Origin of the sequence: Salinibacterium sp. SWN139 (genome assembly GCF_015864625.1) — a bacterium.
Classification (GTDB): Bacteria; Actinomycetota; Actinomycetes; order Actinomycetales; family Microbacteriaceae; genus Rhodoglobus.
In genome coordinates this window covers 456,299-917,671 of the sequence record NZ_JADYWV010000002.1, presented here as the reverse complement: position 1 = coordinate 917,671, position 461,373 = coordinate 456,299, and the positions used below count along the sequence as shown (strand labels likewise).

Below are 461,373 nucleotides of genomic sequence, written 5' to 3'. Positions count from 1 at the left end.
GGCCGCGTGCTCAAGGAGCCCGGCCCCGCTCCCGCGAGCCGTTTCCACCCGTACCCGTCCCCGTCCCCGTCCCTGACTCGGACTAGGGGTTAAAATCGCGACGAGGGATGCAGGAACGATGGACATGACGTGTTCCGCCACAACGCCCAGCACGTCTTCGGTGCCAGGGGATAGTAGTGCTGACGTGACCTCAGCCAGCGCATCACTGAGTCGTTGCTGCCTCTTTGACTCTTGATACCTGCGGGCGTTTTCGATGGCAATGCCTGCGGCAACCGCAAGCGAACTAATAAGCTCTTCGTCCTCTTCAGTGAAGGATCCATCTTGCCGGTTCGTGAGGTAGAGGTTACCGTACACGGAGTCGTGAACTCTGACAGGAACAGCGAGGAACGAGTCCATAGGCGGGTGGTGCTCAGGAAACCCGCTCGACCGCGGATCTCCCGCAATTTCATCAAGACGGATGGGGGCGCCGCTATCAATAACCGCACCGAGCAATCCGTGGCCTTCAGGAAGATGTCCGATCGCATGGACTTCGTCGGAGGACATCCCGACATGAATGAATCTCTCCAAGTGTCCATCGGGATGGATCACGCCGAGCGCTCCATAGCCGGCATCGACGAGCGCAACAGCAGCCTCGACAATGCGCTTCAGCACGCGCTCCAGATCTAGCTCCTCGAGCACGTCGCGGCTCGCATCGAGCAGGCTGCGCAGTCTGCGCAGTCTGCCTTGTTGGGTCGAAACTTGGTGGGTATTCTCAACTACTTCAGTGATCGAATTCTCAAGCCCCAACCGCGCGGCGTTGGAAAACTGTAAGCGGTTATCAGTCATGACGGTACCGTCCAAGGGCTAATAGTTCGCGACTAACGCTAACGCAACTCTACAGAATGCTTCCGGAGAAGGACCTTCGACCCTAGTGCGTCTGGACATTCGACTCACACCGGAGAAACGCAGGTCATCAAACTGGATGAACGACACGTCGTAGGAATAGATGGATCGAGGCTGGTAACGATTAACGTGTGCCAGCCCACAGCACCTCTCGACTTGGCGGCAACGCTTGCTTAGCCAAAGTGGGGTCGTTATGGGTCGCTGCTGAGGAACTCAGTGGACCAGCGCTCTAAGGGCGCTGCCCTTTGGGAGATCGCCCAACACCTCGTAGATCCCTTCGGTGCGGTCGGAGGTCAACTCGTGAGTGACGAGCTTGGGGAGCATGCCCGCTGCGGGGGGAAGGAGTTCAGACCGCTTCACGCGACCGTGCACGAATACTGTGTGTCCTTGGGCGAACTGGCTTCACGGGGGCTCGATAGGATCCACGCACCGTCGTGGTATCGATCACGCGTCGAGAATAACGACCGCATAGCCAGCGGCGAAAGCTGTCGTGGTCCGATTCGGCGCGCCAGACGTTGTCCTCGAATTTGCACCGCTCTTGTCCGAGAATCACGAGCGTGCCACTACCGACGGATCTGGGATCCGCTGAGTATTCGCCCGCGATCTGCACTTGTCCGGGGAGAGCGAGTTGCATTCGACGAGTAATCGCTAGCTGGGTACGGGTGAGGGGGGAAAGTAAAACGGAGTTCCCCAGCACTAGCGCGGACGTGAGATGGCGGACAAAGGCAGAAGGTCGAGTGGAAGGCAACGCCAACACGGTGATTATTCCTATCGGCTCGAGGAAGCTGAACTCGAGTCGAGTCGGCGAAACGAGGTCCAAGCGAAACGGGAGCCTGTGGCAAACCTGCTCGAATGCCCTCAGCTCGGCAGCGACGTCGGAGAACTCTGGTTGCATGAACTGAGCAAGTATCAAAGAGAGTCGTTCGTGTCGTGGACTGGCCATTCACCGACTATCGTGCATCGTTCCGCGAGAAACGAGGGCCAAAGGTCCCATGAGAGTTGAAATAGCGTCATACCCAACTATGAAGAACGTTTAAAACAGGTTGTCCAGTAGTACGGGACCTTAGGCCCTATTTGCCGGGCGCGAGCAGAGCAAAGCTTGGTACATGGCCGACACTAGAGATTTCAATCGAATTATGGTGGGCGTGGATGGCTCTCACTCATCTGTAGAGGCACTGCGTGCCGGCGCGAAGATAGCCACAGCGCTTAACGCTCCGCTGAGGGCCGTCATGACTTGGCAGGTGTTGCCGATGACGAACATCTTTCCTCTGGAGGGGTGGTCTCCAGAGGATGATGCGAAGCAGGCTCTCTCTGCCGCGATCGAGGAGGCTTTCGATGGCTCGCCCCCACCGAATCTAACTGCAAGCACTATTTGTGGCGCTCCCGCTCCCGCACTCATCGAAGAGAGCAAGCGTGCATCCATGCTGATTCTCGGCAGGCGCGGTCTCGGAGGCTTTACTGGACTTCTGCTTGGTTCTGTGAGTGCTGCGTGCGTGAGCCACGCCCATTGCCCTGTCCTCATCATGCACGGCGACGAAAGGAAATCATAATGTTTGATTGGTCGGATTCTTGGAGCGTAGTTTGGTCCTTTTTCTGGATCTTCGCCTTCATCGCGTATCTATTTGCGCTATTTGCAGTCATTTCAGATCTGTTCCGAGATCATGAGCTCAACGGCTGGTGGAAGGCTCTCTGGATCGTGCTGCTTGTGTTCCTTCCATTCTTTACGGTGCTGGCCTATTTGATCGCGCGAGGCTCCGGAATGGAGCGGCGCGCGAATCGTGAATCCCAGCAAGCTCAGGCTGCGGTCGAGAACTACATCCGTGGTGTCGCCCGCCAAGCAAGCCCGGCCGAGGAAATTGCAACAGCGAAATCACTGGTCGACTCAGGCACAATTAGCCAGCAAGAGTTCGAAGCAATCAAGGCCCGAGCGCTTGCATAGAATTCGGCGTCTTCGACAGCTGGTCAGAACTCTGTGCCGTGTTGTGCCTCGATGGGGTGAGACACGAATCGCACGATCAGTAGTATCGGTTTAGGTATTGATCCGGGGCGGCTCACGTTAGCTATTGCCCGTGATGCTGCGAATGAGTCTCGAGAAAAATATGAGCACAGAATCTCAGCGGCATGGTGTCATCCGTAGTTCCCGTAGTTCCCGGAGCTCCCGGGGGTTCGCGTTCGTGGGTAAGCCAATTGACCGTTCCCGATTCGATTTGGAGTCGGTCGTCTCCGGACAACGCACTATCCTCATCGAGCGGCGCGCCGAGCGAATCCGTGCGGAGGGGAAAGACGTTGTCTTGGATGATGGAGGCTGGGTCAGCCACGACTAACTTCTAGTTGCCACGGGGCGGTGGAGGGCATCAACCTGATCCTTTTGTCTTTTAACGACCAGCAGCTACCCAAACGCGATCGCTCGGCTCGGGGTTGTGGTGAATGACTTTGGGGCGCTCAACGTCGACGCGGTCGAACACTTTTCGACCGTCGACACCTGGCGCGATCCGCCACAGCGTTATGCTGCCGCCACACTGGTGGTGATTGGCAAGACCGACCTGCTGCCGCCCGCTGATCGGGCTCAGACGGTGGAGCGCATCCGGGAGCGAGTGCGAGCCCGCAACGCTGAAGCCCCGATCGTGATCGCAGAGAAGGGCGGAATTGACCCCGAACTCGTGTTCGACAACGCATCGAGCGAAGAGGCTCCCGATGAGCTGCCGATTGCCGCCTTGCTGCGGTACGAGCATCACGAGCACCATGAGCACGCCGCGTCGGCGAGCGTTGCGTTGGTTGGGCCGATCTCGCCGAGTGCGCTGATGGATCTGCTCGAGGAGCCCCCAGCGGGAACGTACCGACTGAAAGGTCGGGTTCGAGTCAGAGGGCTGAAAGCCGAACGCGGCTACGTGGTGAACGTCGTCGGGCGCATGATTCATGTGGCCCCACTGTCAACGCCGCCGTCGGTCGGCGAGCTTGTCGCGATCGGAATGGACCTCGACGCCGACGCTGCGCACACCGCGCTGCAGCACGTTGCGGCATCGCAGGCCGGAACCGATGCTGCAGGCCTGCGACGGGTGCGACGCTACCGAAAGCTCAGCGACTGAATCCCCACCGCGGCAGTGGCCCAGGGCTCGCGAGTGGGGCCACAGGCTAAGGCTCAACGCGGCAGCTAGCCCTGGCGTCCCTTGAAGCGCGGGTTCAGCTTGTTGATGACGAACACGCGGCCACGGCGGCGGACCACTTGCGAGCCGGGTTGATTCTTGAGCGATTTGATCGAAGCTCGAACTTTCACGTTTCCTCCTTGATGAGAATGGTTATCATTAAGGATGTTAGCAGCAGAGAGCGGAGCCACAACCACATCATGAACCCCACCGGAATCATCGCCGTCGTCGGCCAATGCAGTGTGGAGCGGTCGCGCTATGCCCGCCAACTCGCGGCCCACACCAAACGTTTCTGCTTGCCGGCAACGTGGATCGAACGCTCACGAACACCCATTGAGCAAGCGATATTGCTGGCGACCGAGACATCATCGGGTCCAGAAGTGGTGGTGGAGATGCCGCGCGACGTGATCGTGAAAGAACTGATCGGCGAACTCGCCAACGGTCATGAAAACGCATCCTTGATAAGCTTGGTGTGTGTCATCGATGTGGCGTGCGTTCTCGCTGACCTTGACGGAGGCGAACACCTCCCGCTCGGCAGCCCCGCCGACGGTGACGTGTTCGAAGTTGTCGCGCGGGCACAACTGATGGTGGAGCAGATCGAATACGCCTCAACGGTGGTGCTTGTGAACTGGGAACGATGCGCCACTGCACCGCTGGCAACCCTGATGGCGCTCGTCAACCACTTGAGCCCGCGGGCCGCACTCACCCTTTTCGGCACGGGAAATGAGCGCGTTGAAACGAACCACGACTATGCGGCTCGTCAAGATAGGGCCGGCTGGGTAAGCGTGCTCAACGGCGACTTTGCGCCCTACATGGCGGATTCGCGCGTCAGTGCACTCCGTTATGAACAAGTGCGCCCCCTGCATCCGCAACGACTTCAACGGCTGCTCGACGATCGAATCGAGCCGGGGGAGTTCGGTCGCGTGGTGCGTTCGGCGGGGTTTTGTCGGCTCGCCACCCGCACTCAGATTGTCGCGCAGCGGGAACACGTAGGGAAGGTAATCTCCCTCAACCCGATCGCCACCGATGCCATCGGAGCCGACGATGACGAGCTACTTGCGTGTGGTCAAGAGTTGGCCTTTATCGGGCTCGACTTGGACCATGACGCGCTCATCGCAGCGCTCGATGAAGCCGCGCTCACCGACGAAGAATTCGCGGCGGGCCCGGTCAACTGGGCGACGTTCGTCGATCCGTTTCCTGAGTGGATGCGCGTTTCAGATCACTAAGGCCGCGGGCATTCGTGGCGCCACGAGACCCGGGCTGCTAGCGGGGGAGTTGCGCGTCGGGCTCGGGATCGGCCGCGATGTCGGGTGACAGCATCCGCCGCTTAACGAGCGCAGCTTCTGCCGCCAAGATTCCCAGCACGACCACAGCACCAAGGGCGATGAGCAACAGCACGATTCCGAAGTCGGCGCCTGGCGCCAAGACCTCGCCTTCCTCGGTTTGCCAGGGCCAGAGGGCGCGCAACGAGCCGAGCATGAGGCCGGTCATGATGACGAGGGTGACGCGGCGGCGGTTTTTGAGCAGCCATTGCAGGGCCGAGACGAAGAGGCCGAGGCCGATGATGGCGCCAATGGCGAAGGCTCCGAGGTAGCCGAGATTGCGGTCATTGACGGCGGCGAGGGTGGGGGCGTACATGCCGAGGATCAGCAGTAGGTAGGAGCCGGAGACTCCGGGCAGCACGAGAGCGCAGACCGCCAACGCGGCTGCGAGAGAGACGATGATTAGCGCAGGGTCGGCATCTCGAGCCTGCGGCAAGCTCGTGAGGGCGACGGCAACGCCGGCGGCGAGGAGGCCGATGAGGATTTCGCGGAACGTCCAACGCCCTCCGACCATGCGCGCCGGCACGATGAGCGACGCCGCAATCAGGCCGGCGGAGACCGCGCGGGTTCCGGTGGGGAACTGCTCAATGAGGGGCGCAAGGAGGGCGGCGCCCAGAACGATGGCGAGCAGCATCCCGATACCGATGGGGAGAACGACGTTCCAGCGCACCGAACGAAAGTGGGCGGAAGCACGTGACAGGCCGCGACCCCGGATGCCGTCTGCAACCGTGAGCGCCACACCGCGAGCGAGGTGCCCGGCTCCGTCAATGAGGGAATCGTAGACGCCAACGAGTAGCGCGATGGTGCCGCCGCTGACGCCGGGAACGATCTCAGCGAAGCCGATGAGCATGCCACGCAATGCATCACCGACAGTGCGGATGACGGGGTGTACTCGGGTCATTGCGTGCTCTTTTTCTGGTCGAAATTCGCTGGCTCGGCGCAGGACAGTCGGTCTAGTGTAAACGGCCACAACTGGGGACGGCAGCGTGGGCAAAACACCAGCCAACAGCCTCTACCCTTGAGGGGTGAGTAAGGGCAACGGCTCCCGCATGCGGGCATATCGACAGCGACTGGGGCGATCTCTCGTCGCGATGGCCGGGGGAGCCCTGCGCACCAATAATGCGCCGACCCAGCTGCTCTCTATGCCCGGGCACGAACCGCAACTTTCGCAGCGTCACGCGCGCTCGGTCATTGACCTCTGCCTGCGTGCTGGCGAAGCGATGCTCGCGACCGGTGCCTCTGCTGCCGACGTTGTCGCTACCGTGCTGCGCATCAGCACCGCGTATGGCGTCAGCGGGATGCACGTCGACATCACCTTCACCTCTCTTACGGTGTCCATTCACCGAGGGATGAACGAAGACCCCATGTCGATCATGCGCATCGTGAAGGTGCGCACTATTGACTACACGCGCCTGCAAAACGTGTACTGGCTCATCGACGAGCTCACCAGCCCTGACGGCCCCGGCGACGTGGATGAAGCGCGCGAACAACTCAGTACCATCCTGACCACGCCCCACCCGTACCGGCGCTGGATGGTGACTGCCGGCAAGGCGCTGCTCGCGGCAGGGGTCGTCGTGATGTTCGACGTGAGCTTCGTGCTTGTGCTCGTGGCGGCAGCATCCGCCGCTATCTCAGACATTCTGACTAAGCGGCTCGAGCGACTGTCGGTTCCCGCCTTCTTCGCCCAGATTGCGGCGGCAGGCGTTATTACCGTGATTGCCGTCTTCATGTTTTGGCTGCGGTCGATCGGGATCGACATACCCGGCTCCAACAGCCCCACCGTGATTGTGATCTCGGGCATCATCATGCTGCTCTCCGGAGTGGGCCTGACCTCGGCCGCCAGCGACGCGATCGGTGGCTACTACGTCACCGCCACCGCCCGAGGCCTCGAAGTGATGATGATGACCATCGGCCTCGCGGTCGGTATCTCGATCGTGCTGAGTGTGTCGCTGCGCCTCGGCATCCCTGTCGCGATCGGTGACTCCCTCGGCGACAACCGCAGCGTCATCTCCGGGATGCTCGGCTCGGCCATCATCGCCGTCGGCTTCGCCCTCGCCTCGTATGTTCGGATGCGCTTGCTCCCCATCATGGCGATCGGCGCCGCCCTCGTGTTCGCCGTCTACTGGTTCGTGCTGCCTTTCGCGACTTCGCCGGGACTCGCGCCTGCCATCGCTGGAACCGCCGCCGGCGTCATCAGCTACCTTCTCTACCGCTGGCTGAAAGTGCCCGAAGGCGCGACCAACATGGTTGGCATCATCGCGCTGCTGCCCGGTCTCGCCCTCTACCGCGGCATCTACGCCCTGATGGATTCCGAATTCGGCGTCACCGAAGCATTGCCTTCTATGGTGATGGCTCTGGCCACGGGCCTCGGGCTTGCGGCGGGAACAACCATCGGCGGCTTCGTCGCGCGACGCACCTTCGGCTTCGACCGTGCGGCAATGTTGGCGCTGAAGCGGTCGCGCACGCCGCGGTAGTGGGTCACTCGAAGAAATTAGTATTTCTGTTTAGCTAATGAATCGAATGACCAGATTTCGATTTCTAGAGCGGTTGCTGAACCGCCGATAGATGTCGAGTACGTTCGCGCACCACTGATGGTCGCGCGAATGCGCAAGTGATCATCCTGAACGATCGGTTTCAAAAGATCACAATTCTGGGCCCCCGCGACTACGTAAGTGTTTTGGTCGTATTCGTAAGAGCGCTCTGTCTGCGCGGGACCGGTTTGCATGCGGAAAGCACACGAGCCAGTGTTCACATCGAACTGAACTACCTCGCCATACAAAACGGCTCTAGTCCCGCTGTAAGAATCAGGGTCTTTGATTATCTGTGACCACGTGGACTGGCTAAGCGCCTTGAACGCTGCTTTATCGGGAGCTGCGGTGGTCTCGACTGCTCGAGAACCGATCATAAAGAGGGACCCGGGTTTGGGGGTCTGCGTCTTGATCGTGAACCAGTCTTCGCTCTCGCCGAAGTCTCCAATCACGTAGGCGTCAGCGAACTTGGTCCGAGCGTCTGCCACGGAGCCGCCTACCGCATTCGGAACGATCGTCACAGGAGGCACAAGAATAAGGGCGACCGTTGAGCCGGCTTTGACCCTAGTTCCGGCGGCGTTCGACGGTATTACGACATTTGCCATTTCCGAGGACAAGAACTCCGAGTCCACCGTCACGGGGAATACGGTTCCTGCGAACGTTCCCTCCCCGTGGATACCAAATTCCTCCAAAAAGAGGTTTAGATCCTCGACTGCTATGTCCTCGCTGCCGTCGACCGTTGCGCCGTCGATATACCCGAACTCGACCTTGCCGTTCAGGCCGCGAGTTGCGAGTAGTTTCTCGGCGTCGGCGACATTGCTCAATGCGTCCAATGTAGGAACACTGACCATGACTAGTCCACCCTGCAGGGCAATCTCGGCGCCTGGTGATACGCGCGCCCCTGCTGTAGGCGTCTGCTGATCGACCTCCCAGAATTTGTCGAGCTGACTTTTGGGGCCGTCGATGACTTCAATCTCAACGTCCATATCCAGCGACTTCAGTTCGGTTTCAGCCTCAGCCAGGGTGAGGCCGACTAGGTCGGGGAGCGCAATTCTTTGGAGTTCCCACGGGAGATAGATTGAGATTCCGATCAGCACCGGAATGCTGACCGCTGTAATCAGAAAAGCGCGGCTGTTGCGAAACTTTTTCCAAGTGGACAACGCTGGGACTAGTGTCTCTGGGAGATCGACGGACTCTGTGGTCTCAGCCTCCCCGGATGTTTCTGCAGTGTCTGATTGAGTATCGGACCCCACGCCGTCTTGCTCATCGTCGTTTGATGACGAAATACTCTCATCCATTTTCCCCGACCCCCAAAGTCATATGTACTTATGTTGGCATAAGGATCGCGTTGTCTGGAAATTGAGGAACGTAGCGCCGGAAAAAGGTCTAGGTGATCGGCACATATGTGGATAAGCGGATATAGTTCGCGCAGAGATTTGAAGTAGTTCGGTAGGCCCTCACGGGATTCAAATTTCAATCGGCGCCAATCTGCACTAATCACGATGGCAGTGGTTCTCGTTCCCGTGCTCGATGACGCTACGAAATTTCTCCGCGTCGCGAACGGTGCAGCTGCTGCGTCCGGCGCCTGCTCTTCTAATGCGAGCAAGTAAGTTTGGAACCTTGATTGGCGCTGCTTTCCGTCCCGATATGAGGTTTGTGACCGCGCCCCAGCCCCTGCGGTTGTGATTGGGTCACCCGGCGGGCGTTCAAAGGCGGGCTGCAGGCCTGACACGCACACACAAGAACTCTGAGAACAGTATGTTACCGTTCGGTACAGAACGCGAGTTCGCTTCCGGATCGCCACCGCGACCCGTCCCCACATCAGGAAGGATCCCCACAATGGACCTCAGTAACCGCCGCGGAATCATCACCGGAGCTGGCCAAGGAATCGGCCAGGCCATCGCCCTCGAATTTGCCGCGAAGGGTGCACACCTGCTGCTCGTCGGGCGCACCGAAGCCACGCTGCAGAAGACCGCTGACCTCGTCACGAACGCAGGGGGAACATCCGAAATTCTGGTTCAAGACTTGGGTCAGGCGGATGGTGCACAGAACGTCGCCGACGCCGTGAAGTCGTGGGAGACCGTCGACCTTCTCGTGAACAACGCCGGTAACGTGCGCGCTGGTCGCCTCGAAGACGCCACCGCGGAGCAAGCCACCGCGATGATCGACCTCAACCTCACCGCGCCCGTGCTGCTCACGCAGGCGCTGCTGCCGCAACTGCGCGCCAGCGGTGCAGCGGGCGGAAGCCTGCTCCTCAACATCTCGAGCGAGATCGCTCTCGTCGCGATGCCGTTCTACTCCGTCTACGCTGCGACCAAGTCAGGTCTGGCCGCGTTCGGTGAGGCGATGCGTCGCGAACTGCACGGCACCGGCGTGCATGTAGCCACGGTTTACCCGGGCGCCACGGACACCGAAATGATGAGCAGCCAGAATGCTGACTGGACGCGCCGCCCCGTCTCTGACGTCGTCGCGCAGGTCATGACCGGTCTTGCCGCCGACGAGCACGAGATCAACGCCTCAGCGCCCGATGGCCGCGGAATGCAGGAACTCAACGCTTCTGACCCGCTCGCTGTTGACGCTGCGATGGCTCCCGGCCTGGCCGACATGGAAGCTGCCGTGAAGGACCACAACAGCATCTAGCACTTCTCTTCCGAGGGCGCCGCGATTGTGGCGCCCTCGGAATATCTAAAGCCCCATGCGACTTGTTATGTGAGTACCAAGTCGAGTGGGGCTTTCCCGTCTCTGTGGCGCGCGAGGTCAGTAACCTCGCGTCACACAACGCCGAAGCTCCCCAACTCCCCATAACCTCGAAAGGTGAACGCTGTGGAAACCCTGTTTGTTCTGGTCGGCCTCGTGGCATTCGCCACTGTGCTCGGCCTGTTCTGGCGTGACCGCACCGGCCGCATCAAGCGCACGGCTACCACCGGCTCGAGCGCTGCCACTGCAGCTGGATCAGCCGCCGCATCCGAAAAGAATCGCATCGTGATCGATGGTGTCGCCCCGTTCGGCAGCCGCGTCACCTTGCTCCAGTTCTCCACCGCAGCCTGCGCAATCTGCCCCACGGTCCACACCCAGCTGAGTGCCCTCGCCGGCGAACTCGATGACGGAACCGGCTCAGTCGTTCACGTCGAGGTCGACGTCACTTCACGCCCCGAGCTCGCCAGCCGTTTCAACCTGTTGCAGTCGCCGACCACGTTCATCCTCGGTGGCAACGGTGTGCTTCAGGCTCGCATCGGCGGAGCCCCCAAGATCGCCGACGTCCGTGCCGAACTGCACCGGATGCTCGCCCTCGCGCTCGGCTAACGACGAGTCACCGCACCCTTCCACCGCATGCCAACCCCGCCTCGCCCGCACTAGAGAGCACCTCCTATGACTACGCCCCACACGAACGCCGCCGGAGCGGCTGAGCTCTCCGCGTCGAAAGCTGCCCTCGCAGCGAAGCCCGGCCAGGCCGGCATCGACCCGCGTGGTCCTCGTTTCGGTGCTGGGATCACCGCAGTGCTGCTGCTCGCGGTGATCGGCCTGGGCCTCGATGGTGCCGCAGCACTTCCGGCAACACTCGCCGAGCGCGCCACCCAGCCCGCGTTCCTTCTCCTGGCCGCCATCACGGCGCTGTTTGCGTGGGGCGCCTTTGCGGGCATCCAGCGTCACCCCTACGGTCTATTCTTCAAGGCGGCGATACGTCCGCGCTTGAGCGCACCGAGTCACCTCGAAAACCCCGCTCCGCCCACGTTCTCGCAGGGCGTCGGCCTGTTCGTCACGGTCATCGGCGTCGTGCTGCACCTCGCTGCCGTGCCCTACGCCCTCGTTGTTGCCGCGGCATTCGCGTTCATCGTCGCGTTCCTCAACTCGGTCTTCGACTACTGCCTTGGCTGCCAGCTCTACATGCTGCTCGTGCGCGCTGGCCTAGTCGGACGCGGGAGCAACCGCTCTGCAGCGTAACGGCGAAGCGAAACAGTCGCACCGCCGCGGTGCGGCGTGCTTGAGTACCGCGTCAGCTTCTCCTCGCAGGCACGACACTGGCGTGCACACCTCCGATAAATTGGAAGCATGCACCGCACGAGCCTCACCCTCCGTCTTGTCATCCCCGCCATCTGGCTTGGCCTGATCATCGGCATTTCGTTCCTCGAGACGCCGCTCAAGTTTCAGGCGCCCGGAATCACTCTTGAGCTCGGGCTCGGCATTGGGCGTCTCGTGTTCTACGCGATGAACACCACCGCGCTGGTTCTCGCTGCGTTGCTGACTCTCGCCATGATCCGACCGCGTGCGACGCGCCTGCAGTGGGGACTGCTCGCTGGTTTGTGGGCGGTGCTGCTCACTCAAATACTGGTGATCCGCCCGCCGCTCAATGCCCGCACTGATGCCGTGGTCGCCGGCACCGATGTCGGCGGTTCACTCTGGCACTACTTCTACATCGCAGCAGACGGCAGCACTTTCGTACTGCTGATCGTCTTCATCGTCGTCACAGCCCGCCTGCTCATTCCTGCGGCTGCTCCGCGCCAGCTCGCCTAATTCGTCAGCGCGGCACGCCGACCTTCCCAGTGAGTATGCCGTGACCTGAGGCGCAACTCTTCCCCCATCTGGGGTACACGATTATCGTGACATTACAGTGGGCAGCTACCGAACACGATGGCTGCCCGATTCCTCACACGCGAGCGAAAAGGAAGAAACCATGTCTGATCTCACTAGCCCCGCCGCCTCCGACAGCGCTGCCGGCCCCGACGCCCACAACATCCAAGACTGGACAGATCTTGGCAAAGAGATGTGGTCGTATCTCACCGGCCGCAGTGCTGTCATCGACTACAACTTCATCGACATGACGGTCGAAGTTCCCCGCGACGTTGGCCAGGATGCGCCTCGCGCAACGTGGAAACTCAACGGCACTCTGAGAGTGACCACCAGTGAAGGATCCGGCTCCGAACCGACCGCCCCGTAACGATGAGTACTTCAACGACGAGTACTCCAACGAGGCTCGACATCGATCTAGCGTTCTCTCTCATCGAACCGATACGTGACGATGCGGATGACGCGTCATCAGGCAGCGGTGAGTCTGGAGCCGCGCCGCTCGAGACCGAGAAGATGACGGGCACCATCAGCGCCAGCGGAATGGACATCGAAGTATTTTCGAGCAAGCCGGAGCTGTTCCTTCAAGCGCGAACGGTGAAGCTCAAAGACGTGCGTAGCGTGGCCAAAGTCTTGGCTGACCGCGGGCTTACCGTCGCGCTCTCAGGGCCGCTCGGTCTCATCGCTCGTGTCGGGGCGATCAAGCCTTCGGTCGCGCAACGAGTGCTCACTGGCTCTCCGCACATTTCGCTGGGGAGTCGCGCGGCGATTGCGCCGCTGCTGCGGCGTCGTGATGCCGGCGCGGCGACGGCATCCGAGATGCAGTTTCCGCCAAGCACGCTGCTGCCGCTGGTGCCGACGTTCGATCGGTTTGTGCGCAAACAGATCACCACGACGCACTACACGGCGGGCGCGGGGCGACCTCGACTGTTCTTTGTCGTGGGCTCCGAAAACTGGAACGGCCAGATGCCGCGAGAGTTCGAGCTGCGATCAGAAGTAACCACTATTGGATCGTCTTCTGCCGCGGACCTGCAGCTTCCCGGCCTGGAGCCAATCCACGCCGAAATCCGCCACGATGACGACGATGAGTACGTGCTCCACGCCATCGGTGCCGTCGGTGGCGGATCGCGCCCGCTCACAGGGCAGGATCCCGGCGCACGCACGCTCAGAACTGGCGCGCGAATGGAAATGGGTGAGTGGCGCCTCGGGTTCTTCCGCGAAGAATACGCCGACCACGGTCGGCCGTTTGGTGGCCGCATCGGAGGCGAAATGGGACACCAGAAACCGCAACCCGGTCGGCACCGAAATGTACCGGCACCCGCACCGGTCGCACCGCCGGAAGTTCCGGAGACGCCCTAAACAGCGACCGTTGGCCTAGTGCGTGGGCTGCTCGGCGATCAGCAGCCTGCGCAGGGCCGAACGCGTCGCGATCGAGACACCGAGCAGGTCGAAGACCTCGTGGGTTCGCGTGGCAGTGTCACGAACAATGGGAAGTTTGTCGCGCATCCACTCGTCCACCTCAGCGGGTGAGCGAATCTCTTCTGGCTCGGCGCCGGGAGCAAGCTGCTCGACGGCGGCCATCGCGTGCACGGAGGTTGCATAGTCGGCGGCGACGGCGGCGGGATCAACCCCCGCATTGCCCAGAAGGAGCGCGCTGATCATCCCGGTGCGATCGCGCCCCGCGCTGCAATGCACCAGTGTTCCCGGTTGTGACGACGCAATTGCTTCGAGGGCGCCAAGCACTAGTTGGGGTTGCAACCGCCAGTTGTGCTGCCAGTATTCGGGGGAGTCGAGGATGGGGGCGCAGGTCTCCCAGAACTCAGAATCGTTCTGATCTTCAGTGGGGGCGTTGACGATTGTGATGCCATCGAGTGCCGCGTCAGAAATCACGTGATCGCCCTCACCAGGGCCGACCTCGTGCTCACAGCGGAGATCAACAACGGATGCCAAACCCCAGGCCCGGGCATCATCCCACCCGGCCGCGGTCAATCGCTCCCGGCGCGGTCCGCGAGCAATTCGACCCGCTGCTGTTACTCCGCTGCGTGATAACGCCGTGGGAAAGCCGCCCAAATCTCGAGCATTGATATAGCCATCCCACGCAAGTGTTGTCATTTCCTCAGCATACGGAGCAGTCGCGGTGTCGGCCAGAGTAGAGCCACGGATCACGGCGAATTCGCATGTTCGTGCGCCTCCACGGAAAGCTGGCGGTGAGCCGCCGCTCTGCAGCGTGGCGACACACTGGGCTGCTACCCGAAATCGGTGATTATGCTCGCGACGTGTCAACGACATCCGTCACCAACCCCGAACCCACGAAGGAGCGCACCATGTCAGTGCTCGACGAAGTTCTCTCCGCCAACGCCTCCTATGCCGAAAACTTTGGAGACAAATCCGAACTCGCTTTGCCACCGGCTCGTGGCTTCGCGATCCTTACGTGCATGGATGCGCGCCTCGACCCCGCACAATACGCCGGCCTAAGTGAGGGTGACGCGCACGTCATCCGCAATGCGGGAGGACGCGCATCCGACGACGCCATTCGATCGCTCGTGATTTCGTACAAACTCCTCGGCACGAAGGAGTGGTTCGTGATTCATCACACCAACTGCGGGATGCAGTTCTTCACCGACGACGTCATGCGCGGGCTCTTGGCCAACAGCCTTGAGGCCGCTGCTTTGGGCGAGGCCGGATTCGAAGACGTGGGCACCGGTCCTGGCTCGGCCGAAGCCAAATATATTGACTGGCTCACCATCGCCGACCAGGCGGAGAGCGTGCTCGAAGACGTCACCCGAATCAAGGCTCACCCTCTGGTTCCGAGCGGTATTCCGGTCTATGGCTATCTCTACGACGTCGCCACGGGGCAGCTCATCGAAGTGCCGGAGGCAACAGCTGCCGGTGCTGCGGCCTAGAGCTGCCCAGACCCGCGCGGTGTCGGCGACGGTTGTCGACACGTAGGCTCGACCCATGGCTATCTCCCGCTTCGAAGAGCTCGACTTTCAAGAGACCCCGATGGGGGAGCTCACCCTGCGACGCCGACGCGAGCCAACGCTCGATGTTGACGTTTATGAGGTCAAGCTCGGTGAGGAATACCTCATGTCGAGCCTCTTCACTGTGGCCGAAATCGCGCTTTCCGATCTTGGGCTTGCGGCGGCTACCGGGGATGCACTGCGCGTCGTCAACGGCGGGCTCGGCCTTGGTTACACGGCCGTTGCCGCTCTCGCCGATCCGCGCGTGGCTTCGCTCGAAGTGATCGATGCTCTGCCGGCTGTGATTGATTGGCACAATCGTGGCTTGCTGCCGGTGTCTGCCGAGCTCACCGGTGATAGCCGCACCACTCTCACCCATGCCGACTTCTTCGCCGTCATGCGCGCCGAGCCGACGGTGCCCCACGACGTGATCCTTCTAGATGTCGACCACTCACCCCGGCACCAGCTCGACCCCAGCCACGCCGACCTCTACACCGTCGACGGTCTTCGTCGTGTGCGAGCGCATCTCACTGAGGGCGGCGTCTTCGCATTGTGGTCGGATGACCCGTCCGACGTTGAATTCATGGAGCGCCTCGGCCAGGTCTTCGAGAGCCCGATCGCGCACGCGGTCGACTTCGATAATGCGCTCACCGGTGGCGTGTCATCTAACACGGTGTACGTCGCGATGCGGGGCGAGTAGCGCGCGACTCAAGCGTCAGTGCACCCGCGGCTTCCTGTGTGAAACCTCAATTTGGAACCGTTCGGTAGTAAACCCCAGTTCGCCGTGCTAGCGTCCGGAGAGAACGAGGAATTGTTCCCGGGGCTCTATTCAGCCCTGTCCCTAGAACAGGAAGGATCCCCACAATGGATCTTACGAACCGCCATGGAATCATCACCGGAGCAGGCCAAGGAATCGGGCAGGCCCTCGCCCTCGATTTCGCCGCAAAGGGCGCACACTTGCTGCTCGTCGGCCGCACAGAAGAGACGCTGCAGAAGACCGCAGAACTCGTAAAAGAAGCCGGCGGAACATCCGAAATCCTCGTCCAAGACCTGGGCCAAGCGGATGCCGCAGCCCACGTCGCTGAGGCCGTGAAGTCGTGGGACACCCTCGACCTTCTCGTCAACAACGCCGGTAACGTGCGCGCGGGGCGACTCGAGGATGCCACCGCAGCCGAGGCCACCGCGATGATCGACCTCAACCTCACCGCCCCCATCCTCCTGACTCAGGCGCTGTTGCCGCGCCTGCGCACCAGCGGAGCCGCAGGGGGAAGCCTCATCGTCAACATTTCCAGCGAGATCGCTCTCGTCGCGATGCCGTTCTACGCCGTCTATGCCGCAACCAAGTCTGGTCTTGCGGCATTCGGTGAAGCGATGCGCCGCGAACTTCACGGCACCGGAGTGCACGTCTCGACCGTCTACCCGGGCGCCACAGACACGGAGATGATGAGCAGCCAGAACGCTGACTGGAAGCGCGGCCCCGTCTCTGGCGTCGTCGATCGCGTGATCTCCGGTCTCAGCGACGACGAGTACGAAATCAACGCAACGCACGAACGCGCGCGCAGCATGCAGGAACTCAACCACTCCGATCCGCTCGCTGTCGATGCCGCTATGGCCGATGGCCTCGCGGACATGGAAGCGGCCGTCAAGGACCACAACAGCATCTAGCGGATCGCGCCTCGGTAGCGTCCTGAACGCAGGCGCGCCAGACGTCGCCTAGACAACACGAAAGCCCACGACTGCATCCTTGGAGTCGTGGGCTTTCGCGTGCGGAACGCGAGGCTGTTTAGGCCTTGCGTCCAGAAATGGTGCGGAACAGGAACGCGATCACTGCAAGCACAGCCAGAACGACTCCCACCCAGAGGAGGAAGTTGAGCGACTGCACGAGGCCACCCGTGAGCAGCAGGGCGATGGCGATTACGGCGACGATGATGAGGAGAGTATTCATAGGGGGATACCTTTCGAAAGGAGTTGTGGGGGAGTAAGCGTGTTGTAGGGGAGTGAGAGAGTTGCGGTGACCGCTACTCGGAGACGGCATCCTTCACGTTCTCGCCGGCCTTCTTCAAGCTGGCCTTCGCCTGGTCGGCGTTGCCCTCAGCTTCGAGTTCCTCGTTGTTAGTCGCCTTACCGGCGGCTTCTTTAGCCTTACCGGTGAGGTCTTCTGCGGCGTTTTCGATCTTGTCTGAAGCGCTCATTATGGAGCTCCTTTTTCTCGGGGGAGTGAATTGGCGTGGCGTGCCCGTCTGCACTGGCGGAGGGCGACAGGCACGCCACCGGCTGAGAATAATCTGGGTAGCGGGTGTGAGGCTTCACCCCTAGGGGTGAACTTTCCCCATTTGTTTCTGCCGCCGCTTATCGTTGAGCCATGACCGCCGTACGTATTGCTCTAGTTAACGACTATGAGGTCGTCGCGCGCGGCGTTGTGGGGATGCTGCGCTCCTACCAGAATCGCATTCAGGTGGTCGAACTCGATCTCAACAGACAAGTCGACGAATCGGTCGATATCGCGCTCTACGACACGTTCGCGGGAACACAAGGAGATCGCGTCGCCGTGAAAGCCCTCGCCGCCAACCCTGCCGTCAGCGCCGTCGTCGTGTATTCGTGGAACCTCGATCCGACCCACATCGCGGCGGTGCTCGGTAATGGGGCCGCCGGCTACATCTCTAAAGGCTTGCCGGCATCCATGTTTGTTGCGGCTCTCGAAGCAATCAGTCGCGGTGGCGACCGTATTCACCTCGGCGGCAAAAGCACACCGACCGTGATGGCGGGCGACTGGCCGGGGCGTGAAGAAGGTCTCACCGAGCGGGAAGCCGAAGTCTTGGCGCTCATCACCCAGGGGCTCAGCAACGCCGAAATTGCCGAGCGAACACACCTCTCGATCAACTCCATCAAGACCTACATTCGCAGTTGCTATCGAAACATTGGTGCTACGAGCCGCACCAACGCGGTGCTGTGGGGAATCGAACACGGGTTTCGCCCCGATCGGGTTCGAGTCGACCATCCGGAACCTGCCCCTGGTGGCAGCGAACTCGCTCCGCAGGCATGAAACGACCCATCGTACCCGCGCCCTCGCTAGAGCCTGTCAAGAAAACTGCTGGCCGGATGCGGTCAGATCTCACCCGGGCGCGCATGCTGCAGGCCGCCAAAACTGCGGTAGCGGTCGCCATCGCCTGGAAACTTGCGCCCTATCTTCCGGGCGTCGCGGATAACTATCCGTATTACGCTCCCCTCGGCGCTATTGTCGCGATGTACCCCACGCTCATGGGCTCGATGAAGAATGCGGCGCAAACGATCGGCAGTCTGGCGGTGGCCATCGTGCTGGCGGGCGCCGTGATTATCTTCAGTTCACCGAGCGTCATCACGACGTCTCTAACTGTCGGTGTCGGTGCTCTCATCGCCGCGACAGGCTGGTTTGGCGCCAACCGTGAGTACATCCCCGTGACAGTGCTTTTCGTGCTCATCATTGGCGGGCCGGATGCCGATTCCTACTCAATCGGCTACCTCGAGCAAGCCACCCTGGGCATCGTCGTCGGACTCCTCGTGAACCTGCTGATCTTTCCGGCACTCACCCACAACGCCGTCGATCAACAGTTGGCAAACTTTCGCGCAGTGCTTTCTAGCCACCTCGCGGAGATCGCAGAAGCTCTCGCTGAAAGCTGGCCGCCCGAAAAAGACGGCTGGGCTTCGGGCAAAGACTCGCTTGTAGTCGTATCTGGTCAAGTGCGTGAGGCGGTGCTGCTCGCCGACGAAAGCCGGAAAGCCAACCCGCGAGCACGTCGCTATCGTCGCGACCTGAAAGCAGATCACGACGATCTTGCGGCTCTCGAAAATGTGACTTTTCATGTGCGGGACATCACCGATGTGCTCACCGGGGCAGTGTGGGGCATCCCAATAAAGGTGCAATTGAGGCCCGAATTGAGGCCTGCACTCAGCGCTGCGCTCGCTGCTGTCGCGACCGCGCTCAGCAGCTGGGACTCCGTGGAGGAGCGCCACGATGCACACGACCTCGCTACGGACGCTCTTGCAGCGCTAACCGCGGAACTGGATGCTAATAAAGACACCGAAAATGCAACCACGATGGGTGCATCAGCCGCAATTTCCATGGACATCGCGCGCATCCTCGCGGCTCTGAACACCCGACTGGAGCAGGCTGAACAGCTGGATGAGGCAGCGTCGAACGAAGCGAGCTAGCGCCGCCAGCTTCCTGGCCTAGCTGCCCTCTACAACCGTGCGAAGCGAGCCCGGATGAAGCAATACACGCCATAGGCAATGAGCCCGATGGCGATCACAATCAGCACCACCACTCCGAAAGGCAGATCGGTGAGGCTCGTGAGCGCAGCATCCAAACCCGACGACTTTTCGGGGTCGTGAGTGAACGCAGCAACGACGACAAGGATGCCCGCAACCCCAATCGCAACACCCTTAGCGATATAGCCCGCAACGCCGAGTCCGAGAACTGCGGTGCGCAGAGTACCTCCGGGCACAGAGATGTCCTCCGTAAACTTTTGGGTCGCGCCCTTGTAGATAAAGAAGCCGCCGACGCCCATGACCGCGAGGCCCGCAATGACGAGCACCGCGATGCCGATGGGGTTCCCCATGAGCTCACCCGTCAGACTGCTCGTGCTGCTCGATGAGTCTGACGAGCCGCCGAGCGCGAATGTCAGAGCTGTAGAGCCCAGCGCAAAGTACGTGATGCCTTTGGCTGCTTCCGCGCCGCGACGAGCCCATTTGCGTTTCGAATCCTGAGGCTGCATGAGGAATGCCGAAATCAGCAACCAAAGACCGAGGGCGAACATACCAATGACGACGGCCCAGAGCAGAAATACACCGCCCGGAGTCGAGGCCAACTGCCGGAACGCTCCGGACTGGTCAGCATCGGTTTGGCCGCCACCCGTCGCGATGCCGATCGCGAGTGCTCCAATGAGGAGGTGCACGAGTCCGTTTACGGCAAAACCGAGGCGGGCGAGAACTTGCAGTGCGGTGCTGTTTTTCGCGCTGCGAGCGGCATCTGAAGCTGAGGCATCATTCATGGAGGCCAGTGTAAATGAATTCTGTGAACGGATGTCGGCCTTGCAGCCGCATCCCAGCAGGCGAATGCAGGATGGATAGATGACACCCGCACCCGCACCTCGCCGCCTTCCCCGCCCCAAGCCGGTCACGCCGAAAGTGGGGCAAGAGTCAGTGTGGGATTACCCGCGGCCGCCTCGCGTCGAACACATGCCTCAGCGCGTTGTCGTGCGGCTCGGCGGGCACGTGATTGTGGACACGACGGATGCCGTGCGCGTGCTCGAGACGAGTCATCCGCCCGTCTACTACGTACCGATCGCGGCTTTCCCGGAAGGTGTGCTTGTGCCCGTTCGTGGCACAAGCTTCTGCGAGTTCAAGGGCGAAGCGCACTACTTTGACGTGGTTGCCGGGGGAGGCGTGGCCGAGCGTGCGGGGTGGGTTTACCCAGAGCCCACGCACGGGTTCGAGCAGCTTGCTACGCGTGTCGCGCTTTACCCTGGCCAGATGGACTCGTGTGAGATCGACGGCGAGCTAGTGACCTCTCAGGAGGGAGATTTCTACGGTGGCTGGATCACCAAGAACCTCGTCGGGCCGTTCAAGGGCGCGCCGGGCACGATGGGCTGGTAGCAGCAGAATCTGCTGCTGGGGCGAGAGCGGTGTGGCTAACTAGCGCTCGGGACCGGTGCGAGATCTAGCCCGCTGGTCAGCTGCCTGAACGCGTCCAACGCGTGCGAGGCGAGCACGCTGGGATCCTTCAGGGTGCGATCGATTTCAGCGCTGGCTTCGAGGGCTATGCGCAGAGCGCTCGTGGCTGCTGCGGCGAGCAAGCGCAGAGTCAACGGGGTTGTCTCCGTCGGCATTGCGGGGGCAAGGACCGACCTGAGTTGCACCTCTGAATCGGAGTTCACGCGGTGCCACACGTGTTGCAAAGCGGCGTCGCTGGTGGCGGCGTGAAGCAGACCAAGTGTCCAGCGCAGCCCCTCGATTTCCTCGGCATTGCGAGGGGTGAGTACGGCGGAGATCGTGTGTTCGAGGGCGGCGAGCACATTTTCGTCAGGGTCGGCTGCGGCGACGAGCGCGTGCCATTGGTCCGCGCCGATCGTCAAAAGAGGAGCTACGGCATCTTCCTTGCTGCTGAAATACCGGTAAAAAGTGCGAACGGCAACACCGGATTGCTGGGCGATCTCTTCGGCGGTCACTGCGGCTGCGCCGCGGTCGGAGAAGAGTCGCGCGGCTGTGCGAGCTATCTCAAGCTGAGTGTCGCGCTTGCGACGCTCCGTAAGGCTGAGAGGTTCTGCATTCATATAGAGGAGCGTACGCGCTGAATGGTGAACTGCATTAACTGTCACTATGGCACATTGTGCCACTTTGCCGTACCGTGGGGCCAACACCCACCTAGAAAGGCACCCCATGAACAGGTTCTCCGGACGTCGCGCCATTGTCACCGGCGCAGGCTCAGGCATCGGCCAAGCCACCGTGCTTCGACTCCTCGCCGAGGGCGGCAACGTCGTTGCCGCCGACGTGAGCGAAGCGGGATTGGCCGACACGGTCAGCAAAGCGGGCGAAGCTGGAGCGCGCCTTTCCACCGTCGTAGTGAACATTGCCGACGAAGAGTCGGTGAAATCCGCTGTCGCAACTGCTCTAGGCACGCTGGGTGGACTCGATGTTCTCGTCAACGCTGCTGGCATCCTGCGCTCGTCGCACACCCACTCGACGTCCCTTGAACTCTTTCAGCAGGTACTCAACGTCAACTTGGTCGGTACCTTCCTCATGATTCGGGAAGCCATTCCCGCGCTGCTCGAGGGCAACGGATCCGCGGTCGTAAATTTCAGCTCGACCTCGGCGGCTTTTGGTCACCCCTACATGTCCGCGTACGCCGCGAGTAAGGGGGGAGTTCAATCCATGACGCACGCGCTTGCCGCTGAGTACGCGAAGCAGGGAATCCGGTTCACTGCCGTTCAGCCCGGCTCGATCTCTTCGGGGATGACCGAAGGAATCGGCGAGAGCAAGCAGAGCATGGGGCCTGGTATTCCTGAAGACGCCGACTACTCGCTGTTCATGAAGATGAGCCCAGCGATCAAGGAAGGGTACGCGGGGCCCGAAGCAGTTGCCGGAGTCGTCGCCATGCTCGCTAGTGAAGATGGCGCATTTGTGACCGGCACCGAGATTCGTATCGACGGCGGCGCCCACCAGTAACTATCGAAGGGGCGTGCACCGGCGCATCCGTTGCGATGGACCGGTGAGCCTAACGCGCGCACTGCGCGCCACACACGCCAAAGGGCGCTGCAGCCGAGGCCAAACCTCCGCTGCAGCGCCCTTCAATTTTCGAGGCTTACAGCGGCCCGCGGAATGTTGCGGCGACGGGCGAGTCGTCGGGGAGGTCATCGCTTCGAACTGCTTTGACCGTGCCACCCGTACGCAAGACGCGCGCGGCGATTTCGTCAACGAGGCCGTACGTGCTCGGGCCAGGCTCGCTGGCGAACACAATTTGGCCGTATTCGTCGATGCTACCCTCGTCGGTCGAAGCCAAATCGAACAAAAGCGTGTCGACGAGTCCAGCGGCGGCGGCGTGAGAAACGTCGCTCAGTTGCGAACTAGCGAGTCCATTGCTCTGTTTGTTGCCGAACGTCGCACACCATGACGCGAGCTCGTCGGTGTGTCTTTCGGCCAGAAGTGCACGACCGCGATCCTCGAGATCGTCGATCGACAGCGAACTGGGATTCGCATCGATGGCGGATGAGAGAAGTCCGCGATAGGTGGAAATTTCACGGTACGCGGGCTGTAAGTCTGAGGATGCAGCGAGTACCAAAGGCAATCCCGAGTCACCAATGATGGGGAGCACCGCCTCCTGAATCTGGGAGCAGTAGCGTCGAAGTTCCACTTTCGAACCCAGGGCGCCATCCGCTCGAGGAGTGTCTGCCTTACCGTGGTTGTCGGCGGTTTCCAGCGTTCTGCCGAGATCCTCGGGGAGGTCAGGCAACGCGATCTCGTCGCTCGAATCATCGGCGTTGAGAGAGAGAAGCCTCACACTGCCCAGCGTCACGGCGAGCACATAGCCGGAGTGGCCGAACGTGGTGGCGCGTAGCAGCGGACCGAGGTCGAATCGATCACCAATGGCAACGAGCGTGGGCAGTTCATTGCGCAGGCGGAACGACTGAGTGATCTCTGGCGAGACAAAAACGGCGACTGAACGCGCAGAAGACGCCCAAAATCCGGTGTCGTGATCCAGCGCTCCCAGCGACTGACCGATCGCGTCCAACTCAGCTTTCTCTACGCCAAGCACGCCGAGCTCTGCCAGCGCTTCTGTCGCTGCCGAGCGGAGAGCGAGTCGCGCCGCCTCAGTGTCGCGGCCGATAGGGGGCCCGCCATCGGTCGATCCTGGCGAAACATACAGCGAAACGCTGGCGATGTTTCGCTGCTGCGAAAGTGCTACTAGGTCTTCATGAGAGGGGATGTCGATGCTCATGGGGTCACGATACTCAGAACGACTGGGAGCGCAATCAGGTCAGTGCGGTTAGCTTACAGAGAGCGTGCGCGAAACGGTTACTCTTCACCCGGAATCAACGCGGCATGATCAGTGGCAACCGAGCATGCATCACTTGGACAGTAGACAGTGAAGCCGTCGAAGTCCGGGTATGGGGTTCCGTCTTCTTGATCGGATGCCAGCATCCAGAACAGCGCCCCGTCGACGCCCGTATCGCGTACGGTCGTCAACCACGATGCGTAGGTGTCGGCGCGCGATGACTCGTCCATCACACCGAACTCGCCAAGAAACACCGGCTTGCCGATGTCTGCGGCAGCTTCTGCGTGTTTCTCGATCCAACCGGTGCCCCACGCCGTCGAGGTCTGCCAATGGTCGGGGTAGAGGTGCATCGACATGATGTCAATGCTGCGCAGCGACGCCAGCGCCACAGTGTCGACGCCGTTGGAGCAGTTTTCGCCGAAGCCAGCCCCATATCCGGAAGCGCCGAACTCTTGCGTGAGCGTCCAGGTGTCTTCATCTCCACAGAAAAAGCCTTCATCGCCGACGCCAAGCAGATGAATGCGGTCGATTGATTTCACGTGACGGCTCATCTCATCTACCCACTCGGTGATGGTCGTGGTGTCACACTCGCCATCTGCAAAAGTGCCCGAGCCGGTGCAGCTGGGCTCGTTCGCAAGCTCCCAAGCGAGGATCGTGGGGTCATCTTTGTACTGGATGCCCGTAATCGTGTTAGTGCGGTTCAGGAGCGTTGATACCCAATCCTTGTACCAGTCGCGAATGCGCTCGTCCGTATAGAAATCAGCGTGCTCGTCGAGGCCAGCCCACTGAACGTACTGATCCATGCCGCCGTAGGCATTCCAGTTGTTCGTGAACGGAATCACGAGTTTGATGTCGCGCGCGGCTGCTTCGGCGACTACAAAATCGAGTTTCTCCAGTCCAGTCGCGCCGGTGTTCGCGACGGGGGCGCCGGTCGCGTCATCCCACACTTGGTACCAGACGCCTTCAAAGTCGTCCGGTGCGACTCCCGAGCCGTTGGTGTCTCCGTAGTCTTGAAAACCCCACGCGCGGATGACGGTGAGACCGGCTTGCTCGGCATCGTCAAGCAGCGCCACCACTGTGCTCTCTGACTTGTGCCCGAGATAGTAATTGTTGGCACCGGCGAACTCGAACGGTTCGCCCTGGAACACCAGCTCAGTGCCGTTTGCGCGCACAAAGGTGGCTGCGAACGCGGAGTACTGAATTGCGGCAACGATGCCGAAGACGGCCGCGATCACTAGCGCGGCCGCGAGCACTGCGGCGATCACTCGCGTGCGGAGTCGACTCACCGGCACGCGACCGCGACCGCGTGCGCTAAAACAGAAGCGAAAGAGAGCATGGGGAGATGGTAGTCGCCATTGACGGTGGCAGAACCAATTGCGAGAACACGAGACAGCGGATGCCCACACCCGCTACCATGCTGAGAGATTGTCGCTCGCCGATGTTTTTCGTCCTCGCGCAACACACTGCACTGACGAAGCCTTCTCTATCGGCGGTCGATCCGCACAACGAGTCGACGGGATACACAGATGGGCTTCATTAAGGCGTTCGCAGGGGCTATTGGCGGAACGTTCGCTGACCAGTGGAAAGACTTCCTCACCCCGCCAGCTCACTTGGCTCCCACGGCGGCGATTTTCCCGGCCGTGGCGCAGGGCACCAATGCCGGGCGCGGGTCTAACACCCAGGGCTCCGAGCACATCATCACGAATGGCAGTCGCATCGTCGTTCCTGAGGGGTATGGTCTCGTGACCTTCCAAGATGGGCAACTGACCGGCTTTGTCGGCGAGCCTGGCGGCTTCATTTTCACGTCGGAAGATCAGAACGCTGAGTCGTTCTTTGCCGGCGACGGCATCATCAGCTCCACGGTGAAGACATCGTGGGAGCGCTTCAAGTTCGGCGGCCAGCCCGGCTCGCAGCAGCTTGCCTTCTATGTGAACCTCAAAGAGATCCCGAATAACAAGTTCGGTACTCAGTCTGAAATCTACTGGGATGACGCCTATCTCAACGCGCAAGTGGGAGCCATCACGCGGGGTAGCTACTCCCTCAAAATTGTTGACCCGATCCTGTTGGTGAAGAACTTTGTTCCCCTCACCTACCTCGGCCAGTCACCGAAGGTTTTCGATTTCTCTGACCTCGACAACGATGCTGCCAGTCAGCTCTTCAACGAAGTTGTCGGATCGCTCGCCGCCGCATTCTCGTATTACACAAACGACCCCAGCAAGGGAAACCGCATCGCCAAGATCCAGGGCGACGCTATCGGATTCGCGCAGTCGTTGAGCGCTGCTGTCGATGACGCGTACCAGTGGACCACTGACCGCGGAATCACCATCGAAAAGGTCGCGCTTCAGTCCATTGAGTACGACGAAGACACTCGTGCTCTGCTCAGCGACGTCAAGAAGGCGGATGCTCTCGGCGGCGCCCGCGGTAACTCCTTCATGCAGCAGGCGGCAGCCCGCGGCTTCGAAGCGGCTGGATCAAACGAAGGCAGTGGTGGCGGAGGAGCCGGTATGGCCTTCCTCGGCATGGGAATGAACGCGACTGGCGGCGCAGCCGCAGGATTCCAGCAGCCGAACGCCGCTCCACCGCAGCAGGCAGCACCCGCAGCAGCACCGGCGGCTCCTGCCGCTGAGGATCCCATGGCGAAGCTGCAGCAGTTCAAGACGATGCTCGACCAGGGACTCATCACTGAAGCCGACTACGAAGCGGCTAAAGCTAAAGTCCTCGGGTTGTAGTCGGTTATGCCGATGGATGCTGTGGAGCCCGAGACCCCGCCGCCGGCCACCACCGACGACGCACCTCGCGTCATCAACACCGACGATGGTGCAAAGGATGGACTCGCAAAGTGTGCTCGGTGTGGTGCCACCGAGATCTCGCTCAACGTAGCCACGGGCAACTTGCGGTGTGGTTTTTGCCGCTTCGAGTGGTCTACCGATAACGCCATTGAGGCATTCAACCTCAACGGTGATATCAGCAAGCTGACGGGGCTCCTCGTTGGCTCGGGTTCGAGCGACATTGTGCCCTCGACCGACGAGATTCTGACCTTCAAGTGCAGCGCATGCGGTGCAGAAGTGGTGATCGATACCAACACGAGCACGCAAGCTCGCTGCCACTGGTGCCGCAACACTCTCTCCATGAACCAACAGGTGCCCAACGGCGCCGTTCCGGACATGATTCTGCCCTTCAAGGTCGAGAAGTCGACGGCTGTAGAGAAGATCGCCCACTTCGTAGGTAAGCGGAAGTTCTTCGCGCATCCGACCTTTAGAGCGGAGTTCAACGCCGAGAACGTGATGGGCGTCTATTTGCCGTACATGGTCGTGGATATCAATGCTCACGCCAAGTTGAGCGGGCAAGGCGAACATCAAACACGTTCGTACACCGTCAAGGTGGGGGACTCAACGCAGCAACGCTATGACGCAGATCTCTACAATGTGGCGCGTGAATTCGACATTCACGTGAACGATTTGACCGTGGAATCTTCTAGCGATCGTCTCGACCAAAACACGGCCGTGAACTCGAACAACATCATCAATACGATTATGCCGTTCGATGTCGAGAATTCTGTTCGGTACGACTCCAACTATCTTGCTGGATTCACCTCAGAACGTCGCGACAGCAATCTCGATCAGCTCGCGCCCCTCGCGCACACGCAGGCGGAGGACATCACTCGCCATCGTGTCAACGACACCTTGAAGTTCTACGATCGCGGCGTGCGTTGGGCTGCTGAAGAAGTGGATGTGCGCGGTCAGCGCTGGGTCTCGGCCTACTTGCCCGTGTGGCTCTATAGCTATCAGCAGCGCAAGTCGAACGGTAAGACATTTCTGCACTACGTCGCGGTGAACGCGCGCACGGGAGAGACCATGGGAAGCATTCCGTTGCACCAGAGCAAGTTGTTGATTGTCTCGGGCATCGTGCAACTCGTCGGTACCGTAATTGGTCTCGTACTTGTGGCGGTGGGAATCTGATGCTGAACCTCACACTGTGGGCTGCTGAGAGCGGTCAGATACTCGCTGCGGGATCCTCGGATGATGACTCGGGAGGGCTTGGTCTTGTTTTCTTGCTCTCGGGGTTTGTCTTCTACTCCGCAATCTATTTTCGCTACCGCAACTCAGATAAGCGACACGGCCACGAGTCTGAGACGGAGGCGACGATGGTAAATATGCAGGAACACGACGAGTTCGTGAAAGCTCGAAAGGGCCTGAGCAACCGTCGGATGTCCGGCGCAAATAACACGGCCGTGCGTGGCGCGAGCAACAAGTTCTCTACCGGGATCATGAGCAAGTTCAAGCTATAACGCTCGTGTCAGAGTCGAGGAACCAGCGGGCGGTGCTGGACCTAGCCCTGCCCTTGGTTGCGACGTCGCGTGACACGGGGCGGGCGACCACCGAGAAATGACTTACCCGAGTCAACGAGAAACTCTTTGCTCAGTGCTTCGCGGCCCACGAGCATCCGAAAGCCCATTTCATCGCGATTGGTGAGCGTCGTTTCAGCGGTGACGGTGTGCCCGCACAGCACCACATCGATGAGTACGACGATGCGATCTTCGCTGTGCCCCGAGGAGCTGCGAACGGTTCGCCGATCGTGGATGGCGCACTCCACCACAGCGTCATCTTTAGCGGACCGCTGCCAGGGGCGCACGCGAAAGCGCACCCACTCGCTGCCGTCGGGGCGCACAAATTCTTCGATGTCGTCGGCGTGAAGCGCAGAACTCTGCGCGCCGGTATCGAGTTTGGCTTTAATCCACGGCACGCCAAGATCGGGCAAGGAAACCCACTCACGCCAGCCTGCGATCGTGTTTGAATGGGTGGGCTCTATCACCCCCTTATCTTGGCAGGTCATTCGATGAAACTCGCTATCCTCTCCCGTGCGCCGCAGGCGTATTCCACAGTGCGACTTCGGGCCGCCGCTGAGCAACGTGGTCATACGGTGAAGGTTCTCAACACTTTGCGCTTCGCAATCGACCTCACGGGTGAGGAACCCGACCTGCAGTATCGCGGCAAGCTGCTCTCGGACTACGACGCCATCCTGCCCCGCATCGGCAACTCGATCACCTACTTTGGTACGGCTGTCGTGCGCCAGTTTGAACAGATGGATGTCTACACGCCCAACACCTCGAGCGGCATCACGAACTCGCGCGACAAGTTGCGTGCCACCCAGATTCTCTCTCGCCACGACATCGCGATGCCCGCGACCACTTTTGTGCACAACCGGGCGGATGTCGAGATGGCGATCGAGCGCGTCGGTGGTGCGCCTGTCGTGATCAAGCTGCTCGAAGGCACCCAGGGGATTGGCGTGATCCTCGCTCCGGACACGCAGGTCGCGAAGGCGATCATCGAGACCCTGCATTCAACGAAACAGAACGTGCTGATTCAGAGCTTCATCTCCGAGAGCAAAGGCCGCGACATCCGCGCCCTCGTGGTGGGTGACCGCGTGGTTGCCGCGATGCGACGCGTCGCTGTGGGAGACGAGTTCCGCTCGAACGTGCACCGCGGCGGCAACGTTGAAGCCGTTGAGCTCACGCCCGAGTACCACCGCGCAGCGGTGAAGGCCGCCCAGATCATGGGTCTGCGCGTTGCCGGCGTCGACATGCTGGAGGGCAAAGATGGCCCGCTCGTGATGGAGGTCAACTCGTCGCCCGGGCTCGAAGGCATCGAGCGAGCCACCGAGTTGGATGTCGCGGGCGCGATCATTGACTACATCGCCAACCAGGTGGCGTTCCCCGAGATCGATGTTCGCCAACGCCTGAGCGTCTCGACGGGGTACGGCGTTGCCGAGATCGTTGTCGGAAGCGATGCGGAATTCGTGGGGAAACAGCTCGGCGAATCTGGCTTGGGGGAGAAGGACATCACGGTGCTCACTCTGCACCGCGGCTCCAACGTTGTGCCCAACCCTCGCCGCAGCACGGTTCTCGAAGCGAACGACCGCCTGCTCTGCTTCGGCAAGCTCGAAGAAATGCGGGCCATGATCCCGGCTCGCCGCCGCCGCCGCGCAAAGGTGCGCAAGCTGCCTCCCGAGCCGATCGTCGAAGACTAGACGTGGCAGAGATCGATGATCTCCCGGTGACAGAGTTCGGGTTTCCGGGAGCGCTTCGCGACACCCTCGTGGCGGCGATCATGGAGGGGGAGAAGACTTCGACGTCATCCACGCTTGTCGAATACGGAGTTGAGAACGAGCCGCTGCCGGTTGTTGGTGAGCGCTACGCCCTTGTGGACTCGGACGAGAAGCGAGTAGCGGTGCTTGAAATAACCGACGTTCAACAGCTTCGGCTGGCTGATGTGCCGTGGGAGCACGCTCGTGACGAAGGCGAGGGGTACGAATCGGTCGCGCAGTGGCGTGCCGGTCACGAATCGTATTGGCAGAGTGACGACATGCGCGGCTTTCTTGACGACCCGTTGTTCACCGTGAATGACGAGACCATTGTGGTGCTCGAGCGTTTCGTGGTTGTCTCTCGCGTGGCTGCAGCATGAGGCGCGTGATCGCGGGCCTTTATCGTGCTCGCGTCATCATCCTGTACGCGTCAGTGGTGACGATCTTCGCCGGCACCATTGGGGCGCAAGTAATCTCCGCAGTTGTCGTGCGATCGGTGTTCCAGCTGCTGCCGTTGCTTGGCATCATCGGGATGCTCCTCGTGCTCGTTGTGTTGCGGCCGGGCGTGAAGCTGTTGCCGCACCGCGAGCCTGTGACCGTAGCCTCACCCGTCGGTGGTCGTTGGCTCGCGCTCAACAGCCCCGCGACACGTGTGCCTAGCCACGGCGTTCGCGCCTATGGCCAGGCTCATGCGGTCGATCTCGTTTTTGACCCGCTCGGAGGTACTCGACCAGCCTTCGATACCGGAATCGTGCTGCGCTATCCGAGCGAGTATCCCGCATTCGGTCAGCCTGTGCGGGCCATGGTCGATGGCGTCGTGGTTCGCGCCAGCGATTCCCAGCGCGACCACCGGGCTCGCTCTTCGGTGCTTGGCTTCATGTACATGATGATCGAAGGCACGATTCGTGAGATCGGCGGGCCACGGCTTATCCTCGGCAACCACATCACCATCCGGGGCAACGACGGTATCTACGCGCTCGTTGCTCACGTGAAGCAGCACTCGGCGCTAGTTAAAGCTGGCGACCTGGTCGTCGCGGGGCAACCGATCGCCGCCTGCGGAAACTCCGGCAACTCCAGTGAGCCCCATGTGCACGCTCAGCTGATGGACCGGGCATCCGCTTGGACCGGGCACGGGCTCCCCATGCTTTTCGCTGACGTCACTATCGAGGACGAAACAGAGACGCGCGATGCGATGCCCGCTGACAATGAGCACCTCACCGCGCTATAACTCTGCCGCAGCCGGCTAGCCCTTGATGGCTTCGGACCAGCTAACTCTGCTGCCCACCTTCAGCAGCGAGTTGTTGTAGATGCGGGCGCCGAGGAGCACGGCGAGGCCCGTGGTCACGAGCAGGAGCACGAGGGAGATGAGCGGCTCCCACCATTCAGCGGTTCCGAGGAACAGTCGCATCGGCATCCCGACCGGTGCAGAGAACGGAATGTACGACATCACGGTCAGCACGGTGGCGTTGTCGTTGAAGAAAATGATTGCGAAGTACGGGAGCATGATCAGCATCGTGACGGGAGTCATGGCTGAGCCCAGATCTTCTTGACGTGAGACCATCGCACCGACACCGGCGAAGAGCGCAGCGAGCAGCACGAAGCCGATGATGAAGAAGCCGACGAACCAGAGCAGCGGAGCGCCGAGAAGAGACAGTACCTCGGCCTGGCCGGTAACCGACAACCCAACCACCGCGAGAGCCGCGATCGCAATGATCTGGGCGAAGGCGAGGAGCGAGTTTCCAATGACCTTGCCGGCCATGAGAGCGGATACGGGCACCGCCGACATGAGGATCTCCACGATGCGAGTCTGCTTCTCTTCAACAACGCTCTGCGCGATCATCGGACCAAAGGTCATGCCCGAGATGAAGAAGATGATTCCGAATCCCAACGCCGCGATGTAACTGAGCGGACTGCTCTGGTTCTCGGGGTCGAGCAAGATGACTTCGGGGCTTACGCTCAACCACTGCACGAGCAGCGAGGGTGCCTCTGAATTGGCGATGATGAGGACGGGTGAAACAGCGCCTTCCTCGGAGGGCAGCACTGCGGCATCCACTGTTCCCTCGCTCACGAGCGCTTCAGCCTCGGTGCGGTCCTCGACTGTCGTCACCTCGACGCCCGGTACGTTCGACAGCTCGGAGGAGAGCGATCCGACCGTCGCGACCGTTGTGGTGCTGATGCTCTTCGAGAAGATTCCGCCGGCGATTACCCCACCGAGAACAAGCAGCAGCAGGATGCCGGTCGTGATGAGAAAACTCTTCGAACGAAGACGGGTGGTGATTTCGCGCTCGGCGACGAGCGCGACGGACTGGGAAAAGCGAGGCGACGGGCGGCCAGCAGTAGCGGAGTTCATTAGATAACCTCTCGGAAGATTTGGGCGAGGGATGCCCGTTGCGGAGCAAAAGAAGTGACGTCGCCCTCGGCGACAGCGCGACGAAGGACGCGCTGTGACGCAGAAGCTTCTTCGGCATCGAACGTCGCGTGGCCGCCATCGAATTCCACGACGGAGATGCCGGGTTCGTCGCGCAGCCAGCCGAGGTCGCCCGAGGTAACGATGGTGTAGCGCGGAGCAGAATGCTGTGCTCGTAAGGCTTCCCGTTCGCCAGCGGCGCGGATGCTTCCCTCGGCAATAATGACGAGGTCGTCGCACAATCGTTCGACGATCTCGAGTTGGTGAGACGAGAACAGGACGGCGGCTCCACCCGCGGCGCGCTGCTTCAGTACCTCAACAACGGTGTCGACAGCGAGCGGGTCGAGGCCAGAAAATGGTTCATCGAGCACGAGCACCGCGGGATCGTGAACGAGTGACGCCGCGATCTGAGCACGCTGCTGGTTGCCGAGAGAAAGGCTCTCGAGGGTGGAGTCGCGGCGCTCTCCGAGGCCAAGTTCTTCGAGCAAGCTGTCGGCATTGCGGCCAGCGGCGGCCTGCGTGTAGCCGTGCAGGCGAGCGAGATAGACAAGCTGCTCGCGAACCTTCATCTTGGGGTACAGGCCGCGTTCTTCGGGCATGTAGCCGAAGTGGCGACGCTGCTCGGCATCCAGCGGCTTGCCATCAAGCTGAATGTCGCCGGCATCCGATTCGAGAACTCCGAGAAGGATGCGCATGGTCGTGGTCTTGCCGGCGCCGTTGCCGCCGACGAAACCTGTCATGCGGCCGTCGCGCACGCTAAAGCTCACACCGTCGAGCGCTGGACGCGTCCCGAAAGTCTTAGAGATGTTGTCGAGTTGGAGCACGAATACCGCCTTCGTTCGCAGAAAATCTTTCTGTTCTCAAGGCTACGAGCGAAAGCGCGCTCGGGGATCAGTCTGCAGACGGGTTCCAGCCTCCGCCGGAAGGGGGAGGCGGAGGGTGCGGGAGGTGGAGTGAGCTGCAGGCCGAGCGCTATTAGTGCGCGGCGGGTCGATCGTGGTGGGTGCCGGGAACGACGACTCCGTTGTCGTAGGCGTACACGATGGCTTGGATGCGGTCACGCAACTGAAGCTTCTGCAGCACCTTGGAAACGTGGGTCTTCACTGTTGCTTCGCCCAGGAACAGCGCCGCAGCAATCTCCGCATTCGAGAGTCCCTCCGCCACGAGCACGAGTACTTCGTGTTCGCGAGCGGTCAACTCGGCGGGGATCGTGGGCTCCGCCGTGTGGGGGAGTTGCGTGTCGGCGCGCGTGAGACGTTCCAGCACGCGACGGGTCACGGCAGGCGACAGCAGCGCGTCGCCGCTCGCCAAGGTGCGCACGGCATCCGCAAGATCGTCGGGTGACGAATTCTTGAGCAAGAAACCGCTTGCGCCCGCATCGAGGGCATCGAACAGCTGCGACTCGTTGTCGAAGGTAGTGAGCACGAGAACGGCCGCGGTGATCTCGGCGTCCGCAACGATCTGGCGGGTGGCCTCGATGCCGTCAACCTCGGGCATCTGGATGTCCATGCAGATCACATCGGGTGCCAACTCGGCCGCTAGTTCGACGGCTTCACGACCGTTGTGGGCTTCGCCGACAACCTCAAAGTCGGGTTGAGCACCGAGGATGATGCGAAAGCCCGTGCGAACCAGTTCGTGGTCATCGGCCAGCAGGATGCGAATCGGTGCGGGGCTCATGCGCGACCCTCAGTAGCGTCGATGTGGAGAGGCAGCTCCGCCCGAACGAGAAACCCGCCCCGAGAGCGCGGGCGCAACTCAAGCGTTCCCCCGACGGCGTTCACACGCTCGGCCATGCCGATCAAACCGAGGCCAGTGGATGGCCGTTTGCTCGGTGCGCGACCGGAATTTCCGATCTCAATCTCGACTGAGGAGGTGCTCCACCGGAGGCGAACATCCGCTTCGCCCGATGGTCCAGCGTGTTTGCGGGCATTGGTGAGGGCCTCTTGGGTGACGCGATAGAGCGTTACGGAGGTCGATGCGCTGAGGGCCCGAGGTTCGCCCAGTTGTTCGAATCGTGTGGGCATTCCCGCAGTTCGGGTCGTATCGATCAGCTCATCGATGCTGTGAACACCGAGCGTCGACGCTGCGGCGGTCGCTGTCTCGCGACTATCCGCATCCCGCAGTGTGCCGAGGAGCCGGTGCATTTCGTCGATCGCAGCGCGCGACCCTGACTCAACAGCGTGAAGGGCCTGGGATGCCGCCGGCGGATCCTGCGTCAGCACGGTGCGCGCTGCCGCAGCCTGCACTCCCATGATCGACACATGGTGGGCAACGACGTCATGCAGCTCGCGCGCAATGCGCAGTCGTTCGATCGTTACAGCTTGTGCCGCCAATAGCTCTCGCTCGCGCACCAGCTCGACCGAGCGTTCGTGCAGAGCATCCTGCTGTACCCGCGAGCGGAAAGCTCGTTCGCCGAAGTAGTAAGCCCCGCCGAAGTACAGCACGTTCGTCATGAACTGGATGACGAGGTACGCCAAAAGGGGAGAGAACGCCCCGGCGCGAGAGAGGCCGCTCAGCGCATCAGGGTCAGTCGTAGTTTGGGCGATTGAAATCGATAACCACACGAACATCGCGATGATGATTACGATGCGGGTGATCGTGGCGATACGGCGTCTGCCTTCCCACACTCCCACCGAGTACAGCGCGATGAAGAGAGCGATATTGCAGAATGTCACTTCGGGCACGTGGAGGGTCGCTCCGACCATGAATACGACACTGATCACGATCACGACCGCGAGGGGCTGCTGGCGACGGAACAGAAGCGGCAGCGTGATTCCGGCGGCCCAGAGTAGCGTGACAAAGGAATCAGCCGGCTCATCGTAGATTCCGGCGATGCGAGTGAGAACTGTGCTCAACAGGGTGCCGACCAGCATGCCCACGGCGAGGACGACATCCCAACGATTGATTCCGGGCCGATAGCCCGATGGCTGCGGGTTCGCCGAACTAATCGGTGCGTCGGAGCTGGCCTCATTGAGCCTGGGGTGGTGTGCGTCGGAGTGCACATCGCTGGGGGAGTCGCGCATCTAGGTAGGGTACCTGCCGGTCGTGGTGGCGGCGTAGTCAGTTCGCCTTAGGACAGGCGCGTGTGCATCCGTTCGCCTTCGCTGTTGAAGATGCTGAGTACTTGGGCGGCGCCTGATCCGGCAGCGCTCAGCGCATGCGGGATGCGGGTGTCGAATTCGGCGGCCTCACCCCGGGTGAGGACGAGATCTTGTTCCCCCAAGCGCAACCGAAGCTTGCCGGAGAGTACGTAAAACCACTCGAAGCCGTCGTGAACTCGAAGGTCAGGCAGTGTCTCCGCCGGAGGGTAAGTGATCTTGTAGGTCTGGATGGCGGACGTGTCGGGGGCGAGCGGCGCGATGGTGACGCCGTCGCGCATCACCACGGGGCGATGCACCCGAGGGTCTCGAGTTTCAGGCTTGAGCAGATCGTCGATGCGGATGCCCAGCTGGCGAGTGAGGGGAACGAGAAGTTCGAGGGATGCCTGACGCTTGCCTGACTCGAGGCGGGAGAGAGTGCTCGTTGACATGCCCGAGAGGCGCGCTGTCTCTTCAAGGGTCAGCCCACGTTGCTGGCGAGCGGTGCGCAGTCGTGGTCCCACCTGATTGAGTTGGTCGAGCATCCGGACCTCTCTCGTTGTTGCGTGGCGCCGTTAGTGCCTGATGATGTTGACAGCACATTTGCCAATACTGCAAACGAACTTGCTGAAACTATACACCTTCGCGCACACTACTGGTATGACTGAAAAGCACTGGGATGTTGTTGTAATCGGAGCGGGCCCGGCAGGCCTCAACGCGGCGTTGTTGCTGGGCCGTGCGCGCCGCCGGACGCTGGTGATTCACTCGGGAAGCCCCCGCAATCGCTTTGCTGACCACATGCACGGCGTCCTCGGAAACGAGGGCGTCACTCCGCTCGAACTGCGTGAGACGGGCGCGAAAGAGCTCGCGCTGTATGGCGTTGAGATGCAGGAGGGCAGCGTCGAACGCCTCGACGAAATTGAGGAAGGTGTGCGCCTCACGCTGAGCGACGACAGCACCGTCGACGCCCGCGCGGTCATCGTTGCAACCGGGATAACCGATGAGTTGCCGCCAATCGAAGGCTTGGCCGAACACTGGGGTAGCAGCGTGCTGCACTGCCCGTACTGCCATGGCTGGGAAGTTCGTGACACCAAACTCGGCGTTCTGGCGACGTCTCTCGTCGGACTGCATCAAGCCTTCTTGGTGAGACAGTGGAGCGACGACGTCACTGCGTTCACGGCTCTGCTCGACGAAGTGACGCCGGAGGAGGCGTCCCGACTCCGTGCTCGCGGCGTAAAACTTGTTGATTCTCCTGTGATCGCGGGCACGGCTCGGGCGGGCAAGCTCACCGGCCTCCGCACTGCAGACGGGGAAACTGTGCCGATCGATGCGGTCTTCACTGTCGGTACTCCGCGGCCGCACGATGCTTTTCTCGCTCATCTTGAGCTCGCCCGCACCGAAATTATGGGCAGCAGCTTCATCGCAGTCGATCAGGGTGGCAAAACGAGTCACGACCGTATTTGGGCAGTAGGCAACGTCGTGAATCCGATGCTCACGGTGCCCATGTCGACGGGGGCGGGCGCGATGACTGGCGGAGCCGTCAACGCTGCCTTAGTGGCCGAAGACTTCGATATCGCCGAGCGGCCCGCGTCTCCCGCCGAGTTTTGGGAATCGCGCTACTCCGGCGATGCCCACCAGTGGTCGGGGCGAGTGAACGCCGTTCTTGAGGCCGTCGTTCCTGAACTGGAGACTGGTTTCGCCGAGGGGGCCGAACGCACAGCGCTCGACCTCGGCTGCGGAGAAGGCGGCGACGCGTTGTGGCTCGCGCAGCGAGGTTGGCGGGCGACGGGCGTCGATATTTCGCGAAACGCGATCGAACGAGGTCGGCAGGCAGCCGAGGGCGCCGGGATCGCGAACGATCAGCTGCGTTTTGTTGCGGCGGACCTCTCAGAGTTCGAAAGTTCCGAATCGTTCGACCTCGTTACGGCCAGTTTCTTGCAGTCGCCCGTCGAGCTGCCGCGAGCTGACATCCTCAAGCGAGCAGCCATGATGGTGGCACCAGGAGGACACTTGTTGATCACGGCTCACGGCACGCCGCCGCGGCCACCCGCCGCGCCCTCGGGGGCGGGGCATAGCTCGCCGTTCCCCAGCCTCTACACTCCGGACGGAGATCTCGCAGCGCTCGAGCTGGAACTCGACGACTGGACCGTGCTGGTGCACGAGTTGCGTCCTCGCACGATCGAGCTACCGGGCAAGGGAGAGTTCATCACCGAAGACTCGATCGTGCTTGTGCAGCGCAATGCTCAGGCAGCAGAGTGATCGGCTGATTCCTTAGGCCGCTACCGAGGAACCGCCGCGTGCTGGTGCCGACGTTTCGAACGACTCAATGTGGGCGAAATGTCCGGCACGCGGCGACACCTGCTGGCGGGCGTGCGGGATCACTCGGGCAAACCAGTCGTCGTCCGTCGAACTGACGAAGACGTCCTGATCACCGCGCACGAGCGTGACAGGGCACTGGATGCTGGCCCACTGAGCTTCGTCGTAGCGAGCAGCTGCGGCAGCTCCGCGCGCGAACGCGGTCGGCCGAATCTCTGTCGCGAGCGAATCGATCACCGAACGGTCGAGAGCGCGACGGTCGGCGAACAGGGGAGAGCTGAGCGGGCCGAGCACGCGAAGGCGATGAAAAATACGAACGAGGCCGGTGCTGGCAGGGCCAAGGGTGCTCAGGAAGCGCATAGCTCCGAGCATGCCAGCGAGCAGCGGTAGGGTGCCAAAACGACGAACCGGATGCCGCAGCACCGATAGTGCGCCGGGCCCGGTCGCCGAGATCGCCGTTACGCTCGCAGTGCGCTCCGGGTGTCTGGCCGCAATCGTGAGCCCGAGGTGTCCGCCCAGCGAGTGGCCGAAGATGTTCCACTTCGCGTAGCCGAGCGTTCTCGTGACGTGGGCTACGGCATCCGCGAGGTCTTCTACGGTTGCGGTGGCAGAGATGCTGCCACTTTCTCCCCAACCGGGGAGATCGAGGGCAACAACGTTCTGTAGGGGGCTGCCCGTCGCATGTGAAGCCCGGATCAACGGTAACCAGGTCGTCCACGAACCGGCGGCCCCGTGGAGGAGAAGGGTCGCTGAATCGGACAGCGCAGCAGCATTCGGATCGACGTGCGCCACCACATCGCCGAGTTCGGTCGGTACGACGACGCGCGTGAAGCCCGCGGTCGCGCGGTCAAACCGGTTCTCGGCGCTGTAGTGCGTGCTGGAGGCTGGCGTCGTATTCACCACTGTGGTTCGGAGCCGGGCTCGCTGCGGTTTGGGGTCGCAGGGAAGTGCGCTACTGCACAACCTCGATCTGGGTGGAGGCTTCTGCCTCACCGATCGAGCCAAGGTCGATCACGTTCTCGAAGCCAGCCTCTTCCATCATGGCGACGGCCTGGCCCGAGCGGTTGCCCGACTTGCAGTAGACGGCGTACTCGGCCTCGGGGTCGAGAGTCGGAAGCGCAGCAGCAAATTCGCCACCGTTGAGGTCGAGCAGCGTAGCGCCCTCGAGGTGTCCGGCGTCGTATTCCGCGGGGGTGCGAACGTCGATGAGGATGGTGTCAGCGCTGAGTTCGACGGAGTCACCAGCGGCCGAGCATCCAGCGATCGATGCCAGCACGACGAGAGAGCCAGCGAGAGCGGCGAGGGGACGGAACATTTTTTCTCCTTGTAAACGAGTGGTTATTCGGAAACCCGGCACGAATCGCCTGGGCAGTATTGGGGTGGTGTTTTGGTGAGCACGCGCTGAAGAGCACAGCCAACGCAAATACCGAAGGCGGCTTCTAAGAACAACAGAGAAAGGCACAAACCGCACAGCGCCAGTGTGGCTTCGAGGGGCGCGCCGAGCACGCCCATTCCTGCACACGAGAGGAGGGCGAGGCCATAACCGAGCCACCAAGCGAACTCTTTCTGCGGGGCGCCTACCCAGCTCGGTGGCTGTCGCCGAACAATGAGACGGCCCAGTGCGAGGGTCGGCGACCAACGATCACCGACGGTGACCCGAATGAGCATATCCATCATGAAAAAGACACCGAAAGGGCGAAGCGGAACGGCCGAATGCTGGATGACAGCAAGCGTGATCGAGATGGCTCCGGCACTAAAAAGAATGCCTGCCGCCACGCGAACAGCGCGCTCGTTGACCACCGGAATGTCGTAGCCCTCAATGAGGGAACCCACGGTGGGCACTTTCGGCGGGCTCGGCGCTGGCGCTGGCGCTGGCGTTGCTGCTGCCGTTGCTGGTTCTGTCGTGGGCAACGGTCACGCTCCTGTCAGGAGAGGGATCAATTGCGGGATTTCTTGCACGAGCACGAACGCGCCGATCACGAGAACAAAGATTCCAAAGCCCTTGCGGAGGGCCGTTTCGGGGATGCGCCCGGCGAGAGCCGCTCCCACAAACGATCCCGCAACGGCGATACCGGTGAAGGCAAGGATCGTCGGCCAGGGTAGGTCGACGGTAAAGAGGTGAGCGACGAGGCCGGCGGACGACTGCATCGCAATGACGAGCAGCGAGGTTCCTACTGCCACCGCGACCGGAAGGCCGCCAAGAAGGGTGAGTGCGGGAACGATAAGGAAGCCGCCGCCGGCACCAACAAGCCCAGCGGCAATACCGACGAAGAAGCCGTCACGAATAATGCGGACGACAGGGAGTTTCGCGGGCTCGTGAAGTGAACCGGCGGGTACTTTCTTGCGGCCTCGGATCATGGCGGTTGCCGTAGCCACCATCATGGCAGCGAAGAGAACCATGAGAATCGTGCCCGGGATGAACCCGCCGACGATACCTCCGGCAAAAGCGCCCGCCATTCCTGAAACACCAAAAATCAATCCGGTTCGCCAGCGCACGCGGCCGACCCGAGCGTGATGAAAAACGCTCACTGCGCTCGTGACGCCCACGATAAAGAGCGAAGCCGAAATCGCCTGCTGCGGCTCAAAGCCGGCAACGTAGGTGAGGATCGGCACCGTGAGGATCGAGCCGCCCCCGCCGAGCATGCCGAGGGAAACTCCCACGAGCACGGCAAGGGCCAGCGCGATGATCAGATTAGGTTCCATGAGGGCGCGTTAGACCGCGGGGACTGCACCAGGAGTTGCGAGCCAACCAAGGTACGAGCCATCCAGCTCGGCCACATCGTAGCCAGCACGGCGCAGGGCACTCGCGGCCACGCTGTTGCGCACTCCGCTTTGGCAGTACGTCACGATGGTTCCTTCGCGGGGGAGCTGGTCGAGCGCCCACATGACGCGGCCACCGCTCAATTGCTCGGCACCGGGGATGTGTCCCTCGGCGAACTCGGTTTTGTTGCGTACGTCGAGCAGAAGCACACGATCAACGTCTTCGAGCGTGGCAGGATCGACAAGTTCGGGCACAACGAGGGTGAGTCCATCGAGGGTCGTCACGAAGCCCGAAACAGTGTCGATGCCCACGCGCACGAGGTGGTCACGCAACTCTTCGGCGTGTACAAGATCGTCAGCCAGAAGGATGACGGGGCGTGTTTCTGTATCGGGGTTGTAGACCCAAGCGCCGTAGCTTGCTGCTTTCTCTGGTCCGGGAACGTTGAGCGAGCGCGGCACAGTGCCACGGTGAACTTCGGCATTGTTGCGAGTGTCGATGAGGATCGCGCTGTCGGCGTCGAGCGCTGTCGCGACTTCCTCGGTCGTGTACTCGCGCAGCGGGGTAACGGTGCCCATGACGTTCGGGCCCTGTCGGTTCTGCACCTTCATGCGGCCAAAGTAGGCGTGAGCATCCGGTTGACCGTTGAGCAGTTCGTCGATAAAGCCTTGTTCGTCGTTGTTTTCGACGTAGTGGCTCCACCACGCGAACGCGCGTTCGTACCCGACAGTGGTTGTCGGAATTGCGCCGAGAGCTTTGCCGCAGGCGCTACCGGCACCGTGGGCAGGCAAAACTTGCACATAGTCGGGAAGGGTGAGGAAGCGGTCGCGCAGGCTGGCGAAAATGTCTTTCGCTCCGCCGAAACGGGTGTCAACGCCGCCGGCAGCTTCATCGAGAAGGTCGGGGCGTCCGAGGTCTCCGACGAAGACAAAGTCTCCGCTGAGCATGAAACCGGGAGCGTCAGCCTGCGCGCCATCGGTGACCAAGAAGGAGAAGTGCTCGGGAGTGTGCCCGGGAGTGTGGACGGCCTTCAGCGTGATGTTGCCGAGGGTAATGATGTGGCCGTCTTTCATACGTACAGCACCGTCGAAGGCGCTTCCGTAGGTCCAGTCGGGGCCACCTTCGTCAGACACCAGTATCTCCGCACCGGTGCGAGCGGCAAGCTCGCGGGTGCCGGAAAGGTAGTCGGCGTGAATGTGGGTTTCGGTGACGGCCGTGATGGTCATCCCGTTCTTGGCGGCGATCTCAAGATAAACGTCGAGGTCGCGGCGGGGGTCAACAACGATCGCTTCGCCTTTGGCTTGGCAACCGATGAAGTAGCTAGCCTGAGCGAGGTCGGTGTCATAGATGCGTTCGAGAAGCATGTTTACTCCAGTGAGTGTTCGCTATGTCCGGGGGAGGGAAGACGCTAACGACGGTGCGTGGTTAGCGGTGGCTGCGGGTGAGTAGTAGTTGCTCGTTAGCAGTGGCAACGGTCGCGTTCAGCGACGTTGGCGAGGGCATCCTCGATGTGTTCTCCGCAGCCTGCCCAGGTGGGCTTACTGCATTTCTGGCACGTGACTTGGGCGCACATAGGGTCTCCTAACGACCGAAGAGGCGGGCAAAGAAGCCGCCCTGACTAGATTTTGCGGCGTCAATCTCAGACTGCGAGTGCTTGCCGTTGCACCAGTTGGATGCGGGCACGCTGCGCTTGACGGACTGGATGTGTTGTCCGCATCCTGCCCACGTAGTTTTGCCGCATGTACGACACGTAACTGCTCTGCACATAACTCTGCTTTCGTTGACTGACCATTTCTAAATACCCTAGGGGGTATGCTTGAACTATACCCTATGGGGTATCGAGACTGTCAACTCACCTGAGAGAGACGAGAGACCTATGGTTCCCGAGATCGCCGGATCACTACCGATTGCTGATTCAGACGCGCAAAAGAAAATTGTGAACAGATTGCGCCGCGCTCAAGGACAGCTGGGGGCCTTGATCGCCACCGTGGAAACGGGCGCCGGTTGCCGTGACGTCGTGCATCAACTTGCCGCGGTGTCGAAAGCCCTTGATCGCGCAGGCTTCCTTGTGATCTCCGAAGCTATGAAAGAGTGCTTGATCAACCCGGATGCGGAAGGATCGCCCCAGTCAGAAGAGATCGAGAAGCTCTTCCTTTCGCTAGCGTGACAGCTGCCGCACGGGTGAAGCGAGTGCCGGTTAGCGGCGCCATTCTCCGAGTCCCTGCGCGTCAAAAAACTCCAGCGTCACCCCGGTGACGGCTCCGCCTGACCGCGAAAATGTGGCCGACGAGAGAGAGTCGTGGGGCGCATTCTCGCCCGTGGGAGTGAAGGCAAAAGTGTCCGCATCCCACGCTTCTAGTTCGAGAAGGTAGTTGCCGCGCGGCCCGAGGGCTGCCTGCAGCGCTCCGTCGACTTCGGTCACGACAAGATCGCCGAAGTAGCCGTTGCGGTACGTGCCTTCGTAGTCACTGAGATAGAGGGAAGCCCCCGCAGTACCGGGCTTGGTCTCTCCGACGAGATCTCCTGCCGGGGCGTTGAGTGCGGAAAGGGCACCGGAGTAGTCGCCGAGCCAGTCTCTTTGCACCTCCCCGTATTGAACCAGATCGAGAAACTGGGCATTGATGGCTTCGGCGGTGCCGATGGGCGCAGCATTGGTCAGAGTCACGATCCCCAGATCGAGACTGGGCACGAGTTGGTAGTTCGTGCCAGCCCCCAACACGAAGCCGCCCGAATGGCTCACCGTCGTGCGGCCCCCCGCTTGGCTGCCCACGTTGAACCCATAGCCGTAACTTCCGGTGCGCTGGTCGGGGGCAGAGGCCTGTGAGCTTATGCTCTGGGCTGTGATGGCAGGCACGAGCGATTCGGGGGTGACGAACGGCTGGCCGTCCTGTTCACCACCGGACAGGATCATCGTCATCCATTTCGATAGGTCGCCGACTGTCGATGAGACGCCTCCCGCGGGGGACTGCGGGTCGGGATTCCGTTCGAAGAGCGGCTGAAATTCGCCATCGACGAAGGTGTGGAGCGTTGCCCGATTGGGCTGCGCCACGAAGTCCGCATAGCTCGAGCTTGTGGCAGTCATTCCCAACGGTTCGTAAACGAGTTCACGGATGGCATCGTTCCAGTCCATGCCGAGTGCTGCAGCAGTCGCTTCCGCTCCTACCGTGATGCCGTAGTTCGAATAGTGGTAGCTACTGCGGAAATCGTCGAGGGGCTGATACCGAAGGTGGTCGAGGATGTAGTCGCGATCGTAGCCCACATCTTCCAGATCATCGCCAGCCCCGGTCGCGAGCCCGGTGCGGTGGCTGAAGTAGTCGCCAATCGTTGCGTTCTGCGTGACGTACGAGTCCGCAAGAGAGAAATCAGACAGCAGCGTGCGCACGGGAGTGTCCCATTCCACTGCGTCTTGGGTAATGGCGCGGGCGACGACCGTGGCAGAGAGGGATTTCGACACTGACGCTATTTGAAACACCGTGTCGGCATCCACCCTGTCAGCGGTTCCTGCTTCGCGCACTCCGAAACCGTCGGCATAGATCATCTCGCCGTTGTGTACGACAGCGATCGCCAGGCCGGGGGTGCCGGTCTCATCCATCGCGATTGCGGCCAACTCAGGAAGTTGTTCGACCGCAGCGTCGACCGCTCGCACCACGGCCACGTCGCTGCTGCCCGCACTCAGCGCGATGACATCAGAGGCTGGGGAGTCGCCCTCAATGACCTCAATACCACCGGATGCCGCTGCCGTGCATCCAGACACAGCAACAGAGACAGCAAGCAGCGCCACCATCGCGGGCGCTGTGCGAGAGCGACGGACAGTGCGGAACTTGGCTGAAGACTCCATGGCTCCACCCTAGAACGCGGGCGATGAACTCGGCAGGTCTACGGAGAAGTAACGTCGAGAATGAGGCGCACGAGGTTGAGCATCGGTTCCCGGAGGGCTGTCGTCAAGATCGCAAAAACCAGAATGTTGAGTACTACAGTGCCCCAGAATGCTTGGCGGAAGAGAGGTTTCTGGGTTTTGTGCCGCAGTCGCTGTTGGGCAAGAATCGCTCCCGGCCAGCCGCCGAACAATCCGAGCCCCAGAAGGGCGCTTTCAGTCACGCGCCACTGTCTGGACTGCGCAGCCTTCTTGTCGCTGGCATACAGGGCATACGTGATGATGCTCATCACGAGGTACAACGCTGCAAATAGCCAGGGGAGGGCACCGATCGCGGTGAGAATACCGATCGCGACGACGAAGGTAGCCAGAACGACATAGCTCATGGTGCCGGGCTTGCGCCGTTTCGTGCGCAGCGGTCGACCGGAGGCGGAGAGGTAACGGATTGTGCGAGCCCGAACCTTACCTTCGTTCGTGTGCTCGACCACAAAACTCACCCGTTCACCGGGAGTCGGGCGGGTGTCACGGCGTGGGAAGGCAGAGATGTGGGCAAAGACGCTTTCGCCGTTGCTTTCGCCGTTGCCGTTGCTGCTGCCAGCGCCGTTGGTGCCGCGTGGGTCGTCAACGGTGATGAACCCGAAGCCACGTTCGTCGTTCCATGACGCCAACGCACCCTGCTGTCGTGCGCTTCGCGAACCCATGTATTGAGGGTAACTGCCCGAGCCGCTGTGTGCGGTATCGGCGTACCCTCAGACTCGCTGAATTCGCCCCACAGAGCTGAGGTCTGCTCCTAAACTGGCGGGGCGCCCTCAGCAAGAAGGGGGTCGTGATCGAACGGATGACCTCGACCACATCATCGTGAAGAGAAGAGAGAATCTCGTGCCTGTTCAAGAACCCGTCGCCCGCCAGCCGTGGTGTGGCCCTCGCCCCGCCGAAGTGCAACCGCACACGCTCGATCAGCTAGACGCATGGTGGCGCGCAGCCAACTATCTCGCTGTCGGCCAGATCTATCTCCTCGACAATCCGCTGCTGCGTGAACCTCTCCGCCGCGAGCACACCAAGCCTCGACTCTTGGGGCACTGGGGCACGACGCCCGGCCTGAACTTTGTGTGGGCCCATCTGAATCGCATCATTCAGGAACGCGACACCGACACCATTTTCGTGGCTGGGCCGGGTCATGGAGGTCCTGCCGTTGTCGCGAGTGCGTACCTCGATGGCACTTACAGCGAGACGTACGGCGATATTGATAAGAGTGCGGATGGCATCCGCAAGTTGTTCAGACAGTTTTCGTTCCCGGGTGGTATTCCGAGCCATGCCGCTCCCGAAACGCCGGGCTCCATCCACGAGGGTGGGGAGCTGGGCTATGCCCTGTCGCATGCCTACGGCGCCGTCTTCGACAACCCCAACCTGCTTGTCGCCGCGGTCGTCGGCGATGGTGAAGCCGAAACGGGGCCGCTCGCGACCAGCTGGCATTCGAACAAGTTCATTGACCCGGAGCGAGATGGCGTGGTCTTGCCGATCCTGCACCTCAATGGCTACAAAATTGCGAACCCGACAGTGCTGGCCCGCATTCCCGAAGACGAACTGTGTGATCTGATGCGCGGGTATGGGCACACGCCCTACGTCGTCTCTGGTGGGTTCGACGGCGAAGATCCTCGTGCTGTGCATGAGCGCATGGCGGCGACGCTTGACGACATCGTCGATCACATCGCACGGATTAAGGCGGATGCCGCAGCAGGAACGCTCGAGGGGCGCCCGGCCTGGCCGATGCTCATTCTGCGCACGCCCAAGGGCTGGACGGGCCCGAAAGTGGTCGACGGGCACCCAGTTGAAAACAACTGGCGTTCGCACCAGGTGCCGCTCGCGAGCGTGCGCGACACCGAGGAACATTTGCAGCAGCTTGAGGAATGGATGGCCTCGTACCACCCAGAGGAACTCTTCGACGAGAGCGGGGCACCGCGCGAATTGACGATCGCACTTGCTCCTTCGGGGGATCGCCGTATGAGCGCCAATCCCGTAGCTAACGGTGGACTGCTCCGTGCGCCGCTGCGCCTCCCTGACTTTCGGGAGTACGCCGTCGACGTACCGAATCCGGGCGAAACTACGAGCTCGGCGACGGGCGCTCTGGGGGAGTGGCTGCGCGATGTGATTCGCGACAACCCCGAGAACTTCCGTATCTTTGGGGCCGATGTCACAGCATCCAATCGTCTGAGTGCTGTCTTCGACACCACCGATAAACAGTGGGATGCCGACTACCTCCCCATCGATTCCGACAACCACCTCGCGCGCGCGGGGCGGGTCATGGAGATGCTCAGCGAGCACCAGTGTCAGGGCTGGCTCGAGGGATACCTACTCACGGGTCGGCACGGCATGTTTAACTCCTACGAGGCGTTCATTCATATCGTCGATTCGATGTTCAATCAGCACGCCAAGTGGCTCGAGGGTGCAAACGCGATTCCGTGGCGTCGCCCAGTGGCGTCGCTCAACTATCTGCTGAGCTCGCATGTCTGGCGTCAAGATCACAACGGCGCTTCGCATCAGGACCCCGGCTTTCTTGATCTGGTCATGAACAAGAAGCCCGATGTCGTGCGGGCCTACCTCCCGTGCGATGCCAACACGTTGATCGCCACCTACGACCACTGCTTGCGATCCGTCAACAAGATCAACGTCGTCATCGCTGGCAAACACCCCGAGAACAACTGGCTCGCCATGCCCGCGGCGATTGAACACTGCACGCGCGGCATCGGGCTCTTCGAGTGGGCTGGCACCGAAGTTGTCGGCCAGGAACCGGATGTCGTACTCGCCTGTGCCGGCGACGTTCCGACCCTAGAAACCTTGGCGGCCGCGCAGATCTTGCGTGAGCGGATCCCCGAGCTGCGCGTGCGGGTCGTCAACGTCATCGACTTGATGCGCCTGCACAGCGAATCGGAGCATCCGCACGGTCTCAGCGATGCCGAGTACGACGCGATCTTCACAACAGACAAGCCAGTGATTTTCGCCCACCACGGTTACCCGTGGCTGATTCACCGCCTCACCTATAAGCGCGCGGGGCACGCAAACCTGCATGTGCGCGGGTACAAAGACGAGGGCACGACGACGACACCGTTCGACATGGTGATGCTCAACGATCTTGACCGCTACCACCTGGTCATCGACGTGCTTGAGCGGGTTCCGGGCCTCACCTCGCGGCATGCGGCCTTCTGGCAGGAACTGCATGACACCCGATTGCACGCGCGTCAATACACGCGAGAACACGGCGAGGATATGCCCGAAGTGGCCGACTGGAAGTGGAACCGGTCGTGACGCGCTCAGCGCAGTGCTGACAGTCGTATTTGGACGCTATTTTTGATGCTGACGGCCAGCAAAAAAGTACCTCCCATGGGGTGATGGTGCACGACATATTTTGTGCTTAGAATGAGCGTGACATCGCGTTGATGCCCGGCAATCGTGCCCATTCGGGAGTTCTTCCCTAGGCCGTCAGAAAGATCAGATCAACCGGTATGAACATCACCGAAATCGCTATTAACGCACTCGGATTCGCGGGCACCGTTTTCTCCTTCCTGATGTGGGTTCCTCAGGCCCGTATCACCTGGCAGAGCCGCAACGACGCCGTGCGTCTTGCCGGTATTTCGGAGACCACGCAGTGGCTGTTGGTGTTTGGCTACACCGTCTGGGGCGCTTACGGTCTGATGAGTTCGTCGTTCTGGGTTGCCGCTCCCAGCGCTGTCGCGATCCCGCTTGCCGCCGCCACGATCGTGGTCATTCGCCGTGGTCGCCGCTTGCCCGATGAGGGGCGTTCATTCCCGATTTTCTCGAGCACGGATGCCGATCCGCTCGTCACCATCAGCGACGGCTTAGTGGCTCTTACCGAGTCCATTCCGATCATTCACTCCCACGCCGAGCCTCCCGTCGAAGCGGCCGTTGTCGCGCACGACACGTCGGATGTTCTGGGCGAGCCGTTGCCACACTCTGCGGGTTACGCGGCGACAGGCACGATCCCGATTCTCGCTTAGCGGGGTGGTGCTCGCCTAGAGCGTTGGTGACGTCGCGACGGCTTCAGCGAGTCGGTCGTCGCGACGCTTAGGCCTCTTCGGTGATGTGTGGTTCGCTGGGAAGGTTTTGGGCCTCATCTCCCGTGCCGCTGGCGTGCAACTGGGCAGCGTCTCCGCGCAACGCCATTGCGATGACCGGGAAGATCAGCACGGATAGCAAACCGGCTCCGACGAGAGCGGCGGCGATACCAGAGTCGATATATTCGCTATCGACGCCAATTGCGGTGACGGCGACGATGATGGGCAATCCTGTGGCGCCGAGAAGGCCGAGCGCGGCGCGTTCGCGGGTGCTCGCGCCTTTCCGTGCGGCGAACATCGAGGGTACGCCGCGCACGACGAGCAGAAGCACGAGGAACACGGGCACGAGAGCCGCCACGCTCAAGTCGGAAGTGAGGGCGCCGAGTTCGAAAGACACTCCCGTGTTGATGTAAAAGATCGGAACAAGGAATCCGAAGGCGATCGCATCCAACTTGGAGTCGACCATCGCGCGGTCGCGTTCGGGCGCCTGGCGCATCATGACCTGCCAGAGCAAACCGGCGACAAATGCACCCAGGAGCATATCTAGGTCGAGAACGATGCTCAGCACGACCAGTGCGGCAACAATGAAGATAACCAGTCGGATCGCGAACTGGCCTGAGGTGTGCAGGGTTGCTGTCACGAGGCGGTGGAGCGAGTTGTGTTCGATGCGGGCCGCGAGGAACAGCAGCGTCATCGCAATCAGGATGAATATACCCAACACGATCGTGGAGACTCCGAGTGAGCTGGCTCCGAGAAAAATGGAGATGGCAATGAGCGGCCCAAATTCGCCGACGGCACCGAGTGCGACTGCGGAATTGCCAAAGCGGGTGGGCAGTTCCCCGGCGTCACGCAGGAGGGGCATGATTACTCCGAGTGCCGTCGAACAAAGCGCGATCCCGATAACGACGGCGCCAAATCCTGGCTCGATGAGATAACCGATCGCCACTCCTGCGACTAGCCCAACGAGCCACCCGAGTGATGCGCGTCGACCATTCCGGCCGCGAATAGCGCTCAGTCGGATTTCGTTTCCGGCCATAAAGAACAGCATGGCCAAGCCGAAGTCGGAGAGCTGCTCGACGAACTCGGATTCGCCAACCCAGCCAAGAACACTTGGCCCAATCAGGATGCCGAGAAGCAGCTCGAAAACGACGATCGAGATGCGGACCAGGGGAGAGAGTGCGCGTGCCAGCAACGGTGCCATGACAGCCAAAATTGGGATGAGCACGATACCCCAGTTGGCAGCTTCCATAGCTTCTTCGGTGCTATCCATTGTTCACAAAACTGTTCACTTCGGCGGCGATCACGTCTCGCACCACTGAGGTGTCGAGGGTCGCGATACCGTCTCCGGCCTGCACTCCGTAGTCTCCGAAGCTGGCGTGATTGGCGCCATCGATGGGAAAGAAGGTGGTGGATGTCGGCAACAGGTGGGCCGCATTCATGATCTTCTCGGGTGTGCTCAGGAGGTCATTGCTTCCGCTGAGGCTCAAGACGCGAATGTCGACTTCGGAAAGATCGTTGGCGCAGTAGCTGCCGAAAAGCACGAGGCCGCTGACGTCGGGCTGCTCGGCGTATTGGCACGCGCGCACGCCACCCAGGGAATGTCCGCCGACAATCCAGTCATCAACGTCGGGCGCCGCATCCGTGAAGGTATCAAGCGATCGTTGGTCGAAAAATGCCAGATTCAGGATGGGCTTCGTCACGACAACCGTGAGCCCCGATTCGGCCACCGCTCCGGAGAGCTTATAGAGGTAGGCATCCGCGCTGACCTTTGCTCCGGGGATGAACACAAAGCCTTCGCCTGAAGCGTCGCCGGTGGGGGTGAGAACGAAAGAGTTTTGATTTTCGGTGATGTGCACGGCCGGGTTTGTTTGCACGCTCTCCAGCGCGTCGGGTTCTGCCTGCATCACTCCCACATTCGCCCACACGAGCATTCCGGCCACGAGTAAAACAACGATTGCGGCGAGTGCGATGAAAATCGTGCGCGCGACGCGTCGAGTTCGCCGAGGACCTGGAGTTGAGTTCTGTGATGTTGGCTGCGCTGGCGCAATCGACTCGGTCGGATCGGCGGGAGAGGAATCAGCAGCGTGCATCGCCCCAGTCTAGGGAGTGGCAAGTCGCGCGCGCACTGAAGGGCGACCTGAGAATCGTGGTCGCTTCGTGCCGTGGGCCCGCTAACTCTCTCATTCAGGAATATCCACGCTGGTAAGGAGTTGAATAGTAGTGATGACTACACCACTTCGCCTTTCTGTTCTTGATCTCATTCCTGTTCGCAGCAACCAGACTTCGGCCGACGCCCTGGCGGCGACAACCGCGCTCGCGCAACGCGCCGATGACCTTGGTTTCTCGCGCTACTGGGTGGCTGAGCACCACAACATGAAGGCCGTGGCGTCGACGAACCCGGCTGTGCTGATTGGCATTTTGGCGGCGCAGACCAAGAACATTCGCCTCGGTTCTGGGGGAGTGATGCTGCCCAACCACGCGCCTCTCGTCGTTGCTGAGCAGTTCGCGATCCTCGAGGCCGCGTTCCCCGGCCGCATCGACCTCGGCATCGGCCGCGCTCCCGGCAGCGACCCTGTGATCACGTCCTACTTGCGGATGACGGGCACCACCAGCGACGTCGATGCTTTCCCGCGCAACGTGGCCGACATCCGTAGCCTCATGAACCCCGAGGGCGCCACGTTGCAACTGCAGCAGGGGCGCACCTACGAACTCACGGCGACGCCGAATGCGGCATCCGTCGCGGATCTCTGGCTTCTCGGCTCAAGTGACTACTCGGCCCGTCTGGCCGCAGCGCAGGGCATGCCGTACGTTTTTGCCCACCACTTCTCGGGCGAAGGAACCGCGCGCATTCTTGGCCTCTACCGCGACAACTTTGTGCCGTCAGACTTGCTGAAGGCCCCCAAGACATTCCTGACCCTGAACGTGGCTGTCGCCGAAACGGCGGCGGATGCGCGTGCCGCAGCCCTGCCCCAACTTCAGCAAATGGCGCGCCTCCTGAGCGGCATGCCGCTCGGCCCGCTCTCGACCATCGAAGAAGCTGCCGCGACAGAGCTCGCCGCACCGCAACAACAAATGGTGGATGACATGGCCGAACGGTGGGTTATTGACGAACCAGTGGCTGCAGCGCAACGCATTCGCTCGCTCGCCACACGCTTCGGCGTTGACGAGGTCATGGTCGTTCCTGGGCTGTCGGCTCACAATGCGGACGCGGCGAACACCTCGCCCGTGCGAGTGCGCGCGCTCGAGCTGCTGGCGGAGCAGTTGCTCGCGTAATTCGCGCTACGACGCGGGGCATTTGTCGTGTTCGCGCGGCTATTTAATTTGAGATGCATTCGCACGCAACTTCAGCTCGCGCACACCGTCGCGTTCGCGCACTTCGATGTGCGAACTATGAGACGAGACAAACTCGCTGAAGGTCTTGAACTTCAGTGCGGCTTCGTTGAACGACGGGTCAATTCTCAACATCTGATTCTTCACTCCCGAGCTGTTGAGCCACTCTGAATCTTCTTTTTGCTGAACGAGTCGCATAGCCCTCACCAGCATCTTGAAGGGTCGCATTCCGTTCGCAGGAGAGTCTTTATCTGACTGAGTGGTTTGCTTGGCGACCGCAGCGGTCTTCTTTGCCGATCCCGCTTTCATCACGTTGGTTTGTGGGGTGGCCGGCGACTTCTTGGGCCCTGCGGCCGTGGGCGTTTTCGAAGCCACAATCGTCGTTGACTTCGGTGCCGGCGCAGGCGTAGCGGCGGCTGCAGGTGCATCTTCCGATTTCGGTGTGTCTGTTACCGAGGTCGGCTTTGTGGTTGCGGCGGTCTGTTGAAGCGATGGTGGCGTGCCGAACTCGACACCGGGAAGCGAATCGTAGTCCGCGAACTTGTCACAGGATGAAGTGAGCGCATCGCTAGTGCCTCCGGCAACGCCGATGCCGATGACGTACCGGCCGAGCGTCTTGGCGCGTTGGGCAAGTGCCACATAGTCCGAATCCCCAGCGACAATAACAACATGCGTGATGTCGGGCAGTCGGAACATGTCTTCCATCGCGTCGACTGAGAGCCGTATGTCGGCACCGTTTTTCATCTGCGCGGTAAGGGGAAAGAGCTGCACGAGCTCCACTGCGCGATTGATGAGCTGCTTCTGGTAGCTAGAATTCACCGGCACCGACCAGTCGGCGTAGGCGCGACTGAAAGCCACCGTTCCAAACGAAGAGGCGTAGTCGAGGATAGCTTCGACATCCACAGTGGCTTCGATGAGTTTGTTGCCAATCACGCTCGTAGTCATGCGATTCGAATTGTGAAACCGAGCCTTGTCCTTTTGAAACTGCCCGTTGCCATGTATTTGGTTGTATCGCGAGATCACGATGTTGTCGAAATCGATGTACACGGCCACGCGGCCTTCGGTGGCGGTTGCCATGTGGTCTCCTCGGGAAAAGTTACTCTCAGTCTTATCGTGAGCCTCGCTCATGACAATCCCCTTTTCCGGGGTGATCGGTGGAAAACCTCGCGCACTTTCGCTCGGTAGCATTAGAGGAGAACACAGTAAGAGTAGGGAACCTCACGTGACGTATAGCGCTATTCGAGTTCGCGCGACTCCGGGTACACCTCATTCTGGTCGAGCGGGAGTTGCCGCGATCGTGTGTGGTGTCGCGGTGGCGGGTTGGGTTTCGTTCGGACGCCACCTTTTTGGTATTGGCGGCGATCTCACCATCATCTACGCGACGACATTGGGTGTTCTTTTCGGCGTGCTGCTGGTCCTCATTGGGCTAGCGATGCGGCGCACCGAACTCCGCGGTTTTGAGACGCGGGCTCTCACGCACACGATGCTCATCGCGTCTGGCGTGTGTGCCTTTCTGCTCGGGTTGACGATTCCTGATTCCACGCCGATCGGTCTGCAGACCATCATCAGCGGCCCCAATGAGCCCGCTCTCGGTATTGCGATCGGTATCGCGAACCCCCTGGGAGTTGTTGGTCTAGCGACGGCCATTATTGCGTTGGTGCTTGCGGTGAAGGATTCACGCGGTCGGGTCACTCTCGTGGAGAGCTGGGACGACGACGAAGCTATCGCCGAGTCACACGCCGGCTAGCGACGCCTCAGTTGAGGTGAGAATGCTCTCCTAAGCGGTGCCACGCCCGATTGTGGTGAACCAGAGGGGGAGCGAAATCGGCCTCCGGGGTGATGTGGGCGTCTTGGGCGAGCACGAGAATGAGCGATGCGGATTCGGTATCGAGCTGGTCGATACGTTTGCCGACAATTCGTGCAGGTGCGCTCGGAAAATAGGGCTCTCCCGTGGGCAGCCGTGCCCACAGTCCACGGTCGGCGAACCGGTCAACCCCGCTTGTCGCGCACAGTTGCGCAAGGTCAAGTTGTTCGCTCCCGAGAAAGTGGATGACGTACGATTCAGCCGCCCGGATTCCAGGCGCAGTAGATGCGCGGTGTCCGATCGAGAACGCGAGCAACGGCGGCTCGGCACTCACCGAAACGACCGACGTCACCGTCAGCGCGACTGGCCCGAGCGGTGACTGCGCTGTGACAACGGCGACTCCACCGGGGTAGTGGCGAAATGCGCTCGAGAATTCCGCGGCGCTTATTCCCGACATCGTCTCCTCTACCTCTACCTCGACCTCGTGGGCAGGGCTCTGGCTAGCGGCGGCCGGTGGTTTTTCGGTGATTGTCTGCATTCGTCCATCCAATGTTTCGGGGATGCGAACAAGCGTGCACCCGGGTACGCGACGAAGCGAGAATATGTCGATATGTGTCCTTCTGTTTCGCCGATTGTTTCGTCCTCAGGTGCATTATCGGATGCTGCGGCGCACCATAAAGGCATGCCTAGACAAATTCGCTTCAACGCCTTTGATATGAACTGCGTCGCTCACCAGTCCTCCGGAATGTGGCGCCATCCCGACGACCAATCGTGGCGCTACAAAGACCTCAATTACTGGACCGAGCTCGCAAAGCTGCTCGAAAAGGGAACCTTTGACGGCATCTTCATTGCGGATGTCCTCGGCACCTATGACGTCTACGCCGGCTCGAATGAGGCCGCCATTCGCCACGGTGCCCAGGTTCCGGTGAACGATCCGCTGTTGCTCGTCTCGGCTATGGCGCATGTCACCGAGAACCTCGGATTCGGTATCACGGCCGGAACCGCCTACGAGCATCCCTACCCTTTCGCTCGCCGGATGTCGACGCTTGATCACCTCACGCAGGGTCGGATCGGCTGGAATGTCGTGACCGGCTACCTGCCCTCGGCGGCCCGCAACATGGGCAACGACGATCAGCTCGAGCACGACGACCGCTATGACCACGCTGACGAATATCTTGAGGTGCTCTACAAGTTGTGGGAGGGCTCTTGGGAAGACGATGCGGTTATTCGTGACCGGGAGTCCGGTGTGTTCACTGACCCCAGCAAGGTTCACGACATCGAGCACAAGGGCAAACACTTCACTGTTCCCGGCATCCATCTTTCCGAGCCATCTGTGCAGCGAACACCGGTCATTTACCAAGCCGGTGCTTCGCCTCGGGGTATTCAGTTCGCCGCAGGAAACGCTGAAGCGATCTTTGTGGCGGCATCGACCAAGGCAGGGCTCAAGGCAACGGTGGGTCGCATCCGGGATGCTCTCGAAGCGGCCGGGCGTGATCGATACTCTGCGCGCATCTACACGCTTCTGACGATCATCACCGATGAGACAACGGAGAAAGCTCACGCGAAGTATGCCGACTACTTGAGCTACGCCAGCGAAGAAGGTGCGCTGGTCTTCATGTCGGGATGGATGGGCATCGACCTCTCGCAGTACGACCTCGATGAGCCCATTGGCAATGTCAAGAGCAACGCAATCCAGTCAACGGTGGCGAACTTTCAGCAGGCCAATGACGACGGCAGCGAATGGAAGGTTCGCGACATCGCGCGGCTCGGGGCGATTGGTGGCCTGGGGCCGTTCATTATCGGCTCTGGCGAGGAGATTGCGGATGAACTCGAAGCGTGGGTTGCGGAGACCGATGTCGATGGCTTCAACCTTGCTTACGCGATCACGCCGGGCACGTTTGAGGATGTGGTCGAGCACGTCATCCCGGTGCTTCGGGCGCGCGGGTCTTATCCCGAGGAATACGCGGAAGGCACGCTCCGACACAAGCTACATGGGCGTGGCAACAGGCTCCCAGCGGAGCATGCCGGCGCACGCTATCGGCGCTAGGGGGCGCCCGCCGTCACTGGTGCACCGCGAACCAGCGTCTACTCTGCGGGGGTTTCGCGGTGCAGGTCGACGGCGTACTTGAAACCGATGTGCGACGCTTCGAAGCCGAGCTTCGTGTAGAACCGGTGGGCGTCAGTGCGGGCTTCGTCAGAAGTCAGTTGGATGAGGGAGGCGCCAAGCGTGGGCGCTGCGGTGTCGATAACCCACCGCATCATGGCGCCGCCGATTCCGCTCGAACGCTGGCTCGCGGCTACGCGCACTGCTTCAACTTGGAGGCGGTGCGAACCACGGCGGGCCATTCCGGGGATGGCGGTCAATTGCATGGTGGCGACGACATCCCCTGAGGGTGCTTCGACAACGAGGAGAGCATTCGCGGGAGTGGTGGCGATCGCGTGAAATGCTTTTTCGTAAGCGGGGCGGTCTTCTGGCCGCGCAGTGTCGCCTCGCAGCGCGCTGATTGCGTCGTCCGCGAGCAGTTGAAGAATAGTGTCGATGTCGCCAAGAGCGGAGTAGCGAAGAATCATTTCGCCGTCTCGCGTCTGGAGAGTTGTGGGAACAGTCACTTTAGAAAACACTCCCACGACGATAGCAGCGCTACCACTGCCCGCGAGCCAGCAGTGCTCAAGTGTGCAGCAAACTGGCGTCATTCCTAGCCACCGTGAGTTCCCGCTTCGCGACCCTGAATCAGTGTGCGCAGTGTGCGCAGTGTGCGCAGTCCGGGTGCCCACCGGTGAGGTGGGTCACGCCGGGCCGTTGCGCTGCTCGGGGGAGTTGGCGCTAGTAGTTCATGATCTGGTAGCCGTCGACAACGAGCTTGCGAACGCTGGCTTCGCCGCCGTTATCGGAGAGCAGCGGGAATCCGCCATCCCGAAGAGGCTCGTAGACCTTGTGCGACTTGGCGCAAAATTCGCAGGCGCCGATGATGGTGTCGCCGAGTGCCGTCACGAGGCCGTGCATGGGGTTTCCAGCGTCAGCAATCTTCGCGAGGGTCTCAACGCCTGAACCGTCGAACATGACGATTACGTCGTCGCCAGCAGCCTTGAATTCCAGGGCGGTCTTGAGGCCGCGGTAGACGCGAGCGCTGTTGTTCTCGAGGGTCTCGAGGATGACTACGGCGATCTTGAGATCTGACATTGAAAACTCCTTGTATTGGCCATCCAGCACTTCTAGACGGATCCGTCTAGAAAATATAGACGGGTTCGTCTAGAATTGCAACATGGCTTCAGAAACCTCGCAGATCCGCGTTACTTCGCGCATGAAACTTCTCGCTACCGCGGCGGACCTTTTCTATGCGCACGGCATCAATGCGACGGGAATCGATACGGTGATCGCCAAGGCGGGGGTGGCGAAAGGCAGCATGTACCACCACTTCCCGAGCAAAGAAGCTCTCATTGCGGCCTACCTCGATGAAGAGGCGGATGCCTGGCTAGACCGGGTAACGGAGTTTGACGACGAGCACGCCTCGACCGCCGAACGCGTCGCGCGTCTCTTCACTGCAGTCGCCGATCAAGTCGATGAGGGCACTTTTTACGGCTGCCCCTTCACCAATGCGGCCATCGAGTGCCCCGATATGGCTGACGTGCAGTCATCAATTGCCCGCTACCGCCGGGTGCTTCGCACTCACGTGACCCACATCATCGGACCAGATGCGGCCGAGGGCGTGATCACGCGACTCATTGTTCTCTACGACGGAGCGCTCACGACGGCGAAGCTCACGAGAGATTCGGCCCAGGTTCGCGATGTTGCAGAGTTCGCACGGGAGCTGGTGTCAGGGGGCTAACTGTGGGTCCGTTGGCTTGCGCATGATTCGAACGTATGTTCGAATAGTGTAATGCGATGGAGTGGGCAACAAATTGGCAGTGAGGCTCCCGACGCGCTGCCCGGTCTCGCCAAGCTCAACAACCTGGTGCGCACAGTGCGAACCCCTGAATTCGACGGCGTCACGTTTTACGAAGTCGCCGCCAAGAGTGCGCTCAACAAGGTGCCCACCGCCAGTGATATGCCATTCGGCTGGACCATCAATCCCATGCGTGGATGTCTCCACCAGTGCACGTACTGCTTCGCTCGTCCCACCCACGAGTTCCTTGACCTCGACGCGGGCAAAGACTTCGACACGCAGATCATCGTCAAGGTGAATGTCGCTGAGGTGTTGGCTAGGGAGCTGAGCAAACCCAGTTGGGGGCGGCATCCGGTCGCGCTCGGCACGAATACGGATCCCTACCAGCGCGCTGAGGGGCGTTATCGGCTCATGCCCGGCATCATTGCCGCCCTCGCGGCATCCGGAACGCCTCTGTCAATCTTGACGAAAGGCACGTTGTTGCGGCGCGATCTTGCCCTCTTGTCAGAGGCAAGCCAGCACGTTCCCGTCGACGTGGGCATGTCGATCGCGATTTACGACGACGAGCTTCAGCAGTCCGTCGAGCCGGGCACGCCCACCGCCAAGGCTCGTTTGGCCACGGTGAGCGCTGTGCGTGATGCTGGACTCGATTGCGCGGTCTTCTTGATGCCGATTCTTCCGTTCTTGACTGATACACGGGATCATCTCGAGCGCGCCGTTTCTCAGGCTAAAGAGGCAGGGGCAACCTCCATTACGTACTCGGCGTTGCACTTGAAGCAGGGAACGAAGGAGTGGTACCTCGGGTGGCTGGAGCAGGCGCATCCGGAATTGCTGGGCAAGTATCGTTCGATGTATTCGCGAGGCAACTATGCCCCCAAGGAGTATCGACAGTGGCTGGCAGCCAAACTGAAGCCGATCATCCGGCGTCATGGCTTAGAGAGAACGCTGCTCGATCCGGCGACGGGCATCGTGGGATCCCGCGCTCGTACTCCGGTACATTCCGGTCTAGTCGGTCGTTCGCTCATCGCCGAGGAAATGCCGCCCGAGCTGGCGGCGCGTGCAATGCCGCAACCGACTCTCTTCTAGCGCTGTCTTCGTTGGTCTCGCTGTCGCCGTCGTCGCCGTCTTGCTGGGTATCCGGTCCGCGCTCACTGAGCGTTTTCGCACAATCGCCAAGAACGCCGGCTGCTGTGCGTACTGTTTCGCTGAACGAGCACAGCCGTGCTCGACGACGTCAGAAAGGTGAAGGCGGTTGCCTAAGAATAAGAATTCACGCCTCAAGGATCCCGAACTGTATGAGTCGTTGAGAGAGGATGGCGCCTCAGAGGAGAAAGCGGCCCGTATTTCTAACGCCGCCGCACGGGATGGGCGTTCTGAGGTTGGCCATCGCGGGGGAGCAGCCGGTTCGTATGAGGACTGGACCGTTGCAGACCTCAAGAAGCGGGCTCGAGAGCTGGGCCTCCACGGCTATTCGCCGCTCACGAAATCCGAAGTGATCGAGTTGCTTCGGTCGCACTAACAACCGTGCAGGGCATCGAAAGGCTGCAGGCGTCGAAACGATGACGGCGAGCGGCGAGCTAACTAGTCTGGGGGAGTGACCACACCAGCAGAGTCTTACTATCTCCGGCACGATGCCACCCATTTCGAATCGACAATTCATGCGCAGGGCGCGTGGAATCCCCACGAGCAGCACATGGCCCCGGTTGCTGGCGTTCTCGCCCACGTCCTTGAAGGGTTCGAACCACGCGAAGGCCTCCGCATCGCTCGCATTAGTTACGAGATCTTGGGTCTCATCCCCGCGGGCGAATTCGACATTGTGACGTCAGTCGTTCGTCCTGGCCGCACGATTGAACTCGTGCAAGCGGAGCTCACCGCGGGTGGCCGCGTTGCCGTGCGCGCGACGGCGTGGCGCCTCCAGATTTCGGATACCTCAGAGGTTGAGGGGATCGTCGATCAACGGATGCCCGGCCGTGAGCTCGCGGGGGAGCCAGTGAACCTTTCCGAGTGGCCCGGCGGCTACATCCAATCGATTGAGGCGCGGGCGCTTCCCGAGCACGCGTCGGGCAGTGGCCGGGTGTGGTTGCGCACGCCGTATCCCTTGCTCGCTAATGAGCCGGTGAGTGACTTTGCTCGGCTGACTGGCCTTGTGGACACCAGCAACGGCATCGCAACTCGCGTAAAGCCGGGAGTGGGTGGATATGCGTTTCCCAATGTCGACCTGCAAGTGCACTTGTACCGCTTGCCGGCTGGTGAGTGGCTTGGTCTGGAGAATGCGGTGAACTTTGGCTCGGATGGCATTGGCCTGACCTCCACGGTGCTCCACGACGAGCGGGGGCCGTTCGGTCGCGCCGAGCAAATCTTGACGCTACGCAAGGTCTAGCTTTCCCCGGCGCGAGACTGCGGAGAAAGTTTTCTCACTCCCTCTTGCGCTGATTTTCTCGCTGCCATAATATACAACCAAATGGTTGTATATGAATTGACAGACTCCGAAGTTGACGCGATGTTCCGCGCCCTCGCCGATGCCACCCGACGTGACATCGTCAATCGCGTGCTGCACGAAAATGCTTCAGTATCGCGTCTCGCCGAGCGCTACGACATGAGTTTCGCCGCAGTGCAAAAGCACGTTGCCGTCCTGCAGGCAGCTGGGTTGGTGACAAAGTCCCGACGCGGTCGCGAGCAGATTGTCAGCGGCAATCTCGCGTCCATTCATCACATCCAAAAGCTTCTTTCTCACTTCGAAACGGTGTGGAAGCAGCGTGCACTGCAAATGGCTGAGGTGTTGCGGGATGACGCAACCACTGAGGCGCCACCGAACCCCGCGAGCTCAGGGGCTCGGGTCGATATCCCTCACGACTAGAGAAATGGTGAAGCAATGAACGTCACAACTCACACTGATCCTGAAGCACTCACCCTGACGACCACCACCGAACTTGCCGCGTCTCTTGAGCGCGCCTGGCAGTTGGTGAGCGATCCGCGCCAGCTCGAGCGCTGGTGGGGCCCGCCAGAGTGGCCGGCAACCTTCGTGCGTTACGAGTTCGTTCCCGGTGGGCGCGCTCATTACTTCATGCAAGGTCCTGATGGTGAGCGGATGCACGGTATGTGGCGCATCTTGTCGATCACCGAGCCGCGTGAAGTCTCCATCGAAGATGAATTTGCGGATGATCACGGCGAACCATCGGGGGATATCGGTGTCACGACCGCTCTTCTGACGTTCGAGCCCATCGACGGCGGCACCCGGCTGACGATCCTGTCGGGCTTCGCCTCTGCAGAGCAGCTCGAAGAAATGGTGAAGATGGGCATGGAAGAAGGCATGCGAGAGGCTATCGGCCAAATCGACGCACTGCTCTCCGAAGACTAGGAGGGGCTGCTCATGTCATTTCAGGCGTATCTCGATGCGGTCGAGAAGAAGACAGGACTCACGCCGCGGCAATTGATCGCGAAAGCGGCAGCGAAGGGTTTCGTCGATGACTCGGCGAAAGCGGGAGAGATTCTTGAGTGGCTCGCGAGCGATTACCAGCTGGGCCGTGGACACGGCATGGCAATTGTTCACGTCATCACGAAGGGTGCGCGTATCGACGCCAAGCATGTCGGCATTTCGGGGACGCATCGCGACGAGTCAGACACGCTGTGGCTTGACGGTGCCGCGAGCAAACCAGACTAACCGCGCGATGTGAGCGTGGTGGCGGGCAGTGCGCTGGCGCTGGGGTGTGCCGACACTGGGTAGGGTGAAGGAGTGACTCTTCTTGGGGTCGAGAAGCAGGGTAGTTGAGTGCCCCGAGAGGATCTGTAGCGTGAGAAACAGCGGCCAGCCACAGTCGAACCGAGCTCCACGAGGCGGCCGCAAGTATTCCCGCAAGCAGCTCGTCATGCTACTCGGCGGTCTAGGCGCGCTGGCGCTGCTCGCCGTCGCGTTCGTAGCCGGTGCCCAGGCAAACTCTGGATCAGCAACGCCTCACTCATCGCCGTCGGTCTCTGCCGAGGAGGGCAGCCAGCCCGCGATTGACTTAGCGCGTCGAATCGATGGAGACCCCACGGCGATTGGGGCGATTGATGCTCCCGTCGTACTCGTCGAGTATGCGGACTATCGCTGTCCTTTCTGTGGTGTGTTGTCGCGCGAGACGCTTCCTGAGCTGATCAGCGAATACGTCGACTCGGGACAGCTGCGCATCGAATGGCGCGATTACCCCATTTTTGGTGAAACCTCGGTGCTAGCGGCTGTTGCAGCCCACGCGGCGGGCGAGCAAGGTCTCTTTTGGGAATACAACACAGCGGTCTATGAATCGGCGCCCGAAACGGGACATCTCGAGATCGACCAAGAAAAGCTTCTTGCGTACGCTCGCGACATTGGGGTGCCCGACCTTGCTCAATTTGAGGCAGATCTCCGTAGTCCGGCTCTGATCGCTCGGGTTCAAGCGAACGTCTCCGAAGCGCAGCAAATTGGTGTCACGAGTGTGCCGTCCATTGTGATCGACGATGTGCCGATCGCGGGTGCTCAGCCACTTCAGGTCTTCCGCGATGTCATCGATGAGCAGCTCCGATTGGCCGGCCAGTAACGGTGGACATCGGTTACGCCGGGGCATTCATCGGCGGATTGTTTGCGCTATTGAGCCCATGCTCAGTCATGCTGTTGCCGGCGTTTTTCGCCTATGCGTTTGGTTCAGCGGCAAAGCTTTTTGCGCGAACAGGATTGTTCTTTGGCGGCTTGGTGACCACGTTGGTTCCGTTGGGAGTGTTTTCGGCCACGCTGGGGTCACTCGTTAATGAGCATCGCGGTGCTCTCGTGGTTGGCGCAGCAATCGTGGTGATCGTCGCCGGCGCGATTCAGCTGTTCGGCATCCCGATTCCCGGTTTCAGCCGAACCGAAAACGCGGATGCCGCGACGGATCGAACCTCGGCAGTTTCCGTGTTCGCCCTCGGCATGGTTTACGCGGTCGCCGGTGTCTGCGCTGGCCCCATCCTCGGGTCGGTGCTCGCGGTTGCGGCTCTGAGCGGAAACGCTGCCTACGGTGCCATCATGCTTACGCTCTATGCGCTCGGGCTCACGGTCCCTCTGCTCGTGCTTGCTGCGGTGTGGAAGCGCGTGGGGGCGCGTGGTCGGTCATGGCTGCGTCCGCGCACGCTCACGATCCGCAGCTGGTCGAATTCGTGGACCATGATCATTTCTGGCGCGCTCACGATCGGGATCGGCATCCTTCTGTTGGTCAGCGACGGAACCGCGTCGCTGGGCGGTTTCGTCCCGATCACCGCTCAGTACCGTGCAGAGTCATGGGCCGCGACAACGGGCGCGAGCATCAACAACGTTGTGTTCTTGCTCGGGGTAGTCGCGGCTTCTGCTTCTGCCGGCGTCGTTGTGTGGCTGGTGTCGCGTCAGGCCCGGGCCAAAGCACTCCTGCAAGCGCCTGAACAAACCGAAGCGCCTGAACAAACTGAAGCGCTCGAACGCTAAAGCTCGGTCATCCATTCGTCGCCGGAGTCCGTGTTGTCTCTGCCGCGCAGTTTCTCAAGTTCTCGTCGCTCACGTTTGGTGGGACGACCGGCGCCACGATCACGCATCGGCGCGAAGGCACGTTCTTCGCGAGAAGGCGGCGGGGGAGTCTCGTCGATGTAGCTCTCGGCTGCCGTTACGGCTGAAACCCTTTTCACAATCGTCTGCCTAACGACCAGGATGCGGTCGAATCCGGCAATTCGAACCCGCACTTGGTCGCCGATTTTTACTGCCTGCGCTGCTTTAACACTCGTGCCGCCGACTTTCACGTGGCCGGCACGGCACGCCGTAGTCGCTTGAGAGCGGGTCTTGTAGACGCGGACCGCCCACAACCAGCTATCGACGCGAACTGCTCCGGCAGCCATTAGGCGGAGGCGAGTTCAGTTTTCCACTGCACGAGTCGCTGCACTGTGGCGCTGGTGTCCGCGGCGAGTGTGAGCATGGTGTCTTCGGGAACAAAGAAGTTGATCGCCAAGAAACCGCGCACGGTCTCCGAGGGGTCGTCGGCGAGCATCCGGAGAACGTCGCAGGGAGCGTATTCGTTGCGAGCCACACAGGCGCGCACCCCGTCGTCAGTATCGCGGGCGAGCGTTTCGAACACGTCGATGGGCGTGTTGTGGTTACTCGCGGCACTTTCGCGAATTTTCGGATTGGGGTCGGCCGCCAGGATGCGGATCCTCGCGATTTTGCTCGCGGTTATCTCGGGGGCGGGGTGGAGTTCCGCGGCTTCCGCGGCAGTGAGCATCGACGGGGCCATTGCCCGCATTTGTTCCCGCTGGGCTGGAGTGTTGAAGCGGATGCATGACATGCGTTCAAGGGTACGCCTGCGTCCAGAGAAGATTGAGTTGCTTTCTCGGCATTTTGCGCGCGGATGATCGCTAGACTTGGAGGGTGGCCACGCGCAGTTCACCCGAGATCAGCGATCGTGTGTGGACTGTGCCCAATGTCTTGAGCTTCATCCGGCTCGCGTTGGTTCCGGTTTTCCTCTATTTGATCATCTCGGCCCAAGATGCGCTGGCTCTGATCGTTCTAGTGTTTTCCAGCCTGAGCGACTATCTCGATGGCGTGATTGCTCGTCGTTTCAACCAAATCACGAGGCTCGGCCAGTTACTTGATCCGGCGGCTGACCGCCTGTTTATTTTTGCCGCGCTGATTGGTCTCGCCGCGCGCGACGTCATCCCCTGGTGGTTGTTCTTGGTCATTGTCGGGCGCGACATCATGCTGGTGATTTTGGGAATCATCTCGGCGAACTACGGTTTTGGCCCGCTACCGGTGCACCATTTGGGCAAAGTTGCCACGGCTGCACTGTTCTATGCGTTGCCGATTTTGATGCTGGGCCAAGCATTCCCGGCAATTGCAGGGGTTACTGATCCAATCGGGTGGGCGTTCGCGCTCTGGGGTGCGTTCTTGTATTGGTGGGCTGGCTTCATCTATGTTGCGCAATCCGTCCGTATTTCTCGCCTCCCGAGGGTCTGAGTTGTGCTCCGATCCGATACGCTGGTCAGTCAGGGAGGTTTGCGATGGTTGAGTCAATGAATAATGGTCACGGCGCCGACGTAGAGTCGGCAAATGAGACGTCCGCGCAGCCTATTGTCGAGCGGATCGACACCACTGCCACGTACAGTCACGAGTTTGCGGCTCAGGTCGCCGCTATGGGGGTCGACGTTTCCGTCGATGAGCAGGAAGCGATCGCCGCATTGCCTTCGGGGTCTGCGTTGTTGATCGTTCGCCGCGGCCCAAACGTGGGGGCGCGTTTTCTTTTGGATGCTGACATCACTACGGTGGGGCGTCATCCTGAGGCAGATATTTTTCTCGATGACGTCACGGTGTCTCGCCGTCATGTCGAGTTCTTGCGTTCAGGCACAGCATTTGACGTCAAAGATTTGGGGTCGCTCAATGGCACCTATCTTGGCGGCGATCGCATTGAGTCCACTGCTGTCCTTCGCGATCGTGCTGAGGTTCAAATCGGCAAGTACAAGCTCACGTTCTACCCGTCGCGTCGCGATCTTGCGTCGGCGGTTGGTAATTAGTGGCTGGGGTAGCGCGTCAGACGCGTTCGACTCCGGCACCAGCGCTTCTGAGCATTGGGCAGGTTCTTGCCAAGCTCAGCCCAGAGTTTCCTGATCTAACTCCATCGAAGCTGCGCTTCCTTGAGGAGCGCAAACTGGTCTCGCCGGCGCGCACAGCCTCGGGCTACCGCAAGTTTTCGTCGGCAGACATGGAGCGCTTGCGCTTCGTTCTCACGATGCAGCGTGACCACTACCTTCCGCTGAAGGTCATTCGTGGCTATTTGGAAGAGATGGATGCCGGGCGCACGCCTGAGCTTCCTGGTGGCGCCGTTGCTGCAGCATCCATGCTGTCGGCCGAGCGCAAGCTCACTCGCGACGAGTTGATCCGCGAGGCTGGTGCCAGCCCGATGCTGTTGGGCGATGCTATTTCGTCGTCTCTCATTGTTGCCTCCGATGTTTTTGGTGAAGATGCGCTTGCTGTTCTCAAATCGCTTGTGGAGCTTCAACGCAGCGGTATCGAACCACGACACCTTCGCGGCTTCCGCGCGGCGGCTGAGCGTGAACTGGGGCTCATTGAGAGCGCCCTAATGCCGGTTGCCCGTCGCAAGGACGCGTCAAGTCGAGCACGTGCTGCGGAGATGGCGCGCGAAATTGCGGGCCAGTTGGAGATTGTTCGCAGCAGTCTTATCCGATCCGCCCTCAGTCGGATGGATTCGTAGTACGGTCGATCTGTTGACCGTTTTTCGGCTCGCGCTGAACGCGGTTCCGCGAGGTTGGCCCAGTTTTATCCGACTGATTCCGACACGCCGCCGACTTTTTGCGAATGTCGTTGATAGAGGCGGTGGGCGTGACTACCGTGGGGTAACACGAAACACTAAGCGTCAACTTCAACATGAAGGTTCGTTGTTTTCGTGCTGGTCAATCAGAACTAAAGGGGCAAAGCCATGAGTGAAGTTAACCGTAGCGAAGAGTCACGCTACGACCTCGGCCTCCTCTTTACCGACGGAATGCCAGACCTCGACCACACCTCCGGCTACCGCGGCGCCGTCGCCGCGCGCGCAGCCGGCATTAGCTATCGTCAGCTCGACTACTGGGCTCGCACCCAGCTTGTTGAACCCACTGTCCGCAGCGCGGCAGGGTCAGGTTCGCAGCGACTCTATGGCTTTCGCGACATCTTGGTGCTCAAGCTTGTTAAGCGCCTTCTCGACACGGGAATCTCGCTTCAGCAGATCCGTATCGCTGTCAACCAACTTCGTGAGTCGGGCATTCACGACCTCGCTCAAACCACTCTGATGAGTGATGGTGCCGGTGTCTATTTGTGCACATCCAATGACGAAGTTATTGACCTCGTTAGCCGCGGCCAGGGAGTCTTTGGCATCGCCGTAGGTAAGGTTCTTCGTGAGGTCGAAACAAGCCTCATCGACCTCGACACGGTCAAGGGTGAAGATCCCATGGATGAGCTGGCGAAGCGCCGCGCATCCCGCGCCTCCTAAGCAACCCCTGCTGGGCGCCGCTTCCGGCATTTCTTCTTTCTGGCGCACAGTCGCTGCGCTGAATTTTTTGGCGCGCTCACGCCAGATACTTGCTGTGCTCGGTCGCGACAACACCGCTTAGCCAGACAGCGCTCGCCCTAACAATGACGTGCTTCAGCACCCCAGCGCAGGCCGGAGGTTCGTTGCTAGCCGTTGCTGTATTCGCCCATGCGTGCCGCACGCATGACGCGGTCGAGTAGTTGGTCGAAGTAACGCGCCATTTCTTGCGCGCTCTCACCGGGCCATACGTGCAGGGGCTTCGCGGCACCTTGAGCTTGCTGGAGCGACGTGCGCTCGGGAAGCTGTGGCGAAAGCACGAGTGGTCCAAACATGTCCCGCAGTTCTTTGATGCGGAATTGGTGCTCAAGCGATTGTGACCGCAGGCGGTTCACGATGAGGCCGAGCGGCTGAAGACGGGGGGAGAGGCCGCGACGGATCTCTTCGATCGCGCGCAGAGCGCGGTCAGCGGCGGCGACCGAGAAAAGGCCAGGTTCGGTGACAATGGCTACACGATCGCTGGCTGCCCACGCGGTGCGTGTGAGGGCGTTGAGCGATGGTGCGCAGTCAATGAGCACGAGATCGTAGTCAGCTTCGACGTTCGCGAGGGCTTCTTCAAGCTTCCAGATATCACGGATGCTCGGGTGCGGTCCATCGAAATTGATAGCCGAAGGCGAACCGATCAGAACGTCCACTTTGCCGGGGCGGCCCTTTGTCCAGCCACTCGGCGCGATCGCAGCACGCACGATCTTCTCTTTGGGAGAGGCGAGTACGTCAGCCACGTTCAGGTGGCCGGCGACATCAATGTCCATTCCGGTCGACACATCGGACTGGGGATCAAGGTCGACGACGAGAGTTCGAAGACCGCGAGCGAAAGCCGCCGAAGCGAGCCCAAGCGTGACAGTCGTCTTTCCGACGCCCCCCTTGAGGGAACTAACGCTAAGTACGTGCACGAGTAACGACGATACCTTCACTACTGTTAAGAAACCTAAAACACCGCCAACTTTTGCGCACCCTTGAGGAAACTGCCAGAGTTCAATCACTCTAGGCTTGGTTTTTGTCAGGAAGGACCGAATGTTTAAGAAGATTCTCGTTGCCAACCGAGGTGAGATTGCTATCCGCGCAATGCGTGCGGCTGTCGAACTCGGGGCAAGAACTGTGGCCGTTTTCCCTTACGAAGACCGAAATTCGGTGCATCGTCTGAAAGCTGATGAGGCTTACCAGATTGGTGAAGAGGGGCATCCTGTCCGCGCCTATCTCGATGTTTCCGAGATTATCCGTGTCGCCAAAGAGTCTGGCGCTGACGCGATCTACCCGGGCTATGGCTTCCTTTCTGAGAACCCTGAGCTCGCGCATGCTGCAGCGGATGCCGGTATCGCTTTCATTGGCCCACCCACCAAGGTGCTCGAAATGGCTGGAAACAAGGTGACGGCAAAGGAGCACGCGATTGCGGCGGGAGTTCCCGTTCTCAAGTCGACTCCTGCCAGCACGGATCTTGAGGAACTCATTGCGGGTGCCGAGGAGATCGGTTTCCCGGTCTTCGCCAAGGCTGTTGCCGGTGGTGGCGGGCGCGGTATGCGTCGCGTCGAGAAAAAAGAAGATTTGCGCGGTGCTCTAGAAGAGGCAATGCGTGAAGCCGACAGCGCGTTCGGTGATCCCACGATGTTTGTTGAGCAGGCCGTCGTTCGTCCTCGCCACATCGAAGTCCAAATCTTGGCCGACGCCCATGGCGGCGTCATCCACTTGTTCGAGCGTGACTGCTCGGTGCAGCGACGTCACCAGAAGGTTGTCGAGATCGCACCGGCCCCGAACCTCGACGAAGACACGCGTCAAGCGATGTACCGCGACGCGATCGCTTTTGCGAAGTCGATTGACTACGTCAACGCCGGCACGGTCGAGTTCCTGCTCGACACGGCGGGGGAGCGTAAGGGCGAACACGTCTTCATCGAGATGAACCCGCGTATCCAGGTCGAGCACACGGTGACAGAAGAAGTCACCGACGTTGACCTCGTGCAATCTCAAATGCGAATTGCCTTCGGTGAGTCGTTAGAAGATTTGGGCCTGCGTCAAGACGAACTGAAGCTGCGTGGAGCGGCTCTGCAGTGCCGCATCACGACCGAAGATCCCGCTAGCGGGTTCCGCCCCGACACAGGCAAGATCACGACGTACCGCTCACCTGGTGGCGCCGGCATCCGTCTGGACGGTGGAACGGTCTCTGCTGGTTCGCAGATTTCCCCGCACTTCGACTCCATGCTCGTGAAGATGACGTGCCGTGGCCGCGACTTCGCGTCCGCTGTGCGTCGCGCCCGTCGTGGACTCGCTGAGTTCCGTCTTCGCGGTGTCACGACGAACATCCCGTTCCTTCAGGGAGTGCTCGATGACCCCGAGTTTATTGCCGGAGATTTGAGCACCGCGTTCATTGATGAGCGCCCGTGGCTCGTCAACTCGCATCGTTCCAAGGACCGCGGAACAAAGATCCTTACGTGGCTGGCCGATGTCACCGTCAACCAACCCAATGGCGACGGTGCTGGCATCATCAGCCCGCAATTGAAGTTGCCTGCAATCGATCTTTCGGTCGAAGCTCCGGCCGGGTCGCGTCAGCGTTTGTTGGAGCTCGGCCCGGCCGGGTTCGCCTCGGCTCTGCGCGAGCAGAAGTCCCTTGCCGTGACGGAAACAACTTTCCGCGATGCCCATCAGTCGTTGCTTGCCACTCGAGTGCGCACTCGCGACCTTGTCGCGGTAATGCCGCACGTGGCTCGCATGACGCCAGAGTTGCTTTCGGTCGAGGCCTGGGGCGGGGCAACGTACGACGTTGCTCTGCGGTTCCTAGCCGAAGACCCGTGGGAGCGTCTCGCATCCATGCGCGAAGCCCTGCCGAACATCGCGATTCAAATGCTCTTGCGTGGTCGTAACACGGTTGGCTACACGCCGTATCCGACCGAAGTTACGGATGCCTTCGTGCGCGAGGCCGCTGATACCGGTGTCGATATCTTCCGCATCTTTGACGCGCTCAACGATGTTTCGCAGATGCGACCGGCTATTGATGCTGTGCTGAACACGGGCACTGCCGTTGCTGAAGTTGCCCTCTGCTACACGGGTGACTTGCTTGACCCGAATGAGGATCTCTACACGCTCGACTACTACCTCAAGCTTGCCGATCAGATCATGGAAAGCGGCGCCCATGTGCTCGCGATCAAGGACATGGCTGGTCTATTGCGTGCGGAAGCCGCTGAGAAGCTTGTGACGGCCCTACGTGAACGTTTCGATGCTCCGGTGCACGTTCACACTCACGACACGGCAGGCGGCCAGCTGGCTACTCTGCTGGCGGCCTCCCGTGCCGGTGCAGACGCAGTGGATGTCGCGAGCGCTCCCATGGCAGGAACGACAAGTCAGCCATCCATGTCGGCTTTGGTTGCGGCTCTCGCCCACACCGAACGCGACACGGGCATCTCGCTCGACGCGGTCTCCGATCTCGAACCGTACTGGGAGGCTGTGCGTCACGCCTACGCGCCATTCGAATCGGGCCTGCCCGGTCCGACTGGGCGGGTCTACCACCACGAAATCCCTGGTGGACAGTTGTCGAACCTGCGCCAGCAGGCGATTGCGCTGGGTCTCGCTGACCAGTTCGAGACGATTGAGAACCTTTACGCTGCGGCAAACAAGATGCTCGGCCGTCCGCCGAAGGTCACCCCGTCCTCGAAGGTCGTTGGCGACCTGGCGCTAGCTCTTGCTGCAGCGCACGCAGACCCTGCCGACTTCGAAGAGAACCCCGACAAGTACGACATCCCTGATTCAGTGATTGGCTTCATGGCTGGTGAGTTGGGCGAACTGCCCGGTGGCTGGCCTGAGCCCTTCCGCTCGAAGGTGCTGAAGGGGCGCAACGTCAAGATCGGCATTGAGGAAATCAGCGCTGAAGATCAGGCTGCTCTCGACGGTGAGCCGCAGGAGCGCCGTTCAGCGCTCAACCGGTTGCTGTTCGCTGGCCCCACCCAGATCTTTGAGACGGCTCGCGAAACCTATGGAGACTTGTCGGCCCTCGATAGCAAGGATTACCTCTACGGCATCCAGCAGGGTCACGAGCACGTCGTTGAGATCGAGAAGGGCGTGCAATTGTTCGTCGGTCTCGAAGCGATCGGCGAGGCTGACGAGAAGGGAATGCGCACCGTCATGGCGACCCTGAACGGGCAGTTGCGGCCGGTGTTCATTCGCGATCAGAGCATCAAGGTCGATTCGACTGCGGCTGAGAAGGCTGATCCGTCGAAGCCTGGACACGTAGCGGCGCCGTTCTCCGGTGTTGTCACGCTGCAGGTAGAAGAGGGCACAACTGTTGCAGTCGGCGACGCTGTAGCTTCGATCGAAGCGATGAAGATGGAAGCCGCAATCACGGCATCCGTTGCCGGAACGGTCAAGCGATTGGCCATTCCGAAGACGCAGCAGGTAGACGGCGGCGACTTGCTTGTGGAAATAGAACCCAGCTAAACCGCAGAAGTTTGTAGGGTAGGGACGTGATCGTTGTAACCACATCGGTCACGTCTCGCTCGTTAACGCGGTAAAGTGGTGTGTTTGCTTTCTGGAGGGGATCGATACGTGACTACGAAGCGCAATGAACCTGATGTGCAGCCGTCCGTCGACGCGCACGATACGTCGACCGATCACGATGCGAAGGAGTCGACGGTCGAGCAGGCCCCGAACACCGACAACGTGACCTTCACGCTCTCGCTGCCGGTCGCTGTTCGCGAGACTCCTGAGCATGAAGCTGCCGTAGCGATTGACGATGTTGCTGTCAACGCTCATCATGTCGATGTCGCATCCATGGCAACCACCACAATCACGTTCGCGCCGGAGTCGGTTGTGACTATCCCGCCCGAGTCCGTGCCTGAAGTGGCTGTTATTCCGGAGCTGCCACCAACAGACCGTCCGACGACCCGTCGCGGTCGCCAGCGCACCGAGGTGCGCACCACGACGCCAGAGACGGCGACGATGCTGACGGCTGAGCGCCTCATCAACCCTGGCAAGAAGAACCGCACCGCGGCGCCCGAGGGATTTTTCCAAGAACTCGTTTACGCTGCGACGTTCCATCTCGTGAACCTCGGCGATTCGTACCGCGTGAAAGAGCGCAAGGCTCTTGAGGCTCGTGTTACCAAGACTTTTGTCGGTGGAACGCGTTTCGTTCCTGTTCTCACGCGCAAGGGTGGGGTGGGCAAGACCACGATCACAGCTCTTCTGGGGATGGCCTTGGCAGATACCCGCGAGGACCGCATTATTGCGATCGATGCCAACCCCGACCGCGGAACGCTTGCCGAGCGAATCGACAAGCAAACTCGTGCAACGGTTCGCGATGTCGTGATGCGTGCGGAGTCGCTCCACACGTTTAGCGAATTCCAAACCGTGGTGTCTCGTGACGAGACTCGCCTCGACGTTTTGGCATCCGATACTGACCCGCATGTGTCAGAAGCGTTCGACGAAAACGACTACAACGTTGTCGCCGACATGGCCGAGCGTTTCTATTCGGTCGCTATCACTGACTGTGGCACGGGAATTGTTCACTCGGTTATGCGGGCAACGCTGCAGCGAGCTGACTCCATTGTCATCGTTTCCGGCGGCAGCGTAGACGAAGCGCGTCTCGCATCAGAGACTCTTACGTGGCTCGAATCCAACGGGCACGAAGATCTCGTCAAGAACGCTGTCGTGGCTATCAACACCGCCACTCAGGGCACCAACTTGGTGAAGCTTGAGGAGATCGAGGCTCATTTCAGGTCGCGCGTGCGTGAGATCGTTCGCGTGCCCTACGACCCCAGCTTGGCTACGGGGTCCGTTGTGCATTACCGCGACCTCAACAGGTTGACCAAGGCTGCTGCTCGCGAACTCGCGGCGGTTGTCATGGATGGTCTTCCCGCAGTTCGGGCTAACTGACACTATGGCTGTTCGTGAGATTCGCCTTTTTGGCGATCCCGTCCTTCGCTCAGCATGCGATCCCATTGTCATAGGCGATCCCCGTGCTGCTGCCCTCATCGACGACCTTATTGAGACGGTCAAGCTGCCTGGCCGCGCCGGCCTCGCCGCTAACCAAATCGGTGTCGGCTTGCGCGCATTCAGCTACAACATTGACGGCGATATCGGCTACATCATCAACCCGGTGCTTGAGGAAGTGTCGGGGGAGTCGGAACTGGTAGACGAGGGCTGCTTGTCTGTGCCCGGCTTCTATTTCTTGCGCCGTCGTTATCCTTTCGCCCGCGTCACAGGAGTAGACCTCGCGGGCGAGCCCGTCGAGCTCAGCGGCGAAGGGCTCATGGCTCAGGCGTTGCAGCACGAGACCGATCATCTCGATGGCCATTTGTATATCGAGGGCCTCGAGCCTGAGGCTAAGCGCGAAGCGATGCGCGCGATCCGTCAGGCGCCCTGGTACTAAACCTCAGCCACATCACGCCCCTCTCGCTTCGAGAGATCGCGTGTGATTGAGTGCGCCCGTTAGCGAACGTCTGCGGGGGATCACACGCTGAAGGCCCCGCCATACTTGCGTATGACGGGGCCTTCAGCTTTTGTAGTGTTACTTCAGCGAGATACCTTCTGTCGCCGGTGAGTTTGAGTACAGTGAGTCGATTACATCGGCAAAGTCAGCCAGAATCACATTGCGCTTGATGCTCATCTTGGGCGTCAAGTGACCGCTCTCTTCGGTGAGGTCCGCATCGAGGATGTGGAACTTACGGATTGACTCGGCACGGGAGACTTGAGAGTTTCCCACGTCAATCGCGCGCTGGACTTCGGCGAGTACTGCAGGATTTTTCGCCGCCTGCTCTAGGGTCCAGGTTGCGTCGAGCCCGTTGTTGGCGAGCCACACGGGCAACATTTCTTCATCGAGCGTGACGAGGGCCGAAATGAACGGACGCTGTTCACCAACGACGATTACTTGGCCGATGATCGGGTTAGCGCGGATGGGGTCTTCGAGTGCCGCGGGAGCAACATTCTTGCCGCCGGCAGTCACAATGATTTCCTTCTTGCGACCGGTGATCTCAAGGTATCCATCTTCGTCGAACTGACCGATATCTCCGGTCTTGAACCAACCGTCTTCAAAAACATCGTCGGTGGCAGCCTGGTTGTTCCAGTACCCGTCGAAGACGCACACGCCCTTGGCCTGAATCTCACCGTCGTCGGCAATCCGCACCGAAACGCCGGGGAGCGGCGGGCCGACCTTGCCGATCTTGAAGTTAGAGGGCTTGTTGACCGAAATGGGGGCGGTGGTCTCGGTGAGTCCGTAGCCCTCGAGGATCGTGAGGCCGAGGCTTCGGTAGAAGTGACCGAGGCGCAATCCGAGCGGTGCAGATCCGGAGACCGCATACTTGACGCGCCCGCCGAGTGCTGCGCGAATCTTGGAGAGCACGAGACGGTCGAAGACGGCGAACTGGATCTTGAGTCCCAGCGGAACGTGTCCTTCATCGAGAGCCTTCGAATGTGCGATCGCAACGTCGGCAGCCTTGCGGAAGATCTTGCCCTTGCCGCCAGCTTCAGCCTTCTGCTCCGAGGAGTTGTAGACCTTCTCGAATACCCGTGGCACAGCCAAGAGGAACGTCGGCTTGAATGACGCCATCGATGGCAAGAGCATCTTGGTGTCAGGCTGGTGTCCGACCTTGACGCCTCCGTGGACACAGAGGATCGAGATGAAGCGAGCGAAGATGTGCGCTGTCGTAATGAAGAGCAGCGTGCTCGAATCGGGGTTGACGACCTCGGGGATCGCCTTTTGCGAGTTGCGGCACAGCTCAACAAAGTTGGAGTGCGTGATGATGCAACCCTTGGGTTTTCCGGTGGTTCCCGAGGTGTAGATCAGCGTCGCGAGATCGGAGCCCTTGGCCAGATTACGGCGACGTTCGATTTCTTCGTCGGTGACGTCGGTGCCCGACTTGGCGAGTTTGTCGAGGTCTCCCAAATCGATCTGCCACAGATTGGCGATGCCGGGCACGTCGGCGCGAATCTCGTCGAAGCGCGCGAAGTGATCGGGTGTTTCTGTGATCATCCCGGTCGCGCCGGAGTCCGTGATGTTCCACAGAATCTGGCTGGGCGAGCTGGTCTCGTAAATTGGCACGAGCACTGCGCCCGCAAACCAAGTCGCGAAGTCAATGAGCGTCCACTCATAGCGGGTCTTGCACATGAGGCCAATTTTGTCGCCGGGCTCAATGCCAGCAGCGACGAGTCCCTTGGCGAGGGCTTTCACTTGGGTAAGAAATTCTGACGAAGTCACATCGCTCCAGCCACCATTGGCGGTGGGGAGCGAGAACAACGCATTGTTGGGTGTGGCCGCAACGCGATCCATCAATAGATCGGTAGCGTTTGCTTCCGGGTCAGCCTCAACTAGGGCTGGTACATCAAACTGTTTCACGGCAACTCCTTTGGCACCGGTAGGTGGTCTACTCCACTCTAGCGAGGTCAGGCTCGCCTAACCACGTGCGCATTGGCGCGTGAGAAAATTTGCACCCGTTTGTGGGGTACGTTCCGGCAAACGGTAGAGTGGGGAGTCCCGCGACGAGGAATTGAGGTGCCATGTTCTATTGGTTTATGAAGAATCTGGTTGCCGGTCCCATCTTGAAGACCGTCTTCCGTCCGTGGGTTTCCGGTCTTGAGAACGTTCCTCGCAAGGGCGGCGTCATCTTGGCGAGCAATCACTTGTCGTTCATCGACTCGGTGTTCCTGCCACTCATCATGGACCGCCGCATCTTCTTTCTCGCCAAGAGTGACTATTTCACTGGGCGTGGCATTAAGGGCTGGCTCTCGCGTGCGTTCTTCAACGGCACGGGGATGCTGCCGATTGACCGTTCCGGCGGCAAAGCTTCAGAGGCATCGCTCAATACCGGCCTAGCGGTTTTGGCTCGTGGAGAGGTGCTCGGCATCTATCCCGAGGGAACGCGCAGCCCCGACGGCAAGATGTATCGCGGCCGCACCGGAGTCGCACGCATGATTCTCGAAGGCCATGTTCCGGTTGTTCCTGTCGCGATGATCGACACTGAAAAGGTCATGCCCATCGGCACGAAGATTCCTCGCATGGGCCGTATCGGAATCGTCTTCGGTGAGCCGCTCGACTTCAGCCGTTTCGAGGGCATGGAGGGTGACCGGTTCATCCTTCGTTCGATCACTGACGAGATCATGTATGAGCTCAACCGCATCAGCGGTCAGGAGTATGTGGATGTCTATGCCACCTCGGTGAAGGACCGCGCCGCACGTCGTTAGTAACGGCGGGCTATTCACCGAAGCGTCTCGCCGTGCAGCAGTGCTGTAACGGTGACACTCAGCACCCACTTGTGCCGGTAGGCTCATAGTGGGTCACAAACCCGTTCATTTTCGCTGTAATTGTATGAAGGAAACTCCTCGTGGTCGACCCGTCAGAACCAGTCGTACTTGCTGATCCCGCCGTGATTGCGGGTCTAGACAACTGGCGCACGCTCCCCATCAAACAGCAGCCACAGTGGCCGGATGCCGACGCCGTTGGAGAAGCATCCAGCAAGATTGCGTCGCTGCCGCCCCTGGTTTTCGCGGGCGAAGTAGATCGTCTGCGCACTCGTCTCGCGCGTGCGGCTCAGGGCGAAGCGTTCCTCTTGCAGGGCGGTGACTGTGCCGAGACTTTTGCGGGCGCGACTGCGCAGCAGATCAGCGATCGTGTCAAGACAATCCTGCAGATGGCTGTTGTGCTCACGTACGGCGCGTCGAAGCCGATCGTGAAGATGGGCCGCATGGCTGGCCAGTTCGCTAAGCCTCGGTCGAGCGACACTGAGACACGCGGCGACGTCACGCTGCCGGCCTACCGCGGCGACATCGTCAATGGTTACGACTTCACGCCGGAGTCCCGCACTGCTGATCCTGCTCGTCTGGTTGAGGGCTACCACACGGCAGCCTCGACCCTGAATCTCATCCGTGCGTTCACGCAGGGTGGCTTCGCCGACCTTCGCCAGGTTCATTCGTGGAACAGGGGCTTCGCTGCCAACCCGGCGAATCGCCAGTACGAGAGCCTTGCTAAAGAGATCGACAAGGCAGTGCGCTTCATGGAAGCAGCAGGAGCCGACTTCGACGAACTCAAGCGTACCGAGTTCTACTCGAGCCACGAGGGTCTGCTCATGGACTACGAGCGTCCGATGACGCGCATTGATTCGCGCACCGGCACGCCGTACAACACGAGCGCCCACTTCTTGTGGATCGGGGAGCGCACGCGCGACCTCGATGGTGCTCACATCGACTACTTCTCGCGACTGCGTAACCCGATCGGCGTCAAGCTCGGTCCGACTACGACGCCCGAGACTATGAAGCAGCTCATCGACAAGCTTGACCCTGAGCGCGAGCCTGGCCGTCTGACCTTCATCACCCGCATGGGTGCTGGCAAGGTTCGCGACGCGCTCCCGCCGCTGCTTGAGGCCATCAAGGAGATGGACGCGACGCCGCTGTGGATCACCGACCCGATGCACGGCAACGGGCTCACCACACCCACTGGCTACAAGACGCGTCGTTTCGACGATGTTGTTGATGAGGTCAAGGGCTTCTTCGAATCGCACCGCGCCGCGGGAACCTACCCCGGTGGTATCCACATTGAGCTCACTGGTGACGATGTCACGGAGTGCCTGGGCGGTTCAGAGCAGATCGATGAGGCTACTCTCGCGACTCGCTACGAGTCGCTGTGTGACCCGCGACTCAACCACATGCAGTCGCTTGAACTCGCTTTCTTGGTAGCCGAGGAGCTTCGCGCTTTCTAGCGCCACTGAAAACGCCCGCCATCCCCGCACTCTCTCAGGAGAGCGTCACGGGTGCCGGGCGTTTTTCGCGGTGTAGCGAGCCACAGCCCACTTGGCGCTGTGGGCGAGAACCGAAGCTAGATCTGCGGACCGTAAACGGTGACTTCAGAGCCGCGCTTGATCGCCTCGCCCGCTGACGGGTCGGTGCCGGAAACTATGGCGAGGCCGGAACCCCAGAATCCCTGCGGCAGGTCGGTCTCGACGTTGACGATGAAGTCGAGTTCCTCGAGCTCTGCGATGGCCCCATTGATCGTCTCTCCGGAAACGTCGGGTACCTGCACGAGGTCCGGGCCCTTCGAGATGATCAGGGTCGCCGTATCGCCTTCGCGGAATGTGCGTGCAACCCCATCCGCATTCTTTTCGGAGTCGATGGCAACCACGGTACCTTCTTGGCAGTCGCTGAATACTTGGATGCCGGTCTCGGCGTTCAGCCCGACTCCGGCAAGGGTTTGCGTTGCTTCGTCGACGGTAGAGCACGTGACATCGGGCAGCGCGCCTGCGGAGATAACGAGGGTTACGTCTTGAAGCTCGCCGTAGTTTTCGGCTCCGAGAATTGATGCGGAGTCTGCACCAAGTACATCAACGACGAGACCCGCCGCAATATCGCTGTCGAACTGTTTGATGATGGGCTCGACGAGAGTGAAGGGGGCTGCTTCGATAGCAGCGCGCGCTTCTTCTTCCGTCATTCCAGAGAAGTCAGGCACAGCGAGTGGGCGTGGACCCTGCGAGATCAGTAGCTGCACGGGAGAGCCGTTCGGCACGCTCGCACCCACTTCTGGAGCGGAGTTCGCCACAAGGTCGACCGCGACCACTGGGTCATAGGTTTCGCCGAGTTCATCGCTGACGACGAGCCCAAGGTCTTCCAAGATTGCTTGGGCTTCTTCGGGCGTAGCATTGCGGATGCTGTCAGGAATCGTCACTTGTGAGCCGGGGCCAGCCCCGAAGTACCAGCCAGCACCGGCTGCCCCACCGACGAGCAGAACGATGAGGACGAGCAGCCACCAGCCGCGTGACTTTCGTTTCGTCGCGCGGGTCGACAGCGTGGTGGTGTTCTCGGACACTTGGGTCGGAGCCGGAGCGGCAACCTGCTGAAGCTCTGCGCCGAATACCTGGGTGTCTGCCGTCGAGTTCTGTGGTTCTTCCGCCGGAGCGCTCGGAAGCACCATCGTTCGCTGAACTGCAGTGGATGCCGTGGGCGGCAGCGCGGTCATGAGCGAACTGTGCGTTTGGTACAGCTGGTCGAGCAGCACTCGTGCGTCTTTGGGGCGGTCATCCGGCTCGCGCGCGGTCGCCCAGAGCACGAGGTCGTCTAGTTCTGCGGGAACGAGGTGGTTGCGTGAGCTGGGGCTCGGCACGGCGTCATTGGCGTGCTGATAAGCAATCTGCATGGGTTGCTCACCCTTGAAGGGTTGCTCGCCCACGAGCATTTCGTACATCATGATGCCGACGGCGTAGATGTCGCTACGGGTGTCAGCCAGTCCACGAGTCACAAGTTCGGGGGAGAGATACGCGATTGTCCCGAGCAGTGAGGCGCCGGTAGCAGTGTTGGCGCTAGCGGCACGGGCGAGTCCGAAGTCGGCGATCTTGATGCGGCCGTCGTCGGCGAGTAAGACGTTCTCTGGTTTGAGGTCGCGGTGAACGATGCCAGCTTTGTGGGCGGCGGCGAGGCCGGCGAGCACGGCTTCCATGATGTCGAGTGTCTGCTCGGTTGTGAGGATGCGGTGTTCGAGCAGTAGATCGCGCAGAGTGATGCCGGGCAGGTATTCCATTACCAAGTAGGCCATGTCGCTGTCTTGACCTTGGTCGAAGACATTGACGACGTTGGGGTGGGCCAACCGTGCTGAGGATCGAGCCTCTTGAACGAAGCGTTCCTTGAACTTGCTGTCGTCGGCAAGGTGGCCGTGCATTACCTTGATAGCGACTTTGCGTTCGAGCCGTTGGTCGGTGGCAAGGTACACGGTTGCCATGCCGCCACGCGCGATGCGCGAACGAATCTGATACCGACCGTCGAGCAGACGGCCGATCATCGGATCAGTAGAGTTCGCATTCACCTTCAGAGTCTAAAGTTCTGAGCTTCGAGAGTGCCGCTAGACACGGCTATTCTGGCGCTTAGCCGAGCTGTTCTAGCCAAGATCGGGCGGATGTCTCCCATTTTGCGTATGCATCAGGGTGTGCTGAGATTTGAACGGCCTGTGCTGCTTGGGTCAGGCTCATGTTCTGCCAGCCCGAGATTTCCAACAGTCCGCGCGTGATTCCCTTGTTGGGGTTGCTCGATCCGCCGTAGAACAGCCGCGCAGCATAAGACGGTGTGGTGAGTTGGCTGACAGTTCCCCAGCCTGAGCTTGGGCGCTGTTGGAAGAGGCCGACAGAGTCGCGGTCACCCCAGGTGAGGTTGCGCAAGCTCGACTCTTGCATGGCGGTGGCGAGCGCAATTGTGATGCCGTAGTCGGAGACGCCAAGATCGCGGCCGACTTGAATGATCACTTGGGCGTTCGCCTGCATTTCGGAGTTGAGGTAGGTGACACTTCCGCCGGTGCTGGCGAGTACAGAGCTTGACGAGGGGATCGTCAGTTTGTCGCCGATGAAGATCACGGTTGACGAGGTTAGGCCGTTTGCGTCGAGTAGCGCTTGAGTGGAGATTCCGGCGCGCGATGCGATGGAGGAGGCGGTGTCACCAGAAACGACTAGGTAGGTGCTTCCCTCGACAGGAGTCGGGGCCGTTTCAGCGATAGGCGCTGGTTCGGACTCTGGTTCCACGACGGGGGCTGGGGCTTCGACCTCAACCTCGACTTCGGCGGGAGTCTCGACGACATCCGCTGCGGCATCCTCGGTGACGATTGATGACGCGTTCTCGCTGGGGGCGTCGTCGTTATCGGCGGTGAAATCGTACTCTTCGGTTTCCTGGCTGGGGGAGCTCAAGTTGCCGGGAATTATCAGCAGCTGCCCCGGGTAGATGATGCTCGACCAGCCGAGACCGTTTGCCGACATCACTGAAATCGTTGAGACGCCAAATTTGTGGGCGATGCCGCTGATCGTGTCACCAGCGACGATCGTGTACTGACCGTTGGTGGTTTTGACGTGGTTCACGCTGGGGACGGTGTTGACGACGTCCTTCGTCAGCTTGAGCTCTTGTCCGGGGAAGATCATCGATGACCAGCTCAGCCCGTTCAATGCCAAGACGGATGCGGTGGAGAGTCCATAGCGCGAGGCGATGTCGCTGACAGTATCGCCTTCAGCAACGCGGTAGCTCGCCGGAGCGGGCCCGATGATTGTGGTTGACGCTTCGCTGATCGTCGTAGTCGCTACCCGAGTCGGCTTGGCGGCGCGTTCCGTCGAAAGTCGGGGATCGTCAGGCGTTTTAGCGTTGACAGGTTCTACTGGCCCGGTGAGGTTGAACGTCGCAGCGGCGAGTGACCCGACCAAGAGAACGGGAACGGTATTCATGACGCCACGGTTGACGCGGGCGCGCTGTTGAGCGATGCGTCGAGCTCGATCAGGTGATTCGACGGATGCTGCGGGCACTAGCCCAGCAAAAACGGTCGAAGCAATGTTGTCTGTGTCGTCAATTGTAAAATGTGTCATGGCGTTCTTCCTGCTCCCGGCCCCGAGAAGGTACATGTGATCACTGAGATCACCGGCTCAACGCTGTCACAGAAGCTTATTAGTGTCAACCATTGTGGCTAGCGTGACTGATGTGACTGGTGTTACCTAAGTTCACTAGTGAATATTCTGGGTATGCCGTGCTAACTGTCAGATTTAACACCTGTGTCGTGGCAGTCTTAACGTGTGACTGAATCACCCACCATCAACTGGCTTACTGTTCCAGACCTCACCGAGCTCCTCGGACTCAAGGTGAGCCAAGTGCGTCGCCTCATTGAGGAAGGCGCCCTCCTCGCGAGCAAAATCGATGGGGTGTGGCAGGTTCCCGACGTATTCATCGTCGACGGATCGCCGCTGCGCGAACTGAGGGGAACCGTGATCGTTCTTTCGGACGCCGGATTCTCGTCCGATGAATCAATGAACTGGTTGCTCACTAGCGAGCCGAGTTTGGGCGTCGCGCCCGTTGAGGCTCTCAGAGCTGGTCGCAAGGCTGAAGTTCGCCGTGTCGCTCAGGCCCTCGGTTTCTAAGCACGCTCAGCGCGGCAGCGCACTAGTGCACGGTCGGCCACACTCTATGGCACCCAGCGCTGTAATCGCGCGAGCTCACTAGCACCCTAGAACGATCGCGTTGTAGCGGCTTCGGCCAATTCGAGGAGGCGGGCACGCGCTGTCGGCGCGAGGTTTGCTGTCTCGATTGCCTCACACGCGCGTTCAAGGTTGCGGGCGATAACCTTCTCTACCTTTGCGACAGCACCAGACTCTTCGAGCGTTGAACGAATCATGTTCACTTGCTCATCGCTGAGATCGGGGTCACCAAGCAGCTCGTCCAGGATGGCGTTGGCGCTGGTCGAGAGTTTTTCGCGAGCGATCGCAATGATTGCTGTGCGCTTGCCTTCGCGCAGGTCGTCGCCGGCGGGCTTGCCCGTCACTTCGGGATCTCCGAAAATGCCGAGCACGTCATCGCGCAATTGGAACGCAACGCCAAGGGGAAGCCCGAAGCTGCGGAGCGCAGCCATTTGCTCGTCGGTGCCGGCACCCAAACTGGCGCCGAGCGCGAGCGGGGCCTCAACGCTGTACTTCGCAGACTTGTAGATTAAGACACGCTGCGCACGGTCGAGGGCTTCTGACTCGGGGTAGCTTGCCCACGCGCTTTCATCGTGGATGTCTAAAAACTGCCCAGCCATGACTTCTGTGCGCATCGTCATGAATTCTTTGCGCGCCGCCAGAGCTGAGGGGCGGGGGAGCGTAGCGATACCGCGCCCTAAGAGCTCGTCGCTCCAGCCCAAGAGCAAATCTCCGAGCAGGAGTGCGGATGATTCTCCGTATGCTTCGGCATTGCCACTCCATCCGCCGTCGATGTGCATTTTTTCGAAGCGGCGATGAGCGGAAGGCGCACCGCGGCGGGTGTCGGAGCGATCCATAATGTCGTCGTGCACGAGTGCTGCCGCGTGGAAGAGCTCGAGGGCGGATGCCGAAAGCAACACACCCGTGAGGTCTTTACTCGCGGAGTTCTCAGCGAATGGGTCGTCAGAAGAGGAGAGACCGGCGACTGATTGCCATCCCCAGTAACAGAACAGCGCCCGAAAACGCTTGCCGCCCGAGAGAAGCCCACCACCGACGTCGGTGAGGGCTGTCAATTCGGGAGCGATCGCATTAAGTTCATCGCGCTTCTCGGTGAGAAATTCGTCGATTTTCAGCTGGACAAGGTCAACTAACTGGTTACTCTCAGGCACCCGTCTAGCCTACCTAGTGAATGGGGGCGTACTATAGAGATCTAGCCGTGAATCCCAGAGAGAGGGGAACGGAATGCCGCTTTCAGAGCAAGAGCAGCGGGCCCTCGACGAGATGGAGCGCAGCCTCTATCAAAACGATGCCGACTTCGTCAGCGCAGTCAGCCCCCGCAAAGGTAAGCCCAACTATCGAATGATGGTTGTCGGCGTGCTTGTCGGGGTCGCCGGAATCATTGCGTTACTGACGGGTGTCATCATCCAGCAGCCTCTTGTCGGCGTGCTTGGGTTCGTCGTCATGTTTGTTGGTGTTTTGCTTTTCGTAGCGCCACCCCGTGCCGGAGACGCCGACGAAATACCTGAACCGTCATCTGCCTCGTCTGGCCGCTCGGCTAAGCGCGGCACCTCGTTTATGGACACGATCAACCAGCGTTGGGATCGCCGCCAGGACGGCAATAGCTAACTCCCACTCCCTCCACTTTCAAGGACCAGCCTTCGGGCTGGTCCTTTTTTTGTGCCCTGATTGGGGTTGACGACCCACAATCGGTCATTTTTGCTCCATTTTCCTCCACCCCAAAATTCCTTGTAATTGCTGGGCTCTGTGGATAACTTTTACGCAGTTTGCCGAGAAACCTTAGATATGTGGTTGAAAGTGGAGTAAAGTGGAGGCAACCAGAATCCGGGCCGGAGATTGAGGGGAGGGCGCCGTGTTTCTAGGCACCTACGCCCCCAAGCTCGACGACAAGGGCCGCATCATCCTGCCGGCGAAGTTTCGCGAGGAACTCGCATCGGGCGTTGTGGTCACTCGTGGCCAAGAGCGCTGCCTCTACGTGTTCAGCCAGCGCGAGTTTGAAGTAATGCACGAAGCGATTCGCAAGGCGCCGGTCACGAGCAAGCAGGGTCGCGATTTTTTGCGTCTCTTTCTGTCTGGCGCTAACCAAGAGACGCCTGACAAGCAGCACCGGGTAACGATCCCCGCTGGGCTACGCGAGTACGCCGGGCTGGGACGCGATCTGACTGTGATTGGCGCGGGTAATCGCGCTGAAATCTGGGACACCGAGGCCTGGAACAACTACTACGAGGCCACCGAGGCCGATTTCGTCAATACCACCGAGGAGGTGATTCCGGGACTCTTCTAGCTCTTCGACGCTGACTCCCAGCCGAACGCCCTGATTTTCTTCCCCGATATCAGGTCGAGTCGGATGGGGATCAGCATCTGAGAACTAGCCCTAACACCATGGCTGACAACACCATTCACACCCCAGTACTCCTTGAGCGCTCGATTGAGTTGCTCGCTCCAGCGCTGAACGCACCGGGAGCAGTTCTCGTCGACGGAACCCTCGGGATGGCCGGACATGCGGAGGCATTCCTCCAGCGGTTCCCCGGCCTCACACTCGTGGGCATTGACAGAGACGAGGACGCTCTTGCTATCGCTCGACGTCGGCTTGAGCCTTTCGCTAGCCGCACGCACTTTGTTCATGCTGTCTACGACGAAATTCCGCAGGCACTCGATTCGTTGGGAATCACGTCAGTCGAAGGCATCTTTTTCGACCTCGGAGTCTCATCCCTTCAACTCGACCGTGTTGAGCGCGGATTCTCCTATTCTCAAGATGCTCCGCTAGATATGCGCATGGATGCCTCGACACCGGTCACCGCCGAGCACATCCTCGCCACGTACAGCGAGCTCGAACTCCGTCGCATCTTCTACGCCTACGGCGACGAAAAACTTGCGCCGCGATTTGCTAGTCGCATCGTGCAGTTCCGCGAACAGCAGCCGCTGACGACATCCGCTCAATTAGTGGAGCTCGTCATTGCCGCCACTCCCGCGGCGGCCCAGCGTGCGGGACATCCTGCCAAGCGTGTGTTTCAGGCGTTGCGCATCGAAGTGAACCAAGAGCTGTCGGTTCTCGAACGGGCGATTCCCGCCGCTGTCGACTCCCTCGCCCTCGGCGGACGGATGGTCGTGTTGGCGTATCAGTCGCTGGAAGACCGCATCGTCAAGCGCGAGCTACAACGACGCGCCAAGTCCACCGCTCCGGCCGGACTTCCCATTGAGCTTCCCGAGCACAAGCCGGAACTCAAGCTGCTTGTTCGCGGATCAGAGCAAGCCAGCGAAGCAGAACAAGCCCTTAACCCCCGAGCAAAGCCCGTTCGACTGCGAGCGATAGAACGAATGCGAGTCATCTCATGAGCACTAACCTCGCTCACGCTCAGCCACTGCCGCTTCACCAGCCGACCGCGCGTCCGTCTCACATCGAGATCGTTACGACGAAAGCTCAGCGCAAAGCTCGACCGCGCATGCTGTACGCGGTGGTTACGGTCGCAAGCTTTTTCGTGATCCTTGCTGCGCAACTCCTGCTCAGCATTGTGGTGACTCAGGGTGCGTACCAAATTGACTCTTTGCAGTATGAGCAGAAGGTGCTTATCCGCACAGAGCAGAGCTTGCTCGAGTCCCTTTCATTGCAGTCGTCATCTCAAAATCTTGCTGCTCAGGCGGCTGGGTTTGGCATGGTGCCCAATGCGACACCGTATTCGTTGAACATTTCTGACGGTTCTGTCTTCCGACTTCCTGGAAGCGCAGATCCGACCGGATGCGGTGGCAGCTGTGGCCTTGTCGGCAACACTCTTCTTACCGACGTTCCGCTCGTGAGCGCGGAGACGGCGGCTGCCGCTGCGGCGGCAAAGACTGCTGCGGCGTCCGCCGCGACGACGGCTACTGCTACTGCCTCGGGAGCTGCTGCGACGGAGTCGGCTACCGCCGCGCCAGAGCCTGCGAATAACGCTATTCCTGCTCCTGTCACGCGATGATTGAGATGAACCTTCTGGGGGAGACTCGATGAAACCACGCTCAACTCGCGCGCGAGTGGCCTTTGTCATCCTCACAATCGTCGTCTTGACCGGCATTTTTGTTGTTCGTCTTGTTGACCTGCAGATCGTCCAGGCCGAAACGCTCAATGCGGAGGCGGACACCAAGCGAACGCTGACCCAGGTGACCTACGGAACTCGCGGCGACATCGTCGATACGAATGGTGCAGTGCTCGCTGACAGCGTTGAGCGTTTCGATGTCGTCATCTCGCCACGGGTGACTCTTCTGCGTGAGAATGCTTCTGTGGTGGTGCTTGAGGACTTGACGAAGATCACGGACATCATTGGGGGAGATCCCGATGAACTTCTCGCCATGATTCTGGACAACCCGGAATCCGACTTCGAGTACTTGGCGAAGGGCATCACTCTCGAGCAGTATCAGGCCGTTGGCGAGTTAGACATCACGTGGCTTTACTACGAGCTGAGCCCAGAACGCAGCTATCCGAACGGCGAAATCGCCGGTAACCTTGTGGGATTCATCGGTACAGACGGCCCTCAGGCTGGCGTCGAGCTGACGGGCGATGAGTGCCTCGCAGGCCAAGACGTTGAAGCGAGTTACGCGCGCGGTGAAGATGGCGTCGCGTTGCCCGGAAGCTCGGTGGAATCGATCGAACCGCAGGACGGTGGCACGCTCACGCTGACAATCGACCGAGATCTTCAGTTCTACGTTCAGCAGCGGATGGCGCAGACCGCGGAGTCGCTCGGCGCTACGTGGGCAACGGGTGTCGTGATGCGCGTCAGCGATGCTCACCTTCTTGCGGTTAGCGACTGGCCGACCGTGGACCCCAACAATGTCGACCTCGCTGATCGTGGCGCTTTGGGTTCGCGAGCATTCAGCACGCCTTATGAGCCTGGTTCGACGGTGAAGGCGTTGACTGCTGCCTCGTTGATCGACGCTGGAGTTGCCAACCAGCAAACGCAAGTTGTCTCGCCGTATGCGCTTGAACTGACAAACGGTGGCGGAACGATCAGCGATTCCTTCTATCACGAAGACCAGCGGCTGACCCTTGCGGGCGCTCTCGTTGAGTCATCGAACACGGCGATCGCGCAATACACGGACCTACTTGACGCGGCGTCTCGCCACGACTACCTGCAGGCCTTCGGGCTTGGCGAAGAGACCGGGATCGATTTCAACGGTGAATCGAGCGGCACGCTCTATGAAGCCAAGGATTGGGACGCGCGCACCAACTACGCGGTTCAATTCGGGCAGGGACTGAGCACGACATCCATTCAGATGGCGAGCGCCTACCAAGCTCTCGGTAACGATGGCGTTCGCCTTCCCCCCGTGCTCGTGGAGGGATGCGAATGGCCTGACGGCACAGTCACCGATACTCCGTCCACCGAAGGCATTCGGGTTATTTCCGAGACGGCTGCTGATCAGACTCTCCAAATGATGGAGATGGTGTACAGCTCGAGTGGTTCGGCTCCGAATCTTCAGATTCCCGGTTACCGGGTCGCGGTGAAGAGTGGAACGGCCCAGGTCGCCGAAAACGGTGCCTACGGCGGCGACGTAGTAATTTCCTACGCCGGCCTCGCCCCAGCAGACGACCCTGAGTACATTGTGATCGCGACAGCCGGGATCCCGGATAGCATATATTCCGGCGCCATTGCCTCGACGTTCCGCGACATTATGGCCCAAACGCTCACCACTTACCGTGTAACCCCGTCAAACACTGCGGGACCGGATCTGCCGTTGCGTTGGTGAGCTTCCCCCCGCGTCAACTACCCCTGGAGCACATCACGTGATCGAACTGAGCATTGCCGAGATTGCCACCGCCGTCAACGGAGAACTCCGTGATGGCAGTGACGGTCAGCAACGCCTCCCTGCGAGCAGCGTGCAGACTGATTCGCGTCTCAATACTCCGGGCTCCATTTTCTTTGCTCTGCGGGGCGAAAGCACTGATGGTCATCTCTTTGCTGCCAAGGCAGTGGAAAATGGCGCAGCGCTCGTGATCGCTGAACGACCGCTCGAGCTCGAGGTTCCGCAGATCATTGTGGCGGATGGGGTAGCGGCTCTCCACGCTCTCGCACGCACTGTCGTTGCTTTTGTGCGCAGCAAAGGTGATCTCCAAGTTGTTGCGGTAACCGGTTCCAACGGCAAAACGACGACGAAGAACATGTTGCGCGCGATTTTGGAGCGCCAAGGCGAAACGGTTGCCCCTGAGGGCTCGTTCAATAATGACGTCGGTGCGCCCATCACGATGCTCAACGTCACCGATTCCACGAAGTTTCTTGTTGTCGAGATGGGGGCAGATGGTCTCGGCGACATCACGCGCCTTCAGTCGATCGTCGTGCCCGATGTCGGTATTGTCCTGATGGTCGGCTTGGCTCACATCGGCAAATTTGGGGATGCCGCAGTCACGGCCCAAGCAAAGTCTGAGATGGTTTCCCATTTGCCGTCGACCGCGACTGCGGTATTGAACGGTGATGACGGTCGCGTGAAGGCTATGGCGCAGCAGACGCAGGCTAAGGTCGTCCTCTTCGGCCTCGATTCGAGTGCTGCGGTGTGGGCTGACGATATTCAGGCGACTGCTCACGGCACCGCTTTTGGGCTACACATCGGCGGCGAGACGATTCCGGTGCAGTTGCGTATTCTCGGCGAACACCACGTCACCAACGCGTTGGCCGCGATTTCGGCAGCACGCGCTGTGGGGGTAGACCCTGCTCGCGCGGTTGAGGCGTTGCAGTCCATCGAACGCGCGGAACGTTGGCGAATGGAACTGTTGGAGGCGCCCGGTGGCATCACAGTCATCAATGACGCGTACAACGCGAGCCCTGACTCGATGGCGGCCGCGCTCAAGACGCTCGTTCAGATCGTTGGCCCCGAAAATCGCTCCGTTGCGGTGTTGGGGGAGCTTGCTGAACTCGGAGATTATGCGAATGACGAGCATGACCGTATCGGTCGGTTGATCGTGCGATTGAACGTGCAGAAGCTCATTGTGGTCGGTCACGCAGCTCGTCATATCCATAATGCTGCGGGCCTCGAAGGTTCGTGGGATGGAGAGTCGGTCCTCGTGGATAGCGTCGAAGAGGCATACGCTGTGCTGCGTGAAGAACTGCGAGAGGGCGACGTCGTGTTGGTGAAATCGTCGAACTCTGCTGGCTTGCGACACTTGGGCGATCGGATCGCCGGGGTGACCGCATGATCGCGCTCCTTGTCGCTGCTGGCTTCTCGCTCTTCTTTACGCTGCTGCTTACCCCGCTGTTCATCAAGCTCTTTGTGCGCTTGAAATGGGGCCAGTTCATTCGTGACGATGGTCCCGAGAGCCATCACACCAAGCGTGGCACTCCCACGATGGGCGGAATCGTCTTCATTTTGGGCTCGACGATCGGTTATTTCGTCGGACACTGGGTTGCTAGTGAGCCCGTAACTCTTTCCGGGCTTCTCGTGATCTACCTCATGGTGGGTCTCGGCGTCATCGGCTTCATCGATGACTTCATGAAGACTCGCAAACAGCGAAGCCTAGGCCTTGGCGGTTGGTCAAAGGTTGCTGGCCAGGTCATCGTCGCCGCGGGTTTCGCGGCCCTCGCCCTCAACTTCCCTGATCCTGGCGGACTCACGCCAGCATCCTCAAAGATTTCGGGATTGCGGGACATCAATTGGCTCGACCTCGCCACTTTCGGCGTAGTTATCGGTGCTATTTTGTTCGCCATCTGGGTGACTTTGATCATCGTCAGCACGTCGAACGGTGTGAACGTTGCCGACGGTCTTGACGGCCTCGCGACCGGGTCAGCGATCTTCGCGATCGCGTCCTACATCGTCATCGGGTTTTGGCAAGCCAATCAGTCGTGCAGCAACCCCAGCATCGATCGTGAAGTGCTCTACAAGTGCTACGAGGTCCGCGACCCGCTTGACCTCGCCATCATCGCCGCAGCGATCGTCGGCGCGCTTATCGGCTTCCTCTGGTGGAATACCTCGCCGGCACAGGTCTTCATGGGCGACACAGGTTCACTTAGTCTCGGAGGCGCCCTCGCTGCTCTCGCGATCATGAGCCGCACCGAGCTGTTGCTTATCCTGATCGGTGGACTCTTCCTTATCGTTACCGGTTCCGTGATTCTGCAACGTGCTTACTTCAAGATCACCGGCGGTAAACGTATTTTCCTCATGAGTCCGCTGCATCATCACTTCGAGCTCAAAGGTTGGGCAGAAGTGACTGTTGTGGTGCGTTTCTGGCTTATTGCTGCGCTCTTCGTCGCGGCCGGCGTCGGAACCTTCTATCTGGAATGGATCAATCAGTAGTCGTGCGCGATTTCAACTCATTCACCAGCTGGAACTCGGCCTGGAGCGAACTGAGCGTCGCAGTCCTCGGGCTGGGGGCGACTGGCTTCTCAGCGGCCGACACCCTCACCGAACTCAAGGCTCGGGTTCTCGTGATCGCGGATGCGGCATCCGACAACCGCGTTGAAATGGCGAAGGTCATCGGTGCCGAGCTGGCGATCGGCGGCAGCACTGACGACCAGCTCGCTGCGATCACCGCGCATGCCCCAGACGTCGTCATCGTCTCGCCTGGCTATCCGCTTGATCATGTCCTCGTGGAGTGGTGCCGCACGAACACTGTTCCGATGTGGACTGAGATTGAACTCGCCTGGCGCCTGCGCGACAAAACGGGTACCCCTGCTGAATGGATTGCTATCACCGGCACCAACGGCAAAACGACCACGGCGCAACTGACCGCCCACATTCTGACAACGGCCGGTTTCCGGGCTGGGGCCGTCGGCAACATCGGGATTCCAGTGCTCGACGCGATTCGATACCCCGATGGCTTTGACTTTCTCGTCGTTGAGCTCTCGAGTTTTCAACTTCACGGGATGCCGCGCGAGGGCGCTGGTGCGATCTCACCGCTCGCGAGCGTCTGTCTCAATTTTGCCGACGACCATCTCGATTGGCACGGTTCCCGTGAGGCATACGCGCACGCAAAAGCGACCGTGTACGCCAACACGAAGATTGCCGCGGTTTACAATCGCGCGGTGCCCGAGACGCTGGCCATGGTCGAAAATGCTGAAGTGGTCGACGGATGCCGTGCAATCGGTTTCGGACTCGATACGCCGGGTCCCAGCGACTTCGGTATTGTCAGCGACCTGCTAGCTGACCGCGCGTTCGGCGATGACCGCCACAACGCTGCCCTCGAACTTTTCACGCTTGACGAGCTGCGCCAGCGCAACCTCGCGGCGCCGCACATGGTCGCCAACATTCTTGCGGCGAGTGCACTCACTCGAGCCGCCGGGGTGAGTATCGAAGCAGTGCGTGAGGGCGTAGCTAGTTTCGAAATCGATGGCCACCGTAATCAGGTCGTGCTCGTCAGTGGGGGAGTGACGTGGATCAACGATTCCAAGGCCACTAATTCGCACGCGGCGAGTGCTTCGCTTTCTGCAGCCGACCCTGTCGTGTGGATTCTGGGTGGCCTGCTCAAGGGAATCGATGTTGCGCCCTTGATCGAAAAACACGCTCCGAGGCTCAAAGCTGCAATCGTCATTGGTAACGACAGGCTGGCAATACAGGCCGCATTCCAGCGACACGCGCCGCAGATTCCGGTCTTCGAGGTTGACGCGACTGACACTAATCACGTGATGTCCCGTGCCGTCGAGATGGCGCACGGAATCGCTACCGAAGGCGACACCGTCTTGTTAGCGCCAGCGGCAGCATCCATGGATCAATTCACAAGTTACGCAGATCGCGGAGACAAGTTCGCAGCAGCAGTGCTCGAACGAGTAGGAGGGAACGACGATGACGCCTCCTCAGCGACCACACCGACCCCAGCGGCCGAGTAGCGGGTCCAACGACGATCCTCAGCCTTCACAGCCTGCCGTGGCCGCCGCTGGCTCCGCATCAAAGTCGAAGGAGCCTGTTGCCGCACGCGTCCCGGTCAAGCGCATTTTTTCGGGGGAATCGAGCAACTTTTTTCTGCTCTTGGGAACAACGCTCTTCCTGGTGATTTTTGGGCTTGTGATGGTGCTCTCATCGTCATCGGTCGAGTCATACGCCGCAGACCAAGGCTTCTTTGGTAGCTTCTTGCGTCAGGGATTGTTCGCGCTTTTGGGCATCCCGCTGATGCTCATCGCGTCACGCGCACCGACAAGATTCTGGAAGCGGTGGGCGTTCCCGGGGCTTGTGCTTGGCGCGATCTTGCAGCTTCTCGTTTTCGTTCCCGGTATCGGTTTGGAGTACGGAGGTAACCAAAACTGGATTCAAATCGGATCGTTCAGCGCACAACCATCTGAGTTCGTGAAGGTCGCCATCATTATTTGGGTGGCCGCGGTACTGTCCACCAAGCAAGACGTCCTTAGTGACTGGCGCCAAGTCGTACTGCCCGTCGTGCCCGTTGCCGGTGCGGCTATCGGATTTGTGCTTATCGGCAATGACTTGGGAACAGCATCCATCATGCTTCTCATCGTCTTCGCGTGCCTTTTCTTCGCCGGCGTGCGGTTGAAGTTCCTGTCGATCGGTCTCCTTGCCGTCGTTGTCGGGGCGCTGCTGTTCGCCACCACTAGTGCTTCTCGTACCTCGCGAATTGATATCTGGTTGAACGGATGCACCGAGCTCGACTATCAGGACTCGTGCTGGCAAATCGATCACGCGTATTGGGCTCTCGCCGGCGGCGGTCTCTTTGGTCGCGGTCTTGGCAACTCGGTCGCCAAGCGCGGCTGGTTGCCTCACGCTGACAACGACTATATTTTCGCGATCATCGGTGAGGAACTCGGTCTGATCGGCGCGATCGTTGTTCTGCTGTTGTTCGTTGTCTTGGCAATCGCTTTTATCCGCATCATCCGCACCACTAACGACAGCTTCGTTCGCATCGCGACCGCTGGTGTCATGGTGTGGACGGTCGGCCAGGCGTTCGTAAATTTTGCGGTGGTGCTGGGAGTTCTTCCCGTGCTTGGTGTGCCGTTACCGCTGATATCAACGGGCGGATCTGCGCTCATCGCGACCCTGTTGGCTATCGGGATCGTGTTGTCGTTCGCGAGATCGGACCACAAGGCCGCACAGTCGAAGCCCCGACCCTCTGGACCCGCAGCTCAACCAACATCCGCCCCAACGGCGGTGCCGACAGCGGCACCCGTTCAGACTGCAGCAGATCGCTCCCGCATGCTGGCGGCAAATCGAGCACGAGGACGCCGATGACTACTTACCTTCTTGCCGGCGGAGGAACCGCTGGCCACGTGAATCCGCTTCTCGCCGTAGCCGAACGTATTCGCTGGAGTGAACCCGAAGCCGAAGTGCTGATTTTGGGCACGGAGGAAGGGTTAGAGGCTCGTTTGGTCCCTGCCCGCGGCTTTGAATTGCTGACGATTGCGAAGCTTCCATTTCCGCGTCGCCCGAACCGGGCGGCGTTGAAGTTTCCGGCGCGACTGCGCTCCACTGTCGATGAGGTTGTCGCGATCATTGCCGAGCGCGGCGTGGATGTTGTCGTCGGCTTTGGTGGCTACGTTGCGGCTCCGGCATATTTGGGTGCGCGCAAGGCGGGAGTTCCCCTTGTCATTCATGAGGCCAATAGCCGCCCGGGAATCGCGAACCGTCTTGGTTCCTTTTTTACGAAGTTTGTCGGCACCGCTTTCGATCGCACGCCAATTCGTGGCGGTGTTGTCGTGGGGATGCCGCTGCGGGCCGAAATCGAGAAGCTCGATCGGTTTGCGGCACGCACCGAGGCCGACAGCTTTTTCGGTCTTGACCCTAAGAAGCCGACGCTTCTCGTGACCGGTGGTTCTTCGGGAGCCAAGCGCATCAACGACACCATTTCTGCTTCGATCACGCGCATTTTGGGCGCGGGCTGGCAAGTGCTGCACATCACGGGGGAGTATCGGGACGCTGTGGATGATCAGCAGCTCTCTGGCTATGTAGTCGTCAAGTACTGCGACCGCATGGAGCTCGCCCTCGCGGCGGCCGACCTCGCGATTGCGCGGGCGGGCACATCGACTGTCGCCGAACTAACGGGGCTCGGCGTTCCCGCTATTTATGTTCCCTACCCTGTTGGCAATGGTGAGCAGAAGTTCAACGCTCGAACGGCTGTAGAGGCTGGTGCCGCAATTCTTGTTATGGATTCCAACTTTGTGCCTGAATGGGTCAATTCCAACCTCGTTCCGATGTTGCGCAAGCGTGCCTTGATCGCAGACATGGCCGCCCGCGCCTCCAGCGTTGGTTCACTCGATGGAACTGACCGCATGCTCGAGCTCGTCCATCTGGCCCTCGACCGCGATCTACCATTGACATCATGATCTTTCCTGACTTGTCTATGCCGTTGCCCGGACCACTGCGTTCGGCGCACTTCGTTGGTGTCGGTGGCGCAGGCATGAGCGGAATCGCGCGCATGTTCTTGGATGCCGGAATCACGGTTACCGGCTCCGACAAGGCGGCGAACGCAAACACCGCATCGCTGAACGCAGCGGGTGCAAAGATCTCGATCGGCCATGACGCCACTCACCTCGGAGATGCGGAAGCTCTGGTGTACACGGGCGCGCTCTGGCCCGATAATCCCGAGTACCTCGCTGCGGTTGAGCGTGGCATCCCTGTCTTGCACCGTTCTCAAGCCCTTGCTTGGTTAGTGGGATCGACCCGCTTAGTTGCCGTTGCGGGTGCTCATGGCAAGACAACGTCGACCGGGATGATTATCACTGCGCTGCGCGAGCTTGGCACGTCGCCGAGCTTTGTGAATGGCGGAGTGATTCAGGGTCTTGGCACCAGTTCGGGCTCAGGGACCGATGATTTATTTGTGGTCGAAGCCGATGAGTCCGATGGTTCATTTTTGCTTTACGCCACAGCAGTAGCGTTGATCACCAATGTTGATGCAGATCACCTCGACCACTACGGCTCCCACGAGGCCTTCGATGATGCTTTTGTCGATTTTGCTTCGCGTGCTACTGAAGCCGTCGTCGTTTCCAGCGATGATGCTGGCGCGATTCGTGTGACCAAGCGACTCACACACGACAATGTGGTGACGTTTGGTGAGGCGGATGACGCCACCGTGCGCATCCATTCCGTCACGTCTCTCGGGCCCGTGGCGTTCACCGTCGTGGTTGACGGTCGCGAAGAGCGGGTGCAACTCGCTGTTCCGGGGCACCACAACGCTCTCAACGCTGCAGGCGCTATCGCTGTGCTGATCGGTCTTGGTCACGAACTGGGAGCCGCTATTGACGCAGTTTCCACTTTTGCGGGGACGCAGCGCCGTTTCGAGTTGCATGCTGTTGTCGATGGAGTGAGCGTGTACGACGACTACGCTCATCACCCCACCGAAGTCGAAGCAGCCCTCAGCGGCGCCCGCAGTGTGTTGGGCAACGGCCGGCTGATCGCTGTGCACCAACCGCATCTCTTCAGCCGCACTCGTGACATGGCGCCCGAATTTGCCGAGGTTTACGAACGCTTGGCAGACCACACCGTTGTTCTCGGAGTGTTCGGTGCGCGTGAGGACCCAATTCCCGGTGTCACCGGAGAACTCGTCTCATCTGGTTTTGTCGATCCTTCGCGGGTTGACTACCAGCCCGACTGGGAGTTGGCGGCGCAACGCGTCGCTGAGATTGCTCGGGAGGGTGACATTGTCATGACTCTGAGCTGTGGCGATGTTTACCGCATCATCCCGCAGCTTGTCGCAGCGATCGATCGTTATCCTGTTGTCACGGCATCCGAGACGGTCGCAGATCAGGTGCCGAGTGAAGAGGCCTGAAGGGTTCGATAAGTCTGCTGCTCAGCCGGATCCGCTTCCGGCGAAGTCTCGCTGGAAGCGTTCACCGCAGCCTGAGAAAGACAACACATCCGCCCGCGTGCTGAAGCCCGGTCCGTCCGTAGCGAACCCCGAAGCGAAGCCCACCGCAGCGCCGAAGCCCACCGCAGCGCCGAAGCCCACGGCCGAGGCGCGTCCGCGCCCCACAAAGCAGCGCAAAGAACCCAATCCTGAAGCTCACGCAAAGCGACAGCTTCGTCGTGCTGCGCGAGCTCGCAAGCGTGCGGAGAAAGCGGAGCTTCGCCGTTTCACGCGCCGCGCTCGTACTCGCAAGTTTGTGTGGCTCTCCATTTCGGGGCTCGTCGTGGTGTTGCTCGCTCTGATTGCGGTCGCTGTGTTTTCGCCGATTCTGGCGCTGCGCACGGTAGTGGTTGACGGCACGGACCGCATCGATCCCGCTGAGGTTCAAGCTGCCGTCGAAACCCAACAGGGAACGCCGCTCGCGCTCCTGGACTTCGACGCCATCAACGAAGAACTGTCGGTCTTTCCGTTGATCCGCAGCTATGTCACCGAAATTGTGCCGCCCGATACTCTGCTCGTGCACATCGTTGAACGTGAACCGATCGGGTCAGTAAAGATCGACGGAGTCTTCACGTTGGTCGATCCCGCTGGCATCACCATTCAGGAATCAGCAGAACGGATTCCCGGAGTGCCGCTGATCGATATCGGGGGAGCGGATGTCTCGAGTTCCGCCTTTACCGCGGCGACGGAGGTTTTGTTATCTCTGCCAACGGAGCTTCGAGCGCGGGTCGAAAGCGTTTCTGCGACTACCAAGGATGACGTGTCCTTTGTGTTGACTGGAGTCGGTCAGCGTGTGGTGTGGGGCAGCGCTAGCGATTCGGACGAAAAGGCAGCTTTGCTCGAAGCACTTATCTCTACTCGATCGTCGGACGAAGCGGGCGAGTTCGACGTGTCGGCTCCCAGCAATGGCATTTTCCGTCCCAGCTAGCTCTTCGCGAGCGCTGAGCGTGCGGCAAGGCCGCTAATTGCCAGAACACTTTCCGACACGCGGCCTGTTGTGCATCCGTGTGGGGTGCTGTCCGCATACTCTCAACAAAAGAAATACATACTGAGCATAACTTTAAACCTCAAGTCGAGGTTGATAGTTTCCAGTGGAGGCCGAAAAGTGACATCAAACCAGAACTACCTCGCAGTCATCAAGGTAGTCGGCATCGGTGGCGGTGGCGTGAACGCTGTCAACCGGATGATCGAGCTCGGCCTGCGAGGCGTCGAGTTTATTGCGATCAATACCGACGCCCAGGCGCTGCTCATGAGCGATGCAGACGTCAAGCTTGACGTCGGTCGCGAACTCACGCGCGGACTTGGAGCCGGCGCCGATCCTGAGGTTGGCCGTCGTGCTGCCGAAGATCACGCTGAAGAGATCGAAGAGGCGCTTGCCGGCGCCGACATGGTCTTTGTTACCGCTGGTGAGGGTGGTGGAACGGGCACCGGTGGTGCTCCCGTCGTCGCCCGCATCGCTAAGTCGATTGGCGCACTTACGATTGGTGTTGTCACGAAGCCCTTCGGCTTCGAGGGCAAACGCCGTTCGTCTCAGGCAGAGATCGGAGTGGAGACTCTCAAGAATGAGGTCGACACCCTCATCGTTGTTCCCAATGACCGCCTTCTCGAGATCAGCGATCGCGGCATCAGCATGCTCGAAGCGTTCTCGACCGCCGACCAGGTTCTTCTTGCCGGCGTTCAAGGCATCACAGACCTCATTACGACCCCTGGTCTGATCAACCTCGACTTCGCCGACGTCAAGTCGGTCATGCAGGGTGCCGGTTCCGCACTGATGGGTATTGGCTCATCACGCGGGGCCGACCGGGCCATAAAAGCGGCAGAACTTGCTGTGGCATCACCGCTGCTTGAAGCCAGCATCGATGGCGCGCACGGAGTGCTGTTGTCGATCCAGGGTGGATCAAACCTCGGTATCTTCGAGATCAACGACGCCGCTCGCCTCGTTCAAGAAGCTGTTCACCGCGAGGCCAACATCATCTTCGGTGCCGTGATTGACGACACTCTGGGCGACGAGGTTCGTGTCACAGTGATCGCTGCTGGCTTCGACGGTGGGGAACCTTCCGCCAAGCCTGTTGAGGGTCGCCGCACCAACTACGTTGTTCCTGAGCCGCCGGCTGAGCACATCGCAGCAGAGGAAAAGACGCCGAGCAAAGACACCGATTGGAAGTCGCAGCCGAGCGCAGTTCCCGCAACACCGATCGACCGCAGTTTCGATGACGACGACGAGAACGACAACGATCTCGACGTTCCTGACTTCCTGAAATAGGCGCGATGGTCGACCTGACCCCGTTAGGCGAACGACTCGCAGAGGTCGACGACAGGATCGCGGATGCCGCACGCTCGGCATCCCGCGACCTGTCGTCGATTACGCGCATCGTGATCACCAAGTTCCATCCGGCGAGCCTCGTTCGAGAGCTGCACGGATTGGGCGTTCGCGACGTCGGTGAGAATCGTCACCAGGAAGCGCAGCCCAAAGCGGCCGAGTTGGCTGACCTTGATTTGCGCTGGAGCTTTGTCGGTCAATTGCAGAGCAAGAAAGCACGTCAAGTGCGCGCGTACTGCCAAGCGGTGCATTCTGTGGATCGCGATTCCTTGATCACCGCGCTGGCCAGTGACCACGCAGAAAGCGCGCTCGACGTTTTTGTCCAGGTCAACCTCACGGACGATTCCGGTCGCGGTGGAGTAGTGCCAGCCGAACTTGAAGGCTTTGCGGACCGAGTAGCGGCGGCGCCCGGGTTGCGGCTCCGTGGCCTCATGGGTGTCGCGCCACTAGACGGCGACCCGAAGCCTGCCTTCGCCGCTCTGCGGGGGCTGTCCGAGCGCGTACAGCTGAACCATCCAGCGGCCGCAGCGCTGTCTATGGGCATGTCGGGAGACTTCGCCGAGGCTATTGCCGAAGGCGCGACACACCTACGAATTGGCACGGCAATCACGGGAAAACGACCCGACCATGGTTAATCTCGAAGCAGAAGCTTCACCATTCGGAGGATTATCATGGCCAACCCACTGCGCAAGACAATGGTCTACCTCGGCCTCGCCGATGAGGACTACGAGTACGAGCAGGGACCAGCCGCGCCGGTTGCCCCTGTTGCAGCAGCACCCGCACCAGCGAGTTCTAACCGTGCCCCGGTTACGCCGTTGCGTCGCGCTGCACCCAGCACTGCGGAGGCAGAGATGAACGAGATTTTGACGGTGCACCCGCGCCAGTACAAGGATGCCCAGCTCATCGCTGAGAACTTCCGCGAGGGTATCCCGGTAATCATCAACCTGTCACAGATGAGCGAGCCGGATGCTCGCCGTCTCGTGGACTTCGCCAGTGGACTCTCGCAGGGTCTCTACGGCAAGATCGAGCGCGTCACCAGCAAGGTCTTCTTGCTCTCTCCGGCACACGTTGCCGTGAGCGGCGAACAGGCTGAAGTTGAGTCTGACGTTGACGCTTCCTTCTTCGCTCAGTAGCCGCACTGCACGGCGGGCAATGTGAAGCCCGCTAATCTAGAGGGGTGAATCCCGTTTCTGTTATCGCCCTGGTGGCTTATTACGCCATCACTTTGTTCATGTTCGCGATGTGGGCTCGGTTCATTCTCGACCTCGTAGTCGTCTTCGCTCGAGGATGGCGCCCGAGCGGCGTTGGGCTGGTTCTTTCTGAGCTTGTGTACACGATCACTGATCCTCCGATCAAAGCGGTCCGCAAAGTTGTCCCGATGATTCGAATCGGCAACGGAGCGCTCGATTTATCGTGGATGCTGGTCATGCTCGTATGCATCATCCTTACCTCCATTTTGCGGGGCTTTTAGAACTAGCCGCTACAGATGTAGTCTTATCGGAGAGCATGCGGCAACTAATCAGGTTTCGTTACTACGATGTGATGCGAACGTTGAACGTTGTGTATACGTTGAAAGAAAGTGTTAGAGGTGGCGGAAATGGCTTTGACTCCAGAAGACGTGGTCAACAAGCGGTTTGAATCAACAAAATTCCGCGAGGGATACGACCAAGATGATGTCGATGACTTCCTCGACGAGGTTGTTGTTGAGTTGCGCCGTCTTAACCAAGAGAACGACGAGCTTCGTCAGCGCTTGAGCGCTGCAGAGGCTCGTGCAACTGAACTTCAGCAAAACGCGAGCAGCGCTCCCGCTGCTGCTGCTCCTGCAGCGATTGCCGCTCCGGCACCCGCCGCCATCGAAAGCGCGCCAGCTCCTGCTGCACCCGCTGCTATAGAGCCGGCTTCGTCGGTTCTAGACGACGCGAGCAGCACCAATAATCTTCTTCAGCTTGCACGACGCCTGCACGAAGAGCACGTCCGTGAGGGCGTTCAGAAGCGTGACGCTCTTATTGCTGAGGGTCAGGCATCCGCTGCTGAAATCCTCGCTGAGGGCAAGGCATCTGCCGCCGAGGTCGTCGCTGCCAGCAAGGCCACAGCCGCAGAACTCGTTGCTGAGGCTGAAGCGCAGCAGCGCGAGCAGATCGGCACTCTCGAACGCGAACGTGAAGCTCTTGAGGGGCGCATCGAGTCCCTCCGCAGCTTCGAGCGTGAGTACCGTGAGAAGCTCAAGAGCTACATTGAGGGCCAGCTTCACGAACTCGATTCTTCGAGTCTCGTCACCGCTGGTGGTTCCGCAGCTCAGCAGGGCCAGGCTCCGGCGTCGCAGCCTTCTGGTCACTTGACTCCGGAAGATTTCTCTGCGCCCCAGTCGGCACAGCAGCCTCCCGCCAGCTTCTCGGGATTCTCCGGTAGCTAGTTTTTCTGCAATGGCCGTCAGTCGGTCGGTGAGAGCTTCGGCTCCGCCGCCGCTGGCGGCTTTTGCTGTGTTCGCACCTAACCCAGCCATGCTGGGGGCGTGCGACACGTCCGTTTAAGCGCATCACTATCAAGGAGCATCATGGAAACCCGAAGCTTGCCGGTTCCTGAGGGCCTTGCGGGGCAGCGCGTCGACGCAGCTCTCGCCAAACTGCTGGGTTTCTCTCGCACCTTCGCCGCTGAGGTAGCCGCAGGCGGCGGGGTGACGATGGATGGTGTTGCCGTCGGTAAGTCTGACCGCCTTGTTGATGGTTCCTGGCTCGAAGTATCGTGGGTTTCCAAAACCGAGCCCCAGATCGTTCCCGTAGTTCTTGACTCTCTTGGCATCATCTACGACGACGAGCACATTGTTGTTGTCGATAAGCCAGCGGGAGTGGCCGCCCACCCGTCAATTGGCTGGGATGGCGTTACGGTGCTTGGCGCACTAGCCGGTGCGGGCTACCGCATTTCGACCTCGGGCGCTGCGGAGCGTGCCGGAGTCGTTCACCGTCTGGATGCTGGAACAAGTGGTCTGATGGTTGTCGCGAAGTCTGAGCTCGCCTACACCGAACTCAAGCGTGCATTCCATGACCGTGAGGTCAGCAAGATCTATCACTCTGTCGTGCAGGGGCACCCTGACCCGCTCGCCGGCACCATCGATGCGCCGATCGGGCGTCATCCGGGCTCCAGCTGGAAGTTTGCAGTGGTCTCGGGCGGCAAAGATTCGATTACCCACTACGAAACCTTAGAAGCGTTCCCGTCTGCGGCTCTGGTTGAGGTGCACCTTGAGACAGGGCGCACGCATCAGATCCGTGTTCATATGGCCGCGCAACGGCATCCCTGTGTTGGGGACACCATGTACGGCGCAGACCCCACGATTTCGTCGCGGCTGGGGCTAACCCGCCAGTGGCTGCATGCCCACAAGCTCGGTTTCGCGCATCCTGCAACGGGCGAACAAGTCTCGTTCGAGTCGCCGTATCCGGCTGACCTTCAGGCAGCACTTGAGGTGCTTCGAGCTGACTAGGGCGCGTCAGTTATAGTCTCGTCGGCTCGCTGGCTTAGGCTGGATTTCGAAAGAATTCGGAGTGTCTTTGGCTGCCAATAACGACTCGTTTGTGCATTTGCACGTTCATAGTGAGTACTCGATGCTCGACGGAGCGGCTCGCGTCGGTCCGCTGCTGGATGCCGCTGTAGAGCAGGGCATGCCCGCGATCGCTATCACCGACCATGGCAACATGTTCGGCGCTTACGACTTCTGGAAACAGGCGACAGCACGCGGTATCAAGCCCATTATCGGCACAGAGGCATACGTCACCCCTGGCACGTCGCGAAGAGATAAGACGCGGGTGCGTTGGGGCGGTAGCCACCAGACTCGTGATGACGTCGGTGGTAGTGGTGCTTACACCCACATGACGTTGCTCGCCCAGAACAACGAAGGCATGCACAACCTCTTTCGGCTGTCGTCACGAGCATCTATTGAAGGTTTTTATTTCAAGCCTCGAATGGACCGCGAGCTTCTGAGCGAGTACTCCAAGGGCATAACCGCCACAACCGGCTGTGTCGGTGGCGAGGTCCAGACGAAGCTCCGCCTGGGACTGTACGACGAGGCGAAAATCGCCGCGGCTGAGTTCCAAGACATTTTCGGCAAAGAAAACTTTTTCGCCGAGATCATGGATCACGGCATCGATATCGAGCGCCGCACAATGCTCGATCTTCTGAAGCTCGCTAAAGAGCTCGATATGCCTCTGCTGGCAACGAACGACTTGCATTACACGCACGCTCACGATGCCACGGCGCACGCCGCGCTCCTGTGCGTGCAATCAGCATCAACGCTCGACGACCCCAACCGGTTCAAGTTCGACTCGAATGAGTTCTATCTCAAAACTGCTGCGGAGATGCGGTCACTGTTCCGCGAGCATCCTGAAGCCTGCGACAACACTCTGCTCATCGCCGAGCGCAGTGAAATCAGCTTCGAGGGCCGCGACCTCATGCCTCGCTTCCCCGTTCCCGAGGGGGAGACCGAAGCGACCTGGTTCGAAAAAGAAGTCGCCCGTGGCATGAACAAACGGTTCAATAACGCACCGTCCGACGCGCACCTTGCACAAGCCAAGTACGAGGTCGATGTCATTCAGCAGATGGGGTTCCCCGGCTACTTCTTGGTGGTCGCAGACTTCATTGAATGGGCTAAGTCGCAGGGCATTCGCGTAGGACCGGGGCGTGGATCTGCTGCTGGGTCGATGGCGTCCTATGCCGTGGGAATCACGGAGCTGGACCCTCTTGCCCACGGACTTATTTTCGAGCGCTTCCTCAACCCTGAGCGCGTATCGATGCCCGACGTCGACGTCGACTTTGACGACCGGCGCCGTGGTGAAGTCATCCGTTATGTCACCGACAAGTACGGTGACGACCGCGTGGCCCAGATCGTCACCTACGGAACGATCAAAGCTAAGCAAGCTCTCAAAGACTCGGCTCGCGTGCTCGGAATGCCGTACTCGGTCGGCGAGAAGCTGACGAAGGCGATGCCCCCAGCCATCATGGGAAAAGACATTTCCCTCGGAGATGTGCGCAACAAAGATGCGGCACGCTACAAAGAAGCCGCCGACATCCGCGGCATCTTGGACACCGATCACGAAGCTGCGAAAGTCTTTGAAACCGCGGTTGGTCTTGAAGGACTGAAACGGCAGTGGGGCGTTCACGCTGCCGGCGTCGTGCTGTCCGCTGAACCCTTGCTCGATGTGTTGCCCATCATGCGCCGCGAAGATGACGGCGCGATCATTACCCAGTTCGATCAGCCGCCGTTGGAGAGCCTGGGCCTGATCAAGATGGACTTCTTGGGTCTTCGAAACCTCACGGTGATCGAAGACGCGCTCAAAATGATCGAAGCCAATACTGGCTCACCCCTGATCATTGAAGACCTCGATCTCGATGCCGACCAGAAGACGTACGATCTGCTGGCGCGAGGTGACACTCTTGGGGTATTCCAGCTCGACGGTGGCCCCATGCGTGCGCTGCTCAAGCAACTGAAGCCCACCAACTTCGAAGATATTTCGGCCGTGATTGCCCTGTACCGCCCGGGGCCCATGGGAATGAACTCGCACACCAAGTACGCGCTGCGCAAGAACGGCTTGGAAGAGATCGACGCGATCCACGCCGAACTCGAAGAGCCGCTGAAGGATATTCTCGGCACGACCTTCGGCCTCATCGTGTACCAAGAGCAAGTGATGTCGGTGGCTCAGAAGGTCGCAGGCTTCACCCTCGGACAAGCCGACGTTTTGCGTCGAGCGATGGGTAAGAAGAAGAAGGAAGAACTCGACAAGCAGTTCCTCGGCTTCGAGACCGGAATGCTCGACAACGGCTTCAGCAAAGAGGCTGTAAAGGTCCTCTGGGAAACCCTGATGCCCTTTGCTGATTACGCCTTCAACAAGGCGCACAGCGCCGGATATGGCGTGCTCAGCTACTGGACGGCGTATCTCAAAGCAAACTATCCGGCCGAATACATGGCAGCGCTGCTGACCAGCGTGGGTGACTCCAAAGACAAGCTCGGGATGTATCTGAGCGAGTGCCGTCGCATGGGTATCAAGGTTCTTGCCCCCGATGTTAACGAGTCGACTGTCAACTTCACCGCTGTGGCCGGCGACATTCGTTTCGGCCTTGGCGCCGTACGGAACGTCGGTGCTGCCGTCGTGGAGCAAATCGTTCGCGCGCGCACCGATAAAGGACGTTTCGAGTCGTTCCACGACTTCCTGCGGAAGGTGTCGATCCAAGTCGCGAATAAGCGAACCGTCGAGTCACTGATCAAATCTGGCGCCTTCGACTCGCTCGGAGCGACGCGTCGCGGTCTATTGGAGATCCACGAAGACGCGTGTGATTCCGCCGTCAGCCTCAAACGCAACGAAGCCAACGGTCAGGTTGACCTCTTTGGTGGCATTTTCGACTTCAACGAAGACGAAGATGGCGTTCCGGAACGGCCCGAGTGGTCAAAGCGCGACAAGCTTGCCTTCGAGCGCGAAATGTTAGGTCTCTACGTTTCTGACCATCCGCTGTCGGGCCTTGAGATCCAGCTGGCAAAACATCAAGACTTTACGATCACCGAAGTGCTTTCGGGCGATGTGGTGTCGGATGGCGAGCATGTCTCGATCGCTGGACTAGTGACGAGTGTGCAACACCGGGTCGCTCGCAATAGTGGCAACCAGTACGGAATTGTCACCGTCGAAGACTTTGCCGGTGAGATCGATGTCATGTTCCTGGGCAAGACGTACCAAGAATTTGCGCCGGGGCTAGTCAATGACTCCATTGTGGTGGTTCGTGGTCGAGCTAGTGCTCGAGACGACGGAATGAACTTGCATGCTGTGAGCATGTTCTCACCCGACCTTGGCGCGAGTTTGGGATCAGGTCCGATCGTTCTGACGCTGAAGGAACAGCGAGCCACGACAGACGTCGTCTCGGGACTCGGTGAGGTTCTCATCCGTCATTCCGGCACTATCGAGGTGCGACTACGACTAGTGCGTGATGATGTCGCTCGGGTCTTTGAATTGCCGTACCGGGTGAAGGTCTCAGCGGATCTTTATGGAGAGCTGAAGTCGTTGCTCGGACCAGGCTGCCTCGGTTAGAGGCGTGCGTGACGAGTTAGTTCTCGTCGTCCGTTAGCTCGACCGGGCGCATATAGGTGCGCTCGTGGTAGAGCAGCGCTTCGTCTTCCGCTCCAAGCGTGCCGTGGTCAATTTCGACGACGACGACAGCGTTGTTGTGCACGGGATGAACGTCAACGATGTGTCCGATCGCGATAGCGGTCGCTTCCTCAAGCAACGGCAGGCCCTTCTCGCCGGCGTGCCAGTGATCGCCCACGAATCGCAGCTCGTGATCGGCTGCCATCTTCTCGGCAAGGTGACGGCTACGGGGGCCCAGCATATGGATGGCGACCATGTTGCCAACGGTGATGGCTGGCCACGAGCTGGAGACTTGCGCCATGTTGAACGTAGCAAGCGGTGGCACCGCAGCAAGTGAGGCGAGAGACGTGGCGGTAAAGCCAACTGGACGCCCGTCGGGTGCCAGCGATGTGATCACGGCGACGCCGGCCGCGTGTCGTCTGAAGGCACCTTTGAAGGCGTCGATTCCGTCTGCTGCTTCTGAATTTTCCATGTGCTTACTACAACCCTAATTGGCTTGGGCGAATTCCTTGCAGATAACGAACTAGCATGGTTGAGCCATGTCACTGAATACTATTGATCTTCGGTCCACCGCTCTCAGCCGTGCGGAACTTTCTCGCGTCATCCCGCGCGCTGAGATGGACGTGTCTGTCGCGTCCGCTGCAGCCATCCAACTCATTGAGGATGTGCGTGAACATGGCGAGCAAGCATTGCTCGACCAGGCCGAGCGTCTCGATGGCGTTCTTCCTGAGCGTGTTCGCATTCATGCGGATGAGATCACGCGCGCCACGCGGGCGCTCGAACCTGCCGTGCGTGAGGCTCTCGAACTTGCCATCGATCGCGTGCGCACCGCGAGCAAAGCGCAAGTACCTCCGGCGATGATGACTCAGCTGGGAGACGGTGCTGAAATTATTCAGCGCTGGCAGCCCGTCAACCGTGTGGGTCTGTATGTTCCCGGTGGTAAAGCTGTGTACCCGTCGAGCGTGATCATGAATGTCGTTCCGGCGCAAGTAGCTGGTGTCTCGTCGGTGGCGCTTGCTTCTCCGCCGCAACGCGCGTTCGGTGGAGCAGTCCACCCGACGATCCTTGGTGCAGCCGGTCTGCTTGGCGTTGATGAGGTTTATGCGATGGGCGGCGCCGGTGCGATCGGCGCGTTTGCCTATGGTGTCCAAGAATTGGGGCTCGACCCTGTCGACATCATCACTGGTCCGGGAAACGTCTACGTTGCCGCGGCCAAGCGTGCCGTGCGTGGCGTGGTGGGTATCGATTCCGAAGCTGGTCCCACCGAGATCCTGATCATTGCCGATGCTTCGGCTGATCCTCGGCTTGTTGCTGCCGACTTGCTCAGTCAGGCCGAGCACGATGAACTTGCCGCTGCCGTGCTCGTCACAGATTCCGAAGAACTTGCGGATGCTGTGCGCACGCACTTGGCCGAGCAACTGGCCGTGACACCACACTCTCAGCGCGCGAGCGTTGCTCTCGCCGGTCAGCAGTCTGCGATCGTCTTGGTAAGCGATATGGCGGCCGCTGCCGCGCTCAGCAATGCGTATGGCCCGGAGCACCTCGAGATTCAGACGGAAGAGTCTGGCGCTGTGCTCGACATGATCGATAACGCCGGGGCAATTTTCTTGGGTGACCAGTCACCCGTGAGCTTGGGGGACTACCTCGCTGGCTCGAATCACGTGCTCCCCACCGGCGGTCAGTCACGCTTCTCTTCAGGGCTGGGGGCATACACCTTCCTTCGCCCACAGCAGATCATTCGCTACAGCCACGACGCTCTTCGGGAGCTCGAACCGCACATTGTCGCGTTGAGCTCTGCTGAAGATCTTCCTGCCCACGGTTCGGCTGTGAGTGAACGGTTCCGCGACCGCTAACCGGGTACTCTTAAGGGACTATGTATTGCCCTTTTTGTAGGCATCCTGACAGCAGGGTTGTTGATTCGCGCACCAGCGATGATGGTCTTTCGATCCGTCGCCGCCGGCAGTGCCCCGAGTGTGGTCGTCGTTTCTCGACCACCGAAACCGCTTCATTGAATGTCATCAAGCGCAACGGTGTTGTGGAGTCTTTCAGCCGCGAGAAAATCGTGAGCGGCGTGCGCAAGGCGTGCCAGGGGCGACCTGTCACCGATACCGACCTCGCTGTGCTGGCACAGAAGGTCGAAGAAGCGATTCGTGCGACCGGCACCGCTCAGATCGACGCCAACGAGATTGGCCTAGCGATTCTTTCGCCGCTGCGCGATCTCGATGAGGTCGCGTACTTGCGCTTCGCCAGCGTGTATCAGGCGTTTGATTCGCTCGATGATTTCGATGCCGCGATCAGCCAATTGCGGTTGGATCACGGCACCGCCTCCTAACTAAACCATCCGGTTTCGCTGTTTCCCGCCTTCTAACGCTGAGAGCACCGTTCGCTATGTACGACTTCTTCTTCCGCACCGTTCTTAAGCGACTTGATCCTGAGTTTGCGCATTCGCTCGCCTTTTCGGTGATCAAGGCGCTTCCTGTCATCGGTGTAGGAAAGCTTGTGCAGGGGGCGGCTGATCCCGCGCTTGAGGTGAAGACTCTGGGGCTCACGTTCAGCTCACCGTTCGGTGTGGCTGCTGGCTTCGACAAATCGGGCGCTGGCATCCAAGGTCTCGGGCAGCTGGGGTTCAGCCATGTTGAGGTCGGCACGATCACGGCCCTTCCGCAGCCGGGCAATCCCAAGCCGCGGTTATTCCGGCTTGTCGCCGATCGCGGCGTCATCAACCGTATGGGCTTCAATAACGCGGGAGCGTCCAAGGCTTCGATGGTGATTGAGCGAGCGCGCAGGCGTGCTGGGCGTCCCATCATTGGCATCAACATTGGCAAGTCGCGCGTTGTCGCCGTCGACGATGCCGTCGCGGACTACCTCTCGAGCACTCGCGCCCTCGCGCCGCTCGCGGACTACTTGGTAGTGAACGTGAGTTCGCCCAACACCCCGGGGCTGCGCGGTCTCCAAGAGATTGACAAGCTCAAGCCGTTGTTGGTTGCGGTGAAGTCGGCTGCCGGCAAGACTCCTGTCCTGGTCAAGATTGCCCCTGATGTTACGGATGACGAGGCTCGGGCCATCGCTCAGCTTGCGGTCGACGAACTCGACGGCATCATCGCCACCAACACCACACTGTCGCGGGAGGGCCTTGCGACCCCTGCCGACGTCGTTGAGGCCGCCGGAGCCGGGGGAGTGTCTGGCAAGCCTGTTGCTGCTCGCTCACTCGAGCTTCTGCGCATCATCCGCAGTGTTGTTCCTGCCGATTTCTGTGTGATTTCAGTCGGCGGAGTCGAAACAGCTGCGGATGTCGCTGAGCGTCTCCGTGAGGGAGCGACGCTCGTTCAGGGGTACACCGGCTTTATCTATCGCGGCCCGTTCTGGGCGCGCTCGATCAATCGCGGTCTCTCGAAACTGTTGAGGGCAGAGAACGCTGGATAGCCGATTCCCCAAGGAATCGGCCGGCCTTGCGACTAGCTCGGGAACTGACCGCGCTTAACCTGAGGCTTCGGCAAGCGCATGATGCGCAGCTGAAGCGAACGCATTGCGGCGTACCAGCGCACGCGCTCGGCGCGAGACTCACCAAATTTGGCGTTGATCAGTTTGCGCAAGCGCAATCCGAGTAGAACGGCGTCGATTGCGGCGATGATGAAGAAGCCCCACAGGAAGAGCAAGCCGAGGGCTTGAATCGTGGGGTCGTTGATAAACGTGAGGATAATCACCGCGAACATCACGGGGACAAGCAACTCGCCCACGTTGAAACGTGCGTCGACGTAGTCGCGCACGAAACGCTTCTGCGGACCGCGGTCGCGGATCGGCAGGTATTTTTCTTCGCCGTTCGCCATACCTACGCGAGCTCGTTCGCGTTCGACCTGCATTTGGGCCCGAGCAGTACGCTTAGCTTCTTTGCGGTCGTTGGAGACCAGCGGGCGCAGATTTGCCGCCTCGCGCTCTTTGCGTGTGGGGGTGGGGCGGCCCTTGCCTGAACTGGCGCTGTCGTTCGCGTCGGAGTTCTCAGGATTAGGGGTGTTTTCGGTCGAAGATGCTTTTGCCACGGGGGTTCCTTGCGTTGGTGTCGATCTAAGATTACTCGTATGACTCACACGCCGCAGCCGACGTCAGCGTCGACGACTCCCGATCCTTTGCTCGTTGCCCTTACTGAGGCTGTTGACGGCGCTTTACCTACCACGATTGCGGAGCTGTCAACGCTGGTTCGTATCCCTTCAGTGTCGTGGGACGGCTTCGATTCAGATCAGGTCGCTCGCAGTGCTGAAGCTGCGCGAGCGTTGATCGACGGCATTGGAGTTTTCGACACCGTTGAGCTGGCTCAGGCGCCGATTGATGGCGACACGCTCGGGCATCCGGCTGTACTTGCCACGCGCAAGGCGAAGAACGGAAAGCCCACCATCCTCTTGTACGCGCACCACGATGTGCAGCCTCCCGGTCAGGATGCCGACTGGGATTCGCCTCCCTTCGAGCCGACGGTGCGGGGTGATCGTCTCTACGGTCGCGGCGCGGCTGACGACAAGGCGGGGATCATGGCGCATGTTGCGGCCATCCGCGCTTTCGTTGACACCGTCGGGCCCGATTTTGATCTCGGCCTCGTTGCTTTCTTCGAGGGCGAAGAGGAATTTGGTTCGCGATCGTTTGCTAACTTCATCGTCGAGAACCGCGACAAGCTCGCGGCTGATGTGATCGTGGTTGCGGACTCCGACAATTGGGATGTGAACACGCCGTCGCTCACGGTTGGCCTCCGCGGCAACGTGACCTTCAAGCTGAAGGTGTCTACGCTGGCGCATGCCTCTCACTCGGGAATGTTCGGGGGAGCGGTTCCGGATGCGATGCTCGCTGCTATCAAGTTGCTCGCGACGCTCCATGACGAGAACGGTGCTGTGGCCGTCGACGGGCTCACGAGTCGCGAATCCGAGACGCCGGAGTTCAGCGAAGAGAAACTCCGCCACGAAGCGGGGCTGCTGGAGGGAGTCACGTCGGTGGGCACCGGCAGCGTGCTGAGCAGGCTGTGGGACAAGCCGGCCATCACTGTTACCGGCATCGACGCGCCCAGCGTCAAGAACGCCTCAAACACTCTGGCACCCACCGTCACGGTCAAGGTGAGTGCTCGTATCGCACCAGGGCAAGATGCGGAGGCGGCCTTCGAGGCTCTTCGCAGCCACCTAGTCGCACATGCGCCGTTCGGTGCGCATCTCGAGCTCTCCGATATCGACACTGGCAGCCCGTTCCTCGTCGACACCAGCGGTTGGGCGGTCGACGTCGTCAAGTCCGCCATGCGTGAGGCGTGGGGAAATGAACCGTTGGAGACGGGAATCGGCGGCTCCATCCCGTTCATTTCAGATCTTGTCGAAGTTTTCCCAGAAGCCCAGATTCTGGTGACGGGTGTTGAAGACCCAGAGTCGCGAGCACATAGTCCCAACGAGTCCCTTCATCTCGGCGTTTTCAAGCGCGCTATCCTCACCGAGGCGCTGCTGCTCGCAAAGTTGGAACGGCGGGCGTAGAATTACGTCATGACTGAATCCGCTGTTGAAACTGCCACCCACGGGGTCGCGCTCACGGAGGCTGCCTCGAACAAGGTTCGTAGCCTCATGTCGCAAGAGGGTCGTGACGACCTACGTCTGCGATTGGCTGTGCAGCCGGGCGGATGCTCGGGACTCATTTATCAGCTCTACTTCGACGAGCGCATCCTTGACGGCGACGTGAGCCGTGATTTCGGCGAAGGTGTCGAGGTTGTCGTTGACAAGATGAGTGTTCCGTACCTCGAGGGTGCGAGCATCGACTTTGAAGACACGATCGAGAAGCAGGGGTTCACTATTGACAACCCCAACGCCGAAGGCAGCTGTGCCTGTGGCGACAGTTTTCACTAATTTCATAGCAATTTTTTGAGAAGGTGCGCCGATTCGGTGCACCTTTTCGCTTGTGCGGGGCGAGCCGGTAATCACTACCCCCTCTCGCTGCATATACACTGGAAAGGTATTAGTCCGTGTTCTTCGAGAGGTCACAGGTGCGCTCTAACCGCCGAATTCGATTGGCAGCGATTCCACTCGCTCTGGTTACGATGTTGGTCCTGACCGGCTGTACTCAGGACCAGTTGCAGGGATATCTGCCAGGAAGTCCAGACACCACCAACCACACGAGTAGCGTGATTGGCCTCTGGGTCACATCATGGATCGTTCTTCTGATCGTTGGTGTCATCACGTGGGGCCTCATCATCTGGGCCGCAGTTGTTTACCGCCGCCGCCGCGGACAGACCGGCCTTCCCGTTCAGCTGCGCTACAACATGCCGATCGAGATTTTCTACACGGTTGTTCCGCTGATCTTGGTTCTTGGCTTCTTTGCTTTTACCGCGCGTGACCAGGCGGCTATTGAAGCTGTTGAAGTCAACCCGGATGTCCAGATTGAGGTCATCGGCAAGCGCTGGGCGTGGGACTTCAACTACGTCGACGAAAACGTCTACAGCCCCGGTGTTCAAGCAGACTTCAACCCCGATGGCACCATCAACGTTGACTCGTTGCCGCAACTGGTTCTCCCTGTCGACAAGAAGGTCGAGATCAAGGTAGAGGCGCGTGATGTCGCTCACTCGTTCTGGGTCGTGGACTTCTTGTACAAGAAGGACATGTTGCCCGGTAAAACCAACTACATGTACTTCATCCCGACCAAGGAAGGCACCTATCAGGGCAAGTGCGCTGAGCTGTGTGGTGAATACCACTCGCTCATGCTCTTCACTGTGAAGGTCGTCTCCGAGGCCGAATACGAGGACTACATCGACGCACAGCGTGCTGCTGGCTTCGAAGGTCAACTCGGTCTTGATTACAACGTGAACCAGAACTTGCCCGGCAACGGCAGCAGCGACGAGGAATAGGGCTCATGAGCGTCGAACGTAAGGGCAACGTCTTGGTGAACTGGATCACCTCGACCGACCACAAAACCATCGGGTACATGTACCTGATCACTTCTTTCTTCTACTTCCTTCTCGGCGGTGTGATGGCGCTTGTCATCCGTGCCCAGCTCTTTGAGCCGGGTCTGTCGATCGTGGCAACGGGTGAGCAGTACAACCAGCTCTTCACGATGCACGGCACGATCATGCTGCTGATGTTCGCTACTCCGTTGTTTGCTGGGTTCGCGAACGTTCTCATGCCGCTTCAGATCGGTGCTCCTGACGTCGCGTTCCCGCGACTGAACGCGTTCGCTTACTGGCTCTACAGCTTCGGTTCGCTGATCGCTGTCGCTGGATTCCTCACCCCTCAAGGTGCGGCATCTTTCGGTTGGTTTGCTTACGCGCCGCTGTCGAGCACCACGTTCTCTCCGGGAATCGGCGGAAACCTCTGGGTGTTCGGTCTCGCAATGAGTGGTTTCGGCACGATCTTGGGTGCCGTCAACTTCATCACCACGATCATCACGATGCGCGCTCCTGGCATGACGATGTTCCGCATGCCTATCTTCACGTGGAACACGCTCGTAACCTCGCTGCTCATTCTCATGGCGTTCCCGGTTCTGGCCGCCGCAATGTTTGGACTCGGCGCTGACCGTGTATTCGACGCCCATATCTATGACCCCGCCAATGGTGGAGTTCTGTTGTGGCAGCACCTCTTCTGGTTCTTTGGCCACCCTGAGGTGTACATCATTGCGCTTCCGTTCTTCGGAATTGTCTCTGAGGTATTCCCTGTCTTCAGCCGCAAGCCGATCTTCGGTTACACCACACTCGTGTACGCAACAATCTCGATTGCTGCCCTGTCAGTAACAGTGTGGGCTCACCACATGTACGTGACCGGTTCAGTCTTGCTTCCGTTCTTCTCACTCATGACGATGCTCATCGCGGTACCAACAGGTGTGAAGATCTTCAACTGGGTCGGCACAATGTGGCGAGGCTCAATCACTTTTGAGACCCCCATGCTCTGGGCTATCGGCTTCCTAGTGACCTTCACCTTCGGCGGACTGACCGGCGTTATCCTCGCTAGTCCGCCGCTCGACTTCCACGTTTCTGACACCTACTTCGTTGTGGCTCACTTCCACTACGTCGTATTCGGAACCGTTGTGTTCGCCATGTTCAGTGGTTTCTACTTCTGGTGGCCCAAGTGGACCGGCAAGATGCTCAACGAGCGTCTTGGCAAGATTCACTTCTGGTTGCTGTTCGTCGGTTTCCACATGACGTTCCTCATTCAGCACTGGGCTGGCGTAGTGGCGCTCCCGCGTCGTTACCGCACCTACCTTGCTGAAGATGGGGTCACGTGGATGAACCAGGTCTCGACCATTGGTGCATTCATCCTTGCGGTGTCGATGATCCCGTTCCTCTTCAACGTGTACATGACCACGCGCAAGGCTCCCAAGGTCACGGTAAATGACCCTTGGGGCTACGGGCGATCGCTCGAGTGGGCTACAAGCTGCCCACCCCCGCGTCACAACTTCACGTCGATCCCGCGGATTCGTTCCGAATCTCCTGCCTTCGATCTGAACCACCCTGAAGCAGGCATCCCTGTTGGTATTGGTCCCGGTAAGGATGCGCCTGACGCTCCTGTCTATGACCTTGCAGATGAGAAGGTGAAGTAACCGATGAACGCGAACGTCAAGCTGTACTGGATCCTCACGGTTTTCTTCCTCTTCCTCTCCGGTCTTTACACGACCTGGTCGCTCCTCGACGCGAACCACCAGCGCGTGGAGTGGGTCGGCACGATCACTCTGCTGCTGAGCGGTCTGTTGTTCCTTCTCATCGGTTTCTACTTGAGCAAGGTGCACGCGGCTCAGGGCGGCGAACTCGTTGAGGACCGTCTCGATGCAAATATCGAAGACGGCGAAGCCGAGCAGGGGCACTACAGCCCCTGGAGCTGGTGGCCAATCGTGCTTGCCGGCGCTGCCTCGCTCGTTTTCTTGGGCGTCGCTATTGGACCGTGGATCGCATTCATCGGCGGAGGTATTCTCGTCGTTAGCCTCGTAGGGTGGACGTATGAGTACTACCGCGGATACTTCGCCCGCTAAATCTGTGCAGATTCGTTCTGCGACCGCGAACGATGCGGCCTCCGTATTCGAGTTGCTGAAACAACTGGGAACTGAGTACGCACCCGACCGGGCTGCGTTCGACTCCGCCTTCGTGCACGCAGTCGAGGATCGCGCGACAACGCTCCTATTGGTCGCCGAACAGACGGACGGCATTGTTGTCGGCTACGCGTTCGCGACGATCGCACATCTGCTGCACACCAACGGCAGTTCCGCACAGCTTCAGGAACTCGTTGTTGATGGCACCGTTCAGAGCACCGGTATTGGCACACGGTTAGTAGAAGCCGTCGAGGCCGTATGCCTCGAACGCGGCGTACGCCAGCTCACTGTGCCCAGTCGTGGCTCCGCTGACTTCTTTGAGCGTATCGGGTACATGTCGACTGCTGACTTTCTCAAGCGCGTTTTCGACTAAAGCCACGATTCGTGTGTCGGTTCACAACGTTGACTGTGTCGAATGTTGGTTCGCTGAAGGTTATGGTGCTGACGGATCGATCCGCGTGACCCATACTGCACCTGCGAAGGTCGCAGGGACCGCCTGCGAACCGTCGGCCGTCGTGAGGTAGCACTCTCCATCGGCGCTGTGCGTATCGACGACTCTCCCCGGTGCAACCTGAAGCGTGACGGCTATTTCGAGGTTGGCGGCCTCCGCATCGGAAATTCTCTGCACCCGGTAACGTCCCGGTGCAGCGCTAGCGAGACGGATGGCGCCCCGTGCAGTGTTCGTGTGGCCTTCTGCGGTGGGTATGGGGTCACCGTGCGGGTCGCTCGTGGGGAACCCGAGCAAGGCGTCCATCCGGTCTATCAGCGTGTTTGTCGCGGCGTGCTCGAGTCGTTCCGCTTCGTCGTGGACTTCATCCCACCCGTAGTCGAGAGTCGTGACTAAGAACGTTTCGATGATGCGGTGTCGTCGCACCATTGCTATCGCAAGACGCGCGCCCGTCTTCGTAAGCTGGACAGGCTTATAGGGCCGATAGTCGACGAGCTGCTGCGCTGCGAGGCGGTGCAGAGTGTCGGTGACATTGGCGGGGCTGGTTCCGAAGCGGGCAGCGAGTGCTTTCGTGGTGATCGGCGGATCGCCCCATTCAGTGGCGCTCCAGATCGCCTTCAGGTAGTCCTGTGCTACAAAACTTATGGCGTCGACATCGGTGGGCTGCTCGTGCGGGATCGCCCCACTCATGATTCACCCACGATAATCAGCGCAATCAGAATTACGTTGAGCAGCACGATGAGCGCGGTCACGATCCACGCGAGCCAAGTGACAACACGGGGGTTCGTAAACTCGCCCATGAGTTTTCTGTTCTGGGTGTACGCGACGAGTGGAATCAAGGCGAAAGGGATTCCAATGCTCAAGAAAACCTGACTGAGCACCAGAGCGCTAGTGGGGTCGAAGCCGATCGCAAGCACGATGAGCGCGGGAATCAGAGTGACGACGCGTCGTAGTAGCAGTGGCACTCTGAGGTGGAGGAGGCCGGCCATGATCTGTGACCCTGCGTAGGAGCCTACTGACGTGGAGGCTAGTCCGGAAGCAAGCAGCCCGATGCCGAAAACGATGCCGACAACGGGTCCCAGCGCCGCCACAATCGCAGCGTGAGCTCCCTCGATGCTGTCGGTCCCCTCGACGCCGCGAAGGCTCGAAGCTGCGAGAAGCAGCATGGCGATGTTGACCGAGCCAGCGATGACGAGCGCGATCAGTACATCCCAGCGAGTTGCCCGAAGAAGATGAGTAATGCGCGTAGCGTCGATGCTTGCGCCGTGTCTGTCGCGTGCAAGTCCGGAGTGAAGATAGATTGCGTGTGGCATCACCGTCGCACCCAGCATGCTCGCGGCCAGGAGAACTGTCTCAGTTCCTTGGAATCGAGGTACGAGGCCGCCAACGAGTTCGCTGAGGGAGAGTGGGCTGACGACGAGGCCTGCAACGAACCCCACGGTGACAACGGCAAGAAGGCCGATGATCACGAATTCGAATGGTCGCTGCCCCCGTCGTGATTGCACCGAAAGCAAAGCTGTGGAGACAACGCCCATAATCAATCCCCCGAGTGGCAGGGGGAGCCCGAAGAGAATGTGAAGGGCAATCGCTCCACCAATTACCTCGGCGAGATCGGTGGCAGCGGCAATAGCTTCCGCTTGTACCCAAAAAAGTAAGCGTCCGCTCCGAGGTAACCGCTCGCCGAGCAGTTCGGGCAGGCTTTTGCCTGTGACTAAGCCCAGTTTTGCGGAGAGGTATTGGATCAGGACCGCCATCACGTTGGCGACGACAAGCACCCAGACGAGTAGGTAGCCGTATTTGGCGCCCGCTGTCAGGTTGGCTGCAACATTGCCAGGGTCGACATAGGCGATTGCGGCGACAAACGCGGGGCCGAGGAGAAAGAGAAGTCGTTTTTCTGGCCGAGGACTATGGGCCGATGGCTGGGGGAGCGACGGCTCGGGAACCCGCTCAGCACGCACATCACTCATAAAGTTAAACTAACTTAACTTATGAGTTCCCTTCGCCAGCTAGCTCTCGCGCCGTCACTCTGAGTGTGATCGATGAAGAAGACTTGGTGCCCGACCAGCCCTCGGCATCGAGTATGCGCGCCTGGTTAAACGAGTGTGGGCCTTACCGAAACTAGTTCGGTAAGGCCCACAACAGTCATTCAGGGGGAGCAGCTTTAGTGGTGCTCGTCTTTGGACTGTTCGATTTCTTTCTGCGACACCGGCGCGATGCGATCTTCGAAGAACCAGCGCGAGACGGATGCCCGGAAGCGTTGTCCGACGGTGATGCGGCCCTGAGCGTCCGGACGCACCATGAGCGGCTTGTAGTCCTCGTAGCTGACGAGCTTCCACAGTTCGTAGTCGTCGAGCTGCTCGTGCACCTCGATGTATTCACCGTGCGGCAAGCGCACGATGCGACCCGATTCGTAGCCGTGAAGAGCGATCTCGCGATCCTTCTTCTGCAGACCCAAGCACACGCGCTTCGTAATGAAGTAGGCAATGATCGGTCCGAAGATGAGCAGCGCCTGACAGGAGTGGATCACTCCTTCGATGGATAACTTGAAGTGCGTAGCCAAGAGGTCAGAGCTCGCGGCGGCCCAAAGGACTGCGTAGAACGTGACGCCAGCAGCACCGATTGCGGTACGGGTCGGAGCGTTGCGAGGACGGTCAGCAATGTGGTGTTCACGCTTATCGCCGGTGATCCACGCCTCAATGAAGGGGTAGAAGGCAACGATCGCAATGAAGAGGCCCAAGATCACCAATGGAGCGATGATGTTGAACGACCACGTGAAGCCGAACCACTCGGTTTCCCACCCTGGCGGAACGAGTCGGAGTGCGCCGTCGGCGAATCCGATGTACCAGTCAGGCTGGGTACCTGCCGAAACAGGGGAGGGGTCGTAGGGGCCGTAGACCCACACCGGGTTGATCGAGAACGTCGAAGCGATCAGCGTAATGACACCGAAGATGATGAAGAAGAATCCACCAGCCTTCGCAGCGAAGCCAGGCATGACGGGGGAGCCGACGACGTTGTCGTTGGTGCGACCGGGGCCAGCGAACTGGGTGTGCTTGTTGATCACGAGCAGCAGCATGTGAATACCGATTGCAGCGATGATGATCGCCGGCAGCAGCATGATGTGCAGGATGTACAGGCGGCTGACGATGTCGACGCCGGGGAACTCTCCACCAAACAGCAGGTAAGAGATCCACGTACCGATGACCGGAATTCCCTTGACCATTCCATCGATGATGCGCAGACCGTTACCGGAGAGCAGGTCATCGGGGAGCGAGTAGCCGGTGAAGCCCTCGGCCATCGCGAGTACGAAGAGTACGAAGCCGATGAACCAGTTGATCTCACGGGGCTTGCGGAATGCACCGGTGAAGTACACGCGGAGCATGTGCAGACCGATGGATGCCACGAACAGCAGAGCTGCCCAGTGGTGGATCTGGCGCATCAGGAGTCCGCCGCGGATGTCGAAGGAGATATCGAGCGTCGATGCCATAGCGGCCGACATTTCGATGCCCTTGAGCGGCGCGTAGGAGCCTTCGTAGTGGACTTCAACCATCGAGGCTTCGAAGAAGAACGTGAGGAACGTTCCCGACAAAAGAATGACGATGAAGCTGTAGAGAGCAACCTCTCCGAGCATGAACGACCAGTGGTCGGGGAAGATCTTGCGACCTACCTCTTTGACGAGGCCAGAGATGCTGGTGCGCTCGTCAATGTAGTTGGCAGCAGCTCCCGTGAAACGCTGTCCGCGAGTCTTGGGCTGTACGTCCTGGGCGGGGGTGGTTGTCATAGCTTGCGCTCCCAGAAGCTTGGACCGATGGGCTCAGTGAAGTCGCTCTTAGCGATGAGGTAGCCCTCTGAGTCGACCGTGATCGGCAATTGCGGAAGTGGACGCTTCGCTGGGCCGAAGATAACGGCTGCTTCGCGCTTGATGTCGAACTGTGATTGGTGGCACGGGCACAGCAGGTGGTGCGTTTGCTGTTCGTAAAGTGCAACCGGGCATCCAACGTGAGTGCAAATCTTGGAGTAAGCAACGATGCCGTCGTAGTTCCAGTCTTCGCGACCCTCCGATACCTCAAGATCTTCTGGCTTGAGGCGCACGAGGAGAACTGAGGCTTTCGCCTTCTCCTCGATGCGGTGCTCAGAGTCGTTGAGGCCTTCAGGGATGACTTGGAAGGCTGAACCAATGGTGAGGTCCGATGCTTTGATGGGGGTTCCGCTTGGGTCGCGCGTCAACCGCATGCCTTCTTCCCAGAAGGTGTGCTTGAGAAGCGTGACCGGGTTGTCGGCCGGAGCGAGATCACGGAACAACACGATTGCGGGAAGCGGGGTGACAACGAGGGCACCGATGAGCGAGCGACGCAACAGTGTGCGACGGCCAAACCCGGAGTCTTTGTTGCCGAGAGTGAATACCTCGACGGCCTTAGCGCGAGTTTCTTCGCTGCCTCGAGTTCCGTGGCGCTGCTCCACAAGGTCGTGACCCTGCATAAGTGCCTTGGACCAGTGAACGGCACCGATGCCGATGCCGAGTAGACCCAGCGTGATGCCGAGACCCAGGAACAGGGTGTTGTTACGCACCGACTGCATGTTTCCGGGCTCAATCGGGAACACGAAGTAAGCGACAACAGCAAGCACACTTCCCACAATGGAGAGGAGGAACATCGTCGAAACGCGGCGTTCCTGTTGCTTGTCAACCTTGGGGTCGAGATCCGTTACGCGTGGGCGATGCGGGGGGAACCCCGGGTTGGGTACCTCGTCGGTTGCGACGACGGCGGTACCTGCGCTGTGCGCAGGAGCCCCGTGCTGCTCGACGTCCTTACCCGCAGCGGTGCTGCCGGCGGTATCGCCGTGGTCGTCTGCCATTCTTATCCCTTCAACCGTCCGCTGTACAGCGGTCGCTAACTAGTTTGATTTAGCCGTGAGCCAGACCGTGATTGCCACGATCGCGCCAAGGCCGAAGATCCAGATGAACAGACCCTCAGAAACGGGGCCAAGTGATCCAAGCGTGAATCCACCAACAGAGGGCGTCTCATCGAGGTACTTGAGGTACGTGATGATGTCGGCCTTTTCTTCAGGCGTGAGATTCGTGTCGTTGAACACGGGCATGTTCTGCGGGCCCGTCAGCATTGCCTCGTAGGCGTGCTTGGCAGTCACGTCAGCGAGCGCTGGAGCGAACTTGCCCTCGGTAAGCGCGCCACCAGCACCGGCAACGTTGTGGCACATTGCGCAGTTGATGCGGAACAGTTCGGCACCGTTGGAGACGTCATAGCCTTCCCCGGTGAGGTACATGTCAGCGGGAATCGCTGGGCCGGGGCCCTGGGAAGCAACATAGACCGCGAGAGCCTGAATCTGCTCTTCAGTGAACTGAACGGGCTTCTGTTCTGCTTGTGGGCCCGAAATGGCTAGTGGCATGCGGCCAGTACCCACTTGGAAGTCGGTCGCTGCAGCGCCAACGCCGATCAGCGTAGGGGCTTGGGTGGTGCCTTCGAGGTCCAGACCGTGACACGTTGCACAGTTAGCGGCGAAAAGCTTTCCGCCTTCTTCAACAAGTGCTTCGGCGGATGCGCTGGTCTCTGCCGTTGCACTCGAGGTGAACAGCGCGTATGCGCCGCCCGTTCCCAGTAAACCAACGAGCAGGAGGGCTACAGTCGCAAGAGGATGGCGTCGACCGACAGGTTGTGACCTGCGTGACGCGCGAGCTGCCTTGGTGGCCATTACGTCTATTCCGTTCTTATTTGAGCACGTAGATGATGAGGAAGAGGCCGATCCACACTACGTCGACAAAGTGCCAGTAGTAGGAAACAACAATTGCGCTTGTTGCCTCTTTGTGTCCGAAGTTCTTGACTGCGAATCCGCGACCGAGAACCAGCAAGAAGGCGATGAGGCCACCGGCGACGTGAAGTCCGTGGAACCCGGTGGTGATGTAGAACGCCGAGCCGTAGGAGTCGCTCGAGAGGCTCACGTGTTCAGAAACCAGCGTGGCGTACTCGAAGACCTGACCGGTGACGAAGACTGCGCCCATGGAGTAGGTAAGGAAGAACCATTCCGTCATTCCCCACTTACGCATGTCGAAGAGCTTGCCTGTGCGACGCACTTGCATGCGCTCAGCGGCGAAGACGCCAAACTGGCACGTGACCGATGAGAGCACGAGGATGATCGTGATCAGGGTCGCAAATGGCACATTGAGCTTGGCAGTCTGCTCCGCCCACAATTCGGGGGACGTCGACTTCAGAGTGAAGTAGATGGCGAAAAGGCCGGCGAAGAACATCACCTCGCTACCAAGCCAAACGATGGTACCGACCGCAACAGTGTTCGGTCGCTGGACAGACTGGGCTCCAAGAGAGCGGTTGAGGGCAGCTGTGGTCACGTATCTATTATGGCTGATAACTGGGCGTAAGTTTTTCAATCTCCGGCCTGTCGGCTCAGGATCGGTAGGATTTCACTCATGTCTGCATCCCCAACTTGGCCAGAAATCCTTACAACCCTTGTTTCCGGCACTGATTTGTCAATCAGCCAAGCTGAGTGGGCGATGAAATCCGTTATGAACGGAGAAGCAACATCCGCTCAATTAGCAGCGATGTTGATCGCTTTGAGGATCAAGGGTGAGACAGTCGACGAGATTGTTGGTTTTCGGGATGCTGCTTTGGCGAGTGCCGTGCCGCTGCCCGTAGATCCCATGGCTTTGGACATCGTCGGCACCGGTGGAGACCCCTACGGTGCCGTGCTGAATATCTCTTCCGTCGCCTCGATTATTGCGGCAGCGGGGGACGTGCCCGTGATTAAGCATGGCAATCGTGCCGCGAGCAGCAAGAGCGGTGCATCCGATGTGTTGAGTGCTCTGGGGCTCAACCTCGACCTCACCCCGGAGCGGGTAGCCGAAGTGCTCAACGAAGTCGGCATTACCTTTGTCTACGCCGCCCTATTTCACCCCGGTTTCGCGCATGCTGGGCCGACGCGTCGCGAACTTGGGATCCCCACGCTGTTCAACATTCTTGGACCGCTCTGTAACCCCGCCCGCCCGCAGGCCTCGGCTGTTGGTGTCGGTAGTCGCGAACGCGTGAGTCTTCTCGTGGGCGTGTTCCAGACACGCGGTGCGACGGCGCTGGTGTACCGCGGCGACGACGGAATCGACAAACTAACGACCACCGGCCACAGTCACGTCTGGGAAGTGTCGCGGGGATTCGTGACCGAACACGACCTTGATCCTCTGGAATTGGGCATCCCGCGGGCGCCGATCGAAGCGTTGTTGGGCAAGGATCCTGAGTACAACGCCCAGGTCATTCGCTCAATTTTGGCGGGGGAGAAGTCGCCAGCGCGCGACGTCGTGCTGCTGAACGCTGCGGCCGGATTCGCCTCGTTTGAGCTGGCGAAAGATCCCGAACAAAGTCAGCGCCCATTGCTCGCACGGTTGAAAGAGCAGCTTGAGCGCGCCGAGCACGTCGTCGATTCAGGCTTGGCCGCCACGAAACTCGATGAGTGGGTCGCGGCCACGAACCGCTAGTCGGTATCTTCGTCGACCCAGTCAAGGGTCTTGGAGATGGCCTTTTTCCAGTTGCGAATGAGGCGCTCTCGCTCGGCGTCATCCATCTGGGGCTCCCAACGCTCGCCCTCGCTCCAGCGATCGCGCAGTTCATCGAGGCCGCTCCAGTAGTCAACTGCGAGTCCCGCAGCATAGGCCGCGCCCAAGGCTGTTGTCTCTGCGACCTGGGGGCGGATGACCGGCATGTTGAGGATGTCGGCCTGAAACTGCATAAGCGCGGAATTGGCCACCATTCCACCGTCCACTCGCAGTTCCGTCATCGCAACATCAGCATCCGCGTTGGCCGCCTCGATGACGTCGCTGGTTTGGAACGCTGTGGCCTCGAGTGCGGCACGCGCAATGTGGCCCTTGTTCACAAAACGGGTGAGTCCGAGAATCGCTCCCCGGGCATCCGGGCGCCAATGGGGTGCAAAAAGTCCTGAAAACGCGGGCACAAAGTAGACGCCGCCGTTGTCGTCGACGGATGCGGCGAGCGTTTCAACCTCCTCGGAACGCGAAATAATGCCGAGGTTGTCGCGCAGCCACTGGATCAGTGAGCCCGTCACCGCGATCGATCCTTCAATCGCATAGCGAGGAGCCTCGTCGCCCAGTTGATAGGCAAGAGTCGTGATGAGACCGTTCTGCGAACGCACGATGTCAGTGCCCGTGTTTGTCAGCAAGAAATTGCCGGTGCCATAAGTGTTTTTGGACTCGCCCGCGTCAAAAGCGGCTTGGCCAAAGGTGGCTGCTTGCTGGTCGCCCAGAATGCCGGCAACAGGCACTTCGCGCAGCAGGCTTGCGCTGGAAACAGTGCCGAAAACCCCGGAAGAGCTGCGGATCTCGGGCATGAGCGACGCCGGAATGCCTAGTTCAGCGAGAATCTCGTCGCTCCAGGTCAGCGTTTCAAGATCCATCAACAGCGTGCGGCTCGCGTTAGTGACATCGGTGGCGTGAACTCCGCCGTCGGGACCGCCCGTGAGATTCCAGAGCACCCACGAGTCGGGGGTTCCGAAGGCGAGTTCGCCCGCCTCGGCACGCTCGCGAACTCCGTCGACGTTGTCGAGCATCCACACAATTTTGGATGCCGAAAAATAGGTGGCGAGGGGAAGGCCGGTGATTTTCTTGAACTTGTCGGTGTCACCCTCGGCGATGCGGTCGATGATGGCCTGCGTGCGGGTGTCTTGCCAGACGATCGCGTTGTAGACGGGTTCGCCGGTCGTGCGGTCCCAGATAATGGCGGTTTCACGCTGGTTGGTGATGCCGACAGCGGCGATGCTGTGGCGAGTCACGTTTGCTTTCGAGAGAGCTTGGCCGATGACTTCACGGGTATTGAGCCAGATTTGGGCCGGATCATGTTCGACCCAGCCCGCCTTGGGGAAGATCTGGTCGTGCTCGAGCTGACCTGAAGTGACCGGCTTGCCGTCGTGGTCAAAAATAATCGCGCGGGTGCTGGTGGTGCCCTGATCGATCGAGAGTATGTAGTTCACCGGTTCTCCTTAGTTATCCGTCGAGCTCTACGGCGCCGAAACCGCGTTGCCTGAGCCGTGTTGCCAAAACCACGTCACCTAGACAGCGTCGACATAGAGCCACGCACCATTTTCGCGCACGAAACTGCTGTTTTCGTGTTGCTGGTCGGCGCTGCCGTCGTTGCGGTAATGAGCACGAAATTCGACAGTGCCCTGCGAATCAAACATGCTGCCGCCGGTGCGCGCGACGATCTCGAGGCGAAACCAGCGCACATCCGCATCGAGTTCGAGCGTTGCCGGGCGAGTAGACGGATGCCACGTCTGCAGCAAATAGTCGGTCTCGCCACGGACGTAGGCGCTGTAGCGCGACCGCATCAGTCGTTCAGCGGTGGGAGCAAGTGCCTCGCCGCGGTGAAATCGGCCGCAGCAATCGTCGTAGGTTTCCAACGATTGGCAGGGGCATGCTTTCATCCCCCCAGAGTAACTAGTTGTGGAGTGCCGTGCGTTTAGTCGTTCTCGTCGGTCTCGCCGTCGCCGGACGTGGGAGTGGTGAGCTCACACGTGCCGTTATGGTCGACGCAAAAGAGCATTTCTGTTGCCATTAGCTATGTCCTATCGCTAGGCGGCGCTCAAACAGGCGGCCGCGGATGGATTCTGGTTCAATCAGGATGTAGACGAAAGACTCGACGGGAACCCAATCGGGCAACGTCTTGAGCGCTTGAGCTGATACCTGCGAGGCGTCATCGAGTACTGTTGCCAGGCCTCGAGCTACGACGCTCCACACGTCATCCGGAGTCTTCACATCAACTTCGAACGCAACATGCATGTTCTCGGTGAGTTCGTGAAGTTTTGAACCCGATGCGGTGCGAAACAGAATTGTTTTCTTGTCGCAGTAATAGTTGACCGGGAAGATGTCCGGGCGCCCCTCATTGCTGAGGGCGAGATGACCAAAGCTCTTGCTGGCAAGCAGATCCAGGCTTGCCTGATCGGAGAGCTCAATGACAGGACCCTGCGGGGACCAGCCGGCTTCACTCATGTCATGAGACATTGCTGACCTCCGGACGAACAATGATCTTGACGGCTGTTTCTTTGTGATCAATCAGCGTCATGAAGCCCTCGTCGATGAGTTTGTCGAGGTGGATCCGACCCGTGATGAACGGCGCCAGATTGACCTTGCCTTCTTGAACGAGCGCGATAGTTGCAGGGTGATCGTGGGCGTAGGCAATGGTTCCGCGCAGATCGATTTCCTTGAGCACCAGTTTTTGCATGTCCAGCTGTGCCGGGTGTCCCCAGATGGAAACGTTGACGATCACGCCAGTCGGCTTCACCGCATCAAAAAGCTGGTCCAGTACGGCGTTGATGCTCGAGCACTCGAATGCGACGTCGGCGCCGACTCCGTTGGTCAATTCCATGACCTTGGCTACGGCATCCTCAACGCTGGGGTCAATCACGTGATCGGCGACCCCTGTAGAGAGCGCCATTTCGCGCCGCGCCGTGCCTGGCTCAGACATAATGACGGTGATTCCTTCGGCAGAGAGCACAGCAGCGAGGAGGAGACCGATAGGGCCTCCGCCACCGATGAAAGCGACATCTCCGGCTTTCGCGCCACTGCGCACGAACGCGTGATGGCCGACAGCAAGGGGTTCAATGAGCGCGGCCTGATCGAGGGGGATGTCACCGATGGGGTGAACCCAGCGACGTTCAACGACGATCTTTTCGCTCAAACCACCGCCCCCACCAGCCAGCCCGATGAAGCCCATTTTGGTGCAGAGATTGTAGTTGCCAGCGCGACAAGGGGCGCACTCGCCGCACACGAAGTACGGCTCCACGACCACGTTCTCGCCGACAGTGAGATCGGTGACTCCTTCGCCAAGTGCAGTGATTGTTCCTGAGAATTCGTGCCCCATAGTCACGGGTACTTCTTCGTGAGTCAGCGGGTGCGGATGCCCCGCTGCGGGGATGAAGATCGGGCCTTCGAGATATTCGTGAAGGTCTGTGCCACAGATGCCGCACCACGCGACATCAATAGCGACTGCGCCGGGGCGAAGCTCTGGTTTCGGAATGTCATCGATGCGGATGTCTTTGCGACCGTGGAAACGTGCTGCCTTCATGGTTTTCTTCTTTCTGTACGGAGAGCGGATGGAGACAAAACGAAGCCGGGCGGCTCCTGCTCGGTTTAGGCCGAGACATATTCTTTGACAGCGACGGTGATGTCCTTGAGCGCCTTCTTGGCGTCCGCAAAGAGCATCCCCGTCTTGGGATCGGTGAACAGCGGGTTCGTGATGCCCGCGTAGCCAGGCCGCATCGACCGCTTGATGACGACAACGGCTTTGGCATGGTCGGCGTCGAGAATGGGCATCCCGGAGACGGCATTGCCTGGCTTTCGAGCATCCGGGTTGCAGACGTCGTTGGCGCCGATTACGAGAGCAACATCGCAGTTGTCGAACGCTGCATTTGCCTCGTCGAGCTGGAGCATTTGTTCGTAGGGCACGTTGGCTTCGGCCAGCAGCACATTCATGTGGCCTGGCATACGGCCGGCAACCGGGTGAATCGCGTACTTGACGTCGATGTTATGCGCCATGAGCAGGGCAGCAAGCTCCGCGACTTCGTGTTGGGCTTGGGCTGCGGCGAGTCCGTAGCCAGGCACGATCAGCACGTGTTGCGCATAGGCGAGTTGAATGGCGACATCATCGGAGGTGAGGCTCCGCACATTGGCGAGATCCTCAGCCGCGGGTCCTGCCGTCGCCGTAGTCTCGCCGGTGCCGAAGCCTCCGACGATGATCGAGAGCACGGAGCGATTCATCGCTTGCGCCATTTGCAGCGTCAGGATGGTGCCCGCTGCGCCGACCAAGGCACCCGCGATGATGAGCGCCTGATTGTCGATCGCAAAGCCAGCCATGGCCACGGCGAGGCCGGTCAGCGCGTTGAGGAGCGACACGACGACGGGAGCATCGGCGCCACCAATCGCCAGCACCATAAGAATGCCGAGGATGAGTGCGGTCACGAGCACTACCAAGAGCAACAGCGTGTTGTGGGGAAGCATCACTGCCGCAACACTCGCACCGAGCGCGATCGCTGCAACCAGCGCATTGAGCAGACGCGAACCGGGGAACGTGACGGGATTGCCCGGGATGATGCCCTGGAGCTTTCCGGCCGCGATCAGCGAGCCGGAGAAGGTAATTGAGCCGATGAGGACATCGAGCACGACGGGGATAGAGACCGTCAATTCAAGGGGATCGGCACTCGTCGCGAGAATGAACGCGGCGAAGGCAATTGCGGCAGCCGCGCTGCCTCCGACGGCGTTGAACACGCTCACGAGTTGAGGGACATCGGTCATCTTTACGGTGCGAGCACGATAAACCCCGAACACTGCACCGACGAGCACGCCTGCGGTGAGGGCAACCCACGCAATCCATTCGCCGCCATCGACAACGAGGGCAAGCACAATCGTCGCGAGGACCGCAATAACCATGCCGACAGCAGAGAGGCGGTTACCGTTTCGGGCAGTCGCGGGTGCCCGCATCATGTGGAGCCCCACGACGAAGAGCGATGCCGACAGTAGATAGAGAATTCCGACGAGGAACTGGAAACCGGTCATGATGCGTCCTCCGTTGTGGTGGTGTCGACGGTTTTAGGAGGTGTGGGCCGCGTGAACATTTTCAGAATTCGGTCAGTGACGACATAGCCTCCGAATACGTTCGCGGCAGCAAAGGCACCCGCAATGAAGGTCAGGATGTAGCCGGCAGGGGAGTCAGCGAGTGATGCCGTGACAACGGCACCAGCGATTACGACCCCGTGGATGGCGTTAGAGCCCGACATCATCGGGGTGTGCAGCGTCGAGGGAATCTTGCCGATCACTTCGACGCCCACGAGAAGCGCGAGAACGAAGATCGCGAGGTTGCTGTACAAGGTTTCCATCAGTTGGCCTGAGCTTTCACAGTTTCGGTGGAGTCGAGGGGATCGAGGTTGAGGGCTGTGCGTACCGCCGCATTTGCCACATCTCCCGAATGACAAACGACGATGGCTTTGTGCACCTCGTCGGCCGGATCGATCACGATGGCGCCAGCGGGGGCGAGTGCTTCGACGACAGCGGTGATGTTGCGGCCGTACATTAGCGAGGACGAGGCAGGAAGATCAGCGGCGAGATTGCCACCGCCGACCACGACGACACCGTTCGCCGTCGTGAAAGTCTCCCCATCGATTGAGCCGAAGACATTTCCACCCTTGTCGCTCGCACCGAGGTCGACGCAGACGGTACCGGGCTTCAACTCGGCGAGAGTGTCTTGCGAGACCAGCAGCGGGGGAGTGCGGCCCGGCACTTTTGCGGTCGTGATGATGATGTCGAAGGCGACGAGAGCATCCGCAAGTTCTTTCTGTTGGATCGCTTGCTCTTCGGCGGTCATTGCGCGGGCGTAGCCGCCTTCACCAGCGCCGGCCGCAACGGACGACGTGAGGAACTTGGCGCCGAGCGATTCGACTTCGGTGTGGGAGGCTGCGCGAACGTCGTAGCCGGTGACCACGGCACCGAGGCGCTTGGTCGTGGCAATGGCCTGGAGCCCAGCAACACCTGTTCCAATCACGATCGCCTTCGCGGGAGTCGCGGTTCCGGATGCCGTAATCATCATGGGCAAGTAGCGACCGAATTTTTCGGCGGCCACGATGCCCGCTCGATATCCTGCCGCGCTCGACTGAGAGCTGAGCGCATCCATCTGCTGGGCACGACTCAGAGTTCGGGGAAGCAATTCGAGCGCCACGAGCGTGAGCCCTTGAGCCGCCAACGTAGAGACCCGGTCGAGGTTATTGAGAGGGTCAAGAAGTCCAATGACAGCGCTGCCCGACGAAAGAGCGTTAGTGACGTCTGACGCGGGGAGGGATAGGGCGGCGAGTGCATCGCACGACGCGATAATCTCAGATCGCGCGGCGAGAGTGGCCCCGGCGGAGAGGTAGCTCTCATCGGTAAAGCTCGCGTCTGAACCGCACCCGGCTTCAATAAGCACCGAGAACCCTGCCTGAATGAGCTGCTTGGTTGCGCTCGGGTCGAGAGCGACGCGGTGCTCACGCGAGGTTTTTTCGGAGAGAACCCCGATGGTCAGGCTTGTATCTGAGTTGGCCATTGCCATCCTTGGTCGAAACGGAACAAATTCCGCTGCCAAGGTCTGGAGCAACTAGTTAAAGCGTACACCCGGGTTCGCCGCCCGAATCTGAATAGATGCTGAGAGGGTTAGCCTCTGGTCGCCGCGGCGACAATGTGTTGCACCGTGATCTCGCGTCGGCTCACCATCTCTGACGCCGCCCGTAGCGTGAGATTGCAGTCCCGGGAGTATTTGCGGAGGAGAACGAACGCGTCATCCATGCTGAGCGATAGCCCATTCGCGATTACTCCCTTGGCCTGCTCAATGGCAATTCGACTGTTCAAAGCGTTCTGCAACTGCTCTTCGACGACCTGCGCTTGGTGAAGGGCTCGCTCGTGAGTGATTCCGATTGTCGCAACGTCGGCGAGGGCCTGAGCCACAGCCGCATCGCGTGAACTGACCGCTTCACTCGCCGCACGAAAGAGGTTCATCGTGCCGATAACCCTGCCGTGAACTTTCATTGGGATCGACAACAGCGAATTGAACCCCTGATCAACGGCAGTAGCACAAAATTCGGGCCACGCCACTGACGTAGAAATATCGTTGATGGCGACCGCTTCTCCTGTGCGAAAACACTCGATGCATGGGCCTGCTGCGTCAGCGAGCTGCATACTCTCCAGCATCATCGCCGCTTCGCTTGTCGACGTCATGAGTTGGAGATCATCAGCATCATCGACCAGCACTAGGCCGCCGGCATCCATGCGCACAATCTCTGCGCACCGTTCCACAAAGGTGTGGAGAACATCCACCATGTCGTGTTCGGCGGTAAGCGTTTCTGCAACGGTAACGAACGCTGCACTGATCTGGGCCTCGCGGGTTGTGCCGTCCATCTGATCCTTCTTTCCTGCGGGGGAGGTGGTTATTCGGTGACGGGATCGAACTCAAGCACGCGCGTAACTAGGTCACGTGCTACATCATCGACGGGGCGCCCAGTAGAGAATGCATGGGCTTGCAGCCGGGCAAAGGCATCCGGAGCGGAGAGACCTAACTGCGAAATAATGATGCCCGTGGCCTGATGGACTTCGCGCCGAAGGGCTGGTGCTTGTTCAGTCTCTGGCGAACTGTGTCGTTGAGCAGCGTGAAGTGCCCGTTCAACGGCCGTGAGCGCGACATTATTTGCCATGCTTTGAGCATTCGAAACGAAATCGGCGTCGGCCTCGTGAGGCGTGGTTGTGCTCAAGTTGACTGCTCCGACGACGGCGTTGCCGAGCACGAGCGGAAAACTGAAAACTCCGCGGACACCGAGCTCGCGCGCGGCATTCTGGAAAACGGGCCATCCTGTTTCAGAGTCCTGATCGAGATCAGGCCACAACACGGGGGAGCGGCTAGAGAGTGCTTGCCGCGCTGGTCCTTCGCCAAGCTCAAATTGAAGAGCATCCAATCGTGCAGCAAGGCGGCCATTGACGCAGACGGTCAATTGGTTTCCGTATTCATCGATGACTGAAATTGCCACGCCGGTGACGTTGAGCGTCGTTGCGAAAGGCGAGCAGAGGCAATCGTCAGCTGGCGCCGGTGTTGCTGAAACTTCTGGATTCGAAAGCATAATGGCCTTCAACGAGATGGTCACTCAATCAAGAACTCAGGCAGGGTGTGGACGAGTTCGGAAGGTGCTTACCTTCCGGGTGAGAGTTTATCACCGCGAAAGAGAACGCCCGGCTAAAGATAGCTGGTTGAGAGTAGCTGATCGATGATGCCGATTTCATACGTTTGGATGACATTCATACGTTCAGCGGTTGCTCGCACAGTGCTCACGGCGGCGTGTTCGTTCGCATAAGCGGCCATGTGGACGCCGCCGACGTGGTGGGCGCGCATGAGGTTCAGAAACAGTCGGCCCTGCGCCATCCCGGTGGTGGTGGAAAGGGAGGTCATTTGTTCGTCGGTCGCGAGCCCGGTCATATCGGCGGCCGGCATTTCCATCCCCATCCATGCCATCACTGTCTCGGGAGGCGCAGTGCTCTCGCCCCACACGGTAAGCCAGGTGTGCATCACTCCTCGCTCGAACGATTGATTTTGCAGGATGTCGGCGGCCAGTGCTTGAACAGAGTCGCCATTGTTGCGTCCGATCACGCGCTGGCACATGGCGAGGGCCTGCTCATGGTGCAACGCCATGTCTTTAAAGAAGCCGATATCAGTGTCGCTGGGCGTTTCTTCGGCGGCGCTTGCGCCCTCGGTAACGGTAGCGGTAGAGGTCGTACAGGCGGCGAGCGCTGAGCCGGCTGCGGCGAGTATCCCGAACGCGAGAAAGCTGCGGCGGGCGGGGTTCATCGCACCTGGCGCACGCTCTGTCGCCGTGATCATGCCGGGCCGCCACCGGGAGCGGCGGCGTTGTTGCCGCTCAGAGCGTCATCCGCAACATCACCGTGGTAGCAGCCGAGGAAGTAGGGGAATGTGGTCGTGGCGTAGTAACGGTACTGTCCGTCGCTGTCGACACGTCCGTTGCATTCGTCGAGGTCGCCAGAGCCTTCGACATAGCTGTGGGCGGCCCAGGTGTCGGTGGCGAATTGTGATTCGTCGGTGAGTTCCCAACTGCTCGTGAGCTGAGTCGTTTCACTGCACTCGTCATCCGAGCACACGATTCCGGACATGATGGGGTAGCCGTCAGCGGCCCAGCCCACGACGAGTGATTCGCCGGTTTCTACCTCGTCAGCGTCATAGAGACAATCGACACCATCCGCGTAGCCAAACCAATGGATGTGGAAGTCGGTTGGACCGCTGTGGCTGCCGCAGACCGAAAGGGCACCCTCGAGGGACTGCACATCTCCGCCGGTGCCTTCTGTAGGCCCGTAGATCGGTACTCCGTTGACCGCGACGCCGAGGGCACCAAGATAGGGCACAGCGCTTGGCTCGTCTGCTTCGGTGGGGGTGACCGGGATCGTCATGGTCAGTTCGGAGACTTTGGGCGATCCTGGTGTGGTCGCGATGTAGAGATAGTCGGGGATGCTGTTGCTGCTGATCGTGAGGGTGTCACCATCGCAGACTGCCGTGAGTTCGGGATCCGCGAGGTCAGCGTTCGCGCTTTCGACGTCTCGGAAGGTCGCGGCCATGGCGTCGCAATCACCCGTGGAGGCCGCAAAAGTGGCAGTTGAGGCGGTCTCAGCGGCTGTGGCAGTCGCTTCGGGGCTCGCTTCAGCGGTTTCTATCTCAGTGCTCGAGGCTGTAGTGCAACCGGCGAGCGCCATAACCAGCACGCTAGCTGTGGCCATGGTTTTAACAAGTCGATTCATGGTCTCTCCTGATCGTGAGGAGGCCCATGCTGGCGGAAGACTCTATGGATTCTTTATGAAACTTCTGGGATCTGCGGGGGAACATGCCCGGGAGCAGCCTGCTGCGTCTCACCCGATTGCGTCACGCTCGGCTGAGTCAGGAACACGATCAGAACGATGGCACCAGCAATAGGCACGAGGAGCCAGAAAATGTTGGTCCAATTGCGGCCAGTGTCGCGGAGGCGGCGCACAGTGACGGCGAGCTGAGGAATAAGGAGCGCGAGCGACCATGCGGTGCTGAGCCCCACCGAATACCCGAAGTTGGATCCCATGTGGCCAAAATCGTTGCCGCTGCTCGGGTCGAGCGACGCAGCGATTCCGGACGTAATAAAGGAGAACAGCGCGAACCACCAATATTCGGGGCGACTAGCAACCCCGGTGAAATCCGCGTATTTGCGGAATACGGTGGCGATGGACTCAAAGAATGTCACGATCTCTCCCCGGTTAGGTGGCGTGACTCAAGGGTACGGCTTTCGGGGGTGATCGCGCTTTACTGCGAGCCGCAATCTGGACGCTTCCTGAGGAAAAGGTGAAGAATGCCCCCGCTCGAGCGTCGTGAGCGTACCGTGAATAAGGAATGACTTGCTGGCGTTCGCGTCAACCGCCAGAGCGAGCACGCCAGCCGGCGACGCTCAGGGTTGTTCGGCAAGGAGCTAGCGTGCGTCTCACATCCGCCGTCACATTTGTTTCGGATCTCGATCGATCGGTCACGTTCTACTGCGATCTCCTCGGACTCACCTGCTCAATTCTTGACGAGTCGGCGGCTCTGCTTGTCGGCCCCGAGAACTACGAACTCTACCTTCGCGGCAAGCATGCCCAACCGAGTCGCGTTCTCGGCTCTGTTGGCATCCAGTACCTCATTTGGAGCGCAGAAAGCTTGGAGGAATTCGAGCGTTGTGAAGAGGCTCTGCGACGTGAGTCGGTGCATGTTCGTCGCGAACGACTCGATGACTTCGAAGTCGTTGAGGGCCGTGACCCCGACCATCTGCCAGTCATGGTTGTCTTTCCGGGCCCCGACGAGTCGGTGCGGCACGCCATCATTCCGAGAATCTATAGCTGGTAGCTTTCTGCCGCTTGCGTGGTGAACTCGAAGTTTTCCCTAGCTGCGGTCGCCCACATACGCCGAGAGGTATTCACCCGTGAGTGTCGATTTCGCGGCGATGAGATCCGCTGGCGTGCCTTCGAACACGATGTTTCCGCCGTCGTGGCCGGCACCGGGACCGAGATCGATGATCCAATCTGCATGGGCCATTACTGCCTGATGGTGTTCAACGACGATCACGGACTTTCCCGAATCGACGAGCCGGTCGAGCAGGCTGAGGAGTCGCTCGACATCGGCCAAGTGCAGCCCGGTGGTCGGTTCATCCAGAACATAAACATCGCCCTTGTCGGCCATCTGGGTCGCGAGCTTGAGGCGCTGCCGTTCGCCGCCGGAGAGAGTGGGGAGCGGCTGGCCGAGGCGCAGGTAGCCTAACCCGACATCAACGAGTCGGTCGAGGATGGTGTGGGCGGCGGGAGTGCGGGCTTCGCCTTCGCCGAAGAAGGCTTCGGCCTCGGCAACGGACATCCCGAGCACTTCACTGATGTCACGCCCGCCGAGCTTGTAGTCCAGCACCGAGGCCAGAAAGCGCCTGCCCTCACACACCTCACACGGAGTGGAGACAGTGGCCATGACGCCGAGGTCGGTGTAAATTACGCCGGCGCCATTGCAGTTGGGGCAGGCGCCTTCGGAATTGGCGCTAAACAGCGCAGGTTTTACCCCGTTGGCCTTCGCGAACGCTTTGCGGATGGGTTCGAGGAGCCCGGTGTATGTCGCGGGATTGCTGCGACGAGATCCCTTGATCGCAGCTTGATCGACGGAAACAACGCCGTCGCGGGGCACGACGGACCCATGGATAAGGGAGCTCTTGCCGGAGCCTGCAACGCCCGTCACTACGACCAGAGTGCCGAGCGGGATATCAACATCCACATTCTTGAGATTGTGGGTGTCGGCGCCGCGGATTTCCATCACACCGGTGGGGGATCGCACTTCAGTCTTGACCGAGACCCGGTCGTCGATGTGATGGCCGGTGACGGTATCGCTCTGGCGCAAGTCGGCGAAGCTACCCTCGAAGCAGATCTGACCGCCCTCAGTGCCGGCACCTGGTCCGAGGTCGACGATGTGGTCGGCAATCGAGATCGTTTCGGGCTTGTGCTCAACGACGAGCACGGTGTTGCCCTTGTCGCGCAGGCGAAACAGGAGCTCATTCATCCGCTGAATATCGTGCGGGTGGAGGCCAATGGTGGGTTCATCGAAGACGTAGGTGATGTCGGTGAGCGACGAACTGAGATGGCGGATCATTTTGGTGCGTTGGGCTTCACCGCCCGAGAGCGTGCCAGCGGGCCGGTCGAGCGAGAGGTAGCCGAGGCCGATCTCCACGAACGAGTCGAGGGTCTGCTGTAGCGCTTCAAGTAAGGGCGCGACGGAGGGCTCTTTCAGGCCACGCACCCACTCGGCGAGGTCGCTGATCTGCAGGGCGCAGGCATCCGCAATATTGATGCCGGCGATCCTGGATGCTCGAGCGCCCTCGTTGAGTCGGGTGCCGCCGCAATCGGCGCAGGCCGTGAACGTGACTGCCCGATCGACGAAGGCACGGATGTGCGGCTGCATCGCTTCGCGGTCTTTCGACAGCATCGATTTCTGAATCTTGGGGATCAAACCCTCGTAGGTCATGTTGATCGCCTGCATCTTGACCTTGACCGGCTCTTTGTAGAGAAAGTCGTGCAGCTCCGTCTTGGTGTACTTCTTGATGGGCTTGTTGGGGTCGAGGAAGCCTGACTCGGTGAAGATGCGCACCATCCAGCCATCGGCGGTGTAGTTCGGGATGGTGAGCGCGCCCTCGGCGAGCGACTTGCTGTCGTCGTAGAGCTGAGTGAGATCGATGTCGTTGACGGTGCCGCGGCCTTCGCACGTGGGGCACATTCCGCCAGTGATGCTGAACTCGCGCCGCTCTTTGGTAGTGACGCCGCCCTTCTCGAAGGTGACTGCGCCGGCGCCCGAGATGGACGCCACGTTGAATGAGAACGCCTGCGGCGACCCCACGTGGGGATCGCCGAGCCTGCTGAACACGATGCGCAGCATGGCATTGGCATCGGTCGCTGTGCCGACAGTGGAGCGAGCGTTCGAGCCCATGCGCTCTTGGTCAACGATGATCGCCGTCGTGAGGCCCTCCAGCACATCGACGTCGGGGCGTGCGAGCGATGGCATGAAGCCCTGAAGGAACGCGCTGTACGTCTCGTTGATCATCCGCTGCGACTCTGCCGCGATCGTGCCAAAGACAAGCGAACTCTTGCCAGAGCCCGAGACTCCTGTGAAGACCGTGAGCCGGCGCTTCGGGATGTCGACGCTCACATCAGCGAGATTGTTCTCGCGAGCGCCGCGCACCCGAATCAGGTCGTGGCGATCCGCCGCGTGGGCGCTGGGGGAGTCGGGGGTGCTCGTGCTGGCCATTTTGGGGTGCCTCCCTGGAGGTGCGGATGTCGCGGCACTGCGATATCGCGGATGCTTGTGACCATTATTGCGAGTGTTCAGGCGATTGCACGGAGACTCTAGTGTTCCGGTTCTCGCTGTGGGAATCTAAGATGATGATCCGTCACGATAGGGGCCGCGGTTGATTGAGTTTCGCCACCTTTCGAAGCGTTTCGGCGGCAAGCTCGCGCTGGACAACCTGAGTTTCACCGCTGAGCCTGGACGAGTAACCGGTTTTCTGGGGCCGAACGGTTCTGGTAAGACCACGACGATGCGCATCTTGCTCGGCCTTGAAACCGCGACAACCGGTGTAGCTCTGGTTGGAGGGGAGGCCTATGGGCGCATCAAGGACCCGATGTTTCAGGTTGGTGCTCTACTGGATGCCCGCAACGCGCATCCGGGGCGCACCGGCTTTGACCATCTCAGGGCGCTGGCCCTCACCCATGGGATACCCAACGAACGCGTGGAATTTGTGCTCGAGGAGGTGGGGCTCAGCGCTGTGGCCTCTCGTCGCGTCGGTGGGTATTCGCTCGGAATGCGGCAACGCCTCGGCATCGCGGCTTCCATGCTCGGTGATCCTGCCGCGTTCGTGTTCGATGAGCCCGTGAACGGCCTCGATCCCGACGGCGTGATCTGGTTTCGAGAATTGGTGAGGGGCTTCGCGGCGGAGGGCCGAACAGTGCTGCTCTCCTCCCATCTGATAAGCGAGGTGGCGCTCACTGCTGACCATGTCGTGATTGTCGGGCGAGGGAAGGTGCTCGCGGATTCTCCGCTCACGGAACTTGCTCGTCTCCATGGCGCTGAACGAGTCTTGCTGCGTTCTGGGCGCGCGAATGAGCTCATCGCGCCGCTTACTACCCTCGGCGCACGCGTAGAAGCGCAGGCAGACGCGCTCACTATCGAAGGCCTGAGCGCAGCTGAGGTTGGCGATGTAGCTGCTCGTCTCGGCATCCCACTCTCTGAATTGCGAACTCAGATTGACTCTCTCGAAGACACCTATCGGCAGCTCACTGACTCAAGTGTCGAATATCGGACAGGTTCGTAGCGGTGCGCGCGGTTGCTGCTAACCGGGCGCGGGGCGGATTCGCGGTCCCGCGGGCGGCGTGGAGACTCATGCGGTCCGAAGGAGTAAAATTGTGGTCGCTGATCGCGACGCGCGGCGTTGTGGCCGCGCTGGTTCTGCTTCCCATCGTTCTCGGGGCTGTACGAGTGCTCCCTGTCCCTGTCTATACGGATGAGTTAGCCCAGCGCGACGGCACTCCCATACTGTTCGAAGCAATCGCATTGAGCGCCCTGCCGGTGGCGTTTCTTGCTGCCATTCTGGGCGTCATTGCGATGAGTTCCGAATATGCGGCTGATGTACTTTCCGGCTCGTTGACTGCTGTGCCACGACGGTGGGCTTTGATCGTGGCCAAGGTTGCTCCGGCAATGGTGCTCGCTTTTCTCACAAGTATCACCGGGTCGTCCGCCGCAGCGTGGATCGCGTTCGTCACACTCGATTCGCGTGGCTACCTTGCTGCTTCGCTGCGTGAGACGACCGTCGTGATTCTGAGTGTCGCCGGGGGCAGTGTGTTGTTCGCGATTCTGGGTATCGCTGCCGCTGCGGTGTCACGGTCCACAGCGGTTGCGGTGCTGATCGTGCTCGGCACCGTGTTCTTGCTGCCGAGGCTAGTCCTTGTTGTCGCGGGCGAGGCGGGTCTGCGACTCATTGACTGGTTGCCAGCCTCAGCCCTTCAAGCGATGACCACGCATGAGCCAGCCCAGGCAATCGCGACGGACATGTCCCCGGCATCCTCGCTGACGCCGGGCGAAGGCTTTCTGTCGCTGCTCGTGGCTTCGGTTTTCGCGCTCGGGCTATCGATCGTCATCTTCTCTCGACGACGCCTGCACAGCGTTATTGGGGCCGAACGGGTGCGGAAACTGCTGCTTCAGCGTCGAAGGCTGCGAGAGCGTCCACTTCGTTCCAGCTTTGCGGGGGTGCTGCGCTCAGAATCGCTCAAGGCTTTCAGTACGCCCGCGGTGAGATGGCTGCTGGCGCTCAGCTGGGTAGCGAACGTCTGGTTGGCCTGCCAATGGGCGGGGTCCTCTACGCCAGAGCAGCAGCAGGTCAGCCCTCTAATTTCTGGCGACCTTGAGCTGCTCACTTTCAGTCAGGTGAACTTCAGCATCGCTGCGGGGCTTACTTTGAGCCATCTCCTCATCGCTGGCGTGGGAGCGATCATTGCGACGGCTGACTTTTCCACCGGAACAATCCGCCCGGCTCTGACTGCCGTGCCCCATCGGGGTCGGTTGGTTCTCGCGAAAGTGATCGTTTCGGCCACTGCGACGCTGATCGTGATGGCCACATCGCTCATCGTTGCTGCACCGCTAGTCGTGGTCATCTTGCAGCGGCAGGGCTACATTCCTTCTCTGGCAGAGCCAATCGTCGCGTTGTCGATCATCAGCGGCACGCTGAGCCTTGTTCTTACCGCAGTGATCGGCTGCGGAGTAGGCATCGTCGTGCGTTCAGCCGCAGGAACCTTGCTCGCCATAGCGGCAACCTTTATTGTTTTCCCGTACCTGTTGAGCTGGCTGCAGGAACCGACCGCGCGAACACCGTTCGTGTGGTTCGCCAACATCTCGCAGTTGTTTCCGGATCCCGTTGAGGCAGCATGGATTTTTTCCCTCAATTCCTCTTACCAAGTCTTTGACGAAGACAACCGAATGCACTTCTACTCGGAACAAGACATGCCGATGCTTGTGTTGTGGGCACTTGGAGCGGTGCTGCTTGGCTGGCTGAGATTGCGTCGCCGCGGCGTCTAAGCGAGGTTTGTAATGGCGCGCAACGCCAGTAAATGCCGCTCGTACGATCGGTAGCCAGCTGCTGTCGACGTTACCCAGGTTCGCGGGCGTTTGCCGACCGTTCCTTTGATCGCTTTCGCGTAGCCGGCATCCACTAGGTAGCTGATCGCTTTGCTGAGGGCGGAGTCTTCAACCTCCAGCAGAGCCTTGAGCGTGGCGAAGTCAATCTCATTACTGCGCCCGAGCGCTGCCATGAGGGAGAGCCTCACGGGCGTGAGGAACGCGTCATCCAACTGATGGCGGGGATGCTTCATGACGCATCCGGCGCTGGCGCTGGCGCTGGCGCCTGCACTGCAGAGAGCGACGCTGCATCGACAGGTTCTTCAATCACGGGTGCCGGGAGCGCAGCAGCCACGAGCATGATCGCGAATACTGCGATGCCTGACAAGACAGAAACTGCAGGGGAGACGGTGACCGACAGCGGGTTGAGCACGGCGAACAGGAAGAGCGTGCTGGTTGCCAGCGCGAATGCTGTCCACTGAATCCAGCCCCATTCGTAGCCGGCTCGCGGCAGAGTCCAGGGGGACTCGTTCAGAACGAACGAGAGCATGATGCCCACGGACGCTACGAGCATCACGAGCGTCGCGACGATCACGTTAGTACCGGAGGTAACCAGCAGCCCAGCAACCGCCCCTATGATCGCAGTCGTAAATCGAACGGGCCTGCTGAGCATCGCGTACGCTGCCGGCGCCTGATCATGGGGGCGAGGAGTGCGCACTAATCGAATTACTGCAGGGACAACTAACGGAATGAGCGCTGTTAGGGCCACCAGTACGATGAGCCAGCGGGGGTAAGGAATGTCGAACACCGAAAGGCCTGAGAGAGCGGCCATGCCGACAAGCGCCGCGACTAACGGAATCCAGATGAGTCGCGGGAGCGAAGTGCGGATGCCGAATCGCTCGCGAGCGCCGATCGTCAAAGTGCTGAACGCCAAGATAGGCACGATGAGGAGCGACGTCTGAGAAAAATTACCGGGGTGATTGTCGCCTGCTGTGCCGGCATCCGCGGAGAACGCGAACAGGAAGACCGCTATGTAGATCGGAGTCATCAGCCCGGCCCAGAGCTGGAACCACGCGAAGCCGCGCGACGGGCCGCGCTGCTGCACAGAGTCCCTCATGCTCGCGTGCTGCTCGAGTAGTTGAGAAGCGTCTTTGCCGGTCGGGGCCAGAGACGCGTCGGTGGCGCTAGGGGAGTCGTGAGATTCACTTTCCATCTGGAAAGCGTAACAGAAGTGAGATTTGCACGAATACGTTTCCCGGTTGTCGGGGCTACACCTCGTCGTAAATGCGCACCTCGGGAACTGCGTCGAGTAACGGACTTAGTTCGCGCACGACATCGTTCGTGAACAGCTCGCTCGCGAGGTAAGCGTTGGCGTTTTCGGCAGTGTCGAAGACGTGCAGTACTTGCACGTCTTCGGAGCGGATGAGGAGGTGCTTCGATGTTGCCCCCGCCGCACCGTCGAGAAACTCTTGCTTGTACTTGACATACACGGCTGCCGCGGCCGCCCGGTTCTCGTCAGAGACAATGAGGGTGATCTGTAACTGCGCCATAATAATTCCTTTGATCAGTCGGCTCCGGATGTGGGCATCGGGCTCGTAGAACCTATGATTGCAAGCAATCGGGTTCGCGAGAACCCTGACTTGATCATGGGGGCTATAAAGAAAATGTATGGCGAATCGATCACCGTTGTGCAGCTCGCTTATGTTCGAGCCGCCGCTCACTTCGGTTCCTTCTCACAGGCGGCACTCTCTCTCGGTGTTACCCAGCCCGCACTGTCGGTGGGGATTGCGTCCCTCGAGCGCACGATTGGAACGCAGCTCTTCGATCGCTCACCCAGTGGGGTGGCGGTCACCACGCTGGGACGCACGATTCTGCCCCACGTACTCCAGATGCTGGGCTCAGTGGAAAGCATCGCGCACGAGATTGCGAGTGTTCGCGATAGCGCTCCACCGCTCCGCGTTGGCGTGTCTCCACTCCTCGCGTCGTCGCTCATTGGTCGAGCGCTCGAGGCAGCCAGTCGCGAACAGCTGGGCGCTCTCGTCCTTCGCGAAGACAATATGACTCCACTTCGAGAAGCCCTTGCGCAACGAGAATTGGACGTCTTGTTCATTCCCTCGGTCGCATCTGCCGGGCAATTCGCAAACCGCGTTCTCGAGAGCGAACCCCTGCACTACTTGCCGTCGGGCGCCGCTCGGGGCAATGGCGAGGCGATTGAGTTCTCGACGCTCGCCGCTCAGGCGCTCGTCTTGGTCGGTGACGCCTGTGGGCTCACCACATTCACCGAGGCGCTATTCACAGAGTCGAACCGCCCCTTGTCGCGTTACGCCGGAGAGGCTGACAGCTACCGCACGCTGCAGAAGTGGGGCGAGCTTGGGCTGGGAGGGGTTTTGCTTCCGCGATCGCAGTTTTCCCCGGACACGCGATCCCAGCCAGTGCTCCGGGAGGGAACCCCGTTGCTCATCAGTTACGAAGCAGTCTGGAATCCGCATTCTCCCCGTAGTTCCACTGTGGTGTCGTTGCTCGACGCGATGAGGGACTAACGCGGCTGCGCCAGACGCACGGTCGAGCACCGCGTCGTTAGCTCGCGTTCACCCGCGGTTTACACAGTTCCCCAAGACTGCGCTTGCCTCGCCACCCGGACGGGCATCCATCGACGAAGCCTTGAAGGGCATTCCTCATGCGCAGACGGCCCCTTGCCGCCCTGGTCACTTCCCTTGCTCTGGCAGTACCGCTGGTAGCTCTGCCGGCGGTAGGAGCCCCAGTGCCTGCTATCGCAGCGGCAGTGCCGAGCATCCTCATCAACGAAGTCGAGTCGAACGGCGATGACTTCGACTGGGTCGAGCTCATTAACACGGGAACAGAATCAGTTGATGTCTCGGGGTGGGTCGTCAAAGATGACAAAGAGGACCGCACTCTGACGCTTCCGGCCGACTCTGCGATTCTGGCTGGCGGGTACCTGGCGGTCGACGTGAACGATGACGCTAACCCAGACAACTTCGGACTTGGCAAGGCAGACACCGCGCGGGTTTTTCTTGCCGACGGGGTGACTCTGGTCGATTCGTACGCCTGGGACGGACACGCTGCGGTCACCTATGGGCGTTGCGCAGACGGTACCGGGGAGTTCCGCGACACGGTGGCTTCGACCAAGGGCGCGGCGAACGCTTGCGAGATCACTGCGGATGCCGCGGTGCGAATCAATGAGATCGAATCGAGCGGTGAGGCTGCTGATTGGATCGAACTCACGAACATTTCGGACTTTGCTGTTGATATCTCGGGCCTCGTGCTCAAGGATGATAAGGACAGTCGCACCGACCAGATTCCGAGTGGAACGACGATCGAGCCCGGCGCCTTCTATGCGTTCGAGCCATCGTTCGGCTTAGGCAGTTCGGATGCCGCGCGCGTCTTCCAGGTCGACGGAACGACGCTGATTGACAGCTACAGCTGGGCCACCCACGCGAGCAGCAGCTACGGTCGTTGCCCGGACGGTGTCGGCGAGTTCGCGACGACGAACAGCACGACACGGGGTGCCGCTAACGATTGTGGTGCGGCTGAACTCCCGGGCGTGCGCATTAACGAAATCGAATCGAACGGTGACGCGACCGACTGGGTCGAACTCGTCAACAGCGGCAGCAGCGCGGTCGACATCTCCGGCTGGATTATTCAGGACGACAATGACAGCCACGCCGCATCAATTCCCGCGGGCACCTCGATTGCTGCGGGCGCGTTCTACGTCGTTGACCAGCCCACTTTGAGCTTCGGGCTTGGCTCCAACGACTCCGTGCGAGTCTTCGCTGCCGACGGTGTCACCCTCATTGATTCACACAGCTGGAGTGGTCACTCGACGACAACGCTCGGACTGTGCGGCTCTGATTTCGGCGACACGACGAGTTCAACGAAGGGTTTCGCGAACGACTGCAGTGCGCCAATCCGCATCAACGAAGTTGAGTCGACGGGTGACTCGAGCGACTGGGTCGAGTTCAAGAACAACGGCTCTCATGCAGTGGATGTTTCGGGCTTCATACTGAAAGACAACGACGACGGCCATGTCCATACTTTCGCTGCCGGCACGACGATCGCCGCGGGCGACTATCTCGCGGTCGAGCCTGACTTCGGGCTCGGCGGGGGAGATTCGGCACGACTTTTCAGCCCTGACGGTGTGACGCTCGTGGATAGCTACGAGTGGGTTTCGCACGCCGCTACAACCTACGCGCGCTGCCCCGACGGAACGGGCGACTTCGAGACATCGAAGGCATCGACCAAGGGCGCTGCGAACAGTTGCGTTGGCGAACTCGAAACCTCGCCGTGGCCGGGCGGCTCGACCATCACTGCGGTCAACGAACTGGACGCGTTCAGTGACAATATGAGCGGGCTCGCTTTCGAAGCCGCGCCTTCTGGAGACGTGTTGTGGGCTGCCAAGAACGGGCCAGGCTCGCTCTACAAGCTCGTCTTTGACGGAGCTAACTGGGTGCCTGCGACGAGCGACTCGTGGAGCGATGGCAAGCGCCTGCACTACTCCGATGGAACCGGTGATGTGGATGCCGAAGGAGTTGCGCTTACCTCGCACGGAGCCTCCGGGGGTGTCTTCATCGCGAGTGAGCGGGACAACTCCAACAGCGCAGTGAGCCGCCCAACGATTCTTCGTTACGACGTCTCGGGAGCAGCATCCGAGTTGACGGCTAGCCAGGAATGGAACCTCACGGCCGACCTGCCGGTTATTGCAGCAAACTCGGGGCTCGAGGGCATCGCGTGGATTCCCGACAGCTACCTCGTGGCTGAAGGATTCGTCGACGAAAGCACTAACGCTCTCTATAGCCCCGCGACGTACGCAGATCACGGTGACGGACTCTTCTTCGTTGGTCTCGAAGCGAACGGCGCGATCTACGCCTACGCCCTCGACCAAACCTCCGGCTCGTTTCAGCGCGTTGCGACGATCGAGAGTGGTTTCGTTGGTGTGATGGAGCTCGAGTTCGATGCCGCGCTGGGTGCGCTTTGGGCCGTCTGCGACGACACGTGTGAGGGACGCAGCGCACTCCTCGAGATCACCCGGGATGGTGCCGCCAAGGGTTCGTTCGAAGTCGCCACTGTCTTTGAGCGTCCCTCTGGCATGTCGAACCTCAACAACGAGGGCTTCGCTGTGGTGCCGCACTCGGAGTGTGTCTCCGGTTCTACAAACGTTTACTGGTCGGATGACTCGAACACGCGCGGCATCGCGCTGCGGTCAGGCACCATCGACTGCACCGTGACAACCGACCCGACCGACCCGACCGACCCAACCACGCCGACGACTCCCGTTGCAGTGCCGGCCGCGAGCCTCGTAGAGGCGGCCCGAGGTTCGATCACAGCCCCGGCTCGGGCCAAGCCGGGCGAAACGATCACGATCGCTATGGGCGCGTCACCTGCTGGCACTGTCGTGAACACGTGGATCTACTCCACGCCGACTCTGCTGGGATCGCCTACAGTCAGCGCCGCCGGCACCGTCTCAGCAACCATTCCATTAGCGCTGTCACCCGGTGCTCACCGGTTGGTAGTCACCGCGACAGATGGCTCGTTGATCGGTTGGGCCGATATCACGATCACTGCACTGGAACCTGGTTCGCTCGCGTTCACCGGTTCAGGGTCAGCGCTACCGATTCAGCTGCCGTTGATGATCCTCATCGCTGGATTCGCGATGGTCATGATCCGTCGCCGCGAGGCGGGCGTTTCGTCCCGGTAAAGAATCGCGCTTGTTTCTGGCTCCCTAGCGGCGTTCAATAGACACAGACGCGCGAGGTCACTCGCGGGCAATCGCTTTACTGAGGAAGGCCGCACCATGAATTCAGATTCCACCGACTCCGGATTCGAGTATCCGAATGACGCAATCGATGCCGATGAGCTGGTGACCAACGATGCCGTCGCTGGCGAACCAGTAGTTCCTTTCGCGAAGGAGGGAGCGCCCGAAGGCTCGGAGCTCCGCGAAGTGTCCCCGGTGTATGACGAGCATGAACTCAATTCGGAGGATGGGCCACGCGACTGAGAAGAGAAGTGGTAGCACACTAAGCAACTACGGGTGGGACAGCGCCCTGTACGGCCAGGCTCGACGTGAGTCCGTATCCGGGAAACCGGTTCGGCACGCCGAGTCTTTTTTTGTGCCCTTTCGCGGCGCCGTAAAGGCGCGGAGAAACCTCAGCACGTTTTTTCTGGCAATTTACCGAAACTGGAAAAAGTCGGTGGCGGTGAGGAGTAGCGTAGCTTCTGTTGCTCCAGTCCTCGGCAGCGAATATCTTTCGCTATCGCCAGAGGAATGTTATGACCGCAACACTCGCCGCCCCAGTTTTAGCGCTTCGCGTAGGCCCTCGTATAGAGTCCGCGAAAGCTGATCCGCGGTCCCTTCTCGCCGCGCCGGCGGCCGCTCTCGTCCCGACCGAACTGGTCGGGATGTTCGGCGACGTGCGCGCCGTCTTCCGGTTTCCACCCGTGCTGGTTCCCGCGACCTGATTGGCCGCAGCGTTCCCGCCCCGCAATAAACAACACACGAAAGGATCCCCACAATGGCGTACCAAACCATTAACCCGTATACGAATGAAGTAGTCGCGACGTTCCCCGATGCAACGGTTCAGGAAGTCGACGAGGCCATCACGGCGGCGCATCAAGCGTTCCTGTCTTGGCGTGAAACTCCTTACTCAACTCGGATGGAGGTGCTCGCCAAAGCAGCGAAACTGCTGCGCGCGGATAAGCGTCGCTACGCGGAGCTGCTCACCTTGGAGATGGGTAAGGTGATCGCCGAGGCTGAGGCTGAGGTGGATCTGTCGGCCGACATCCTCGAGTACTACGCGGAACGTGGTGGCGCATTGCTCGAGACGGAGAAGGTTCCGGTCGCGTATGCCGCGGAAGGTGAAGTCGAGATTGTGAATGAGCCGCTTGGCGTTCTCCTTACCGTCGAGCCCTGGAACTTCCCGTACTACCAAGTTGTTCGTGTTGCGGCACCGCAGTTGGTGGCAGGCAACACGATCTTGCTCAAGCACGCGAGCAACGTTCCTCAGTCGGCGGCGATGTTCGATGACCTGTTTGCGCGCGCCGGACTTCCTGCCGGCGGATTCAAGAACCTTTTTCTTCCGCACAACCTCACTGAGCACGTGATCGCTGACCCGCGCGTTCGCGGCGTAGCGCTCACGGGGAGCGAAGAAGCGGGCTCGATTATCGCCGCCTACGCGGCGAAAGCAGTCAAGAAGAGCACCCTCGAGCTCGGTGGCTCCGACGCATTCGTTGTTCTTGAGGACGCTGATATGGATAAGACAGTCGAGTGGGCCGTGTTCGGTCGCCACTGGAACGCCGGTCAGGTCTGTGTTTCGGCGAAGCGAATGATCGTGGTCGATGCGGTCTTCGATGAGTTCCTTGAGAAGTATCGTGCCGGTGTTGCAGCGTTGAAGGCAGGCGACCCGATGGACCCGACAACGGCGCTTGCACCGTTGTCATCTCAGGCTGCTGCCGACAAGCTCGCAGGTCAGGTTAAGGACGCGATCGCTGGGGGAGCGAAGGCCGAAACCCTCGGTGCCCCCGTGCCATCGAACGGAGCGTTCTACCAGCCGACGATCCTCACCGAGATGGACTCGAAGAACCCGTGCTACTACCAAGAGTTCTTCGGGCCGGTATCCATCGTTATCCGCGTCAAGGATGAAGCCGAGGCGATCGCTGTCGCCAACGATTCACCCTTTGGTTTGGGAGGTTCCGTCTTCACGAAGGACACCGTTAACGGTGAAAAGGTCGCCAGGAAGATCGACACGGGCATGGTCTACGTCAACCACCCGACAATGGTGAAGGCCGACATTCCCTTCGGTGGTGTCAAGCACTCTGGCTACGGTCACGAACTGACCAACCTCGGTATTCAAGAATTCGTAAACAAAAAGGTCATCGACGTCGTGGACATTAACGCGGCGTTCTGATCCCTACCTCGGGTGGCCAGCTCCGGTCCGTGGGCTGGCCGTCCGATCAAACGAGTGGGAACTCGTGTGAGCGCGTCCCACTCTGAATCGCGAAGTGGGAGCATCCAATGGAACAGATGAAGGCGTGGAGCACAGGAGAGTCGCCAGGAACCATCAGTCTCGGTTCGAAGCCGAAACCTCTCCCTCATCCCGATGAAGTCGTCGTGCGAGTGATCGTGTGCGGGCTCTGCCGCACTGATCTTCATGTGGTCGACCAAGAACTTCAAACCCACGCGTCTCACATAACGCCGGGTCACCAGATAGTGGGTACGGTGGTTGCCCTTGGCAACCAAGTGAAACAACTGAATGTCGGCGACACCGTCGGAGTCGCTTGGCTTCGACGCACGTGCGGCGTCTGCGAGTGGTGCCGAAGTGGGCGCGAGAACCTCTGCCCCAACTCCGAATACACCGGGTGGGATGCTGATGGTGGTTTCGCCGAATACGCCACTGTTCCCGAAGCGTTCGCCTACCTCTTGCCTGCCAACGTCAATGCGATTGAGGTCGCACCGTTGCTCTGTGCCGGCATCATTGGCTACCGGGCGCTCTCCCGAGCGGCATTGCCCGATGGCGGAAAGCTCGGAATTTATGGCTATGGTTCGAGCGGCCATATCACCGCTCAGATTGCTCAGGCCGCCGGTGCGACGATCTACGCGATGACCCGTGGTGTGGCAAACCAAGACTTGGCGCGAAGTATCGGTTCGGCATTTGTCGGCGACGAAACCGAAGAACCGCCAGACGAACTGGATGCCGCAATTGTGTTTGCACCGGTGGGGGAGTTCGTGCCGGTAGCGCTAGCCGCGACGAAACGTGGCGGAACGGTGGTGCTAGCGGGCATCCATATGACTGACATTCCTGCCATGAATTATCAGGCTGCCCTCTTTAACGAGCGAGATTTGCGCACGGTGACCGCCAATACCCGTGCCGATGGCGCAGCTTTCCTCACTCTTGCCCACAACTTAGCGATCCGCCCGACGGTCACTACGTATCCGTTCGAGAACGTCGACACAGCGATTTCAGATCTCCGCAGCGGCCACGCATCGGGCTCCATCGTCATTACGATGCCGTAGGTCCAGACCCTGCTTTGCTCACGGCATCATTGTCATCCGTTGAGCCCGCGCTCAGCTTCGAACCGTATAGTCAAACTTGCATAAAGATTAGTCTCCACTCGAAAGGTTACTCATGAATCGCTTCTCAGATCGTGTCATTCTCATCACTGGTGGGGGATCCGGCCTCGGCCGTGCCGCTGCCGTTCGTCTTGCTTCGGAAGGCGCGAAGCTGTCGCTCGTCGACATCTCGGAGGCTGGCCTGGCTGACTCGGTGAAAGCAGTGGCTGAAGCTGCTCCTGACGCCGAGGTGCTGACAGTCGTTGCTGACGTTTCCAAGGAAGAGGATGTCGACCGCTACGTAGCAGAGACGATCGCTCGCTTTGAGCGCATCGATGGCTTCTTCAACAACGCTGGCATCGAAGGCAAGCAGAACCTCACGGAGAACTTCTCCGCAGAGGAGTTCGACAAGGTCGTTGCCATCAACCTGCGTGGCGTTTTCTTGGGTCTCGAGAAGGTTCTTAAGATCATGCGTGAACAGGGATCCGGCATGGTCGTGAACACGGCCAGCGTCGGCGGCATCCGTGGAATCGGAAACCAGTCCGGTTACGCCGCGGCCAAGCACGGCGTTGTGGGGCTCACCCGCAACTCGGGTATTGAATACGCTGAGCACGGCATCCGGATCAACGCCATTGCTCCGGGCGCCATCTGGACGCCCATGGTGGAAAACTCGATGAAGCAACTGGATGCTGAGAACCCGCGTGGAGCCGCCGAGCAATTCATCCAGGGCAACCCGACGAAACGCTTCGGTGAAGCTCCCGAGATCGCCGCAGTCGTGGCGTTCCTGCTGAGCGATGACGCGAGTTACGTCAACGCGACCGTTCTGCCCATCGATGGCGGTCAGTCATATAAGTACTAAATAGGCAGGGGAGTGGGTGGCGCGAACCGTCATCCGCTCCCCTTTTTTTCGCGAGCAAAATACCCTAGGGGGTATACTGTGTGGAGCGTTAGTTAAGCCGACGCCGTGTCGGACTAAGAAAGAGGGCTACAGGATGGCTGAGACCAGGCATCACTCGAGTACCAACGAGTTTCAGGGATCGGCAGCGCCCTTTGACGTCTGGTCGATGCGCGCGAATCGACGTTTCTCTCTGCGCGATATTTGCCAGATCACTCACGATGCCACTGTGACGTTTCGATACTTCCGCAAATTTCGAAAGGCTGTGGGGGAGAAGCGCACATCCCGAATCATGCTCGCGGTAACCGAAGTGAACGGTTGCGCGCTGTGCGCTTACGGGCACGCGAAGTTTGCACTGGATGCTGGGATCGATCCGGGCGAAGTTCGCGATCTTCTCGGTGGCGTCACGCAAGGAGCGCCTGACCGGGAGCTCGCTGGGATCGGGTTTGCTCAACACTATGCGGATACCGAGGGGCATCCCGATGAGGATGCCTGGGATCAGCTGGTGCAGTTCTACGGCCGCGAGGAGGCGCTCGGCGTTCTCGGCGCTACTCGAATGATGATGTGGGGGAATGCCGTCGGTATCCCTCTGAGTTCCTTGCGTGCACGCCTGAAGGGAAGCCCACATCCTGGAAGTAGCGTGACGTACGAGATAGGGACCATTCTCGGAGCGTGGGTCGTCGTGCCCGTTGCGGTCATTCGTGCGCTGTTCTCGCTGGCGAGACATCAGCCGCCGATCACCTTTCACCGCGGCTAGAGGTCTGGCTGGGCGTCGAGGGCTGGGCGTTGTGGCAAGAGGGGGCCGCTCAAGCGTGTGGTGCTCCCAATTCAGGCAAGCTGACATAATGTGCATTATCGGATACCCGATACGTCGCGGAGAGGGGCGACACGAGTCAGAGTTGCACAGGCGGCAGCGCAACGACCGTCACGGTCCAGGGCTGTTGGTTGTCGGTCGTCACCGCAACTGAGTAGCTGCCGTTGGCATCGATGTCCATCTCGTCTGTGTGGACTGCGTCATCTGAGTTTTCGCGACAGTCGTGAGAAGACTGTGCAACGTCGCCGATCGACACTGTCATGCGGCCAGCGCCGACACAATCTGAATACACTGCGATTCGTCCGGTCGTGGGGATGAATGGCGACACATCGATAGAGCTGCCGGCATTGGTGCTCGTCGCCAAGACAGCTTCGCCCTCAGCGTCGAATGCCAGCAATTCTGGAGTTTCTGACATAACGGAATCTCTAGCCGTGTTTGTGGGGTTCGGCGTGTGAACTCCGACTTCGACGCCTGACCCTGGGGCGCCGGTGCACCCGGTCAGCATCGCCACAATGGCGGCCGCAGCAGAAATAACGTAAAGCCAGCTGCGTACAGCGCTCATGACGCTCCCCCACCTGTACTCACGTCGTCATGACCCTAGAAACTCGGATTGCGGCTGCTAACGAACCTCGCCAGCGCCTCAGCAGCGGCTTCGTGATCGATAGCGTCAGGCTCCCCCGACATGGTCATTGTGCCGATAATGGCGCCGTCTACCCAGAGCGGAATCGAGCCACCGTGAGCCTTGTATATGTCGTGGTCGACATCCGTTCGTTCCTCAAACGGCGCACCGGCAGCGAGGTGACGCAGCTTGACCAAGAGCGAAGGTTCGCCGAAATGGTTTACAACTGCAGCTTTTCCCGCCAGCCAAGGGTCGTTATCTGCATTTGTCGACTTCAGTTTCGCCTTGAAGACAACATCACCGCGGAGAACAATTTCTACCGCGAGGTTGAGATCCCATTCCTGAATGACCTGCACGGCAATCAGCCCCAGCGCCACAGCATCATCATTGGTGATGTTGTCGAACTCAATCTCGTTCAAGTACTCAACATCAGGCACCGAGTAGTGCGGCAGCGGACGGCTCATCAATTCATCTCCTGGAGTTGCGTTCGAATGACCCCGACAAGCTCAGCGGGTTCATAGCGATCGGAGGTGGCGGCCAACTCATCAATGGTCCACCACCGGTGCGCCAAAACGTCGACGCGTTCTTCGGCCGTCCATTGTTCTTGCGACGGCTCGAAGGTATCTGTGTGAGCGAGGTAGAACTCGGCGTGGCCGGTGTCGTGATCAGCGTCATTCCACTCCACCGCGAAGTCGTGCGACCACACGGGCGCACCGAGATCTTCAACAACAAGCCCGGTTTCTTCTTCGAGCTCGCGAACCGCGGCCTCATGATGAGACTCCCCCGGGTCCACGCCACCACCCGGCGTCAGCCAGCGCGCGACACCGCTTGTGTCCGGTGCTTTCGTCAGAAAGAGCAAAAAGCGTTGCTCCCGGTCGAACAGCAGCACTCGACTGGTGGCTCGGTTGAGCGGCATCCGCAGCTCGTTACTTGGTGAGAAAGTCTGAGACGTCGCCGACGTAGCGAGTGTTGTTCTCCGGCACAGGCTCAACGGCGGCTGCGGCAACCTCGGCGGCGAATTCGCTCACGTTGTACAGGCGGCCAGCAGCCTCTTTGCGAGCCTCGATCGCTCCAGGGTTGGCGCGCTGCAGCAGCGTCGCCGTGATGGTTCCCTCGATCATGTCGCCCGAGACAACGACGAAGCCAATGCCCTTAGCCTCAAGCTCGGGAATAAGTTCGCGGAGCGCATCTTCGCCAGCACGCTTGCTGAGAGCAACCGGAACGTACTCGGGCATCGTCTCAACGGTGCGGATGAAGTGCGCCTGGTGGCTTGTCACGAAAACGACGCGTGATCCTTCGTGCAACAGCGGCATCATGGTCTTCAAGAAATTGACTTGAGCGTCGCGGTTGAGCTGCATGGCGTAGTCCTCAGCCATGCCACCCTCCATGCCGCCGGAGGCATTGAGCACCAGAATCTCGAGCCCGCCGAACTCAGTCTTCACCGTCTCGAACAGGGCAGAAACAGTCTCGGGGTCAGTGAGGTCGGCGCCAATGGCAATCGCCGAACCGTCAGTCTCGTTGAGCTGAGCAACAAGCTTGAGGGCGCGAGCCTCTTTGTTGCGGTAATTCACGGCGACGCGGGCGCCCGCTTCGGCGAAGTAGGCGGCCGTATCGGCGCCGATCCCCCGCGAAGAACCAGTGATGAGCGCGCGAGCGCCATCGAGCGAGTGGGCTGCCAGAGGATTCGAATTATCGCTGTTCACCCTACGACTTTAGCGGTCAATGCCGTGCTGTGCAGTGAGGTAAGTGCTAGCGTCGAGACTGAAGATTTGTCGAACCGCGCAACGATGAAGGGCGCCGGAACAATGCTTATTGATCTGACCCAGTACCTCTGGATTCTCTGGCTTGCCCTCGTCGTGTTGTTCATCGTGATCGAAGTCATGACTCTCGAATTCACGTTCCTTATGATCTCCGCGGGCACCCTCATCGGTGGGCTCGGCTCCAACCTTCTCGGCTGGCCGTGGTACATCCAGATTGCTCTCGCAGCAGCGATCTCTGGCCTTCTGATCTTCACTATCAGGCCGGTGTTGCTGATGAATCTTGAAAAGGGAGCCGACCCCGCAAAGAGCAACCTCGACGCTCTCCTTGAGCTCGGCGGTCGCGTTACCGGCCCCTTCGCTAATGGCATTGGCGAAGTGAAACTCGACAACGGCGAAACCTGGACTGCCCGCATTGGAGACAGCTCGCCACCGTCAGCGGTTCCCGTCGGCAAACGTGTTTCGGTCACCGATATCGAAGGTGCCATCGCCGTCATAGTCCTTGAATCTGCCAAACCCGGCTCCACTCAACCTCGTGCGACCAAAAAATCGCCGAGAAAGGAAGAAAAGTGACTGATCCCGCTGGCTTCATAGGCCAGATCTTTGTGATTATTCTGCTCGTCGTTCTGGCGATCTTCGTGATCGTCACGTTGTTCCGTGCAATCCGCATTGTTCCGCAGGCGCGTGCCGGAGTTGTCGAACGCCTCGGCAAGTACCGCAAGACTTTGCTGCCTGGCCTCAACATCCTTGTTCCTTTTATCGACCGGATGCTGCCCCTCATCGATCTGCGTGAACAGGTCGTCTCGTTCCCACCGCAGCCCGTTATCACCGAAGACAACCTCGTCGTCTCCATCGACACCGTCGTCTTCTTCCAAGTAACGGATGCCCGTGCCGCCACCTACGAGATCGGCAACTATCTCGGGGCTGTCGAACAGTTGACGACCACGACGCTGCGAAACGTCGTCGGTGGCCTCAACCTTGAACAGGCACTCACGAGCCGCGACAACATCAACTCGCAACTGCGCGTTGTTCTCGACGAAGCAACAGGCAAGTGGGGAATTCGCGTGGGCCGCGTCGAACTCAAGGCCATTGACCCGCCCCTCTCGATTCAAGACTCGATGGAAAAGCAGATGCGTGCCGAGCGTGACCGCCGTGCGCAGATACTGACCGCCGAGGGCACCAAGCAGGCCGCAATTCTCGAAGCGGAAGGTTCGCGCCAAGCAGCGATCCTTGAGGCTGAGGGTGAAGCTAAGGCTGCTGTGCTCCGTGCTGATGGTGAAGCTGCTGCGATCAAGACTGTCTTCGCTGCGATTCATGAGGGCGACCCAGATCCGAAGTTGCTGGCGTACGAGTACCTCCAGACGCTGCCTAAGATTGCAGAAGGTGATTCCAACAAGATGTGGATTATCCCGTCTGAACTGACGGAAGCGCTCAAGGGCATTGGTGAAGGATTCTTTAGTGGCAAAGGACCAGTCGCGCGTTAGCGCCAACTCGTCGTTCCTCTCCCCCGCACGTCCCCGTGTGCTTGCGCACCGGGGGCTTGCGGTGGAAGCACCCGAGAACACGCTCCTCGCGTTCGCGAAAGCTGTCGCGGCGGGTGCGCAATACATCGAGACGGATGTTCACGTCAGTCTCGACGGTGTAGCGGTGGTCGCTCACGACCCGAGTCTCACTCGCGTCGCCGGCCGGAACATCATGGTCGATCAGCTCACGATGACAGAGTTGCGGCGAATTGATCTGGGCGAGGGCCAAGGCTTCTGCTCGTTGGGAGAGGCTCTTGATGCCTTTCCCGAGACTCGCTTCAATATCGACGTCAAGAACAAAGGCGCTGTGCTTCCCACCGCGCGCGCGATCCGCGACATCCACGCGATTGATCGGGTGCTCGTGACCTCATTCGATGAAGCCCGCCGTGCCGCCACAGCCGAACAATTGCCAGGAGTGGCGAGTTCGGCATCCGCTCGACGTTTCATTCTGGCGCTACTCAGCGCCAAGACCGGAATTTCGCCCGCCGTTCGCCGTGTCCTCAGCGGACTGGTTGCCATCCAAGTACCCGAGAAGGCACTAGGGTTGCGTGTGACCACTCAGCGGATGATCGACCGCGTGCACACTCTCGGACTCGAGATGCACGTCTGGACGATCAATGAACCGCAGCGAATGCGTCACCTGCTCGACCTCGGTGTCGATGGAATCGTCACCGATCGAGCAGACCTCGCCCTCGAAGTTGTGAAATCGCGCGCCTGATCAAGGCAGCGCACACTCCACTTCTGGGCAGCGAAAATGTTGGCAAATGCTGACAAGTCGCTGTGAACAGTGCGCCCTTGGAAGCATACGTTCAGCAAGAGGGTTTATTACTTGTAGAAACCGCGAATTGAAGGAGGCCACACGATGGCAGATCGCAGCTTGCGCGGCATGAGACTTGGTACCCAGAGCTTACAGAGCGAAGAGGGTGTCGAGTTTTCCCCGCGGAAAAAGAGCGTATACAAGGCGGCCGACGGCACCACATTTGAAGTGATGTTTTCGTCTGACGCCGAAGTTCCCCAGCAGTGGCTTGACGCCAAGACGGGTCACGAAGGAACACTCCTCGATGACAACGGCGAGCTGGTAGAACTTGATGAGGTCGACGTGAAGGTTCCCCGTAGCCACTGGGACATGCTTCTCGAACGTCGCACCCGCCCCGAATTAGAAGAACTTCTCCAAGAGCGTCTCGACTTCTTGCGTGCCCGTCGCGGCCAGCAAAAGATCGGCGCCTAACTAACGACGTACTGTTTTCAGGGTCGCCGCTATTCCCCAGCCGGTGACCCTGAACAGTGCCTCTGCAACAATTCCTGCATGCATTTTTGATCGGCCTGTTGAGCGCTCAACGAATGTGATCGGATGCTCCGCCACTCGGTAGCCCGCACGTTCCAAGTTCCAAGCCATTTCTACTTGAAAGCAGTAGCCCTGCGACGAGACGCCGTCGAGGCCTAGCTCTCGCAGCGCGCTCGCGCGAAACACTCTGAACCCTGCCGTGATGTCCCGGATGTCGGAGTGCAGCACCGTACGGGCGTAGGCGTTTCCCATTTGCGAGATGGTGTGCCGAAACCATGGCCAGTTCTTGACGGAACCGCCGGGTACCCAGCGGGAACCGATGACAAGATCGTTGCCTGCTTTGGCGAGAGCAATCATCGCCGGAAGGTCAGACGGGTCATGGGAACCATCGGCGTCTATCTCCGCGATGTAGTCATAACCGCGCTCAAGGGCCAGCGCAAAGCCGGCGAGGTAGGCCTTGCCGAGCCCCTCTTTCTTGGCGCGGTGCAGCACAGTGATGCCCGGATCGGCGGCGGCGAGTTCTTCGGCCCGCTCCCCCGTGCCATCGGGGCTGGAATCATCGACCACCAGCACGTGGGCTCGTGGCACTGCTTGCCGGAGCCGACCAACGATCGAGGAGATGTTCTCGATCTCGTTATAGGTCGGGACGACCACGACGACGTTAGGCATTTTTTCTCCGACCGGCAACTGCTGCGACGATGAGTGCGCCGAGTCCAATTCCTGACACGAGCCACTCAAGCTCGCGACCCCAGACAACCGCCGGCGTGATGCTGGTGGAGAGCGGCACGTCTTCAACCATGGTGGCCGCCGTGTACCACGGCACTTCAGCAATTGTGGTTCCGTCGGGGGCGATGATGGCGCTCAACCCGACGGTCGAAATGTTCACGACACTACGGCCGAGTTCGAGTGCGCGAATGCGGGCCATCGCCAGCTGTTGGGCGCTCTCATCGGTGTGCCCGAAATCCGCGTTGTTGGAGGACGCGATGATGAGCTGAGCGCCCTCTTCGACGGACTCCGTAAGAATCTGGTCGTCGACGATGTCGAAACAGATGTTGACGCCGAGAGTGACACCATTCACATCGAAGACCATATCGGTACTGCCGATCGAATAGTCGCGCCCAATGAGTCCGATGAGATCGGGCGCAAACTGTTCCCAGATTTCGCGGTTGGGGACATATTCGCCAAAGGGAACGGGATGGCGCTTGTCGTAAATATCGACGACGCCCTCCCCCGGCATCCACAACAACTGACTGTTGTAGATGTTTCCGTCACGCTCGGTGATGTCGCCGGAAATCAGCGGTGCGTTGGCGTTATCGACGACGTAGTCGAAGGCTGCTGCCGCGTAACTATTGCTCAGCGGCGAGAGATCAGTGCCGCCCTCGGGCCACACCACGAGATCGAGGTCTTGGCCGTAGAGCGGCTCGGTGGCGGAGAGTTGCGCCTGGAGCAGATCACCGCGGTCGCGCTCGTCGAAATAGGCAGCTTTTCCGTTGCCTTGGACGGCCCCGACGCGGAGTGTTCCATCGAGAGTCGCGTGCCATGAGGGCGCGTTCACGAGGATCGCGAAAACAGCGACCGGCACGAAAGCAGTACGCAGCGCCCGTGAGACGTGTTGAGCGCGTGCATCCAAGGGAAGTTCGCGGTAGTGGCGCCAGGTGTATTCGGCAGCGGCAAGAGAAAGCGCGACAACAAGGACCATCACGAAACTGACGCCGGAGACGCCGAGCCACGGGAAGAGTGCTGCAAATGGGCTCTCCGACTGAGAGAGAGCCACGCGGCCCCAGGAGAAGCCCCCATAGGGCCACACGCTCATCCAGGCTTCGCGCGCCGTCCAGAGGCCCGAAACGACGACGGCGAGGCCCAACGTTGCTCCCCATCCCGCTCCAAACGCGCGCGGCAACCAGCGATAGGCCAACGTGATTGCGAGCCCGCCGAGCGCGACGAACAGCGACTCCAGAAACGAGAGTGCCAGCATCGGCACGGGGCCCAGAAAGAGAGATGCCCAAGAAATGTGCGTCAGGTAGAACGCGAAACCGCCAAGGAAGCCGACGAGAAACGCCCCACGGGAGCTCCGGCCGCGAAGGGCGATGAGCACGAGCGCGATGCCGACAAAGGTCATCGGCCAGACGCTCTTGTCGGGGAATCCTGCATCCAGAATAGGACCGGATGCCACGGCAACCACAATTGCAGCCCAGAAGGGCAGCACAGCAACGGGTTTATCGGGCATCACGCGTTCGAGCCTAAGCGACAGAACTGTAGGCGACGATTCCGCGACGGATGGCGTCGAGCGCCTTGCGCGCGGTCGGGCCGACATTGCCGTCAGCGACGACCGAGAGCTGGTCAAGAAGGTCGATGGTCTGCTTGGTGACGCGTACAAAGTCACCCGCAGCCATATCCGCTAGATCGAGAACGGAGTCAAGATTGGATCCATTCGCCCAGCGGTACATAGCGAGCGCGAGCCCGGCCGCGAGCGGTTGGCTGCCAGGGAGGCGGTTGTCACGCTCGAGATCGTCGAGCTCTGCCCACAGCGTGGTCGTCTTATCGAACGCTTCACGGAAGGCACCACGCGGAAGGTAACGATCGCTGAGGTCACCTTCGTCGCGACGGGGCTCATATACCAGCGTCGTGGCCATGGCGGCCAAGGAGGGGGCGTCGAGGTCGTTCCAGAACCCGTGTCGCAGTGATTCGGCGACGAGGAGATCGCGTTCTCCATAGATGCGTCGCAGCGTGCGGCCGTAGGAGTTGATCGTCATCTCACCGTTGGCTCCCGGTTCGATATAGCCGAGCTTGGTCAACACATCAGTGACGCGGTCGAAGATCTTGGCTACCGCTCCTGTGCGGTTCTGAATCTGGCGAGTGAGCTGATCCGTTTCGCGCTTCAGGCGCCACCAGCGTTCGGCCCAGCGTGCATGAGATTCGCGCTCCGGACACGCATGACACTCGTGTTTGCGCATCTGGCGACGCAAGTCCGCGAGCTTGCGCTGACGACGTTCGCGCTCGGCGCGGTGGGCGGCATCGTTCTTGGGCTGCGACTTCTTTTCAAGATCATTGAGTTCGCGCCGGATGCGGGAGTACTCGCCAAAGTCGCCCAAGTGGCATTCCATTGACTTGGCGTAGCCGTCGAGCGAGTTCTTCTGTGAACGAACCTTGCGAGCCAAATCAACGACAGCGCGGTCGGCTTGGAATTGCGCGAAGCTCGATTCCAGAATCTCGCGAGTGTGTTCGCGACCGAACAGCTCGATGAGGTTCACTGCCATGTTGTAGGTCGGCTTGAAGCTTGAGTTCAACGGGTAAGTGCGGCGTGACGCGAGGGATGCCACAGCCTGCGGGTCTAGCCCGTCCACCCACTGGATGACCGAGTGACCCTCGATGTCGATACCGCGGCGGCCGGCACGACCAGTGAGCTGGGTGTACTCCCCCGGGGTAATCGGAACGCGAGCCTCACCATTGAACTTTTCAAGCTTTTCGAGCACAACGGTGCGGGCCGGCATATTGATACCGAGCGCGAGCGTCTCTGTCGCAAAAACAGCCTTGACAAGCTTCTTCTGGAAAAGTTCTTCGACAACCTCTTTGAAGGCGGGAAGAAGGCCAGCGTGATGGGCGGCAACGCCACGCTCGAGACCGCTGAGCCAATCCCAATAGCCGAGAACAGCTAGATCTTCATCGAGAAGCGTGCGGCAGCGAGCCTCCACGATCTCGCGAATCTCGTCACGCTCCTCGGACGTCGTCAGGCGAACGCCAGCGCGCAAAACTTGATTCACCGCCTGATCACAGCCCATGCGACTGAAAATGAAGAAAATGGCTGGCACAAGATTCTTTGACGACAGCATTGCGACGACATCCGCGCGATCCATGCGAGATCGTGCCGGGCGACCGCCACGAGAGTCATGGCGACTGCTCTTTCGGCGATTGCCGACACTCTGGCTTCGACCACCGAAACGCGCCATCTGCGCGAGCTCTGGATTCACACGGTTCGTTGCGGCCAAGCCGGACGAATCGAAGAGGTCGATGAGCTTCGTGCCCACGAGCACATGCTGTTCCAAGGGCACTGGGCGGTCTTCTGAGACGATTACTTCCGTATCGCCCCGAACGGCCTGTAGCCAGTCGCCAAACTCCTCAGCGTTCGACACAGTCGCGCTCAGCGAGACCATGTGAACATCCTCGGGTAAATGGATGATCACTTCTTCCCACACAGCGCCGCGGAAGCGATCGCCGAGGAAGTGCACCTCATCCATCACGACCGTGCTGAGATTTTTGAGCAAGTCAGACTTGGCATACAGCATGTTGCGCAGCACTTCGGTGGTCATGACCACAATGCGCGCGCTGGCATTGACGTTTGTGTCACCGGTGAGCAGGCCTACGTTCTCAGGACCGTACTCGGCGACGAGCTCTTGAAATTTTTGATTGCTAAGAGCCTTCATGGGCGCGGTATAAAACACCTTCGGCCCATCGAGTTGCATGGCCCGGTAGATAGCGAACTCAGCAATTATCGTCTTACCAGCACCGGTGGGTGCCGCGACGAGAACGCTCTTATCGTCTTCGACAACCTGGCAGGCAGAGATCTGGAAATCGTCGAGATCAAAACGCTGGCCGGCGCGAAAAGCTTCGAGCACCGGGTAGCCCCGACGCTTCTTTGCCGCGGCGTACCGTTCGGCGGGAGACAGTTCAGTCATTGACTACAGCCTAAACGGTGATTGCTTAGCCCTCTGCTCGCAACTCGGCGTCGACGGCGGCAGCTTTCTTGGCCGCACGCCGATCATGGAGCCACGCGATCAACGCGGCGATGAAGTAAAGAATGATCATCGGAATGGCAAGCAGGAACATTGAGATGACGTCTGCTGCAGGGGTTGCGATGGCCGTGAAGATGCAGATCGTCAAAATGGCGACGCGCCAGCCCTTGAGAATTGCACTCGCTGACAGCACCCCGACCAGATTAAGGAGCACGACGAAAACGGGAAGCACGAAAGCGATGCCGACCGAAAGCAGCAGCTTCACGATGAAGTCGTAGTAGTACTTCGCGTTCAGATTAGAGAGATCTTGATCGCCTGCGAAGCCCAACATGAGAGTGATGATGTTGGGCATGACGTACCAACCGGCGGCACAGCCCGCGAGAAATAGCGGAATAGCGGTTGCTAAGAAACCGATCGCGTACTGCTTTTCTTTGCGTACGAGGCCGGGAACCAAAAATGCCCAGACTTGGTATAGCCACACCGGGCTTGCAGCAACGATCGCCACTGTAAACGCGATCTGCATACGGATATCGAATGCTTGAGTGACCGCGTCGTAGTTCAGGGCAGCACCGCGACCGGTTGAATCGGCGATGTTGGTGATCGGCGCGCGCAAGGCGTCGATAAAGAAATTCGCAAAGATGAATCCGGCAATAGCGGTCACGAGGATCGCGATCGCGGAAATGAACAACCGCTTCTTGAGCTCTATGAGGTGCGCGCCGAGTGACATCCGTTCTTCACTCTTGGAACGCCACCTCTCGGCGCGAACTGCCATAGGGGTTAGGGCTTAGGTGGAGTGTCGCTGTTCGAATCCGCCGAAGTGTCGGCTGGAGAGTCGGAACTGTTCTCGTCCTTCATTGTCTTGACCTCGCTGCGGAAGATACGCATTGACTGGCCGAGACTGCGCGCAAGCCCAGGAAGTTTCGGTGCACCGAAGAGCAAGAGGATGACGACCAAGAGGATAACGAGGTGCCAACCGCTGAGATTGCCGAGCATGGAGAACTTCCTTAAGAATCGAAGGCTGCGTGGGCTAATCATACCTAGATTCGCCTAGATACGCTGAACAAGGAACAGTTAGTGGGCTGAGAAATCGCGGGGTGCAAACTCGACCGGAAACCACCGCTGAGGCTGCTTGCCAAAGCCCACGAGCACATATTCTGAGCGACTGCGATGCTGAGGGTGGTAGAGCACAACCGCCGGTTTTGCGAGTAGTTGGGCATCGCCTGCGCTCACCAAGGACTTCACGGCAACGCGCTCGGTTCCCGCGTTGTCGGTGTAGCGCACGGCAATGCGGGGAGCTCGCCGCCCGCGTCGATACTCGCTACTGATACCCGCTGTCTGCGCGCCGGCCGTAAGCAAATAGGCCCGGATAGTTCTGCGTCTCAACCAAGTGGCGAACCAGAGCAACGCGACCAGAATGAAGCCGACAGCGAAAACCCACCCCACCTACGACCACTCCTGAGGCCACTGCATCGCAGAAGCGTCGCGTGTGGTGATCGTCTTGCCCCGCGCGATTCGGCGTTCATGCCGTGCGAGTTTCAGCTCAGAGCGATGGCGTTTCTGCGCTTCGCGGCGATCGCGAATCTCTGCCATCTCGGTGAGGATCGCGATCTGGGGCTTCGTGAGTTTTGCCGCCTCGACATCGAGCATCGACGTCTTGTCGACGACGTCCGAAAGATCCTTCATGAGCACCATTGCCTTGCGGAACAGAACCCAGGCGATAACGCCAAGCATGACGATCAGGATGAGTACAAGACCCACCCAAATGAGCACCCAACCCCACCATGCAATCATCACAACACCTGTCGTGGTTCTGCGTAAAGATCGGCGCCGGCTTGTGCCCAGCAGGCCACTGCGCGGCGTGCTTCGTCGGGAGCCACGACAGTCACGACTCCGGGAAGCCCCGCGATCAGTCGCTTGAGGCCGTGAAAATGAGGAACACGGACCACGGTGCGAACGCGATCATCCGCGGGAACAAGAATCGCGTCTTCGGGTACATAGTCGCCCAGCAAGCCGATGGCGCTCCGAGCCACCTCAACGGTGACCTCGATATCTTCGGCGGAGGTGTCGAACAGTGTTTCTGGCAGGTTCACGTCACCAGCGGTGTGCGTGATGGCCTCTGTTGTCATGGCCGGGTGGGAAATGCGGTCCATGCGGAACGTGCGCACATCCTCGCGTGAATGGCACCAGCCGCGCACGTACCAGTCCGCATCCACCGACTCAACCCGGAGCGGGTCAATCCGGCGACGTTCAGACTCGCCTCGTGAGTTGCGATAGTCGAACTCGATTTGGGTTCCCGCCGCAACTGACTCGCGGATGAGGGCAAGCGTCTCATCGAGAGCGTTCGACTCCACCGCGACAGCCGTTGGTTGCGCAGACGCGCCCCGTGACAGCTTCGAGGTAAGAGTCGCGATAGCTGCACGGTCAGCATGCTCAGGCAGGCTCGAGAGGTATTGCAAACCCGCGATAAGGGCAGAAGCTTCGCGCGCAGAAAAACGCGGTGTGTCATCGATGGCGACGAGGTGGGTTAACACGATTTGATCGTTGTCTTCGAAGTCATCCCACGCAATATCGAAAAGATCGCCAGCCTGATAGGTCGCGGTATCGCCAGGGATTCCGGAAACGGCGATGAGCCGCACAGCATCGCGAATCTGCTGCTCGGGCACGCCAAAGTGAAGAGCCGTTTCGGCGACGCTGACGCGGTCACGGTCCATGAGGTACGGCACGAGAGCGAGCAAAAAGACCAGCTTGTCTTGAGCGCGCAGCGGTGGGATCTTCTTAGCCATGGTCTGCCACCGTTCTCTTGAGTCGCTCGATCACTGCGGACCGCAGATGGGGCGGAGACACCGCCACGACCTCGGGGCCAAAACTCGCGAGTTCGTCAGCCATGATGTTGACGTCAGTGAAGTTGACCTCGAGAATGCAATCCGGATGCATTACTGCTCCGCGTCGCTTACCCAGACGCGTTGCAGCGTCGGTGCCGGGTTCCACCCGCAACATCGCGACGTTGGATTGCCAGACCTTCTCAAGCCCTGACAAGGCTTGAGCTGCAGCATCATCCGTGACGTAGTCAAAAGTCTTTTTACTGCGCTGGATGTCGCTCACAATGCGTCGCAACAGGAAAGTCTTGAACTGTTCCGTGTGCGGGTCTTTGGCGTACAGGTGCCAGCGGCCCTGATGTTGCACGAGCGCAAGCGGTGCCACCAGTCGAGTGGTGGAGGACTGCTCCCCCGGCTTCAAATATTCGAAGCTGACCAGCACGCGACGATCCATTGCTTCGCGCAGTGGCTCAAATGATTCGTCGCGCACCCGCAACTGTGGCGCGTAGCTGAGAACAGGTTCCGCCGTTTCGATGCCCAAGGACCGGAGTTTGACCATGGCGCGACGCGAACCCTCAGAGAGGGAACCCTCTCGCCACACCATTGCGGCGAGACCGAGCAAAGTTGACTCCTCCGCCGAAAACTTGATGTCTTCGGGAAGTTCGTAATCGACTCGAGGGATGCGGTAGCGAAGATTCTGATTATTACCCGCCTGCTCGGGAGGCTCGATGGTTTCGAGCGGAACCCCGAGCTCGCGAATGTCGTCCTTATCGCGCTCAAACTGGCGCTCAAGGTTCGCGTTATCCCCCGAGTGTACGAAGCGTTGGCGATAGCCCTGCACCGTCGACAGGATCTCACTCTTTGTGAGCCCATTTTCAGTGGAGAGCAACGCCAAAACGAGGCTAAAGAGCCGTTCTTCGTTGGGAACTTTCGGTGTTGGCACGAGTCAAATCCTATGTCTCTGACACCCGGCCGTGTCGTGGGTTGCGGTTACTGCTCTTGAATTCCGAGGATGTCGAACACGAAGACGAGGGTGGCACCGCTCGTGACGTCAGTCGGCAGTGCATCAGCGGCGAAGCCGACATCCGCGGGCAACACGATGAGCACCTGCGAGCCAACAGTCTGCCCGATGAGAGCTTCGGTGAGTCCGGGAGGGAGGCCCGAATCGGAGGTCTCGGTGCTCTCCATGAGGAAGGTTCCGGGAACGCCAGATTCTGCCCAGCTATTGGTGAATGTGCTCTCGGCACCCCACTCGATTCCGCTCACGTGCATAACGGCTGCATCACCCTCTTCGAGAGTCTCGCCGGAGCCTACCTTCAGCGCAGTGAACATGAGCTCACTCGGTGCATCGCCGGACGGGAAGGTGAAACCAGGCTGGCCATTCGGAGCCAGCACCACGGACGGGAATCCGGCAGGAGCGAGCTTGTCCGCTCCATCAGCCTTGCCGAGGTAACGGTTTTCGACGTCGCTCACCATCACGATGGTGTCCTCATCGGCCAGCGGAAGCTGATTCTGAGCAATGTTCTCTGTGCCCAGAATGTCGCCTGCCGTGCCGGTAGTGATGATGCGGGAACCGACGGTTGCACACTGTGCAATGTCGCCGAAGTGCGGTGCACCCTCGGTGACCGCGACGCGCAACCCCGCAGTGTCGTGGCCTGTGGAGATGAGCTGTTCACCGGTCTCGCCGCTGTAAATCGTGATTTGGAGGGTCGTGATGTCGCCAGCACCCACCTGATCGCCGTCGCCCTCAATAGCGAGCTCGTTCTCGACATCCGTTGAAATAAGCGGAGTGGGGAACTCGGCCTCGGGGTCGGTGCTGAGAGCGCCAGAAGCACTCACGAGCGCGGAACTGGAGCCAGAAGAATAAACCGGAGTGCAGTCCGCCAAGCTCAACGGACCATTGGCACAACCGGCCAACGAGACAACAACTCCGGCACTAAGGGCCACCACTGCAAGCTTGCGCACAAACACTCTTTTCATCGTCACAGACATCGCCAACACTCTACCGGTCAGAAGCCCCGGCCTCAGCCGCGGCCTTCGCTTCGCGTGCCGTTTTGCGCAGGCGTTTAGCGCTGGCACTACGTTCGCCGAGCGCTCCGGGAGTCCATACTTCGACATCCTCGTCCTTGAAGTCAGTTTTCGAGGCACGGCGCTTGAGCTCGGGCAGCACGGATCCTGGTGCAAGGCGGCGGGCCGTCATGAGGAAGCCGGTGTGGGCGACCATGCGGTGATCAGGACGAACGGCGAGCCCTTCAACGTGCCAGCCGCGCACCATAGTCTCGCTGGAATCGGGTTCTGTGAAGAGGCCAGTAGCGCGGATCGCCTCGGCGACACGCGACAGCTGGGTGACCGTGGCGATGTAGCAGAGCAGCACTCCGCCGGGAGTGAGGGCGTCGGCACACTCTTCGATGCACTCCCAGGGAGCGAGCATGTCCAGCACAATGCGGTCTACCGCACCTGGTTCAACTGTTGCGGGCAACTGCTCCTGCAGGTCACCAACCGTGACAGTCCAGTTCGTGGGTTTTGCGCCCAAGAACGTCTCAACGTTGGATTGAGCGATCTCGGAAAACTCTTCACGACGCTCGAAGGAGTTCAACTGCCCACTCGCGCCGATAGCGCGCAGCAGCCACAAGGAGAGCGCACCGGAGCCGACACCGGCTTCCACAACGTGAGCGCCAGGGAAGATATCGGCTTGACCGATGATCTGGGCGGCATCCTTCGGGTAAATGATTGCGGCGCCCCGGGGCATCGACATGACGAAATCGGTGAGCAGAGGGCGCATCGCCAAATATTCGATCTCGTTGGTGCTCGTAACAACGCTGGCATCCGGCTGACCGATGATGACGTCGTGGCTGAGGACGCCACGGTGAGTGTGGAACGCTCCCCCCGCTTCAAGAGTCACCGTGTTGAGGCGCCCTTTTGGCCCGGTGAGTTGAACACGATCCCCTTCACGGAAGGGGCCGCTCTGTCGTCGGAATACGTCGCTCATCGCGTGGTCACCTTTGCGTGCAGTTCGGAGAGATGGTTAAGGGTGCGGCCGTCGAGTGTCGGCCACAGGGCGTGGGTCTTGTCTTCGGGAATGTCCACCATGAAGGGAACACCGATGACAGTGGCACCCGAGGCGAACGCCGAGGTGGCACCGGGAGGGGAATCTTCGATAGCAACGCAATCGGTGATTTCGACACCGAGTGCCCCCGCGCCCGCGAGGTAGGCCTCAGGATGGGGCTTAGCGTTCTCGACATCGTCACCAGAAATGACGGCGTCAAAACCATGGAAGCCGAGATTGTCGACGACATGATGCGCCATCCGCCCGATCGACATTGTCACGACGGCGGTGGGAACACCGGCGCTGCGGAGCTCTTGGAGAAGCTCGCGGGCACCCGGGCGCCAGGGAATCCCAAACTCCTTGAGCTGGGCCATCACGCTGTCTGTCAGGCGATCCACGATCGTGACCGCGTCAAGGGTGACGCCCTTCGTTTGCATCACGCGGGCGGACTCTAGCAATCCCTTGCCCACGCACTCCATCGCGTCGTCATGCGTCCAAGCACCGCCAAACGATTCGATAAGCGTGGTTTCCGCAGAAATCCAGTACGGTTCGGAGTTGATGAGGGTGCCGTCCATGTCCCACAAGACGGCCGCCGGAGTGGAGTGAGTCACAACGCACCATCGTAGTTCTATCCTTGGGTGAAGAACATTCCTGCCACGCACCACAAGGAGACCAGTGACTAACACCCCATTTGCGAACGGACGACTCCTCGTCGTCGCCTTCGAGGGGTGGAACGACGCCGGTGAAGCAGCGAGCGGCGCAGTGCGATCGCTCAAAGAGCAGCTCGACGTGTATCCCATCTCAGAAGTCGATCCCGAAGAATACTTCGACTACCAGTTCAACCGTCCAGTTCTCTCACACGACGACGACGGCAACCGCGTCATGACGTGGCCATCGGTCACGATGTACGGCCCGTCGCGCCCCAACGCCGAACGCCCCGAAAGCATCGCCGCCGATGCCGAGTTGCAGTTGAGCGCCAACAACCAGTCGAACATCTACCTCCTGCTCGGCACAGAGCCCTCGCGCTCCTGGAAAGCATTCACCCGCGACATTCTCGAGACCGTGGTCGACAACGGCATCTCCTCGATCGTGTTCCTCGGAGCGATGTTGGCCGACGTGCCCCACACTCGCCCCATTTCAGTCTTCACGTCGAGCGAAAATTCCGCCGTTCGCACAGCATTGGACATCGAGCGCAGCAGCTACGAAGGCCCGGTGGGCATCCTGTCGGTACTCGGTCAGGCAGCAGAAGCTAGCGGCATTACGACAATGTCGATCTGGGCATCCGTTCCACACTATGTGCACAACGCCCCATCACCGAAAGCGACCCTCGCTCTGATCGACAAGCTCGAAGAGATTGTGGATGTCGTGATCCCCCGCGGCGATCTCGTGACTGAGGCAACCGACTGGGAAACCGGTATTGACGCTCTCGCCGGCGAAGACGACGACATGTCGTCGTATATCGAGCAGCTCGAACGAGCCCGCGACACGGTCGACTCTCCTTCGGCCAGCGGTGAAGCAATTGCTCAAGAGTTCGAGAAGTACTTGCGGAGCGGCGACGACAAGCCCGATCCGGGTGCCGCCGGCGACGAGCCGTGGCGTGGCAAGGACTAAGCACAGCACCGCTGGTGTGATCGCGATGTCGCTTTAGCCAGCGCGAACGCTTCAGCCGCTGTGAACGCCTGACACGGCTAAAACGCGAGAAACGACTAAACCGGCTGAATCACGTTGAGCGACAGCAGCACGTACAGCGTCACGCCCAAGACCACGCGGTAGACGACAAACGGCAGGAACGAACGCTTTTCGATGTAGCGCATGAGGGCTGCGATCACGACATAGCCCACGAAAAATGCAATCACCGTGGCGACGGCCGTTTCGGCGTAGGTGAACACTTGGTTGGGCTCGCCGAAGCTGTGCACGAGCTCATAGAGTCCGCTGCCAAAGACGGCAGGGATTGCCAGCAGAAAGCCGAAGCGTGCCGCAGCAGGGCGCGTGTACCCGAGCGCAAGGCCGGCTGTCATTGTCGACCCCGACCGTGAGACGCCGGGTACCAAAGCGAGCATTTGGGCGAGACCGATCGTGATGCCGTGGCCGTAGCTCATGTCTTCGAGAGCGCGCGTGCGCTTGCCGAGGTAGTCAGCGATTCCCAAGATGATGCCGAACACGATCAGCACGGTTGCAACTAACCAGAGCGAACGGAACGTCGAACGGATGTACTCCTGCGCGAAATAGCCCACGAGCACGATGGGGATCGTGCCGATGATGACGAGCCACCCGAGCCGTACATCCGGATGATTCCGATCGATCTTTTCGCCGTGGGAGCCATGAGGCTTACGGAATTGCTGAAACCAGCGGCTCAGAATGCGAGCGATATCTTTGCGGAAAAAGAGAATGACGGCGAGCTCAGTGCCCAACTGGGTGATTGCCGTGAATGTGGCGCCGGGGTCACTCGCAGAGGGTAAAAACTCACCCATAATGCGCAAATGGGCACTCGAAGAGATCGGAAGAAATTCCGTGAGGCCCTGAACAAGCCCGAGAATTATGGCCTCGATGAACCCCATGGAACGCTCCCGTTTAGGTAAGAACTAGTACTTGAGAAGCAGGTCTCCCAAGACCTGCCTGCCAAAGACTAATGCGTCCAACGGCACACGTTCGTCAACACCGTGGAACATCCCCGGGAAGTCGATCTCGGGCGGCAATTGCAGCGGGGCGAAACCGTAGCCGGTGATGTCGAGAAGCTTGAGCGCTTTGTTGTCGGTGCCGCCCGACATCAGGTACGGCAGAACAGGCGCGCCGGGGTCGAAGACTCCGAGGCTTTCAACCATCGCATCGACCAGGGGACCATCGAAACTTGTTTCGAGGCCGATGTCGCGGTGCATCATCTCGATCTCGATCTCATCGGGCAAGAGCGCACGCACTTGCGCGAGCACCGCATCCTCTTCGCCGGGAAGAGTGCGAATGTCGACGAGCGCTTCTGCGACGTCCGGAATTACGTTGTGCTTGTAGCCGGCCTTCAGCAGCGTGGGGTTGCTTGTGGTGCGCAACGTTGCCTGCAGAAACCCGGATGCGGTACCGGTAGCCAAAATCAACTGATCGGGACCGACCTCTTCTGGATCAATGTCGAGAATGCGAGAGAGCTCAGAGATGAGCAGCTTCGTGGTGTCAGTGAGATGCACCGGCCACTCTTGGCGGCCAAGGATCGCGATAGCTTCTGCGAGCTTGGTGACGGCGTTGTCGCTGATAACACGCGAGCCGTGAGCGGCCATGCCGCGCGCGGTGAGCTTGATCCACATCAGAGCCTTTTCGCCCGTCTGCAAAAGGTAAGCGCGTTGGCCCTGGAGATCCACAGAGTAGCCACCAACCTCGCTGATGGCTTCGGTTGCTCCCGCAAAAATCTCGGGGTGCTTCTTGACCATGAAGTGCGAACCGTATTCGCCGCCATTTTCTTCGTCAGCGAAGAAGGCGATCGTGAGGTCGCGAGCGGGACGCTTGCCGGCTCCCAGAATGTCGCCGAGTGCGGTGATGATCATGGCATCCATGTTCTTCATGTCCACGGCGCCGCGGCCCCACAGGAGGCCGTCGCGAATGATTCCTCCGAACGGATCTACCGACCAGTTCTTGGGATCAGCAGGTACGACATCCGTGTGGCCGTGCAAAATCAGTGCAGGGCGCTCTTTCGCGTGAGGCGCAGAAGACGCGGTGTCGTAGCTACCTTCCACCTTGGCAATGACCGTCGTGCGGCCGGTGGCAGCATCGAAGTATTGAGTGGTGAGGCCCATCTCTTCAAGCAACGCACCCAAATATTCGGCGGCATCAGTCTCGCCGTTCGATCGACCCTCCCCATAGTTGGAAGTGTCGAAACGGATGAGATCTTGCGCAATGCGGGCTGTGCGCTCGAGTTGTGGCTCAGAAGTCATAACTCCACGCTAGCCGTCTCCCCAGTAAATATCTGCACGCCACGGCATACCCGAAACCGGACTCAGGAAGACCGTTGTTTGATGCGTCATGTGGTGCTCAAAAAGGATGCTATTCTCTTATCTCGGCGGTGCTCTTGTAGCGCCGCAGATGCGCGCGGATGGCGGAATTGGTAGACGCGCTAGCTTGAGGTGCTAGTGCCCGAAAGGGCGTGGGGGTTCAAGTCCCCCTTCGCGCACAGCGAGGTGTCGTAAGACATCGAAATAGCTCGGATCCATGTTTATGGATCCGAGCTATTTTTTTACCCTCGGCCGATAGTGCGGCCAAAACGCTCGCCTGCAGGAATCCTTGTGAACTCCCGCAGGCGTCTTCTGGGTTGCGCGCTACAGGGCGCCCGGGAGTAACCGAATGTTGCTTTTCGCAAGCTTTACAGCCTCGCCTGCTCCCCCGTTCATGACCACTTTTGACATTGCGAGTGCGAAACCGCGGGCCATTTCTCCGGTAATGGTTGGCGGTAGTGACAGCGCAAGCGGATCGGTGACGAGATCGACAAGCGCTGGCCCATCGTGGGCGAGCGCCGCTTCAAGCGCCGAGTGGATGTCGGTGGGCTTGTCTACCCGTTGCCCAAAGATTCCGAGCGCGTTCGCTACGGCCGCGAAGTCAACGGATGGAACGTCCACCCCGAAGTCGGGAAATCCGTCAACAAGCATCTCAACCTTGACCATGCCCAGAGTTGAGTTATTGAAGACGACGATCTTTACGGGGAGCTTGTTCGCGGCGACGGTGATCAATTCACCCATCAACATCGACAGTCCGCCGTCGCCGCACATGGCGATCACCTGCCGGTCAGGATGACTCGTTTGGGCGCCAATGGCCTGTGGGAGTGCGTTAGCCATTGAGCCATGAAGAAACGAGCCAATGAGGCGGCGCTGGCCATTGGGGTTGATGTAGCGGGCCTGCCACACGTTGCACATACCCGTGTCAGCTGTGAAGATCGCGTTGTCACTAGCGAGATCGTCAAGCAGTGATGCGGCGAATTCAGGATGAATCGGGATTTTCTTGTCGACATTCTTGGCATAGGCGTCAACCACGCTATTCAGCAGGCGGTGATGACGTTTGAGAGTCTTCTCCAGGAAGCTCCTGTTGGTGCGGTTCGTGATCAGCGGTGTCACTGCGGCGATAGTGGCTGCCACGTCGCCGTGAACAGGGATCTCAACGTTGGTGCGTCGTCCTAAGTGCTCTGCCTTCGTGTCGATTTGGGCAATTCTTTCGTGTGAGCCGTCTGGCAAGAATTGTTCGTAGGGGAAGTCGGTGCCGAGCAAGATGAGGAGATCGGCATCGTGGATGCCATCGTGTGCGGCGCCGTAGCCCAACATCCCCGTCATCCCGACGTCGAACGGGTTGTCGTACTGAATCCACTCTTTGCCGCGGAGTGTGTGGCCGATCGGAGCGGCAAGCAGATCGGCGAACGCAACGACCTCATCGTGGGCACCTTCCACTCCTGCTCCGGCGAAGATTGCGACTCGTTCGGATGAGTTGATGGCCTCAGCGAGGGCTGCCACATCGGTAGCTGCCGGGGCCAAGACTGGAATCCCAGGGCGAGCCAACTGTGGTGCGTTGCCCACAGCGTCGAGCCCGGCAATGTCTCCGGGAAGCGTGATGACGGAAACTCCGCCCAGGCTGATCGAGTGCCGAAGCGCGGAGTTCACGACTCTGGGCGCTTGTGCGGCGGTGGAAATCAGTTCGCGGTAATTCGAGCACTCAACGAAGAGACGATCGGGATGGGTTTCTTGGAAGTATTCGCTGCCGATTTCAGTCGAGGGAATCTGGCTTGCGATGGCGAGCACCGGGGCGCCGCTGCGGTGCGCATCAAAAAGCCCATTAATGAGGTGGAGGTTGCCTGGTCCACAGCTGCCAGCGCAGACTGCAAGTTCACCAGTCAATTGTGCTTCGGCGCTGGCGGCGAACGCGGCGGCCTCTTCGTTGCGCACATGGATCCAGTCGATGCCGCCTTTGGCGGATCCTCCGGTGCGTCTCACGGCGTCAACGATGGGGTTGAGGCTGTCACCCGCAATCCCGTAAATGCGCCTGACGCCTGCGTGTTGTAGTTGGCCGATGAGTTGATCTGAGACGGTAGCTGCCATGACCCCAGTTAACTCCCCCAGTCTGCACGAATACAGCGAACTGGTTCCTTCGTCGTTGCGCGGTGATCTGGTTGCTGCGGGTTAGCTGAAATTCCTGACGACAAGATTCTAACGATGTATCGTTGAGTATCGGCGAGGCCGCTCGTGCCCCGCATCCACCGACTGGAGGATCAGCATGAATAACTCATTCGGAACAAGTGGCCGAGATTCTCGACGCCCGTTCGCAGACGCGTTCGACCACGCAGGAAAAGGTCTCTGGGATGCGCTCGACAACGTGCGCTCAGAATTCGAACGTCGCGTAGTTCCCCGTATGGGCCGCGGAGACGTTCGCGTCGCCATCCTTTCCCTTCTCGCTGAGGAATCGATGCACGGCTACCAAATCATTCGAGAAATCGACAAGCGCAGTAACGGCGCGTGGAAGCCCAGCCCCGGTTCCGTTTACCCCACCCTTCAGTTGCTCGCCGACGAAGGGCTCATCGAAGCTCACGAAGCCGACGGCAAGAAAACTTACACGCTCACTGAAAAGGGTCACGACGAAGCCAAAGCTGGTCGCCCTGCACCGTGGGAGAATTCCGAAGCAAAAGACTCGTCACGCCCGACCGTGCTCCCCCACGCTGCCGCAAAACTGGCGGAAGCAGTCGTGCCGCTGATGCGTACCGGAAACCCAGAACAGGTAGAGGAAGCCATCAGCGTCATCGATGATGCGCGTCGTAAGCTTTACGCCATCCTCGCCCAAGACTGAGCGGACAAGCCGGCCACGTCGGCACTAGGGAGATTTGATGACCGACACTCGACAGCTGCGCGCCCGCTACCGTCGGATCCTGCGTTTTGCTGCCCGGTACATGGTCCTCGAATGGTGGTTCGAACTTGTTCTGCCCCGCTTCGGGCTCGAACGTGTTGCTGCTCGACGTCGGCTCGTGCGAGCAGCGCGCATCGCTCGTAGTTTTCACGGTCTTGCCGTTGATCTTGGCGGGCTCATGATCAAGGTTGGGCAATTCATGTCGTCCCGCCTTGACGTGCTGCCGAGCGAAATCACTCGAGAACTTGAAGGACTGCAGGACGAGGTTCCCGCAGTCGACTTCACCCTCATTCGCGAAAGCGTCGAGAGAGAACTCGGCATGCCCCTTGAGCGTGCGTATGAGTACTTCGACCCAACTCCCGTTGCCGCGGCATCCTTCGGTCAAGTACACCGAGCACGTCTGACAGCCAATGATGCGGTGGATGTTGGATTCTCCGCTGTTGTTGTGAAGGTTCAGCGGCCAGGCATCGCCGACATCATCACCGTCGACCTCGCAGCTCTGCGTCGTGTCGCGAGTTGGCTTAACCGGGTTCGCTTCATCTCACGACGCGTCGACTTGCCGGCACTTCTCGAAGAATTCGCAATCATTAGCCTGCGCGAGATCGACTACCTCAACGAGGGAAGCAACGCGGAACGCTTCGCTGAAAACTTCGCTGATGACCCCCGCATAGACGCTCCCGAGGTCGTCTGGGAGCGCTCGACGCGCCGCATTCTGACTCTTGCCGACGCGACCGCTATCAAGATCAACGACCACGAGAAGCTGGTCGCGGCCGGAATCGACCCCGCCGAAGTCGCCGACGAGTTGTCGCGCGCGATGTTTGAGCAGCTCTTCATGCACCGGTTCTTCCACGCCGACCCGCATCCGGGAAACATCTTCGTGACGCCGGCGGATCCTGACCGCGCCGACCAATCCACGCCCGAGTGGACATTGACCTTTATTGACTTCGGGATGATGGGCGACGTTCCTGAAAATCTCAGCCGTGGTCTTCAGCGCCTCATCATTGCCGCAGCGGCGAGGGATGCTCCGGGCCTTGTCGCGAGCGTGCGGGATATGGGCATCCTGCTCCGTAGCGCTGAAAGCGCGCCGCTCGAGCGCGCCTTGGGGGAACTGTTCGATCGCTTCGGCGGTATGGGCTTCAGCGAACTCCAACAGGTAGACCCCCAGGAGTTCCGCGCCTTTGGCAATGAGTTCAGTGAAGTCGTCCGCACGATGCCGTTTCAACTGCCCGAAAACTTTTTGCTGATTATCCGCGCCATCTCGGTCACCTCCGGAGTCGCCAGCGACTTGAATTCCAGCTACAACGTCTGGACTGCCATCGAGCCCTTTGCCGCGAGACTAGCCCGCGACGAAGGCGGCGGAACCGTGAAAGAGCTCGCGAAACAAGCTCTGTCATCCGCCGGCTTGATTCTGCGGCTTCCGCAGCAACTCGAGAGCGTTGCAACTCTCATGCAACGCGGTCAGCTCGCTGTCGAAACGCCAGGTGCAGATAAGCGCCTTCGTATGATTGAACTTCTGGTGCGCCGCCTGATCTCCGCGGTGCTCTTTACGGCCCTGCTTATCGGGGGAATTCTGGTGCGGGACACGGATCCGACCATCGGCCTCGTGCTTATCATCGGATCGGCACTCCCCTTGGTGCACGTGTTGTTTGCGGGCGTGGTGAACCGCAACCGACTGTTCTAACGGAGCCACGACGGAGCCACGCAGTCTGAGAGTCGCCCATGAATCTGCATGATCGGCTATCGTGGACGAGGACTCAGACACACCTACTGTCGTCCGTTCTCGTGTGACCAGATCATCTTTGGTCTATTGCCAGCACTGTCGCAGGCTATGAGCCGTGCACACATGCACTCAGGCTCCTCACTCTTTTCACCGCCACGCGGCCGCGTGGCACAGTCCGCAGGAGAATCTCATCGCCATTGCCCAAGCCCCCAAATCAAACCGGTATCGCGCCGAACCGTCAGTAATGACGGCGTTGCGCACGCCGCGCATCCTCACCAGAGAGGTTTTGGCCGGCTTGGTCGTGGCTCTCGCATTGATCCCCGAGGCAATCTCGTTCTCGATCATTGCCGGAGTCGACCCGCGAGTCGGGCTCTTCTCATCGTTCGTGATGGCAGTCTCAATCGCCTTCCTCGGCGGGCGCCCCGCGATGATCACGGCGGCTACCGGAGCGATTGCACTCGTCATCGCCCCCGTTGCCCGTGAATACGGCATGGACTACCTCATTGCGACCGTAATCCTTGGCGGGCTACTGCAAGTGTTCCTCGGCGTGATTGGTGTGGCCAAGCTCATGCGCTTTATTCCGCGCAGCGTCATGCTCGGCTTCGTGAACTCGCTGGCGATCTTGATTTTCATGGCGCAACTTGAGCACCTCTTCCACGTGCCGTGGATGGTCTACCCGCTGGTAGGCGCCGGGCTAATCATCATGGTGCTGATGCCGCGGTTCACTAAGGTGATCCCCGCTCCTCTCGTAGCTATCGTGCTGCTGACCGTCATCACCGTCACGATGGCGATTTCAGTGCCCACGGTTGGCGATCAGGGCGAACTCCCCCGCAGCCTTCCTGAGCTCTTCATCCCGAACGTTCCCCTGACTCTGGAGACTCTCCAGATTATTGGCCCGTTCGCGATCGCCATGGCTCTCGTCGGACTCCTTGAGTCGCTGCTCACCGCGAAACTCGTTGACGACATCACTGACACCCACTCACGCAAGACACGCGAAGCCTGGGGTCAGGGCGTTGCCAATGTGCTCTCTGGACTGTTTGGCGGAATGGGTGGCTGCGCAATGATCGGCCAGACCATGATCAACGTGAAGGCCTCGGGAGCTCGCACTCGAATCTCGACCTTCCTCGCGGGAATCTTCCTGCTCATCCTCGTCGTGGTTTTGGGCGACGTTGTCGCGATCATCCCGATGGCCGCGCTCGTGGCCGTCATGATCATCGTCGCGATCTCGACCTTCAACTGGCACAGCATCCGCTGGTCGACGCTCAAGCGCATGCCCAAGAGCGAGACCACCGTCATGGTGGCCACCGTTGCAGTTGTTGTCGGAACCGAGAACCTCGCGATCGGTGTGCTCGTCGGCGTGATCGTCGCGATGGTCGCCTTCGCGCGTCGAGTCGCGCACTTCGCAACGGTGGAGCGCACACTGCCCGAAGATGAGGCAGTGCCCACTGCTTACTACCGTGTCAACGGGGAGCTTTTCTTCGCGTCGAGCAACGACCTGACCACGCAGTTTGAGTACACGGATGACCCCGACCGCATCATCATCGACATGTCAAACTCCCACATTTGGGATGCTTCGACGGTAGCGGCCCTGGATGCCATTACGACGAAGTACGAGCGTCTTGACAAGCGGGTCGTTCTTGTCGGTATGAACGAGGCCAGCCAGTACATGCACGAGCGTCTCGCCGGGAACTTCGGCGAAGAAGGCTAGCGAAAACGCGCTGAGTGCGATGAGGGCCCGTTACGCCATGGCGTAACGGGCCCTCATCGTATCTCCGCTTGTGTAAGGGGTTAGCTCGCGAGCGGCTCAGCCGACATCGTTGACCGGTGCTTACTCTCGGTGCCGTATGACGCGGTGACCAAGATGGGCAAGTGATCGGAAACTCCCCGTCGCAGGGTCTCAACGCCCTCGATCGTGAACCCCTGCGACGTGACGAAGTCGAAGTGTCCGCGGAAAAACTTATAGTTCGTGTACGTGGTTCGGTCGCTCAACGACAGGTCGTACCCTGTCTGCTTCACGCGCTGTGTGAGACCGTCTTTGAACATCGGGTAGTTGTAGTCGCCGACCATGAGGATGGGCGAGCCTGACCCGAGGGTGTGAAGCATTTCGTGCGCAGCCTTGATCTGGTTGCGGCGAAGTGAGTTGAGCGCGGTCAACGGAGCCGCGTGAAACGAAGCCACGATCATGTCTTCGTTCGTCTTGCGATCGACAAGGTGAGTGCCTACTAGGCGCTCAGTAGTAGGAGTAAAGATGCGGTCGTGCATCGATTTCTTGAGCTCGAACGATTGGCTAGCGCGGTGCTCGTAGCGATCACGGCGGTAGTAGACAGCAAGGCCGAGCCGATTGTTCTTGGTGGAGTCTGCTAAATGCAGTCCCCCAATTTCGGTGGGCAGCTGAGAAGAGATGACCTCTTGAAGGCACAGCACATCGAGATCAGGGGTTTGAGCGAGCGCATCAAGTTCGATGGCGGCCTTGTGCTTGCGAAGGTTGTAGCTAATTACGCGAATCACGAACCTATTTACCTCTTTCTTAAGAGAGAACCAGCCTATGCGTCATGGTCAGAAAGTCTGCGAGATTGGCGATTGGAGAGCAAACGTACAGGAATCCCCATAATAAGGACTATTACTCCAACCACGAGACCAGCAACGGGAACCGTGACGACCAAAACGAGGCACGCGAGTGCCCCAAGAACATTGATAACCCGCGGAATACGACGCTGTATCGCAGGCTGTGAAAATGCGGCGAGGTTGGCCACAAAGTAGTAGAGCAGAACGCCGAAGGACGAAAAGGCGATCGCGCCGCGAAGATCCGCGACGAGCACAACAGCGATCACCACACCCGAGAGAGCTAACTCCGCCCGGTGAGGCACCCTGAAGCGTGGATGCACGGCGTTGAGCCACCGCGGAAGATCAGAGTTGCGCGCCATCGCGAGGGTAGTGCGGCCGATCCCAGCCATCAACGCGAGCAGGGCTCCTAACGCGGCCACACCCGCGGTGAGCGAGATGAGGCCGGTGGCCCGCCCCCATCCGGAGGCGATAAGAAGATCTGCGATTGGCGCTTGAGAAGCCGCCAAAGAATCGGGACCGAGCACTGACAGCATCGTGGTCGCCAACATCAGGTAAAGCCCTGCTGTGATTGCCAAGGCGATCATGATGGCCTGCGGAATAGCGCGACTCGGATTGGAGACTTCTTCGCCGAGCGTGGCAATTCGGGCGTAGCCAGCGAAGGCAAAGAAGAGGATACCGGCTGACTGAAGTATGCCGTACGCATCCATGCTGTGAGCAAACGAGATTTGCACCGGCTGTACCACGGGTGAGGCGGCGACAGCGATCAGTACTCCCACAAGTACCACGAGCACGAAGGTCACGATTAGCTTGGTCGCCGCTGCGGTGCGGGTGACACCGAGTAGGTTCACCACAGTGAGGGCGACGACGCCGAGAACCGCGACGGGCTTCTCCCAGCCAGCCGGGGCAACGTAGGCGGCGAAAACGAGAGCCATAGCGGCACAGCTGGCCGTCTTTCCCACAAGAAATGACCAGCCCGCCAGGTAACCCCACCACGGTCCAAGGCGCTCACGCCCGTACACGTAGGTGCCGCCAGCCACGGGATACACGGCAGCCAGCTGCGCGCTTGCTGCCGCATTGAACCAAGCGACTATTGCTGCGATACCCAGACCGATCAGAAGCCCGGCACCGGCTGCCTGAGCTGCGGGAACAAACGCAGCAAATACACCGGCGCCGATCATCGAGCCCAGACCGATGACCGTCGCATCGGCTGTGGTCAATCGCCGAGCAAGCGTGGCGTTTGTGTTCACAACTTCACCCTACTCCCGTGGTGAATGCTGTCAGCGGCGTGCAACTCCTGCGGTGGGTGAACGCTCGGTGTCGGCCAGTGAAACACTGACCTAGTAGTTCGCTATTCGACGAAGCGGATGCCGTTCGACAGTCGAGTACGAACGTCAAAGAGTTCGTTGCCGCCAATTTGGCGCCCGCGGGTGGACTCGGGGCCCGTGCGAAGCAGATGGGCGAGCACACTCTGACGCACGACAACAGCGGGTTGCCCCTTGACGGTGCCGAGTGACTCTTGGGGCTGAGCGAGTGCGTCATCGGGCACCACGATCACGAAGCACGTGAAATTCACTTTCAGCTGCCGACTGAGGGTTTTCGCGCGCGAGGCAAGTTCGTGCATGGGTTTTTCGGGCTGAACGGCTGGCCCGATGAGTTCACCGCGCCGCACTTTCACCGGCCCACCGAAGTCTTCGGAGAGGATCGCGTAGAGACCGGTCGGGCCAAGCACAACGTGATCAATCTTGCGCTCGGGTGGGCCGGTCGAGACATCGTGCCAAATGGTGAAGCCAATTCCGAGAGCACTCACCGTTCGCGCGGTGGCTTCTTCGGCAAGGGCATCGGCAAGAGTTCGGCGAATCTCTCGCGGAGCGCTCCGCACGAGTGCGGGATCGTACGGGTCATCAAGTGAGACGCCCCGGCCTGCCCATTCACGCATGCCGGCGAGGAAGCGTTCTCGGCGCCAGCCTCCTGGGTGACCGTGGGTGCGGGCGCGCGGGCGAGAGTCCTCTCGGGATGGCGCTGAGCCGCGCGACGAGAACGATGAGGAATTCCCTGAAGCAGAGCGCGAGTGCGAAGCAGAACCGGCATCGTAGCTTCGACGCTTCGCTGGCGTCCCGACACGCTCCCAGGCATCCTGAACGGCAGCAAAACGAGTGGGGTCACCCCCGGTGTCGGGATGCGTCTCCCTTAGTGCCCGCCGAAATGCTTTCTTCAGCTCAGGCTCCGATGCCGACGCCTCAACACCAAGCACCTCGTACGCGCTTGCTGACAGGGGACTATCCGGCATGAACTCACTTTCGGTGAACCGCACGAATGCGGAAGTGGGGAAACGCCCATTCTACCGATCCTCGCTGGCAACATTCGGAATGTCGTCGGCGCGCGTTCAGGCTGCAGGCGTAGTTTTGAGTAGTGACCGAACTTAGAGACATCCCCCTCACCACTATTGACGGCAGCCAAACAACGTTGGCGGATTATCAAGACAAAGTGGTGCTCATCGTTAACGTCGCATCGCGCTGTGGTTTGTCGCCGCAGTACGCGCAGTTGGAGCAACTGCAGAAGACATATGGCGATCGTGGTTTCACTGTCTTGGGCTTTCCCAGCAACCAGTTCTTGCAGGAGCTGAGTTCTGAAGAAGCGATTGCGGAGTACTGCTCTACAACGTGGGGTGTCACGTTCCCCATGTTCGAGAAGGTCAAGCTCAACGGCAAGTCAGCCCACCCCTTGTACGCCGAACTCAAGAAGACCGCGGATGGTTCGGGTAAAGCTGGCCGCGTCGCCTGGAACTTCGAAAAGTTTCTGGTCACGCCCGGTAACGATGTCACTCGTTTTCGCCCGACGGTGGTTCCGGATGACCCGGCCATCGTTGGTGCCATCGAAGCGGCACTTCCGGCCTAGGGTAGAGAGTTATGGCTACAGAGTTTCTGCATGAGAAGGATGCTGCGCGTTACGTCATGAAAGTTGATGATGCACTCGTCGCGGTTGCGGACTATCGCACCAACGGATCGTCTATCTCTTTCAACCACACCTATACTCAGCCTGCCCACCGCGGCAAGGGCTACGCTGCCCAGCTTGTGAAGTTCGCGGTCGATGATGTCGAAGTGAATTCAGCGCTGCGCGTGCTGCCCATGTGCTGGTACGTTTCCGATTGGTTCGAAGCGAACCCCCAGCGGGCCGAGCTGCTGACGCGTTAGCCTGCCCGGCAATTCTCGTGAGGTGCTGGCGCTCGTGAGGCGCCGACGCTCCGAGCGATGGTCCGCTACTTCTGACGCTGAAGTTGCACGAGCATCTCTGGCCCGTTGTCATCGAGCAGCTTTCCGCCCCAGCGCACCCCGATAATCAGCAGTGTGCCTCCCAGCACGAGTGCGACGGCGAGAGAGATCCAGCCGAATGACTGGTTGAACGTTGCGAAGCCGATAATGGCGAGCACCATTTCGGGAAGAGCCAGGAGCGCCAGTGCGGTCCACGATGCGAACATCGAGAGCATGAGGGTGAATCCCCCGCCAGGGCGGGACTTGAATGGATTGTCTCCGGGAGCGGGCACAGCGAACGCGAACCGTCCGGAAACAAGTGACGACAGTGCCAGGCCGGTGATGAAGAGGCCGAGGGAGATGCCGAGCATCCCGACCAATCGTTCCCAACTATCACTGACCCACACACTCGCAACCGTCAGGATGATGGTTGTGGGCAGAGCGAAAACGCTCACGGCAATGACTCTCCCCCACCGATCGGCGCGGCCGCTGACACCAGATTGTAAGTGGAGGCTGAATGCCGTGTTGTCGTAGGAGACATCGGTGTAGATGGACATCCCGAGCAGCACCGCGACGATAGGGCCGACGAAGAGCAAACCGCTGAGATCTCCGCTTGCGCCGCTATAAAAGAAGACAATTGCGGGAACCAGCGGCACGCTAATGAGCGATTGGGCATAGCGCGGGTCGCGCGCCCAATAGGTGAGGGCGCGAGCGGCCACCGCGCCCGTTGGCGTGCCGGAGAAGATGGCGAACCAGCCGAGTCCGCGTTGGGTGTGACTGAAGGACGTCGAGGTTGCGGGGCGCTCGAGGGCGCGATCCAGCGCCCAGCGCCACACCGCGGTCGCTGCGATGAGCGTGCCGATGCCGATGAGGGCGTGCAGCACTGCTGTGCCCGGCCGCCCGATAGCCAGATCGCCAGGAACAGCCCAAATAGCCCCGAATGGCGTCCATGCCACCACGTCGGCGATGATAGGAAGCACCGTTCGAAGCTCACGAAAAAGTGTGGACAGCGCGAGAATCGCCGGGCCGAGCAGCAAGAGCGGGATCAACACAAGCACTGTTTTTGCTTCGCGAGCTCGACGCCCCGAGGAGATTCGCACCGTCAGGGCGGCAAGCATCCGTGACCCTACGACGCAGGTGAGGGCGCCGATGGCGGCACAGAGCAGCGCGACGATCGCGACGAGGGGCGTTTGCCACCACACCAGACTCGTTGCAAGAGCGGCCAGGGTGGTGATGATTCCGGGGACCCCAAGAACACCGCTGACGGCGAGAGCCAGCAGCAACGTAGTGATGGGGATAGGGAAAGTCGCAAGCCGTGCCGGATCTACCGTTTCGTCGATGCCCGAACTCAGCAGCGGAAGAAATGTCCATCCCAACACCAGGATGGCGCCGCCAACGACGCTGACAGTGCGGCCAAGGCTGTCGGGAGCCGAACTGAGAAAGAGGAGGCCGACGACCACGAGGAACAGCATGAACATGCCGTAGACCGTGCCGAGCACTACGGCAACCGCCTGCCAGGGACTACGCGTGAGGGCGTTGGCAAGCAGCCTGAATCGCAGCCTTACGAGATGCGCAACCACTCGGGGCCCTTTCCATGACGACGTCCGCCGACGAGCTCCACAAAGCGGTCCTCGAGCGTCGAGGAGCCCCGCACTTCATCCGTTGTTCCGGATGCCAATACCCGGCCATCGGCAATTACTGCGACATGGTCGCACATGCGTTGGACCAAATCCATGGCATGGCTGGAGACGATGACGGTTCCACCAGATTCGACGAAGCCGTGCAGGATATCTCGGATGTTGGCACCAGAAACCGGGTCAACCGATTCAAACGGTTCATCGAGTACGAGCAACTGCGGAGCGTGGATCAGTGCGCAGGCGAGAGCGATCTTCTTGGTCATGCCGGCGGAGTAATCGACGACGAGAGTGCCGCTCACGGCATCGAGGTCGAACAGCTCGAGAAGATCAGCGGCGCGTTCGGCGACCACGGCACGGTCCATGCCACTCAAGAGGCCCGCGTAGGTGACCAGTTGAAGGCCCGTTAGCCGGTCAAAGAGGCGAACACCATCGCTCAAGACGCCGATGCGTTTCTTCGCCTCGACGAGGTTGCTCCACACATCAAGCCCGTGCACCGAAACCGTGCCAGCATCGGGCCGGAGAAGGCCCGTGGCCATCGAGAGCGTCGTGGTCTTGCCAGCACCGTTGGGACCGACAAGGCCGAAAAAAGATCCACGAGGAACAGTGAGATTGACAGCATTGACGGCGAGTTTCTCACCAAAACGCTTGGTAAGTCCGCTTATTTCAAGCGCAGGAACGAGAGTGGGGTTTTCGGGCACGGTACTACCCTAAAACCGATTCGTCCTCAGAGAGGTGTGCGCCGCAGAATCTGTGGTGATAACCAGCTACTAGAGTCGATAGGACGCGGCAGTTCTCTCACTCCGCGAGTTCTTCGAAAGGTTGTTATGACGATTACTGCTGCTGCTGACGGATCGGCGCTCGGCAACCCCGGGCCAGCCGGATGGGCGTGGTACGTCGACGACAACACCTGGGCAGCTGGCGGCTGGGATCACGCCACCAACAACCAGGGCGAGCTCATGGCGGTGCTGCAGTTGTTCCGCGCGACGGCCCATGTCGACGAGGATCTGTTGATTTTGTGCGACAGCCAATACGTCATCAACTCCATCACCAAATGGATGCCCGGCTGGAAGAAAAAGGGCTGGCGCAAAGGCGATGGCAAGCCCGTCATGAACGTCGACCTCATCAAGCAGATCGACGATGCCATCACCGGCCGCCGCTACCGCTTCGAATGGGTTCGAGGTCACGTGGGGCATCCGCTGAATGAAGCTGCGGACGTCCGAGCGCGTGGTGCCGCCGAGGCGTTCCAGCGTGGCTCGATCTGCCCCGAGGGCCCGGGTTACCCCGGAGCGACCGCGAGTGACGCCAGCCTGCCGGGCGCAAGCGACGAGATCGCTCCCCTGTTCTAACAGGCTGCCGCTGGAGTAGCTTGGCGATTAGCGCCGGTGCCCTCGAGCTGGGGGCGCCCAGCGCGCACTACTCGGGTGAGAAGAACGCTGCGATTGCTGAGCTCAACGCGAGCGGGTCAGCGACGCCGCACAATTCGCGAGCGGAATGCATCGAAAGCAATGGCAGCCCAACGTCAATAGTTCGGATACCCAAGCGGGTTGCCGTAATGGGCCCGATGGTGGAGCCACACGGCATGTCATTGTTCGACACGAACTCTTGGTACTCAACGCCAGCCTGACGGCACGCGCGAGCCCACTCCGCAGCGCCAAGCGCATCGGTGGCATAGCGCTGGTTGGCGTTGATCTTGAGCAACGGTCCCCCACCAAGGCGCGGACGGTTAGCGGGATCGTGACGCTCAGGGTAGTTCGGGTGTGCGGCGTGGCCGGCATCCGAGGAAAGGCACCAGGATTCAGCAACGGCGCGCATTCGGTCTGTTTCTGTACCGCCCAAACCTGCGCTGATGCGGGCGATGAGGTCGGCGAGGAACGGCCCGCCAGCACCAGAGCGGGATGCCGAACCAATTTCTTCATGATCGAACGCGACAAACAACGGAATGTGATCGAGCTTGGTGTCGAGCCCGAGCAGAGCGACGAGACCGGCGTGCACCGACGACAGATTGTCGAGCCGACCGGAGGCGAAGAGGGCGTCGTCGAGTCCGAAGACCGCTGGGGCCGCGGTGTCGGCGACCACGATGTCATACCCGTCAATGTCTTCCGCAGAACGGTCTTTTGCCTTCGACGACAGAATTGAGGCGAGATGACCGAGAACATCGGCATCATCGCGCTCGCCCAAGCCGAACATCGGGTTCATGTGCGCTTGGCGCTTGAGAGTGAGCTTGTCGTTGACGCCGCGATCAAGGTGGATGGCGAGCTGCGGAAAACGCAGCAATGGGCCGGTGCGCACGAGTTCGGTGCTGCCATCACGGAAGGTCACTCGTCCAGCGAACTCGAGCTCACGGTCGAGCCACGAGTTGAGCAGCGGGCCACCATAAACCTCAACACCGGCTTGAAGAACACCTTCGGAGCCGGTGGTCGGCTTCGGCTTGAGCTTGAAGCTTGGCGAATCAGTGTGGGCCCCAAGGATGCGGAACGGCGTCGTGCCGGTAGCCTTCGTTGGCTGAATCCATGCCGCAATCGCACCGTCGCGGATCACGAAGTACTTCGCTGCCTTGCGAGTGCGCGCCCCATTCCAGTCATCAGCCTCGTGCAATTCGCTGAAACCGGCGTCACGTAAGCGGCGCGCAGCCTCCGCTACGGCGTGAAAAGACGACGGTGATGCGGAAACAAAAGAGGCAAGATCGTGGACATGATTCAGGGCAGCAGTCATGGAATCATTCTCGCACTGTTCGCCGTGAGCAGCGCCCAGCAGCGCACGAGTGATGGCTAGAACCAGATGCTCAACCACGGCGTGGTCGGCGCGTGGAATACACGCTCCACCACCGCCGCAGCGCCTTCGGTCAATTCCGTAATGCGGCCGGCAGCAACCAGCGCTGACACGGTGACTCCACCGAGATACAGCGAGCTGAGTTCATTGACCGACAGCGAAACTGAAGCAATCGTGGCGGGAAGCTCTTCTACCGCGCGCACCTGCGGCATCCCACCCTCATCTGTCGAAAGCACAAAGCGGCCGTGGGCGAAGCCGAGGTCATCGTTGACATCAAAACCGAGCTCGGCGGCACCCGAATACGTCCGGGCGGTGAGCGACGCGGGCACATCAAGGATGCGCAACCACAAGTGATCAATCGGGGAAACCTGAGCGGCACGCATGTCGGACAGAAGCCACAGCAACGGTTCATCGACGGAGCGTAGCTCGGCTTTCACCTCACGCACGAGGTCGACCTCAAGCACAAAACGCCACAAGGCCTCGTAGGCCTCGGGGGTCTCAGCCAGCAGGTAGTCGACCGTGAGCTTGTGGTGGGTGAAGTCGGCTCCGCCGTCCTTCACGCGATACACCACGAATCCGCGCGGCGTTCCGCTCTCGTCATCGAATCGCACCACGCGGGTGTTCTTGGTGTACTCCTCATCGCCGGGCGCAGTGCCGGCGATCTGCTCCCAGCGCAGCGGCCACACGGCGATTTGTCCTGGAGTGGCCAGCCGGACACGTTCAAACACCGCAGGTGCTTCGCTGACGAAGACGGAGGGTGCCACGTGCTGCAGAGTGCCACGGCGCTCATGAGCCACGAGCGAAGCCCGAGTCGTATCGATCGTAAGATCAGCAGCGAACACGGCTTGACCGAATCCGAAACGGCCGTAGATCGTCGACTCCGACACGGTGAGCATCGCCATCGGCAGCCCCATCGCAGCCGCCGAGCGCAATTCCCCTTCGAGAAGCGAACGCGCGATGCCACGGCGACGATGCGTCGGCGAGACAGTGACGGAGCTGATAGCCCACGCATCAATGCTCTGACCGCCCGGAACGGTGAGTTGCTCGGTCCAGGAGCTTGTTGTCGCTACAGGAATTTCCGGGGCGACCAAGTGGTCATCCCACACACCGATCGTGCGGCGATACGTCACGCCGGCAAAATTAGAATCGACCTGTTCTTTTGACATGGCCGGACCGTGAAAACCACGGGAATCCGCTTGAAACCAGGCCTCGAATGCAGCACGGTTCGACGTATCGACTAAGTCGTAGCGCAATCCACTTGCAGCGAGGGCAGCAGCCGACGTGGGATCAACAGGGTGAAGCGAAAAGTCGTTGGTCATGCACCAACGGTACCGCGAACTTTACTGAATGAACCATGGTGGATACACAGCCACCTTCGTCTTAAACGAGGCGCCATCGAGGAGCGACTTCACACGCTCGCGAGCTTTATCGCTCGCGACTCCGACGAGTTGCACATCATCGAAAGCGAAGGAGCCGTGAATAAGAACCTCAGCGTCGTCGGTGAGCTCATCGGCACGCAGGTTGCCGAGCATCCGAGTGATGGCTTTTTCGTCTGTGGCAAAGCGAGTCAGACTTGCTGCGGCATCGCCATCGGCCAGAACGGCATCCTCGCCGAGAGCGCGAACGGTGCTGACGAGGAACACGAAATCTGTGGGTGTTGCAGTGCGGGCCGCGTCTGACCAGCGCGGTTCCGATGCTCCGGCACGCAGTTCACGCCAGGCTGCGGACTCTGGCACCAAGCTGAACGGAACGTAGCGGTCAACGGGCTCGCCGGTGCTGAGCGATGCTGCGCCGCGAAGCTCGCGGGTCAAGGGCGAACTGATGTCGAGAATCGCATCCTCAATTGACGCAGCAGCGACAAGCTGACCCTCGCGGAGGATGCTCTCCAAGTTGCTGATGTGCGTGACGTGATAGACACGTTGGTCCGACAACGACGGGACCTTCGCGCTCGACGCGCGCGGAGTGCCGGGAACTCGCTTAGTGCGAGAAGAGGTAGTGGCACGCGTTACCGGCTTGACAGGGACAGCCTTAGGGAAGCAAGAATCGCAGAGACCGTTTTCGAAGCCGTGGATGCACTCAGTGCCAGACATTGGAGCCTTTCTCGGAGTTCAGAAATGACCTCCGTATCCAAGGTACGGCAATTATCGGCTGCGTATCGCCGTCTCTGCACGATGAGCGAGTTCGCGGAGCAGCGTTTCGTAGCTGGGATCGAAGCGGCGCGGTGCGGTATCGAAGATACACACGGCACCGACGATGTCGCCGTTGGGGGCTGCGACCGGGTAGCCAGCGTAAAACCTGATGCGTGGACCTTCAACAACCCATGGATGGTCGGTAAATCGTTCGTCGTTCAGGGTGTCTTCCAAAACGACAAGACCACGATCAGTGAAAGCTGCACTGCAGAATGCTCCCGCTTCATCGCGTTGCATAGAGCCAACGCCTGATATCGACGTGAACCAGTGGGCGTCTTGATCATGGAAGGTGATGGCGGCGCCGGCGGTTCCAAAGAGAACTCGCGCAGAATGCATGATTGTCGCCAACGATGTCGACACCGTCTTGCGGGTGAGTGTTGAACTCTCAAATGCTGCCGGAGCGACGATCGAACCGGGGCGTTCAGCAGGAGGCACAGCCACCGCAGTGAGAGAACGCGCAACGGCGGGGGCAAGCGTGCGTGCCCAGCGTTCGTAGGTGGGGCTATCGAGTAACACCCGAGTGTTTCCCGCGGATGCCGTGGCAGGCACGAAGGTTGCTCCTGGGCGAGTAGAGCACAACTGCTCACTAATCGCGTTGAGGTTGGCGACGTTGTGATTGACGATGCGGAGTAATGGAGCGGGAAGCGACACGAATTCATCGAGCGGAGCTACGCCAACAATGAACGTGTGCATGGCGCCGCCACCGCACTCTTCGATCGTGTTCATCAGGTCAGTGATATCTCTTCGCCAAGCGAAAAGGGACCGGAAACGCAGGGCATCGCCCCCGCCGAGCGTCAGAACAAGGGCGTCATATCGTTCAAGGTTTGCCCAACGGATGACGACTCCGGTATCAGCGGCAGACATCGAGGGGTCAGAAACAATGTCGACGCTGCAGCCGCGCTGGGTCAGGGCTGACAGTTCTCGAGCGAGATGACCGCCGAGTCCGAGCTCATGCGTATGCACGCCATAGCCCGACGATTTGCCGGGACCGAGAAGGAGTACGCGATCAGGATCGGGCCCAATCGCTTCGACGCGGGGGTCATCAACGGGCAGAGTGAGCGCACGCCAGCGTTGTGGCTTCACCGCAAGCCACAGTGTGATTATTGGCCACGCCAATAGCGCAGCATAGCTACGTAGCAATCAATTCCCCACCCGAACGCCCAGACACGGGCACCCTCAAGTTTCCGAGTATAGATCTGAAAACTATTCAATACCAGCGGGAATGAGGAAAACTAGAAATTATTTACGAGCTGCCTTAGCCGCGCGTTCCGTCTTGATCCGCGCGTTCTCGTTGTTGACAGCGGCGTGAACCGCACGTTCCTCAACGAGCCACGCAGGCATTTCGACAAGAAGCGCCTTGATCTCTTCCGAGGTCATCACATCGGGCGCGCCAGCGCGGGCAAGTCCCGAGGTCGAAACGCCGAGCTTTTGCGCCACTACTTGGCGAGGGTGCGGTCCTTCTGCACGCAACTGCGTTAGCCACTCGGGCGGAGTGGCAAGCAATTCTGCGAACTGTTCGCGGCTGATCTCGGAATCGCGGAACTCTTCCGGGGCGGCGGGGAGGTAAATCCCCAGCTTTTTGGCGACGGTTGCGGGCTTCATGGTCTGGACTGGCACCCCCCAAGACTAACCTGAAGACATGTCTTCACCATTCACAGTCGCTTTTGTGCTCGGCGCGACTCCCGGTAAGTGGGCTCGCGTCTGGAATGAACGCCTGCCCGAGACGTCGCTTGATCTTGTTGCCGCCGAGCAGGACGCCGCCCTCGACATGCTGCGGGCGGGCACCGCTGATGTCGCCTTGCTGCGCCTTCCTGTCGATCGCGCTGAGAACAGCGACCGGCCACTCGCCGCTATTCCGCTCTATACAGAGCGCGCCGTCGTTGTTGTTCCCAAGGGGCATGCCATCGAAGCGCTTGATTCGCTCGCTCTCTCAGAGTTGGAAGCCGAGAACGTTATTCGCGGTGACTGGCGCGATGCGGTTGAGCTCGTCGCTGCCAATGTGGGAGTTGCTGTATTGCCTCAAGCGGTGGCTCGAGCGCTCACGCGCAAAGACGTTGTTGCTCGGATGCTCGATGACGGCCCAGAATGGCGCGTTGCGGTGGTCTGGCGCGATGGTTCTGTCGACCCTCTCGTAGAAGAGTTCATCGGAATCGTGCGAGGACGCACCGCCCGCAGCTCACGCGGAACCGCCGCCGCCAACGATGCTACCGAGGACACTCCCCCGAGCCGCACAGCCCAAAAATCGGGAAGCGGAAACAAGAAGGGTTCCGGTGCTCGTTCATCGGGGCGCACGCATAACGGCAAGAGCGCGGCGAAACGCCCCGCACGCGCGAAGAGTTTCCGTCCCCAACCGCGCAAGGGCTAACGGCTATTCGCTGACCGAGTCGCGCAGAATGAATTCTGCGATGTCCGGGGCCATAGCGTCGGCCCAGGCCCGATAGCTTTGACGACCGTCGATTGCCTCGGGGTCATCGATGGGTGGCGAGAAGTGCACATAGTGGGCATGCGCGCGGTGTGCCACCGTCCGCTCGATTTCGGTGTTGTAGCGCTCGGTCATCGTAAGGATGTGGCGTTGATAGCTAGCGGGAAAACGTGACATCTTGGGCGGCACGCATCCCAAGATGAACACTCCGACATCGGGTGCGGAGTTCTCTAATAGAAAATCGACGAGCCGTGCTAGGTCGCGTCCCCACGTGCGAGCCGGGGTAAAAGTAAGCGCCTCAAAGACACCGAAAGACAACACGACCGCTTTAACGTCGGCGAGGTCGCTCACTGCGATCTTTGCTTGCACCTCGCGTGTTGTCAGTCGAGCACCCGTGACCGTCGCAACTTCGATGCCGCGACCTGTCAGGGCGGCGAGTGAGCGGGCGAGCGATCCACCCAGCGCGAGTTCGTGGGAGGCAACTCCGTACCCCACGACAATTCCCGAGCCGCACAGCAGAGCCTTCTGGACATCGGGACCGTCGGCGAGCACGGGTGGGCCCGCCTCAGGTTTCGGCAGTCCGCGCCACGAATGAGGAGACGTGTAGACCCACGTGAGCATGAAAAATTTCATCACGACATGTCCAAGGCTGGCGAACATCTCGAACTCCGTTTCGGGCGATGTCGGAGTGCGCCCCGGAGGTTAATCGTGGCGCAAATACCCCGGCGGTGGGGCCTCTCTAGGTATCGGCACTTTAGCACCGTTGAAGCGCACTTCCTAGGTTATTCGCGAGTGGTCGCGCTCTCACGCTCAGCGCGTGCTGATGCTCGCGAACTTGCGTATCGCCAGCGGAACGAAGATGGCGAGCATCACCACTATGCCGATCAGCACCGTAAGAACGGGGTGCTGCTGCGACCACACATCGGACTGCACGGCCCCAGCGGGGGTGTTGCCGAACAACTCGCGGGCGGCCTGCACGAGGGCTGACACGGGATTCAACTCAGCGAAGGTGCGCAGTGGTCCGGGAAGGGTTTCGGCGGGGACGAAGGCGTTGGAGATGAATGTCAGTGGAAAGAGCACCAAGAACGAGACGTTGTTAATGACCTCTGGGCTGCGCACGCTCATTCCAATAAACGCCATCACCCAGGAGAGTGCGTAAGCAAAGAGCAGGAGCAGAGCGATCGCAGCGATCGCTTCGAATGGACTTGACTTGATGCGCCATCCGACGATCAGGCCTGTTGCCATCATGACGATCATCGAAAGCGAGTTGATGAGTAGATCACCGTTGGTGCGACCGACTAAGACCGCGGAGGGGCTCATCGGCAAAGTGCGGAAGCGATCGATGATGCCGTCTTTGAGGTCTTGAGCCATCGCCGAGCCCGAATAGGTTGACCCGAACACCACCGTCTGAGCAAAAATGCCGGCCATGATGAACTCTTTGTACGTGCTGCCGGGAATATCGATCACGCCGGCGTAGACATAGGTGAAGAGCAGCACAAACATGATCGGCTGCAATGTCGTGAAGACCAAGATGTCGGGCACGCGTTTGATCTTGATGAGGTTGCGACGGGTGGTGATCCAACCGTCATTCAACCAGTTCATGACCGATGACGTGGCGGTCGGGGTTGGGGCTGTCGTGGGTGCTGTGGCGGTCATTTCTGTGCCTTCTGTGCTGGTGCTGCATCCGTCGTATCAGTGTCGGTTTCGTCGGCGCTTGCCGTGTGGCCGGTGAGCTTCAAGAACACGTCATCGAGAGTGGGACGACGCATTCCGGCGTCGTAGAGCTGGATGCCGCGGCTCGCGAACTCCGTGAGAATCAGCTGCAGCGCGGCGGGAGCATCTTCCGCGTTTACGGTTAGGCCGCGGCCGTCGAGACTCACGGCAGGTTCGGTGCTGCCGAAACGAGTGAGGATCTCGTGGGCGGCGGCCGCATCATCCTTCGACACGAGGCTCACTTCAACTCGCTGACCGCCGATGGATGCTTTGAGCTCATCTGAGGTGCCCTGGGCAATGACTTTGCCGTCGTCGATGACCGAAATGCTGTCGGCAAGCTGGTCGGCCTCTTCGAGGTACTGGGTGGTGAGAAGCACAGTGGTGCCCTCCCCCACGAGCGTTGTAATGACATCCCACATGCCAATGCGGCTGCGCGGGTCGAGACCGGTGGTTGGCTCGTCGAGAAAGAGCACCGGTGGGCGCATAACAAGGGCACCGGCAAGGTCAATGCGGCGACGCATGCCGCCGGAGAACCCTTTGACGGGACGGTTTTGCGCTTCGGTGAGGTCGAAGAGGGTGATGAGTTCGCGTGCCCGCTCGCGAGATTGCTTGGCACCGAGGTGATAGAGCCGACCGACCATGTCGAGATTCTCAAAACCAGTGAGGTTCTCATCGACAGCGGCATACTGCCCGGAGACACCAATCATGGGGCGGATGCGCTCGGGGGAAGCGATGACATCGACACCGTTGATAGTCGCTGAACCTGAATCGGGGCGGATGAGGGTAGTCAGCACCTTGACAGTGGTCGTCTTGCCCGCACCATTCGGGCCAAGCAGAGCCGTTACTGTGCCCTGCGGAACCTCCAGATTGAGACCGTCGAGGGCATGCACGGGGGCTGCACCCTTAGGCGTATACGTCTTCTTGAGATCTACTGCTTCGATATAACTCACGGGGTAACGCTAGAACATGGCAACGACATCGCAAAGACACGCCGATGGATGTCGTACGCAATTGACACACTCGAACATATGTTCGAATATGAACAGGTGTCCCCTGTATCTGCCTCTGCCGCTTCAGCGACCGCTGAAGAGTTTTCGGCTGGGCGTGAGGCCTCTAGCGGTGCAACGCTGACGGCTGCAGAACGCGTCGCTGAACTGCAGTCCCGCATCAGCCAAATGCAGTCCCGCACGTTAAGTTCTACGCTCATCCCCACACATCCGGCCATTGCCTCACTGCTCCCGGGCGGCGGTTTGCAGCAGGGCAGCGTTTATTCGGTTGACAGCTCGGCGATGCTCCTTATGACGCTCCTCGCTGCTCCCTCCGCGGCAGGATCGTGGTGCGCTGTCGTAGGAGTGCCCGAGTTCGGGATTGAAGCCGCCCAGCGGTTCGGGGTCGATCTTGAACGACTCGTGCTGGTGCCGCATCCGGGCGATCAATGGCTCGCGGTGACGGCAGCGATTGCTGATGTCGTAGATGTTGTCGTCGCCCGCCCGCCCACGCGGGCATCCGATTCTGCAGTGGCCAGATTGGCGTCGCGGCTCCGGCAACGCAAATCAACACTGCTCATGGTGGGGTCGTGGCCGCAGAGCGAAGCGATGGTGTCACTGGGCGAGAGCCAGTGGCACGGTATTGGCAACGGTCATGGGCATTTGGCCGCGCGTGAAGTGACCGTCACGGTGACGAGCAAAAATGCGGGGCGACCACGCAGTGCACGCATCTGGCTACCCGATTCTTCTGAACAAATACGTGCTCATGGTGCGGCGGAGATGGCTCCTGCGCCGCTGACGGCTTTGCCTCACAAGGTCTCGGCATGAAAGCCGAATCGTCGCAGGGGTCACGGGCAGATGCAGGAGCGCTTCCCGAGTCACTCCCCCGAGTTCTGGTCCTTTGGGCCCCAGATTGGCCCGTGGTTGCTGCGCGACAACACGAAAAGCTTCCAGCGGATGCCCCGCTTGTCCTCGTGGAGAAAGGGCTTGTCTTTGCGGCGGCAGCGTCCGCTCGCGCTGAGGGCGTCACTCGCGGGTTACGGCTGCGGGAGGCGCAGTCGCGGTTCCCCGGGATCATCGACCGACCTTACGATCCTGCCCTCGACAGCCGAGCATTCGAACCGGTGCTCGCGGGGATCGAAGAATTGATTCCCGGAGTGCAAGTGTTGCGACCCGGCATGTGTGCCGTTCGCGTGCGAGGTGCTGCCCTGTATTACGGCGGAGAAAAAGCGGCAGCGTTGACTGTTATTGATCGTGTCAACGAGATTGCGGCATCCGATGCTCGGGTAGGTATCGCTGATGCTCTCTTCACTGCGGTTCATGCTGCACGCAGCACTAGTGCCGCAGACCCTCGTTCGCGAGGGGGAAGAGTGCGGATGGTGCCCGCTGGCAGCTCTGCCGAATTTCTGGCACCACTGCCGATCGCTGTGTTAGAGGAACCGCCTATCGTGACTCTGCTGATGAAGCTCGGCATCTCCACTCTTGGCGAGTTTGCCCACCTCGACCGCCTCGATGTCCGCACTCGTTTTGGGGAACTCGGCGGCCGATTGCACGCTCTCGCCAGCGGTCGGGATCCGCAGGTTTTCGTCGCGCGCACTCCCCCGCTCGACCTTGACGTCGTGATCGACTTTGAGCCCGCCCTTGATCGAGTAGATCAGGTTGCTTTCGGCATCCGCAGCCGGGCCGACGATTTTGTGGCCGGTCTTGTGCAAGCTCAACTGGTGGCGACCGCGATTCGAATCGAACTTGATTCGGAATCGGGTGAGGTTGCCGAACGGGTGTGGCTGCATCCCCGGTCGTTTAGCGCCAACGATGTTGTCGATCGCGTGCGCTGGCAAGTGCAGGGCTCTAACCTCATCGATGCGGGGCTCAGCTCGGGTATCTCTCGGGTACGCATTGTGCCCGAAACAGTCGACGAAATTGGCCATCACGAAACCGGGCTCTGGGGGTCAGGGCTAGAGCCGCGCATCCATCACGGGCTTTCTCGAGTGCAAAGCATGCTTGGCCACGGTGGTGTTCTTGTGCCGACGATCGAGGGCGGGCGCACTCTGCAGTCCCGTCAACGGTTCACCGCGTGGGGCGACCGCAGCGTCACTGAGCGATCGCCACAACGCCCCTGGCCGGGCGTTCTCCCCGCTCCGCTGCCGGGAACAGTCTTCTCCAGCCGTCACGCCGTGCACGTGTTTGCCGAGGACGGCACCACAGTGTCGGTGGATGAGCGTGGCCACGTTGCTGCACCGCCTGCCCAGTTTTCGACAAGCGATTCACGTTCACGCACTCTCACTGCGTGGGCAGGGCCTTGGCCACTTGCCGAACGATGGTGGGAGGCAGAATCCCCCGGGCGTTCGTGGCGCTTTCAGGCTGTTGACGACACCGGATGCGCGTGGCTGTTGGTGCTCGATGACGGCGGTTGGTGGGCTGAAGCGAGGTATGACTAATGGCGTGGTCTAACCCTCCCATCCCGTGGCGGCAGTTGGAGCGTACGCTGTCGGGTTTTGGTACCGTCACGCCGATTGGTGAAGCCGGTGACGGTCGAGCCATGTCGCTCGTCTCCAGCAAGCGCGCCCCCTACATCGCTCCCAGCACGCCGCCGAATGACGTGGCGTCAGAAGCGAGCCTGGCCGCCACGGTCGTGCCGTATGCAGAGCTGCACGCCCATTCGAGTTTTAGCTTTCTCGATGGCGCGAGCATGCCCGAAAAGCTCGCAGAAGAAGCAGCGCGGCTGGGGCTGAGCGCCCTCGCCCTCACCGATCACGACGGGCTCTATGGCATTGTGCGCATGGCCGAAGCAGCCGCCGAGTTGGGATTACGTACCCTGTTTGGCGCCGAGCTCTCGCTCGGATTGAGCGGGCCCCAAAACGGCATAGCCGATCCCGAAGGCGATCATCTTCTCGTGCTTGCTCGAAAAGAGGAGGGCTACCACCGTCTTGCCTTGGCTATTACGCGAGCCCAATTAGCCGGTGGCGAAAAAGGTCGCCCGCGTTACGACCTTGATGAACTCGCTGAGCTGGCCTCCGGACACTGGTTTGTGCTCACGGGCTGCCGCAAGGGAGCGGTTCGTCGCGCCCTCAGCGGCTCCGAGGGTAATGGCGCTCCCACGACGGAATCCATGCGTGCGGCAGGGGCAGAGCTTGATCGGCTCAGTGAACTGTTCGGGGCGGAAGCGGTGATCGTTGAACTCTTCGACCATGGTTACCCGCTCGACTCTGCTCTCAACGATGCTCTTGTCTTGCTTGCCGCCGAACGCGGACTGCGGGTGGTCGCGACGTCCAACGCTCACTATGCGACCCCTCGCCAGCATCACTTGCATTCAGCGATCTCAGCGGTGCGTGCTCGTCGCAGTCTCGACGAGATGGACGGGTGGCTTCCGGCTGCGGGCACAGCCCATTTGCGTTCGGGGGCTGAGATGGCTGTGCTTTTTGCGCGCTATCCCGCAGCAGTTGCTAACACCGTCGAGATCGCGGACGAGGCTGCGTTCGAGTTGAGGCAGGCGAAGCCGGCACTTCCCGATCAGGCTGTCCCCGAAGGGCATACCCCGGCGAGCTGGTTGCGAGAGCTGACGTGGGCAGGAGTGAAAGATCGCTCTATTGAACTGTCAGAAGCCAACCGGGCGCGCATTCAGCGAGAACTCGATGTCATCGAAGAGAAAAACTTTGCTGGCTACTTTCTGATCGTGCACGACATTGTGGCCTTTGCGCGCGGGCGCGGCATTCTCTGTCAAGGGCGCGGGTCGGCCGCCAGCTCTGTGGTCTGTTACCTGCTCAAGATCACGGCGGTTGACCCTCTGCGTTACAAGCTCCCTTTCGAGCGCTTCATCTCAGCGATGCGAGAAGAGGAGCCAGACATCGATGTCGATTTCGACTCCGAGCGTCGTGAAGAAGTTATCCAATACGTATTCGAACGGTATGGGCGCGAGAATGCGGCGCAGGTCGCGAACGTGATTCAGTACCGTCCCCGGTTTGCCGTGCGCGATATGGCGAAAGCTCTCGGGCATAGCCCAGGGCAGCAAGATGCGTGGTCGAAACAGATGGAGCGCTGGGGTTCCGACGTTTCGGGAGTTGACCATGACATCCCCGATTCTGTGTTGGATCTGGCCCAACAGGTGATGAAATTTCCGCGGCACCTCGGCATCCACTCGGGTGGCATGGTGCTCACCCAGCGGCCGGTCGGCGAGGTCGTGCCGATTGAGCACGCACGCAAAGATAAACGCACTGTGGTGCAGTGGGATAAAGACGACTGCGCCTGGATGGGGCTGGTCAAGTTCGACCTGTTGGGCCTCGGCATCCTGTCGGCGATGCAATACAGTTTCGATCTCGTTGATGAGGCCCTCGGCGAACGGTGGGATCTTGCGACCATCCCTGCCGAAGAGCAGGGCGTCTATGACCAACTGTGTCGAGCGGATGCCATCGGCGTCTTCCAAGTCGAGAGCCGTGCTCAGATGGGGTTGCTGCCGCGCCTTCAGCCACGCGAGTTTTACCATCTCGTTGTCGAGATTGCGCTCGTGCGCCCCGGCCCGATTCAGGGCGGTGCCGTGCACCCCTACGTTCGTCGCAAAATGGGTGCCGAACCGATCACCTATCTGCACCCCAATCTCAAGGAGCCTCTCGAGCGCACCCTCGGCGTTCCCATTTTTCAAGAGCAACTCATGCAAATTGCGGTTGCGGTTGGCGGATGTTCGGCTGACGACGCCGATCTTCTACGGCGCGCAATGGGCTCGAAGCGAGGAATTGAACGCATCGACAAGTTGCGCACCAAGCTGTATGCGGGAATGGCCAGCAACGGCATCGTTGACGCGGATGCCGACCGAATTTACGAAAGTATCCAAGCCTTTGCCGGGTTCGGCTTTGCTGAGAGCCACGCCTTGAGCTTCGGGCTGCTCGTGTATGCCAGTGCGTGGGTGCGGCTCCACTACCCCGCGGCGTTCTTGGCTGCGCTCCTGCGGGCGCAACCGATGGGTTTCTATTCGCCGCAATCATTGGTGGCGGATGCCCGCCGTCACGGTGTGGTCGTGCTTGGTCCCGACATCCAACGTTCGGGGGTCTTCGCCGGATTGGAAGCATTGGGCGATGGAATCGCGGCTACGGGCACTGATCGTTGCCTCGATGCTGAACAGCCTCCTGTGGGGCCGTTCGATCGTTCAGCACCCTTCGATACCGACGACCACCGCCGCGATGGAGCCTTTGCCGTGCGCCTGGGTTTTGATGAAGTAAAAGGCGTCGGAACAGTGGTTGCCGAGAAAATTGTGGCCGCACGGGAGTCCGGCGAGTTCGTGTCGATGAATGATCTGGTGCGGCGGGTAGGTCTCACGACGAAACAATTGGAGGCTCTGGCAGCAGCGGGAACTTTCGACTCTCTCGAACTCACTCGTCGCGAAGCGATGTGGAATGCGGGTAACGCGGCACAGGATCGCGAGGAGTATCTCCCCCACAGTATGGTCACCGTTCAGCCGCCGCTCTTTTCAATGTCGAGCCCGGTGGATGATCTGATGGCCGACCTCTGGTCAACGGGAATTTCGCCGGCAAGCCACCCGGTCGCCCACCTCAGGGAGACTCTGAGCAAGCGGGGAATCCTGAGCGCAACCGACCTGATGACCGCTGAATCCGGGCGTCGTATCGAAATTGGGGGTGTTGTGACGCATCGTCAACGTCCCGCAACGGCCAGTGGAATCACCTTCATGAACATTGAAGATGAGACAGGTCTCATCAACGTGATTTGCAGTGTTGGAGTGTGGGGGCGCTACCGCCGAGTGGCTCGTGACAGTGCAGCGCTCATCGTTCGTGGTGTTCTTGAACGCTCCGTTGATGGTGTGATTAATGTTGTTGCAGACCGCTTTGAATCGCTTTCGGGGCTCCCCCGCACCCGATCTCGAGATTTCCGCTAATGACGACTTCATTACCGTTATGTGTCTTTTTCGAAATAGATGACACATGCAGGGCTTTCCTGCTATAGCCTTATCCCATCGTTCATGTTCTAGACAAAGGCATGAATGCGGCCTCGACTGTCGGGGCCTGAGGAACGCTCCTGGAGGAGTTTTAAATGGCACTAGGTACCGTCAAGTGGTTCAACGCAGAAAAGGGCTTTGGCTTCATCGCCCCCGAGGACGGAAGTCCTGATGTGTTCGCCCACTACTCGGCCATCGCAACAAATGGCTACAAGTCGCTCGACGAGAACCAAAAGGTTGAGTTTGACATCACACAGGGACCCAAGGGTCCCCAGGCGGAGAACATCCGCCCCCTCTGATCTTGATAGTTCAGTAATGAGAACGCCCCTGGTCCTATACCGGGGGCGTTTTCTTGTTAAAAGACGGATGCACGGCTGCGCTCTTAGGGGTATGCGTGCGTGCAGCACCCGTCAGGCTGTGTGTCTCGCACGGTGAATCATGAAGCGCGTACGGCCCAGCTGTTGGCGACTAGTGCATGCCCTTGCGCAAGTAATCGATGCGGGTCTGCAATTGCGTCACCGTAGCCTGAGCGACCGCAGGGCCGCCACAGACGCGACGCAACTCCGCGTGGATCAATCCGTGCGGTTCATTAGAAAGCTTGGCTCTACGGCCCACGAGGTTGTTGAGCAGAGTCCGCTGCTCTTTGAGCGTGCGATACAGCGGCGGCGGCTGTTCCTCTTTGGGACGACTCTCTGCGCGCTTTGACTGGCGTTTTTGGCGTTGCAGCAACAGTTCTCGTACTTGCTCTGGCTCCAAGATGCCGGGAAGCCCAATGAAGTCGAGCTCTTCGTCACTGCCCGGTTCGGCAGCGAAACCAAACTCTGCGCCGTCGAACAGCACGCGATCGAAGTTCGCTTCAGACTCGATGGCTTCCCACGTGAACTCGTCAGCAAGCTCATCGCTCGTCTTCTCTTCACGATTCTCCGCATCGAGAAGGCTGTCATCGAGCAGATCATCAGGCGATTCTTTGCGATCGAGCGCGTGGTCACGCTCCTTCTCGAGCTTTCCCGCGAGGTTCATGAGGTTGGGAACGCTCGGCAAAAAAATAGATGCCGTTTCGCCACGGCGACGAGTGCGCACGAAACGACCGACTGCTTGGGCGAAATATAAGGGGGTGGATGCCGAGGTCGCATACACGCCGACGGCAAGTCGCGGAACGTCGACACCTTCAGACACCATGCGCACAGCCACCATCCAGCGACTATCACTTTCGGCAAACTTTTCGATGCGCGACGATGACTCTTTCTCGTCGGAGAGAACGATCGTGGCGGACTCCCCTGTGATGTCCTTGATGAGCTTGGCGTAGGCCCGAGCCGCGAGCTGATCGGTCGCGATGACGAGTCCTCCGGCATCGGGAACCGAATGTCGCACCTCGCTGAGGCGACGATCCGCCGCCCGCAGCACAGCCGGCATCCATTCGCCTTTGGGATCTAGAGCGGTGCGCCACGCCTGCGCGGTGACGTCTTTCGTGTCGCCTTCACCGAGGCGCGCCTCCATCTCATCGCCCATGCGGGTGCGCCAGCGCATCTTGCCGGCGTAGGCCATGAAGATAACCGGTCGGACAACCCCGTCTTCGAGCGCACGACCATAGCCATAGCTGTAGTCGGTGACCGAAGTGCGGATGCCTTCATGGTTGGGTGCATAGGTCACGAAGGGAATGGGGGCGGTATCGCTGCGGAACGGTGTACCCGTGAGTGAGAGTCGCCGAGTGGCACGACCGAAAGCCGTGTGGATGGCATCGCCCCAGCTGAGAGCGTCGCCGCCGTGGTGCACTTCGTCAAGAATCACGAGCGTGCGGGCAGAGTCGGTGATCTCTTGATGAAACGAGGCCTTCATGGCCACTTGGGCATAGGTCACAGCAACACCGTGGAAACGTCGTCCGCCCCAGGCATCGCCGTTGGAGAACGAGGGATTGAGCCGGATTCCGACACGGTTGGCGGCATCCGCCCATTGGCGTTTGAGGTGATCGGTTGGCGCAACGACGGTGACGCGATCGATCTCCCGGCGCGCAAAAAGCTCAACAGCGAGACGGAGAGCGAAGGTGGTTTTGCCGGCGCCAGGTGTGGCAGCGGCAAGAAAGTCGCGAGGTTCTCTTTCGAAGTAAAGATCGAGGGCTTCTGCCTGCCAGGCACGCAGTTTGGATGCGGTGCCTCGGGCGGCGCGTTCGGGGTACGACGGTGAGAGATGTTCCGCAGCGAAGGTGCCCACGGTGGGGCCAGGCAATGGAGTGCTCACTTGATAAGACTTTACCGTTCTCTACTGACAACCGAGTTCGTGACTGCTGTGTTTTGGTCGTGTGGGCAAAAAGTTTGCGAACGACTAGTCACGTTGACCGAGGCGCGGCCGTTCCGAGCGCTGTGATCCCAAGAGGCGCGCTGGCCCTATCGCGCCGGTTCCAAAGCGAGCGGATGCCGCCTCCATAGCTTGTTCCGCGTCGCGCCAGCCGTCGGTGGTGTCCCACAAACTCAGCTGCCCGCCGCCCGGCTCGACGAGTTGCTCTCCGCGCACGCCAACGAGGCGCACCGGCCGACCTTCGCGAGCAAAGTCGGCATAGACATCTCTGACGGTCTCGTAGATGGTGCGGCCGAGGTCGGTGGGGTCGGGCAGCTTACGCGAGCGAGTAATGGTGCTGAAGTCTTCGAACCGGAGTTTCAGCACCACGGTGCTCGCTTCCATACCAGCGCCACGCAAGCGTGCGGCGACCTTTCCGGAGAGCCGGAGCAATTCGCGGCGAATCTCGTTGGCATCCAACACGTTGTATTCAAAGGTGGTCTCGTGGCCGATGCTCTTCTCGGCGGCCCGTTCGACGACGTTGCGGGGATCGTTGCCCCAGGAGAGGTTGTGCAGCTTTACTGCGCCAGCTTCGCCGACCGCGCGCGTGAGGGTTTCCCGATCTGCGTGAGCAATATCGGCAATAGTACTGAAACCGCGGTGCTGCAGTGATTCCGCCGTCTTGCCACCGACGCCCCAGAGGGCGGTGATGGGCAGCGGATGCAGGAATTCGATTGTCTTGTCGGCAGGGATGACGAGCAGTCCATCGGGCTTAGAGAGGCCCGATGCAACTTTCGCCACGTACTTCGAGGCCGCGGCGCCGACAGAACAGACGAGCCCTGTTTCGGCGAAGACTCGACGACGCAGCAGTGCCGCCACCTCGAGGGGTGACCCGTAGATGGCCCGCGCTCCTGCAACATCCAGAAACGCTTCGTCAATGCCGAGTCGTTCTACCTTGGGGGTGAGTTGGTCGCAGATATCGAAAACGATGGAAGAAAAGTGTTGATAGCGCTCGAAATGTGGCTCAAGCACAATGGCGTTGGGACACCGGCGCAGGGCGAGGGCCATGGGCATCGCTGAGTTCACGCCATACTTGCGGGCCTCGTAGGTAGCCGCGGTGACCACGGAACGAACGGAATTGTGCCCGACGATGACCGGCTTACCAATGAGCTCAGGATGATCGAGGAGTTCGACGGAGGCGAAGAAGGCATCCATGTCAACGTGCAGGATGGTTGCGGTGCTGTCATCGACGCCCGGTGCGGTTACATGCCGCGTTCGACCGTCTTGCTTGCCCATAGTGCCATTCTCTCAGGTGCCTCTGACGCTCGCTCGCGGGACGCGGGATCGGCAGAGAGCCCCGGACACAGAAAAGGGGCGGTGCACCGCAGTGCACCGCCCCTTTTACCCAAGAGTGTTTAGCGACGTGAGCCGCGCGTAATCAACCCGTAAAGGAAGAGCACGAGCACTGAGCCGCCAATGGCGACCAGCCACGTTTCGATGGAGAAGAACTCTTCGAGGCCAATGCCAAAGATGGCGCCTCCCACGAATCCTCCGACGAGTGCTCCAACAACACCGAGAAGGAGTGTTGCGAGCCAACCGCCGCCTTGGCGTCCGGGCAAGATTGCCTTAGCGATAGCTCCGGCGATGAGTCCCAGTACGATCCAGCCGATGATTCCCATTGTGTGTTCTCCAAACGGTGGTTAAGTGGTCTTCGGTGTGAAAACCAACAGAGAAGAGATAACCACGTGCCCTATCCGAGGGTCAAAGCAATTCAGTTCACTCTCAGGAATCACCCGGGTATCGCACAGGCAAATTGTGAGACAGGCTAGACGTATGCAAGAACAACACCCGTGGAGCAGATATGTCGCTATCGGTGATTCCTTCACAGAGGGCATCGGCGACCCCGAACCCAACTCCCCCGGCGGCAATCGAGGCTGGGCCGACCGAGTCGCGGAAGTGTTGGGAGACCGTAAACCGGACTTTGCCTACGCGAACTTAGCCATCCGAGGCCGACTGCTTGACCAAATATCGAATGAACAGCTTGAGCCCGCGATGGAACTCAAAGCAGATCTCATTACTGTCTCAGCCGGCGGTAACGACATCATCCGGCCTGGTTCTGATCCCGACGAAGTCGCCCAGCGTGTCGACGCGCTCGTGGCACAACTGCGACGAGATGGCGCAACCGTGGTGCTTTTCACTGGACCCGATATCGGAATGACTCCCGTGCTCAATCGCATGCGTGGCAAGGTGGCGATCTACAACGAGAACATTCGTGCTGTCGCACAGCGCCATGATGCTGTTGTCGCTGACATGTGGTCCCTACGCGAGTTGTCAGACCCGCGGATGTGGTCGCGAGATCGTCTTCACTTCTCCCCTGTCGGTCACCATACAGTCGCTCGCATGGTGCTCGAGTCCCTGAACGTGGCGAATGAACTTGAGCCGTTCAATCCTGAGCCGCTTCCTCCACGTCGCTGGCGCGAGGCGCGCGTCGAAGACATTGGCTGGGCTCGCGAGCACTTGGTGCCATGGGTCTTGCGTCGAGTTCGCCACCAGTCGTCCGGAGACAACGTCACAGCCAAACGGCCCGGCTTCTAACGCTCTCAGTGGCACCATGGCCGCGCTGAGGCTAGACACAGCTCACATACGCGAAGAGGGCCCCTGCCAATGCGGCAGGGGCCCTCTTCGCGCGTTTCTCGGCTGACTATCCGGTGTAACCGGTGCGACCGGCTGCGGGGCAGTCAAAAGGATCTCCATCGGCACTGAGGCCGACTTCGTTGAGGTGGCGAATCACGATGCCGTACGACGTGACGAGTCCGACCTCGGTGTACTTGATGTCCTTCGTCTTGCAGTACTCCTTCACCATTTCTGCAGCGAGAGGCAAATGCGGCCGCGGCATAGTGGGGAAAAGGTGGTGCTCGATTTGGAAGTTGAGACCGCCCATGAAGTGGTTCATGAAGACACCACTACGAATGTTGCGGCTTGTCAGCACTTGACGGCGCAGGAAGTCAACCTTCGAGCCCTTAGGCAAGATTGGCATCCCCTTGTGATTGGGAGCGAATGATGCGCCCATGTAGAGCCCGAAGATTCCCATTTGAACGCCCAAGAAGGCAAATGCCATGCCGAGTGGGAGAAAGCTGAACACGACGGCAAGGTAGCCGATGTTGCGTACGAGCAGAAGCGTGATCTCGAGCCAGCGCTTGTCGACCTTCTTCTTGAAGTTGAAGACCTCTTGGAAGGCGTGCGAATGAAGGTTGAAGCCCTCAAGCAAGAGCGCGGGAAAGAACAGGTAGCCCTGGCGTTTCGCCATGAATTTAGTAATCCCCTTGAGGCCGACAGTCTTTTCCTTCTGGAAAATAATGAAGTCAGTCTCGATATCAGGGTCTTTGTCGACCGTGTTGGGGTTCGCGTGGTGACGCGAGTGCTTGTTCATCCACCAGGCGTAGCTAATTCCGACGATGAGGTCGGACATGAGCCGCCCCAGCGTGTCATTGAGCTTGCTGGACTGAAAAACTTGGCGATGCGCCAGTTCGTGCGTAAGAAATGCGTATTGCGTAAAGATGATGCCCATCGCCGCGGCGATCAACAAGATGTACCACGTGCCGGCAAGCATCGCGAAACCAACCCAAGCGGCGGCCATAGCGACGGTAATCACGGCAAAAGTGATGATGTAGAAGCGTCTGTTGCGGCGCAACAACCCTGCTTCGCGAACGGTGCGCAACAATGCTGCGAATTCGCTCATCGGGCTACCGACTCCGCGGGGCCCAGTCTTGATGATTCGTGTGGGATCGGCTGAGAGAGAACTACTCACGTGACCTCAGATGTTTTGAATGACTTCCCAGCCATTTGTCAATCGAGCAGGTGCTCCAGATGCACTCCACCTTATCGCGGCCTCCTGTGAGTGCCGTGTCTATTCGATAACTAAAACAAACTTTGTGGGTTGGTGAGCCTCCACCACGCCCCCGGGTCATCGATCTCCTCGCTGAATACCAGAGGAATTTCGAAAGTGTCTGACCCGATCTGCACGTGGAGCGCGCCCGCATTTTCCCCGGATTCCGCAAGGCGCACAGGGACAGCCTCGACCGTTACAGAGATCTCATCTTCGCCCCACACGACCATCTTGACGGTCGAGGCGGCCACCGCGGCAGACTCATCGCCCCACGGCGTGTCATAGTCAGCGAACTCCTCGCCGTCTGTTGCAACCTCTACCTCGGAGAACCCGGCAGTGGCATCCGCAATCAGCTCGCGGATCGCGGCATTAATCGTGGGATGGTCTGGCCCACCCACGACCGCGCCTACGAGGGTGATGACTTCGTCGCCGACGGTTACGTCAGCGGAGAACAGCAGGCACGACCAGCCGACGACGAGGGTTCCTGTCTTGATCCCATCGACGCCATCGATTCCGAGGAGTGCGTTGCTGTTACTCACTGCTCCGATGCCTGGAATCTCTGCGGACGACGTGGAAACGATGTCTGCGATGACAGGGTTTCCGATAGCCAGTCTGGCCAGTTCAGTGAGGTCAGCAGCCGTGCTTCGATTCGTATCTTGGATTCCGGAAGGCTCGGTGAGAGTCGTGTTCTCGAGCCCATGTTCTTGAAGCCACACCGCAGCGGCCGCGACAAAAGCGTCTTCAGAGCCAAAAGCCCAGTTCGCTAGAGATTGCGCGTAGTTATTTGCGGAAGGAAGCAGCACAACCGTCATAGCATCGCGTTGGGAGAGCTGGAGACCGTCATACACCGGTGACACTGACCCATACTGCGCTACCTGAGCGTTGTAGAAGTCCACGTCGGTTTGCCCGAAGGTAATCGTCGGGCCCGCTTCGTCCACCTCAAGCGGTTTGGCGTCGAGCACCACAAGGGCTGTAATAATTTTCGTGATCGACGCGATGGGAATCGGGTCAGTGCTGCCGGCTTGCGCGAGCACCCCGGGGCGGTCGAGTGCACCAATCGCGGACGCACCGTAGCTCGGCAAGGTCAGTTCGGGCTCAGCCGCTACCGGGGTTTCGACCGCGAGAACCTGGGCCGAAACTTCGTCAAGGGGCGCGAGAAGTGTCAGTGGCAAGTAGAACGCTGTCGCAAGCACAACACCGGCAACAGAGAAGACGACGATACGGCGACGGCGAAAAATTTGGCGTTGAGTCAGCGGCACCGGATAACGCTAACAGGTGAATCTATGGTGGCGGCTAGCGTGCTCGAAGCATGTACATCCCCACCGCGCTAGCGGCAGCAACATTGAGCGAATCAACGCCGTGCATCATCGGAATCTTGACCACGGTGTCGGCGGCCTCGATCGTGCTGCGCGAGAGGCCATCTCCTTCAGTTCCCAAGATCAGGGCGACCTTCTCGGGGGCGTTAGCCGCAAAGGTATCGAGGTCGACCGAGTCGTCGTTGAGAGCGAGAGCGGCCAAGTGGAATCCCGCCGCCTTCAGATCCGCGGCGTCGGCAGGCCAATTCTCGAGGCGGGTCCACGGCACTTGCAGCACTGTTCCCATGCTGACGCGCACACTGCGGCGGTAGAGCGGGTCGGCGCAGCGTGGCGTAATGAGCACAGCATCCGCTCCGAGCGCTGCAGCCGAGCGAAAAATGGCACCGACGTTAGTGTGATCAACGATGTCTTCCAAGATGACGATGCGGCGTGCATCCGCCACCAGCTCAGCAACGCTGGGAAGCACCGGGCGGTGGATGGATGCCAGAGCCCCGCGGTGCAGATTGAAGCCGGTGAGTTGTTCTAGTAGCGCTGACTCCCCCACGTAGACAGGAACCGGGGAATCCCCGAGGAGTTCCGCCACGTCATCGAGCCACTGTTCTAGCACGAGTACTGCGCGCGGCTGGTGTCCGGCTCTCAGCGCGCGCGCAATCACTTTGGATGATTCGGCAATGTAGAGGCCGCCGGCTGGTTCTGTGCGGCGGCGCAGAGCGACATCCGTGAGGTTGGCGAAGTCGCTGAGGCGAGGATCGGAGAGATCGGTGACCCGGATGACGTTCACGGTGTGTTCCCAACTGTGCGGTTTCGCCATCAGGTGAATCTGAGATGGCAGTGGATGAGCCCGAAGTGCTTACGCTTGGAGAGTGAACACACTCCCGATCAGCAACGACATTGATCGTGCTGCCGAGCTTCTTCAGGGCAAGCTCATTAGCGTACTCACCGGCGCTGGGATTAGCACCGATTCAGGCATACCCGATTATCGCGGTGAAGGCGCTGCGGTGCGCAATCCGATGACCTTCCAACAGTTCCAAGGCTCGCCCGAATTTCGTCAGCGCTATTGGGCAGGCAGCCATCTCGGCTGGAAACGTTTTGCCGCGTCGACTCCCAACCAGGGTCATGACGCTCTCGCGGAGTTCGAACGCCGCGGCATCAGCAACGGCATCGTGACTCAGAACGTCGACGGCTTGCACTTGCGCGCCGGCTCCACACGGGTTGTTGATGTCCACGGCAGCATCGACCGTGCGCGGTGCCTGCGGTGCGGACAGTACTTTGCTCGCACTCCCCTAGCCGCCCGCATCTCTGCGCTGAACCCGTGGCTCGAAGCAGATGACTCCCACACGCTCAACCCCGACGGCGATGCTGACGTGCACAACGTTGAGGACTTCGTGATTCCCGACTGCACTGTCTGCGGTGGCGTTCTGAAACCGGATGTCGTGTTCTTCGGCGAGTTCGTTCCGACCCGAAAGTTTCAACTTGGCGCGTCGCTCGTTGACCAGTCGGATGCCATGATCGTCGCCGGTTCGTCTCTCGTCGTCAATTCCGGCATCCGCCTTGTTGAACGAGCGATGCGCAAGCAGATCCCGCTCGTCATCATTAATCGTGGAACGACCAAAGCCGATAAACGCGCCGACGTTAAGATCGATGGGGGCGCTTCCGCAGTTCTTAGTGAACTTGTCGAACGCCTAGCTGCTTAGCAGCGCAGATCGCCCGAGTGTTCTGTGCTGGTCATTGTGTTGTGAACGGAGCGTTGTGTTCATTTATCTCGTGCGCCATGGAGAGACTGACTGGAATCTCGAACGTCGCATTCAGGGCAGTACTGACATTCCCCTCAACGAGACCGGTCGCGCGCAGGCACGCACCACGGGAGAACTCTTAGCCCGCCGGCAGTGGAACGGAATCTTTGCCAGCCCTCTCTCCCGGGCGATGGAAACCGCAGAAATTATCGCGGGCATTGTCGGGCTTGCCGCCCCTGAACCCGTAGCGGCGATTGTGGAGCGAAACTATGGCGTCGCCGAAGGCTGCACCGATAGCGAAATTGATGCGCTGTATCCGGCTGACGTTGACGTTCCCGGCCGGGAACCGCGCGAGGCTGTCGCACAGCGTGTCGTTCCTGCCCTCGTGAGCCTTGCCGAGCAGCATCACGGTGAGTCGATCATTGTGGTGGCCCACGGCGGCGTCATTGCAACCGTGCTTGCGACAGTCGCTCCGGGGCATCCGCACGGACGAATCGCCAACGGCTCCGTTCATAGCTTCCGTCATGACGAAGGCACCCTGACACTCATCGATTTCGATGATCCCATCGAAGAAGAATCAGAACGCCACGGCGGCGACGACTTCGACGAGCAAAACGCGTTAGCCCGACGCGAGAGCGGCGCGTAGGTCGCCGCTAGCGATTCTTCTTCGCTTGGCGGGCCGCAACGGCATCCTGAAGCACTTGGTAGAGCGTCGCGGCACCCTTCTCCCAGGTGAACTCTGCCGACCGCGCGCGAGCGGCAGTCGAACGCGCCTGCCACGTTGCGGGGTCCTCGAGCGCGTGTACTTCGCGAACCAGCTCGGCAGGCTTGTCTGGGTTGAAGAATCCGCCAGCGGGGCCGGAAATCTCACGGAAGATCGCAGTATCGCTGACGAGCACCGGCGTGCCGAGCACCATCGCCTCAACCTGAGGTAGGCCGAAGCCTTCATCACGGGATGCGCTTACGAGAGCGGTTGCCCGCGACAGAGTCTCCGAATAGACCTCGTCGCTTGCTCCGTTGTGGAAGATGAGGCTCGACTCTGGTGCGAGTGCCGTCAGCTCCGCCTTCGACCTCTCGTCGACTCGGCTCATGAGATGAAGGGTGTAGCCGGGCAAATCGTGGAGCGCCCGAGCAATGAGCCCCACATTCTTGTAGGGCATGTAGGAGCCCATGTAGACGAGCTCCCGTGTCGTCGGTGCCGCCCGGGGCACGTAATCGGCTGGACTATCGGTTCCTAGCGTTACCACGGCAATGGGATTGCGCGTGAGGTTGTGCTCCACCATCTGATCACGCGTCGTCTGGGAATCGGAGACGTGGGCATCTGCCCTGTTCAGAAGTGCCCGTTGGAACGCCCAGGTCAGATGATACGCACGCCACATCACACGCACTGCCCACGGCAGGTTGTGAGGCGGAGTGGGGTGCTTGTAGTAAATGAGATCGTGCACTGTCGTGACGAGAGCGTACTTGCGACCGAACGGGCCCATTGTTTGCATGGGAGTGAACACGACATCCGGCTTCAGCTTGTTGACCTGAAGAGCAACTAAGGGCTCCAGGATGCCGGTGGGTGACGACGCCATTTCCCAAGGCAGGTCTGGCAAAAGCTCGAGCTGGCGCTTATCGGAAACCAGCATGGTCACGGGGTGTAGTTTGCTCAACTCCTCGACGAGGCGAGAGCCATAGCGACTGATTCCATCGTGGCGGCCGATGCGCGTATAGCGACAATCGAAAACGATCTTCATGAGAGGGGCTCCGCAACTGTTCCCGCGTTCAGGAACCTAACAATCAGTTCGGCGGCTTCGCGCGGCCGTTCATAGTGGATGAGATGGCCAACGTCGTCGAAAATTTCGAGCTGTGAGTCGGCGAAGAGGGTGTGCAGTCGCTCCTGTGCTGGAACCGGGCTGATGGGGTCATTGCGAGCCCCGATCAAGAGCGTGGGAATGGTTATCTGCGGCGCGAACATGCTGACATCCGACCCGATCGATGCCTCGAAGGCTTCAAGGAGGCTGTCGCGATTGGCATAACTGCTGAAGTGCGCATGGTGCTGTTGGTGAACCCAGCGCCGAAGTTCGGGGTCGTGAGTCTTCACCATGGCAAGACTCATCACCCGCACGACGAGCCAGTTGCTGAGCATCGGCGCACCGATCGCATGCGGCAGAGCCCGGGCGAGTTGGTAAAACCAGAGCGTGATCTTGCTGAGCACGCCATTCGGGCCCGAGAGCGCCGGCGCCGCGATGGGATTGACGAGAATGAGCCGCGGCGTGACAAGGCCACGGGCAAGTGCGGCAGAGACGACAATCGATCCGAAGGAATGCCCGAGAATAATTGCGCGCCCGTCGAGGCCGAGTGCTTCGACGAAGCTCTGAAGCCAGAGCGCATACCCCTCGATGTCGTGTGCCCGACCGCTGAGCGGCTCGGAGGCGCCAAAACCCGGAATGTCGGGACTGATGATTCGGATGCCGCGAAGGTGAGCGCAGACGGCCTCGAGGCCGTGATGGTCGCCCCGAAAGCCATGCACGAGAACCAGAACGGTCTCGGCGTCATCGGGGCCGTATTCCCAGTAGTGGGTTGCAGCGCCGAGTACATCGACAACGGAGTGCCTCGCCGGGGTGGCGTCGAGCAGTGCTCCATATGGCGATGCGGGTCTCATTCGAACAATCTTATGCAGTGCGCCGCTCGTTGCTGACATTCTGGTTTCACATGCGTTGCCGCTCCAGTTCGACGCCGTAACTCCGCGAGCCGAGTTCCCGGTGTCAGTGTCTCGCCCTACGCTGAGTTCATGAGCAATTCCGGCACCCTAGCCACCTTCGATCTTGAAACCACCGGCGTCGACGTAGAGACTAGTCGCATCGTTTCCGCCTGTATCGCCCTCATCGACGGGTCGGGAGCGGTGACTTCTCGGTGGGATTGGCTTGCAGACCCCGGGGTCGAGATTCCGGATGGCGCTGCCGCGATTCACGGAATTACTACCGAGCGTGCACGGGCTGAGGGGCGCGACGCGGCCCTTGTCGTGTCAGAAATTGTCAACACGCTCAGAGACACCTGTGCCCGTGGTATCCCTCTCGTTGTCTATAACGCTCCCTACGATCTCTCGCTGCTGGACCGTGAGTGCCGCCGGCACTCGGTCGATGGTCTCGCAGAGCCCTACATCGTCATCGACCCCCTCGTTATCGACAAAGGCGTTGATCGTTACCGCCGCGGCAAGCGCACCCTTGAAGCGACTTCGGCGCTGTACGGTGTCGCTTTAGACGATGCCCATGATGCTGGTGCCGACGCGATCGCCGCTGCCCGAGTCGCGCAAGCGCTTCTGCTGAAGTACACGGAACAGCTCAGCATTCCCTTTGGCGAATTGCACGCGATGCAACGGCGCTGGTACGCCGAGCAGTCGGCAAGCTTTCAGGAGTTCATTCGCAGGTCTAAGGGCGACGAGAGCTTCGTGGCGAACTTGGAGTGGCCAGTACGCTCGTTCCCGCAGTAGCGCTCCCCCTAGCTTCGATCAGCAATGCGCGACGTTCCACGGAACGTTGCGCATTTTCTGTTGTTGCCGTTGCCGTTGCAGATACCGGTGCACAGTGATGGTGACGTTGCAGGGCGACGGTGCATGAATGCGATCGTGCCGTTAACGGCTGAAGGCGACCGGATAACCGGCCGCCTTCAGAAAAAACTGGGTGTTACTAGTTGCCGAAGCCCTTGTAACGGTTCTTGAACTTCTCAACGCGTCCTGCGGAGTCCATGATGCGCTGCTTACCCGTGTAGAACGGGTGCGACTCGGAGGAGATTTCGACGTCGATGACCGGGTAGGTGTTTCCGTCTTCCCACTCGATCGTCTTCTCGCTCGTCACAGTTGAACGAGTGAGGAACGTGGAGCCAGACGCGAGGTCGCGAAAGACGATGGGCATGTATGTGGGGTGGGTCTCGGACTTCATTGGATTTCCCTGGGTTCTTGAATAAATAAAAGACGTAGGCGGTCACGCGGACCGACACACAAGCCTATCAGAGGATTAGGCAGCACGCGCGGTGTAGCGGCCGGAGTCTTTTGTGATGATGAGTTCGAGACCGAAAGCGGCACTCAAGTTCTCTGACGTAACAACGTCATCGATCTTACCCGCGCTGTGCACGGAACCCTTGGACAAAACCAGCGCGTGGGTAAATCCTCGCGGAATCTCTTCCACGTGGTGCGTCACCATTACGATTGCTGGCGCGGTATCTGCCTGAGCGTATCCGCTCAGCAGTTGAACCAGTTCTTCCCGTGAGCCGAGGTCGAGGCTCGCTGCAGGCTCGTCGAGCAAGAGCAGTTCTGGGTCGGTCATCACGGAGCGCGCAATCTGCACGCGCTTTTGTTCGCCATCGCTCAGATCGCCGAAGCGACGTTCCTCTAAGTGCGAGAGGCTCCACTCGGCGAGGACACGACGTGCACGACGCACATCGACATTCTCGTACTCTTCATTCCAGCGACCCGTTACGGAGTACGCAGCGGTCAAGACAACGTCAAGAACACTCTCGTTGCCGGGGACCCGGCGGGCAAGAGCGGTCGAGGCAAAACCAATGCGCGGGCGCACATCGAAAACATCGGACGCGCCAAGAGTGCTGTCGAGCACGGTGACTTCGCCTGAGCTCGGATGAATCTGAGCCGCGGCCAGCTGCAACAGTGTGGTCTTGCCTGCCCCGTTGGGGCCGAGAATCACCCACCGATCGGAAGCTTCCACACTCCAAGAAACAGAGTCGAGGATCGTGTTGCCACTACGAGTGACGGTGACGTCGGAGAAGGTGAGAACGCTAGCCATGATGTCATCATCCTATTGCCTTGCTGGCTCCCGTGGGCGAGGCAACGAGGGTGATCCCGATAGTCTGACGGGTGAAGTCGTGCGGTTCTCGAGACCGACGACGTGAACCGTCGATTGAAGGGTCCTCGCCTTGGCACAATTTCTCGTAGTTTTTGACGTCGACTCCACGTTGATTGAGAACGAGGTAATCGAATTACTTGCTGCGCGGGCAGGCTCCGAGCCAGAGGTGACAGAGATCACTACGCGTGCGATGAACGGGGAACTCGACTTCGAAGAGAGCCTTCGGGCGCGAGTAGCAACCCTGGCTGGGCTGCCCGAGTCAGTGATTGCCGAGTGTGCTCGCGACATCCGCGTCACGAACGGCGCTGAGGAGCTCATCGCTGGTGTTAAAGCAGCCGGCGGGCACGTGGCAGCAGTTTCTGGTGGTTTCCATGAGCTTCTTGATCCTCTTGCGGCACGTCTCGGCTTGCGCTACGCCCGAGCAAACCGCCTTGAAGTGAAGAACCGTGTGGTCACGGGGGCCGTCCTCGGCCCGGTGATCGACGCTCAAGCCAAAGCAGACTCATTGCGGGAGTGGGCGGCCGACTCCGACACTCCCCTGTCTCGCACCATTGCGGTTGGTGACGGCGCCAACGATCTATTGATGATGGATGCCGCAGCACTGTCGATCGGTATCACAGCCAAGCCGATTGTGCGCGCCAATGCTGACGTACACATCGACAGCCGTGACCTCAGCTCGGTGCTTGCGCTGTTGGGGCTTCGGGGCTAATCGCCCAAACGCGAGCTTGCTAGTGGCCCATTCCGAGTCCACCATCGACCGGGATGACCGCGCCTGAGATGTAGCCAGCATCGTCGCTCGCAAGCCACGCGATCGCTTTCGCGACCTCGGCCGGGTGTGCGAAACGGTTGGCAGGAATCTGCTTGAGATACGCGTCCTGTTGCTCGACTGGCAGCGCTGCGGTCATATCGGTCTCGATGAACCCTGGAGCTACTACGTTGGCGGTGATTCCGCGGCTGCCGAGCTCGCGGGTGAGAGACCGGGCGAGTCCAATGAGTCCACTCTTGGAGGCGGAATAGTTGACCTGGCCAGCCGAACCGAGAAGGCCAACAACACTCGAAACGAGGATGACACGGCCAAAACGGGCCTTCATCATGCCTTTGGAGGCGCGCTTCACGACGCGGAAGGCTCCGGAGAGGTTGGTGTCAATGACATCGGTGAAGTCGTCATCACTCATACGCATGAGGAGCATGTCCCGGGTGATTCCCGCGTTCGCTACAACGATTTCGACGGGACCGAGTTTGGACTCTACCTCGCTGAACGCAGCGTCGATACTTGCGGGATCGGTGACGTCCGCGGTCACCGTGAGGGTGCCTTCTGGGCCGGTGCCCGAGCGGGCGGTAACGGCGACTCGGTAGCCCTGGGCCACAAACTCTTCGGCAATTGCCCGGCCAATGCCGCGATTGCCGCCGGTGACAAGAACGATTCGTGATTCAGTTGCTGTGCTGCTCATGGTTCCCAGCATATAGTCGCCAGCACGGGCGTAGGCTTAGGTGTAGTCACCTCGGCAACCTAAGAAAGCCCATGAACACTCCTGAGTCGATCACGTCGCTCCCTGAGCGGCCCGATGCTGAACGCCGTCGCCGCGTCATCAACTACTCCATAGCTATGGGGATACGAATTGTGTGCGTGTTGCTGTGCGTCTTCGTGCGGGGGTGGTGGCTTGTGTTGCCCGTGCTTGGCGCCGTCGTGTTGCCTTACGTTGCCGTCGTGCTGGCCAACGTCAGTATCCAGCGGGCCGGCGTTGTGTCCACGCCTGGTCAATTCGCGTTGAAATCGGGTGGCTCCTTCGCTTCACGCGGAACGGACGAGGCGGCTCGGTGATCGGTGAGAGTGGCCCGAGCACACAACAGTGCTCGCGCGCAGGGTGCACAGCGCGCGCGCAGTGGAACGTCAACTGGCGAAACCCGCGTATCCACGGGCTTGAGCGGGTGAAGGTGTGGTTGGCCTGCGCAGACCACGTCGACTACTTGCGCGAATACTTGACGACCCGCAACTTCCCTGTCCTGGTCAGCGACCTCGCGGATGACGTTTCAGTGGTTCCTGATGGGAGCGGCGCGTGAACCGGTGGCGTTTCGCATTTTCTCGTCGATGGTTTGGGTATTTGGCCTTGGTCATCGCCTTCGCAATTGGCTGCGTTTTTCTCTCGCATTGGCAGTTTGACCGGCGCGCGGAAGCGGCCGCGGAGGTCGCTCGCGTTAGCGATAACTGGGATGCAGCCCCCCAAGACCTCGAGAGTGTGATGCCCGAGCTCGACGAGTTCGATGTCGACAACAAGTGGATGTCTGTGGCCGTTACCGGGGAGTACCTGACTGCTGAGCAACTCCTTGTGCGCGGGCGGCCGTACGGTGGTCAGCCAGGCTTCGAAGTGCTTGTACCTTTCAAGCTCGACAGCGGCGAGATTATTGCTGTTGACCGTGGATGGGTTCCCTCGGGAAACAGCCAAGATGAACCCGATTTTGTGCCCGCTGCTCCCACGGGGCAGGTCGAGCTCGTTCTACGACTCAAGCCGAGTGAACCAACGGTCTACAACCGCTCAGCACCCGAGGGACAGATCGCAACCATTCACTTGCCGACCGTTGCGGAACTTGTGGGCGAACCAACCTACGTTGGCGCGTATGGCCTGTTGGCGTCTGAGTCCCCCGCGGTCGCCGATATGCCGCTGGCTTACCCGAAACCGCTACTCGATGAAGGCGCACATCTCTCCTACGCCTTCCAGTGGGTCGCTTTTGGCGTGCTTGCTTTCATCGGGCTCGCCTGGGCTGTGCGTCAGGAGTATCGTCTCGTCAACGAAGAGGATCCCGCTGAACGGGAGCGCGCTAAGAAGCGTCGCGACAAGGCAGTGAAACGCGGTCCTACTGACGCAGAAATCGAAGACGCACTCCTCGATTCTTAACCAGCGCCCAACGCTTCCGCTCGCGAAATAAGCCGGATGCGGCGTCCTTGCCGCGCTCCCCTAGCTACGCGAGGCTGATGAGGTCGGCGTAGTCCTTGTTCCAGTGGTCCTCGATGCCGTCAGGCAAGATCAGAACTCGTTCAGGGTTCAAAGCTTCGACAGCGCCCTCATCGTGGCTTACAAGTACAACAGCGCCCGTGTAGCTCGCGAGAGCACCAAGAATCTCTTCACGGCTGGCGGGGTCAAGGTTGTTAGTGGGCTCATCGAGGAGGAGCACGTTGGCGCCACTCACGACGATCATTGCGAGAGCAAGACGAGTCTTCTCTCCACCCGAAAGCACTCCGGCTTGCTTCGTCGCGTCATCCCCGCTGAACAGGAAGGAGCCGAGAACCCGACGCGCTTCCATCTCGGTGATGTTGGGCGACGATGAGACCATGTTTTCGAGAACAGAGCGCTTGACGTCGATGGTTTCGTGCTCTTGAGCGTAGTAACCGATGCGCAGGCCGTGACCAGCTTCGACTTCACCGGTGTCTGGCTCATCGACGCCGGCAAGCATCCGAAGCAGGGTTGTCTTTCCCGCACCGTTGAAGCCGAGGATGACAACCTTCGAACCGCGGTCGATCGCGAGGTCGACGGACGCAAAGATTTCGAGCGAGCCGTAGCTCTTGCTGAGGTTGTGGCCCATCAACGGCGTACGACCACAGGGCGCAGGATCCGGGAAGCGCAGAGCGGCAACGCGATCGGCGGTCCGCACGTCGTCAAGACCGGCAAGCAGTTTCTCGGCTCGAGCCACCATCTGGTGGGCAGACGCCGCCTTGGATGCCTTGGCACCGAAGCGAGCAGCTTGAGCCTGAAGGGTCGATGCCTTCTTCTCGGCGTTGGCACGTTCCTTCTTGCGGCGTTCCTCATCCGATTGGCGCTGGCGCAAATAATGCTTCCAACCCATGTTGTACTGATCGATAAGCTGACGGTTCGCATCGAGGTAGAAGACCTTGTTAACAGTGTCTTCGACTAGCTCGACATCGTGGCTAATCACGATCAGACCGCCGCTGAAGTTCTTCAGAAATTCTCGCAGCCAGACAACAGAGTCGGCATCGAGGTGGTTAGTGGGCTCGTCGAGGAGCATGGTGTCTGCTCCCGAGAACAAGATTCGAGCAAGTTCGATGCGGCGGCGTTGACCACCGGAGAGCGTCGAGAGCTGCTGGTCGAGAATGCGGTCGGGAAGGCTCAGATTGCTCGCGATGGAAGCTGCCTCAGCCTCGGCGGCGTATCCGCCCAGTGCCATGAACTGATCGTCGAGCTTGCCGTAACGATCCATGGCAGCGGTGCTCACCGCTGCATCACTGCTGCCCATCTCATCCTGCGCCTGACGCATCTTCAATACGATGCTGCCGAGGCCGCGAGCATCGAGGATCCGCGTCCGGGCGAGGTCTTCGGGGTTGCCAGAGCGGGGGTCTTGCGGGAGATATCCGATCTCACCGGTGCGCTCAATCTTGCCGCCTGTGGATTCGAGTTCCCCGGCGAGCGTCTTAGTAAGCGTGGTCTTGCCAGCGCCGTTGCGGCCAACCAGCCCAATTTTGTCTCCGCGATCGACACGGAAGTTGACGCCCTGCATCAGCATGCGTGCGCCAACGCGCAACTCGAGATCATGCACAGCAAGCACGGCAAAACGTCCAAATCTTGGGGGTTGGGGTTAGTGGGCGACAGCACCAACCAACTAGTCTACTTCCTACCGTCGACTGCGCAGTGCAGTTCCGAGAATAGGGAAGCGAGAGGCTGTCACCGTGAGCATCGCTACTCGATTGATCAAACCAACGATTGTTGATCTCATCTTTGGGCCAAGTTGGGCTGCGAGCGTGATCTTTGTTGCCGCCGGTGCAGGGTTCACTGCCCTCGCAGCGCAATTCGTCGTGCCGCTCTATCCGGTGCCCATCACTGGACAAACGCTGGCCGTCATGATCGTTGGTTTGTCTTTGGGAGCAACGCGCGCCGCCCTGGCGATGACGCTTTACGCGCTCCTCGGCGCAGTCGGACTCCCCGTGTTCAGCGACTCCAGTGGTGGCCTAGAGGTACTGACCGGATCCGGAGGCGGGTACATCGTCGGATACATTCTCGGCGCTTGGATCATGGGTGCGCTAGCCGAACGACACTGGGATCGCAGATTCTGGAAAGCGGTAGCGGCCGCGGCAATCGGAACCGCGGCAATCTACGCAGCGGGCCTGATTGGACTGGCGCGAGCGCTAACCTCGATGGGGCGTGACTACACCATTACGAGTCTCCTCGACATCGGCGTTGCACCGTTTCTGGTCGGCGCTGCAGTCAAAGTGATCGTTGCCGCAACTTTGCTTTCCTACGCCTGGAAAAAGGCAGCCCAGCACGATCCTCAGGCTGCAGAGCAGCGCTAAGCCACAGCCGACAACCTGGGACGCAGGCCCCGACTAGATCGAGAAGCCGACTAGATCGAGAAGCCGAGTGCCCGCATCATGTCGCGACCGTCGTCAGTAATCTTCTCAGGACCCCATGGTGGCATCCACACCCAGTTGATGCGGAACGCTTCTACGACGTTATCGAGAGACTGAGCAATTTGCTCCTCGATAACGTCCGTCAGCGGGCAACCAGCTGAGGTCAGCGTCATGCTAATAATGAGTGCGTTGTTCTCTGGATCCCAGCTGAGGTCATAGATGAGCCCGAGGTCAACAATGTTGACCCCTAGCTCCGGGTCAACGACATCTTTGAGAGCCTCTTCGACCTCGTCGAAAAGGGCGGGCGCCAAAACGGTAGACATACGCCTACGCTACGCTCGTGTCGGTCAAAAATCGATCGTAACCTTCGTTTTCAAGCCGATCTGCGAGCTCGGGGCCACCCTCTTCTGCAACGCGGCCGTCAACGAAGACGTGGACGAAGTCCGGTGTGATGTAGCGAAGAATGCGCGTGTAGTGGGTGATCAGCAGCAGACCGAGGCCTGTCGATTCCTGTGCACGGTTGACACCCTCTGACACGATCTTGAGTGCATCGACGTCAAGGCCGGAGTCGGTCTCATCAAGAATTGCGAATCGAGGCTTGAGGAGTTCCAGCTGAAGGATCTCGTTGCGCTTCTTCTCTCCGCCGGAGAAACCTTCGTTGACGTTGCGGTCGGAGAAAGTCTTGTCCATGCGAAGAGCCTTCATCGCACCGTTAACCTCTTTGATCCAGGGACGAAGCGCGGGGGCCTCTCCTGCCAGAGCGGTCTTCGCGGTGCGCAAGAAGTCAGCAACCTTAACGCCGGGAATCTCAACCGGGTATTGCATGGCAAGGAAGAGACCTGCGCGAGCGCGCTCGTCGATGCTCATGTCGAGCACTTCTGCGCCATCAAGCGTGATCGAACCGCTTTCGACGTGGTACTTGGGGTGACCCGCGATTGTGTAGGCAAGGGTCGACTTGCCCGAACCATTGGGGCCCATGATGGCGTGGGTTTCGCCCTGCTTGATCTCAAGGTCCACTCCCTTGAGGATCTGCTTCGTGCCCTGCTCGGTTTCGACGCTGACGTGCAGGTCTTTGACTGACAGTACTGACATTATTTCTTTCCTTAATGGTCTCGTATGGAGAGCGATTAGCTCTCGATGGCGACGGTGTCATCGGGGTCGATGTGAACCCCTCCGTCGTCGTCGATCTTCACTACAAAGACCGGTACAGGTTCATAGGCGGGCAAGCTTAAGGGCTTACCGGTGTCGAGCGAGAAGAGTGAGCCGTGGGCCCAGCACTCAATAGCGCCGTCTTCAACGAAACCCTCCGCAAGCGAAATATCACCGTGCGTGCACGTGTCGCCGATTGCGTGGACATCGCCAGCAGAATCTTTGACGACACAGATTGCGGTGCCGCCTAATTCCACCCGGTATGCCTTGTTGGTCTCGAGTTCATCGATACCGCAGACGCGCTGAGCGGTCACGAGATGGTTCCTTCCAGTTCCGCTTCAATAGCGGTGTGGAGACGAGCTTCGAGCTGCTCATCGCCGACCTTCTGCACGATCTCAGAGAGGAAGCCGATGACGACAAGACGTCGAGCTTCTGCTTCGGAAATACCGCGAGCCTGCAGGTAGAACAGCTGCTCGTCGTCGAAGCGACCAGTAGCGCTCGCGTGGCCAGCACCCTGAATATCGCCAGTCTCAATCTCAAGGTTCGGGATCGAGTCTGCGCGAGTTCCCTCGGTCAAGACGAGGTTACGGTTCTGTTCGTAGCTATCGGTGCCGGCTGCGTTCGGGCCGATCAGGACATCTCCGACCCAAACCGTGCGCGCTCCGCCACCCTGAAGGGCACCCTTGTAGTTCACGCGACCGCGAGTCTGCGCTGCTTCGTGGTGAAGGTACACACGCTGCTCGAGGTGTTGTCCCGCATCCGCAAAATAGAGACCGTAGAGTTCGCCGTCGGCGCCTTCACCCGACAAGTGCACCGACGGATTGACGCGAACAACCTTGCCGCCAAGCGACACAACCGTGTGCTTGAGGGTGGCTGAGCGGCCGACCTGTACGAAATGACTCGCGAGGTGGATGGCGTCGTCTGCCCAGTCCTGAACACTGACAAAATTCAGCGTCGCGCCTTCTTCAACAACAACCTCAACGTTCTCGCTAAGAAGTGCGGAGCCAGATGACTCCACAATGACGGTGCCGTTGCTATGTGCGCGCGCGGTAATCACAATGTGGCCGGCACGTGCTGTGTTGCCCAACTCTGAGCGAGAGATTCGCACTGTTGAGTGCTCTTCGCCCGAAATGGTGATGGCGAGGGCCTGCTTGAAGTTGGTCCAAGCATTGGCGGAGGCACGCTCTTCTGGCGCGCCTGCCGACGCAATGCGCGCGTCGTCACGCGCTACCCACTCGACACTGATGCCCTCAGGGGCATCGGTGTCGATCGTGTAGGGAGCGCCGTCAAGAGCGTCGTCAAGAAGCGGTTTGATGAGCTTCACTGGCGTGAGCTTCCACTCAGCTTCTAGTCCATTGACGGGAGCGAAATCGGTGTGTTCGAAAGACCGAGGGCGTGCTGAGCGAGTCTGAACGGGAACGAAGCCTTTTTCGCTTGCGTCCCATCCGCCGTCGCTATGAGCCTTGAGTCCGTGCTGTTCTGGTGTAACGACGGTCATTTAGCCGACGGATCCTTCCATGCTCAGTTCAATGAGCTTATTGAGTTCGAAGGCGTACTCCATGGGCAGTTCGCGCGCGATGGGTTCGATGAAGCCACGCACGATCATCGCCATCGCCTCATCTTCTTCCATGCCGCGCGACTGAAGGTAGAAGAGTTGTTCAGCGCTGACCTTGGAAACAGTTGCTTCGTGACCAAGCTGAACGTCATCCACTCGGATGTCGATCGACGGATACGTATCAGAGCGCGAAATCGTGTCAACCAAGAGAGCATCACAGCGAACAGTGTTTGCTGAGTGATGGGCCTTCTCGTCAACGCGGACTTCTCCACGGTAGCCAGCGCGCCCGCCACCACGGGCGACAGACTTCGAGACGATCGATGAGGTCGTGTATGGCGCCATGTGGATCATCTTGGCTCCGGCGTCTTGGTGCTGACCGGGGCCCGCGAAGGCAACCGAAAGGGTTTCGCCCTTGGCATGCTCCCCCACCAGGTAGATAGACGGGTACTTCATCGTGACCTTGGAACCGATGTTTCCGTCGATCCACTCCATGGTTGCGCCCTCGTGAGCGATCGCACGCTTGGTGACGAGGTTGTATACGTTGTTCGACCAGTTTTGAATCGTCGTGTAGCGAACGCGAGCGTCCTTTTTCACGATAATTTCGACAACCGCAGAGTGCAGGGAGTCAGACTTGTAGATCGGAGCGGTGCAGCCCTCGATGTAGTGAACGTACGAACCTTCATCAGCGATGATCAGAGTGCGTTCAAACTGGCCCATGTTCTCCGTGTTGATACGGAAGTAGGCCTGAAGCGGGATCTCAACGTGGACGCCCTTGGGCACGTAAACGAAGGAACCACCCGACCACACGGCGGTGTTCAGCGCAGCGAACTTGTTGTCGCCGGCGGGAATCACAGTGCCGAAGTACTCCTCAAAGAACTCGGGGTGCTCGCGCAGCGCCGTGTCGGTGTCCATGAAGATGACGCCCTTGGCTTCGAGCTCGGCGTTGATCGAGTGGAAGACAACCTCCGACTCATACTGTGCAGCAACGCCGGAAACCAGACGGTTGCGCTCAGCCTCCGGAATGCCCAGCTTCTCGTAAGTATCGCGAATATCGGCGGGAAGGTCTTCCCACGTCTGCGCCTGCTTTTCAGTGGAGCGCACAAAGTATTTGATGTTGTCGAAGTCGATGCCCGACAAGTCGGCGCCCCACTTCGGCATCGGTTTGCGACCAAAGAGCTCGAGGCCCTTGAGACGCAATTTGAGCATAGATTCGGGCTCATTCTTAAGCGTAGAGATGTCGCGAACGACCTCTTCGTTGATGCCCCGTCGCGCAGAGGCTCCCGCAACGTCGGAGTCAGCCCAGCCAAACTCATACTGGCCCATGCCATTGAGTTCCGGACGATCGATCAGCACGTCGGACATTGGTACCTCTTTTCCTGCCCCTATCAACCAAGGTGGCTGCGTTGGCATTCCTTCGCACAGCACTTTGCCGGGAATATTTAGTGGGGCCGCGTGCGCTGTGTCACAACACTGCGCGGGCGAACTTAGACTGAAACAGGACAAGCGAGAGATTATCCCGCTGTCAACATTGACTTCCCGGCGTGGGCTGTGTTCCTGAACGCAATCCATTCTACAGGCAGAAGCCCGAAATAACAGGAGGTACGGCCGTGAACGCCGTCATCGCACGATTGCCCCAATCTGTAGACGCTCGAGTGAAATTTTTTGCGGTGGCTACGCTCGTCATTCAAATACTGATCGTGGCGACGGGCGGCGCCGTTCGATTGACCGGTTCGGGGCTCGGATGCCCCACCTGGCCGCTCTGCACCGACGCTTCTCTTATCGCAACCCCGGAGATGGGGGTGCACGGCGCCATCGAGTTTGGCAATCGGCTGTTGTCGATAATCGTCGGATTCGTCGCGATTCTCATGGTTCTGATGCTGCTGCGAATCCGCCGTGAACGTCGCGACCTGATGGCGCTTGCGCTCGTGATTCTCGGCGGCACAGTGTTGCAGGGCCTCATCGGCGGCCTTTCCGTGCGAGTTCAGCTCGATCCCAGCATCGTGGGCGTGCATTACGCCATCTCAGCAATCCTGGTCGCGGTGAGTGCTGCACTTGTGTACCGAGTCTGGATCGGATTGCGCGGAAGCACGCTTGAAGTGTCGCGCCCCATCATGATCCTGACCCATGTGACCAGCCTGTTTGTTGCGCTCACGATCATCGCCGGCATCCTGACGACCGGTGCTGGACCGCACGCGGGTGACGACGGCACAGCGCGCAATGGTTTGGATGCGGGCATCCTGCAGCATGTACACAGCTGGCCTGGCTACGCGCTACTCGCTGCGACCCTCGCGCTTGTAATTCTGCTTGCCAGATCAGGCCACCGCCGCATCATGGACTTCGCTCTCATTCTGCTCGTGCTTGAAGTTATTCAAGCGACGATCGGAATCATCCAGTCGCGCAGTGGGCTGCCGATCCTATTGGTTGGCAGCCACATGGTTCTTGCCTGTGCCATTGCTGCCGCTATGACGGCAGTAGTGCTCTCGCTTCGCCCGAGCGTCAATCAACGGGCAGCCGCCGAAAAGAAAACAGTGGCCGCGCGCTAGTTCGTCGCGCGTGACTCGCTGGTGCTGAGTTCGTTAGAACGGCAGCAGCGGGTCGATGCCGACGGCAAGGAATACCAGCGTCAGGTAGCTGATCGAACTGTGGAACACACGCATGGCCTTGACCTCACCGTGGCGGATCGCCGTCGAGTACAACCGGTGCGATTCGATGATGAACCACGCACCGCTCAGAGTCGCAACGAGCGTGTAAACGATACCCATGTCAGCGACAGGTACCAGCAGCAGTGAACACGCGACGGTTGCCCACGCGTAGAGGATTACCTGAAGGCCGACGGCCGCACGGCCACGAACAACGGCAAGCATGGGAACGCCAACCGATTGGTATTCAGCGCGGTATTTCATTGACAGCGGCCAGTAGTGCGGCGGCGTCCACAAGAAGACCACAGCAAACAAGATCCAGGCTGCCCAAGAAAGATCGTTGGTGACGGCTGCCCAGCCGATAAGTACGGGCATGCAGCCAGCGATGCCGCCCCAGATGATGTTCTGTGGAGTGCGACGCTTCAAGAGGAGCGTGTAAACGAAAACGTAGAAAAGGATCGCGAACAGCGACAGTGCGGCTGCAAGCCAGTTGGTGAGCACACCAAGCCATACAACCGAGCCCACCCCGCTGATCCACGCAAAGAGAAGAGCTTCGCGGTCGCTGAGTTCGCCCGTCACGAGCGGTCGGTTCTTGGTGCGGGCCATGATGCGATCGATGTCGCGGTCGATGTAGCAGTTGAACGCATTAGCCGAGGATGCGCTGAGAATTCCGCCAACCAACGTGGCCAATACCAGCCACAGATTAGGGATGCCGCCAGCGGCAAGCACCATGACAGGCACGGTGGTGACGAGCAGAAGCTCAATAACCCGAGGTTTCGTGAGCGCAACGTAGGCGCGAATCTTGCGAAGGATGCCAATGCGTTGCTGCTGCGTGGGGGCTTCTAAAGTGACATCCATATCTACGATTCTAAACCGCATATCAAAATGTGCTGACCGTCACCGTAGTAAGGAAGCGATCATGTACCGGGTTCCCTATACTTGGGGTGCCCGCCTGTCGGTGGCATGCTCGCGCGCACCACCAGTGCACTACGGCAAAACCACTGACCGAGCCAATGATGGTGTGTGGCGGGTCGTTCACGTGCCCTAGCCATTTCTGGCTAGGCACTTCGCTTGCAGAAGGGTCATTATTCTCATGGCAGCTTTTCAATGGGATCACATCGACAACAAAGCGGTAGACACCGCTCGAATTCTGGCGGCAGATGCTGTTGAGAAGGTAGGTAACGGTCACCCCGGTACCGCGATGAGTTTGGCGCCTGCAGCGTACTTGCTCTTTCAGAAGGTGATGCGTCGCGATCCAAGCGACGATCAGTGGATTGGCCGTGACCGGTTCATCCTCTCGGTGGGCCACAGCTCGCTCACTCAGTACGTTCAGTTGTACCTTGCCGGTTACGGGCTTGAACTCGATGACCTCAAGGCTCTACGCACGTGGGGTTCGCTCACTCCGGGACACCCCGAGTACGGCCACACCAAGGGCGTAGAAATCACCACCGGCCCTCTCGGTCAAGGCATCGCCTCGTCTGTCGGCTTCGCTTACGCGGCACGCTACGAGCGTGGATTGTTTGATCCCGAGGCCGAAGCGGGCACGAGCCCCTTCGACCACTTCGTCTATGTCATCGCGGGCGATGGCGACCTTCAAGAAGGCGTGTCGGCAGAAGCTTCCTCGCTTGCCGGTCACCAGAAGCTCGGCAACCTCATTGCTATCTACGACAGCAACCAGATCTCTATTGAAGACGACACCAACATCGCTTTCACCGAAAATGTGCAGATGCGCTACGAGGCCTACAACTGGCACGTACAGGTCGTTGACTGGAAGAAGACTGGCGAGTACGTCGAAGACGTCGAGGCGCTCAACGCCGCGATCGAAGACGCCAAGGCCGTCACCGACCAGCCGTCGCTCATTATTCTCCGCACCATCATCGGTTGGCCAGCCCCCAGCAAGCAGAACACCGGAAAGATCCACGGATCCGCCCTAGGCGCTGAAGAACTTGCTGGCACAAAGAAGGCTCTCGGCTTCGACCCCGAGCAGAGCTTCGTCGTCGACGACGACGTTATCTCTCACACGCGTCAAGCTATTGACCGTGGAAAGCAACAGCGCGCTGAGTGGACAGAATCCTTCGACAAGTGGGCTGCGGCAAACCCCGAGCGCAAGACTCTGCTCGACCGTGTCCTCTCTGGTGCATTGCCTGAGGGCGTCGAAGAAGCACTCCCCCAGTTCGAAGCAGGCAAAGATGTCTCGACTCGTGCAGCAAGCGGCAAGGTACTCGGCGCAATCGGCGCCATCATGCCCGAGCTGTGGGGCGGCTCTGCTGACCTCGCCGAGTCGAACCTCACCACCATTGCCGGAGCGAAGTCGTTCGTTCCGAGCGAACACTCCACCGGCGAATGGAGCGGAAACGAGTACGGTCGCGTACTTCACTTCGGCATCCGTGAGCACGCCATGGGTGCAATCATCAATGGCATTGTTCTTCACGGAAACACTCGCGCTTTCGGCGGAACGTTCCTGATCTTCAGCGACTACATGCGTCCTGCCGTTCGACTGGCCGCTCTCATGGGTGTGCCGTCGATCTTCGTGTGGACTCACGACTCGATCGCCCTCGGCGAAGACGGTCCTACTCACCAGCCGATCGAGCAGCTTGCCAGCTTGCGAATGATTCCCGGCATGGATGTTGTTCGGCCAGCCGACGCCAACGAGACCGCGTGGGCGTGGAAGACCATCCTTGAGCGTCGTAACGGCCCAGCGGGTATCGCCCTCACCCGCCAAAACGTGCCCACATTCGATCGTGGGGATGCAGACGCGTCCGGTGAGACCTTCGCTTCCGCGGCGAATGTAGCCAAGGGAGCCTACGTGCTCGCTGAAGCGCCGAACGGAACTCCGGACGTCATCCTGATTGCCACCGGTTCTGAAGTGCAGCTCGCTGTGGAAGCCCGCGAGACGCTCAAGGCTGACGGAATCAACGCGCGCGTCGTATCCGCTCCTAGCCTTGAATGGTTCGCAGAGCAGACCGCGGAATACCGCGAGTCCGTTTTGCCTTCTACAGTGCGTGCACGCGTATCGGTGGAAGCAGGAGTATCCACCGGATGGCGCGAGTACGTTGGCGACGCAGGTCGCAGCATCTCGATCGATCACTTCGGAGCATCCGCCGACTACAAGACTCTGTTCCGTGAGTTTGGAATCACCACCGAGGCCGTTGTGGCCGCTGCACGCGATTCTCTGGACGCCGTCTAGGCGCCCCAGATAAGGAGACAAGAAATGACTAACGAAACACCTACCGCAGCGCTCTCGGGCCTCGGCGTAAGCATCTGGCTTGATGACCTCTCACGTGATCGAATCAACTCGGGCGGACTCCAGTCGCTCATTGCATCACGCAACGTTGTTGGCGTCACGACCAACCCCACGATTTTTGCTACCGCTTTGGCAAAGGGTGAGGCCTATGACGAGCAGGTTGCAGCTCTGGCTGCCAAGGGCACGAGCGTCACTGATGCTGTGTTCGAGATCACGACTGACGATGTTGCTGCTGCCAGCGATATTTTCCGCCCCGTCTATGACGCCACTGAGGGCCGCGATGGCCGGGTCTCTATCGAGGTCGAACCTGGACTGGCCCATGATGCCGCCGGCACGATTGCGCAGGCTCAGCAGCTCTGGGCGAAGGTTGCTCGCGAGAACGCGATGATCAAGATTCCCGCGACCGTTGAGGGCCTCGAGGCCATCACTGCAACGATCGCAGCCGGAATCAGCGTCAACGTCACCTTGATCTTCAGCTTGGCGCGTCACCGCGAAGTTATCGAGGCCTACCTCACTGGCTTGGAGAAGGCTAAGGCTGCCGGCCATGACCTTTCAAAGATTCACTCGGTCGCATCGTTCTTCGTCTCCCGAGTGGACACCGAGATCGACAAGCGTCTTGACGCGATCGGCACGGATGACGCCAAGGCTCTCAAGAGCAAAGCTGGCGTCGCAAACGCACGACTCGCCTACGAGGTTTACGAGAACGCTTTTGCTACCGATCGCGCTCAGGCTCTCATCGCCGCTGGTGCGAACAAGCAGCGTCCGCTCTGGGCTTCCACCGGCGTGAAGGACCCGAGCTTGCCTGACACGCTGTACGTCACCGAGCTTGCAGTTGGCGAGACCGTGAACACGATGCCCGAGAAGACGCTCGAAGCGACTTTCGACCACGGCGTTATCGAAGGCGAGCAGGTCACCGCTAACTACGATGCAGCCAACTTCACCCTCGATGCGCTTACGGCGCTGGGTATTTCCTACGACGAGGTGACCGCGCTTCTCGAAAAAGAGGGCGTTGAGAAGTTCATCGTCTCCTGGAACGAGCTGCTCGACACCGTGTCAGCCGCTCTTGAGGCCGCAAAATGAGTGTAAAACTCGCAGTATCGGGCGCGGCGGCGGAGGCCGTCGACCGCATCGTTCCGCAGCTGGTCAACGATCTCGTTGCCAGTCGCATCACCGGCGGCGACGCGACGCTCTGGGGCCCCGCAGCTGAAGAAGAGTCGGCCAAGCGCTTGGGCTGGGTTGAGGCTGTTTCGGTCGGTCGTCCGATGATCGAAGACATCTACGCCCTGCGCGACAAGCTGCGCGCCGACGGCGTGAATCACTTTGTCTTGGGCGGCATGGGCGGTTCGTCGCTTGCCCCTGAGGTCATCACTCGCACGTACGGAGTTGAGCTCACAGTACTTGACTCGACAGACCCCGCACAGGTGCAGGCTGCCCTCGCGGATCGTCTTCAGTCGACCGCGGTTGTTATCTCCTCCAAATCGGGCTCGACGCTCGAAACCGATTCGCAGAAGCGCATTTACGAAAAATTCTTCACGGATGCCGGAATCGACCCTCGGGAACGTATCGTGATCGTCACCGATCCCGGTTCGCCGATGGATGTCGCGGCTCGCGCTGCGGGATACCGCGTGTTCAACGCTGACCCCAACGTCGGCGGCCGTTACTCGGCGCTCACCGCCTTCGGACTCGTTCCGTCTGGACTTGCCGGCGTTGACCTCGCCGAGCTTCTCGACGAGGCCGAGGCTGTAATGGTCGAGCTTGCTGTCGACAACGAGAGCAACCCGGGTCTCGTGCTTGGCGCTGCGATTGCCGGAACCGATCCCCTCAAGGACAAACTCGGCATCGTGACCGATGGCACCCACATCCTTGGTTTCGGAGACTGGGCAGAACAACTCATCGCTGAATCCACGGGAAAGCTCGGCAAGGGACTTCTTCCAGTCGTGCTGCAGACCGACTCCCCCGAGCTCGCGGAAGGTTTGGACGACCTCCAGATCGTTCGTCTCGTTGGCGATTGGGATGATACCAAAGAGGTAGCAGAGGGCGAGATTGAAATCGCTGGTTCGCTCGGCGGACAGTTGTTGCTCTGGGAGTACGCCACGGTCGTTGCTGGTCGAATCCTCGGGATTAACCCGTTCGATCAGCCAGACGTTGAAGCTGCAAAAAACGCCGCACGCGAGCTCATTGATAACCCGACTCCCCCGCAGGCCCCGGCCTTCTCGGTCGGCGATATTGAGGTTCGCGGCACGGACGGCGTGGTGGCTGACAGCAGTGACCTCGCTGGAGTTGTTTCGTCGCTACTGTCGTATCTGGATGACGACGGTTATGTCGCGATTCAGGTCTACGCCGACCGCACTGGTTACCCGGAACTCGCCGAGCTTCGTGAGCGGGCAGCAGCCCGCGCAAAGCGCCCGGTGACATTCGGTTGGGGACCACGGTTCCTGCACTCCACTGGCCAGTTCCACAAGGGTGGCCCGGCAATCGGAGTGTTCCTTCAGATCATTGTGGTCGAAGAAACTGATTTGCAGATCCCTGACCGTCCGTTTACGTTTGGGCAGCTCATCCGGGCACAGGCAGCCGGCGACGCCAGCGTTCTGGCCGAACATGGCCGTCCTGTCCTGAGTCTCACGGTGTCGAACCCGAAGGTGTCGTTGCCGCAGGTTCTCGACGCGATCGGCTAGCTGCAGCACGTACGTGCCGCACATAGAGGAGAAGTATGTCCCCCGTTGACATCAGTGCTGAGTTCAATCCCCTGCGGTTGAGTTCTGACCGCAGGCTCAATCGCATTGCTGGTCCGAGCGCTTTGGTCATTTTTGGCGTAACCGGCGATTTGTCGCGCAAGAAATTGATGCCGGCTGTCTACGACCTCGCCAATCGGGGGCTCCTTCCCCCAGGCTTCGCCCTTGTCGGGTTTGCCCGCCGAGATTGGGAAGATCAAGACTTCGAAAAGGTCGTCCACGATGCTGTAAAGCAGTACGCGCGCACTCCTTTTGATGAAGACGTCTGGAAACAACTCGCTCAAGGCATCCGTTTTGTGCAGGGCGAATTTGACGATGCTGCGGCCTTTGAACGGCTGAAGGCAACCCTGTCTGACCTGGACAGTGAGCGTGGAACCATGGGAAATCATGCGTTCTACCTCTCGATTCCTCCGAAGTCGTTTCCACAGGTGACGGAGCAACTCCGCAACTCAGGCCTCGCAGAACAGCGTGATGGCCAGTGGAGCCGCGTGGTTATCGAAAAACCATTCGGTAGCGATCTCACCACTGCTCGTGAGCTCAATGACGTGGTGGAGTCAGTGTTCCCACCCGATAGCGTGTTCCGTATCGACCACTACTTGGGCAAAGAGACTGTTCAGAACATTCTTGCGTTGCGCTTCGCCAATCAGCTTTTTGAGCCGATCTGGAACTCCAACCACGTTGATCATGTTCAGATCACGATGGCGGAAGACATTGGAGTTGGCGGCCGGGCCGGCTACTACGACGGCATTGGTGCCGCTCGCGACGTCATCCAAAACCACCTGTTGCAGCTTCTCGCTCTGACCGCGATGGAAGAACCTGTTTCTTTCGATGCCGCTGACTTGCGCGCCGAGAAGGAAAAGGTTCTCTCGGCTGTACGTCTGCCTGAGAACCTTGGCGAGCACACCGCGCGCGGTCAATACGCCGGCGGTTGGCAGGGTGGCGAGAAGATTACCGGCTTCTTGGCTGAAGACGGGATGAACCCCGAATCCGAAACAGAAACCTACGCTGCGATCCGCCTCGATATTGGTACGCGCCGCTGGTCTGGGGTGCCGTTCTACCTGCGCGCTGGAAAGCGCCTCGGACGACGCGTCACCGAAATCGCCGTGGTTTTCAAGCGTGCTCCGCAGTACCTCTTCGAAGAGAGCCGCACGTCGGCACTCGGGCAAAACGCTCTCGTTATTCGCGTGCAGCCCGATGAGGGAGTCACGATTCGCTTCGGGTCGAAAGTTCCCGGCGCCGAAATGCATGTGCGCGACGTCACCATGGACTTCGGCTACGGCCACGCGTTCACCGAGGCCAGCCCTGAAGCTTACGAACGACTCATCCTCGACGTATTGCTTGGCGATCCGCCGCTGTTCCCCCGTCATGAAGAGGTCGAGCTCAGCTGGAAGATTCTCGACCCCATTGAAGAGTTCTGGGCCACGCAGGGTGCCCCGGAACAATACCGGCCTGGCACCTGGGGCCCGAAGTCCGCGGATGACCTCATGGAACGCGATGGACGAGTCTGGAGACGACCATGATTGTTGATCTGCCCAACACCACTACCGCGAAGATCTCGAAAGCGCTTGTACGGATCCGTGAAGATGGTGGAGCCGTCGCGCTCGGCCGCGTGCTCACGCTCATCATCGCTACCGAGTTCGGTAACGAAGAAGAAGCGATCGCAGCAGCTAACGATGCATCCCGGGAGCACCCGATGCGCGTGCTGGTCGTCTCGACGAGTAGCGCGTCATCCGCTCGCGATGAAGAAGCTCGCGTCGATGCACAGATTCGTGTCGGTGGAGATGCCGGCGCAAGCGAGGTAATCGTAGTTACCGCGCATGGGGACGCGGCTCTCGATCAAGAAAGCCTCGTTACCGGTCTACTGCTACCCGATGCTCCCGTCGTCGCCTGGTGGCCCGGCGAAGGCCCCGCAAGCGCCTCCCAGTCGCCACTGGGACGCATCGCACAGCGTCGCATTACGGATGCTGCTGCCAGCGCTAACCCACTCGATGCGATGCATCGCATGTGCAAGACCTACGTGCCCGGCGACACTGACTTTGCCTGGACGCGGCTCACACTCTGGCGCGCGCAGCTTGCTGCCGTACTCGACCAGCCCCCCTACGAATCAATCACCGCGGTTACCGTCAGCGGTGCCGCAGATTCCGCATCGACGATGCTGCTTGCCGCGTGGTTGCAGATGCAGCTCAAGGTCAAGGTCACCCTGCACGTAGCCGAGGGCTCCCCCGTACCCACCGGTATCCACGCTGTGATTTTCGAACGAGCGTCAGGAACGATAACGCTCGAGCGCAACATCGCCAACATCGCGACGTTGACACAACCCGATCAGCCCGTACACGACATCTCGTTGCCGCGTCGCAGTCTTCGCGACTGCCTCGCGGAAGAACTTCGTCGGCTTGACCCCGACAGCCTCTTCGGTGACGTGGTTCGTCACGGCGTCAGCGAGATCACGGGCGTTCAGATCAACAACTCTACGAAGGCGAAGAGCGAATGAGTAATGAACGTCGTGCGATAGTTCACACCGACAAAGCAAAGCTGGCGAAAGCGGTCGCTTCCAGATTCCTTTCGAAAGTACCGCACATCATCGCGGCGTTTGATGAAGCAACCGTTGTTCTTACCGGTGGAACCATGGGGCAAGCAGTTCTTAGAGCCATCAACAAGTCAGCTAAGCGGGATGCCGTCGACTGGTCACGCGTTAACTTCTGGTGGGGCGATGAACGCTGGCTCCCCGCGGGAGATCCTGAGCGCAACGATGTGCAGGCGCGTGAAGCGTTGCTTGACCACATTCCGGTCGAGCCGCGGCGCGTTCACGCTGTTGCGGCATCCGACGCAGGTCTCACCCTGGATGACGCGGCTCAGGCTTATGCGAACGACCTTGCAGCTCATTCCGCTCGAAATGGAAAGTACCCGAACTTCGACATTGTTTTTCTCGGAGTCGGCCCGGACGGTCATATCGCGTCGCTCTTCCCTGAGCGCGAGGGAATCCGTGAGACGGAACGAACGGTGATTGCCGTTCGTAACTCCCCTAAGCCCCCGGACGAACGTGTCAGCCTCACGCTTCCCGTGATCAATTCTTCGGTGCGTATCTGGGCCGTTGTGGCCGGCAGCGATAAAGCCTCCGCGCTTGGGCTGACGCTTGCCGGTGCAAGCTATAACGAAGTTCCTGCAGCGGGTCTTGAAGGCCGCCGCAAGACACTCTTCTTCGTCGACTCTGATGCTGCAGCCCAAGTTCCTGCATCGCTGATTGATCCAGGACAGTTTTGGACCAGCGCCGACTCCACTGACGAGCACTGAGTCTCAAACGCGCTTTCACGAGTAAAGGCCCCAACCGTTTCGGTTGGGGCCTTTACTCGTGAGGCTTGTGTTCATTCAGCATGCGGCCTTAGGCGCGGATACCGAAGAAAAGATAGCTACTCTGCAGTGGCGGTGCCACGACGAGTACGCAACTGCAGCAACGCCTCATCAAGGAGCTCGGTCGCTTCGTCATCGCTGCGGCGCTCTTTGACGTACGCAAGGTGAGTCTTATAGGGCTCTAGCTTCGAAGCCGACGGCGGATTTTCCTTGTCACGCCCCGCAGGGAGACCCGACGACGGGCAATCAATCGTCTCGGGAATCTCTTCGTCTGGGACGTTAGCAGAGAAAGACCTTACGGTTTCGTTTCCGAGAGCGTCCCAGTAGGAGATTTGCACGCGTTCAGCGTGGAAACCACGATCTTGTTCGCCCATGGGGCCCGAGCCAACGCGTGACCCACGAATTGCACTTCCGCCTGCTGCCACTGTGTTCCTTCGTTTGCTAAAACTGGAGGTTCTTAGGCGCCGTCGAATTTGGTGATGAGACCAAGAACTACGATGCAGCTGATCCACACGACGCCCAGAATCACCGTGATGCGGTTCAGGTTGCGTTCTGCAACACCCGATGCGCCAAGATTGGACGTGGTTCCCCCGCCGAACATGTCGGAGAGACCTCCACCGCGCCCGCGGTGAAGAAGGATGAGAAGTGTGAGCAGCAAGCTCGTAATGCCGAGCAATACCTGCAGCACAACTTGGAGAATTTCCACAAAGAACCTTTCGAACAGGCCGTTCCGGCCTCGAACAGTATAACGGCTAGGTGCCGACGTGCTTGGAGAAGCGCGAGATGCTGGCGAATTCCGCCACATCAAGGCTTGCACCGCCCACAAGAGCGCCGTCGATATTGGGTTCGCGCATGAGACTCGCAATGTTGCCAGACTTCACGGAACCGCCGTAGAGGATTCGTGTGGCCGCAGCGACATCGTCGCCAAGCACCTCGGCGAGCGTTTCGCGCAGTCGCGCTGCAACTTGCTCGGCCTGTTCCGGCGTCGCGGCCTTGCCCGATCCGATGGCCCAGACGGGCTCATACGCAATGACGAGTTCCGGCGTGCCCGATACCTCAGCGAGTCCAGCTTTCAGCTGAGCGACGGGAACGGCGCTAGGGCCGTGAGCTTCAAGATCATCGGCCGTCTCGCCGACGCACAATACCGGCACCAGTCCGTGCTTCACAGCTGCGGCGACCTTCCGAGCAAGTTGCTCGTCAGTCTCGCCATGCATCGTGCGACGCTCGGAGTGTCCAACCAGTACATAGCGGCAGTCGAGTGAGGCCAAGAATGCGCCCGAGATTTCTCCCGTATACGCGCCTGAATCGTGTTCCGAAAGATCTTGGCCACCGAAACGTACCTCAAGCTTGTCGGCGGCGACGAGGGTCTGCACCGATCGCAGATCCGTGAAGGGCGGGAATACCGCTACCTCTGCCCCTTCAACACCAAAGTCATGGTTCGCGTCTTTCAACGTCCATGCCAGCTTCTGTACGAAAGCGATCGACTGAAGATGGTCAAGATTCATCTTCCAGTTTCCCGCGATGAGTGGGACGCGCTTTACCTTTGCCATCCGAGTACCTCCAGTCCGGGGAGCTGCTTGCCTTCGAGGAACTCGAGGCTCGCACCGCCACCCGTAGAAATGTGACCAAACTGGTCGTCGTCAAAACCTAATGCGCGAACGGCTGCAGCAGAATCGCCACCACCGACAACGCCGAATCCATCTGTCTCAGTGAGCGCTTGCGCGACTGCTTTTGTTCCTGCCGCAAATGCGGGGAACTCGAACACGCCCATCGGGCCGTTCCAGAAAACAGTCTTGGAGGCGCGAATCACTCCCGCGAATCGTGCCGCAGTGTCCGGCCCGATGTCGAGTCCAATACCAGCAGCGCCGAACTCGGTCTCTTCAATTGCATGAGCCGGCGTTACCGTGTGAGCGGCATCCGGTCCGAACGAAGCGGCGACTGCAATGTCTGTCGGAAGAACAATCTCGACGCCCAGCTCTTGAGCCTGGGTGATATATCCCCGCACCGTCTCGAGCTGGTCGCTCTCGAGGAGGCTAGCTCCAACCTTGTAGCCCTGCGCGGCAAGGAAGGTGAAGAGCATTCCACCACCAACAAGCAGCGTATCGACGCGCGGAAGAAGCGCGCCGATGACGTCGAGCTTGTCGGAAACTTTGGATCCGCCCAGCACGACCGTGTAAGGACGCTCTGGGGTGACCGTAAGGCGTTCGAGGACGCCAAGTTCAGTTTCGATAAGCAAACCGGCAGCGCTAGGGAGGGCTTTCGCCAACTCGAACACGCTTGCCTGCTTGCGATGAACTACTCCGAAACCGTCAGAGACGAACGCGTCGCCAAAGCGAGCGAGCTTGGCAGCAAACTCTTCACGTTCCGTCTCTGACTTTGAGGTTTCACCGGAGTTGAACCGCAGATTCTCCAACAGCGCTACACCGCAATCGTCGAGCTCAGCAACCGCTTGTTCAGCGGCGTGCCCGACGGTGTCCTTCGCAAACACAACGGCTTTGCCCAACAGCTCCGAGAGACGCTGCGCGACTGGCTCAAGGCTGTACTGAGCATCGGGCTCACCACCGGGGCGACCCAAGTGAGACACGATGACAACGCGAGCACCCTCATTGATGAGTGCATTAAGCGTGGGCAATGATGCACGGATGCGGCCGTCATCCGTAATCTGACCGTCCTTGAGAGGTACGTTCAGATCACAGCGGACGATTACCCGCTTGCCGCGCAAGTCGGGAAGCGTCGAAAGAGTTCTGAGGCTCATAATCGTTGGATGTTAGAGGCGGGCGCCGACGTATTCTGCAACGTCAACGAGACGGTTCGAGTAGCCCCACTCGTTGTCGTACCACGAAGCGACCTTGACCTGGTTGCCGATGACCTTTGTCAGACCAGCGTCAAAGATCGACGAGTGCGGGTCGCCAACGATGTCGGTGGAAACGATCGGGTCCTCGGTGTACTTGAGGATGCCCTTGAGGGGGCCTTCAGCCGCTGCCTTGTATGCAGCGTTGACCTGCTCGACCGTAACCTCAGACGACGTCGTGATGGTGAGGTCAGTGATCGAACCAGTGATGACGGGAACGCGAAGGGCATAACCATCGAGCTTGCCTACGAGCTCCGGAATGACCAAGCCGAGTGCCTTTGCTGCACCCGTCGACGTCGGGATGACGTTCTGTGCTGCTGCACGAGCGCGGCGCAGGTCTCCGTGCGGACCGTCCTGAAGGTTCTGGTCAGCGGTGTACGCGTGAACAGTGGTCATGAACCCGGTGTCAATTCCGAAGTTGTCCATGAAGACCTTGGCCAACGGCGCGAGGCAGTTCGTCGTGCACGATGCGTTGGAGATGATGTTGTGGACGGCGGGGTCGTAGACACCCTCGTTGACGCCAAGCACCAGAGTTGCAACATCGTCGCCAGAAGCCGGAGCCGAAACGATGACCTTCTTGGCGCCTGCAGCGATGTGCTTCGCGGCATCCGCCGACTTGGTGAAGTGACCGGTCGACTCAATGACGATGTCAACACCTAGCTCACCCCACGGGAGGTTCGAGGGATCGCGCTCAGCGAAAACCTTGATTGCCTTGCCATCGACGACGATTTGCTCGTCATCAAACGTAACCTCAGCGTCTAGACGACCAGTGATGGTGTCGTACTTGAGGAGATGAGCGAGGGTCTTGTTGTCTGTGAGGTCGTTGACCGCAACAATTTCGATGTTGCTGTCCTTGGCCATCGCCGCTCGAAAGAAGTTGCGACCGATGCGACCGAAACCATTAATACCGATTTTTACGCTCACTGTTGCTCCAGAAAATCAGGCGTCTAGGACGCGTCGTGCTGTAGTGGTGGGGGTGTTGCTGTGGTGGAGACTGGGCTAAAGCCGGGGCCTAACCCGGCCACGATGCCGCTACGAGAGTAGCAGCAGACCGTTTGTCTTCGAGCGCGCTGCGCTGAAGCGGTCCTGAACGTTAGCCCAGTCAACGATGTTCCAGAACGCCTTGACATAGTCAGCACGCACGTTCTTGTAGTCGAGGTAGTAGGCGTGCTCCCACACATCAAGCATGAGGAGGGGAACGATGCCCGCGGGCAAGTTGCCCTGCTGATCGAAGAACTGGACAATGATGAGGCGCTCTCCGATGGAGTCCCACGCCAACACTGCCCAGCCTGAACCTTGCACGCCCATAGCGGTTGCTGTGAAGTGTGCCGTGAACTTATCGAACGAACCGAAGTGGTCGTCGATTGCACTCTCGAGATCTCCGGTGGGCTTGTCGCCACCGTTCGGCGACATGTTGGTCCAGAAAATGGAGTGGTTGATGTGTCCGCCCAAGTTGAACGCGAGGTCCTTCTCGAGCTTGTTCACATTGGCGAGATTTCCGGAATCGCGAGCTTCAGCAAGCCCCGCGATCGCAGCATTCGCACCAGTGACATATGCCTGGTGGTGCTTGCTGTGGTGCAACTCCATGATCATGGCGCTGATGCTTGGTTCAAGCGCGGAGTAGTCGTACGAAAGTTCGGGAAGCGTGTAATCAGCCATCGGAAGTCCTCCTAGGATCGTGATTCCTGCGCCGGCTGGCGAGCACGGTCAGGCGAGATACATCCAGTCTAACCACGTCCATCCGACGCACGTGCCGTATGGAGGGAACGCTAAGCCTCGTCCAACTCAGCGGGAAGGTTTGCTTCAGTACCCGCCACACCCAGGTCGCTTGCGCGCTTGTCTGCCATAGCCAGCAGGCGACGGATGCGGCCAGCAACAGCGTCCTTCGTCATCGGCGGATCCGCGTGGTGGCCTAATTCGTCCAGGCTTGAGTCTCGGTGGCTGAGACGAAGCTCGCCCGCGTAGCGCAGGTGCTGCGGCACGTCATCCCCCAAGATCTCAAGAGCGCGTTCGACTCGGGCACACGCGGCAACAGCAGCTTGCGCCGAACGGCGAAGATTTGCATCGTCGAAGTTCACTAGACGGTTGGCGGTGGCACGAACTTCGCGACGTTGACGCAGTTCGTTCCAGCTCACGACAGTCGTCTCAGCGCCCATGATCGTGAGCATGGCGCTAATCGCCTCGCCATCGCGAACAACGACACGGTGAACACCGCGAACCTCGCGTGCCTTTGCGGCGACACGGAGTCGACCTGCAGCGCCAACCAATGCCATTGCAGCTTCGTTGCCGGGGCAAGTTACTTCGAGAGCAGCGGAGCGGCCGGGGTCAGTGAGAGAACCGGCGGCGAGGAAAGCACCACGCCAGACAGCCGCCAATTCGCCGCGGCCTCCGGTCGTGACACGGTTAGGGAGACCACGGATGGGGCGCCGGCGGGCATCCAAGAGTCCAGTCTGTCGCGCGAGGGTTTCTCCCCCATCAAGCACGCGAACAAGCAGATTGTTCGTGCGGCGGCCGCCGGAAGACGCGACGCGCGAAATCTCCGAACGAACGCCGTAGAGCTCAGCAATGTCCCGACGCACCCGGCGCGCGAGCAACTCACTTTCGAGTTCCGACTCGACCGCGATACGGCCAGAGATCAAATGTAGACCGCCCGAGAATCGCAAAATTGTCGCAAGCTCTGCAGCGCGCTCAGTCGTCTTGCCCAACTGAATTCGTGCCAGTTCGTCTTTGACTTCAGCAGTTAATGCCACTAACTGGCCTTCCTTCCATGATGACGGTTCCGTAGGATGAGCAATCTATTCTCGTCCGCGGTCCCGATGTTTAATGCTTACGGCGACACCTGGCAGGCCACTAAGAATAGCTGACAGTTCTTCGGCAATAGCGACTGACCGGTGTTTGCCACCCGTGCAGCCGATCGCGATCGTTGCGTGTCGTTTATTCTCGCGTTGGTACCCGGCGAAAACAGGTTCGAGGGCTCGCGCATAATCTGCGACGAATTCCTGTGCTCCGGGCGCCCCGACCACGTACGCACGAACTCGTTCATCGAGTCCGTCTAACGCTTTGAGCTCGGGAACCCAAAATGGATTAGGCAAGAATCTGCAGTCAGCCACCATGTCGGCGTCTGCTGGGAGACCGTACTTAAATCCGAAGCTCTCAATAGTAATACGTAAACCGGCGTCGCTCTCCGCAGAGAACTTCTCGATGATTGTCATCGCCAATTGGTGAATGTTCAGGTCTGTGGTGTCGATGATGATGTCGCTACTCGAGCGAATCTCTGCCATTCTGGTGCGCTCCGCCGCAATGCCATCAAGCGGGGTGCCCTCATCTTGAAGCGGATGGGGCCTGCGAACCTGCTCGAACCGGCGAACGAGCGCGGCATCTTCAGCATCAAGAAACAGAACACGGAGCGACGTTGAACCACGGAGAGCTTCTATGGCATTCTGGGCATCCGAGAAAAGCTTGCCGCCGCGCACATCGATTACCGCTGCAACACGTGGGAGCGAGTCTCCGGCACGGTGAGCAAGGTCGACAAGAGGCAAAAGCATCTGAGGCGGCAAGTTGTCGACGACATACCAGCCGAGATCTTCTAGCGCGTTGCCGACCGTCGAACGACCGGCGCCCGACATTCCAGTCACGATAAGAACTTCTTGCTGCTCTGTCACGGGTTTCATGGTGGCTTCAGACTACCCGAGCTAGCGCTGACCGAGCTTCTCGATGATCGCCGCCGCTGTTGACTCCCCCACGCCCGGCACTTCGACGATCTGTTCCACCGTCGCGGCCTTGAGCCTCGCAACAGAACCGAAGTGCTGCAAGAGCGCCTTGATGCGAGACGGGCCGAGACCGGGAACCGTGGAAAGAATCGACGAAATATCTTTCGAGCGTCGTTGACGCTGGTGAGTGATCGCAAAGCGATGCGCCTCATCCCTGATGCGTTGAATCAAAAACAGGGCATCGCTGTTGCGCGGAAGGATCACCGGATAGTCGGAGTCAGGTAACCAGATCTCTTCAAGACGCTTAGCGATTCCAGCGAGTTGGATGCCGGAAACGCCAGATTCTTCGAGAGCCCGCTTTGCTGCCGATACCTGGGGTTGCCCACCATCGACGATGAGCAATTGAGGCGGATAAGCAAACTTGTGCGAGGGCACGACGGCATCAGTCTTAGGCTCTGCGGAGTCGGAAGCAGCGGCACCCGGATGCTCAGCATTGTGCGTCTCGTCGGCCGACGTCTGTGCTTCAGCGGCAGTGGGAACGGCGTCTCCCGCGGCCAGATAGGCAAGGCGGCGCTTGAGCACTTGATAGATAGAATCAGTGTCATCGGTGGTCTCAGCAATATTGAAGCGTCGGTAATGCTGCTTTTTGGGCAAACCATCCTCGAACACGACCATCGACGCCACCACGTTCGTGCCCGACAGGTGCGAGACGTCGAAGCACTCCATTCGAAGAGGAGCTTCTGGCATTCCGAGCGCCTCTTGGATATCGGCGAGAGCCTGAGACCGAGCGACGAAGTCACCGCTGCGCTTCGATTTGTAGAGCATGAGCGCGTTCTTAGCGTTTGTCTCCACCGTCTGAGCAAGTGACGCCTTCTCGCCGCGCTGGGCGACCCGTAGTCGCACACGTGCGCCAAGCCCGCGCCGTTGCGCAAGCCACTCTTCGAGCGCGGTGCTGTCCTCTGGCAATGCGGGCACGAGGACATCGCGCGGTGGGACGGTGTCGTCGTAGGCATTCTGCAACACCGACTCGACCAGTCCCCCGAGATCGACATCGAGTTCTTTGTCGACTACCCATCCCCGCACACCTCTGATTCGGCCGCCACGCACAATGAACTGCTGGACTGCAGCAGCAAGTTCATCATGCGCAATGCCAAAGAAGTCAGCATCCACGTCTTCAGAGAGCACAATCTGATTCTTTGCGAGAGCTGTCTCCATCGCCCCGATTTGATCGCGATAGCGTGCGGCAGCTTCATAATCCTGCGTAGCGGCAGAATCTGCCATCTTTACTCGGATTGAGTCGAGCATGCGGGAGTCGTTCCCCGCCATGAAGGACGCAAAATCGAGGGCAATCGATTTGTGTTCCTCAAGAGTCACACGCCCTACACAGGGTGCCGCGCACTTACCGATGTCACCGAGCAAGCAGGGGCGACCCGTTTGCTGAGCGCGCTTGTAGACAGACGTGGAGCAACTGCGCATAGGAAATGCTTTGAGCATCACATCGACCGTGTCGCGGATGGCCCACGCCCGAGAATACGGGCCGAAATATCGCGCGTTGGGAAGGTTGCGATTGCGAGTCACTAGCACCCGCGGAACAGGGTCTCCCATTGTGATTGCCAGATAGGGATAGGACTTGTCGTCTTTGTACTGAACGTTAAACGGCGGGTCAAACTCTTTGATCCACGTGTATTCCAGCTGCAGCGCTTCGAAGTCGTTGCCAACTATCGTCCACTCCACGTTGGTTGCGGTGAGCACCATCCGTCGAGTGCGCTCGTGAAGCGTCGTCAACGGCGCGAAATAGTTGCTCAGGCGAGCCCGCAAGTTTTTCGCTTTGCCCACGTAGAGCACGCGCTTGTTGTCGTCGGTAAACCGATAAACGCCGGGCTGGTTTGGAATGTCGCCTGCGCGCGGGCGCCACGCAACCGTGTTAGCCACGAGTAGCCCCTGACGGCCTAGACACGATTGCCACTCAGCACTTCAGCCAAGAACTGACCAGTGTGGCTTCCAGCGACCTTGGCGACCTTTTCCGGAGTTCCGACGGACAGCAACTCGCCGCCTCCAGAACCGCCCTCGGGGCCCAAGTCGATGAGCCAATCGGCGGACTTGATGACATCGAGGTTGTGCTCGATGACGATGACTGTGTTGCCCTTATCGACGAGCCCGTTGAGCACGAGCAGAAGCTTGCGAACATCTTCGAAGTGCAAGCCTGTAGTCGGCTCGTCAAGCACATAAACGCTTCGCCCCATCGAACGACGCTGAAGCTCGGTAGCAAGCTTCACTCGCTGAGCCTCGCCGCCCGAGAGCGTCGTTGCGCTCTGACCGAGACGAACATAGCCAAGACCAACTTCTTCGAGCGTCTTCAAGTACCGGTGAATGCTTGTGATGGCCTCGAAGAAGTCAGCGGCTTCGCTGATCGGCATATCGAGTACCTCGGCGATATTCTTCGCTTTGTACTTCACCGCGAGAGTGTCGCGGTTGTAACGCGCTCCCCCACACACTTCACACGCGACATAGACGTCGGGCAAAAAGTTCATCTCGATCTTGATCGTGCCGTCACCGGAACAGTTCTCGCAACGACCGCCCTTCACATTGAAACTGAACCGCCCGGGAAGGTAACCTCGCGCCTTCGCGTCAGCGGTCTCAGAAAAGAGAGTGCGAATTTTATCGAAGACACCCGTGTACGTGGCAGGGTTCGATCGTGGAGTGCGCCCGATCGGGTTCTGGTCGACGTGCACGACCTTGTCCAGGTTTTCGAGACCGGTGACTCGCGTGTGCTTTCCGGGAATCTGGCGAGCACCGTTCAGTTCGTTAGCGAGAACCTTGTAGAGAATGTCGTTGACGAGGCTCGACTTTCCGGAGCCACTGACACCGGTGACGGCCGTAAACGTTCCTAACGGGAACTTGACGGTGAGGTTCTTGAGGTTGTTCGCCTTCGCGCCCTCGACGACAATCTGACGGGCTTTATCGATTGGGCGACGCTTCTTCGGCGTTTCGATGGCTTTGCGACCCGACAAGTAGTCAGCAGTAATCGAATTTGTATTTGTGAGAAGGTCTTCATACGACCCAGAGTGAACGACTTCACCGCCGTGCTCGCCGGCGCCCGGCCCGATGTCGACGACCCAGTCGGCCGTGCGAATCGTGTCTTCGTCATGCTCAACAACAATGAGCGTGTTGCCGAGGTCCTTGAGTTTGACGAGTGTCTCGATCAATCGTCGGTTGTCGCGCTGGTGCAGCCCGATGCTGGGCTCGTCGAGCACATAAAGCACTCCAGTAAGCCCGGAGCCGATCTGGGTCGCCAAACGGATGCGCTGCGCCTCTCCACCGCTCAACGTCGCGGCAGCGCGGGCCAAGTTGAGGTAGCTCAGGCCTACTTCCACCAGAAACTCGAGTCGCAAGCGAATCTCACGGAGCACCTGGGCAGCGATCCGCGCGTCACGCTCAGAGAGAACCAACTCATTCATAAAGCCGTAAGCATCAATAAGGCTGAGCTCGCAGATGTCAGAAATGCTGCTATCGGCAACGGTTACTGCCAAGACCTCCGGCTTCAACCGCTTTCCATCACACACGGGACAGGGAATCTCGCGGAGATACGCAGCGTAACGCTGACGTTGCACATCAGTCTCTGCTTCGAGGTACTTGCGCTCGATGTACGGAATCACACCCTCGAACCCCGTCGAGTACTTCATCTCGCGCCCATAGCGGTTCTTCCACTTGACCGACACCTTGAAGTCGTTGCCGCGAAGCACAGCTTCGCGGACATCTTCGGGCAAGTCGCCCCAGGGCGTGTCGAGGGAGAAATCGAGGTCGAGTGCGAGCCCGCCGAGCAACTTCTCGAAGTAGTTGTAAAGACCCTTGCCCGAGTTCGTCCACGGCAAGATGGCGCCTTCGGAGAGACTGACCGAGTCGTCGGCGATGAGGAGCTCTGCGTCGATCGACATGCGCGTGCCGAGACCGGAACATTCCGGACACGCGCCGAAAGGGGCGTTGAACGAGAAGGTGCGTGGCTCGATTTCAGTGAGCTGAATGGGGTGATTGTTGGGGCAGGACAGCTTCTCGGAGAACGAACGCCATGCGGCATCCCCCTCTTCGTCAACGAAATTGATCGCGACGGTGCCGTCAGTGAGCCGCAGCGCCGTCTCGAGCGAGTCGGTGAGGCGAGTGAGGATGTCATCGCTCGCCACCAACCGGTCGACGACGACCGAAATGTCATGTTTGTACTGCTTCTTCAGCTTGGGAGGGTCACTGAGCTGAATGACATCGCCATCCACGATGGCACGGGAATACCCGCTCGAGGCGAGCTCCGCGAACAAATCGACGAACTCACCCTTCTTCTGCGAGACGACCGGACTGACGATCTGATAGCGTGTGCCGCTCTCAAGCTTCATCAGCTGGTCAGCGATCTGCTGGACTGATTGACGTTCGATTTTCTCGCCACACACAGCACAGTGCGGAACGCCGATACGCGCCCACAAAAGTCGCATGTAGTCGTAGATCTCAGTGATCGTGCCGACTGTTGACCGCGGGTTTCGGTTGGTGGACTTCTGGTCAATCGAGACTGCGGGGCTGAGTCCCTCAATGAAGTCGACGTCTGGCCGATCGACCTGACCAAGAAACTGACGCGCATAGGCCGAAAGCGATTCGACATAGCGTCGCTGGCCCTCTGCGAAAATAGTGTCAAACGCGAGGCTCGATTTACCTGACCCAGAGAGACCAGTGAAAACGACAAGAGAGTCACGCGGAATCTCGAGGTCAACGTTCTTGAGATTGTGAACCCGAGCGCCACGGACGCTGAGGTGAGAATTAGGGATCGACTGTGCTGTAGTCACACTTCCTATTCTACGGAGGCCACTGACATTGTCTGAACGTACGCCCAGCGCCGAGCGCTCATCACCCGAGATAATGGCGTATGCACATTGCGCACGTCACCAGCTTCTACTCGTCACCAGCGCTACTGCCCTCCAGCGTGGTGCGTTCTCGTGGCTTGGCCTACCAAGCTGCCGGGCATGAGTTCTCGATCATCATTCCTGGAGTCGATTCATCGGTAACGTGGACCGAATACGGAACCGTCGTTACCGTTCCGGCGCGCGGACGAGCGCTTACTCGCGGATTCGTGCCGATCGCCAAAGCTGTGCGCCGCGCTGTGGACACACTCGCTCCTGATCAGATAGAGGTCGCTGACCGTCTCAGTGCACGCGAATTGGGATCCTGGGCACAGCGCAATCGTGTGCCCGCAGTGCTGCTCATAGAGGACGGTGCTGCGGAGTGGGCCACCGGACGTACTCCCCTAGGTTTCGACCAGATAGTTCATACCGGTGCGGCGAACTTGGAGCGTCACGGTTCGTGCGGGGCCGAAGAAGCACACTCTCCCGCGATTGCCTCCGACAGTCGCGGGGCTGTCGATCGTGTGCTGAGCGTGCCATCCGGAGTGAACCTCGAAGTCTTTTCTCCTCTGCGGCACAACAGCACGCTCCGCGATTCAAGCGGAGCCGATCTGATCGTCGTGTGTGCGGCACCACTCACCGCCGCTGGTTCCGTCTCCGTCGCGATCGAGGTTGTGCGTGAGCGAGTCTCTCAAGGTGAGGACCTTCACTTGGTGGTGTTAGGAGACGGACCGCTGCGTGCGCGGCTCGAACGAAGCGCACTCGGGATGCCGGTTCAGTTTCTCAGCGCCCACGATCTCACCTTGATCGAGAGAGCAGAAGTCTTTGCAACGGCGGACGTAGCCATCGTGACAACGAATGGATCGTGGGGACACGCCAGCGCGTTGGAGTCGCTCGCGGCTGGTACGCCCACAATTCTCACTACCGCGTGCAATGAACGCCTGGCGTTTGTGGACGGAGGTGGGCTAACGGTAGCTCCGGATCTCACCCACATCGCTCACGCCCTCCGGGTTCTCGTTGACATCCCGATAGAGGAGCGCAGAAGCGCCGCGAGAAAAACCGCACTCCCCCATGATTCCCTCGCGCAGGAGCGTCGCATGATTTCGCTGCACGAAACCTTGGCGACTATTTCAAATGGCCAGCCTGCTCCATCTGACGCAGTTCCTTCTTGAGTTCCTGAACTTCGTCCCGCAATCGAGCGGCAAGCTCAAACTTCAACTCGGATGCCGCTTGAAGCATCTGTTCGTTGAGATCGCCAATGATATTTTCAAGATCATTTCCGCCGGCGGCAGCGATTCCTTCCCGCGCCAGTTTGGGCGTCGGAGTGCGTTTTTTGCCGTCACGGTTGCGAGTCGCGAGCAGCTCTGCAGTATCGGCGCCCTCACGGAGAAGCGCGTCAGTGATATCTGCGATCTTCTTACGCAGCGGCTGCGGGTCGATACCGTGCTCAGTGTTATAGGCGACCTGCTTCTCCCGGCGACGATCGGTCTCCTCAATCGCGAACGCCATCGAGCGCGTGACGACGTCGGCGTACATGTGCACCTCGCCCGAAACGTTTCGAGCGGCTCGTCCGATGGTTTGGATGAGCGACGTCGATGACCGCAAGAAGCCTTCTTTGTCGGCATCCAGAATTGCCACAAGCGATACCTCGGGAAGGTCAAGGCCCTCGCGAAGGAGGTTGATGCCAACCAGCACGTCATAGACGCCCTGGCGAAGTTCCGTGAGTAGCTCGACGCGACGGAGCGTATCGACGTCGGAGTGCAAATAACGAACCCGCACGCCATTCTCCGAAAGGAATTCGGTGAGTTCCTCGGCCATTTTTTTCGTGAGCGTGGTGACGAGCACTCGCTCGTTCTTCTCGACGCGAAGCCTGATCTGTTCGAGAAGGTCGTCGATCTGACCCTGAGATGGCTTGACTACGATTTGCGGGTCGATGAGTCCTGTCGGGCGAATAACCTGCTCAACAACGGAGTCAGTAATACCCATCTCATATTTGCCCGGAGTCGCAGAAAGGTAGATCTTCTGGCCTGCACGCTCAAGAAACTCTTCCCATTTCAACGGGCGATTGTCGAGCGCACTAGGGAGGCGGAACCCGTGTTCCACGAGAGTGCGCTTTCGAGAGGCGTCTCCCTCGTACATGGCGCCGATCTGAGGCACCGTAACGTGCGACTCATCGAGCACCACGAGAAAGTCATCCGGAAAGTAGTCGAGCAAACAGCTTGGTGGTTCGCCCGGTTGGCGGCCATCCATGTGGAGAGAATAGTTCTCAATGCCGTTGCAGAAACCGATCTGCTCCATCATTTCGATGTCGAAGGTCGTGCGCATACGCAAGCGTTGCGCTTCGAGGAGTTTTCCCTGACGCTCCAGCACGCCAAGCCGGTCGGCGAGCTCTTCCTGAATGGACACGATTGCGGTTTTGATTGTTTCGGGGCTTGCCGAATAGTGGGTGCCAGGGAACACCGACACCGAATCCATCTTTTTGACGATGTCACCGGTTAACGGATGCAGCGAGTAGAGCGCTTCGATCTCGTCTCCGAACATCTCGATTCGGATAGCAAGTTCTTCATACACTGGAATGATTTCAATGGTGTCGCCGCGCACGCGGAAGTTTCCCCGCGAGAAGTCGTAGTCGTTGCGCTGATACTGCATTCCCACGAACTTGCGGATGAGCGTCTCACGATCGATGCGCATTCCCACCTGCAGGGCGATCATCGCTTCGAGATAGGACTCAGCAGCACCGAGCCCATAAATGCTCGAGACGGTGGACACCACCACGGTGTCGCGGCGGCTGAGCAAGGAGTTGGTAGTGGAGTGTCGCAGTCGCTCGACTTCAGCGTTGACCGACGAGTCCTTCTCAATGAAGGTGTCTGTCTGAGGGATGTAGGCCTCTGGCTGGTAATAGTCGTAATAGGAAACGAAATATTCCACGGCGTTGTTGGGCATCAGGTCCCGGAACTCGTTCGCCAGTTGAGCAGCAAGAGTCTTGTTATGGGACATGATCAGGGTTGGACGCTGCACCTGCTCGATTAGCCACGCGGTTGTTGCCGACTTTCCCGTGCCTGTGGCACCGAGCAGCACAACATCTGTCTCGCCAGCATTGATTCGCTGAGCTAGTTCGCGAATAGCCTGAGGCTGATCTCCGGAAGGTGAATACTCGCTAATTACCTCAAAAGGACGTACTGAGCGAGTTGGTTCCATACCTCAAGTGTAGGCACCGGCACTGACAACGACCCGAAAACGGAGTCGCTAGGCCAACGCTTAGCGCGAACTCACTAGTTGGTCGCGAAGCAACTGCCACACGGCGTCAGCGTGACGTTCTGTATCCGCCAACTCAGCTCCAGAATCCACGACGAAGCCGGCCACCGCTCTACGATCGGCGCTCGACGCTTGAGACGCGACGCGCCCTTCTGCCTCGCTACGCGGCATATTGCGGTGCTCGATCAAACGCTGAATGCGAGTTTCTGGATCAGCCTCAACCGTCACTACTGCCGAGAACTTATCAACGGGTTGCCCTGACTCCACCAGTAAGGGGATGTCGTACACAATCAGCGCCTCAGGGTCACGATCGTAGGCGGCCGCGAAACGTCGCTGGGCGAGCCGACTGATCGCCGGATGGGTGATGCTGTTTAGAGCCTGACGGGCATCCGAGTCACCAAAAACGATACTGCCGAGAGCTTGGCGGTTGAGAGATCCATCGTCGTGCAGGACGTCTGCGCCAAAACGATCGACGATCGCGGCCAACGCCGGGGAGGCTGGCTCCACTACTTCGCGGGCGAGAGCATCCGCGTCGACGACGACAGCCCCGTGTTCGGCCCACCGCTTAGCTACAGTCGACTTTCCCGAAGCAATCCCACCGGTGAGCGCTATCAAGTGCATTCCTCAATGCTAACCTCAGCGTGTCGAAAGGGAGAGCGGATGTTCGAAGTACTCACCGGCAGCGGCCTCGCCGTCGCGGCTGGCCTCAACGCTTATATTCCGCTTCTCATCCTGGGCCTTGCCGGTCGCGTTTTCGACTTTGTAGAACTGCCCGCCGTATGGGCGTGGCTCGAAAACCCTTGGGTGATCGCGGTTCTCGGTGTGCTGCTCGTGCTTGAAGTCATCGCCGACAAAGTGCCCGTCGTCGATTCCGTCAACGATTGGATTCAGACCATCGTGCGTCCCGCAGCAGGCGGCATTGCCTTCGGCACGGGCTCCGCCTCTGAGACAGCAGTGGTCACTGATCCAGCATCATTCTTTACGTCAGATGCGTGGGTGCCCGTCGTCATCGGAATCATTCTCGCGTTCGGAACCCACGCCACCAAAATGGCTGCGCGACCCGTGCTGAACGCCGCCACCGCCGGCGCGGCTGCCCCGGTTGTGAGCGCCGCAGAGGACATCAGTAGCGTTCTGCTCAGCCTGATGGCGCTTATTGTTCCTGTCATCGGAACGCTTGCCCTCATCGGACTCATCGCGTGGCTCGTTATGCGAGTTCGACGAGCGCGACGCACCACAAAACGCCCAGCCTAGGCACAACGCACCAGGAACCCCAGCTCCGGCGCCGGCGCCGGCTCGTCAGCTGAGCAGAGATAGGCCCCGTCCGCTTGCGGTGCGATGATTCATCCGACGATCGTGGCTTGTTAACTGAGTGTGGCCAGCCTCCCGAAGGAGGCTGGCCACACTGTTCAGCTAAGTGTTACTAGTTGTTGCTCGAGAGCTTCTCACGCAGGGCGGCGAGAGTCTCGTCGTCTGCGAGCGTTCCCGCGCCTGCACTAGCTGCAGCGTCATCGTTGGAGAACGACGATGCTCCGGCGGGTGCACTGCTGATTGACTCTTCCTGAATCGCGGCAGCAGCAACCTGCTTCTTGTGCTGTTCCCAACGCGCCTGGGCTGCAGCGTAGTCCTGCTCCCACTTCTCGCGCTGTGACTCGAAGCCGTCTTTCCACTCGTTGGTCTCGGGGTCGAAACCATCGGGGTACTTGTAGTTGCCCTGGTCGTCGTACTCGGTGAGCATTCCGTAGAGCGCCGGGTCGAACTCGGTACCCTCGGGGTCAACGCCCTCGTTAGCCTGCTTGAGGCTAAGCGAGATGCGACGACGCTCGAGGTCGATGTCGATGACCTTGACGAATACTTCGTCGCCAACCGAAACGACCTGCTCGGCGAGTTCAACGTGCTTACCCGAAAGCTCGGAGATGTGCACGAGGCCCTCGATGCCGTCTGCGACGCGAACGAACGCACCGAACGGAACGAGCTTGGTGACCTTACCGGGAGCAACCTGACCGATTGCGTGGGTGCGGGCGAATACCTGCCACGGGTCTTCCTGCGTTGCCTTGAGCGACAGCGACACGCGCTCGCGCTCGAGGTCAACCTCAAGAATTTCAACCGTAACTTCCTGGCCAACTTCAACAACTTCTGAAGCGTGCTCGATGTGCTTCCACGAGAGCTCAGAAACGTGGACGAGGCCGTCTACGCCACCAAGGTCAACGAATGCACCGAAGTTGACGATCGACGACACGACACCCTTGCGAACCTGGCCCTTGGCGAGGTTGTTGAGGAACGAAGTGCGGCTAGCCGACTGCGTCTCCTCGAGGAGTGCGCGGCGCGACAGAACAACGTTGTTGCGGTTCTTGTCGAGCTCGAGGATCTTGGCTTCGATCTCCTGGCCGAGGTACGGCGTGAGGTCACGAACGCGGCGAAGCTCGATGAGCGATGCGGGGAGGAATCCACGAAGTCCGATGTCGACGATGAGTCCACCCTTGACAACCTCGATGACCGAACCGGTGACAACGCCATCCGATTCCTTGATCTTCTCGACGTCGCCCCAAGCACGCTCGTACTGTGCGCGCTTCTTGGACAGGATGAGACGGCCTTCTTTGTCTTCCTTCTGGAGAACGAGGGCCTCAACGGTGTCACCAACGTTGACAACCTCAGTGGGGTCAACGTCGTGCTTGATGGAAAGTTCACGAGAGGGGATAACACCCTCAGTCTTGTAACCGACGTCGAGGAGAACCTCGTCACGGTCGATCTTGACGACGGTACCTTCGATAAGGTCACCATCGTTGAAGAACTTCAGCGTCTTTTCGACTGCGGCGAGGAAATCTTCAGCAGATCCGATGTCATTGATGGCGACCTGCTTGGGTGCCTTGTCAGTCGTTGCGATTGTCATGTAGTAGTTGCTCCGGTATGGGTCACGCTTCGAAAAGCGCATAATTGGGCCGACGGCGAAATGAATCTGTGTGCTCGCCGTAGGCAGGCGAATAAGAAGTCACGAATGCGACACTCCAGCCTAGCGCTTCGACGCCACTAAAACCAACCACTAATCCGCCGTGTTTCGCGGTATTTCGGCGGGTGGAGGTCTCTCGCCCTCACGCGCGAGAGACCTGTCAAACGTTAGCTCGCGGCGTAGGGAGCCAGAAGAGCCGAGCGCAAGGTATCTAGCCCCACCCCACCCACGTTCAGCGCACGGCGGTGGAACTCCCGAAGCGAGACGTCAGCACCCTCGATAGCGTGGCATTCGTCACGCAACTGCTCCCAGATGCGCTGCCCCACCTTGTACGACGGTGCCTGTCCCGGCCAACCGAAATAACGGTTCACTTCGAAGCGAACGTTGGCGGGATCCAGCGTGACGTTATTGGTCATGAAGTCGAGAGCGTAATCCCAATCCCAGACACCCGAACCGGTGAGTTTGGGCTTGCCGAGATGAACACCGATGTCGAGAACGACGCGGGCCGCGCGCATCCGCTGACCATCAAGCATTCCAAGGCGATTTGCCGGGTCATCGAGGAAACCAAGATCAGCCATGAGGCGCTCAGCATAAAGCGCCCAGCCCTCGGCGTGTCCAGACGTGCCCGACAGTTGCCGACGGTAGGTATTCAGCTGATCGCGGTTATAGACAGCTTGGGCGATCTGAAGGTGATGCCCGGGGACGCCCTCGTGATAAACGGTCGTTGCCTCACGCCACGTCGTGAACTCCGTGACCGACTCGGGCACCGACCACCACATGCGACCAGGACGCGAAAAGTCGTCACTCGGGCCCGTGTAGTAGATGATCCCGTCGTGCGTGGGTGCGATCATGCACTCCAACGCGCGCATCGGCTCCGCGATGTCGAAGTGTGTGCCAGCCAACGCTTCGATGGCTTCGTCGCTGAGCTTCTGCATCCATTTCTGCAGGGCATCGGTGCCGTGCAGCGTTCGCGAAGGGTCAGAGTCAAGAAGCTCGATTGCTTCGGCGATGGATGCTCCCGGCTTGATCTCGTGCGCGATCTGCTTTTGCTCGGCAGTCATGCGCGCCAGTTCCTCAATCCCCCACTCATAGGTTTCATCGAGGTCGACCGTGGCACCGAGGAAGCGCTGAGACTGCAACGCGTAGAGTTCGCGGCCAAAAGCATCCTGAGGCGTCGCCCGCGGAGCAAGCTCGTCACTCAGAAAACGCTCAAGTTTCTGATAGCTGGATGCCGCAAGAGCAGCCCCGTCAGCCAGGGCTGATTGGAGAGCGCTGTCGCCGCCCACAGCCTCAGCTTGCGCAATGAATGACTCGAAGAATCCTCCGGGTGCTGAGATCTGGCGGGCTTGCGCAACAACTTCCGCAACTTGACGCTGCGCAGGCACCACTGCCCCATCGATACCGTGACGAAGAGTCGCGATGTAGCCATTGATCGCTTCCGGAATATTGTGCAGGCGCTCCGCAATCACAGACCAGTCTTCGCTGGATGCGGTCGGCATGAGATCGAGAACGCCACGAATCTCCTGGGCGGGACTCGCCAAATTATTGAGATCACGCTTCCACAATTGCGCGGCATCGGACTCTAGATCTAGCTTCAGAGTGGAAACCATGTCCGACTTTGTCACGAGGTCGACGTCGTCCATGACTGGCGCAGCTTCTAGCCGAGCAAGAATTTCCCTGGTCGACGCCACAACGTGAGCATGCCCTTCGGGCGAATAGTCGGCATACCCCGAGTGCTGTCCCGGCGAACCGATGTAAGTTCCGATGGTTGGATCAAGTTCAACCAGAGTGGTGACCCATTCCTCAGCAATCGCATCGAGCGGAGTAGCCTGGCGCCCCGAGGGTGCGGCAGCTGAAGTAGAGGGCGTCATATCGGACATCGTTGTCTGGCTCCTTGATTGATTGTCGGGAATTGATTGTCGGGAATTGATGGGGCGGGAATCCGCCCCGGGGTCGCGCTAGGGCTTATCGAGTTCGCGGCCGAGCAACTCGGCGAGAGACGCCAGCACGGGCTCGGCCCCCTCATCGTCGGAGCTGAGCGTGATGACATCCTGATAGCCGATGCCCATCGCGAGCACGCCGAGGATGCTGCCAGCGTTGATCGTGGAGCCTGAGGCATCCATCAGCATCACCGTGATTCCACACTCGCCGACGGCATGAGCGAACACCGAAGCGGGACGCGCGTGCAGCCCAACGCGTGAACCGATCACTACCGTTGTGCTACTCACCGCTGCTCCTTTGTGGGGTGCTCTGAGAGTGGATGCCGAACGGTGCGAGCCTAATGCGCGGCGGAATCCCAGTTGTGGCCGGTGCCGATCTGCACATCAAGCGGAACCGACAGGGTCGCAGCCCCTGACATTCGCTCATGAACAATAGTAGTCATTCGGTCGAGCTCGCCTCCAGCGATTTCGAAGACCAATTCGTCGTGAACCTGAAGCAGCATGCGTGACTTCAGACCTTCATCGCGGATGTCGCCATCGATCTGGAGCATCGCGCGCTTGAGGATGTCTGCGGCCGAGCCTTGAATTGGCGAGTTGAGGGCTTGGCGTTCCGCGTTATCCCGAAGCACACGGTTCTTCGATGTGAGATCTCCGAATGGCCGACGACGACCGAAAATGGTCGTGGTGTACCCATCTACCCGCGCCTGTTCAACAACATTGCGCAGGTAGTCGCGAACGGCACCGAAACGGGCGAAGTAGTCCGTCATGAGTGCTTTTGCCTCGCTCGTTTCAATGCGAAGTTGCTTGCTGAGACCAAAAGCACTCAGACCATAGGCCAAGCCATAGGACATCGCCTTGACCTTGGTGCGCATCTCGGGAGTGACATCGGCTGGCTCAACGCCGAAAATGCGCGAACCAACGAACCGGTGAAGGTCCTCCCCCTCGTTGAAGGCTTGGATGAGCCCTTCATCGCCCGAGAGGTGCGCCATGATGCGCATCTCGATCTGCGAATAGTCCGCGGTGAGGAGCGTGTCATACCCTTCGCCAGCCTCGAAAGCCGCACGAATCTGGCGCCCTGTAGCGGTCTTGACCGGGACGTTTTGCAGGTTGGGATCGTTCGAGGCGATGCGCCCGGTGCTCGATCCCGCCTGCTCATAGGTGGTGTGTACTCGGCCGGAGTCGTCGATCGCTTTCTCGATACCGGTGATGATCTGCACCAGCTTGGTGGCATCGCGGTGCTGCAATAGCAGGTCGAGGAAAGGATGCGGTGCTTGCTCTTGGAGGTCAGCCAGGCTCGCGGCATCCGTGGAAAAGCCTGTCTTGTTGGCACGAGTCTTCGGCATCTCGAGCTGCGTGAAGAGAACCTCTTGCAATTGCTTCGGGCTGCCCAGATTGATTTCGCGACCGATGACCTCAAACGCGTTACGGGCGACGTCGGCGGCTGTGGTGCTGAGCGAACTGCTGAGATCGGCCAACAGCTGGCGATTGACCGCAATGCCCGTGCGTTCCATCTGAGCAAACACCGGCACAAGAGGCATTTCAATATCGGTGAGCACTCCTAGCGAGCCCTCATCCAAGCGCCCCGCAAGATACGCCGCAAGACGCACGACGTACCACGACTTGGTCGCAGGGCTGAGTTCTTCTGTCTCCGGAACAAGTTGATTCGGATCGCCCTGTTCGATCGTTTCGCCAAGATAGTTGTAGACCTGAGTCTCGAGCTCTTCAGGCTTGCCACCCGGCTTCAGGAGCCACGCTGCGAGCGTGGTGTCAAACGCAACGCCTGCAACAGTGAGGCCACTGTTGGCGGCGATCTTAAGCTGAACCTTGGCGGAGTGCATGTACTTGGGGGCGTCGCTCGCGAGCCACTTCGTAAGCGCGTCATAATCGGGGCGATCGGCTGCCCACGGCACGAAGGCCGTCTCAGCGACTGTCGCGAGGCCTAGCCCGGTGACAACGCCATCGACGCTGGCGATCGTAAGCCCCAACGGTGTCGTGTTGCCGTTGCTGTTAGTGGCGATCCACTTAGCGAGCTCTTCGTCGACCATCGTGCGCACCGCGGGAATGGCGGCGGCATCCTCAAGAACCGTAGCGGTCGACGACGACGGAGCATCGCTGCCCGCTTCGGCACCAGAAATCTTCATCACGCGCTGCAAGAGCGTCTTGAACTGAAGACGATCGAACACCTCACGTACAGCAGTCTCGTCGATTGCGCGGCGATCGAGATCGCCGACATTCACCGGAAGCTCGACATCGGTGAGCAAGTGGTTGAGCTTGCGGTTGCGAACGGGACGATCGATCTGATCGCGAAGGTTCTGGCCTACAACGCCCTTGATCTCCTCGGCGTGAGCCAACACCTCGTCGAGAGAGCCGTAAAGGTTGATCCACTTGACTGCAGTCTTCTCCCCCACCTTGTCGACGCCGATGAGGTTGTCGCTGGTTTCGCCGACAAGTGCTGCGACATCCGGATACTGGTGAGGCTCAATGCCATACCGCTCGAAAACGGCGTCACGGTCGTAGCGTTTGAGTTCGGAGACGCCGCGAGCATTCGGATACAGCAGGGTGACGTTGTCGTTGACCATCTGAATGGCATCGCGGTCACCGGAGACCACGAGAACGCGGAAGCCGTTCTCTGAGCCCTCGTGTGCCAGCGTGGCGAGGATGTCGTCAGCCTCGTAGTCTTCTTTGCTCAGAGTTTGGATTCCCATGGCTTTGAGCGCTTCTTCAAGCAGCGGGATCTGCCCCACGAATTCCACAGGAGTCTCGCCGCGCGTTCCCTTGTACTCGGGATACTCCCGGGTGCGGAATGAATACCGCGAAATATCGAAGGCAACGGCCAAATGCGTAGGTTTCTCGTTCTGTAACAGAGAAATCAGCATCGACAAGAAACCGTGGATGGCATTGGTGTGCTGCCCATCGCGGTTCTGAAAACTGTCGACGGGGAGCGCATAAAAGGCTCGGAAGGCCAGCGAGTGGCCGTCAATGATCATAAGAGTAGGCTTTTGGGAATCCGACACGCAGCCAGCCTAGCCGCGGCTGCCGACAGCGGAAACGGCCTAACGCGAAGGACACCCTCTGTGAAGTACCCCGACGACCTCGATCCCGAACTATTTGCACGACTTGTCGAGTCGGGAGGCGGTTCGCTCACACGCAAAATGGGTATTGAGTTTCTCGAACTTGGCGCTGAACGATCCGTGGCAACGATGCCGGTTGAAGGCAATACGCAAGTAATCGGCATCCTGCACGGAGGCGCACACGTTGTGCTCGGAGAATCCCTCGGATCAATCTCGTCGGCCATTCATGCCGGCCCTGGCCGAGTAGCCATGGGGATCGAAATCAACGCGACTCACAGCCGCTCGGTGCGCTCCGGCATCGTGACGGCAACCTGCACGGCGATTGCTCTAGGGCGCACGCTGGCCACCCACGAAATCGTGATCCGTGACGAACAAGAGCGTCGGCTCTCGACGATCCGGATTACGAACATCCTGAAAGATCGCCCGGCAACGTAGCCGCTGGCGTGTCGAAGTGCCGCTGAGACTTCTCAACGGCAATTAGAGCGTTGCGCTGAGTCTCTGGGCCCTCGCCTAAGCGGGTGCTACTTCTTGGCGCTGAGCTGATCGATGATCGCCTGCGACACATCGTGCATCGTCAAACGACGGTCCATGGATGCCTTCTGAATCCAGCGGAAAGCGTCAGGCTCGCTGAGCCCCATCTTCTCGTTCAGCAGTCCCTTAGCGCGGTCAACGAGCTTGCGGGTCTCGAAACGCTCAACCAGGTCGCTCACTTCAGCCTCGAGAGTGAGGATCTGCGTGTAGCGGCTGAGAGCGATCTCGATGGCCGGGAGAAGGTCGTTCGGAGTGAAGGGCTTGACCACGTAGGCCAGGGCTCCGGCCTCAGAAGCCCGCTCTACGAGTTCTTTCTGGCTAAAGGCAGTCAGCAGTACGACAGGCGCGATGTGGTTGGCGCTGAGGCGCTCCGCAGCTGAGATTCCGTCGAGTTGAGGCATCTTGACATCCATGATGACCAGATCCGGGCGAAGCTCGGTAGCGAGCGCAACAGCAGTCTCGCCGTCACCCGCTTCTCCGACAACCTCGTAGCCGGCATCCCGCAGGATTTCGACAATGTCCATGCGGATGAGCGACTCATCTTCGGCAACGACAACGCGGCGGGGAGCATTTTGATTGGTGTTTTGGTCAGTCACAAGTGCAAGCCTACGGTATTCTATTCAGCGTTGTAGTCAGCCGAATTGGCGGAATGGTAGACGCGGAGCACTCAAAATGCTTTGTTCGAAAGGACGTGTGGGTTCGAGTCCCACATTCGGCACAACGAATTGCTAAAAAAACCGGGCGCAACTCAGTTGCTCCCGGTTTCTTTAGTTAACCGAGCGGCCGTCGCTGCGCATGGGGCAACCCCTGAAACTCTCTAGTGTTAACAACAACACCGGCGCGGACCTCAAGGTCCGACGCCGGTGTTGTTGTTTTAGCTGGCTGAAAAGCTACTTAGCTGCCCATACAGGAGCCTTAGCGTTGATCGCATCACCGAGGATGTGCACGCGCAAATCGTTGGTCGAACCCGAGATTCCGGGAGGGGACCCTGAAATCACTACGACCTTGTCGCCGACCTGAGCGAGTTCTTGGCCGAGCAGAATTTCGTCTACTTGGCGGTACATCTCATCGGTGTGGGTTACGCGGTCAACGATGAAGGACTCGATGCCCCAAATCAGCGACATTCGACGCTGAATTTCAGGACTCGGCGTGAACGCCTTCATGGGAATACGGAAACGCAAGCGCGACATCCGGCGAGCCGAGTCTCCGGACTCGGTGAAGACACAGACGAACTTGGCTTCGACGAACGTCGCAACCTCTGCCGCGGCGAGCGTGATAGCGCCACCCTGAGTCTTCGGCTTCGTGCCGAGTTCGGGGATACGGTCAAGACCGTGCTCTTCCGTGGAGGCGACGATCTTTGCCATGGTCTGAACCGTGATAACGGGGTACTCCCCCACGCTGGTCTCGCCACTGAGCATGACGGCGTCTGCACCATCGAGGATGGCGTTCGCAACGTCAGAAGTCTCAGCGCGCGTCGGCACTGGGCTGGAAATCATGGACTCGAGCATCTGAGTTGCAACAATGACCGGCTTCGCCATACGACGTGCAAGTTCGACGGTGCGCTTCTGCACGATCGGAACGGCCTCGAGAGGAAGCTCTACGCCGAGGTCACCGCGGGCGACCATTATGGCGTCAAACGCATCGATAATGGCTTCGAGGTGATCGACAGCCTGCGGCTTCTCGATCTTCGCGATGACGGGAATGCGACGGCCTTCTTCATCCATGATCTCGTGAACGCGAACGATGTCTTCCGCGTTGCGCACGAACGAGAGTGCAATCAGGTCTGCACCGAGCTTGAGGCCCCAGCGCAGGTCGTCTTCATCCTTCTCAGAGAGTGCGGGAACATTGACCGCAACACCGGGAAGGTTGATGCCCTTGTTGTTGGACACAGCACCGGCAACGACTACCTCAGTCGTGACGACGGTATCCGAAGCGCTGACGACCTTGACCTTGACCTTGCCATCATCGATCAGCAGGAAATCACCAGGGGCGACGTCCTGAGGAAGACCCTTGAACGTCGTGCCACAGATCTCGCGGTTACCCACGATGTCGTCGATCGTGATCTTGAAGATATCGCCGACCGCGAGGTCGTACGGACCGTCCTCGAACTTGCCGAGACGAATCTTGGGGCCCTGAAGGTCAACCATCACCGCTACTGGCTTGCCAGCATCCTCAGCGGCGCGACGAACGTTCGCATACACCTCTTCGTGGACGGCATAGCTTCCATGGCTGAGGTTCATCCGAGCAACATCGACACCTGCATCGATGATTGCCCTGATGTTCTCGTAGCTCGACGTAGCCGGGCCGAGTGTCGCGACGATTTTTGCGCGTCTCATAACTTCCTTTGACGGGTTGGTGGTGGTGGTGGTGGTGGTGGAACTTCTAGAGGGTCATACCGCGATCGTCCGGACGGACGGGGAACGGCAACAGCGTCTCCCCTTCAAGGTAGCGATCTACAGCGGATGCCGCAGCCCTGCCTTCGGCGATCGCCCAGACGATAAGCGACTGCCCACGGCCAGCATCTCCGACAACGTATACGCCGGGGGTTGCGGTCTCGTAGCTTTCATCGCGAGTCAAGTTGCCTCGCGCATCCGCCTCAAGAGGAAGTTGACGAGAAAGCGTCTCTGTTTCCGGACCGGTGAAGCCCAGTGCGAGAAGAACCAGGTCGGCAGGAATCTCCCGCTCGGTTCCAGCCTTGGGAACTCGACGGCCGTCGAGGAACTCGGTCTCAGCGACACGAATCGCGCGAACTTCGCCGACAGAGTTTGTCAAGAACTCCACCGTCGACGCAAGGTATTCACGCTCGCCGCCCTCTTCGTGGGCACTCGACACCTCGAACAGCGTCGGAGTCAATGGCCACGGCTGGTGTTCCGGACGATCCGAGGGAGGCTGCACGCCGATCGCAAGGTTTGTGACAGACAGTGCGCCCTGACGGTGCGCGGTGCCGATGCAATCAGCACCGGTGTCTCCACCACCGAGCACGACGACGTGCTTGCCTTCTGCGGTGACCTGCTCGCTCACGGTGTCACCGGCAACGGCACGGTTCGACTGAACGAGATATTCCATGGCGAAATGAACGCCAAGTGCATCACGGCCAGGAATGGGAAGGTCGCGCGGAACGGTGGAGCCAGTAGCGACTACGACAGCGTCATAGCGCGTACGAAGATCGCTCCACGAAATGTCGACGCCGATGTTGACGCCGGCACGGAAACGAGTTCCTTCTGCCTGCATCTGAGCTAACCGCAACTCGATGTGGCGTTTTTCCATCTTGAAATCGGGGATGCCATAGCGCAGCAGTCCGCCGATGCGGTCTTCACGTTCAAAGACGGCGACGGTGTGACCTGCACGCGTCAGTTGCTGGGCTGCGGCAAGACCAGCAGGTCCTGAGCCAACGACCGCTACAGTCTTGCCGGTCAACCGTCCAGGAGGATGCGGTGTGACGTTGCCATCAGCAAACGCCTGATCAATGATCGATACCTCGATCTGCTTGATCGTGACGGCAGGCTGGTTGATTCCCAGCACACACGAGCTCTCACACGGTGCTGGACACAACCGGCCCGTGAACTCCGGGAAGTTATTGGTCGCGTGGAGGCGCTCAATTGCTTCAGCGCTCTCCCCACGACGCATCAGGTCGTTCCACTCTGGAATCAGGTTGCCGAGCGGGCAACCCTGATGACAGAACGGCACACCACAATCCATGCAACGACCGGCCTGACGAGCCAATTGGCCCGACTCCTGTTGCTCGTAGACCTCTTTGTAATCCATCAGCCGCAGGCTGACGGGGCGCCGCTTCGGCAATTCACGCTCTTGAACCTTGAGGAATCCCTTGGGATCAGCCACCGGTTACCTCCCTAATTCGAGCCCAGGTAACGTCCCCGTCGGGGTCGAGTCCCTCGGCTAATGCAGTCTCTCGAGTCTGGATGACAGCCGCGTAATCACGTGGGGTGACCTTTGTGAACTGGGCTGCCGTGGCATCCATATCGGCCAGCATGCCTTCGGCAACCACTGACCCGGTCTCTTCGAGATGACGTTCGAGGAGATCCTTGACGATCTCAATATCGGCGCCGCCAAGTCCGCTCAGCTGGAGTTCACCAGAGCTCAGCGAATCACTGTTGACGCGCTCTTCACGCAGCTGGTGGATGTAGGCGGTTCCGCCTGACATTCCAGCGCCGAGGTTGCGGCCTGTGGCACCCAAAATGAGCACGAGGCCACCGGTCATGTACTCCAGAGCATGGTCACCAACGCCCTCCGCGACGGCCGTGGCTCCCGAGTTGCGCACCATGAATCGTTCGCCGACCTTGCCGCGAATGAAGATGCTGCCGCTCGTAGCGCCATAACCGATAACGTTTCCGGCGATCACGTTGGTCTCCGCAGCAAACGTGCTCGTGAGGTCGGGGCGTACGACGACAGAACCGCCAGACAACCCCTTTCCGACGTAGTCATTGCTGTCGCCATAAAGCTTGATCGAAATACCGGCTGGCACGAAGGCGGCCAACGACTGACCAGCGGAACCGTGCAGAGTGATCGAGATCGTGTCGGCAGGCAAGCCGTGCTCACCGTGGCGCAACGTGACATGGTGACCGAGCATCGTGCCGACCGCTCGGTCAGTGTTGCGAACGCGAAGATCAATCGAGACCGGCTCTTTGCGTTCAAGAGCAGCCTCGCTCAGGGCAATCAACTGCTGGTCAAAGTGCTCAGCAAGCTCGTGGTCTTGTTCGACGCCGTGCGTGCGAGGCTCAGTGTCGCTGAACTCCGGACCATCGAACACAGGCGACAGGTCGAGACCGTCAGTCTTCCAGTGTGAAATAGCGCGGTTGACGTCGAGAATTTCGTTGTGCCCAATGGCTTCCTCAAGAGTGCGGAAACCGAGCTCAGCGAGGTATTCGCGAACTTCTTGAGCCAAGAACTCGAAGAAGTTGACGACGAACTCTGGCTTGCCGGTGAAACGCTCGCGAAGCTCGGGGTTTTGCGTGGCAACACCGACCGGGCACGTGTCGAGATGACACACACGCATGAGGATGCACCCAGAAACGACCAGAGGTGCGGTGGCGAAACCGTATTCTTCGGCTCCAAGAAGCGCACCAATGATGACGTCACGACCGGTCTTCATCTGACCGTCTACCTGCACCACAACGCGATCGCGCATGCCATTGAGCATGAGCGTCTGTTGCGTCTCAGCGAGACCGATTTCCCACGGCGTTCCGGCGTGCTTAAGCGAGTTGAGCGGGCTAGCACCCGTTCCGCCGTCGTGGCCAGACACCAGCACGACATCAGCCTTTGCCTTGGTGACACCGGCAGCAACAGCACCAATGCCCTTTTGGCTTACGAGCTTGACGTGCACACGCGCCGAAGGGTTCGAACGCTTGAGATCGAAGATCAATTGCTTAAGGTCTTCGATCGAATAGATGTCGTGATGCGGAGGCGGCGAAATGAGGCCGACGCCAGGAGTGCCATGACGAGTGCGCGCAATCCAGGGGTAAACCTTGCCCGCAGGAAGCTGGCCGCCCTCACCAGGCTTCGCTCCCTGAGCCATCTTGATCTGGATGTCGTCAGCGTGCGTCAAGTACATGCTCGTGACGCCAAAGCGACCGGATGCCACCTGCTTGATTGCACTGCGGCGAGTGGGATCAAGAAGTCGATCGACATCCTCCCCGCCCTCACCAGTGTTCGAGCGCGCGCCGAGCTGGTTCATAGCAATAGCGAGCGTTTCGTGCGCTTCCTTGCTAATCGATCCGTAGCTCATCGCACCGGTGCTGAAGCGCTTGACGATGCTCGAGATCGGTTCAACCTCGTCAATCGGAACCGGCGTGCGGTCCGTCATGTTGAACTTAAAGAGCCCGCGGAGGGTCATCAGCGCTTCGGCCTGCTCATCGACCTTCGAGGTGTACTCGCGGAAGATGTCATAGCGGCGCGTGCGAGTCGAGTGCTGCAGCTTGAAAACTGTCTCTGGATTGAAGAGATGGGGCGGGCCCTCGCGACGCCACTGGTACTCGCCACCCGTGTTGAGTCGTTCATGAACCGTGGGCGCGCGGTCTTCGGGGTACGCCGCTACGTGACGGGCAGCGTTCTCGCGGGCAATCGCGTCGAGACCGACTCCCCCCAAGATGCTCGTGGTTCCGGTGAAGTACTGGTCGACAAAGGCCTGCGACAAACCAACAGCTTCGAAAGCCTGAGCGCCAGCGTAGGAGCTGACCACAGAGATGCCCATTTTGGACATGATCTTCAGAACGCCCTTACCGAGAGCGGTGATCAGGTTGCGAACAGCCTTGTCGGGAGTGATGTCGGTGATCGTGCCATTACGCACGAGCTCTTCAGCTGACTCCATAGCGAGGTAGGGGTTGATGGCGGAAGCGCCATAACCCACTAGCAGCGCAACATGGTGAACTTCACGCACGTCGCCAGCTTCGACGATCATGCCGACCTTCATGCGCTCTTCTTGGCGGATGAGGTGGTGGTGAACCGTTGCCAGCATGAGCAACGAGGGAATCGGTGCCAAGTCCTTGTTGGAATCGCGGTCGGAGAGCACGATGAACTCCGCGCCGTCGGCAATAGCGGCGTCAGCTTCGGCGCACATCTCATCAAGACGCTTTTGCATCGCAGACGGACCAGCGTCCACTCGATAGAGACCCTTGATCGTGGTAGCCAAGCGGCTGCCCGGATGAGGCTCGATGTGCTGGATTTTCGCTAGCTCATCGTTGTCAATCACCGGGAACGCTAGCGCGACTTGCCTTGCGTGGTCTTGAGTTGCGCTGAGCAAGTTGCGCTGCGGGCCAACACCGAGGCGCATCGACGTAACGACGGCCTCTCGGATCGAGTCGAGCGGCGGATTCGTCACCTGAGCGAACTGCTGCGTGAAGTAGTCGAACAACAAGCGAGGTCGTTGAGACAGCACCGCAATAGGAGTATCGGAGCCCATCGCACCCAGCGGTTCGGCACCGAGTCGCGACATCGGCTCGATGAGAATGCGAACTTCTTCCTCGGTGTAGCCGAAGGTACGTTGGCGGCGCGTAACTGACGCCGGCGTGTGCACGATGTGTTCGCGTTCGGGAAGTTCTTCGAGAGCGATGCGACCGCTCTCAAGCCACTCAGCCCAGGGACGCGACGCAGCAAGCTCGGCCTTGATCTCATCATCTTCAATAAGACGACCGGCAGCCGTATCGACAAGGAACATCTTGCCCGGACGAAGCCGACCCTTGCGCACGACCTTCGTCGGCTCGATGTCGAAGACGCCAATCTCACTCGCCAACACGACAAGGCCGTCGTCGGTAACAAGGTAGCGACCGGGGCGGAGTCCATTGCGGTCGAGAGTCGCGCCTACGAGCGAACCGTCGGTGAAGACCAGGGCGGCGGGGCCATCCCACGGCTCCATAAGCATCGAGTGGTATTCGTAGAATGCACGGCGACGAGGATCGGTGTCGGTCTGGTTCTCATACGCTTCCGGAACCATCATCATCATGGCGTGCGGCAGCGGACGGCCAGCGAGGTTAAGAAGTTCAACAACTTCATCGAACGACGCCGAGTCGCTAGCGCCAGGCGTGTTGACCGGCAGAATGTCCTTGATGTCACCAAAAACGGCAGATTCAAGCTGCGACTGGCGTGCGCGCATCCAGTTGCGGTTACCCTGCACCGTGTTGATCTCACCGTTATGCGCGACCATGCGGAACGGCTGCGCGAGCGGCCATGACGGGAACGTGTTGGTGGAATACCGCGAGTGCACGAGAGCGAGCTTCGAGGCAAAGCGTTCATCTGACAGGTCAGGATAGAACGGCTCGAGCTGCAGCGTCGTGACCATTCCCTTGTAGGTAATGGTGCGGCACGACAGGGACGGGAAGTAGACGTGCAGATCCCGCTCAGCGCGCTTGCGCAAGCGGTAGGTCTGGCGATCAAGGTGGATGCCGCGAAGCGTGCCCTTGAGATCGACCCGCTTTGACTGCAGGAACAACTGCTCGAATGCCGGCATAGCGCCCCGTGCGAGCGAACCAAGCTCGCCCGGCTGGGTCGGCACGGTGCGCCATCCCAACACGGTGAGGTCTTCCTCTTCTGCCAGCTCTTCGATGCCACGCTTGACGTCATCACGAGCCACGCTGTCGAGCGGCAAAAACGCAATGCCGACGGCGTAGCGGCCTACAGAAGGCAGCTCGAAATCAACCACGTCACGGAAGAAAGCATCCGGGATCTGCGTCATGATGCCGGCACCGTCACCGGTGCCCGCGTCGGACCCTACGGCCCCGCGGTGTTCGAGGTTGCGAAGCGCCTCGAGAGCGGTCGCAATAATGTCATGCCCTGGCGTGCCGCGAAGCGTCGCCACCATGGCAAGGCCACAGGCATCTTTCTCATTAGCTGGGTCATACATTCCCTGTGCTGCGGGAATGGAACCAAAGCGTTCAAAGGGTGGGGTAACAGCCATGCCGTACCGTCCTCACGTATTACTGGTGCGGAGAGGGACTTCTATGGCCCAAAGAAAATCAGTACCTGATTCAGGCCTGAGGGGGTGTGGCCGCTTGTGGCGGACTATTTCGAATCTACGACAGGAGCGGACTCCTCCGCAGCGCTGACGACAATGTCATGCTCGGAATATCTTTCATCGGAGTTTACAACACCATCGGCACTCCAGACGTGACCGTCAACGTAGGCGCTCTTTTCGCGGCCGACATGACGACGTGACTGAACGATGTAAAGCACGATGCCGAGCGCGACTGTGAAGATTGCTCCCCAGACGTTCACGCGCAAACCGAAGTAGACCTCACTGGGGTCAATCCGAATGGACTCGAACCATGAGCGGCCGATGCCATACCAAATCATGTAGAGCGCCCACACCTTTCCCCACTGCAAGCGAACGGGGCCCACTGCGGTGAAGACGGGCACGGTGAGGCCGAGAACGTGCTTTTTCACGAAGCCATACTGGCGCTCCATCGTGAGCAAGAAGACAATACCGACAACGTTCCAGATCATTTCGTAGAGGAACGTCGGGTGGAATAGCGTATCGACCGGCAATCCCGCGGGAATCGCAGAGTTGCCTGCCTCGATCTCGAGGCCCCACGGCAACGCCGTCGGCTGACCGAAGAGTTCGTGATTGAAGTAGTTGCCGAGGCGGCCAATGGCCTGAGCGAGCAGAATTGCGGGAGCAAGTGCATCCGCAAAGCTCCAGAAACGGATGCCTGTCAGGCGAGCACCGATGTAGGCACCGACAGCGCCACCGATCAGCGATCCGAAGATGGCGTTGCCACCGTTCCAGATGCGAATGATCTCCCACGGGTCTGCGCCCTCGTAGAAGTAATCACCAGGATGGGTGAACACGTGGTACAAACGAGCGCCGACCAGGCCAAGCGGGACAGCCCAGATGATGATGTCAATGACGATCCCGGGCTCTGCACCGTGACGAGTCAATCGACGCGAGGTTAGCCACGTTGCCGCGACAATGCCGATCAGAATGCAGATCGCGTAGGTGTGAATCACGACCGTGCTGCCGAAATTAAGGCCCAGGTTGCTAAACCACTGGCCGAACGGGAGGGTAACGAGCGTCGCCCATGAATCAGGCGGACTGGGAATGCTCAACGGCACTAGTGACAAAACGGTGACCTTTCTGAACTGCGACTAAGCAAGAGTACCGGTCGAAAGCGACGCGGCCGTTTTAGCGACAGCATCCACCCCACCGGAAGACAACGCACTAACGAAAACGGACCCCACAATGGCGCCATCCGCGTAGGTGAGAACTTCGCGAACCTGCTCAGCAGTAGAGATGCCAAGCCCGACACATGCACTCGTGGAACCTGCCTGACGCAGGCGTGCCACGAGCGTTTTGGCGGCGATATCAACATCGGAACGAGCTCCAGTGATGCCCATGGTCGATACGGCATAGACAAAACCGGTGCTGGCCTCAACAGCGCGCACGAGACGTTCGTCACTGGATGACGGAGCGGCCAAGAAAATGCGGTCAAGACCCGTGCGCTCGGAGGCGGCAATCCACTCAGTGGCTTCATCACTCACGAGGTCAGGCGTAATGATGCCCGCTCCGCCAGCAGCCTTGAGTTCGTCAGCAAAACGGTCGACACCGTACTGCATGATCGGATTCCAATAGCTCATCAGAACCACCGGAGTCGACACTCGAGACGTGATCTCGGCGACCGCGTCGAACCCGTCTTGCAAACGGAAGCCGTTGGAAAGCGCGAGCTGGGTGGCCTTCTGAATAGCAGGGCCGTCCATGACGGGGTCTGAGTACGGCAGGCCAAGCTCAATGACGTCTACGCCATTCTCGGCGAGTGCCACAGCAGCTTCGATGCTCTCAGCAACGGTGGGAAAACCGACAGGCAAATAGCCGATGAGGGCACCCGCACGGTCACGATTGGCCTGAGCGATTGCTTCTTCTACAGCACTCATGCCTTCTCCCCCGGAGCGTTCTGCTCGTCGGCCGCCTTTTTATCGGACGCCTTCTTGTCGGCCGCTGCAGCTTTCTCGGCCGAATCGATCAGATCGAAGTATTCCGCCGCAGTTTCCATGTCTTTGTCGCCGCGACCGCTGAGGTTTACGAGGATGACCGAATCCGGGCCGAGTTCCTTGCCGAGCTTGATCGCGCCGGCGAGGGCATGTGCCGACTCGATCGCAGGAATGATTCCCTCGGTACGACTGAGCAGGCGCAGAGCCTCCATGGCTTCAGCATCGGTAATCGGCTCATAGTTGGCTCGACCGATGTCTTTCAGCCACGAATGCTCGGGACCTACTCCGGGGTAGTCGAGACCGGCAGAGATGGAGTGCGACTCGATTGTTTGGCCCTCAGCGTCTTGCAGCATGTAGCTGCGCGCGCCGTGGAGAACACCGGGACGACCGCGGGTGAGCGTAGCCGCGTGACGTTCCGTCAGGTGGCCCTCTCCAGCGGCCTCGTAGCCATAGAGCGCAACGTCAGCGTCGTCGAGGAAGGCGTGGAAGATACCCATGGCATTGCTGCCACCGCCAACACACGCCACGACGGCATCCGGTAGCGCGCCCGTCAGTTTCAGGACCTGTTCGCGAGCTTCATCACCAATAACGCGGTGGAAATCACGAACCATCACCGGGAACGGATGCGGACCGGCAACGGTACCCATGAGGTAGTGGCTGTCATCGACGTTGGCGACCCAATCGCGCAAGCCCTCGTTGATAGCGTCTTTGAGCGTGCGAGACCCTGCGGTGACCGGAATAACTTCGGCACCGAGCAGGCGCATGCGGGCAACATTGAGCGCTTGACGCTCAGTGTCGACCTCGCCCATGTAAACGACGCAAGACATGCCGAAGAGCGCAGCGGCGGTGGCCGTCGCCACACCGTGTTGTCCGGCGCCGGTCTCAGCAATGAGGCGGGTCTTGCCCAAGCGACGGGCAAGCAACGCCTGACCGAGCACATTGTTTATCTTGTGCGAACCCGTGTGGTTGAGGTCTTCACGCTTGAGGATGATGCGGGCTCCGCCCGCGTGCTCGGCAAACCGCGGGATCTCGGTGATGATCGACGGGCGACCGGTGTAGCTTGCGTGCAGCTCAGCAAGCTCAGCGGCAAACTCCGGGTCGTTCTTGGCTTCGTTATAGGCCGCGTCTAGTTCGTCGAGAGCAGCAATGAGCGACTCGGGAACGAATCGACCACCGAACTCACCAAAGTAGGGGCCTAGTTCATCTTTCAGCATTAGCAGTCCAAAAAGTCTTGCAACGTGGCGATCGGATCGCCAGTGACGAGAGCCTCGCCAACCAGAACGACATCGGCGCCCGCGTTGCGGTAGTGCGCGACATCAGCAGCCGTCTTGACTGCTGACTCTGCGATACGGATGACTCCGCTAGGAATCTGATCGGCAAGCTCACCAAAGAGATTCTGATCGAGTTCGAAGGTGCTCAAGTTGCGCGCGTTGACGCCGACAAGGCTGGCGCCAACATCGAGAGCACGAGAGACCTCGTCTGCGGAGTGTGTTTCGACGAGCGGCGTCATGCCCAGCTCGACGATGAGGTCGTAGAGACTGCGAAGCTTTTCCTGTTCCAGAGCGGCCACGATCAGCAAGACGAGGTCGGCACCAGCGGCACGCGCCTCGAACACCTGATAGGGCTCCGCGATGAAGTCCTTGCGAAGCACCGGAAGTCGCACGATCGATTTCACTGTCACGAGGTCTTCAAGAGAGCCGCCAAAGCGACGCTGTTCCGTCAGAACGCTAATTGCGCTTGCTCCGCCGGTTTGGTACGACGTCGCAAGAGAAGCGGGATCGCTAATTTCGGCCAACGCTCCGCGAGACGGGCTTGACCGTTTGATCTCCGCAATGATGTGCACCTGCTCGCGCGGAGCCAATGCCTCAAGCGCATCCAACGCCGGAAGCGCGTCAGCAGCAGCACGTTCTACATCAGCGAGGCTGACGGACTCACGGCGGACGGCGGCATCTTCGAGCGCGCCGTCAACTAAATCGGAGAGCACTCTAACTGTGAGGCTTGGGGGTGAGCTTGTCTCCACCCACGCCATAGCCAAGCTTCTTCAGCACCTGGCCAACAATGAGACCAACGACGACCAGCCCAGCCGATGCGAATACGAGCCACGCAAGGTTGAACCAAAAAGCGAAGGTTCCGATCGTGAACGCGACCAACATGATCACTACGGCGGTCCATGCCGCCGGGGAATTTCCGTGGCCGGGGTCAGTATCAGTACTCATCAGGCTCCATTCTTTGCTGATCCTAAATTGTAGCGGGAGTAACCCGCTCGGCGTTGCCAATCAGCCCTTAGTCGGGTCTATTCCTCGACTTTGAGCATCCCACTGCGATGCCGGATCATCGGCAACGACAGCGGTAGTTCGATCATATTTCTTGGTCGCGGTAGGCCAGTGCTTCGCCGAAACAGCGGCCGCAACACCGACAACCATGATGAGGATTCCAGCGATGAGCGCCGTAACCGACCACACACTGCCGTCGACGCCAACCACTAAGGCCCGAATCGACTCAATACCGCTGATGCCGGTCGCTTCGGTAATCAACTCGGATGCCGCTCGCGCCGGATCAGCCAACGTTGCCTGACTGACTGCAACGACAATCCCGCCGACGATGGCGGCGATGACGCCGAGAACGCGGCGCAGGAACACCGACGCGATACCGAGGGCAGCGACGAGAGCAAACGTTGAGAGCGCGAGCGCAGCCAGCGCTCCCGCAACGTCGCTGCCGAGAACCTCAACGCTCACGTCATTCTGGAGGGTGATCGTGAACCAGCGTTGCGTCCACGAGAGCATCACCACTGCGCCAAGCAGCACCAGGCTGCTCAGCACGATCGAACGTGAGCGTTTCCAGTTCATGAACTGAGGTGAGTCATCGCGTTAGCGACCGCGACAGCGCGAAGGGGCGCCGCAGCCTTGTTCTGAGCCTCTTGGTGCTCGGCGGCCGGATCTGAATCGGCGACAAGGCCGGCTCCGGCTTGAACGCGAGCAACGCCATCCACGATCGTTACTGTGCGGATAGCGATCGCGAGATCAGCATCACCGGCGAAGTCGAAGTAGCCAACGACTCCCCCGTACACACCGCGCTGAGCCGGTTCGAGTTCATCGATAATCTCGAGGGCGCGAGGCTTGGGTGCGCCCGAGAGCGTGCCAGCAGGAAATGTAGCGCGAAATACATCGACGGCGGAGGCTTCAGGCCTCAGATCGCCTTCGACGGACGATACGAGGTGCATGATGTGGCTAAAGCGCTCAACCTGCATGAATTCGGTGACGGCGACGGTTCCCGGCGTGCAGACCTTCAAGAGGTCATTGCGCGCGAGGTCGACAAGCATCAGATGTTCGGCACGTTCTTTCGTGTCGGCCAGTAGCTCTTCGGCAAGTTCGAGGTCGCGCTCGGTGTCAGCCCCACGCGGTCGCGAACCCGCGATCGGATGCATGTGCACCCGCTTCTGGGAAACCTTCACGAGTGCTTCAGGACTCGCGCCGACGATCGAATACGGACGGCCATCCATGTCGACAAGCGACAGTAAGTACATATAGGGCGACGGGTTGAGAGTGCGCAAGACGCGGTAGACGTCGAGCGGCGTCGCCGAAACCTCGTGGTCGAAGCGCTGCGAGATCACGACTTGGAAGACATCCCCATCGCGGATGAACTCCTTCGACTTCTCGATCGCCGTGGCATACTCTGCCGGCGTGGAGCGCGAAGTCGGCTCCGGATCGATCTCGATATCTACATCAGCGAGAAAGGCATCCGTGGGTTGAGCAAGACCAGACTGGAGCACGTCGAGTCGAGATTGGGTTTCCGCCCACATCTCCTCCGGGTCTTGGTGCCCGTCATTCAGCGCAGTCGAGATGAGCATGACCGTGCCGAAACGGTGGTCGAGCACAACGAGATCGGAAACGAAGCTCAGCGCCTGGCTCGGAACCTCGAAGTCAGCGGGCGGCGCATCGGGAAGGTTCTCCAGCTCGCGAACGGCTTCCCACCCGATGAAGCCGACAAGACCACCGGTGAGCGGTGGGTGGCCCTCAACTCGGGGCGTCTTCCAACGCTCGTTGAGATGCGCGAGTGCTTCGAGAGGAGCCGTCGGGCAATCGTCGCCGAGGATGCGCTCGCGCGGCATCCCATAATCGATCCACTCGACGCCGTGATCGTGTTGGGTAAGAACACCGAAGCTGGCGACGCCCACGAACGAGAATCGCGACCAGATGCCTCCCTGACCTGCCGACTCAAGCAAAAACGTTCCCGGGTTTGCCTTGGCGAGCTTGCGATAGACGCCGACGGGGGTTTCACCGTCGGCAAAAAGCTGACGGATGACGGGCACAACACGATGACCGCTGGCGACCAGCGACTCAAATTCTTCGCGACTCGTCGTGCTATTCATCGGAGAACCCTTGGTGCGGCAGGAGCGGATCTACTTCGAAGCACGAGTGTGCGCCGGTGTGGCATGCCGGACCGACCTGCTCGACGCCGACTAACAGTGCGTCGCGGTCGCAGTCGAGGGCAGCGGTGCGCACGTACTGGCGGTGTCCGCTCGTGTCGCCCTTGCGCCATAGCTCTTGGCGGCTACGGCTATAAAACGTCACGCGACCCTCGGTTAGCGTTCGGGTCAGCGCCTCAGCGTTCATGTAGCCAAGCATGAGTACCTCTTTGGTGTCCCACTGCTGAATGATCGCCGGCAACAAACCATCGGCGGCGAACTGTGCGCGTTCGAGCACATCGCTGACGGTCTCCAGAGTGAGTTCGTCGCTCATCGTGTAACCAATCCATGACTGTTGAGTGAAGCTTTAACGTCTCCTACTGTCAACTGCCGACTGTGGAAAACGGATGCTGCGAGCACAGCATCAGCGCCGGCATCGATGGCCGGCGCGAAGTGTTCGACTTTGCCCGCTCCACCACTGGCGATGACCGGGACGGTCGCAAACTCGCTGATCGCGGACACAAGTTCGAGGTCAAAGCCCTCTTTCGTGCCATCCGCATCGATGGAATTGACGAGCAACTCGCCCGCTCCGCGCTCCATGGCTTCACGAGCCCACTCGAGCGCGTCGCGGTCTGTCTCGGTGCGACCACCGTGAGTAGTGACGATCCAGCCATCGCCGCGGCGTTTGATGTCGAGGCTCAGCACGAGGACCTGTGCCCCAAAACGGTGAGCGATGTCATCAATGAGCTGCGGGCGAGCAAGCGCAGCGCTATTGACGCCGACTTTGTCTGCGCCGTGGGCGAGGAGTTTGGAGACATCATCTGGCTCACGCACTCCGCCGCCGACAGTCAGGGGAATAAAGATTTGCTCGGCGGCGGAGCGTACGACTTCGTACATCGTCGCGCGACCTTCGACCGTGGCTGTCACGTCGAGAAACGTCACTTCGTCGGCGCCCTGCTCGTAGTACAGCCGAGCGAGAGAAACTGGATCGCCCGCGTCTCGCAAGTCTTTGAAGTTGACGCCTTTGACGACGCGACCGTCGGCGACATCGAGGCAGGGAATGACCCGAACTGCGACCGCCACTTTAGATCCTCGCTGCGTGAATCGCGCTGACCAAGATCGCGCGCGCCCCAACCGCGTGAAGCTCGTCCATGACCTGATTAGTATCGACGCGACGCACCATTGAGCGCACCGCAACCCACGCAGGGTCTTGGAGCGGAGAAACGGTTGGACTCTCGATACCGGGCGTTACCTTCGTTGCGGCCTCGAGGAGCGCAACCGGAACGTCGTAGTCGATGAGTACATATTGGCGAGCGACAAGCACGCCCTGGAGGCGACGCTGGAGTGTCGCGCTGCCGTCAACTTCGTTGCCTGAGCTAATCAATACAGCGGTTGAATCGAGGATGACGGGACCGAAGATTTCGAGACCCTGTGCCCGCAGCGTCGAACCTGTCGATACGACGTCGGCCACAGCATCCGCAACTCCGAGTCGGATCGCTGACTCAACAGCACCATCAAGACTGACGAGCTCGGCTGTCACACCGTGACGCTCCAGGAAGGCGCCCACGAGGCCGGCATAGCTGGTGGCAACGCGAACTCCGTTGAGGTCCGAAAGCTCAGTGAAGCGACCAGGCTCACCCGCAAAGCGGAAGGTGGAATCGCCAAAGTTGAGGCTGGCGATCTCTGTCGCGGTGGATCCGGAATCCAACAGGAGGTCTCGGCCGGTAATTCCTACGTCGAGGGCTCCAGAGCCCACGTAGGTCGCGATATCGCGTGGGCGAAGGTAGAAAAATTCGACGCCGTTGCGTTCATCGCGCACATTGAGTGCGCGCGGGTCGCGACGGCCAACGTAGCCCGCTTCGTAGAGCATTTCGGAAGCGGTCTCGCTCAGTGAACCCTTATTGGGCACTGCAACTCTTAACATGTCAGCTCTCAGTCAATTGGTGCGAAAAGGGGGCGTCGAGGCGTTAGAGATGTCGCCAGACGTCCTCAGGGCTGAGCCCCTTGGCAACCATCAGAACCTGAAGGTGATAAATCAGTTGGGAGATTTCGTCCGCGGTTTCTTCGTCAGACTGGTATTCGGCTGCCATCCACACTTCGGCAGCCTCTTCTACGACCTTCTTGCCGATCGCATGCACGCCAGCATCCCAGAGGGCAACCGAACCAGAGTCGGCGGGGCGTTCTACCGCTTTGCGGCTGAGTTCAGCAAAAAGTGCATCAAAGTCTTTCACACGTCAAGGGTACCGCCCCGGAGGGCGGTCCCTTGCCGCATGACGACTAACGCGTGGTGACTAGTTCGTGCCGAGCAGGTCGATGACGAACGTCAACGTGCGTCCGGAGAGCTGATGCCCTCCGCCAGCAGGCCCGTACGCAAGGTGCGGCGGGCAGATGAGCTGGCGACGGCCGCCCACCTTCATGCCGGGGATTCCTTCTTGCCACCCGCTAATGAGAGCCATGAGGGGGAAGTTGATGGACTCACCCCGGCTCCAGGAAGAGTCAAACTCTTCGAGAGTCTCAAAGTCGACGCCCAAGTAGTGCACGTCGACGGTAGAACCAGCAGTTGCTTCTGCGCCGGTTCCCTCTTCAATGTCAATAATGACGAGTTCGGTGGGGGCATCGCCCGCGTAGAACTCGACCTCTGGCTTAGTTTTTCCTGAATCGGTCATGCGACCAGTCAACCAGAAGAGCAGACAGAATCAGCGCTAGCGGATGCCCTGTATGCAGATGTTCGCTCTCGGCGGTGTGGACGAGAGCGCGCGGCTGTTTAGTGGCGGTGCGCGCTGGCGCGCTCACGGAGCTCAGAGACACGCAACGAAGGATCATCTCCGCGATAGACCGAAGAACCCGCGACAAAAGTGTCAGCGCCCGCGGCGGCAGCAATCTCAATCGTGCGCTCATCGACACCGCCATCAACTTCGAGCCACACGTCGAGACCGCGCTTGTCGACCAGATCCCGCAGCTGTCGCAGCTTCGGCATTGTCTCTTCCATAAAGCTTTGGCCGCCAAAACCCGGTTCGACCGTCATCACGAGAACCTGGTCGAATTCCTCGAGCAACTCGAGGTAGGGCTCGATAGCGGTGCCCGGCTTGACCGCGATGCCCGCTCGCGCACCCTTCGCCCGCAGCGTGCGGGCGAGAGCCACCGCATCCGCCGCCGCTTCGGCGTGGAAAGTGACGCCATAGGCGCCGAGGTCAGCGTACTCGGGGGCCCAGCGGTCGGGATCGGTGATCATCAGATGCACATCGAGCGGGATTGCTGAGACCTGCTGAATTCGCTCCGTCATTTGAAGACCGAACGTGAGGTTGGGCACAAAATGGTTGTCCATGATGTCAACGTGGACGAAATCCGCATTCGAAATTTTCGCGATATCGCGCTCAAGGTTGACGAAATCGGCGGCGAGAATACTGGGGCTAATACGCACTGACATACCGAGAGCCTATCTAGGAGTCTGCTTTGGCGAGGAGTTGGATGAACATGGCATCTGTGCCATGACGGTGCGGCCAGAGCTGGACATGAGTTGCCTCCGGCAGGTCGAGTTCTACTTTCGAGAAACTCTGAACCACGGATGGCGTATCCATCTTGGTGATGCCCTCGGCCTTGCGCAGCACAGAACCGACAATCGCCTTGGTCTCAGCGGCATGGGGCGAGCAGGTGACATATGCCAACACTCCACCCGGTTTCAGCGCCTTCAGCGCTGATTGCAGCAACGCCGTCTGAATCGCGCCCAGCTGAGCGACATCGCCGGGTTGTTTACGCCAGCGAGCTTCAGGGCGGCGGCGAAGCGCGCCAAGGCCGGTGCATGGCGCATCGAGAAGGATACGATCGAACTGCTCGGGATGCTCCTCGCCGATATCGATGCCGTCTTTCTCCCAGACCTCGGGCGGAGCGTCGAAGACCGCGAGGGCGTTGCGAACGAGCTTGGCGCGGGCCGGAATCAGTTCGTTGGCGGTGAGCACGGCACCACCCTCCAGAGCTTCCGCGGCCAGCAGAGCGGCTTTACCGCCGGGGCCGGCACACATATCGAGCCACGACTCCCCCGCCAGTATGGGCCGAACGCGGCTGAGCGCGAGTGCCGCGATCTGCGATCCTTCGTCTTGCACTCGAGCCCGCCCTGCCGCAATTGCCGAGTTCTTCGACGGGTCTCCTTCGCGCAAGGTTCCGCCCACCGGTGAATATTCTGCCGGCGTGACATCGATGTCGGCGATCTCCGAAAAACCAGGAAGCGCCGCGACCGAAACCCGGGCGGGAACGTTGTCTGCTGCGAGCAACCCTTCGAGCTCAGCTTCGCGACCCTCGGCAACCAACACCTGCCGAAAGGCCCGGGTCACCCACAACGGATGCGAATACGTCACCGCAAGAGCTTGCTCCCCCGAGCTAGCAGCACCAATCACTCGCTCGCGCCAGGTATCAGCATCGTGCTTAGTGATCGCGCGCAGCACCGCGTTGACAAACCCAACCGCGGAACGCGAGCCAATCGTCTTTGCGAGGCGCACCGACTCATCCACTGCCGCGTGCGAGGGAACGCGCATCGACAGCAACTGATGCGTGGCGAGTCGCAACACGTCGAGCACAGGCGGGTCAATCTTGGAGACATCGCGGCCAGCCGCCTGAGCGATTACCGCGTCGTAGTAGCCCTGCATACGCAAGGTGCCGTAGGTCAGTTCGGTAGCAAGCCCGGCATCCGCGCTCGACAGTTTCGCGCGCTCAAGATGCACGGGAAGCAGGAGGTTCGCGTACGCATCCGACTCGCGCACCGCCATGATGACGTCGAGCGCGACCCGACGGGCTGACTGTGCGTAGCTCACGAAGCCACCACCTCTGATTCTGAGTTAAGGCCGCGCCACCAGGCTGCGGCATCCATTGCTTTACGTCCCTCGGGATGAACCCGGAGAAGCTCGAGCGGTTCGGTTGCGGTACCGACCAGAACCTTCTTGCCGACGAAATCGAAGTGCCCCGGCGCGAGAGTCGGGACGTCGCGAGCGATCGCGGCCTCAAGAACCTTGAGCCGTGCTCCGTCGATTGTCGTCGAGGCACCGGGTTCGGGAGTCACGCCACGAATGCGGTTGTGCACTGTCTGAGCGGGCTCTGTCCAGTCGATGCGCCCATCTTCGAGCGACAACTTGGGCGCGAGAGTCACGTCGCCGGTCTGCGGAACCGCGGTGGCAGTGCCTGCGCCAATGGAATCGACCACGCCCCTGAGCAAATCAGCGCCCGAGAAGGACAGCTGCTGCAGGAGCGAACCTGCTGTTTGCTGGGCGCCAATCGGTTCAGTCATCGTCGCGAAAACATCGCCAGCATCGAGCTGTTCGACGAGTTGAAAGACGGCTGCGCCTGAAACGGCATCGCCGGCCATGATCGCGCGCTGCACCGGTGCAGCCCCGCGCCAGTGCGGCAAGAGGGAGAAATGCAGGTTGATCCAGCCGAGCCGCGGAATCGTGAGAACCGAAGCCGGAACAAGCCCGCCGTAGGCCACGATCACACCCAGATCAACAGTGAGGTCAGTAATCGCGGATGCCGCAGCGGCGTCGAGCCGATTGGCTCGAATCACGCTGATTCCGGCTTCTTCAGCGCGTGCGGCCACTGGCGTCGGTGTCATGACGCGTCGGCGACCCTGCGGTGAGTCGGTGCGGGTGAGGACGCCAGCCACCTCGTGCTCGGAGTTCACAAGCGCGTCGAGACTGGGAACAGCAACCTCGGGGCTACCGGCAAAAAGAAGTCGCAACGAAGTCATCCCCCAATTGTCTCGTGAAATAGCGCGAACGGGTGCACGCTGGGGCTACAGGTCGACAAACGGTTCCAGATCGTCGAGATGAACGCGAAGCCCGGGCGTCGGCTGGCTGGAGCGTGGAGCCCCCGGTTTGCGGCTGCTGCGGGAGACCGTCGTGGCCGCCACCACGAGTGCTTTGAGTTGCTCAGCGACGGCTGCTCCGTCTTTGTAATCGAAACGGATGATGGTGCGAACCAGCCCATCGGGCAGATCGACGGGGCCGAGCACATCGAGCGCAGCGACCGGCAGCTGGCTAATCGCATCCGAAACGAGCGGAATTTTTCCCGTGAGAGTTGCGACTCGCACTGCCGGCGGAAACCGCAACTCACGGCGATCGGCGAGTTCAGCTTGAGCGAAATCTTCTTGGCGCCACGTGACAAGTGCTGTCGCGAGTGAGCCGCCGACCCCAACAACGACCGAGGGGGCGCCATCCGCGCCGAGAGCAATCGCGTTCGACCACGCTCGAAGACAGTCCTCGGCAACACGCAAACTCTCTCGCGCCAACATTCCGGCGCCGTCAAGCAGGATGACGGCGCGGTAGCCGCCCTCTGCGATCGGCTCAGCACCTCGAGTCGCAATGATGAGCGATGGCTCGTTGGCCACCGTGAGGATCTGATGCTCACCATCGGCGACGATCACTCGATAGCCAGGGAAGGCGCGTCCTAGTTCGTCGGCGGTACGGCCGGTGCCCGATCCAACCATGCGCAGTCGGGTGCCGTCACATTCACGACAGCGCCACTTGACGGCAAGCGCGCCACACCAGACGCAGCTGGGAGTCGCCGATGCCGACCGTTGCGCAAGCGGACCGGCGCACGTGGTGCAGCGGGCAGTCTGCGAGCATTCGGCGCACGCCAAGCGGGGCGCGTAGCCGGGGCGCGCCACCTGCACGAGCACGGGACCTTCGTCGAGCCCGGCGCGCGCCGCCTTCCACGCTGATGAGGGAATACGAGCAAGGGCCGCCAGGCGGTCTTGGCTCTCCTGGTTTGCAGTGGGGATGACCTTCGGCGGTCGAATGCCGCCGGGGCTGATGGCCGCTAGCCACCCCACTTCAACGAGTCGTTGCACTTCAGTGCTACGCGAATGGCTCATGAACACCAGCGAACAGTGCTGTTGTTCTTGGCGGAGCAGTGCGGCATCCCTAGTGTGGATATACGGCGTGAGATTTTCGCTGTAGAGCGGGTCGCCGTCGTCCCACACTACGATCAACCCGAGGTTAGACGCTGGCGCATACACTGCAGAGCGATTGCCGATGATGACGAACGGGGTGTCTTCGTGGGTGCGCAGAAAGTTGCCGTAGCGTTTCTGAACGCTCTGGCGAGCATCCAATCTCAACACGCGTTCAGCGGGCAGCAGAGCACCGACGGCTGCCTCAAGTTGTTCCTGATCACGAAAGTCGGGGGTCGCCAGAATCGCGGTCGTGCCGCGAGCAAGAGCCTGCGAGGCGAGTTCGGCCATCGTGACAGCCCAACGGCCAACCCACACGCCAGGAGCGACCTCTGCTACGCCGGTCGGTGCGGCCAGCGCGGCCCGCTTGTGCTCGGCGATAAGAGTGCCGATGGCACCCGCGTCGAAGTACGACACTGCATGCGCTTCAGGGGGCGGATCGTAGGTAACCGTCGCGGGGTCGGGAAGTGACTTCTCCGCCCGAGCGTGACGTTTCGGGATGCCCAACCGCAGCACATCGGCTGCGTTGCCGGCCGCTCGATCCGCCGCCGTGCGCGCCAGAGTCCACACCTCTGGAGACAACACGGGGAACGGAGAGATTACCGCTTCGAGATCGCTGAGCTTGCCTGCGTAGGCGACAGTATCGGTGAGTTCAACAATCCAGCCCTCCACAAGCCGGCCGAGCGTGCGCAGCGGAACCTTGACGCGAACGCCAGCGCGCGCCTCGGCACGAAACTTCTCGGGAACCGCGTAGTCAAAGAGTCTGTCGAGTTGAGGCAGCGGCGAATCAATGAGCACCCGAGCGATGGATGCTTCACTCATCTCTACAGCCCGGCGGCCCCGCGAAGAGCCTCAACGCGGTCAAGACGCTCCCACGTGAACTCAGGAAGCTCACGACCGAAGTGACCGTAGGTTGCAGTCTTCGCGTAAATGGGGCGCAAGAGATCGAGATCGCGGATGATCGCGCCCGGGCGCAGATCGAATACCTCATGGATCGCGCCCAGAATGGCCTCGTCAGAAACATGACCGGTACCAAAGGTTTCGACGTACAGGCTGACCGGTGCTGCCCGGCCAATCGCGTAGGCGATTTGCACTTCGAGACGATCAGCAAGACCTGCGGCAACCGCATTCTTCGCGACCCAGCGCATGGCATAGGTCGCCGAACGGTCAACCTTCGAGGGGTCTTTGCCGCTGAATGCTCCCCCACCGTGACGGGATGCCCCACCGTAAGTATCAACAATGACCTTGCGACCGGTGACCCCGGCATCACCCTGAGGGCCACCAATTTCGAAACGGCCGCTTGGGTTCACAATGGATTGCAGGTTCGACAGATCGAGGCCGGCGCTTTCTGCAATCGGTCGCACGACGAGTTCTTCGATCTCACGACGCAACTGGGCGGTTGAAACAGACGGCGAATGCTGCGTCGACAACACGACGGTCTCAATGCTGCGCGGCACCGATCCCTCGTAGCCCACGGTGACCTGAGTCTTTCCGTCGGGACGCAAATAGTCGACCAAGCCCTCCTTGCGCACAGCCGCGAGACGCTCGGCCATGCGGTGAGCAAACCACACAGGGGCAGGCATGAGCTGCGGAGTCTCGTTAGTGGCGTATCCGAACATGACACCCTGGTCGCCGGCACCCAAGACATCCAGCGAGTCTGTTGAATTGCCTTCACGCGCTTCGAGCGCACGATCAACACCCTGAGCGATGTCGGGAGACTGGGCACCAATCGACACGGATACGCCGCACGAACGACCATCAAAGCCAACATCAGACGAGTTGTAACCGATTGAAGAAATGCGATCGCGCACGATGGCGGGGATGTCGGCATAGCCGGTTGTCGTCACTTCACCAGCGACATGCACGAGCCCCGTTGTCACGAGAGTCTCAACAGCGACCCGAGCACTCGGGTCTTCTTCGAGCAAAGCGTCAAGAATGCTGTCACTGATCTGATCACAGATCTTGTCGGGGTGTCCCTCGGTAACAGACTCCGAGGTGAAGGTGCGCAGGGGCGAAGTCATAAGCCGTCTCCGGTAGTGATGAATGGATATCAGCGGGCTGCGAACACAAGATCCAGAATGCGGTGAGCCACCGACAACTTGCTTCCGCTTGCCTCACCCACTCTATCGCCGACCTTATCGATGACGATCACGGTGTTACGGTCTGAGGCGAAACCTTCAGTCCACCCGACGCGGTTGATGACCAAGAAATCACAGCCCTTACGCGCGATCTTTGCGCGGCCCAGCTCAAGTAGCGCAGCGTCGTGCGCCTCGGTCTCGGCAGCGAAGCCAACGACGATTTGGCTCTCGGGGCTCTCTGCCGCCAGACCACGCAAAATGTCAGGGTTTTCTTCAAGACGCAACTCGAGGGTGCTCGAATCGCTGCGCTTCTTGATTTTGGATTGCGCAGTCTCCGCTGGACGGTAGTCGGCAACCGCCGCCGCCATAATGATGGCGTCGGCCGACTTCGCTTCAGCCTGCACCGCTGACTGCAATTCCAGAGTCGTAGACACCTGAACGCATCGAACCCCGACAGGAAGCGGAACCTCAAGATTCGCGGCGATGAGGGTGACATCAGCGCCGCGCGCCGCTGCGGCCATAGCCAGAGCAACGCCCTGTTTGCCGCTTGAACGATTGCCAATGAAGCGCACCGGATCGAGGGGTTCCCGAGTGCCGCCGGCCGTAACCAGCACCGAACGACCGACGAGGTCGCGCGACGAGACCACCGTCTCAAGAACCGCGGCGACGATGTCGCTTGGCTCAGACATCCGACCGGGCCCGCTATCGGAACCAGTCAGCTGACCGGATTCTGGCCCAACGATGCGGATGCCACGCGAACGCAGCGTCTCGATGTTGGCGACCGTCGCCGGGTTCTGCCACATCTCGGTGTGCATCGCGGGCGCCACAATCACGGGCGCTCGAGTGGCAAGGATGGTGTTGCCGAGGAAGTCACTCGCGTGACCGGTAGCGATCTTAGCGATCGTGTTCGCAGTAGCGGGAGCGACGATGATGACGTCTGCGGCTTGGCCGACAGAGACGTGCCGCACCTCATCCACGCCCTCGTAGAGGTCAGTGTGGACGGGATTGCGGCTGATTGCTTCAAGAGTAGGCAGCCCTACGAACTTGAGGGCGTTGCTCGTGGCCACGACATGGACGTCGTGGCCCGCGAGCACCAGCTCACGCACAACGGAAACCGCCTTATAGGCAGCTATTCCGCCGGAGATCCCGACGACAATGTTGAGCGCGGCCACCGAAAGGTTCTATTCGTTGCTGAGACGCTTGAGTTCGAGCTTGTTCTCGTTGATCTCGTGGAGAGCAACGGAGAGCGGCTTGTCGTCGATCGTGGAGTCTACGAGCGGCCCGACGTTGTCGAACAGGCTGCCCTCGTGGAGGTCAGCGTAGTAGTCGTTGATCTGGCGAGCGCGCTTCGAAGCGAAGATAACGAGCTGGTACTTGGAGTCAACCTTCGACAGCAGTTCGTCGATGGGGGGATCAATGATGCCCGAGTTCTTGTCAGCCATGAGGGTGCTCCTTGGAGTCGGAAGTGGTCGCGCCAGCGGGCGCATCCATCAATTCTACGACTTCTTGAGCCGCTTGGCTTACTTCTGTGTTCACAACTTTCACATCGAACTCTTCTTGAGCCGCCAATTCGACCTTTGCGGTCTCCAAACGGCGGGCCTGTTCGGCAGCATCTTCGGTGCCGCGACCGATCAGCCGGCGCACCAATTCTTCCCACGTTGGCGGGAGAAGAAAGACCAAGAGAGCCTCGGGCATGACGTTGCGAACGGAACGTGCGCCCTGCAGATCGATCTCGAGCATCACGCGCCTTCCCTCAGAAAGGGCAACATCGATTGGCGGGCGTGGCGTGCCGTAGCGGTACGAGTTGTGCACCACTGCCCACTCCAACAACTCATTCTTGGAGATCATCGCGTCGAACTCGTCATCGCTCACGAAGTAATAGTGAATGCCGTCGATCTCGCCCGGACGGGGCTTGCGCGTAGTCGCAGACACACTCAGCAGCACATCGGGGTGGTTGTCACGGATGAAGCTCGAGACGGTTCCCTTGCCCACAGCAGTCGGGCCGGCCAAGACCACGAGCCGCGTTGGCTCTGGCCCTTGGCGCTGCGAAAGGTAGGCCGCAAGGCGTTCGCGCTGCTTCGGCCCGAGGCCGCCGACCCGTTTGCGATCGGCGATCGCCAGATCGGCCATAATCGATTCAACCCGGGTTGGTCCGAGAGAGGGGACACTCATCAGCAGCTCGCGCACGAGCAATCGAGCTTCTGCACTGTCGGGCTGATCCCACGCTGTGCGCGCCACGCTGAGGGCGGTTCGAGCACGCTCAGCAACTTCACGTTTGACTGACGCCCGGGCGCGTCGCGCCGCAATAGCCGCGCGGGAGGCCGCTGCACGGTCAACGGCGGGTGGCTCCGGGCGAGGTCCCATTAGCGAACCTGCTCACGAAGTTGCGACCGTAGCGATCGAAGTTCTGCCGGGATCTGACTTGCACCCTCTTGCAGAACGCTGCGGGAAACGGTCACAATCGTGTTCGCCACGGCATCACCGTAGAGTTCGCGCGCCTGCTCGACCTGAGCACCTTGGGCTCCGAAACCCGGAGCAAGAACCGGCAGATCAACCAGTTCGCCATTGCGAATGCCGTAGTCGGCAACTTCGACGGTGGCGCCGATCACGACGCCAAATGACCCAAGCCCGCTTTCGGTGTTGAGGGCCGCCACATCGCGCACGACGCTAGCGGCTACAGTCGCCCCTTCGTGTTCACCTTCGGTGATGCGAGCCGACTGGATGGAGTGGGCCGAAGCATTAGAGGTTGCTGCCAAAACGAAAATGCCTTTGCCCGCTGAGCGAGCAAGTTCGAATGGGCCAGACAGCTCCGACACTCCCTGATAGGCCACAGCAGTCATTGCGTCGGCCTCGAGGGGTGAGCCCGGCGTCAGCCACGCTTGTCCATAGGCATCGACAGACGACGACAGGTCACCGCGCTTCACATCGGCAATCACGAGCAGCCCAGCGGAGCGCGCCAAGGCGAACGACTCCTCGAGAATCGCGTAGCCCGCGGATCCGAAGCGTTCGAAGAAGGCAACCTGGGGCTTGATCATTCCCACGTTGCCGGCTGCAGCGTCCACTGCGCGGAGAGCGAATTCGCGCACGCCGTGGGCGTCGTTGGAAAGCCCCCAGCTTTCGAGGAGGAACGGATGAGGGTCCACTCCCATGCACACTCCCCCAAACTCTTCGAAGGTCTGCGCAAGCCGTGAGGAGAAACTAGGCATTGTTGGCTACCTTCTCGAGCTCGGCGGCACGATCCAGAGCGTAATCCTGAAGCGATCGCACATCAAAGCCATCACGGATGGCCTCAAATGACGCGACAGCGGCCGCAAGCTGGGCCATAGTCGTGAAAATCGGCTTGTCGGCCGCGACCGTCGCGGTGCGGATTTCGTAGCCATCGGCACGCGCACTGCGGCCGCTCGGCGTGTTGATCACGACATCCACCTTGCCGTCGTTGATCATTTCAACGATCGACGGTTCAGCAGCATTTGCTTCCTGGCCCATGAAGTACTTGCGCACCACCTGAGCTTCGATGCCGTTGCGCGCGAGGATCTCGGCAGTTCCTTCGGTGGCGAGAATCGTGAAGCCCAGTTGGCTGAGACGCAGAACCGGCAGGATGACGGCACGCTTGTCGCGGTCAGCGACCGAGACGAAGACTGAGCCGCTGTCAGGCAGTCCGCCGTAAGCCGCTTCCTGACTCTTAGCGAACGCCTTCGGGAAGTTCGAGTCGATTCCCATCACTTCGCCGGTGGAGCGCATCTCCGGGCCGAGAACCGAGTCAACGACTTGGCCTTCAACAGTACGGAAACGGCGGAACGGCAATACCGCTTCCTTCACCGAGACCGGCGACGTCGATGGCACTTGCGAACCATCAAGAATCGGCAGCAGACCGCTGTCGACGAGTTGACGGATGCTTGAACCAGCCATGACGAGAGCAGCAGCCTTCGCCAGCGGAATCCCGAGTGCCTTCGATACGAACGGAACGGTGCGGCTCGCACGAGGATTAGCTTCGAGCACGTAGAGGATGCCCTGGCCGATTGCGAACTGCACGTTCAGGAGCCCGCGCACGCCGACGCCTTCAGCGATGGCGAGGGTAGCCTCGCGTACTCGATTAAGCACGTCACGCCCGAGCGTCACCGAGGGCAGGGTACAGGCAGAGTCGCCGGAGTGGATGCCGGCTTCTTCGATGTGTTCCATGATGCCGCCGACATAGAGTTCGGTCCCGTCATAAATGGCGTCGATATCGATCTCGATCGCGTCATCGAGGAACCGATCGACGAGCAACGGTGAGCTCGGCGAAATGATCACGACATCGCGAACCCGCTCGAAGTAATCGGCGAGAGCTTCGGAGTCATAGATGATCTCCATGCCACGCCCGCCAAGCACGTGCGAGGGGCGAACGAGAACCGGGAACCCGATGTGTTCGGCAATCTCGATCGCTTCGGACTGGTTAGTGGCGGTGCCGTTCTTGGGTGCGAGCAGCCCGGCGTTGTCGAGAATCTTGGAGAACAAACCACGTTCCTCGGCAAGGTCGATTGCCTCCGGCGTCGTTCCCAGAATCGGGATGCCGGCATCCTTGAGCCCTTGAGCAAGACCAAGTGCTGTCTGGCCACCAAGCTGCACGATCACCCCGAGGAGTTCACCGCTCTGGCTCTCAGCATGGATGATCTCGAGCACATCTTCGAGCGTGAGGGGCTCGAAGTAGAGCCGGTCACTCGTGTCGTAGTCGGTCGAAACCGTCTCGGGGTTGCAGTTGATCATGATGGTCTCGTAGCCCGCATCAGAGAGAGCAAACGAGGCATGAACACACGAGTAGTCAAACTCAATGCCCTGACCGATACGGTTCGGACCAGACCCAAGAATGATGACCTTCGTCTTCTCGCTCGGGGCAACTTCAGTCTCGGAGTCGTAGCTTGAGTAGTGGTATGGGGTGAGAGCCGGGAATTCCCCAGCACAGGTGTCAACCGTCTTGAAGACGGGGCGCACATCGAGTCCCCAACGCAGGTCGCGAACCTCAGCCTCAGTGGTCCCCCGAAGCTCCGCGATTTGCACGTCGCTGAAACCATGGTTCTTGGCGTGCGTGAGCAATGCGGCTGACAGCTCCGCGGCATCCGCAATGTCGACCGCAACCTCGTTGATAAGAGCGATCTGATCAACAAACCACGGGTCAATCTTGGTGGCTTCGAAGACCTCTTCGGTCGTGGCGCCCGCGCGCATCGCCTGCTGCACCGTGACGATACGACCGTCGGTGGCGATGGACGACAGAGCCAACAGTGCAGCCTTGTCGCCGACTTCGCCCTTCCAGTGGAAGCTCGAATCGCGCTTTTCGAGTGAACGAAGCGCCTTCTGCAACGCAGTCGAATAGTTGCGACCGATTGCCATGGCCTCACCGACCGATTTCATCGTGGTCGTGAGGCGGGTGTCTGCCGCAGGAAACTTCTCAAACGCAAAGCGCGGAACCTTCACCACAACGTAGTCAAGGGTTGGTTCAAAGCTCGCCGGAGTGACCTTCGTGATGTCATTGGGGATCTCATCGAGCCGGTACCCGATGGCGAGTTTGGCCGCAATCTTGGCGATCGGAAAGCCCGTTGCCTTCGACGCCAGAGCGCTCGACCGCGAAACACGGGGGTTCATCTCAATGACGATCACACGGCCGGTGGCGGGATCGATCGCGAACTGAACATTGCAGCCGCCGGTGTCAACGCCAACGGCGCGGATGATGTCGATGCCGATGTCGCGGAGATTCTGATACTCGCGGTCGGTCAGCGTGAGCGCCGGCGCGACAGTGATCGAGTCACCGGTGTGCACACCGACCGGGTCAACATTCTCAATCGAACACACCACAACGGTGTTGTCTGACGTGTCGCGCATGAGCTCGAGCTCGTACTCTTTCCAGCCCAGGATGCTCTCTTCAAGCAGCACCTCGGTCGTGGGGCTCTGGTGCAAGCCGTCAGTGACCATCCGGATCAGTTCTTCGCGTGAATACGCGAAGCCAGAACCGAGGCCGCCCATCGTGAAGGAGGGGCGGATCACGAGTGGATATCCGAGATCCTCGGCAAACTCAACCGCCTCAGGAACCGTGCGCGCGATGTACGACTTTGCGACCTCGGCACCACAATCGATCACGAGCTGCTTGAAGATCTGGCGGTCTTCACCACGGTTGATCGCTTCGAGGTTCGCGCCGATAAGTTCGACATTGTATTTGTCGAGGATGCCGTGAGCGTCGAGCTCGATCGCTGCATTGAGAGCGGTCTGACCGCCCAATGTGGGCAGCAGCGCATCCGGACGTTCCTTGGCGATGATCGACTCGATGACTTCCCACGTGATGGGCTCGATATAGGTTGCGTCGGCGAAATCAGGGTCGGTCATGATCGTGGCGGGGTTCGAGTTCACCAAGATGACGCGGATGCCCTCCTCACGCAGCACTCGGCAGGCTTGCGTTCCGGAGTAGTCGAACTCTGCTGCCTGACCGATAACGATCGGGCCGGAACCGATAACCAGTACCGAGGAAATGTCTTGTCTCTTGGGCATTACTTGCTGTCCTTTGCGTTCTCGAGAACAAGGTCGCGGAACCTGTCGAAAAGATAGTTGGCATCGTGGGGGCCTGAGGCCGCCTCGGGGTGGTACTGCACGGAGAAAGCGGGGATGTCGAGGGCGCGGAGACCTTCAACAACGTTGTCGTTGAGGTTGACATGGCTGACCTCGACGCGGCCAAAGCCCGCCGGTGACTGGCTGATTTCGCCGATAGGCGCGTCAACCGCAAAACCGTGATTGTGCGCGGTGATCTCGGTGCGCTGGGTCTGCACATCGATGACGGGCTGGTTGATTCCGCGGTGGCCGAAGGGCAACTTGTAGGTGCCGTAGCCGAGAGCACGACCGAGCAGCTGGTTGCCGAAACAGATACCGAAGAACGGCAGTCCCTTCGTGAGCACCTCGGTGAGGAGTGCAACGTGAGCGTCGGAGGCCGACGGGTCGCCTGGACCATTCGAGTAGAAGACGGCGACCGGCTCAATCGCCATCAGCTCGTCGAAAGTGACGGTCTGCGGCAGCACGTGAACGTCAAAGCCACGCTCAGCGAGGTAGTTGAGCGTTGACGTCTTCACGCCGAGGTCAAGAACAGCCAAGCGGCCGATGCTCTCCCCCACTGCGGCAACAACATAAGCCTCGGATGTCGACACTTCAGACGACAGACTCTGGCCGCTCATCTGGGCTGCGGCCGTGACTGCGGCAAGCTGCTCGTCATTGCTGAGTTCCGCATCCGCGCCGGAGAAGATTCCGCCACGCATGGAGCCGGAGTCGCGCAAGCGACGGGTGATCGCGCGAGTATCGACCCCGCTGATTCCCACGATGTTCTGGGTGACAAGTTCGTCGTCCAGTGACCCATCGGCGCGGTAGTTCGACACCACGCGGCTCGCATCACGCACAACGAAGCCGGAGACCCAAATTCGTGAGGATTCAGGGTCTTCATCATTCACACCGGTGTTGCCGATGTGCGGTGCCGTCATGACGACGATCTGTCCCGCGTAACTGGGGTCGGTGATCGTCTCTTGGTAGCCCGTCATACCGGTGGCGAAGACTACTTCGCCGAGGCGCTGACCGCGGGCGCCGTAGGCCTGACCGAGATAGCGCGTGCCATCTTCAAGGACGAGCACTGCAGGTTCAAAAGTCACAGGGACTGCCTTTCATTGCCGACGACTGTATCGAGAGCGCGTTCACACGTCTCGGGGTCGTCCATTCGGAAATAGCTATCGACTGCAGTGCCATCGAGTGTCCACTCGATCACCTGCAGCCCGTTGTTTTCGACCACGCGGTCGATGGTCCAGGTGGCGCGGGAAATGCCGCGCACCGTGTCACGAGCGAGCCAGAGATCGTCTGATCCCGCGCGCGAGACGACGATGCCTTCCGGATGCACTTCGAGCAAACAGTTCGCCCGGAATCCCAGGCCGTGCACGTTTACACGGTTGAGCTGATCGCCGGCAACAGTGGTCGATACGTACTTGCCACTAAAGCGCAGGTCAGTGTCGGCGAGGTCAGCCGGCGGCGCAACCGGGAGCCCGATGTGAGCCTGTCGTCGCTTTCGTGAATACCAGCCAGCAACCATGAGCGCCAGCAAGATAACCAGGATGCCGATCACGATGAGCACTGAGACGTCTTTAGACATTCGCTGCCTCGCTTTCAGCCAGTCTGGCCTGCTGAGCAACCTCAGCCGCATCGACGACGTCGCCATCTCGAACGGTTTCGTAACCGTTGTGGATGGTGGTCATCACGCGGCCGGGAAGTTCGCGTCCAAGGTAGGGCGAGTTCGTGCTCTTGCCCCGCAGCGACTCGGTAGAGAATGTTGACCGCGCGCTCGGGTCGACCAGCACGAGGTTCGCGGCTGAACCGAGAGCGAACGGTGTCGCGTACCCATCGAGGCGACCGATTTCGGCTGGCTTCTGCGAAAGGACGCGCGCGACATCCGTCCAGTTCAACTGACCAGAATCGACGACAGCCTGCTGAACGACGTTGAGAGCGGATTCAAGACCGATCATTCCGAACGCAGCTTCTGCCCACGAGCACTCTTTCGCCTCGGGCGGGTGCGGTGCGTGATCGGTCGCGACGATGTCAATGGTGCCGTCAGCCAGCGCGGCGCGAAGTGCGTGAACGTCTTCGTCACGTCGCAGAGGCGGGTTCACCTTGAAGCGCGCGTCGTAGCCGCGCACAAGTTCTTCCGTGAGGAGCAGGTGGTGAGGCGTCACCTCTGCCGTCACAGCAATTCCGCGAGCCTTAGCCCAGCGGATGACGTCAACCGACCCGGCGGTTGACAGGTGACAAATATGAAGGCGTGCCCCCACGTGTTCGGCGAGTAGCACGTCGCGCGCGATGATCGACTCTTCTGCGACGGCAGGCCAGCCCGCAAGACCAAGCTCACTGGATACTGCGCCCTCGTTCATCTGCGCATCGACAGTGAGCGTCGGCTCCTGAGCATGCTGGGCGACCACACCATCAAAAGTTTTCACGTATTCGAGCGCGCGACGCATGAGCAACGCGTTATGAACGCACTTGCCATCATCGGAGAAAACGCGCACGCCGGCTCGCGAATTGGCCATCGCACCGATCTCGGAAAGCGTGACGCCGTCAAGCCCTTCGGTGACAGCACCGATGGGCCGCACGGTCGCGTACCCGTGGTCGTTGCCGAGCGACTGAACCTGCTCAACAACTCCAGCGGTGTCTTGAACCGGCATGGTGTTGGCCATGGCGAAGACAGCAGTGAATCCGCCCATCGCTGCAGCACGACTGCCCGAGAGCACCGTTTCGCTCTGCTCGAAGCCAGGTTCACGCAAGTGAGTGTGAAGATCGACGAGACCGGGCAACGCCTGAAGGCCCGCGGCATCAATTGTGCGATCAGCCGCTGTCGCGTCGGTGAAGACTCCGCGCTCAATCGTGAAGTCGGCGCGCTCGCCATTCGGCAGAGTGGCGTTGACGATTCTGATACTCACGAGAGTCCTCTTCTCTGGGTTAGTACGCATTCAGGGGCGGCGGGCATGGTTCCCGCGCTCACCGCTCCACAGCTCCGGACAGCAAGTGATACAGCACCGACATCCTGACCGAGACGCCATTCGCCACTTGCTCAAGCACTGTCGATTGTGGTGAATCCGCGGCTCCCGCCGAGATTTCCAGGCCGCGGTTCATCGGCCCGGGGTGCATGACCATGCTACTTGTTGGCAGAGCGGTCATCCGTTCGTCATTGAGCCCCCATTGGCGTGAATACTCACGCGCGTTGGGGAAGAATGCGGCCGTCATTCGCTCGGCCTGAACCCGCAGCATCATGATGACGTCGGGGCCCTGCGCGATCGCGTCATCAAGGTCGTAGGAGGTCTCGACTGGCCACCCACTGAGGTTCACGGGAAGGAGAGTCGCCGGGGCAACCAGCGTCACGTGGGCGCCGAGCGTCGTCAGCAGCCAGACGTTCGAGCGCGCCACTCGAGAGTGAACGATGTCTCCCACGATCGTGACGGTCACACCGTCCAACCCTTTGCCCCGAGCAGCAGCCCCATGAAGACGACGACGAATCGTGAAAGCATCGAGCAGCGCTTGAGTCGGATGTTCGTGGGTGCCGTCACCGGCGTTCACAATTCCGGCATCGATCCAGCCAGCATCGGCAAGCGTCTTTGGGGCACCAGATGCCCAGTGTCGGACGACGACCGCGTCGGCTCCCATGGCAGCGAGAGTCTGAGCGGTGTCCTTGAGGTTCTCCCCCTTGGAGACGCTCGATCCCTTGGCTGCGAAGTTGATGACATCGGCGCTCAGTCGCTTCGCCGCCGCTTCGAATGAAATGCGCGTGCGCGTGGAATCTTCAAAGAAGAGGTTGATCACGGTCTTGCCGCGCAGTGTCGGAAGCTTCTTCACTTCGCGCTCAGAGACAGCGGCCATATCTTCCGCCACGTCCAGAATCGCGATGGCCTCATCGCGGGGCAAACCTTGAGTACTCAGTAGGTGCCTCATCCGATCGTCACCTCATCCGATCCGTCGATTTCTTCAAGGCGCACGTTAATACGCTCCTCCATCGAGCTGGGAAGATTCTTACCCACAAAGTCGGCCCGAATCGGAAATTCCCGGTGACCGCGGTCGACGAGCACCGCGAGGCGCACAGCGCGCGGGCGCCCGAGATCGCCGAGAGCATCGAGTGCGGCACGGATGGTGCGCCCGGAGTACAACACGTCGTCGACCAGCACGACCGTCTTGCCATCGATACCCCCGGCCGGGATGTCGGTCGGGCCAGTTGCTCGAGTGGGGTTCTGCGCCAGATCATCGCGGTACATCGTGACGTCGAGCACCCCTGATGTCACGGGTGTGGGGTCGACCGATTGAATGATCGCCGCAATCCGCTTGGCGAGGGTCACCCCACGCGTAGGAATACCGAGAATGACGAGATCGTCGGAACCGCGATTGGACTCGAGGATTTCATGGGAAATCCGAGTCAACGCTCGGGTGATATCAGCATGCTGCAACACAGTGCGTACAGACATTCTGACCTCCTTCCCCGCCTCTCTGGACGGAATTTAAAGGAAATCTGTTTCACCGACTATACCGCGCTCGCGGCAGCGCTACGACCCCCAGCGTTTTAGCAAGAAACGTTCGAGTAGGCCGACCGCACTATCCGTGCCCTTACCCAGAATTCCGAGCAGGATGATCGTGAGAAACAGTCGATCTATTCGGCCGTTCTGTTGCGAATCGACGAGCAAGAAGCCGAGACCGAGCGAGGCTCCAAGCAACTCCCCCGCGACCAAGAAGAGCCACGCCTGAGCCAGTGCAAGCCGCAGAGACGAGATCACGGCGGGAACTACCGCTGGCAATTGCACGAGGCTCAGCAACGCCGGACCGGAGTAGCCGTAGCTACGTCCCAGCTCCACAAGATGAGCATCCACATGCCGAAGGGCCGGGGCAACGGTCGTATAAACCGGAAAGAACGCTCCAATCGCGACGAGAGCGACTTTCGAGTCTTCATTGAGACCGAGGTAAAGGCCGAGTAGCGGCACCCACGCCAAAGACGGCACGGCGCGCAGTGCGCCCAAAGTCGGGGCGAAGAGTTCGGATGCCCGTGCCGAGAGACCCACAATCGACGCAAGCGCCAATCCGACAATCGCCCCAATTCCAAACCCAAGCAGTACGCGCTGCGTGGAGATCGCGATGTGTTGGTACAGCACTCCGCGCTCGTAGAGGTCGACTCCCGCGGCCCATACGCTCAGCGGCGTTGGGAGCCGATAGCTCGGCACCAACCCCGATGTCGCAATCGCTTGCCAGAGAACGATCACAGCAATCGGAATCACGGCACCGAGGACTGTGGCTCGCACCCACCGTCGCCGCGGGCGAGGCTCCGACGTGACGGGCACCGGGGCACCCGTCACGTCGCCCACCAGAGGCCTCTCGAGCACCGGCGTTCCGCTATTCAGCGACACGACTCGGGTCCGCAGCGTCGACATACGTTGTCTCGAACAATGACGCGAGAGCGTCATCGATTTGCGACTGCTCCGCAACGGCACCCGAGTCAACAAAGATCGGGCCAATCACGTTGAGCACGTCGAGCTGCTTCTGGCCTGGGGCAGGGTCAATGGCCAGATTGGTGCGTTCCAGCAGCACAGAGTTGGCAATCGGGAGATCGATGCCGGCGACATCCGCAAAGATCGCTGCGGCGTCATCCGGGCTATCGGCGGCCCACTGACGCGCCTTCTCATACGCATCAACGACAAGCTGCGCGAGGTCAGGCGATGTCTCGAGGAAACTCTCCGTGGCGTTGAGGAAGCCATAGCTGTTGAAATCTGGATTGTCGTACACGATTCGCGAACCTGCGTTCACGACCGATGCACTCATGAGTGGATCGAGCCCGGCCCACGCATCAACCGTGCCCGCTTCGAGCGCAGTCTTTCCGTCAGCGTGCTGAAGCTGAGTGATCGTGACCTCGTCAAGGCCTATACCGGCTTCCGCGAGAGTCTGGAGCAGGAAGAAGTAAGGGTCGGTGCCCGCATTGGCTGCGATGTTCTTACCGCGAAGGTCATCAGCCGACTGAATGTCTGAATCGGCGGCAACGACGATTGCTGACCAGTTGGGCTGCGAGTAAACATCGATCGTCTTGATCGGCGAACCATTGGCACGGGCCAGAAGCGCTGCGGAACCTGCCGTCGAGCCCACGTCAAGCGAACCGGAGCGAAGCGCGTCGTTCGCGGCAGCGGAGCCGGATGACTGAATCCAGGTGACTTCAACGTCATCACCGAGCGTCTCTTCTAGCCAGCCCTCTTCTTTGATGATGAGGCTGAGTGGGTTGTACGTCGCGAAGTCAACCGTGAGGTGGTCACTGCTCCAGCCAGCGGAGGTGTCAGGGGCATCGGGTGAGAGCGACGAGCCTTCACCTTCGACGCAGCCCGAGACGCCAAGAGCGAGAACAAGAACACCAGCGGCAACCGAAGCGATACGAAAACGGGGAGACATAGTTTCCTTCAGAGAGAGAGAAATGAGAATGGATGACGGGGAAAGTCAGTGTTACTAGCGAGCTGACAGATGGTGGGTGGGAACGCCAAGCCCTTCGAGCAGCTCAGCGCGCAGTTCGGCAAGATCTCCACTTCCCCGGTCACGAGGGCGTAGGCCCGGCACGACGACGGTGGAACGGATGCTGGCGTGCGCAGCGCTTTCCGTGGGGTCAATCGCGCCGAGCAGGATCACGCGGTCGGCGAGATACAGGGCCTCATCGACATCGTGAGTGACGATGACGATCGTCGCGGGCTCTGCAGTGTGGAGATCGAGCAACAGGTCCTGCATCGAGAGGCGGGTAAGAGCGTCGAGCGCACCAAATGGTTCGTCGAGCAGGAGAACGCCGGGTCGACGAGCCAATGCTCGCGCGAGCGACACACGCTGGGCCATGCCACCGGAAATTTCTCGCGGACGAAGATGGGCCGATGACGAGAGCTTCACCAGCTCCAGCAATTCGGCGACGCGGTCTCGGTCAGCGCTGGTGCGCTTTCCCCGTGGCAGGCCGACTTCGACGTTACGGGTGATCGAACGCCACGGCAGAAGGCGAGGTTCTTGGAACGCGATTGCGGAGCGAGCATCCAGTCCAGTAACGGGAAGGCCACCGATAGCGATGGAGCCATCGGTAGGGCTGTCCAAGCCACCGATGTGCCGCAGCAGCGTCGACTTGCCACAGCCGGATGGCCCAATCAGCGCAACAATCTCGCCGGCAGCGATCTCGAGTGAGAGCTCGTTCAAGACAACGCGGTCACCAAAGCGGCGCGACAACTCGCGAATGGAGACAGACAGCGCATCGGCTGGGGTGCTGGAGCGAAGGGTCGAAGAACTCATCCCTGAACGCTAGGACCGCGGGGATGCCGTGGCCAGCGCAGTCGTAACGTAGCGTCACGCACGGGCGTAACGCTACGTCACATAAGGCGAACTATTCGGTGCTGGCCGCGATGCGACCGAGCAAACCATTGATGAATCCGGCGGAGTCTTCGGTCGAGTGCACTTTGGCAGATTCGACTGCTTCAGAGATTGCGACTCCGGTCGGAACCTCATCGTTGTACATGATTTCCCAGAGACCGATGCGGAGCAGAGCGCGGTCGACCGCAGGCATGCGGTTCAAAGGCCAGCCCTGAGAATAGGTCTCGATGAGCTCATCGATTTCTTCGCCGTGTTCGGTGATACCGACCACGATGTCTTGAGCGTACGCCCACGCCGTAGCGCGAGCGGGTTCACTCATCGCGCGGGAAGATTCGGCCGCGAGAGCTGCGTTGATGCTCTCGCCGCGAACATCCGCGCCGTACATGACGTCAAGCGCGCGCTTACGCGCCTTGCTACGAGCCCCCATTTAGTCGTTCACGCGACCGAGGTAGCTACCATCACGAGTATCGACCTTGACGCGGGTGCCCTGCTCAACGAACAGCGGAACCTGAATCTGGTAACCGGTCTCCACGGTGGCGGGCTTGCTGCCACCGGTGGAACGGTCGCCCTGAAGGCCAGGCTCGGTGTAGGTGATTTCGAGAACAACGGATGCCGGAAGCTCTACATAGAGCGGCTCGCCGTTGTGCAACGCGATAACGACGTTCTGGTTTTCGAGCATGAAGTTTGCAGCATCGCCAACAGCGGTCTCGCTCAGAGTGATCTGGTCGTAATCGCTCGTGTTCATGAACACGAAGTTTTCGAGATCCTTATACAGGTACTGGAACTCCGAGCGATCAACGGTTTCGGTTTCAATTTTGGCGCCAGCGTTGAAGGTGCGGTCTACGGTTTTGCCCGAGCGCACGTTCTTGACCTTGGTGCGAACAAAAGCACCGCCCTTGCCGGGCTTGACGTGTTGGAACTCGATAACGGTCCACAAGCCACCGTCCATGTTGAGAACGACGCCGTTCCTGATGTCAGCGGTAGAGGCCATGCGTGAATCCGTTTCTGTTAACGAGTAAAAGCGCGATTAAGTCGACGAGCGACAAAAACCAACATTCGAGTCTAACTGAGTCGTCGAGCAACCGCGTCGAGGGCAAGGATATAGGAGTCGAAACCGAAGCCAGCGATGACGCCAGTGGCAACGCCCGAGATGACGCTGGTGTGGCGGAATTCTTCCCGCGCGTGCGGGTTGGTGATGTGCACTTCGACCAAGGGCAACCCCGCACCCGATACCTGAGCCGCGGCATCCCGAAGAGCGTAGGAGTAGTGCGTGAAGGCCGCCGGGTTCATGATCACGGGAGCACCAGCATCCACTGCTTCATGAAGCCATGAAACCAGTTCGGTCTCGCTGTCGGTCTGACGAAAATCGAGAACAATGGATGCCGCGTTGGGCAACGTCTGCACGTGAGCCTCGAGCTCAGCGCTCAAGTCGACGAGAGTTCCTCCGCCATAGACATCGGGTTCTCTGCTGCCGAGACGGCCGAGATTGGGGCCGTTAAGCACGAATACTGTAGTCACCGCTCCACTCTAGCGAGGAAGCCCCGCTAGACCCCGACTTCTTGGTACGCGGAGTAGAGCATGGCTTCGTCTGGTCCATTGAGCATCGACGTGTGGCCGACAGAATCGAGCACGACAAATCGGATCATGCCGGCACGGGCCTTCTTATCGCGCTGCATCGTGGCAAGCAACGTATTCCAGCGGCCGAGAGGGTAATCAATGGGAAGACTCAGCGACTGCAGGATACTACGGTGACGATCAACCACGTCTGAACTCAAAGAACCCGCGAGATGCGCGAGCTCGGCAGCAAACACCATTCCGACCGACACTGCGGCACCGTGGCGCCAGCGGTAGCGTTCAGCATGTTCGATCGCGTGCCCAAGAGTGTGGCCGTAATTCAGCGTCTCGCGCAGGCCCTTCTCCATAAAGTCTTCGCCAACGACGCGGGCCTTGAGCCCGATCGAGAGCTCAACAACACGACGGAACGACTCGGAATGCGGATCGGTCACCGCATCCACGTCGGCTTCGATCAGGTCGAGGATCTCGGGCTCACCGATAAAACCGCACTTCACGATCTCGGCGAAGCCAGCCAAAACCTCGTTACGAGGGAGGTCATCAAGCACATCGAGGTCAGCCACGACCGCGCTCGGCGCGTAGAAGGCACCAACGAGGTTTTTGCCCTCAGCGGTGTTAATCCCCGTCTTGCCACCCACGGCAGCATCCACCATTCCCGCAACACTCGTCGGGCACTGAATGAGCTTCACGCCGCGCAACCACGTTGCCGCGACAAAGCCTGCAAGGTCAGTTGATGCCCCGCCGCCGAAGCCGATGACGGCATCCGTGCGCGTGAAGTCGGTCTGGCCCATGATCTGCCAGCAAAATGCGGCGACTTCGATTCGCTTCGCATCTTCGGCATCCGGAACCTCAGCGAGAAGCACTTCGTAGTTTTCCGACAGCGAGTCGCGCAGGGCATTCGCTCGCGCGCCCAGCGTCGCCGGGTGGATGATGAGCACTTTCGCGACGCGCGGTCCGAGCTGTTCCGCAAGTTTCGGCAACAAACCGCGGCCGACGAGAACGTCGTAAGGATTGGTCCCGGCGACCGGGATGATCGTAGTTTCGGTCATTGTTGTTGGGTTCCCAACCAGTCGGCGATTTCGCGCGCGACTTTTTCCATTGGCTTCAGTGAGGTATCGATCGTGAGCGACGATAACTCGTCGTAAATGGGGCGACGAGCTTCGACAAGCTTCTCCCACTCGTCAGCGTTCTTCACCAGAGGGCGTTTGCTGCCAGCGATACGAAGTCGAGCGGCAGCCTTTGACATTGTTAATTGGACAACGCGGTGTGATTCGAGGTCGGCCCGGGTGTCGAGATTGAGCACTGCTCCCCCGCCCAGAGTGACAACAGCGGGTTCAAGTAGAGCGTTAGCGACTGCTTCGCGCTCGCGATCCCGAAAATACTCTTCGCCAAATTCGGCGAACAACTCCGGGATGGGCCCGTGGGATGCGACGACCACTTTGTCAGTATCGATCAGGGGAGCATCCAGAATCTTCGCCAGCTTCTTGCCGGCGCGCGTCTTACCTGAGCCTGGTGCGCCGATGATGACGACGAGCGCACCGCTGTCATTCAGCACGCGAAGCCCGTGTGGTGTTGAGCGAGTCTGGGATTGATGCAAGGTACGAGTCGAGGTTGCGCTTGGTCTCACCAAGCGAGTCGCCCCCAAACTTCTCGAGTACTGAGTTAGCGAGCGTCAACGCGACCATGGCTTCGGCAACCACTCCAGCGGCGGGCACGGCACACACGTCGGAGCGTTGGTGGTGCGCGACAGCAGCCTCACCAGTGGCGATATCGACGGTACGCAATGCCCGGGGCACAGTTGAGATGGGCTTCATGGCGGCGCGCACCCGCAAGACGGTGCCGGTGGTCATGCCACCCTCGATGCCGCCGGCGCGGTCGCTGAGGCGCGAGATGCCATCGTCATCCTGCACAAGTTCGTCATGAGCGACAGAACCGCGACGACCAGCGGTCTCAAAGCCATCCCCGACTTCGACACCCTTGATGGCTTGAATGCCCATGAGCGCGGCAGAGAGTTGAGCGTCGAGTCGGCGATCCCAGTGCGTGTACGAGCCGAGCCCGGGCGGAAGACCATAAGCGAGAACCTCGACTACACCGCCGAGGGTGTCGCCATCTTCGTGAGCCTGATCGACTTCGGCGACCATGAGCTCAGAGGTCGCGGGGTCAAAGCAGCGCAAGAGATCAGCGTCGAGCGTGGCCACGTCGTCCGGCGCAGGGAGCGGGCTTCCCTCGGGCGAACGAACGGTGCCGATCGACAAGGTGTGACTGACCAAACGGATGCCGAGCCCACCCAAGAAGGCGCGAGCAATAGCTCCGAGCGCCACCCGAGCTGCAGTCTCGCGGGCGCTGGCCCGTTCGAGAACATTGCGGGACTCGGCAAAGTCGTATTTCTGCATACCGACGAGGTCGGCGTGGCCAGGGCGAGGGCGCGTAAGCGCGGCACCGCGGCCCTTCGGCAGCGTTTCAGGATCGACAGGAACGGGGCTCATTACATCGACCCAGCGCGGCCACTCCGTGTTGCCGATTCGCAACGCGATTGGGCTACCCATCGTGGCACCAAAGCGGATTCCACCGCTCAGCGTGAGTTCATCCTGCTCGAACTTCATGCGCGCGCCGCGGCCGTAGCCGAGCGTGCGACGCACAAGATCCGCCTGAATCTGCTCAGGAGAAATGGGGACGCCCGACGGCATCCCCTCAAGGATCGCGACCAATTCTGGGCCGTGAGATTCACCGGCCGTTAACCATCGAAGCATGCGTCAATCCTCCCACATGCGCGCGTGACACTTTCGCGCCCTCAGCTACGAATGGTTATGGCCCTCGGGTTGCTCAATCGCAGCACGCATCGCGTCGATAGCGTCTGCCTCATGAGGCAGCGGCACGTCGGCAGTGCCTGCGGCAAAGATCCGCACTTGCGCGATTGCCTGATTAATCAAGAGATCATGGCCAGAGATCACGGTGCCGCCGGCGTCGTACCAGCTCGCCGCGATTTCGCTCGGCCACGGATCGTAGGCGACATCAAAAAGCACCGAGGTAGTGCGCACGGCTTCAGCGAAACGGAGATCCATTGCGCCTCCCGGAACCGTCGTGATGATGACAGTCGGCGCGGTCGTCGCGGTCGTCGCGGTCGTCGCTTCGCGCCATTGCCGCAGCGTGACGGTGGCGCCAAGAGACTCACCAAGCTCCTTCAGCGGCTCCGCCTTCGAAGGAGTGCGCGCAAAAATCTCAATACTCTGAGCACCCATTCGAATAGACGCCACGAGAAGTGAGGCTGCAGTGGCCCCCGCACCCAGAATCCACACGGAGTCCAAGTTCGAAAGGCCCGCGTCAAGAAAGCTGCGCAGCGCGCCTTCGACATCCGTGTTGTACCCGCGAAGGTGTCCCTCGCTCACGACGACGGTGTTCGCTCCGCCGACGAGCTCAACAAGGGGGTCTGCCCAATCAAGAAGTGGCACGACGTCACGTTTGAGAGGCATCGTGAGTGAGAGTCCCCGCCAACGACGGTCGAGAGCACCCAGAAATGCGGGAAGCGACTCCCCCGTTAGTTCAACCGCGTCGTACTCCCAGTCAAAACCGAGCGTCTGGTACGCAGCGCGATGGATAGCAGGACTCAATGAATGGGTAATCGGCGAACCGAGAACCGCGAGCTTGAAACGATCGTCCTTTTTGTCCGACATCTCAGAATTCTCTAGCAATAGCTTCCATTTTCGTCGCTCGCTGCGCACCAGTCGCGCAATTGCTGTGCCGCTGCTTCGTGGTCGTCAACGTTGGTAGTGAAGACTGTCTCGCCCGTAGCCAGGTTGATCGGCACGAAGAAGAGCCAGTCACCGTCTGCGGGGTTCATCGCCGCGTCGATTGCCAGCTCGCCTGGCAAGCCGATGGGGCCGACCGGCAAGCCGGGGTTCGCGTACGTGTTGTAGGGATTGCTCGCATCCGCACGTTCGGCATCCGTCGTCCACACCGTATGCAAGTTGCCGGTGCCATACGCGACGGTGGCATCGGATTGCAAGAGCATGTCTTGGTCGAGCCGGTTGTAAAAGACGCGTGCGATCTTGTAGAAGTCGTCCGTGTTTGGTCCGGCTTCGCGTTGTACCAGCGCAGCCATCGTCAGAATCCGGTAGCGGTCCTCCACAGCAACGCCCGCGGCATCCAACTTCTCGTACATCGTGTTGACCATCAGGTCGAGTACGGCGTACGGATCCTGGCTGCCATCGAGTTCATACGTCGCGGGGAATAGGTATCCCTCGAGACTCACGGCTTCCGCAGGAAGCCCGAAGTGCTCAAGGTCTTCGGATGCCGCGTGCAAATCTGCCAGGGCAATACCGGTCGTTTCAGAAATAATCTCAAGCGCATTCGGCAGCGTCGTGCCCTCGGTAATGAGAAGCCTGTCAGTCACGATATTTTCGGGATCAAGGAGCGCATCGAGAGCAGATTGCGCGCTCATCTCCTTTTGCAGCGAGTAGTTTCCGGGAAAGAAGGCCGGATCGGTTTCTTGGGCCAAGAGCAGATCATAGAACGCGTCAAAACTCATGGTGACGCCGGCGACATTCAGGCTGCGCGCGATGTCGGAGCCAATATCACCCGAGTTGACGGTGATGACAACTTCTTCGCCGTTGCCGGAGCCTTCGAAGTCGTTGGGAATCTCCCAGCCTAGAACTTCGCGGATCTTGTCCTCGTAGTTGACCCAGGCGTATGCCGCGACGCCAGCGCCGAGGAGCGCAATAATCAACAGCGGCAATCCGATGATGAGTCCCCAGCGGCGTTTCTTACGAGGGGGCTCTCCGCTGCTGTTGGGCGTGCCAGCGGCTGCGGCCGCACTCGCGTTGCTCTCCGGCTGCGTCGTGCCGGCGGTCAGTTCTTCGAAAGTTGCGAAAGCATCTGCTTCTCGAGCGGCCTGAGTCACCGCGGGAAGATGCGAGCCGTCGCCCCGTTTGGCAGCCGCAGAATCTTGCGCCGCCCGTGCTTCGCGCCGGGTCATGGGCTGACCGCTTCGCTGGGGCGTGCTTCCGACGTGAGGGGAGCGTGCAGGATCGACCGGAACAGCACCGTCAGCAGGTGTCGCCGAGTCTGCGGAGAGATCAGTGCCGTGAGCGGCCGCTTCGCGGGCTGACTTGGGCGCACTCTCGGCGGGTTGCTCGCCGAAAATGTCTTCCCAGTTCGGTTCGTCAGCCATAATTTAGGATCCTTGCGTCGGGTCCACGAGCTCTCCGGGCGGACGAGCCGCGGAGCGCTCGAAGTCGAGGGCATGTTGCAAAATTATAACGGCGGCAACCTGATCGACCACCGACCGTGAATTCTTCGTAGTGCGGCCGGATGCACGCAAAGCAGACTGCGCCGACATTGTCGTCATGCGTTCATCGACCAGTCGCACGGGCAGCGGTGACTTATCGGCGAGCTGCTGAGCAAACTGTCGCGCATCCCCCGTCGACGCGGTATCCCGACCAGAGAGCGCAATCGGCAGCCCGACAACGAACTCGACGGCGTCATACTCCTCTGCAAGCGCGAGAATGCGCTTCACACTTTTCTGGGCGCGCTGAACAGTCTCGACCGGTGTTGCTAGCATCCCGTGCGGGTCGCTACGAGCGACACCCACGCGCACCTTGCCGACATCGACGCCGATTCGGGTTCCCGAACGCATCCGTTACGCCAACAGTCTCGACAGAATCAGAGCGAGCGCGTCGGGAATGGCAGCGGGGTTCGCACCGCCACCTTGAGCGATGTCTGGCTTTCCACCACCGCCACCGCCGAGCACGCTGGCTGCAGCCTTGGCGAGATCGCCCGCCTTGAATCCGTGGGCCCGAGAGGCGTCATTGGTTGCGACGATCACGGCCGGCTTCTCGCCGATGGTCGCCGCAAGAGCGACCACCACGGCTTCGGCGCCCAACCGTTCACGCACCGACTGAACGAGACCGCGGAGGTCATCGGTAGAAGCCAACTCCCCAACGTTCTCGACGACCGCCGTGACGGATCCCACAACTTGAGCCGTCTCGACTAGAGCAGGAACGCGCTGTGAAAGCTGACCGGCCTCGAGCTGCGCAATCTTGCGCTCAGCAGCCTTCAGGTTTGCCAGCAACTCAGAGATGCGGTCAGGAAGCTGTTCGCGTGGCGTTTTCAGATTGGTGGTCAGCTCCGACACGATTGACCGCTCGGTCGCAAAGTTACGGAAAGCGTTGAGACCAACGAGGGATTCGATTCGACGGTTAGCCGAACCAACAGACGACTCCCCCACAAGCGAGATCAAACCGATTTCGGATGAGCGTGCCACGTGGGTTCCTGCACAGAGCTCGAGCGACCATGGGCCGCCAATCTCCACAACCCGCACGGTGTCGCCGTACTTCTCACCGAAAAGCGCCATCGCACCGAGATCCTTGGCATCGTCGAGTGCCATGATGCGCGTAGACACCTCGAGATTGTCGCGCACAGCAGTGTTCGCGACCTCTTCGATCTCGGTCTTTGTCTCAGCAGAGAGCGCTTGCGACCACGAGAAGTCGAGGCGCATGTAGCCGGCCTTGTTGTAGGAACCAGATTGATGAGCATCGCTGCCCAAAATTTGGCGGAGAGCCGCGTGGATGACGTGGGTCGCCGAGTGAGCCTGAGTCGCCCCCCGACGCCACTCAGCGTCAACAAGCGCAGAAGCAGGATCTCCGACTCCCACCTCGCCGGCCGTGACGGTGACCTTGTGACTGATGAGGCCTTTAACCGGGCGCTGCACGTCAAGAACTTCGAGGTGGAAATTTGCGCCGACGATGGCACCGGCATCCGCTTCTTGGCCACCGGACTCCGCATAGAGCGAGGTCTCCGCGAGAATCACTTCGGCGGTTTGCCCGGTCTTGGCGCGATTCACCGAGACGCCGTCGACAATGATACCGATCACGCTCGACTCGGTTTCGAGGGTGTCGTAGCCGGTGAACGTCGTTTCGCCGAGAGCCCGGAACGCACCGTAAACAGAAAGATCTGCCAAGAACTGCTTCTTTGACCCGGCATCAGCCTTCGCACGGTCGCGCTGCTGCTTCATCAGAGTGTCGAAGGCGTCGCGGTTAACGCTCAGTCCAGCTTCGGCCGCCATCTCAAGGGTCAGGTCGATCGGGAAGCCGAAGGTGTCGTGCAACAAGAATGCGGTGTCGCTTGGCAGCTCAGTCGCGCCGGACTTCTTCGTGTTCTCCACTGCAGTGTCGAGAATTGTGGTGCCGCTCGCGAGGGTGCGCATGAAGACGTCTTCTTCAGCGAGAACGATTCGCGAGATGCGGTCGTAATCTTTTTCGACCTCGGGGTAGGCAGCTTTCATAGCATCGCGGGATGCCGGAAACAGCTCGGCAAAGGTGGTGCCCTCTACGCCCAAGAGTCGCATAGCGCGCACGGTACGACGGAGCAGGCGGCGCAGCACATAGCCGCGGCCTTCGTTGCCGGGTGTCACACCATCCGAGATGAGCATGAGGCTCGAACGCACGTGGTCAGCGACTACACGCAGTCGAACGTCAGCCTCATGGTCGGCACCATAAGTGCGACCGGCTAGCTCCGCTGCCTTATCGAGCACAGGACGAACCTGGTCGATTTCATACATGTTTTCGACGCCCTGCTTAAGGAACGCAACGCGCTCGAGCCCCATGCCGGTGTCGATGTTCTGCTTCGGAAGCTCTCCGAGGATCGAGAACTCTTTGCCCTTACCCTCGCCACGCAAGTACTGCATGAAGACGAGGTTCCAGATTTCGACATAACGGTCGTCATCAGTGGCGGGGCCACCATCTGCACCGTAAGCCGGGCCACGGTCGAAGAAGATCTCCGAACAGGGGCCTGCTGGCCCTGGCTGCCCGGTCGACCAGTAGTTGCTGTCCATACCGAGTCGCTGGATGCGCTCGTCGGGCAGTCCGGCGGTCTCTTTCCAGAACGCAACAGCGTCGTCATCGTCTTCGTACACGGTGACCCACAGGTCGTCGGGACGAAAGCCGAGCCCGCCCTTATCCTCTGGCAGTGTCAGGAATTCCCACGCAAATTGAATGGCTTCCTTTTTAAAGTAGTCGCCAAACGAGAAGTTTCCGTTCATCTGAAAGAACGTGCCGTGACGGGGAGTCTTGCCGACCTCTTCGATGTCGAGGGTACGGATGCACTTCTGCACGCTTGTGGCACGGTCATACGGAGCCGGAACCAGACCGGTCAGATACGGAACGAAAGGAACCATGCCGGCGACGGTGAAGAGCAGCGTCGGATCGTCACTGACAAGCGAGGCGGAAGGAACGATCGTGTGGCCACGCTCACCAAAATAGGTCAGCCAACGTTTCTGGATTTCTGCGGTTTGCATGGGGATCCCCGGGAACTCAATGATGCGGCCCAAGGGCCCTGATGATGTTACTTAGAACGCTGAGAGAAGTCAGCTACTGCTTCTTCGACATCTGCTACAGCGTCGCGAAGCTCTGCTTCACGTTCGCGATAGCCATCGACAACAGCGCTAGTGAACTCACGAGCTTTGCTATCAACGTCGGAGAAGAACTGCTTTCCCTCTGGCGTTTTTGCGACTTGGTGTGCTGCCACGAACCCAACGGCAATTCCAACGACGAAAAGGACTGCGCCTTTCATGATTTCTCCTTCAGATTGGGGGTAACACGAACCGTATTAGCTTAGGCGGTTTCGATGCCTCAGCGACGGCGCTTAGGGCGAAGGCTCAGCACCGCGGCCCGAACTCCGGCGCTGAAACCTGCGATTTTAATCAACGGGCCGCCAACGGTGGCTGCGCCAAGGGCGACGAGGGCAGAAATGTTGCCCGTCGTTTCTTCCACATTGCGAGTGATGGCGTCCACGCGCGCGATTTGACGGTTGGTTTCCGAAATCGTTGTTGTGGCCTCCGTCAGCATGGGATCGAGATTATCGCTCACCCCACGGATAGCGGTGCTCGTTTCGTCAAAGACCTTCCCCAGCTTGAGAAGAGGAACAGCGAGCAATGCCACCAGCACTGCGAACACTCCGGCCGCAATGAGCCCTGCGATATCTCCACCAGTCATGGTTACTCCCGTCAATCTGAAGAAAAGGTACAAGTACACGGTATTCGACAATTGTGCCGAACTCCGCTGCAAACCAAGAAAGGGCCGGAGCAAAAGCTCCGGCCCTTTCTTTCAATAGTTAGCGTGCTGCGTAGTACTCAACAACGAGCTGAACTTCACAGGTCACCGGAACCTCGGCGCGCTTGGGGCGACGTACGAGACGTGCCTGCAGCTTGTCGATTTCAACTTCGAGGTAACCAGGAGTCTTCGGAAGAACATCCACGTGTCCGCCAGCTGCAGCGACCTGGAAGATTTCCATGCCTTCGCTGCGAGCCTTGACGTGCATGAGCTGTCCCGGCTTGACGCGGAACGAGGGACGGTCGACGAGCTGGCCGTCAACCAAGATGTGGCGGTGAACGATCATCTGACGAGCCTGTGCGGTCGTGCGAGCGATAGCCGAACGAACGAGCAGAGCGTCGAGACGCATTTCGAGCTGCTCAACCAGGTTCTCACCGGTCAGGCCAGCGGTCTTGCGAGCTTCCTCGAACTGAATCTTCAGCTGAGCTTCACGGATGCCGTACTGGGCACGCAGACGCTGCTTCTCGCGAAGGCGAACAGCATAGTCACTGTCCTGCTTGCGCTTGGTGCGGCCGTGCTCACCGGGAGCATAGGGGCGCTTTTCGAGGTACTTGGCAGCCTTCGGCGTGAGGGCAATGCCCAACGCGCGCGACAGGCGAGTCTTGCTACGGGTACGTGACTTAGTAGACACAGGATCCTTTTCGATTGATTCAAGTAAGAACAATCTGGCGATCACTCGCACGCGAACGCGCGTACACAACACACCAGACGAAGTAGAGGGATGACCCTAGGGAACCTGGTCGGCTACAGACCGGTGTTCCGCGATATTCGATTTCATTGCAGCCGCGCGCCGAAACCGTATCGTTGGGACGTGTAACTCTATCACGTCAGTCCCCCGTGAACCACGACTCGCCACACCGAGCCAAAGAGCGAGTTGAGGCAGTTATTCGCCCCGAATAATCTCTCGCAGTTTCGCGAGCCGGGCAGACACTTCGCGCTCGTTGCCGTTGTTCGTCGGAGTGTAATACTCGGTACCTTTCAGCACATCGGGAAGGTACTCCTGCTTCACCACTCCGAACTCTGAGTCGTGAGAATAGCGATAGCCCTTTCCGTGACCTAACCGCTTGGCACCGGGGTAGTGGGCATCGCGCAGCGGCTTAGGCACCCGGCCAATCTTGCCAGCACGCACATCGGCGATCGCTGCATCCAAAGCGGTATAGGCAGCATTCGATTTGGGAGCCGTTGCGAGATAGACAACAGCTTCTGCCAGCGGGATGCGCCCTTCGGGCATTCCGATGAGCTGCACCGCATCCGCGGCCGCTACGGCAATCACAAGCGCTTGAGGGTCGGCAACGCCCACATCTTCTGCGGCGCTAATAATCACGCGCCGCGCAATGAAACGGGGATCCTCTCCCGCTTCGATCATGCGTGCCAAGTAATGGAGTGCGGCATCGACATCGGAACCACGCACAGACTTAATGAAGGCGCTGATCACGTCGTAGTGTTCATCACCGTTTCTGTCGTAGCGCAATAGGGCGCGGTCAACAGCATTCGCGACATGTTCCGCCGTCACTACCGCTGGCGTTGCTGCGTCTTCGTCATTCGATGCAGAAACAGCGGAGGCTTCGAGCGCAGTCAGCACCCGGCGCGCATCTCCGGATGACAAGCGGATAAGGAGCGCGCGCGCCTCAGGCTCGAGCACCACCGCGTCCCGAAGTCCTCGGGGGTCTGAGACCGCACGATCGACCAAGTCCCCCAGATCGTTGTCATCGAGTTGGTTGAGCGTCAACAACAGGGACCGCGACAGCAGCGGTGAAATTACGGAGAACGATGGGTTCTCAGTCGTCGCCGCGATCAGAATGACCCAGCCGTTTTCTACCCCAGGAAGCAACGCATCCTGTTGCGCCTTAGTGAAACGGTGAATCTCATCAAGGAAGAGAACAGTAGACACACCATAAAGATCGCGCGCCGTGAGCGCCTCCTCCATGGTTTGACGTACATCTTTCACGCCGGCGGTGACCGCAGAAAGCTCAACGAACTTGCGTTGAGAACCGCGCGCAATCGCCTTAGCGATGGTGGTCTTTCCCGTGCCGGGAGGCCCCCACAAAATGATGGATGCCGAACCATGACTGCCTTCAGCGTCGTTCGCGAGGCTCATCAGCGGCGATCCACGCTGCAACAAATGCTTCTGACCGACGATCTCATCGAGAGTCAGCGGCCGCATGCGCACTGCGAGAGGCGTTGCTCCGCTGTGCAGAGTTGCGGAAGCATCCATACCTCAATGGTAATCGCCAGCACTGACCGTCTGCACAGCACAGCTTCATTACGTTCCGGCGTCGTGGCGTTTGGCTGAGATTCCCGCGAGACCGTAAGGTTCATTGTGGCGTTCCTACGACAGCGGCGACGTCCGCGATTCTTCAAGGAGTAATGGTGGCATCCAGCAAGAAGCATTCACGCGAGCAACGAGAGGCTCGAGAACGGCTGCGCCTCTACACTGCGCGTGGGTCCGTTCACGAACAAACCGTAGCCCGTCGCAAGCGCGACAACGTTCTCGCTGTGGGTGTCGGGCTCGTCATCATCGCGCTCGTAGCCACCGCTCAGGTCTTCTACTTCTCCGCCGGCCCGGGTACTCCCGAGCCAGCACCGTCGTTTACCGAAGAGCCTGAAGCCACTGAATCCGGCAACGTCGGGGATGTTCCGGATCCTGCTCTCGCCGAAGCCCGCATGTGGACCGGCGAACTCATTCTCAACGATGTCGCACTCGGCATCGAACTCGATGGTGCAGCAGCACCGCAAGCCGTGGCATCCCTCGTAGACTCCGCGGCGTCCGATTATTACATCGGCACCACGTGTCACCGGATGGTCGTCACCGACAATGCAGGCTTGATTCAGTGTGGCTCGCTCGATGGCACGGGTGCCAGTGACCCCGACTACGCCTACGGCCCCGTTGAGAACTCTGGCGTTGGCGGTTTCTACCCCGCTGGCACAATCGCCATGGCACGAACTGGCGACAACGCGTTCTCGAATGGTCGCCAGTTCTTCATCGTCTTCGACGACGCGATCATTCCTGATGACACTGCTGGCGGCTACAGCATCGTGGGTCAGGTCACCTCTGGACTCGACGCTCTCCAATCAGAGATCGTCGCTGGCGGCATCGTTGACGATGCCCAAGACGGGGCTCCGGTGACTGCCACGAGCATCACGGGCTTCACGATCCAATAACAGCGTCAGCGACCGTGAGCACGGTTGTCCTAAGCTTGGGTAACCCGGCAGCAACTTCCGGCATAAGCAGCAAGGTGAAGTAATTGGCTACAGAGAACCAGAACGAGTGGGGCCGCGTCGACGAGACCGGCACCGTATTCGTCCGCGAGGCGGACGGCGAACGTGCCGTCGGCCAGTACCCTGACGGAACTCCCGAAGAGGCATTGGCCTACTTCACCCGCAAGTATCACGAACTTGCTGGACAAGTGACGTTACTTGAACAGCGGGTCAAGAACGGCGCTCCCGCCTCTGACGTTGCGAAAGCTGTTACAGCCCTCAACGAGTCGATTGCCACAGCGAACGCCGTCGGCGACCTCGCAGCGCTGCTGACGCGAGTGCAGGCGCTTGGCGGTTCTGTATCAAAGCTCACCGAACAGCAGAGCGAAGAAGCAAAAGCTGCCCTCACGGAGGCAATTGCTGCCCGTAGCGCACTCGTTGTTGAAGCAGAGACACTCGCTGCTGGCGATCCGGCCAAAGCGCAGTGGAAGCAAGTCACCGCGCAAATGGACGACATTTTTGCGCGCTGGAAGGCTCACCAAGCCGACGGCCCTCGCCTGCCCAAGAACGAAGCTAATGAGCTGTGGAAACGATTCCGTGCGGCACGCAGCACGATCGATACCCACCGCCGCGCGTTTTTCGCAGAACTAGATTCCGCCCACAAAAAGGCTCGCGCCGACAAGCAAGCTCTCGTCGATGAAGCAGAATCTCTCGCGGCGCAGGGCGTCGAGGGCATCCATACATATCGTCGACTCCTCGATAGCTGGAAGGCTGCCGGCCGCGCAGGCAAGAAGTTTGACGACGCCCTCTGGGCCAAATTCAAGCAGGCTGGCGACGTGCTCTACGCTGCCAAGTCAGAGGTTGAAGCACAAGACAACGTCGAGTTCACCGCAAATTGGGAACTGAAGAAAGCGCTGCTCGAGGAAGCTGAGCCGCTGCTGAAAGCCACAGATCGCGTGCACGCGAAGAAGACTCTGCTCTCGATCCAAAAGCGCTGGGATGAGATTGGCAAAGTTCCCCGCGACAAGATCAAGACTGCCGAAGAGCGTCTCCGCAAGGTTGAGGCTGCCGTTCGCAAGCTCGACGAGGATCACTGGCACAAGAACAACCCCGAACGTCAAGAACGGTCAGAGGGCTTCTTGGGTCAACTCAACGAAGCTATTGCCAAGCTTGAGGCCGAACTCGCCGACGCCCAGGCGACCGGCAATGCGAAGAAGATTGCTGCAGCACAAGACGCACTCGATGCTCGCAAGGCATGGTTGGGCGCCCTCAAGTAGCTTGTTCTCCACAGGCGATTAGTTCTCCACCGAATCGCAGGTCTGGCTCTCGTGCGGTTGCTTCCGACCGCACGATAGAGACATGACACCACGACTCCCCCCAGTGTTGAGCTCGATCGATTTGCCGCTAGCGGAACTGCAATGTGCCGCGCTCGACGGTGAGCTGTTCGCTCTCGACCAGTGCTTCTGCCCCATTGATGAGTTCGACACGATTCATCTGCGGGCGCGAGCGCTCGGGGTGGTCCTCGACGCCCGAATCATTGCGGAACAGATGACCGCTGCGTGGGTATGGGGTGCTGCCCTAAATCCCCCACCTCGCCATCAGTTGTGCGTCGCTATCGGCGCACGCACTCGCCCGCACCCTAGTTTGAACGCAGTGCTCAGAGAAGTCGTGATCACCGACGACGACATCGATACGGTGTCTGGCGTCAGCGTCACTTCACGGCTGCGTACTGTGCTCGATCTTGTCCGCTTTAGCGAACCGTTCGGGCCACGACAAGAGGCAGCGGTCAGAGTGCTAATGACGGAGGGCAAACTCAACTTCGAGCACTGCGTCGATTCCCTCACTGCGCGCCGAAACTTGCCGCAGAAGCGCATCGCTCTTGCGCGATTGGCGGCACTCGAGTCCCCCGCACCGCTGGCCTCAGCGAGTTAGCCGCTATTGACCCTGTAGACGTCGTAGACGGCATCTACGCGCCGTACGGCATTGAGCACGCGGTCCAAGTGAGTGGTGTCGCCCATCTCGAATACGAATTTGCTGATCGCGAGTCGGGCCGTTGACGTATTCACGGTCGCGGAGAGGATGTTCACATGGGTCTCGCTGAGCACTTTGGTGATGTCGGAGAGCAGTCCGGCCCGGTCGAGAGCCTCAACTTGGATTTGGACGAGGAACAAACTCTTTGACGTCGGGGCCCACTCGACCTCGATCATGCGCTCTGGCTCGTCGAGAAGCGACTGCACGTTCTTGCAGTCCGCTCGGTGAACTGAAACGCCGGCTCCACGAGTGACGAAACCGACAACCTCATCGCCAGGAACGGGAGTGCAACAGCGCGCCAACTTCACCAGAATGTCCGGGGCACCGCGCACCAGAATTCCGGAATCTGAATGCTTGTACGGTCGCAACTTGCCGGCTGCGGGGAAGGTTAGTTCGCCATCGTCTTCTTCAGTTCCGGAACTGAGAGAACCGACTAGCTTCTCGATAACCGATTGGGTCGAGATATGCCCCTCGCCAACCGCTGCGTACAGCGCGGAGACGTCTTCGTAGCGCATGTTCGCAGCCAGTTCCGCGAAGGACTCCTGGCTCATGAGCTTCTGAAGCGGCATATTCTGCTTGCGCATCGCTCGAGCGATGGCATCTTTGCCTTGCTCGATAGCCTCGTCTCGGCGTTCCTTCGTGAACCAGGCGCGGATTTTATTGCGCGCACGCGTGCTCTTCACGAAGCCAAGCCAGTCCTGGCTTGGTGCCGCATCCGGACTCTTCGATGTGAAGACTTCGACGGAGTCCCCGCTGTTGAGTTCCGTCTCCAGAGGAACCAGACGGCCGTTGACCTTGGCGCCCATGGTGCGGTGGCCAATTTCCGTGTGCACTGCGTAGGCAAAGTCGACAGGGGTAGCGCCTGCGGGTAGGCCAATCACCTTGCCCTGAGGCGTGAAGACGTACACCTCTTTGGCGCCAATTTCGAAGCGAAGCGACTCAAGGAACTCACTGGGGTCAGAGGTTTCTGCCTGCCAGTCAGTGATGTGCGCGAGCCACGCCATGTCATTGTCTGCAGGACCCGACTCGATCGCCTTACCCGCAGCGCGGTCCTTGTACTTCCAGTGCGCAGCGACGCCAAATTCAGCTCGATGGTGCATCTCGTTCGTACGAATTTGGATCTCGACGGCACGGCCATCTGGACCGATGACTGTGGTGTGAAGTGACTGATACAGGTTGAACTTGGGAGTTGCGATGTAGTCCTTGAAACGACCCGGAATCGGATTCCAGCGCGCGTGGATCGATCCGAGCACTGCATAGCAATCGCGTACCGAATTCACGAGCACTCGGATACCGACGAGATCGTAAATCTCGTCAAACTCGCGACCACGCAAAATCATCTTTTGGTAAATCGAGTAATACTGTTTGGGCCTGCCGGCGACGGTTCCCTTGATCCGTGAAGTTCTGAGGTCGTCTTTTACCGACGCGATAACCTGCTTGACGAATTGGTCACGTTGCGGGGTTCGCTTGGAGACCAAGCTTTCAATCTCGACATAGATCTTGGGATGCAATACCGCGAAGGAAAGATCCTCAAGCTCAGTTTTCATCGCCTGAATACCAAGCCGGTGCGCGAGTGGCGCGTAAATCTCAAGGGTCTCTTGCGCCTTGCGCGAGGCAGACTCCCGGGGAACAAAGCCCCACGTACGCGCATTGTGGAGACGGTCGGCAAGCTTAATTACGAGTACGCGAATGTCTTTCGACATCGCGACGATCATCTTGCGAACAGTTTCCGCCTGAGCGCTATCACCGTATTTGACCTTGTCGAGCTTGGTGACTCCATCAACGAGCATGGCGATCTCATCGCCGAACTCGAGGCGAAGCTCGTCGAGAGAATACTCGGTGTCTTCTACCGTGTCATGCAGGAGCGCAGCAGCAATCGTCTTCTCACCAATACCCAGCTCCGCAAGAATCTGCGCAACGGCGATGGGGTGGGTAATGTACGGCTCACCGCTCTTACGCTTCTGGCCGTCATGCGCCCTAAATGCTGCAGCATATGCTCGCTCGATCAGAGCAAGGTTTGCCTTGGGGTGACTCGCCTTGACGGTGCGCAGAAGCTTCTCGACCGAACCCGCCGGTTGAGCTCGCGAGAATAGACGCGGAAGGAGCGCGCGAAAAGAAGCTGATGACTGCTGCGAATCGCTCATTCCGCTACCTCCTAAATCGATTCTAGGACGCGTTTGATGGCACGAAGTTCACGACCGCAACGAGCGGGCGTTTTTGCTTGCGCACGAACAACCGTTCGTTCGCACACAGTGGCTACTTGCCGCCCTTGTCTGCAGCACGGGCAGCGGTTAGCCGCTTGGTGCGGCTAAGGATCGCTGGCTCGTTCTGGCGGAACTGGGCATAGAGCGGAGCCGCGATAAAGATCGTGGAATAGGTGCCGACAATAATTCCAATGAACAGCGCGAGAGCGATGTCACGAAGCGTTCCTGCTCCCAGCACATACGCACCGATGAACAAGATGGCGGCGACAGGCAGCGCAGCAACGACACCCGTGTTAATGGAACGCACGAGAGTCTGGTTTACCGCGAGGTTCACCGATTCTGCGAAGGTGCGGCGAGACTCGGAGCCGTCTTCTGACGTGTTCTCTCGGATCTTGTCGAACACCACAACCGTGTCATACAGCGAGAAGCCCAGGATCGTAAGGAATCCGATCACCGCCGACGGCGTGATCTCGAAACCGAACACGCCATACACACCAGCAGTGATCACGATGTCGTGAAGCAAAGCGATCATTGCAGCGATCGACATCTTCCAGGTTCGGAAATAGATCGCCATCATGACAGCTGCGAGAGCGATAAAGACGATGAGTGCACGAAGGGCTGAACTCGTGATGTCAGCACCCCACGAGGGGCCGACAAAGGACGCAGCTACAAGGTCGTTATCAACGCCGAAGGCATCAGCAAGCGCATCGCGCACGGCGTTCGACTCGTCGGTCTCGAGCTGCTCCGTCTGAATACGAAGCGAGCCAGTGCCGATAACTGTGACCTTGGGGTCAGCATCCGCTACAACATCAATAACAGTGTCGGTTGCCAGCGTCTGCGCTTCCGCGTTGGCGTCCGGATCCGAAAGCTGCTCAACGGAGTCAATCTGAAACTGCGATCCACCGGTGAACTCGATACCGAAGACATAACCGCCGCGCAGCGCTGGCACGACGATAGAAATTGCAAGCAATACCGCTGCGAGCGTGTACCAAACCTTGCGGCGACCGATGAAGTTGATCGATACATCGCCGGTGTAGAGGTCGTTGCCGAATTTAGAGAAGCTAGCCATCAGGAGTCCTTTCCATCTGAGCTGGCATCAGATGAAGTGCCTGTCAGCTCAGCAGCCTTACGTTCGGCAATAGTCTGTCGACGCGCAGCTTCACGGCTGGCGCCCGTCTTGTTCTTCGAGGCGACCGGGGTGCGGAATTGTGCTCGCCCACGATAGATGGCCCCGAGCGCGTTGGGATCGAGCCCGCTCAAGCGGTGACCGCTCGAGAAGAACCGGGTGGTCGCAAGTAATTGCAAGACCGGGTGCGTAAACAGCACTACAACCAGAACGTCGATGACTGTCGTAATTCCCAGGGTGAGCGCGAAACCTCGAACGTTGCCCACGGCAAGAACAAAGAGCACCACAGCGGAAAGCAGGTTGACAGCCTTAGCAGCGAAGATCGTGCGCAATGCGCGCTTCCAGCCTGCCTCGACCGCACCAGTCAACGAACGTCCATCACGGAGTTCGTCTCGAATCCGCTCGAAGTAGACGATGAAGGAGTCCGCAGTGAATCCGATGGCCACGATAAGCCCAGCAACACCAGCGAGCGAGAGGCGGTAGCCGTGACGCCACGACAGGTACGCAATCACCAGGTACGTGAGTACTCCAGCGACGATGAGCGACGCCACCGTGACCAGACCAAGAAGTCGGTATTGGAAGAGCGAGTAGATGACAACGAGAAGGAGACCGATGAGTCCGGCGATCAAACCAGAGTTCAACTGGTTGCTACCCAAGGTTGCCGAAATGTTTTCGCTGCTCTGAACTTCGAAGCCGATAGGTAACGCACCGAACTTGAGCTGGTCAGCAAGGATCTCGGCAGACTCTTGCGTAAAGCTTCCGGAGATCTGTGGGTTACCGCCCGTGATGATTCCCTGCGTGGTCGGAGCCGAAATGACCTGACCATCAAGAACGATTCCGAAACGGTTGCGGGGGTCTGTCTCATCGAAGCCGAAGAGGCGGGTCGTCATCTCGGCGACGTCCGCAGTGCCTTCAGCGTTGAACGTGGGGAATACGCCCCATTGCCCGGTACTGACGCCCTGCGAGCTTGTCACAAGTCCACTGGACGCGTCTGTGATCGTGCTTCCTTCAACCTCTACGGGGCCGAGGATGTACTTGTAGAGCCCGTCAGAGTCACACGTGATGAGCGGCTCGGCAGCGGGCGCAACGCTGAAGTTGTCGAGCGACGCACAATCGAAGTTGGTGAAATCGTCGAACAGCGCCTCAGTAATCCAGTTGAGGTCACTGGCGTCGGTAGGAACTGCAGTCGGCGTAGTCGCGAGCGTGGGCTCGGGAGTAGGAGTTGCCGTTTCGCCGTCAGCGGTAGCGGTGTCTGTGGGATCGGGCGTTTCTGTCGCCGTCGCCGTAGGAGCGACATCCGTGTACAGAACCGGGCGGAACTCGAGCTTTGCGGACGACTGAATGCGCTTGAGCGTCTCTTCATCCGGAATGCCGGGGATCGACACCACAACGTTGCTGGCGCCTTGAGTAGTCACCTCTGCTTCAGCAACACCACTCGCATCAACTCGATCACGAATGATCGATACGGCCTGCGCGAGTTGCTCGCCGGTTACCGTCTGGCCACTCTCGAGTTGAGGAGCGAGAACAATTTGCGTTCCGCCCTCAAGGTCAAGCGCTAGCTTCGGGGCCCATGAGGCCGAGCCAAACATGGAGCCAGCACCGATCAAAACGGTGAGCCCCACCGTGAGTGCTGTGAGCCAGACGATGGCTCGCCACGCGTTTTTCACAGGGGTTGTTCTTGCCACCTATTTGACTCAGCTTTCTTGACAGAGCAGTGCAGGATCGCACGCCGTTGGACAGTCGCCCCCGGGGAGGACGACTCTCAACACTAGTGGGTTACCAGGACTGGTACTTCTATTTGGAGGACTTGTCGTCTTTGGAGTCGGAAAGCTCGCCGAACTCTGGGTCGGTCTCGGACACAGCAGCTTCGCCAGCGGCTTCGCGTTCTTCCGCTTCGCGGTTAGCGATCTCCATTGCTTCCTCGACCGAGCGAGGAGCGCCATCTTCGACGGCGTCTTCAGCGACAACCTTCGCAAGAGTCTGGCTGTGAACCTTAACGATTACACCCTTGCTGATTTCGATCTCAGCTTCGTTCTTGACAGTGTCCATAGTGATGAGAGTTCCGAAGAGACCAAAGTTGGTCATAACCTCGACGCCAGGAACCATCTGCTCACGCAACTCTTCCATCTGAGCTTTGCGCTTGCGACTGTTGCGGAACATAAAGAAGATGAGCACGCCGAGGATGGCGAGCATCGCAATAGAAAGAGGATCCATGAGGTACCTTTCGGTGGTCTGTGGGCCTGGCGCTCAAGCTGATGCGCGTGTTAAGCCAGTAAAACTATAGTTCATCACTGAACAGCGACGAATTCCTGTCAGCCATTCCAAAGTGTTCCCACGCTGCGCGCGTCGCCACTCGGCCCCGCGGCGTGCGAGACAGCAATCCGATCCGAACCAGGAACGGCTCGACTACTGACTCGACTGTCTCGGCTTCTTCACCAACCGAAACCGCAAGGGTACTAAGCCCGACTGGTCCCCCATCGAAGCGACTGAGCACCGTGTGCATGACGGCGCGGTCAAGACGATCGAGGCCACGCTCGTCGACGTCGTACAGTTCGAGTGCCGCGCGTACCGCATCAGTGCTGGCAGGAATTCCGTTGACGAGCGCATAGTCGCGCACCCGCCGGAGCAAGCGATTGGCAATACGAGGAGTGCCCCGACAACGTCCGGCAATCTCCGCAATCGCTTCTTTATCGATATCGAGTTCCAGCATCGTGGCGGCTCGAGCCAACACTCGCTCGAGTTCCCCCTCATCGTAGAACTCGAGGTGGGCTGTAAAACCAAAACGATCGCGCAACGGGTTCGGCAAAAGACCCGACCGCGTCGTGGCACCGACGAGAGTAAAGGGCGCGATATCGAGCGGGATGGATGTCGCTCCCGCCCCCTTACCCACCATGATGTCGATGCGGAAGTCTTCCATCGCGAGGTAGAGCATCTCCTCTGCGGAGCGTGCCATGCGATGAATCTCATCAATAAAGAGCACTTCGCCGGGAAGCAGCGACGACAACACCGCCGCCAGATCACCAGCATGTTGAATTGCAGGGCCGCTCGACATGCGCAGCGGGCGGTCGCTCTCATGGGCGACGATCATCGCCAACGTAGTCTTGCCGAGCCCAGGAGGGCCGGCAAGAAGAATGTGGTCTGCGGTGCGATTCTGCATCGCAGCCGCACGCAAGAGCAATTGAAGTTGTCCGCGCACTTTGGTCTGCCCGACAAACTCGTCAAGAGACTTGGGGCGCAGGGCACCCTCGAAAGCGAGTTCGGCATCCGACTCGACGCCTGAAGTGACGACGTCGTCGTTATTCAGCATTAGAGACCAGCCTTGCCGGTCTGCGAACCAACGAGCAGCAGTGCACGACGAAGAATGGCCTGCACATCACTCTGCTCCGACTCGTCGGCATCCTGAACGGCACCCTCCGCTGCGGGTTGCGCAAGTTTCTCTGCCCAGCCCAAACCTTGGAGCGCCAATGACACCTGTTCGGACACAGAGGTGGAACGCAGCGCGGCAGCAGCGGGTCGGCGTGCGGACACGATGAGCTTGCCTGCCAAGTTCAGCACGATGAGCTTGGCGGTCTTGGGCCCGATACCCGACACTTTGCGGAATGCGGAGTCGTTTTCTTCAGCAACCGCGCGCGCCACATCGTCGGGGGCCAACGCCGCCAGCACGCCCATCGCGCTCTTGGGCCCCACGCCGGTGACACCACGCAACAAGTTGAATACCTCGAGCTCGTCAGTCGTGCGAAAACCATAGAGGGCTAAATCGTCTTCTCGCACGATTAACGCTGTGTTGAGTTGGGCTTCAGCGCCTACACGCACGGACAAGGCGTGTTCGGGAGTTACGCTCACGCTCAGGCCGACTCCCCCGACCTCAACAACCAGCGAAGTTCCGACCGCGGCGAGAACGGTGCCACGAAGGGAAGAAATCATAGGTTCAGCCTACGAGCACCCGCTGACTTCTCTGCTGACCGCCACGCCTCCTGAGCGGGGGTGAGCCCGGTTGAGCGTGACGATGCCGGCGTTGCGTCCCTCGCGCCGCGGCCAGCTGGGACAGGTGCTGCCGCGAAACCAGGGCCGCTCTTCCACGCACCACAGATTGCCAGAGCACACGCGTCTGCGGCATCTGCTGGTTTCGGCGCTTCGGCAAGACCGAGCACTCGCGCGACCATGGCGCCTACTTGCTTTTTCTCCGCACCGCCATATCCCGTGATGGCAAGCTTCACTTCGGTAGGCGTATGCAACGTCACCGGGATGCCGTGACGTGCGGCGACATACATCGCGACGCCACTGGCCTGGGCCGTGCCCATCACTGTGCTCACATTGTTTTGGGCGAAGACTCGCTCAAGGGCGAGCTGCTGCGGAGCGAACTCGGCGATGATGGCGTCAATACCGTCACCGATCTCGCGCAACCGCTCTTCCAATGCCATCGCTGGCGGAGTACGGACTACCCCGACGTACACCAAAGTCGCACGACGATTGGGCGCAACATCGACCACGCCGATGCCGCACCGCGTGAGCCCGGGATCGATCCCGATCACACGCAGCGTCACCGACTAGTCCTCGTCAAGCTCGGCTTGAACCTCAGGCGTGATGTCAAAGTTAGAGTAGATGTTCTGAACGTCGTCCGACTCTTCAAGCGCATCAATCAACTTGAACACTTTGCGCGCCGTGTCTGCATCAACTTCGACCTTGACGTTCGGAACGAACTCGGCCTCCGAGGCGTCATAGTCGATGCCAGCCTCTTGAAGCGCGTTACGCGACTCAACAAGGTGAGCTGTATCGGTGATGACTTCAAAGCCTTGACCGTGGTTCATAACTTCTTCAGCACCGGCGTCGAGTACTGCCATGAGAATGTCGTCTTCAGTGACGCCCTCAGTCTTGGTGATCGAGATGACGCCCTTGCGTTCAAAGTTGTAAGCAACGCTGCCGGGATCGGCCAACGAGCCACCGTTGCGGCTCATGATCGTGCGAACATCGGCCGCGGCGCGGTTCTTGTTGTCGGTAAGACATTCGACCAGGAGAGCAACACCGTTGGGACCGTAGCCCTCGTACATGATGTTGAGATACTCGATGGCGTCGCCAAGCTGGCCGGAGCCACGCTTGACCGCACGATCGATGTTGTCATTGGGAACCGACGTCTTTTTAGCCTTTTGAATAGCGTCGACAAGAGTCGGGTTGCCCGCAAGATCCGCTCCGCCAATCTTGGCAGCGACCTCGATATTCTTGATCAATTTCGCGAATGACTTCGCGCGGCGAGAATCAGTAATCGCCTTCTTGTGCTTGGTAGTTGCCCATTTAGAATGCCCTGACATGACGGCTATTCTATCCGGCCTTGAGCAGTCTCGCGTGCGCGAATCCCCGCCCTACGACCGATCGACTCTCGTGCGCACGCCGAGCTCGCTCAATTGGAGTTGGGCTAGCAGCGCAACGGTCGTGGTATTTCCTGCCCGCCACTCGGCGGCCGGGTGCGCAGAGACCTGAGACAAAGCCGTCAAATTCTGCGAGCCGAGCGCCCGAAGCGCAAGCAAATCGGCGCCACCGGGAGTGGCGAGAAGCTTCCTAGCTTCATTAGCGCGTACCGCGAAGCGAGCCCGCGGCAGCAACCAGACGAGCAAAATCAGCACAACCGGAACCACACCGATAAACACTCCAACTAACGTTGCCGCAGCCAGAACGGTCTCCTGCTGACTCTGGCCTGCGGCCTCCAATGCAGCTCCGGCATCGCTCGCGCCATCAAATGGGGTGCGGATGCCGGATCCGATCAAGGGAACGGCGCCGAGGGTGTCCCCTAGTTCCACCATCGTCGACCGAAAACCGGCACCGGCATCCTGCATCTGGACACCAAGCTGCTGGAAGGCTGCGATGAGTTGATAGATCCACACGGCAATCGCAATCCACACAACGATAAAAGCAAGCGAAAGCACGTCGACCGTGACCTGGCGAGCTCTGCGGGCGGGGTGATCTGCATACAGTTGCATTCCCCCATGATGCAGGATCTATCCGCTGGCGCGCACGCGAGAAATAAAGTACTCGTGAAAACGAGTGTCGCCGGTGATCTCTGGATGAAAGGACGTTCCGAGAACGTTCCCCTGCTCAACAGCCACAATCCTGCCGTCGTCGAGCGTGGCAATTGCTCGTGCTTTCGCCCCCACGGATTCCACTACCGGGGCCCGAATGAATATCGCGTGCACGGGCACGTCGCCCAACTCTGGAACGCGGATGTCTGTCTCGAAGGAGTCAGTCTGTGACCCGAACGCGTTACGGCGCACCACGACATCCAGCCCGCCAAAAGACCGTTGCCCGTCGATCGAATCGAGCACAGTGTCAGCCAGCATGATCAGCCCCGCACACGTGCCATAGACCGGAAGTCCGCCCGCAATCGCTTCGCGTATCGGGTCATACAGCCCATAGAGACGAGAGAGCTTGTCGATCACGCTCGACTCTCCGCCGGGAATGATGAGTCCAGCAATATGCTCAAGCTGCTGAGCGGTCTTGACCGCGATTGCGGTTTCGCCCAGCAGTTCGAGCACAGCGAGGTGCTCACGGAAGTCACCCTGGAGAGCTAATACTCCGATAGGGAGCTGATCGACTGTGTGACTACCAGCCACGCTCAGAGAGACGGTGGGGAGCAGCAAGGTCAGACACGTTGATGCCAACCATGGCCTCACCGAGTCCGCGCGAGGCAGCAGCAATAACGCTCGGGTCATCGAAGAAGGTCGTCGCCTTCACAATTGCGGCCGCGCGCTGCGCCGGGTTGCCCGACTTGAAGATTCCGGACCCGACGAAGACTCCATCGGCACCGAGTTGCATCATCAGAGCAGCATCGGCGGGAGTTGCTACGCCGCCGGCCGTGAAGAGTACAACGGGAAGCTTTCCCGTCTCCGCGATTTCGCGCACGAGCTCATAGGGAGCCTGAAGTTCCTTAGCCGCAACGTACAGTTCGTCAGCAGACTTCGAGCGCAGTTCGTTGATCTGGCCCTTGATAGTGCGGATGTGTTTGGTCGCCTCAGAAACGTCGCCCGTGCCCGCCTCGCCCTTTGAGCGGATCATCGCAGCACCCTCGGTGATGCGACGAAGCGCCTCGCCCAGGTTGGTTGCGCCACAGACGAAGGGAACGTCGAAGTTCCACTTATCGATGTGGTTGACGTAGTCTGCGGGGCTCAGCACCTCGGACTCGTCGATGTAGTCAACCTTGAGCGCCTGAAGAACCTGAGCTTCAACGAAGTGTCCGATTCGGGCCTTGGCCATAACGGGGATTGAAACTGCGTCGATGATGCCGTCGATGAGGTCGGGGTCACTCATGCGAGCTACTCCACCCTGCGAACGGATGTCAGCAGGAACGCGCTCGAGGGCCATGACGGCAACAGCGCCGGCATCCTCAGCGATCTTTGCCTGCTCAGCGTTGACGACATCCATGATGACGCCACCCTTAAGCATTTCTGCCAGTCCGCGCTTAACGCGGCTCGTACCGGATTCGTTGGATGAAGTGTTCTCGCTCATAGCTACAACGCTAAGACCGGAGCCCTCAAAAGAATGCAGCCAATTTGAACTCAGTGGTTCGTCGGCCAGGCCTTCGCCAGTTCTTCGCGAACCTCACCAAGCAGCCGAGGAATGGCCTTCGTTCCGGCCACAATCGGGAAGAAGTTCGAGTCAGTTGCCCACCGCGGAACAACATGCTGATGCAGGTGATTAGCGATACCGGCGCCTGCTAGCGCACCCTGATTCATCCCGATATTGAAACCGTGAGCCTTCGACGTTTCGCGGAGCACTCGCATCGCTGTCTGAGTGAGCGACGCGATCTCTGCCGTCTCCTCATCCGTCGCTTCGTCGTACAAGGGCACGTGCCGATAGGGGCACACCAAGAGATGGCCGCTGTTATAGGGGAAGAGGTTGAGCAGAACGAAAGCGTGCTCACCGCGCGCGACAATAAGCGCCTTCTCGTCGTCAAGGGTCGGCGCAACGCAGAAGGGGCAGTCGTCCTTGTCAGGCTGCGACTGATCCAAGATGTAGGCGATACGATGCGGTGTCCAGAGTCGCTGAAAGGCGTCGGGCACCGCGGCGAAGTCAGAACTCGACTCCCCCGCAGGCAACTCCGAACCGTCGTAGTCGCGCACGAACTAAACCTGCGCTCGCGTCGCGATCGCGTCAGTGATGCGCGTAACCGCATCCGCAATTGGAATGCCATTCTCCTGAGTTCCATCACGGAAGCGGAAGCTCACTGAACCGGCAGCCTGATCCTGTTCTCCAGCAATGAGCTGGAACGGGATCTTCGACTTCGTGTGAGTGCGGATCTTCTTCTGCATGCGCTCACTCGAGTCATCTAGCTCGGCGCGGACGCCGAGCGCCTTGAGCTGATCGATAACGCCGCCCAGGTACTCTTCATAAGCTTCAGCAACCGGGATGCCGACAACCTGGACCGGCGACAGCCAGACAGGGAACGCGCCGGCATAGTGCTCGGTGAGCACTCCAAAGAAGCGCTCAATCGAGCCGAACAGTGCACGGTGGATCATCACGGGGCGTTGGCGTGAACCGTCCGCCGCCGTGTATTCGAGCTCGAAACGCTCCGGAAGGTTGAAGTCGAGCTGCACGGTAGACATCTGCCACGTACGTCCGATGGCGTCGCGAGCCTGAACAGAGATCTTGGGGCCATAGAAGGCCGCACCACCCGGGTCAGGAACAAGTTCCAGACCGGACTCGGCTGCAACCTCAGCGAGGGTTTGCGTCGCTTCGTCCCACACGTCGTCATCACCGACGTACTTCTCAGGATCTTTCGTTGACAGTTCGAGATAGAAGTCGGTGAGACCGTAGTCGCGCAGCAAGGAAAGAACGAAGTTGAGGGTGTTGGTCAGCTCCTCCTTCATCCCCTCCTTGGTAGTGAAAATGTGCGCGTCGTCCATAGTGAGGCCGCGAACACGCGTGAGGCCGTGAATAACACCAGACTTTTCATTGCGGTACACGGTGCCGAACTCAAAGAGGCGCATCGGCAAGTCACGGTACGAGCGTCCGCTCGACTTGTAAATCAGGATGTGCATTGGGCAGTTCATGGGCTTGAGGTAGTAGTCAGCGCCCTGACGAGTGATCTCGCCCTCTTCGTTGCGGCCCTCATCGAGGTGCATCGGCGGGAACATGCCGTCCTTGTACCAACCCAAGTGACCGGAGGTCTCGAACAACGCCGCCTTGGTGATGTGAGGAGTGTTGACGAACGAGTAGCCCTCCTGCAGGTGACGCGTGCGCGAATAGTTCTCCATCTCGTGACGAATGATTCCGCCCTTGGGGTGGAACACAGCGAGACCCGAACCGATTTCGTCGGGGAAGGAGAACAGGTCTAGCTCAGCACCAAGCTTGCGATGGTCGCGCTTGAGCGCTTCCTCTTGACGAGCTTGGTATTCACGAAGCTCGTCTTTCGTCGGCCACGCAGTGCCATACACACGCTGGAGCTGTTTGTTCTTCTCAGAACCACGCCAGTAGGCTGCGGCGGTACGCGTGAGCGACCAGCCGTTACCGATCATGCGGGTATTCGGCAGGTGCGGTCCGCGGCAGAGGTCTTTCCAGTAAACCTCGCCCGTTTTGCCGTCGACGTTGTCATAGATGGTGAGTTCGGCACCGCCGACCTCGACCGATTCGTTGTCGGCATCCGCATCACCCTCGGCGACGGCGCCTTTAAGACCAATGAGTTCAAGTTTGTATGGCTCGTCCGCGAGCTCTGCACGGGCTTCAGCTTCTGTTACAACGCGTCGCTGAAAGCGCTGCCCCTGACGAATGATGCGATCCATCGCCTTGCTGATCGCCTTCAGGTCTTCGGGCGTAAACGGTTCTTCGACATCAAAGTCGTAGTAGAAACCGTCAGTCACCGGCGGGCCGATACCCAGCTTCGCCGCAGGATTGATCGTCTGAACAGCCTGCGCTGCGACGTGTGCCGCTGAATGGCGAAGGATGTTGAGTCCGTCGGGCGAGTCGATAGTGACGGCGTCGACCTCATCCGTGTCGGTCACCGTCGAGGCGAGGTCTTTCAACTCACCGTTGACGCGCATGGCGACGACGTTGCGGTCGGTAAATAGGTCGAATCCAGTCTTACTCACACAATAACTTTAGTGGCGATACCGACAACCCCGCGTCACTAAATGCTCTAGCCGCCAAAGATTTGGCTCGCCCACAGAGCAAGCGCCGTACTGGTAAGCGCGTTGGCCCACCCAATCAGGAGTTGCAAAACCCCCACGAGCGAGATCATCAGCGTTCCCCTGGCGCTTCGAGCAGTGGGGATAAGGGCGATAGCGAGAAGCGTCATCGCCATGAAAATATTTCCAGTGGAGCCGTTAGGCAAGAGTCCGAGGGCGAACCCGACGATAAAGGCAGCAAAAACTAGGGTCGAAATAATGATCGCACCGGGCCTGCGAACAATGAGCGCAACCAGCCATGCACTGACGAGGGGTGCAATCACGAATAGGCCCTCAGTAGTGCTAAAGAATTGGCCAACGACAACGAGTCGATCGCCGAATCCAGTAAACGCCGACTGAGTGGCCCCGGCGAAAGGACGCCCAAGAAAGAGAGCGTTGAGAACGGCGAGGGAAATGAGCGCGGAGACGGCGGGATAAAGAATGACGAGCGCGTTTGCCCGTCGAGCGCCAACTACTCCCACGCGACGATGGCGAAGGATAGGCGCGGAGAGCGCCGCAGCAGTGACGTAAACGAGTGCTGTCACATCGGTGAGCACCGCGACCATGAAGTAGATTCCGACGCGAAAACCAGACTCTGTGTTACCCCACGTCACAAATCTCACGATGTGTGACAGTCCAAGCCCGAAAAGAAGAAGCCCCAGAAAGGCTGCGTAGTTTTGCGTCGCGTTGTAGAAAAAGAGGGGGTTAAGCGCGAGGGCCATCATGAGAATAACGATCGTCGATCGCGCGAAGCGCCGCTGCACCATGATCTCAATGAGCTTCTGCAGGAAGACTCCGGCGCTCAGCGCTCCGATAATCGAAAGCGTCAGCGCCCCACCAGGCACAAATGCCGCGAGCAAGGTGCTGATGGGCGGGAAGATCTCTCCCAACCATTGGGCATCTGCCCGCTCCCAATCGATCTGGGTAGCTCGCGCAACAAGCGTGGCGTTCGGGGAGTCCGTCGCTCCCAGCGCGGACACGACGACCGCGAAGATGACGTAGGGAAGAGCGAAGATGCCACGGAGCAGCCAGCGGCGATGAGTTCGTCGCGGCCAAACATCGAGGCGAGTCCGTGGAGGTCGGGTCGCGATACGAAGCGCCCGCGTGTTCGTCAGCGGCTCACTCATGATTGGTCTGGCTCGTCAGGCCATGCTCCGTCTTCTCCCAGTAGTGCGGTTTCGTGATGAGCTGCCAGAGCGCCTTGTAGGACGCGATCGAGTGCAGAATCCAGTACAAGGGATTCAGTAGCGCCCAAGGAACGAGCGCGAATGTTCCCCGTTTATAGGGCCCCATCATCGACAAATACACCATGATCGAGCTGCCGATGATGAAGTTAAGGAAGCACACCCACAGCAACCAGACAGGAAAGAACTGCCCGACAAGCTCGGTGGGGAGCACGAGCGAAAGCACCGTGAGGATATAAAACGGCAGCACCCCCAAGAAGGTTGCTGGAGTGCCCGCGATGAGCAAGACGAAACTGCAGAAACGCCAGAAGCCGATCTCCCTCAAGAGGGCTACGGGCCGACGCGCATGCACGAGAGTCGTCTGCATGTAGCCCTTGATCCATCGACTACGTTGCCGGATAAAGTTGGGAATCGACTTGTTGGCTTCTTCCATCGTTGCTGAATTCACCACACCGACCCGGTAGCCGAGGGCACTCGCCCGAATGCCCAGATCGGCGTCTTCGGTGACGTTGTACGGATCCCACCCGCCCAGGCTCTTGAGGGCCTCAGTGCGGAAATGATTCGAGGTGCCGCCAAGTGGGATGGGAAGGTCGAGCGAATCAAGGCCAGACAACATGTAGTCGAACCAATAGCCGTACTCGAGCGAGAACATCCGGGTCAAAATATTTTCGCGCGAGTTGAAATAGTTCAACGCGGCCTGAACACAGACCGTCTTCTCTCCGCCACGCTGGAAGGAGATATACGCCTTCTTGAGCTGGTCAGGTTCCGGAGTATCTTCGGCATCAAAAATGACGAGGTAGTCCCCCGTGGCAAAAAATAGCCCGACGTTGCACGCACGCGGCTTCGTCTGGGGATGGCCTGCGGGAATCGTGATGATCTGAAAATGATCGGGAGGGGAACTGGCTTCGAACGCGGCCCTCGTCTCATCGTCCGATTCTTCAATCAACACGAAAACCTCAAGCCGATTTGTCGGCCAATCGATATCGCCGAGATTCTTGACGAGCTGAGCGACGATATTTGCCTCTTTGAAGACCGGCACAAGCACCGTGTATCGCGGCAGGTCATCGTCATTGAGTTCTTCGACCTCGCGATCGGAGACTCGTTCGACTAGATCGAAACGTGCTCCGCGCAAAGAGATAAAGAACTTGAAAGCTGTGCCGGCGAGAAATACCAGGCTCGTTATTGCGATGAGCGAGATCACTGTGATCGCCGGCCAGAGAACCAAAGCAACCACAAAGACGATCAGCAAAAGGATGAACCCAATTTTTTGGCCACGTGACGCAACCGTGCGGGCCGACAACACCGGGTTGCGGTTCCACAACTCATTCGCGGCCTGATCAGCGATCAGCGGCCCAAAAACGTCGAGGATCGTGTGCCAAATCTGGGCGGATGTCGCCGCGACAAAAACGACGTCTCGCCCCAGTGCGGCTGCGATCCGCTCGCTGCGCTCCTCATCCGGAACACGGGCCGTCGCAACAAGCGCACGACCGTCAGTCAGCTCGCGGAGTGGCATCCAGTTCTCGGCAATGTAGAGCTGTCCACTCCATTGGCGGGCGAAGTCACCATCTACCTCAGACATCGGCGCTCGCTCAATGTTCCACACTCGCGATATCACGTCCACCAATGTTGCGTCATCGAGGTGGCCGCGACTGGCGAGCGTTTGGTCGATGTGAACACCCGAGCGGGCTTTAACAGCGCGTGCTTCCGCGATTTGGCTGTGGGTTGCGAGCCCTTCACCGAGCAAGAGCTGGACAAAAGCTTCACTTTGCTGCGATGGTTCCCCGATTTTCCCCATGGCCCTATCGTCGCGCATTCTCTGGCCGCTAGGGGGTGCCACGCTGAAACCCGCACGCCTAACGGGTTAAAAAGCAGAAGCCCCGGCGAACCGGGGCTTCATCTGTGAGCGATACTGGGATCGAACCAGCGACCTCTTCCGTGTCAGGGAAGCGCGCTACCGCTGCGCCAATCGCTCATGCTATTTAGTTACGTAAAACACTCATTACGAGGTGGAGACGGGATTTGAACCCGCGTATACGGCTTTGCAGGCCGCTGCCTCGCCTCTCGGCCACTCCACCGCACATGGAAAGTGCCAGCGAGGCTGACACTTCCCACTTGAGCGGATGACGAGATTCGAACTCGCGACCCTAACCTTGGCAAGGTTATGCGCTACCACTGCGCCACATCCGCATTTACAAGCTATTCGGTTACCCGTTTTCGCGTGCTAGATGACTGTATACGAAGAGTGCGCGAAGTTCCAATTCGGTGGCGAGCGTGTCGTCGAGATATGCGAAGATTGATCTGCGGGCGATTGGCGCAGTTGGTAGCGCGCTTCCTTCACACGGAAGAGGTCATCGGTTCGAGTCCGGTATCGCCCACCGAATAATGCCCCATCAGGGTAGCCAACAAGCCTGTTGTGACGGGCGAATTGGCACCGTTCGCCCAGTAACCTTGGTTCATGGCCATTCCCTCGCAGAGACGCCCTTCAGTCATCCGCGAGTTCTTCGTTGGTGCAAGTTTTCTGTTTCGAGGTTTCCGAATTTGGATTACGGCACCTCGCCTCATGTTGCTTGGCATGGTGCCAGCAGCAATCGTCGGTGTCATCGCGATTGCCGTGCTCGTCACGTTGTTTGCGAACATCCAGTCGGTGGCCAGCTTTTTGACGCCGTTCGCCAATGACTGGGGAGAGCTCGCGCAGACTGCAACTCAGCTCGCTGCGGGTTTAGCGGTGGTGCTTGCCAGCATCTTGATTGTTGTCAATACGTATACGACAACGACGCTGATGGTGGGGGACGCGTTCTACCGAAAGATCTCCGCGCACGTCGACGCTATCAACGGCGCTCCCCCAGCGCAGCAGCCCCTCGGCTTCTGGAAGGACTTTCGGCGCGGTATCGGGGAAGGTATTCGAGTACTGATCCCCACAGTCGGGTTGGCCATTCTTGTCCTTGCGCTCGGCTTCATCCCCGAAGTTGGCTCTGCTGTCGCCGCGACCGCCGGCGCCCTTCTCGGTGGCTGGCTTCTCGTCGTCGAATTGGGCAACATCCCGTTTGAGGCCCGTGGCATACACCTCGCTGCACGGCGGCGCGCTCTTCGCGGCATTCGCGCCCGCGCAGTGGGCTTCGGAGCTGCCACCTATCTGGTGTTTCTGATCCCTCTAGGTGCGGTCGTAGCGATGCCTGCCGCACTCGCCGGCGCAACACTCCTGACGCGTTCAGCGCTGGGAGAGGATGCGCGGCCGACGTCCGCCAACGCCATTCCTGATCCGGCCTAGCAACCACCAGAAGACTGACGACACCACGAAGGCGTAGCTGGCAGTGGCAATAACACTCAGGAACTGTTGCTCGACGATGTAGGTCTGCCCCGTGAACAGAAACCCCGACCCGGTCGCGAGCACGCCAAGCGAAACCACGCCAATGCTCCCGCCCATCAAATGAGCGTTGACCAGAAAACGAAGTTGGTTCCCCAGCGGCGAACCCTTTCGAACCGTGAACGCGCACGCAACAGCTCCAGCGATCAACCCCGCAACCGCAGCTGAAACCGGCGTGAAAAGCGGAGCGCCGGCGCTGACAGCGATGAGACCGCTGACGCCACCTCCCGCCAAGGACCTGAGCGCGACAACCCCATGGTTGATCAGCTGTACCGTCACCCACCCGATCACGCCAAAAACCGCGCTGACAGCGCCGTTGGTGACGATGAGACCGACAACATCATCGAGCGCAAATTCGGCGCCTACGAGCCACAGGAGCCAGGAGAAGACAACCCCGACAAGGGCGGCGACCCCGAGGGGCACCGGCAGGGTCATTCGTGCACCACGGATGAGAGAGTGTCGTTCTACGACCAGCACCGCCAACATGCTCGCGCCTACAGCAACGCTCATGACGAGAGCGCCACCGTGGTCGATGGGATTCAACCCGAACGGGGTAATCGTGCCGAATGGCTCGAAAGTGCGCACGGCGATCGGAACGTAGACGCCTACCGCCCAGAAACAGCTGAAGATGACGCTTCGGACGAGAGATGCTCCCGAGCTTCGGGAGACGAGCGTGACGAGAAAACAACACACGGCGCCCAAGGCTGCCAGCGAAGGCATCATGACCAGTCGAAGACTTATACCCAATGCCGGAATGATCAATGTCCACGCCACGGCTCCGGGCACGGCGCAAGCCAGAGACTCCAGAACGAGACGCCGCCATGTGACCGCCGGAAGAGTGCTCGAGTACAGAAGAACGAGCGAGAAAAACAGCAGGACGAGCGCTACGACACCGATGGCTGCTGCTGTTCCATCTCCGACCACCGCTAGCCTCCCCAGCTCGACAGTTACCGCTCAGATTCCCCTAAACCGCCCGGATCGTGACATGCCGCCGCGATACAGCGAATCGTACTAGGCGTTGTTAGAGGTGAGAGCGATAAGGCGCGAAACTGCTCGGAGATACTTCTTGCTGTATCCCCCGTTGAGCATGTCCTCGGGGAAAACCGCATCCAGCGGGGTTCCCTCGGCGTACACCGGAATCTGGGCGTCGTAGAGGCGGTCGACGAAGGCCACGAAACGCAACGCATCGGTCTGATTTGTGAACTCATGCACGCCGGTCAGCGCAATCGCGTCGATACCTTCGATCAGCTTGACGTAGCGCGAGGGATGCACGCCGGCCAAGTGCTTGAGCACACCATCGAATGAGTCCAGGGTGACGACGCCCGACACAGCAGAGATTGCAGCAGCCGCATCGTCGACCGCTACGGCATGCGCACCAGTATCGCGTCGGCGGTAGTCGAGGCCATCAATTCGGATCGTCTCAAACTTGGCTGCGAGGGAGTCAATTTCGCGCATGAAGTCTTGGGCCGCAAAACGCCCCTCGCCAAGGGCATTGGGCGGAGTATTAGATGTTGCCGCAATTTTGGTTCCGGATGCAACAAGCTCTGAAAGCAGTCGAGAAATAAGACGTGTATCGCCCGGATCGTCTAGTTCGAACTCGTCAATGCAGACAAGCGTTGCCCCTTTGAGAAGCTGAACAGCCGGTGCGTAGCCGACGGCGCCGACCAAAGCCGTGTACTCGATGAACGTACCAAAGTACTTTCGGCCCGCCGTCTGATGCCAGAGCGCTGCCAGCAAGTGGGTCTTGCCTACGCCAAATCCACCGTCGAGGTAGACACCCGGCTTTGCCACCGGTATTTTCTTCCGCGAGAAGAGTTTTGCCTTCTGCGCACTGGTCAGAAAGTGCCGCATCGCTGCCACGGCAGCCCCCTGTGACGGGTAGTCGCGGTCGGGACGATACGACTCCAAAGTCGCACCGGTGAACTGGCGGGGTGGCACAAGTTCGGCAAGCATCTGCGCTCCGGTCAACGACGGGATACGATCGACTAGACGCTCAGGAGTCGTAGGCGCAGTAGCGCTCATTCTCAGCCTCGGTTATTTTTCGCAGTCTTACGGCAACGCGGTGTAATCAGCGGCGAATGCGTAATTTCTTGGGCAAGGGACCCATCAAGCTTAGTTTGAAGCCCACACCAGTTTTTCCACCCACAATCGGAGGTAGCTATGACTATCGAAAACGACCCAGCCCCGCAATTTGCTGAGTTCTCGCACCCGGAACGATTGGTCACTGCAGACTGGCTTGAAGAACGACTCGGCAAGCCCGGTCTCGTTGTAGTGGAATCTGACGAAGACGTGCTGCTCTATGAAACCGGTCATATTCGCACCGCCGTCAAGATCGACTGGCACACGGACCTCAACGACCCGGTCACCCGCGATTACATCAATGGCGAAGAATTTGCCGAGCTCATGTCACGCAGCGGCATTGCTCGCGACACCACGGTCGTCATCTATGGCGACAAAACCAACTGGTGGGCAGCCTACGCACTGTGGGTATTCACCCTGTTTGGCCACGAAGACGTACGACTCTTGGATGGAGGCCGCGCCAAGTGGGAAGCGGATGGTCGCGAGTACACGCTTGAGGTCCCCACTCCGACGCCCACCGAGTACCCGATCATTGAGCGCGACGATTCCGTGATTCGTGCATTCCGTGACGACGTGCTCGCCCACTTGGGAAACCCACTGATCGATGTCCGCTCTCCCGAGGAGTACAGCGGAGAACGCACAAGCGCTCCTGCCTACCCTGAAGAAGGCGCTCTGCGTGCCGGTCACATCCCGAGCGCACAGAGTGTGCCGTGGTCAAAGGCCGTTGCAGAAGATGGCACCTTCCGCCCTCTCGATGAACTCAACGCGATCTACCGTGATGGCGCTGGGCTCAAGGACGGAGACCAAGTAGTGGCTTATTGCCGCATCGGTGAGCGTTCGAGCCACACTTGGTTCGTACTGAACTACTTGATGGGCTTTGAGAACGTGCGCAACTACGACGGATCGTGGACCGAGTGGGGTTCCTTGGTCGCTGTTCCGATCACCGTGGGCACTGAACCCGGTGACGTACCGTCCCGTTAGACTGAAGTGGTGAGTGAGCAGCAGATCCCTACCCAGTTGGCCGAGATTCGTGACGACTTTCTGGAGCTTGAGCTGAGGGATCGGCTGCAACTCCTGCTTGAGTTCGCTAACGAGCTCCCTGAGCTGCCTGAGCGGTACCGTGACCACCCCGATCTCTTTGAGCGGGTTGAGGAATGTCAGTCTCCCGTTTTCATCTTTATTGAAGTCGAGAACGACATCGTTCATATGTATGCGACGGCGCCACCGGAAGCGCCGACTACTCGTGGCTTCGCGTCGATCTTGGCGCAAGGATTGTCCGGGCTCAGCAGCAACGAAGTACTTGAACTCTCCGACGACTACCCCCAATCGCTGGGTCTCGCTAAGGCCGTGAGCCCACTGCGACTGCGCGGAATGACGGGCATGCTGGCGCGTGCGAAACGACAGATCCGCCTGAAGAGCGTCGTCTAAGCCTGCTTTATCGATTCTCGAGAGTCGCCGGGGATTGCTCGACCTCCTGCGGTTTGCGAGCTCTAGGCGACGTCGGACTCTTCGGGGCCGGCATCCGTGCTCAATTGGAGCGCAAGCCACGTGCGAATCGCTAAGAGCCACCGCTCGCTGTCGTAGTTCCACAGTCTCGTGTGGCCCGCGGTGTCAAACTCTTCGTAAGTGACAATATCGGGCCGAGCTTCGGCTAGCGCTCGCGAGGGGTCAACCGGAACATATCCGTCGTCGTCGCTGTGCATGAGCAAAATGGGGCGGTCTAATTCTTCTGCACGATCAACAAAGTTGAGTGTGTCGAAGTCGAGCGGGTGTGCCGTGCCCACGAGAAGTTGAGCTTGGTCGCTGCCCAGTACTGCCACCGCAGCCCGGGGAATCATTGCGGGAATTCGATTCAAATCGCCGTGCAACTTGATGGTCGGCCCCCACGCAATCACTGGAGAGTCGAGCACTAGCCCGATAATCATGTCGCGGAAGCGAGATCGGATCAGAGTGTGAAGCGCGGTTGCACCACCCATCGACCAGCCCATGAGAATAATGCGCTCGGCACCCGCAGAGCGGGCGTACGCGATCGCTGCGTCGACATCGCGATACTCGGTAGAACCCAACCCGTAGCGCCCGTCCAGCGAATCCGGCGCCTCAGTGTCGTTGCGGTACGAAATCGACAGAGAAGTGATTCCGGCATCGTAAAACTCGCCAAGCGCCCGAACCGTTTCTGGCCGCTGCACACCTCGACCGTGAATGTGGATGGCCCACGTCGTGCTCGGGGAAGGTGCGGGAATGAGCCAGGCCGGCGCGAATCCCAGCTCTGTCTGAATCTGCACCTCAGAGAATTCAAGTCCCAGTCCAGCCGGCGTCAGATAAAACCATCCGCTCGTGCGCGCGTTGTCTCCCGGATGCGGGACACCGGTTTCAACGTCGATCAGCTCCCGCGCAACCCACTGCGCTCCCTGAGAAACCACAGGCCCGATGCGGGCGAGACCCGTTTCGTCGGCAAACCATAGGCTGAAGCGCCCTGGTGCTCGACTCTCTTCCGCTGAGGACAACACAATCGTCGACTCCCCGACCGCAAGAATCCGCAGATTGCTGTCGGCTCGTCCGGGAGGAGTTACCACGCGACGGGCGACAAAGACCGAGAGCACCGCCCCAGCCACGACACCGAGTGCGGCGATAGCGGCCGCACCGATCGCGACTCCGCCGGAGACTCCGGCAACAATGCGCAAGCGATCCCGTGCCCGCATATCAAAACCTCCGTCTCGCAGCCGCCCTAGCGCGGCGTGCCTCACTAGCGATCGTTCTCGTAAAGCCTAATCTTCAGTCGTGCCCGATTCGCCAGCTGGACCAACACCACCCGCGGCATTTGCTTCAGCGGTTGAGTCGCTTCGTGCTGCGACTTTGCGCCCTGAGCTCGCGATTACTGAGATTTCAGCACCCACGCAGATCGCTCCTTGGTCGTTTGCTCTTGCTGCGGATGTTACGCCTTCCCGCCATGGCGAAGACTCCGATCTCGGCACTGGCCGCTTCGTACTTCTGTATGACCCGGCGTCTCCCGAGGCCTGGGACGGCGAATTTCGCATCATCTGTTTCGCTCAAGCTCCGCTCGAGCCGGAGATCGGTGTCGACCAGTTCCTCAGCGAAGTCACGTGGTCGTGGCTCGTGGATGCGCTCGATAGTCGAAACGCACAGTACGACCAAGTATCGGGAACGGCAACCCGCATTCTGTCCACCGGATTTGGCGAACTCGAGTCCCAGCCGGATGGCGCACAAATCGAACTTCGAGCGTCATGGAGCCCCCAAGACCTCGATATTGCCGCACATGTGGAAGGCTGGAGCGAGTTAGTCTGCATGCTTGCCGGACTTCCTCCCACGAATGAAGGAGTCACTATGTTGTCGGCCCGTAGAGCTGGACGTGAGTAGCGCCACCGACAGTGCAGCCCCTGAGGGCGAGTCGCACGCTACCCAAGCCCCTCATGTTCCCGTTGACGTCATAGACGATCGGGACGAATATCTTGCCGCCGTGGCAGCCATTGCTGCCGGTCACGGCCCCATCGGAATCGATGCCGAACGAGCAAGCGGTTACCGCTACTCTCAGCGCGCGTACCTCATCCAGATTTTCCGCCGCGGGGCTGGCACCTTCCTCTTCGATCCCCCCGCCATTGGTGACTTCAGCGAACTGAACGACGTCATTGCAGCGGAAGAGTGGATTCTGCACGCGGCCACGCAAGACCTCACCTGCTTGCGTGAAGTTGGCCTCCATCCGACGCGCTTGTTCGACACCGAACTGGGTGCGCGCATCGCGGGCCTCCCCCGCGTGGGACTCGGCACTGTCGTTGAACATCTGTTGGGCATCCATCTCGCGAAGGAGCATTCGTCAGCGGACTGGTCTACACGGCCCCTTCCTCAGTCGTGGCTCGTCTATGCCGCCCTCGATGTTGAGTTGCTCGTTGATCTCCGCGAAGCGCTCGGCGATGTTCTGGAAGGCGATGGCAAGGGCGACATTGCGCGTCAAGAGTTCGAATCAGTTCTTGCTCGCGACTTGAGCCATGTGCGCGCCGAACCGTGGCGCCGCCTCAGCGGGGTTCATTCAATTCGCGGCGGTAAAAACTTGGCTGTGGCACGAGAGTTGTGGCTTGCACGGGATGCTTACGCTCAAGAAGTCGATACCGCCCCAGGACGGCTCGTGCCCGACGGCGCCCTGTTGGCCGCCGCCAAGCTATTGCCCGAGTCAAAGCGCGAATTGTCGAGCCTTCGAGAATTCAGCGGTCGCGCAAGCCGGACGCAGATTGATCGCTGGTGGCAGGCCATTTTGGCAGGGCTGGCATCTACTGACGTTCCTGCGTCGCGAGTAGCCAGCGACACGCTTCCGCCACCGCGGGTGTGGTCGGATAAGAATCCCGCAGCAGATCGTCGCCTCAAGGCTGCTCGCGCCATCATGGCGGAGTTCTCCGAAGAGATGTCTATCCCTATTGAGAATCTGCTGACCCCTGATCACTTGCGGCGGGTGGCGTGGAATCCGCCCGCAGAAATCACGCTCGAAAGCATCTCGGACGCTCTCACAGCACTCGGCGCTCGCCAGTGGCAACTTGACGTATCTGCACAGTCAATCGCCGAAGCCTTTGTCGAAGCCAACCAAACTCCTGAGGACTCGAACGACACCAAGTCGTAGGAACAATCAAAGGATTCCCCACGCTAATCTCCCCCACCTAGGATCAGTTCTACATCCAAGGATTTAGTGGAGGCATTGTGGCCAAGGAAACTGAGATTGTATTCGTAGATGGAGTCCGTACTCCGTTTGGACGTGCAGGCGAGAAGGGCATGTTCTGGAATACCAGAGCCGATGACCTCGTCGTCAAGGCGATGATCGGCGTGCTGGAGCGGAATCCCCAGATCCCCAAGGATCGCTTCGACGAAGTAGCCATTGCGGCAACAACTCAGACCGGAGATCAAGGTCTCACGATCGGTCGCAGCGCCGCGATGCTAGCCGGTCTACCGAAGTCCGTTCCCGGCTATGCGATCGATCGCATGTGCGCCGGCGCTATGACGGCCGTCACGAATGTGGCTGGTGGAATCGCGTTCGGCGCGTACGACCTCGCCATCGCCGGAGGCGTGGAGCACATGGGTCATCACCCGATGGGTTCGGGCGTTGACCCCAACCCCCGCTTCCTCTCTGAGAAGCTCGTTGATCCCGAAGCCCTCAACATGGGCAACACGGCCGAGAAACTGCACGACCGTTTCCCGCAGCTCACCAAGGAGCGCTCCGACGCATTCGCACTGCGCAGCCAGCAGCGAGCCAATGCGGCGTACGAAGCCAACAACATCCAGCCCGACCTCATCTCGGTGGCCACTAAGAGCGAAGCTGGCTGGGGATTGGCGACCCGCGACGAGGGCCTGCGCCCCGAAACAACTCTTGAGGGCCTCGCAGCGCTCAAGACGCCTTTCCGTTCACACGGACGCATCACCGCCGGCAACGCGTCCGGCCTGAACGACGGTGCAACCGCCAGCATCATCGCCAGCGGGGATGCCGCACGCGAGTACGGCTTGAAGCCCAAGATGCGCATGGTGAGTTTCGCCTACGCCGGCGTGGAACCAGAGATCATGGGAATCGGCCCGATCCCTTCAACAGAGAAGGCGCTCCGCAAGGCCGGCTTGACGATCAACGACATCGGCCTTTTCGAACTCAACGAAGCTTTCGCGGTTCAGGTGCTGTCGTTGCTCGATCACTTCGGAATTGACGACGAAGATCCTCGCGTCAACCAGTGGGGCGGCGCTATCGCCATGGGCCACCCCCTCGCATCGTCAGGTGTTCGCCTGATGATCCAACTTGCCGCCCAATTCGAGCAGCACCCTGAGGTCCAGTTCGGCCTCACCGCGATGTGCGTTGGTCTCGGCCAGGGTGGATCCGTCATTTGGGAAAACCCGAACTACAAGGGAGCAAAGTAGCCATGACCGAACAGTTTGCACGTCTTTCGGACCTCGCTAAAGACGAGGTAATTACCCACTCCTTCGTTCGCGATGTGCCGCTCTCCGCTGGCCGCACGCTCGCCCTCATCACTCTCGACAACGGCAAAGACCACACCCGCCCGAATACACTCGGCCCGGCAACTCTGCTCGAGTTTGCGAAGGTGCTCGACGAGCAAAAGGAACGAGCCGCTGCTGGCGAAATCCACGGTGTCGCCGTCACAGGCAAGCCCTTCATTTTCGCGGCCGGTGCTGATCTCTCGAAGGTCAGCGAGATTCCTGACCGCGAGACCGGCAAGCAAATGGCTCAGTTGGGCCACTGGGCGCTCGGTAAGCTCAGCGAGCTTGGCGTGCCATCATTCGTATTTGTCAACGGACTAGCACTTGGTGGTGGTGTTGAGATTCCCCTCAATGCTGACTACCGCACCATCGATAGCTCGGTTCCCGCCTTCGCTCTTCCTGAGGTCTTCCTCGGCCTGATTCCCGGCTGGGGTGGCGCATGGTTGTTGCCTAACCTGATTGGCATCGAAAACGCCCTCAAGGTTGTAATTGAGAACCCACTGAAGAACAACCAGATGCTCAAGGGTCCTGAGGCTTTTGAGCTCGGCATCGCGGACGCCATGTTTGGCCCCGCAAACTTCCTGGAAGACTCAATCCGCTGGGCCGACGGAGTCATCGCCGGCACCACGAAGGTTAAGCGCAAGAACGAGCCGGGCAAGATCGAACGCACGGTGAAGTGGGATGTCGCTATCGGCATCGCCGACAAGATGTTAGCTAACCGCATCGGCCGCGTTGCTAAGTCTCCCTACGCTGCTCTCGCGCTGCTGAAAGCCGCCAAGAACACCGACAAGAAGACGGGTTTCGAAGCAGAAGACAATGCTCTGGCCGACATGATCTCGGGTGACCAATTCCAGGCCAGCATCTACGCGTTCAACCTGGTGCAGAAGCGCGCCAAGCGTCCAGCGGGAGCCCCCGACAAGGAGCTCGCTCGCCCCGTCACCAAGGTGGGCGTCATCGGCGCAGGTCTCATGGCGCGTCAATTTGCGTTGCTGTTCGTCCGTCGTCTGCAGGTTCCGGTGGTCATTACTGACCTCGACCAGACCGCGACGGATGCCGGCGTCACAGCGATCCACGCAGAGATCGACAAGCTGCACGAGAAGGGTCGCCTCTCCTCCGACGACACCAACCGTCTCAAGGCACTCGTCACGGGAACAACCAACAAGGCTGACTTCGCTGACTGCGACTGGGTGATCGAAGCAATCTACGAAGAACTCGGCGCCAAGCAGGCCGTCTTCGCCGAGGTGGAACAATTCATCTCTGACGAAACCATTTTGGCCACAAACACCTCTTCACTCTCCGTGGAGCAGATCGGCGCCAAGCTCAAGCATCCTGAGCGTGTCGTGGGCTTCCACTTCTTCAACCCCGTGGCCGTAATGCCGCTGATTGAGGTTGTGAAAACGCCGCACACCAACGACGAGACGCTCGCGACAGCTATGGTTACCGCAAAGAATCTGCGCAAAAATGCAGTCATCACGACGGATACTCCTGGTTTTGTGGTGAACCGTATTCTCGCCAAGGTTCTCGGCGAGGCCATGCACGCTGTCGACACCGGAACCCCGTTTGAGGTTGTCGAAGAATCGACTCGCCCATTCGGCCTGCCGATGACACCGTTTGAGCTGCTCGAGTTGGTTGGCCTCAAGGTGGGAGCCCACGTGCTCGATACTCACCACGCTGCGTTCCCTGAGCGTTTCTTCGAGAGCAAAAACTTGCACAAACTAGCCGAGCTCGGATTCATTTTCGACCGCGACAGCAAGGGCAAGTCGAAGGGCGTCTCCAAGAAAGCCGTAGAGATTGTCAAGGGTGGAACATCCCCAATGACGGCTGAGGAACTTCAGATCCGCATCGAAGATGGCCTGGCCGATGAGATTCACCGGATGCTCGAAGACGGCGTAGTTGCCGCAGCAGAAGACATCGACCTGTGTCTCATCCTCGGTGCGGGATACCCGTTCCAAATGGGTGGTGTTACGCCTTACCTCGATCGCGCTGGCGCGTCAGAGCGAGCTTTCGGTGGCACGTTCCACAACCCGCCCATCCGCGGAGTGCAGTAATCCTTCGCCCTTAGTTAGCACACGACAGAGGCCCGGTTCAGATTATCTCTGAGCCGGGCCTCTGTCGTTAGACGCTCAATCGCGACAGCGCGTTGGGGATGTTCGCGGCGGTGTCGAGACTGCGAGCTAGCCGCGCTCTGCGGGCAGGCGGAACTCTTCTGAATCCTGCTGTGCAAGCGGACGCGCGACAGGGATCTTGCTTCCCAGTACTTGCGCAACAACATCGCGAGCGATGTGTTGTGGAGTCAAACCGACCTGGTTGAGGATGTAGTCGCGGCTGCCGTGGTCGAGGAAACTGTCGGGCAGCCCCAATTCGTTCACAGCGGTATCCACGCCACTGGCACGCATGTCTTGTCGGATTCGCGTTCCAATTCCCCCCACGCGCACGCCGTCTTCAATCGTGATCACGATCCGATGGTCAGCAGCAAAATCAATGACGCTCTTGGGCACCGGAACAACCCAGCGTGGGTCAATCACAGTGGCGCCAATGCCTTGAGCTGCCAGGAGCTCGGCAACTTGCAGACCAGTCTTAGCCATCGAACCGACCGTGACGATGAGAACATCGCGCTGATCGTCTTCTCGCAACACATCAACACCGTCGTCGGTGCGGCGTACGGCGTCGTATTCGGTGCCTACGGTGCCCTTAGCGAAGCGAACGACCGTGGGTGCATCGTCAACCGCTACGGCCTCCCCCAACTCCTCACGGAGGCGCGCGGCGTCGCGGGGCGCAGCAATACGGATGTTGGGTACGACCTGCAGCAGCGCGAGGTCCCACATGCCGTGATGGCTAGCGCCGTCTGGACCGGTCACGCCTGCCCGGTCGAGAACGAAAGTCACGCCTGCGCGATGGAGCGCGACATCCATCAAAACCTGATCAAATGCCCGGTTCATAAAGGTGGCATAGAGCGCGACTACGGGATGCAAGCCACCGAACGCGAGTCCGGCCGCCGACGTGACCGCGTGCTGCTCGGCGATGCCGACGTCGTGAACGCGCTTCGGGTACTTCTCTGCGAAACGGTGGAGTCCCGTAGGCCTCAGCATCGCCGCGGTGATACCGACGAGTCGAGGATTCTCATCAGCAAGCTTCACGATCTCCTCAGAGAACACAGACGTCCACGATTCCGCGCCACTGGGTTCAATCGGTTCGCCCGTTGCAGGATCAATCTGCCCCACCGCATGGAACTGATCGGCGACATCCATCAGAGCCGGCTCATAGCCGCGACCCTTTTCGGTGATCGCGTGCACAATCACAGGCGCACCGTATGACTTCGCCTGCTGCAGAGCCTCGGTGAGCGCGCCGATGTCGTGACCGTGAACCGGGCCTAAGTACTTGATATCGAGGTTGGAATACAGCGCCTCGTTATTGCTGACACGTGAGAGGAAACCGTGGGTACCACCACGGATGCCGCGATAGAGTGCGCGACCGGGACCTCCGAATGCACCGAAGAAACGCTCGCTTGAACCGTGCAACGAACGGTAGGAACGGCGCGTACGCACGCTGTTGAGGAAGTGCGCCATTCCGCCGATAGTTGGCGCGTAGGAGCGACCGTTGTCGTTGACGACGATGACCAGATTGCGACTGTTGTCGTCGCTGATGTTGTTGAGCGCCTCCCAGGTCATACCGCCAGTGAGAGCGCCATCGCCCACAACGGCGACCACATGTCGGTCACCCTGCCCGGTCATCTCGAAAGCACGAGATATACCGTCAGCCCATGAGAGCGAGCTCGACGCGTGCGAGCTTTCAACGATGTCGTGTTCTGACTCAGAACGCTGCGGATACCCCGCGAGACCCCCTTGCGACCGAAGTTTCGCGAAGTCCTTGCGGCCCGTCAAAATTTTGTGAACGTAGCTCTGATGTCCTGTGTCGAACACCACGGCATCCCGCGGCGAATCGAATACGCGGTGGATAGCGGTCGTGAGTTCGACAACACCGAGATTTGGGCCCAAATGTCCACCGGTGCGCGAGACATTCTCGATCAAAAACTCACGAATCTCTTGGGCTAGTTGAGTAAGTTGCGCCGTGGAGAGACCATCAAGATCTCGGGGACCGTTGATTCCCTCGAGTAAATTCATGCCTTCAGTCTAGGCTTCTTCTTCCCCGTTTTGAACAAATGTGCATGAGGTTCTGAGACGACCCACAGCCTCTACACGACACACAAAAGGCGCGCGGCGAGAGCAAAGCTCCCTGCCGCGCGCCTTCGGCGCACGCGCTAGTTAGACCAGCGAACGCAATACGTACTGAAGGATGCCACCGTTGCGGTAGTAATCAGCTTCACCAGGAGTATCGATACGCAGCTTCGCATCGAACTCGATCGTCGCCTTGCCCTCGGGCGAGTGCGCGGTCGGTTCGGCGACTACGTGCAGAGTGCTCGGGATGCGGTCGTCGTTGAGTTCTTCGACGCCCGAGATGCTGATGCTCTCGGTGCCGTCGAGTCCCAGCGACTCCCAGCTCTGGCCCTCAGGGAACTGCAGCGGCAGAACGCCCATTCCGATGAGGTTAGAGCGGTGAATACGCTCGAAGCTCTCGCAGATGACGGCCTTCACACCGAGCAAGCTTGTTCCCTTGGCTGCCCAGTCACGCGACGAACCGGAACCGTACTCTTTGCCACCAAGAACGACGAGCGGAGTCTCCTGCGCTGCGTAGTTCTGAGCCGCGTCGTAGATGAACGACTGCGCGGCATCCGGCGTGGTGAAGTCGCGAGTGTAGCCACCCTCGACTCCATCAAGAAGCTGGTTACGAAGGCGGATGTTCGCGAAGGTTCCGCGAATCATCACTTCGTGGTTTCCGCGACGCGAACCGTAGGAGTTGAAGTCCTTGCGGTCGATGCCGTGCTCAGCGAGGTAAATTCCGGCGGGGCTGTCACCCTTGATCGAACCGGCAGGGCTGATGTGGTCGGTCGTAACCGAGTCACCCAGCTTCGCAAGAACACGGGCACCCGTGATCGAGCTGACCGGAGTGATCTCCATGGTCATTCCCTCGAAGTACGGGGGCTTGCGCACGTAGGTCGACTCGTCATCCCACTCGAAAGTGGAACCGGTGGGCGTGGGCAGGTTCTGCCAACGCTCGTCGCCGTCGAAGACACCCGCATATTCGTGGGTGAACATCTCACGGTCGATCGACGAGTCGATCGTTGCCTGAACTTCAGCCGCGTCGGGCCAAATGTCCTTCAAGAAGACATCCTTGCCCTCCTGGTCTTGGCCGAGTGCGTCGTTGTCGAAGTCGAAGTTCATCGTTCCGGCAAGGGCGTACGCGATAACCAGCGGCGGGCTCGCGAGGTAGTTCATCTTCACGTCGGGGTTGATGCGACCCTCGAAGTTACGGTTACCGGAAAGAACCGCGGTGACCGCAAGATCGTTCTCGTTGATCGCGGTGGAGATTTCGTCTTCCAACGGACCGGAGTTACCGATACACGTGGTGCAGCCATAACCGACGGTGTAGAAGCCGAGAGCTTCAAGCGACTCATCGAGTCCCGACTTGGCGTAGTAGTCAGTGACGACCTTGGAACCGGGAGCCAGGGTGGTCTTGACCCACGGCTTCGACTTCAATCCCTTTGCAGCCGCGTTGCGAGCCAAAAGGCCTGCCGCGAGCATGACGGAGGGGTTCGAGGTGTTGGTGCACGACGTGATCGCGGCGATGGCAACTGAACCGTGGTCGATCGTGAACGACTCTCCACCTTCAACATTTACTGCGGTCGGCTGCGATACGGCCACCGGTGGGTGGCTGGCGTGGACGGTCGAGGGCACGTGAGCCCAGTCCTCGTCCTGCGGGGTGGTTCCACTGGGATCAGAGGCCGGGAAAGAACCCTCAACGGCAGCGTCAACCTTGGTGTGGTCCGTCGCCGCGTAGTTGCAGAGATCGATCTCGAACTGGCTCTTAGCCTTGGTGAGCTCGATCCGGTCCTGGGGACGCTTCGGTCCAGCGATCGAGGGAACAACGGTACCGAGGTCCATTTCGATGTACTCGCTGTAGTTGGGCTCGACGCTCGGGTCGTGCCAGAGCTTCTGAAGCTTGGCATATGCCTCGACGAGTTCGACCTGCTCTTCGCTGCGGCCGGTGAGGCGCAGGTAGTCAAGGGTCACGTCGTCGATGGGGAACATCGCAGCGGTGGAGCCGAACTCGGGGCTCATGTTTCCGATGGTTGCGCGGTTGGCGAGCGGCACTGCGCCGACTCCCTCTCCGTAGAACTCGACAAACTTGCCGACGACGCCGTGCTGGCGCAGCATCTGCGTGATTGTGAGAACAACGTCGGTCGCGGTGACTCCGGCAGGGATCGTGCCGTTGAGCTTGAAACCGACGACTTTGGGGATGAGCATCGAAACGGGCTGGCCGAGCATTGCTGCCTCGGCTTCGATTCCGCCGACGCCCCACCCAAGCACTCCGAGGCCGTTGACCATCGTGGTGTGCGAGTCGGTGCCGACGAGGGTGTCGGGGAATGCCCGAGTCTTGCCGTCAACTTCACGGGTGTACGTGACACGAGCGAGGTGCTCAATGTTGACCTGGTGAACGATTCCGGTTCCGGGAGGAACAACCTTGAAATCGTCGAACGCGCTCTGGCCCCAGCGAAGGAACTGGTAACGCTCTCCGTTGCGCTCGTACTCAAGCTCAACGTTGCGCTCAAGCGCATTGTCCGAACCAAAGAGGTCGGCAATGACCGAATGGTCGATCACGAGCTCTGCGGGGGCGAGCGGGTTGATCTTGGTGGGGTCTCCCCCAAGTTCGGCAACGGCCTCACGCATGGTGGCGAGGTCAACGATGCACGGAACGCCAGTGAAGTCCTGCATGACAACGCGTGCAGGAGTGAACTGGATCTCGGTGTCGGGGTCTGCACTAGGCACCCACGACCCGAGGGACTCGATTTGCGACTTCGTGACGTTCTTGCCGTCTTCTGTGCGCAACAGGTTCTCGAGCAGAACCTTGAGGCTAAACGGCAGCTTTTCGTATCCCGCTACCTTGTCGATGCGGAACACTTCATAGTCGGACGAACCGACTGTGAGGGTGTCTTTCGACCCAAAACTATTGACTGTCGACACTGTCATCTCCCTTGCTACGGTTCTTCAATCCTTGCGCGGAGCGTGCGCTGCATCCAGCAAGGCAAGCCTAAGGCTGAATCGCAAATAACGCGCTGCGATCGCGGCCAAAAGTATCTTGACGTCGAGATAAATATACACCATCGTCGTCCGGTCGCCTCGACGCCACGGCGATGACGAAGAACTACTCGGTGGTTGTGCGCCCGTAAGCAGTGCGCATAAGAAGCCAGGTGACCCAGAGCACTCCCGCGTAAAGCGGAACACCGAGCAAGAGCTTCATCGTCGCCAGCGCCTGAGTTGCCTCGGCGAAGTAAAGCGGAAGTTCAATCCCAAGCCGTACCGAGAACAAGCCTGCCCACAGCACGGTGGCGATCAACGCAACACGGAACTTTGCCTTGTCTTCACGCCAATCGGCAGCTGTCGGCACCAGCAACGCCGCGATGAGGCCGACGAGCGGACGCCTCGCGATGACGCTCACCACTATCGCTACCAAGAAAACTGCGTTGATAACGAAACCCAACAGAAAGTTGTCTTCGGCGCGCCCGGTAAAGAGCGCAAGGCCGGCGGAGAGAGCGACACCAACGACGCCGACCAGCGCAGACGACACTGGAGTTCTCGTCGCAAGACGAACAGCGACGAAGCCCAGCGCGACCACAACGGGCGCCACGACGGATGCGACCAGTTCTTGAGTAATCGTGAAAATTACCAAGAACGCGAGCCCGGGCAGAATAGACTCCACCAAGCCGCGCACACCACCCATTGCTTCGAGTAGAGCGCCCGAAGTAGGAGCCTCCCCTGGCGCCACATGGCCGACGGCGGAACGACGAGCCGCAGCCGCGAGTGCTTCACGAACTGTCGGATCCGCGGTCACCTGGTCATCTTCAGATTCGCTCGACGGCCCGCCGACTGAACTCACGCCTGAGGTTCCTTCTCACCCGTTGCAGGCATGTGTAGCGGGATGAGGTCGCGAGGGGGCATCGGAGTCGTGCCACGGATGACAACGATCGAACGGAACAGATCCTCGATCTTGGTTGCTGCTTCCTGGCTCGTCAGAGCTTCACCGGCGATTACTCCCCGCAGGAACCAGCGCGGACCGTCAACGCCAACGAAGCGCGCGATGCGCTTCTCGCCGGGCTTGCCTGCAACAGGAATTTCGGCAAAAACCTCAGGGCCAAACGGGCCGTCCGAGACCTTTGTAGTCCCGCCCTGCGAGTGAACCTGATCAATGATCTGCTGACGAATCTCGTGCCAAAGCCCGCTCGACCGCGGGGCCGCAAAGGGTTGGATTTGAAGCGTCGAACCAGCGTAGTCAAGCCCAACCGCAACGACGCGCTTGCTTGCTTCTTCAATTTCAAGGCGCAAGTGCAACTCTTGACGCGGAAGAATCTTCACTCCACCAAGGTCAACATACGGACGAACAGCATTTGCTTCGCTCTCGTCGAGAGGACCATCGCTCGCACGATTCTCCGGTGCCGACTTAGGGTGATCCTGCGGCTGGTCGGTTTCAGTGGTGTCGCTCACGAAGTGGCTCCTTGTTGTGTTGACTCTGCGCGGTATCCGGTCGAACCGAAGCCCGACTCACCACGATGACTGCCCGGAAGGGTGGAAACGGGAATGAACCTAGCCCGAGAAACGGGCATAACGATCATTTGCGCGATCCTATCGCCCGGCGCGATCTCAAAAGTGGATGAACTATCAGTGTTCAACAACGTAACGCGAATTTCGCCTCGGTAGCCAGCATCCACAGTTCCAGGGCTATTGACGATAGTGATGCCGTGACGGGCTGCCAGCCCGCTGCGAGGTACCACGAACGCTACGTAACCGTCGGGCAGTGCAATCGACACCCCCGTCGCGATGGTGTCCCGTTGGCCGGGCGAGAGAGAGTAACTGCCTGCAGAATACAGATCAGCCCCAGCGTCACCCGGATGCGCGTACGCAGGCGTCTGGCCGGCTGAGATGAGCACCTCTACGTTGTCAATCACGAGTCGAGGTTAGTGCAGATAGGGCGTCAGCCCGAAACGCCCGGCGCAAAATCAGTGTGTAATGGACGAGTGACTTACTACCGTGAACGCTTGTGGCCCACAGCGTGGCTCTACATCAGCACCGCACTCATCATTCCCGCGAGCATCTTGGTGTTCCTGCCGATCAATATCTTCGTGGGATACATCACCGCAGCAGTGCTCTATATCGGGATCGTGCTGTTCCTGCTGTGGTCTGCACCGACGATCACGGTAGACGACAAAGAACTTCGTGCGGGAAGCGCGCGACTGCCGATCGCTATCATCGGCGACGTGACGAGCTACAACGGGGATGAAGCGACTCTCGAACGCGGGCAGCGACTGGATGCGCGTGCTTGGCTGATGATCCGAGGATGGGTCTCGCCGGTTGTCAAACTTGAGGTACTCGATGAGAGCGACCCGACACCGTATTGGTTGTTGTCGAGTCGCACTCCCGAATTGCTTGCTGGAGCGATCGCGCAGTCTAGGCTGCACACTCCAGGCAAATAGCGCCCAGCTTGGTTGTGTGGTCTACCTGCGAGCGGTGCTTCACAAGGAAGCAGCTCACGCAAGTGAATTCGTCCGCCTGAGGAGGCAGAACGACCACATCGAGGTCCAGGTCAGAAAGGTCTGCGCCGGCGAGCTCAAAGTTCGCCGGGTTGTCTGAATCGTCGACGTCAACCGAGCCCGACATTTTGTCAGGAACACGCTCTTTAAGAGCCTCGATCGACTCGGAGTCGTCGTCGGTCTTACGAGGTGCGTCGTAGTCGGTGGCCATGCCCATCCACTTCTGTTTTACGTTGAATCACCGGAATCGGCGGGCACAGTCTCCATGAAAGCGAGGCGAATTGCAAACCGCCGATTCTGCATCACTGTGCAGCGCCTGTGATAACTGTTGATGGAGGCGTGTTATTCCCAAAGAAACCACCCAATGCGTGCGACCCTAAAGGGAATCGTGAGGGCTGGAGAAGTTCACTATGGAAGACCTTCGGGTAATCGAAGTACAAGACGGTGCGCTGATCGTGTCGAGCAATGATGGAACGCGCTTCCGACTCGCCGTCGATAACGTGTTGCAGTCGCGTTTGCGACAGAGCCGAGCGCAAACAGGCAGCGGCCCCAAGCTTGCTCCCCGGGAGATTCAGGCACATATCCGGGCAGGAATGTCCGCTCAGGACGTCGCGAATCTCACCGGCGCTGACATCGACTACATCGAGCGTTTCGAGGGGCCGGTCGTCGCTGAACGCGAATTCGTCGTCAAATCTGCGCTCGGCGTGCCGGTGCATGTTGCGGGTGAAACGGACTCGCTGACGTCGTCGCGCACGTTCGGATCCGCTATTCGCGAACGACTCGTCGACGTGAATGCTGCCAATGAGCGGTGGGCTAGCTGGAAAGATCCTGAGAATGGGTGGACGGTCAAGCTCTCGTTCAACTCAAACAGCATCGACCATGATGCACGTTGGCAATATGACCCCAAGCGCCAATCTCTTGTTCCGCTCAACAACGAAGCCAAGACTCTCTCCCAGCAGGGTGAAACGACCGGCGCGCTTATCCCCCGACTCCGCGCCGTTGCGCCCGCCGAAGGAACTGCCGACGCCGCACGCTTCGACAGCGGAGCGTTCGATGTCGATGAACTTCACGACGAGCCCGCGCCGATCAAGCCGGCGGAACTTCCTGTTATGCGCGATCGCAGCGCAGAAGCGGGTGTTGGCAACCAGACCGCAGATTTGCTCGACGCTCTTCGTCGTCGTCGCGGCGAGCGGGAGCCCGCGAACTTTGCGGCAGACGAGGATGAGACTGACACCACGACCGGTGCCGAACCGTCGATGCGCCTTCTCGATCCTCCCGCCGCAGAGCAACGCCGCGATGCACCAGCACCGCCGCAAGCGACCGCGCCACAGCCGACAGCGAAATCGCGTCGCCGTCGGGTTGCGATGCCGAGCTGGGACGACATCGTCTTCGGAACGAAGCCAGACGAAGACCCCGCTTAGCGAGCGAAGGCACCGAACTTCAGAAGGGGAACACGAAGTTCTTCGTCTGACCAGGATCCGTGCTGGCCGATCATTTTTCTGCCGGAGTTATTGGTAACGCGGGAGTCGTAGTAAGCGATCCCCTTGCGTGCGGCGACGATAATGTCGCCAATGCGCGCCCCGACATCTGGGGCGACCTCGCCAAACCAGCCAGCAGCAATTGCAGCGTCACGGCTTGCTACCCACGAACGCTGACCTTCTGCGTGCTGCCAACGCTCAAGGACCGCTTCCCGCTCGGCAGCCGTCAGTTCAGGCGCGAGATGCAGCTGGAGGCAGCGTGGCTCCCCCGCAACATGCGCGATTCCCTCAATAAGTTCCGGCGCCGTATCGAAGAGCACGTGCGATTCAGGAAGAACGTCAATCATTCCGTGATCGGCAGTGACGAGAAGCCCCTGGTCGTCAGCAAGTTCGCCCACCACGCTGCCCACCGCGGAATCGAGAGATTCAAGTGCGTGCGTCCACTGGGACGACTGCCAACCATTCGCATGACCAGCCATATCGAGCTCTGGCGCATAGACGTAGGTGAGCGAAGGTTCAGCGCTGGACTGTCCAACCGCCACCGCCACACGAAGCCGTTCTGCAAGAGAACCTGCAGCGACGTACCTAGCGCCGCGCAGCACCGCCTGTGTAAAGCCAGAGTCTCGATAGCGAGCCGCTCCTACCGCCACCGCAGAAAAGCCACGTTCGGTTGCGCGCTCGAAGATCGTCGGAACCCGCTGCCAGGTCGACGGCTGCATGCGGGAATCCCATCCGGAAAGTTGGTTGAGCACGCGATCGTTGAGCGGATCGAGAACGCTGTAGCCCACAAGACCATGCTGTCCCGCTCTCGCTCCCGTGGTGAGACTCGCGATCGCCACTGCTGTAGTGGTGGGAAATCCCGACTGAATCACGGTGTTCTTGGAGAAGGCTCCGGCCAAAGTTCTGGCATGCCCCAATCGCGCCTTAAGGTTGTGGGCCCCCAGTCCGTCAACAAGCAACACGACAGCGTGACGAACGGGAGGCAAGCTCAGTCGATTCTCCTCGCCCGCAATTGCCTGAAAGGAACTTGACAACACATCGGTTAGGTTCGCTGAGTCTGGGTTGAGCGCCGGTAACATTAGGGCAATCCTATGGCTACTCCCACTAAACCCACCCCAGACTCCCCTGCCGGCGAACGCATTGAAGACATCGATGTCACGACCGAGATGCAGGGCTCGTTCCTGGAGTACGCGTACTCCGTCATCTATTCGCGCGCACTCCCCGATGCCCGCGACGGCCTGAAGCCCGTTCAACGCCGCATTCTCTACCAGATGAGCGAAATGGGACTGCGGCCCGAAAAGGGTCACGTCAAGTCGTCGCGCGTCGTCGGCGACGTTATGGGAAAGCTTCACCCCCACGGTGACGCCTCCATTTACGACGCCATGGTGCGCCTGACCCAGAGCTTCATCCTCCGGGTGCCGCTCATCGACGGCCACGGAAACTTCGGTTCGCTGGATGACGGCCCTGCCGCACCGCGGTACACCGAAGCCCGCCTGCAGGCGTCCGCGATCGCGATGACGGACGATCTCGATGAAGATGTTGTCGACTTCGTGCCGAACTACGACAATTCCACGACCCAGCCCGAGGTCCTCCCTGCGGCCTTCCCGAATCTTTTGGTGAATGGCGCGAGCGGTATCGCTGTCGGTATGGCCACCAACATGGCTCCGCACAACCTCATCGAGGTCGTGGGGGCAGCGCGGCACCTGCTGGCTCACCCCGACGCAACGCTCGAAGAACTCATGCAGTTCGTGCCCGGCCCCGACCTCCCCACTGGCGGCAGAATCATTGGCCTCAGCGGCGTAAAAGACGCCTACGCTAATGGCCGTGGTGCCTTCAAGACCCGCGCCACTGTGGCGGTGGAGTCGATCACGGCCCGAAAGATGGGTCTCGTGGTCACCGAGTTACCATACTTGGTCGGTCCCGAACGCGTTATAGAGAAAATCAAAGACGGCGTCAATAACAAGAAGATCGTCGGAATCTCTGACGTTACTGACCTCACCGACCGAAATCACGGGCTGCGCCTGGTTATCGGCATCAAAACTGGCTTCAGTCCGGATGCCGTACTCGAGCAGCTTTACCGCCTGACTCCGCTCGAAGATAACTTCAGCATTAACGCCGTGACACTCGTCGACGGTCGCCCTCAGACCCTCGGCCTGAAGGCGCTCTTAGAAGTCTTCTTGAAGCACCGCTTGCAGGTCGTCACTCGCCGCAGCAAGTTCCGTCTTGCTCGTCACCTTGAACGCCTGCACTTGGTTGAAGGCTTGCTCATTGCAATCGTCGATATCGACGAAGTTATTCAGGTCATTCGCCAGAGTGACGACAGCGATCAGGCTCGCACGCGCCTGCGCGAAGTATTCGATCTGAGCGAATTACAAGCCGAGTACATTCTTGAGCTGCGACTGCGTCGACTCACCAAATTCAGCCGCATCGAGCTGGAAGCCGAGGCAGAGAAGCTTCGGGCCGAGATCGCTCGACTTCAGGCCTTGCTCGCCGATGACACTCTCATCCGAGCACTCGTCGGAAACGAACTCGACGCCGTGGCGGAGAAATTTGGAACACCGCGACGCACGCTGCTGACAGAAGCTCCTGCCTCCATCGCCACAACATCACGTGCAGCTGCGCGCAAGAACCAGCCTGTGCTTGAGATCGCCGACGAGCCCTGCGTGGTGCTGCTCTCGACAACAGGTCGAATCATTCGAGTCGGAATCAGCGAGGGCGACACCGTATTGGCCGGGTCGCGTCGATCGAAGCACGACGCAATCCGTTCACGCGTGACAACGACAAGCCGCACTGAGATCGGTGCGATCACGAACCGCGGCCGACTCATCCGCTTCACTGCAATAGACCTGCCCAATGTGCCGACGAGTTCTGTGCAGCTCGGTGCCGGCGCCAAGATTAGCGAGTACTTAACGCTCGACAAGAAAGAGCGTGTGTTGGCGATTGTGTCGCTCGAGAGTGATCAGCCCGTTGCTCTCGCTACCCGCCAAGGCACTGTCAAGCGCGTCACACCAGGCGTCTGGCCCTCAAAACCGGACTTCGAGATCATCTCGCTCAAGCCAGGTGACGAACTCGTCGGGGCGGCTCACAGCGCCGACGACGCTGAACTCACCTTTGTCACCTCCGACACCCAACTGCTGCACTTTACGGCTTCCGCTGTGCGCCCGCAGGGGCTCAGCGCGGGCGGCATGGCAGGTGTGCGGGTCAGTTCTGGTGCCGAAGTAATTTTCTTCGACGCACTGGATGCTGACTCCGAAAACGTCGCGGTCACGATCTCAGGTTCGAGCGTCACCATTCCGGGCACAGATCCTGGTCGGGTGAAGCTCAGCGAATTTTCCCAGTTCCCGGCCAAGGGTCGCGGCACCGGTGGAGTTCGCGCTCATTCGCTACTGAAGGGCGAGGACGTCCTCACTCTCGCTTGGGTGGGCGCTGTGCCAGCGACGGCCGTCGGACCGGATGGTGCCGTGCGCCAGCTGCCGACCGAACGTACCAAGCGAGACGGTTCGGGCATGCCGCTCGACAGCGTCATCGGATCCATCGGCTCGACGCCGTAGGACGGCGGACTTCCGGCGGCACAGAACACAGCTGCACAGCCGAGAGGGCTGCCACCTGATCGATTCAGATGGCAGCCCTCTCGCTGCTTCAGTCACCATCGGTGCCGCGGCGTCAACGACGCCCCGCATCCGCTTGGCAGCTAAATGTCAATACGGTCGCGGTCGAGACCCTGACCTTGAATGATGAATTCCTTGCGCGGCGCAACCTCGTTGCCCATCAGCAGCTCGAACACGGTTCCGGCGCTTTCGGCATCCGAAATATTCACGCGGCGGAGTACACGGTTGTTGCGGTCCATTGTGGTGGTTGCCAATTGGTCGGCGTCCATCTCTCCGAGGCCCTTGTAACGCTGGATCGGATCTTGATAACGCTTTCCCGACTTCTTGAGCCCGGCGAGCACGCCGTTGAGTTCCTTTTCGGAATAGGTGTAGATGGTCTCATTGGGCTTCGACCCAGGGTTCATGACGACGACTCGATGCAACGGTGGCACTGCGGCATATACACGGCCATCACGAATCATGTCAGGCATGTACCGGAAGAAGAGAGTGAGCAGCAAAGTGCGGATATGAGCACCGTCGACGTCAGCATCAGCCATGATGATGACCTTGCCGTACCGTGCTGTCGACAAATCGAAACTGCGCCCTGAACCAGCCCCGATGACTTGAATGATCGACGCACACTCTGCATTCGACAGCATGTCGCTGATAGATGCCTTCTGAACGTTGAGGATCTTGCCACGGATCGGCAAGAGAGCTTGGTACTCGCTATCGCGGCCGAGCTTTGCCGTACCGAGAGCCGAGTCGCCCTCGACGATGAACAATTCGCTGTTCGCCACGTCGTTCGAGCGGCAATCAACCAACTTCGCGGGAAGGCTCGAACTTTCGAGCGCGTTCTTGCGACGCTGCGTTTCCTTGTGAGCGCGGGCAGAAATCCGCGACTTCATTTCGGCGACGACCTTGTCGAGCACGAGCGCCGCTTGCGACTTGTCATCGCGCTTGGTTGACGTGAAGCGCTCTGAGAGCGCCGTCGCTACGACCTTGGCCACAATCGCACGCACCGCTGGCGTACCCAAGATCTCCTTGGTTTGACCTTCAAATTGAGGCTCCGGAACGCGAACGGTCAGCACAACAGTGAGGCCCGCAAGCACATCGTCTTTGTCGAGCTTGTCGTTACCCAGCTTGAGCCGGCGCGAGTTCTTCTCTGTCTCCGCACGCAGAAACTTGAGCAGGCTTTGCTCGAACCCTGCGAGGTGCGTTCCGCCCTTGGGCGTGGCAATAATGTTGACGAAGCTTTTGATCACGGTGTCGTAGCCGGTGCCCCAGCGCAGTGCAACATCCACGACACAGTCACGGGAAACCTCGGTGGAAACCATGTGGCCGTTGTCTTGCAGCACCGGAACGCTCTCAGTGAATCCGCCGGATCCGGTGAGGCGCCAAATGTCGGTGATGGGCGGATCGACAGCCAGGTGCTCGACGAACTCAGAGATACCACCCTCAAAGGCGAACGATTCGTGGCGCGGCTCATCGCCACGCTCATCCGTCACGTTTAGCGTGAGGTTGGGCACCAAGAACGCGGTCTGACGCAGACGGTCAATAAGCCCGTCAGATTGAAAACTCGCACCCTTCGTAAAGATCTGGCGGTCTGCCCAATACCGAACCCGGGTGCCGGTGCGCCCCTTGGGCACCTTGCCGATAACCCGCAACTCGCTGCCCGACACGTATGGGCTGAAGGGAGCATCCGGAGTCGGCTCCCCTTTATCGGCGAAAGTTCCTGGCTCGCCGCGATGAAAGGACATCGCGTACGTTTTGCCGTTGCGGTCAACCTCAACGTCGAGTCGCTCCGACAGCGCGTTTACGACTGACGCACCTACGCCGTGGAGTCCACCCGACGCGGCATAGGAGCCCGAACCGAATTTTCCGCCCGCGTGCAACTTGGTGAACACAACTTCCACGCCGGTGAGACCTGTCTTGGGCTCCACATCGACCGGGATGCCACGAGCCTTGTCGCGAACCTCAACGCTCTCGTCAGCGTGCAAGATGACGCTGATCTCTGAACCGTGGCCGTCGAGCGCCTCATCAACCGAGTTGTCGATGATCTCCCACAGGCAATGCATGAGCCCGCGTGAGTCGGTAGAACCGATGTACATACCCGGACGTTTACGAACGGCTTCAAGCCCTTCGAGTACGGACAGGTGACGGGCTGAGTAGTCAGAGCTCGCCATAGTGATCTCCTAGGGTTTGACGACGGAAGGCCATCTTCTAGAGTACGTTCTCCGCCTGACATTGCCGCTCACCGACACCCGCGGCCGCACGCACGTCGCTCGCCGCCAGAAGCGCTACGCGCTGAGCGAAATACCCGCAATGTAGGAAGAATCTTCAGGCACCCATGCTTGTATAGGCGTACGGAATAACAACCGCAAGCAAGAAGGAGTAGGCCATGTCAAACATTGCAACCGAAGACACCCCAGTCGATGAGATGGACTACACCCTCACGGCGGCTGACCGCTGTGACAGTTGTGGCGCGCAGGCATACATCCGCGCGACGCTCGCCAGTGGCGATCTTCTCTTTTGTGCCCACCACGGTGCCAAATTCAAAGACAAGCTGTTCCCGACAGCGATCAAGTGGCACGACGAGTCCAGCCGTCTGAATGCATAACGTAGCGTTGAGCATCATCAGATAGTTTGCTCGCCGCCGACACGTGTGTCGGTATGACCTTCGTAGGAGAACTGTGAAGCGCATCCGGCACTACGTGTCGCGACTTATCTCGCTCGACGTATCGAACATGCTCGCCGTCGCGCGAGCAATCAGCAAACGCAGCGGTACGCCCGTGATCGCGATCTTGCTGGACATGGTCTGGTGTTCCCTTGTCTACCAAGCGGGCTACCTCGACTATGAAGAGTTCGAGTTCAACGTTCTCAGTCGTGCTGAGCGCCGCACGTGGATTACGAGCGGCAACGCCAACTCCATCGTGGTGAAGTACAACCAGCGCGAGTACCGCGAACGTTTCTACGACAAGCCGACGTTCAACACCACTTTTGACAAGTGGCTCGGTCGCGCCTGGCTCGACTTGCGAACAGCTTCCGAAGCGGACTTCGTCGAGTTCGTCGCGCACCATGACCCCATCATGGTGAAGGTTGTCGACAGCATGAGTGGTGCCGGTATCGAAAAGCACGGCGGCAGTGATCTTGCTGACGCACCGGCCCTGTACCGCGAGTTGATGGACAAACGCCAATTTCTCGTTGAAGCGTTCCTCGAACAGCATTCCGGCATGTCTGCGCTCTGCCCTACAAGCGTCAACTCACTGCGAATGATCACCTTCTTCGACGGCGCCGACGTGCATGTGATGGAAGCGGTCCTGCGCATGGGCAATGGCGCCGAGGTCGACAACTACGGCCGCGGTGGCATGTACACCGTGCTGGATGAAAACACCGGAATCGCGAGCTACGGTGCCTTCGACAAGTTCGCCAACACTTTCACCGTGCATCCCCAAACCGGCACACCGATCGTAGGATTTCAGGTTCCGCTGTACGACGAAGTGCTCGCCATGCTCAACACTGTCAGCCGCATCATCCCAGAAATCCCCTATGTCGGGTGGGACGTCGCGATTACGCCGAACGGACCGGCGATCATCGAGGGCAATTACAACACGGGCGTCTTTCAGATGAAGCCGAGCCTTACGGGAATCAAGACAGGCCTGTTGCCCAAGTTCCGCGAAGTCATCGACTTCTAGGGCAGTACTCCCCCGGCCAGTTCACCTTGCGGTGGCCGGCTGGGGCCGACGTGGAACTAAGCTCGGCGGATGACGCCGAGCGGGGTGCTCTGGTGGTCTTGCCCCAGTGGGTTATCTTTCAATACTTTCAGCGCGAGCTCACTGGTGGCCTTGTTTGACGTCGAGCCCAGGATGTTGCCGCCGAAGTCATTGATGTCGACAACGAGAACCTCAATGTCGTGGCCAAGTGCGGTCTTAATATCCTGAGCGACGCCGTCTGGACGGGCCGGGCCGAGCACGACGTGCGAGTTATACGGCGGAATCGTGTTCTTCGTCGGACCATCGATTGCACGAGCCTTGGGCCCGGCAATGCGATAGAAGTCGCCACGACGCCCCACAAGCTTCGTCACCGCTGCAACAGCAGCAGCGAACAGTATCCGCGGCGTACCGCACTCCCGCAACGCCATTTCCATCGTTTCGGGCATACCTAAACCGATGCCGTGCGACGTCTTCGTGACGTACTTCGAGAGGAATGTGGCAAGCTTGCGCGGCTCCACCTCGGAGATCGGGTATGCCCGCCCCTGAGTGATTCCCACAATCTTTTCGGTCACAAAGAGAAGATCGCCATCCTGCACGACATCCGCGGCGTACTCCGACACCACCTGAACGATGTCGTCTTCACGAACCACCAACCGAGTCTTAATGGCAAGCCGTTCATAGACGGCTCCATCAACCTCGACGGTGAGACTCTTTCCCGTGTTCGCTTCAGCACCCATTATTGGCCTATTCGAGGTAGTCGCGTAGTGACTGCGAGCGTGACGGGTGGCGCAATTTCGCCATCGTCTTGGACTCGATCTGACGGATGCGCTCGCGAGTTACGCCGAACGTGTCACCGATCTGGTCGAGAGTTTTCGGCATTCCGTCGCCGAGACCGAAGCGCATGCGGATTACTCCGGCTTCGCGCTCCGAAAGGGAATCGAGGAGGCTCTCAAGCTGCTTCTGCAGCATGGTAAAGCCCACAGCATCCGCTGGTACGACTGCTTCGGTGTCTTCGATGAGATCACCGAATTCGCTGTCGCCGTCTTCACCAAGCGGTGTGTGCAGTGAAATAGGTTCGCGACCGTACTTCTGAACCTCGACAACCTTTTCTGGCGTCATGTCGAGTTCGCGGGACAGCTCTTCAGGTGTGGGCTCACGGCCGAGGTCCTGAAGCATCTGGCGCTGTACACGAGCGAGCTTGTTGATGACTTCAACCATGTGAACAGGAATACGAATCGTGCGAGCTTGGTCGGCCATTGCGCGGGTGATGGCCTGACGGATCCACCACGTTGCGTAGGTAGAGAACTTGAAGCCCTTGGTGTAGTCGAACTTCTCGACTGCACGGATCAGGCCCAGGTTGCCCTCTTGAATGAGGTCAAGGAATTGCATGCCGCGACCGGTGTAGCGCTTCGCAAGCGATACAACAAGGCGGAGGTTGGCGCCGAGCAAGTGGCTCTTGGCGCGCTGACCATCTTTTGCTACCCACTGAAGTTCACGACCGAGCGTCGAGCGCACTTCGCCGGGGGCCATCTGGGAAAGCTTGTCTTCAGCAAACAGGCCAGCCTCAATACGCATTGCAAGCTCAACTTCTTGAGCAGCGTTAAGCAGCGCGACCTTACCGATTTGCTTCAAGTAGTCCTTGACCGGGTCAGCTGTAGCGCCGGTGATGGCTGCTGAATAGACAGGAACTTCGTCTTCATCATCAACAAGCGAAAGCACGAGCGCGCCCGTGGGCAATGCTTCATCTTTGCTCGTTGACTTTTCTTCTTGCTCGTCTTCGGCTTTTGACTCTTCGCCGTCTGCCTCAACGATCTCGGCGGCTGCTGCTGCAGCGGCCTTCTTGGTCCTAGTCGCTGGCTTTTTTGCTGCCGGCTTCTTGGCAGTTGACGCAGCGGCAGTCGACTTCGTCGTCGCAGCCTTCCTGGTCGTTGCCTTGGCTGGAGTGCTCTCGGCGCCTTCGGCGTCAGTCGCTATTTCTTCGACTGCAGCGGCAGCTTTACTGCGCGTGCCAGCCTTTGCTGCTGCTTTAGCAGGAGCCTTCTTTGCTGCGGGTGTGGACTCTGCAGCCTTCGTTCGGGTCGCCATCTGAACACCTTTCTGAGGTTTTCGGGCAGTACTAAGACCCATGTCAAGTCTCTGGCCCATCTCACCGCATGGCGAAACAGATCTAGAAACAAGACCGGGTCTTACTCCTATTATGCCACGCTTTTCTCCTGCTTCGCACCATGAGGGCGAACGACCACAGCACTGGGCGTGAGGATCGCACTGAGACGCACTGTTGTTGCAGAACCGCGACTATTACAAAGGAAGTTCAGAGGTGCCGTCGGCATCTCCAGCTCGCTTGATAGCGAGGAACTTCTGCAACTCCGCGGCAATTTCGTCTGCCGAGGGCAATTCGCCGGCTTCATCGGTCAACGGCGACCGCATGGGGTTTTCTTCCATGTAGTTGTCGTGCCGCTCTTCCAACGTTCCTACGAGGCGAGCGAGCTCTTGATTGCTGTCAACTTGACCATCAATCTTCGCGACGAATTCCCGACCTTCTTCGCGAAGACGGTCGGTGGGGAAAATAAGCCCGGTTGCAGCGCTCACACTCTCGAGTGCCGTGACAGCAGCAGTGGGCCATTCAGTATCAGCTAGGTAATGCGGAATCAGGAGGACGAAACCAGCAACAGGATGCTCGAGCTCCTGCAAGCGGTACTCGATCACGTGCATTGCGTTGGCAGGCACTTGGGTGTGTGGCTTCCAGACGGAGAGCGAGTCGATAAGTTCCGATCGATTGCCGCTCACGGTCACTCCGATGCTGCGAGTGTGCGGCACCGGCATCGGGATGGAACTGAGCCACGTCGTCGACTTGACCTCAAGCTTCGAAATGAGTCTCAACACTGCTGCCGAGAAGCGCTCCCACTGGAAGTCAGGTTCGTAACCGGTGAGAAGCAAGAAGGGTTGCCCCAACTCATCCTTGGCCAAATAGAGTTCAAGCTTGGCTGGACGGTAGTCGCTCAAATGGTCCTGATCGAAATAGATCATGGGACGACGTGCTCGGTAATCCAAGAGAGCGTCATTGTCGAAGGACGCAACAACGGTGCGCTCAAGGGTGTCGAGGAGATATTGGCTTACTTGACTGACGGCACCACCGGCATCCGCAAAGCCCGTGAGTCCCGCTACAAGAGGGAGACCGCGCGGTACCCCAGCAACATCGGTGGCGATGTCATATAGGCCGGCTGGATCTCGCATGACTCCACTCTAATCGCGGCCGCGGAGGCATCCCCCTGTTTCGGCTCCACAGCGTCAAGCTCCTAGCGAACATGAAGGCGGATGCTGGTTATCATGAGGACATGACCGTTGCTACGTTGCACTTGTCCACCGCGCCCGCCTCCGAAGTTGAATCCGATGTTCTCGTTATCGGGGTGGTGAAAACCGACACCGGGCCGAAGCTCGTGGACACGTCGTCGCAACTTGCAACCTTCGAGCAAGCACTGAGTCTCATTGGCGCGACTGGAGCGGCTGACGAACTTCACCGCATTCCTGCGATCGGAATCGCTGCTCCCGCAGTCGCCTTCATCGGCCTCGGGGACGCTATCCCGACGGCCGAATCGTTGCGCTATGCCGCCGGTTCTGCCGCTCGCCAACTGCGCGGTGCGCCGCACATCACTCTTTCCCTCGGAGCCGAGTCGAGCGACGAAACGCTCGCGGTTCTCGAAGGCGCAGCTATTGGCGCCTACTCGTACGACGCCTACCGCTCTACTGCTCCCGACGCCAGCAAAAAACTCGCAAGCGATATCACCATAGTTAGCCCAATCGACGATGCGGCGCTGATCGAGCGAGCAAACGTGATCGCCTACGCCACCCACGTGACGCGTGACATGGTTAATGAGGCACCGAAAGAGCTCTATCCCGCTACCTTCGCCGACCGCGCGACCGAGCTCGCATCGCTCGACAACGTTGAGGTCGAGGTTTACGCGGAAAAGGAACTCGAAGAGGGCGGCTTCGGCGGCATCCTCGGTGTCGGCCAAGGCTCCACTCGCGGTCCGCGCCTCGTCAAGATCAGTTACACCCCTTCTAACGCCGCGAAGCACTTGGCGCTCGTCGGCAAGGGAATCACTTTCGATTCGGGCGGGCTCTCCCTCAAGCCGGGACTCGGCATGATCGGCATGAAGTTCGACATGAGCGGAGCAGCCACCGTGATGGCGGTTGTCGAGGCATGTGCCAAGCTCGGCACAAGCGTGCGATTGACCGCGTGGCTCTGCCTCGCCGAGAACATGCCTTCTGGCAGCGCAATTCGCCCGAATGACGTATTGACGATCCGCGGCGGCAAGACAGTTGAGGTACTGAATACGGATGCTGAGGGACGACTCGTCATGGCGGACGGTTTGGTCGCCGCCAGCGAAGAAAACCCCGACGCCATCGTAGACATCGCGACACTGACCGGTGCCGCCGTTGTTGCCCTCGGCAACCGCTACGCCGGCACTATGGGCGATAAGGAACTCGTCAATCAAGTGGTTGCAGTCGCCGACCGTGTTGGCGAGCCTTTCTGGGCGATGCCCATCAGTCCTGAGCTCCGCCCGCTGCTCGCCTCCGATATTGCCGACATCGCCAATATCAAGCCGGGAAACACCGCTGGAGGCATGCTTATCGCCGCCGCGTTCCTCAAGGACTTCGTCGGCAAACGCCCCAACAGCACCGAAACCATCCCCTGGGCCCATATTGATATTGCGGGCCCATCAGACAACCGCGGCGGAGGCTGGGGTTACGTCGGCAAGGGTGCAACCGGAATCGGTGTTCGAACACTCATTGAACTGGCCGAGGAATTTTCTCGTCCGTAGTAAGGTTTTTTAAACGCGGGATCTTTCCGCACCATCCGGTCGCACTGACTACACATCGTGCGTGCCGACGAATAATTTCCTTACAGAGGAGCTGCTGTATTGGCTGAGCACAATTTTGACCTTGTCGTTCTTGGTGGAGGAAGCGGTGGTTACGCAGCTGCGTTGCGCGCCGCCGAACTAGGGATGACCGTTGGCTTGATCGAAAAGAACAAGCTCGGTGGCACTTGCCTGCACGTGGGCTGCATCCCGACCAAGGCACTCTTGCACTCCGCAGAAGTCGCTGACGTGACGCGCGAAGCAGCGAAATATGGCGTTACCGCCACGCTCGACGGCATTGACATCTCTGCGGTAACCAAATACCGCCAAGACATCGTCGCGAGCAAATACAAGGGGCTGCAGGGCCTCATCAAGATGCGCGGTATCACCGTCATCGAGGGCGAAGGCAAGCTCGTCGCGCCCAACACCGTTCAGGTCGGCGAAGACACCGTAGTAGGCAAGAACGTCATTTTGGCGACTGGCTCCTACTCTCGCTCGCTTCCGGGACTCGAAATCGGTGGCCGCGTCATCACCTCCGAGCAGGCACTCGAACTCGACTTCGTTCCGAAGAAGGTCGCCGTGCTCGGTGGCGGCGTCATCGGCGTCGAATTCTCGAGCGTCTGGAAGAGCTGGGGAGCCGACGTCACCATTATTGAAGGTCTCCCCCACCTCGTTCCCATGGAAGACGAGTCGGTCAGCAAGCAGTTCGAACGAGCATTCCGCCGTCGTGGCATCAACTTCCACACCGGCGTTCGCTTCAAGAGCGTCGAGCAGAACGACGACGGCGTCGTCGTTACTTTGGAAAACGGCGAGACAGTCGAAGCGGAGCTTCTGCTCGTTGCAGTCGGCCGTGGCCCGTCGACCGCTGGACTCGGCTTCGAAGAAGTCGGCGTTGAGATGGACCGCGGCTTCGTTCTCACGAACGAGCGCCTCGCCACCAACGTTCCTGGCGTCTACGCCGTCGGAGACATCGTTCCCGGCCTCCAGCTCGCTCACCGTGGATTCCAGCAGGGAATCTTCGTTGTCGAAGAAATCGCTGGCCTGAAGCCCATCGTGATCGATGACCTCCACATTCCGAAGGTCACCTACAGCGACCCCGAGGTAGCGTCCATCGGCCTCAGCGAAGCTAAGGCGATCGAAGCCCACGGTGCTGACAACGTCAAGGCCTACGACTACAACCTCAGCGGAAACGGCAAGAGCGCCATCATCGGCACTGCTGGTTCCATCAAGGTTGTTCGCGTAGTCGACGGTCCAGTCATCGGAGTTCACATGATCGGAGCTCGCGTTGGCGAACTGATCGGTGAAGCACAACTGATCGTCAACTGGGAAGCACACCCCGAAGACATCACCCCGTTGCTTCACGCACACCCCACCCAAAACGAGGCTCTCGGCGAGGCATTCCTCGCTTTGGCCGGCAAGCCGCTGCACGCGGTCTAGGCTCCGCCTAACCACGGAACTAAGCTATTGATGACAAGCATCACAAAGGAGCAGTACTGATGAGCGAATCCGTTAACCTTCCGGCACTCGGCGAGAGTGTCACCGAGGGCACGGTGACCCGCTGGCTGAAGCAAGTCGGCGAGCGTGTAGAGGTTGACGAGCCCCTGCTCGAGGTCTCCACGGACAAGGTCGACACGGAGATTCCTTCTCCCGTCGCCGGTGTCATCGAAGAGATCTTGGTTGCCGAAGACGAAACAGTTGAAGTTGGCACCGCGCTGGTAAAAATCGGCGACGGATCGGGTGGCGCAGATGCTGCTCCCGCCGCTGAGGAAGCGCCTGCTGAAGCGGCTCCCGCTGCAGCAGAAACTCCTGAGGAAGCGCCTGCCGCTCCTGCTGCTGAAGCCCCTGCGACTGAAGCAGCACCTGTTGCCGCAGCACCCGCTGCCGCGGCGCCTGCAGCTGCTGCAGCCGAAGCACCTACTGCGACCGAAGCGCCCGCTGCCGAGCCCGCAGCTCAGGCCGCTGAAACTCCGGCTGCGCCGACTGAAACACCTGTTGCTGAAGCTGCTCCTGCAGTTGAAGCCGCGCCTGCCGCTGAAGCCGCGCCCGCCACTGAGGCTGCTCCTGTCGCTGAAGCTGAGCCCGTTGCTCAGGCCGCAGTTGAAGCACCTGTTGCAGAAGAAGCACCTACTGCGACCGACAGCGATGACTCGCAAGCCGGTTACCTCACCCCTCTCGTACGCAAACTTGCGAACGAGCGCGGCGTTGACGTCAGCACTCTCACCGGCACCGGTGTAGGCGGACGCATCCGCAAGCAGGACGTTCTTGCCGCTAGCGAAGCTGCGACTGAGGTTGCACCGGAAGCATCCGCTCCCGCGCCTGCAGCTCGCGAAGTGTCGCCTCTGCGCGGAACCACTGTTCCGATGTCGCGACTGCGCAAGGTTATTGCCGAGCGTGCCGTGCTCTCGATGCAGTCGTCTGCTCAACTGACATCCGTCGTTGAAGTTGACGTCACTGCCGTTGCAAACTACCGCAACGCTGTAAAGGACGAGTTCCTGGCTAAGACCGGCACGAAGCTGTCGTTCCTGCCGTTCTTTGCTCTCGCTGCCGCGGAAGCGCTGACCGTTCACCCGATCGTCAATGCAACGATCGAAGACAACGCCATCGTTTACCCCGCTCAGGAGAACATAAGCATCGCCGTGGACACCGAGCGTGGATTGCTCACGCCCGTTATCCGCGACGCTGCGTCACTTGACATTGCAGGACTTGCTGGCGAGATCGCAGATCTCGCGCAGCGCACCCGCGACAACAAGTTGACTCCTGATGAGCTCTCGGGCGGAACGTTCACGCTGACCAACACTGGTTCACGTGGCGCTCTCTTCGACACTCCAATCGTGTTCTTGCCCCAATCGGCAATTCTCGGAACCGGAATCGTCACCAAAAAGCCTGTGGTGATCAGCGACGCCAACGGTGATTCCATCGGCATCCGTTCGATGGTCTACCTTGCGCTCAGCTACGATCACCGCATCGTCGACGGCGCGGACGCTGCTGGCTTCCTCGTTGATGTGAAGAACCGCCTCGAAGGCGGAGACTTCGCTGACAAGCTCGGAATCTAAGCACACGCAATTCACTCCGGAAGCGTATAGCTTCTGATTCGCCAACCGGCCTCGCCCTTCACTAGAAGAAGCGAGGCCGGTTTGCTTTCGTCTGCAGCAGAAAATTCGAAGAGCACGCTATCGCCCAACCGTTGAATCTCAACGGCATCCTCCGCAGTTATGAGCATCTCCGGGGAGAGTTCCGCACCGTTCAGCACGTTCGTAATCAGAGCAGAATCTGCGGCGAAGGCCGGAGAATCGGCACGAGCAACCGCGGCAAGGCACTCAATAGACAGATCCCGCAAGCACAAGTTACGGGTGGTCAACAACAATTCAAGAGCCTGGGCTGGGTCTGCTAGGAGGGTGTCCTGTGTGGCTTCCGGGTGAGCAGCTTGCGGGTCCGTTTCTGGCGATCGCACGGCGTCAGGCGCTGCCCCCCTTGGCTCGCTTTCGTCCCCGGGCGCCACCGCCGAAGATTCCCCGCCTGTAGACGCAACGGCAGTCGATGTTTCCGTGTTCTCCAGAGATGCAACCACGACTGCCAGCACCACGCACAGTGCGCCAGCTGAGGCCAACGCCCACGTGCGCTTTCGGATCGGGCGACACCAGTCGCGAAGCCCCACGATGCCGTTTGCTGCGCGGTGTTTGATTTCAGCCATAAGTTCTGCCAGCCGGCCCTGAAGCCACGGAGGAAGAGCCAGCACTGAATCGAGTTCGGTTCGGGGCTGAAGGAGAGCAGCATCCGCAAGCGCTCCACTGCTTCGTGTGAGCTGCGCAGGGTTGAGTGCTTCCGTTGCCTCAATGACACCCAAACGCACCGGTTCTGGGGCGCCCAAGGCGAACAGGCGACGTTCACATTCGCGCTGCCAGTCGCTGGTGCGGAAATGAGTGTCGCTGGAAAGCCAGGACAGAAGCTCCGCCATGGGTGTGCGAACGTTATGTTCGAGCGAGACGGCAGCAAGAACACCACTCGCCACGACGGCATATGCCTGGCGATCTTGGTGGAACCACGCGGAGTCGCACAGCTCGGCTGGCGTCGGAACGCTCCCGTGCAACCGCGCGGAGCTGAAGTCGGCAAAGAACGGCGCACCGGCGCTATCGAAGTGCACAGCATCCATCGTCACGTTGCCGAGCGTGACCCCAGCGTGGTGCACTCGGTTCAAGGCCGTAGCCAACGGCGCAAGGATCGTGATCGCTTCCCCCGGACGCAGCGTTTGTCGTTCACGCATGACTCGCCTTAACGTGCTCGCAGTCTGCCACTGTGTAATGAGTGCGGGCACACCATCCGGGGCTGCCCCGACATCTTCCACAGGGACGGTGTGATCGCCCTGGGCTAATGCCAAGCACTCGATCTCAGTAAGCGTCCTGAGGGCGAGGGCGTCAGGTGAGAAACGCTTGATCGCGTACACGCTCGACGATTCATCTCGCTCCCCATCGCTGTGGGCGCGGGCGAGAACAAGTCGCGAGGAGAAAGATTCGGCGAGCGTCCGAATGCTGAGGTAGCCAGCTATTGAGTCGTCATTCACAGCTCTATCCTTCGTCGCACGCACAAAGTTCCGCTCACGCTGCGACCAGTTGTGGAGAAGCGCAACAGCAAAAATTCGCTTAGGACAAGACGCTGGAGACCGCGCAAGACATGCTGCCGAGCGCCTAGCCGAAAAACTGCGAATCCACAGAAGCGCAAGAGGCCGTATCCTAGATGCATGGCACGCAGCGAAAAGACTCCGAAGGCTCAAAAAGAACCCGGTCGCATCAAGCAGATGTACCAGGTTTTCCAAATGACGAGGCGCTACGACAACCTCGCAATCTGGTTCTTCCTCCTAGCATTCCTGCTGCCCATCGTGATCGGGCTCGTCCTCGCTTTCGTGCTATCCGGAGACAACGTTTTCGGCTTTGTCCTCTACATCGTCGCCGGTGTGATGGCTGGCCTTCTCGCGTTCCTCATCGTTTTGGGACGTCGCGCTGAACGCGCTGCCTACTCGCAGATCGCCGGTCAGCCTGGTGCCGTCGGCGCCGTGCTCAAGAGTTCGCTCCGTCGCGGATGGACCGCGAGCGAAATGCCTGTCGCGATTAGCCCTAAGACGCAAGATGCGGTCTACCGCGCAATCGGCAAGGGCGGCATCGCACTCATCGGTGAGGGCCCGCGCAGCCGCACACAAAAGATGTTGGAAGATGAGCGCCGCAAGATGAATCGCTTCCTGCCCAACGTTCCCGTGCACTTCATTTATGTCGGCCCCGACGCCGACTCCGTCGCGTTGCACAAACTCGCGCCGACGCTTGGCCGCCTGAAGAACGTTCTTCGTAAGCCCGAGATCCTCGCAATCTCCAACCGGCTGACGTCGCTCGACAAGAACGGTCTCCCGATTCCCAAGGGCGTCGACCCGATGAAAGCGCGCGCACAGCGCTCACAGCGCGCTTAGGCATCCGCAACAATCGTTGGACCTTCAAAGTCGACGAGCCACTTGGCTCGTCGACTCTGTTGCGTTACACCCGCGGATTAGCGTCGAACGAGCAGTGTTCCCGCAATGCGGTCGTGCATTCCTCGTTGGTCGGCATCCCAAATGACGGCGGGAATGACGAGTGCCATCAACAGAGTGCGCACGATGGGCCGCCAGATGCCGAGGTAGCCCCCAGCAAGGGGAACGACGCGCATCCCCGTGATCAGATGTCCGAAGCTGCCGTTTGTGGTGATCAGCACAACAATCTGAGCTGCAACAAATACGCCAAGAGTGGCGAATGCGTCGTAGTCGAAGAACGCGATCGATACGAGGACTGCGAAACCCCAGTCGATAGCAAGGGCAACAAGCCTGCGTCCCAGTCGACCGATCGAACGCGGGCCTTCCGCTGGGAGTCCAATGCGCTTGCCTGGCCATTCGTCGGGAGCTGATTGTTGCTGATTCACTGGTTCAGCCTAACGAATCGTGGCTCCGTAACATGCCGGAAACAATTCGGAGATGATTGCGAAATCCATCTTCTGTACCCTAAGAGATGGTTGTAACGACAGCCGATCATCAAATGAACCCCTTGGAGTTCCACTCAATGTCTCATCCGAAGTTTTCCAATTCGTCTGAGGTTCTTGATTTTATCAAGGACACAGACGTGAAGTTCGTCGACATCCGGTTTACCGATCTTCCCGGTATCCAGCAGCACTTCAACATCCCCGCCGCCTCAGTTGACGAAGACTTCTTCGCCGTAGGCCAGCTCTTCGATGGTTCATCGATCCGCGGTTTCCAGTCGATCCACGAGTCCGACCTCCAGTTGATTCCCGACGTCAGCACCGCCTACGTCGATCCCTTCCGCGTCGAGCGCACGCTCGTTATCATCTTCGACATCTACAACCCTCGCAACGGCGAGATCTACGCTCGCGACCCGCGCCAGGTTGCCAAGAAGGCCGAAAAGTACCTCACGTCGACCGGCATCGCCGACACCGCGTTCTTCGCCTCCGAAGCAGAGTTCTATATTTTCGACGACGTTCGCTACGAAGTCTCGGCCAACAAGAGCTTCTACGAAGTTGACTCCAGCGAAGGTGCTTGGAACAGCGGACGCACGGAAGCCGGCGGAAACCTCGCCAACAAGACGCCCTTCAAGGGCGGCTACTTCCCCGTCTCCCCCGTTGACCAGCACGCTGACATCCGTGACGACATCGTCATGAAGCTCATCGATGTTGGACTCGACGTTGAGCGCAGCCACCACGAGGTCGGCACCGCAGGCCAGGGCGAGATCAACTACAAGTTCGACACTCTCGTTCACGCCGGCGATGACATCCTCAAGTTCAAGTACATCGTCAAGAACACCGCCAACGAGTGGGGCAAGACGGCAACGTTCATGCCGAAGCCGCTCTTCGGTGACAACGGTTCGGGAATGCACACGCACCAGTCGCTGTGGAACGACGGAACCCCGTTGTTCTACGACGAAAAGGGCTACGGCGGACTCAGCGACACTGCTCGCTGGTACATCGGTGGACTGCTCAAGCACGCACCTGCTGTGCTCGCATTCACCAACCCGACGGTCAACTCGTACCGTCGTCTGATCCCCGGATTCGAAGCTCCCGTGAACCTCGTGTATTCGGCTGGAAACCGTTCGGCTTCCATCCGTATCCCGATCACCGGAACGAACCCCAAGGCAAAGCGCATCGAGTTCCGCGCACCAGACGCATCGGGTAACCCTTACCTCGCGTTTGCTGCTCAGCTCATGGCTGGCCTCGACGGCATCAAGAACAAGACTGAGCCCCACGAGCCCGTTGACAAGGACCTGTACGAGTTGCCTCCCGAGGAAGCACGCCTGATTCCTCAGGTTCCCGCCTCGCTCGAGGACGCACTCGTTGCTCTCGAAGCTGACCACGAGTTCCTCATGGAAGGCAACGTCTTCACCAAGGACCTCATCGAGACTTGGATCGACTACAAGCGTACGAACGAACTGCTTCCGTTCGCACAGCGCCCGCACCCGTACGAGTACGAACTGTACTTCGGAGTCTAAGCGCTAACACAGCACGCAATAAGGGCCGCATCCTTCTGGATGTGGCCCTTATTATTTGTGCCAGCCGAGTCAGTAGGCACTCACGAGCTGGGGCGTGCGACGAGTCAAGTCCAGCCCAGTGCCATCGATTACAGGAGCACTCGACGACGACGCCCCTAGCCCGCTGAACGCCCAACCAGCAGCACGCCACGTTGCTGCATTGAGGCAATTACGGGCATCGATCATGACGCGGCGGCTGACGATTTGCCCTAGCGCCACAGGGTCGCTGGCCTTGAACTCATCCCACTCCGTCAAGACCAAGAGGGCGTCCGATCCTGCGGCAGCCTCGTCGACCGAGTCGACATAGGTGAGCGTGGGGAACATCCGCTGAGCCGTTGCGGATGCTTCGGGGTCGTAGACGACGACCTGAGCTCCCCTGAGATGCAGCGCGGCCGCAACGTTAAGCGCTGGAGAATCCCGCACATCATCAGTCAACGGCTTGAAGGCCGCACCAAGGATGCCGATTCTGCGGTTGAGAACCGAACCACCACAGGCATCGATCGCCAGACCGATGACTTGCAAGCGTTGGGACATGTTGATCTCATCGACCTGCTGCAGCAATGCCGCAGCTTTGGTAGCACCGAGCTCACTCGAACGGTGGATGAGCGCCCGGATGTCCTTGGGAAGGCATCCGCCCCCGAACCCCAGCCCTGCGTTGAGGAACTGCCGCCCAATGCGCACGTCGTGACCGAGTGCGTCAGCCAGGACTGCTACATCAGCGCCCGAGGCGTCACACACTTCGGCGATCGCGTTGATGAAGGAGATCTTTGTCGCTAAGAAGGCATTCGCGCTCACTTTGACAAGCTCCGCGGTCGGCAGATCGCACACGATCACCGGGGTTCCCGTCTCGATGGGAATGGCGTAGACCGCACGCATCGCTGTTTCAGAACGCGGTGATACTCCGCCAAGAACAATTCGATCGGGGCGCAGCGTATCTTCGACTGCTTTGCCCTCTCGCAGGAACTCGGGGTTCCACACCAACTCCACGTTTACCTCTGCCGGGGCAGAATCGGCGATGATGGATCGCAAGCGAGCTCCGGTGCCTACCGGCACTGTCGACTTGCCGACGATCAGGCCGTCATGGGTCAGATAGCGCGCGACCTGTCGCGTAGCTTCCTCCACGTAATCGAGGTTTGCGGCGTTACTCCCCCGCTGCTGGGGAGTACCGACACAGATGAAGTGGATGTCGGAATTCGCGGTCGCTTCAGCAAGGTCGGTGGTGAACCGTAATCGCCCGCTCGCAACGTGGGTACGGATGAGCTCCGGGAGTCCTGGTTCGAAAAAGGGAACCTTTCCTTCGCTGAGCTGTTTCACTTTGGCCGGATCGGTGTCGACGCCGATAACATCGAACCCCATTTCTGCCATAGCTGCGGCGTGAGTTGCACCAAGGTATCCGGTGCCGACGACGCTCAGTCGGGGACGTTCTGCGTCTCCATACTGACCGATGGTGTTCTGGGCTGAAGGTGCTGTGCTGTTCATGTTGTGCTCCTTATTCATCGGTTCAGCGTGCGGTGAGGGTGAAATCGCTGTCAGGTCGTGCCAAGCCCTCGATGAAGGCGGCTAAAGAATCTGCGCGAGAGTCGATGCGCCAGTCATTGGTCGAGCGCTCACCCTCGACATAGGTGGTCACCGCTAGGTTGAACCACGAGATCCCGATGATGTCGTCGTTCTCTGGCTTCGCCAGCGATTCGAAGAGACTGGTTACCCAGTCGGCTTTGTGGCCCCCCGTCTCGGATGCTCCAATTTCCGTCAGGAAGATTGGCTTGTTGGTGATCCGGCGCAACTCGTCCAAACTTGCGTCAAACGTGTAGCTGAAGGTGAAATCGTTCTCCGGCTTGTACGCGGGGCGAAGGTAGCCCGACAGTCCCACCCAGTCCACGTAATCGTCGCCCGGGTACAGTCCGTCGAGGAAGTCCGACGATTGATGGGTCGCAGGAAGGTTGTTGATGATGTTGGGTGCCCAGATCCAGATCACGAGATCGTTGGCGCCCTCCTCGGCGAAGATGTCGTGAACGCGCTGCCACATCGTGACGAAGTCACCAACGCGGTTCTCGTTAATCGAATTACCTTGCCCGTCTGTCTCGGACCATGGGTACCAGACACCGTTCATCTCGTGGTCCAGTCGGATGCCAAGAGGTAGGCCAGTCGCCACGATGTCCTTCGCGTACTGATGCAAGTAGTCGTCGAAGGTTCCCGGGGTGTTCGTCTCAGGATCGCCGATGATAGCCGGCAACGTGTAGTCGGGCTCTTCTACCTGATCGTTGCCAGAACCGATTGGTCGTGACTCCCAAGTAAGAATCGGAAGTATCTCCTTCTCCCACGAACGCGTAACCGCATTTGCTCGGAAGTCCTCATCCCAGCCGCCGAAGTAGCCGACCACGTTCGGGTTGCTGCCCAACTTGGTCGCGGTCGAGTCATAGGTTGCCCAGTTAAACGGTGCCTGCTCGGTATAAAGACCGAAATACGTCGAGGCGGGATTGACAATTTCTGCCTTCGACGGAGCGGTGATTACCGTGGGGCCGGACGAGGTGTTCGGTTTACTCGCAGGAGAGGGAGCAGCAACAGTCGAGCTTTCAGCGCGGCTGGCCTGGAGAGCCTTCAAAGTGCCTTCGACAGACCACAGTTCTTGTTGAATCGCTGCTGATTGCGCGTTCGTTTCTTTGAGATTGTCTTTGGCGACATCAATCGACGACTCAAGCTCGTCTATCTCCGAGAGCAGATTCTCTTTTTCTGCCTCCCACTCAGCACGCTCCTCGGCCAAGCTATCGGCTTCGAGAACTGTCTTAGCCGCGGTGGTGAGCGTTTGGTTCACCGTGCTGCTGGGCGAAATCCAGACAAATGCGCTTGTAGCGCCGAGCGTGAGCACGAGCACGGCACTGCCGACGCCCGTCCAGCGGGTTCGACTGTTGCTGACCGCCCACCATGCTGCTGCACCGTTTCGAACATGGGAACTACGAGAAGAAAACAATGGAAACCGCCTCTACTGCAAAAATTGAAAAACCGATCACGTAAGGCCAGGCGGCCTTGGGGTTGAGCCGACGTCGCTGCGGCGTCGGAGCTGTAGCTGCTCGCGTTGACCGCCTCGGAGGTGCTTCCAGCACGGCAACAGCTCCCGTAGGTGTGCTTGGTTCGAAGTCCAGGTCAGCGATCGTCGCGCTGTCTTGGTCGAGCTGTCCGACGATGAGATCGTTGGAACTGCCTCCCGCATAGGCACCAGCCCGGGTGCCCCAGCCGCTGGCATGGCCCATTCTGAAGAAGCCGATGAGTCGGATAGGCATCAGGAAAGCCGTCGACACGATGATGAAGGCCGGTAACCGGAAGAAGTCCATCGGCTTTTCGGAGAGATGCCGGATCTGACGGATTGCCATACTCAACACCGAAGACACCACCATGAGCGCCAGCACGAGAAGCACTCCGCTTTGAACGCCATATTCCGAGAGGAATCCTTCGTAGAAGTTGTACCCCTGACCGCTAATGGCTCGATAGATCCAACCGGCGATAACTCCGGCCAAAAGGAACGGAAGGATGATGTCCATCAGAAAGAAGACGGCGAGCACGGGAGCGTGCCCCAGCATCCACGGCAGCATGCGAAGCGTGTTGTACTGGCTGCCACGAGCCCAGCGCAGTTGTTGCTTGTAGAGCTTCTTGACCTCGAGCGGCGCATCCGTGTAGACGAGTGAGGTGTGCTGGTACACCGTGCGGTGACCTTCTTGAAGAGCGAGGTTGGTGAGAGTGCGATCGTCGCTGACTTCAAGAAACACCCCCATGAAACGTTCGTTCATGAAGCGATCCATTACCCGCGTCATGATCGAGCGACGGAAGGCAATGGTGCGCCCCGGCAAGCAGCCGACCTGTCCGAGCACGCTTTGAGCGGGCATCGAGTAGAGAGCGCGCGAGTTCTCCAGCCAGTCAGCCCAACGAGTGATCCAGCTTCGCTCTGGTTCCAGAATGCGCTGTCGTGTCGTGACGCCACCGACCTTCGCATCAGCGAAGGGCCGCACCAGCTCCGAAAGAGTGTTTTCGGTCCACACGGTGTCGGAATCGACGAGAACGGTGATGTCGCCCGTCGACAGCTCTGTACCGATCATTACCGCATTGCGCTTACCGGGAATCGGCGTGTGCACCCAGCGCACCAACGGAGCAAACTCTTCACTGATGCGTTCCAGCGTGGGGTTCGGCGCACCGTTGATGACGACGATTATCTCCGACGGTTGCTGTTCGACCATCCGAGCGAGTACATCCCGAAAGAGATCCTCAGGCTCGTCGAGCACGGGCACCACTACGCTCGTCGTTCCGGTGAACGTGCCCGTATACGGACGGTAGCGCGACGACAACACGACTTTGAGCAACCACAGCGCCCAGATGAGCGACGAGTAGATTGCGAACATGTAGATCTCGGGGTGACCCTCGATCATGTGGCGAAGTTGCAGAATAAATATGAACACGGATGCCCCCGACATTGTGATTGGAAAGGTGATCATCCGCCACGCTGAGGATGCTTCTCAGCGGTGAGTTGCTTGATTATTGCCCGATGGATTTGCCCACCGCAATACGTGCAATTCGCCGCATTGCGGCGCGAGGTGGTCTCACTTGGGTCAGGAGTTCGACGAGCGTGTCGGCACTAAGGCTGTCGCATTTTGCGCCGAATTTTGTACCCCACCACGCGGCAGCGAGCTGCTCGGATCACGGTGCGAACAGCGCCAACGCTGAGTTCGTCTGGATTCGGAAAAATGCACGTCAGAATCGCTTTTATAGGCAGTCTGGCGGCACCGACGAGGGTAGAATGGGTAGTCTGCCTCTAGCGCTCGGGGTGACGGTTCCCGACGATGCATGCACCCGCTGCCCCACAATGGGGTACACGCTTTTTCGACCACCGGGGGACGCTCAGTGGCACCACAAGTGGTTACAGGTTTAACACGCCCGTAACATTCGCAGTGGTTTCAGGGCAGCCTGTGCCTCTGGCAGGAACAGCGCGAATATGCCTCAGGCGTTACGACCGCGGCACATTAGCGACGCCGTAAAAGCGGCGTTCGAAGACGCGTCGAGCACGCCGTGTGGCACGCAAATAGTCCTCTTCGAGCTTGCTCGCTGAGCCCGGTGGATATTCGAGCATGCGGGCGACGCCTTCAAGTTGAAGTCGATCTGTGGGTAAGACATCCGAGGTCTTCGAGGTCCACAGCGTGATTGCCGACCGTGCGCGGGAAGCGAGAACCCACGCTTCACGGAGGCGAGCCGCGTCAGAGGCGGTCACGAGCTTCTCAGCGACAGCGGCATCCAAAGCATCGAGAGTCGAGGTCGTGCGCAGTCCCTCGACTCTGGCACCGTGCTGGAGTTGCAAGAGCTGCACGAACCATTCGACGTCGCTGAGCGAACCCCGGCCAAGTTTGAGGTGGCGGGACGGATCGGCGGCCTGAGGAAGACGCTCAGACTCCACGCGCGCCTTAATCCTTTTGACCTCACGCACGTCCTGCGGCGAAATCACGGAGGGGTAGCGCACGCGGTTGGCGAGTGCTTCGAAATCGGTGAGCAATGCCGCGTCGCCGGCAACGCCACGGGCACGCAAGAGCGCTTGGGCTTCCCACGTGAGCGACCAGCGGGCGTAGTACGCGGCATACGAATCGAGGGATCGCACGATGGCGCCATTCTTACCCTCGGGGCGGAGGTCGAGATCGAGGTCGAGCGGAAGCTTTACGTCCTCAGTGATGCGAGTGAGTCCCTTGGCGAGCTTGTCGGCTCGTTTGGCAGCTTCTTCGTTAGTACCGTCCGTCGCTCGGTAGACGTACATGACATCGGTATCGGAACCGAAACCTGCTTCGGCTCCCCCGTAACGGCCCATGGCAATAATCCCGAACTCGATTCCGTCAGGTTCTGGACGGAGAATTGCCAACGCTCCTTCGAGCATCATCGTTGTGACATCGCTGAGTCCGCGCCCCAGCTCTTGAATCGTGGTCATCCCCACGATTGAGCCGATAGCCAAACGTAAGATCTCACGGCGACGGGCCGTGCGCAACGCCTTGGCCGCGGCATCCTCGTGCCCTTTATGCCTCGCCACAATGGCCCGGGCTTCGTCTTGCAACACCGCAAGAGAACGCGGCTTGAGCTCTTTGTCGTGTTCCAGCCACGCAGCGGCTTCAGGAATCCGCTCGAAAAGCCCGCCCACATATTTGGATGCCGAGAGCACATGAGTCAGTCGCTCTGCGGCCCCGGACGAATCACGAAGCATCCGCAAGAACCAGTACGCCTCACCGAGAGCTTCGCTGAGCCGGCGGAACGCGAGAAGCCCATAGTCAGGATCCGCGCCATCGGAGAACCACTGCAGCATCACGGGAAGCAGAGCTTTCTGGATGGTGGCCCGGCGCGAGACTCCCCCGGTGAGCGCCGCAATGTGCGCTAACGCCCCCTTGGGGTCGAGGAAGCCAATGGCGGCCAGTCGAGCGACTGCTTGCTCGCTAGAGAGTGCGAGCCCTTCCTCGGGCAGTGCGGCCACAGCCGAAAGCAAGGGTCGGTAGAAGAGGCGCTCATGCAGTCTGCGGACCGCGATCTTGGTGCGCTGCCACTGTTCGGTGAGGTCTTTCGCACTCGTGGCGATACCGGTCGCACGCGCAAGTACCCGAAGTTCATCTGGATCGCGCGGCATGAGGTGAGTGCGGCGCAGTCGGGACAATTGGATGCGGTGCTCCAGCAGCCGGAGAAAACGATAATCGCGCGCGAACTCGCCGGCTTCGGTACGGCCGATGTAGCCGTGCTCAGCAAGCGCGATGAGAGCGCGGAGACTCGAGGTTTGACGCACGCCTTCGTCGCTTTGCCCATGAACAAGTTGCAGCAATTGCACAGTGAATTCAATATCGCGAAGCCCACCAGGGCCAAGCTTGAGTTGCACATCTCGTTCCTGCGGCGGAATGTTTTCGGTGACGCGCTCGCGCATCCTCTGCACCGATGCCACGAAGTTTTCGCGGGACGCGCTCGACCAGACCAGCGGGGCAACGCCCTCAATGTAGCGGCCACCCAGTTCACGGTCTCCCGCAAGCGGTCGCGCCTTCAGGAGAGCTTGAAACTCCCAGCTCTCTGCCCAACGGTCGTAATACGCCAGATGTGACTCAAGCGTGCGCACAAGAGCACCGTCTTTACCTTCGGGGCGAAGGTTGGTGTCAACTTCCCACAGCGCTGGTTCAACCGTGAGGTCCTGGATGCCGCGGATGGTTTGCACCGCCAGAGGCGTAGCGATCGTCACGGCACGGTCGGCACTTATGCCATCAGGTTCCGTGACGAAGATGACGTCAACATCCGACACATAATTCAGTTCACGCGCGCCGGCCTTGCCCATACCGATGATGGCAATTCGGGTTGCGGCGATATCGGCTGCCGGATAATTCACCGAGCGGCGAGCGACGGAGAGTGATGCTTCAAGTGCGGCACCCGCCAAATCAGCCAACGCCATCGCCACTCGGTCGACGGCTGCAAGCGGATCTTCTTGCGCAAGATCCCACGCAGTCAGTTTCGCGAGCTCTCGGCGGTAGCGCACCCGCAAAGCAACCCAGGCGTCTTCGCCCTCGAGACCGTTGGTGACTTCGGTGAGGAGCTCAACGTATTCTTCGGGCGAGTAGGGCTGCGCAATGGGTGAACACATCGCGTCGAGTTCTTGCGGATGCCGTACGAAGAAGTCGCCAAGCCCTGAAGACGCGCCAAGCACCCGCACCAGTCGCACGGCCGCCTCGTCATTAGCCAACACCGGGTTGAGCTGCTGCGGGGACCCCTCAGAGAGCTCCACGACAAACCAGAGGGCTTGATCGGGGTCCGCGGCGCGCGAAAACAGCGCTGCAGGCACTTCGGTGCGGTCGAGCGCGAGAAGACGCTCTCGGGCCTCGCTGAGTTCCAAGAAGCCCAGTTTGGCGAGTTCGGTGAGAGTGTATGGCGACGTCGACATGGTGACGGAGGGTCTAGAGGATCTCTAGGCTGCTCTCCAGTTCGTAAGGGGTGACCTGTGCGCGGTAGGCCTTCCACTCGCGACGCTTGTTCAGCAGCACGAAGTTGAATACCTGCTCGCCGAGCGTCTCCGCAACAAGCTCGGAGTTTTCCATGATGCTCAGCGCGTGGTTGAGGTTCGACGGAAGCTGCTCGTAGCCAAGCGCACGGCGTTCGTGCTCCGAGAGGTCACCCACAGCATCTTCGGCTTCGAGCGGGAGCTCATAGCCTTCCTCGATGCCCTTGAGCCCCGCAGCGAGCAACAGAGAGTATGCCAAGTAGGGGTTCGCCGCCGAGTCGAGAGCACGATATTCGATACGTGCGCTCTGCCCCTTGCCCGGCTTGTACAACGGAACGCGCACGAGTGCCGAGCGGTTGTTGTGGCCCCAGGTAACGAAACTGGGCGCTTCGTCGCCGCCCCAGAGGCGCTTGTAGGAGTTCACGAACTGGTTCGTCACCGCCGTGATCTCGGGGGCATGCTTGAGAACGCCAGCCATGAACTGGCGGCCGACCTTAGACAGCTGGTAGTGACCGCTCGCATCGTAAAACGCATTCTGGTCGCCTTCGAAAAGCGACATATGGGTGTGCATTCCCGAACCGGGCTGGCCAGACATCGGCTTCGGCATGAATGTCGCGTAAACACCCTGCTCGATGGCGACCTCTTTGATCACGGTGCGGAACGTCATGATGTTGTCTGCCGTGGTGAGGGCGTCGGCGTAGCGAAGGTCAATCTCGTTCTGGCCAGGGCCAGACTCGTGGTGGCTGAACTCCACCGAGATACCGAGGTCTTCGAGCATCCGCACCGAACGGCGACGGAAGTCGTGCGCCGTGCCGCCAGGAACGTTGTCAAAGAAGCCAGCGGAATCAACTGGCTGCGGGCTGCCATTCTTGAGCTTGCTCGACTTGAGAAGGTAGAACTCGATCTCAGGGTGAGTGTAGAACGTGAAGCCGCGCTCGGCCGCCTTCTCGAGGGTGCGCTTGAGCACATTGCGAGGGTCGGATGCTGCGGGCTGGCCGTCGGGCGTAGTGATGTCGCAGAACATGCGGGCAGTGGGATCGATCTCTCCACGCCACGGCAGAATCTGAAAAGTGGTGGGATCTGGGTGCGCGAGCATGTCTGCCTCGTACGCACGAGTGAATCCCTCAATGGCGGAACCGTCGAAGCCGAGGCCCTCAGCGAATGCACCTTCGATCTCCGCGGGAGCAACGGCAACGCTCTTGAGCGTTCCTACAACATCCGTGAACCAGAGTCGAACAAATTTGATGCCACGTTCTTCAATTGTGCGAAGAACGAAATCGCGCTGCTTGTCCATTGACATTAGTGTTCCTCGATCCGTGCTTTGCCGCGAGAGTGCGACATCGATTCTGCCGCTCTAAGGGTACTTGTTCCTTAGGGTCTCTGCAGCGCACTCGCCGCCGCAGTAGCCCAATTGAACCCTGCGTCGGTGTCATTAGACTGGCGGACATGACTGACTCTGCCGCTGCTGAAGCCCAAGCCAAGCTCAAACGAGTTCGCACTCGCCATTTTCAGACGGCGAAAGAGAACGGAATCAAGATTGTTGGACTCACCAGTTATGACCAGCTGACTGCGGGAATCTTCGACGAGTCAGGTATCGACTTCCTACTGGTTGGCGATTCCGCTGGCAACAATGTCTATGGCTACGACACCACCCTGCCCGTGAGCATCGATGACCTGATCCCCCTGACGCGCGCCGTTGCCGGCGCTGTCACGCGAGCCTTTGTTGTGGCTGATATGCCCTTCGGATCCTACGAAACAGGCTCCGAGGAGGCCCTACACACCGCGTTCCGCTTCATGAAGGAAACGGGGGCACACGCCGTGAAACTTGAAGGCGGTGTGCGCAGTGCCGAACAGATCCGACGCATCGTGGACGCCGGTATCCCCTTGATGGCTCACATCGGGTTCACTCCCCAGAGCGAGCACGGCCTCGGTGGCCACGTCATTCAAGGTCGCGGAGAAGGGTTTGAGCAACTGCTCGCCGACGCTCTCGCCGTTCAAGAGGCCGGCGCCTTTGCTGTCGTGCTCGAGATGGTGCCAGCGGATGCCGCCGCCAAGATCACTGAAGCACTGTCGATTCCGACGATCGGCGTTGGCGCAGGCCCACACGTTGATGGGCAGCTTCTGGTCTGGACTGACTGGGCGGGCCTTACCAAAGGACGCATCCCGAAGTTCGTTAAGCAGTACGCCGATTTGCGTGCAACGCTCGCGGGCGCTGTTGACGAGTACCGCGCCGATGTCGCTGCGGGTACATACCCGACAGAGGAGCACTCCTACTAGGAGTCCCCTCGGCCGGGAACGGTCCCGGAATACTCCGAGCCTTTAGTCTTCAGAATCTTCGCTTGCCCACTTGCGTGCGCGCTCCGCGATAATTTGCGGGGCGTGTTCTGCTTGAGCCCGAGTATCGAATGGGCCATCACGATCTACGGCTAGCGACTGCGGTCCTTCTTCGACTTCGCCGGTCTTGTGGTTGTACCACCATTGCTCCATGCGGTTCGTCCCTTCGTCGTGAGCAAGGCTACGCCGTTAGACTGCTGAAATGCCTCGGAATAACTCTGGTCACCTCGTTCCGGGAGTAATCCCACCTCAACTTGCCGTTCCCTCGGCTATAACCCGCCCCGAATACGTGGGCAAGAAGGCGCCGCGCACCTTCACTGGTTCGGATGTCTACACCGCCGAAGAAGTCGACCGCATCCGCGCGGCAGGAAAGATTGCGGCTGGCGCCGTCGAAGCGGTTGGTGCGGCGATCGCACCGGGCGTCACCACCGCGCAACTGGATCAGATCGCTCACGAGTACATGGTTTCCCGCGGCGCATACCCCTCGACCCTCGGCTACCGGGGCTTCCCCAAGTCGTGTTGCACGAGCATCAACGAAGTAATTTGCCACGGCATTCCTGATGACACTGTGCTCCACGACGGCGACATCATCAACATTGATATCACCGCCTACAAAGACGGTATGCACGGCGACCTCAACAAGACTTTCCTTGTCGGCAACGTGTCGGAAGAGGCTCACAATCTGGTTGAGCGCACCCAGGAAGCCCTCAACCGGGGAATCAAGGCCGTTGCCCCCGGCCGCCAAGTCAACGTTATCGGGCGAGCCATTGAGTCCTATGCGAAGCGGTTTGGGTATGGCGTGGTTCGCGACTTCACCGGGCACGGCGTTGGCCGTGCCTTCCACACCGGTCTGATCATCCCCCACTACGACTCTGCGCCACAGTTCGACGATGTTATCGAGGTAGGCATGGTCTTCACGATCGAACCCATGCTCACGCTCGGCTCCCACGATTGGGATTTGTGGGCTGACGACTGGACCGTCACCACCCGCGACAAGAGCCTGACCGCTCAGTTTGAACACACCATGGTTGTCACCGAACGTGGCACCGAAATTTTGACCCTCCCGTAATACCCTGACGCTCCCTAACCACGAGAAAGAGGACAGCATGACTCAGGCTCTAGGAATCGACATCGGTGGCACTGGCATTAAGGGCGCCATCGTCGACACGGACACCGGCAAGCTGGTGAGCGAACGCATGAAGATCGCGACGCCCAAATCGGGCAAGCCTGACGCAATCGTGAAGGTCGTCATCGAACTCATCGAGAAGCTCGGCGGGATTCCGGAATCCATGCCAGTAGGCGTATGTTTTCCGGCAATCGTTCGTAACGGTAAGACAATGTCCGCCGCGAACATCTCCAAAGAATGGATCGGCCTGGAGGCTGAGGCTCTCTTCGAGAAGGCTCTCGGCCGCGACATCCATTTCGTCAATGATGCGGATGCCGCTGGCGTAGCTGAAGTACGCTACGGCGCCGCGAAAGGCGTTCCCGGTCTGATTCTGCTGACCACGCTAGGCACGGGCATAGGCAGCGCGCTCATTTACAACGGAACCCTCGTGCCGAACTCTGAGCTTGGTCATCTCACTATCGGGCGGCGGGATGCGGAAAAGGGTGCCTCTTTCTCGGCAAAGGAACGGCAGCGCCTCAGCTGGAAAGCCTGGGCAAAGCGTCTCCAGCGCTATTACACGCACCTTGAACTGCTCTTCTCGCCCGACCTCTTTCTGGTCGGTGGCGGTGTTTCAAAGAGCTACGAGAAGTTTTTGCCGCTGCTCAAGCTAAAGACCCCTATCGTGCCAGCCAAACTACGCAACAACGCTGGCATCCTCGGCGCTGCAGCACTCGCGGTGAAGGAACAGCAATGAGCTTCCATACGAATGAACCGCACTCCGGTGATATCGCCGGACGTCTGAACTGGCTCCGTGCCGGGGTTCTTGGCGCGAATGACGGCATCGTCTCGGTTGCCGCCATCGTCGTCGGTGTAGCGGGAGCAACATCCGCTATCGCTCCCCTGATCACCGCCGGAGTCGCCGGACTCGTCGGCGGTGCCATCTCGATGGCGCTGGGCGAATACGTCTCTGTGAGCAGCCAGAGTGATAGCCAGCGGGCGCTCATTGAGAAAGAGCGTCGCGAACTCGCCGAGATGCCAGAAGAGGAACTCGCCGAGCTTGCGGCTATTTACGAAGCCAAAGGAATCAGTGCGGAAACAGCCCAACGTGTAGCCGAGGAACTCACAGAACACGACGTTCTCGCAGCCCACCTTGAAGCAGAACTCGGCATAACCGAGCACGCCGTCGTGAGCCCGTGGGAAGCGGCGGGCGCATCCGCCCTAGCGTTCACGATCGGTGGAGTGTTGCCCCTCGCCGCCATCTTGCTCGCGCCTGAACCCGTCCGCGTGCTCGCGACCTTCATCGCCGTGTTGACCGCCTTGGTGATCACCGGAGCGCTGTCGGCCCGTGTCGGCGGCAACAGTTGGGTACGACCAACGCTACGAATTGTGATCGGCGGAGCGCTCGCGCTCGCCACAACGTTCCTCATCGGTACCCTGTTGGGCACGTCGGGAGTCGTCTAGAGCTGCTGCTCTAGGAACACCAGTGTGAGCCGAGCGCCGCTCGTGGAGCGAAGCCTAAGACTGAGGAATGGGCCGGCTAGTACGCCGGGTTCTGTTCACACGAAATCGAAATCTCATGCTGGACGGTCATCTATCTACGATGTACGTTGCCGCACACCTCTAGCGATCTACCCGAAGACTCGGCGAGCAGCCTTAGCGTCTTCTGTCTGATCTTGCTCCGGACGAGGTTTACCTAGCCGACCGAGTCACCCCGGCCGCTGGTGGTCTCTTACACCACCGTTTCACCCTTACCCCAGGCCAAAGCCCGTGGCGGTCTGCTTTCTGTTGCACTGTTCTCGCGGGTTGCCCCGGGTGGGTGTTACCCACCATCCTGCTCTCTGGAGCCCGGACGTTCCTCGGTACCCTTAACGGATAACGCGACCGTCTTGCCGACCCATTCGACCTCAAGCTTAGCCTTCAGAAAGGGCTTAGAGTCCCGACTCGTTCGTGCGCACGAGAATGCCCTCGCTGCTGGCGCACATGATTACGGCGTCGGGCGCTGCGGCACGGATCTCTTGCATTTCGTTCTCGAGCAGCTTTACACCGGACGCCAGTGAGACTCCGCCACGCAACAACGAAGCACCGACGCCATAACGCTCACGCTGGCGTTCGTAGAGCGCCAAGAGATCGTCGGGGATGGTGGTCTGCAAAGCGGTACGACCGGTGCGCGTCGCGCCCAGCTCCGTCTCGATCACGACAAGAGCCTCATCGCGGCTTGCCTCCAGCTCAGCAGCCTGAGTCCGAAGATTGTCGGCCTGTTCCGCAAGGTTATCGACGACCTTCTGCTGCGCTTCGAGCTTCTCCATAACCGCGAGCTCAATGTCTTCGAGGTTGCTCAATCGGGTGCGCAGCGCGGTAAGTTCCTGCTCGAGCGCAGCGACATCCTTCGCCGACGAACTAGCGTCCAGGCGCGAAGTGTCCCGAGCAATGCGAGCTTCTACCACGGTGACATCCGACTCAATACGGCTCATCTCGAGCTCAATATCTTCTTTGATCCCACGCTCTTCGAGCATCGTCAGCTGAAGCTTGTCGCGGTGCTGCTTCAGTTCGGTAAGTTTTTCGTGCTCAGGAAGCTTCTTCGCACGGTACTCCAACTGGGCGATCTTCGTGTCAAAGGCCTGCAGGTCGAGGAGCAGCGCTTGGTCAGCGGGGCTAGCGGTCAATGCCATAGTCATGTTTCTCTCTGTATACCGGTGTGCTTACTGCACAACCGCAAAATCCCAAGGGTCGGTGCGCAATTCGCTCACCGTAATCGTTACGTCTGGTAGCAATGCCCGCAACTCTTCGGCTGCAGCGTCGAGCCACAACCATTCACTCGCCCAATGCGAGACATCGATCAACGCCGGGCCATTCAGAAGCCGAGCATTCTCACGAGCTTCAGACGCCGGATGATGCCGCAGGTCACTCGTGATGTAGACATCCGACGCCAACACGGCAGGCTCGTTCAAGTATGCGTCACCCGCTCCCCCACACAACGCCACCGATTGAACGAGTTGATCAAAATCGCCAGCAACACGCACTCCGGTAGCGGTAGGCGGGAGAATTTCTGCGATGAGGCGAGCAAGACGCCCGAGCGTCATTGGCTCCGGCAGTTGCCCCGTGCGGCCAATGCCGCGATCCGGAGTCTGACCGGCGACGATGGGGGCGATCGACGACAAGCCGAGCTTGGTGGCGAAGCGACCCGACGTTCCGGTTTCTACGACATCCGCGTTCGTGTGTGCGGCCAAGAGAGCGCACTCAGCACGCACAAGCTTGGTCAACACCGCTCCTTTGTAGCGGTCGCTGGCAATCGAAGTAACCCCGCGTAAGAGCAACGGATGGTGTGTGATGAGCATGTCCGCGCCACTATCGATCGCCTCGTCAACGGTGTCCATCACGGCATCTACGGCGAGAGAAATCGTGGACACCGGGGCGTCGAGGTCTCCTGCGACTAACCCCACGGCATCCCATGACTCGGCACCGGATGCGGGCCAGAGCCGTTCGGCCGCGGCAAGGACATGAGCGACAGTAGTAGACACGCGTTCAGTCTAGGCGGGACGCGGTGCGCGCTCAGGCTGCTCGGCCTCTTGACGGCGAATCGCGGGAATACCTGCCACCAGCGGCGTCAGGATTCCGAGGCCAAGCGCGACGAGCACACCGAGGTCGGTTCCTGCGAGGTCAGAACTCAGATCAATGCCGAGTGCTGTGAAGCCGTAACCCTGCCACGAAAGCCAGCTGATCGTCGCACTCGTCAGAGCGAAGCCGATCACCGAGATCACGATGTAAGCGCCGAGGTTGACCCAACGAACATCGGCATAGACGCCACCGCGGGCTAGGAGCCCAGCGCTGTCGAGCTTGCGAGTGCGAATCATCGTTTCAGAGGCGAAGATGCCAGCCCACGCAGCGGTAGGCACAGCGAGCGTGGTTGCGACATCCCGGAACAGTTCATTGATGCCACCATCAACGCCGAACGCGAACAGGATGCCAAGAGCACCCAGCACGACTCCAACGATCACGATCGACCATTGGCGCGGCACGCGCACCCCAATCGCCTGGAGCGCGAACCCACCGGAGTAGAGGCTCAGCGTGATACCTGAAAGCAGGCTCAGCGCGGCAGCCAACAGCAGCGGAATGGGGTACCAGCTCGGCAGCAGAAGCAGCAGCGTGTCGAGCGGAGAAGCGAGGAACCCGCGAGCAATCGCCGGGTCGGATGCGGCAAGAAGTGCACCGTATGCGATCAGCACGAAGGCGGGAAGCGCCGCACCGAACGTTGCAGACAGCATCGACGCGGGGCCGCTCGACGACGGACGCTGGTAGCGAGCAATGTCGGCACCGCTGTAGGCCCAGACCAAACCGAGGAAGCTGAAGACAAGCACGGCACCGGTTACCGTCAGCAACCACGAACCATCAGGAGTCGTGAGCGCCTGCGACACGTCGATGTACTGAGCAGTGAAGCCAATGAGGCCAACAATCAGTACTCCCGAAATGATGCTCAAAATCAACTGGATGCGCGCAAACAGCGGGTAACCCGCGAACGCAATCACGAGTGCAATAAGGAAGGACAATGCCAGGGCGATGAGAAGCAGTTGCCGGTCACCGAGACCACCATTGAGGTCAGAGCCGACCAGCACAATCGCGACCGACGAAGCCAATACCCACAACAGCACTGCTCCCCAGAAGAGTCGCGCCACGAGAGCGACGACCGAGGGCGCAATGTTGCCGAGGAGACCAAACGTTGATCGCGAAACCACCATTGTTGGCTGACCACTGCGCTTGCCGGCAAGAGTCGTGAGGCCCAAAGGAATGAATGAGAGCGCAACACCGGCGAGAATGGCGACGATCGACTGGCGAAGGCTCATCCCCACGGCGAACACTGCAGCACCAAGACCGAGGCTCACAATGGACGAGTTTGCAGCAAACCAGAGCCAGAAGAGACGTGCAGCATGACCGATGCGACGGTCTACCGGAGTCGGCTCAAGACCGCTCTCTTCGAGGCTGAACACGCGCTGAGCGGTGGGAGCAACTTCATCTAGACCGAGCGGCTGCTGAGCCACCACAGCGGTCGAATGAGCAACAGGCTGCGGCATCGAGTCAACAGGAGCAGCCGCAGCGCTCGTTTCGAATGCAACAGGTGCAGCGAGAGGTGCCGGAGCGCCGGTCGGCGCTGGCTGAGACGCGAGCGAAGCGCCAGCAACAGCGGCACCGCCAAGAATCGCGGTGCCCGTCGCTCCAGCAGCGAAGGGAATCACATCGTCTTCACTGTCATCGTCGTCATCACTATCGAGAACGGCAGCGTCCGCGGGCGCAGTACTGACATCAGCACCGAGTGCAGCAGTGGAAAGCTCAGCCGGGTACGACAGACGGTCGCTGTCGTCGACAGCCTCATCCGACTCTGAATCTTCTACTCCAGCTTCGAATGCGGCCTGGGCGACAGGCATCGAGCCGGTCTGCACCTCCGAGAGTGGATCGCCTTGCAGCGGCGGCGCTGCGTTGGCGAGAAGTGCCTGCAACGGGTCAACATCAGCTTCATCAGCGTCGGAATCGATGTCCGCGTCGACAATGTCGTCGGTCTTCAGTAGATCATCAAAGCTGATGGCCTCGGGGGCAACATACTTGGGTGTTTCGCTCGAGGCAAAGCTGAACGCTGCAGCAGAATCCGCTGGGGCTGCTTCGACGGCGACGTCAGCGGCCGTGTCATCAGGACTAGTTTCAACAACCGGCTCGGGTGTCACAGCAGACATTTCTGAGAAATCCTGGTCGGGCGATTCCTCAGTTGCAGCCGAAGCCAACGATGTTTCAGGGGCGATCGGAGCGTCCGCTTGGAGATCGAACGCGAAGGGTGCGTCGTTTTCCGGGGCGGCCGGCTCGGCAGCCGAAGCCCCAGAATCAGCAGCGCCAGTGTCACCGGAGGTGACCTCTGCCGGCGGCGGGGCAAATCCGAAGTCACCGAAGGAGACATGCTCATCCAAATTTGCACGTGGAACGCTTGGCGCAACATCCGGCTCTACAAGGGCTGGCGGAGCAAACTCGACCTCGTCGTAGTCGCCATCTTCATCAGCCGGGAACTCGGGTGCTGACTGAATATCGAAAGCAGTCGGCGCCGCGAAGACTTCAGGCACGGCCGGCGCTGCGGGAACCTCTGGAACTGAAGGGGCTTCGGCTGCGGCTTCGGGAACCTCAGGACTATCACCCAAGCGAAGGAAGCCGGAGTTGGCATCGGACTCAGAAGGTGCTGGCTCGGATGCTAGCTCAGCAGGTTCTGCTGCAGCGTCAGGTTCTGCCGGCACTTCAGCAGCAGGTGCTTCTGGGGTTACGTGCGCTTCAGGCGCAGCGGGAGCAGCGGGTGTTTCGGACTCGACTGCGGGAGCGGCGAATGATTCTGCGGCCGGCGCAGCGGGAACCGAAGGCTGCTCAGGGACATCGCCCACCGCAGGAAGGCTGAGTGACTCGGTCGGATCTGCGTGAGCGGCGAAGGGAATTTCGTCGTCGAAGTCAGCCGGAGGCGACCACGATTCGCTGGGTGGCGGAACATCCCACGCGGGCAATTGTGCTGCGGCCGCAGCAGGTGCTGGTGCTGGGGTCGAATCTTCCGGCACCTCGGCGAGAGCATCCGGTGTCGCGCTCGCGGTTTCGGGCGTTTCAGGCTCGGGCTGAGCTACCGCCTGATCTGCGGACTCTGCCTGAGGCGCGACTGGTGCGGGAGTCACATCCGCTGCTGCGGCAGCTTCATCTCGCTCCACGACATCAGCAAATTCAGACCGAACTTGCTCGATAACCTGATCGGCGACAGGGCCACCTCGAGAGCGGAACGTGGTTTCCCACTCACGGTATTCGCGAGCTTCTTCTTCACGCAAACGCAACTGAGCTTCGAGAACCTCAATGACGCTCAGCGTTCCCGTTGACTGACTCTCGGGGCTATCAGCCCAGTTAAGAATGTCTTTGTCAGCCATCGAACGGCGGGTGGGAGGCGTAGGAACGTCATCCTCTGTCGCAGTTTCTGCAGCCGCTGGCTGTTCTTCGGCAGCAGAGTGTTCTTCGGAAACTATCGCCTGATCCGCCAGAGGAGCGATTGGGGCCGCGGGGATCTCATCCGCCGCGGGAGCTGGTTCCGCGACCGGTGTGAAGGACGCTTCCGGAGCGAAGCTCGAGACGAACGGTGCTGCGGGAGCGGGACTTGCCTCGACTGTTTCGGCCGGCTCTTCTGGCGTTGCAGATTCTTCTGGCGCGGCAGATTCTTCTGACGCGGCGGGTTCTTCTGACTGAGGGAACTCAGCGACCGGCTCCACCGCGACATCTGACGCGGGGGCGGCTATGTCAGCAACCGCCTCGGAGATGATGGGGGCATCCAGCGGCTCAGGAGCAGCTCGAACTTCTGCAGTCGCAGGAACCTCTGGAGTCGCAGGAACAAAGTTGTCGAATGTCTCTTCGGCTTCATCCGAAACCGGGGCAGGCTGCTCTACTGGTACCGGGAACTCGGCCGGTGCTGCCAGCTCTTCTGACGGCGCGATGAATGATTCACGGTGACCGAAGAGCGATTCTGCGACGGCTGGTTCGGCTGGTTCGGCTGATTCGGCTGATTCGGCTGATTCGGCTGGTTCCGCAGAATCGTCGGTCGCTGCCTCGTCGGAGAAGGTCCGAGCAGGCGACTCGAGAACAGAGTCTGCTGCCGGAGCGGGGAAGAAATCGTCGAGAGGCTGTTCGGCGACTGGCTCGGACGCCGTTGCGGTGGTCTCGACCGGAGCAGCGGGCTCGTTGAGCCCAACCGGAGCAAAAGGCTCGGCGGACTCTACTGGCTGAGCGGACTCGGCGGACTCTACTCGCTGAGCAGGCTCGGCGGGCTCTACTCGCTGAGCAGGCTCAACGGGCTCAGAATCGAGCGCGCTAGCGTGTTCGCTCGTCGTTTCCGACTCTGCCGGCAGTTCTGGTGCCGCAGCGGAGTCGGGCTCGATCGCAGATTCGGGAGCGGGCGGTGCAAGAAACTCGCTCGTCGTAGGCTCAGCCGAAGTCTCGGGAGCAACGGCGGCCTCTCGAAAAGCTGCGTCAAGATCAAAAGCAGCAACGCTCTCGACCGGTGGCGCACTTGCGGCCTCCGGTGCTTCTGTGGTGTCAGCTTCGCGACCGATAGGTGCGTCCGCAACAGGTGCCGCAGTATCAGCGCCAGCATCGCTGTCGGTGTCGGTGTCGGTATCGGTGTCGGTGCCGACATCAGTGACAGAGTCGTCGCTCTCGACATCCGAATCGTTGGTCGCGGCAGGGAGCACGTCATCGAGCGAAAGGAATCCGTCGCTGCCGAGGCTCGGCGCGTCTACGACTGCCGGTGCATCCTGGCCATCGAGGTTCCACATCGGGGCACCATCGATGACGTCCTCCACTGGAAGCGGAGCTTCTGCCGCAGCCTGCGGTTCGACGGGCGTGGGTTCAGGAGCAGAACCCTGCACGTTGGGTTCGAGTGGTCCGAGCTTCCAAATGTGGTTCGCGGGCGCATCCGATTCAGCTGAAATCGGGTCGGAGCTGTCACCGGCAACCGGGGACACTTCAGCCCAGGGTGCGTCTCCAAACGGTGAGTCGTCCGTGGCTGCGTTAGTTGCTTGCGGCTCTGGTTCTTGCGTACCAAAGAGCGATTCGAAGCTGAATTCTTCGGAATCGTCTTCAGAGTCAACTGCGCCGAGATCAAAGGCACCGAGATCGTGATCGTAGTCAGTTGCCGCTGGCATGACGGGCTCAGAAACAACGGGAGCAGACTCGATCGGGGCAGACTCGATCGGGGCAGACTCATCCGGCGCGAAATCAACCGCTGCAGGAGCCACGATCTCGTTCTCGACGGCCTCCGCCTCGACCGCTGAAGGCTCGATCGGCGTGGGCTCACCGGCAGCTGCGGCTTCGCCCGCTGCGAGAGCGGCGGCTAGTGCATCGTTCTCTGCGTCTACTGCCGCAGCCTGAGCTTCCATCTCCTCAGGTGTGCGTCGTCGAGAAATGCGCGAAGCAAAAAAATCGGGTGTCGTGTAATCGGCCGGAATTTGGTACGGGTCATCATCGTCGTCGTCGTCGTGAGACGCAGCGGACGGTGAAGCGGGCTGTTCTGCATCGCTACCGCTCGGCGCATCAAGTTGCGAAACGGCCTGCGTTGGGTCAGGAGCAGGCGCCATTGCCCACGGGGGCATGCCTTGGTCGAGTGCGTCTGCGACGTCGGAGCGCTGGAACTCTTCATTGAGATCAATCGGCGCAAAACCCGACGTGCCTACGGGCGGCGTGGGCGGCGTGGCAGAGTCTGCGGGCGGCACAACCGGCTGGGACGCGTCTGCGTTGAGCGCAGCATCCAGATTAAATATGCCCTCAGTGGATGCTTCGCTCAGGTCGACAAGACCGTCAGCGGTCGTGTCGGGTGCCGAATCTGAACCGGAAGAAGTACCGGTTGCAGGCTTCGGGAAAGGTAGTTCGAACTCATGCTCTGAAGACGTTTTGTCGTTCGCATCGTTCGCGTCGTCAACGTCGTCGTGGAATGCCATGCACAAATTCTAAGGCGATACCAATGTTTTGCGGGTATGCCGAGCCGTACTCAGAACAGATACTGCAACAAATATGAGGGATATGCCGATCCAGAAGACTGCGGTTTGCCCCTCTCCCCCACTGTGGCCGCGCCGATGAACGCAAACGGCCCGACTCTGAATGCTGCAGTTGTCGACATGGTCCGCGCGCATCGCCACGGAACCGAGCGTCAGTGCAGGCCGCGAAAAAGAGACAGAATCGCGGAAGCGCTTCGCGAAACGTCTTCTGCTGAAGTAGCCCAGTTGGTGACCGATACGCGCATCGCGGCGTGGCCGTTCCACGTTGTTCCGCTCACCCAGCAGGTTCCTTCTTTTTGAACTCCAGCCACCACCGCCCGCGTGATGTCATCATCGTTGGCGAAACGCACCAGCACCTGGTTCAGAACAACATCGTTCAGTATCAGCACTCCGGCATCCTGCCCCAACAACGCAGCCATTTGCCGAGCTCGTGCGCAGCCACGATTAATGAGATCGGCAATACCGTCGAGCCCGAGTGTGCGCAGAGCCGCATAAATGGGGATCGCTCTCGCCCGTCGCGAAAGTTCAGGAACCCAATCGATCGCATCCCGCTCAACTCCGTGAGTTTGGATGAGGTATTCAGCCGACGACGTCATCGAGGCACGATGATCCGCCGAGTGCCTCACAATCGCGAGCCCGCTGTCGTAGGGAACGTTCAACCACTTATGCGCATCCGTCGACCAAGAATCTGCGAGATCGATTCCATCCGCGAACGGGGCGAGCTCTGCGCTCGCTCGTGCCCACAAACCGAATGCTCCATCGACGTGCAGCCACGCGCCGGCATCCCGAGCAATCTGTGCAATTTCTCTCACCGGGTCGAAGCACCCGCTATTGACATTGCCGACTTGGGCACAAATGATCGTCGGCCCGTCGAGCGTCGCCACAAGATCGCGCAGACGATCCGCACGCATCCGTCCTTGACCATCAGATTCAACGACATTCAGTGAACGAGTGCCGTACCCGAGATAACGAAATGCAACATCAATGGTGATGTGAGCCCCTGCCCCCACCACCAGATTCACGTGCGGCGCCCCCGCAACGCCGTCGAGTTCGACATCCCACCCGACGCGCCTCAACACGTTGTGTCGCGCCGCTGCAAGACACGTGAAGTTCGCCATTTGGCCGCCGGTAACAAAACCGACAGAGGATTCACGCGGGAGATCGAGCAGCTCCAGCATCCATTCGGCAGCAATTTCTTCTATCGCTGCCGAGAACGGTGAGATCACATGGATGCCGGCATTCTGATCCCAGGTCGACACGAGCCAGTCTGCGGCGAGGGCGACCGGTTGCGTGCCACCGATCACGAAGCCGAAGTACCGCGGTGAGCTACATGCCGTCATGCCGACATCAGCCTGACTCGCCAGCAGATCGATGACGGCCGAGGGGTCCTCTCCCGACACCGCAAGCGGTGTGCGCAAGTTCGCCATCATCTCGTCGCGACCGTGCCGACTTCCGACATGTCGCGTGGCTAGTCCGTGGAGATAGCGGGTGGCGTGATTGCGTGCCGTGTCCAGCACAGGATCCAGTGACTCATTCGACATGATGTCCCACCTCGCAAGGCGACGTCGACCCGAGTGTATCGACGTCAATCGTGCACGGATCATACCGCTGAAAACGGCCGGAAAACGAAGAAAACCCCCGTCAGTGACGGGGGTTTTCTGTTGCGGTGGGCCCTACCGGGATCGAACCGATGACATCCACGGTGTAAACGTGGCGCTCTACCAGCTGAGCTAAAGGCCCGCAGCGACGCAATGCGAAGCAGCGCTCGATAATGTTACACGGCTTTTGACGACCGATTGCACACACCCACAAAATCTATGAATCGGCGGCGGAAGTGAGCGCCACAATTGCGTGCTCGTAGTCAGAAAACGCTCGCGGCTCCCCCAACGCAGACTCGATAACGCTCTGCACTACACCGTTGTGATCGATGAGAAAACTCGCTCGACGAGCAAATCCCTTGTCCTCCAGAAACACCTCGAACTGCTTCGCGACCGCGCCATGAGGCCAAAAATCCGACAGCAGCGAGAGGCGGAAGCCCGTGTCATCCGACCACGCCCGCAGCGTAGCCACAGAGTCAACCGAAATCACCACAACTTCGACTCCCGCGCTGGCTGCGATGTCATGCCAGTCGTTAAGCTGGGCGACCTCAGCGGCACAGACCGGCGAAAATGCGAGAGGAATGAAGACAACGAGCACCGCACGCCGCGAAAGCAACTCCTGCAAACTGACCGTCTGCCCGTGCTGATTGCGCAACTCGAAATCGGGCGCAACAGCCCCTCGCGTGATTGTCATACGAAACCCTCCCCCAGAAAACCGTTCAAATTCCCCACAATTGCGGGAGAAATTGGCCCGGTTCGAATCTTGCCGCATTCGACAACTAGAATCGATGGGCGTAGTCGATCCCATCACATCCGCAACCCGGTAGTGCCTCGACTCGCACGACTCTGTTCTCTACACGAAAGAGGTCAACGGTGACGGTAAACGACCAGGACCCATACTCGGTAACCAACACCGATAAGGACCCGGAGGAGACCGCCGAGTGGAACGAATCACTCGACTCCCTCGTTGCAGCACAAGGCCACGAGCGCGGTCGCGAGATCATGCTCAGCCTTCTCAAGCGTTCTAAAGACTTGCACCTTGGTGTGCCGATGGTTCCGACAACGGACTACATCAACACCATCGCCAAAGAAGATGAGCCCGACTTTCCGGGTGACGAAAAACTCGAACGACGCTACCGTGCGTGGATTCGCTGGAATGCCGCGATCACTGTGCACCGCGCACAGCGTCCCGGTGTCGGCGTTGGCGGACACATCTCGACGTACGCGTCGTCTGCTGCCCTCTACGAAGTAGGACACAACCACTTCTTCCGTGGTGCAGACCACGAATCTGGTGGAGACCAAATCTTCTACCAGGGTCACGCCTCCCCCGGCATGTATGCTCGCGCCTTCCTCGAAGGTCGCATGAGCGAAGACCAGCTGAAGGGCTTCCGTCAAGAGAAGTCACAGGCACCGAATGGCATCTCGAGCTACCCGCACCCGCGCCTCATGCCGGAATTCTGGCAGTTCCCCACAGTCTCGATGGGTCTCGGTCCGATCAACGCGATCTATCAGGCCCAGAACAACAAGTACATCAGCAACCGTGGCATCAAGGATGTGTCAGAGAAGCAGGTCTGGGCATTCCTCGGTGACGGTGAGATGGACGAGGTCGAAAGCCGTGGCGCCCTTCAGTGGGCAGCCAACGAGAAGCTCGACAACCTCAACTTTGTCATCAACTGCAACCTGCAGCGACTTGACGGCCCCGTTCGCGGTAACGGCAAAATCATTCAGGAGCTCGAGAGCTTCTTCCGGGGTGCCGGCTGGAACGTCATCAAGGTTGTCTGGGGCCGCGAGTGGGATGACCTGCTCGCCAACGACACTGAGGGCGCACTACGCGACCTCATGAACCGCACTCCCGACGGCGACTACCAGACCTACAAGGCAGAGTCTGGCGCTTACGTTCGCGAGAACTTCTTCGGTCGCGACCCGCGCACGCTCAAGATGGTTGAACACCTCTCGGACGACGATGTGTGGAACCTCAAGCGTGGTGGCCACGACTACCGCAAGGTCTACGCCGCGTTCAAGGCAGCCAGTGAGCACAAGGGCCAGCCGACGGTCATCCTCGCGAAGACGGTCAAGGGCTACGGCCTCGGCCCCAGCTTCGAGGGCCGCAATGCGACCCACCAGATGAAGAAGCTCACGCTCGACAACCTCAAAAAGTTCCGCGATGAAATGCACATCCCGATTACGGATGCCGCGCTCGAAGCAGATCCGTACCAGCCCCCGTTCTACCACCCGGGTGAAGACGATGAGGCCATTCAGTACATGCAAGAGCGCCGGCGCGAACTTGGCGGCTATGTGCCTGAGCGTCGCACTAAGTACACGCAGCTCGAGCTTCCCGAAGCAAAGACCTATGACGTCGTCAAGAAGGGCTCCGGCAAGCAGGAGATCGCCACCACCATGGCCTTCGCCCGTCTGCTCAAGGACCTCCTGCGCGACAAGTCCATCGGTAACCGCATTGTGCCGATCATCCCGGATGAGGCACGCACATTCGGCATGGACGCCTACTTCCCCACAGCGAAGATCTACAACCCCGCCGGGCAGCACTACACCTCGGTAGACCGCGAGCAGTTGCTGGCCTATAAGGAGAGTCCGCAGGGCCAGATCGTGCACGTTGGCATCAACGAAGCAGGAGCATTTGCTGCTTTCACGGCCGTCGGCACTTCCTACGCCACCAACGGTGAGCCGCTTATCCCGGTCTACGTCTTCTACTCGATGTTCGGGTTCCAGCGCACGGGCGATGCCATGTGGGCTGCCGGCGACCAGATGGCGCGCGGTTTCATCATGGGCGCCACTGCCGGTCGCACGACACTGACGGGTGAGGGACTGCAGCACGCTGACGGACACTCGATCCTGTTGGCATCCACCAACCCCGCAGTGGTGAGCTACGACGCTGCGTACGGCTACGAGCTCGGGCACATAGTGCGCGCGGGTATCGAGCGGATGTACGGCGGCAAGCACGAAGACCCCAACGTCATGTACTACCTGACCTTGTACAACGAGCCACTTGTTCAGCCTGCTGAGCCGGAGAACTTCGATGTCGAGGGTGCGCTGAAGGGTATTTACCACCTGTCGTCGCCGACTATCACTGGCCCTAAGGCTCAATTGATGGCATCCGGTGTCGCAGTGCCGTGGGCGCTCGAGGCTCAGCAGATTCTGGCCTCAGAGTGGGGCGTTGCAGCCGATGTCTGGTCGGTTACATCCTGGACCGAGCTTCGTCGCGATGGAATTGCTGCTGAAGAGCACAACTTCCTTTACCCCAACGAAGAACCTCACGTTCCCTACGTCACGACAAAGCTCGCGGATGCCAAGGGCCCGTTTGTTGCCGTCACCGACTTCATGCACGCGGTCCCCGATCAGATCCGGGCGTTCGTTCCCGGCGAGTTCGCGACTTTGGGTGCTGATGACTTCGGTTTCTCAGACACACGAGCTGCTGCACGCCGCTTCTTCAAGATCGACAGCCACTCGATGGTCGTTCGTACTTTGGAGATGCTCGTGAAGCGCGGCGAGATGGATCCTGCTGTTCCGGCTCAAGCGATTGAGAAGTACAGCCTTCACGACGTCAACGAAGGCACCACCGGTTCTGCCGGCGGCGAAAGCTAGGTCGCAACCATTCCCCCGGTACAAAAAACTAAGGCGCAAACACTCGCCTGGTTACGTGTCATCACGGGCGAACTCTCGACAGCAACGCTCAAGCGGCTTGAGGACACGCTGCCCTGGTATAGCAAAATGCCACCAGGGCGGCGTTCCGCTGTCGGCTTAGTTGCTCAGGCTGGCATCACGAGCTTCATTAGCTGGTTTGAAGACCCGACGACGACGCCGTGGATTGCGGCGGACGTGTTTGGGGCTGCCCCGCGAGAACTTTTGCGTTCAGTTTCACTGCAGCAAACGCTTCAACTGATTCGGATCGCCGTCGAAGTTGTTGAAGCGCGCGTGAAAGCGGATGACGACGTCTTGCGGGAAGCGATCCTGTTGTACTCGCGGGAAATCGCGTTTGCCTCGGCAGATGTCTACGCTCGTGCGGCAGAAGCTCGTGGACTCTGGGATGCCCGCCTTGAAGCCCTCGTCGTGGACTCGATTCTGAGTGGCGAGTACGACAACGAACTTCCGAGTCGCATCGCGGCGCTGGGATGGAATGGTCACGGCGAGGTCTGTGTCCTCGTCGGAACGTCTCCACGCCAGCTCGACGTCGATCAGCTTCGGCGAACAGCTCGTCATCTCGACGCTGACGTTCTCATCGGGGTGCAGGGCAGTCGACTCGTGCTCGTTATTGGTCGCGCAGCTCCCCGTTCAGAAAAGGCGGAAGATGCTGAGCCCCTGCCGTTCATCACGATCGCCGAGCAGCTCGAGCCGGGATTCGGAAGCGGGCACCTTGTGCTCGGGCCAGAAGTGCCGAGCTTGGTCGACGCCTCCAAGAGCGCAAAAGCTGCTCTTGCCGGCTTTGCGGTAGCGCGCTCCTGGCGCAATGCGCCTCGACCGACTATGGCCGACGACCTGCTGCCGGAGCGCGCGTTCGCGGGTGACCCGTTGGCACGGTCGACTCTCATCAACAAGATCTACAAACCGCTTCAGGCACACTCGACCGATCTACTGACGACTCTGTGGTGCTACCTCGACAATGGTCGCTCTCTTGAAGCCACTGCTCGCGAACTCTTTGTGCACCCCAACACGGTGCGCTATCGCTTGAAGCGAGTCAGCGAAGTGATTGGCTGGGATGCGACTGGTGCACGGGAGGCGTTGATTCTGCAAGCGGCCCTCATCGTGGGGTCCATTTCTGATCCCGAGCCGGGACGCGCCCGCTAACTATCCCGCTTTGGTGAGTTCACACAACGATCCCTCCAAGCTTTGGTGGGCTTATCCAAGCGATTCCGACGAAAGATTGGCAGACTAGCTAAGTGATTGTTGTAGTAGCGCCCGGACAGGGCTCCCAGACCCCCGGTTTTCTCGAGCCATGGCTCGAAGATTCCTCTCTGCGCGACCAACTCGGCGCGATCTCAGAAGCCGCCGGCATCGACCTGATCGCCCACGGAACGACGTCGGATGCCGACACCATCCGTGACACCGCAGTCGCTCAGCCGCTCATCGTCGCCGCTGGACTACTCACGTTGAGCGCACTGACGGCAGGCGATCGCCGCAAGCACATCGGTGCGGTCGCTGGACACTCGGTCGGCGAGATCACGGCTGCCGCGGCATCCGGAATCCTCTCCGAAAGCGACGCGATGCGCTTTGTCGTCGAGCGTGGTGCGGCAATGGCTTCTGCCGCCGCGCTGGAATCCACGGGCATGTCCGCCGTCATCGGCGGAGACGAAGAGGCGCTGCTTGAGCGTCTTGCCGAGCTGGGACTGCAGCCAGCGAACTTCAACGGTGGCGGACAAATTGTTGTTGCCGGAGCGCTGGATGCTCTCGCGAAGCTCTCCGAAGACCCCCTCAAGGGAACGCGGGTTATTCCGCTTCAGGTCGCGGGAGCCTTCCACACCCGCTACATGCAACCAGCTGTCGCCCACCTCGAGACATTCGCTGCGACCCTCACGGCACACGACCCCACAGTGCCGATCTACACCAACCGCGACGGTTCGCTCATCGAGAGCGGGTCACACTTCGTCGATCTCCTCGTGGGGCAGGTGTCGTCGCCGGTTCGTTGGGATCTCACGATGAACTCACTGGCGGATGCCGGCGTCACCGGAATTATTGAACTTGCGCCCGCTGGCGCTCTTGTAGGCCTCGCCAAGCGGGGACTCCGGGGCATCCCGGCCGTCGCCGTGAAGACACCAGACGATCTATCCGCAGCATTTGACCTGATGGAGGCCAACGCATGACCGCACCCACCCTCACCCAGTCCGCCGGGTCACAGTTCACCAAGATTTACAGTTATGGCGCTGCCCGCGGTGACCTGATTGTGGACAACAATCAGCTCGTCGAAGCAATCGACTCGAGCGATGAGTGGATTCAGCAGCGCACCGGCATGATCACCCGCCGTCGCGCGTCAGCGGGCATCCTCGCGGTCGATCTCGCCACAGATGCCGCTCGCGAAGCGATTGAGAAGTCTGGCGTCGACCCGTCGGAGATCGACCTCGTCATCATCGCGACGATCAGCAATGTTCTGCAGACACCCTCGATGTCTGCAGTTGTCGCCGACCGCGTGGGAGCCAACCCCGCCGCGGCGTACGACGTGAATGCTGCCTGCGCAGGCTTCAGCTACGCGGTCACTCAGGCTGATGCTTTGATTCGCGCGGGAGCGGCCAAATACGCCCTCGTGATCGGCGCCGAGAAGCTCTCTGATCTTGTCGATCCCACCGACCGCAGCATCTCGTTCCTTCTGGCTGATGGTGCCGGCGCTGTCGTTATTGGCCCGAGCGACACCCCTGGCATCTCGGCTCCGGTCTGGGGCTCGGATGGCTCGAAGGCTGACGCGATCAAAATGAACGCAACCCTCGTCGACTTCCGCGAGGGCGAAGCAGCGTGGCCGACCCTCCGCCAAGAGGGCCAGACCGTTTTCCGTTGGGCAGTCTGGGACATGGCAAAGGTTGCCAAGGAAGCTTTGGATGTCGCGGGAATCACCGCAGAAGACCTCGCTGCGTTTATCCCTCACCAGGCCAACATGCGCATCATCGACGAGTTCGCGAAGCAACTGAAGCTGCCCGAGTCTGTAGTGATCGCTCGCGACGTTGCTGACATGGGCAACTCGTCGGCAGCATCCATCCCGCTCGCGACACACCGTCTGCTCGAAGAACACCCCGAATTGAGCGGCGGCCTCGCCCTTCAGATCGGTTTTGGCGCTGGTCTCGTCTTCGGCGCGCAAGTAATCGTTCTGCCGTAGTACCCCGCTCGACGCGGCTGCTGGCCTACACTGGCTAACGGTCAATTTACATCCCAAGGAGAAAAACATGGCACTGTCCACTGAAGAAGTTATGGCCGGATTGGCTGAGCTCATCAACGACGAGACCGGCATTGCGACCGACACTGTTGAGATGGGCAAGTCGTTCACCGATGACCTCGACATCGACTCCATCTCGATGATGACGATCGTTGTCAACGCCGAAGAGAAGTTCGACGTCAAGATCCCCGACGAAGAGGTAAAGAACCTCAAGACCGTCGGTGACGCAGTGAACTTCATCACCAACGCTCAGGCGTAACACCCGCTCGACGTGGATGGCCAACCGCACTGGATGCGGTTGGCCTCCGCGCAGCACTGCAGAAGTCTGCCGTTGGCGGGCTTTCTGAGCCATGCACTCAAAAGGAACGTGAAATGACCAAAAAGATCGTTGTCACCGGTATCGGTGCCACTACGCCCATCGGCGGAACCGCGACCGAGTCGTGGAACGCCCTTCTCGCTGGCGAATCCGGAGCCCGCTCTCTCGAGCAGGACTGGGTTGAAAAGTATTCTCTCCCCGTAACGTTCGCGGCCCAGGCTAAAGTGCGCCCCGAAGAGGTTTTGGAGCGCGTCGAGTACAAGCGACTCGATCCCTCCAGCCAGTTCGCCCTCATCTCGGCGCGCGAAGCGTGGGCCGATGCGGGCTCACCTGACGTCGACCCTGAGCGTATTGGTGTTGACTATTCCACCGGTATCGGCGGACTCTGGACGCTCCTGGACGCGTGGGACACTCTGCGCGAAAAGGGACCGCGTCGCGTCTTGCCGATGACGATTCCGATGCTCATGCCGAACGCGGCAGCTGCCGCCATCAGCATGGCGATCCCGTCACGTGCCTATGCTCGCACTGACGTTTCAGCGTGTGCCTCCAGCACCGAGGCTCTCGCCAACGCCTACGCTCACCTTCAGGCAGGGCTTGCGGATGTCGTGATCGCCGGCGGAACGGAAGCAGTGGTTCACCCGCTTCCCATCGCCGCCTTCGCGTCGATGCAGGCACTCTCGAAGCGCAATGACGACCCGGCAACTGCCTCGCGCCCCTACGACATCTCGCGGGACGGCTTTGTACTCGGCGAAGGAGCAGCAACGCTCGTTCTCGAGACCGAAGAGCACGCTCTTGCCCGTGGTGCTCGCATCTACGCTGAACTCGCTGGTGGCGCTGTGACGAGTGACTCGTTCCACATCACTGCTCCCGACCCCGAGGGAACCGCTGCAGCCCGCGCTGTTCGCGACGCTCTCGAAGCGGCCGGAGCAACACCAGAAGACGTTACCCACATCAACGCGCACGCGACGAGCACGCCCGTCGGTGACATTGCCGAGTACAAGGCGCTTCTGCGAATCTTCGGCGACCACCTGCCGAATATTCCCGTCTCCGCCACTAAGGGCGCCACCGGGCACCTCTTGGGCGGCACCGGAGCACTCGAGGCCATCTTCACGGTCTTGGCTCTCCACCACCGCACGGCTCCCCCGACGATCAACCTCACCAACCAGGACCCCGCGATTCCGCTGGACGTCGTCACGTCGCCCCGCGACCTCGGCTCGGGCCCCCAGCTGGCCATCAGCAACTCGTTCGGCTTTGGTGGACACAACGCTGTCGCCGCATTCCGTTCGGTTTAGCCACGGAGCCAGCTCGGCCGCTTTAGCGAGTTGAGTGTTAACGAAGAATCGCCCGTCCGATCAATGATCGGACGGGCGATTTCTCGTTAAGCGTTGTCAGTGCGTGAACACGCTCCGTGAGGTTCGAGCGCTAGTTCACCGCGCCGTCTCCCGCGAGAACGCCGCCGTCAATGATGAATTCAGATCCGGTCGAGTAACTTGCGTCCTCGCTGGCGAGGAAGAGAACCATTTTGGTGACTTCTTCCGGCTCTCCCAGACGAGGAATCGGCGTGCTTGAGTCGTCGATCTCCAAGCCATCAGTCATGGGAGTGCGGATGTTACCGGGGTGAACAGAGTTGACTCGCACACCCTGGTGGCCGAGTTCCATAGCGACAGACTTCGTCAAGCCGCGAAGGCCAAACTTGGAGGCTGTGTAGCCGTGGAGGGCGGCGAAGCCCTGCATGCCGGCAGTCGACGAGATGTTCACGATCGAGGAGGTCTCGTTCTTGACCAATTCGGGTGCCGCCGACTTGATGCCGAGGAAGGCGCCGGTGAGGTTAATCCCGATGATGAGCGACCAGTCCTTAGCGGTATAGGTGTCGAGAGTACCGAAGTTGGCGATTCCGGCGTTATTGATCAAGACGTTCAGTCCGCCGAAGGTGTCGACCGCAAGCTTCACTGCCGCAAGCCACTCTTCCTCGTTCGTGACATCGAGGTGGGCATAGACGGCACTCTCACCAAGTTCGTCCGCGAGAGTCTGACCCTCAGCATCCAGAACGTCGGTGATGACAACCTTGCCGCCCTCGGCGACAATGGCACGACTGTGGGACTCACCCATTCCGCGGGCACCACCGCTAATGAGAACTACTTTTCCGTCAAAACGAGACATGATGTTCCTTCCAAATCCTGAAATAGTTTCAGCCGGAAGAACAAAGTCCGAGGACCCGGGAACGGTCCGTTGTGGCAACCGTGCCCGAAAACTTCCGGCCACGTCTCAACGCTACGCCGGGAGTCTACTGGAAGCCACCTGAACGGCACGCTCGCAGCGAACAAACAGTCACACAAATGTGCAGACCGCGGGGACTAGAGGATGGAACGACATCCATCATGGAGAGAGCACTCTCCATCGAAAGTGGAATCGACGGAATCGAGCACGACGTCAACGCAGTCACGCCATTCGATGAGCGGAATCCGAGTGTCAACCGCAACTTCTGAGAGAGCCGTGCGTTCGGAAATCATCGTCAACCTACCTTGTGAAGCCACACAACTGCAGAATCTTGACTGGCGTGACGGAACGACTCAAGTTCGTCGTCCCACGCCTGGCCGAGAGCAAGGCGAAGTTCGCGGTGCAGCTCGAAAGCATCGGAACCCGCAGCTTCCATCGCGTAGCGCAAGCGGTCTTCCGGAATCACCATGTTGCCGACGCTGTCGGTCTGCGCGAAGAAGATGCCGAGGTCGGGCGTGTGCATCCAGCGTCCGCCGTCCGAACCCGGACTCGGGTCTTCGGTGACTTCGAAACGGAGGTGTTCCCATCCACGCAGGGAGGATGCAAGCGTGGCACCGGAGCCCTGCGGCCCCTCCCAATAGAACTCAGCACGCTGAGAACCTTTGAGCACGGGTTGATCGTCCCAGTCAAAGTTCACGGCACGTTCAAGAGCGCGACCAGCGGCCCACTCGATGTGTGGGCAGAGCGCGCGAGGAGCAGAGTGCACGTAGAGCACTCCGCGAGCGTTTTGTGCAGTCACGATATCTCCGTTCCGTTGGATGCGACTTCCCCATCGACCCACGAACGGTGCCTGTGACGGCACGGAGCTGTTAAATTGTGCGGCGAACCGCTTGGGGACATTATCCCCGAATAATCCGCCAAAACACAAGCGTGTAGTTACATTTACGCAATTTGGTCGCAATCGTACCCACGCGAAAGGAACCGCTGACGCGGATTATGCGCGGTCGAGGGCCTCGGGAAGCGTCATCCGCCACTCTTCTGGAGCGTCTGCCGCCGGTGCAGCAGGCAGGTTGCCCTTGCCGTCAGGCTCGGGAATCGCCGAGATGAGCGCTCGCGTGTACGGATGCACTGGGTCATTCCAGATCAGATCCGAAACGCCAGATTCGACGATCTTGCCGCGGTACATCACCACGGTGCGGTCGGCAATGAGGCGCACGATAGCGAGGTCGTGAGAGATAAAGAGCAACCCGGCGCCAGCATCGAGCGCGAGCTTGCGCATCATGTCAGCGACGGATGCCTGGCTCGACGCATCCAGAGCAGAAATCGGTTCGTCGGCGACCAAGAGATCGGGTCGCGCAGCCAAGGCGCGAGCGATAGCGACACGTTGACGTTGCCCACCCGAGAGTTCGTGAGCGTAGCGCGCCACCATCTCGATAGGGAGCCCGACACGTTCGAGCCACTCTTCGGGCTGCGAGCCTTCGTCGCCACGTTCAACGGCAGCGCGGATGCCTTCTGAGATCTGCTGCCCCACGCGAATCCGCGGGTTCAGGGATGAGTTGGGATCTTGGAAGACCATCTGGATCGACGTGAACTGTGCGCGACGACGGCGAACACCCAACAACGGAACTTCAGAACCGCGATAGGTCACAGCGCCCGCACGAGGCTTTTCCATTCCCACAACAGCGCGGGCCAAACTCGACTTGCCACAACCGCTCTCCCCCACGAGTGCCAGCACTTCGCCGGGAGCAATCGTGAGCGAAACGTGGTCGACCGCGCGCACGACAGTCGCACCGTGGTACTCGATAACGAGGTCTGAAACCTCAAGCAGTTCACTCATTCGCTTGCCTCCTCGAAGCCAGCAGCGCCCGGTAGTGACGCAAGCAGCTCGCGCGTGTACGCGTGCTGCGGGTTCACGAAGATCTCGCTTCGCACATTCGACTCCACAATCTCGCCATGACGCATCACCGCAATATCGTCGGCGATCGCGCTCATCACACCAAGATCGTGGGTTACGAGCAACACTGCGAGCTGGCGCTCATCGGCCAAGTCGCGCAGAAGGTGCAGGATGCCAGCCTGAACGGTCACGTCAAGAGCCGTAGTCGGTTCATCCGCGAGCAACACGATAGGGTCGCACGCCAAGGCAATGGCGATAGCGATGCGCTGACGCTGGCCGCCCGAAAACTGGTGCGGGTAGCGGGCAAGGGCTTCGGCCGGATTCGGGACTCGAACCCGGTCAAGCAGCTCGATAGCGTGAGCTCGGGCCTGCTTGCTAGACATCTTCATATGCCGCTTGACGTGGTCAGTGAGCTGTGTGCCCACCGTTAACTGCGGGTGCAGACTCGATGAGGGGTCTTGGAAGATCATCGCAATACGACGCCCACGAATCTCGTTCAGCTGCCGATGAGTCATCCCGACGAGCTCGGTATCTCCCAAACGAATTGAGCCCCCGACAACGGCGTTGCTCGGCAACAGGCCCAACATCGCGAGCGACGTGACGGTCTTGCCCGAGCCCGACTCCCCTGCGAGACCTTGGATGCGTCCGGGGGTAAGCGCGAGGCTGATGCCTTTAACGATGGCCTTCACGTTCTTACGCGAGCCGATGCCGATCGTGAGGCCGTCGACCGTGAGCACCGGCGTGGTGCTTGCGGCTGCGGCATCCGCAGTCTGAGGTGTGGTGATGTCGCTCATGAGCGTGCCCCCGCTCGCGATACCTGGGAGGTGGGATCGAAGATGTCTCGCAGTGAGTCACCCACGAAGTTGAACGCCATAACGACGGTGAGGATGGCCAGTCCAGGGAACAACCCGATCCACCAGCTGTCGAAGTTTTGGATGGCGGCAGAAATCATGGAGCCCCACTCGGCCGTCGGCGGCTGAGCGCCGAGACCCAGGAACGAAAGACCAGAAAGCAACAGGATCGCGGTTCCCACATCGAGGCTCGCGAGAACCAGAATCGGACCAACCACGTTGGGCGCGATATCGACGCGCAAAGTTTTGAACGGCGAGAAGCCCATAAGGCGGCCAGCCATGACGTAGTTTTGCGTTCGCAACCCCAACACGATACTTCGCGTCATTCGGGCATATTGCGGCCACGAGACCACAAACGCGGCGATGACGGCGTTGAAAAGCGACGGGCCAAGAGCGGCCGCAACGACCATTGCGAGGATGACCGTGGGGAACGCCATGACGAGGTCCGTCAGGCGCATGAGCAACTCATCGACCCACTTGCCGAAGTAGCCGGCAATGGCACCAATGAGCGTTCCCACGACGAGCGACATCAGCACGAGCATGAGCGCCAGCGGGATCGTGACGCTGGCACCGGTCATCAGGCGCGAGAAAATGTCACGGCCGAGAGCATCCGTACCCATCAAAGTGTCGATGCCGGGGGCCTGCAGTCGCGGCAAGTCTTGCGACAGCGGATCGAAAGGAACCCACAACCGCGCGGTGAAGGCGATGCCCACCCATGCGATGGCGATAACGGCACCAATGACACCGAGCGGAGTAATCCACGCGGCGGGAATCTTTAGCCAACGCTTTCTCATGCGAGCCTCACCCTCGGGTCGAGTACACCGTAAAGAAGGTCGACGGCGAAGTTGATAGACAAGTAAACAACGCCAACGACGAGACCGACGCCCATGACGCCGGGCAGATCGAGGCTGGTTGCCGAGTTGTAGGCGTAGCTGCCGAGGCCGGGCCACGCGAACACTGCCTCGACGAGCACAGTGCCCGAGAGCAGCGTTCCAAACGCAAGACCCACGATCGTGAGGATGGGCAGCGATGCTCCGCGAAGCACGTACCCGAAGAGTAGGCGGGGACCGCTGAGCCCCTTGGCACGGCCAGCACGCACATAATCGGCATCCAACACCTCGAGCACAGAAGTGCGAACGAAGCGCGTCAGGAGCCCAATCGTGAAGAGCGACAACACAAAGACGGGAAGCATAAGGTGCGCGAGCGCATCAGTGAATGTCACCCACTGGCCGGCCAGCAGCGCATCGACCGTGTAAAAACCAGTCACGGTAGGCGGCGGCGCGAGAGCCGGCGAGAGACGCCCCGAACCGGGCGCGATGCGCAGCTGCAGGAAGAAGAAGTTGAAGCTGACCAGTGCCATCCAGAATGTGGGGATGCTGAGGCCGATGAGCGAAAACACGCGAACCAGTTGGTCGCTGATCTTGCCGCGGCGGTAGGCCGCAAGCGAACCGAGCGCAACACCAACACCGAGACTCACGACGATGGCCAGCAGCGCAATCTCGACCGTGGCGGGAACAGCCTGAGCAAGGTCGTCAGCCACCGGCTGGGTAGTGCGCAGGGAGATACCCATGTCGCCGTGGAACAGGCCGCTGATGTAGTTGGCATACTGCACCGGGAGCGGCTGGTCGAGGCCGCGCTCCTTGATGTACGCCTCGACGGTGGCGGGGTTGCTCGCCGCCCCTTCACCGAGCGCTGCCGCAATGGGGTCACCCGGCACCAGGTTCGCGAGAGCGAACGTGACAATAGTGACTCCGAAGAGGAGCAGGACTGAGGTTCCGAGGCGACGAAGCAGGTACCCGACCAGAGGTGATCTGGCCGAGTACCTGCGGGTCGCGCGGGGTGTATTTCCCACGCTAGAGATTCTTTCTACTTAGCTTGCAGTTCAGCGATGTCCATCGTCCAGGTGGAGTTATACGCGACTCCATCAATGTACGAGGCGGTCGCAATGTTCGAGCCAGGAACGATCAACGGAACAAACGGTCCGCTCTGCTGGAGGGCCTCAGCAAAGTTGCTGAAAGCAGTCTCACGCTCGTCGAAGTTCGTAGCGTTCTCTGCTGCCGCAGCGAGGTTTACTACGTCAGTGTCCTGCTCGGCGGTCCAACCGGCGCGCAGTCCGACCTTCTGTCCAGCCGAGAACGGCAGGAAGTTGGCGGAGTCAGCGTAGTCAGGGCCCCAGAACCAGATGCTGAAGGCTTCGGTTCCGTTGACGTAGCTGTCGATCTGAGTGGTGAACGGCGCCGGAGCGAGCTCGATGGTGATGCCGGCATCGGCAAGCTGCGACTGAACGCGCTCGGCGAGAGGAGTGAAGTTCACGCCACCAACCGGGTAGTCGTTCGGGTATTCGAGCGTGATGCTCTCACCGTCGTAGCCGGACGCTTCGAGCGATGCTGCTGCAACGTCGAGGTCCTGCTCCACACCGTTCTCCAGCGCGCCGAGGAATGACGGCGGGATAACACCGGTTGCCTGCTCAGAGCCGGCACCAGCAAGTTCGAGCAATGCCGGGTAGTCGAGTGCGTAACGAACCGCATTCGCGAAGTCGGCGTTGGCGGTAACGCCACCTACCTCTTCGCTCTGGTTGATCAGAAGGAAGATCGTCTGAGCCGACGGTGTCGAGAAGATGTTGATGCCATCGCTCAGGCTCGCGACCTGGTCACCGCTGAGGTCAACGGCTACCTGCGAGTCATCGCCCTCAAGGTTGATCTTCTGGGTTGCGGCCTCAGAAACGTTGCGGATAACAACGCGAGTGAAGTCGATGTCTTCCTCACCGTTGTAGTTCTCGTTCTCGGTGAGCACTACCTGTGACTCGAAGTTGATCGAGTCGAGGATGTACGGGCCGGAGCCAGCCGACGTCTCGTTCAAGAATGCTTCAGCAGCATCCGAGTCATCAGTCGTTCCACCGTTTTCGATCACGAGGGCCGAGTTGAGGATGGCGAGCGACGGGTTCGTCATGAGGGCCGGGAGCTTAAGCGACGGGGTTTCTGTGCTGAGCTCAACGGTCATGTCGTCGATCTTGGTGACGGTGATGCCGTTCATCAAGAAGTTCGCCTTGCTCTCGGTCATTCCCGCAACGCGGTTGAGCGAGAACACGACGTCATCAGCAGTAATCGCCGAGCCGTCGGAGAAGACGCGACCGTCTTCGAGGGTGAAGGTGAAGACCGTCGCATCGTCGTTGGACTCGTACGAGGCGAGGCCGTTAACGGGGGTCGACTCGTCGGAGCCGGCAAAGTCGAGGAGCGTCTCGTAGAGAGCCTTCGACACCATGTAACCCGTCGGAACGTAGTTGCGTCCCGGGTCGCTGGTCTCGAGTGTGAAAGCGGTGTCAATAACGATGCTGTCGCTTGCTTCGGGTGCTGCTGCAGCGCAACCGGCGAGTGCCAGTGATGCAGTCAGTCCGAATGCGGCCGCTACGTAGCGGAACTTAGTGCGCAAAGGGAAACTCCTTGTGGTTATAGAACAGCCTCTGGACGGCTGTGCTTGAGATTGGCACAATTCCAGCTAGTCTGTCCAATCAAAGGCCTAATCATTCAGACCATGGCTCAAACATGAGGGAGATTTCACTCAATATGTCCACCAAAGCCCCTACCGGCTCGTCCAGCACTGGACAATCACAGCCCGTATTGGACGAGATCAACCTGAAGATATTGAGCGAACTCCGCTATAACGGACGAATATCAATGTCGGCTCTTGCGGAGAAGGTAAATGTCTCGCGCGCCAATGTGTACACGCGCGTCGAGCAGCTCATGTCTGATGGCGTGATTACGGGATTCAGCGCCCGAGTCGATCCGGCAAAAACCGGGCTAGGAATTTGCGCGCTCGTGTTTCTCTCTGTGCATCCGCAGACCTGGGCAAGCTTCCGCGACCGCATCACCGACATGACCGAGATCGAGTCCTGCCGCATCACCACCGGTGAGCATGACGCCATGCTACTGATTCGTGGACACGAAGTTGGGGCCATCCACGATTTCATCGTTGGAGTGCTTTCCGTGCTGCCCGAAGTGAAGTCGCTTGAGACGGTGTTGGTGCTCGATGAAGTCTTTCAGCGCCCCTACCTGCTGCCGACAGATCTTCCGGAACGGCCGCAAGAATCCGCGCAGTTGGGACTTACCCGATTCACCCGCGCCGACCCAAACCGCGCCGGGCTCAACAACTAGTCCCTAGACGGTCTGCACGCAGACACTCTTGCCTGGAACGCCGTCGAGAACAAACTCTTCAACAAGTTCGAATCGGCCATCAGCACGCAACCCTAGCGTTGTACTGCTGTCGCCCAGAAGCGTGGCGTCGCTAGCGATGACGTGGTGCACGAAAAACTCATCGAGCACGCCATCGCGGTAGCGCCCTACGCAGTGGCCTGACGTCACCGTGTCCCCGTAATAGAAACCCCACAGCACTCCCGAGTTCTCAGAGAATTCGAACCGAGTGGGTTCCACTGCAACGGTGCTCGCGCTCGACTCTTCGAGGATGAACGTCGTGCCATCGAGCTGCGGTTGCGTGCGCAGAGCCGGGTCAAGTTCTGGCCACGCGGCGCAACGATCCGCTTCGACACAAATGCTGACCTGAGGTTGGCCATCCTTGTCAAAAGTTTCGTAGAGCTCGAGCGTGCCCTCAGCGTTCCATTGGATGGTGCTCTCGGCGTGGCCGAGCACGACCTCGCCACCAGAAACGAGCCGGTGCGCGAAGCTAATCGACACGACGTTTCCGCTTCGACGCCCGACAAAACGTCCCACTGAGACAGTGTCTCCGTAGTACTGGCCCCAAATCATGTGGCCGTCTTGGTGATACCGAAACCGTGTCGGTGATTCGGTAGACACAGCGCTGCCCGATGACGAAACTAAGACGAATTCGCGATCATTGATCGACTCGGGAACGGGTTGCGCCTCCGCTGGGGCCACTGATGCATCACTCACGCAGATGAGTATGGGCCGTGAGTCGGTCTGTGCGAAATCCGGCACGAAGAGTCCAGTTCATCTTGCAGTTGCTCTAGATGGATGGACATTCTCGTGCAGCCGAGGGCTTGTCGATGCGATTAATCCACCGCCCAAAATGAGCATCGCCACGACAAAGTCGCGAATTCGGCGGCGCGAAGAACTCGACACACCGCGGAACAACGGCCGCGCATCCGCCTCGTAGCTATCGTCGTTTAGTACATACTCAGTATCGACTTACCCGGAAGGTCTGGCATGTCAATCCGCCACAGCCTGCTGATAATTCTGGCGCAGGGCCCCTGTTATGGCTATCAGTTGCGTTCAGAATTCGACCGGCGCACCGGATCGACTTGGCCGCTCAACGTCGGACAGATCTACAACACGCTCGATCGCCTCGTGCGCGATGATCTCGCGACCAAAGCGAGCGCACCCCACGACGCAGACCCTGACTCCTCACAACAGACGTATTACACGATCACGGATGCCGGAAAGATCGAAGCGGAACACTGGCTCACCACCCCGGTTGACAGCTACTCCGTGAGCCGCGACGAACTAGCAATCAAACTCGCAATTGCCGTAACTCTCCCCGGCGTCGATGCGCACGCCGTGATCGAACACCAACGCGAGGCGACGCGAGGCGCTGTTGACGCGCTCTCCCTTACCGCCGCAGTACGTGAGGATGCCCGCGACGCCAGTCAGTTCGCTGAGCAACTCGTCACCGATTCACTTTTCGCCCACGCCGAGGCCGAGTTGCGCTGGCTAGACCACGTTGAGGCGGCGCTGACGACCGCCCAATCGCATGGCCTCGTTGACGCGTTTCCCCTGAACCTCACCAAGCCCAAACGGGGCCGCCCGGCCACGGATTCCCCGGCGAACGAGGCGGCGAACGCATGACCGATCCGAGGGACGCTGCCCGCTAAAGTGCCGCGGCTCCGTGCGCGCCGCTATTTAGCTTGATCGTAGCGATCGACGATGGCGGTCGTGAGCGGAAACGTGACCGGAATATCGCCAAACACAAGGCGTCCAGCATCTGCCGCTGCCGCCGTAATGTGCTCGGCGACCCTGTCTGCGAGTTGGTCCGGAGCGTGCACCACGACCTCGTCGTGCAGGAAAAACACGAGGTGGGGCGCATCGGTAAACCACGCGGCATCCGAAAGCTGTCCAAGGCGATTGCGGATGCTCGCCATCCAGCAGAGCGCCCACTCGGCAGCGGTTCCCTGCACGATGAAGTTTCGCGTGAAGCGGCCCCACGACCGCCCCCGTTCTTGAGACGCCGCACGTTGAGCGGGCGACTGCGAATCGTCGTAAGTTGCCGCGTGGGTACCGGGAGGGGAACTGCGACCCAGTTGAGTGCTCACGACTTCGCCGCGCTCGCCTGCCCGAGCCGCCCGCTCGACGAGGGCAATCGCCTGCGGGTAAGCCCGCGCTAGCCGAGGCATCAATCGGCCGCTCTCCCCCGAAGTCGCTCCGTACATCGCGCCGAGCATCGCAAGCTTCGCGTGAGCACGAGTGTCGACCGCACCACTGGCCACAATGCCCTCGTAGAGGTCCCCAGAAGCCCCAGCAGCAACCATTCCGCGGTCACCGGCCAGAGCTGCCAGAATGCGTGGCTCGAGTTGAGACGCATCGGCGACCACAAACTTCCACCCCGGGTCGGCCTTCACAGCGCCGCGGATGAGGTGCGGTAGCTGCAAGGCCCCTCCGCCACTCGTCGCCCACCGGCCGGTAACGACGCCGCCGGGCACATAGTCGGGACGGAAGCGCCCGTCGACCACCCACGAGTCGAGCCACGACCATCCATTGGCCGTCATGAGACGTTGCAACTTCTTGAACTCGAGAAGCGGTTCGATCACCGGATGCTTCAGCTGTTTGAGTTCCCATGAACGTGTTGTTGTGGCTTGAATTCCTGCAACGCTGAGTGCACGTAAGAGCTCGGCGGGAGATTCAGGTGTGAGTCGCGGCGAGTCGAGCAGGAGGCGGATCTGATCGACGAGCATCTGGAGCTTCACCGGGCGTTCACCCTCAACACTCGGTCGCGACCCCAACATCTCGGTCAGAATCTCGTCATGAGCTTCGGCACTCCACGGGAGGCCAGCAAAACGCATCTCGGCTGCGATGAGCGCGCCCGCAGACTCCGCCGAGAGTAGGCGTTGCAGCCGGCCAGCCTCGGTTGAAGTTGCCACGGCATCGAGCTGATGTAAAAATTCAGCGAGTACGTCGAGTTCTGTGTCGGCAACCTGCGCCTGGTCATCGTCAAAGTCGAAGAGCGTCGAATGTTGCGGGGCACGGTGCTCGATGGGAGCTTCGACTCCGGCTTGAATAAGCGCATCCCAGCGGCTTGGCGGTGCCTGTGCCAGCGTTGACTCACGAGTGAAAGCGGAGTTGCGGAGAATCGCGTGACAGAGCCGAAGGTCGAAGCACCGGTTCACTCTGACGTGGGCAGCCAAAAGCCCCGGGTACCAGGCTGCAGTGTCGTGCCATACCCAGCGAATGTCGGGCTCAGCGCGTTGGGACTGCACCACGAACGCCGCCACATCCTCAATCGCGTGCTCGGCAATGACCGCGCCGTCTGCAGCCACTCGGGTGGCGGTGAGGGTGCGGCCGCTAGTCGTGAGCACGAGGTACACATGACTAGTCTGCCCTGCGCCGCCGACAGCAATTGCCTAACTAAACGGTTCGGCAGTCTCCATGAGCGTCGAGCGAATCAAGAAACGCACTCCCTCCGGCGCCTCAAGAGAGAATCCGCTGCCGCGACCTTTGACAACATCAACCGTCAAAAACGTGTGGCTCCAGTAGGCGAACTGTTCGACCGACATCCAGAATTCGATCGGCTGCTCAGGCTGACCCCGGGGCGCAATATCGAACACCCCCAGAAGAACATCGCTCGCTCCAGTGACGAACTCGCCTGCGGCAAAACACATCGGCGAGCTGCCATCGCAGCACCCGCCAGACTGATGAAACATGAGTGGGCCGTGTGTGCGCCACAGTGCTCGAAGCAAGTCGATGCTTTCGGCCGTCATGGCTAGGCGGGGTTGGGTTTCTCCCGGGATTACAACGCTGGCATTAATCATTTCCTGGCTCCTCGCCGCGGTAGATAGCGGAGCGGCGGCCAGCACGTCTGCACTGGCCGCCACTTCCTCATGCGATCCCTGGTTTAGAAGAATCCGAGCGCGTTCTCGGAGTATGAGACCAGCAGGTTCTTGGTCTGTTGGTAGTGGTCAAGGGCGAGGGCACTATTTTCGCGGCCGATTCCCGAGCTCTTGTAGCCGCCGAACGCGGCGCCAGCGGGATAGGCGTGATAGTTGTTGACCCACACGCGACCCGCCTGCAGGTCGCGTCCGGCCCGGTAGGCAATGTTGCCATTACGTGACCAGACACCGGCACCCAAGCCGTAGAGCGTGTCGTTGGCGATGGAGATACCGTCGGCGTAGTCGTCGAAGCTTGTTACCGCAACGACCGGCCCGAAGATCTCCTCCTGGAACAGGCGCATCTTGTTGTGACCTTCGAAGATTGTCGGCTGCACATAAAAGCCGCCACTCAGATCGCCACCCAGATCAACCCGTTCGCCGCCGAGCGCTAGTTTCGCGCCCTCCTGCTGACCGATGTCGATGTAGCTCAGAATCTTCTCAAGCTGGTCGTTCGAGGCCTGAGCACCCACCTGCGTGGCGGTGTCGAGAGGGTTGCCCTGAATCGCACGGCTCGTCCGCTCCACGGCATCGCCCAAGAAAGAGTCGTAGATCGACTTCTGGATCAGAGCCCGGCTCGGGCTCGTGCACACCTCACCCTGGTTGAAAGCAAAGAGCGCAAAGCCCTCTTGCGCTTTGTCGTAGTAAGCATCGTCGCGGTCCGCAACATCCTCGAAGAACATGTTCGGGCTCTTTCCGCCCAGTTCCAGAGTCGCCGGGATGATGTTGGCACTGGCGTACTGCAGAATCAGTCGGCCAGTGGTGGTCTCCCCCGTGAACGCGATTTTGCGGATGCGCGGGCTTGAGGCGAGCGGCTTCCCGGCTTCGACGCCGAATCCGTTCACGATGTTGAGGACACCGGGCGGGAGGATATCCCCGATGAGTTCGATGAGGACCAAGATCGAGGCGGGCGTCTGCTCCGCCGGCTTCAGGACTACCGCGTTACCCGCGGCCAACGCTGGAGCGAGCTTCCACACGGCCATCAGGATCGGGAAGTTCCACGGAATGATCTGCCCAACCACTCCGAGCGGTTCCTTGTAGTGATACGCCGTCATGTCGCCATCCATTTCGGCGAAGTGGCCCTCTTGCGCCCGAATGGCGGCAGCAAAGTAGCGGAAGTGATCAGCCGCGAGCGGAAGGTCAGCGTTAAGTGGCTCCCGAATCGGCTTGCCGTTATCCCAGCTTTCGGCGACAGCCAGCATCTCGAGATTCGCATCAATGACATCCGCGATCTTGTGAAGAACCGCTGCGCGCTCGGTGGTGGAGGTCTTGCCCCACGCAGGGGCCGCCTTGTGGGCTGCATCGAGAGCCAACTCGATATCTTCCGCAGTGCCGCGGGCTACCTCGGTGAACGGGCGTCCATTGACCGGGGAGAGGTTTTCGAAGTACTGCCCCTTGACCGGAGCGACCCACTCACCGCCAATCCAGTTCTCGTAGCGTGGTTTGAAAGTCATGAGAGATTCGGGTGTGCCGGGGGCTGCATAGATGGTCATGAGCTGACTCCTGTCGACGTCGTTGTCTGGGATGCGACGGCACAACTCGTGCCGTGGCCAGAACTCTAGGTGCGGGCAGGTTGCCGCAACGTTGCAACTTCTTGCGAAGCAGTCGGCGGCGAGGCAGCGAGGAAGTTAGGCGAGCTCGGCGTTGATACGTTCGAGGCGCGAGACGACCGAGGCCCGTTTCGGAGATTTGGCGGGCAATCGGGCGAGGCAGGCCGTCCACACTTCAACGTCGTAGGCGGCCTCATCGCTGCGGGCATAGGTCAGCAGCGTGTCGAGCGAGGCGTCGGTCAACATCGCGTCGCGCACCCGGGAGCAGACTTCATCCCGAATCGAACGAATACCGGGAGCGACAGAGCGGGGCAGCACCGGCCCCGAGTACCCGGCTAACGCCACACGATGCGCGCCGCGATCGAGAAAAGAGAGCACCCGACGGGCATCAAGATCGAGGGCTCGCGCGAGCTTATACGGGCGCGAAGTCGGGACAAGACTCGGGTCAGCTTTCTCGAGCACCCGACGCAGTCTGACCATTTCGGGCCGAACCGTATCGACTGAGCACCCCAATAGTTCAGCGAGCCGCTCAGCAGAGAGCCCCGCGGGATGCCAGGCCAACAACACCAGAATCTCGGCATGGCGCACGCTCAGCTCGATTACCGTGCCCGAGAGTTCGAGAGCACCTCCTTCGAGACCGAGAACAGAGAGTGCCGGCAGCGCTTCAGGCCGCACAACCGCGCGGTGGATCGTGCGCCGCGGACGAGCTCGCTCGGCATCGAGGGTTTGAATGCGCAGCTCTGACTCGACAGCGGCGACGGCTGCTTCCATCAGAGGGAGCGTCGCGGGCGCGACTGCGTCATCGCCACCGGTGATGTCGATAACGCCGAGCATTGCGCCGGTCGACGGATCATGGACGGGAACAGCGGTGCAGCTCCAAGGATGCACGATCCGATTGAAGTGTTCGGCTCCATGAATTTGGATGCCGTGGTCGAGAGCGAGCGCTGTGCCGGGAGCGCTTGTTCCCACGGCTTTCTCACTCCAGTCCGCGCCTTCGACGAATAGCATTCCCTCCGCGCGGCGGCGGAGCGTGCGATCTCCGTCGATCCACAGGAGGCGGCCATCTTGGTCGCCGATCGCGACGATGAGGCCGGCGTCGAGGGTGTGACGAATAAGGAGGCGGTGAATCGTGGGAAGAGCAAGTGACAGCGGGTGAGAGTCTCGATACTCGCGCAGGTCGTGGTCGGTGAGTTGTCGCGAGTCGAGCGGCTGATCGGGATCAAGTTCGAGTTGCAGCGATCGTTGCCACGATTCATGTACCAAACGGCGAACGCCGGTGGCGACCGAACGATCACCGATCGCAGTGTTGTGCGCTTGCTCTACGAGGGCACGCGCGCTGGATTCAGCGGTGGACATCCACGGGCTAGCCACTGGCACTCCGATCAACGTTGGTCGAGTGCCCTCATAATACGCGGCTAGCCCATGGACGGGTCAGGCAGCAGTCTCGCGGGGCTGTTCTACGAGATAGCTGCTGTAGGCGCTGAGCGTGAGGAAGGTGGGGAAATCATCCTCAAGCGTCACTTCGCGGAACACTGCCGCAGCATCATCGAAGCGGTCGCCCGGGGTGCGCTCGAGCGTCGCGAACACGTGGGCGAGTTCTTCCTCAATGCGCCGGTGCGTGATGGGTGTACCCTCGGCGGTCACGACGCGCTGGTGCATCCACTGCCACAGTTGACTGCGACTAATCTCTGCTGTCGCCGCATCCTCCATGAGGTTGTCGATGGCGGCGGCGCCGACTCCGCGGAGCCAGCTCTCGATGTAGCGCAACGCGATGGAGACGTTGGAACGCACTCCGGCATCCGTTACCGCACCATCGATGCGCAGGTCGAGCAAATCGTCGGCGGTCACGTGAACGTCGTCGCGCAGGCGGTCGACCTGGTTGGGACGCTCCCCCAGTACCGCGTCAAACTCGGCGCGAGCAGTGGGGATGAGATCCGGATGCGCGACCCAAGTGCCATCGAAGCCATCGGTGGCCTCGCGGCGCTTGTCTCGTGTCACGGCGTCGAGGGCGCGAGCGGTCACTTCGGGGTCACGACGGTTCGGGATGAACGCGCTCATGCCTCCGATGGCATGTGCTCCCCGCTTGTGGCAGGTCGCAACCAGTAGTTCCGTGTAGGCCCGCATGAACGGCACCGTCATCGTGATGGCGGAGCGGTCAGGGAGCACAAAGCTCGCCCCGCGACCACGGAAGTTCTTGATGATCGAGAAGATGTAATCCCAGCGCCCTGCGTTGAGCCCAGCGCAGTGCTCGCGCAGCTCGTAGAGGATCTCTTCCATCTCGAACGCCGCAGGAATCGTCTCGATCAGTACCGTCGCGCGGATCGTGCCGTGCGGAATGTTCAGAGCGTTTTCGGCGAACGTGAACACGTCATCCCACAGGCGCGCTTCGAGGTGATTCTCGATTTTAGCGATGTAGAAGTACGGGCCACTGCCGCGCTCGATGAGTTCGTGCGCGTTATGGAATATGTAGAGCCCGAAGTCTACGAGGGAGCCGGATGCCGGCGTGCGCAACCCTGCTCGGTCGGTGTACCGGAGGTGCTTTTCTACCAGATGCCAGCCGCGCGGTCGCATCACGATCGTTGGCGTCTCTTCGCCGAGAGCATAGGTCTTGCCCTCGTCAGTAGTGAAGTCAATCTGGCGACGGATCGCGTCGTACAGGTTGATCTGGCCGCCGATGACGTTGTGCCAGGTCGGGCTTGTCGCGTCTTCCTGATCGGCAAGCCATACCTTCGCCCCCGAGTTCATGGCGTTGACGGTCATCTTGCGATCTGTCGGCCCTGTGATCTCCACCCGACGGTCATCGAGGCCAGGACCGGCACCGGCAACGCGCCAGCTGTCATCCTCCCGAATCGCTGCCGTCTCCGGCAAAAAGCGCAAGTTGCGCCCGTTCGTGATGTGCTTGCGCGATTCCATGCGAGCCGCGAGGCGGTCATGGCGGCGACCAGCGAACTGGTCATGCAGCCGAGTGAGGAAATGCAGCGCATCCGGGGTCAAAATTTCGTCGAATCGTTCCTCCGATTCAGCGATCGGTTCCATTCTGCGAGTAGTCATAATCTGTCCTTAGAAAGTTGTGTAGTCGAGGGGTGGCGGTGCCGATTTAGTGGCGGTGCCTATTTAGTGGAATTGCGCCGTTTCGGTGCTGCCGACGAGGGCGAGGGTTTCGCTCGTGGGGTTGAGGGCCGTCGCGATGCGATCGAAGTACCCTGTTCCGACCTCGCGCTGGTGGCGCGTTGCCGTGTAGCCGTCTGCTTCAGACGCGAACTCTGCCTCTTGCAGTTCCACATACGCACTCATGTGACGCTCGCTGTAGCCCCGAGCAAGGGTGTACATCGAGTGGTTAAGGGCGTGGAACCCGGCAAGAGTGATGAACTGGAAGGCGTAACCCATCGCCGCCAACTCGCGCTGGAAGCTCGCGATCTGGTCATCGTCGAGGTGACGCTTCCAGTTGAACGATGGCGAGCAGTTGTAGGCGAGCTTCTTGCCGGGGAACTCCTTGTGGATGCTCTCCGCAAAGGTGCGCGCCAGCTCAAGATCGGGCTTCGCACTTTCGACCCAGAGCAGATCTGCGTAGGGCGCGTAGGCGTGGCCGCGACTGAGGACTGTTTCAATGCCCGGAGTGGTGCGGTAGAAGCCGTCACTGGTGCGCTCCCCCGTCAAGAATGGCTTGTCGCGGTCATCCACATCGTTGGTAATGAGGTCGGCAGCAAGCGAGTCGGTGCGAGCAATGATGATGCTCGATACCCCGGCAACGTCAGCAGCGAGTCGAGCAGCGTTGAGTGTGCGAACGTGCTGTGCGGTCGGGATGAGAACCTTGCCGCCCATGTGGCCACACTTCTTCTCTGACGCGAGCTGATCTTCCCAGTGAACGCCAGCCGCTCCGGCTTCGATCATGGAGGACATGAGCTCGTAGGAGTTAAGAGGCCCACCAAAGCCGGCTTCTGCGTCGGCCACAATCGGCGCCATCCAATCAATTTTTGGAGCGCCATCCTCGGCGGTCTCAATCTGGTCGGCCCGCATCAGCGCGTTGTTAATGCGACGCACAACGGCCGGAACGCTGTTGGCTGGGTAGAGGCTCTGGTCGGGGTAGGTCTGGCCCGACAGGTTCGCGTCGGCGGCGACTTGCCAGCCGCTGAGGTAAATCGCTTCGAGGCCGGCGCGCACTTGCTGCACGGCCTGGTTGCCGGTGAGCGCGCCAAGCGCGGCGACCCATTCGGTGTTGTCGCGCTGCAGGAGGTTCCAGAGGTTCTCGGCGCCGCGACGAGCAAGCGTGCGGTCTTCCCTAACACTTCCGCGGAGGGCAATGACGTCTTCGGCGCTGAAATCGCGTTCGATTCCGTTCCAGCGTGCATCCGTCTTCCACTCAGTTTCGAGTTCGGCTGCTGTCTGGTTTTGGTCGCCGGGGCGGTTGTTCGTCATTGCTGGCTCCTTCGTCAGTGGTTCATCGGTACTTCGTTTCTTCGACTCTGGTACCCCTGCACTAGTTCTTCACCACGATTTGTTGCAGAATTATCTGGATTCTTCTGTTTTTCGATAGAAGACCATCAAGGAGGATGTTCGGATGACCCCACGCACGCGTACGCAGGCAGACGATGAGGACATGTTCGATTCCCTCACTGTTGGCCGCCGCATCCGTCAACTCCGCACCGATCGCGGTCTCACCCTCGATGACCTGGGTGCCGCACTCGAGCGTGCGGCCTCTCAGGTCTCCGTTATCGAGAACGGCAAGCGAGAGCTCAAACTCAGCGAGTTGCAGAAGATCGCCCACTTCTTTGAGGTGTCGGTGGATGAACTGCTGAGCTCAGAGCCGCCTTCTCGGCGTGCTGCCCTCGAGATCGCTCTCGAACGCGCGCAGCGCGGTCCGCTCTACAACTCGCTCGCGCTGCCCGAACTGCCGGTGCGCAAGACCCTCAGCGATGAGGCAATCGAAACCGTGCTCGGCTTGCACGACGAGCTGCAGCGCTTGCACCGTGAGCGTGCGGCAACGCCTGAGGAAGCCCGCCGCGCTAATACCGAACTGCGGCGCATGATGCGCAGGCGCAACAACTACTTTGGTGAACTTGAGACGACAGCCCGAGAATTGTTGGATGCCGTCGGCCACACCGGCGGACCGCTCTCCCAACGGGTTGCCTCTGACCTTGCCTCCCACCTCGGGTTTTCACTGCACTACGTGCCCGATCTGCCCGCCACCACTCGCAGCGTGACGGATCTGCGCAATGGCCGTATCTACTTGCCGGTGGCGCAGGGCGAAGGAACCGACCCACGCTCGACGCTGCTGCAGGCACTTGCGGGGCATGTGTTGGGCATCCGGGAGCCTGCTGACTACTCCGAGTTTCTGTATCAGCGCGTGGAAACCAACTATCTGGCGGCGGCCCTCATGGTGCCGGAGAAGACCGCGGTCGACTTTCTCACTGCGGCGAAAGCGCAGCGAGAACTTTCCGTCGAAGATCTGCGCGATGCATTCGCGGTGCCGTACGAGACGGCAGCCCACCGCTTCACCAACTTGGCGACCGAACATTTGGGCGTTCCGGTGCACTTCTTGAAGGTGCACGAGGGCGGCACAATTTCCAAGGCCTACGAAAACGACAGTGCAGCGTTTCCGACGGATGCGCTTGGCGCAATCGAGGGACAAATCGTGTGCCGGCAATGGAGTGCGCGCCAAGTCTTTGACGTCGAGGACCGCTTCAGCCCGTACCACCAGTACACCGACAAGCCAGGCGGCACTTACTGGTGCACGTCGCGCATCCAGTCGGGCCGACGCGGTGATTTCTCGGTGAGCCTGGGCACGCCGTTTGCGTCAGCAAAGTGGTTCCGTGGGCGCGACACCACGAATCGTGCCGTCTCAACGTGTCCTGATGAGGGATGCTGCCGCAGCGCGCCCGAGAACCTGTCGTCGCGCTGGGCGCAACATTCGATCCCGAGCGCGCGGCTCAACAGTTCGCTGCTCGCGGCAATGCCCACCGGAATGTATCCCGGGGTTGACACCACCGAAGTATTTGAATTCTTGGAGTCGCACTCGCCGCGCGGCTAGTCGTGAAGCAGCGAGCCGTCCTTCTTCAGAACGTTCTTTTCACCAGCCTCAATGGCGACCGCGAAACGGTTCTGTTTCGGCGGCATGGGGCAGTTGAAGTTGTAGCTGAAGGCGCAGGGCGGCAGGATCGCGAGGTTGAAGTCGAGAACGATGGTGCCGTCGGGGTTGGGGGCGACGAACAGAAAACGACCGACGCTATAGGTGTCGACGCCGCTCGTAGCATCCGCAAAAACGAGCTGAAGGGCACGACCCGACTTGAACGCAGCGAGGTTGTAGTCGACGCCATCCTTCGTGAAGGAGATGTCACCGGGAATCGGCTGCTCGCGCTCCTGGCCGTCATCCTTGAGGTGTTCGAACCCGAGCGTGGTGCCTTCAGGGTTAGGCGTGAAGGCGGCGGTGATCACCCAGTCCGGGTTGTAGGCGTAGGCATCAATCGTGCCGAATTCTTGGATGGCGGGCGAGTTGCTGTCCCACACACGCAGGGCGTGGTTTCCCTCAGGCGCCTTGATGACAAAGCCCGTGACCGTTTCACCGAAGACAACCGCGCTGGGGTTCTCGTGGCTCTTGCTGCGCACTACGGCGCTGCCTTCCACGAGGGTGCCGTCAACCACGATGTTGTCTTCTGCGGTGGCCGTGACCGTGAGCCCATCCTCGTGGGGAGCCCACGTGCCAGGCACGCCCCAAATGGTCTGCTCAGCGTCCACCCACTGGGTATTGGTGAGAGCAAGGTTGCCGTTCTGCTGCACGACCGCCTGGTCGCGACGTTCGCGGAAGATAGCGAGCTTGGCTTCGGGCGTGAGTGTGGGCGCAGCAGTGTCAGTCATAAGTCCATCCTTGTTGAAGTCCATGATGCCAACCACCGCCGACACGGGATTATTTCAGGAAAGCCAGATCGGTCGCGCGACCAAGCTAGATCAGCTTGGTCGGGAAAGCCACGCCGCTTCGCTCGAACCCCACTCGACCGCAGGGGCGCTGAAGCGTCCAGGCCCGCCCGCGTAGGCCGGCGCAGGAACGGCACTAGTCACCCCGTCGTGAATCGTCACCGTCGGGGTGAAACCAGCGGATGCCGTCGGCGCGTGCCGCGGACGTCGCTGCTGCAGCAATTCGGTCGCCAGTCGCGCGAGCGATACCTCCACTAGCCATGAGTAGCCCGCATCGATCCGGCGGCGTACTGCCGTCGTGATGCCTGCCGCAAGCAGATAACCAGCGGCATGGTCCAGAGCTTGAGCAGGTAGAGCGCCCGGCGTTCCCTTGCCTTCGCCTTCGACCAGCGCGATTCCTGTTGCTGCCTGAACAATGCTGTCGAAGCCACGGCGCTCCGCCAACGGTCCGACTGTTCCCCACGCTGAAAGGCGGCCCACGATGATTCCCGGGCGACGCTCGGCGAGAGCCGCGGGCGAAAGACCGAACTTATCTAAGGAACCGGGGCGATACGCGGTGAGTACGACATCCGCGGTCTCGAGCAGTTTCTCGAAGGTCGTGCGGTCGGCTTCGATCTCAAGGTCGAGCAAGGCCGAGCGCTTTCCGGCGCCGGTGTCGAGGTGCTGCCAATGGATTTCGGGATGCTGTGGACTGTCGATGCGCAGAACGTCTGCACCCCACAGGGCGAGGGTGCGGCCGGCGACGGGTCCCGCAATCACCCGAGTGAGGTCGAGCACCCGGAGCCCCGCAAGGGGCGCATCGACGGTTGTTTCGGTCAGTTGAGCCGGTTCAGTATCGCCGAGCGACGTCAACTCGATTACCGGCAGTTCGGCCAGAGCACGGGCCTGTGGATGCTCGGACCATTCCTCTGCGGTGCGCACGACGGTCGCGACTCCCCCGGCGGCAACGACCTTGTCCTCGACGTCGGCCGCACGCATGGCGTGGAGAGCGAGCATGAATTCGTCAGCGCCCGTCTCTTCGGCAAGTTCAAGGGCGCGAAGAAGGGCTGCGCGGTGGTGCGGATAGTTCGCATGTGTGCGAACCCAGCCATCGCTGCAGGGCCAGAAACCAGAAAGCTCCGCCCAGGCCGCCATGGGTTCACCGTTCAGGCGAAAATGCTTGTCGCTCGTGACCGCTGTCGCCACTTTCAGCGGATTGAGTTCAACCGAAGGAACCGCGCATCCGACCCTCCTCGCGGCAAGCAGCGAGGCAGAAAATGATGCCGCGGCGATCGCATCATGAACAAAGCGGCCCGACGGGAGCGCCCCAGCGAGGGGCACAGCCGTGCCATTGTCACGCACTAAGGCGAGGGCGGCAGCATCTTCCCCCAGGGACTGCCACGCAGCATCCAGCAAACTCATAACTTGATAGTGCCATGCCCAGTAGATTTAGACCATGGAACCTATTAGCTTCAGTTTTGGCATCGTCGGACTCGTCGTCTTCATCATCACCGTGGTCTCGATCGCCAAGAGCACCAACCATGGTGTCGTCGGCAAGTTCCTCTGGATCTTGGTGGCGTTCTTCCTGTCGATTTTCGGCTCGATCTTGTGGCTCATCTTCGGTCGTGGCAAGGTGCGCAGCTAACCTCTCGCGCGGCATCATGATGGGCGTGGCGGCGCAGGCGCACTGAAGGGACACGGGATTTCCGTGCCTGCGACTGCATGCCGCCACGCTGAACTCATCGAAATTGGGTGTGGAATCTGATGAGTTCGAGGGATGGGCCGTTATTGGCCCTTACGCGGCTTGATAAAGCCGGTGTCGTCGAGCTTGGCCCGCTTCTGCGCCCGCTTGTCTTTGATCGACAGCTTGGCTTCCTTTTTTGTACTTCCTCTAGGCGATTTTCCAGCCATGATTACTCCGCTTCCCCTTGTCTCAGTTGGCGTGCTAACCCTGACCATAGCCCATTCCTCAGCGGAAAGCACTTTACCTCTGACCGGCTTTTTTATCGCCCGAGAACGCTAGCGCACCACAGTCAGATAGCGACCCCAGCAGACTCGTGCTGCCGTTATCAGGCGGGCGCTCGGTACTGCGCGTACCGTAGGGAGTCACACGCTGAGCATGCGCCATTGACGGCCGGATCAGCCGGACTAGTGGGGATGCCATGACGAGCACACGAGCGACAATTTTCTTCGACGTCAACGAGACCCTCTCCGATCTTTCGCCCGTCGGAGACGCATTCGAAACCGTCGGTGCAGCCCGCGGACTCGCGTCGTCATGGTTTGCCAGCATCCTGCGGGATGGCTTCGCACTCACCGCGGTCGGCAGCGAGGCCCGTTTTCTCGACATCGCTGCGACGAACGCGCGAGACGCCCTCAGCAGTTCCGCGCTGAGCTTGCCGATCGATGACGCCGTGGATGCGGTGATCGCCGCGTTTTCGAACGTGAGCCTCCACAGCGACGTGGTCCCCGGCATCCGTTCACTGCACGAGGCCGGCCACCGACTCTTCACGCTCTCAAACGGGCCCGCGAGCAATGCCGAACGCATGCTCACGGAGGCCGGAGTCGCGGATGCCATGGCCGGCTTTTTGTCAGTGGAAGAGCATTCCTCTTGGAAACCCGCGCGCGCGTCCTACGAGACCGCGCTGGCCCGCACCGGCACTGCCCTGGACACGACCGCTGTCTACCTCGTGGCAGTGCACCCTTGGGACATCCACGGTGCCGCCGCAGCAGGGCTTTCGACGGTGTGGGTAAACCGCAGCGGCGCAAACTACCCCGAGCACTTCACCGCACCGACCATGACAGTGGAGCAGCTCGACCAACTTCGCCCACGCCTTGAATAGAAACAGAAGTAGGGCGGATGGGACTTGAACCCATGACCGACGGATTATGAGTCCGCTGCTCTAACCAGCTGAGCTACCGCCCCGTGCCTGCACTGCTGCAGGCGCGTATCTACGTTACCGGCAATTCGGACTACGAAGGGCACGCCACTGCGCGCAACACGTGCCGTCTACGAAAGCGACCACCGCACGCTCAGCTTCCTCTCACGCAACGTTGAGCCAGCATCAAACCAACGCTCGTACGGTGGAGCCATGACTGATTCACAGAAAGCGCAGACCACAAGTCCGGCCAAATCTGGGGCTCGCAAAACTCGCCAGCAGAATGCTGAGCGCGGCTTTACCGCCTCCAAGGGCTTGGCAGATCGTCTTCAGCAGGTTCTCGTAGAGCTGCTCGAGCTTCAGCTTCAGGGCAAGCAGGCCCACTGGAACGTCGTGGGCAAGAACTTCCGCGACACTCACCTTGTGCTTGACGAAATCATTGATGCTGCACGCGGCTTCAGCGACACCATCGCCGAACGGATGCGCGCACTCCACGCCACCCCCGACGGCCGCAGCGACACCGTGGCCGAGACCACGACTCTTCCCGCATTTCCGGCTGGCGAGGTGGACACTGCCCACACCATCGACCTTCTGACAGAGCGCCTCGAAGCAACAATCGAAACGATTCGCGAAGTGCACGATCCCATCGACGAAGAAGACCCCACGAGCGCGGATCTACTCCACGGCATTCTCGAAACGCTTGAACAGTACGCCTGGATGGTATCGGCCGAAAACCGCACCCCCGCAAAGAAGTAGGCTCCACGCCTACACTCACGAGCCGATTGCTGTGGCTCCCACGAGAGCGTCTCCGCTTAGGAGGCGCTCTCGTTCTTTTTGTCGGATGACACCGCTGCAGAGACCTCTTCGCCGCGATACATGCTCTCGAACGTGTCCAATGTGCGCTGGATGTCGTGGGCAGCCACAATTGCCAAGCTTTCTTTCTTGAACTTCAGCACCTCATCCGCTGGCATCGACAGCACTCGGGTGAGTTTTGCGGCCAGATCCTCGACGTTGCCGGGCTCGAACAGGAACCCGTTCTCCCCATCGTGCACAAGGTGAGGCAGAGCCATGGCGTCAGCAGCAACGACGGGCAGCCCAGACGCCATCGCTTCCATTGTTGAGATGCTTTGCAGCTCCGCGATCGATGGCATCGCGAACACTGAACCACGCTGAAGCGCATCACGCAGTTGATCTTGCTCGACAAATCCGGTGAGGGTCACACGATCCGCGACGCCCAAAGAGGCTGCAAGGGCACGAAGTTTTCCTTCGAGCTCTCCCCCGCCCACAATCTCGAGCTTCGCGTCGAGCGCAGGGTCAAGAATCGCGAGAGCGCGAATGAGTTTATCGATCTGCTTCTCGTCGGAGAGGCGCCCCAAGAACACAATGAGATTCTCCGGCTTGGGCTCAAGATTGCCGTTGTAACCATCGGCATTGATCCCACACGACACCGCAACGACGTTGCGCACGTTCGTGTTTGCTTCGAGATATTCGGCGGCGCGCCGGGTCGGAGTGGTTACCCACGCGGCACGCAAGAAGGAACGTCCGGCAGCAGCCCACCCCGCCTGAATAGCTTTTCGGCGCAAGAATTTGGGAATGATGTAGGCGTGATCGAGCAAATTCTCGGGCATGAAGTGATTAGTGCCGACGAGACGAATTCCTCGCTTTTCGCCCTCGATCGTCATGCCGCGGCCGACGATGATGTGCGACTGAAAGTGGATGACATCGGGCTTCACCTGATCAAGAATGCGTGCCGAATTTTGCCTGACTCGCCACGGCATCATGAACCGAAGCCACGGGTGGCCGAGCCAGCGCCACGAGTAGAGGCGATGCAGGGTCATTTTCTGCCCCTCATGCTCCTCGACCATCGCGCCCAACTTCTTGTTGGAGTACGAGGGAGCCACGATGTGCACATCATGTCCGCGCTCAGCGAGACCAGCGGCCAATCGAGCAATGAAGGTCGCTGCACCATTAATTTGTGGCCAGAAAGTGTCGGCACCGATCAGAATGCGAAGTCGCGGTTTGCCCTCGTGGGGCGAGCGTCTCACAGCGGAAGTCACAGTCGAAGAGTTCCTTAACAGTTGTGCGTCACGAGCCAGTGCGTTTACGACCCAGTCAGGTCAACGGCATCTAATAACGTACCTCACGCGGCCTGCACGCACGGGCTGCTCGACCGAGCGCCTCGAAATACTACGACTTCAGTTGCGGGTGGTGCTTCGACAGCGAGAACACACCGAAAATGGCCACGGCACCCGTAATCACAAACGCAATGATTGCCCAGAGCGGCGCATCGGCTGCTTCTCCCAGAACGAGGATGCCGACCGTCACCGCAACGAGCGGGTCGATAACGGTGAGTCCCGCCACCACGAGGTCTGGCGGGCCGGAGGCGTATGCGGTCTGCACGAAGTACGAACCGAGAAGGGACGCAGCGATGAGCCCAACAATGCACAGGATCGTAAGAAAATCCGTGCTCTCAAATCCAGAACCCGAAATCATGATCGTCTTGATGCGGTCGATGACAACCTTGGCGAGCGTCGCGACGAAACCAAACAGCATGCCGGCACCCAAGATATAAAAAACAGGGGACGCGTTCGTGCGGAAGACCAGGAACAGCACGATCCAGAGTGCCAAGACGATCGCCAAGACGATGAGCACAATTGACAGCTCACGCTGGGTGATAACCGTGGACTTGGCGAACATCGCGGCGATTCCGACAAACACACCAACACCGACAACGCACATCACGATCGCTCGAATGGAAATGGCATCCAAGCGCACCTTCGCGACGCGGGAATTCATGATCGCGGTCATCACGAGCGCAACGGCGCCGAGGGGTTGCACCACCATGAGCGGGGAAAGCGACAGGCTCGAAAGCTGAAAAACGATGGCGAGCCCGAGAAACGCCGTGCCGATTACCCACGACGGACGGGCAAGCAGCGCCTTGATCTGGGAAAAGTTGAGGCCTGCGCTGGCTTCGCTGCCATGGTGCTGCTCCATGCGGGCAACGCCACGATGTTGAAACTGCGCTCCCAGCGACAACAGGATCGCGCCGATGAGGGCCAACGGAATACCCACCGCTTGCAGCGGCGTCAGGCTTATCTGATCGCTGAGGTCAAGTATGTCCGGCGGCACTCGTCAAATGTACTCGGTTCGCACGGGATATTCTGGGTACATGGCCGTTCTTCCCATCATTATCACCGGCGATCCGGTGCTCCACACTCCAGCGAGCCCGGTGACGGCCTTCGATAGCGAGCTCACGACTCTCGTCAACGACATGATCGAGACGATGGAAGAAGCACCGGGCGTCGGCTTGGCCGCGCCGCAGGTCGGCGTCGGCTTACGCATCTTCGTCTACGACTGGACCGACGACGACGACACGCACTGGCACGGTGTCGCCATCAATCCCGAACTTTGGCAAAGCTCCACCCCCGTGCTCGACTCCGACGACGCGGATGAAGAGGGTTGCCTCTCGATTCCCGGCGAACGCTACCCGCTTGCCCGTGCCGACCGCGTCATCCTGCGCGCCTTCGACCTGCAGCAACAGCCGTTCGAAATTGAAGCGTCGGGCTGGCTCGCCCGCATCTTCCAACATGAATACGATCACCTCGACGGCGTGCTCTACGCCGACCGCCTGCAGGCTCCGGATGCCAAGGCGGCCGCGAAAGCGATTCGCAAGCAGGGCTGGGGTCAGCCTGGGCTCTCGTGGTTGCCCACCGAGGAACAGCTCGACGCCTAAGTCAGCGCAACCCCCGCACGGAAAAGCGCTCTACGTCAGCGCCCGAATACCGGCGGCTACGAGAGCGGCCGCGATGATCACGACTATAAAGGGCACTCGCAGCGAGAAAAGCATGGCGGCGACGGCGACGGCCGGAAGCCGGGCATCCACTTCAAAGCCGCGCGCTGAACCGAACGTCTGAACAACGATGAGTGCCGCCAATAGCGAGACCGTGAGCAGATTAGCGAGCCTCGCCACCGTGGGTTTCTCGGCCCACGCCGCGGGGATCGTGAAGCCCGCGAGCTTGAGGGCGAGCACGGCGATCGAGGCGATCAGAATGATGTGCCAGACCGTCATCGCTCCCCCATCGGATCGGGTTCAGCTTCGGCGAGGTCGCTCTCGCGGGTTCCCAGCCAGTTTGTCAGGCCCACGGCGACAGCTACGAGCGTCGCGGCGAGCACCGGCAGCCCCGCGGGCAGAACGGGCATGAGCACCGCGGCAACGACTGCGGCACCGACCGCCACCACAATGGGTTGCAGCTGCTTCAATCGCGGCCACAGGAGCCCGAGGAACGCTGCTGCGGCAGCGGCATCTAATCCGTACTGGCTCACGTCGCCCAGTTGGTCGCCAATGAGCGCCCCGACGAGGGTCGTCAGGTTCCAACCGACGTAGATGATGGCGCCAGTCCACCAGAAGCCCGCACGCTGGCTTGCGAGGGTGGGCTGCGCTGTGGAGACGGCTGTACTCTCGTCGATAGTCCAGTGGCCCGCCAACAGTCGTTTGGCAAACCCAGAGCCGATCATGGGAGCCACGCGCAGGGCGTACAACGAGTTGCGCGCACCCAACAGCACCGCACTAGCGATCGCTGCACCGCCGGCCGCTGTGCCACCCGTCGCGAGCACACCAACGAGAGCGAATTGGGAGCCGCCCGAAAACATCAACAGGCTGAGCACGCAGGCTTGCCAGACATCCAGCCCCGCCGCTACTGCCAGTGCGCCAAAGGAAATTCCGTACGCGGCAACAGCAAGGCCCACCGCAAAGCTGGAGCGGATAGCCGCCGAGACTTCGGGAGACCGTGCCGGGTGCCGTTTTCTGTGTGCGACACCGTCTGCAATGCCATCCGTCATGCTGCTCGTCACACCGCCCGCCCCAGCGAGACAAGCCCGGTCTCATACGCGATCACGACGAGTTGCACGCGGTCTCGGGCTGCAAGCTTCGACATGATGCGCGAGACGTGAGTTTTGGCCGTGAGCGGGCTCAGGAAGAGTTTGGTACCGATCTCTGCGTTGGTGAGCCCCTGGCCGACAAGGGCCAGCACCTCACGTTCACGATCGGTAATGGCCGACAAGATGGCATCATCGACGGCCGCATGAGAGCCGCGAGCAAAGCGTTCGAGGAGTCGTTTGGTGACGCCGGGACTCAAGAGTGCATCGCCTGAGGCCACAACACGAACCGCTCGAATCAGTTCAACAGGCTCGGTGTCTTTCACAAGAAAACCGCTGGCGCCAGCACGGATAGCCCGAGCGACGTACTCGTCCACTTCGAAGGTTGTCACAACAATGATGCGCGTATCAGCGAGTTCGGGATAGGTCGCGATCTGTTCGGTCGCCCACAAACCGTCACCTTCGGGCATCCGAATGTCCATTAAGACAACGTCGGGGCGCTCACGACGAACCACCTCAATGACCTCGGTGCCGGTTGCCGCTTCGCCCACCACTTCGATGCCCTCTTCGGCGTTGAGGAGGCTGCTGAAGCCGGCACGGATCAGCTGCTGGTCATCGGCAATAACAATCCGGATCATGCGGATGCCGAACGGCGCGGAATTCGAGCCGTCACCACGGTGCCGCGCGGCGCACGATCACGCACCGTCATCGCGCCCCCGAGTAGTTCAGCTCGCTCTCGCATGCCCAGCAGCCCTCGCCCCTCCGTGTGACCATCGGTATCGATACCGACACCGTCATCGGTAATAGTAACGAGATAGTCGTCGCCCTCGACCACCAGCGAGACAACCGCAGAGGTCGCCGATGCATGCCGCACCACGTTCGTGAGTGACTCTTGCACGATGCGATACAGCGCCAGCTGGACGGCCGCGGCAGTGTGCTCTGAGATCTCTGAAGTGAGATCAACCTCAACGCCTTGCGCACGCACAGAATCGGCGAGGCTCGCGAGGCGAGAGAGATCTGGCTCGGGGACGAGCGGCGCATTATCGGCAGCACCCTCCGCAGCGCCCGAGTCCTCACTGCGCAGCATCCCCAGCAGCGATCGCACTTCGTTAAGCGCTTCTCTGCTCGAGATTTTGATGCTCGCGAGAGCTTCCTCGGCCTGTTCTGGCTGCTTGTGCATGAGGTGAAGACCGACGCCGGCCTGCACGTTTATCTGGCTCAGGGAGTGTGCCAAGACGTCGTGCAACTCACGCGCGATTCTCGTACGCTCGGCGCGCAGCTCTTCTTCACGACGACTCGCAAAAGCGGCGTGGAACTGCTCGAGCTGTTCACGCCGACGACGATTCACTTCAGCAAACCCGAGCACCAGCAACAGACCGATCGTGGTGGGGACGATGCGATACGGGTCGAGCTCGATGCCCACGACCAGAGCGGCAAGAAGCGTTGCCTCCCACACGACAATCATCGACACCCACGTCCAGGTGCGAGCACCGTGCGAGATCGCAATGACAATCGCGAATGCAAGTGCGAGGTACGGCGCGGAGAGCACCGAGTAGCCAATGAGAAAGTCTGCCGCCGCCAACGCCGAAATCACAGCGATGATGGGCCCGGGATAACGCCGAATCCACAGCAGCAGCAGCGGGCCAACAATCGACAGCGCGATGGCGACAATCGCGCCGGCACCAATACTGCTCAACTCAAGAACAGTAGTGAACGGCAGTTCGGATGCCGCATCACCGTACTCCGCATAAGCACCCGTCCAGATCACCCCCACGATCGTGATGGGCACCTGCACCAGTAGCGAAATAACGACGGGAATCCACCGCCGCAAACGACGCGACCGCGGAGACTGCGATGCGCTGACACCCGTGCCGTTCACGACGGCGTCGAGCATCGCCTTCGATGCGCGCGGCGTCGAGCGACGGGATGACGAAGACATCCTTTGATGGTAGTTGGCGCGGGGTACTACCGCGTCGGCTCGGCGGTGCAGCGTGCCCTACTCCCGGCGGAGTAGAGAAAGATTCTCGGTGCCAGGCTGCAGTCGCGACAACGCGAGAAAACTCGCCCACAACTTCGCGGGAAAAGCACCTCCCGGAAAGCACGAAGTCCCGGCCACCGAAGTGACCGGGACTTATAAGCTCCTCGACTTGGACTTGAACCAAGAACCTACGCATTAACAGTGCGTTGCTCTGCCAATTGAGCTATCGAGGATCGCTGTGCGACTCAATTACTTTAGCAAATGATTTCGCACTTGAAAAACCATCAGCCGATTCTGGCGAGGTATGTTGGCGAAAGCACCCGGGTTGGTGGGGCAATCAGCTGCGGAATACCGTTGAGATCAATTCTGAAACTAGCCACTTCGTGCGAATACTGGTTGCAGACGTGAAGAATGTCGTCGCTCATGATGATGTGGCGCGGCCAGTTCCCCTCGCACGACACAGAAGTGAGCGGTGCAACGCTTCGGCCATCGTCAGCAATCGTCATGACCGCAATCTGATTGCTGTGGCGCACCCCAGCGTAGGCGAAGCGGCCGTCGGCTGAGATTGCGATGGCGGACGCTTGGTCGCCTTCCACAGCACCAGGCAGCGCGATGGAGCACAGTTGCTGCAGTGCACGGTTCTTCCACTCGAAAACGAGCAAGCCGCATCCGTGTTCTCCGAGCACATAGAACAGATTGCCGGGGCGGGCGACGATATCGCGCGGTCCAAACCCTGCCGGCGTAGCGACCTCGGCGATCTGTTCGATCGCGAAATCGACGTAGCTGAAAACGCGGATGAGGTCGGCGCCCAAATCGAGAGTGAAGAGCGTGCCGTCATCGACGAAAACTGAGGAGTGCGCGTGCGGGCCCTCTTGTTGCGGTCGTGGACCGAGCCCGACAGTCTCGACGACCTGACGCGTGTCGAGCGCCGTGGGTTCCGCCGAAGCCTCGATGACTCCGAGCGTGCCGGTGCCATAGTTTGCGGCAATGATCGTGGAGCCTTGGACCGCGATGTGGCAGGGGTATTGGCCTCCGCTGGCGGTGAACGTTGGAGTGCTGAGGTTCTCGCCGTCGCGGTCGAATACTGCGACCTGGCCTGATCCTTCGAGCGTCGAATACACGCGGTCACCATCGACCACGATAAAGGATGCCGAGGGCACCTCCGCAACGCGTTGCGCGAGCTCGAGCGACCCATCCGGCCTGCTGCGCAGGACAGAGATGCCTTCGGACTCGCACTCCATATCCGCACCCCAGCCGCCCACCAACCAGGTCGAGGCGGGCACGGGGTTTACGTCGGGCGTTATTTCGTTAGTGCTGTTCACGTTCGAGCTCCACAAGTGAGTGGGCGAGCCCCTTCACATAGGGGTGCCACGGGTCGGAAAGGACTTCTGAAAGTTCACCAGAACCAACGAGGATGCCGCGATGCATGATCGCAACATTCGTGGCGACCCGGCGGACCGCGGCCAGGTCAGCGGTGACCAGCAGTGCCGAGAATTCGCGTTGCGCTTGCAGATCAACGATGAGGTCGAGGATGGCTGCGCGCACGTTGACGTCAATACCGGCGGTGGGGTCGTCGGCCACGAGCAGTTGCGGCTCAAGGATCATGGCACGTGCAATCGCAACGCGCTGACGCTGCCCCTTGCTCAACTCGTACGGGTACCGGTTCATGACCGAGAGCGGCAAACGCACAGTGTCGATGAGGGTCGCAACAGCTTCGGCGGCTTCCCGCTGGTTGAAACGACGATCCCGCACAAAAATCGGTTCAGCAATGTTCTCGCCGATCGTGAGCCGACTATTGAGGTGGTTGCCCGCATCCTGAGGCAGATAGCCCACGCGCAAGCTCAATCGATCGCGCTTGCGTCGACTCACCGAGCGCAGTTCGGTGCCGAGCACCGCGAGCTCTCCCCCGCTAAATAGCGGCGAACCGTAGGCGCCCGTCTCAGCATGAAGTGCAACCGCTTTGGCAAGAGTGCTCTTGCCCGAGCCACTCTCGCCCACAACGGTCAATACTTCGCCAGCGGCGATCTCAAAACTCAAACCATTGACAGCAATCGAACGCGTTTCAGGGTTGCGTGACGGGTAGCGCAGCGACAAGTCGCGGGCGCTCACGGTGGGCTGAGTAGAAGTCACCTCAATAATCTACGTCAGTCAGCGCCCTCAGTGCTTCACGGCGCTCGGTCTGCTCGCGAGGATCCGGTACGGGCAGCGAGGCCAACAGTCGTTGAGTGTACGGATGCTGCGGATTGCCGAGCACCTCAGAGCCAACACCCTCCTCCACGAGCTGCCCCTTGTAGAGCACCGCAATGCGATCCGACAGCATGTCGACAACCGCAAGATCGTGACTAATGAACAAGGCCGCGAAGCCGAGATCCCGTTGTAGGTCCGCGAACAGTTCAAGTACCTTCGCTTGCACCGACACGTCAAGTGCACTTGTCGGTTCGTCGGCGATCAGCAGTCGAGGTCGCAACGCGAGTGAACGCGCAAGGCTGGCGCGTTGGCGCTGTCCGCCGCTCAACTCGTGCGGAAAGCGATCCCCAAAGGCTTTCGGCAACTGAACGGCCTCGAGAAGCTCATCAACACGTCCGCGCGCATCATTCGGGTCTTCGGCCTTGCCGTGCACGATCAGCGGCTCAGCAACGCACTGAGCGATGGTGAGCAGCGGGTTGAAGCTGGAGGCAGGGTCTTGGAAGACAAACCCGATGTCGCTGCGCAGCGGCCGGAACTGACGTTCTTTGAAGCCCAGCATTTCGTGGCCGAGAACAGACAACGAACCACCGGTGATTTTGTTGAGCCCACCAATGGCACGACCGATCGTGGTTTTGCCCGAACCGCTCTCGCCGACCAGCCCGAGGACTTCGCCGGGTGAGATTGTGAAGCTCACGCGATCGACAGCACGGAACGGCGCGCGACCGAAACGGCCAGGGAACTCGATCTCGAGGTTGTCAGCAATGACGACAGGTTCGACATTCTTTTCGCCGCCCGCGGCCGCACGATCAGATACACGTGCTGCTGCCCGCGACGCACCCGAACCGATACGGGGAACGGCGGCAAGCAACTTCTGCGTGTAAGGGTGCTTGGCCGAATCAAACAACTGCTGAGCTGGGGCTTCTTCAACCAGCTTGCCCTGATACATCACGGCAACACGATCGGAGAGATCGGCGACGATACCCATGTTGTGGGTGATCAGGATGATCGCGGCACCGAACTCATCACGGCACCGGCGCAGCAGATCGAGGATTTCCGCCTGAACGGTGACATCCAGAGCGGTTGTTGGCTCGTCGGCCACGATGAGCTCTGGCTCGAGCACGAGCGCCATGGCGATGACGACACGCTGCTTCTGTCCACCCGAGAACTGGTGCGGGTAGTAGTCAACGCGCGACTCTGGCTCCGGAATGCCCACCTTGCGCAGGATCTCGATCGCTTTCGTTCGAGCCTCGCGCTTGCTCACATTGCCGTGGGCGCGAAGCCCTTCTGCGATCTGCCAGCCCACCGTGAAGACGGGATTGAGCGCGGTGGATGGCTCTTGGAAAACCATCGCCACATCTACGCCGCGAAGCTCACGCAAACGCTTGCCGGACATTCCAATAACTTCTTTGCCGTTAAGCACGATGGCACCGCGTGACACCGCAGTCTCGGGCAACAGCCCGAGAACAGACTTGGCCGTCACACTCTTGCCACTGCCACTCTCGCCGACGATCGCCAGAACCTCGCCCGGGGCGAGAGTCAGCGACACATCATCGACAGCTTTGACGTCTCCGCCATCGGTCGCGAACGTTACTTCGAGATTCCTGATCTCAACGATGTTGCTCATGAGCGAGCCTCCAGCGGGTCAATAGCGTCGATATCGTCGTTGAGGGCGAGCGTCGAGATGGGAGCAGTTTCTAACGCTGGCGCCGACTGGTCGGCACGACGACGCGTGCGCAAGCGAGGATCAGCGAGGTCATTGAGCGACTCCCCCACCAGAGTGATCCCGAGGACCACGAGAACGATCGCGAGCCCGGGGAACAGTGACGTCCACCAGATGCCGCTCGTGACATCCGAAATCGACTTGTTGAGGTCGTAACCCCACTCAGCCGCAGCGGATGGCTCAATACCGAAGCCGAGGAAGCCAAGACCCGCGAGAGTCAGGATGGCCTCAGAGCTGTTGAGTGTGAAGATCAACGGCAGAGTGCGCGTAGCGTTGCGGAACACGTGGCGGAACATAATCCGCGGCGTGCTCGAGCCAATGACCTTCGCCGATTCGACGTAGGCCTCCGACTTGATTCGCACCGTTTCAGCACGGATGACACGGAAATACTGCGGGATATAGACCACGGTGATCGATACTGCCGCCGCAAACACTCCACCCCAGAAACTCGACTGGCCACCGCTAATCGCAATAGCCGCGACGATCGCTAGCAGGAGCGTCGGGAACGCGTATACCGCGTCGGAGATGACCACGAGAACGCGGTCGATCCAGCTGCCAAGGTAACCCGAGACCAGACCGAGAAGCACTCCGGCGAAGATCGACAGCGCAACGGCAACGACGATCACGAGCAGCGCGGTACGCGAACCCCAAATCACGCGCGAGAGCACATCGTAGCCACCAACGGTGGTGCCCAAAATGTGTTGACCGCCCGGAGGAACCTGCGCACCAAAGGAACCCTCTTCGTCTCGCAACTGCGAGAAACCGTAGGGAGCAAGCAGCGGAGCAAAAAGTGCCGTCAGCAAGAAGATGCCGGTCAGAATGAGCCCGGCAACGAGCATGCCGCGCTGGAGTCCTACCGACTGGCGAACCTGGTGAACAATAGGCAGTTTGCGCCACACAGCCACAAAACGTGAGGGTGTCGTTGTCATGATTAGTACCTCACCCTCGGGTCGATAATCGCCGCAATGATGTCGACGATGAAGTTGGTCAGTGCCACGATCACCGCGAGCAGCACCACAATGCCCTGCACCGCCACGAAGTCACGAGCACCCAAGTACTCGACGAGTTTGAAGCCGAGGCCCTTCCACTCGAAGGTGGTTTCGGTCAGCACCGCGCCTCCCAGCAGGAGGGCGATCTGCAAGCCGATAACCGTGATGATCGGAATAAGCGCGGGTTTGTAGGCGTGCTTGCGCACGAGGCGGTATTCGCTCACTCCACGGGAGCGCGCAGCATCCACGTAGTCCATCGACAGTGAACCAATGACGTTGGTGCGCACGAGCCGCAAGAAGATTCCGGCCGTGAGCAGCCCAAGCGCGAGACCAGGAAGCACGGCGTGCGAGAGCACATCGCCGATTGCTGCCGGGCTGCCCAGACGGAACGCGTCAATCAAATAGATACCCGACTTGTTGTCGAGCGATGTCAGTTGCAACTCTGTGCGAGTGGATGCTCGGCCTGCCACCGGCAATACCTTCAGCCAGACGGCAAACACGAGCTTGAGAAGCAGCCCCGCGAAGAAAACCGGAGTCGCGTAGGCGAGTATCGCGGCAACCCGCAGCACGGCATCCGGCCACTTGTCGCGGTAGTACGCCGCGACCATGCCGAGCGGAATACCCACGATGAGAGCCACCAGCACCGCGTAGAACGCGAGCTCAAGGGTGGCGCTGCCGTAAGTGACCAGCAATTCAGAGACGGGACGGCCATCAGTGATGGCGGTGCCGAAGTTGCCGGTGAAGACCTGACCGAGGTACTCAAAATACTGCACCACGAGCGGGCGATCGTAGCCTGCAGCGCTAATACGTTCCGCAAGCTGGGCTGCCGTGAGCCGGTCGCCCAGAGCAGCCGTGATGGGGTCACCGATCGAGCGCATCAACAAGAACACCATCGTCACGAGGATGAACACGGTCGGGAAAATCAGAAGAAAACGGACTATAAGAAAACGAGCGAGAGGATTTGTGATCCCCCGAAAACGCCGGGTGGGCGGTTCTGACTGTGCCGGATTGATCACGGCGGGAGCGGACTGCGACATACCTACCTATCGTGCAGAGAACGAAGACGAGGAGGTGACCCACATCGTGTGTGGGCCACCCCCTTGAGTCATTTTGCTAGGCCAAGGCCTAACTAGAGCGAATTGCTCCTACTTGGCCAAGCTGCCGTAGCGGAACTTGAACGAACCGTCGAGCGTAGCTCCGGTAACGTCCTTGCCCGTCACGGCGATCTGTGCTCCCTGAAGGAACGGAACGGTCGACAGCTGAGCCGCAACCTTCGCCTGGATGTCCTCGATCATTCCCTCACGCACGGCAGGGTCGAGTTCGGTTGCTTGAGCCACGATTAGATCGTTGACTTCAGCATCCGCATAGTGATTTCCGAGGAAGTTGCCATCACCGAAGAACGGGGTGAGGTAGTTGTCAGCATCGGAGTAGTCCGGGAACCAACCCAGCTGGTAAGCCGGGTAAGCATCGGCCGTACGCTCACTCGCGTACGTAACCCACTCGGTCGACTGCAGGTTGACTTCGAAGATTCCGTCAGCCTCAAGCTGGCTCTTGACCAACGCGTACTCGTCACCCGAAGACTCACCGTAGTGGTCTGGGTTGTACTGGAGGTTAAGAGCTACCGGAGTCTCGACACCGGCATCCGCGAGACGCTTTTGCGCTGCTTCAACGCTCGGGCCGCCGTCGCCGTCGCCGTAAAGGTCCTTGAGAACCTCGGTAGCGCCGGTCAGTCCGTCGGGAACGTAGGAGTACAGCGGCAGGTAGGTGCCCTTGTAAACCTGGTCAGAGATTTCCTGGCGGTCGATGAGGTCAGCAACAGCACCACGAACAGCGAGCGACTTCTCGGCGTCAGCCTCGGGAGTCTTCGCGCCGTAGGGCTGCGTGTCGAAGTTGAACACGATGTAACGGATTTCTCCGCCGGGGCCAACGATCACATTGACGTTGTCGTTGGTCTCGAGGTCAGCGACGTCGGTTGCAGACAGGCTGCGGTGCGCGACATCGATGTTGCCCTCTTGAACATCGAGCTTCAAGTTCGAGGCATCGGTGTAGTACTTCAGCGTGATGCTGTCAGTAGCGGCAGCGCCAAGAACACCCTGGTAGTCAGGGTTGGCCGTGAACGACACGATGTTGTTGAAGTCGTAGCTGTCGATGACGTACTGGCCAGCGAAAGCCATGCCGTCAACGATCTCTTCATCGGGGGTAACCGAGTCAGCAGAGAATACTTCTTCGTCAACAATCGGGGCAGCGGGGCTCGACAGAATCTGAGCGAACGTCTGGTCGTTGCCGTTCTTCAAGTGGAAGATAACGGTGGTGTCATCGACGGCTTCAACGCTGTCAATGTTTCCGAGAAGAACGGATGGGCCGTTCTCGTCGTTAATCGCAACCTGACGGTCAAAGCTGAACTTCACGTCTGACGACGTAAGGTCGTTGCCGTTGGCGAACGTGAGGCCCGATTTGAGTACAACGGTGTATTCATCGTCGCTCGTGTACTCCGCGGACTCGGCAATGTCAGGTTCAACATCAGAGGTGCCGAGCGGCGAGTTGAGCAGGAACGGGAACACCTGGTTCATCAGGGCAAAGGAACCGTTGTCGTACGAACCGGCCGGGTCGAGGAACGTGACTTTGTCAGTCGTGCCCACGATAAGCGACTCGGAACCGCCAGAGCTGGAGTCATCTCCAGCTTGGCAACCGGTCAAAGCGAGCGCGAACGCTGCTGTGCCGGCAACTACAGCAAGGACTCGCTTGCTGCTCTTGGATGCGGATGTCATATCCGTCTACCTCTTCCTGTTGCGTGCAGAAAATGCGACGGCGCGTTTGTAGGCGCCGCACATCCTAGTTCCTCAGTAGTAACACACGAGGAACCTTCGAGACTAGGTCGTCCGCCCCCGAACGAGGGATATTTACACGAACGCAACCAAAGAGCAGTAGTTAGGCGTCATCGCGGAGCGCACGACGCTCCGCTTCGATCCGCATGAGGTCGCGCTGAGTCTGCACATAACGCTCGGGATCACTCTCGCGATCCATGCGCTGGAGCACCCCAAGAAGTTCACGCTTTTGCCTCAAGAAATCACGCTCAATCAGGTCGGTCGTCACCTGAACGCAATACACCGGGATTCGTTCTTCGCGCTCCGGAATCGGCGCAACACTCAGTTGCTTCACGAAGGTAGAGAACGACGACGGCACTTCATCGGCAATCGCCGACGCCCAGCCCGGCTCAAGTGCTCGGTCGGCGAGAGAAGCGATCGCATCGCGAACCACAGCAAGCGAAGGCTCAGCAATAGAAATCTGGGTGAGCTTGCCGATCAGCTCGGCGCCCACGACATCCGGATGCTGCAACACCGCCATAAGGGCGTCGCGCTCCAGTCGTGTAATGGCATCAACGCGCAGGTTCATGATCGACGGCCCCGGTTGCGCTGGAGCCTCCCCAAAGCCCTCCGGCGGCACCTGTGACGACGATGCAGACTGTGACTGCTGCGGTGCCTTCGAGGGCCCAGACGGTGCAACGTGACGCTTCGCCTCGGTGACAGCAGCCTGAACCTCAGTGGGCTCCATACCGAGCCAGCCCGCCACACTGCGGACGTAGCCAATACCGAGCGCCGAGTCACGAATACCGGCAACCACGGGGGCCGCAGCGCGCAAGGCAGCAACACGACCCTCAACTGTTTCGAGATCGTGCACCGCCAACTCACGACGAATCTTGAACTCGAACATCGGCTTGCGTGTAGTGACGAGACGACGCACGGCTCCGTCACCCTTCTTGAGTCGCAAATCGCACGGGTCGAGACCGTCAGAGGCCACCGCAACGAAGGTCTGCGCGGCAAAACGGTGCTCCTCGGCGAACGCACGGTTCGCGGCCTTCTGGCCCGCCTCATCCGGGTCGAACGTGAAGATCACTTCGCCCGTGGCGGTGGTGTCTGCGTTGTCATAGTCGCCGATCATCCGACGAACAATCTTGATGTGGTCGACGCCAAACGCGGTTCCACAGGTAGCGACAGCGGTCGTGACTCCCGCAAGGTGGCAGGCCATGACATCCGTGTAGCCCTCGACCACCACGATCTGCTTGCCGCGGGAAATGTCTTTCTTGGCCAGGTCGAGCCCGTAGAGCACTTGGCTCTTGTGATAAACCGGGGTCTCGGGAGTGTTCAGGTACTTGGGGCCTTTGTCGTCATCGAGCAACCGGCGGGCACCGAAGCCGAGCGTCTGACCCGTGACATCACGGATGGGCCACACCAGCCGGCCACGGAAACGATCGTAATAATCGCCTCGCTCCCCCTTGCCGATGAGGCCGGCAACAACCAGCTCTTCCGACGAAAAGCCGAGGGTGTTGAGGTGCTTCATGAGAACGCCACCGCGCGGCGCAAAGCCAATGCCAAAACGCTCGGCGGCCGACTGGTCAAAACCGCGTTCTCCAAGAAAGCTACGACCCGGCGCTGCTTCTGGCGTCGCCAGTTGAGCAACGAAGAAGTCGGATGCCGCCTGATTAGCAGCCAAGATGCGGGCGCGATTGCCGTGATCGGTTGCCGCGCCGCCATCCTCATAGTGAAGTTCGTAGCCGAGGCGCCCAGCCAAGCGCTCAACGGCCTCGGAGAAAGAAACGTGATCCATGCGCTGCAGGAACGTGTAGACATCGCCGCCCTCACCGCATCCGAAGCAGTGATAGAAACCGACCTGGGGTCGCACATGGAAGCTAGGGCTGCGTTCTTCGTGGAAGGGACAGAGGCCCTTCATCGAGCCAGAACCAGCGCTCTTGAGAGTGACGTAGTCGCCCACAATATCGGCGAGGTTCGTGCGCGAACGCACCTCGTCGATATCGCTTCTTTTGATCAGGCCAGCCACAACCGTAATTCTAGGCTCACCGCGGTGGGACTCTAGCCAACCAGACGTGTATGCCACGCAATCGCGGACTGATCGGTGAGGCTAGCCACCTGATCTACTACGGCCCGCTTGCGCTGGTGATCGTTCTCAGCGGAATTCCAATCGGCTGTGAACCCGGAATCGAGGTTCACCGGAGCCGTCCACAGCAACACATCGGCAAGCTCAGTGAGAACATCACGCTGCTGCTGATAGATCGGGCGGCGAGCGTTTGTCGACATCACGAATGCAGCAACGATGCCCTTAAGCACGGCGATCTCCGCTTGGATCTCAGCCGGGATCACGAGGCTGCCGCCGAAGCGAGCGAGCGCATCGGTGGGATGAGCTTCGCGCGTGGCCTGAACGGCGGCACCGGCGAAGCGGCCAATGAGCTGACTCGTGAGGTTCTTGAGGCGACCGTGGGCGGCACGGGAGCCATCCCACTGATCGAGCCACGGGTCGAGAAGATCGAGACGATCAAAGGCCGCAATGAGTTCGTCGTGCGTGAACTCGCCACCGATCCACTCAAACATCGACTTCACAAGGTCGTCGTGGTTGACGCGGGCACCGAGCGCGGTGACATCAATAAAGTCACCGACGATGGCGTCTTCGAAGTCGTGCACCGAATAGGCGATGTCGTCAGAGAGGTCCATGACCTGAGCCTCTATGCAGCGCTGACGGTCTGGAGCGCCGGCGCGTAGCCACTCGAAGGCAGCCGTGTCATCGTCGAAGAAGCCGTACTTGCTGCGACCGCTCGGATCAGGAATCCCCTGGGCACTCGGCCAGGGGTACTTCGTGCTCGCGTCCAAACTGGCCCGTGTGAGGTTGAGACCGTAGCTCTTGCCGTCGGGGCCGAACACCTTCGGCTCGATGCGCGTCAGCAGGCGCAGCGTCTGTGCGTTGCCCTCGAAGCCGCCAATGTCAGCCGCCCACTCATTGAGCGCACGCTCGCCATTGTGGCCAAAGGGCGGATGCCCGAGGTCGTGCGAGAGACACGCTGTGTCGACAACATCAGGATCGAGGCCGAGGCTGTCGGCAAGCTCGCGGCCCACTTGAGCGACCTCAAGCGAGTGGGTGAGACGGTTGCGGGCAAAATCGGTGCCCATCGTGGGGCTCAAGACCTGAGTCTTGGCGGCTAGACGGCGCAGCGCGCTCGAATGAAGCACTCGTGCACGGTCGCGCGCAAAATCGCTCCGACGACTCGAATGCTGCTCGGGAAACCAACGCTCGGCGTCAGCCTCGGTATAGCCATTAGCCGCCACTGGTGCTCAATTCTGCTTGGTTGAGTTCACTACGGTGAGTCTCCTGCAGTTCGCGGCTATCGAGCCACCCCTGCGGAAGTGATGGCTTCTTCGGGGTTCCCGCGCGACCACGTTGGCCTTCAGCGTCGGCACCCGGGTACTGCTGGCTCCAGTCGAGCTGAGACAACAGTTCGTCGAGCTGAGCGAGGTCGTGCACGGTCGCCATTGCTGCGCGCAACTCTCCGCCGACCGCATAGCCCTTGAAATACCAAGCAACATGCTTGCGGATGTCGCGGCACGCACGATCTTCATCGCCGAAGAATTCCACCAGCAGTTCGGCATGACGCTTAAACGCAATGGCGACTTCGCCGAGTGTTGGCTCCGCCTTGAGAGACTCTCCTCGGAAGGCGGCAGCAAGGTCACCGAACAACCACGGGCGGCCGAGGCAACCGCGACCGACCACGACTCCGTCGCATCCGGTCTCGTCGACCATGCGCAGAGCATCGGCGGCACTCCAAATGTCACCGTTACCGAGAATCGGGGTATCGGTGATCGTGTTCTTAAGCTTTTCGATCGCGGACCAGTCGGCGTGCCCCGAGTAGAACTCCGCAGCCGTGCGGGCGTGCAATGCGATGCTGGCAACCCCGGCACCAGCACCAACACGAGCAGCCTCAAGGTAGGTCAAGTGGTCAGAGTCAATGCCTTTGCGCATCTTGATCGTCAGCGGAACATCGCCGGCAGCTTTCACCGCACCTTCGACGATGTCGCGGAACAGATCGATCTTCCACGGGAGCGCTGCTCCCCCACCCTTGCGAGTGACCTTGGGAACGGGGCATCCGAAGTTCAAGTCAATGTGGTCAGCGCGGTCTTCGGCCACCAACATCGTCACCGCTTCAGACACCGTCTTAGGGTCAACCCCATAGAGCTGGATGCTGCGGGTCGTCTCCGACTCATGGTGCGTGATGAGGCGCATGCTTTCGGGCGTGCGCTCGACGAGGGCGCGGCTGGTGATCATTTCGCTGACGTACAGCCCAGCGCCGTATTCGCGGCAAAGCCGACGAAACGCGGTATTGGTGATGCCGGCCATGGGCGCCAAAACAACAGGAACATCAAGGTCGAGGTTCCCGATGGAGAGCTGTGGCGCGACACGCGGGTCGGCAGGGGCAAGAATAGTCACGTAGCAATTGTCCCACGGCGCGCCTGAACCGGCGCCGCACATACCGGGAGGCCCCTAATGACGGCAGGAACCGACCGCGTCCGCGACGACGCCGAGCGCCGCGGCATCCCGATCGAGATCGTCGAACGGGCACCAGCGACCTCCCTGGAACACGCCGCCGAACTGCTCGGCATCACCCCGGCCGAGATCGTGAAGTCACTCGTCGTCAAACGCAGCGACGGCAGCTACCTCTTTGCCCTTGTTCCCGGTGACCGCCAGATTTCGTGGCCCAAGCTGCGCGCCGTCGTCGGTGTCAATAAATTGCGGATGCCCGAAGCCGCCCTTGCGCTCGAGGCCACCGGATTTGCGCGCGGCACCATCACCCCGCTCGGTAGCAGCACCGCTTGGCCCGTGTTTGCCGACGAACGCATCGCGGGCAAGCGAGTATCAATGGGCTCGGGAGATCACGGGTATACCACTTGGGTCAATGCGAATGATCTCATCACCGGCTTAGAGGCGACCGTCGCCGACATCACCAGCGAAACAGGAACCGACTAATGGCCCTCGAGGAACATCCCAACGTCTTTCGTTTCGAAGCCCGCCTCTGGGTGAGCCCGGCGCCGCGAGAAGAAGCCCTCGCGCAACTGCGCGCCCAGCGGGCGTGGGACAAAGAGAACGCGAGGCTTCAGCGCTGGTGGGTTTCCTTCGGCATTGGTGCGGCGGTTGGCGTTGGCGGAATTTTGGCGGTCGGAACAGCATCGAACCTCGACCCCACCCTCTACCTGCTGCTGTTGCCTCTCGGCTTTGGCGGCGGCGCCATCCTCGGAGCCCTCATCAACAAGCGCTTCAATGCCCCCGAAGCGCAACATGCATCGCTACCAGCGCGCCCCACCACGGTGCCGCTCACACTCATCCCCTCGCGGGTCGCCAAAGCGGTGCCAGAGTTTGCAACCGCAGCCGAAATAATCGAGTGGTCGAACCGCGGCTTTGTGGGCTAACTAACGCGGAACAGATGACTGGCTAGACGAGGCCTTCATCGATCTGACGATTCACGAAGGCTTGCGAGCGGTGATCGTCGACGACGACACAGGCATCACCTTCGCACGCTACGGCATTCGGGTCGCCGAGTGGCTGAAGGGCGAAGGTCGGGATTGGCTTCGTTGCGGCATCCATGTGCTAAACGTCTCTTTCGGTAAGTACTTGTGTGAGTACGTTAGCGAACGTTTCGCTTTCTTGTGCGCCCGAAACCCCATACTTGCCCTCGATCACGAAGAACGGCACGCCCTGGATGCCGTACTGCATGGCAGTTTCCATGTCGGCCTTCACCGCGGGAAGGTACTCGTTCGACTCAAGAACACGCACTACTTCGTCGCGATCAAACCCGATGGACGCCGCGATATCGGCGAGGTCTTCGACGCGTCCGACGTGCTCAGTCTTCACAAAGTAGGCCGCGAGAAGGCGTTCCTTCATCTCAAGCTGACGGCCCTGAGCCTTCGCGAAGTGCAGGAGCTCGTGCGCCTTGATCGTGTTGGTCTGGTGAATGTGCTCGTAGTCGTAGTCGAGACCGAGGCTCGTGGCGATGTCGGTGACGCGCGTGAGCATCTCTTCAACCTGCGGGACCGCCAGGCCCTTGCGCTCGCTCAGATACTGAATCGGAGTGCCTTCGTATTCAACCGGGGTATCGGGAGCCAACTCGAAAGAGTGGTACTCGATATCGACGGCGATGCCGGAGCTTTCGACGGCCGCTTCAAGGCGACGTTTTCCGATGTAGCACCAAGGGCACTGAACATCAGACCAGATGTCGATTTTGACGGGGGCAATCGGGTTTGCTGAATCATTCACCTCAGGGTTAACGCGTTGACGCCCTAGGTATTCCCGTTCTGAAGCGACCGCGACTGGTGTGTTCGGCTCCCTCCCCTCGGAAACTCAGGAGAATCCGTATCGGGGACGCGTGAAGCCGCCAGGCAACGGGCTAGCTCTTCCCATTTGCACCGAATCTCCTGAGTTTTCGAAACCAGAAGTTGAACGTAGGGAGAGCGCACTGTCGAGCGCGTGCATAAACAGATCCCACTGTGTGAAAACCATTTTGGCGCTTACGTTCATGGCGTGAAATCCGGCGATGGTTATCTCCAGAGCCTTGAGGCGGTCCTCTTCAAAAGTGTGAGCGTGGAACTGTCTGCCGTCGATTTCCAGCCCCACGACCCCGTTGACCACGAGATCGATGCGTTTGAATCCCACGGGGACCTGAATAGCGACCCGGTGTCCCTCTCTTCGGAGGCGGGTGCGGGCGAAACTCTCCGGCAGGCTTTCACACCGTCCGTCGACCCACGAACGGATCCATCGCTTATGCCGGGGTAAGGCGAGGAACAGCCGCTCGAAATCGAATGCGTCGATGCGGCCAGCGTGCAGTGCCCAGTCAATCGCCGCGACTGCCGTCTCAAGATCCTCATCGAGAATCACCCGTCGAAGCGCATCAAGAATTCCCACGTGCCAGTTTGTTCCCGTCTCGCTGATGGCCGGCGGATCCCAGTGCAGGCGAAGCCCTCGACGCACGCCGAGGCGGCGTCGTCGATTCCATGGGCTGCGCAGTCGCGCTGCGTTGTGAGGCAAAGAAACGTGAAGAGGGTGCTTGTCTAGAACCCAGCCGCCCCAGTCTGCGATCGCAGAAATTCCCGTAAGGCGACCGCCAACTCTCACCGCTCTCACTTTCGACTCCGATTCCTCAGCGGTCGTGTACCAACCCTGACGCGCCCGCACTACCTCGCCACGCTTAACGGCGCGAGTGAGATCAAAGTCCTGGGCACCTCGTGCGACCAGCTGTCGTTTTTGCGCGAGCCCACCAAGCTCATCGACCATTTCACGGATATTGACCATGAGAGCAGCATTGTGGCCGTGTGCTTGCGGAAAGCTACGACGCAACGATCGGTGAAGTAGCGCGCATATCTCGCGCTGTGGATGACTTGCCCGCCACGGAAATTCAGGAGATCCCGGAACTCGTGACGATTGAGGGCCGGGATTCCGTGATTACCTTGGCAAAAACTCTTGGTACTGCAGAGATCTCCTGAGTTTCCGAAGGCAGTAGTGGCAAAGGGGCAGGAGGCGGGAGGCGAGCGCAAATGGAAATAAACGCAGAGAAGCGGGCCCGGACTGTGTCCGGGCCCGCTTCTGTCCGCAGTACGATCACCTGTCGGCGACCGACGCGCGGGACGTTCTAATTCAACGCGGTGGCTAGCAGCCGATGAGCTCCTGCGCGAGGTAGCCCCGCAGCTCTTCGATCGGCATGCGCTTCTGCTCCATCGAGTCACGCTCGCGAATCGTCACGGCGTTGTCGTCGAGCGAGTCGAAGTCGATCGTGACACAGAACGGGGTACCGATCTCGTCCTGGCGACGGTAGCGACGGCCAATGGCACCGGCGTCATCGAAGTCGACGTTCCAGTACTTGCGCAGGTCAGCAGCAACAGCGCGAGCCATCGGTGAGAGGCGCTCGTTGCGCGACAGCGGCAGCACAGCAACCTTCACCGGCGAGAGACGACGGTCGAGGCGCAAAACGGTGCGCTTATCGACTCCACCCTTAGCGTTGGGCGCTTCGTCTTCCGCGTACGCGTCGATGAGGAAGGCCATGAGAGCACGGGTGAGTCCGAACGCGGGCTCGATCACGAAGGGCGTCCAACGCTCATCCTTGGCCTGGTCGAAGTACGACAGGTCGGAACCCGAGGCCTCTGAGTGTGTGCGCAGGTCGAAGTCGGTGCGGTTGGCGATACCCATAAGCTCGCCCCACTCGCCGCCGGCAAAGCGGAAACGGTATTCAACATCCACAGTGCGCTTGGAGTAGTGCGAGAGCTTTTCTTGAGCATGCTCGTAGAAGCGCAGGTTTTCGGGGTTGATGCCGAGATCGGTGTACCACTTCATGGATTCGTCGATCCAGTACTGGTGCCACTCTTCGTCGGTGCCGGGCTCGACGAAGAATTCCATCTCCATCTGCTCGAACTCGCGGGTGCGGAAGATGAAGTTTCCGGGCGTGATTTCGTTGCGGAACGACTTTCCGACCTGGCCGATTCCGAAGGGCGGCTTCATGCGAGCAGCGCCCATGACGTTGGCGAAGTTGGTGAAGATACCCTGAGCGGTTTCGGGGCGCAGGTAGTGCATGCCCTCTTCGTTGTCGACGGGGCCGAGGAACGTCTTAAGGAGCCCTGAGAAGTTCTGCGGTTCGGTCCACGATCCAGGCTGACCGGTGTCAGGGTCGCGGATGTCGGCAAGCCCGTTCACGGGAGGGTGACCGTGCTTCTCTTCGTAGGCTTCGAGAAGGTGGTCGGCGCGGTAACGCTTGTGGGTGTGCAGCGATTCGACGAGCGGGTCAGAGAAGACCTCGACGTGCCCGGATGCTTCCCACACCTTGCGGGGCAGGATGACGGCCGAGTCGAGCCCGACGACGTCTTCGCGACCTTGAACGAAGGTCTGCCACCACTGCTTTTTGATGTTCTCTTTGAGGGCGGTTCCCAGCGGGCCGTAGTCCCAGGCTGAGCGTGAACCGCCGTAGATCTCTCCCGATTGGAAGACGAAACCTCGGCGCTTGGCGAGGTTGATTACGGCGTCGAGGGGGTTAGGCGTAGCCACTAAAAACTCCAATAGTCAGCCGAGCTGGATGCACGGTCGGCGGACATCCAGTTTAGCTAGACGCGCAGCGCAGCGATAACCGCCGCGACGTCTTCTTCGGCATTCCAGAGATGGAATGCGGCGCGAAGGCGACCGGCACGACCGGAGGCGGTGATTCCCGCCGCCGTGAGCTTGGCAAGATCGGCACCCGATTCATCCGGCCACGTGACGATGGCTTGATTCTGGCGCTCGATTCCGAGGGCATCGCAGAGTTGGTTCGCAAGGCCCGTGCAGTGCTCCCAGACTTCGGCGATATCGAGGTCGGCAAACATGGCGATTGGATGCTCGGCCCCCACCCAGGCCTGCCACGCTGGCGATACGTCGAACTGGCGAGCATCCTTCGCAAGGTTCATCTCGGTGCCGTACACGCTCGACCACACGTCTTCTCCCGCATACCAACCCGCTTGCACGGGCGTGACGTGCTCGGCGAAATCCTCGGAGATCGTGAGAAACGCGACGCCGCGAGGCGAACACAACCACTTGTAGGCGTGGCAGACTGTCGCGTCGAATTGGGTGGCATCCACGGGGTAAACGCCGGCGGCCTGGGTGATGTCGCAGAGAGTTCGCGTTCCGTGTGTGGCTGCCGCTGCGGTGATCGCCGCAACGTCGGCGACTTTGCCGTTACAGGATTGGATGAGCGAGAACGCGACGAGCGCAGTGCTGTCGGTGATGGCATCCGCAAGTTCGGCCAGCGGCACGGCGCGAACCGCGAGGTCGGGGTGTTGCAGAAACGGGTACACGATCGAGGTGAAGTCGGATTCGACGACAAGCACTTCTGAGCCGGCCGGCAGCGAGCACGCAATAAGCGAGGCCATGACCGAAGTTTGCGAGCCGATCGCAACGCGCGCGACGTCGATGCCGACAAGGCGGGCGTAGTGGCCGCGCGTGCGCTCCACGATGTCACCGTAGTTCATGGGGTTGCAGGTGGCGGTGGCCCACAGTTGAAGTTTCTGGGTCATCTCGGTGACTGCCGCACACGTCGGCAGTCCCATGGTGGCGGCGGAGAGGTAGCCGCGAGTGTTCGCGAAACTCTCGATAGCGTTCGTGAGGGCCGGTGATGTCATGCCTCCATAGTGCTCTCGTGCTATTCATGCGACAAGAGCATGATTGGGATATGAACTATCACGTCTAGTTATGCTTGAGTCATGGACACCACGCCCGATCTGCTCACGCTGCGCATCGTTCGCACCATTTCCGAACACGGCACCATCAGCGAAGCAGCGCGCATCCTGGGCTACAGCCAACCCGCGCTCAGCCAACACCTCACCCGTGCTCAAACCCGCTTGGGGTTGGCGCTCGTCGTTCGCGCTGGCCGCGGAGTGCGCCTCACCGAAGCTGGCCGCGCCCTCGCCAGCCATGCCGTCACCGTGCTCAATGCGGTGGATGCCGCGAGCGCCGAACTAGCTGAGCTCGCCGGCCTCTCGAGCGGAACGGTGCGCATCGCGGCCTTCCCGACGGCGTCCTCGACGCTCGTGCCGCGGTTGATTCGTCAGCTGCGGCAGCAGCATCCGAATTTGACGGTGAATTATGTCGAAGCCGAGCCTCCGCAGGCGTTGCAGCTGCTGCGGGATGGCGCTGCGGATGTCGCGATCACGTTCTCCTACCCTGAAGACCGGGCTGACCCGCATCTGTCTCGCGATGGCGGGCATACGACGGTTCCCCTTTTCACAGAGCCCGTGGTCTTGGTGCTTCCCGATAGTCACGCGCTCGCGACAGCGGATGACGTGGGCTTGGCAGATCTTGCCAATGACGCCTGGATTGCGGGCTGCACTCTCTGCCGAGGTCATTTATTGGCACTGTGCAATCTTGAGGGTTTCGCTCCCGAGATAGGTCTGGAGACCGACAATGCCTTAGCGGTGTTGAATTTCGTGTCACGGGGGCTCGGCGTAGCTCTACTCCCCCAGTTGGCACTGTCGTCGCTGACTCTGCCGGAGGGCGTGAGTATCCATTCTCCGCAGCCGTCGAGTGAGCGCACCATTCAGTACGTGATTCAGCCGGGGGCGACGCGCATTCCCAGCGTGGCGGCCACTATTGCGATGTTGACTGCTCTGGATGGCGCGTCGTGGGGTTTGCGGGACTACCCCGAGAGTGAGCGCACCGCGCGGTAGGCGGTTTCGATCTCCGCGGCGACCGTGGCGAGTTCTTCGGCCGTGGTTTCGCCGTTGAGGCTGAAGCGAACGGCGGTCTGGGCGATGGCTTCATCAACGCCCATGGCGAGCAGCACGTGAGAAGCGTCATCACTGCCCACCGCGCAGGCAGAGCCCGCCGAGCAGATGATGCCGGCACGGCCGAGTTCAAGCAGGAGTGATTCGCCGCTGGTACCGGGGAAACAGAATGACGCGTTGTTGGGAAGGCGAACGGATGCAGTAGCGGTCGTCTCGCCGAGCTCCGGCCCCGTAAGGATCACCCCCGGCACTCGAGCCTGCACGTCGGCCACGAAGTCAGTGCGCAAAGCAGCGATGCGTTCTGCCCGTTCGACACGGTCGCTCTCGGCGAGCGCCAGAGCGTGAGCAAAGCCGACAGCCCCGGCAACATTCTCCGTACCGGAGCGCTTGCCGCGTTCTTGACCTCCCCCGTGCAGCACAGGTTCGAGGCTTCGGCGTCCTTTAACGATGAGTACTCCGATGCCTTTCGGGGCACCGAGCTTGTGCCCAGACAGGCTAAGGGCATCGACGCCCAACACTGCAGGGTCGAGGGGAAGCCAGCCGGCTGCTTGTACGGCATCCGTATGCAGGGGTATTCCGTGAACGCGGCAGAGTTCAGCGATTGCCGCAATGGGCTGCACGACGCCCACCTCGTTGTTGGCGTACATGATCGTGCAGAGGGTGGTGTCGGGGCGAAGAGCCTGACGCACCTCGTCAAGGTCGACTAGGCCGTGGCTATCGACCGGCAGTACCGTCACTTCGAAGCCGTGGATGCGCTTCAGGTAGTCAACGGTCTCCAAGACGGCCTCGTGCTCAACCGCACTCGAGACGATGTGGCGGCCGCGAGGGTCAGCGAGTGCGAGCCCTTTGATCGCAAGGTTGTCTGACTCTGTGCCACCCGACGTGAAGATGACATCGGATGCCCGACACCCGATCGACGCGGCAACGCTCGTGCGCGCGCCATCCAGGGCACGCTTGGCGGACTCCCCCAGCTCGTGATGACTAGAAGGGTTGCCGAAGTCTCCCGTCAGCAGCGGCCACATCGCTTCGAGCACCTCTCGGCGCACCGGCGTGGTTGCTGCTGAATCGAGAAAGATCATCGCGCTGCTGCGCTCACCGCAATATCGAGACCAAGGTCAAGCGAACGCACACTGTGGGTGAGTGCCCCTACGGAGATGACATCGACTCCGGTGGCCGCAATAGCGGCAACCGTGTCGAGGTTCACTCCTCCACTGGCTTCGACGATTGCCCGGCCAGCAACCAGCGCAACACCGGCACGCAGGTCATCGAGCGAAAAGTTATCGAGCATGATCGTGTCTACGCCCGCGGCCACTACAGTCTCAACCTGGTCGAGGCGATCGACCTCCACCTCAAGATGGGTGGTGTGCCCAATGTGTTCGCGGGCACGACGAATCGCTTCGCCGAGATCGATACCCGCCGCAGCGAGCACCGCCAAGTGGTTGTCTTTCGCCATCACGGCATCCGAGAGACTAAAGCGGTGGTTGTAGCCACCACCGCTGCGCACGGCGTGACGCTCAAGCGCACGTAGCCCCGGAGTCGTCTTGCGAGTGTCAACGATGCGGGCGTGCGTACCCGCCACCTCGGCGACGTAGGCCGCCGTCTGGGTAGCGATGCCTGACATCCGCTGGCTGAGGTTGAGAGCGATGCGCTCCGCCCGCAGCACGCCACGTGCATTGCCGGAGACGGTAGCCAGTTGCTGGCCAGCGGTGAAGGTGTCACCATCACTGGCCTGCAGCGTGACCTCGGCCTGAGCATCCACCAACTGGAACGTGCGGGCAAAGACATCAAGCCCACTCGCGACCCCCGGCTCGCGTGCGTTGAGAACAGCGGTCGCCGCAGCGTCGTCGGGCACAAAGGCGTCGCTCGTCACGTCACCCCACGGTGCATCTTCGGCAAGCGCCATCAGGATGACATTATCAACGAGTTGCTGATTCATCGCTTGACCGTCTCTGCTTGATCTTCGGCGGGGATGAAATCCCCGGCCACGTTCACTGCGGCCCACCGGGTGGAGAAGGCAAGCTCTTCGCGTGTTTCGGGGAAGTCGGTGCGTTCGTGGGCACCGCGAGACTCTTCGCGGCGCAGGGCCGCAACAACCACGAGACGGGCAAGGTCGAGAAGATTGGCGTTCTCCGCGCCCTCGACGGTGTTCGACTCGGAGTGCCAGCTGGCCAGAATTGCGGCGGCTTCGCTGAGGCGCGTCGCGTCCCGCTCAAGACCGACATGGCTCCACATGAGTTCGCGCAGTTGATCTCGAGTGAAGGCGTCTTTACCCGTGATCTCGAACTGCGGCTCGAGCGCGTCAACCTCGATGGCCCGCTGGGGCTCGTTGAGAGCATCAGCAGCGCGCCAGGCGAAGACGAGAGACTCGAGCAGGGAGTTGGAGGCCAGGCGGTTAGCACCATGCACACCGGTGCAGGATGCTTCTCCCACGGCATAGAGACCACGCACGCTCGTGCGGCCATCGATGTCGGTGCGGATGCCGCCCATCCAATAGTGGGCCGCCGGCGTCACTGGAATCGGCTCAGTGCCCCAGTCGAAGCCGTGCTCTTCGCACACCTCGGTGATACCGGGGAATCGCTTCGCGAGAAACTCGGAACCGAGGCCCGTGGCATCGAGCATGATGGGCCGGCCGCCCTGCTTTTCCATGGCGCGAGCGATACCGCGGGCAACGACATCGCGCGGGGCGAGCTCGCCATCGGGATGCACGTCGAACATGAAGCGCTTGCCGTGCTCATCGAGCAGCGTGGCGCCTTCACCGCGAACAGCTTCTGACACCAGCGGGTTGCCGGGCACCGCGAGCGACGTGGGGTGGAACTGGAAAAATTCGACATCGGCAAGGGCGGCACCGGCACGGTACGCCGCAGCCACTCCATCCCCCGTCGTGACAAAGGGGTTGGTGGTGTGCTTGTAGAGCTGACCGGCACCACCGCTCGCGAGAATGACGATGTCGCCGTCGATCACGCGCGAGTTACCGTCGGGGGCGATCACGTCGATGCCGGTGACGCGAGGCGTACCGTCGTCATCCGTCTCCGTCACCAAATCGCGCATGAAGGTATACGCGTAGGTCTCTACCGCCAACGCCTTGACTGCCCGCAGGAGCGCCACTTCGATCGCGAGCCCCGTAGCGTCTCCACCGGCATGGATGACGCGCCGCGACGAGTGCGCCGCTTCGTGTCCCCGAGCGAGCTCACCATTGGCGACCCGATCGAACTCGACCCCGAGAGAGATGAGTTCTTGTACTCGCAACGGACCTTCGCTGCAGAGCACCTCAACGGCATCCCGTTCGCACAGGCCAGCACCGGCAATCATCGTGTCGGAAACATGGCTGGCGACCGAGTCATCGGGGAACAGCACGGCAGCCACGCCACCCTGGGCGTACTTCGTATTGCTCTCCGCCATCTCCGCCTTCGTCACGAGAACCACATCGTGGTGCGCGCTCGCGCGGTAGGCGGTGATAAGACCGGCAATTCCCGTGCCGACAACAATGACCCGTGCCATGATTACGCTTCTTTCGTCGCTACCGGAGGCTTCGCGGCGAGCATGCGCTCGAGAGCGATCCTCGCTGGTTCTGCCACATCGTCGGAGACAGTGATCTGGTTGAGCACCTCGCCGCGGACGAGCGCTTCGAGCACCCACGCCAAATAGCCGGGGTGGATGCGGTACATCGTCGAACAGGGGCACACCACGGGGTCGAGACAGAAGATCGTGTGCTGCGGATATTCGGCAGCGAGACGGTTGACCATGTTGATCTCAGTGCCGATCGCGAACGTCGTCGGTTCGGTCGCGGCAGCAACAGCCTTTTGGATGTAGTCGGTCGACCCCGCCTCATCAGCGGCGTCCACCACCGGCATGGGGCACTCGGGGTGCACGATCACGCGAACACCGGGGTGCTCAGCGCGAGCCTTCTCGATCTGGCCGACGTTGAAGCGCTTGTGCACGCTGCAGAAGCCGTGCCAGAGCACGACCTTCGCCTCGTTGAGTGCCTCTGCATCGTTGCCGCCGAGAGGCTTGTTGGGGTTCCACATCGGCATGAGATCGGTCGAAATGCCCATCTTCTTCGCCGTGTTGCGACCGAGGTGCTGGTCAGGGAAGAACAGCACGCGTTGGCCGCGCTCATAGGCCCACTCCAGCACTGTCGTCGCGTTCGAGCTCGTGCAGACGATGCCGCCGTTGCGACCGCAGAAGCCCTTGAGCGCTGCCGAAGAGTTCATGTAGGTCACGGGGATGATCGGCACGCGGCCATCAGCATCCGGCTCGGTTCCGTAGATCTCGGTGAGCTGTTCCCAGCACTCTTCTACCGAGTCGATGTCGGCCATGTCGGCCATCGAGCAGCCAGCGGCAAGGTTTGGCAGGATCACGGCTTGATCGGAGCGAGCCAGGATGTCAGCGGTCTCGGCCATGAAGTGCACGCCGCAGAAGATAATCGCTTCGGCATTCGGCACCGTCTGGGCGGCGTTGGCGAGTTGGAAAGAATCGCCCAGGAAGTCAGCGTGCTCCACAACCTCATCGCGCTGATAGAAGTGGCCCAAGATAACCGCACGGTCGCCGAGGGTCGCTTTAGCGGCAACAATGCGAGCGTGGAGGTCTTCGTGGGAGGCCTTCTGGTACTCAACAGGAAGCTGACCCTGACGCGGCGCGCCCGTCGGGATGACGTCGCCCATCGAAGCCCCTGGCCCATAGCTCGGAACGCCCAGATCGAAGGTCCACGGACCATCGGCTAGCTCAGGCGCACAGGTTTCCCCGTCGCCCGTTGTGGTGATGCGCTGAATAGTCGAATCAATGGATGACACGAGTGCTCCCTGTCTTTAGGCGGCCGAGCGGGCCATTGTCGACGAGCTCAACGCCCTCGTCATAGCGGTACAACCTCGGAGGCCGGTGACGCCCTCCCGAGACCACGTGATCAGTGGGAACCAGTGAACCTGAGTTCTCAATCTGTCGACGGAAATTGGCGGGATCGAGCTGCTTCTGCAACACAGCCTCGTGCACAATGCGCAGCTCGCTCAGGGTAAAAGTCTCGCCCAGGAATGCCCGGGCGATGCGCGAGTACTCCATCTTGGTGCGCAGTCGCCAGAGCGCGTAGTCGACGATGACATTGTGGTCAAAGGCCAACTCGGGCAGGTCATCTGCCGGGAACCAGCGCACATTCTCACCCTCAGTGGCTCGATCTGCCTCTTCTTGACGCACGAGAGCCCAATAGACAATCGACACCGCGCGAGGACCAATTGAACGCTCAACTTCACCAAAGGCGTAGAGCTGTTCAAGGTAGGCCGGTTCGAGCGCGGTCGTCTCAAGCAGATTGCGGGCTGCCGCGTCTTCGAGGCTCTCGTGGTTGTCAACCCAGCCACCGGGCAACGCCCACTGACCGTCATACGGTTCGCGGGTGCGACGCACGAGCGGAATCCAGAGCGCGCTCTCCCCCGACTCCGGAAGCGGGCGCAGGGCAAAAATCACGGTGGATACCGCGAGCGAAATTGCTTGCTCACTCTGTTGCATCGCGGCTCCCTTCGGTAAGAGTCATGCTGACCTGAACACAGAATACACCTTAAAGTCATCCCGACCAAAAGAGGTGCTACCCTCAGTTTTGGGTGCGATCAGCCTCGAACGACGAGAGAAAGCGTGCGGTCTATTGAGAGTCGTCCGTTGGAGCATCGACGGCGCCACCGAACCGGCGCGAGCGGCCGGCGTAAATCTCGATCGCCCGCCACAGGTCTTCGCGGGTGAAATCAGGCCACAGCGTGTCCAAAAACACCATCTCTGCATAGGCACTCTGCCAGGGCATGAAGTTACTCATCCGCTGTTCCCCCGAGGACCGCACAAACAGGTCAACATCGGGCAATTGTGGTTGGTAGAGCCGCTTCTGGATGAGCTTCTCTGAGACCGCAGACGGCTTCAGTTTTCCTGCCGCCACATCATCCGCAATCGAGCGCACGGCATCCGCAATCTCATTGCGTCCGCCATAGTTGACGCACATCGTGAGCGTGAGCGTGCTGTTCTTCTCGGTGAGTTTCTCGGCGAACTGCAACTCTTTGATGACCGACGTCCAGAGTCGAGGCCGACGGCCGGCCCAGCGAACGCGCACGCCCCACTCATTGAGCTGATCGCGGCGACGGTGCAGCACGTCGCGGTTGAAGCCCATGAGAAAACGAACCTCTTCGGGCGAACGACTCCAGTTCTCCGTCGAGAAGGCATACACGCTGACATGCTTCACCCCGATCTGGATGGCGCCAGCCACCACATCGAGCAGGCTCGCCTCGCCCGCTTTGTGGCCCTCCACGCGCGTCAAACCTCGAGCGTTCGCCCAACGACCGTTGCCGTCCATGACGATGGCAATGTGCTCGGGAACAGAACCCTTCGGCATCGCCGGAGGCTGGATGCCCGTCCAGTCCAGCGGACGAAACTCGACGGCATCTTTGTGAGTTTTTGCTACGCGGCTCATGCGCTCCGATCCACATGCTGAATGGAACGAAGACTGCGTTCCAAATGAAACTGGGTATAGGCGGCAACGACGCCACTGGCCTGGGAACGAGACCGTTCCTCGGATGCTTCTGCGACATCCCACTGGCCTGCCAACAAAGCGCCGAGCAATTCAAGCGTATCCGGGCTGAGTCGAGGTGAACCGGGCGGGGCAACCTCATCGGCAACCACACCACCCATTTGCGCCACGAAAACCGAATGCGGGCCCGGCGCTCCGGTCACCGCACAATCAACAAAACTGGGCGCCCAACCTGCGATTGACAGGCTGCGCAAGAGGTAGGAGTCGAGCGTCAGACTTGGGTTGTGCTCGCGCCGCGACAGAGACCGCAACGCGCCCACCAGCAACAGATATTGCTGAAGGGAACCATCATCATCCGTGACCTTGTCAGCCGTCTCGACCATTACACTCGCCGCGGTATAGCTCGCATAGTCGGCCGTAATCTCTGAGCCATACGACCCCAGAGACTCGGCCTGCTGGATGATGTCGAGGTTGCGCCCGATGTAGCACTGGATGTCCGCGACCATAAACGGTTCCAGTCGCGCCCCAAACTTGGAGGCCGTGCGACGCACCCCTTTGGCTACCGCCCGGATCTTGCCGTGCTCACGCGAGAGCATCGTCACGATACGGTCGGCTTCACCCAGCTTATGGGTGCGCAGCACAACGGCTTCATCACGATAGGTAGGCACCCGACAAGTATCCTCCGCTTGTCGCAAGTTTGCTGAGCGACGGCCCGCACGCGGCCTGTTTCGCTGAGCGACTCCGCCGTCGCGTCTCACCTTCGGAAACTCATTCGGAAACTCAGGAGAATCGCGTGCGTCGGACGAAAAACGACCCGTTTACCCGCCCCGAAGGTGACGGCGGGGCTAATTCTCCTGAGTTTCCAGAAGGTAGCACGGGGATTGCGCCCGCGGAGTCCCGCTCGGCGCAACAGAACGCAGCGCACATCGCCCCACGACGGGTCACACAGTGCGCGCGCTCACAAGTGCACACCGTAGCCCCCCGGAAATTCAGGAGGTCTTTGCGCTGCGCAGATCTCCGAGGCCGATTCTCGTGCAGGCTAAACGCCCACTGGCGCAGATCTCCTGAGTTTCCAACACACGCGGCACGCGGGTACGGGTACGGCGCTGGCAGCGCATCGAAAAAGGCTCAACACGGCGCGGGAAAGCACGAACCGCGGCTGCGATCGCAGGCTTGCCCAGAGCACAACAGCGCCGCCCGCCCGGGTCGTGGTACGAATGGTGCGTGAACGAGACTTTTGAGATTCCACTGTGGGCTGGCCTCCTCGCGGTCGGCGTTGGCGCGATGCAGGGCGCGATGTTTGCAGCCCAGTTTCGTGACCGCCGCTTGGATCTCCTCGGCGTTGCAATCATCGGTATTTCTACGGGGTTTGGCGGCGGCATGGTGCGTGACATCGTGCTGTCCGAAGTCCCCGCCGTTCTCACGACAAACTGGTATCTCTTGGTCGCGACCGGTGCCGCGCTCTTCGGCATGCTTCTCGAACGCCTCATCGCGCGAATGGGCCCTCTTATTACTCTGCTCGACGCTCTCACCATTGGGCTGTTCGGTGCCATCGGCACCACGAAAGCTCTCGCCATGGGTCTGCCCGACGTGCCTGCCATCTTCGTTGGAGTTATCTCGGCCGTCGGCGGCTCGATCCTGCGCGACTTGCTGCTCTCGATGCCCATTTCCCTCATGCACGTGGGGTCGCTCTATGCCGTTGCCGCAGTGTCGGGCACGACAAGTCTTGTGATCATGCGCAACTATGACGTGCCCGTGCTCTTGGCGGCGTCAATCTGCGTGGGCATCACCGTGGGCGTCCGGATTCTCGCAGTGCTCTTCAACTGGACGCTGCCCGAACAGCGCACTATCAGCGGGATGCCCAAATTCCGTCGCCCGTCACGCTAACGAGCGCCACCGGGCGCCTCCCCCCGCGGTGACAGCCCCCATTCAGCAACTCTGCCTCGCAGCAGCCCGGCAGCCCCGCCGCCCTTAACGCACGAACGCCCCACAGCACAGAGCTGCAGGGCGTTCGTAAAGCTCAGACTTAGCCTGCGACGAGTTCTGACTCGGGAGCATCCTGAGTGGCACGCACCCAACGGTTGACCGCAGACACAATTGCTTTAAGAGACGCCCGCGAAATGTCGCCATCGATGCCGACACCCCAGAGGCGCTGGCCGTTGATGTCAAGCTCAACGTAGGCAGCAGCCTGCGCGTTGCTTCCGGCGCTCATGGTGTGCTCAACGTAATCGTAGAGTTTGACCGCGATGCCTTGGCCCTGGGCGGAAAGCATGCCCAAGAAGGCATCGATCGGGCCGTTACCGCTGTGACTGGCGTCGGTCTCGGTGTCATCGACGCGCAGGCGAGCTTCAAGGCTCACCTCGCCATCGTTGGCGCTCGTTGTGCGGGTCGCCAGCAATTCGTAGCGCCCCCACTTCTGGTCTGCGTGATCTGCGGATGCCGGCAGGTATTCGTCTTGGAACGAGGTCCAGATCTGCTCGCTTGAGACCTCACCACCCTCGGAATCCGTCTTCGACTGCACGACACCGCTGAACTCAATCTGCAGCTTGCGCGGCAGATCTAGGTTGTGATCGGCCTTGAGCAGGTAGGCAACGCCACCCTTACCCGATTGTGAGTTCACGCGAACAACGGCTTCGTAACCGCGCCCGACATCCTTGGGGTCGATCGGCAGGTACGGAACAGCCCAAACCAAATCGTTGACGTGCTTGCCTTCACGTTCGGCCTGCGCCGCCATCGACTCAAAACCCTTCTTGATGGCGTCTTGATGCGATCCGCTGAAGGCCGTGTAGACAAGGTCGCCGGCCCAGGGGCTGCGTTCGTGCACCTTCAACTGGTTGCAGTGTTCTGCAGTCCGGCGAATCTCGTCAAGGTCACTGAAGTCGATCTGAGGGTCGATTCCTTGAGTGAAGAGGTTGAGGCCCAGAGCGACGAGGTCGACGTTTCCGGTGCGCTCACCGTTGCCGAACAGGCATCCCTCGATGCGGTCGGCACCGGCCATGTAACCAAGCTCCGCCGCAGCGATTCCGGTTCCACGGTCGTTGTGCGGGTGTAGCGAAATGATGACGTTCTCGCGGTGGTTCACGTGGCGCGACATCCATTCGATGGAGTCGGCATAAACGTTGGGGGTAGCCATTTCGACCGTGGCCGGCAGATTCAGGATTACCTTGCGCTCGGGCGTGGGCTGGAAGACTTCGAGGATCTGGTTACAGATATCGACTGCGAACTCGAGCTCGGTACCGGTGTAGCTTTCGGGCGAGTATTCGTAGTAAACCTCGGTGCCGGGGACCATTGCTTCTGACGCCTTGCAGATGCGAGCACCGTTGAGCGCGATGTCGACAATGCCCTGCTTGTCTTTGCGGAACACGACATCGCGCTGCAGCACGCTCGTGGAGTTGTAGAGATGAACGATCGCCTGCTTGGCGCCCTTAATCGATTCGTAGGTGCGCACGATCAGCTCTTCGCGCGCCTGCGTCAGCACCTGAATGGTGACGTCATCTGGAATCGCGTTCGTCTCGATGAGCGAGCGAACAAAGTCGAAGTCAGTCTGGCTAGCCGAAGGGAAGCCGACTTCGATCTCCTTGTAGCCCATCTTCACGAGCAGATCGAACATGATCCGCTTGCGTTCGGGGCTCATCGGGTCGATCAGAGCTTGGTTACCGTCGCGGAGATCAACGGCACACCAGCGGGGTGCCTGAGTGATGTGCTTGGACGGCCACGTGCGGTCCGGCAAATCAACGGGGATGATCTCGTGATACGGACGGTACTTGTGGATCGGCATCGATGATGCGGACTGATTGTTCTTCATGGTGTGCTCCTGCTGTTCTCAAAGCCTTGTGGGCCACTCGTTACGGATCTGGTCAGCCAATGACAAACACCGCGACGAGGGAGGCCTCTATTAGGACTCGTCGCGGCAGCTAAGGAGGAGCAGACCGAACAACACATTTTCAGACTAGCACTGCCTGTGCCGCAACGAGTGATTGGTTACAGAACCGCTACCTAGAAGCCGAGGCGGCCCAGTTGCTTCGAGTCGCGCTGCCACTCTTTGGCGACCTTGACGCGCAACGAGAGGAAGATCTGCTTGCCCACGAGCTTCTCGATCTCCGCACGAGCGCGCGCTCCCACATCCTGCAGGCGCTCACCACCCTTGCCGATAATGATGCCCTTTTGGCTATCGCGCTCGACGAAAATGTTCGCGAAGACTTCGAGAAGGTTTTTGTCCTCGCGCTCAATCATGTCGTCGATCGTGACGGCAATCGAGTGCGGAAGTTCATCCATGACGCCCTCAAGCGCGGCTTCGCGGATGAGCTCCGCGACTCGGGATTCCGTCGACTCGTCGGTGACAGCATCATCCGGGTACAGAGCGTTGGAGACCGGCATGAGCTTCACGAGCTCGGTCGAGAGAATGTCGAGCTGAATCCTGTCGAACGACGAGATTGGAATGATCTCGTCCCAGTCGCGCAGTTCCGCCACAGCCTTCAGCTGCTCGGCGACACCGGGACGCGATGACGCATCGATCTTGGTGACGATCGCGACCTTCTTGGCGCGAGGGAAGGAATCCAACTGCTCGTTGATGTAGCGGTCGCCCGGACCGATCTTTTCATTGGCCGGAATGCACAGCCCAATGACGTCGACTTCACCGAGGGTGTCTTGCACGATCGAGTTGAGTCGTTCACCGAGCAACGTGCGCGGGCGGTGCATACCGGGAGTATCCACGATGATGAGCTGGCCGTCTTCACGATGCACGATCCCGCGGATGGCGCGGCGGGTAGTCTGCGGCTTCGATGACGTGATCGCCACCTTCTCCCCCACTAGCGCGTTGGTTAATGTGGACTTTCCCACGTTGGGTCGACCAACAAAGGTCACGAATCCTGCTCTGAATTCACTGGCATCGGTCACTGTGATTCACCGTTCTCTCGTTCATTCGAGCGTGGGTCGTGCTGATCTTCAAGCCAAGGGTCGCGAGACACCAGCACTGTGCTGATGCGTTTGCGACGCCCCTCAGTACGTTCTGCGGTGAGGACAAGCCCGGAGTAATGCGCCACGGCACCGCTCTCGGGCAGTCGCCCCAGCGTTTTCATGATGAGCCCGCCGACAGAGTCAACTTCGTCATCATCAAGTTCGAGCCCAAAAAGGTCACCCAACTCGTCGATCGGCAGTCGGGCGCTCACTCGGAATGTGCCATCAGCCAACTCTTCGAATTCGGCAACTTCACGGTCGTACTCGTCAGAGATGTCGCCAACAAGTTCTTCGATGAGGTCTTCCAACGAGACTAGTCCCGCGATCCCGCCGTACTCGTCGACCACCATCGCAAGGTGATTCGATTCGAGCTGCATTTGCCGCAACAAGCTATCAGCACGCTGCGACTCTGGCACGAAGAGGGCTGGTCGTGCGAGCTCTTGAGTCGTCATCTTGTCGGCTTCTGCCGGCTGTTCGTAGACCACTCGGGCAACGTCGCGCAGGTACAGCACGCCCATCACCTGGTCGATGTCTTCGCCAATGACTGGCACGCGAGATACACCACGACTCAAGAAGAGGCCCATCGCGGCGCTGGCCGTGACCTCCGCCTCGACGGTGACCATGTCGGTGCGCGGAATCATGACCTCACGCACCACAGTGCTGTTGAACTCAAAGATTGAGTGGATAAGGTCACGATCGTCTTGATCAAGAACTTCGTGTTCAGCGGCTTCATCCACCATGCTGAGCAGTTGTTCTTCGCTCGAGAATGTTGCCGTACGCGGCCGACCAGGAGTCACTCGGTTGCCGAGCGCCACCAGCGCATCCGCAATCGGACCAAGAATTACGCGGATGCTGCGCACCAGCGTCGCTGAGACCTGCATCACCTTGCGAGAGTGCGCGCGTCCAACACTGCGGGGGCTGGAACCGACGAGCACGAACGATGCCCCGGTCATGATGAGCGCGCTCAGCAGCAGCACGAGCCACCACTGCTCGAAGGCAGAGGCAAACACGAGAGTCACCAATACTGCTGCAGTGGTTTCCACCACAATGCGCATGAAGTTGAGCGCGTTGATGTGCGCGCCGGTGTCGAGCGAAATCGCCGTGATTGACTTTTTGGCACGACTGCGAGCCGCAAGTTCGACGAGGTCGGTGCGGCTCATGACACCGAGTGCCGCGTCTGCGGCCGCGAGCAAACCACCGAGCGACACCAGCAGGACCGCGGCGGTGATGAATATGCCGATCACCATGACCGGCTACTTATTTCGGTCGGCCAGGGCAAAGCCCGCCAGGATTTCGCGCTGAAGGCCAAACATTTCTTTTTCTTCTTCTGGCTCGGCGTGATCGAAGCCGAGCAAGTGAAGCAGACCGTGAGCCGTCAGCAGAAGCATTTCGTCCAGCGGCGAATGGCCGGCAGTTTCGGCTTGGGAGAGCGCAACTTGCGGGCACACGACGATATCGCCGAGTAATCCAGCAGGCGTCTGTCGGTCTTCCGTGCCGGGGCGCAGTTCGTCCATGGGGAAGCTCAAGACGTCGGTGGGGCCCGGCTCGTCCATCCACTGCACGTGAAGCTGTTCCATGGCGGCCTCGTCGACGAAGACTATGCCGAGCTCGGCATCCGGGTGCACGTGAAGCTGGTCGAGGGCGAAAGTGCAGAGGCGCTGGAAGGCGTGCTCGTCGACGTCGACGCCCGACTCGTTGTTGATTTCAATCGACACGCTAGCGTCCCTCGTGGTTGCGGCTGCGTTTCGGCGACCGATTTTTGCGGTTGTATTCGTCACGCTGCTTTTCAGCGTCATAGGTTGTATAGGCATCCACAATTTGACCGACGAGGCTGTGACGAACAACATCGGCACTCGTCAGCTCAGCGAAGTGGATATCGTCGATGTCTCGAAGCACGTTCGAGACGAGTTTAAGCCCACTTGCGCCCTCGGGCAGGTCGACCTGAGTGATGTCGCCAGTGATCACCATCTGGGAATCGAAACCGAGGCGCGTGAGGAACATCTTCATTTGTTCTGGCGTGGTGTTCTGAGCTTCATCAAGAACGACAAACGAGTTGTTGAGGGTACGACCGCGCATATAAGCGAGCGGGGCAACCTCAACGGTGCCGGCCGCCAGCAACTTAGGCACAAGTTCCGGATCCATCATGTCGTTGAGCGCGTCGTAGAGCGGACGCAGATACGGGTCGATCTTGTCGGTCAAAGAACCGGGCAAGAATCCCAAACGCTCCCCCGCCTCAATGGCAGGTCGGCTCAGGATGATGCGGTCAACTTCTTTGCGCTGCAACGCCTGTACGGCCTTGGCCATCGCCAAGTACGTTTTACCGGTGCCGGCGGGGCCAATTCCAAACACGATCGTATTGTTGTCCATCGCGTCGACATACTGCGACTGACCGAGTGTTTTCGGTCGAATCGCTTTGCCGCGTGCCGTGAGAATTGTTTGCCCGAGGAGCGTTTTCGGGCTGCCCTGGTTCTTTCGCAAGATGCGCGCCGAGGAGTCAACCTCGATCTCGCCCAAGTCGTGTCCACCGCGCACCATCGTGACCAATTCATCGACGAGTTCTTGAGCAGATTCTACCGATGCCGGTGGACCACTCAGAGTGATTTCGTTGCCGCGGACATGCATTTCAACGTCGGAGAATTTGCTCTCCACCACACGCAGCAGGCGGTCTTGGGGACCAAGCAATCGCACCATGGCGACACCATCTACTTCGATCGAAACGCTGACGCGCTCTGTGGAACGTTCGGACTCAGAGTCACTAGTGACCAAGGGTGCCTTCCTCGAGGTTTCCACCGAGCACATGAGCGTGCACATGGAAAACAGTTTGACCAGCGTTTTCGCCGGTATTGAAAATCAGTCTGTACTGTCCGCCTGCGTAATCGTCGGCAAGCTTCTGCGCCACCGCGACGATGTCGGCCAAGAGTGCAGGGTTGCCAGCAGCAAGTTCTGTCACATTGGCGAACTCTTCAGTCTTCGGCACAATGAGCAGGTGCACGGGCGCCTTCGGGGCGATGTCGCGAAATGCGATCACCGAATCTGACTCGAAGACAATATCGGCGGGAATTTCGCGAGCAATGATCTTCGTGAAGATCGAGGGGGAATCAGACATGTCTCTAGCCTAAACCTCTAGCTCCAACGGCCAAGCTTGACGTTCAAAGCCGCCAACGCTGCAGGGCCCGCTGTTGAGGTACGCAACACTTCACTGCCCAGCCGAATCGTGGATGCACCGGCCGCTGTCAGGAGCGCTAGCTCGTGATCCGCGACACCGCCCTCCGGCCCCACGACCAAAACGATGTCACGGTCGTCAACCTCAAGGTCGGCGAGCGTCTCCGTGGCTGTGGGCTCGAGCACGAGCATCCGCGTCGTTGACGCGAATGCCGCCAATTGCTTTGTCGTCACAAGATCGAGCACGTCAGGAAGCCACGTGCGCAACGACTGCTTGCTCGCTTCGCGCACAATTGCTGCCCAGCGGTCGCGCCCCTTGGCAACTTTGGGGCCCTGCCACCGCGAAATACTGCGTGCGGCCGACCACGGAATCACGCCATCGACGCCGAGCTCAGTGGCCACTTGCACCGCGAGCTCATCACGGTCGGCCTTAGCAAGAGCCTGGGCGAGGAATACCGCGGGGGTACGCCGGGGCGACTGCTGCACTTCGGCAACCTCAATCGTGAGTTGCGTGTGTTCTGCCGTGACAACCGGCCCCGAGACCACAAGACCCGCACCGTTGCTGATGGCAATGACTTCGCCAACTTTCAACCGTGAAACGGTAACTGCATGGCGCGCTTCGGCGTTGCCGAGCGAAACGGCATCGCCGACACTCGCGTCACCGAGCTCCTCATCGATATAGAGGTGAGCCACGGCGGCCTAGAGGAACCGGTCGCGGAGCTTTGCAAACAAGCCCTGCTGGAACTCGGCAAAGTGCGGTTGCTTGCTCTTGCGTACGGCAGCCAGCTGCTTGAACAAGGTCTGCTCGGCGCCGCTGAGCTTAGTCGGAGTGACCACCTGGATGCCCAGTCGCAAGTCACCACGGCCACCACCGCGAAGGGCCGTGATTCCACGATCCCTGACGGTAAGAACTTCGCCGCTCTGCGTTCCCGGCTTGATCTGCACCTCAACCTCACCGTCAAGTCCGTCAAGCATGACTGTGGTGCCCATGATCGCATCGATCATCTGCACCTCAACGGTCGCGAGCAAGTCGTCGTCAGAGCGGCTGAAAACATCGTGATGGCGAACCTTGATCTCCAAGAACAAGTCACCGTGCGGTCCGCCAGCGGGGCCAACTTCGCCTTGACCAGGCATCTGCAAACGCAGACCCGTCTCAACTCCGGCGGGAATATCGACTGAGATCGTGCGCTGAGCCCGAACGCGGCCCTGGCCTGCACACGTCGCGCACGGGTTCACAATGATGTTTCCGTAGCCGCGGCACGTGCCACACGGGCTTGACGTCATGACGTTGCCGAGAAGGCTGCGCACCTGACGCTGGATCTGGCCGCTGCCCTGACAAATATCACAACGAATTGGCGAGGTTCCGGGTGCCGTGCAGCTGCCCTCACACGTTTCGCAGAGCTCAGCAGTGTTGACCTCGATGTCGCGCGTGACGCCGAACATCGTGTCTTTCAGGCTCACCTCAACGCGGAGTAGCGCATCCTGGCCACGCTCACGACGCGAACGAGGACCAGCGGTCTGGCCGCCACCCCCGCCACCAAAGAATGTTTCGAAAATGTCGCCGAATCCGAAGTTGGCTCCGCCGAATCCTCCGCCGCTGCCACCCATGTCGTACTGCTGGCGCTGCTGCGGATCGCTCAACACGTCATACGCGTGAGTTACCGACTTGAAGCGTTCCGACGCATCCGCGCTCGGATTCACGTCGGGGTGCAGCTCGCGAGCGAGCCGGCGGTATGCCTTCTTGATTTCTTCCGGTGTCGCTTCGCGCGCAACGCCGAGGGCTTCATAGTGATCTGCCAAAGTTCCGATTGCTCCTTACGAGCTCAGTTGTCTTCCAAAAGTCGTGACAGGTACCGCGCTACCGCGCGAACCGCTGCCATGTTGTTCGAATAGTCCATGCGTGTTGGGCCAAGCACTCCCAGCCGCGAAAGTCCGCCGCCGGAGGAGGAATACCCTCCTGTGACGACCGATGTCTCTTCTAATCCAAATTCTGCGTTCTCTCGCCCGATGCGAGTAGAAACTGATCCATTTGCTACTTCCATCTCCCCAAAGAGGCGCAACAACGTTACTTGCTCTTCTATTGCCTCAAGTACAGGAAAAATGCTGCCGGTAAAGTCTTGCTCGGTTCGTGCAAGATTTGCTGTGCCAGCCAACACGAGCTTGTCGGCACGGTTAGCCAACACCTGTTCCACCAAACTCGAGGTCACTAAAGCGACAAAAGGCCGACGTTCAACAGGAAAAACCTCAACGAAACTGGCAAGTCGCTCAGCAGCCTCGGGCAATGACTGCCCGTTGAGAGCCGAGTTGAGTTTCGCCCGCAACTCGCCCAAGAACACATCATCAAGCGCCTCTGGAAGATCAATAAGTCGCTGCTCTACCCGACCAGCGTCGGTGATAAACACCGTCATGATCCGCGTCGCCGTGAGCGGAACTAGCTCCACATGGCGCACCCTGGCCGTTGCCAGCGATGGGTACTGCACGAGTGCGACACTGTTGGTGAGCTGCGACAGCAGGCGAACTGACCGCGCGAGCACGTCATCCAGATCGTCGGCTTGGCCGAGGAA

At 60.0% G+C, this 461,373-nt stretch carries 438 protein-coding genes, 9 tRNA genes and 1 other RNA gene (2 of these 448 only partly in view); 168 read left to right on the top strand and 280 right to left on the bottom strand.

The window, feature by feature from the left end; genetic code table 11:
- Positions 1–825: the 5' end (the start) of a GAF domain-containing protein gene (locus I6E74_RS09585; RefSeq protein ID WP_197125062.1), read on the bottom strand. 897 nt of this gene lie to the left of the window's left edge; the window shows 825 of its 1,722 coding nt (coding positions 1–825); it begins with the start codon at positions 823–825; its stop codon lies beyond the left edge, outside the window.
- A 1,163-nt stretch (positions 826–1,988) separates the two neighbouring features.
- Here I6E74_RS09585 and I6E74_RS09580 point away from each other — a divergent pair.
- A complete protein-coding gene (locus I6E74_RS09580; RefSeq protein WP_197125060.1) occupies positions 1,989–2,432 on the top strand; it encodes a universal stress protein in 444 nt (147 codons plus the stop codon).
- Positions 2,432–2,821, top strand: coding sequence for an SHOCT domain-containing protein (locus I6E74_RS09575; RefSeq protein WP_197125058.1), 390 nt, complete (start codon positions 2,432–2,434; stop codon positions 2,819–2,821). The genes I6E74_RS09580 and I6E74_RS09575 overlap by 1 nt, the downstream gene beginning before the upstream one ends.
- A 121-nt stretch (positions 2,822–2,942) precedes the next feature.
- Here I6E74_RS09575 and I6E74_RS09570 read toward each other — a convergent pair whose 3' ends face one another.
- Positions 2,943–3,200 carry a hypothetical protein gene (locus I6E74_RS09570; RefSeq protein ID WP_197125056.1) on the bottom strand — a complete coding sequence of 86 codons (258 nt, stop codon included), beginning with the start codon at positions 3,198–3,200 and terminating at the stop codon, positions 2,943–2,945.
- A gap of 105 nt (positions 3,201–3,305) precedes the next feature.
- On the opposite strand from I6E74_RS09570, the gene I6E74_RS14735 reads away from it, so the two are divergent.
- Positions 3,306–3,968, top strand: coding sequence for a GTP-binding protein (locus I6E74_RS14735; RefSeq protein ID WP_197125054.1), 663 nt, complete (start codon positions 3,306–3,308; stop codon positions 3,966–3,968).
- 65 nt (positions 3,969–4,033) lie between these two features.
- Here I6E74_RS14735 and ykgO read toward each other — a convergent pair whose 3' ends face one another.
- Entirely contained in the window at positions 4,034–4,156 is a 123-nt protein-coding gene (gene ykgO, locus I6E74_RS09560) for a type B 50S ribosomal protein L36 (protein WP_197125052.1), read from the bottom strand.
- 69 nt (positions 4,157–4,225) lie between these two features.
- Between ykgO and I6E74_RS09555 the strand changes: the two genes are divergently transcribed.
- Positions 4,226–5,251: a GTP-binding protein gene (locus I6E74_RS09555; RefSeq protein ID WP_197125050.1), complete on the top strand. Its 1,026-nt coding sequence runs from the start codon at positions 4,226–4,228 to the stop codon at positions 5,249–5,251.
- 37 nt (positions 5,252–5,288) lie between these two features.
- On the opposite strand, the gene I6E74_RS09550 is transcribed toward I6E74_RS09555, so the two are convergent.
- Positions 5,289–6,248, bottom strand: coding sequence for a DUF368 domain-containing protein (locus I6E74_RS09550; RefSeq protein WP_197125048.1), 960 nt, complete (start codon positions 6,246–6,248; stop codon positions 5,289–5,291).
- A 124-nt stretch (positions 6,249–6,372) separates the two neighbouring features.
- On the opposite strand from I6E74_RS09550, the gene I6E74_RS09545 reads away from it, so the two are divergent.
- Complete coding sequence (locus tag I6E74_RS09545) at positions 6,373–7,821, top strand: threonine/serine exporter family protein (RefSeq protein WP_307784444.1); 1,449 nt, start codon at positions 6,373–6,375, stop codon at positions 7,819–7,821.
- A 17-nt stretch (positions 7,822–7,838) separates the two neighbouring features.
- On the opposite strand, the gene I6E74_RS09540 is transcribed toward I6E74_RS09545, so the two are convergent.
- Entirely contained in the window at positions 7,839–9,173 is a 1,335-nt protein-coding gene (locus I6E74_RS09540) for a PASTA domain-containing protein (protein WP_197125046.1), read from the bottom strand.
- Positions 9,174–9,714: 541 nt separating this feature from the next.
- Between I6E74_RS09540 and I6E74_RS09535 the strand changes: the two genes are divergently transcribed.
- From I6E74_RS09535 to I6E74_RS09510, 6 genes are all read left to right on the top strand, one after another.
- Positions 9,715–10,515 (top strand): SDR family oxidoreductase, encoded by an 801-nt coding sequence (locus I6E74_RS09535; protein WP_197125044.1) that lies wholly within the window; start codon positions 9,715–9,717, stop codon positions 10,513–10,515.
- A 183-nt stretch (positions 10,516–10,698) separates the two neighbouring features.
- Positions 10,699–11,178 carry a thioredoxin domain-containing protein gene (locus tag I6E74_RS09530; RefSeq protein ID WP_197125042.1) on the top strand — a complete coding sequence of 160 codons (480 nt, stop codon included), beginning with the start codon at positions 10,699–10,701 and terminating at the stop codon, positions 11,176–11,178.
- Between the two features lie 66 nt (positions 11,179–11,244).
- Positions 11,245–11,817: a DUF4395 domain-containing protein gene (locus tag I6E74_RS09525; protein WP_197125040.1), complete on the top strand. Its 573-nt coding sequence runs from the start codon at positions 11,245–11,247 to the stop codon at positions 11,815–11,817.
- Positions 11,818–11,925: 108 nt separating this feature from the next.
- Entirely contained in the window at positions 11,926–12,387 is a 462-nt protein-coding gene (locus I6E74_RS09520) for a hypothetical protein (RefSeq protein WP_197125038.1), read from the top strand.
- A gap of 160 nt (positions 12,388–12,547) precedes the next feature.
- Complete coding sequence (locus I6E74_RS09515) at positions 12,548–12,811, top strand: hypothetical protein (protein ID WP_197125036.1); 264 nt, start codon at positions 12,548–12,550, stop codon at positions 12,809–12,811.
- A 2-nt stretch (positions 12,812–12,813) separates the two neighbouring features.
- Complete coding sequence (locus tag I6E74_RS09510) at positions 12,814–13,797, top strand: hypothetical protein (RefSeq protein ID WP_197125035.1); 984 nt, start codon at positions 12,814–12,816, stop codon at positions 13,795–13,797.
- Positions 13,798–13,812: 15 nt separating this feature from the next.
- On the opposite strand, the gene I6E74_RS09505 is transcribed toward I6E74_RS09510, so the two are convergent.
- A complete protein-coding gene (locus I6E74_RS09505; protein ID WP_197125033.1) occupies positions 13,813–14,550 on the bottom strand; it encodes a tyrosine-protein phosphatase in 738 nt (245 codons plus the stop codon).
- Positions 14,551–14,714: 164 nt separating this feature from the next.
- On the opposite strand from I6E74_RS09505, the gene I6E74_RS09500 reads away from it, so the two are divergent.
- The 3 genes from I6E74_RS09500 to I6E74_RS09490 all read left to right on the top strand — a co-directional run bounded on the left by I6E74_RS09500 (position 14,715) and on the right by I6E74_RS09490 (position 17,063).
- Positions 14,715–15,341, top strand: a complete 627-nt coding sequence (locus I6E74_RS09500) for a carbonic anhydrase (RefSeq protein ID WP_307784442.1) — start codon at positions 14,715–14,717, stop codon at positions 15,339–15,341.
- Between the two features lie 55 nt (positions 15,342–15,396).
- Positions 15,397–16,098 carry a spermidine synthase gene (locus I6E74_RS09495; protein WP_197125031.1) on the top strand — a complete coding sequence of 234 codons (702 nt, stop codon included), beginning with the start codon at positions 15,397–15,399 and terminating at the stop codon, positions 16,096–16,098.
- Positions 16,099–16,262: 164 nt separating this feature from the next.
- Complete coding sequence (locus I6E74_RS09490) at positions 16,263–17,063, top strand: SDR family oxidoreductase (protein ID WP_197125029.1); 801 nt, start codon at positions 16,263–16,265, stop codon at positions 17,061–17,063.
- A 118-nt stretch (positions 17,064–17,181) separates the two neighbouring features.
- Here the strand turns inward: I6E74_RS09490 and I6E74_RS09485 are convergent, their stop codons facing one another.
- Both I6E74_RS09485 and I6E74_RS09480 read right to left on the bottom strand, forming a co-directional pair.
- Complete coding sequence (locus I6E74_RS09485) at positions 17,182–17,343, bottom strand: hypothetical protein (protein WP_197125027.1); 162 nt, start codon at positions 17,341–17,343, stop codon at positions 17,182–17,184.
- A 73-nt stretch (positions 17,344–17,416) separates the two neighbouring features.
- The gene (locus I6E74_RS09480) at positions 17,417–17,590 is read right to left on the bottom strand and encodes a CsbD family protein (protein WP_197125025.1); all 174 of its coding nucleotides are present in this window, start codon (positions 17,588–17,590) and stop codon (positions 17,417–17,419) included.
- Between the two features lie 170 nt (positions 17,591–17,760).
- On the opposite strand from I6E74_RS09480, the gene I6E74_RS09475 reads away from it, so the two are divergent.
- Both I6E74_RS09475 and I6E74_RS09470 read left to right on the top strand, forming a co-directional pair.
- Entirely contained in the window at positions 17,761–18,441 is a 681-nt protein-coding gene (locus tag I6E74_RS09475; protein ID WP_197125023.1) for a response regulator transcription factor, read from the top strand.
- Positions 18,438–19,586 (top strand): aromatic acid exporter family protein, encoded by a 1,149-nt coding sequence (locus tag I6E74_RS09470; protein WP_231604867.1) that lies wholly within the window; start codon positions 18,438–18,440, stop codon positions 19,584–19,586. Before I6E74_RS09475 ends, I6E74_RS09470 begins: the two co-directional genes overlap by 4 nt.
- Before the next feature lie 29 nt (positions 19,587–19,615).
- Here the strand turns inward: I6E74_RS09470 and I6E74_RS09465 are convergent, their stop codons facing one another.
- Positions 19,616–20,425: a DUF1206 domain-containing protein gene (locus tag I6E74_RS09465; protein ID WP_197125021.1), complete on the bottom strand. Its 810-nt coding sequence runs from the start codon at positions 20,423–20,425 to the stop codon at positions 19,616–19,618.
- A 79-nt stretch (positions 20,426–20,504) separates the two neighbouring features.
- Between I6E74_RS09465 and I6E74_RS09460 the strand changes: the two genes are divergently transcribed.
- Entirely contained in the window at positions 20,505–21,029 is a 525-nt protein-coding gene (locus tag I6E74_RS09460; RefSeq protein WP_197125019.1) for a DUF427 domain-containing protein, read from the top strand.
- A 35-nt stretch (positions 21,030–21,064) separates the two neighbouring features.
- Here the strand turns inward: I6E74_RS09460 and I6E74_RS09455 are convergent, their stop codons facing one another.
- Complete coding sequence (locus I6E74_RS09455) at positions 21,065–21,706, bottom strand: TetR/AcrR family transcriptional regulator (RefSeq protein WP_197125017.1); 642 nt, start codon at positions 21,704–21,706, stop codon at positions 21,065–21,067.
- 106 nt (positions 21,707–21,812) lie between these two features.
- Here I6E74_RS09455 and I6E74_RS09450 point away from each other — a divergent pair, with 106 nt between their 5' ends.
- A complete protein-coding gene (locus I6E74_RS09450) occupies positions 21,813–22,598 on the top strand; it encodes an SDR family NAD(P)-dependent oxidoreductase (protein WP_197125015.1) in 786 nt (261 codons plus the stop codon).
- Between the two features lie 136 nt (positions 22,599–22,734).
- Here the strand turns inward: I6E74_RS09450 and I6E74_RS09445 are convergent, their stop codons facing one another.
- Positions 22,735–23,868, bottom strand: a complete 1,134-nt coding sequence (locus I6E74_RS09445) for a hypothetical protein (RefSeq protein ID WP_197125013.1) — start codon at positions 23,866–23,868, stop codon at positions 22,735–22,737.
- Positions 23,869–23,945: 77 nt separating this feature from the next.
- Entirely contained in the window at positions 23,946–25,211 is a 1,266-nt protein-coding gene (locus I6E74_RS09440; protein WP_197125011.1) for a cellulase family glycosylhydrolase, read from the bottom strand.
- Between the two features lie 240 nt (positions 25,212–25,451).
- On the opposite strand from I6E74_RS09440, the gene I6E74_RS09435 reads away from it, so the two are divergent.
- The 3 genes from I6E74_RS09435 to I6E74_RS09425 are packed head-to-tail and all read left to right on the top strand — an operon-like array spanning position 25,452 to position 28,213.
- On the top strand, positions 25,452–26,654 hold the full coding sequence (locus I6E74_RS09435) for an SHOCT domain-containing protein (RefSeq protein WP_197125009.1): 1,203 nt from the start codon (positions 25,452–25,454) through the stop codon (positions 26,652–26,654).
- A gap of 6 nt (positions 26,655–26,660) precedes the next feature.
- Positions 26,661–27,884 (top strand): TFIIB-type zinc ribbon-containing protein, encoded by a 1,224-nt coding sequence (locus I6E74_RS09430; RefSeq protein ID WP_231604865.1) that lies wholly within the window; start codon positions 26,661–26,663, stop codon positions 27,882–27,884.
- Complete coding sequence (locus tag I6E74_RS09425) at positions 27,884–28,213, top strand: hypothetical protein (protein ID WP_197125008.1); 330 nt, start codon at positions 27,884–27,886, stop codon at positions 28,211–28,213. The genes I6E74_RS09430 and I6E74_RS09425 overlap by 1 nt, the downstream gene beginning before the upstream one ends.
- A 41-nt stretch (positions 28,214–28,254) precedes the next feature.
- Here the strand turns inward: I6E74_RS09425 and I6E74_RS09420 are convergent, their stop codons facing one another.
- Positions 28,255–28,758, bottom strand: a complete 504-nt coding sequence (locus tag I6E74_RS09420; protein WP_197125006.1) for a RimK/LysX family protein — start codon at positions 28,756–28,758, stop codon at positions 28,255–28,257.
- A gap of 3 nt (positions 28,759–28,761) precedes the next feature.
- Between I6E74_RS09420 and I6E74_RS09415 the strand changes: the two genes are divergently transcribed.
- The 3 genes from I6E74_RS09415 to I6E74_RS09405 are packed head-to-tail and all read left to right on the top strand — an operon-like array spanning position 28,762 to position 31,234.
- Positions 28,762–29,952, top strand: a complete 1,191-nt coding sequence (locus I6E74_RS09415; RefSeq protein WP_197125004.1) for a RimK family alpha-L-glutamate ligase — start codon at positions 28,762–28,764, stop codon at positions 29,950–29,952.
- Positions 29,953–29,954: 2 nt separating this feature from the next.
- Complete coding sequence (locus tag I6E74_RS09410; RefSeq protein ID WP_307784440.1) at positions 29,955–30,386, top strand: ASCH domain-containing protein; 432 nt, start codon at positions 29,955–29,957, stop codon at positions 30,384–30,386.
- A complete protein-coding gene (locus I6E74_RS09405) occupies positions 30,383–31,234 on the top strand; it encodes a M23 family metallopeptidase (protein WP_197125002.1) in 852 nt (283 codons plus the stop codon). Before I6E74_RS09410 ends, I6E74_RS09405 begins: the two co-directional genes overlap by 4 nt.
- Before the next feature lie 15 nt (positions 31,235–31,249).
- Here the strand turns inward: I6E74_RS09405 and I6E74_RS09400 are convergent, their stop codons facing one another.
- The 5 genes from I6E74_RS09400 to I6E74_RS09380 form a co-directional block, all read right to left on the bottom strand.
- Positions 31,250–32,356: an ABC transporter permease gene (locus tag I6E74_RS09400; RefSeq protein ID WP_197125000.1), complete on the bottom strand. Its 1,107-nt coding sequence runs from the start codon at positions 32,354–32,356 to the stop codon at positions 31,250–31,252.
- A complete protein-coding gene (locus I6E74_RS09395) occupies positions 32,356–33,237 on the bottom strand; it encodes an ABC transporter ATP-binding protein (protein ID WP_197124998.1) in 882 nt (293 codons plus the stop codon). The genes I6E74_RS09400 and I6E74_RS09395 overlap by 1 nt, the downstream gene beginning before the upstream one ends.
- A 151-nt stretch (positions 33,238–33,388) precedes the next feature.
- Positions 33,389–34,090, bottom strand: a complete 702-nt coding sequence (locus I6E74_RS09390; RefSeq protein ID WP_197124996.1) for a response regulator transcription factor — start codon at positions 34,088–34,090, stop codon at positions 33,389–33,391.
- Positions 34,087–35,436 (bottom strand): histidine kinase, encoded by a 1,350-nt coding sequence (locus I6E74_RS09385; protein ID WP_197124994.1) that lies wholly within the window; start codon positions 35,434–35,436, stop codon positions 34,087–34,089. The genes I6E74_RS09390 and I6E74_RS09385 overlap by 4 nt, the downstream gene beginning before the upstream one ends.
- A gap of 47 nt (positions 35,437–35,483) precedes the next feature.
- Positions 35,484–36,035: a helix-turn-helix domain-containing protein gene (locus tag I6E74_RS09380; RefSeq protein WP_197124992.1), complete on the bottom strand. Its 552-nt coding sequence runs from the start codon at positions 36,033–36,035 to the stop codon at positions 35,484–35,486.
- Positions 36,036–36,150: 115 nt separating this feature from the next.
- Here I6E74_RS09380 and I6E74_RS09375 point away from each other — a divergent pair, with 115 nt between their 5' ends.
- The gene (locus I6E74_RS09375; RefSeq protein ID WP_197124990.1) at positions 36,151–37,749 is read left to right on the top strand and encodes an FAD-dependent oxidoreductase; all 1,599 of its coding nucleotides are present in this window, start codon (positions 36,151–36,153) and stop codon (positions 37,747–37,749) included.
- A 12-nt stretch (positions 37,750–37,761) separates the two neighbouring features.
- Here I6E74_RS09375 and I6E74_RS09370 read toward each other — a convergent pair whose 3' ends face one another.
- The 6 genes from I6E74_RS09370 to I6E74_RS14385 all read right to left on the bottom strand — a co-directional run bounded on the left by I6E74_RS09370 (position 37,762) and on the right by I6E74_RS14385 (position 42,331).
- Entirely contained in the window at positions 37,762–38,706 is a 945-nt protein-coding gene (locus tag I6E74_RS09370) for an alpha/beta fold hydrolase (RefSeq protein WP_197124989.1), read from the bottom strand.
- 52 nt (positions 38,707–38,758) lie between these two features.
- A complete protein-coding gene (locus I6E74_RS09365; RefSeq protein WP_197124987.1) occupies positions 38,759–39,121 on the bottom strand; it encodes a rhodanese-like domain-containing protein in 363 nt (120 codons plus the stop codon).
- A gap of 23 nt (positions 39,122–39,144) precedes the next feature.
- Positions 39,145–39,717: a DUF4395 domain-containing protein gene (locus tag I6E74_RS09360; RefSeq protein ID WP_231604863.1), complete on the bottom strand. Its 573-nt coding sequence runs from the start codon at positions 39,715–39,717 to the stop codon at positions 39,145–39,147.
- A 3-nt stretch (positions 39,718–39,720) separates the two neighbouring features.
- Positions 39,721–40,509, bottom strand: coding sequence for a sulfite exporter TauE/SafE family protein (locus tag I6E74_RS09355; RefSeq protein ID WP_197124985.1), 789 nt, complete (start codon positions 40,507–40,509; stop codon positions 39,721–39,723).
- Between the two features lie 9 nt (positions 40,510–40,518).
- Positions 40,519–41,928: a rhodanese-like domain-containing protein gene (locus I6E74_RS09350; protein WP_197124983.1), complete on the bottom strand. Its 1,410-nt coding sequence runs from the start codon at positions 41,926–41,928 to the stop codon at positions 40,519–40,521.
- Positions 41,929–42,145: 217 nt separating this feature from the next.
- A complete protein-coding gene (locus I6E74_RS14385) occupies positions 42,146–42,331 on the bottom strand; it encodes a hypothetical protein (RefSeq protein ID WP_231604861.1) in 186 nt (61 codons plus the stop codon).
- A gap of 109 nt (positions 42,332–42,440) precedes the next feature.
- Between I6E74_RS14385 and I6E74_RS09345 the strand changes: the two genes are divergently transcribed.
- On the top strand, positions 42,441–42,731 hold the full coding sequence (locus I6E74_RS09345; protein WP_197124981.1) for a metal-sensitive transcriptional regulator: 291 nt from the start codon (positions 42,441–42,443) through the stop codon (positions 42,729–42,731).
- Positions 42,732–42,761: 30 nt separating this feature from the next.
- Here the strand turns inward: I6E74_RS09345 and I6E74_RS09340 are convergent, their stop codons facing one another.
- Together I6E74_RS09340 and I6E74_RS09335 are read right to left on the bottom strand one after the other, a co-directional pair.
- On the bottom strand, positions 42,762–44,402 hold the full coding sequence (locus I6E74_RS09340) for a serine hydrolase (RefSeq protein ID WP_197124978.1): 1,641 nt from the start codon (positions 44,400–44,402) through the stop codon (positions 42,762–42,764).
- Positions 44,403–44,440: 38 nt separating this feature from the next.
- Positions 44,441–45,139 carry a DUF1294 domain-containing protein gene (locus I6E74_RS09335; RefSeq protein ID WP_197124977.1) on the bottom strand — a complete coding sequence of 233 codons (699 nt, stop codon included), beginning with the start codon at positions 45,137–45,139 and terminating at the stop codon, positions 44,441–44,443.
- 235 nt (positions 45,140–45,374) lie between these two features.
- Between I6E74_RS09335 and I6E74_RS09330 the strand changes: the two genes are divergently transcribed.
- Together I6E74_RS09330 and I6E74_RS09325 are read left to right on the top strand one after the other, a co-directional pair.
- Entirely contained in the window at positions 45,375–47,741 is a 2,367-nt protein-coding gene (locus I6E74_RS09330; RefSeq protein WP_197125296.1) for a phosphoketolase, read from the top strand.
- Between the two features lie 197 nt (positions 47,742–47,938).
- Entirely contained in the window at positions 47,939–48,451 is a 513-nt protein-coding gene (locus I6E74_RS09325; protein ID WP_197124976.1) for a hypothetical protein, read from the top strand.
- A 67-nt stretch (positions 48,452–48,518) separates the two neighbouring features.
- Here the strand turns inward: I6E74_RS09325 and I6E74_RS09320 are convergent, their stop codons facing one another.
- Together I6E74_RS09320 and I6E74_RS09315 are read right to left on the bottom strand one after the other, a co-directional pair.
- Positions 48,519–49,778: a cation:proton antiporter gene (locus tag I6E74_RS09320; RefSeq protein ID WP_231604860.1), complete on the bottom strand. Its 1,260-nt coding sequence runs from the start codon at positions 49,776–49,778 to the stop codon at positions 48,519–48,521.
- A complete protein-coding gene (locus I6E74_RS09315) occupies positions 49,771–50,598 on the bottom strand; it encodes an alpha/beta hydrolase (RefSeq protein ID WP_197124770.1) in 828 nt (275 codons plus the stop codon). Before I6E74_RS09315 ends, I6E74_RS09320 begins: the two co-directional genes overlap by 8 nt.
- A gap of 133 nt (positions 50,599–50,731) precedes the next feature.
- On the opposite strand from I6E74_RS09315, the gene I6E74_RS09310 reads away from it, so the two are divergent.
- A complete protein-coding gene (locus I6E74_RS09310; RefSeq protein ID WP_197124975.1) occupies positions 50,732–51,781 on the top strand; it encodes an MsnO8 family LLM class oxidoreductase in 1,050 nt (349 codons plus the stop codon).
- Positions 51,782–51,820: 39 nt separating this feature from the next.
- Here I6E74_RS09310 and I6E74_RS09305 read toward each other — a convergent pair whose 3' ends face one another.
- Entirely contained in the window at positions 51,821–52,915 is a 1,095-nt protein-coding gene (locus tag I6E74_RS09305; RefSeq protein WP_197124974.1) for an NYN domain-containing protein, read from the bottom strand.
- Between the two features lie 145 nt (positions 52,916–53,060).
- Here I6E74_RS09305 and I6E74_RS09300 point away from each other — a divergent pair, with 145 nt between their 5' ends.
- A complete protein-coding gene (locus tag I6E74_RS09300) occupies positions 53,061–53,585 on the top strand; it encodes a hypothetical protein (RefSeq protein ID WP_197124973.1) in 525 nt (174 codons plus the stop codon).
- Positions 53,586–53,592: 7 nt separating this feature from the next.
- Here I6E74_RS09300 and I6E74_RS09295 read toward each other — a convergent pair whose 3' ends face one another.
- Positions 53,593–54,180, bottom strand: coding sequence for a flavin reductase family protein (locus I6E74_RS09295; RefSeq protein WP_231601181.1), 588 nt, complete (start codon positions 54,178–54,180; stop codon positions 53,593–53,595).
- Between the two features lie 144 nt (positions 54,181–54,324).
- Here I6E74_RS09295 and I6E74_RS09290 point away from each other — a divergent pair, with 144 nt between their 5' ends.
- Positions 54,325–55,689 (top strand): LLM class flavin-dependent oxidoreductase, encoded by a 1,365-nt coding sequence (locus tag I6E74_RS09290; protein ID WP_197124972.1) that lies wholly within the window; start codon positions 54,325–54,327, stop codon positions 55,687–55,689.
- Positions 55,690–55,727: 38 nt separating this feature from the next.
- Here the strand turns inward: I6E74_RS09290 and I6E74_RS09285 are convergent, their stop codons facing one another.
- Together I6E74_RS09285 and I6E74_RS09280 are read right to left on the bottom strand one after the other, a co-directional pair.
- The gene (locus I6E74_RS09285) at positions 55,728–56,213 is read right to left on the bottom strand and encodes a GNAT family N-acetyltransferase (RefSeq protein WP_197125293.1); all 486 of its coding nucleotides are present in this window, start codon (positions 56,211–56,213) and stop codon (positions 55,728–55,730) included.
- A 253-nt stretch (positions 56,214–56,466) separates the two neighbouring features.
- Positions 56,467–56,823, bottom strand: a complete 357-nt coding sequence (locus tag I6E74_RS09280; RefSeq protein WP_197124971.1) for a DsrE family protein — start codon at positions 56,821–56,823, stop codon at positions 56,467–56,469.
- 82 nt (positions 56,824–56,905) lie between these two features.
- Here I6E74_RS09280 and I6E74_RS09275 point away from each other — a divergent pair, with 82 nt between their 5' ends.
- The 9 genes from I6E74_RS09275 (at position 56,906) to I6E74_RS09235 (ending at position 62,972) form a co-directional block, all read left to right on the top strand.
- Positions 56,906–57,469, top strand: a complete 564-nt coding sequence (locus I6E74_RS09275; RefSeq protein WP_197124969.1) for a TetR/AcrR family transcriptional regulator — start codon at positions 56,906–56,908, stop codon at positions 57,467–57,469.
- Between the two features lie 51 nt (positions 57,470–57,520).
- Positions 57,521–58,612, top strand: coding sequence for an Rv2578c family radical SAM protein (locus I6E74_RS09270; protein WP_197124967.1), 1,092 nt, complete (start codon positions 57,521–57,523; stop codon positions 58,610–58,612).
- A 166-nt stretch (positions 58,613–58,778) separates the two neighbouring features.
- Positions 58,779–59,045 (top strand): Rho termination factor, encoded by a 267-nt coding sequence (locus I6E74_RS09265; protein ID WP_197124965.1) that lies wholly within the window; start codon positions 58,779–58,781, stop codon positions 59,043–59,045.
- Between the two features lie 75 nt (positions 59,046–59,120).
- Positions 59,121–59,906 (top strand): thioesterase family protein, encoded by a 786-nt coding sequence (locus I6E74_RS09260; protein WP_197124962.1) that lies wholly within the window; start codon positions 59,121–59,123, stop codon positions 59,904–59,906.
- A gap of 81 nt (positions 59,907–59,987) precedes the next feature.
- Complete coding sequence (locus tag I6E74_RS09255; protein WP_197124961.1) at positions 59,988–60,383, top strand: helix-turn-helix transcriptional regulator; 396 nt, start codon at positions 59,988–59,990, stop codon at positions 60,381–60,383.
- A 15-nt stretch (positions 60,384–60,398) separates the two neighbouring features.
- Positions 60,399–60,884, top strand: a complete 486-nt coding sequence (locus I6E74_RS09250) for an SRPBCC domain-containing protein (protein ID WP_197124959.1) — start codon at positions 60,399–60,401, stop codon at positions 60,882–60,884.
- A gap of 12 nt (positions 60,885–60,896) precedes the next feature.
- Positions 60,897–61,187: a DUF4287 domain-containing protein gene (locus tag I6E74_RS09245; RefSeq protein WP_197124957.1), complete on the top strand. Its 291-nt coding sequence runs from the start codon at positions 60,897–60,899 to the stop codon at positions 61,185–61,187.
- Between the two features lie 130 nt (positions 61,188–61,317).
- Positions 61,318–62,079 (top strand): thioredoxin domain-containing protein, encoded by a 762-nt coding sequence (locus I6E74_RS09240; protein ID WP_197124955.1) that lies wholly within the window; start codon positions 61,318–61,320, stop codon positions 62,077–62,079.
- A 2-nt stretch (positions 62,080–62,081) separates the two neighbouring features.
- A complete protein-coding gene (locus I6E74_RS09235; RefSeq protein WP_197124953.1) occupies positions 62,082–62,972 on the top strand; it encodes a cytochrome c biogenesis CcdA family protein in 891 nt (296 codons plus the stop codon).
- On the opposite strand, the gene I6E74_RS09230 is transcribed toward I6E74_RS09235, so the two are convergent.
- Positions 62,969–63,376 (bottom strand): RNA-binding S4 domain-containing protein, encoded by a 408-nt coding sequence (locus tag I6E74_RS09230; RefSeq protein ID WP_197124950.1) that lies wholly within the window; start codon positions 63,374–63,376, stop codon positions 62,969–62,971. The genes I6E74_RS09235 and I6E74_RS09230 overlap by 4 nt on opposite strands.
- Positions 63,376–63,819 (bottom strand): hypothetical protein, encoded by a 444-nt coding sequence (locus tag I6E74_RS09225; protein ID WP_197124949.1) that lies wholly within the window; start codon positions 63,817–63,819, stop codon positions 63,376–63,378. The genes I6E74_RS09230 and I6E74_RS09225 overlap by 1 nt, the downstream gene beginning before the upstream one ends.
- 83 nt (positions 63,820–63,902) lie before the next feature.
- On the opposite strand from I6E74_RS09225, the gene I6E74_RS09220 reads away from it, so the two are divergent.
- From I6E74_RS09220 to I6E74_RS09205, 4 genes are all read left to right on the top strand, one after another.
- Entirely contained in the window at positions 63,903–64,487 is a 585-nt protein-coding gene (locus tag I6E74_RS09220; RefSeq protein ID WP_197124947.1) for a CDP-alcohol phosphatidyltransferase family protein, read from the top strand.
- Positions 64,488–64,531: 44 nt separating this feature from the next.
- Positions 64,532–65,041: an FHA domain-containing protein gene (locus I6E74_RS09215; RefSeq protein ID WP_197124945.1), complete on the top strand. Its 510-nt coding sequence runs from the start codon at positions 64,532–64,534 to the stop codon at positions 65,039–65,041.
- Positions 65,041–65,739, top strand: a complete 699-nt coding sequence (locus I6E74_RS09210) for a MerR family transcriptional regulator (protein ID WP_197124943.1) — start codon at positions 65,041–65,043, stop codon at positions 65,737–65,739. Before I6E74_RS09215 ends, I6E74_RS09210 begins: the two co-directional genes overlap by 1 nt.
- Before the next feature lie 225 nt (positions 65,740–65,964).
- Positions 65,965–66,513: a MerR family transcriptional regulator gene (locus I6E74_RS09205; protein WP_197124941.1), complete on the top strand. Its 549-nt coding sequence runs from the start codon at positions 65,965–65,967 to the stop codon at positions 66,511–66,513.
- Positions 66,514–66,698: 185 nt separating this feature from the next.
- On the opposite strand, the gene I6E74_RS09200 is transcribed toward I6E74_RS09205, so the two are convergent.
- Positions 66,699–67,502, bottom strand: coding sequence for a ParA family protein (locus I6E74_RS09200; protein ID WP_197124939.1), 804 nt, complete (start codon positions 67,500–67,502; stop codon positions 66,699–66,701).
- A gap of 121 nt (positions 67,503–67,623) precedes the next feature.
- On the opposite strand from I6E74_RS09200, the gene I6E74_RS09195 reads away from it, so the two are divergent.
- From I6E74_RS09195 to I6E74_RS09185, 3 genes are all read left to right on the top strand, one after another.
- A complete protein-coding gene (locus I6E74_RS09195; protein WP_197124937.1) occupies positions 67,624–71,028 on the top strand; it encodes a pyruvate carboxylase in 3,405 nt (1,134 codons plus the stop codon).
- A 108-nt stretch (positions 71,029–71,136) separates the two neighbouring features.
- Positions 71,137–72,462: a MinD/ParA family protein gene (locus I6E74_RS09190; RefSeq protein WP_197124935.1), complete on the top strand. Its 1,326-nt coding sequence runs from the start codon at positions 71,137–71,139 to the stop codon at positions 72,460–72,462.
- A gap of 4 nt (positions 72,463–72,466) precedes the next feature.
- Positions 72,467–72,958, top strand: a complete 492-nt coding sequence (locus I6E74_RS09185) for a peptide deformylase (RefSeq protein WP_197124932.1) — start codon at positions 72,467–72,469, stop codon at positions 72,956–72,958.
- 138 nt (positions 72,959–73,096) lie between these two features.
- Here the strand turns inward: I6E74_RS09185 and I6E74_RS09180 are convergent, their stop codons facing one another.
- The gene (locus tag I6E74_RS09180; RefSeq protein WP_197124931.1) at positions 73,097–74,920 is read right to left on the bottom strand and encodes a long-chain fatty acid--CoA ligase; all 1,824 of its coding nucleotides are present in this window, start codon (positions 74,918–74,920) and stop codon (positions 73,097–73,099) included.
- A gap of 161 nt (positions 74,921–75,081) precedes the next feature.
- Here I6E74_RS09180 and I6E74_RS09175 point away from each other — a divergent pair, with 161 nt between their 5' ends.
- Positions 75,082–75,765 carry a 1-acyl-sn-glycerol-3-phosphate acyltransferase gene (locus I6E74_RS09175; protein ID WP_197105512.1) on the top strand — a complete coding sequence of 228 codons (684 nt, stop codon included), beginning with the start codon at positions 75,082–75,084 and terminating at the stop codon, positions 75,763–75,765.
- A 140-nt stretch (positions 75,766–75,905) separates the two neighbouring features.
- Positions 75,906–77,276, top strand: coding sequence for a class II 3-deoxy-7-phosphoheptulonate synthase (locus I6E74_RS09170; RefSeq protein ID WP_307784439.1), 1,371 nt, complete (start codon positions 75,906–75,908; stop codon positions 77,274–77,276).
- 116 nt (positions 77,277–77,392) lie between these two features.
- Here the strand turns inward: I6E74_RS09170 and pknB are convergent, their stop codons facing one another.
- Together pknB and I6E74_RS14380 are read right to left on the bottom strand one after the other, a co-directional pair.
- A complete protein-coding gene (gene pknB, locus I6E74_RS09165; RefSeq protein WP_197124929.1) occupies positions 77,393–79,366 on the bottom strand; it encodes a Stk1 family PASTA domain-containing Ser/Thr kinase in 1,974 nt (657 codons plus the stop codon).
- A gap of 58 nt (positions 79,367–79,424) precedes the next feature.
- Positions 79,425–80,897, bottom strand: coding sequence for a LysM peptidoglycan-binding domain-containing protein (locus I6E74_RS14380; protein WP_231601180.1), 1,473 nt, complete (start codon positions 80,895–80,897; stop codon positions 79,425–79,427).
- 204 nt (positions 80,898–81,101) lie between these two features.
- Between I6E74_RS14380 and I6E74_RS09150 the strand changes: the two genes are divergently transcribed.
- On the top strand, positions 81,102–81,443 hold the full coding sequence (locus I6E74_RS09150; RefSeq protein WP_197124927.1) for an Rv2175c family DNA-binding protein: 342 nt from the start codon (positions 81,102–81,104) through the stop codon (positions 81,441–81,443).
- An 86-nt stretch (positions 81,444–81,529) separates the two neighbouring features.
- On the opposite strand, the gene I6E74_RS09145 is transcribed toward I6E74_RS09150, so the two are convergent.
- The gene (locus I6E74_RS09145; protein ID WP_197124925.1) at positions 81,530–82,648 is read right to left on the bottom strand and encodes a polyprenyl synthetase family protein; all 1,119 of its coding nucleotides are present in this window, start codon (positions 82,646–82,648) and stop codon (positions 81,530–81,532) included.
- Between the two features lie 73 nt (positions 82,649–82,721).
- Here I6E74_RS09145 and I6E74_RS09140 point away from each other — a divergent pair, with 73 nt between their 5' ends.
- The 19 genes from I6E74_RS09140 to dnaE all read left to right on the top strand — a co-directional run bounded on the left by I6E74_RS09140 (position 82,722) and on the right by dnaE (position 104,619).
- On the top strand, positions 82,722–83,105 hold the full coding sequence (locus I6E74_RS09140) for a DUF3040 domain-containing protein (RefSeq protein WP_197124923.1): 384 nt from the start codon (positions 82,722–82,724) through the stop codon (positions 83,103–83,105).
- 244 nt (positions 83,106–83,349) lie between these two features.
- On the top strand, positions 83,350–83,781 hold the full coding sequence (gene mraZ / locus I6E74_RS09135; RefSeq protein ID WP_129071303.1) for a division/cell wall cluster transcriptional repressor MraZ: 432 nt from the start codon (positions 83,350–83,352) through the stop codon (positions 83,779–83,781).
- Between the two features lie 98 nt (positions 83,782–83,879).
- Positions 83,880–84,833 (top strand): 16S rRNA (cytosine(1402)-N(4))-methyltransferase RsmH, encoded by a 954-nt coding sequence (gene rsmH, locus I6E74_RS09130; RefSeq protein ID WP_197124921.1) that lies wholly within the window; start codon positions 83,880–83,882, stop codon positions 84,831–84,833.
- Positions 84,830–85,450 (top strand): hypothetical protein, encoded by a 621-nt coding sequence (locus I6E74_RS09125; RefSeq protein WP_197124919.1) that lies wholly within the window; start codon positions 84,830–84,832, stop codon positions 85,448–85,450. The genes rsmH and I6E74_RS09125 overlap by 4 nt, the downstream gene beginning before the upstream one ends.
- A gap of 28 nt (positions 85,451–85,478) precedes the next feature.
- The gene (locus I6E74_RS09120; protein ID WP_197124917.1) at positions 85,479–87,212 is read left to right on the top strand and encodes a penicillin-binding protein 2; all 1,734 of its coding nucleotides are present in this window, start codon (positions 85,479–85,481) and stop codon (positions 87,210–87,212) included.
- Between the two features lie 37 nt (positions 87,213–87,249).
- On the top strand, positions 87,250–88,653 hold the full coding sequence (murF, locus tag I6E74_RS09115; RefSeq protein WP_197124915.1) for a UDP-N-acetylmuramoyl-tripeptide--D-alanyl-D-alanine ligase: 1,404 nt from the start codon (positions 87,250–87,252) through the stop codon (positions 88,651–88,653).
- Positions 88,650–89,747 carry a phospho-N-acetylmuramoyl-pentapeptide-transferase gene (gene mraY / locus I6E74_RS09110; protein WP_197124913.1) on the top strand — a complete coding sequence of 366 codons (1,098 nt, stop codon included), beginning with the start codon at positions 88,650–88,652 and terminating at the stop codon, positions 89,745–89,747. Before murF ends, mraY begins: the two co-directional genes overlap by 4 nt.
- Entirely contained in the window at positions 89,732–91,276 is a 1,545-nt protein-coding gene (gene murD / locus I6E74_RS09105; RefSeq protein ID WP_197124911.1) for a UDP-N-acetylmuramoyl-L-alanine--D-glutamate ligase, read from the top strand. The genes mraY and murD overlap by 16 nt, the downstream gene beginning before the upstream one ends.
- A gap of 37 nt (positions 91,277–91,313) precedes the next feature.
- A complete protein-coding gene (ftsW, locus tag I6E74_RS09100) occupies positions 91,314–92,627 on the top strand; it encodes a putative lipid II flippase FtsW (protein ID WP_307784438.1) in 1,314 nt (437 codons plus the stop codon).
- The gene (locus I6E74_RS09095) at positions 92,624–93,718 is read left to right on the top strand and encodes a glycosyltransferase (RefSeq protein WP_197124907.1); all 1,095 of its coding nucleotides are present in this window, start codon (positions 92,624–92,626) and stop codon (positions 93,716–93,718) included. The genes ftsW and I6E74_RS09095 overlap by 4 nt, the downstream gene beginning before the upstream one ends.
- Positions 93,715–95,160, top strand: a complete 1,446-nt coding sequence (gene murC, locus I6E74_RS09090; RefSeq protein WP_197124905.1) for a UDP-N-acetylmuramate--L-alanine ligase — start codon at positions 93,715–93,717, stop codon at positions 95,158–95,160. The genes I6E74_RS09095 and murC overlap by 4 nt, the downstream gene beginning before the upstream one ends.
- Positions 95,147–96,166, top strand: coding sequence for an FtsQ-type POTRA domain-containing protein (locus I6E74_RS09085; RefSeq protein WP_307784436.1), 1,020 nt, complete (start codon positions 95,147–95,149; stop codon positions 96,164–96,166). The genes murC and I6E74_RS09085 overlap by 14 nt, the downstream gene beginning before the upstream one ends.
- Before the next feature lie 177 nt (positions 96,167–96,343).
- Positions 96,344–97,501, top strand: a complete 1,158-nt coding sequence (gene ftsZ / locus I6E74_RS09080; RefSeq protein WP_197124901.1) for a cell division protein FtsZ — start codon at positions 96,344–96,346, stop codon at positions 97,499–97,501.
- Positions 97,502–97,506: 5 nt separating this feature from the next.
- On the top strand, positions 97,507–98,193 hold the full coding sequence (locus tag I6E74_RS09075) for a YggS family pyridoxal phosphate-dependent enzyme (protein ID WP_197124899.1): 687 nt from the start codon (positions 97,507–97,509) through the stop codon (positions 98,191–98,193).
- Between the two features lie 36 nt (positions 98,194–98,229).
- Positions 98,230–98,691 carry a cell division protein SepF gene (locus I6E74_RS09070; protein WP_197124897.1) on the top strand — a complete coding sequence of 154 codons (462 nt, stop codon included), beginning with the start codon at positions 98,230–98,232 and terminating at the stop codon, positions 98,689–98,691.
- Positions 98,692–98,735: 44 nt separating this feature from the next.
- Positions 98,736–99,029: a YggT family protein gene (locus tag I6E74_RS09065; RefSeq protein ID WP_197124895.1), complete on the top strand. Its 294-nt coding sequence runs from the start codon at positions 98,736–98,738 to the stop codon at positions 99,027–99,029.
- 126 nt (positions 99,030–99,155) lie between these two features.
- Positions 99,156–99,971: a DivIVA domain-containing protein gene (locus I6E74_RS09060; protein WP_197124893.1), complete on the top strand. Its 816-nt coding sequence runs from the start codon at positions 99,156–99,158 to the stop codon at positions 99,969–99,971.
- Between the two features lie 141 nt (positions 99,972–100,112).
- On the top strand, positions 100,113–101,033 hold the full coding sequence (locus I6E74_RS09055; RefSeq protein ID WP_197124892.1) for an RluA family pseudouridine synthase: 921 nt from the start codon (positions 100,113–100,115) through the stop codon (positions 101,031–101,033).
- 67 nt (positions 101,034–101,100) lie between these two features.
- On the top strand, positions 101,101–104,619 hold the full coding sequence (gene dnaE, locus I6E74_RS09050; RefSeq protein ID WP_197124891.1) for a DNA polymerase III subunit alpha: 3,519 nt from the start codon (positions 101,101–101,103) through the stop codon (positions 104,617–104,619).
- Positions 104,620–104,635: 16 nt separating this feature from the next.
- On the opposite strand, the gene I6E74_RS09045 is transcribed toward dnaE, so the two are convergent.
- Positions 104,636–105,148, bottom strand: coding sequence for a flavin reductase family protein (locus I6E74_RS09045; RefSeq protein ID WP_197124890.1), 513 nt, complete (start codon positions 105,146–105,148; stop codon positions 104,636–104,638).
- A gap of 67 nt (positions 105,149–105,215) precedes the next feature.
- Between I6E74_RS09045 and hisD the strand changes: the two genes are divergently transcribed.
- From hisD to I6E74_RS09030, 3 genes are read left to right on the top strand one after another with little or no spacing between them, the layout of a single operon-like run.
- Positions 105,216–106,529, top strand: coding sequence for a histidinol dehydrogenase (gene hisD / locus I6E74_RS09040; RefSeq protein WP_197124889.1), 1,314 nt, complete (start codon positions 105,216–105,218; stop codon positions 106,527–106,529).
- A 20-nt stretch (positions 106,530–106,549) separates the two neighbouring features.
- Entirely contained in the window at positions 106,550–107,008 is a 459-nt protein-coding gene (nrdR, locus tag I6E74_RS09035; protein WP_197124888.1) for a transcriptional regulator NrdR, read from the top strand.
- Positions 107,009–107,064: 56 nt separating this feature from the next.
- On the top strand, positions 107,065–108,099 hold the full coding sequence (locus I6E74_RS09030; protein ID WP_197124887.1) for a quinone-dependent dihydroorotate dehydrogenase: 1,035 nt from the start codon (positions 107,065–107,067) through the stop codon (positions 108,097–108,099).
- Between the two features lie 32 nt (positions 108,100–108,131).
- On the opposite strand, the gene I6E74_RS09025 is transcribed toward I6E74_RS09030, so the two are convergent.
- Positions 108,132–108,713 carry a DUF3043 domain-containing protein gene (locus I6E74_RS09025; RefSeq protein ID WP_197124886.1) on the bottom strand — a complete coding sequence of 194 codons (582 nt, stop codon included), beginning with the start codon at positions 108,711–108,713 and terminating at the stop codon, positions 108,132–108,134.
- A gap of 39 nt (positions 108,714–108,752) precedes the next feature.
- Between I6E74_RS09025 and I6E74_RS09020 the strand changes: the two genes are divergently transcribed.
- From I6E74_RS09020 to I6E74_RS08995, 6 genes are all read left to right on the top strand, one after another.
- On the top strand, positions 108,753–110,171 hold the full coding sequence (locus I6E74_RS09020; protein WP_197124884.1) for a dipeptidase: 1,419 nt from the start codon (positions 108,753–108,755) through the stop codon (positions 110,169–110,171).
- A 9-nt stretch (positions 110,172–110,180) separates the two neighbouring features.
- A complete protein-coding gene (locus tag I6E74_RS09015; RefSeq protein WP_197124882.1) occupies positions 110,181–110,537 on the top strand; it encodes an iron-sulfur cluster assembly accessory protein in 357 nt (118 codons plus the stop codon).
- Positions 110,538–110,653: 116 nt separating this feature from the next.
- Complete coding sequence (gene coxB, locus I6E74_RS09010) at positions 110,654–111,532, top strand: cytochrome c oxidase subunit II (protein ID WP_307784435.1); 879 nt, start codon at positions 110,654–110,656, stop codon at positions 111,530–111,532.
- 5 nt (positions 111,533–111,537) lie between these two features.
- Positions 111,538–113,217 (top strand): cytochrome c oxidase subunit I, encoded by a 1,680-nt coding sequence (ctaD, locus tag I6E74_RS09005; protein ID WP_197124880.1) that lies wholly within the window; start codon positions 111,538–111,540, stop codon positions 113,215–113,217.
- 3 nt (positions 113,218–113,220) lie between these two features.
- Positions 113,221–113,643, top strand: a complete 423-nt coding sequence (locus I6E74_RS09000) for a cytochrome c oxidase subunit 4 (protein WP_197124878.1) — start codon at positions 113,221–113,223, stop codon at positions 113,641–113,643.
- Entirely contained in the window at positions 113,612–114,073 is a 462-nt protein-coding gene (locus tag I6E74_RS08995) for a GNAT family N-acetyltransferase (RefSeq protein WP_231604857.1), read from the top strand. The genes I6E74_RS09000 and I6E74_RS08995 overlap by 32 nt, the downstream gene beginning before the upstream one ends.
- A 60-nt stretch (positions 114,074–114,133) precedes the next feature.
- Here I6E74_RS08995 and I6E74_RS08990 read toward each other — a convergent pair whose 3' ends face one another.
- The 6 genes from I6E74_RS08990 to I6E74_RS08965 all read right to left on the bottom strand — a co-directional run bounded on the left by I6E74_RS08990 (position 114,134) and on the right by I6E74_RS08965 (position 120,503).
- A complete protein-coding gene (locus I6E74_RS08990; protein ID WP_197124876.1) occupies positions 114,134–114,838 on the bottom strand; it encodes a metal-dependent transcriptional regulator in 705 nt (234 codons plus the stop codon).
- Positions 114,835–116,115 (bottom strand): Nramp family divalent metal transporter, encoded by a 1,281-nt coding sequence (locus tag I6E74_RS08985; RefSeq protein WP_197124874.1) that lies wholly within the window; start codon positions 116,113–116,115, stop codon positions 114,835–114,837. Before I6E74_RS08985 ends, I6E74_RS08990 begins: the two co-directional genes overlap by 4 nt.
- Positions 116,116–116,309: 194 nt before the next feature.
- Positions 116,310–117,926, bottom strand: a complete 1,617-nt coding sequence (locus I6E74_RS08980; protein ID WP_197124872.1) for a ubiquinol-cytochrome c reductase cytochrome b subunit — start codon at positions 117,924–117,926, stop codon at positions 116,310–116,312.
- The gene (locus I6E74_RS08975) at positions 117,923–118,999 is read right to left on the bottom strand and encodes a ubiquinol-cytochrome c reductase iron-sulfur subunit (protein WP_197124870.1); all 1,077 of its coding nucleotides are present in this window, start codon (positions 118,997–118,999) and stop codon (positions 117,923–117,925) included. The genes I6E74_RS08980 and I6E74_RS08975 overlap by 4 nt, the downstream gene beginning before the upstream one ends.
- A 39-nt stretch (positions 119,000–119,038) precedes the next feature.
- The gene (locus tag I6E74_RS08970; RefSeq protein WP_197124661.1) at positions 119,039–119,851 is read right to left on the bottom strand and encodes a c-type cytochrome; all 813 of its coding nucleotides are present in this window, start codon (positions 119,849–119,851) and stop codon (positions 119,039–119,041) included.
- 16 nt (positions 119,852–119,867) lie between these two features.
- Positions 119,868–120,503, bottom strand: a complete 636-nt coding sequence (locus tag I6E74_RS08965; protein ID WP_197124659.1) for a heme-copper oxidase subunit III — start codon at positions 120,501–120,503, stop codon at positions 119,868–119,870.
- 78 nt (positions 120,504–120,581) lie between these two features.
- On the opposite strand from I6E74_RS08965, the gene trpD reads away from it, so the two are divergent.
- Positions 120,582–121,637: an anthranilate phosphoribosyltransferase gene (trpD, locus tag I6E74_RS08960; protein WP_197124867.1), complete on the top strand. Its 1,056-nt coding sequence runs from the start codon at positions 120,582–120,584 to the stop codon at positions 121,635–121,637.
- Here trpD and glpK read toward each other — a convergent pair.
- The 12 genes from glpK to I6E74_RS08900 form a co-directional block, all read right to left on the bottom strand.
- Entirely contained in the window at positions 121,634–123,142 is a 1,509-nt protein-coding gene (gene glpK / locus I6E74_RS08955) for a glycerol kinase GlpK (protein WP_197124865.1), read from the bottom strand. The two genes, trpD and glpK, sit on opposite strands and share 4 nt — an antisense overlap.
- Before the next feature lie 78 nt (positions 123,143–123,220).
- Positions 123,221–123,592 carry a YchJ family protein gene (locus I6E74_RS08950; protein WP_197124863.1) on the bottom strand — a complete coding sequence of 124 codons (372 nt, stop codon included), beginning with the start codon at positions 123,590–123,592 and terminating at the stop codon, positions 123,221–123,223.
- Between the two features lie 130 nt (positions 123,593–123,722).
- On the bottom strand, positions 123,723–124,169 hold the full coding sequence (locus I6E74_RS08945; RefSeq protein WP_197124861.1) for a pyridoxamine 5'-phosphate oxidase family protein: 447 nt from the start codon (positions 124,167–124,169) through the stop codon (positions 123,723–123,725).
- Positions 124,159–125,232: a 2,3-butanediol dehydrogenase gene (locus I6E74_RS08940; protein ID WP_197124859.1), complete on the bottom strand. Its 1,074-nt coding sequence runs from the start codon at positions 125,230–125,232 to the stop codon at positions 124,159–124,161. Before I6E74_RS08940 ends, I6E74_RS08945 begins: the two co-directional genes overlap by 11 nt.
- Positions 125,233–125,297: 65 nt before the next feature.
- Entirely contained in the window at positions 125,298–126,719 is a 1,422-nt protein-coding gene (locus I6E74_RS08935) for an NAD(P)(+) transhydrogenase (Re/Si-specific) subunit beta (protein ID WP_197124857.1), read from the bottom strand.
- A complete protein-coding gene (locus tag I6E74_RS08930) occupies positions 126,716–127,039 on the bottom strand; it encodes an NAD(P) transhydrogenase subunit alpha (protein WP_197124855.1) in 324 nt (107 codons plus the stop codon). The genes I6E74_RS08935 and I6E74_RS08930 overlap by 4 nt, the downstream gene beginning before the upstream one ends.
- Positions 127,039–128,235 carry an NAD(P)(+) transhydrogenase (Re/Si-specific) subunit alpha gene (locus tag I6E74_RS08925; RefSeq protein ID WP_197124853.1) on the bottom strand — a complete coding sequence of 399 codons (1,197 nt, stop codon included), beginning with the start codon at positions 128,233–128,235 and terminating at the stop codon, positions 127,039–127,041. The genes I6E74_RS08930 and I6E74_RS08925 overlap by 1 nt, the downstream gene beginning before the upstream one ends.
- Before the next feature lie 107 nt (positions 128,236–128,342).
- Positions 128,343–129,083 carry a GAF and ANTAR domain-containing protein gene (locus I6E74_RS08920; protein WP_197124851.1) on the bottom strand — a complete coding sequence of 247 codons (741 nt, stop codon included), beginning with the start codon at positions 129,081–129,083 and terminating at the stop codon, positions 128,343–128,345.
- A gap of 29 nt (positions 129,084–129,112) precedes the next feature.
- On the bottom strand, positions 129,113–129,796 hold the full coding sequence (locus I6E74_RS08915; protein WP_231601178.1) for a GAF and ANTAR domain-containing protein: 684 nt from the start codon (positions 129,794–129,796) through the stop codon (positions 129,113–129,115).
- A 113-nt stretch (positions 129,797–129,909) separates the two neighbouring features.
- Positions 129,910–130,551: a DUF305 domain-containing protein gene (locus I6E74_RS08910; RefSeq protein WP_197124847.1), complete on the bottom strand. Its 642-nt coding sequence runs from the start codon at positions 130,549–130,551 to the stop codon at positions 129,910–129,912.
- Positions 130,548–131,477: a YHYH protein gene (locus I6E74_RS08905; protein WP_231604855.1), complete on the bottom strand. Its 930-nt coding sequence runs from the start codon at positions 131,475–131,477 to the stop codon at positions 130,548–130,550. Before I6E74_RS08905 ends, I6E74_RS08910 begins: the two co-directional genes overlap by 4 nt.
- A 53-nt stretch (positions 131,478–131,530) precedes the next feature.
- The gene (locus I6E74_RS08900; RefSeq protein ID WP_197124845.1) at positions 131,531–131,947 is read right to left on the bottom strand and encodes a DUF805 domain-containing protein; all 417 of its coding nucleotides are present in this window, start codon (positions 131,945–131,947) and stop codon (positions 131,531–131,533) included.
- Between the two features lie 227 nt (positions 131,948–132,174).
- Between I6E74_RS08900 and I6E74_RS08895 the strand changes: the two genes are divergently transcribed.
- Positions 132,175–132,579 carry a VOC family protein gene (locus tag I6E74_RS08895; protein WP_197124843.1) on the top strand — a complete coding sequence of 135 codons (405 nt, stop codon included), beginning with the start codon at positions 132,175–132,177 and terminating at the stop codon, positions 132,577–132,579.
- A 36-nt stretch (positions 132,580–132,615) separates the two neighbouring features.
- On the opposite strand, the gene I6E74_RS08890 is transcribed toward I6E74_RS08895, so the two are convergent.
- On the bottom strand, positions 132,616–135,006 hold the full coding sequence (locus tag I6E74_RS08890; RefSeq protein WP_197124841.1) for an excinuclease ABC subunit UvrA: 2,391 nt from the start codon (positions 135,004–135,006) through the stop codon (positions 132,616–132,618).
- Positions 135,007–135,166: 160 nt separating this feature from the next.
- On the opposite strand from I6E74_RS08890, the gene I6E74_RS08885 reads away from it, so the two are divergent.
- Both I6E74_RS08885 and I6E74_RS08880 read left to right on the top strand, forming a co-directional pair.
- Entirely contained in the window at positions 135,167–136,069 is a 903-nt protein-coding gene (locus tag I6E74_RS08885) for an ATP-binding cassette domain-containing protein (RefSeq protein WP_197124840.1), read from the top strand.
- A gap of 68 nt (positions 136,070–136,137) precedes the next feature.
- Positions 136,138–137,826 (top strand): hypothetical protein, encoded by a 1,689-nt coding sequence (locus I6E74_RS08880; protein WP_197124838.1) that lies wholly within the window; start codon positions 136,138–136,140, stop codon positions 137,824–137,826.
- Here I6E74_RS08880 and I6E74_RS08875 read toward each other — a convergent pair.
- The 3 genes from I6E74_RS08875 to I6E74_RS08865 are packed head-to-tail and all read right to left on the bottom strand — an operon-like array spanning position 137,823 to position 139,415.
- The gene (locus I6E74_RS08875) at positions 137,823–138,119 is read right to left on the bottom strand and encodes a transcriptional regulator (protein WP_197124836.1); all 297 of its coding nucleotides are present in this window, start codon (positions 138,117–138,119) and stop codon (positions 137,823–137,825) included. The two genes, I6E74_RS08880 and I6E74_RS08875, sit on opposite strands and share 4 nt — an antisense overlap.
- On the bottom strand, positions 138,116–139,078 hold the full coding sequence (locus I6E74_RS08870; RefSeq protein ID WP_197124834.1) for a hypothetical protein: 963 nt from the start codon (positions 139,076–139,078) through the stop codon (positions 138,116–138,118). The genes I6E74_RS08875 and I6E74_RS08870 overlap by 4 nt, the downstream gene beginning before the upstream one ends.
- A 55-nt stretch (positions 139,079–139,133) precedes the next feature.
- On the bottom strand, positions 139,134–139,415 hold the full coding sequence (locus I6E74_RS08865; RefSeq protein ID WP_197124832.1) for a hypothetical protein: 282 nt from the start codon (positions 139,413–139,415) through the stop codon (positions 139,134–139,136).
- 54 nt (positions 139,416–139,469) lie between these two features.
- Between I6E74_RS08865 and I6E74_RS08860 the strand changes: the two genes are divergently transcribed.
- From I6E74_RS08860 to I6E74_RS08830, 7 genes are all read left to right on the top strand, one after another.
- The gene (locus I6E74_RS08860; protein WP_197124830.1) at positions 139,470–140,405 is read left to right on the top strand and encodes a LysR family transcriptional regulator; all 936 of its coding nucleotides are present in this window, start codon (positions 139,470–139,472) and stop codon (positions 140,403–140,405) included.
- A 221-nt stretch (positions 140,406–140,626) separates the two neighbouring features.
- Positions 140,627–143,578: a lamin tail domain-containing protein gene (locus tag I6E74_RS08855; RefSeq protein WP_197124828.1), complete on the top strand. Its 2,952-nt coding sequence runs from the start codon at positions 140,627–140,629 to the stop codon at positions 143,576–143,578.
- Positions 143,579–143,674: 96 nt separating this feature from the next.
- Complete coding sequence (locus tag I6E74_RS08850; RefSeq protein ID WP_197124826.1) at positions 143,675–143,878, top strand: hypothetical protein; 204 nt, start codon at positions 143,675–143,677, stop codon at positions 143,876–143,878.
- 514 nt (positions 143,879–144,392) lie between these two features.
- Positions 144,393–145,784, top strand: coding sequence for an NAD-dependent succinate-semialdehyde dehydrogenase (locus I6E74_RS08845; RefSeq protein WP_197124824.1), 1,392 nt, complete (start codon positions 144,393–144,395; stop codon positions 145,782–145,784).
- A 107-nt stretch (positions 145,785–145,891) separates the two neighbouring features.
- Positions 145,892–146,890, top strand: a complete 999-nt coding sequence (locus I6E74_RS08840; RefSeq protein ID WP_307784433.1) for a zinc-dependent alcohol dehydrogenase family protein — start codon at positions 145,892–145,894, stop codon at positions 146,888–146,890.
- A gap of 112 nt (positions 146,891–147,002) precedes the next feature.
- Positions 147,003–147,785 (top strand): SDR family oxidoreductase, encoded by a 783-nt coding sequence (locus I6E74_RS08835; protein ID WP_197124822.1) that lies wholly within the window; start codon positions 147,003–147,005, stop codon positions 147,783–147,785.
- Positions 147,786–147,918: 133 nt separating this feature from the next.
- Complete coding sequence (locus I6E74_RS08830; protein WP_197124820.1) at positions 147,919–148,578, top strand: carboxymuconolactone decarboxylase family protein; 660 nt, start codon at positions 147,919–147,921, stop codon at positions 148,576–148,578.
- 136 nt (positions 148,579–148,714) lie between these two features.
- Here the strand turns inward: I6E74_RS08830 and I6E74_RS08825 are convergent, their stop codons facing one another.
- Genes I6E74_RS08825 through I6E74_RS08810 form a run of 4 tightly spaced genes read right to left on the bottom strand, consistent with a single transcriptional unit; the run spans position 148,715 to position 150,957 of the window.
- The gene (locus I6E74_RS08825) at positions 148,715–149,197 is read right to left on the bottom strand and encodes a hypothetical protein (protein ID WP_197124818.1); all 483 of its coding nucleotides are present in this window, start codon (positions 149,195–149,197) and stop codon (positions 148,715–148,717) included.
- A gap of 35 nt (positions 149,198–149,232) precedes the next feature.
- Positions 149,233–149,718, bottom strand: a complete 486-nt coding sequence (locus I6E74_RS08820) for a heme-binding protein (protein WP_197124816.1) — start codon at positions 149,716–149,718, stop codon at positions 149,233–149,235.
- Positions 149,718–150,170, bottom strand: a complete 453-nt coding sequence (locus I6E74_RS08815) for an NUDIX hydrolase (RefSeq protein ID WP_197124814.1) — start codon at positions 150,168–150,170, stop codon at positions 149,718–149,720. Before I6E74_RS08815 ends, I6E74_RS08820 begins: the two co-directional genes overlap by 1 nt.
- Positions 150,171–150,180: 10 nt before the next feature.
- Positions 150,181–150,957, bottom strand: a complete 777-nt coding sequence (locus I6E74_RS08810; RefSeq protein ID WP_197124812.1) for an SDR family oxidoreductase — start codon at positions 150,955–150,957, stop codon at positions 150,181–150,183.
- Between the two features lie 66 nt (positions 150,958–151,023).
- Between I6E74_RS08810 and I6E74_RS08805 the strand changes: the two genes are divergently transcribed.
- The 4 genes from I6E74_RS08805 (at position 151,024) to I6E74_RS08790 (ending at position 153,762) form a co-directional block, all read left to right on the top strand.
- Positions 151,024–151,584, top strand: coding sequence for an NfeD family protein (locus I6E74_RS08805; RefSeq protein WP_231601176.1), 561 nt, complete (start codon positions 151,024–151,026; stop codon positions 151,582–151,584).
- Positions 151,581–152,495: an SPFH domain-containing protein gene (locus I6E74_RS08800; protein WP_197105581.1), complete on the top strand. Its 915-nt coding sequence runs from the start codon at positions 151,581–151,583 to the stop codon at positions 152,493–152,495. The genes I6E74_RS08805 and I6E74_RS08800 overlap by 4 nt, the downstream gene beginning before the upstream one ends.
- The gene (locus I6E74_RS08795; protein WP_197124810.1) at positions 152,470–153,252 is read left to right on the top strand and encodes a glycerophosphodiester phosphodiesterase family protein; all 783 of its coding nucleotides are present in this window, start codon (positions 152,470–152,472) and stop codon (positions 153,250–153,252) included. The genes I6E74_RS08800 and I6E74_RS08795 overlap by 26 nt, the downstream gene beginning before the upstream one ends.
- Before the next feature lie 144 nt (positions 153,253–153,396).
- Entirely contained in the window at positions 153,397–153,762 is a 366-nt protein-coding gene (locus I6E74_RS08790; protein WP_197105583.1) for an RNA polymerase-binding protein RbpA, read from the top strand.
- Here the strand turns inward: I6E74_RS08790 and I6E74_RS08785 are convergent, their stop codons facing one another.
- From I6E74_RS08785 to I6E74_RS08730, 12 genes are all read right to left on the bottom strand, one after another.
- Positions 153,763–154,488: a polyprenol monophosphomannose synthase gene (locus tag I6E74_RS08785; RefSeq protein WP_197124808.1), complete on the bottom strand. Its 726-nt coding sequence runs from the start codon at positions 154,486–154,488 to the stop codon at positions 153,763–153,765.
- Positions 154,481–156,046 (bottom strand): apolipoprotein N-acyltransferase, encoded by a 1,566-nt coding sequence (lnt, locus tag I6E74_RS08780; protein ID WP_197124806.1) that lies wholly within the window; start codon positions 156,044–156,046, stop codon positions 154,481–154,483. The genes I6E74_RS08785 and lnt overlap by 8 nt, the downstream gene beginning before the upstream one ends.
- 13 nt (positions 156,047–156,059) lie before the next feature.
- A complete protein-coding gene (locus I6E74_RS08775) occupies positions 156,060–158,492 on the bottom strand; it encodes an RNA helicase (protein WP_197124805.1) in 2,433 nt (810 codons plus the stop codon).
- Between the two features lie 25 nt (positions 158,493–158,517).
- Entirely contained in the window at positions 158,518–159,276 is a 759-nt protein-coding gene (tatC, locus tag I6E74_RS08770; protein WP_197124803.1) for a twin-arginine translocase subunit TatC, read from the bottom strand.
- Between the two features lie 50 nt (positions 159,277–159,326).
- Positions 159,327–159,542, bottom strand: a complete 216-nt coding sequence (tatA, locus tag I6E74_RS08765; protein WP_197124801.1) for a Sec-independent protein translocase subunit TatA — start codon at positions 159,540–159,542, stop codon at positions 159,327–159,329.
- Between the two features lie 78 nt (positions 159,543–159,620).
- Positions 159,621–159,992 carry a hypothetical protein gene (locus I6E74_RS08760; RefSeq protein WP_197124799.1) on the bottom strand — a complete coding sequence of 124 codons (372 nt, stop codon included), beginning with the start codon at positions 159,990–159,992 and terminating at the stop codon, positions 159,621–159,623.
- The gene (locus tag I6E74_RS08755; RefSeq protein WP_197124797.1) at positions 159,993–160,340 is read right to left on the bottom strand and encodes a hypothetical protein; all 348 of its coding nucleotides are present in this window, start codon (positions 160,338–160,340) and stop codon (positions 159,993–159,995) included.
- Positions 160,340–161,332: a YafY family protein gene (locus I6E74_RS08750; RefSeq protein ID WP_197124795.1), complete on the bottom strand. Its 993-nt coding sequence runs from the start codon at positions 161,330–161,332 to the stop codon at positions 160,340–160,342. The genes I6E74_RS08755 and I6E74_RS08750 overlap by 1 nt, the downstream gene beginning before the upstream one ends.
- Positions 161,325–162,308, bottom strand: a complete 984-nt coding sequence (locus I6E74_RS08745; protein WP_197124793.1) for a YafY family protein — start codon at positions 162,306–162,308, stop codon at positions 161,325–161,327. The genes I6E74_RS08750 and I6E74_RS08745 overlap by 8 nt, the downstream gene beginning before the upstream one ends.
- 47 nt (positions 162,309–162,355) lie before the next feature.
- Positions 162,356–163,345: an FKBP-type peptidyl-prolyl cis-trans isomerase gene (locus I6E74_RS08740; protein WP_231604961.1), complete on the bottom strand. Its 990-nt coding sequence runs from the start codon at positions 163,343–163,345 to the stop codon at positions 162,356–162,358.
- A gap of 22 nt (positions 163,346–163,367) precedes the next feature.
- Entirely contained in the window at positions 163,368–164,354 is a 987-nt protein-coding gene (locus I6E74_RS08735; RefSeq protein WP_197124790.1) for a tRNA (adenine-N1)-methyltransferase, read from the bottom strand.
- Complete coding sequence (locus I6E74_RS08730; protein ID WP_307784432.1) at positions 164,351–165,022, bottom strand: HAD family phosphatase; 672 nt, start codon at positions 165,020–165,022, stop codon at positions 164,351–164,353. The genes I6E74_RS08735 and I6E74_RS08730 overlap by 4 nt, the downstream gene beginning before the upstream one ends.
- 64 nt (positions 165,023–165,086) lie before the next feature.
- On the opposite strand from I6E74_RS08730, the gene I6E74_RS08725 reads away from it, so the two are divergent.
- Positions 165,087–166,022 (top strand): proteasome assembly chaperone family protein, encoded by a 936-nt coding sequence (locus I6E74_RS08725; RefSeq protein WP_197105594.1) that lies wholly within the window; start codon positions 165,087–165,089, stop codon positions 166,020–166,022.
- Between the two features lie 95 nt (positions 166,023–166,117).
- On the opposite strand, the gene I6E74_RS08720 is transcribed toward I6E74_RS08725, so the two are convergent.
- Positions 166,118–166,969 carry an undecaprenyl-diphosphate phosphatase gene (locus tag I6E74_RS08720; protein WP_197124788.1) on the bottom strand — a complete coding sequence of 284 codons (852 nt, stop codon included), beginning with the start codon at positions 166,967–166,969 and terminating at the stop codon, positions 166,118–166,120.
- A 24-nt stretch (positions 166,970–166,993) separates the two neighbouring features.
- Complete coding sequence (locus I6E74_RS08715; protein ID WP_197124786.1) at positions 166,994–168,325, bottom strand: M20/M25/M40 family metallo-hydrolase; 1,332 nt, start codon at positions 168,323–168,325, stop codon at positions 166,994–166,996.
- Positions 168,326–168,477: 152 nt separating this feature from the next.
- On the opposite strand from I6E74_RS08715, the gene I6E74_RS08710 reads away from it, so the two are divergent.
- Positions 168,478–168,561: transfer RNA gene (locus tag I6E74_RS08710), tRNA-Leu, on the top strand.
- A 145-nt stretch (positions 168,562–168,706) separates the two neighbouring features.
- Here I6E74_RS08710 and I6E74_RS08705 read toward each other — a convergent pair.
- Complete coding sequence (locus I6E74_RS08705; protein WP_197124784.1) at positions 168,707–170,467, bottom strand: pyruvate dehydrogenase; 1,761 nt, start codon at positions 170,465–170,467, stop codon at positions 168,707–168,709.
- Between the two features lie 175 nt (positions 170,468–170,642).
- On the opposite strand from I6E74_RS08705, the gene I6E74_RS08700 reads away from it, so the two are divergent.
- The 3 genes from I6E74_RS08700 (at position 170,643) to I6E74_RS08690 (ending at position 174,694) form a co-directional block, all read left to right on the top strand.
- Positions 170,643–171,209 carry a PadR family transcriptional regulator gene (locus I6E74_RS08700; RefSeq protein ID WP_197124782.1) on the top strand — a complete coding sequence of 189 codons (567 nt, stop codon included), beginning with the start codon at positions 170,643–170,645 and terminating at the stop codon, positions 171,207–171,209.
- A gap of 37 nt (positions 171,210–171,246) precedes the next feature.
- The gene (locus I6E74_RS08695) at positions 171,247–172,947 is read left to right on the top strand and encodes an AarF/ABC1/UbiB kinase family protein (RefSeq protein ID WP_197124781.1); all 1,701 of its coding nucleotides are present in this window, start codon (positions 171,247–171,249) and stop codon (positions 172,945–172,947) included.
- A 283-nt stretch (positions 172,948–173,230) separates the two neighbouring features.
- Entirely contained in the window at positions 173,231–174,694 is a 1,464-nt protein-coding gene (locus I6E74_RS08690) for a SulP family inorganic anion transporter (protein ID WP_197124779.1), read from the top strand.
- Positions 174,695–174,774: 80 nt separating this feature from the next.
- Here I6E74_RS08690 and I6E74_RS08685 read toward each other — a convergent pair whose 3' ends face one another.
- The 3 genes from I6E74_RS08685 to I6E74_RS08675 all read right to left on the bottom strand — a co-directional run bounded on the left by I6E74_RS08685 (position 174,775) and on the right by I6E74_RS08675 (position 177,838).
- The gene (locus I6E74_RS08685) at positions 174,775–175,491 is read right to left on the bottom strand and encodes an endonuclease/exonuclease/phosphatase family protein (protein WP_197125261.1); all 717 of its coding nucleotides are present in this window, start codon (positions 175,489–175,491) and stop codon (positions 174,775–174,777) included.
- A gap of 38 nt (positions 175,492–175,529) precedes the next feature.
- Positions 175,530–176,798 (bottom strand): APC family permease, encoded by a 1,269-nt coding sequence (locus I6E74_RS08680; RefSeq protein ID WP_197124777.1) that lies wholly within the window; start codon positions 176,796–176,798, stop codon positions 175,530–175,532.
- Between the two features lie 101 nt (positions 176,799–176,899).
- Positions 176,900–177,838: a DnaJ domain-containing protein gene (locus tag I6E74_RS08675; protein WP_197124775.1), complete on the bottom strand. Its 939-nt coding sequence runs from the start codon at positions 177,836–177,838 to the stop codon at positions 176,900–176,902.
- A gap of 122 nt (positions 177,839–177,960) precedes the next feature.
- On the opposite strand from I6E74_RS08675, the gene I6E74_RS08670 reads away from it, so the two are divergent.
- Together I6E74_RS08670 and I6E74_RS08665 are read left to right on the top strand one after the other, a co-directional pair.
- Positions 177,961–178,446 (top strand): glutathione peroxidase, encoded by a 486-nt coding sequence (locus tag I6E74_RS08670; RefSeq protein ID WP_197124773.1) that lies wholly within the window; start codon positions 177,961–177,963, stop codon positions 178,444–178,446.
- Positions 178,447–178,457: 11 nt separating this feature from the next.
- Positions 178,458–178,742, top strand: a complete 285-nt coding sequence (locus tag I6E74_RS08665) for a GNAT family N-acetyltransferase (RefSeq protein WP_197124771.1) — start codon at positions 178,458–178,460, stop codon at positions 178,740–178,742.
- A 65-nt stretch (positions 178,743–178,807) separates the two neighbouring features.
- Here the strand turns inward: I6E74_RS08665 and I6E74_RS08660 are convergent, their stop codons facing one another.
- Both I6E74_RS08660 and I6E74_RS08655 read right to left on the bottom strand, forming a co-directional pair.
- The gene (locus I6E74_RS08660) at positions 178,808–180,379 is read right to left on the bottom strand and encodes a transporter (protein ID WP_197124769.1); all 1,572 of its coding nucleotides are present in this window, start codon (positions 180,377–180,379) and stop codon (positions 178,808–178,810) included.
- Positions 180,361–181,134 (bottom strand): ABC transporter ATP-binding protein, encoded by a 774-nt coding sequence (locus I6E74_RS08655; RefSeq protein ID WP_197124767.1) that lies wholly within the window; start codon positions 181,132–181,134, stop codon positions 180,361–180,363. Before I6E74_RS08655 ends, I6E74_RS08660 begins: the two co-directional genes overlap by 19 nt.
- 126 nt (positions 181,135–181,260) lie before the next feature.
- Here I6E74_RS08655 and I6E74_RS08650 point away from each other — a divergent pair, with 126 nt between their 5' ends.
- Positions 181,261–181,782, top strand: coding sequence for an RNase H family protein (locus I6E74_RS08650; protein ID WP_197124765.1), 522 nt, complete (start codon positions 181,261–181,263; stop codon positions 181,780–181,782).
- 67 nt (positions 181,783–181,849) lie between these two features.
- Here the strand turns inward: I6E74_RS08650 and I6E74_RS08645 are convergent, their stop codons facing one another.
- The 5 genes from I6E74_RS08645 to I6E74_RS08625 form a co-directional block, all read right to left on the bottom strand.
- Positions 181,850–183,148, bottom strand: coding sequence for a M18 family aminopeptidase (locus I6E74_RS08645; protein ID WP_197124763.1), 1,299 nt, complete (start codon positions 183,146–183,148; stop codon positions 181,850–181,852).
- A gap of 56 nt (positions 183,149–183,204) precedes the next feature.
- Positions 183,205–184,524, bottom strand: coding sequence for a GNAT family N-acetyltransferase (locus I6E74_RS08640; protein ID WP_197124761.1), 1,320 nt, complete (start codon positions 184,522–184,524; stop codon positions 183,205–183,207).
- A 21-nt stretch (positions 184,525–184,545) separates the two neighbouring features.
- Positions 184,546–185,295: a DarT ssDNA thymidine ADP-ribosyltransferase family protein gene (locus I6E74_RS08635; protein WP_197124759.1), complete on the bottom strand. Its 750-nt coding sequence runs from the start codon at positions 185,293–185,295 to the stop codon at positions 184,546–184,548.
- 51 nt (positions 185,296–185,346) lie between these two features.
- On the bottom strand, positions 185,347–186,510 hold the full coding sequence (locus I6E74_RS08630; protein ID WP_231604849.1) for a GAF domain-containing protein: 1,164 nt from the start codon (positions 186,508–186,510) through the stop codon (positions 185,347–185,349).
- Positions 186,511–186,633: 123 nt separating this feature from the next.
- Positions 186,634–186,996 (bottom strand): DUF5997 family protein, encoded by a 363-nt coding sequence (locus I6E74_RS08625; protein WP_197125257.1) that lies wholly within the window; start codon positions 186,994–186,996, stop codon positions 186,634–186,636.
- A 37-nt stretch (positions 186,997–187,033) separates the two neighbouring features.
- On the opposite strand from I6E74_RS08625, the gene I6E74_RS08620 reads away from it, so the two are divergent.
- Positions 187,034–187,759: a LysR family substrate-binding domain-containing protein gene (locus I6E74_RS08620; RefSeq protein ID WP_197124757.1), complete on the top strand. Its 726-nt coding sequence runs from the start codon at positions 187,034–187,036 to the stop codon at positions 187,757–187,759.
- A gap of 3 nt (positions 187,760–187,762) precedes the next feature.
- On the opposite strand, the gene I6E74_RS08615 is transcribed toward I6E74_RS08620, so the two are convergent.
- From I6E74_RS08615 to I6E74_RS08605, 3 genes are all read right to left on the bottom strand, one after another.
- Positions 187,763–188,476 carry a GDSL-type esterase/lipase family protein gene (locus I6E74_RS08615; RefSeq protein WP_197124755.1) on the bottom strand — a complete coding sequence of 238 codons (714 nt, stop codon included), beginning with the start codon at positions 188,474–188,476 and terminating at the stop codon, positions 187,763–187,765.
- Positions 188,477–188,626: 150 nt separating this feature from the next.
- Positions 188,627–189,472 carry an ABC transporter permease gene (locus I6E74_RS08610; protein ID WP_197124753.1) on the bottom strand — a complete coding sequence of 282 codons (846 nt, stop codon included), beginning with the start codon at positions 189,470–189,472 and terminating at the stop codon, positions 188,627–188,629.
- Positions 189,469–190,479, bottom strand: a complete 1,011-nt coding sequence (locus tag I6E74_RS08605; RefSeq protein ID WP_197124751.1) for an ATP-binding cassette domain-containing protein — start codon at positions 190,477–190,479, stop codon at positions 189,469–189,471. Before I6E74_RS08605 ends, I6E74_RS08610 begins: the two co-directional genes overlap by 4 nt.
- A 96-nt stretch (positions 190,480–190,575) precedes the next feature.
- Here I6E74_RS08605 and I6E74_RS08600 point away from each other — a divergent pair, with 96 nt between their 5' ends.
- The 4 genes from I6E74_RS08600 to I6E74_RS08585 all read left to right on the top strand — a co-directional run bounded on the left by I6E74_RS08600 (position 190,576) and on the right by I6E74_RS08585 (position 196,755).
- The gene (locus I6E74_RS08600) at positions 190,576–191,343 is read left to right on the top strand and encodes a hypothetical protein (RefSeq protein ID WP_307784431.1); all 768 of its coding nucleotides are present in this window, start codon (positions 190,576–190,578) and stop codon (positions 191,341–191,343) included.
- Positions 191,340–192,953, top strand: coding sequence for a DNA polymerase Y family protein (locus I6E74_RS08595; protein WP_197124747.1), 1,614 nt, complete (start codon positions 191,340–191,342; stop codon positions 192,951–192,953). The genes I6E74_RS08600 and I6E74_RS08595 overlap by 4 nt, the downstream gene beginning before the upstream one ends.
- Positions 192,953–196,396 (top strand): error-prone DNA polymerase, encoded by a 3,444-nt coding sequence (locus I6E74_RS08590; RefSeq protein ID WP_197124745.1) that lies wholly within the window; start codon positions 192,953–192,955, stop codon positions 196,394–196,396. The genes I6E74_RS08595 and I6E74_RS08590 overlap by 1 nt, the downstream gene beginning before the upstream one ends.
- Before the next feature lie 155 nt (positions 196,397–196,551).
- A complete protein-coding gene (locus tag I6E74_RS08585) occupies positions 196,552–196,755 on the top strand; it encodes a cold-shock protein (protein ID WP_100389010.1) in 204 nt (67 codons plus the stop codon).
- A 169-nt stretch (positions 196,756–196,924) separates the two neighbouring features.
- Here the strand turns inward: I6E74_RS08585 and I6E74_RS08580 are convergent, their stop codons facing one another.
- The 3 genes from I6E74_RS08580 to I6E74_RS08570 all read right to left on the bottom strand — a co-directional run bounded on the left by I6E74_RS08580 (position 196,925) and on the right by I6E74_RS08570 (position 200,406).
- Positions 196,925–198,691, bottom strand: coding sequence for a DEAD/DEAH box helicase (locus tag I6E74_RS08580; protein ID WP_197124743.1), 1,767 nt, complete (start codon positions 198,689–198,691; stop codon positions 196,925–196,927).
- An 84-nt stretch (positions 198,692–198,775) separates the two neighbouring features.
- Entirely contained in the window at positions 198,776–200,023 is a 1,248-nt protein-coding gene (dinB, locus tag I6E74_RS08575; RefSeq protein ID WP_197124741.1) for a DNA polymerase IV, read from the bottom strand.
- Between the two features lie 119 nt (positions 200,024–200,142).
- Positions 200,143–200,406, bottom strand: a complete 264-nt coding sequence (locus I6E74_RS08570) for a GlsB/YeaQ/YmgE family stress response membrane protein (RefSeq protein WP_197105618.1) — start codon at positions 200,404–200,406, stop codon at positions 200,143–200,145.
- Between the two features lie 154 nt (positions 200,407–200,560).
- Between I6E74_RS08570 and I6E74_RS08565 the strand changes: the two genes are divergently transcribed.
- A complete protein-coding gene (locus tag I6E74_RS08565) occupies positions 200,561–201,322 on the top strand; it encodes an SGNH/GDSL hydrolase family protein (protein WP_197124739.1) in 762 nt (253 codons plus the stop codon).
- A gap of 106 nt (positions 201,323–201,428) precedes the next feature.
- Here I6E74_RS08565 and I6E74_RS08560 read toward each other — a convergent pair whose 3' ends face one another.
- From I6E74_RS08560 to I6E74_RS08550, 3 genes are all read right to left on the bottom strand, one after another.
- The gene (locus I6E74_RS08560) at positions 201,429–202,535 is read right to left on the bottom strand and encodes an acyl-CoA desaturase (RefSeq protein WP_197124737.1); all 1,107 of its coding nucleotides are present in this window, start codon (positions 202,533–202,535) and stop codon (positions 201,429–201,431) included.
- 110 nt (positions 202,536–202,645) lie between these two features.
- Positions 202,646–203,872 (bottom strand): D-alanyl-D-alanine carboxypeptidase, encoded by a 1,227-nt coding sequence (locus I6E74_RS08555; RefSeq protein ID WP_307784430.1) that lies wholly within the window; start codon positions 203,870–203,872, stop codon positions 202,646–202,648.
- Positions 203,873–203,906: 34 nt separating this feature from the next.
- A complete protein-coding gene (locus tag I6E74_RS08550; protein WP_231601727.1) occupies positions 203,907–204,740 on the bottom strand; it encodes an RNA methyltransferase in 834 nt (277 codons plus the stop codon).
- A 52-nt stretch (positions 204,741–204,792) separates the two neighbouring features.
- Here I6E74_RS08550 and I6E74_RS08545 point away from each other — a divergent pair, with 52 nt between their 5' ends.
- Both I6E74_RS08545 and I6E74_RS08540 read left to right on the top strand, forming a co-directional pair.
- Positions 204,793–205,623, top strand: a complete 831-nt coding sequence (locus tag I6E74_RS08545) for a Sir2 family NAD-dependent protein deacetylase (RefSeq protein ID WP_197124735.1) — start codon at positions 204,793–204,795, stop codon at positions 205,621–205,623.
- A 55-nt stretch (positions 205,624–205,678) separates the two neighbouring features.
- Complete coding sequence (locus tag I6E74_RS08540) at positions 205,679–206,308, top strand: histidine phosphatase family protein (RefSeq protein WP_197124733.1); 630 nt, start codon at positions 205,679–205,681, stop codon at positions 206,306–206,308.
- 7 nt (positions 206,309–206,315) lie between these two features.
- Here the strand turns inward: I6E74_RS08540 and I6E74_RS08535 are convergent, their stop codons facing one another.
- Together I6E74_RS08535 and I6E74_RS08530 are read right to left on the bottom strand one after the other, a co-directional pair.
- On the bottom strand, positions 206,316–207,401 hold the full coding sequence (locus I6E74_RS08535; RefSeq protein WP_197124731.1) for a glycosyltransferase family 1 protein: 1,086 nt from the start codon (positions 207,399–207,401) through the stop codon (positions 206,316–206,318).
- Complete coding sequence (locus tag I6E74_RS08530) at positions 207,398–208,309, bottom strand: alpha/beta fold hydrolase (protein ID WP_197124729.1); 912 nt, start codon at positions 208,307–208,309, stop codon at positions 207,398–207,400. Before I6E74_RS08530 ends, I6E74_RS08535 begins: the two co-directional genes overlap by 4 nt.
- 129 nt (positions 208,310–208,438) lie before the next feature.
- On the opposite strand from I6E74_RS08530, the gene I6E74_RS08525 reads away from it, so the two are divergent.
- Positions 208,439–209,137, top strand: coding sequence for an exonuclease domain-containing protein (locus I6E74_RS08525; protein ID WP_197124727.1), 699 nt, complete (start codon positions 208,439–208,441; stop codon positions 209,135–209,137).
- Between the two features lie 196 nt (positions 209,138–209,333).
- Here the strand turns inward: I6E74_RS08525 and I6E74_RS08520 are convergent, their stop codons facing one another.
- Together I6E74_RS08520 and I6E74_RS08515 are read right to left on the bottom strand one after the other, a co-directional pair.
- Entirely contained in the window at positions 209,334–209,585 is a 252-nt protein-coding gene (locus I6E74_RS08520) for a type B 50S ribosomal protein L31 (protein WP_197105627.1), read from the bottom strand.
- A 75-nt stretch (positions 209,586–209,660) separates the two neighbouring features.
- Entirely contained in the window at positions 209,661–210,443 is a 783-nt protein-coding gene (locus tag I6E74_RS08515) for an ABC transporter ATP-binding protein (protein WP_197124725.1), read from the bottom strand.
- A 130-nt stretch (positions 210,444–210,573) separates the two neighbouring features.
- Between I6E74_RS08515 and serB the strand changes: the two genes are divergently transcribed.
- The gene (serB, locus tag I6E74_RS08510; protein ID WP_197124723.1) at positions 210,574–211,212 is read left to right on the top strand and encodes a phosphoserine phosphatase SerB; all 639 of its coding nucleotides are present in this window, start codon (positions 210,574–210,576) and stop codon (positions 211,210–211,212) included.
- A 19-nt stretch (positions 211,213–211,231) separates the two neighbouring features.
- Here serB and I6E74_RS08505 read toward each other — a convergent pair whose 3' ends face one another.
- A complete protein-coding gene (locus I6E74_RS08505; protein ID WP_197124721.1) occupies positions 211,232–211,954 on the bottom strand; it encodes a beta-ketoacyl-ACP reductase in 723 nt (240 codons plus the stop codon).
- Positions 211,955–212,025: 71 nt separating this feature from the next.
- Here I6E74_RS08505 and I6E74_RS08500 point away from each other — a divergent pair, with 71 nt between their 5' ends.
- On the top strand, positions 212,026–212,325 hold the full coding sequence (locus I6E74_RS08500) for a DUF3099 domain-containing protein (RefSeq protein WP_197124719.1): 300 nt from the start codon (positions 212,026–212,028) through the stop codon (positions 212,323–212,325).
- A gap of 235 nt (positions 212,326–212,560) precedes the next feature.
- Positions 212,561–213,397 carry an SURF1 family protein gene (locus tag I6E74_RS08495; protein WP_197124717.1) on the top strand — a complete coding sequence of 279 codons (837 nt, stop codon included), beginning with the start codon at positions 212,561–212,563 and terminating at the stop codon, positions 213,395–213,397.
- A gap of 64 nt (positions 213,398–213,461) precedes the next feature.
- On the opposite strand, the gene I6E74_RS08490 is transcribed toward I6E74_RS08495, so the two are convergent.
- The gene (locus tag I6E74_RS08490) at positions 213,462–215,060 is read right to left on the bottom strand and encodes an ABC-F family ATP-binding cassette domain-containing protein (RefSeq protein WP_197105633.1); all 1,599 of its coding nucleotides are present in this window, start codon (positions 215,058–215,060) and stop codon (positions 213,462–213,464) included.
- A gap of 121 nt (positions 215,061–215,181) precedes the next feature.
- Between I6E74_RS08490 and I6E74_RS08485 the strand changes: the two genes are divergently transcribed.
- Positions 215,182–215,802 (top strand): biotin transporter BioY, encoded by a 621-nt coding sequence (locus I6E74_RS08485; protein ID WP_197124715.1) that lies wholly within the window; start codon positions 215,182–215,184, stop codon positions 215,800–215,802.
- Between the two features lie 50 nt (positions 215,803–215,852).
- On the opposite strand, the gene I6E74_RS08480 is transcribed toward I6E74_RS08485, so the two are convergent.
- The 5 genes from I6E74_RS08480 to sufB are packed head-to-tail and all read right to left on the bottom strand — an operon-like array spanning position 215,853 to position 219,925.
- The gene (locus I6E74_RS08480) at positions 215,853–216,182 is read right to left on the bottom strand and encodes a metal-sulfur cluster assembly factor (protein ID WP_100388990.1); all 330 of its coding nucleotides are present in this window, start codon (positions 216,180–216,182) and stop codon (positions 215,853–215,855) included.
- A 4-nt stretch (positions 216,183–216,186) separates the two neighbouring features.
- Entirely contained in the window at positions 216,187–216,951 is a 765-nt protein-coding gene (gene sufC / locus I6E74_RS08475) for a Fe-S cluster assembly ATPase SufC (RefSeq protein ID WP_197124713.1), read from the bottom strand.
- Between the two features lie 35 nt (positions 216,952–216,986).
- Positions 216,987–217,322 carry a non-heme iron oxygenase ferredoxin subunit gene (locus I6E74_RS08470; protein ID WP_197124711.1) on the bottom strand — a complete coding sequence of 112 codons (336 nt, stop codon included), beginning with the start codon at positions 217,320–217,322 and terminating at the stop codon, positions 216,987–216,989.
- Positions 217,319–218,506, bottom strand: coding sequence for a Fe-S cluster assembly protein SufD (gene sufD, locus I6E74_RS08465; protein WP_197124709.1), 1,188 nt, complete (start codon positions 218,504–218,506; stop codon positions 217,319–217,321). Before sufD ends, I6E74_RS08470 begins: the two co-directional genes overlap by 4 nt.
- Positions 218,507–219,925 (bottom strand): Fe-S cluster assembly protein SufB, encoded by a 1,419-nt coding sequence (sufB, locus tag I6E74_RS08460; RefSeq protein ID WP_197124707.1) that lies wholly within the window; start codon positions 219,923–219,925, stop codon positions 218,507–218,509. It abuts the gene before it with no gap.
- 245 nt (positions 219,926–220,170) lie between these two features.
- Here sufB and I6E74_RS08455 point away from each other — a divergent pair, with 245 nt between their 5' ends.
- Complete coding sequence (locus I6E74_RS08455) at positions 220,171–221,106, top strand: heme A synthase (RefSeq protein WP_197124705.1); 936 nt, start codon at positions 220,171–220,173, stop codon at positions 221,104–221,106.
- A 33-nt stretch (positions 221,107–221,139) separates the two neighbouring features.
- On the opposite strand, the gene I6E74_RS08450 is transcribed toward I6E74_RS08455, so the two are convergent.
- Positions 221,140–222,060 (bottom strand): heme o synthase, encoded by a 921-nt coding sequence (locus I6E74_RS08450; protein ID WP_197124704.1) that lies wholly within the window; start codon positions 222,058–222,060, stop codon positions 221,140–221,142.
- 235 nt (positions 222,061–222,295) lie between these two features.
- Between I6E74_RS08450 and tkt the strand changes: the two genes are divergently transcribed.
- Genes tkt through pgl form a run of 6 tightly spaced genes read left to right on the top strand, consistent with a single transcriptional unit; the run spans position 222,296 to position 230,469 of the window.
- A complete protein-coding gene (gene tkt, locus I6E74_RS08445; protein WP_197124702.1) occupies positions 222,296–224,389 on the top strand; it encodes a transketolase in 2,094 nt (697 codons plus the stop codon).
- Between the two features lie 24 nt (positions 224,390–224,413).
- A complete protein-coding gene (gene tal / locus I6E74_RS08440) occupies positions 224,414–225,526 on the top strand; it encodes a transaldolase (protein WP_197124700.1) in 1,113 nt (370 codons plus the stop codon).
- Positions 225,523–227,121: a glucose-6-phosphate isomerase gene (locus I6E74_RS08435; RefSeq protein WP_197124698.1), complete on the top strand. Its 1,599-nt coding sequence runs from the start codon at positions 225,523–225,525 to the stop codon at positions 227,119–227,121. The genes tal and I6E74_RS08435 overlap by 4 nt, the downstream gene beginning before the upstream one ends.
- A 35-nt stretch (positions 227,122–227,156) precedes the next feature.
- Positions 227,157–228,698: a glucose-6-phosphate dehydrogenase gene (zwf, locus tag I6E74_RS08430; RefSeq protein WP_197124696.1), complete on the top strand. Its 1,542-nt coding sequence runs from the start codon at positions 227,157–227,159 to the stop codon at positions 228,696–228,698.
- Complete coding sequence (locus I6E74_RS08425) at positions 228,695–229,669, top strand: glucose-6-phosphate dehydrogenase assembly protein OpcA (RefSeq protein ID WP_197124695.1); 975 nt, start codon at positions 228,695–228,697, stop codon at positions 229,667–229,669. Before zwf ends, I6E74_RS08425 begins: the two co-directional genes overlap by 4 nt.
- Positions 229,666–230,469, top strand: a complete 804-nt coding sequence (gene pgl / locus I6E74_RS08420) for a 6-phosphogluconolactonase (protein ID WP_197124693.1) — start codon at positions 229,666–229,668, stop codon at positions 230,467–230,469. The genes I6E74_RS08425 and pgl overlap by 4 nt, the downstream gene beginning before the upstream one ends.
- Positions 230,470–230,585: 116 nt before the next feature.
- On the opposite strand, the gene I6E74_RS08415 is transcribed toward pgl, so the two are convergent.
- From I6E74_RS08415 to uvrA, 10 genes are all read right to left on the bottom strand, one after another.
- Complete coding sequence (locus tag I6E74_RS08415; RefSeq protein ID WP_197124691.1) at positions 230,586–230,951, bottom strand: RNA polymerase-binding protein RbpA; 366 nt, start codon at positions 230,949–230,951, stop codon at positions 230,586–230,588.
- A 32-nt stretch (positions 230,952–230,983) separates the two neighbouring features.
- Positions 230,984–231,232 (bottom strand): preprotein translocase subunit SecG, encoded by a 249-nt coding sequence (gene secG / locus I6E74_RS08410; protein ID WP_197124689.1) that lies wholly within the window; start codon positions 231,230–231,232, stop codon positions 230,984–230,986.
- 46 nt (positions 231,233–231,278) lie between these two features.
- Positions 231,279–232,076 (bottom strand): triose-phosphate isomerase, encoded by a 798-nt coding sequence (tpiA, locus tag I6E74_RS08405; protein WP_197124688.1) that lies wholly within the window; start codon positions 232,074–232,076, stop codon positions 231,279–231,281.
- Positions 232,064–233,281 carry a phosphoglycerate kinase gene (pgk, locus tag I6E74_RS08400; protein WP_197124686.1) on the bottom strand — a complete coding sequence of 406 codons (1,218 nt, stop codon included), beginning with the start codon at positions 233,279–233,281 and terminating at the stop codon, positions 232,064–232,066. The genes tpiA and pgk overlap by 13 nt, the downstream gene beginning before the upstream one ends.
- A 12-nt stretch (positions 233,282–233,293) precedes the next feature.
- The gene (gene gap / locus I6E74_RS08395) at positions 233,294–234,301 is read right to left on the bottom strand and encodes a type I glyceraldehyde-3-phosphate dehydrogenase (protein WP_197124684.1); all 1,008 of its coding nucleotides are present in this window, start codon (positions 234,299–234,301) and stop codon (positions 233,294–233,296) included.
- Between the two features lie 108 nt (positions 234,302–234,409).
- Complete coding sequence (locus I6E74_RS08390; protein ID WP_197105652.1) at positions 234,410–235,036, bottom strand: superoxide dismutase; 627 nt, start codon at positions 235,034–235,036, stop codon at positions 234,410–234,412.
- A 110-nt stretch (positions 235,037–235,146) separates the two neighbouring features.
- Positions 235,147–236,127 (bottom strand): DNA-binding protein WhiA, encoded by a 981-nt coding sequence (gene whiA / locus I6E74_RS08385; protein ID WP_197105653.1) that lies wholly within the window; start codon positions 236,125–236,127, stop codon positions 235,147–235,149.
- Between the two features lie 45 nt (positions 236,128–236,172).
- Positions 236,173–237,048: an RNase adapter RapZ gene (gene rapZ, locus I6E74_RS08380; protein ID WP_197124682.1), complete on the bottom strand. Its 876-nt coding sequence runs from the start codon at positions 237,046–237,048 to the stop codon at positions 236,173–236,175.
- 21 nt (positions 237,049–237,069) lie between these two features.
- Complete coding sequence (gene uvrC, locus I6E74_RS08375) at positions 237,070–239,019, bottom strand: excinuclease ABC subunit UvrC (protein ID WP_197124680.1); 1,950 nt, start codon at positions 239,017–239,019, stop codon at positions 237,070–237,072.
- A 17-nt stretch (positions 239,020–239,036) separates the two neighbouring features.
- The gene (uvrA, locus tag I6E74_RS08370; protein ID WP_197124678.1) at positions 239,037–241,910 is read right to left on the bottom strand and encodes an excinuclease ABC subunit UvrA; all 2,874 of its coding nucleotides are present in this window, start codon (positions 241,908–241,910) and stop codon (positions 239,037–239,039) included.
- Positions 241,911–241,990: 80 nt separating this feature from the next.
- On the opposite strand from uvrA, the gene I6E74_RS08365 reads away from it, so the two are divergent.
- Entirely contained in the window at positions 241,991–243,136 is a 1,146-nt protein-coding gene (locus I6E74_RS08365) for a glycosyltransferase (RefSeq protein ID WP_197124676.1), read from the top strand.
- On the opposite strand, the gene uvrB is transcribed toward I6E74_RS08365, so the two are convergent.
- Both uvrB and coaE read right to left on the bottom strand, forming a co-directional pair.
- Positions 243,090–245,162, bottom strand: a complete 2,073-nt coding sequence (gene uvrB, locus I6E74_RS08360; protein ID WP_197124674.1) for an excinuclease ABC subunit UvrB — start codon at positions 245,160–245,162, stop codon at positions 243,090–243,092. The genes I6E74_RS08365 and uvrB overlap by 47 nt on opposite strands.
- A 60-nt stretch (positions 245,163–245,222) precedes the next feature.
- Complete coding sequence (gene coaE / locus I6E74_RS08355; protein ID WP_197124672.1) at positions 245,223–245,840, bottom strand: dephospho-CoA kinase; 618 nt, start codon at positions 245,838–245,840, stop codon at positions 245,223–245,225.
- 39 nt (positions 245,841–245,879) lie between these two features.
- Between coaE and I6E74_RS08350 the strand changes: the two genes are divergently transcribed.
- Positions 245,880–246,470, top strand: a complete 591-nt coding sequence (locus tag I6E74_RS08350) for a DUF4126 domain-containing protein (RefSeq protein ID WP_197124670.1) — start codon at positions 245,880–245,882, stop codon at positions 246,468–246,470.
- Between the two features lie 169 nt (positions 246,471–246,639).
- Here I6E74_RS08350 and rpsA read toward each other — a convergent pair whose 3' ends face one another.
- The 4 genes from rpsA to polA form a co-directional block, all read right to left on the bottom strand.
- Positions 246,640–248,106 (bottom strand): 30S ribosomal protein S1, encoded by a 1,467-nt coding sequence (gene rpsA / locus I6E74_RS08345; RefSeq protein WP_197124668.1) that lies wholly within the window; start codon positions 248,104–248,106, stop codon positions 246,640–246,642.
- Between the two features lie 224 nt (positions 248,107–248,330).
- On the bottom strand, positions 248,331–250,043 hold the full coding sequence (locus I6E74_RS08340) for a DUF885 domain-containing protein (RefSeq protein WP_197124666.1): 1,713 nt from the start codon (positions 250,041–250,043) through the stop codon (positions 248,331–248,333).
- Between the two features lie 78 nt (positions 250,044–250,121).
- Complete coding sequence (locus I6E74_RS08335; RefSeq protein ID WP_197124664.1) at positions 250,122–250,391, bottom strand: HPr family phosphocarrier protein; 270 nt, start codon at positions 250,389–250,391, stop codon at positions 250,122–250,124.
- Between the two features lie 50 nt (positions 250,392–250,441).
- The gene (gene polA, locus I6E74_RS08330) at positions 250,442–253,090 is read right to left on the bottom strand and encodes a DNA polymerase I (RefSeq protein WP_231601169.1); all 2,649 of its coding nucleotides are present in this window, start codon (positions 253,088–253,090) and stop codon (positions 250,442–250,444) included.
- 87 nt (positions 253,091–253,177) lie between these two features.
- Here polA and I6E74_RS08325 point away from each other — a divergent pair, with 87 nt between their 5' ends.
- Complete coding sequence (locus I6E74_RS08325) at positions 253,178–253,609, top strand: PaaI family thioesterase (RefSeq protein ID WP_197124660.1); 432 nt, start codon at positions 253,178–253,180, stop codon at positions 253,607–253,609.
- A gap of 86 nt (positions 253,610–253,695) precedes the next feature.
- On the opposite strand, the gene I6E74_RS08320 is transcribed toward I6E74_RS08325, so the two are convergent.
- Positions 253,696–254,301: an ANTAR domain-containing response regulator gene (locus I6E74_RS08320; RefSeq protein WP_197124658.1), complete on the bottom strand. Its 606-nt coding sequence runs from the start codon at positions 254,299–254,301 to the stop codon at positions 253,696–253,698.
- A gap of 39 nt (positions 254,302–254,340) precedes the next feature.
- Here I6E74_RS08320 and I6E74_RS08315 point away from each other — a divergent pair.
- A tRNA-Leu gene (locus I6E74_RS08315) sits at positions 254,341–254,423 on the top strand.
- 172 nt (positions 254,424–254,595) lie between these two features.
- Here the strand turns inward: I6E74_RS08315 and pyk are convergent.
- The 47 genes from pyk to I6E74_RS08080 form a co-directional block, all read right to left on the bottom strand.
- A complete protein-coding gene (pyk, locus tag I6E74_RS08310; RefSeq protein WP_197124645.1) occupies positions 254,596–256,041 on the bottom strand; it encodes a pyruvate kinase in 1,446 nt (481 codons plus the stop codon).
- A gap of 46 nt (positions 256,042–256,087) precedes the next feature.
- Positions 256,088–257,545, bottom strand: a complete 1,458-nt coding sequence (locus I6E74_RS08305; RefSeq protein WP_197124643.1) for a glutamate synthase subunit beta — start codon at positions 257,543–257,545, stop codon at positions 256,088–256,090.
- Positions 257,538–262,112 (bottom strand): glutamate synthase large subunit, encoded by a 4,575-nt coding sequence (gene gltB, locus I6E74_RS08300; protein ID WP_197124640.1) that lies wholly within the window; start codon positions 262,110–262,112, stop codon positions 257,538–257,540. The genes I6E74_RS08305 and gltB overlap by 8 nt, the downstream gene beginning before the upstream one ends.
- 104 nt (positions 262,113–262,216) lie before the next feature.
- The gene (gene lgt / locus I6E74_RS08295; RefSeq protein WP_197124638.1) at positions 262,217–263,266 is read right to left on the bottom strand and encodes a prolipoprotein diacylglyceryl transferase; all 1,050 of its coding nucleotides are present in this window, start codon (positions 263,264–263,266) and stop codon (positions 262,217–262,219) included.
- A 33-nt stretch (positions 263,267–263,299) separates the two neighbouring features.
- Positions 263,300–264,082, bottom strand: a complete 783-nt coding sequence (gene trpA, locus I6E74_RS08290) for a tryptophan synthase subunit alpha (RefSeq protein ID WP_197124636.1) — start codon at positions 264,080–264,082, stop codon at positions 263,300–263,302.
- Entirely contained in the window at positions 264,079–265,353 is a 1,275-nt protein-coding gene (gene trpB, locus I6E74_RS08285; protein ID WP_197124634.1) for a tryptophan synthase subunit beta, read from the bottom strand. Before trpB ends, trpA begins: the two co-directional genes overlap by 4 nt.
- Positions 265,353–266,123, bottom strand: a complete 771-nt coding sequence (gene trpC, locus I6E74_RS08280) for an indole-3-glycerol phosphate synthase TrpC (protein ID WP_197124632.1) — start codon at positions 266,121–266,123, stop codon at positions 265,353–265,355. Before trpC ends, trpB begins: the two co-directional genes overlap by 1 nt.
- A gap of 1 nt (position 266,124) precedes the next feature.
- On the bottom strand, positions 266,125–266,355 hold the full coding sequence (locus tag I6E74_RS08275; protein WP_197124630.1) for a DUF6704 family protein: 231 nt from the start codon (positions 266,353–266,355) through the stop codon (positions 266,125–266,127).
- Between the two features lie 60 nt (positions 266,356–266,415).
- Positions 266,416–266,985: a Trp biosynthesis-associated membrane protein gene (locus I6E74_RS08270; RefSeq protein ID WP_197124628.1), complete on the bottom strand. Its 570-nt coding sequence runs from the start codon at positions 266,983–266,985 to the stop codon at positions 266,416–266,418.
- Positions 266,982–268,508, bottom strand: a complete 1,527-nt coding sequence (locus tag I6E74_RS08265) for an anthranilate synthase component I (RefSeq protein WP_197124626.1) — start codon at positions 268,506–268,508, stop codon at positions 266,982–266,984. The genes I6E74_RS08270 and I6E74_RS08265 overlap by 4 nt, the downstream gene beginning before the upstream one ends.
- Positions 268,501–268,878 (bottom strand): phosphoribosyl-AMP cyclohydrolase, encoded by a 378-nt coding sequence (hisI, locus tag I6E74_RS08260; protein WP_197124624.1) that lies wholly within the window; start codon positions 268,876–268,878, stop codon positions 268,501–268,503. Before hisI ends, I6E74_RS08265 begins: the two co-directional genes overlap by 8 nt.
- On the bottom strand, positions 268,875–269,627 hold the full coding sequence (gene hisF / locus I6E74_RS08255; RefSeq protein WP_197124622.1) for an imidazole glycerol phosphate synthase subunit HisF: 753 nt from the start codon (positions 269,625–269,627) through the stop codon (positions 268,875–268,877). The genes hisI and hisF overlap by 4 nt, the downstream gene beginning before the upstream one ends.
- 1 nt (position 269,628) lies before the next feature.
- Positions 269,629–270,468 carry an ATP phosphoribosyltransferase gene (gene hisG, locus I6E74_RS08250; protein WP_197124621.1) on the bottom strand — a complete coding sequence of 280 codons (840 nt, stop codon included), beginning with the start codon at positions 270,466–270,468 and terminating at the stop codon, positions 269,629–269,631.
- Between the two features lie 43 nt (positions 270,469–270,511).
- A complete protein-coding gene (locus I6E74_RS08245; protein ID WP_197124619.1) occupies positions 270,512–270,775 on the bottom strand; it encodes a phosphoribosyl-ATP diphosphatase in 264 nt (87 codons plus the stop codon).
- Between the two features lie 60 nt (positions 270,776–270,835).
- A complete protein-coding gene (locus tag I6E74_RS08240) occupies positions 270,836–271,210 on the bottom strand; it encodes an FKBP-type peptidyl-prolyl cis-trans isomerase (protein WP_197105681.1) in 375 nt (124 codons plus the stop codon).
- Positions 271,211–271,308: 98 nt separating this feature from the next.
- A complete protein-coding gene (gene rpe, locus I6E74_RS08235; protein WP_197124617.1) occupies positions 271,309–271,971 on the bottom strand; it encodes a ribulose-phosphate 3-epimerase in 663 nt (220 codons plus the stop codon).
- Positions 271,972–271,984: 13 nt separating this feature from the next.
- Positions 271,985–273,349 (bottom strand): RsmB/NOP family class I SAM-dependent RNA methyltransferase, encoded by a 1,365-nt coding sequence (locus I6E74_RS08230; protein ID WP_197124615.1) that lies wholly within the window; start codon positions 273,347–273,349, stop codon positions 271,985–271,987.
- The gene (gene fmt, locus I6E74_RS08225) at positions 273,346–274,266 is read right to left on the bottom strand and encodes a methionyl-tRNA formyltransferase (protein ID WP_197125251.1); all 921 of its coding nucleotides are present in this window, start codon (positions 274,264–274,266) and stop codon (positions 273,346–273,348) included. Before fmt ends, I6E74_RS08230 begins: the two co-directional genes overlap by 4 nt.
- A 54-nt stretch (positions 274,267–274,320) precedes the next feature.
- Entirely contained in the window at positions 274,321–276,297 is a 1,977-nt protein-coding gene (locus I6E74_RS08220; protein WP_197124613.1) for a primosomal protein N', read from the bottom strand.
- A 2-nt stretch (positions 276,298–276,299) separates the two neighbouring features.
- Positions 276,300–277,496: a methionine adenosyltransferase gene (gene metK / locus I6E74_RS08215; RefSeq protein ID WP_197124611.1), complete on the bottom strand. Its 1,197-nt coding sequence runs from the start codon at positions 277,494–277,496 to the stop codon at positions 276,300–276,302.
- Positions 277,497–277,525: 29 nt separating this feature from the next.
- Positions 277,526–278,725, bottom strand: a complete 1,200-nt coding sequence (gene coaBC, locus I6E74_RS08210; protein WP_197124609.1) for a bifunctional phosphopantothenoylcysteine decarboxylase/phosphopantothenate--cysteine ligase CoaBC — start codon at positions 278,723–278,725, stop codon at positions 277,526–277,528.
- 9 nt (positions 278,726–278,734) lie between these two features.
- On the bottom strand, positions 278,735–278,995 hold the full coding sequence (rpoZ, locus tag I6E74_RS08205; RefSeq protein WP_197105687.1) for a DNA-directed RNA polymerase subunit omega: 261 nt from the start codon (positions 278,993–278,995) through the stop codon (positions 278,735–278,737).
- Positions 278,988–279,917 (bottom strand): guanylate kinase, encoded by a 930-nt coding sequence (gmk, locus tag I6E74_RS08200; RefSeq protein ID WP_197124607.1) that lies wholly within the window; start codon positions 279,915–279,917, stop codon positions 278,988–278,990. Before gmk ends, rpoZ begins: the two co-directional genes overlap by 8 nt.
- Positions 279,917–280,759 (bottom strand): orotidine-5'-phosphate decarboxylase, encoded by an 843-nt coding sequence (gene pyrF / locus I6E74_RS08195; protein WP_197124606.1) that lies wholly within the window; start codon positions 280,757–280,759, stop codon positions 279,917–279,919. The genes gmk and pyrF overlap by 1 nt, the downstream gene beginning before the upstream one ends.
- Complete coding sequence (gene carB, locus I6E74_RS08190; RefSeq protein ID WP_197124604.1) at positions 280,752–284,066, bottom strand: carbamoyl-phosphate synthase large subunit; 3,315 nt, start codon at positions 284,064–284,066, stop codon at positions 280,752–280,754. The genes pyrF and carB overlap by 8 nt, the downstream gene beginning before the upstream one ends.
- Positions 284,066–285,205, bottom strand: coding sequence for a glutamine-hydrolyzing carbamoyl-phosphate synthase small subunit (carA, locus tag I6E74_RS08185; protein ID WP_197124602.1), 1,140 nt, complete (start codon positions 285,203–285,205; stop codon positions 284,066–284,068). The genes carB and carA overlap by 1 nt, the downstream gene beginning before the upstream one ends.
- Positions 285,202–285,696: a hypothetical protein gene (locus tag I6E74_RS08180; RefSeq protein ID WP_197124600.1), complete on the bottom strand. Its 495-nt coding sequence runs from the start codon at positions 285,694–285,696 to the stop codon at positions 285,202–285,204. The genes carA and I6E74_RS08180 overlap by 4 nt, the downstream gene beginning before the upstream one ends.
- A complete protein-coding gene (locus tag I6E74_RS08175) occupies positions 285,689–287,044 on the bottom strand; it encodes a dihydroorotase (RefSeq protein ID WP_197124599.1) in 1,356 nt (451 codons plus the stop codon). The genes I6E74_RS08180 and I6E74_RS08175 overlap by 8 nt, the downstream gene beginning before the upstream one ends.
- 28 nt (positions 287,045–287,072) lie before the next feature.
- Positions 287,073–288,020 carry an aspartate carbamoyltransferase catalytic subunit gene (locus tag I6E74_RS08170; protein WP_197124598.1) on the bottom strand — a complete coding sequence of 316 codons (948 nt, stop codon included), beginning with the start codon at positions 288,018–288,020 and terminating at the stop codon, positions 287,073–287,075.
- Positions 288,017–288,544 carry a bifunctional pyr operon transcriptional regulator/uracil phosphoribosyltransferase PyrR gene (pyrR, locus tag I6E74_RS08165; RefSeq protein ID WP_197124597.1) on the bottom strand — a complete coding sequence of 176 codons (528 nt, stop codon included), beginning with the start codon at positions 288,542–288,544 and terminating at the stop codon, positions 288,017–288,019. The genes I6E74_RS08170 and pyrR overlap by 4 nt, the downstream gene beginning before the upstream one ends.
- A 78-nt stretch (positions 288,545–288,622) precedes the next feature.
- The gene (locus I6E74_RS08160; protein WP_231604945.1) at positions 288,623–289,468 is read right to left on the bottom strand and encodes an ABC transporter permease; all 846 of its coding nucleotides are present in this window, start codon (positions 289,466–289,468) and stop codon (positions 288,623–288,625) included.
- The gene (locus I6E74_RS08155) at positions 289,461–290,501 is read right to left on the bottom strand and encodes an aliphatic sulfonate ABC transporter substrate-binding protein (RefSeq protein ID WP_197124595.1); all 1,041 of its coding nucleotides are present in this window, start codon (positions 290,499–290,501) and stop codon (positions 289,461–289,463) included. Before I6E74_RS08155 ends, I6E74_RS08160 begins: the two co-directional genes overlap by 8 nt.
- Before the next feature lie 54 nt (positions 290,502–290,555).
- Positions 290,556–291,368: an ABC transporter ATP-binding protein gene (locus tag I6E74_RS08150; RefSeq protein WP_197124594.1), complete on the bottom strand. Its 813-nt coding sequence runs from the start codon at positions 291,366–291,368 to the stop codon at positions 290,556–290,558.
- 91 nt (positions 291,369–291,459) lie between these two features.
- On the bottom strand, positions 291,460–291,873 hold the full coding sequence (gene nusB / locus I6E74_RS08145; protein WP_197105698.1) for a transcription antitermination factor NusB: 414 nt from the start codon (positions 291,871–291,873) through the stop codon (positions 291,460–291,462).
- Positions 291,874–292,437 carry an elongation factor P gene (gene efp, locus I6E74_RS08140; RefSeq protein ID WP_197105699.1) on the bottom strand — a complete coding sequence of 188 codons (564 nt, stop codon included), beginning with the start codon at positions 292,435–292,437 and terminating at the stop codon, positions 291,874–291,876.
- 71 nt (positions 292,438–292,508) lie between these two features.
- Positions 292,509–292,964 carry a type II 3-dehydroquinate dehydratase gene (locus tag I6E74_RS08135; protein ID WP_197124592.1) on the bottom strand — a complete coding sequence of 152 codons (456 nt, stop codon included), beginning with the start codon at positions 292,962–292,964 and terminating at the stop codon, positions 292,509–292,511.
- A gap of 26 nt (positions 292,965–292,990) precedes the next feature.
- Positions 292,991–294,067, bottom strand: coding sequence for a 3-dehydroquinate synthase (aroB, locus tag I6E74_RS08130; protein WP_197124590.1), 1,077 nt, complete (start codon positions 294,065–294,067; stop codon positions 292,991–292,993).
- Positions 294,064–294,573 (bottom strand): shikimate kinase, encoded by a 510-nt coding sequence (locus I6E74_RS08125; RefSeq protein WP_197124588.1) that lies wholly within the window; start codon positions 294,571–294,573, stop codon positions 294,064–294,066. Before I6E74_RS08125 ends, aroB begins: the two co-directional genes overlap by 4 nt.
- Positions 294,563–295,768, bottom strand: a complete 1,206-nt coding sequence (gene aroC, locus I6E74_RS08120; RefSeq protein ID WP_197124586.1) for a chorismate synthase — start codon at positions 295,766–295,768, stop codon at positions 294,563–294,565. The genes I6E74_RS08125 and aroC overlap by 11 nt, the downstream gene beginning before the upstream one ends.
- 45 nt (positions 295,769–295,813) lie before the next feature.
- Complete coding sequence (locus I6E74_RS08115; protein ID WP_231604846.1) at positions 295,814–296,689, bottom strand: shikimate dehydrogenase; 876 nt, start codon at positions 296,687–296,689, stop codon at positions 295,814–295,816.
- 11 nt (positions 296,690–296,700) lie between these two features.
- A complete protein-coding gene (gene mltG / locus I6E74_RS08110) occupies positions 296,701–298,185 on the bottom strand; it encodes an endolytic transglycosylase MltG (protein ID WP_197124583.1) in 1,485 nt (494 codons plus the stop codon).
- Between the two features lie 3 nt (positions 298,186–298,188).
- Positions 298,189–298,650 carry a Holliday junction resolvase RuvX gene (gene ruvX / locus I6E74_RS08105; RefSeq protein WP_197124581.1) on the bottom strand — a complete coding sequence of 154 codons (462 nt, stop codon included), beginning with the start codon at positions 298,648–298,650 and terminating at the stop codon, positions 298,189–298,191.
- A 3-nt stretch (positions 298,651–298,653) separates the two neighbouring features.
- Positions 298,654–301,308, bottom strand: a complete 2,655-nt coding sequence (gene alaS, locus I6E74_RS08100; RefSeq protein ID WP_197124579.1) for an alanine--tRNA ligase — start codon at positions 301,306–301,308, stop codon at positions 298,654–298,656.
- A 47-nt stretch (positions 301,309–301,355) separates the two neighbouring features.
- Positions 301,356–301,583, bottom strand: coding sequence for a hypothetical protein (locus I6E74_RS08095; RefSeq protein ID WP_197105707.1), 228 nt, complete (start codon positions 301,581–301,583; stop codon positions 301,356–301,358).
- Positions 301,584–301,642: 59 nt separating this feature from the next.
- Positions 301,643–302,005, bottom strand: coding sequence for a DUF948 domain-containing protein (locus I6E74_RS08090; protein WP_197105708.1), 363 nt, complete (start codon positions 302,003–302,005; stop codon positions 301,643–301,645).
- A 118-nt stretch (positions 302,006–302,123) separates the two neighbouring features.
- Positions 302,124–302,753, bottom strand: a complete 630-nt coding sequence (rpsD, locus tag I6E74_RS08085; RefSeq protein WP_010202678.1) for a 30S ribosomal protein S4 — start codon at positions 302,751–302,753, stop codon at positions 302,124–302,126.
- Positions 302,754–303,005: 252 nt separating this feature from the next.
- The gene (locus I6E74_RS08080) at positions 303,006–304,337 is read right to left on the bottom strand and encodes a replication-associated recombination protein A (protein ID WP_197124578.1); all 1,332 of its coding nucleotides are present in this window, start codon (positions 304,335–304,337) and stop codon (positions 303,006–303,008) included.
- Positions 304,338–304,489: 152 nt separating this feature from the next.
- Between I6E74_RS08080 and I6E74_RS08075 the strand changes: the two genes are divergently transcribed.
- The 3 genes from I6E74_RS08075 (at position 304,490) to I6E74_RS08065 (ending at position 307,252) form a co-directional block, all read left to right on the top strand.
- Complete coding sequence (locus I6E74_RS08075; protein WP_197124577.1) at positions 304,490–305,284, top strand: peptidylprolyl isomerase; 795 nt, start codon at positions 304,490–304,492, stop codon at positions 305,282–305,284.
- 83 nt (positions 305,285–305,367) lie between these two features.
- Positions 305,368–306,597 (top strand): DUF349 domain-containing protein, encoded by a 1,230-nt coding sequence (locus tag I6E74_RS08070; protein WP_197124576.1) that lies wholly within the window; start codon positions 305,368–305,370, stop codon positions 306,595–306,597.
- An 82-nt stretch (positions 306,598–306,679) separates the two neighbouring features.
- Positions 306,680–307,252: a hypothetical protein gene (locus tag I6E74_RS08065; RefSeq protein ID WP_197124575.1), complete on the top strand. Its 573-nt coding sequence runs from the start codon at positions 306,680–306,682 to the stop codon at positions 307,250–307,252.
- Here the strand turns inward: I6E74_RS08065 and I6E74_RS08060 are convergent.
- The 18 genes from I6E74_RS08060 to I6E74_RS07975 all read right to left on the bottom strand — a co-directional run bounded on the left by I6E74_RS08060 (position 307,249) and on the right by I6E74_RS07975 (position 324,200).
- Positions 307,249–309,495, bottom strand: coding sequence for a bifunctional (p)ppGpp synthetase/guanosine-3',5'-bis(diphosphate) 3'-pyrophosphohydrolase (locus tag I6E74_RS08060; protein WP_197124574.1), 2,247 nt, complete (start codon positions 309,493–309,495; stop codon positions 307,249–307,251). The two genes, I6E74_RS08065 and I6E74_RS08060, sit on opposite strands and share 4 nt — an antisense overlap.
- A gap of 112 nt (positions 309,496–309,607) precedes the next feature.
- Positions 309,608–310,624 (bottom strand): protein translocase subunit SecF, encoded by a 1,017-nt coding sequence (gene secF, locus I6E74_RS08055; protein ID WP_197124573.1) that lies wholly within the window; start codon positions 310,622–310,624, stop codon positions 309,608–309,610.
- The gene (gene secD / locus I6E74_RS08050) at positions 310,624–312,366 is read right to left on the bottom strand and encodes a protein translocase subunit SecD (protein ID WP_197124572.1); all 1,743 of its coding nucleotides are present in this window, start codon (positions 312,364–312,366) and stop codon (positions 310,624–310,626) included. The genes secF and secD overlap by 1 nt, the downstream gene beginning before the upstream one ends.
- Positions 312,367–312,475: 109 nt before the next feature.
- The gene (yajC, locus tag I6E74_RS08045) at positions 312,476–312,895 is read right to left on the bottom strand and encodes a preprotein translocase subunit YajC (RefSeq protein WP_197124571.1); all 420 of its coding nucleotides are present in this window, start codon (positions 312,893–312,895) and stop codon (positions 312,476–312,478) included.
- 64 nt (positions 312,896–312,959) lie between these two features.
- Complete coding sequence (gene ruvB, locus I6E74_RS08040) at positions 312,960–313,988, bottom strand: Holliday junction branch migration DNA helicase RuvB (protein ID WP_197124569.1); 1,029 nt, start codon at positions 313,986–313,988, stop codon at positions 312,960–312,962.
- Positions 313,988–314,605: a Holliday junction branch migration protein RuvA gene (ruvA, locus tag I6E74_RS08035; protein ID WP_197124567.1), complete on the bottom strand. Its 618-nt coding sequence runs from the start codon at positions 314,603–314,605 to the stop codon at positions 313,988–313,990. Before ruvA ends, ruvB begins: the two co-directional genes overlap by 1 nt.
- Positions 314,602–315,219, bottom strand: a complete 618-nt coding sequence (ruvC, locus tag I6E74_RS08030) for a crossover junction endodeoxyribonuclease RuvC (protein WP_197125249.1) — start codon at positions 315,217–315,219, stop codon at positions 314,602–314,604. The genes ruvA and ruvC overlap by 4 nt, the downstream gene beginning before the upstream one ends.
- A gap of 9 nt (positions 315,220–315,228) precedes the next feature.
- Positions 315,229–315,987 (bottom strand): YebC/PmpR family DNA-binding transcriptional regulator, encoded by a 759-nt coding sequence (locus I6E74_RS08025; protein ID WP_197124565.1) that lies wholly within the window; start codon positions 315,985–315,987, stop codon positions 315,229–315,231.
- Positions 315,988–316,038: 51 nt separating this feature from the next.
- Complete coding sequence (locus I6E74_RS08020; protein ID WP_197124563.1) at positions 316,039–316,653, bottom strand: hypothetical protein; 615 nt, start codon at positions 316,651–316,653, stop codon at positions 316,039–316,041.
- A gap of 18 nt (positions 316,654–316,671) precedes the next feature.
- The gene (gene pdxT, locus I6E74_RS08015; RefSeq protein ID WP_307784429.1) at positions 316,672–317,283 is read right to left on the bottom strand and encodes a pyridoxal 5'-phosphate synthase glutaminase subunit PdxT; all 612 of its coding nucleotides are present in this window, start codon (positions 317,281–317,283) and stop codon (positions 316,672–316,674) included.
- Positions 317,273–318,175: a pyridoxal 5'-phosphate synthase lyase subunit PdxS gene (gene pdxS / locus I6E74_RS08010; RefSeq protein WP_197109896.1), complete on the bottom strand. Its 903-nt coding sequence runs from the start codon at positions 318,173–318,175 to the stop codon at positions 317,273–317,275. The genes pdxT and pdxS overlap by 11 nt, the downstream gene beginning before the upstream one ends.
- A 50-nt stretch (positions 318,176–318,225) precedes the next feature.
- Entirely contained in the window at positions 318,226–318,789 is a 564-nt protein-coding gene (locus tag I6E74_RS08005; RefSeq protein ID WP_197124558.1) for an HIT domain-containing protein, read from the bottom strand.
- A 3-nt stretch (positions 318,790–318,792) separates the two neighbouring features.
- Complete coding sequence (gene thrS / locus I6E74_RS08000; protein WP_231601417.1) at positions 318,793–320,706, bottom strand: threonine--tRNA ligase; 1,914 nt, start codon at positions 320,704–320,706, stop codon at positions 318,793–318,795.
- Positions 320,707–320,801: 95 nt separating this feature from the next.
- Positions 320,802–321,956 carry a hypothetical protein gene (locus I6E74_RS07995; RefSeq protein ID WP_197124554.1) on the bottom strand — a complete coding sequence of 385 codons (1,155 nt, stop codon included), beginning with the start codon at positions 321,954–321,956 and terminating at the stop codon, positions 320,802–320,804.
- The gene (locus I6E74_RS07990) at positions 321,949–323,808 is read right to left on the bottom strand and encodes a glycosyltransferase (RefSeq protein ID WP_231604844.1); all 1,860 of its coding nucleotides are present in this window, start codon (positions 323,806–323,808) and stop codon (positions 321,949–321,951) included. The genes I6E74_RS07995 and I6E74_RS07990 overlap by 8 nt, the downstream gene beginning before the upstream one ends.
- A gap of 105 nt (positions 323,809–323,913) precedes the next feature.
- Positions 323,914–323,985: transfer RNA gene (locus I6E74_RS07985), tRNA-Val, on the bottom strand.
- Positions 323,986–324,017: 32 nt separating this feature from the next.
- Positions 324,018–324,088 (bottom strand) — tRNA-Cys (locus I6E74_RS07980).
- 40 nt (positions 324,089–324,128) lie between these two features.
- A tRNA-Gly gene (locus tag I6E74_RS07975) sits at positions 324,129–324,200 on the bottom strand.
- 115 nt (positions 324,201–324,315) lie between these two features.
- Between I6E74_RS07975 and I6E74_RS07970 the strand changes: the two genes are divergently transcribed.
- Positions 324,316–324,388 (top strand) — tRNA-Val (locus I6E74_RS07970).
- Between the two features lie 80 nt (positions 324,389–324,468).
- On the top strand, positions 324,469–325,281 hold the full coding sequence (locus tag I6E74_RS07965) for an EI24 domain-containing protein (RefSeq protein WP_197124552.1): 813 nt from the start codon (positions 324,469–324,471) through the stop codon (positions 325,279–325,281).
- Here I6E74_RS07965 and I6E74_RS07960 read toward each other — a convergent pair.
- Both I6E74_RS07960 and zapE read right to left on the bottom strand, forming a co-directional pair.
- Complete coding sequence (locus tag I6E74_RS07960; protein WP_197124549.1) at positions 325,222–326,301, bottom strand: ammonium transporter; 1,080 nt, start codon at positions 326,299–326,301, stop codon at positions 325,222–325,224. The genes I6E74_RS07965 and I6E74_RS07960 overlap by 60 nt on opposite strands.
- 87 nt (positions 326,302–326,388) lie before the next feature.
- Complete coding sequence (gene zapE / locus I6E74_RS07955) at positions 326,389–327,399, bottom strand: cell division protein ZapE (protein ID WP_197124547.1); 1,011 nt, start codon at positions 327,397–327,399, stop codon at positions 326,389–326,391.
- A gap of 138 nt (positions 327,400–327,537) precedes the next feature.
- On the opposite strand from zapE, the gene I6E74_RS07950 reads away from it, so the two are divergent.
- The gene (locus I6E74_RS07950) at positions 327,538–328,437 is read left to right on the top strand and encodes a sulfurtransferase (RefSeq protein WP_197124545.1); all 900 of its coding nucleotides are present in this window, start codon (positions 327,538–327,540) and stop codon (positions 328,435–328,437) included.
- Between the two features lie 9 nt (positions 328,438–328,446).
- On the top strand, positions 328,447–328,884 hold the full coding sequence (locus I6E74_RS07945; protein WP_197124543.1) for a SufE family protein: 438 nt from the start codon (positions 328,447–328,449) through the stop codon (positions 328,882–328,884).
- A gap of 62 nt (positions 328,885–328,946) precedes the next feature.
- Here I6E74_RS07945 and I6E74_RS07940 read toward each other — a convergent pair whose 3' ends face one another.
- Complete coding sequence (locus I6E74_RS07940) at positions 328,947–330,155, bottom strand: S9 family peptidase (RefSeq protein WP_197124541.1); 1,209 nt, start codon at positions 330,153–330,155, stop codon at positions 328,947–328,949.
- 79 nt (positions 330,156–330,234) lie between these two features.
- Here I6E74_RS07940 and I6E74_RS07935 point away from each other — a divergent pair, with 79 nt between their 5' ends.
- The 4 genes from I6E74_RS07935 (at position 330,235) to I6E74_RS07920 (ending at position 335,480) form a co-directional block, all read left to right on the top strand.
- Entirely contained in the window at positions 330,235–330,831 is a 597-nt protein-coding gene (locus I6E74_RS07935; RefSeq protein ID WP_197124539.1) for a DUF3000 domain-containing protein, read from the top strand.
- Complete coding sequence (locus I6E74_RS07930) at positions 330,824–332,080, top strand: HRDC domain-containing protein (RefSeq protein ID WP_307784428.1); 1,257 nt, start codon at positions 330,824–330,826, stop codon at positions 332,078–332,080. Before I6E74_RS07935 ends, I6E74_RS07930 begins: the two co-directional genes overlap by 8 nt.
- Before the next feature lie 77 nt (positions 332,081–332,157).
- On the top strand, positions 332,158–333,354 hold the full coding sequence (locus I6E74_RS07925; protein WP_197124535.1) for a thiolase family protein: 1,197 nt from the start codon (positions 332,158–332,160) through the stop codon (positions 333,352–333,354).
- 2 nt (positions 333,355–333,356) lie between these two features.
- Positions 333,357–335,480: a 3-hydroxyacyl-CoA dehydrogenase NAD-binding domain-containing protein gene (locus I6E74_RS07920; RefSeq protein ID WP_197124534.1), complete on the top strand. Its 2,124-nt coding sequence runs from the start codon at positions 333,357–333,359 to the stop codon at positions 335,478–335,480.
- Between the two features lie 126 nt (positions 335,481–335,606).
- Here I6E74_RS07920 and dxs read toward each other — a convergent pair whose 3' ends face one another.
- The 5 genes from dxs to dut all read right to left on the bottom strand — a co-directional run bounded on the left by dxs (position 335,607) and on the right by dut (position 342,490).
- Positions 335,607–337,553 carry a 1-deoxy-D-xylulose-5-phosphate synthase gene (gene dxs / locus I6E74_RS07915; protein WP_197124532.1) on the bottom strand — a complete coding sequence of 649 codons (1,947 nt, stop codon included), beginning with the start codon at positions 337,551–337,553 and terminating at the stop codon, positions 335,607–335,609.
- Positions 337,554–337,694: 141 nt separating this feature from the next.
- Entirely contained in the window at positions 337,695–340,511 is a 2,817-nt protein-coding gene (acnA, locus tag I6E74_RS07910) for an aconitate hydratase AcnA (RefSeq protein WP_307784427.1), read from the bottom strand.
- Between the two features lie 181 nt (positions 340,512–340,692).
- A complete protein-coding gene (locus tag I6E74_RS07905; protein WP_197124528.1) occupies positions 340,693–341,424 on the bottom strand; it encodes a DUF3159 domain-containing protein in 732 nt (243 codons plus the stop codon).
- Positions 341,421–342,029 carry a DUF3710 domain-containing protein gene (locus I6E74_RS07900; protein ID WP_197124526.1) on the bottom strand — a complete coding sequence of 203 codons (609 nt, stop codon included), beginning with the start codon at positions 342,027–342,029 and terminating at the stop codon, positions 341,421–341,423. The genes I6E74_RS07905 and I6E74_RS07900 overlap by 4 nt, the downstream gene beginning before the upstream one ends.
- The gene (gene dut, locus I6E74_RS07895) at positions 342,026–342,490 is read right to left on the bottom strand and encodes a dUTP diphosphatase (protein ID WP_197124524.1); all 465 of its coding nucleotides are present in this window, start codon (positions 342,488–342,490) and stop codon (positions 342,026–342,028) included. The genes I6E74_RS07900 and dut overlap by 4 nt, the downstream gene beginning before the upstream one ends.
- A 69-nt stretch (positions 342,491–342,559) precedes the next feature.
- Here dut and I6E74_RS07890 point away from each other — a divergent pair, with 69 nt between their 5' ends.
- On the top strand, positions 342,560–343,015 hold the full coding sequence (locus I6E74_RS07890; protein WP_197124522.1) for a DUF3093 domain-containing protein: 456 nt from the start codon (positions 342,560–342,562) through the stop codon (positions 343,013–343,015).
- Here I6E74_RS07890 and I6E74_RS07885 read toward each other — a convergent pair.
- Positions 342,990–343,283: a DUF4193 domain-containing protein gene (locus tag I6E74_RS07885; protein WP_100389298.1), complete on the bottom strand. Its 294-nt coding sequence runs from the start codon at positions 343,281–343,283 to the stop codon at positions 342,990–342,992. The two genes, I6E74_RS07890 and I6E74_RS07885, sit on opposite strands and share 26 nt — an antisense overlap.
- A 199-nt stretch (positions 343,284–343,482) precedes the next feature.
- Between I6E74_RS07885 and sepH the strand changes: the two genes are divergently transcribed.
- Positions 343,483–344,493 carry a septation protein SepH gene (sepH, locus tag I6E74_RS07880; RefSeq protein WP_197124520.1) on the top strand — a complete coding sequence of 337 codons (1,011 nt, stop codon included), beginning with the start codon at positions 343,483–343,485 and terminating at the stop codon, positions 344,491–344,493.
- Here the strand turns inward: sepH and I6E74_RS07875 are convergent.
- A complete protein-coding gene (locus I6E74_RS07875) occupies positions 344,490–345,587 on the bottom strand; it encodes an alkaline phosphatase family protein (protein ID WP_307784425.1) in 1,098 nt (365 codons plus the stop codon). The two genes, sepH and I6E74_RS07875, sit on opposite strands and share 4 nt — an antisense overlap.
- 54 nt (positions 345,588–345,641) lie before the next feature.
- Between I6E74_RS07875 and I6E74_RS07870 the strand changes: the two genes are divergently transcribed.
- Positions 345,642–348,101 carry a DNA topoisomerase (ATP-hydrolyzing) subunit A gene (locus I6E74_RS07870; protein ID WP_197124516.1) on the top strand — a complete coding sequence of 820 codons (2,460 nt, stop codon included), beginning with the start codon at positions 345,642–345,644 and terminating at the stop codon, positions 348,099–348,101.
- 140 nt (positions 348,102–348,241) lie between these two features.
- On the opposite strand, the gene I6E74_RS07865 is transcribed toward I6E74_RS07870, so the two are convergent.
- On the bottom strand, positions 348,242–350,320 hold the full coding sequence (locus I6E74_RS07865) for a type IIA DNA topoisomerase subunit B (RefSeq protein WP_197124514.1): 2,079 nt from the start codon (positions 350,318–350,320) through the stop codon (positions 348,242–348,244).
- Between the two features lie 215 nt (positions 350,321–350,535).
- Here I6E74_RS07865 and I6E74_RS07860 point away from each other — a divergent pair, with 215 nt between their 5' ends.
- The gene (locus I6E74_RS07860; RefSeq protein ID WP_197105747.1) at positions 350,536–350,754 is read left to right on the top strand and encodes a hypothetical protein; all 219 of its coding nucleotides are present in this window, start codon (positions 350,536–350,538) and stop codon (positions 350,752–350,754) included.
- Positions 350,755–350,827: 73 nt separating this feature from the next.
- Entirely contained in the window at positions 350,828–351,829 is a 1,002-nt protein-coding gene (locus I6E74_RS07855; protein WP_197124512.1) for a sugar-transfer associated ATP-grasp domain-containing protein, read from the top strand.
- 56 nt (positions 351,830–351,885) lie between these two features.
- On the opposite strand, the gene I6E74_RS07850 is transcribed toward I6E74_RS07855, so the two are convergent.
- From I6E74_RS07850 to I6E74_RS07840, 3 genes are all read right to left on the bottom strand, one after another.
- A complete protein-coding gene (locus tag I6E74_RS07850; RefSeq protein ID WP_197124510.1) occupies positions 351,886–352,584 on the bottom strand; it encodes a coenzyme F420-0:L-glutamate ligase in 699 nt (232 codons plus the stop codon).
- A 7-nt stretch (positions 352,585–352,591) separates the two neighbouring features.
- A complete protein-coding gene (locus I6E74_RS07845; RefSeq protein ID WP_197124508.1) occupies positions 352,592–353,932 on the bottom strand; it encodes an RNA polymerase sigma factor in 1,341 nt (446 codons plus the stop codon).
- Positions 353,933–354,145: 213 nt separating this feature from the next.
- Positions 354,146–355,081 carry a proteasome assembly chaperone family protein gene (locus I6E74_RS07840; RefSeq protein WP_197124505.1) on the bottom strand — a complete coding sequence of 312 codons (936 nt, stop codon included), beginning with the start codon at positions 355,079–355,081 and terminating at the stop codon, positions 354,146–354,148.
- A 101-nt stretch (positions 355,082–355,182) separates the two neighbouring features.
- Here I6E74_RS07840 and I6E74_RS07835 point away from each other — a divergent pair, with 101 nt between their 5' ends.
- The 3 genes from I6E74_RS07835 to I6E74_RS07825 all read left to right on the top strand — a co-directional run bounded on the left by I6E74_RS07835 (position 355,183) and on the right by I6E74_RS07825 (position 359,759).
- A complete protein-coding gene (locus tag I6E74_RS07835) occupies positions 355,183–356,670 on the top strand; it encodes a leucyl aminopeptidase (RefSeq protein WP_197124503.1) in 1,488 nt (495 codons plus the stop codon).
- Between the two features lie 99 nt (positions 356,671–356,769).
- Positions 356,770–358,143: a dihydrolipoyl dehydrogenase gene (gene lpdA, locus I6E74_RS07830; protein ID WP_197124501.1), complete on the top strand. Its 1,374-nt coding sequence runs from the start codon at positions 356,770–356,772 to the stop codon at positions 358,141–358,143.
- 59 nt (positions 358,144–358,202) lie between these two features.
- Positions 358,203–359,759 carry a 2-oxo acid dehydrogenase subunit E2 gene (locus I6E74_RS07825; RefSeq protein WP_197124499.1) on the top strand — a complete coding sequence of 519 codons (1,557 nt, stop codon included), beginning with the start codon at positions 358,203–358,205 and terminating at the stop codon, positions 359,757–359,759.
- An 11-nt stretch (positions 359,760–359,770) separates the two neighbouring features.
- Here the strand turns inward: I6E74_RS07825 and I6E74_RS07820 are convergent, their stop codons facing one another.
- Positions 359,771–361,264, bottom strand: coding sequence for a hypothetical protein (locus I6E74_RS07820; protein ID WP_197124497.1), 1,494 nt, complete (start codon positions 361,262–361,264; stop codon positions 359,771–359,773).
- 177 nt (positions 361,265–361,441) lie between these two features.
- Here I6E74_RS07820 and I6E74_RS07815 point away from each other — a divergent pair, with 177 nt between their 5' ends.
- A complete protein-coding gene (locus I6E74_RS07815) occupies positions 361,442–362,158 on the top strand; it encodes a DUF4191 domain-containing protein (RefSeq protein WP_197124495.1) in 717 nt (238 codons plus the stop codon).
- A gap of 77 nt (positions 362,159–362,235) precedes the next feature.
- On the opposite strand, the gene I6E74_RS07810 is transcribed toward I6E74_RS07815, so the two are convergent.
- Entirely contained in the window at positions 362,236–362,640 is a 405-nt protein-coding gene (locus I6E74_RS07810; protein ID WP_197124493.1) for an RDD family protein, read from the bottom strand.
- Between the two features lie 137 nt (positions 362,641–362,777).
- On the opposite strand from I6E74_RS07810, the gene glnA reads away from it, so the two are divergent.
- On the top strand, positions 362,778–364,214 hold the full coding sequence (gene glnA, locus I6E74_RS07805; protein WP_197124491.1) for a type I glutamate--ammonia ligase: 1,437 nt from the start codon (positions 362,778–362,780) through the stop codon (positions 364,212–364,214).
- A 69-nt stretch (positions 364,215–364,283) separates the two neighbouring features.
- Here the strand turns inward: glnA and I6E74_RS07800 are convergent, their stop codons facing one another.
- The 5 genes from I6E74_RS07800 to I6E74_RS07780 all read right to left on the bottom strand — a co-directional run bounded on the left by I6E74_RS07800 (position 364,284) and on the right by I6E74_RS07780 (position 373,528).
- A complete protein-coding gene (locus I6E74_RS07800; protein ID WP_197124489.1) occupies positions 364,284–365,732 on the bottom strand; it encodes a UDP-glucose/GDP-mannose dehydrogenase family protein in 1,449 nt (482 codons plus the stop codon).
- Positions 365,733–365,754: 22 nt separating this feature from the next.
- Positions 365,755–367,221, bottom strand: coding sequence for a glycoside hydrolase family 26 protein (locus I6E74_RS07795; RefSeq protein WP_197124487.1), 1,467 nt, complete (start codon positions 367,219–367,221; stop codon positions 365,755–365,757).
- The gene (locus I6E74_RS07790; protein ID WP_197125245.1) at positions 367,205–368,698 is read right to left on the bottom strand and encodes a glycosyltransferase family 2 protein; all 1,494 of its coding nucleotides are present in this window, start codon (positions 368,696–368,698) and stop codon (positions 367,205–367,207) included. The genes I6E74_RS07795 and I6E74_RS07790 overlap by 17 nt, the downstream gene beginning before the upstream one ends.
- 545 nt (positions 368,699–369,243) lie before the next feature.
- Positions 369,244–372,177, bottom strand: a complete 2,934-nt coding sequence (locus tag I6E74_RS07785; protein WP_197124485.1) for a bifunctional [glutamine synthetase] adenylyltransferase/[glutamine synthetase]-adenylyl-L-tyrosine phosphorylase — start codon at positions 372,175–372,177, stop codon at positions 369,244–369,246.
- A gap of 13 nt (positions 372,178–372,190) precedes the next feature.
- A complete protein-coding gene (locus tag I6E74_RS07780) occupies positions 372,191–373,528 on the bottom strand; it encodes a glutamine synthetase family protein (protein WP_197125243.1) in 1,338 nt (445 codons plus the stop codon).
- 152 nt (positions 373,529–373,680) lie between these two features.
- On the opposite strand from I6E74_RS07780, the gene panB reads away from it, so the two are divergent.
- Positions 373,681–374,511, top strand: coding sequence for a 3-methyl-2-oxobutanoate hydroxymethyltransferase (gene panB, locus I6E74_RS07775; protein WP_197109873.1), 831 nt, complete (start codon positions 373,681–373,683; stop codon positions 374,509–374,511).
- Between the two features lie 42 nt (positions 374,512–374,553).
- Here the strand turns inward: panB and I6E74_RS07770 are convergent, their stop codons facing one another.
- A complete protein-coding gene (locus I6E74_RS07770; RefSeq protein WP_197105765.1) occupies positions 374,554–374,721 on the bottom strand; it encodes a methionine aminopeptidase in 168 nt (55 codons plus the stop codon).
- A gap of 49 nt (positions 374,722–374,770) precedes the next feature.
- Here I6E74_RS07770 and map point away from each other — a divergent pair, with 49 nt between their 5' ends.
- The 3 genes from map to I6E74_RS07755 are packed head-to-tail and all read left to right on the top strand — an operon-like array spanning position 374,771 to position 377,134.
- On the top strand, positions 374,771–375,637 hold the full coding sequence (gene map, locus I6E74_RS07765; protein WP_197124483.1) for a type I methionyl aminopeptidase: 867 nt from the start codon (positions 374,771–374,773) through the stop codon (positions 375,635–375,637).
- 37 nt (positions 375,638–375,674) lie between these two features.
- Positions 375,675–376,427 carry a polyphosphate--glucose phosphotransferase gene (gene ppgK / locus I6E74_RS07760; protein ID WP_197124481.1) on the top strand — a complete coding sequence of 251 codons (753 nt, stop codon included), beginning with the start codon at positions 375,675–375,677 and terminating at the stop codon, positions 376,425–376,427.
- On the top strand, positions 376,424–377,134 hold the full coding sequence (locus I6E74_RS07755) for a VIT family protein (protein WP_197124480.1): 711 nt from the start codon (positions 376,424–376,426) through the stop codon (positions 377,132–377,134). The genes ppgK and I6E74_RS07755 overlap by 4 nt, the downstream gene beginning before the upstream one ends.
- A gap of 64 nt (positions 377,135–377,198) precedes the next feature.
- On the opposite strand, the gene rnpB is transcribed toward I6E74_RS07755, so the two are convergent.
- The 7 genes from rnpB to I6E74_RS07720 all read right to left on the bottom strand — a co-directional run bounded on the left by rnpB (position 377,199) and on the right by I6E74_RS07720 (position 387,507).
- An RNA gene (gene rnpB, locus I6E74_RS07750) (RNase P RNA component class A) lies at positions 377,199–377,570 on the bottom strand.
- A 31-nt stretch (positions 377,571–377,601) separates the two neighbouring features.
- Complete coding sequence (locus tag I6E74_RS07745; RefSeq protein WP_231604841.1) at positions 377,602–378,348, bottom strand: zinc ribbon domain-containing protein; 747 nt, start codon at positions 378,346–378,348, stop codon at positions 377,602–377,604.
- Positions 378,349–378,372: 24 nt separating this feature from the next.
- Complete coding sequence (locus tag I6E74_RS07740) at positions 378,373–379,191, bottom strand: Nif3-like dinuclear metal center hexameric protein (RefSeq protein WP_197124479.1); 819 nt, start codon at positions 379,189–379,191, stop codon at positions 378,373–378,375.
- Between the two features lie 9 nt (positions 379,192–379,200).
- A complete protein-coding gene (locus I6E74_RS07735) occupies positions 379,201–385,158 on the bottom strand; it encodes a cytosine permease (protein WP_197124478.1) in 5,958 nt (1,985 codons plus the stop codon).
- A gap of 209 nt (positions 385,159–385,367) precedes the next feature.
- Positions 385,368–386,756 carry a pyridoxal-dependent decarboxylase gene (locus tag I6E74_RS07730; RefSeq protein WP_197124477.1) on the bottom strand — a complete coding sequence of 463 codons (1,389 nt, stop codon included), beginning with the start codon at positions 386,754–386,756 and terminating at the stop codon, positions 385,368–385,370.
- A 126-nt stretch (positions 386,757–386,882) separates the two neighbouring features.
- Positions 386,883–386,955: transfer RNA gene (locus I6E74_RS07725), tRNA-Val, on the bottom strand.
- A gap of 75 nt (positions 386,956–387,030) precedes the next feature.
- Positions 387,031–387,507 (bottom strand): redoxin domain-containing protein, encoded by a 477-nt coding sequence (locus I6E74_RS07720; RefSeq protein ID WP_197124476.1) that lies wholly within the window; start codon positions 387,505–387,507, stop codon positions 387,031–387,033.
- A gap of 179 nt (positions 387,508–387,686) precedes the next feature.
- On the opposite strand from I6E74_RS07720, the gene aceE reads away from it, so the two are divergent.
- From aceE to I6E74_RS07690, 6 genes are all read left to right on the top strand, one after another.
- Complete coding sequence (gene aceE, locus I6E74_RS07715; protein ID WP_197124475.1) at positions 387,687–390,413, top strand: pyruvate dehydrogenase (acetyl-transferring), homodimeric type; 2,727 nt, start codon at positions 387,687–387,689, stop codon at positions 390,411–390,413.
- Positions 390,414–390,539: 126 nt separating this feature from the next.
- Positions 390,540–391,613: a CdaR family transcriptional regulator gene (locus I6E74_RS07710; RefSeq protein ID WP_231601162.1), complete on the top strand. Its 1,074-nt coding sequence runs from the start codon at positions 390,540–390,542 to the stop codon at positions 391,611–391,613.
- A 92-nt stretch (positions 391,614–391,705) separates the two neighbouring features.
- Positions 391,706–392,626, top strand: a complete 921-nt coding sequence (locus tag I6E74_RS07705) for an ACP S-malonyltransferase (RefSeq protein WP_197124474.1) — start codon at positions 391,706–391,708, stop codon at positions 392,624–392,626.
- Positions 392,623–393,627 (top strand): beta-ketoacyl-ACP synthase III, encoded by a 1,005-nt coding sequence (locus tag I6E74_RS07700; protein ID WP_197124473.1) that lies wholly within the window; start codon positions 392,623–392,625, stop codon positions 393,625–393,627. The genes I6E74_RS07705 and I6E74_RS07700 overlap by 4 nt, the downstream gene beginning before the upstream one ends.
- Positions 393,628–393,694: 67 nt before the next feature.
- The gene (locus I6E74_RS07695; RefSeq protein WP_197124471.1) at positions 393,695–393,943 is read left to right on the top strand and encodes an acyl carrier protein; all 249 of its coding nucleotides are present in this window, start codon (positions 393,695–393,697) and stop codon (positions 393,941–393,943) included.
- 113 nt (positions 393,944–394,056) lie between these two features.
- Positions 394,057–395,292 (top strand): beta-ketoacyl synthase, encoded by a 1,236-nt coding sequence (locus I6E74_RS07690; protein ID WP_197124470.1) that lies wholly within the window; start codon positions 394,057–394,059, stop codon positions 395,290–395,292.
- A gap of 130 nt (positions 395,293–395,422) precedes the next feature.
- Here I6E74_RS07690 and I6E74_RS07685 read toward each other — a convergent pair whose 3' ends face one another.
- The 8 genes from I6E74_RS07685 to I6E74_RS07650 all read right to left on the bottom strand — a co-directional run bounded on the left by I6E74_RS07685 (position 395,423) and on the right by I6E74_RS07650 (position 402,391).
- Complete coding sequence (locus I6E74_RS07685; protein WP_197124469.1) at positions 395,423–396,160, bottom strand: SDR family oxidoreductase; 738 nt, start codon at positions 396,158–396,160, stop codon at positions 395,423–395,425.
- A gap of 194 nt (positions 396,161–396,354) precedes the next feature.
- Positions 396,355–396,510, bottom strand: coding sequence for a hypothetical protein (locus I6E74_RS07680; protein ID WP_197124468.1), 156 nt, complete (start codon positions 396,508–396,510; stop codon positions 396,355–396,357).
- A gap of 2 nt (positions 396,511–396,512) precedes the next feature.
- Positions 396,513–397,016: a DUF3145 domain-containing protein gene (locus I6E74_RS07675; RefSeq protein WP_197124467.1), complete on the bottom strand. Its 504-nt coding sequence runs from the start codon at positions 397,014–397,016 to the stop codon at positions 396,513–396,515.
- 195 nt (positions 397,017–397,211) lie between these two features.
- On the bottom strand, positions 397,212–398,054 hold the full coding sequence (locus I6E74_RS07670) for an ABC transporter ATP-binding protein (protein WP_197124466.1): 843 nt from the start codon (positions 398,052–398,054) through the stop codon (positions 397,212–397,214).
- Positions 398,051–398,905 (bottom strand): ABC transporter ATP-binding protein, encoded by an 855-nt coding sequence (locus I6E74_RS07665; protein ID WP_197124465.1) that lies wholly within the window; start codon positions 398,903–398,905, stop codon positions 398,051–398,053. Before I6E74_RS07665 ends, I6E74_RS07670 begins: the two co-directional genes overlap by 4 nt.
- A complete protein-coding gene (locus I6E74_RS07660) occupies positions 398,902–399,756 on the bottom strand; it encodes an ABC transporter permease (protein ID WP_197124463.1) in 855 nt (284 codons plus the stop codon). The genes I6E74_RS07665 and I6E74_RS07660 overlap by 4 nt, the downstream gene beginning before the upstream one ends.
- The gene (locus I6E74_RS07655) at positions 399,753–400,814 is read right to left on the bottom strand and encodes an ABC transporter permease (RefSeq protein ID WP_197124461.1); all 1,062 of its coding nucleotides are present in this window, start codon (positions 400,812–400,814) and stop codon (positions 399,753–399,755) included. The genes I6E74_RS07660 and I6E74_RS07655 overlap by 4 nt, the downstream gene beginning before the upstream one ends.
- 14 nt (positions 400,815–400,828) lie before the next feature.
- Positions 400,829–402,391 (bottom strand): ABC transporter substrate-binding protein, encoded by a 1,563-nt coding sequence (locus I6E74_RS07650; protein ID WP_197124459.1) that lies wholly within the window; start codon positions 402,389–402,391, stop codon positions 400,829–400,831.
- A 134-nt stretch (positions 402,392–402,525) separates the two neighbouring features.
- On the opposite strand from I6E74_RS07650, the gene I6E74_RS07645 reads away from it, so the two are divergent.
- Complete coding sequence (locus I6E74_RS07645) at positions 402,526–403,113, top strand: Lrp/AsnC family transcriptional regulator (protein ID WP_197124457.1); 588 nt, start codon at positions 402,526–402,528, stop codon at positions 403,111–403,113.
- 3 nt (positions 403,114–403,116) lie between these two features.
- On the opposite strand, the gene I6E74_RS07640 is transcribed toward I6E74_RS07645, so the two are convergent.
- Entirely contained in the window at positions 403,117–403,866 is a 750-nt protein-coding gene (locus I6E74_RS07640) for a hypothetical protein (protein ID WP_197124455.1), read from the bottom strand.
- A 273-nt stretch (positions 403,867–404,139) separates the two neighbouring features.
- Between I6E74_RS07640 and I6E74_RS07635 the strand changes: the two genes are divergently transcribed.
- Positions 404,140–404,778, top strand: a complete 639-nt coding sequence (locus I6E74_RS07635) for a PadR family transcriptional regulator (RefSeq protein ID WP_197124453.1) — start codon at positions 404,140–404,142, stop codon at positions 404,776–404,778.
- A gap of 50 nt (positions 404,779–404,828) precedes the next feature.
- Here the strand turns inward: I6E74_RS07635 and I6E74_RS07630 are convergent, their stop codons facing one another.
- The 6 genes from I6E74_RS07630 to aceA form a co-directional block, all read right to left on the bottom strand.
- Positions 404,829–406,511 carry a bifunctional 3'-5' exonuclease/DNA polymerase gene (locus I6E74_RS07630; RefSeq protein WP_197124451.1) on the bottom strand — a complete coding sequence of 561 codons (1,683 nt, stop codon included), beginning with the start codon at positions 406,509–406,511 and terminating at the stop codon, positions 404,829–404,831.
- A 36-nt stretch (positions 406,512–406,547) separates the two neighbouring features.
- The gene (locus I6E74_RS07625) at positions 406,548–406,955 is read right to left on the bottom strand and encodes a DUF779 domain-containing protein (protein WP_197124449.1); all 408 of its coding nucleotides are present in this window, start codon (positions 406,953–406,955) and stop codon (positions 406,548–406,550) included.
- Positions 406,956–407,038: 83 nt separating this feature from the next.
- Positions 407,039–408,562, bottom strand: coding sequence for an aldehyde dehydrogenase family protein (locus I6E74_RS07620; RefSeq protein WP_197124448.1), 1,524 nt, complete (start codon positions 408,560–408,562; stop codon positions 407,039–407,041).
- Between the two features lie 135 nt (positions 408,563–408,697).
- On the bottom strand, positions 408,698–409,990 hold the full coding sequence (locus I6E74_RS07615; protein ID WP_197124447.1) for a transcriptional regulator: 1,293 nt from the start codon (positions 409,988–409,990) through the stop codon (positions 408,698–408,700).
- 60 nt (positions 409,991–410,050) lie between these two features.
- Positions 410,051–411,670, bottom strand: a complete 1,620-nt coding sequence (aceB, locus tag I6E74_RS07610; protein WP_231604839.1) for a malate synthase A — start codon at positions 411,668–411,670, stop codon at positions 410,051–410,053.
- A 63-nt stretch (positions 411,671–411,733) separates the two neighbouring features.
- The gene (aceA, locus tag I6E74_RS07605; protein ID WP_197124446.1) at positions 411,734–413,035 is read right to left on the bottom strand and encodes an isocitrate lyase; all 1,302 of its coding nucleotides are present in this window, start codon (positions 413,033–413,035) and stop codon (positions 411,734–411,736) included.
- A gap of 142 nt (positions 413,036–413,177) precedes the next feature.
- Between aceA and I6E74_RS07600 the strand changes: the two genes are divergently transcribed.
- Positions 413,178–414,647: a helix-turn-helix transcriptional regulator gene (locus I6E74_RS07600; RefSeq protein WP_197124445.1), complete on the top strand. Its 1,470-nt coding sequence runs from the start codon at positions 413,178–413,180 to the stop codon at positions 414,645–414,647.
- Here the strand turns inward: I6E74_RS07600 and I6E74_RS07595 are convergent.
- Entirely contained in the window at positions 414,644–415,471 is an 828-nt protein-coding gene (locus tag I6E74_RS07595; protein WP_197124444.1) for a DUF1684 domain-containing protein, read from the bottom strand. The genes I6E74_RS07600 and I6E74_RS07595 overlap by 4 nt on opposite strands.
- 90 nt (positions 415,472–415,561) lie before the next feature.
- Positions 415,562–416,929 carry a CoA transferase gene (locus I6E74_RS07590; RefSeq protein ID WP_197124443.1) on the bottom strand — a complete coding sequence of 456 codons (1,368 nt, stop codon included), beginning with the start codon at positions 416,927–416,929 and terminating at the stop codon, positions 415,562–415,564.
- 34 nt (positions 416,930–416,963) lie between these two features.
- Between I6E74_RS07590 and I6E74_RS07585 the strand changes: the two genes are divergently transcribed.
- Complete coding sequence (locus I6E74_RS07585; protein WP_197124441.1) at positions 416,964–417,152, top strand: PLDc N-terminal domain-containing protein; 189 nt, start codon at positions 416,964–416,966, stop codon at positions 417,150–417,152.
- A 140-nt stretch (positions 417,153–417,292) separates the two neighbouring features.
- Here I6E74_RS07585 and I6E74_RS14590 read toward each other — a convergent pair whose 3' ends face one another.
- Complete coding sequence (locus I6E74_RS14590; protein WP_255529143.1) at positions 417,293–417,418, bottom strand: hypothetical protein; 126 nt, start codon at positions 417,416–417,418, stop codon at positions 417,293–417,295.
- Between the two features lie 251 nt (positions 417,419–417,669).
- Here I6E74_RS14590 and I6E74_RS07580 point away from each other — a divergent pair, with 251 nt between their 5' ends.
- Positions 417,670–418,347, top strand: coding sequence for a haloacid dehalogenase type II (locus tag I6E74_RS07580; protein ID WP_197124439.1), 678 nt, complete (start codon positions 417,670–417,672; stop codon positions 418,345–418,347).
- 9 nt (positions 418,348–418,356) lie between these two features.
- On the opposite strand, the gene I6E74_RS07575 is transcribed toward I6E74_RS07580, so the two are convergent.
- Positions 418,357–418,430: transfer RNA gene (locus tag I6E74_RS07575), tRNA-Ile, on the bottom strand.
- Positions 418,431–418,596: 166 nt separating this feature from the next.
- On the opposite strand from I6E74_RS07575, the gene I6E74_RS07570 reads away from it, so the two are divergent.
- Entirely contained in the window at positions 418,597–419,139 is a 543-nt protein-coding gene (locus tag I6E74_RS07570; RefSeq protein WP_197124438.1) for a Dps family protein, read from the top strand.
- Positions 419,140–419,195: 56 nt separating this feature from the next.
- On the opposite strand, the gene I6E74_RS07565 is transcribed toward I6E74_RS07570, so the two are convergent.
- Positions 419,196–420,440 carry a glycosyltransferase gene (locus I6E74_RS07565; protein WP_197124436.1) on the bottom strand — a complete coding sequence of 415 codons (1,245 nt, stop codon included), beginning with the start codon at positions 420,438–420,440 and terminating at the stop codon, positions 419,196–419,198.
- 130 nt (positions 420,441–420,570) lie between these two features.
- The gene (locus I6E74_RS07560) at positions 420,571–421,512 is read right to left on the bottom strand and encodes a multidrug DMT transporter permease (RefSeq protein WP_197124434.1); all 942 of its coding nucleotides are present in this window, start codon (positions 421,510–421,512) and stop codon (positions 420,571–420,573) included.
- 40 nt (positions 421,513–421,552) lie between these two features.
- Here I6E74_RS07560 and def point away from each other — a divergent pair, with 40 nt between their 5' ends.
- A complete protein-coding gene (gene def / locus I6E74_RS07555; RefSeq protein ID WP_197124432.1) occupies positions 421,553–422,116 on the top strand; it encodes a peptide deformylase in 564 nt (187 codons plus the stop codon).
- Between the two features lie 30 nt (positions 422,117–422,146).
- Here the strand turns inward: def and I6E74_RS07550 are convergent, their stop codons facing one another.
- The 14 genes from I6E74_RS07550 to dusB form a co-directional block, all read right to left on the bottom strand.
- A complete protein-coding gene (locus I6E74_RS07550; protein ID WP_197124430.1) occupies positions 422,147–422,452 on the bottom strand; it encodes an AzlD domain-containing protein in 306 nt (101 codons plus the stop codon).
- On the bottom strand, positions 422,449–423,222 hold the full coding sequence (locus I6E74_RS07545; protein WP_231604837.1) for an AzlC family ABC transporter permease: 774 nt from the start codon (positions 423,220–423,222) through the stop codon (positions 422,449–422,451). Before I6E74_RS07545 ends, I6E74_RS07550 begins: the two co-directional genes overlap by 4 nt.
- A gap of 8 nt (positions 423,223–423,230) precedes the next feature.
- Positions 423,231–423,896 carry a response regulator transcription factor gene (locus tag I6E74_RS07540; RefSeq protein ID WP_197124428.1) on the bottom strand — a complete coding sequence of 222 codons (666 nt, stop codon included), beginning with the start codon at positions 423,894–423,896 and terminating at the stop codon, positions 423,231–423,233.
- Positions 423,893–425,197: a sensor histidine kinase gene (locus I6E74_RS07535; RefSeq protein WP_197124426.1), complete on the bottom strand. Its 1,305-nt coding sequence runs from the start codon at positions 425,195–425,197 to the stop codon at positions 423,893–423,895. The genes I6E74_RS07540 and I6E74_RS07535 overlap by 4 nt, the downstream gene beginning before the upstream one ends.
- Positions 425,198–425,396: 199 nt before the next feature.
- Positions 425,397–425,469: transfer RNA gene (locus I6E74_RS07530), tRNA-Asn, on the bottom strand.
- Positions 425,470–425,520: 51 nt separating this feature from the next.
- Positions 425,521–426,558 carry a beta-propeller fold lactonase family protein gene (locus tag I6E74_RS07525; protein WP_307784423.1) on the bottom strand — a complete coding sequence of 346 codons (1,038 nt, stop codon included), beginning with the start codon at positions 426,556–426,558 and terminating at the stop codon, positions 425,521–425,523.
- Positions 426,545–427,366: an ABC transporter ATP-binding protein gene (locus I6E74_RS07520; protein WP_307784422.1), complete on the bottom strand. Its 822-nt coding sequence runs from the start codon at positions 427,364–427,366 to the stop codon at positions 426,545–426,547. Before I6E74_RS07520 ends, I6E74_RS07525 begins: the two co-directional genes overlap by 14 nt.
- A gap of 1 nt (position 427,367) precedes the next feature.
- Positions 427,368–429,047 (bottom strand): ABC transporter ATP-binding protein, encoded by a 1,680-nt coding sequence (locus tag I6E74_RS07515; RefSeq protein WP_197124424.1) that lies wholly within the window; start codon positions 429,045–429,047, stop codon positions 427,368–427,370.
- Positions 429,044–430,072 (bottom strand): ABC transporter permease, encoded by a 1,029-nt coding sequence (locus I6E74_RS07510; protein ID WP_197124422.1) that lies wholly within the window; start codon positions 430,070–430,072, stop codon positions 429,044–429,046. Before I6E74_RS07510 ends, I6E74_RS07515 begins: the two co-directional genes overlap by 4 nt.
- Before the next feature lie 2 nt (positions 430,073–430,074).
- Entirely contained in the window at positions 430,075–431,169 is a 1,095-nt protein-coding gene (locus I6E74_RS07505; protein ID WP_197124420.1) for an ABC transporter permease, read from the bottom strand.
- A 108-nt stretch (positions 431,170–431,277) separates the two neighbouring features.
- Complete coding sequence (locus I6E74_RS07500; RefSeq protein WP_197124419.1) at positions 431,278–432,900, bottom strand: ABC transporter substrate-binding protein; 1,623 nt, start codon at positions 432,898–432,900, stop codon at positions 431,278–431,280.
- Positions 432,901–433,060: 160 nt separating this feature from the next.
- Positions 433,061–434,968: a DNA primase gene (gene dnaG / locus I6E74_RS07495; RefSeq protein WP_197124416.1), complete on the bottom strand. Its 1,908-nt coding sequence runs from the start codon at positions 434,966–434,968 to the stop codon at positions 433,061–433,063.
- A 32-nt stretch (positions 434,969–435,000) separates the two neighbouring features.
- Positions 435,001–436,245 carry a deoxyguanosinetriphosphate triphosphohydrolase gene (locus tag I6E74_RS07490; protein ID WP_197124415.1) on the bottom strand — a complete coding sequence of 415 codons (1,245 nt, stop codon included), beginning with the start codon at positions 436,243–436,245 and terminating at the stop codon, positions 435,001–435,003.
- Entirely contained in the window at positions 436,235–437,443 is a 1,209-nt protein-coding gene (dusB, locus tag I6E74_RS07485; protein WP_231604836.1) for a tRNA dihydrouridine synthase DusB, read from the bottom strand. Before dusB ends, I6E74_RS07490 begins: the two co-directional genes overlap by 11 nt.
- A 15-nt stretch (positions 437,444–437,458) precedes the next feature.
- Here dusB and I6E74_RS07480 point away from each other — a divergent pair, with 15 nt between their 5' ends.
- A complete protein-coding gene (locus I6E74_RS07480) occupies positions 437,459–437,938 on the top strand; it encodes an aminoacyl-tRNA deacylase (protein WP_197124413.1) in 480 nt (159 codons plus the stop codon).
- Entirely contained in the window at positions 437,938–438,378 is a 441-nt protein-coding gene (locus I6E74_RS07475; protein ID WP_197124412.1) for a hypothetical protein, read from the top strand. The genes I6E74_RS07480 and I6E74_RS07475 overlap by 1 nt, the downstream gene beginning before the upstream one ends.
- A gap of 22 nt (positions 438,379–438,400) precedes the next feature.
- On the opposite strand, the gene I6E74_RS07470 is transcribed toward I6E74_RS07475, so the two are convergent.
- From I6E74_RS07470 to I6E74_RS07460, 3 genes are all read right to left on the bottom strand, one after another.
- A complete protein-coding gene (locus tag I6E74_RS07470) occupies positions 438,401–438,553 on the bottom strand; it encodes a hypothetical protein (protein ID WP_197124411.1) in 153 nt (50 codons plus the stop codon).
- Between the two features lie 3 nt (positions 438,554–438,556).
- The gene (locus I6E74_RS07465) at positions 438,557–439,222 is read right to left on the bottom strand and encodes a DsbA family oxidoreductase (RefSeq protein ID WP_307784420.1); all 666 of its coding nucleotides are present in this window, start codon (positions 439,220–439,222) and stop codon (positions 438,557–438,559) included.
- Positions 439,223–439,306: 84 nt separating this feature from the next.
- Positions 439,307–440,254 (bottom strand): hypothetical protein, encoded by a 948-nt coding sequence (locus I6E74_RS07460; protein ID WP_197124410.1) that lies wholly within the window; start codon positions 440,252–440,254, stop codon positions 439,307–439,309.
- 20 nt (positions 440,255–440,274) lie between these two features.
- Here I6E74_RS07460 and I6E74_RS07455 point away from each other — a divergent pair, with 20 nt between their 5' ends.
- Positions 440,275–440,445 carry a hypothetical protein gene (locus I6E74_RS07455; RefSeq protein ID WP_197124409.1) on the top strand — a complete coding sequence of 57 codons (171 nt, stop codon included), beginning with the start codon at positions 440,275–440,277 and terminating at the stop codon, positions 440,443–440,445.
- A gap of 163 nt (positions 440,446–440,608) precedes the next feature.
- Here the strand turns inward: I6E74_RS07455 and I6E74_RS07450 are convergent, their stop codons facing one another.
- Complete coding sequence (locus tag I6E74_RS07450) at positions 440,609–441,994, bottom strand: glycine--tRNA ligase (protein WP_197124408.1); 1,386 nt, start codon at positions 441,992–441,994, stop codon at positions 440,609–440,611.
- Positions 441,995–442,050: 56 nt separating this feature from the next.
- Positions 442,051–443,097 carry an aminotransferase class V-fold PLP-dependent enzyme gene (locus I6E74_RS07445; protein ID WP_197124406.1) on the bottom strand — a complete coding sequence of 349 codons (1,047 nt, stop codon included), beginning with the start codon at positions 443,095–443,097 and terminating at the stop codon, positions 442,051–442,053.
- A gap of 81 nt (positions 443,098–443,178) precedes the next feature.
- On the opposite strand from I6E74_RS07445, the gene I6E74_RS07440 reads away from it, so the two are divergent.
- A complete protein-coding gene (locus I6E74_RS07440) occupies positions 443,179–444,141 on the top strand; it encodes a LysR family transcriptional regulator (RefSeq protein WP_197124404.1) in 963 nt (320 codons plus the stop codon).
- On the opposite strand, the gene I6E74_RS07435 is transcribed toward I6E74_RS07440, so the two are convergent.
- From I6E74_RS07435 to recO, 7 genes are all read right to left on the bottom strand, one after another.
- The gene (locus I6E74_RS07435; protein ID WP_197124402.1) at positions 444,111–445,277 is read right to left on the bottom strand and encodes a cysteine desulfurase family protein; all 1,167 of its coding nucleotides are present in this window, start codon (positions 445,275–445,277) and stop codon (positions 444,111–444,113) included. The two genes, I6E74_RS07440 and I6E74_RS07435, sit on opposite strands and share 31 nt — an antisense overlap.
- The gene (gene nadC / locus I6E74_RS07430; protein WP_197124400.1) at positions 445,274–446,134 is read right to left on the bottom strand and encodes a carboxylating nicotinate-nucleotide diphosphorylase; all 861 of its coding nucleotides are present in this window, start codon (positions 446,132–446,134) and stop codon (positions 445,274–445,276) included. Before nadC ends, I6E74_RS07435 begins: the two co-directional genes overlap by 4 nt.
- Entirely contained in the window at positions 446,131–447,696 is a 1,566-nt protein-coding gene (gene nadB / locus I6E74_RS07425) for an L-aspartate oxidase (protein ID WP_197124398.1), read from the bottom strand. The genes nadC and nadB overlap by 4 nt, the downstream gene beginning before the upstream one ends.
- 2 nt (positions 447,697–447,698) lie before the next feature.
- Positions 447,699–448,988, bottom strand: a complete 1,290-nt coding sequence (gene nadA, locus I6E74_RS07420; protein WP_197124396.1) for a quinolinate synthase NadA — start codon at positions 448,986–448,988, stop codon at positions 447,699–447,701.
- Positions 448,975–449,691, bottom strand: a complete 717-nt coding sequence (locus tag I6E74_RS07415; protein WP_197124394.1) for an NUDIX domain-containing protein — start codon at positions 449,689–449,691, stop codon at positions 448,975–448,977. Before I6E74_RS07415 ends, nadA begins: the two co-directional genes overlap by 14 nt.
- A gap of 130 nt (positions 449,692–449,821) precedes the next feature.
- Complete coding sequence (locus I6E74_RS07410; protein ID WP_197124392.1) at positions 449,822–450,634, bottom strand: isoprenyl transferase; 813 nt, start codon at positions 450,632–450,634, stop codon at positions 449,822–449,824.
- Positions 450,631–451,359 (bottom strand): DNA repair protein RecO, encoded by a 729-nt coding sequence (recO, locus tag I6E74_RS07405; RefSeq protein WP_197124390.1) that lies wholly within the window; start codon positions 451,357–451,359, stop codon positions 450,631–450,633. Before recO ends, I6E74_RS07410 begins: the two co-directional genes overlap by 4 nt.
- 556 nt (positions 451,360–451,915) lie before the next feature.
- Between recO and I6E74_RS07400 the strand changes: the two genes are divergently transcribed.
- A complete protein-coding gene (locus I6E74_RS07400) occupies positions 451,916–452,578 on the top strand; it encodes a trimeric intracellular cation channel family protein (RefSeq protein ID WP_197124388.1) in 663 nt (220 codons plus the stop codon).
- A 139-nt stretch (positions 452,579–452,717) separates the two neighbouring features.
- On the opposite strand, the gene leuA is transcribed toward I6E74_RS07400, so the two are convergent.
- The 9 genes from leuA to hrcA form a co-directional block, all read right to left on the bottom strand.
- A complete protein-coding gene (gene leuA / locus I6E74_RS07395; RefSeq protein ID WP_197124386.1) occupies positions 452,718–454,496 on the bottom strand; it encodes a 2-isopropylmalate synthase in 1,779 nt (592 codons plus the stop codon).
- Between the two features lie 191 nt (positions 454,497–454,687).
- Positions 454,688–455,587 carry a GTPase Era gene (era, locus tag I6E74_RS07390; protein ID WP_197124384.1) on the bottom strand — a complete coding sequence of 300 codons (900 nt, stop codon included), beginning with the start codon at positions 455,585–455,587 and terminating at the stop codon, positions 454,688–454,690.
- On the bottom strand, positions 455,584–456,894 hold the full coding sequence (locus tag I6E74_RS07385) for a hemolysin family protein (RefSeq protein ID WP_197124381.1): 1,311 nt from the start codon (positions 456,892–456,894) through the stop codon (positions 455,584–455,586). Before I6E74_RS07385 ends, era begins: the two co-directional genes overlap by 4 nt.
- A gap of 6 nt (positions 456,895–456,900) precedes the next feature.
- A complete protein-coding gene (gene ybeY, locus I6E74_RS07380; RefSeq protein ID WP_197124379.1) occupies positions 456,901–457,362 on the bottom strand; it encodes an rRNA maturation RNase YbeY in 462 nt (153 codons plus the stop codon).
- A 1-nt stretch (position 457,363) separates the two neighbouring features.
- Complete coding sequence (locus I6E74_RS07375; RefSeq protein WP_197124377.1) at positions 457,364–458,413, bottom strand: PhoH family protein; 1,050 nt, start codon at positions 458,411–458,413, stop codon at positions 457,364–457,366.
- The gene (locus I6E74_RS07370) at positions 458,403–458,753 is read right to left on the bottom strand and encodes a histidine triad nucleotide-binding protein (protein ID WP_197124375.1); all 351 of its coding nucleotides are present in this window, start codon (positions 458,751–458,753) and stop codon (positions 458,403–458,405) included. The genes I6E74_RS07375 and I6E74_RS07370 overlap by 11 nt, the downstream gene beginning before the upstream one ends.
- 17 nt (positions 458,754–458,770) lie before the next feature.
- A complete protein-coding gene (locus I6E74_RS07365) occupies positions 458,771–459,502 on the bottom strand; it encodes a 16S rRNA (uracil(1498)-N(3))-methyltransferase (protein ID WP_197124373.1) in 732 nt (243 codons plus the stop codon).
- Between the two features lie 6 nt (positions 459,503–459,508).
- Positions 459,509–460,609 carry a molecular chaperone DnaJ gene (gene dnaJ / locus I6E74_RS07360; protein WP_197124371.1) on the bottom strand — a complete coding sequence of 367 codons (1,101 nt, stop codon included), beginning with the start codon at positions 460,607–460,609 and terminating at the stop codon, positions 459,509–459,511.
- A gap of 23 nt (positions 460,610–460,632) precedes the next feature.
- Positions 460,633–461,373, bottom strand: partial view of a heat-inducible transcriptional repressor HrcA gene (gene hrcA / locus I6E74_RS07355; RefSeq protein WP_197124369.1) — the 3' portion only. Its footprint extends 282 nt past the window's final position; 741 of the gene's 1,023 nt are visible here — the last part of the coding sequence; its start codon lies off the right edge, out of view; the stop codon is at positions 460,633–460,635.

Bases quoted from the DNA above. Each gene is read 5' to 3' on its own strand.
- I6E74_RS08790 (WP_197105583.1), top strand. From the start codon at position 153,397: ATGGCAGATCGCAGCTTGCGCGGCATGAGACTTGGTACCCAGAGCTTA.
- I6E74_RS08565 (WP_197124739.1), top strand. From the start codon at position 200,561: ATGCAAGAACAACACCCGTGGAGCAGATATGTCGCTATCGGTGATTCC.
- I6E74_RS14385 (WP_231604861.1), bottom strand. From the start codon at position 42,331: ATGTGCAGAGCAGTTACGTGTCGTACATGCGGCAAAACTACGTGGGCA.
- tatA (WP_197124801.1), bottom strand. From the start codon at position 159,542: ATGCTCGGCAATCTCAGCGGTTGGCACCTCGTTATCCTCTTGGTCGTC.
- I6E74_RS08180 (WP_197124600.1), bottom strand. From the start codon at position 285,696: ATGTCTAAAGACGTCTCAGTGCTCATCGTGATCGGCATCCTGGTTATC.
- I6E74_RS08635 (WP_197124759.1), bottom strand. From the start codon at position 185,295: ATGTCTGGCACTGAGTGCATCCACGGCTTCGAAAACGGTCTCTGCGAT.
- I6E74_RS08115 (WP_231604846.1), bottom strand. From the start codon at position 296,689: ATGTCGGACAAAAAGGACGATCGTTTCAAGCTCGCGGTTCTCGGTTCG.
- I6E74_RS09520 (WP_197125038.1), top strand. From the start codon at position 11,926: ATGCACCGCACGAGCCTCACCCTCCGTCTTGTCATCCCCGCCATCTGG.
- def (WP_197124432.1), top strand. From the start codon at position 421,553: ATGGCCGTTCTTCCCATCATTATCACCGGCGATCCGGTGCTCCACACT.
- I6E74_RS07585 (WP_197124441.1), top strand. From the start codon at position 416,964: ATGGAACCTATTAGCTTCAGTTTTGGCATCGTCGGACTCGTCGTCTTC.
- I6E74_RS07550 (WP_197124430.1), bottom strand. From the start codon at position 422,452: ATGACGGTCTGGCACATCATTCTGATCGCCTCGATCGCCGTGCTCGCC.
- polA (WP_231601169.1), bottom strand. From the start codon at position 253,090: ATGATCATTGACGGCCACTCGCTGGCCTTCCGAGCCTTTTATGCGCTC.
- I6E74_RS08835 (WP_197124822.1), top strand. From the start codon at position 147,003: ATGAATCGCTTCTCAGATCGTGTCATTCTCATCACTGGTGGGGGATCC.
- I6E74_RS07370 (WP_197124375.1), bottom strand. From the start codon at position 458,753: ATGTCTGATTCCCCCTCGATCTTCACGAAGATCATTGCTCGCGAAATT.
- I6E74_RS08700 (WP_197124782.1), top strand. From the start codon at position 170,643: ATGAATAACTCATTCGGAACAAGTGGCCGAGATTCTCGACGCCCGTTC.
- I6E74_RS07995 (WP_197124554.1), bottom strand. From the start codon at position 321,956: ATGAGTGAGCCGCTGACGAACACGCGGGCGCTTCGTATCGCGACCCGA.
- I6E74_RS08875 (WP_197124836.1), bottom strand. From the start codon at position 138,119: ATGAAGCATCCCCGCCATCAGTTGGATGACGCGTTCCTCACGCCCGTG.
- I6E74_RS08620 (WP_197124757.1), top strand. From the start codon at position 187,034: ATGTCTTCACCATTCACAGTCGCTTTTGTGCTCGGCGCGACTCCCGGT.
- I6E74_RS08585 (WP_100389010.1), top strand. From the start codon at position 196,552: ATGGCACTAGGTACCGTCAAGTGGTTCAACGCAGAAAAGGGCTTTGGC.
- I6E74_RS08435 (WP_197124698.1), top strand. From the start codon at position 225,523: ATGAGTGTAAAACTCGCAGTATCGGGCGCGGCGGCGGAGGCCGTCGAC.
- I6E74_RS08750 (WP_197124795.1), bottom strand. From the start codon at position 161,332: ATGGCTAAGAAGATCCCACCGCTGCGCGCTCAAGACAAGCTGGTCTTT.
- I6E74_RS08365 (WP_197124676.1), top strand. From the start codon at position 241,991: ATGCACATTGCGCACGTCACCAGCTTCTACTCGTCACCAGCGCTACTG.
- I6E74_RS09415 (WP_197125004.1), top strand. From the start codon at position 28,762: ATGAAACTCGCTATCCTCTCCCGTGCGCCGCAGGCGTATTCCACAGTG.
- I6E74_RS14590 (WP_255529143.1), bottom strand. From the start codon at position 417,418: ATGGCTGGAAAATCGCCTAGAGGAAGTACAAAAAAGGAAGCCAAGCTG.
- I6E74_RS09555 (WP_197125050.1), top strand. From the start codon at position 4,226: ATGAACCCCACCGGAATCATCGCCGTCGTCGGCCAATGCAGTGTGGAG.
- I6E74_RS09185 (WP_197124932.1), top strand. From the start codon at position 72,467: ATGGCTGTTCGTGAGATTCGCCTTTTTGGCGATCCCGTCCTTCGCTCA.
- I6E74_RS08640 (WP_197124761.1), bottom strand. From the start codon at position 184,524: ATGACCAACGACTTTTCGCTTCACCCTGTTGATCCCACGTCGGCTGCT.
- I6E74_RS08705 (WP_197124784.1), bottom strand. From the start codon at position 170,467: ATGGCAGCTACCGTCTCAGATCAACTCATCGGCCAACTACAACACGCA.
- I6E74_RS09055 (WP_197124892.1), top strand. From the start codon at position 100,113: ATGGAAACCCGAAGCTTGCCGGTTCCTGAGGGCCTTGCGGGGCAGCGC.
- I6E74_RS08450 (WP_197124704.1), bottom strand. From the start codon at position 222,060: ATGGATGTCACTTTAGAAGCCCCCACGCAGCAGCAACGCATTGGCATC.
- I6E74_RS07680 (WP_197124468.1), bottom strand. From the start codon at position 396,510: ATGATTTCCGAACGCACGGCTCTCTCAGAAGTTGCGGTTGACACTCGG.
- zwf (WP_197124696.1), top strand. From the start codon at position 227,157: ATGTCCCCCGTTGACATCAGTGCTGAGTTCAATCCCCTGCGGTTGAGT.
- I6E74_RS09195 (WP_197124937.1), top strand. From the start codon at position 67,624: ATGTTTAAGAAGATTCTCGTTGCCAACCGAGGTGAGATTGCTATCCGC.
- I6E74_RS08515 (WP_197124725.1), bottom strand. From the start codon at position 210,443: ATGGCTAGCGTTCTCACCTTCTCCGACGTCACCGTCACTCGTAGTGGC.
- mltG (WP_197124583.1), bottom strand. From the start codon at position 298,185: ATGGCTGACGAACCGAACTGGGAAGACATTTTCGGCGAGCAACCCGCC.
- I6E74_RS09275 (WP_197124969.1), top strand. From the start codon at position 56,906: ATGGCTTCAGAAACCTCGCAGATCCGCGTTACTTCGCGCATGAAACTT.
- I6E74_RS09255 (WP_197124961.1), top strand. From the start codon at position 59,988: ATGGTTGTATATGAATTGACAGACTCCGAAGTTGACGCGATGTTCCGC.
- thrS (WP_231601417.1), bottom strand. From the start codon at position 320,706: ATGCGCGTCAACGGTGAGTTGAAAGACCTCGCCTCGACGGTGACCGAC.
- I6E74_RS07835 (WP_197124503.1), top strand. From the start codon at position 355,183: ATGACCGTTGCTACGTTGCACTTGTCCACCGCGCCCGCCTCCGAAGTT.
- I6E74_RS08995 (WP_231604857.1), top strand. From the start codon at position 113,612: ATGAGTACTACCGCGGATACTTCGCCCGCTAAATCTGTGCAGATTCGT.
- I6E74_RS08920 (WP_197124851.1), bottom strand. From the start codon at position 129,083: ATGGACGGCACAACCCGCGAGGCCCAGATCAGTGCAGCGTTCGTTACC.
- I6E74_RS07710 (WP_231601162.1), top strand. From the start codon at position 390,540: ATGCCACCAGGGCGGCGTTCCGCTGTCGGCTTAGTTGCTCAGGCTGGC.
- I6E74_RS09335 (WP_197124977.1), bottom strand. From the start codon at position 45,139: ATGGGTTCGCGAAGCGCACGACAGCAGGGTGCGTTGGCGTCATGGAAC.
- I6E74_RS08090 (WP_197105708.1), bottom strand. From the start codon at position 302,005: ATGACTGGTGGAGATATCGCAGGGCTCATTGCGGCCGGAGTGTTCGCA.
- I6E74_RS09490 (WP_197125029.1), top strand. From the start codon at position 16,263: ATGGATCTTACGAACCGCCATGGAATCATCACCGGAGCAGGCCAAGGA.
- I6E74_RS07645 (WP_197124457.1), top strand. From the start codon at position 402,526: ATGTCCACCAAAGCCCCTACCGGCTCGTCCAGCACTGGACAATCACAG.
- sufD (WP_197124709.1), bottom strand. From the start codon at position 218,506: ATGACCGTCGTTACACCAGAACAGCACGGACTCAAGGCTCATAGCGAC.
- I6E74_RS07870 (WP_197124516.1), top strand. From the start codon at position 345,642: ATGGCTACTCCCACTAAACCCACCCCAGACTCCCCTGCCGGCGAACGC.
- I6E74_RS09095 (WP_197124907.1), top strand. From the start codon at position 92,624: ATGACTACTTACCTTCTTGCCGGCGGAGGAACCGCTGGCCACGTGAAT.
- I6E74_RS08980 (WP_197124872.1), bottom strand. From the start codon at position 117,926: ATGACAACCACCCCCGCCCAGGACGTACAGCCCAAGACTCGCGGACAG.
- I6E74_RS07475 (WP_197124412.1), top strand. From the start codon at position 437,938: ATGGCCCTCGAGGAACATCCCAACGTCTTTCGTTTCGAAGCCCGCCTC.
- I6E74_RS08870 (WP_197124834.1), bottom strand. From the start codon at position 139,078: ATGGAAAGTGAATCTCACGACTCCCCTAGCGCCACCGACGCGTCTCTG.
- I6E74_RS08570 (WP_197105618.1), bottom strand. From the start codon at position 200,406: ATGGGAATCATCGGCTGGATCGTACTGGGACTCATCGCCGGAGCTATC.
- I6E74_RS08615 (WP_197124755.1), bottom strand. From the start codon at position 188,476: ATGTTCGCCAGCCTTGGACATGTCGTGATGAAATTTTTCATGCTCACG.
- I6E74_RS08650 (WP_197124765.1), top strand. From the start codon at position 181,261: ATGACGATTACTGCTGCTGCTGACGGATCGGCGCTCGGCAACCCCGGG.
- I6E74_RS08925 (WP_197124853.1), bottom strand. From the start codon at position 128,235: ATGGCCAACTCAGATACAAGCCTGACCATCGGGGTTCTCTCCGAAAAA.
- I6E74_RS09445 (WP_197125013.1), bottom strand. From the start codon at position 23,868: ATGAGCATCGACATCCCCTCTCATGAAGACCTAGTAGCACTTTCGCAG.
- trpD (WP_197124867.1), top strand. From the start codon at position 120,582: ATGTCTGCATCCCCAACTTGGCCAGAAATCCTTACAACCCTTGTTTCC.
- I6E74_RS09315 (WP_197124770.1), bottom strand. From the start codon at position 50,598: ATGCACGCTGCTGATTCCTCTCCCGCCGATCCGACCGAGTCGATTGCG.
- I6E74_RS07770 (WP_197105765.1), bottom strand. From the start codon at position 374,721: ATGGAGCAATGGTGGTACAACCACAAGACCGGCGAAGTCGAAGAAGGA.
- pdxS (WP_197109896.1), bottom strand. From the start codon at position 318,175: ATGAGCGAGAACACTTCATCCAACGAATCCGGTACGAGCCGCGTTAAG.
- I6E74_RS09020 (WP_197124884.1), top strand. From the start codon at position 108,753: ATGACTCACACGCCGCAGCCGACGTCAGCGTCGACGACTCCCGATCCT.
- I6E74_RS08390 (WP_197105652.1), bottom strand. From the start codon at position 235,036: ATGGCTGATTACACGCTTCCCGAACTTTCGTACGACTACTCCGCGCTT.
- I6E74_RS08530 (WP_197124729.1), bottom strand. From the start codon at position 208,309: ATGAGACCCGCATCGCCATATGGAGCACTGCTCGACGCCACCCCGGCG.
- I6E74_RS09405 (WP_197125002.1), top strand. From the start codon at position 30,383: ATGAGGCGCGTGATCGCGGGCCTTTATCGTGCTCGCGTCATCATCCTG.
- I6E74_RS07515 (WP_197124424.1), bottom strand. From the start codon at position 429,047: ATGAGCAACATCGTTGAGATCAGGAATCTCGAAGTAACGTTCGCGACC.
- sufC (WP_197124713.1), bottom strand. From the start codon at position 216,951: ATGTCAGTACTGTCAGTCAAAGACCTGCACGTCAGCGTCGAAACCGAG.
- I6E74_RS09350 (WP_197124983.1), bottom strand. From the start codon at position 41,928: ATGCTTCTCGAACGCATCTATGACACCGACCTCGCTCAGGCTAGCTAC.
- nrdR (WP_197124888.1), top strand. From the start codon at position 106,550: ATGTATTGCCCTTTTTGTAGGCATCCTGACAGCAGGGTTGTTGATTCG.
- I6E74_RS08915 (WP_231601178.1), bottom strand. From the start codon at position 129,796: ATGCTTTCGAATCCAGAAGTTTCAGCAACACCGGCGCCAGCTGACGAT.
- I6E74_RS07600 (WP_197124445.1), top strand. From the start codon at position 413,178: ATGACCCCACGCACGCGTACGCAGGCAGACGATGAGGACATGTTCGAT.
- glnA (WP_197124491.1), top strand. From the start codon at position 362,778: ATGTCTCATCCGAAGTTTTCCAATTCGTCTGAGGTTCTTGATTTTATC.
- I6E74_RS08480 (WP_100388990.1), bottom strand. From the start codon at position 216,182: ATGTCTACCGTTTTGGCGCCCGCCCTTTTCGACGAGGTCGAAGAGGCT.
- I6E74_RS09450 (WP_197125015.1), top strand. From the start codon at position 21,813: ATGAACAGGTTCTCCGGACGTCGCGCCATTGTCACCGGCGCAGGCTCA.
- I6E74_RS07865 (WP_197124514.1), bottom strand. From the start codon at position 350,320: ATGGCGAGCTCTGACTACTCAGCCCGTCACCTGTCCGTACTCGAAGGG.
- I6E74_RS07460 (WP_197124410.1), bottom strand. From the start codon at position 440,254: ATGGTCAATATCCGTGAAATGGTCGATGAGCTTGGTGGGCTCGCGCAA.
- I6E74_RS08610 (WP_197124753.1), bottom strand. From the start codon at position 189,472: ATGACCGCCACAGCACCCACGACAGCCCCAACCCCGACCGCCACGTCA.
- I6E74_RS08270 (WP_197124628.1), bottom strand. From the start codon at position 266,985: ATGAACTGGAAACGCTCACGTTCGATCGTGCTGAGCAGCCTGGTGCTG.
- uvrB (WP_197124674.1), bottom strand. From the start codon at position 245,162: ATGGAACCAACTCGCTCAGTACGTCCTTTTGAGGTAATTAGCGAGTAT.
- panB (WP_197109873.1), top strand. From the start codon at position 373,681: ATGACTGACTCTGCCGCTGCTGAAGCCCAAGCCAAGCTCAAACGAGTT.
- I6E74_RS07815 (WP_197124495.1), top strand. From the start codon at position 361,442: ATGGCACGCAGCGAAAAGACTCCGAAGGCTCAAAAAGAACCCGGTCGC.
- I6E74_RS09060 (WP_197124893.1), top strand. From the start codon at position 99,156: ATGGCTTTGACTCCAGAAGACGTGGTCAACAAGCGGTTTGAATCAACA.
- I6E74_RS09495 (WP_197125031.1), top strand. From the start codon at position 15,397: ATGGCTATCTCCCGCTTCGAAGAGCTCGACTTTCAAGAGACCCCGATG.
- I6E74_RS09465 (WP_197125021.1), bottom strand. From the start codon at position 20,425: ATGAATGATGCCTCAGCTTCAGATGCCGCTCGCAGCGCGAAAAACAGC.
- I6E74_RS08950 (WP_197124863.1), bottom strand. From the start codon at position 123,592: ATGAAAGCATGCCCCTGCCAATCGTTGGAAACCTACGACGATTGCTGC.
- I6E74_RS07885 (WP_100389298.1), bottom strand. From the start codon at position 343,283: ATGGCCACCGACTACGACGCACCTCGTAAGACCGACGACGACTCCGAG.
- I6E74_RS08880 (WP_197124838.1), top strand. From the start codon at position 136,138: ATGCGGTCCGAAGGAGTAAAATTGTGGTCGCTGATCGCGACGCGCGGC.
- yajC (WP_197124571.1), bottom strand. From the start codon at position 312,895: ATGGATCCTCTTTCTATTGCGATGCTCGCCATCCTCGGCGTGCTCATC.
- I6E74_RS08350 (WP_197124670.1), top strand. From the start codon at position 245,880: ATGTTCGAAGTACTCACCGGCAGCGGCCTCGCCGTCGCGGCTGGCCTC.
- I6E74_RS08720 (WP_197124788.1), bottom strand. From the start codon at position 166,969: ATGGGGTTCATCGAGGCCATAATTCTCGGGCTTGTTCAGGGCCTCACG.
- I6E74_RS07580 (WP_197124439.1), top strand. From the start codon at position 417,670: ATGACGAGCACACGAGCGACAATTTTCTTCGACGTCAACGAGACCCTC.
- I6E74_RS09365 (WP_197124987.1), bottom strand. From the start codon at position 39,121: ATGTTCCGTCCCCTCGCCGCTCTCGCTGGCTCTCTCGTCGTGCTGGCA.
- I6E74_RS09400 (WP_197125000.1), bottom strand. From the start codon at position 32,356: ATGAACTCCGCTACTGCTGGCCGCCCGTCGCCTCGCTTTTCCCAGTCC.
- nadB (WP_197124398.1), bottom strand. From the start codon at position 447,696: ATGGCACGGGTCATTGTTGTCGGCACGGGAATTGCCGGTCTTATCACC.
- I6E74_RS07590 (WP_197124443.1), bottom strand. From the start codon at position 416,929: ATGAGTTTGCTGGATGCTGCGTGGCAGTCCCTGGGGGAAGATGCTGCC.
- I6E74_RS09030 (WP_197124887.1), top strand. From the start codon at position 107,065: ATGTACGACTTCTTCTTCCGCACCGTTCTTAAGCGACTTGATCCTGAG.
- I6E74_RS09375 (WP_197124990.1), top strand. From the start codon at position 36,151: ATGACTGAAAAGCACTGGGATGTTGTTGTAATCGGAGCGGGCCCGGCA.
- I6E74_RS09435 (WP_197125009.1), top strand. From the start codon at position 25,452: ATGGGCTTCATTAAGGCGTTCGCAGGGGCTATTGGCGGAACGTTCGCT.
- I6E74_RS08820 (WP_197124816.1), bottom strand. From the start codon at position 149,718: ATGAGCCGTCCGCTGCCGCACTACTCGGTGCCTGATGTTGAGTACTTG.
- I6E74_RS07480 (WP_197124413.1), top strand. From the start codon at position 437,459: ATGACGGCAGGAACCGACCGCGTCCGCGACGACGCCGAGCGCCGCGGC.
- pgl (WP_197124693.1), top strand. From the start codon at position 229,666: ATGAGTAATGAACGTCGTGCGATAGTTCACACCGACAAAGCAAAGCTG.
- efp (WP_197105699.1), bottom strand. From the start codon at position 292,437: ATGGCCTCTACCGCTGACATCAGGAACGGCGTCGTTCTCAACATGGAC.
- rpoZ (WP_197105687.1), bottom strand. From the start codon at position 278,995: ATGGCTGACAAGAACTCGGGCATCATTGATCCCCCCATCGACGAACTG.
- I6E74_RS09475 (WP_197125023.1), top strand. From the start codon at position 17,761: ATGACCGCCGTACGTATTGCTCTAGTTAACGACTATGAGGTCGTCGCG.
- I6E74_RS09355 (WP_197124985.1), bottom strand. From the start codon at position 40,509: ATGGAACCTAATCTGATCATCGCGCTGGCCCTTGCCGTGCTCGTGGGA.
- murD (WP_197124911.1), top strand. From the start codon at position 89,732: ATGGATCAATCAGTAGTCGTGCGCGATTTCAACTCATTCACCAGCTGG.
- pyrR (WP_197124597.1), bottom strand. From the start codon at position 288,544: ATGTCTGTACGCACTGTGTTGCAGCATGCTGATATCACCCGAGCGTTG.
- I6E74_RS07920 (WP_197124534.1), top strand. From the start codon at position 333,357: ATGACCGAACAGTTTGCACGTCTTTCGGACCTCGCTAAAGACGAGGTA.
- I6E74_RS09325 (WP_197124976.1), top strand. From the start codon at position 47,939: ATGAACATCACCGAAATCGCTATTAACGCACTCGGATTCGCGGGCACC.
- I6E74_RS07785 (WP_197124485.1), bottom strand. From the start codon at position 372,177: ATGTCGACGTCGCCATACACTCTCACCGAACTCGCCAAACTGGGCTTC.
- ruvX (WP_197124581.1), bottom strand. From the start codon at position 298,650: ATGCGTTCGGGAACCCGAATCGGCGTCGATGTCGGCAAGGTGCGCGTG.
- I6E74_RS07470 (WP_197124411.1), bottom strand. From the start codon at position 438,553: ATGGATGCCGCAACGAAGCCAATCCCGACCTTCGCCCTTCAGCCACTC.
- I6E74_RS07545 (WP_231604837.1), bottom strand. From the start codon at position 423,222: ATGACGGATGGCATTGCAGACGGTGTCGCACACAGAAAACGGCACCCG.
- I6E74_RS09515 (WP_197125036.1), top strand. From the start codon at position 12,548: ATGTCTGATCTCACTAGCCCCGCCGCCTCCGACAGCGCTGCCGGCCCC.
- I6E74_RS08155 (WP_197124595.1), bottom strand. From the start codon at position 290,501: ATGTCTCCCCGTTTTCGTATCGCTTCGGTTGCCGCTGGTGTTCTTGTT.
- I6E74_RS09230 (WP_197124950.1), bottom strand. From the start codon at position 63,376: ATGGCTGCCGGAGCAGTTCGCGTCGATAGCTGGTTGTGGGCGGTCCGC.
- hisG (WP_197124621.1), bottom strand. From the start codon at position 270,468: ATGTTAAGAGTTGCAGTGCCCAATAAGGGTTCACTGAGCGAGACCGCT.
- I6E74_RS08505 (WP_197124721.1), bottom strand. From the start codon at position 211,954: ATGAGCAGCACAGCAACTGAATCACGAATCGTTCTTGTCACCGGCGGC.
- I6E74_RS09580 (WP_197125060.1), top strand. From the start codon at position 1,989: ATGGCCGACACTAGAGATTTCAATCGAATTATGGTGGGCGTGGATGGC.
- I6E74_RS07500 (WP_197124419.1), bottom strand. From the start codon at position 432,900: ATGACATCCGCATCCAAGAGCAGCAAGCGAGTCCTTGCTGTAGTTGCC.
- aceB (WP_231604839.1), bottom strand. From the start codon at position 411,670: ATGACTACTCGCAGAATGGAACCGATCGCTGAATCGGAGGAACGATTC.
- I6E74_RS07850 (WP_197124510.1), bottom strand. From the start codon at position 352,584: ATGGGTGCTGAAGCGAACACGGGAAAGAGTCTCACCGTCGAGGTTGAT.
- metK (WP_197124611.1), bottom strand. From the start codon at position 277,496: ATGACTTCGCCCCTGCGCACCTTCACCTCGGAGTCTGTTACCGAGGGA.
- I6E74_RS08935 (WP_197124857.1), bottom strand. From the start codon at position 126,719: ATGACCGGTTTCCAGTTCCTCGTCGGAATTCTCTATCTACTGTCGGCA.
- I6E74_RS07690 (WP_197124470.1), top strand. From the start codon at position 394,057: ATGACCAAAAAGATCGTTGTCACCGGTATCGGTGCCACTACGCCCATC.
- tpiA (WP_197124688.1), bottom strand. From the start codon at position 232,076: ATGGCAAAGGTAAAGCGCGTCCCACTCATCGCGGGAAACTGGAAGATG.
- I6E74_RS07440 (WP_197124404.1), top strand. From the start codon at position 443,179: ATGGACACCACGCCCGATCTGCTCACGCTGCGCATCGTTCGCACCATT.
- I6E74_RS09310 (WP_197124975.1), top strand. From the start codon at position 50,732: ATGACTACACCACTTCGCCTTTCTGTTCTTGATCTCATTCCTGTTCGC.
- I6E74_RS08625 (WP_197125257.1), bottom strand. From the start codon at position 186,996: ATGAAGCCCGCAACCGTCGCCAAAAAGCTGGGGATTTACCTCCCCGCC.
- I6E74_RS08025 (WP_197124565.1), bottom strand. From the start codon at position 315,987: ATGTCAGGGCATTCTAAATGGGCAACTACCAAGCACAAGAAGGCGATT.
- I6E74_RS08595 (WP_197124747.1), top strand. From the start codon at position 191,340: ATGAAAGCCGAATCGTCGCAGGGGTCACGGGCAGATGCAGGAGCGCTT.
- rsmH (WP_197124921.1), top strand. From the start codon at position 83,880: ATGGCTGACAACACCATTCACACCCCAGTACTCCTTGAGCGCTCGATT.
- dusB (WP_231604836.1), bottom strand. From the start codon at position 437,443: ATGTGCGGCGCCGGTTCAGGCGCGCCGTGGGACAATTGCTACGTGACT.
- I6E74_RS08865 (WP_197124832.1), bottom strand. From the start codon at position 139,415: ATGGCGCAGTTACAGATCACCCTCATTGTCTCTGACGAGAACCGGGCG.
- I6E74_RS09320 (WP_231604860.1), bottom strand. From the start codon at position 49,778: ATGGATAGCACCGAAGAAGCTATGGAAGCTGCCAACTGGGGTATCGTG.
- I6E74_RS07540 (WP_197124428.1), bottom strand. From the start codon at position 423,896: ATGATCCGGATTGTTATTGCCGATGACCAGCAGCTGATCCGTGCCGGC.
- I6E74_RS08910 (WP_197124847.1), bottom strand. From the start codon at position 130,551: ATGATCACGGCGACAGAGCGTGCGCCAGGTGCGATGAACCCCGCCCGC.
- I6E74_RS08825 (WP_197124818.1), bottom strand. From the start codon at position 149,197: ATGAGCGCTGTACGCAGCTGGCTTTACGTTATTTCTGCTGCGGCCGCC.
- I6E74_RS07700 (WP_197124473.1), top strand. From the start codon at position 392,623: ATGACCGCACCCACCCTCACCCAGTCCGCCGGGTCACAGTTCACCAAG.
- I6E74_RS08815 (WP_197124814.1), bottom strand. From the start codon at position 150,170: ATGCCGCTCAACCGAGCCACCAGTCGAGTGCTGCTGTTCGACCGGGAG.
- I6E74_RS08975 (WP_197124870.1), bottom strand. From the start codon at position 118,999: ATGGCAGACGACCACGGCGATACCGCCGGCAGCACCGCTGCGGGTAAG.
- I6E74_RS09175 (WP_197105512.1), top strand. From the start codon at position 75,082: ATGTTCTATTGGTTTATGAAGAATCTGGTTGCCGGTCCCATCTTGAAG.
- I6E74_RS09340 (WP_197124978.1), bottom strand. From the start codon at position 44,402: ATGGAGTCTTCAGCCAAGTTCCGCACTGTCCGTCGCTCTCGCACAGCG.
- murC (WP_197124905.1), top strand. From the start codon at position 93,715: ATGATCTTTCCTGACTTGTCTATGCCGTTGCCCGGACCACTGCGTTCG.
- I6E74_RS08940 (WP_197124859.1), bottom strand. From the start codon at position 125,232: ATGAAGGCAGCACGTTTCCACGGTCGCAAAGACATCCGCATCGATGAC.
- I6E74_RS08520 (WP_197105627.1), bottom strand. From the start codon at position 209,585: ATGAAGTCCGAGACCCACCCCACATACATGCCCATCGTCTTTCGCGAC.
- I6E74_RS07730 (WP_197124477.1), bottom strand. From the start codon at position 386,756: ATGTCGAATGAGTCACTGGATCCTGTGCTGGACACGGCACGCAATCAC.
- I6E74_RS08890 (WP_197124841.1), bottom strand. From the start codon at position 135,006: ATGGCCAGCACGAGCACCCCCGACTCCCCCAGCGCCCACGCGGCGGAT.
- pyrF (WP_197124606.1), bottom strand. From the start codon at position 280,759: ATGCCTAGTTTCTCCTCACGGCTTGCGCAGACCTTCGAAGAGTTTGGG.
- zapE (WP_197124547.1), bottom strand. From the start codon at position 327,399: ATGAGCGCTACTGCGCCTACGACTCCTGAGCGTCTAGTCGATCGTATC.
- alaS (WP_197124579.1), bottom strand. From the start codon at position 301,308: ATGCAAACCGCAGAAATCCAGAAACGTTGGCTGACCTATTTTGGTGAG.
- nadC (WP_197124400.1), bottom strand. From the start codon at position 446,134: ATGAATCAGCAACTCGTTGATAATGTCATCCTGATGGCGCTTGCCGAA.
- I6E74_RS09250 (WP_197124959.1), top strand. From the start codon at position 60,399: ATGAACGTCACAACTCACACTGATCCTGAAGCACTCACCCTGACGACC.
- I6E74_RS09460 (WP_197125019.1), top strand. From the start codon at position 20,505: ATGACACCCGCACCCGCACCTCGCCGCCTTCCCCGCCCCAAGCCGGTC.
- I6E74_RS07845 (WP_197124508.1), bottom strand. From the start codon at position 353,932: ATGGCGACCCGAACGAAGGCTGCAGAGTCCACACCCGCAGCAAAGAAG.
- I6E74_RS07745 (WP_231604841.1), bottom strand. From the start codon at position 378,348: ATGACTATGGCATTGACCGCTAGCCCCGCTGACCAAGCGCTGCTCCTC.
- I6E74_RS09205 (WP_197124941.1), top strand. From the start codon at position 65,965: ATGAGTGAAGTTAACCGTAGCGAAGAGTCACGCTACGACCTCGGCCTC.
- I6E74_RS08690 (WP_197124779.1), top strand. From the start codon at position 173,231: ATGACGGCGTTGCGCACGCCGCGCATCCTCACCAGAGAGGTTTTGGCC.
- I6E74_RS09045 (WP_197124890.1), bottom strand. From the start codon at position 105,148: ATGGAAAATTCAGAAGCAGCAGACGGAATCGACGCCTTCAAAGGTGCC.
- I6E74_RS07385 (WP_197124381.1), bottom strand. From the start codon at position 456,894: ATGGTGATCGGCATATTCATCACCGCCGCGGTCCTGCTGGTGTCGCTC.
- I6E74_RS08080 (WP_197124578.1), bottom strand. From the start codon at position 304,337: ATGGATGCTTCCGCAACTCTGCACAGCGGAGCAACGCCTCTCGCAGTG.
- I6E74_RS07990 (WP_231604844.1), bottom strand. From the start codon at position 323,808: ATGGGGAAAATCGGGGAACCATCGCAGCAAAGTGAAGCTTTTGTCCAG.
- I6E74_RS14380 (WP_231601180.1), bottom strand. From the start codon at position 80,897: ATGACACATTTTACAATTGACGACACAGACAACATTGCTTCGACCGTT.
- I6E74_RS07435 (WP_197124402.1), bottom strand. From the start codon at position 445,277: ATGATCTTTCTCGATTCAGCAGCAACCACGCCGGTGCGCCGAGAGGTG.
- I6E74_RS08930 (WP_197124855.1), bottom strand. From the start codon at position 127,039: ATGGAAACCTTGTACAGCAACCTCGCGATCTTCGTTCTCGCGCTTCTC.
- I6E74_RS07840 (WP_197124505.1), bottom strand. From the start codon at position 355,081: ATGCGAGATCCAGCCGGCCTATATGACATCGCCACCGATGTTGCTGGG.
- ruvB (WP_197124569.1), bottom strand. From the start codon at position 313,988: ATGCTGAATAACGACGACGTCGTCACTTCAGGCGTCGAGTCGGATGCC.
- I6E74_RS08240 (WP_197105681.1), bottom strand. From the start codon at position 271,210: ATGACCGATTCAGGAAAAACTAAGCCAGAGGTCGAGTTCTACGCGGGC.
- I6E74_RS07950 (WP_197124545.1), top strand. From the start codon at position 327,538: ATGACTATCGAAAACGACCCAGCCCCGCAATTTGCTGAGTTCTCGCAC.
- I6E74_RS08020 (WP_197124563.1), bottom strand. From the start codon at position 316,653: ATGCAACTGTATGCAGATCACCCCGCCCGCAGAGCTCGCCAGGTCACG.
- I6E74_RS09470 (WP_231604867.1), top strand. From the start codon at position 18,438: ATGAAACGACCCATCGTACCCGCGCCCTCGCTAGAGCCTGTCAAGAAA.
- I6E74_RS09510 (WP_197125035.1), top strand. From the start codon at position 12,814: ATGAGTACTTCAACGACGAGTACTCCAACGAGGCTCGACATCGATCTA.
- hisI (WP_197124624.1), bottom strand. From the start codon at position 268,878: ATGAGCGACGAACTCACTCTGGAGACCGTCAGCGATGTGCTCGAACGC.
- I6E74_RS09540 (WP_197125046.1), bottom strand. From the start codon at position 9,173: ATGGATGAGAGTATTTCGTCATCAAACGACGATGAGCAAGACGGCGTG.
- pyk (WP_197124645.1), bottom strand. From the start codon at position 256,041: ATGAGACGCGCAAAAATCGTCGCGACACTCGGCCCGGCTACGTCGAGC.
- I6E74_RS08840 (WP_307784433.1), top strand. From the start codon at position 145,892: ATGGAACAGATGAAGGCGTGGAGCACAGGAGAGTCGCCAGGAACCATC.
- I6E74_RS09280 (WP_197124971.1), bottom strand. From the start codon at position 56,823: ATGTCAGATCTCAAGATCGCCGTAGTCATCCTCGAGACCCTCGAGAAC.
- carB (WP_197124604.1), bottom strand. From the start codon at position 284,066: ATGCCCAAGAGACAAGACATTTCCTCGGTACTGGTTATCGGTTCCGGC.
- I6E74_RS08075 (WP_197124577.1), top strand. From the start codon at position 304,490: ATGGTGGCATCCAGCAAGAAGCATTCACGCGAGCAACGAGAGGCTCGA.
- I6E74_RS08860 (WP_197124830.1), top strand. From the start codon at position 139,470: ATGATTGCAAGCAATCGGGTTCGCGAGAACCCTGACTTGATCATGGGG.
- nusB (WP_197105698.1), bottom strand. From the start codon at position 291,873: ATGGGGGCTCGTAGCAAGGCGCGTAAGCGCGCGCTTGACGTCATGTAC.
- I6E74_RS09290 (WP_197124972.1), top strand. From the start codon at position 54,325: ATGCCTAGACAAATTCGCTTCAACGCCTTTGATATGAACTGCGTCGCT.
- dinB (WP_197124741.1), bottom strand. From the start codon at position 200,023: ATGGGCAAGCAAGACGGTCGAACGCGGCATGTAACCGCACCGGGCGTC.
- I6E74_RS07860 (WP_197105747.1), top strand. From the start codon at position 350,536: ATGTCAAACATTGCAACCGAAGACACCCCAGTCGATGAGATGGACTAC.
- I6E74_RS07965 (WP_197124552.1), top strand. From the start codon at position 324,469: ATGGCCATTCCCTCGCAGAGACGCCCTTCAGTCATCCGCGAGTTCTTC.
- I6E74_RS07595 (WP_197124444.1), bottom strand. From the start codon at position 415,471: ATGACTGACACTGCTGCGCCCACACTCACGCCCGAAGCCAAGCTCGCT.
- I6E74_RS08170 (WP_197124598.1), bottom strand. From the start codon at position 288,020: ATGAGGCACCTACTGAGTACTCAAGGTTTGCCCCGCGATGAGGCCATC.
- I6E74_RS09285 (WP_197125293.1), bottom strand. From the start codon at position 56,213: ATGATTCTTCGCTACTCCGCTCTTGGCGACATCGACACTATTCTTCAA.
- trpB (WP_197124634.1), bottom strand. From the start codon at position 265,353: ATGCTGAAAGATGAACTAGGCCCCTACTTTGGTGAGTTCGGTGGTCGA.
- I6E74_RS08095 (WP_197105707.1), bottom strand. From the start codon at position 301,583: ATGAAAGGCGCAGTCCTTTTCGTCGTTGGAATTGCCGTTGGGTTCGTG.
- I6E74_RS08500 (WP_197124719.1), top strand. From the start codon at position 212,026: ATGAACACTCCTGAGTCGATCACGTCGCTCCCTGAGCGGCCCGATGCT.
- rpe (WP_197124617.1), bottom strand. From the start codon at position 271,971: ATGTCAGTGCGTATTAGCCCCAGTATTCTCGCCGCCGATTTCGTCAAC.
- I6E74_RS07535 (WP_197124426.1), bottom strand. From the start codon at position 425,197: ATGTCTTCGTCATCCCGTCGCTCGACGCCGCGCGCATCGAAGGCGATG.
- I6E74_RS08220 (WP_197124613.1), bottom strand. From the start codon at position 276,297: ATGAGTGAAGCATCCATCGCTCGGGTGCTCATTGATTCGCCGCTGCCT.
- I6E74_RS08340 (WP_197124666.1), bottom strand. From the start codon at position 250,043: ATGTCCGATATGACGCCCTCTACTTCAGCTGCCGCACCCTCGGGGCGC.
- I6E74_RS07720 (WP_197124476.1), bottom strand. From the start codon at position 387,507: ATGACAATCACGCGAGGGGCTGTTGCGCCCGATTTCGAGTTGCGCAAT.
- I6E74_RS07660 (WP_197124463.1), bottom strand. From the start codon at position 399,756: ATGAGAAAGCGTTGGCTAAAGATTCCCGCCGCGTGGATTACTCCGCTC.
- I6E74_RS08755 (WP_197124797.1), bottom strand. From the start codon at position 160,340: ATGATTGCATGGTGGGGTTGGGTGCTCATTTGGGTGGGTCTTGTACTC.
- I6E74_RS09070 (WP_197124897.1), top strand. From the start codon at position 98,230: ATGGCCAACCCACTGCGCAAGACAATGGTCTACCTCGGCCTCGCCGAT.
- I6E74_RS07780 (WP_197125243.1), bottom strand. From the start codon at position 373,528: ATGGACAAGCAGCGCGATTTCGTTCTTCGCACAATTGAAGAACGTGGC.
- I6E74_RS09120 (WP_197124917.1), top strand. From the start codon at position 85,479: ATGAAACCACGCTCAACTCGCGCGCGAGTGGCCTTTGTCATCCTCACA.
- I6E74_RS09215 (WP_197124945.1), top strand. From the start codon at position 64,532: ATGGTTGAGTCAATGAATAATGGTCACGGCGCCGACGTAGAGTCGGCA.
- mraY (WP_197124913.1), top strand. From the start codon at position 88,650: ATGATCGCGCTCCTTGTCGCTGCTGGCTTCTCGCTCTTCTTTACGCTG.
- I6E74_RS08905 (WP_231604855.1), bottom strand. From the start codon at position 131,477: ATGAATCGACTTGTTAAAACCATGGCCACAGCTAGCGTGCTGGTTATG.
- rpsA (WP_197124668.1), bottom strand. From the start codon at position 248,106: ATGACAATCGCAACGACTGACAAGGCACCCAAGCAGGTCGCCATCAAT.
- I6E74_RS07940 (WP_197124541.1), bottom strand. From the start codon at position 330,155: ATGCGGGCACGGGATCGCTTGCGCATTGTTGCCGGAGTCTCCGGCGGA.
- gmk (WP_197124607.1), bottom strand. From the start codon at position 279,917: ATGGGACCTCGCCCGGAGCCACCCGCCGTTGACCGTGCAGCGGCCTCC.
- I6E74_RS08525 (WP_197124727.1), top strand. From the start codon at position 208,439: ATGAGCAATTCCGGCACCCTAGCCACCTTCGATCTTGAAACCACCGGC.
- I6E74_RS09535 (WP_197125044.1), top strand. From the start codon at position 9,715: ATGGACCTCAGTAACCGCCGCGGAATCATCACCGGAGCTGGCCAAGGA.
- trpA (WP_197124636.1), bottom strand. From the start codon at position 264,082: ATGAGTGCTGTAGAAGAAGCAATCGCTCAGGCCAATCGTGACCGTGCG.
- I6E74_RS08060 (WP_197124574.1), bottom strand. From the start codon at position 309,495: ATGAGCGATTCGCAGCAGTCATCAGCTTCTTTTCGCGCGCTCCTTCCG.
- I6E74_RS09425 (WP_197125008.1), top strand. From the start codon at position 27,884: ATGCTGAACCTCACACTGTGGGCTGCTGAGAGCGGTCAGATACTCGCT.
- I6E74_RS07825 (WP_197124499.1), top strand. From the start codon at position 358,203: ATGAGCGAATCCGTTAACCTTCCGGCACTCGGCGAGAGTGTCACCGAG.
- I6E74_RS09305 (WP_197124974.1), bottom strand. From the start codon at position 52,915: ATGGCAACCGCCACCGAAGGCCGCGTGGCCGTGTACATCGATTTCGAC.
- I6E74_RS08175 (WP_197124599.1), bottom strand. From the start codon at position 287,044: ATGCGTACTAACCCAGAGAAGAGGACTCTCGTGAGTATCAGAATCGTC.
- I6E74_RS08675 (WP_197124775.1), bottom strand. From the start codon at position 177,838: ATGCCGGATAGTCCCCTGTCAGCAAGCGCGTACGAGGTGCTTGGTGTT.
- I6E74_RS09505 (WP_197125033.1), bottom strand. From the start codon at position 14,550: ATGACAACACTTGCGTGGGATGGCTATATCAATGCTCGAGATTTGGGC.
- I6E74_RS09455 (WP_197125017.1), bottom strand. From the start codon at position 21,706: ATGAATGCAGAACCTCTCAGCCTTACGGAGCGTCGCAAGCGCGACACT.
- tal (WP_197124700.1), top strand. From the start codon at position 224,414: ATGACTAACGAAACACCTACCGCAGCGCTCTCGGGCCTCGGCGTAAGC.
- I6E74_RS09270 (WP_197124967.1), top strand. From the start codon at position 57,521: ATGCGATGGAGTGGGCAACAAATTGGCAGTGAGGCTCCCGACGCGCTG.
- I6E74_RS07685 (WP_197124469.1), bottom strand. From the start codon at position 396,160: ATGTCTCGTTTTGACGGAAAAGTAGTTCTCATTAGCGGTGGTGCCCGC.
- I6E74_RS09000 (WP_197124878.1), top strand. From the start codon at position 113,221: ATGAACGCGAACGTCAAGCTGTACTGGATCCTCACGGTTTTCTTCCTC.
- I6E74_RS08735 (WP_197124790.1), bottom strand. From the start codon at position 164,354: ATGAGCGACGTATTCCGACGACAGAGCGGCCCCTTCCGTGAAGGGGAT.
- I6E74_RS07505 (WP_197124420.1), bottom strand. From the start codon at position 431,169: ATGTCGCAGTCCGCTCCCGCCGTGATCAATCCGGCACAGTCAGAACCG.
- I6E74_RS09430 (WP_231604865.1), top strand. From the start codon at position 26,661: ATGCCGATGGATGCTGTGGAGCCCGAGACCCCGCCGCCGGCCACCACC.
- I6E74_RS07410 (WP_197124392.1), bottom strand. From the start codon at position 450,634: ATGAGCCGCGTAGCAAAAACTCACAAAGATGCCGTCGAGTTTCGTCCG.
- I6E74_RS08850 (WP_197124826.1), top strand. From the start codon at position 143,675: ATGAATTCAGATTCCACCGACTCCGGATTCGAGTATCCGAATGACGCA.
- I6E74_RS08945 (WP_197124861.1), bottom strand. From the start codon at position 124,169: ATGTCTCATGACATGAGTGAAGCCGGCTGGTCCCCGCAGGGTCCTGTC.
- ppgK (WP_197124481.1), top strand. From the start codon at position 375,675: ATGACTCAGGCTCTAGGAATCGACATCGGTGGCACTGGCATTAAGGGC.
- I6E74_RS08590 (WP_197124745.1), top strand. From the start codon at position 192,953: ATGGCGTGGTCTAACCCTCCCATCCCGTGGCGGCAGTTGGAGCGTACG.
- I6E74_RS07620 (WP_197124448.1), bottom strand. From the start codon at position 408,562: ATGACCATCTATGCAGCCCCCGGCACACCCGAATCTCTCATGACTTTC.
- I6E74_RS09225 (WP_197124949.1), bottom strand. From the start codon at position 63,819: ATGTCATGCATCCGCTTCAACACTCCAGCCCAGCGGGAACAAATGCGG.
- I6E74_RS08665 (WP_197124771.1), top strand. From the start codon at position 178,458: ATGGCTACAGAGTTTCTGCATGAGAAGGATGCTGCGCGTTACGTCATG.
- I6E74_RS09125 (WP_197124919.1), top strand. From the start codon at position 84,830: ATGAGCACTAACCTCGCTCACGCTCAGCCACTGCCGCTTCACCAGCCG.
- I6E74_RS09420 (WP_197125006.1), bottom strand. From the start codon at position 28,758: ATGACCTGCCAAGATAAGGGGGTGATAGAGCCCACCCATTCAAACACG.
- I6E74_RS07510 (WP_197124422.1), bottom strand. From the start codon at position 430,072: ATGACAACGACACCCTCACGTTTTGTGGCTGTGTGGCGCAAACTGCCT.
- I6E74_RS08775 (WP_197124805.1), bottom strand. From the start codon at position 158,492: ATGACTGAACTGTCTCCCGCCGAACGGTACGCCGCGGCAAAGAAGCGT.
- rapZ (WP_197124682.1), bottom strand. From the start codon at position 237,048: ATGAAACCCGTGACAGAGCAGCAAGAAGTTCTTATCGTGACTGGAATG.
- I6E74_RS08970 (WP_197124661.1), bottom strand. From the start codon at position 119,851: ATGGCCACCAAGGCAGCTCGCGCGTCACGCAGGTCACAACCTGTCGGT.
- aroC (WP_197124586.1), bottom strand. From the start codon at position 295,768: ATGCTTCGATGGTTAACGGCCGGTGAATCTCACGGCCCAGAATTGGTC.
- I6E74_RS07625 (WP_197124449.1), bottom strand. From the start codon at position 406,955: ATGATTAATGCCAGCGTTGTAATCCCGGGAGAAACCCAACCCCGCCTA.
- pgk (WP_197124686.1), bottom strand. From the start codon at position 233,281: ATGAGCCTCAGAACTCTTTCGACGCTTCCCGACTTGCGCGGCAAGCGG.
- I6E74_RS07570 (WP_197124438.1), top strand. From the start codon at position 418,597: ATGACTGATTCACAGAAAGCGCAGACCACAAGTCCGGCCAAATCTGGG.
- tkt (WP_197124702.1), top strand. From the start codon at position 222,296: ATGGCAGCTTTTCAATGGGATCACATCGACAACAAAGCGGTAGACACC.
- coaE (WP_197124672.1), bottom strand. From the start codon at position 245,840: ATGCACTTGATAGCGCTCACCGGTGGGATTGCTTCGGGAAAGTCGACT.
- I6E74_RS08645 (WP_197124763.1), bottom strand. From the start codon at position 183,148: ATGACTGCTGCCCTGAATCATGTCCACGATCTTGCCTCTTTTGTTTCC.
- I6E74_RS08715 (WP_197124786.1), bottom strand. From the start codon at position 168,325: ATGACTTCTGAGCCACAACTCGAGCGCACAGCCCGCATTGCGCAAGAT.
- I6E74_RS09140 (WP_197124923.1), top strand. From the start codon at position 82,722: ATGCCGCTTTCAGAGCAAGAGCAGCGGGCCCTCGACGAGATGGAGCGC.
- sufB (WP_197124707.1), bottom strand. From the start codon at position 219,925: ATGTCCGACGTGCTGATCGATCGTCCGGAACTCAATGGCATGGGCCAG.
- I6E74_RS07445 (WP_197124406.1), bottom strand. From the start codon at position 443,097: ATGACATCACCGGCCCTCACGAACGCTATCGAGAGTTTCGCGAACACT.
- dxs (WP_197124532.1), bottom strand. From the start codon at position 337,553: ATGAATTTACTCGAGGGAATCAACGGTCCCCGAGATCTTGATGGTCTC.
- I6E74_RS08065 (WP_197124575.1), top strand. From the start codon at position 306,680: ATGACACCACGACTCCCCCCAGTGTTGAGCTCGATCGATTTGCCGCTA.
- ruvA (WP_197124567.1), bottom strand. From the start codon at position 314,605: ATGATTTCTTCCCTTCGTGGCACCGTTCTCGCCGCGGTCGGAACTTCG.
- I6E74_RS07735 (WP_197124478.1), bottom strand. From the start codon at position 385,158: ATGGCATTCCACGACGACGTTGACGACGCGAACGATGCGAACGACAAA.
- I6E74_RS07415 (WP_197124394.1), bottom strand. From the start codon at position 449,691: ATGCAACAGAGTGAGCAAGCAATTTCGCTCGCGGTATCCACCGTGATT.
- I6E74_RS08985 (WP_197124874.1), bottom strand. From the start codon at position 116,115: ATGAGTGATGTGCGTGCTGAGCGGGTTCCCGAGCCGTCGCTCCCCCAG.
- map (WP_197124483.1), top strand. From the start codon at position 374,771: ATGCCTCGGAATAACTCTGGTCACCTCGTTCCGGGAGTAATCCCACCT.
- I6E74_RS09015 (WP_197124882.1), top strand. From the start codon at position 110,181: ATGACTGAATCCGCTGTTGAAACTGCCACCCACGGGGTCGCGCTCACG.
- leuA (WP_197124386.1), bottom strand. From the start codon at position 454,496: ATGAAGAACAATCAGTCCGCATCATCGATGCCGATCCACAAGTACCGT.
- I6E74_RS07695 (WP_197124471.1), top strand. From the start codon at position 393,695: ATGGCACTGTCCACTGAAGAAGTTATGGCCGGATTGGCTGAGCTCATC.
- I6E74_RS07755 (WP_197124480.1), top strand. From the start codon at position 376,424: ATGAGCTTCCATACGAATGAACCGCACTCCGGTGATATCGCCGGACGT.
- tatC (WP_197124803.1), bottom strand. From the start codon at position 159,276: ATGTCACTCGGCGCGCACCTCATAGAGCTCAAGAAGCGGTTGTTCATT.
- I6E74_RS09525 (WP_197125040.1), top strand. From the start codon at position 11,245: ATGACTACGCCCCACACGAACGCCGCCGGAGCGGCTGAGCTCTCCGCG.
- sepH (WP_197124520.1), top strand. From the start codon at position 343,483: ATGGAAGACCTTCGGGTAATCGAAGTACAAGACGGTGCGCTGATCGTG.
- aroB (WP_197124590.1), bottom strand. From the start codon at position 294,067: ATGACCGAAACTACGATCATCCCGGTCGCCGGGACCAATCCTTACGAC.
- I6E74_RS09575 (WP_197125058.1), top strand. From the start codon at position 2,432: ATGTTTGATTGGTCGGATTCTTGGAGCGTAGTTTGGTCCTTTTTCTGG.
- secF (WP_197124573.1), bottom strand. From the start codon at position 310,624: ATGGCTAGCTTCTCTAAATTCGGCAACGACCTCTACACCGGCGATGTA.
- I6E74_RS08275 (WP_197124630.1), bottom strand. From the start codon at position 266,355: ATGAGTACTGATACTGACCCCGGCCACGGAAATTCCCCGGCGGCATGG.
- I6E74_RS07635 (WP_197124453.1), top strand. From the start codon at position 404,140: ATGTCAATCCGCCACAGCCTGCTGATAATTCTGGCGCAGGGCCCCTGT.
- I6E74_RS08740 (WP_231604961.1), bottom strand. From the start codon at position 163,345: ATGAAAAGAGTGTTTGTGCGCAAGCTTGCAGTGGTGGCCCTTAGTGCC.
- I6E74_RS07800 (WP_197124489.1), bottom strand. From the start codon at position 365,732: ATGAACAGCACAGCACCTTCAGCCCAGAACACCATCGGTCAGTATGGA.
- gltB (WP_197124640.1), bottom strand. From the start codon at position 262,112: ATGGCTGTTACCCCACCCTTTGAACGCTTTGGTTCCATTCCCGCAGCA.
- I6E74_RS08990 (WP_197124876.1), bottom strand. From the start codon at position 114,838: ATGAGTGGGGCGATCCCGCACGAGCAGCCCACCGATGTCGACGCCATA.
- I6E74_RS08695 (WP_197124781.1), top strand. From the start codon at position 171,247: ATGACCGACACTCGACAGCTGCGCGCCCGCTACCGTCGGATCCTGCGT.
- I6E74_RS09380 (WP_197124992.1), bottom strand. From the start codon at position 36,035: ATGCTCGACCAACTCAATCAGGTGGGACCACGACTGCGCACCGCTCGC.
- I6E74_RS08845 (WP_197124824.1), top strand. From the start codon at position 144,393: ATGGCGTACCAAACCATTAACCCGTATACGAATGAAGTAGTCGCGACG.
- lnt (WP_197124806.1), bottom strand. From the start codon at position 156,046: ATGCCCGATAAACCCGTTGCTGTGCTGCCCTTCTGGGCTGCAATTGTG.
- I6E74_RS09550 (WP_197125048.1), bottom strand. From the start codon at position 6,248: ATGACCCGAGTACACCCCGTCATCCGCACTGTCGGTGATGCATTGCGT.
- ctaD (WP_197124880.1), top strand. From the start codon at position 111,538: ATGAGCGTCGAACGTAAGGGCAACGTCTTGGTGAACTGGATCACCTCG.
- I6E74_RS08265 (WP_197124626.1), bottom strand. From the start codon at position 268,508: ATGAATAGCACGACGAGTCGCGAAGAATTTGAGTCGCTGGTCGCCAGC.
- hisD (WP_197124889.1), top strand. From the start codon at position 105,216: ATGTCACTGAATACTATTGATCTTCGGTCCACCGCTCTCAGCCGTGCG.
- aceA (WP_197124446.1), bottom strand. From the start codon at position 413,035: ATGACGAACAACCGCCCCGGCGACCAAAACCAGACAGCAGCCGAACTC.
- I6E74_RS09245 (WP_197124957.1), top strand. From the start codon at position 60,897: ATGTCATTTCAGGCGTATCTCGATGCGGTCGAGAAGAAGACAGGACTC.
- I6E74_RS09390 (WP_197124996.1), bottom strand. From the start codon at position 34,090: ATGAGCCCCGCACCGATTCGCATCCTGCTGGCCGATGACCACGAACTG.
- I6E74_RS07665 (WP_197124465.1), bottom strand. From the start codon at position 398,905: ATGAGCGACATCACCACACCTCAGACTGCGGATGCCGCAGCCGCAAGC.
- I6E74_RS08785 (WP_197124808.1), bottom strand. From the start codon at position 154,488: ATGCCTAACGTCGTCGTGGTCGTCCCGACCTATAACGAGATCGAGAAC.
- I6E74_RS08550 (WP_231601727.1), bottom strand. From the start codon at position 204,740: ATGGCGAAACCGCACAGTTGGGAACACACCGTGAACGTCATCCGGGTC.
- I6E74_RS09480 (WP_197125025.1), bottom strand. From the start codon at position 17,590: ATGAGCGCTTCAGACAAGATCGAAAACGCCGCAGAAGACCTCACCGGT.
- I6E74_RS09385 (WP_197124994.1), bottom strand. From the start codon at position 35,436: ATGCGCGACTCCCCCAGCGATGTGCACTCCGACGCACACCACCCCAGG.
- I6E74_RS08425 (WP_197124695.1), top strand. From the start codon at position 228,695: ATGATTGTTGATCTGCCCAACACCACTACCGCGAAGATCTCGAAAGCG.
- I6E74_RS09075 (WP_197124899.1), top strand. From the start codon at position 97,507: ATGGTCGACCTGACCCCGTTAGGCGAACGACTCGCAGAGGTCGACGAC.
- I6E74_RS09295 (WP_231601181.1), bottom strand. From the start codon at position 54,180: ATGCAGACAATCACCGAAAAACCACCGGCCGCCGCTAGCCAGAGCCCT.
- I6E74_RS08535 (WP_197124731.1), bottom strand. From the start codon at position 207,401: ATGAAGATCGTTTTCGATTGTCGCTATACGCGCATCGGCCGCCACGAT.
- I6E74_RS08830 (WP_197124820.1), top strand. From the start codon at position 147,919: ATGGCTGAGACCAGGCATCACTCGAGTACCAACGAGTTTCAGGGATCG.
- I6E74_RS08150 (WP_197124594.1), bottom strand. From the start codon at position 291,368: ATGAGTTCTTCGACCCTTCGCTCCAGCACCCCAGCCGATGCGCTGTCT.
- I6E74_RS09485 (WP_197125027.1), bottom strand. From the start codon at position 17,343: ATGAATACTCTCCTCATCATCGTCGCCGTAATCGCCATCGCCCTGCTG.
- I6E74_RS09345 (WP_197124981.1), top strand. From the start codon at position 42,441: ATGGTTCCCGAGATCGCCGGATCACTACCGATTGCTGATTCAGACGCG.
- I6E74_RS07670 (WP_197124466.1), bottom strand. From the start codon at position 398,054: ATGAGTGAACTGCTTGAGGTTTCAGACCTCGTTATCGAGTACCACGGT.